The 461373-nt window shown below is 70.9% G+C and carries 413 protein-coding genes, 4 tRNA genes, 8 pseudogenes and 2 riboswitches (2 of these 427 cut by a window edge); of the genes and pseudogenes, 189 read left to right on the top strand and 236 right to left on the bottom strand.

The window, feature by feature from the left end; all coding sequences use genetic code 11:
* Both PH203_RS14195 and PH203_RS14200 read left to right on the top strand, forming a co-directional pair.
* Window positions 1-140 carry the end of a VOC family protein gene (locus PH203_RS14195; RefSeq protein ID WP_289920284.1) on the top strand. The gene continues 223 nt to the left of window position 1, outside the view, so 140 of the gene's 363 nt are visible here — the last part of the coding sequence; its start codon lies beyond the left edge, outside the window; it ends in the stop codon at window positions 138-140.
* Between the two features lie 32 nt (window positions 141-172).
* Complete coding sequence (locus tag PH203_RS14200; RefSeq protein ID WP_289920285.1) at window positions 173-556, top strand: VOC family protein; 384 nt, start codon at window positions 173-175, stop codon at window positions 554-556.
* A gap of 428 nt (window positions 557-984) precedes the next feature.
* On the opposite strand, the gene PH203_RS14205 is transcribed toward PH203_RS14200, so the two are convergent.
* Together PH203_RS14205 and PH203_RS14210 are read right to left on the bottom strand one after the other, a co-directional pair.
* Window positions 985-2151 (bottom strand): dipeptidase, encoded by a 1167-nt coding sequence (locus PH203_RS14205; protein WP_289920286.1) that lies wholly within the window; start codon window positions 2149-2151, stop codon window positions 985-987.
* A gap of 98 nt (window positions 2152-2249) precedes the next feature.
* Window positions 2250-2609, bottom strand: a complete 360-nt coding sequence (locus PH203_RS14210; protein ID WP_289920287.1) for a MerR family transcriptional regulator — start codon at window positions 2607-2609, stop codon at window positions 2250-2252.
* Window positions 2610-2669: 60 nt separating this feature from the next.
* Here PH203_RS14210 and PH203_RS14215 point away from each other — a divergent pair, with 60 nt between their 5' ends.
* From PH203_RS14215 to PH203_RS14225, 3 genes are all read left to right on the top strand, one after another.
* Window positions 2670-3773: an alkene reductase gene (locus PH203_RS14215; protein ID WP_289920288.1), complete on the top strand. Its 1104-nt coding sequence runs from the start codon at window positions 2670-2672 to the stop codon at window positions 3771-3773.
* A gap of 45 nt (window positions 3774-3818) precedes the next feature.
* The gene (locus PH203_RS14220; protein ID WP_289920289.1) at window positions 3819-4664 is read left to right on the top strand and encodes a helix-turn-helix transcriptional regulator; all 846 of its coding nucleotides are present in this window, start codon (window positions 3819-3821) and stop codon (window positions 4662-4664) included.
* A gap of 279 nt (window positions 4665-4943) precedes the next feature.
* Window positions 4944-5207 carry a hypothetical protein gene (locus tag PH203_RS14225; RefSeq protein ID WP_289920290.1) on the top strand — a complete coding sequence of 88 codons (264 nt, stop codon included), beginning with the start codon at window positions 4944-4946 and terminating at the stop codon, window positions 5205-5207.
* Between the two features lie 54 nt (window positions 5208-5261).
* Here PH203_RS14225 and PH203_RS14230 read toward each other — a convergent pair whose 3' ends face one another.
* From PH203_RS14230 to PH203_RS14245, 4 genes are all read right to left on the bottom strand, one after another.
* Window positions 5262-5471, bottom strand: coding sequence for a DUF397 domain-containing protein (locus PH203_RS14230; protein ID WP_289920291.1), 210 nt, complete (start codon window positions 5469-5471; stop codon window positions 5262-5264).
* Between the two features lie 103 nt (window positions 5472-5574).
* Entirely contained in the window at window positions 5575-6762 is a 1188-nt protein-coding gene (locus PH203_RS14235) for a dipeptidase (protein ID WP_289920292.1), read from the bottom strand.
* A complete protein-coding gene (purE, locus tag PH203_RS14240; protein WP_289920293.1) occupies window positions 6759-7283 on the bottom strand; it encodes a 5-(carboxyamino)imidazole ribonucleotide mutase in 525 nt (174 codons plus the stop codon). Before purE ends, PH203_RS14235 begins: the two co-directional genes overlap by 4 nt.
* On the bottom strand, window positions 7280-8431 hold the full coding sequence (locus PH203_RS14245; RefSeq protein WP_289920294.1) for a 5-(carboxyamino)imidazole ribonucleotide synthase: 1152 nt from the start codon (window positions 8429-8431) through the stop codon (window positions 7280-7282). The genes purE and PH203_RS14245 overlap by 4 nt, the downstream gene beginning before the upstream one ends.
* 186 nt (window positions 8432-8617) lie before the next feature.
* Between PH203_RS14245 and PH203_RS14250 the strand changes: the two genes are divergently transcribed.
* Window positions 8618-9133 carry a GtrA family protein gene (locus PH203_RS14250; protein ID WP_289920295.1) on the top strand — a complete coding sequence of 172 codons (516 nt, stop codon included), beginning with the start codon at window positions 8618-8620 and terminating at the stop codon, window positions 9131-9133.
* Window positions 9134-9173: 40 nt separating this feature from the next.
* Here PH203_RS14250 and PH203_RS14255 read toward each other — a convergent pair whose 3' ends face one another.
* Complete coding sequence (locus PH203_RS14255) at window positions 9174-10448, bottom strand: ATP-binding protein (protein WP_289920296.1); 1275 nt, start codon at window positions 10446-10448, stop codon at window positions 9174-9176.
* Window positions 10449-10486: 38 nt separating this feature from the next.
* Entirely contained in the window at window positions 10487-11164 is a 678-nt protein-coding gene (locus PH203_RS14260) for a response regulator transcription factor (protein WP_289920297.1), read from the bottom strand.
* Window positions 11165-11491: 327 nt separating this feature from the next.
* Here PH203_RS14260 and PH203_RS14265 point away from each other — a divergent pair, with 327 nt between their 5' ends.
* Window positions 11492-12997 (top strand): oligopeptide:H+ symporter, encoded by a 1506-nt coding sequence (locus PH203_RS14265; RefSeq protein ID WP_289920298.1) that lies wholly within the window; start codon window positions 11492-11494, stop codon window positions 12995-12997.
* 103 nt (window positions 12998-13100) lie between these two features.
* On the top strand, window positions 13101-13913 hold the full coding sequence (locus PH203_RS14270) for an alpha/beta hydrolase (protein WP_289920299.1): 813 nt from the start codon (window positions 13101-13103) through the stop codon (window positions 13911-13913).
* 3 nt (window positions 13914-13916) lie between these two features.
* Here PH203_RS14270 and PH203_RS14275 read toward each other — a convergent pair whose 3' ends face one another.
* The 7 genes from PH203_RS14275 to PH203_RS14305 all read right to left on the bottom strand — a co-directional run bounded on the left by PH203_RS14275 (window position 13917) and on the right by PH203_RS14305 (window position 20686).
* Complete coding sequence (locus PH203_RS14275) at window positions 13917-15206, bottom strand: hypothetical protein (RefSeq protein ID WP_289920300.1); 1290 nt, start codon at window positions 15204-15206, stop codon at window positions 13917-13919.
* Complete coding sequence (locus PH203_RS14280; RefSeq protein ID WP_289920708.1) at window positions 15203-16306, bottom strand: hypothetical protein; 1104 nt, start codon at window positions 16304-16306, stop codon at window positions 15203-15205. Before PH203_RS14280 ends, PH203_RS14275 begins: the two co-directional genes overlap by 4 nt.
* Window positions 16307-16308: 2 nt before the next feature.
* Window positions 16309-17127 carry an LPXTG cell wall anchor domain-containing protein gene (locus PH203_RS14285; protein WP_289920301.1) on the bottom strand — a complete coding sequence of 273 codons (819 nt, stop codon included), beginning with the start codon at window positions 17125-17127 and terminating at the stop codon, window positions 16309-16311.
* 31 nt (window positions 17128-17158) lie between these two features.
* Window positions 17159-17842, bottom strand: a complete 684-nt coding sequence (locus PH203_RS14290) for an LPXTG cell wall anchor domain-containing protein (protein ID WP_289920302.1) — start codon at window positions 17840-17842, stop codon at window positions 17159-17161.
* A gap of 141 nt (window positions 17843-17983) precedes the next feature.
* The gene (gene serS / locus PH203_RS14295) at window positions 17984-19264 is read right to left on the bottom strand and encodes a serine--tRNA ligase (protein WP_289920303.1); all 1281 of its coding nucleotides are present in this window, start codon (window positions 19262-19264) and stop codon (window positions 17984-17986) included.
* A 294-nt stretch (window positions 19265-19558) separates the two neighbouring features.
* Entirely contained in the window at window positions 19559-20074 is a 516-nt protein-coding gene (locus PH203_RS14300; protein WP_289920304.1) for an ATP-binding protein, read from the bottom strand.
* Window positions 20075-20308: 234 nt separating this feature from the next.
* The gene (locus PH203_RS14305; RefSeq protein WP_289920305.1) at window positions 20309-20686 is read right to left on the bottom strand and encodes an STAS domain-containing protein; all 378 of its coding nucleotides are present in this window, start codon (window positions 20684-20686) and stop codon (window positions 20309-20311) included.
* 240 nt (window positions 20687-20926) lie between these two features.
* On the opposite strand from PH203_RS14305, the gene PH203_RS14310 reads away from it, so the two are divergent.
* Complete coding sequence (locus tag PH203_RS14310) at window positions 20927-21859, top strand: RNA polymerase sigma factor SigF (protein ID WP_289920306.1); 933 nt, start codon at window positions 20927-20929, stop codon at window positions 21857-21859.
* A 78-nt stretch (window positions 21860-21937) separates the two neighbouring features.
* Here PH203_RS14310 and hutI read toward each other — a convergent pair whose 3' ends face one another.
* The 4 genes from hutI to hutU all read right to left on the bottom strand — a co-directional run bounded on the left by hutI (window position 21938) and on the right by hutU (window position 27568).
* Window positions 21938-23110, bottom strand: coding sequence for an imidazolonepropionase (gene hutI / locus PH203_RS14315; RefSeq protein ID WP_289920307.1), 1173 nt, complete (start codon window positions 23108-23110; stop codon window positions 21938-21940).
* A 35-nt stretch (window positions 23111-23145) separates the two neighbouring features.
* Window positions 23146-24492: a formimidoylglutamate deiminase gene (locus PH203_RS14320; protein WP_289920308.1), complete on the bottom strand. Its 1347-nt coding sequence runs from the start codon at window positions 24490-24492 to the stop codon at window positions 23146-23148.
* Window positions 24489-25703 carry an allantoate amidohydrolase gene (locus tag PH203_RS14325; RefSeq protein WP_289920309.1) on the bottom strand — a complete coding sequence of 405 codons (1215 nt, stop codon included), beginning with the start codon at window positions 25701-25703 and terminating at the stop codon, window positions 24489-24491. Before PH203_RS14325 ends, PH203_RS14320 begins: the two co-directional genes overlap by 4 nt.
* Before the next feature lie 200 nt (window positions 25704-25903).
* A complete protein-coding gene (gene hutU / locus PH203_RS14330; protein WP_354671244.1) occupies window positions 25904-27568 on the bottom strand; it encodes a urocanate hydratase in 1665 nt (554 codons plus the stop codon).
* Between the two features lie 115 nt (window positions 27569-27683).
* Here hutU and PH203_RS14335 point away from each other — a divergent pair, with 115 nt between their 5' ends.
* From PH203_RS14335 to PH203_RS14355, 5 genes are all read left to right on the top strand, one after another.
* Window positions 27684-29138 (top strand): diaminopimelate decarboxylase, encoded by a 1455-nt coding sequence (locus PH203_RS14335; RefSeq protein WP_289920310.1) that lies wholly within the window; start codon window positions 27684-27686, stop codon window positions 29136-29138.
* A 187-nt stretch (window positions 29139-29325) separates the two neighbouring features.
* Window positions 29326-29712, top strand: coding sequence for a hypothetical protein (locus PH203_RS14340; RefSeq protein WP_289920311.1), 387 nt, complete (start codon window positions 29326-29328; stop codon window positions 29710-29712).
* The gene (locus PH203_RS14345) at window positions 29709-30602 is read left to right on the top strand and encodes a transcriptional regulator (RefSeq protein ID WP_289920312.1); all 894 of its coding nucleotides are present in this window, start codon (window positions 29709-29711) and stop codon (window positions 30600-30602) included. Before PH203_RS14340 ends, PH203_RS14345 begins: the two co-directional genes overlap by 4 nt.
* Before the next feature lie 34 nt (window positions 30603-30636).
* Window positions 30637-31110 (top strand): roadblock/LC7 domain-containing protein, encoded by a 474-nt coding sequence (locus tag PH203_RS14350; RefSeq protein WP_289920313.1) that lies wholly within the window; start codon window positions 30637-30639, stop codon window positions 31108-31110.
* A gap of 32 nt (window positions 31111-31142) precedes the next feature.
* Window positions 31143-31517, top strand: a complete 375-nt coding sequence (locus PH203_RS14355; RefSeq protein WP_289920314.1) for a hypothetical protein — start codon at window positions 31143-31145, stop codon at window positions 31515-31517.
* A gap of 20 nt (window positions 31518-31537) precedes the next feature.
* Here PH203_RS14355 and PH203_RS14360 read toward each other — a convergent pair whose 3' ends face one another.
* The 3 genes from PH203_RS14360 to PH203_RS14370 form a co-directional block, all read right to left on the bottom strand.
* On the bottom strand, window positions 31538-32122 hold the full coding sequence (locus tag PH203_RS14360) for a hypothetical protein (protein WP_289920315.1): 585 nt from the start codon (window positions 32120-32122) through the stop codon (window positions 31538-31540).
* Window positions 32123-32205: 83 nt separating this feature from the next.
* Window positions 32206-33054 (bottom strand): MurR/RpiR family transcriptional regulator, encoded by an 849-nt coding sequence (locus PH203_RS14365; RefSeq protein ID WP_289920709.1) that lies wholly within the window; start codon window positions 33052-33054, stop codon window positions 32206-32208.
* Between the two features lie 50 nt (window positions 33055-33104).
* On the bottom strand, window positions 33105-34853 hold the full coding sequence (locus PH203_RS14370; protein WP_289920316.1) for an aromatic amino acid ammonia-lyase: 1749 nt from the start codon (window positions 34851-34853) through the stop codon (window positions 33105-33107).
* Between the two features lie 141 nt (window positions 34854-34994).
* Here PH203_RS14370 and PH203_RS14375 point away from each other — a divergent pair, with 141 nt between their 5' ends.
* The 5 genes from PH203_RS14375 to PH203_RS14395 all read left to right on the top strand — a co-directional run bounded on the left by PH203_RS14375 (window position 34995) and on the right by PH203_RS14395 (window position 38826).
* Window positions 34995-36035, top strand: coding sequence for an ATP-binding cassette domain-containing protein (locus PH203_RS14375; protein ID WP_289920317.1), 1041 nt, complete (start codon window positions 34995-34997; stop codon window positions 36033-36035).
* Window positions 36032-36673, top strand: coding sequence for an ABC transporter permease (locus PH203_RS14380; protein ID WP_289920318.1), 642 nt, complete (start codon window positions 36032-36034; stop codon window positions 36671-36673). The genes PH203_RS14375 and PH203_RS14380 overlap by 4 nt, the downstream gene beginning before the upstream one ends.
* A 1-nt stretch (window position 36674) precedes the next feature.
* On the top strand, window positions 36675-37337 hold the full coding sequence (locus PH203_RS14385) for an ABC transporter permease (protein ID WP_289920319.1): 663 nt from the start codon (window positions 36675-36677) through the stop codon (window positions 37335-37337).
* A 17-nt stretch (window positions 37338-37354) separates the two neighbouring features.
* Window positions 37355-38287, top strand: a complete 933-nt coding sequence (locus PH203_RS14390) for an ABC transporter substrate-binding protein (RefSeq protein ID WP_289920320.1) — start codon at window positions 37355-37357, stop codon at window positions 38285-38287.
* A gap of 104 nt (window positions 38288-38391) precedes the next feature.
* The gene (locus tag PH203_RS14395) at window positions 38392-38826 is read left to right on the top strand and encodes a hypothetical protein (protein ID WP_289920710.1); all 435 of its coding nucleotides are present in this window, start codon (window positions 38392-38394) and stop codon (window positions 38824-38826) included.
* 6 nt (window positions 38827-38832) lie between these two features.
* On the opposite strand, the gene PH203_RS14400 is transcribed toward PH203_RS14395, so the two are convergent.
* Window positions 38833-39597, bottom strand: a complete 765-nt coding sequence (locus PH203_RS14400) for an SDR family oxidoreductase (RefSeq protein ID WP_289920322.1) — start codon at window positions 39595-39597, stop codon at window positions 38833-38835.
* A gap of 151 nt (window positions 39598-39748) precedes the next feature.
* Between PH203_RS14400 and PH203_RS14405 the strand changes: the two genes are divergently transcribed.
* On the top strand, window positions 39749-40600 hold the full coding sequence (locus PH203_RS14405) for a helix-turn-helix transcriptional regulator (RefSeq protein ID WP_289920323.1): 852 nt from the start codon (window positions 39749-39751) through the stop codon (window positions 40598-40600).
* 334 nt (window positions 40601-40934) lie between these two features.
* On the opposite strand, the gene PH203_RS14410 is transcribed toward PH203_RS14405, so the two are convergent.
* Window positions 40935-42323: a cystathionine beta-synthase gene (locus PH203_RS14410; protein ID WP_289920324.1), complete on the bottom strand. Its 1389-nt coding sequence runs from the start codon at window positions 42321-42323 to the stop codon at window positions 40935-40937.
* A gap of 148 nt (window positions 42324-42471) precedes the next feature.
* Here PH203_RS14410 and PH203_RS14415 point away from each other — a divergent pair, with 148 nt between their 5' ends.
* The 3 genes from PH203_RS14415 (at window position 42472) to PH203_RS14425 (ending at window position 46007) form a co-directional block, all read left to right on the top strand.
* Window positions 42472-43512, top strand: coding sequence for an SGNH/GDSL hydrolase family protein (locus PH203_RS14415; protein ID WP_289920325.1), 1041 nt, complete (start codon window positions 42472-42474; stop codon window positions 43510-43512).
* Window positions 43513-43701: 189 nt separating this feature from the next.
* Window positions 43702-44919, top strand: coding sequence for an acetyl-CoA C-acetyltransferase (locus PH203_RS14420; protein ID WP_289920326.1), 1218 nt, complete (start codon window positions 43702-43704; stop codon window positions 44917-44919).
* Between the two features lie 293 nt (window positions 44920-45212).
* Window positions 45213-46007 (top strand): hypothetical protein, encoded by a 795-nt coding sequence (locus tag PH203_RS14425; RefSeq protein ID WP_289920327.1) that lies wholly within the window; start codon window positions 45213-45215, stop codon window positions 46005-46007.
* Window positions 46008-46039: 32 nt separating this feature from the next.
* Here PH203_RS14425 and PH203_RS14430 read toward each other — a convergent pair whose 3' ends face one another.
* Window positions 46040-46321, bottom strand: a complete 282-nt coding sequence (locus PH203_RS14430) for a hypothetical protein (protein ID WP_289920711.1) — start codon at window positions 46319-46321, stop codon at window positions 46040-46042.
* A gap of 132 nt (window positions 46322-46453) precedes the next feature.
* Here PH203_RS14430 and PH203_RS14435 point away from each other — a divergent pair, with 132 nt between their 5' ends.
* A complete protein-coding gene (locus PH203_RS14435) occupies window positions 46454-46684 on the top strand; it encodes a DUF4287 domain-containing protein (protein WP_289920328.1) in 231 nt (76 codons plus the stop codon).
* A 79-nt stretch (window positions 46685-46763) separates the two neighbouring features.
* On the opposite strand, the gene PH203_RS14440 is transcribed toward PH203_RS14435, so the two are convergent.
* From PH203_RS14440 to PH203_RS14450, 3 genes are all read right to left on the bottom strand, one after another.
* Window positions 46764-47690 (bottom strand): Bax inhibitor-1/YccA family protein, encoded by a 927-nt coding sequence (locus PH203_RS14440; RefSeq protein WP_289920329.1) that lies wholly within the window; start codon window positions 47688-47690, stop codon window positions 46764-46766.
* Window positions 47691-47909: 219 nt separating this feature from the next.
* Window positions 47910-49085 (bottom strand): 4-hydroxybenzoate 3-monooxygenase, encoded by a 1176-nt coding sequence (locus PH203_RS14445; RefSeq protein WP_289920330.1) that lies wholly within the window; start codon window positions 49083-49085, stop codon window positions 47910-47912.
* A gap of 218 nt (window positions 49086-49303) precedes the next feature.
* Window positions 49304-49386: transfer RNA gene (locus PH203_RS14450), tRNA-Leu, on the bottom strand.
* A gap of 417 nt (window positions 49387-49803) precedes the next feature.
* Here PH203_RS14450 and PH203_RS14455 point away from each other — a divergent pair.
* Together PH203_RS14455 and PH203_RS14460 are read left to right on the top strand one after the other, a co-directional pair.
* Window positions 49804-50604 (top strand): ABC transporter ATP-binding protein, encoded by an 801-nt coding sequence (locus tag PH203_RS14455; RefSeq protein WP_289920331.1) that lies wholly within the window; start codon window positions 49804-49806, stop codon window positions 50602-50604.
* Entirely contained in the window at window positions 50604-53132 is a 2529-nt protein-coding gene (locus PH203_RS14460) for an ABC transporter permease (protein WP_289920332.1), read from the top strand. The genes PH203_RS14455 and PH203_RS14460 overlap by 1 nt, the downstream gene beginning before the upstream one ends.
* Before the next feature lie 71 nt (window positions 53133-53203).
* Here PH203_RS14460 and PH203_RS14465 read toward each other — a convergent pair whose 3' ends face one another.
* From PH203_RS14465 to PH203_RS14510, 10 genes are all read right to left on the bottom strand, one after another.
* The gene (locus PH203_RS14465; RefSeq protein WP_289920333.1) at window positions 53204-54496 is read right to left on the bottom strand and encodes a cyclopropane-fatty-acyl-phospholipid synthase family protein; all 1293 of its coding nucleotides are present in this window, start codon (window positions 54494-54496) and stop codon (window positions 53204-53206) included.
* Window positions 54497-54686: 190 nt separating this feature from the next.
* Window positions 54687-56084, bottom strand: coding sequence for an NAD(P)/FAD-dependent oxidoreductase (locus PH203_RS14470; RefSeq protein WP_289920334.1), 1398 nt, complete (start codon window positions 56082-56084; stop codon window positions 54687-54689).
* 431 nt (window positions 56085-56515) lie between these two features.
* The gene (locus PH203_RS14475; RefSeq protein ID WP_289920335.1) at window positions 56516-57457 is read right to left on the bottom strand and encodes a Ppx/GppA phosphatase family protein; all 942 of its coding nucleotides are present in this window, start codon (window positions 57455-57457) and stop codon (window positions 56516-56518) included.
* Window positions 57454-57984, bottom strand: a complete 531-nt coding sequence (locus PH203_RS14480; protein WP_289920336.1) for a DUF501 domain-containing protein — start codon at window positions 57982-57984, stop codon at window positions 57454-57456. Before PH203_RS14480 ends, PH203_RS14475 begins: the two co-directional genes overlap by 4 nt.
* Before the next feature lie 37 nt (window positions 57985-58021).
* Entirely contained in the window at window positions 58022-58498 is a 477-nt protein-coding gene (locus PH203_RS14485; protein ID WP_289920337.1) for a septum formation initiator family protein, read from the bottom strand.
* Window positions 58499-58581: 83 nt separating this feature from the next.
* Window positions 58582-59868, bottom strand: a complete 1287-nt coding sequence (gene eno / locus PH203_RS14490; RefSeq protein WP_289920338.1) for a phosphopyruvate hydratase — start codon at window positions 59866-59868, stop codon at window positions 58582-58584.
* 287 nt (window positions 59869-60155) lie between these two features.
* Window positions 60156-60839, bottom strand: coding sequence for a transglycosylase family protein (locus PH203_RS14495; RefSeq protein ID WP_289920339.1), 684 nt, complete (start codon window positions 60837-60839; stop codon window positions 60156-60158).
* A 3-nt stretch (window positions 60840-60842) separates the two neighbouring features.
* A riboswitch (cyclic di-AMP (ydaO/yuaA leader) is annotated at window positions 60843-61021 on the bottom strand.
* A gap of 194 nt (window positions 61022-61215) precedes the next feature.
* On the bottom strand, window positions 61216-62226 hold the full coding sequence (locus PH203_RS14500) for a transglycosylase family protein (RefSeq protein ID WP_289920340.1): 1011 nt from the start codon (window positions 62224-62226) through the stop codon (window positions 61216-61218).
* A 155-nt stretch (window positions 62227-62381) separates the two neighbouring features.
* A complete protein-coding gene (locus tag PH203_RS14505; protein ID WP_289920341.1) occupies window positions 62382-62777 on the bottom strand; it encodes a hypothetical protein in 396 nt (131 codons plus the stop codon).
* Window positions 62778-62798: 21 nt separating this feature from the next.
* On the bottom strand, window positions 62799-63140 hold the full coding sequence (locus PH203_RS14510) for a hypothetical protein (RefSeq protein WP_289920342.1): 342 nt from the start codon (window positions 63138-63140) through the stop codon (window positions 62799-62801).
* A gap of 75 nt (window positions 63141-63215) precedes the next feature.
* Here PH203_RS14510 and PH203_RS14515 point away from each other — a divergent pair, with 75 nt between their 5' ends.
* On the top strand, window positions 63216-64472 hold the full coding sequence (locus tag PH203_RS14515) for a cytochrome P450 (RefSeq protein WP_289920343.1): 1257 nt from the start codon (window positions 63216-63218) through the stop codon (window positions 64470-64472).
* Window positions 64473-64565: 93 nt separating this feature from the next.
* Here the strand turns inward: PH203_RS14515 and PH203_RS14520 are convergent, their stop codons facing one another.
* From PH203_RS14520 to PH203_RS14545, 6 genes are all read right to left on the bottom strand, one after another.
* Complete coding sequence (locus tag PH203_RS14520; protein WP_289920344.1) at window positions 64566-65012, bottom strand: hypothetical protein; 447 nt, start codon at window positions 65010-65012, stop codon at window positions 64566-64568.
* Between the two features lie 168 nt (window positions 65013-65180).
* Window positions 65181-66182, bottom strand: coding sequence for a nucleoside triphosphate pyrophosphohydrolase (locus tag PH203_RS14525; RefSeq protein ID WP_289920345.1), 1002 nt, complete (start codon window positions 66180-66182; stop codon window positions 65181-65183).
* A gap of 195 nt (window positions 66183-66377) precedes the next feature.
* Window positions 66378-67022 carry a SurA N-terminal domain-containing protein gene (locus PH203_RS14530; protein WP_289920346.1) on the bottom strand — a complete coding sequence of 215 codons (645 nt, stop codon included), beginning with the start codon at window positions 67020-67022 and terminating at the stop codon, window positions 66378-66380.
* Between the two features lie 365 nt (window positions 67023-67387).
* A complete protein-coding gene (locus tag PH203_RS14535; protein ID WP_289920712.1) occupies window positions 67388-68881 on the bottom strand; it encodes a serine/threonine-protein kinase in 1494 nt (497 codons plus the stop codon).
* Window positions 68882-68919: 38 nt separating this feature from the next.
* Window positions 68920-69570: a hypothetical protein gene (locus PH203_RS14540; RefSeq protein WP_289920347.1), complete on the bottom strand. Its 651-nt coding sequence runs from the start codon at window positions 69568-69570 to the stop codon at window positions 68920-68922.
* Between the two features lie 252 nt (window positions 69571-69822).
* Window positions 69823-72141, bottom strand: coding sequence for an N-6 DNA methylase (locus tag PH203_RS14545; RefSeq protein WP_289920348.1), 2319 nt, complete (start codon window positions 72139-72141; stop codon window positions 69823-69825).
* A gap of 220 nt (window positions 72142-72361) precedes the next feature.
* On the opposite strand from PH203_RS14545, the gene PH203_RS14550 reads away from it, so the two are divergent.
* Together PH203_RS14550 and PH203_RS14555 are read left to right on the top strand one after the other, a co-directional pair.
* Entirely contained in the window at window positions 72362-73072 is a 711-nt protein-coding gene (locus tag PH203_RS14550; protein WP_289920349.1) for a hypothetical protein, read from the top strand.
* A gap of 257 nt (window positions 73073-73329) precedes the next feature.
* Window positions 73330-74121, top strand: coding sequence for a hypothetical protein (locus PH203_RS14555; protein WP_289920350.1), 792 nt, complete (start codon window positions 73330-73332; stop codon window positions 74119-74121).
* 13 nt (window positions 74122-74134) lie between these two features.
* On the opposite strand, the gene PH203_RS14560 is transcribed toward PH203_RS14555, so the two are convergent.
* Together PH203_RS14560 and PH203_RS14565 are read right to left on the bottom strand one after the other, a co-directional pair.
* A complete protein-coding gene (locus PH203_RS14560; RefSeq protein WP_289920351.1) occupies window positions 74135-74878 on the bottom strand; it encodes an N-acetyltransferase in 744 nt (247 codons plus the stop codon).
* Between the two features lie 63 nt (window positions 74879-74941).
* Window positions 74942-75673, bottom strand: coding sequence for an HNH endonuclease family protein (locus PH203_RS14565; RefSeq protein ID WP_289920713.1), 732 nt, complete (start codon window positions 75671-75673; stop codon window positions 74942-74944).
* A 200-nt stretch (window positions 75674-75873) separates the two neighbouring features.
* On the opposite strand from PH203_RS14565, the gene PH203_RS14570 reads away from it, so the two are divergent.
* Entirely contained in the window at window positions 75874-76059 is a 186-nt protein-coding gene (locus PH203_RS14570) for an antitoxin (RefSeq protein ID WP_171147146.1), read from the top strand.
* Window positions 76060-76227: 168 nt separating this feature from the next.
* Here the strand turns inward: PH203_RS14570 and PH203_RS14575 are convergent, their stop codons facing one another.
* A complete protein-coding gene (locus PH203_RS14575) occupies window positions 76228-77133 on the bottom strand; it encodes a hypothetical protein (protein WP_289920352.1) in 906 nt (301 codons plus the stop codon).
* A 131-nt stretch (window positions 77134-77264) separates the two neighbouring features.
* On the opposite strand from PH203_RS14575, the gene PH203_RS14580 reads away from it, so the two are divergent.
* A complete protein-coding gene (locus PH203_RS14580) occupies window positions 77265-77852 on the top strand; it encodes a TetR/AcrR family transcriptional regulator (protein ID WP_289920353.1) in 588 nt (195 codons plus the stop codon).
* 8 nt (window positions 77853-77860) lie between these two features.
* On the opposite strand, the gene PH203_RS14585 is transcribed toward PH203_RS14580, so the two are convergent.
* From PH203_RS14585 to PH203_RS14600, 4 genes are all read right to left on the bottom strand, one after another.
* On the bottom strand, window positions 77861-78061 hold the full coding sequence (locus PH203_RS14585) for a hypothetical protein (protein ID WP_289920354.1): 201 nt from the start codon (window positions 78059-78061) through the stop codon (window positions 77861-77863).
* A 159-nt stretch (window positions 78062-78220) separates the two neighbouring features.
* On the bottom strand, window positions 78221-81769 hold the full coding sequence (gene mfd, locus PH203_RS14590; protein ID WP_289920355.1) for a transcription-repair coupling factor: 3549 nt from the start codon (window positions 81767-81769) through the stop codon (window positions 78221-78223).
* A 457-nt stretch (window positions 81770-82226) separates the two neighbouring features.
* Complete coding sequence (locus PH203_RS14595; protein ID WP_289920356.1) at window positions 82227-84791, bottom strand: FtsX-like permease family protein; 2565 nt, start codon at window positions 84789-84791, stop codon at window positions 82227-82229.
* The gene (locus tag PH203_RS14600; RefSeq protein WP_289920358.1) at window positions 84788-85576 is read right to left on the bottom strand and encodes an ABC transporter ATP-binding protein; all 789 of its coding nucleotides are present in this window, start codon (window positions 85574-85576) and stop codon (window positions 84788-84790) included. Before PH203_RS14600 ends, PH203_RS14595 begins: the two co-directional genes overlap by 4 nt.
* A 514-nt stretch (window positions 85577-86090) precedes the next feature.
* Here PH203_RS14600 and PH203_RS14605 point away from each other — a divergent pair.
* Together PH203_RS14605 and PH203_RS14610 are read left to right on the top strand one after the other, a co-directional pair.
* A complete protein-coding gene (locus PH203_RS14605) occupies window positions 86091-87578 on the top strand; it encodes an MFS transporter (RefSeq protein ID WP_289920714.1) in 1488 nt (495 codons plus the stop codon).
* Between the two features lie 21 nt (window positions 87579-87599).
* The gene (locus tag PH203_RS14610; RefSeq protein ID WP_289920359.1) at window positions 87600-88106 is read left to right on the top strand and encodes a GNAT family N-acetyltransferase; all 507 of its coding nucleotides are present in this window, start codon (window positions 87600-87602) and stop codon (window positions 88104-88106) included.
* A 15-nt stretch (window positions 88107-88121) separates the two neighbouring features.
* Here the strand turns inward: PH203_RS14610 and PH203_RS14615 are convergent, their stop codons facing one another.
* Entirely contained in the window at window positions 88122-88535 is a 414-nt protein-coding gene (locus PH203_RS14615) for a hypothetical protein (RefSeq protein WP_289920360.1), read from the bottom strand.
* Between the two features lie 59 nt (window positions 88536-88594).
* Window positions 88595-89293, bottom strand: coding sequence for an NAD(P)H-binding protein (locus PH203_RS14620; protein ID WP_289920361.1), 699 nt, complete (start codon window positions 89291-89293; stop codon window positions 88595-88597).
* 216 nt (window positions 89294-89509) lie between these two features.
* Here PH203_RS14620 and PH203_RS14625 point away from each other — a divergent pair, with 216 nt between their 5' ends.
* From PH203_RS14625 to PH203_RS14635, 3 genes are all read left to right on the top strand, one after another.
* Window positions 89510-91951: a hypothetical protein gene (locus PH203_RS14625; protein ID WP_289920362.1), complete on the top strand. Its 2442-nt coding sequence runs from the start codon at window positions 89510-89512 to the stop codon at window positions 91949-91951.
* 196 nt (window positions 91952-92147) lie between these two features.
* Window positions 92148-92546, top strand: coding sequence for a DUF485 domain-containing protein (locus tag PH203_RS14630; protein WP_289920363.1), 399 nt, complete (start codon window positions 92148-92150; stop codon window positions 92544-92546).
* Window positions 92543-94153: a cation acetate symporter gene (locus tag PH203_RS14635; protein ID WP_289920364.1), complete on the top strand. Its 1611-nt coding sequence runs from the start codon at window positions 92543-92545 to the stop codon at window positions 94151-94153. Before PH203_RS14630 ends, PH203_RS14635 begins: the two co-directional genes overlap by 4 nt.
* Window positions 94154-94377: 224 nt before the next feature.
* Here the strand turns inward: PH203_RS14635 and PH203_RS14640 are convergent, their stop codons facing one another.
* The 4 genes from PH203_RS14640 to PH203_RS14655 form a co-directional block, all read right to left on the bottom strand.
* The gene (locus PH203_RS14640) at window positions 94378-95262 is read right to left on the bottom strand and encodes a cellulose-binding protein (protein ID WP_289920365.1); all 885 of its coding nucleotides are present in this window, start codon (window positions 95260-95262) and stop codon (window positions 94378-94380) included.
* Between the two features lie 136 nt (window positions 95263-95398).
* The gene (locus tag PH203_RS14645) at window positions 95399-95860 is read right to left on the bottom strand and encodes a carboxymuconolactone decarboxylase family protein (protein ID WP_289920366.1); all 462 of its coding nucleotides are present in this window, start codon (window positions 95858-95860) and stop codon (window positions 95399-95401) included.
* A 249-nt stretch (window positions 95861-96109) separates the two neighbouring features.
* A complete protein-coding gene (locus tag PH203_RS14650; protein WP_289920367.1) occupies window positions 96110-99175 on the bottom strand; it encodes an SUKH-4 family immunity protein in 3066 nt (1021 codons plus the stop codon).
* A gap of 8 nt (window positions 99176-99183) precedes the next feature.
* Window positions 99184-100179, bottom strand: a complete 996-nt coding sequence (locus PH203_RS14655) for an SMI1/KNR4 family protein (RefSeq protein WP_289920368.1) — start codon at window positions 100177-100179, stop codon at window positions 99184-99186.
* Between the two features lie 292 nt (window positions 100180-100471).
* Between PH203_RS14655 and PH203_RS14660 the strand changes: the two genes are divergently transcribed.
* Complete coding sequence (locus PH203_RS14660; protein WP_289920369.1) at window positions 100472-101005, top strand: YwqJ-related putative deaminase; 534 nt, start codon at window positions 100472-100474, stop codon at window positions 101003-101005.
* Between the two features lie 110 nt (window positions 101006-101115).
* Window positions 101116-101610 carry an SUKH-3 domain-containing protein gene (locus PH203_RS14665; RefSeq protein ID WP_289920370.1) on the top strand — a complete coding sequence of 165 codons (495 nt, stop codon included), beginning with the start codon at window positions 101116-101118 and terminating at the stop codon, window positions 101608-101610.
* A gap of 168 nt (window positions 101611-101778) precedes the next feature.
* Here the strand turns inward: PH203_RS14665 and PH203_RS14670 are convergent, their stop codons facing one another.
* Window positions 101779-103089, bottom strand: a complete 1311-nt coding sequence (locus tag PH203_RS14670; RefSeq protein WP_289920371.1) for a histidine kinase — start codon at window positions 103087-103089, stop codon at window positions 101779-101781.
* A gap of 167 nt (window positions 103090-103256) precedes the next feature.
* Between PH203_RS14670 and PH203_RS14675 the strand changes: the two genes are divergently transcribed.
* The 8 genes from PH203_RS14675 to PH203_RS14710 all read left to right on the top strand — a co-directional run bounded on the left by PH203_RS14675 (window position 103257) and on the right by PH203_RS14710 (window position 109794).
* Window positions 103257-104129: a hypothetical protein gene (locus PH203_RS14675; protein WP_289920372.1), complete on the top strand. Its 873-nt coding sequence runs from the start codon at window positions 103257-103259 to the stop codon at window positions 104127-104129.
* Window positions 104130-104140: 11 nt separating this feature from the next.
* Window positions 104141-104211, top strand: a tRNA-Gln gene (locus PH203_RS14680).
* Between the two features lie 115 nt (window positions 104212-104326).
* Window positions 104327-105775 (top strand): bifunctional UDP-N-acetylglucosamine diphosphorylase/glucosamine-1-phosphate N-acetyltransferase GlmU, encoded by a 1449-nt coding sequence (gene glmU, locus PH203_RS14685; RefSeq protein WP_289920373.1) that lies wholly within the window; start codon window positions 104327-104329, stop codon window positions 105773-105775.
* Window positions 105776-105908: 133 nt separating this feature from the next.
* The gene (locus PH203_RS14690) at window positions 105909-106889 is read left to right on the top strand and encodes a ribose-phosphate diphosphokinase (protein ID WP_289920374.1); all 981 of its coding nucleotides are present in this window, start codon (window positions 105909-105911) and stop codon (window positions 106887-106889) included.
* 233 nt (window positions 106890-107122) lie between these two features.
* Window positions 107123-107716, top strand: coding sequence for a 50S ribosomal protein L25/general stress protein Ctc (locus PH203_RS14695; RefSeq protein WP_289920375.1), 594 nt, complete (start codon window positions 107123-107125; stop codon window positions 107714-107716).
* 73 nt (window positions 107717-107789) lie between these two features.
* Window positions 107790-108407, top strand: coding sequence for an aminoacyl-tRNA hydrolase (gene pth / locus PH203_RS14700; protein ID WP_289920376.1), 618 nt, complete (start codon window positions 107790-107792; stop codon window positions 108405-108407).
* A gap of 52 nt (window positions 108408-108459) precedes the next feature.
* Entirely contained in the window at window positions 108460-108975 is a 516-nt protein-coding gene (locus PH203_RS14705) for a hypothetical protein (RefSeq protein ID WP_289920377.1), read from the top strand.
* A 135-nt stretch (window positions 108976-109110) separates the two neighbouring features.
* Window positions 109111-109794 (top strand): LPXTG cell wall anchor domain-containing protein, encoded by a 684-nt coding sequence (locus PH203_RS14710; protein ID WP_289920378.1) that lies wholly within the window; start codon window positions 109111-109113, stop codon window positions 109792-109794.
* Window positions 109795-109890: 96 nt separating this feature from the next.
* On the opposite strand, the gene ppc is transcribed toward PH203_RS14710, so the two are convergent.
* A complete protein-coding gene (gene ppc / locus PH203_RS14715; RefSeq protein ID WP_289920379.1) occupies window positions 109891-112641 on the bottom strand; it encodes a phosphoenolpyruvate carboxylase in 2751 nt (916 codons plus the stop codon).
* Between the two features lie 305 nt (window positions 112642-112946).
* Here ppc and PH203_RS14720 point away from each other — a divergent pair, with 305 nt between their 5' ends.
* A complete protein-coding gene (locus PH203_RS14720; RefSeq protein WP_289920380.1) occupies window positions 112947-113957 on the top strand; it encodes a fatty acid desaturase in 1011 nt (336 codons plus the stop codon).
* Entirely contained in the window at window positions 113954-114631 is a 678-nt protein-coding gene (locus PH203_RS14725; RefSeq protein WP_289920381.1) for a TetR/AcrR family transcriptional regulator, read from the top strand. The genes PH203_RS14720 and PH203_RS14725 overlap by 4 nt, the downstream gene beginning before the upstream one ends.
* A gap of 189 nt (window positions 114632-114820) precedes the next feature.
* Here PH203_RS14725 and PH203_RS14730 read toward each other — a convergent pair whose 3' ends face one another.
* The 3 genes from PH203_RS14730 to PH203_RS14740 form a co-directional block, all read right to left on the bottom strand.
* Complete coding sequence (locus tag PH203_RS14730; protein ID WP_289920382.1) at window positions 114821-114994, bottom strand: CsbD family protein; 174 nt, start codon at window positions 114992-114994, stop codon at window positions 114821-114823.
* A gap of 90 nt (window positions 114995-115084) precedes the next feature.
* The gene (locus PH203_RS14735; protein WP_289920383.1) at window positions 115085-115450 is read right to left on the bottom strand and encodes a VOC family protein; all 366 of its coding nucleotides are present in this window, start codon (window positions 115448-115450) and stop codon (window positions 115085-115087) included.
* Window positions 115451-116336: 886 nt separating this feature from the next.
* On the bottom strand, window positions 116337-117152 hold the full coding sequence (locus PH203_RS14740) for a trans-aconitate 2-methyltransferase (protein WP_289920384.1): 816 nt from the start codon (window positions 117150-117152) through the stop codon (window positions 116337-116339).
* Window positions 117153-117285: 133 nt separating this feature from the next.
* Here PH203_RS14740 and tamR point away from each other — a divergent pair, with 133 nt between their 5' ends.
* Complete coding sequence (gene tamR, locus PH203_RS14745; RefSeq protein WP_059196100.1) at window positions 117286-117783, top strand: MarR family transcriptional regulator TamR; 498 nt, start codon at window positions 117286-117288, stop codon at window positions 117781-117783.
* Here tamR and PH203_RS14750 read toward each other — a convergent pair.
* On the bottom strand, window positions 117742-118509 hold the full coding sequence (locus tag PH203_RS14750; protein ID WP_289920385.1) for a response regulator transcription factor: 768 nt from the start codon (window positions 118507-118509) through the stop codon (window positions 117742-117744). The genes tamR and PH203_RS14750 overlap by 42 nt on opposite strands.
* Window positions 118510-118791: 282 nt before the next feature.
* On the opposite strand from PH203_RS14750, the gene PH203_RS14755 reads away from it, so the two are divergent.
* Window positions 118792-119235 carry a GNAT family N-acetyltransferase gene (locus PH203_RS14755; RefSeq protein WP_289920386.1) on the top strand — a complete coding sequence of 148 codons (444 nt, stop codon included), beginning with the start codon at window positions 118792-118794 and terminating at the stop codon, window positions 119233-119235.
* Here the strand turns inward: PH203_RS14755 and PH203_RS14760 are convergent.
* The 5 genes from PH203_RS14760 to galT all read right to left on the bottom strand — a co-directional run bounded on the left by PH203_RS14760 (window position 119232) and on the right by galT (window position 124042).
* Window positions 119232-119930 carry a hypothetical protein gene (locus PH203_RS14760; RefSeq protein ID WP_289920387.1) on the bottom strand — a complete coding sequence of 233 codons (699 nt, stop codon included), beginning with the start codon at window positions 119928-119930 and terminating at the stop codon, window positions 119232-119234. The two genes, PH203_RS14755 and PH203_RS14760, sit on opposite strands and share 4 nt — an antisense overlap.
* A gap of 166 nt (window positions 119931-120096) precedes the next feature.
* On the bottom strand, window positions 120097-120699 hold the full coding sequence (locus PH203_RS14765; protein WP_289920388.1) for a hypothetical protein: 603 nt from the start codon (window positions 120697-120699) through the stop codon (window positions 120097-120099).
* A 159-nt stretch (window positions 120700-120858) separates the two neighbouring features.
* Window positions 120859-122013: a galactokinase gene (gene galK, locus PH203_RS14770; RefSeq protein ID WP_289920389.1), complete on the bottom strand. Its 1155-nt coding sequence runs from the start codon at window positions 122011-122013 to the stop codon at window positions 120859-120861.
* Window positions 122013-122975, bottom strand: coding sequence for a UDP-glucose 4-epimerase GalE (gene galE, locus PH203_RS14775; RefSeq protein WP_289920390.1), 963 nt, complete (start codon window positions 122973-122975; stop codon window positions 122013-122015). Before galE ends, galK begins: the two co-directional genes overlap by 1 nt.
* The gene (gene galT / locus PH203_RS14780) at window positions 122972-124042 is read right to left on the bottom strand and encodes a galactose-1-phosphate uridylyltransferase (protein WP_289920391.1); all 1071 of its coding nucleotides are present in this window, start codon (window positions 124040-124042) and stop codon (window positions 122972-122974) included. Before galT ends, galE begins: the two co-directional genes overlap by 4 nt.
* A 111-nt stretch (window positions 124043-124153) precedes the next feature.
* Here galT and PH203_RS14785 point away from each other — a divergent pair, with 111 nt between their 5' ends.
* The 3 genes and pseudogenes from PH203_RS14785 to PH203_RS14795 form a co-directional block, all read left to right on the top strand.
* Entirely contained in the window at window positions 124154-125842 is a 1689-nt protein-coding gene (locus PH203_RS14785) for a sodium:solute symporter family protein (RefSeq protein ID WP_289920392.1), read from the top strand.
* Between the two features lie 21 nt (window positions 125843-125863).
* Entirely contained in the window at window positions 125864-126199 is a 336-nt protein-coding gene (locus PH203_RS14790) for a hypothetical protein (RefSeq protein ID WP_289920393.1), read from the top strand.
* Window positions 126200-126303: 104 nt separating this feature from the next.
* A pseudogene (locus tag PH203_RS14795) lies at window positions 126304-126581 on the top strand (ATP-binding protein); the annotation flags it as partial.
* 70 nt (window positions 126582-126651) lie between these two features.
* Here the strand turns inward: PH203_RS14795 and PH203_RS14800 are convergent.
* The 13 genes from PH203_RS14800 to rsmI form a co-directional block, all read right to left on the bottom strand.
* Window positions 126652-127347 carry a response regulator transcription factor gene (locus tag PH203_RS14800; protein WP_289920394.1) on the bottom strand — a complete coding sequence of 232 codons (696 nt, stop codon included), beginning with the start codon at window positions 127345-127347 and terminating at the stop codon, window positions 126652-126654.
* A gap of 272 nt (window positions 127348-127619) precedes the next feature.
* Window positions 127620-129518, bottom strand: a complete 1899-nt coding sequence (locus PH203_RS14805; protein ID WP_289920395.1) for a PQQ-binding-like beta-propeller repeat protein — start codon at window positions 129516-129518, stop codon at window positions 127620-127622.
* A 54-nt stretch (window positions 129519-129572) separates the two neighbouring features.
* Window positions 129573-131372, bottom strand: a complete 1800-nt coding sequence (locus tag PH203_RS14810) for a PQQ-binding-like beta-propeller repeat protein (protein ID WP_289920396.1) — start codon at window positions 131370-131372, stop codon at window positions 129573-129575.
* A 190-nt stretch (window positions 131373-131562) separates the two neighbouring features.
* Window positions 131563-133365 carry an ABC-F family ATP-binding cassette domain-containing protein gene (locus tag PH203_RS14815; protein WP_289920397.1) on the bottom strand — a complete coding sequence of 601 codons (1803 nt, stop codon included), beginning with the start codon at window positions 133363-133365 and terminating at the stop codon, window positions 131563-131565.
* Window positions 133366-133474: 109 nt separating this feature from the next.
* The gene (locus PH203_RS14820; protein ID WP_289920398.1) at window positions 133475-134590 is read right to left on the bottom strand and encodes an N-acetylmuramoyl-L-alanine amidase; all 1116 of its coding nucleotides are present in this window, start codon (window positions 134588-134590) and stop codon (window positions 133475-133477) included.
* Between the two features lie 165 nt (window positions 134591-134755).
* Window positions 134756-136747, bottom strand: a complete 1992-nt coding sequence (locus PH203_RS14825) for a nitrate- and nitrite sensing domain-containing protein (protein ID WP_289920399.1) — start codon at window positions 136745-136747, stop codon at window positions 134756-134758.
* 154 nt (window positions 136748-136901) lie between these two features.
* Window positions 136902-137681 (bottom strand): MHYT domain-containing protein, encoded by a 780-nt coding sequence (locus PH203_RS14830; protein ID WP_289920400.1) that lies wholly within the window; start codon window positions 137679-137681, stop codon window positions 136902-136904.
* 252 nt (window positions 137682-137933) lie between these two features.
* Window positions 137934-138842 carry a 4-(cytidine 5'-diphospho)-2-C-methyl-D-erythritol kinase gene (locus PH203_RS14835; protein WP_289920401.1) on the bottom strand — a complete coding sequence of 303 codons (909 nt, stop codon included), beginning with the start codon at window positions 138840-138842 and terminating at the stop codon, window positions 137934-137936.
* Window positions 138839-139741 (bottom strand): 16S rRNA (adenine(1518)-N(6)/adenine(1519)-N(6))-dimethyltransferase RsmA, encoded by a 903-nt coding sequence (rsmA, locus tag PH203_RS14840; RefSeq protein ID WP_289920402.1) that lies wholly within the window; start codon window positions 139739-139741, stop codon window positions 138839-138841. The genes PH203_RS14835 and rsmA overlap by 4 nt, the downstream gene beginning before the upstream one ends.
* A gap of 179 nt (window positions 139742-139920) precedes the next feature.
* Window positions 139921-141309, bottom strand: a complete 1389-nt coding sequence (locus tag PH203_RS14845; RefSeq protein WP_289920403.1) for a resuscitation-promoting factor — start codon at window positions 141307-141309, stop codon at window positions 139921-139923.
* A 96-nt stretch (window positions 141310-141405) separates the two neighbouring features.
* A complete protein-coding gene (locus PH203_RS14850) occupies window positions 141406-142296 on the bottom strand; it encodes a TatD family hydrolase (protein WP_289920404.1) in 891 nt (296 codons plus the stop codon).
* A gap of 51 nt (window positions 142297-142347) precedes the next feature.
* A complete protein-coding gene (locus tag PH203_RS14855) occupies window positions 142348-142767 on the bottom strand; it encodes a hypothetical protein (protein ID WP_289920405.1) in 420 nt (139 codons plus the stop codon).
* Window positions 142768-143013: 246 nt separating this feature from the next.
* Window positions 143014-143862, bottom strand: coding sequence for a 16S rRNA (cytidine(1402)-2'-O)-methyltransferase (gene rsmI / locus PH203_RS14860; protein ID WP_289920406.1), 849 nt, complete (start codon window positions 143860-143862; stop codon window positions 143014-143016).
* A gap of 62 nt (window positions 143863-143924) precedes the next feature.
* Here rsmI and PH203_RS14865 point away from each other — a divergent pair, with 62 nt between their 5' ends.
* The 3 genes from PH203_RS14865 to PH203_RS14875 all read left to right on the top strand — a co-directional run bounded on the left by PH203_RS14865 (window position 143925) and on the right by PH203_RS14875 (window position 149204).
* A complete protein-coding gene (locus PH203_RS14865) occupies window positions 143925-145676 on the top strand; it encodes a phospholipid carrier-dependent glycosyltransferase (RefSeq protein ID WP_289920407.1) in 1752 nt (583 codons plus the stop codon).
* Between the two features lie 124 nt (window positions 145677-145800).
* On the top strand, window positions 145801-147432 hold the full coding sequence (locus PH203_RS14870; protein ID WP_289920408.1) for a penicillin-binding transpeptidase domain-containing protein: 1632 nt from the start codon (window positions 145801-145803) through the stop codon (window positions 147430-147432).
* A gap of 98 nt (window positions 147433-147530) precedes the next feature.
* Entirely contained in the window at window positions 147531-149204 is a 1674-nt protein-coding gene (locus tag PH203_RS14875) for a penicillin-binding transpeptidase domain-containing protein (protein WP_289920409.1), read from the top strand.
* Window positions 149205-149235: 31 nt separating this feature from the next.
* On the opposite strand, the gene PH203_RS14880 is transcribed toward PH203_RS14875, so the two are convergent.
* Window positions 149236-149586 (bottom strand): SsgA family sporulation/cell division regulator, encoded by a 351-nt coding sequence (locus PH203_RS14880; protein WP_289920410.1) that lies wholly within the window; start codon window positions 149584-149586, stop codon window positions 149236-149238.
* Window positions 149587-149764: 178 nt separating this feature from the next.
* Between PH203_RS14880 and PH203_RS14885 the strand changes: the two genes are divergently transcribed.
* From PH203_RS14885 to PH203_RS14910, 6 genes are all read left to right on the top strand, one after another.
* Window positions 149765-150832 (top strand): energy-coupling factor ABC transporter permease, encoded by a 1068-nt coding sequence (locus PH203_RS14885; RefSeq protein ID WP_289920411.1) that lies wholly within the window; start codon window positions 149765-149767, stop codon window positions 150830-150832.
* Window position 150833: 1 nt separating this feature from the next.
* Window positions 150834-151595 carry a cobalt ECF transporter T component CbiQ gene (gene cbiQ, locus PH203_RS14890; protein ID WP_289920412.1) on the top strand — a complete coding sequence of 254 codons (762 nt, stop codon included), beginning with the start codon at window positions 150834-150836 and terminating at the stop codon, window positions 151593-151595.
* A gap of 5 nt (window positions 151596-151600) precedes the next feature.
* On the top strand, window positions 151601-152404 hold the full coding sequence (locus tag PH203_RS14895; protein WP_289920715.1) for an ABC transporter ATP-binding protein: 804 nt from the start codon (window positions 151601-151603) through the stop codon (window positions 152402-152404).
* Window positions 152405-152747: 343 nt separating this feature from the next.
* Window positions 152748-153182, top strand: coding sequence for a MarR family transcriptional regulator (locus PH203_RS14900; protein ID WP_289920716.1), 435 nt, complete (start codon window positions 152748-152750; stop codon window positions 153180-153182).
* Window positions 153183-153563: 381 nt separating this feature from the next.
* Entirely contained in the window at window positions 153564-154019 is a 456-nt protein-coding gene (locus PH203_RS14905) for an organic hydroperoxide resistance protein (RefSeq protein ID WP_289920413.1), read from the top strand.
* Window positions 154020-154076: 57 nt separating this feature from the next.
* Window positions 154077-155231 (top strand): serine hydrolase domain-containing protein, encoded by a 1155-nt coding sequence (locus tag PH203_RS14910; protein ID WP_289920414.1) that lies wholly within the window; start codon window positions 154077-154079, stop codon window positions 155229-155231.
* Between the two features lie 86 nt (window positions 155232-155317).
* Here PH203_RS14910 and PH203_RS14915 read toward each other — a convergent pair whose 3' ends face one another.
* From PH203_RS14915 to PH203_RS14950, 8 genes are all read right to left on the bottom strand, one after another.
* Window positions 155318-155593: a DUF1876 domain-containing protein gene (locus tag PH203_RS14915; RefSeq protein ID WP_289920415.1), complete on the bottom strand. Its 276-nt coding sequence runs from the start codon at window positions 155591-155593 to the stop codon at window positions 155318-155320.
* Between the two features lie 55 nt (window positions 155594-155648).
* Window positions 155649-157109 (bottom strand): toll/interleukin-1 receptor domain-containing protein, encoded by a 1461-nt coding sequence (locus PH203_RS14920; RefSeq protein WP_289920416.1) that lies wholly within the window; start codon window positions 157107-157109, stop codon window positions 155649-155651.
* 135 nt (window positions 157110-157244) lie between these two features.
* Window positions 157245-158090: an EamA family transporter gene (locus PH203_RS14925; protein WP_289920417.1), complete on the bottom strand. Its 846-nt coding sequence runs from the start codon at window positions 158088-158090 to the stop codon at window positions 157245-157247.
* Window positions 158087-158581: a YbaK/EbsC family protein gene (locus PH203_RS14930; protein WP_289920418.1), complete on the bottom strand. Its 495-nt coding sequence runs from the start codon at window positions 158579-158581 to the stop codon at window positions 158087-158089. The genes PH203_RS14925 and PH203_RS14930 overlap by 4 nt, the downstream gene beginning before the upstream one ends.
* A gap of 10 nt (window positions 158582-158591) precedes the next feature.
* Entirely contained in the window at window positions 158592-159596 is a 1005-nt protein-coding gene (locus PH203_RS14935; RefSeq protein ID WP_289920419.1) for a hypothetical protein, read from the bottom strand.
* 190 nt (window positions 159597-159786) lie between these two features.
* On the bottom strand, window positions 159787-160362 hold the full coding sequence (locus PH203_RS14940) for a cysteine hydrolase family protein (RefSeq protein ID WP_289920420.1): 576 nt from the start codon (window positions 160360-160362) through the stop codon (window positions 159787-159789).
* Between the two features lie 160 nt (window positions 160363-160522).
* Window positions 160523-162751, bottom strand: a complete 2229-nt coding sequence (locus tag PH203_RS14945; protein WP_289920421.1) for an MMPL family transporter — start codon at window positions 162749-162751, stop codon at window positions 160523-160525.
* A gap of 125 nt (window positions 162752-162876) precedes the next feature.
* Window positions 162877-163476, bottom strand: coding sequence for a TetR/AcrR family transcriptional regulator (locus PH203_RS14950; protein WP_289920422.1), 600 nt, complete (start codon window positions 163474-163476; stop codon window positions 162877-162879).
* Between the two features lie 202 nt (window positions 163477-163678).
* On the opposite strand from PH203_RS14950, the gene PH203_RS14955 reads away from it, so the two are divergent.
* Complete coding sequence (locus PH203_RS14955) at window positions 163679-166972, top strand: S41 family peptidase (protein WP_289920423.1); 3294 nt, start codon at window positions 163679-163681, stop codon at window positions 166970-166972.
* Window positions 166973-167065: 93 nt separating this feature from the next.
* Here PH203_RS14955 and PH203_RS14960 read toward each other — a convergent pair whose 3' ends face one another.
* The 4 genes from PH203_RS14960 to PH203_RS14975 form a co-directional block, all read right to left on the bottom strand.
* Entirely contained in the window at window positions 167066-167239 is a 174-nt protein-coding gene (locus tag PH203_RS14960; RefSeq protein WP_289920424.1) for a hypothetical protein, read from the bottom strand.
* An 88-nt stretch (window positions 167240-167327) separates the two neighbouring features.
* On the bottom strand, window positions 167328-168212 hold the full coding sequence (locus PH203_RS14965) for an SDR family oxidoreductase (protein WP_289920425.1): 885 nt from the start codon (window positions 168210-168212) through the stop codon (window positions 167328-167330).
* Window positions 168209-169126 carry an alpha/beta hydrolase gene (locus tag PH203_RS14970; protein ID WP_289920426.1) on the bottom strand — a complete coding sequence of 306 codons (918 nt, stop codon included), beginning with the start codon at window positions 169124-169126 and terminating at the stop codon, window positions 168209-168211. The genes PH203_RS14965 and PH203_RS14970 overlap by 4 nt, the downstream gene beginning before the upstream one ends.
* Window positions 169123-170709 carry an NAD(P)/FAD-dependent oxidoreductase gene (locus PH203_RS14975; protein WP_289920427.1) on the bottom strand — a complete coding sequence of 529 codons (1587 nt, stop codon included), beginning with the start codon at window positions 170707-170709 and terminating at the stop codon, window positions 169123-169125. Before PH203_RS14975 ends, PH203_RS14970 begins: the two co-directional genes overlap by 4 nt.
* A gap of 130 nt (window positions 170710-170839) precedes the next feature.
* Between PH203_RS14975 and PH203_RS14980 the strand changes: the two genes are divergently transcribed.
* Window positions 170840-171484, top strand: a complete 645-nt coding sequence (locus PH203_RS14980; RefSeq protein WP_289920429.1) for a MerR family transcriptional regulator — start codon at window positions 170840-170842, stop codon at window positions 171482-171484.
* Window positions 171485-171490: 6 nt separating this feature from the next.
* On the opposite strand, the gene PH203_RS14985 is transcribed toward PH203_RS14980, so the two are convergent.
* Window positions 171491-172294, bottom strand: coding sequence for an exodeoxyribonuclease III (locus PH203_RS14985; protein ID WP_289920430.1), 804 nt, complete (start codon window positions 172292-172294; stop codon window positions 171491-171493).
* A gap of 66 nt (window positions 172295-172360) precedes the next feature.
* Between PH203_RS14985 and PH203_RS14990 the strand changes: the two genes are divergently transcribed.
* Complete coding sequence (locus PH203_RS14990) at window positions 172361-172837, top strand: GNAT family N-acetyltransferase (RefSeq protein WP_289920431.1); 477 nt, start codon at window positions 172361-172363, stop codon at window positions 172835-172837.
* Between the two features lie 107 nt (window positions 172838-172944).
* Here the strand turns inward: PH203_RS14990 and PH203_RS14995 are convergent, their stop codons facing one another.
* On the bottom strand, window positions 172945-173604 hold the full coding sequence (locus tag PH203_RS14995) for a response regulator transcription factor (protein ID WP_289920432.1): 660 nt from the start codon (window positions 173602-173604) through the stop codon (window positions 172945-172947).
* Window positions 173577-174848, bottom strand: a complete 1272-nt coding sequence (locus PH203_RS15000; RefSeq protein ID WP_289920433.1) for a sensor histidine kinase — start codon at window positions 174846-174848, stop codon at window positions 173577-173579. The genes PH203_RS14995 and PH203_RS15000 overlap by 28 nt, the downstream gene beginning before the upstream one ends.
* A 234-nt stretch (window positions 174849-175082) precedes the next feature.
* Between PH203_RS15000 and PH203_RS15005 the strand changes: the two are divergent.
* Window positions 175083-175856, top strand: a pseudogene (locus PH203_RS15005) (ABC transporter ATP-binding protein); the annotation flags it as partial.
* 299 nt (window positions 175857-176155) lie between these two features.
* Window positions 176156-178570, top strand: a complete 2415-nt coding sequence (locus PH203_RS15010) for an FtsX-like permease family protein (protein ID WP_289920434.1) — start codon at window positions 176156-176158, stop codon at window positions 178568-178570.
* Between the two features lie 88 nt (window positions 178571-178658).
* Here PH203_RS15010 and PH203_RS15015 read toward each other — a convergent pair.
* The 7 genes from PH203_RS15015 to galU all read right to left on the bottom strand — a co-directional run bounded on the left by PH203_RS15015 (window position 178659) and on the right by galU (window position 184384).
* A tRNA-Ala gene (locus PH203_RS15015) sits at window positions 178659-178732 on the bottom strand.
* 129 nt (window positions 178733-178861) lie between these two features.
* Entirely contained in the window at window positions 178862-180181 is a 1320-nt protein-coding gene (glpR, locus tag PH203_RS15020; RefSeq protein ID WP_289920436.1) for a gephyrin-like molybdotransferase receptor GlpR, read from the bottom strand.
* 209 nt (window positions 180182-180390) lie between these two features.
* A complete protein-coding gene (locus PH203_RS15025; protein ID WP_289920717.1) occupies window positions 180391-181059 on the bottom strand; it encodes a GNAT family protein in 669 nt (222 codons plus the stop codon).
* On the bottom strand, window positions 181056-181592 hold the full coding sequence (locus PH203_RS15030) for a MogA/MoaB family molybdenum cofactor biosynthesis protein (protein WP_289920437.1): 537 nt from the start codon (window positions 181590-181592) through the stop codon (window positions 181056-181058). Before PH203_RS15030 ends, PH203_RS15025 begins: the two co-directional genes overlap by 4 nt.
* Window positions 181589-182068 carry a cyclic pyranopterin monophosphate synthase MoaC gene (moaC, locus tag PH203_RS15035; RefSeq protein ID WP_289920438.1) on the bottom strand — a complete coding sequence of 160 codons (480 nt, stop codon included), beginning with the start codon at window positions 182066-182068 and terminating at the stop codon, window positions 181589-181591. Before moaC ends, PH203_RS15030 begins: the two co-directional genes overlap by 4 nt.
* 85 nt (window positions 182069-182153) lie before the next feature.
* Window positions 182154-183476, bottom strand: a complete 1323-nt coding sequence (glp, locus tag PH203_RS15040; protein WP_289920440.1) for a gephyrin-like molybdotransferase Glp — start codon at window positions 183474-183476, stop codon at window positions 182154-182156.
* 5 nt (window positions 183477-183481) lie between these two features.
* The gene (gene galU, locus PH203_RS15045; protein WP_289920441.1) at window positions 183482-184384 is read right to left on the bottom strand and encodes a UTP--glucose-1-phosphate uridylyltransferase GalU; all 903 of its coding nucleotides are present in this window, start codon (window positions 184382-184384) and stop codon (window positions 183482-183484) included.
* Window positions 184385-184477: 93 nt separating this feature from the next.
* Here galU and PH203_RS15050 point away from each other — a divergent pair, with 93 nt between their 5' ends.
* Window positions 184478-185101 carry a 5-formyltetrahydrofolate cyclo-ligase gene (locus PH203_RS15050; RefSeq protein ID WP_289920442.1) on the top strand — a complete coding sequence of 208 codons (624 nt, stop codon included), beginning with the start codon at window positions 184478-184480 and terminating at the stop codon, window positions 185099-185101.
* A 145-nt stretch (window positions 185102-185246) separates the two neighbouring features.
* Here the strand turns inward: PH203_RS15050 and PH203_RS15055 are convergent, their stop codons facing one another.
* Window positions 185247-188000 (bottom strand): penicillin acylase family protein, encoded by a 2754-nt coding sequence (locus PH203_RS15055; RefSeq protein WP_289920443.1) that lies wholly within the window; start codon window positions 187998-188000, stop codon window positions 185247-185249.
* A gap of 242 nt (window positions 188001-188242) precedes the next feature.
* On the opposite strand from PH203_RS15055, the gene PH203_RS15060 reads away from it, so the two are divergent.
* The 6 genes from PH203_RS15060 to mscL all read left to right on the top strand — a co-directional run bounded on the left by PH203_RS15060 (window position 188243) and on the right by mscL (window position 194020).
* A complete protein-coding gene (locus PH203_RS15060; protein ID WP_289920444.1) occupies window positions 188243-189778 on the top strand; it encodes a potassium/proton antiporter in 1536 nt (511 codons plus the stop codon).
* Window positions 189779-190120: 342 nt separating this feature from the next.
* Window positions 190121-191383 (top strand): MFS transporter, encoded by a 1263-nt coding sequence (locus PH203_RS15065; protein WP_289920445.1) that lies wholly within the window; start codon window positions 190121-190123, stop codon window positions 191381-191383.
* Between the two features lie 68 nt (window positions 191384-191451).
* Window positions 191452-191763, top strand: coding sequence for an FmdB family zinc ribbon protein (locus PH203_RS15070; RefSeq protein WP_289920446.1), 312 nt, complete (start codon window positions 191452-191454; stop codon window positions 191761-191763).
* Window positions 191764-191862: 99 nt separating this feature from the next.
* Window positions 191863-192696, top strand: a complete 834-nt coding sequence (locus PH203_RS15075; RefSeq protein ID WP_289920447.1) for an S-methyl-5'-thioadenosine phosphorylase — start codon at window positions 191863-191865, stop codon at window positions 192694-192696.
* Between the two features lie 157 nt (window positions 192697-192853).
* Window positions 192854-193408, top strand: coding sequence for a hypothetical protein (locus tag PH203_RS15080; RefSeq protein ID WP_289920448.1), 555 nt, complete (start codon window positions 192854-192856; stop codon window positions 193406-193408).
* Between the two features lie 138 nt (window positions 193409-193546).
* Window positions 193547-194020 (top strand): large conductance mechanosensitive channel protein MscL, encoded by a 474-nt coding sequence (gene mscL / locus PH203_RS15085; protein WP_289920449.1) that lies wholly within the window; start codon window positions 193547-193549, stop codon window positions 194018-194020.
* Window positions 194021-194063: 43 nt separating this feature from the next.
* Here mscL and PH203_RS15090 read toward each other — a convergent pair whose 3' ends face one another.
* From PH203_RS15090 to pflB, 3 genes are all read right to left on the bottom strand, one after another.
* Window positions 194064-194240, bottom strand: coding sequence for a hypothetical protein (locus tag PH203_RS15090; RefSeq protein ID WP_289920450.1), 177 nt, complete (start codon window positions 194238-194240; stop codon window positions 194064-194066).
* A 145-nt stretch (window positions 194241-194385) separates the two neighbouring features.
* Window positions 194386-195213: a pyruvate formate-lyase-activating protein gene (gene pflA / locus PH203_RS15095; protein ID WP_289920451.1), complete on the bottom strand. Its 828-nt coding sequence runs from the start codon at window positions 195211-195213 to the stop codon at window positions 194386-194388.
* A gap of 12 nt (window positions 195214-195225) precedes the next feature.
* The gene (gene pflB, locus PH203_RS15100) at window positions 195226-197526 is read right to left on the bottom strand and encodes a formate C-acetyltransferase (RefSeq protein WP_289920452.1); all 2301 of its coding nucleotides are present in this window, start codon (window positions 197524-197526) and stop codon (window positions 195226-195228) included.
* A 228-nt stretch (window positions 197527-197754) separates the two neighbouring features.
* Between pflB and PH203_RS15105 the strand changes: the two genes are divergently transcribed.
* From PH203_RS15105 to PH203_RS15125, 5 genes are all read left to right on the top strand, one after another.
* The gene (locus tag PH203_RS15105; protein WP_289920453.1) at window positions 197755-198984 is read left to right on the top strand and encodes a low temperature requirement protein A; all 1230 of its coding nucleotides are present in this window, start codon (window positions 197755-197757) and stop codon (window positions 198982-198984) included.
* Between the two features lie 29 nt (window positions 198985-199013).
* Window positions 199014-200042: a P1 family peptidase gene (locus PH203_RS15110; protein ID WP_289920454.1), complete on the top strand. Its 1029-nt coding sequence runs from the start codon at window positions 199014-199016 to the stop codon at window positions 200040-200042.
* Between the two features lie 434 nt (window positions 200043-200476).
* A complete protein-coding gene (locus PH203_RS15115) occupies window positions 200477-201697 on the top strand; it encodes an Ig-like domain-containing protein (protein WP_289920455.1) in 1221 nt (406 codons plus the stop codon).
* A 232-nt stretch (window positions 201698-201929) separates the two neighbouring features.
* Window positions 201930-202676: a DUF6227 family protein gene (locus PH203_RS15120; protein ID WP_289920457.1), complete on the top strand. Its 747-nt coding sequence runs from the start codon at window positions 201930-201932 to the stop codon at window positions 202674-202676.
* Window positions 202677-203085: 409 nt separating this feature from the next.
* Window positions 203086-203535 (top strand): hypothetical protein, encoded by a 450-nt coding sequence (locus PH203_RS15125; protein ID WP_289920458.1) that lies wholly within the window; start codon window positions 203086-203088, stop codon window positions 203533-203535.
* A gap of 120 nt (window positions 203536-203655) precedes the next feature.
* Here the strand turns inward: PH203_RS15125 and PH203_RS15130 are convergent, their stop codons facing one another.
* The 6 genes from PH203_RS15130 to PH203_RS15155 form a co-directional block, all read right to left on the bottom strand.
* The gene (locus PH203_RS15130) at window positions 203656-203913 is read right to left on the bottom strand and encodes a hypothetical protein (RefSeq protein ID WP_289920459.1); all 258 of its coding nucleotides are present in this window, start codon (window positions 203911-203913) and stop codon (window positions 203656-203658) included.
* A gap of 120 nt (window positions 203914-204033) precedes the next feature.
* Window positions 204034-206217: a fructose-specific PTS transporter subunit EIIC gene (locus PH203_RS15135; RefSeq protein ID WP_289920460.1), complete on the bottom strand. Its 2184-nt coding sequence runs from the start codon at window positions 206215-206217 to the stop codon at window positions 204034-204036.
* Window positions 206214-206678 carry a hypothetical protein gene (locus PH203_RS15140; protein WP_289920461.1) on the bottom strand — a complete coding sequence of 155 codons (465 nt, stop codon included), beginning with the start codon at window positions 206676-206678 and terminating at the stop codon, window positions 206214-206216. Before PH203_RS15140 ends, PH203_RS15135 begins: the two co-directional genes overlap by 4 nt.
* Entirely contained in the window at window positions 206675-207622 is a 948-nt protein-coding gene (gene pfkB / locus PH203_RS15145; RefSeq protein ID WP_289920462.1) for a 1-phosphofructokinase, read from the bottom strand. Before pfkB ends, PH203_RS15140 begins: the two co-directional genes overlap by 4 nt.
* Entirely contained in the window at window positions 207619-208380 is a 762-nt protein-coding gene (locus PH203_RS15150) for a DeoR/GlpR family DNA-binding transcription regulator (RefSeq protein ID WP_289920463.1), read from the bottom strand. The genes pfkB and PH203_RS15150 overlap by 4 nt, the downstream gene beginning before the upstream one ends.
* Before the next feature lie 272 nt (window positions 208381-208652).
* Window positions 208653-210179: an MFS transporter gene (locus PH203_RS15155; RefSeq protein ID WP_289920718.1), complete on the bottom strand. Its 1527-nt coding sequence runs from the start codon at window positions 210177-210179 to the stop codon at window positions 208653-208655.
* A 218-nt stretch (window positions 210180-210397) separates the two neighbouring features.
* Here PH203_RS15155 and PH203_RS15160 point away from each other — a divergent pair, with 218 nt between their 5' ends.
* Window positions 210398-211402 (top strand): YafY family protein, encoded by a 1005-nt coding sequence (locus PH203_RS15160; RefSeq protein ID WP_289920719.1) that lies wholly within the window; start codon window positions 210398-210400, stop codon window positions 211400-211402.
* A 523-nt stretch (window positions 211403-211925) separates the two neighbouring features.
* Here the strand turns inward: PH203_RS15160 and PH203_RS15165 are convergent.
* Both PH203_RS15165 and PH203_RS15170 read right to left on the bottom strand, forming a co-directional pair.
* The gene (locus PH203_RS15165) at window positions 211926-212645 is read right to left on the bottom strand and encodes a TetR family transcriptional regulator (RefSeq protein WP_289920720.1); all 720 of its coding nucleotides are present in this window, start codon (window positions 212643-212645) and stop codon (window positions 211926-211928) included.
* 835 nt (window positions 212646-213480) lie between these two features.
* Entirely contained in the window at window positions 213481-214476 is a 996-nt protein-coding gene (locus PH203_RS15170) for a sigma-70 family RNA polymerase sigma factor (RefSeq protein ID WP_289920464.1), read from the bottom strand.
* A gap of 182 nt (window positions 214477-214658) precedes the next feature.
* Between PH203_RS15170 and PH203_RS15175 the strand changes: the two genes are divergently transcribed.
* The gene (locus tag PH203_RS15175; protein ID WP_289920465.1) at window positions 214659-215177 is read left to right on the top strand and encodes a GNAT family N-acetyltransferase; all 519 of its coding nucleotides are present in this window, start codon (window positions 214659-214661) and stop codon (window positions 215175-215177) included.
* Between the two features lie 260 nt (window positions 215178-215437).
* Here the strand turns inward: PH203_RS15175 and PH203_RS15180 are convergent, their stop codons facing one another.
* The gene (locus tag PH203_RS15180; RefSeq protein ID WP_289920467.1) at window positions 215438-216223 is read right to left on the bottom strand and encodes a class III extradiol ring-cleavage dioxygenase; all 786 of its coding nucleotides are present in this window, start codon (window positions 216221-216223) and stop codon (window positions 215438-215440) included.
* A gap of 153 nt (window positions 216224-216376) precedes the next feature.
* Between PH203_RS15180 and PH203_RS15185 the strand changes: the two genes are divergently transcribed.
* Window positions 216377-216892: a MarR family transcriptional regulator gene (locus tag PH203_RS15185; RefSeq protein WP_289920468.1), complete on the top strand. Its 516-nt coding sequence runs from the start codon at window positions 216377-216379 to the stop codon at window positions 216890-216892.
* 150 nt (window positions 216893-217042) lie between these two features.
* On the opposite strand, the gene PH203_RS15190 is transcribed toward PH203_RS15185, so the two are convergent.
* Window positions 217043-218563, bottom strand: a complete 1521-nt coding sequence (locus tag PH203_RS15190) for an MFS transporter (RefSeq protein WP_289920469.1) — start codon at window positions 218561-218563, stop codon at window positions 217043-217045.
* A 133-nt stretch (window positions 218564-218696) separates the two neighbouring features.
* Window positions 218697-219338, bottom strand: coding sequence for a TetR/AcrR family transcriptional regulator (locus tag PH203_RS15195; protein WP_289920470.1), 642 nt, complete (start codon window positions 219336-219338; stop codon window positions 218697-218699).
* 308 nt (window positions 219339-219646) lie between these two features.
* On the opposite strand from PH203_RS15195, the gene PH203_RS15200 reads away from it, so the two are divergent.
* Together PH203_RS15200 and PH203_RS15205 are read left to right on the top strand one after the other, a co-directional pair.
* A complete protein-coding gene (locus PH203_RS15200) occupies window positions 219647-220933 on the top strand; it encodes a M6 family metalloprotease domain-containing protein (protein ID WP_289920471.1) in 1287 nt (428 codons plus the stop codon).
* A gap of 55 nt (window positions 220934-220988) precedes the next feature.
* The gene (locus tag PH203_RS15205) at window positions 220989-222662 is read left to right on the top strand and encodes an IclR family transcriptional regulator C-terminal domain-containing protein (protein ID WP_289920472.1); all 1674 of its coding nucleotides are present in this window, start codon (window positions 220989-220991) and stop codon (window positions 222660-222662) included.
* A gap of 2 nt (window positions 222663-222664) precedes the next feature.
* Here PH203_RS15205 and PH203_RS15210 read toward each other — a convergent pair whose 3' ends face one another.
* Both PH203_RS15210 and PH203_RS15215 read right to left on the bottom strand, forming a co-directional pair.
* Window positions 222665-223789 (bottom strand): histidine kinase, encoded by a 1125-nt coding sequence (locus PH203_RS15210; protein WP_289920473.1) that lies wholly within the window; start codon window positions 223787-223789, stop codon window positions 222665-222667.
* On the bottom strand, window positions 223786-224460 hold the full coding sequence (locus PH203_RS15215; protein WP_289920721.1) for a response regulator transcription factor: 675 nt from the start codon (window positions 224458-224460) through the stop codon (window positions 223786-223788). The genes PH203_RS15210 and PH203_RS15215 overlap by 4 nt, the downstream gene beginning before the upstream one ends.
* Window positions 224461-224667: 207 nt before the next feature.
* Here PH203_RS15215 and PH203_RS15220 point away from each other — a divergent pair, with 207 nt between their 5' ends.
* Window positions 224668-225921 (top strand): DUF418 domain-containing protein, encoded by a 1254-nt coding sequence (locus PH203_RS15220; RefSeq protein ID WP_289920474.1) that lies wholly within the window; start codon window positions 224668-224670, stop codon window positions 225919-225921.
* 92 nt (window positions 225922-226013) lie between these two features.
* Window positions 226014-226086, top strand: a tRNA-Arg gene (locus PH203_RS15225).
* Window positions 226087-226200: 114 nt separating this feature from the next.
* On the opposite strand, the gene PH203_RS15230 is transcribed toward PH203_RS15225, so the two are convergent.
* Complete coding sequence (locus PH203_RS15230) at window positions 226201-228423, bottom strand: hypothetical protein (protein WP_289920475.1); 2223 nt, start codon at window positions 228421-228423, stop codon at window positions 226201-226203.
* A 419-nt stretch (window positions 228424-228842) separates the two neighbouring features.
* Here PH203_RS15230 and PH203_RS15235 point away from each other — a divergent pair, with 419 nt between their 5' ends.
* Both PH203_RS15235 and PH203_RS15240 read left to right on the top strand, forming a co-directional pair.
* Window positions 228843-230150, top strand: coding sequence for a hypothetical protein (locus PH203_RS15235; protein WP_289920476.1), 1308 nt, complete (start codon window positions 228843-228845; stop codon window positions 230148-230150).
* A gap of 348 nt (window positions 230151-230498) precedes the next feature.
* Window positions 230499-231623 carry a PP2C family protein-serine/threonine phosphatase gene (locus PH203_RS15240; RefSeq protein WP_289920477.1) on the top strand — a complete coding sequence of 375 codons (1125 nt, stop codon included), beginning with the start codon at window positions 230499-230501 and terminating at the stop codon, window positions 231621-231623.
* Between the two features lie 506 nt (window positions 231624-232129).
* Here the strand turns inward: PH203_RS15240 and PH203_RS15245 are convergent.
* The 3 genes from PH203_RS15245 to PH203_RS15255 form a co-directional block, all read right to left on the bottom strand.
* Window positions 232130-232678, bottom strand: a complete 549-nt coding sequence (locus PH203_RS15245; RefSeq protein WP_289920478.1) for a GIY-YIG nuclease family protein — start codon at window positions 232676-232678, stop codon at window positions 232130-232132.
* Window positions 232679-232801: 123 nt separating this feature from the next.
* On the bottom strand, window positions 232802-233893 hold the full coding sequence (locus PH203_RS15250) for a sugar-binding protein (RefSeq protein WP_289920479.1): 1092 nt from the start codon (window positions 233891-233893) through the stop codon (window positions 232802-232804).
* A 294-nt stretch (window positions 233894-234187) separates the two neighbouring features.
* The gene (locus PH203_RS15255; RefSeq protein WP_354671248.1) at window positions 234188-235462 is read right to left on the bottom strand and encodes a ferredoxin reductase family protein; all 1275 of its coding nucleotides are present in this window, start codon (window positions 235460-235462) and stop codon (window positions 234188-234190) included.
* 321 nt (window positions 235463-235783) lie between these two features.
* Here PH203_RS15255 and PH203_RS15260 point away from each other — a divergent pair, with 321 nt between their 5' ends.
* The 4 genes from PH203_RS15260 (at window position 235784) to PH203_RS15275 (ending at window position 238605) form a co-directional block, all read left to right on the top strand.
* Window positions 235784-236005 carry a hypothetical protein gene (locus PH203_RS15260; protein ID WP_289920481.1) on the top strand — a complete coding sequence of 74 codons (222 nt, stop codon included), beginning with the start codon at window positions 235784-235786 and terminating at the stop codon, window positions 236003-236005.
* A gap of 261 nt (window positions 236006-236266) precedes the next feature.
* Window positions 236267-236968 carry a glycoside hydrolase family 11 protein gene (locus tag PH203_RS15265; protein ID WP_289920482.1) on the top strand — a complete coding sequence of 234 codons (702 nt, stop codon included), beginning with the start codon at window positions 236267-236269 and terminating at the stop codon, window positions 236966-236968.
* Between the two features lie 32 nt (window positions 236969-237000).
* Complete coding sequence (locus PH203_RS15270) at window positions 237001-237720, top strand: polysaccharide deacetylase family protein (protein ID WP_289920722.1); 720 nt, start codon at window positions 237001-237003, stop codon at window positions 237718-237720.
* Window positions 237721-237840: 120 nt separating this feature from the next.
* Complete coding sequence (locus PH203_RS15275) at window positions 237841-238605, top strand: hypothetical protein (RefSeq protein WP_289920483.1); 765 nt, start codon at window positions 237841-237843, stop codon at window positions 238603-238605.
* A 93-nt stretch (window positions 238606-238698) separates the two neighbouring features.
* Here PH203_RS15275 and PH203_RS15280 read toward each other — a convergent pair whose 3' ends face one another.
* The gene (locus PH203_RS15280) at window positions 238699-239946 is read right to left on the bottom strand and encodes a DegT/DnrJ/EryC1/StrS family aminotransferase (RefSeq protein WP_289920484.1); all 1248 of its coding nucleotides are present in this window, start codon (window positions 239944-239946) and stop codon (window positions 238699-238701) included.
* Window positions 239947-240086: 140 nt separating this feature from the next.
* Complete coding sequence (locus PH203_RS15285; protein ID WP_289920485.1) at window positions 240087-241196, bottom strand: GNAT family N-acetyltransferase; 1110 nt, start codon at window positions 241194-241196, stop codon at window positions 240087-240089.
* A gap of 219 nt (window positions 241197-241415) precedes the next feature.
* Here PH203_RS15285 and PH203_RS15290 point away from each other — a divergent pair, with 219 nt between their 5' ends.
* A complete protein-coding gene (locus tag PH203_RS15290; protein WP_289920723.1) occupies window positions 241416-241865 on the top strand; it encodes a MarR family transcriptional regulator in 450 nt (149 codons plus the stop codon).
* On the opposite strand, the gene PH203_RS15295 is transcribed toward PH203_RS15290, so the two are convergent.
* Window positions 241849-243063 carry an MFS transporter gene (locus PH203_RS15295; RefSeq protein WP_289920486.1) on the bottom strand — a complete coding sequence of 405 codons (1215 nt, stop codon included), beginning with the start codon at window positions 243061-243063 and terminating at the stop codon, window positions 241849-241851. The genes PH203_RS15290 and PH203_RS15295 overlap by 17 nt on opposite strands.
* Window positions 243064-243226: 163 nt before the next feature.
* On the opposite strand from PH203_RS15295, the gene PH203_RS15300 reads away from it, so the two are divergent.
* From PH203_RS15300 to PH203_RS15310, 3 genes are all read left to right on the top strand, one after another.
* Window positions 243227-244210, top strand: coding sequence for a transcriptional regulator (locus tag PH203_RS15300; protein WP_289920487.1), 984 nt, complete (start codon window positions 243227-243229; stop codon window positions 244208-244210).
* 9 nt (window positions 244211-244219) lie between these two features.
* The gene (locus tag PH203_RS15305) at window positions 244220-244726 is read left to right on the top strand and encodes a glutathione peroxidase (RefSeq protein WP_289920488.1); all 507 of its coding nucleotides are present in this window, start codon (window positions 244220-244222) and stop codon (window positions 244724-244726) included.
* A 92-nt stretch (window positions 244727-244818) separates the two neighbouring features.
* The gene (locus tag PH203_RS15310) at window positions 244819-245667 is read left to right on the top strand and encodes a MerR family transcriptional regulator (protein ID WP_289920489.1); all 849 of its coding nucleotides are present in this window, start codon (window positions 244819-244821) and stop codon (window positions 245665-245667) included.
* Between the two features lie 100 nt (window positions 245668-245767).
* On the opposite strand, the gene PH203_RS15315 is transcribed toward PH203_RS15310, so the two are convergent.
* The gene (locus PH203_RS15315) at window positions 245768-247645 is read right to left on the bottom strand and encodes an MFS transporter (protein WP_289920490.1); all 1878 of its coding nucleotides are present in this window, start codon (window positions 247643-247645) and stop codon (window positions 245768-245770) included.
* A 227-nt stretch (window positions 247646-247872) separates the two neighbouring features.
* Complete coding sequence (locus PH203_RS15320) at window positions 247873-250971, bottom strand: D-alanyl-D-alanine carboxypeptidase (RefSeq protein WP_289920491.1); 3099 nt, start codon at window positions 250969-250971, stop codon at window positions 247873-247875.
* Window positions 250972-251187: 216 nt separating this feature from the next.
* On the opposite strand from PH203_RS15320, the gene PH203_RS15325 reads away from it, so the two are divergent.
* The 3 genes from PH203_RS15325 (at window position 251188) to PH203_RS15335 (ending at window position 253518) form a co-directional block, all read left to right on the top strand.
* Window positions 251188-251946 carry a GPP34 family phosphoprotein gene (locus tag PH203_RS15325; RefSeq protein WP_289920492.1) on the top strand — a complete coding sequence of 253 codons (759 nt, stop codon included), beginning with the start codon at window positions 251188-251190 and terminating at the stop codon, window positions 251944-251946.
* Window positions 251947-252285: 339 nt separating this feature from the next.
* Window positions 252286-253143, top strand: a complete 858-nt coding sequence (locus PH203_RS15330; RefSeq protein ID WP_289920493.1) for a helix-turn-helix transcriptional regulator — start codon at window positions 252286-252288, stop codon at window positions 253141-253143.
* 183 nt (window positions 253144-253326) lie between these two features.
* A complete protein-coding gene (locus PH203_RS15335; RefSeq protein ID WP_289920494.1) occupies window positions 253327-253518 on the top strand; it encodes a DUF397 domain-containing protein in 192 nt (63 codons plus the stop codon).
* Window positions 253519-253651: 133 nt separating this feature from the next.
* Here the strand turns inward: PH203_RS15335 and PH203_RS15340 are convergent, their stop codons facing one another.
* On the bottom strand, window positions 253652-254491 hold the full coding sequence (locus PH203_RS15340) for a hypothetical protein (protein WP_289920495.1): 840 nt from the start codon (window positions 254489-254491) through the stop codon (window positions 253652-253654).
* Window positions 254492-254586: 95 nt separating this feature from the next.
* Between PH203_RS15340 and PH203_RS15345 the strand changes: the two genes are divergently transcribed.
* Both PH203_RS15345 and PH203_RS15350 read left to right on the top strand, forming a co-directional pair.
* Complete coding sequence (locus tag PH203_RS15345; RefSeq protein WP_289920496.1) at window positions 254587-255372, top strand: SDR family oxidoreductase; 786 nt, start codon at window positions 254587-254589, stop codon at window positions 255370-255372.
* A gap of 126 nt (window positions 255373-255498) precedes the next feature.
* Entirely contained in the window at window positions 255499-257040 is a 1542-nt protein-coding gene (locus tag PH203_RS15350; protein WP_289920497.1) for a sodium:solute symporter family protein, read from the top strand.
* A 7-nt stretch (window positions 257041-257047) separates the two neighbouring features.
* Here the strand turns inward: PH203_RS15350 and PH203_RS15355 are convergent, their stop codons facing one another.
* Window positions 257048-258163: an ADP-ribosylglycohydrolase family protein gene (locus PH203_RS15355; protein WP_289920498.1), complete on the bottom strand. Its 1116-nt coding sequence runs from the start codon at window positions 258161-258163 to the stop codon at window positions 257048-257050.
* 673 nt (window positions 258164-258836) lie between these two features.
* Here PH203_RS15355 and PH203_RS15360 point away from each other — a divergent pair.
* The 4 genes from PH203_RS15360 to PH203_RS15375 all read left to right on the top strand — a co-directional run bounded on the left by PH203_RS15360 (window position 258837) and on the right by PH203_RS15375 (window position 261606).
* The gene (locus tag PH203_RS15360) at window positions 258837-259367 is read left to right on the top strand and encodes a hypothetical protein (RefSeq protein WP_289920499.1); all 531 of its coding nucleotides are present in this window, start codon (window positions 258837-258839) and stop codon (window positions 259365-259367) included.
* A 111-nt stretch (window positions 259368-259478) separates the two neighbouring features.
* Window positions 259479-259751 carry a hypothetical protein gene (locus PH203_RS15365; RefSeq protein ID WP_289920500.1) on the top strand — a complete coding sequence of 91 codons (273 nt, stop codon included), beginning with the start codon at window positions 259479-259481 and terminating at the stop codon, window positions 259749-259751.
* A 38-nt stretch (window positions 259752-259789) separates the two neighbouring features.
* A complete protein-coding gene (locus PH203_RS15370; protein ID WP_289920501.1) occupies window positions 259790-260704 on the top strand; it encodes an ATP-binding cassette domain-containing protein in 915 nt (304 codons plus the stop codon).
* Window positions 260701-261606: a hypothetical protein gene (locus PH203_RS15375; protein ID WP_289920502.1), complete on the top strand. Its 906-nt coding sequence runs from the start codon at window positions 260701-260703 to the stop codon at window positions 261604-261606. The genes PH203_RS15370 and PH203_RS15375 overlap by 4 nt, the downstream gene beginning before the upstream one ends.
* 61 nt (window positions 261607-261667) lie before the next feature.
* Here the strand turns inward: PH203_RS15375 and PH203_RS15380 are convergent, their stop codons facing one another.
* Window positions 261668-265039, bottom strand: a complete 3372-nt coding sequence (locus PH203_RS15380; protein ID WP_354671245.1) for a tetratricopeptide repeat protein — start codon at window positions 265037-265039, stop codon at window positions 261668-261670.
* Window positions 265040-265082: 43 nt separating this feature from the next.
* On the opposite strand from PH203_RS15380, the gene PH203_RS15385 reads away from it, so the two are divergent.
* The gene (locus tag PH203_RS15385; RefSeq protein WP_289920503.1) at window positions 265083-265622 is read left to right on the top strand and encodes a DUF2165 domain-containing protein; all 540 of its coding nucleotides are present in this window, start codon (window positions 265083-265085) and stop codon (window positions 265620-265622) included.
* On the opposite strand, the gene PH203_RS15390 is transcribed toward PH203_RS15385, so the two are convergent.
* From PH203_RS15390 to PH203_RS15410, 5 genes are all read right to left on the bottom strand, one after another.
* A complete protein-coding gene (locus tag PH203_RS15390) occupies window positions 265588-266256 on the bottom strand; it encodes a Type 1 glutamine amidotransferase-like domain-containing protein (RefSeq protein ID WP_289920504.1) in 669 nt (222 codons plus the stop codon). The two genes, PH203_RS15385 and PH203_RS15390, sit on opposite strands and share 35 nt — an antisense overlap.
* Window positions 266257-266336: 80 nt before the next feature.
* Window positions 266337-266882, bottom strand: coding sequence for a hypothetical protein (locus PH203_RS15395; RefSeq protein WP_289920505.1), 546 nt, complete (start codon window positions 266880-266882; stop codon window positions 266337-266339).
* A 35-nt stretch (window positions 266883-266917) separates the two neighbouring features.
* A complete protein-coding gene (locus PH203_RS15400; protein WP_289920506.1) occupies window positions 266918-267481 on the bottom strand; it encodes a hypothetical protein in 564 nt (187 codons plus the stop codon).
* 84 nt (window positions 267482-267565) lie between these two features.
* Window positions 267566-270178: a bifunctional FO biosynthesis protein CofGH gene (locus PH203_RS15405; protein ID WP_289920507.1), complete on the bottom strand. Its 2613-nt coding sequence runs from the start codon at window positions 270176-270178 to the stop codon at window positions 267566-267568.
* A 69-nt stretch (window positions 270179-270247) separates the two neighbouring features.
* A complete protein-coding gene (locus PH203_RS15410) occupies window positions 270248-271096 on the bottom strand; it encodes an LLM class F420-dependent oxidoreductase (RefSeq protein ID WP_289920508.1) in 849 nt (282 codons plus the stop codon).
* Window positions 271097-271217: 121 nt separating this feature from the next.
* Between PH203_RS15410 and PH203_RS15415 the strand changes: the two genes are divergently transcribed.
* The 3 genes and pseudogenes from PH203_RS15415 to PH203_RS15425 form a co-directional block, all read left to right on the top strand.
* Window positions 271218-272744, top strand: a complete 1527-nt coding sequence (locus PH203_RS15415) for a CehA/McbA family metallohydrolase (protein ID WP_289920509.1) — start codon at window positions 271218-271220, stop codon at window positions 272742-272744.
* A gap of 85 nt (window positions 272745-272829) precedes the next feature.
* Window positions 272830-273221: pseudogene (locus PH203_RS15420) on the top strand (nitroreductase/quinone reductase family protein).
* A gap of 433 nt (window positions 273222-273654) precedes the next feature.
* A pseudogene (locus PH203_RS15425) lies at window positions 273655-273822 on the top strand (antibiotic biosynthesis monooxygenase); the annotation flags it as partial.
* Here the strand turns inward: PH203_RS15425 and PH203_RS15430 are convergent.
* The 12 genes from PH203_RS15430 to PH203_RS15485 form a co-directional block, all read right to left on the bottom strand.
* Complete coding sequence (locus PH203_RS15430) at window positions 273809-274603, bottom strand: alpha/beta hydrolase (protein WP_289920510.1); 795 nt, start codon at window positions 274601-274603, stop codon at window positions 273809-273811. The pseudogene PH203_RS15425 and the gene PH203_RS15430 overlap by 14 nt on opposite strands.
* Before the next feature lie 43 nt (window positions 274604-274646).
* Window positions 274647-276197 carry an MMPL family transporter gene (locus tag PH203_RS15435; protein WP_289920511.1) on the bottom strand — a complete coding sequence of 517 codons (1551 nt, stop codon included), beginning with the start codon at window positions 276195-276197 and terminating at the stop codon, window positions 274647-274649.
* The gene (locus tag PH203_RS15440) at window positions 276098-276529 is read right to left on the bottom strand and encodes a hypothetical protein (protein WP_289920512.1); all 432 of its coding nucleotides are present in this window, start codon (window positions 276527-276529) and stop codon (window positions 276098-276100) included. The genes PH203_RS15435 and PH203_RS15440 overlap by 100 nt, the downstream gene beginning before the upstream one ends.
* A 154-nt stretch (window positions 276530-276683) precedes the next feature.
* A complete protein-coding gene (locus PH203_RS15445; RefSeq protein WP_289920513.1) occupies window positions 276684-276869 on the bottom strand; it encodes a hypothetical protein in 186 nt (61 codons plus the stop codon).
* Window positions 276866-277288: an SDR family NAD(P)-dependent oxidoreductase gene (locus tag PH203_RS15450; RefSeq protein ID WP_289920725.1), complete on the bottom strand. Its 423-nt coding sequence runs from the start codon at window positions 277286-277288 to the stop codon at window positions 276866-276868. The genes PH203_RS15445 and PH203_RS15450 overlap by 4 nt, the downstream gene beginning before the upstream one ends.
* A gap of 190 nt (window positions 277289-277478) precedes the next feature.
* Window positions 277479-278012, bottom strand: a complete 534-nt coding sequence (locus PH203_RS15455; RefSeq protein WP_289920514.1) for an aldo/keto reductase — start codon at window positions 278010-278012, stop codon at window positions 277479-277481.
* A 281-nt stretch (window positions 278013-278293) separates the two neighbouring features.
* Window positions 278294-279751 carry an aldehyde dehydrogenase family protein gene (locus tag PH203_RS15460; RefSeq protein ID WP_289920515.1) on the bottom strand — a complete coding sequence of 486 codons (1458 nt, stop codon included), beginning with the start codon at window positions 279749-279751 and terminating at the stop codon, window positions 278294-278296.
* A complete protein-coding gene (locus tag PH203_RS15465; RefSeq protein WP_289920516.1) occupies window positions 279748-281478 on the bottom strand; it encodes a D-aminoacylase in 1731 nt (576 codons plus the stop codon). The genes PH203_RS15460 and PH203_RS15465 overlap by 4 nt, the downstream gene beginning before the upstream one ends.
* Window positions 281479-281493: 15 nt before the next feature.
* On the bottom strand, window positions 281494-282612 hold the full coding sequence (locus tag PH203_RS15470) for an LLM class flavin-dependent oxidoreductase (RefSeq protein WP_289920517.1): 1119 nt from the start codon (window positions 282610-282612) through the stop codon (window positions 281494-281496).
* Window positions 282613-282709: 97 nt separating this feature from the next.
* Window positions 282710-283480: an SDR family NAD(P)-dependent oxidoreductase gene (locus PH203_RS15475; RefSeq protein ID WP_289920519.1), complete on the bottom strand. Its 771-nt coding sequence runs from the start codon at window positions 283478-283480 to the stop codon at window positions 282710-282712.
* Window positions 283481-283497: 17 nt separating this feature from the next.
* Window positions 283498-284406 carry a TIGR03619 family F420-dependent LLM class oxidoreductase gene (locus PH203_RS15480; RefSeq protein WP_289920726.1) on the bottom strand — a complete coding sequence of 303 codons (909 nt, stop codon included), beginning with the start codon at window positions 284404-284406 and terminating at the stop codon, window positions 283498-283500.
* Window positions 284407-284420: 14 nt separating this feature from the next.
* Window positions 284421-285659: an amidohydrolase family protein gene (locus PH203_RS15485; protein ID WP_354671246.1), complete on the bottom strand. Its 1239-nt coding sequence runs from the start codon at window positions 285657-285659 to the stop codon at window positions 284421-284423.
* A gap of 208 nt (window positions 285660-285867) precedes the next feature.
* On the opposite strand from PH203_RS15485, the gene PH203_RS15490 reads away from it, so the two are divergent.
* The 5 genes from PH203_RS15490 to PH203_RS15510 all read left to right on the top strand — a co-directional run bounded on the left by PH203_RS15490 (window position 285868) and on the right by PH203_RS15510 (window position 291877).
* Window positions 285868-288822: an AfsR/SARP family transcriptional regulator gene (locus PH203_RS15490; protein WP_289920521.1), complete on the top strand. Its 2955-nt coding sequence runs from the start codon at window positions 285868-285870 to the stop codon at window positions 288820-288822.
* Between the two features lie 325 nt (window positions 288823-289147).
* Window positions 289148-289348 carry a hypothetical protein gene (locus PH203_RS15495; RefSeq protein WP_289920522.1) on the top strand — a complete coding sequence of 67 codons (201 nt, stop codon included), beginning with the start codon at window positions 289148-289150 and terminating at the stop codon, window positions 289346-289348.
* A 405-nt stretch (window positions 289349-289753) separates the two neighbouring features.
* A complete protein-coding gene (locus PH203_RS15500; RefSeq protein WP_354671249.1) occupies window positions 289754-289915 on the top strand; it encodes a hypothetical protein in 162 nt (53 codons plus the stop codon).
* 506 nt (window positions 289916-290421) lie between these two features.
* Complete coding sequence (locus tag PH203_RS15505; protein ID WP_289920523.1) at window positions 290422-291183, top strand: hypothetical protein; 762 nt, start codon at window positions 290422-290424, stop codon at window positions 291181-291183.
* Between the two features lie 241 nt (window positions 291184-291424).
* Window positions 291425-291877 carry a phospholipase gene (locus PH203_RS15510; RefSeq protein ID WP_289920524.1) on the top strand — a complete coding sequence of 151 codons (453 nt, stop codon included), beginning with the start codon at window positions 291425-291427 and terminating at the stop codon, window positions 291875-291877.
* Between the two features lie 75 nt (window positions 291878-291952).
* Here the strand turns inward: PH203_RS15510 and PH203_RS15515 are convergent, their stop codons facing one another.
* Window positions 291953-293554: a FadD3 family acyl-CoA ligase gene (locus tag PH203_RS15515; protein WP_289920525.1), complete on the bottom strand. Its 1602-nt coding sequence runs from the start codon at window positions 293552-293554 to the stop codon at window positions 291953-291955.
* 92 nt (window positions 293555-293646) lie between these two features.
* Between PH203_RS15515 and PH203_RS15520 the strand changes: the two genes are divergently transcribed.
* Genes PH203_RS15520 through PH203_RS15530 form a run of 3 tightly spaced genes read left to right on the top strand, consistent with a single transcriptional unit; the run spans window position 293647 to window position 296052 of the window.
* Entirely contained in the window at window positions 293647-294813 is a 1167-nt protein-coding gene (locus PH203_RS15520) for a lipid-transfer protein (RefSeq protein ID WP_289920526.1), read from the top strand.
* A 37-nt stretch (window positions 294814-294850) separates the two neighbouring features.
* A complete protein-coding gene (locus PH203_RS15525) occupies window positions 294851-295270 on the top strand; it encodes an OB-fold domain-containing protein (protein ID WP_289920527.1) in 420 nt (139 codons plus the stop codon).
* On the top strand, window positions 295267-296052 hold the full coding sequence (locus tag PH203_RS15530; RefSeq protein WP_289920528.1) for an enoyl-CoA hydratase/isomerase family protein: 786 nt from the start codon (window positions 295267-295269) through the stop codon (window positions 296050-296052). Before PH203_RS15525 ends, PH203_RS15530 begins: the two co-directional genes overlap by 4 nt.
* A gap of 10 nt (window positions 296053-296062) precedes the next feature.
* Here PH203_RS15530 and PH203_RS15535 read toward each other — a convergent pair whose 3' ends face one another.
* The 3 genes from PH203_RS15535 to PH203_RS15545 form a co-directional block, all read right to left on the bottom strand.
* Window positions 296063-296560 (bottom strand): hypothetical protein, encoded by a 498-nt coding sequence (locus PH203_RS15535; protein WP_289920529.1) that lies wholly within the window; start codon window positions 296558-296560, stop codon window positions 296063-296065.
* A gap of 194 nt (window positions 296561-296754) precedes the next feature.
* Window positions 296755-299109, bottom strand: coding sequence for a serine/threonine-protein kinase (locus PH203_RS15540; protein WP_289920530.1), 2355 nt, complete (start codon window positions 299107-299109; stop codon window positions 296755-296757).
* 193 nt (window positions 299110-299302) lie between these two features.
* Window positions 299303-300082, bottom strand: a complete 780-nt coding sequence (locus PH203_RS15545; protein WP_289920531.1) for a VOC family protein — start codon at window positions 300080-300082, stop codon at window positions 299303-299305.
* A 133-nt stretch (window positions 300083-300215) separates the two neighbouring features.
* Here PH203_RS15545 and PH203_RS15550 point away from each other — a divergent pair, with 133 nt between their 5' ends.
* Window positions 300216-300851 carry a TetR family transcriptional regulator gene (locus PH203_RS15550; RefSeq protein ID WP_289920727.1) on the top strand — a complete coding sequence of 212 codons (636 nt, stop codon included), beginning with the start codon at window positions 300216-300218 and terminating at the stop codon, window positions 300849-300851.
* Window positions 300852-300937: 86 nt separating this feature from the next.
* On the opposite strand, the gene PH203_RS15555 is transcribed toward PH203_RS15550, so the two are convergent.
* Both PH203_RS15555 and PH203_RS15560 read right to left on the bottom strand, forming a co-directional pair.
* Window positions 300938-301429, bottom strand: coding sequence for a nitroreductase/quinone reductase family protein (locus PH203_RS15555; RefSeq protein ID WP_289920532.1), 492 nt, complete (start codon window positions 301427-301429; stop codon window positions 300938-300940).
* Window positions 301426-302664: an acyl-CoA dehydrogenase family protein gene (locus tag PH203_RS15560; protein WP_289920533.1), complete on the bottom strand. Its 1239-nt coding sequence runs from the start codon at window positions 302662-302664 to the stop codon at window positions 301426-301428. The genes PH203_RS15555 and PH203_RS15560 overlap by 4 nt, the downstream gene beginning before the upstream one ends.
* Window positions 302665-302747: 83 nt before the next feature.
* On the opposite strand from PH203_RS15560, the gene PH203_RS15565 reads away from it, so the two are divergent.
* The 3 genes from PH203_RS15565 (at window position 302748) to PH203_RS15575 (ending at window position 305268) form a co-directional block, all read left to right on the top strand.
* Complete coding sequence (locus tag PH203_RS15565) at window positions 302748-303899, top strand: acetyl-CoA acetyltransferase (RefSeq protein WP_289920534.1); 1152 nt, start codon at window positions 302748-302750, stop codon at window positions 303897-303899.
* A 231-nt stretch (window positions 303900-304130) separates the two neighbouring features.
* Window positions 304131-304556 carry a pyridoxamine 5'-phosphate oxidase family protein gene (locus tag PH203_RS15570; RefSeq protein ID WP_289920535.1) on the top strand — a complete coding sequence of 142 codons (426 nt, stop codon included), beginning with the start codon at window positions 304131-304133 and terminating at the stop codon, window positions 304554-304556.
* A gap of 46 nt (window positions 304557-304602) precedes the next feature.
* Window positions 304603-305268, top strand: a complete 666-nt coding sequence (locus tag PH203_RS15575; protein WP_289920536.1) for a pyridoxal 5'-phosphate synthase — start codon at window positions 304603-304605, stop codon at window positions 305266-305268.
* Window positions 305269-305355: 87 nt separating this feature from the next.
* Here PH203_RS15575 and PH203_RS15580 read toward each other — a convergent pair whose 3' ends face one another.
* From PH203_RS15580 to PH203_RS15590, 3 genes are read right to left on the bottom strand one after another with little or no spacing between them, the layout of a single operon-like run.
* The gene (locus PH203_RS15580; RefSeq protein WP_289920537.1) at window positions 305356-305961 is read right to left on the bottom strand and encodes a GNAT family N-acetyltransferase; all 606 of its coding nucleotides are present in this window, start codon (window positions 305959-305961) and stop codon (window positions 305356-305358) included.
* 31 nt (window positions 305962-305992) lie between these two features.
* Entirely contained in the window at window positions 305993-306385 is a 393-nt protein-coding gene (locus PH203_RS15585) for a Zn-ribbon domain-containing OB-fold protein (RefSeq protein WP_289920538.1), read from the bottom strand.
* A 19-nt stretch (window positions 306386-306404) separates the two neighbouring features.
* The gene (locus PH203_RS15590) at window positions 306405-306854 is read right to left on the bottom strand and encodes a DoxX family protein (RefSeq protein ID WP_289920539.1); all 450 of its coding nucleotides are present in this window, start codon (window positions 306852-306854) and stop codon (window positions 306405-306407) included.
* A gap of 213 nt (window positions 306855-307067) precedes the next feature.
* Between PH203_RS15590 and PH203_RS15595 the strand changes: the two genes are divergently transcribed.
* The 4 genes from PH203_RS15595 to PH203_RS15610 all read left to right on the top strand — a co-directional run bounded on the left by PH203_RS15595 (window position 307068) and on the right by PH203_RS15610 (window position 313091).
* Entirely contained in the window at window positions 307068-308267 is a 1200-nt protein-coding gene (locus tag PH203_RS15595) for an NAD(P)/FAD-dependent oxidoreductase (RefSeq protein ID WP_289920540.1), read from the top strand.
* Window positions 308268-308438: 171 nt separating this feature from the next.
* Entirely contained in the window at window positions 308439-309932 is a 1494-nt protein-coding gene (locus PH203_RS15600; protein ID WP_289920541.1) for an FAD-dependent oxidoreductase, read from the top strand.
* Between the two features lie 145 nt (window positions 309933-310077).
* Window positions 310078-312303: an acetate--CoA ligase family protein gene (locus tag PH203_RS15605; protein WP_289920542.1), complete on the top strand. Its 2226-nt coding sequence runs from the start codon at window positions 310078-310080 to the stop codon at window positions 312301-312303.
* Window positions 312294-313091 carry an enoyl-CoA hydratase-related protein gene (locus tag PH203_RS15610; RefSeq protein WP_289920544.1) on the top strand — a complete coding sequence of 266 codons (798 nt, stop codon included), beginning with the start codon at window positions 312294-312296 and terminating at the stop codon, window positions 313089-313091. The genes PH203_RS15605 and PH203_RS15610 overlap by 10 nt, the downstream gene beginning before the upstream one ends.
* Window positions 313092-313097: 6 nt before the next feature.
* Here PH203_RS15610 and PH203_RS15615 read toward each other — a convergent pair whose 3' ends face one another.
* Window positions 313098-314033, bottom strand: a complete 936-nt coding sequence (locus PH203_RS15615; RefSeq protein ID WP_289920545.1) for a hypothetical protein — start codon at window positions 314031-314033, stop codon at window positions 313098-313100.
* Between the two features lie 82 nt (window positions 314034-314115).
* On the opposite strand from PH203_RS15615, the gene PH203_RS15620 reads away from it, so the two are divergent.
* Window positions 314116-314715, top strand: a complete 600-nt coding sequence (locus tag PH203_RS15620) for a flavin reductase family protein (RefSeq protein WP_289920546.1) — start codon at window positions 314116-314118, stop codon at window positions 314713-314715.
* A gap of 10 nt (window positions 314716-314725) precedes the next feature.
* Here the strand turns inward: PH203_RS15620 and PH203_RS15625 are convergent, their stop codons facing one another.
* Complete coding sequence (locus PH203_RS15625) at window positions 314726-316060, bottom strand: MFS transporter (RefSeq protein WP_289920547.1); 1335 nt, start codon at window positions 316058-316060, stop codon at window positions 314726-314728.
* Between the two features lie 71 nt (window positions 316061-316131).
* Between PH203_RS15625 and PH203_RS15630 the strand changes: the two genes are divergently transcribed.
* Window positions 316132-317184, top strand: a complete 1053-nt coding sequence (locus tag PH203_RS15630; protein WP_289920548.1) for a helix-turn-helix domain-containing protein — start codon at window positions 316132-316134, stop codon at window positions 317182-317184.
* A gap of 36 nt (window positions 317185-317220) precedes the next feature.
* Here PH203_RS15630 and PH203_RS15635 read toward each other — a convergent pair whose 3' ends face one another.
* The 3 genes from PH203_RS15635 to PH203_RS15645 form a co-directional block, all read right to left on the bottom strand.
* Window positions 317221-318270 carry a Zn-dependent alcohol dehydrogenase gene (locus tag PH203_RS15635; RefSeq protein WP_289920549.1) on the bottom strand — a complete coding sequence of 350 codons (1050 nt, stop codon included), beginning with the start codon at window positions 318268-318270 and terminating at the stop codon, window positions 317221-317223.
* Window positions 318270-319421 (bottom strand): acyl-CoA dehydrogenase family protein, encoded by a 1152-nt coding sequence (locus tag PH203_RS15640; protein ID WP_289920550.1) that lies wholly within the window; start codon window positions 319419-319421, stop codon window positions 318270-318272. The genes PH203_RS15635 and PH203_RS15640 overlap by 1 nt, the downstream gene beginning before the upstream one ends.
* A 108-nt stretch (window positions 319422-319529) precedes the next feature.
* The gene (locus PH203_RS15645; RefSeq protein WP_289920551.1) at window positions 319530-320435 is read right to left on the bottom strand and encodes an SDR family oxidoreductase; all 906 of its coding nucleotides are present in this window, start codon (window positions 320433-320435) and stop codon (window positions 319530-319532) included.
* Between the two features lie 84 nt (window positions 320436-320519).
* On the opposite strand from PH203_RS15645, the gene PH203_RS15650 reads away from it, so the two are divergent.
* On the top strand, window positions 320520-321446 hold the full coding sequence (locus tag PH203_RS15650) for a cyclase family protein (protein ID WP_289920552.1): 927 nt from the start codon (window positions 320520-320522) through the stop codon (window positions 321444-321446).
* 390 nt (window positions 321447-321836) lie between these two features.
* Here PH203_RS15650 and PH203_RS15655 read toward each other — a convergent pair whose 3' ends face one another.
* The 4 genes from PH203_RS15655 to PH203_RS15670 form a co-directional block, all read right to left on the bottom strand.
* Complete coding sequence (locus tag PH203_RS15655; protein ID WP_289920553.1) at window positions 321837-322307, bottom strand: ATP-binding protein; 471 nt, start codon at window positions 322305-322307, stop codon at window positions 321837-321839.
* Window positions 322308-322815: 508 nt separating this feature from the next.
* Window positions 322816-323688, bottom strand: a complete 873-nt coding sequence (locus tag PH203_RS15660) for an acyl-CoA dehydrogenase family protein (protein WP_289920728.1) — start codon at window positions 323686-323688, stop codon at window positions 322816-322818.
* 8 nt (window positions 323689-323696) lie between these two features.
* Window positions 323697-324830, bottom strand: a complete 1134-nt coding sequence (locus PH203_RS15665) for an acyl-CoA dehydrogenase family protein (protein ID WP_289920554.1) — start codon at window positions 324828-324830, stop codon at window positions 323697-323699.
* Window positions 324830-326062 carry an amidohydrolase family protein gene (locus PH203_RS15670; protein ID WP_289920555.1) on the bottom strand — a complete coding sequence of 411 codons (1233 nt, stop codon included), beginning with the start codon at window positions 326060-326062 and terminating at the stop codon, window positions 324830-324832. The genes PH203_RS15665 and PH203_RS15670 overlap by 1 nt, the downstream gene beginning before the upstream one ends.
* 99 nt (window positions 326063-326161) lie before the next feature.
* Here PH203_RS15670 and PH203_RS15675 point away from each other — a divergent pair, with 99 nt between their 5' ends.
* Window positions 326162-327673: an AMP-binding protein gene (locus PH203_RS15675; RefSeq protein ID WP_289920556.1), complete on the top strand. Its 1512-nt coding sequence runs from the start codon at window positions 326162-326164 to the stop codon at window positions 327671-327673.
* On the opposite strand, the gene PH203_RS15680 is transcribed toward PH203_RS15675, so the two are convergent.
* Window positions 327657-328169, bottom strand: a complete 513-nt coding sequence (locus tag PH203_RS15680; protein ID WP_289920558.1) for an EF-hand domain-containing protein — start codon at window positions 328167-328169, stop codon at window positions 327657-327659. The two genes, PH203_RS15675 and PH203_RS15680, sit on opposite strands and share 17 nt — an antisense overlap.
* 164 nt (window positions 328170-328333) lie before the next feature.
* Here PH203_RS15680 and PH203_RS15685 point away from each other — a divergent pair, with 164 nt between their 5' ends.
* Window positions 328334-328639 carry a hypothetical protein gene (locus PH203_RS15685; RefSeq protein WP_289920559.1) on the top strand — a complete coding sequence of 102 codons (306 nt, stop codon included), beginning with the start codon at window positions 328334-328336 and terminating at the stop codon, window positions 328637-328639.
* Between the two features lie 225 nt (window positions 328640-328864).
* On the opposite strand, the gene PH203_RS15690 is transcribed toward PH203_RS15685, so the two are convergent.
* Window positions 328865-329245 carry an STAS domain-containing protein gene (locus PH203_RS15690; RefSeq protein ID WP_289920560.1) on the bottom strand — a complete coding sequence of 127 codons (381 nt, stop codon included), beginning with the start codon at window positions 329243-329245 and terminating at the stop codon, window positions 328865-328867.
* Between the two features lie 343 nt (window positions 329246-329588).
* Between PH203_RS15690 and PH203_RS15695 the strand changes: the two genes are divergently transcribed.
* Window positions 329589-330170: a sigma-70 family RNA polymerase sigma factor gene (locus PH203_RS15695; protein ID WP_289920561.1), complete on the top strand. Its 582-nt coding sequence runs from the start codon at window positions 329589-329591 to the stop codon at window positions 330168-330170.
* Window positions 330167-331654: a zf-HC2 domain-containing protein gene (locus PH203_RS15700; protein ID WP_289920562.1), complete on the top strand. Its 1488-nt coding sequence runs from the start codon at window positions 330167-330169 to the stop codon at window positions 331652-331654. Before PH203_RS15695 ends, PH203_RS15700 begins: the two co-directional genes overlap by 4 nt.
* Before the next feature lie 107 nt (window positions 331655-331761).
* Here PH203_RS15700 and purU read toward each other — a convergent pair whose 3' ends face one another.
* Together purU and PH203_RS15710 are read right to left on the bottom strand one after the other, a co-directional pair.
* Window positions 331762-332643: a formyltetrahydrofolate deformylase gene (gene purU / locus PH203_RS15705; RefSeq protein WP_289920563.1), complete on the bottom strand. Its 882-nt coding sequence runs from the start codon at window positions 332641-332643 to the stop codon at window positions 331762-331764.
* A 143-nt stretch (window positions 332644-332786) separates the two neighbouring features.
* Window positions 332787-333287, bottom strand: coding sequence for a hypothetical protein (locus PH203_RS15710; protein ID WP_289920564.1), 501 nt, complete (start codon window positions 333285-333287; stop codon window positions 332787-332789).
* A gap of 117 nt (window positions 333288-333404) precedes the next feature.
* On the opposite strand from PH203_RS15710, the gene PH203_RS15715 reads away from it, so the two are divergent.
* Entirely contained in the window at window positions 333405-334712 is a 1308-nt protein-coding gene (locus PH203_RS15715; protein ID WP_289920565.1) for an ABC transporter substrate-binding protein, read from the top strand.
* Between the two features lie 39 nt (window positions 334713-334751).
* Here the strand turns inward: PH203_RS15715 and PH203_RS15720 are convergent, their stop codons facing one another.
* On the bottom strand, window positions 334752-336578 hold the full coding sequence (locus tag PH203_RS15720) for a hypothetical protein (protein ID WP_289920566.1): 1827 nt from the start codon (window positions 336576-336578) through the stop codon (window positions 334752-334754).
* 202 nt (window positions 336579-336780) lie between these two features.
* Window positions 336781-338166 (bottom strand): transcriptional regulator, encoded by a 1386-nt coding sequence (locus PH203_RS15725; protein ID WP_289920567.1) that lies wholly within the window; start codon window positions 338164-338166, stop codon window positions 336781-336783.
* 307 nt (window positions 338167-338473) lie between these two features.
* Here PH203_RS15725 and PH203_RS15730 point away from each other — a divergent pair, with 307 nt between their 5' ends.
* From PH203_RS15730 to PH203_RS15740, 3 genes are read left to right on the top strand one after another with little or no spacing between them, the layout of a single operon-like run.
* Window positions 338474-339136 (top strand): bifunctional DNA primase/polymerase, encoded by a 663-nt coding sequence (locus PH203_RS15730; protein ID WP_289920568.1) that lies wholly within the window; start codon window positions 338474-338476, stop codon window positions 339134-339136.
* Window positions 339137-339171: 35 nt separating this feature from the next.
* Window positions 339172-339945, top strand: a complete 774-nt coding sequence (locus tag PH203_RS15735; RefSeq protein ID WP_289920569.1) for an ABC transporter ATP-binding protein — start codon at window positions 339172-339174, stop codon at window positions 339943-339945.
* The gene (locus tag PH203_RS15740) at window positions 339942-341534 is read left to right on the top strand and encodes a transporter (RefSeq protein WP_289920570.1); all 1593 of its coding nucleotides are present in this window, start codon (window positions 339942-339944) and stop codon (window positions 341532-341534) included. Before PH203_RS15735 ends, PH203_RS15740 begins: the two co-directional genes overlap by 4 nt.
* A 292-nt stretch (window positions 341535-341826) precedes the next feature.
* Here PH203_RS15740 and PH203_RS15745 read toward each other — a convergent pair whose 3' ends face one another.
* Together PH203_RS15745 and PH203_RS15750 are read right to left on the bottom strand one after the other, a co-directional pair.
* On the bottom strand, window positions 341827-342768 hold the full coding sequence (locus tag PH203_RS15745; RefSeq protein WP_289920571.1) for an alpha/beta hydrolase: 942 nt from the start codon (window positions 342766-342768) through the stop codon (window positions 341827-341829).
* A 697-nt stretch (window positions 342769-343465) separates the two neighbouring features.
* Window positions 343466-344158 (bottom strand): metal-dependent transcriptional regulator, encoded by a 693-nt coding sequence (locus tag PH203_RS15750; RefSeq protein WP_067020955.1) that lies wholly within the window; start codon window positions 344156-344158, stop codon window positions 343466-343468.
* A 583-nt stretch (window positions 344159-344741) separates the two neighbouring features.
* Here PH203_RS15750 and PH203_RS15755 point away from each other — a divergent pair.
* The 6 genes from PH203_RS15755 to PH203_RS15785 all read left to right on the top strand — a co-directional run bounded on the left by PH203_RS15755 (window position 344742) and on the right by PH203_RS15785 (window position 350856).
* The gene (locus PH203_RS15755; protein ID WP_289920576.1) at window positions 344742-345497 is read left to right on the top strand and encodes an SIS domain-containing protein; all 756 of its coding nucleotides are present in this window, start codon (window positions 344742-344744) and stop codon (window positions 345495-345497) included.
* A gap of 470 nt (window positions 345498-345967) precedes the next feature.
* Window positions 345968-346366: a RidA family protein gene (locus PH203_RS15765; RefSeq protein WP_289920577.1), complete on the top strand. Its 399-nt coding sequence runs from the start codon at window positions 345968-345970 to the stop codon at window positions 346364-346366.
* Window positions 346359-346826 carry a GNAT family N-acetyltransferase gene (locus PH203_RS15770; protein WP_289920578.1) on the top strand — a complete coding sequence of 156 codons (468 nt, stop codon included), beginning with the start codon at window positions 346359-346361 and terminating at the stop codon, window positions 346824-346826. The genes PH203_RS15765 and PH203_RS15770 overlap by 8 nt, the downstream gene beginning before the upstream one ends.
* A 133-nt stretch (window positions 346827-346959) precedes the next feature.
* Window positions 346960-348342, top strand: a complete 1383-nt coding sequence (locus PH203_RS15775; RefSeq protein ID WP_289920579.1) for a PAS domain-containing protein — start codon at window positions 346960-346962, stop codon at window positions 348340-348342.
* Complete coding sequence (locus PH203_RS15780) at window positions 348287-348874, top strand: RRXRR domain-containing protein (protein ID WP_289920580.1); 588 nt, start codon at window positions 348287-348289, stop codon at window positions 348872-348874. Before PH203_RS15775 ends, PH203_RS15780 begins: the two co-directional genes overlap by 56 nt.
* 953 nt (window positions 348875-349827) lie before the next feature.
* A complete protein-coding gene (locus PH203_RS15785; RefSeq protein ID WP_289920582.1) occupies window positions 349828-350856 on the top strand; it encodes a 2-oxoglutarate and iron-dependent oxygenase domain-containing protein in 1029 nt (342 codons plus the stop codon).
* An 84-nt stretch (window positions 350857-350940) separates the two neighbouring features.
* Here PH203_RS15785 and PH203_RS15790 read toward each other — a convergent pair whose 3' ends face one another.
* Window positions 350941-352053, bottom strand: coding sequence for a citrate synthase 2 (locus tag PH203_RS15790; RefSeq protein WP_289920583.1), 1113 nt, complete (start codon window positions 352051-352053; stop codon window positions 350941-350943).
* Between the two features lie 344 nt (window positions 352054-352397).
* Between PH203_RS15790 and pdxH the strand changes: the two genes are divergently transcribed.
* A complete protein-coding gene (gene pdxH / locus PH203_RS15795) occupies window positions 352398-353027 on the top strand; it encodes a pyridoxamine 5'-phosphate oxidase (RefSeq protein ID WP_289920729.1) in 630 nt (209 codons plus the stop codon).
* A 34-nt stretch (window positions 353028-353061) separates the two neighbouring features.
* Here pdxH and PH203_RS15800 read toward each other — a convergent pair whose 3' ends face one another.
* The 12 genes from PH203_RS15800 to PH203_RS15855 all read right to left on the bottom strand — a co-directional run bounded on the left by PH203_RS15800 (window position 353062) and on the right by PH203_RS15855 (window position 371237).
* Window positions 353062-353676: a TetR/AcrR family transcriptional regulator gene (locus PH203_RS15800; RefSeq protein WP_289920584.1), complete on the bottom strand. Its 615-nt coding sequence runs from the start codon at window positions 353674-353676 to the stop codon at window positions 353062-353064.
* Window positions 353664-354398, bottom strand: a complete 735-nt coding sequence (locus tag PH203_RS15805) for an enoyl-CoA hydratase family protein (protein WP_289920585.1) — start codon at window positions 354396-354398, stop codon at window positions 353664-353666. The genes PH203_RS15800 and PH203_RS15805 overlap by 13 nt, the downstream gene beginning before the upstream one ends.
* Window positions 354395-355963 (bottom strand): 4-coumarate--CoA ligase family protein, encoded by a 1569-nt coding sequence (locus PH203_RS15810; RefSeq protein WP_289920586.1) that lies wholly within the window; start codon window positions 355961-355963, stop codon window positions 354395-354397. The genes PH203_RS15805 and PH203_RS15810 overlap by 4 nt, the downstream gene beginning before the upstream one ends.
* Before the next feature lie 17 nt (window positions 355964-355980).
* The gene (locus PH203_RS15815; protein WP_289920587.1) at window positions 355981-357117 is read right to left on the bottom strand and encodes an acyl-CoA dehydrogenase family protein; all 1137 of its coding nucleotides are present in this window, start codon (window positions 357115-357117) and stop codon (window positions 355981-355983) included.
* The gene (locus PH203_RS15820) at window positions 357098-358966 is read right to left on the bottom strand and encodes a biotin carboxylase N-terminal domain-containing protein (RefSeq protein ID WP_289920588.1); all 1869 of its coding nucleotides are present in this window, start codon (window positions 358964-358966) and stop codon (window positions 357098-357100) included. The genes PH203_RS15815 and PH203_RS15820 overlap by 20 nt, the downstream gene beginning before the upstream one ends.
* 11 nt (window positions 358967-358977) lie before the next feature.
* The gene (locus tag PH203_RS15825) at window positions 358978-360576 is read right to left on the bottom strand and encodes a carboxyl transferase domain-containing protein (protein ID WP_289920589.1); all 1599 of its coding nucleotides are present in this window, start codon (window positions 360574-360576) and stop codon (window positions 358978-358980) included.
* A complete protein-coding gene (locus PH203_RS15830; protein ID WP_289920590.1) occupies window positions 360573-362312 on the bottom strand; it encodes an acyclic terpene utilization AtuA family protein in 1740 nt (579 codons plus the stop codon). The genes PH203_RS15825 and PH203_RS15830 overlap by 4 nt, the downstream gene beginning before the upstream one ends.
* On the bottom strand, window positions 362309-363103 hold the full coding sequence (locus tag PH203_RS15835) for a TIGR03084 family metal-binding protein (protein WP_289920591.1): 795 nt from the start codon (window positions 363101-363103) through the stop codon (window positions 362309-362311). The genes PH203_RS15830 and PH203_RS15835 overlap by 4 nt, the downstream gene beginning before the upstream one ends.
* A 104-nt stretch (window positions 363104-363207) precedes the next feature.
* Window positions 363208-365712 carry a hypothetical protein gene (locus tag PH203_RS15840; protein ID WP_289920592.1) on the bottom strand — a complete coding sequence of 835 codons (2505 nt, stop codon included), beginning with the start codon at window positions 365710-365712 and terminating at the stop codon, window positions 363208-363210.
* Between the two features lie 76 nt (window positions 365713-365788).
* Window positions 365789-366781 (bottom strand): EamA family transporter, encoded by a 993-nt coding sequence (locus PH203_RS15845; protein WP_289920593.1) that lies wholly within the window; start codon window positions 366779-366781, stop codon window positions 365789-365791.
* 203 nt (window positions 366782-366984) lie between these two features.
* A complete protein-coding gene (locus tag PH203_RS15850) occupies window positions 366985-368109 on the bottom strand; it encodes a peptidoglycan bridge formation glycyltransferase FemA/FemB family protein (RefSeq protein ID WP_289920594.1) in 1125 nt (374 codons plus the stop codon).
* 179 nt (window positions 368110-368288) lie between these two features.
* The gene (locus tag PH203_RS15855; RefSeq protein ID WP_289920595.1) at window positions 368289-371237 is read right to left on the bottom strand and encodes an FAD-binding and (Fe-S)-binding domain-containing protein; all 2949 of its coding nucleotides are present in this window, start codon (window positions 371235-371237) and stop codon (window positions 368289-368291) included.
* A gap of 176 nt (window positions 371238-371413) precedes the next feature.
* Between PH203_RS15855 and serC the strand changes: the two genes are divergently transcribed.
* Both serC and PH203_RS15865 read left to right on the top strand, forming a co-directional pair.
* Window positions 371414-372532 (top strand): phosphoserine transaminase, encoded by a 1119-nt coding sequence (gene serC / locus PH203_RS15860; RefSeq protein ID WP_289920596.1) that lies wholly within the window; start codon window positions 371414-371416, stop codon window positions 372530-372532.
* A 241-nt stretch (window positions 372533-372773) separates the two neighbouring features.
* Window positions 372774-373949, top strand: coding sequence for an NAD(P)/FAD-dependent oxidoreductase (locus PH203_RS15865; RefSeq protein ID WP_289920597.1), 1176 nt, complete (start codon window positions 372774-372776; stop codon window positions 373947-373949).
* A 103-nt stretch (window positions 373950-374052) separates the two neighbouring features.
* Here PH203_RS15865 and PH203_RS15870 read toward each other — a convergent pair whose 3' ends face one another.
* The 4 genes from PH203_RS15870 to PH203_RS15885 form a co-directional block, all read right to left on the bottom strand.
* Window positions 374053-375648, bottom strand: coding sequence for an alpha/beta hydrolase (locus PH203_RS15870; RefSeq protein ID WP_289920598.1), 1596 nt, complete (start codon window positions 375646-375648; stop codon window positions 374053-374055).
* Between the two features lie 172 nt (window positions 375649-375820).
* Window positions 375821-377335, bottom strand: coding sequence for a cellulase family glycosylhydrolase (locus PH203_RS15875; protein ID WP_289920599.1), 1515 nt, complete (start codon window positions 377333-377335; stop codon window positions 375821-375823).
* 127 nt (window positions 377336-377462) lie between these two features.
* The gene (locus tag PH203_RS15880; protein WP_289920600.1) at window positions 377463-378272 is read right to left on the bottom strand and encodes an ABC transporter permease; all 810 of its coding nucleotides are present in this window, start codon (window positions 378270-378272) and stop codon (window positions 377463-377465) included.
* Window positions 378269-379231: an ATP-binding cassette domain-containing protein gene (locus PH203_RS15885; RefSeq protein ID WP_289920601.1), complete on the bottom strand. Its 963-nt coding sequence runs from the start codon at window positions 379229-379231 to the stop codon at window positions 378269-378271. Before PH203_RS15885 ends, PH203_RS15880 begins: the two co-directional genes overlap by 4 nt.
* Before the next feature lie 166 nt (window positions 379232-379397).
* On the opposite strand from PH203_RS15885, the gene PH203_RS15890 reads away from it, so the two are divergent.
* The gene (locus PH203_RS15890; protein WP_289920602.1) at window positions 379398-380159 is read left to right on the top strand and encodes a TetR/AcrR family transcriptional regulator; all 762 of its coding nucleotides are present in this window, start codon (window positions 379398-379400) and stop codon (window positions 380157-380159) included.
* Between the two features lie 37 nt (window positions 380160-380196).
* On the opposite strand, the gene PH203_RS15895 is transcribed toward PH203_RS15890, so the two are convergent.
* A complete protein-coding gene (locus tag PH203_RS15895) occupies window positions 380197-381189 on the bottom strand; it encodes a WD40 repeat domain-containing protein (RefSeq protein WP_289920603.1) in 993 nt (330 codons plus the stop codon).
* 95 nt (window positions 381190-381284) lie between these two features.
* Between PH203_RS15895 and PH203_RS15900 the strand changes: the two genes are divergently transcribed.
* The gene (locus PH203_RS15900; protein WP_289920604.1) at window positions 381285-381959 is read left to right on the top strand and encodes an SGNH/GDSL hydrolase family protein; all 675 of its coding nucleotides are present in this window, start codon (window positions 381285-381287) and stop codon (window positions 381957-381959) included.
* Here the strand turns inward: PH203_RS15900 and PH203_RS15905 are convergent.
* The gene (locus PH203_RS15905) at window positions 381947-382756 is read right to left on the bottom strand and encodes an aminoglycoside adenylyltransferase family protein (RefSeq protein ID WP_289920730.1); all 810 of its coding nucleotides are present in this window, start codon (window positions 382754-382756) and stop codon (window positions 381947-381949) included. The genes PH203_RS15900 and PH203_RS15905 overlap by 13 nt on opposite strands.
* Window positions 382757-382846: 90 nt before the next feature.
* On the opposite strand from PH203_RS15905, the pseudogene PH203_RS15910 reads away from it, so the two are divergent.
* Window positions 382847-383437 (top strand): annotated as a pseudogene (locus PH203_RS15910) (Uma2 family endonuclease).
* 1185 nt (window positions 383438-384622) lie between these two features.
* Here the strand turns inward: PH203_RS15910 and PH203_RS15915 are convergent.
* Entirely contained in the window at window positions 384623-384898 is a 276-nt protein-coding gene (locus tag PH203_RS15915; RefSeq protein WP_289920605.1) for a DUF6185 family protein, read from the bottom strand.
* Between the two features lie 12 nt (window positions 384899-384910).
* Here PH203_RS15915 and PH203_RS15920 point away from each other — a divergent pair.
* Window positions 384911-385207: pseudogene (locus tag PH203_RS15920) on the top strand (hypothetical protein); the annotation flags it as partial.
* A gap of 85 nt (window positions 385208-385292) precedes the next feature.
* Window positions 385293-385889, top strand: coding sequence for a Uma2 family endonuclease (locus PH203_RS15925; RefSeq protein WP_289920606.1), 597 nt, complete (start codon window positions 385293-385295; stop codon window positions 385887-385889).
* Here the strand turns inward: PH203_RS15925 and PH203_RS15930 are convergent.
* Window positions 385861-386289, bottom strand: a complete 429-nt coding sequence (locus tag PH203_RS15930; RefSeq protein WP_289920607.1) for a hypothetical protein — start codon at window positions 386287-386289, stop codon at window positions 385861-385863. The genes PH203_RS15925 and PH203_RS15930 overlap by 29 nt on opposite strands.
* A gap of 83 nt (window positions 386290-386372) precedes the next feature.
* Here PH203_RS15930 and PH203_RS15935 point away from each other — a divergent pair, with 83 nt between their 5' ends.
* Window positions 386373-387185 carry a helix-turn-helix transcriptional regulator gene (locus PH203_RS15935; protein WP_289920608.1) on the top strand — a complete coding sequence of 271 codons (813 nt, stop codon included), beginning with the start codon at window positions 386373-386375 and terminating at the stop codon, window positions 387183-387185.
* Window positions 387182-387364, top strand: coding sequence for a DUF397 domain-containing protein (locus tag PH203_RS15940; RefSeq protein WP_289920609.1), 183 nt, complete (start codon window positions 387182-387184; stop codon window positions 387362-387364). The genes PH203_RS15935 and PH203_RS15940 overlap by 4 nt, the downstream gene beginning before the upstream one ends.
* Here PH203_RS15940 and PH203_RS15945 read toward each other — a convergent pair.
* Window positions 387361-388239: a nuclear transport factor 2 family protein gene (locus tag PH203_RS15945; RefSeq protein WP_289920610.1), complete on the bottom strand. Its 879-nt coding sequence runs from the start codon at window positions 388237-388239 to the stop codon at window positions 387361-387363. The two genes, PH203_RS15940 and PH203_RS15945, sit on opposite strands and share 4 nt — an antisense overlap.
* A gap of 216 nt (window positions 388240-388455) precedes the next feature.
* On the opposite strand from PH203_RS15945, the gene PH203_RS15950 reads away from it, so the two are divergent.
* Window positions 388456-389448 carry an aldo/keto reductase gene (locus PH203_RS15950; protein WP_289920611.1) on the top strand — a complete coding sequence of 331 codons (993 nt, stop codon included), beginning with the start codon at window positions 388456-388458 and terminating at the stop codon, window positions 389446-389448.
* A 196-nt stretch (window positions 389449-389644) separates the two neighbouring features.
* On the opposite strand, the gene thpR is transcribed toward PH203_RS15950, so the two are convergent.
* Window positions 389645-390217, bottom strand: a complete 573-nt coding sequence (gene thpR / locus PH203_RS15955) for an RNA 2',3'-cyclic phosphodiesterase (protein WP_289920612.1) — start codon at window positions 390215-390217, stop codon at window positions 389645-389647.
* Window positions 390218-390242: 25 nt separating this feature from the next.
* On the opposite strand from thpR, the gene PH203_RS15960 reads away from it, so the two are divergent.
* A complete protein-coding gene (locus PH203_RS15960) occupies window positions 390243-390761 on the top strand; it encodes a GNAT family N-acetyltransferase (protein WP_289920614.1) in 519 nt (172 codons plus the stop codon).
* A gap of 23 nt (window positions 390762-390784) precedes the next feature.
* Here PH203_RS15960 and PH203_RS15965 read toward each other — a convergent pair whose 3' ends face one another.
* Both PH203_RS15965 and PH203_RS15970 read right to left on the bottom strand, forming a co-directional pair.
* A complete protein-coding gene (locus tag PH203_RS15965; RefSeq protein ID WP_289920731.1) occupies window positions 390785-392056 on the bottom strand; it encodes an MFS transporter in 1272 nt (423 codons plus the stop codon).
* Between the two features lie 99 nt (window positions 392057-392155).
* Window positions 392156-392593: a MarR family transcriptional regulator gene (locus tag PH203_RS15970; RefSeq protein ID WP_289920615.1), complete on the bottom strand. Its 438-nt coding sequence runs from the start codon at window positions 392591-392593 to the stop codon at window positions 392156-392158.
* 151 nt (window positions 392594-392744) lie between these two features.
* Here PH203_RS15970 and PH203_RS15975 point away from each other — a divergent pair, with 151 nt between their 5' ends.
* Window positions 392745-392927, top strand: a complete 183-nt coding sequence (locus tag PH203_RS15975; RefSeq protein WP_289920616.1) for a ribbon-helix-helix protein, CopG family — start codon at window positions 392745-392747, stop codon at window positions 392925-392927.
* Window positions 392928-392930: 3 nt separating this feature from the next.
* Here the strand turns inward: PH203_RS15975 and PH203_RS15980 are convergent, their stop codons facing one another.
* Complete coding sequence (locus PH203_RS15980) at window positions 392931-394325, bottom strand: NCS2 family permease (protein ID WP_289920617.1); 1395 nt, start codon at window positions 394323-394325, stop codon at window positions 392931-392933.
* 113 nt (window positions 394326-394438) lie between these two features.
* On the opposite strand from PH203_RS15980, the gene PH203_RS15985 reads away from it, so the two are divergent.
* On the top strand, window positions 394439-394699 hold the full coding sequence (locus tag PH203_RS15985; protein ID WP_289920618.1) for a DUF2530 domain-containing protein: 261 nt from the start codon (window positions 394439-394441) through the stop codon (window positions 394697-394699).
* 127 nt (window positions 394700-394826) lie between these two features.
* Window positions 394827-397223 carry an HAD-IC family P-type ATPase gene (locus PH203_RS15990; RefSeq protein ID WP_289920619.1) on the top strand — a complete coding sequence of 799 codons (2397 nt, stop codon included), beginning with the start codon at window positions 394827-394829 and terminating at the stop codon, window positions 397221-397223.
* A gap of 120 nt (window positions 397224-397343) precedes the next feature.
* On the opposite strand, the gene PH203_RS15995 is transcribed toward PH203_RS15990, so the two are convergent.
* From PH203_RS15995 to PH203_RS16010, 4 genes are all read right to left on the bottom strand, one after another.
* Window positions 397344-398261, bottom strand: coding sequence for a hypothetical protein (locus PH203_RS15995; protein WP_289920620.1), 918 nt, complete (start codon window positions 398259-398261; stop codon window positions 397344-397346).
* Between the two features lie 59 nt (window positions 398262-398320).
* On the bottom strand, window positions 398321-399097 hold the full coding sequence (locus tag PH203_RS16000) for a calcium-binding protein (RefSeq protein ID WP_289920621.1): 777 nt from the start codon (window positions 399095-399097) through the stop codon (window positions 398321-398323).
* A 118-nt stretch (window positions 399098-399215) separates the two neighbouring features.
* Window positions 399216-402350 (bottom strand): molecular chaperone Hsp90, encoded by a 3135-nt coding sequence (locus PH203_RS16005; protein ID WP_289920622.1) that lies wholly within the window; start codon window positions 402348-402350, stop codon window positions 399216-399218.
* Window positions 402351-402551: 201 nt separating this feature from the next.
* On the bottom strand, window positions 402552-403478 hold the full coding sequence (locus PH203_RS16010) for a DUF3027 domain-containing protein (protein WP_289920623.1): 927 nt from the start codon (window positions 403476-403478) through the stop codon (window positions 402552-402554).
* A 347-nt stretch (window positions 403479-403825) separates the two neighbouring features.
* Between PH203_RS16010 and PH203_RS16015 the strand changes: the two genes are divergently transcribed.
* The 4 genes from PH203_RS16015 (at window position 403826) to PH203_RS16030 (ending at window position 407509) form a co-directional block, all read left to right on the top strand.
* Complete coding sequence (locus PH203_RS16015; protein WP_289920624.1) at window positions 403826-405259, top strand: MFS transporter; 1434 nt, start codon at window positions 403826-403828, stop codon at window positions 405257-405259.
* A 72-nt stretch (window positions 405260-405331) separates the two neighbouring features.
* Window positions 405332-405856 carry a hypothetical protein gene (locus PH203_RS16020; protein ID WP_289920625.1) on the top strand — a complete coding sequence of 175 codons (525 nt, stop codon included), beginning with the start codon at window positions 405332-405334 and terminating at the stop codon, window positions 405854-405856.
* 14 nt (window positions 405857-405870) lie between these two features.
* Window positions 405871-406674, top strand: a complete 804-nt coding sequence (locus tag PH203_RS16025; RefSeq protein ID WP_289920626.1) for a futalosine hydrolase — start codon at window positions 405871-405873, stop codon at window positions 406672-406674.
* The gene (locus PH203_RS16030; RefSeq protein ID WP_289920627.1) at window positions 406664-407509 is read left to right on the top strand and encodes a 1,4-dihydroxy-6-naphthoate synthase; all 846 of its coding nucleotides are present in this window, start codon (window positions 406664-406666) and stop codon (window positions 407507-407509) included. Before PH203_RS16025 ends, PH203_RS16030 begins: the two co-directional genes overlap by 11 nt.
* Window positions 407510-407530: 21 nt before the next feature.
* Here the strand turns inward: PH203_RS16030 and PH203_RS16035 are convergent, their stop codons facing one another.
* Window positions 407531-407914, bottom strand: a complete 384-nt coding sequence (locus PH203_RS16035; RefSeq protein ID WP_289920628.1) for a cold-shock protein — start codon at window positions 407912-407914, stop codon at window positions 407531-407533.
* 164 nt (window positions 407915-408078) lie between these two features.
* On the opposite strand from PH203_RS16035, the gene PH203_RS16040 reads away from it, so the two are divergent.
* Complete coding sequence (locus PH203_RS16040) at window positions 408079-408330, top strand: hypothetical protein (protein WP_289920629.1); 252 nt, start codon at window positions 408079-408081, stop codon at window positions 408328-408330.
* Here the strand turns inward: PH203_RS16040 and PH203_RS16045 are convergent.
* Complete coding sequence (locus PH203_RS16045; protein WP_289920630.1) at window positions 408306-409016, bottom strand: haloacid dehalogenase-like hydrolase; 711 nt, start codon at window positions 409014-409016, stop codon at window positions 408306-408308. The two genes, PH203_RS16040 and PH203_RS16045, sit on opposite strands and share 25 nt — an antisense overlap.
* 72 nt (window positions 409017-409088) lie before the next feature.
* On the bottom strand, window positions 409089-410120 hold the full coding sequence (locus PH203_RS16050; protein ID WP_289920632.1) for a hypothetical protein: 1032 nt from the start codon (window positions 410118-410120) through the stop codon (window positions 409089-409091).
* Window positions 410121-410367: 247 nt separating this feature from the next.
* Between PH203_RS16050 and PH203_RS16055 the strand changes: the two genes are divergently transcribed.
* Window positions 410368-412881 (top strand): helicase C-terminal domain-containing protein, encoded by a 2514-nt coding sequence (locus tag PH203_RS16055; RefSeq protein WP_289920633.1) that lies wholly within the window; start codon window positions 410368-410370, stop codon window positions 412879-412881.
* A gap of 104 nt (window positions 412882-412985) precedes the next feature.
* Here PH203_RS16055 and PH203_RS16060 read toward each other — a convergent pair whose 3' ends face one another.
* Window positions 412986-413534: a hypothetical protein gene (locus tag PH203_RS16060; protein WP_289920635.1), complete on the bottom strand. Its 549-nt coding sequence runs from the start codon at window positions 413532-413534 to the stop codon at window positions 412986-412988.
* Between the two features lie 159 nt (window positions 413535-413693).
* On the opposite strand from PH203_RS16060, the gene PH203_RS16065 reads away from it, so the two are divergent.
* Window positions 413694-415337, top strand: coding sequence for a DNA repair helicase XPB (locus tag PH203_RS16065; protein WP_289920636.1), 1644 nt, complete (start codon window positions 413694-413696; stop codon window positions 415335-415337).
* Between the two features lie 74 nt (window positions 415338-415411).
* A complete protein-coding gene (locus PH203_RS16070; RefSeq protein WP_289920637.1) occupies window positions 415412-415696 on the top strand; it encodes a hypothetical protein in 285 nt (94 codons plus the stop codon).
* A 33-nt stretch (window positions 415697-415729) separates the two neighbouring features.
* On the opposite strand, the gene PH203_RS16075 is transcribed toward PH203_RS16070, so the two are convergent.
* Window positions 415730-415912, bottom strand: a complete 183-nt coding sequence (locus PH203_RS16075) for a hypothetical protein (RefSeq protein ID WP_289920638.1) — start codon at window positions 415910-415912, stop codon at window positions 415730-415732.
* A 346-nt stretch (window positions 415913-416258) separates the two neighbouring features.
* Here PH203_RS16075 and PH203_RS16080 point away from each other — a divergent pair, with 346 nt between their 5' ends.
* On the top strand, window positions 416259-418310 hold the full coding sequence (locus PH203_RS16080) for a UvrD-helicase domain-containing protein (RefSeq protein WP_289920639.1): 2052 nt from the start codon (window positions 416259-416261) through the stop codon (window positions 418308-418310).
* Window positions 418311-418436: 126 nt separating this feature from the next.
* On the opposite strand, the gene PH203_RS16085 is transcribed toward PH203_RS16080, so the two are convergent.
* Both PH203_RS16085 and PH203_RS16090 read right to left on the bottom strand, forming a co-directional pair.
* A complete protein-coding gene (locus PH203_RS16085) occupies window positions 418437-419135 on the bottom strand; it encodes a copper homeostasis protein CutC (protein ID WP_289920640.1) in 699 nt (232 codons plus the stop codon).
* Window positions 419136-419236: 101 nt separating this feature from the next.
* Window positions 419237-419933, bottom strand: a pseudogene (locus PH203_RS16090) (maleylpyruvate isomerase family mycothiol-dependent enzyme).
* A 47-nt stretch (window positions 419934-419980) separates the two neighbouring features.
* On the opposite strand from PH203_RS16090, the gene PH203_RS16095 reads away from it, so the two are divergent.
* The gene (locus tag PH203_RS16095) at window positions 419981-420628 is read left to right on the top strand and encodes a hypothetical protein (protein WP_289920641.1); all 648 of its coding nucleotides are present in this window, start codon (window positions 419981-419983) and stop codon (window positions 420626-420628) included.
* 35 nt (window positions 420629-420663) lie between these two features.
* Window positions 420664-421764: a GNAT family N-acetyltransferase gene (locus PH203_RS16100; protein ID WP_289920732.1), complete on the top strand. Its 1101-nt coding sequence runs from the start codon at window positions 420664-420666 to the stop codon at window positions 421762-421764.
* A gap of 44 nt (window positions 421765-421808) precedes the next feature.
* Here the strand turns inward: PH203_RS16100 and PH203_RS16105 are convergent, their stop codons facing one another.
* Both PH203_RS16105 and PH203_RS16110 read right to left on the bottom strand, forming a co-directional pair.
* Window positions 421809-422078 (bottom strand): DUF4031 domain-containing protein, encoded by a 270-nt coding sequence (locus PH203_RS16105; protein WP_289920642.1) that lies wholly within the window; start codon window positions 422076-422078, stop codon window positions 421809-421811.
* The gene (locus tag PH203_RS16110) at window positions 422075-422473 is read right to left on the bottom strand and encodes a hypothetical protein (RefSeq protein WP_289920643.1); all 399 of its coding nucleotides are present in this window, start codon (window positions 422471-422473) and stop codon (window positions 422075-422077) included. Before PH203_RS16110 ends, PH203_RS16105 begins: the two co-directional genes overlap by 4 nt.
* Window positions 422474-422528: 55 nt before the next feature.
* On the opposite strand from PH203_RS16110, the gene PH203_RS16115 reads away from it, so the two are divergent.
* The 4 genes from PH203_RS16115 to PH203_RS16130 are packed head-to-tail and all read left to right on the top strand — an operon-like array spanning window position 422529 to window position 425994.
* Window positions 422529-423461, top strand: coding sequence for a MurR/RpiR family transcriptional regulator (locus tag PH203_RS16115; RefSeq protein ID WP_289920644.1), 933 nt, complete (start codon window positions 422529-422531; stop codon window positions 423459-423461).
* A 46-nt stretch (window positions 423462-423507) separates the two neighbouring features.
* Window positions 423508-424443 carry an N-acetylmuramic acid 6-phosphate etherase gene (murQ, locus tag PH203_RS16120; protein ID WP_289920645.1) on the top strand — a complete coding sequence of 312 codons (936 nt, stop codon included), beginning with the start codon at window positions 423508-423510 and terminating at the stop codon, window positions 424441-424443.
* A 16-nt stretch (window positions 424444-424459) separates the two neighbouring features.
* Complete coding sequence (locus PH203_RS16125) at window positions 424460-425815, top strand: PTS transporter subunit EIIC (protein WP_289920646.1); 1356 nt, start codon at window positions 424460-424462, stop codon at window positions 425813-425815.
* 44 nt (window positions 425816-425859) lie between these two features.
* The gene (locus PH203_RS16130) at window positions 425860-425994 is read left to right on the top strand and encodes a hypothetical protein (RefSeq protein WP_289920647.1); all 135 of its coding nucleotides are present in this window, start codon (window positions 425860-425862) and stop codon (window positions 425992-425994) included.
* On the opposite strand, the gene PH203_RS16135 is transcribed toward PH203_RS16130, so the two are convergent.
* From PH203_RS16135 to PH203_RS16145, 3 genes are all read right to left on the bottom strand, one after another.
* Window positions 425978-426409, bottom strand: a complete 432-nt coding sequence (locus tag PH203_RS16135; protein ID WP_289920648.1) for a DUF2267 domain-containing protein — start codon at window positions 426407-426409, stop codon at window positions 425978-425980. The two genes, PH203_RS16130 and PH203_RS16135, sit on opposite strands and share 17 nt — an antisense overlap.
* A 97-nt stretch (window positions 426410-426506) precedes the next feature.
* Entirely contained in the window at window positions 426507-426902 is a 396-nt protein-coding gene (locus PH203_RS16140; RefSeq protein WP_289920649.1) for a DUF2267 domain-containing protein, read from the bottom strand.
* 109 nt (window positions 426903-427011) lie between these two features.
* A complete protein-coding gene (locus PH203_RS16145) occupies window positions 427012-427446 on the bottom strand; it encodes an Hsp20/alpha crystallin family protein (RefSeq protein ID WP_289920650.1) in 435 nt (144 codons plus the stop codon).
* A 126-nt stretch (window positions 427447-427572) separates the two neighbouring features.
* Between PH203_RS16145 and PH203_RS16150 the strand changes: the two genes are divergently transcribed.
* A complete protein-coding gene (locus PH203_RS16150; protein WP_289920651.1) occupies window positions 427573-428247 on the top strand; it encodes a type III effector protein in 675 nt (224 codons plus the stop codon).
* Between the two features lie 41 nt (window positions 428248-428288).
* Here the strand turns inward: PH203_RS16150 and PH203_RS16155 are convergent, their stop codons facing one another.
* Window positions 428289-428678: a hypothetical protein gene (locus PH203_RS16155; RefSeq protein WP_289920652.1), complete on the bottom strand. Its 390-nt coding sequence runs from the start codon at window positions 428676-428678 to the stop codon at window positions 428289-428291.
* Between the two features lie 113 nt (window positions 428679-428791).
* Here PH203_RS16155 and PH203_RS16160 point away from each other — a divergent pair, with 113 nt between their 5' ends.
* Both PH203_RS16160 and PH203_RS16165 read left to right on the top strand, forming a co-directional pair.
* Window positions 428792-429631: a helix-turn-helix transcriptional regulator gene (locus PH203_RS16160; RefSeq protein ID WP_289920653.1), complete on the top strand. Its 840-nt coding sequence runs from the start codon at window positions 428792-428794 to the stop codon at window positions 429629-429631.
* Complete coding sequence (locus PH203_RS16165) at window positions 429615-429830, top strand: DUF397 domain-containing protein (RefSeq protein WP_289920655.1); 216 nt, start codon at window positions 429615-429617, stop codon at window positions 429828-429830. The genes PH203_RS16160 and PH203_RS16165 overlap by 17 nt, the downstream gene beginning before the upstream one ends.
* A gap of 70 nt (window positions 429831-429900) precedes the next feature.
* On the opposite strand, the gene PH203_RS16170 is transcribed toward PH203_RS16165, so the two are convergent.
* Window positions 429901-431529 carry a transposase gene (locus PH203_RS16170; RefSeq protein ID WP_289920657.1) on the bottom strand — a complete coding sequence of 543 codons (1629 nt, stop codon included), beginning with the start codon at window positions 431527-431529 and terminating at the stop codon, window positions 429901-429903.
* 180 nt (window positions 431530-431709) lie between these two features.
* Here PH203_RS16170 and PH203_RS16175 point away from each other — a divergent pair.
* The 3 genes and pseudogenes from PH203_RS16175 to PH203_RS16185 form a co-directional block, all read left to right on the top strand.
* A pseudogene (locus PH203_RS16175) lies at window positions 431710-432111 on the top strand (hypothetical protein); the annotation flags it as partial.
* A gap of 59 nt (window positions 432112-432170) precedes the next feature.
* A complete protein-coding gene (locus tag PH203_RS16180; RefSeq protein ID WP_289920658.1) occupies window positions 432171-432842 on the top strand; it encodes a Uma2 family endonuclease in 672 nt (223 codons plus the stop codon).
* 15 nt (window positions 432843-432857) lie between these two features.
* Window positions 432858-433424 (top strand): hypothetical protein, encoded by a 567-nt coding sequence (locus PH203_RS16185; RefSeq protein WP_289920659.1) that lies wholly within the window; start codon window positions 432858-432860, stop codon window positions 433422-433424.
* A gap of 34 nt (window positions 433425-433458) precedes the next feature.
* On the opposite strand, the gene PH203_RS16190 is transcribed toward PH203_RS16185, so the two are convergent.
* The 6 genes from PH203_RS16190 to thrC form a co-directional block, all read right to left on the bottom strand.
* Window positions 433459-434940, bottom strand: coding sequence for an MFS transporter (locus tag PH203_RS16190; protein ID WP_289920660.1), 1482 nt, complete (start codon window positions 434938-434940; stop codon window positions 433459-433461).
* 149 nt (window positions 434941-435089) lie between these two features.
* Complete coding sequence (locus PH203_RS16195; RefSeq protein ID WP_289920661.1) at window positions 435090-436220, bottom strand: NADH:flavin oxidoreductase; 1131 nt, start codon at window positions 436218-436220, stop codon at window positions 435090-435092.
* A gap of 188 nt (window positions 436221-436408) precedes the next feature.
* Window positions 436409-438031, bottom strand: coding sequence for a chaperonin GroEL (gene groL, locus PH203_RS16200; RefSeq protein WP_059195844.1), 1623 nt, complete (start codon window positions 438029-438031; stop codon window positions 436409-436411).
* A gap of 323 nt (window positions 438032-438354) precedes the next feature.
* Complete coding sequence (locus tag PH203_RS16205; protein WP_007493268.1) at window positions 438355-438561, bottom strand: cold-shock protein; 207 nt, start codon at window positions 438559-438561, stop codon at window positions 438355-438357.
* Window positions 438562-439013: 452 nt separating this feature from the next.
* Window positions 439014-439289 (bottom strand): MoaD/ThiS family protein, encoded by a 276-nt coding sequence (locus tag PH203_RS16210; protein ID WP_289920663.1) that lies wholly within the window; start codon window positions 439287-439289, stop codon window positions 439014-439016.
* Window positions 439290-439377: 88 nt separating this feature from the next.
* A complete protein-coding gene (thrC, locus tag PH203_RS16215) occupies window positions 439378-440664 on the bottom strand; it encodes a threonine synthase (protein ID WP_289920664.1) in 1287 nt (428 codons plus the stop codon).
* 18 nt (window positions 440665-440682) lie between these two features.
* Window positions 440683-440838: riboswitch (SAM riboswitch) on the bottom strand.
* 164 nt (window positions 440839-441002) lie between these two features.
* Between thrC and PH203_RS16220 the strand changes: the two genes are divergently transcribed.
* Both PH203_RS16220 and PH203_RS16225 read left to right on the top strand, forming a co-directional pair.
* Window positions 441003-441974 carry a glucosyl-3-phosphoglycerate synthase gene (locus PH203_RS16220; RefSeq protein ID WP_289920665.1) on the top strand — a complete coding sequence of 324 codons (972 nt, stop codon included), beginning with the start codon at window positions 441003-441005 and terminating at the stop codon, window positions 441972-441974.
* An 85-nt stretch (window positions 441975-442059) separates the two neighbouring features.
* Window positions 442060-443544 (top strand): trehalose-6-phosphate synthase, encoded by a 1485-nt coding sequence (locus tag PH203_RS16225; protein WP_289920666.1) that lies wholly within the window; start codon window positions 442060-442062, stop codon window positions 443542-443544.
* Between the two features lie 23 nt (window positions 443545-443567).
* Here PH203_RS16225 and otsB read toward each other — a convergent pair whose 3' ends face one another.
* From otsB to PH203_RS16240, 3 genes are all read right to left on the bottom strand, one after another.
* The gene (gene otsB / locus PH203_RS16230; protein WP_289920667.1) at window positions 443568-444428 is read right to left on the bottom strand and encodes a trehalose-phosphatase; all 861 of its coding nucleotides are present in this window, start codon (window positions 444426-444428) and stop codon (window positions 443568-443570) included.
* 116 nt (window positions 444429-444544) lie between these two features.
* Window positions 444545-444781, bottom strand: coding sequence for a DUF3263 domain-containing protein (locus PH203_RS16235; RefSeq protein WP_289920668.1), 237 nt, complete (start codon window positions 444779-444781; stop codon window positions 444545-444547).
* Window positions 444782-444867: 86 nt separating this feature from the next.
* Entirely contained in the window at window positions 444868-446091 is a 1224-nt protein-coding gene (locus PH203_RS16240) for an extracellular solute-binding protein (RefSeq protein WP_289920733.1), read from the bottom strand.
* Window positions 446092-446247: 156 nt separating this feature from the next.
* On the opposite strand from PH203_RS16240, the gene PH203_RS16245 reads away from it, so the two are divergent.
* The 3 genes from PH203_RS16245 to PH203_RS16255 all read left to right on the top strand — a co-directional run bounded on the left by PH203_RS16245 (window position 446248) and on the right by PH203_RS16255 (window position 449416).
* A complete protein-coding gene (locus tag PH203_RS16245; RefSeq protein WP_289920669.1) occupies window positions 446248-447192 on the top strand; it encodes an ROK family protein in 945 nt (314 codons plus the stop codon).
* Window positions 447192-448382 carry an N-acetylglucosamine-6-phosphate deacetylase gene (gene nagA / locus PH203_RS16250; protein WP_289920670.1) on the top strand — a complete coding sequence of 397 codons (1191 nt, stop codon included), beginning with the start codon at window positions 447192-447194 and terminating at the stop codon, window positions 448380-448382. The genes PH203_RS16245 and nagA overlap by 1 nt, the downstream gene beginning before the upstream one ends.
* Window positions 448383-448486: 104 nt before the next feature.
* Window positions 448487-449416, top strand: coding sequence for a 1-phosphofructokinase family hexose kinase (locus tag PH203_RS16255; protein WP_289920671.1), 930 nt, complete (start codon window positions 448487-448489; stop codon window positions 449414-449416).
* Between the two features lie 4 nt (window positions 449417-449420).
* On the opposite strand, the gene PH203_RS16260 is transcribed toward PH203_RS16255, so the two are convergent.
* On the bottom strand, window positions 449421-450383 hold the full coding sequence (locus PH203_RS16260) for a carbohydrate-binding protein (protein WP_289920672.1): 963 nt from the start codon (window positions 450381-450383) through the stop codon (window positions 449421-449423).
* 119 nt (window positions 450384-450502) lie between these two features.
* On the bottom strand, window positions 450503-452155 hold the full coding sequence (gene cdgB, locus PH203_RS16265; protein WP_289920673.1) for a diguanylate cyclase CdgB: 1653 nt from the start codon (window positions 452153-452155) through the stop codon (window positions 450503-450505).
* Window positions 452156-452616: 461 nt separating this feature from the next.
* Between cdgB and PH203_RS16270 the strand changes: the two genes are divergently transcribed.
* Entirely contained in the window at window positions 452617-453126 is a 510-nt protein-coding gene (locus tag PH203_RS16270; RefSeq protein ID WP_354671247.1) for a flavin reductase family protein, read from the top strand.
* A gap of 553 nt (window positions 453127-453679) precedes the next feature.
* Complete coding sequence (locus PH203_RS16275; protein WP_289920675.1) at window positions 453680-454138, top strand: GNAT family N-acetyltransferase; 459 nt, start codon at window positions 453680-453682, stop codon at window positions 454136-454138.
* Here PH203_RS16275 and PH203_RS16280 read toward each other — a convergent pair.
* Both PH203_RS16280 and arfB read right to left on the bottom strand, forming a co-directional pair.
* Complete coding sequence (locus tag PH203_RS16280; RefSeq protein ID WP_289920676.1) at window positions 454131-454985, bottom strand: sigma-70 family RNA polymerase sigma factor; 855 nt, start codon at window positions 454983-454985, stop codon at window positions 454131-454133. The two genes, PH203_RS16275 and PH203_RS16280, sit on opposite strands and share 8 nt — an antisense overlap.
* A 141-nt stretch (window positions 454986-455126) precedes the next feature.
* Window positions 455127-455555: an alternative ribosome rescue aminoacyl-tRNA hydrolase ArfB gene (arfB, locus tag PH203_RS16285; RefSeq protein ID WP_289920677.1), complete on the bottom strand. Its 429-nt coding sequence runs from the start codon at window positions 455553-455555 to the stop codon at window positions 455127-455129.
* 172 nt (window positions 455556-455727) lie between these two features.
* On the opposite strand from arfB, the gene PH203_RS16290 reads away from it, so the two are divergent.
* The 3 genes from PH203_RS16290 (at window position 455728) to PH203_RS16300 (ending at window position 457974) form a co-directional block, all read left to right on the top strand.
* Window positions 455728-456303 (top strand): TerD family protein, encoded by a 576-nt coding sequence (locus PH203_RS16290; protein WP_289920678.1) that lies wholly within the window; start codon window positions 455728-455730, stop codon window positions 456301-456303.
* A 244-nt stretch (window positions 456304-456547) separates the two neighbouring features.
* Window positions 456548-457498: a bifunctional GNAT family N-acetyltransferase/NUDIX hydrolase gene (locus PH203_RS16295; RefSeq protein ID WP_289920679.1), complete on the top strand. Its 951-nt coding sequence runs from the start codon at window positions 456548-456550 to the stop codon at window positions 457496-457498.
* Window positions 457499-457503: 5 nt separating this feature from the next.
* A complete protein-coding gene (locus tag PH203_RS16300; RefSeq protein WP_289920680.1) occupies window positions 457504-457974 on the top strand; it encodes a hypothetical protein in 471 nt (156 codons plus the stop codon).
* A gap of 143 nt (window positions 457975-458117) precedes the next feature.
* On the opposite strand, the gene PH203_RS16305 is transcribed toward PH203_RS16300, so the two are convergent.
* Window positions 458118-459542, bottom strand: a complete 1425-nt coding sequence (locus PH203_RS16305) for a M1 family metallopeptidase (protein WP_289920681.1) — start codon at window positions 459540-459542, stop codon at window positions 458118-458120.
* 84 nt (window positions 459543-459626) lie between these two features.
* Between PH203_RS16305 and PH203_RS16310 the strand changes: the two genes are divergently transcribed.
* On the top strand, window positions 459627-460127 hold the full coding sequence (locus tag PH203_RS16310) for a hypothetical protein (RefSeq protein ID WP_289920682.1): 501 nt from the start codon (window positions 459627-459629) through the stop codon (window positions 460125-460127).
* An 88-nt stretch (window positions 460128-460215) separates the two neighbouring features.
* Here the strand turns inward: PH203_RS16310 and PH203_RS16315 are convergent, their stop codons facing one another.
* Together PH203_RS16315 and PH203_RS16320 are read right to left on the bottom strand one after the other, a co-directional pair.
* A complete protein-coding gene (locus PH203_RS16315; RefSeq protein WP_289920683.1) occupies window positions 460216-460884 on the bottom strand; it encodes a hypothetical protein in 669 nt (222 codons plus the stop codon).
* Window positions 460885-460888: 4 nt separating this feature from the next.
* Window positions 460889-461373, bottom strand: partial view of a pentapeptide repeat-containing protein gene (locus PH203_RS16320; protein ID WP_289920684.1) — the 3' portion only. Its footprint extends 238 nt past the window's final position; only the last 485 of its 723 coding nucleotides appear in the window; its start codon lies beyond the right edge, outside the window; the stop codon is at window positions 460889-460891.

Below are 461373 nucleotides of genomic sequence, written 5' to 3' on the forward strand. Positions count from 1 at the left end.
TGACCGTCGAGGACATGGACGCGGCCGAGAAGGAGGTGCTGGCGCTCGGTGCGCGCCCGCTGGACGCCGAGGACCGTTCGCGCGGCTGGCGTGTGTACGCGGACCCGGCGGGGCACCCGTTCTGCCTCTGCGCCTGCTGAACCGCGCGCCCGCCGAACGAGGAGGATCCGCCGTGACCGTGGCCCGCTTCCGTTCCGTCGTGATCGACTGCCCCGACCCGCTCGGGCTCGCCCAGTTCTACGCGGCGATCCTGGGCGGCACGCCCCGCGTGGAGGACGCCGACTGGGTGGTCCTGGAGGCCCCCGGCGTGCCCCGCCTCGCCTTCAACCTGGAGCCGGACTTCCAGCCCCCGGCCTGGCCGCGCGAGGGCACCAACGCCCAGCAGTTCCACCTGGACCTGAACGCGGGGTCCACCTGGGAGGAGGTCGACGCGGCGGAGAAGACAGTCCTGGAGCTGGGGGCGCGCCCCCTCCTCGTGGCGGACGCGGAGGACTTCCGCGCGTACGCCGACCCGGCGGGGCATCCGTTCTGCCTGTGCCGGATCGAGGGTGGGTAGGGGCGGACGGAGCCGTGGGAGGCGGGGGCCGCAGGGGCCGTGAGAACCGGCGCCTCGCTGACCGGAGAGACCGGCGAGACCGGCGAGGCGTGGTCACGCAGACCTGTGGGCCCGCCAACCCGCGGCCCACAGCCCGGGGCTCACATCGCCGAGGTGACCCGCGCGCCCGTGGCGTGGCCCCCTGTCCTCGCAGCCCCACCGGCACGCCTCGCGAACCCATAAACCCTGTGGATCCGCGGTCCCGTAGACCACAGCGACCCCGCGGACCCTCGCAACCCCCACGGGATCCCTAAGCCCCGCACCGGCTACCGGCTCCCCTGGAACCCTGCAGACCCCGTAGGCCCGGGCAGCCGAAGCCCCGCAGACCCTCAGCGCTTCAGGACGTCGCCCCTTCAGGACCTCGACCCTTCAGCCGCTCACCCCCACCCTCACCCGTCCAGGTCCGAGATCTTCGCCGTCGACGGCTCCCGGCGTTCGCGGGCCGCGCGGGCCGTGAAGTCGGCGCCGCGGAGGACGCGTTGGACGTTGCCCCAGGTGAGGAGGGCGATGTCGGACTCGGACCAGTCGCGGCGGAGGAGTTCGACGACGAGATGTGGGTAGCAGGAGGCGTCGGCGAGGTCCTGTGGGTGGGCGGTGCCGGCGTCGTAGGTGCCGGACAGGCCGACGCACTGCGGACCGGCGACCGCGCGGACGTGGTCGAGGTGGTCGGCGACGTCCCGCACGCTCGGGCCGGTCTGCTCGGCGGTGAGCGGCACCATGCACAGGCCCTTGGCGGCCCCCAGCTCGACGAGCAGGTCGTCGGGGAGGTTGGCCGGGTGGGGGCGCAGGGCGCGGGCCGCGGAGCGGGTGCACACGACCGGTGCCTTGGAAACGGCGATCGCGCGGCGGACGGTGTCGGCGGAGGCGCCGGAGAGGTCGGCGAGGACGCCGAGCCGGTTCATCTCGCGCAGCACCTCCTCGCCGAACCGGGTCAGGCCCGCCTCGCTCGCCCAGGAGGCGCCGGACAGGGTGAGGGCGCGCAGACCGAGGGCGTGCAGCGAGCGCAGGATGCCGAGGGAGTCGCCGAGGGCGGCGGCGCCGGCGGGGCCGAGCAGGACGGCGACCCGGCCGCAGTGCCGTACGTCGGCGGTCTCGCCGGCGGTGTGGGCGAGGCGCAGACCCTCGGGGTGGGCGCCGACGACCGTCCTCACGAGGTCGAGCTGTTCGAGGGTGGCGCCCACAGCACGGTCGCCGCCGATGCTCTCGGGCAGGTGCAGCGACCAGAACAGGGCGCCCACATGGCCCTCGCGCAGCCGGGGCACGTCCGTGTCGACGGAGCTCTCGCCGAGTTCCAGGTCGAACCAGGACAGGTGCCGCAGGGCCCAGGGCAGTCCGCTGTAGCCGTCGGCGACCGGGTGCGCGGCGAGGATGGCGTGCGCCCGCTCCAGGGGCCCGGTGTCCGGGTCGGAGACGGGGGTGTAGGGCTCCGGCCCCGTCCCCGGTCCTGTGCCCGGTCCTGTGCCCGGTCCCGCTTCCGTGTCCGCGAACGGGTCGGACAGGTGGTCGAGCTCCCCGACCTCGCCGGCGGTGTGCAGTTCGTCCTGGAGATCTGCCATGGCGGGCTCCGTACGTCGTGGTCGGCGACATGATCAGCAGTACGGCCACCGTCGCACGGGGTGCGGAGGGCTTCCTGGTGGGTGGGGCGTTCGGCGTACTAGCCGGCCTCGGCGGCCTGGATCACCTCGTCCAGCGTGTCCCGGGAGCGGGCCAGGTTGGCGATCATGCGGTCGATGCGGTCGCGTTCGGCGGTGAGGTCGGCGACGAGGCGTGGGGTGGCGACGGCGGAGGGGCCGCCGTCCTGGTCCCGCATGCAGGGCAGCAACTGCCCGATCTTCTCGCTGTGCAGCCCGGCCGCGTACAGCTCCTGGATCCGGATGACCCGGTCCACGGCCGCGTCGGCGTAGTCCCGGTGGCCGCCGGGGGTGCGCTCGGCGGCGAGCAGGCCCTGGGCCTCGTAGTAGCGCAGCGAGCGCTCGCTGACGCCGGTGCGCCGGGCGAGTTCACCGATCCGCATCCTGCCACCGCCTTCTACGGGCTTGAATCTGACATCAGTGTCAAGTTCTACCGTCCCGGCATGACGAACTCAACGGACTTCCTCGCCCCGGCCCGGCTCGGCCGCCTCGCCCTCCCCCACCACCTGGTCATGGCCCCGCTCACCCGCAACCGCGCGGAGGCGGACGGCACCCCGACCGACCTGATGGTCACCCACTACGCCCAGCGCGCCTCCGCCGGTCTGATCATCGGCGAGGCGGCGACGCCCAACGCGGTCGGGCAGACGTATCCGAACATCACCGCGATCCACACCGACCGGCACGTCGAGGGCTGGCGGCGCGTCACCGACGCCGTGCGGGCGGAAGGCGGGCGGATGTTCCTCCAGCTCCAGCACGGCGGACGGGTCGGCCACCCGGACACCACCGGCCTGCGCCCCGTCGCGCCCTCCCCCATCCCGCTCCCGGAGACGATCTTCACCACGCGCGGGCACCAACCGGCCGTCGTGCCACGGGAGATGACCCTCGACGACATCCGTGCCACCGCCGCCGACTTCGCCGCGGCGGCGCGCCGGGCCGTCGAGGCGGGGTTCGAGGGGGTCGAGGTGCACTCGGCCAACGGGCATCTGCTGCACCAGTTCCTGGCGGGCAACACCAACCGCAGGACGGACGCGTACGGGGGTCCCGCGGAGCGCAGGGTGCGGTTCACCGCGGAGGTCACCGAGGCGGTGGCGGACGCGATCGGCGCCGACCGGGTGGGCGTACGCGTCTCCCCCGGCGGCACGGTCAACGGCATCCGCGAGGACGACACCGACACCCTCTACCCGGCGCTGGTGGCCCGGCTGAAGGACCTGGGCCTCGCCTATCTGCACCTCGTGCACGCCGACCCGGCGACCGACCGGTACCGCCGCATCCGCGCCGACTGGCCGGGCACCCTGATCGGCAACCCGGTGCTGACCGCCCTCACCACCGACGCGGTCACCCGCGCCGCGCGGGACATGCTGGCCGCGGGCGCCGACCTAGTGGCCCTCGGCCGGCCCTTCCTCGCCAACCCCGACCTGGTGACACGGCTGCGGCTCGGAGCGCCGCTCAACCCGGTACGGGACCGGTACCTGATGTACGTGGGCGGGGCGGTCGGCTACACCGACTACCCCAGCCTGTCCGGAGCATCTCGGCCGATCCTCGCGTGAGCCGCTCGCCCCCCTTACTTCCCCGTCGCCCTCCACCCACATCGGGTGGAGGGCGACACGCGTATCGCCCGCCCCAAGCTGCGCCTCGCCCTGAAGGCGGCCCGCGACAAACGCGGCCCCACACAGCGCGAGGCAGCGGAAGCGTTGGAGTGGTCGCTGTCGAAGCTGATTCGCATCGAGGCGGGCACCGTGAGCCTGTCCGTTACGGACCTGCGGGCGATGCTCCAGGAGTACGGCGTCGAAGACCCGGCCGCTGTAGCGGAGTTGGAAGAGGCTGCCCGGGGCAGCAAGGGTCAGTCGTGGTGGTCCGAGTACAACGACATCATCAGCCAGATGTTCTCCCAATACCTGGGTTACGAAAGTGCGGCGAACTCGATCCGGGGTTACCACCCGAGCCTCATCCCCGGCCACCTGCAGACTGTGGACTACGTGACCGCACTCTTCGAAGCCAGCCAGCCGAACCCCAAGGCCCAGCGCATCATCGATCTGCGCATCGCTCGACAGGAGCGGATCCTGCAAGAGGACGGACCTCGGGTCGAGATGATCCTCGACGAGGCCGCCCTGCGCCGTCAGGTGGGAGGACCGGCGACCATGCGTCGCCGGCTGTCTTTCCTCAAAGGCCTGATCACCGAGCACCGGGCCGTCTTGCGGGTGCTGCCCTTCACCGCAGGCGCGCACGACAGCCTGGACAGCAGCTTCTTCCTGCTGGGGTTCCAGGAAGACGAGGACGTTCTGTACGTAGCCGGACCGGGCGGCACTCTGACGAACCGGGACGACCGTGAACTCGTCGCTCGGTACCAGGAGTGCTTCGAGGACCTGCGCAACAAAGCGCTGACCGAGGACGAGACGGTGGCGCTGATCGACGAACTCATCGACGTCCACCGCACCTGACGCCCGTTCAGCGTGCCACCGCGGCCCAGGGGAAGCCATGACGACCGACAAGGGGAGGAACAAGCGCCGCCTACCGGAGCCGAGCCCCGGGACGACGAGCGCCGACGCCACACGTCCCGTCGTGCCCCTGGGCCGCCCGGCGGGCGGTCGGAGAAGCTGGCCTTTGTCCGGTGGGCGCTCGCCGGACGCGAGGTCTGTGCCCGGTTGCTCCGGCTGAGGAAGGCGGAGACCGACAACCAGGTCCGGCGCAGGCAGGCTCATGTCGACGATCTCATACGTGTGATCCGCAATCTCGCCGCCCTGGTCTTGTTCACCTCGGCCTTCTCCACCGTGGTGGCCTATGCCGGCATCCGGATGGGGGTCGCTCCGGAGATCGCCTGGGTCGGCAGCGTCAGCGGCGGACCGTTGCTGGTCCGCACCTTCATCAAGCTCTTCGAGACGGTGCGTCCCTCGTTGCCGACCGCACCAGAAGATCCACCGTCCACTGACGAGCCACAGCCGGGGACCTCACCCACAGCCAGCGCGCCAGTGACCAGGCAGTAGCCGTAAAGCCCGGGCTCTCTGCTCATCGATCGTGCGTGATGTCGGCTGTTCATCTCAGGTCCGGCAGTATGGGGGTCGTCCATGGTCTCGCCCGCCGTGGTCGGAGGCGGAGAACCACGCCAATGCCGTACGCCAGGCGTCCGGCGTGAAGGACAGCACCGTACCGCTCTTGTCCTTGGAGTCGCGCACGTGGATCTCCGCAGGGGACTCAGCCACCTCGCAGCAATTTTCGTCGTCAGGGCTGCTGTAACTGCTCTTCCGCACGCCGATCCGAGCAACTCTGTACGTGTAGACGGTTCCTACCCTCCACAACGACCGTTCAACAGACGGGAGGGGGACATCGGCCAAGATCGTGTCCGACGGGGATTCAGGCGTCGAGATCCCTGAGCGTCACGTTCGACGGGCCGCGCGTCGCCTGAAGCTCCCGCGCCACGTCCTCCGCAGCCCCCAGCACCCGCACCGAGTTCTGCCAGGTCAGCTTGGCCAGGTCGGACCTGGACCAGCCGCGGTCGAGGAGCTCCGCGATCAGATTCGGGTAGCCGGAGACGTCGTCCAGGCCGTCCGGGGTGAACGCCGTGCCGTCGTAGTCGCCGCCGATGCCGAGGTGGTCGATACCGGCGACCTCGCGCATGTGGTCGAGGTGGTCGGCGACCGTGGCGACCGTGGCGATCGGGCGCGGGTGCCGTTCCTCGAAGGCGCGGTGGACCTTCATCGCGTCCGGGGTGGTGGCGAGGTGGTGGAAGCCGTGGGCGCGCATGTTCTCGTCGGCCGCGGCCGTCCAGTCCACCGCCGCCTGGAGCACGAACTTCGGTACGAACGTCACCATCGCCACGCCGCCGTTGGCGGGGAGGCGTTCCAGGACGTCGTCGGGGATGTTGCGCGGGTGGTCGCACACCGCCCGCGACGACGAGTGGGAGAAGATCACCGGGGCCACGGAGGTGTCCAGCGCGTCCCGCATCGTCGTCGCCGCGACGTGCGAGAGGTCCACGAGCATGCCCTCGCGGTTCATCTCGCCCACCACCGCACGCCCGAAGGCCGACAGACCGCCCACACCCGGCTTGTCCGTCGCCGAGTCCGCCCAGTCGTTGTTGTCGTTGTGGGTGAGGGTCATGTAGCGGACCCCGAGCGCGTACAACGCGCGTAGCGTGGCAAGGGAGTTGGCGATGGAGTGGCCGCCCTCGGCCCCCATCAGGGAGGCGATACGGCCCTCCGCGCGCGCCGCCTCCAGGTCCGCCGCGGTCAGCGCGGCCCGCAGGTCGGCCGGGTGGCGGTCGATCAACTGCCGTACGCAGTCGATCTGTTCGAGGGTCGCCGGCACCGCGTCGGGCAGGTCCGAGCGGACGTACACCGACCAGTACTGCGCGCCCACGCCACCGGCCCGCAGACGCGCGAGGTCGGTGTGCAGGTGGGCGCTCTGGTCGGTGGCGATGTCACGGGCGTCGAGGTCGTAGCGGACCTGTTCGCGCAGCGCCCAGGGCAGGTCGTTGTGGCCGTCGACGACCGGGAACTCGGCGAGGAGTTCCCGGGCGCTCTCCAGTGCGCTCACGGCCGTCACTTCCCGAAGCCGAAGCCGTTGCCCGGCCCCTCGACCTTGGCGCGCAGCCGCTTGCCCTTCTCGGTGGCCTGGTCGTTCAGCTCCTGCTGGAAGTCCTTCATCCGGCCGAGGAGGTCCTCGTCGTGCGCGGCGAGGACACGGGCGGCCAGCAGGCCCGCGTTACGGGCACCGGCGACCGACACCGTGGCCACGGGCACACCGGCCGGCATCTGCACGATCGACAGCAGCGAGTCCATGCCGTCGAGGTACTTCAGCGGTACCGGCACGCCGATGACCGGCAGCGGGGTGACGGAGGCGAGCATGCCCGGCAGATGGGCCGCGCCGCCGGCGCCGGCGATGATCACCTTGATGCCCCGCCCGGCCGCCTCCTCGCCGTACGCGATCATCTCGCGCGGCATGCGGTGGGCCGAGACGACGTCGACCTCGTACTCGATCTCGAACTCGTCGAGGGCCTGGGCGGCGGCCTCCATGACGGGCCAGTCGGAGTCCGACCCCATGACGATGCCTACGACTGGGCTCATTCGGTGATCGTGCCTCTCAGGTAGCCGGCTGCGTGACGGGCGCGCTCCAGCACGTCGTCCAGGTTGTCGCCGTAGGTGTTGACGTGGCCGACCTTGCGGCCGGGCTTCACGTCCTTGCCGTACATGTGGATCTTGAGCTGGGGGTCGCGGGCCATGCAGTGCAGGTACGCGGAGTACATGTCCGGGTAGTCGCCGCCGAGGACGTTCGCCATGACCGTCCACTTCGCGCGGGGGCGCGGGTCGCCCAGGGGCAGGTCGAGCACGGCTCGCACATGGTTGGCGAACTGGGACGTGATCGCGCCGTCCTGGGTCCAGTGGCCCGAGTTGTGCGGGCGCATCGCGAGCTCGTTGACGAGGATCCTCGAGGATCCGTCGGCCTCGCGGGTCTGGAACAGCTCGACGGCGAGGTGGCCGACGACGCCCAGTTCCTTGGCGATGCGCAGGGCCATCTCCTCGGCCTGCAGCGCGAGGGTCTCGTCGAGGTCGGGTGCGGGCGCGATGACCGTGTCGCACACGCCGCCCACCTGCTGCGATTCCACGACCGGGTAGGCGACGGCCTGGCCGTGCGGAGACCGTACGACGTTGGCGGCGAGCTCGCGGACGAAGTCGACCTTCTCCTCGGCGAGGACGGGCACACCGGCCCGGAAGGGATCGGCGGCCTCCTCGACGCTGTCGACGACCCACACGCCCTTGCCGTCGTAGCCGCCGCGGACGGTCTTGAGGACGACCGGGAAGCCGTCCCCCTCCTCCGCGAAGGCGGCCACGTCCGCCGGGTCGCTCACGATCCGGTGCCGTGGGCACGGCACCCCGATCGCATCGAGCTTCGCCCGCATCACGCCCTTGTCCTGGGCGTGCACGAGCGCGTCGGGTCCGGGGCGCACGGGGATGCCGTCCGCCTCCAGGGCCCGGAGGTGCTCGGTGGGTACGTGTTCGTGATCGAAGGTGATCACATCGCAGCCCCTCGCGAACTCTCGCAGCGTGTCGAGGTCGCGATAGTCGCCGACGACGACATCGCCTACGACCTGCGCCGCGGAATCCAGAGGGGTGTCACTGAGAAGCTTGAACCTGATGCCCAACGGGATGCCCGCCTCGTGTGTCATACGAGCGAGCTGGCCCCCGCCGACCATGCCGACTACCGGGAACGTCACGCCCCTAGGGTATCCGGCGCGCCACGGCGGCCGATTTCCGCTCCTGTTCCTACCGCTCTTACCAGCTGCTTTACAGCTATGTGAAGTCGTCCACAGGCAACCGGCAAGAGGGATGGTTAGCATGGCTGGGTTGACGAAGACGACTCATACCGAGTGACTGCCTACCGACTGGGGGCCTGTAAGACCATGGGACGTGGTTCCTCAGGGCTGCGCAGGCTCTTCCGCGAAGTCGCGAAGTTCGGTGCCGTGGGCGGCGCCGGGCTCCTTGTCAATCTGGCCGTCTTCAACCTCGTACGGCATCTCACCGACCTTCCGGTGGTCCGGGCCAGCATCATCGCCACCGTCGTCGCGATCGTCTTCAACTACATCGGCTTCCGCTACTTCACGTACCGGGACCGCGACAAGAGCGGCCGTACGAAGGAACTGACCCTGTTCCTCCTCTTCAGCGCGGTCGGCCTGGTCGTGGAGAACGGCATCCTCTACACGGCGACGTACGGCTTCGGCTGGGACAGCCCGCTGCAGAGCAACATCTTCAAGTTCCTCGGCATCGGCGTCGCGACCCTGTTCCGCTTCTGGTCCTACCGCACCTGGGTCTTCAAGACCCTGCCTGCTCCGGAGCTGGTGGCGAGCGCGGAGTCGCTGCTGGAGGAGGCGGACCGGAAGCGGGTGGCACGGCCGCGTTCGAAGCAGCGGGTCGGCTAGACGCGCCTCACAGCGGCGCGGGGCTGTTGTCGGTCCGCGACTACCGGACCGTGGGCTCTGTGTCCTCCACGCTCGACTTCCTCAGTGGCGTACGTGACAGGAACAAGCCGAACACCGCCGGCTGAGCCTGAAGCATCTCCAGCCGGCCCCCGTCCGCCTCCGCGAGGTCCCGCGCCACGGCCAGGCCGATGCCGGTCGAGTTCCGCCCGCTGATGGCCCGCTCGAAGATCCGCGCCCCGAGATCCGCGGGCACCCCAGGACCTTCGTCCGTGACCTCGATGACCGCCTGGTTCCCGGTGACCCGCGTCCGCAGCGCCACCGTCCCCCCGCCGTGCATGAGCGAGTTCTCGATCAGCGCGGCCAGCACCTGAGCCACCGCGCCCGGTGTGCCGACCGCCTGCAGATGCCGCTTCCCGGAGCTCACGATCGCCCGCCCCGCACTGCGGTACGCGGGCCGCCACTCGGCGAGCTGCTGCTGGATGACCTCGTCGAGGTCGAAGGAGACGGCGGATCCCGTACGGGGATCGCGGGAGTTGGTGAGCAGCCGCTCGACGACGTCCGTCAGCCGCTCCACCTGTGTGAGCGCGATCGTCGCCTCTTCCTTCACCGTGTCCGGGTCGTCGGTGAGGGTGATCTCCTCAAGGCGCATGGAGAGGGCGGTCAGCGGTGTCCGCAGCTGATGGGAGGCGTCCGCGGCCAGTCGCCGTTCGGCGGTGAGCATACGGGCGATCCGTTCCGCGGAGCCGTCCAGGACGTCGGCGACCCGGTCCAGCTCGGGGACGCCGTACCGCTTGTGCCGGGGCCGTGGGTCGCCGGAGCCCAGCCGCTCGGCGGTCTCGGCGAGGTCGGTCAGCGGCGAGGCGAGCTTGTTGGCCTGGCGTACGGCGAGCAGGACCGCCGCGATGACCGCGAGCAGCGCCACCGCCCCGATGATGAGAAGGGTCCGGCCGACCTCGCGGGTCACGGACGAGCGCGGCTCCTGGACGGTGACCGTCTCGCCCTCCTCGCCCTTCTCGGTGGCGCTGATGACCTCCCCGGTCGGCTTGGCCCCGACCTCGATGGCCTCTTCCCCGGGGATCCGGATCACGGCGTACCGCTCCCCGGCGACCTGCTCGCGCAGCACCTGCGCGTCCACGGTCTGCTCCCCGAGCAGCCGGCTGTCCACGATGCTGGCCAGCCGCACCGCCTCGGAGTCGACCCGCTCCTGGGCGCTGTTGCTGATGGTGCGGGTCTCGACGATGACGAGGGAGACACCGAACACGGCGATGACGACCAGCACCACGGCGAGGGTGGACTGGATGAGACGACGACGCACGGGGCCGACTAACTCTTCTCGGACTGACTTTTCTCGGACTAACTCTTCTCGAACCGGAAACCGACTCCGCGCACGGTGGCGATGTACCGCGGGTTCGCCGCGTCGTCACCGAGCTTCTTGCGCAGCCAGGAGATGTGCATGTCGAGCGTCTTGGTCGAGGACCACCAGGTGGTGTCCCAGACCTCCCGCATCAGCTGGTCACGGGTGACGACCCGGCCCGCGTCGCGGACGAGCACCCGCAGCAGGTCGAACTCCTTGGCCGTGAGCTGGAGTTCCTCGTCGCCCATCCAGGCGCGGTGGGACTCGACGTCGATCCGCACGCCGTGCGTGGCCGGGGGCTGGGCCGGCTCCGCGGCGCCCCGCCGCAGCAGGGCCCGGACCCGGGCGAGCAGTTCGGCGAGACGGAACGGCTTGGTGACGTAGTCGTCGGCACCGGCGTCGAGGCCCACCACGGTGTCCACCTCGTCCGCGCGCGCGGTCAGGATGAGGATGGGCACGGAGAGGCCCTCGGTACGCAGTCGGCGGGCCACCTCCAGGCCGTCCATACCGGGGAGCCCGAGGTCCAGCACGACCAGATCGATGCCGCCCTGGATGCCGGCGTCGAGCGCGGTGGGGCCGTCCTCGCGGACCTCGACCTCGTACCCTTCCCGGCGCAGTGCGCGGGCCAGCGGCTCCGAGATGGACGCGTCGTCCTCGGCGAGCAGTACACGGGTCATGAGCTGATGGTAGACCGCGCTTGACAGAACATGGGGTGTGATCGCGAGCCCGTGATTCTTACCTTGGGGCGATTTGGTACGAACCTATGGAGCAGAGGTGAGAGCCCGGTAAGAGCCTTGGAATTGCTGTGTACGGTTCCATCGACGCCTGTGATCCATATCTCAAGTCCTTCCATTTCCGGCGCTGTCCTGCCGTATGGTGAAAGACGCCTTTTGCAGCACGGGGACCTTTGGCAGAGCAGTTCACGCTGAAGGTCTCTTTTGTGTGCAGGCCGGCCACCGCCGGCCTGGAAAACACGTGCGCGTCCCCACCAGCAAGGAACGACCATGGCGTCCAGCCTGACGAAGGGCTCGGCCCGCCCGGGCACCCCCGGCACCGAGCGCACCTTCTTCGGCCACCCCCGCGGACTGGCCACTCTCTTCATGACCGAGATGTGGGAGCGATTCTCCTACTACGGCATGAGGGCACTGCTTCCGCTGTACCTCGTCGCCCCGGGTGGCCTCCACCTGAGCGCCGCGACCGCGACCGCGATCTACTCCGTGTACGTGTCGCTGGTGTACCTGCTCGCCCTGCCGGGCGGCTGGTTCGGCGACCGCGTCTGGGGTCCCCGCAAGACCGTGGCCGTCGCCGGTGCGGTGATCATGCTCGGCCACCTCACGCTGGCCCTGCCGTCCTCCGGCACCTTCTATGCCGGTCTCGGCCTCGTCGCGATCGGCTCCGGTCTGCTGAAGGCCAACATCTCGACGATGGTCGGCCACCTCTACGAGGGCAAGGACGACCCGCGTCGCGACGGTGGCTTCACCGTCTTCTACATGGGCATCAACCTCGGCGCGTTCGCCGCGCCGCTGGTGATCGGCACCATCGGTGAGAACGTCAACTGGCACCTGGGCTTCGCGCTCGCCGCGCTCGGCATGGCGCTGGGCCTCGGCCAGTTCCTGATCGGCTCCCGTCACCTGGCGGAGCGCTCCAGCGTCACCCCGATGCCGCTGTCCGCCGAGGAGAAGGCGTCCACGCTGCGCAAGGCCGCGATCTGGGCCGGCATCGCCGTCGTCTTCTACGCGATCGTCGGCTTCTCCGGCCACTACACGCTCAACTGGATCCTGATCCCGCTGACGCTGCTTGGCCTGATCATCCCGGTGATGGTGCTGGCCCGCATCAAGCGCGACAAGGACCTCGACGGCACCGAGCAGAAGTCGATGTCGGCGTACATCTGGTTCTTCGTCGCCGCGGCCGTGTTCTGGATGATCTACGACCAGGGCGGCTCGACCCTGTCGATCTTCGCCAAGGCCTCCGGCGACAACACCGTCTTCGGCTGGGAGTTCCCGGTCTCCTGGTACCAGTCGGTCAACCCGGTCCTGATCATGGCGCTGGCCCCGGTCTTCGCCTGGTTCTGGCTGGCGCTGAACCGGCGCGGCAAGGAGCCGAGCACGATCGTGAAGTTCGCCTCGGGTCTGGTCCTGATCGGCGCGTCCTTCTTCCTGTTCCTCGCCCCGCTGTCGATCGCCGAGGGCGGTCACAAGGCGGCCGCGGCCTGGCTGGTGGCGATCTACTTCGTCCAGACGGTCGGTGAGCTCCTGCTCTCCCCCGTCGGCCTGTCGGTGACGACGAAGATGGCCCCGGCCAAGTACGCCTCCCAGATGATGGGCGTCTGGTTCCTGGCGGTCACCGCGGGCGACTCCGTCACCGCGCTGCTCTCCAACCCGGCCGTCGGCGGCGTCAACCTCGACAAGACGGGCTTCGTCGCCGTCGAGGCCACCCTCGCCGTCATCGCCGGTGTCGCGGTGTGGATGTACCGCAAGAAGGTCAAGGGGCTCATGGGCGAGGTCCACTGAGCCGTACGCGCCTCTTCGAACGAAGGGCCGCCGCACCACCCGGTGCGGTGGCCCTTCGGGGTTTTCCGGCGGGGCTCCAGAGGTGCGCCACACCATCGGGAGCATGCGTCGTACGTTCCTTTCGGTGGCCGCCGCGCTCGGCTTCCTCATGTCGTCCTCCGGCACCGTCGTGGAGGCGGCCCCGGAGACCATCCGGTACGGCGGTCACGAGCGGCAGACCATCACGGTGTACGGCGTCCCGGGCGCCCCGGCGGTGGTGATCCTGCACGGCGGCTACTGGGCGGAGGACGCCGACTGGAGCCGCACGGCACGGTGGCTCGCGGGGCAGGGGTTCCGGGTCTACGAGACCGACTACCGGCTCAACACCGATGCCCGCTGGCCGGCTCAGCGCGAGGACGTACGGGCGGCGTTGCGCTGGATCGGCGCGCACTCCGCGGGGCGGCCCCTGCTGCTGGGCTCTTCGGCGGGCGGACAGCTCGCACTGGACGCGGCGACGTACGGGGCGGGGCGCGACCTGGTCCGGGGTGTGGTGGCGCTGTCGCCGGTCGCCTCGCCCTACCGGGCCTGGGTGGACGGCGGGCGCCCGGGTGCCACCGCCCAGCAGCGCCGCCTGCGCCAGGAGGCGCAGCGTCTGGTCGGCTGCGACCCCGACCGCACCGGCCCACGCTGCTGGGCCCGCTGGAGCGACCTCGCGGCCCACACCCACGCCTCGGGCGCGGATGACGCCCCGATGCTGCTCATCCACTCGCAACGGGACTTCGTACCTCCGGCGCACTCGGACGAACTGGCCGCGGAGGAACGGCGGTTGGGGCACAAGGACATCACCGTGCGCACGCCAAAGGGCGCCTCGCACGGAGGCGCCCTCATGGAGCGGGCGGACAAGACGGTCCTGTCGTGGCTGAAGCGGCATTCCTGACGGCTACCTCAGGCGGCGCCGTCCCGGCAGGAACGTGAACACCGCCGCGCCCAGCAGCACGGCCGTCCCCGCGACCAGCCCCAGCGCCTTCAGTGCGCCGTGGTCCTCGGCACCCGTCTCGGCGAGGCCCCCGGAGGACGATGACGTACCGCCGCCCGAGGTGGAGGAGCCGCCGGACGCCCCGCCTTCCTGCTCGGTCGTGTCCAGGGTCAGGGAGACCGAGGTCTCGTCCGGCGTGCAGGTGGTCGTCGTGCCCAGGGCCTCGATCGTCAGGACGCCCGGCGACAGCGTCGACTCCCCCGTCGCGCCCGGCTTGTACGTGCCCGTCATGTCGGGGATCTCGATCGGGTCCCCGGCCTTGATGTCCTCGGCGTTGGTGGGTCCCTCGACATGCACCGAGCCCTCGTCGTCGCCGCCCAGGACCACCTCCATCGACGGCTTGATGGAGTCCTTCGGGATGTTGGCGGGGCTGTTCATCGGCGACTTCTTGAACTGCACGGTGAGGCCGAAGGATCCGCCGTCCTTCTTGGCATTGATCTGGATCGTGGAGGTCGCCTTCTGGGTGCCGATGGGCGACTCGCAGGTGTAGGGGATGTCGACGACCTCACCGGTGAAGTCGGTCTGTCCGCCGCCGGTTTCGGAGGGTGTGGCGGAGGGGCTCTCCGTGGCACTCGCGGTCGGCGACGGGGACGGACTCTCGCTCTCCGTGGCGCTCGGAGTCGGGCTCGGCGACGAACTCCCGTCCCCTTCACCGACCTTGATGGTCGCGGCCGCCGGCACGGTCTCCGACGGCGTGCAGTTCGTGTCCGTACCGTACGCGGTGACCTTGTAGGCGTCCGGTGTCAGTGTCACCTCGCCGGCCGTGGTCAGTTTCAGCGTGCCCTTCATGTCGGAGAGGACCATGTCGCCGCCCTTGGGGATGGGCGGGTTCTCCTGCGGTCCGGCCATGGCGATGTCGGCGGTCTGCGCGCCGGCCGCCTTGAGGGTGCCGGTCGGCTTCACCTGGTTCTCGCCGATGTCGATGATGTCCGGGTTCTTCGAGGCCGCCTGGACGAACTTCCAGACCACCTCCACCTCGTCGCCGACCTTCGCGGTCTCCGGCGCGCTGATCTCCACCTCGGTGGTGCCGTCCACCGGTTCCAGGCCGACGCCCGAGGGCGGTACGCAGTGCGTCGCGAACGACACCTCCGCCGCCGACGCGGGCACCGCGGCGACACCGATCAGCGCACCCGCACAGCCCACGGCGAACGCGACTCTCGCGCGGCCCGGCCGGACTCTCCTTCGCTCTCTCACGTGGATCCCTTTCTGGTGGGGGTCGTCGGGCTGTCGTCGTGCGGTGCGGAGAGCCGGCCGGCCGCGCCCGGATCGGAGTCCGGGGTGAACCACGGCAGGGTCGAGGAGGGCGGCGGCTCCTGGGCCGGGGTGCGCGACCCCGGGAGCCGGAGGGCGAGTTCGGGCAGCCGCAGCCGGGCCGGGGGCCGTACCCGGCTGCGGTCGCCGGGCCAGAGGGGCCCGCGGGGGCGGCGAGGCAGGTGGGACCGGTGGGGCCGCACCCGGTCGACGACGGCCATTCCGATCCGGAACAGCGCGGCGGGGACGACCAGGAGGACCAGCACCCAGAACAGGGTCACGCCCCAGGGGCGGCCCACCCCCCAGGGCTGTTCCGCCAGGACCTTCCCGCCGTACTTCAACGACACGGTGTAGTCGCCGTGCGCGCCGCCGGTGAGCGTCACGGGCAGTTCGACACGTGCCTTCCTGCCCGGCTGGATCGTGCCGCGCCACTGCTGCTCCTCCCACTGCGGCGCGAACACCCCGTGGGAGGTGCCGACCTGGAAGACCGGGTTCTTGACCGCCGAGGTGCCGACGTTGCCGACGGTGAAGGCGAGGGTGCGGGCGGGCGGCGCCCCGAACCAGGTCAGCAGTCCGCTGGAACCGTCGAGCCGGGTGTCGCTGAGCATGGACAGCCGTCCGCCGGAGGCCTCGGCCGGCAGCGGCTCCACCGCGTGCCCGGCGACCTGGAGGACGGCGTCGGCCTCGGCCTTCGCCCCGGTCACCGTCGCCACATGCACCACGCAGGGGCACGGCACGGGCGGCTCGGCGACGGGCAGCTTCTTGCTGAAGTCCCCTTCGGAGTCCGTGGTGGCGGCCCGGCCGTCGGCGTTGGCACAGGAGTTGGTCCCGCCGGGCACGCCGCGGGACGGCACGGCCTGTCCGCAGATGAGGATCATCAGCAGCGTCCTGGGCCGCCAGCCGCTGCCGCTGACGGTGATCGAACCCCCGGTCCCCGCCTGCGACTTGGACAGTTTCACCGTCGGTTGCTCGGCGGCCGTCGCGCCGGGCGCCACCGTCACCGACACCAGCGCCAGAAGCACCGCCGCCACGAGAATGCGCACCTTCACGACACCGCTCCCGTCAACTCGACTTCCGTGCACGGAGATTCGGCCGCAGGGGTCTCACGGCGCCTTCGCCGTCGTACGACGAACAGCGCGCCCCCCGCTGCCACCGCCGCCCCCGCGACGCCCGCGCCCCACGGCCCGCTCCCCGTCGTCACGCTCGCGGTGTCCCGCGCCCCGCCCGCCGCCGTCACGGTCAGCCGCACCTCGACGGAGTCCAGGGCGGGGCGGTCCCAGGGCTCGGCGAGTCGCCGGCGCTCCCCGGGCGCGAGTGGGTGCGGCAGGGTGCGCGGGGCGCGGTCGAGGACCCGGCCGAAGAGACCGTCGGCGCGGAGGGCGACGGTGGGTGCGAGAGGGGTCGTACCGCGGTTGACCAGTTCGTAGGTGATCCGGTCGCCGTGGACGGCCAGGTGCTCGACGGTGAGCGCGGCCACGGTGGGGACGGCGGCCCGGAGGTGGAGGTCCACCCGCCGGGTCCGGCCGTCGGCGTCGCGCGCCACGATCTCGGCGGTGCCGTCCGCGTCCGGAGCGGTCACGGTGAACGGGACCTCGGTGCGGGTGCGCGGGGGCAGCCGGACCGAGGCGTCCGCGAAGGTCACGTCGGCGCCCTCGGCCCGCAGCGCGATGTCGACCGGCCGCCGGGTCCGGTTGGTCAGGGCCACCGTGTCCTGGAGCACGCTCCCCGGCTCGCCTTCGGCGTAGAAGGCGGGCCGCCCCTCGCCCGAGGGCGCGACGGACCACCCGTCGGCGGCGGCCGCGGACGGGGTGGCGGTCAGCAGGGTGAGCAGGGCGAGGGCCAGGACAGGGCGGGCGAACGGCATCGGCGGCTCCGTGGGTTGTGCCGTGCGGTGCTTACCGGCGGCGGGCCGCCTGATGCCTGCGCGTCAGCCACAGCGCCCCCGCCGCCCCGGCGAGCAGCACCGTGCCGCCGAGGGTCCCGAGGGCGATCGCCGAGTCCTCGGGGCCGGTCTGCGGAAGCGACGCACCGGAGTCGGACCCGCTCTGCGTGCCGCTGCCGGCCCCGCCCGCCGCCGTCACGTCGAGGCTGAGCGAGGGGCCGGGACTGTTGGTCGGCGTGCAGGTCGTGGTCGTACCGAGCGCCTTGATCGTGAGCACCCCGGCGGTGAAGGTGACCTTCCCGGACTTCCTGGGGGTGTACGTACCGCTCAAGTCATTGATCTTTATGGGGGTGTTGGCCGGTACCACCGCCTGGTTCGCGGGGCCCGACACATTCAGCGTGCCGCTGTCCGCCCCGCCCAGCTCGATGACCGCGCTCGGGTTCATCGATCCCTTGCCGAGATCGACCGGGCTGGAGGAGACGCCCTTCTGCCACGACATGGTGATCTTGTAGCCGCTGCCGCTCTTGACGCCCTTGATGTCGATGGGCGAGACCGCGCTCTTGTCACCGATCGGCGTCTTGCACTGGTACTTGACGTCGACGACTTCGGCATGGGCGGCGGGGGCGGCCATCAGCACCGCCGAGCCGGCCAGGGCCGCGGCGGACGCGAGCGCGGCGGTTCGATTCCGGTACAACACGGTTCCGCTCCCTCTTGGTCGGTTCCTGACGGCACATCAGATCGGCCGTCAAGGTACGCCCGGGGTCGCGAGGAGGGAAGACAAGGTGCGCGCCGGAGTTGTGACGATCCGGCGCGCACGAAAGAAGGTTCGAGTGGAGGACTAACCCCGGGTAACCCGAGGGCGCAGGAACTCGGGGGCTCCCCAGCGCCTCAGCACCGCCGGTACTTCCACCGTCCCGTCGGCCCGCTGGCACTGCTCCAGGATCGCGGGCAGCAGCCGGCTGGTGGCGAGGCCCGAGGCGTTGAGGGTGTGGACGTACGCCGTCCTGCCGCCCCCTCGCGGCCGGTACCGGATGCCGCCGCGCCGGGCCTGGTACTCCCGGGCGTTCGACACCGAGCTGACCTCGGCGTAGGCCTTGAGGCTCGGCAGCCACACCTCGACGTCATAAGTCCTGGCCTGGGCGGGGCTGATGTCCCCGGCGGCGAGCTCGGTGACCCGGTGGTGCAGCCCCATCCCGGCGACCAACTCCGCGGCGCACTCCAGGAGTTCCCGGTGGGCCGCGTCCGAGTCCTCGGGGCGGGTGAACTGGAACAGCTCGACCTTGTTGAACTGGTGGCCGCGCAGCGTCCCCCGCTCGGCCGTGCGGTAGCCGCCGCGCTCCTTGCGGTAACAGGGCGTGTAGGCCACGTACTTGAGGGGCAGCTCGGCCTCGTCGAGGGTCTCGTCGCGGTGCAGGTTCACCAGGGCCGTCTCGGCGGTGGGCAGCAGGAAGTGGCCGTCGTCCGTGCGGAAGACCTCGTCGGCGAACTTCGGGAACTGCCCCGCCGTGTAACCGGCTTCGCGGGTGAGCAGGTGCGGCGGCAGGACGAACTCGTAGCCCGCGCGGCGGTGGGTGTCGAGGAAGTGGTTGAGCAGCGCCCATTCCAGGGCGGCCCCCTCGCCGCGGTAGACCCAGTAGCCGCTGCCCGCGAGGCGGGTGCCACGCCGGTGGTCGATCAGGCCCAGGTCCTCGCTGAGCCGGACATGGTCCCTGGGTGCGAAGCCCTCGAAGCCGGGCGGGGTTCCGGTGACCCGTACGACCCGGTTGTGCTCCTTGCCGCCGGCGGCCACGTCGTCGTCCGGGAGGTTGGGGAGGGCGTCGAGGAAGTCCTGGTGCTCGCGGGCCAGCCGGGCGAGCTCCGCCTCGGCGGCGGTGAGCCGGCCGGTCAGGTCCTTGGCCTCGGCCCGGAGCCCGGCCGCGGGCTCGCCCGCCCGGTGGCGTACGGCGATGTCGGCCGAGATGCGGCGCCGCTCGCCGCGCAGCCGCTCCACGGCGGTACGGGCCTCGCGGAACGCGGCGTCCAGGGCGAGGAAGGCCGGGATGTCGGCGTCCACGGCCCGCTTGCGCAGCGCGTCGCGGACCCGGTCGGGATGGGTGCGGATGAGGGTGACGTCGAGCATGGTGCACGCTCCGTCCGGTTGTGCCGGAACGGCAGGGGCCGCCCCGGGGTGGGTCCCTCGGGGCGTGGGCGAGAGGGTGCTCGCGGTGCCACCACGCCTTCACCGTCGTACGGCCGGGTCGGTGCGACCGGTACGGCGGTCTCGTTGCGGCCCGGTGACGGGGGCCGGCCGGCGGGGCATTTCCTCCCCGCACTCGGGAGTGGATTCGCACCGGGCCTGGCGGGTCCGGGCTACTTGTCTCCGTCAGCGCGTTGCGGACGAGGGTAGAGCGAGGGCCCGGCCGGCGGAAGCGAATTACGCCGGAGCGCCCAGCTCCGCCCACACCGTCTTGCCCGAGGCCCCGGGGGTGCGGACGACTCCCCAGTCAAGGCAGAGGCGCTGGACGATGAACATGCCGTGGCCGCCGGGGCGGCCCGCGCGGTGCGGGGTGCGGGGGGCCGGCTGGCCGGTGCCCCTGTCGGAGACCTCGATGCGGATCACCTTGCGGTCGCAGGCGATCCACAGCGCGTCCGGGCCCTCGGCGTGCAGACAGGCGTTGGTGACCAGCTCGGAGACGACGAGCAGCACGTCCTCGGCGGCGGCCCGCTGGTCGGCGGTGGCGGCGGGCAGCCAGCCCCAGGCGTAGAGGGCCTGGCGGGCGAAGTCCCGGGCCAGCGGTACGACGCCGCTCTCGCCGTCGAAGCTCAGCCTGCGCACCTGTGGGCTCGCCGACGACTCGGACGGCACGGCCGCACCCCCTTCGGACGCCCCGGAAGCGCCGTCGGCCTCCGGGCCGCGGTCGCCCGGCGAGAAAGGCCGGGTGCTGCTCATCAGCGCTTCACCTCACCGATTCACCAGTTCACGATTCAATAGTCAGGATTCAGTACGTGGCTCGACGGCGGAACCGTCGCCTCGTCCGCCGCCTTTTCAGGATGTCTCCTGCCCGACCGAACCGGCAGAACACCCCCAGTTTCAGCACACGTCCCCCGGCGTGGAAACAGGACACGTGCGGCGCCCCGGCCGCTGAAGCGCGTCCGGGGCGTCACGGCCCGGCAGGGGCCGGGCTCAGCCGGTCTCGTCGGCGAGCGCCGCATCGAGCGTGTCATGGACGGTGAAGACCGCATCGGCACCGGTGATCTCGAAGACGCGCGCCACCACGGGCAGCATCCCCGCGAGATGCACCCCGCCACCGGCGGCCTCCGCCTTCAGCCGTGCGCCGAGCAGCACGTTGAGCCCGGTGGAGTCGCAGAACTCCAGACGCGAGCAGTCCACCACCAGCCGGCTGAAGCCCTCGTCGAGGCAGGCCTCGAGTGGCTCACGCAACAGATCGGCGGTGTGGTGATCCAACTCACCCGCCGGAGTCACGACGGCGCTGGCGCCCTCTTTCCGCACCTCGACCAGAAGCCGGCCAGACTGTGCGCTGCCGACCGTCCCGCGGTCCATGCCGCCTCTCTCTCCCGACGTCGTGGCTGCCTCTGACGCCCACGAACACTACGCCTTCCCTCCACGCTCTGACACCTGAACAAGTGCACACAAACGGACATATCCGCACAGAACGCACTTGCGGCGGGGTCGGGAAAGCGGGTAGGGCTAGTAGGGACACGTACTCGACACGGCCGGCTTTGGAGGCGCCGCACACCGCAGTGCACGCAAATGGCTTCGGCAGCCCATATGCCGAGAACGATGGAGGACATCATGTCACCCCGGCTCGACGCATCGCATACCCACAAGGCGACGTCGACATCCCCCCCGGAACATCTGGATCCCATCGAGCAGATCGAACCGGTCTCGCAGGACTCGCAGGCCGACCTGCTTGCCGGACTTCCGGAGATCCCCCCGTACGACGAGGTGGGGCCGGTGGACGCGCGGGCCCTGTCCAAGACCCTCTTCGCACGACTGGAGTCACTGGAAGAAGGCACGCACGAATACTCGTACGTCCGCAACACGCTCGTCGAACTCAACCTGGCCCTGGTCAAGTTCGCCGCCTCCCGCTTCCGCTCCCGCAGCGAGCCGATGGAGGACATCATCCAGGTCGGCACGATCGGCCTGATCAAGGCGATCGACCGCTTCGAACTCTCCCGCGGCGTCGAGTTCCCCACTTTCGCGATGCCCACCATCGTCGGTGAGATCAAGCGCTTCTTCCGCGACACGTCGTGGTCGGTGCGCGTGCCCCGCCGGCTCCAGGAACTCCGCCTCGACCTGGCCAAGGCGGGCGACGAACTCGCCCAGCAGCTCGACCGTGCCCCGACGGTCGGCGAGCTCGCGGAACGCCTCGGCCTCACGAAGGACGAGGTCGTCGAGGGCATGGCGGCGTCGAACGCCTACACCGCCTCCTCCCTGGACGCCCAGCCCGAGGAGGACGACGCCGAGGGCGCCCTGGCCGACCGCATCGGCTACGAGGACCACGGCATCGAGGGCATCGAGTACGTCGAGTCCCTCAAGCCCCTCATCGCCCAGCTCCCCTCCCGCGACCGCAGGATCCTCTCCCTGCGCTTCGTGGCGGGGCTGACGCAGTCGGAGATCGGGGACGAGCTCGGCATCTCGCAGATGCATGTGTCGCGGCTGCTGTCGCGGACACTGGTGCGGCTGCGGAAAGGGCTGACCGTCGAGGAGTGAGCGAGCGAGGACTGCCCGAGGAGTGGGCGGGGAGTGAGCGGGGAGTGACCTCGCCGTCCTGAGCGCGGGGCGGGCCGGTCAGACCTCGCGCACGCCCCGTCGCCACACCCCGGCGACCAGGGGCACACCCGGCCGGTAGGCCAGGTGCACATGGCTCGGGGCGTCGAGAAGGGTCAGGTCCGCGCGGGCGCCCGGTGCGAGGCGGCCGATGTCGTCGCGCCGCAGGGCCGCCGCGCCGCCCGCCGTGGCCGACCAGACCGCCTCGTCCGGGGTCATGCCCATGTCGCGCACGGCGAGGGCGATGCAGAACGGGACGGACGAGGTGAAGGACGAGCCCGGGTTGCAGTCCGTCGAGAGGGCCACGGTGACGCCCGCGTCCAGGAGACGGCGGGCGTTCGGCCACTGCGCGCGCGTGGAGAACTCGGCGCCGGGCAGGAGCGTGGCGACGGTGTCGCCGTTCGCCAGGGCGTCCACGTCGGCATCCGTGAGGTGGGTGCAGTGGTCGGCGCTGGCGGCGTCGAGTTCGACCGCCAGCTGGACGCCGGGGCCGTAGGAGAGCTGGTTGGCGTGGATGCGGGGGTGCAGGCCCTTCGCCTTGCCCGCCGTGAGGATCGCGCGCGCCTGGTCGCCGTCGAAGGCGCCCTTCTCGCAGAAGACGTCGATCCAACGGGCGTACGGGGCACAGGCGTCGAGCATCTCGCCGGTGACGAGGTCGACATAGCCGGCCGGGTCCTCGGCGTAGTCGGGCGAGACGATGTGGGCGCCGAGGTAGGTGACCTCGTCGGTGTGGGCGGCGGCGATGCGCAGGGCACGGGACTCGTCGTGCGTGGTCAGGCCGTAGCCGGACTTCGTCTCGAAGGTCGTCGTGCCCTGGCGGAGGGCCTCGGTGAGATAGCGGGTGAGGTTCGCCTCGAGTTCGGCGTCGGTCGCGGCCCGGGTCGCCGCGACCGTCGTACGGATACCGCCCGCGCTGTAGGCCCGCCCGGACATCCGGGCGTTGAACTCCTGCGTCCGGTCGCCCGCGAAGACGAGGTGGGAGTGGGAGTCCACGAAGCCGGGGAGCACCGCCCGGCCGCCGGCGTCGACCCGGTTGTCAGTGGCGGGTGCTTTGCTTGATTCACCGGTCCACGCGATGCGGTCGCCGTCGATGACGACGGCCGCGTCCTGGATCAGGCCGAGGGGGGAGTTGTCACCGAGGGAGGGGTCGTTGGTGACCAGCGTGGCGATGTTGGTGATGACAGTGCTGCTCATCGTGTCCTCGTGGGTGGCCGGTGCGGGGGGCTTCGTCAGGCGCGCAGGTCGGCGATCGCCCGCGCGAGGGCTTGGGGCACATCCGGTACGAGGGCATGGGCCCCGTCGCGCACGACGTGCCGTCCGCCCACGATCGTGTGCCGTACGTCGGCGGCGGTCGCCGCGAATACGGCGGTCTCGGCGCCCAGCCTGGGCAGCGGGCCCGCTGTCCTGACCGAGTCGAGCGCGACCGTCGTCAGGTCGGCGAGCGCGCCGGGCTCGATGGTGCCCGCCTCGTCCCAGCCGAGCGCCGCGTGGCCGTCGGCCGACGCCGCCCGCAGCAGGGCCGCCGCCGTCCAGTGACCGCGGGTACGGGTGCGCAGGCGCTCGTCGAGCTCCATCGCGCGGGCCTCTTCGAGCAGGTCGATGACGGCGTGGCTGTCGGAGCCGAGGGAGAGCGGGGAGCCGGCTTTCTGGAGGGCGACGGCCGGTCCGATGCCGTCGGCGAGGTCCCGCTCGGTGGTCGGGCACATGCAGGTGCCGGTGCCGGAGCCGCCGATGAGGGCGATGTCCTCGTCGGTGAGGTGGGTGTTGTGGACGCCGGTGGTACGGCGGCCGAGGACGCCGTGCTCGGCGAGCAGCTGGGTGGGGGTGCAGCCGTGGGCCTCGCGGCAGGCGTCGTTCTCCGCCGTCTGCTCGGAGAGGTGGACGTGGAGGGGGGCGCTGCGTTCCTCCGCCCACCGGGCCACGGTCGCCAGCTGGTCGGCGGGTACGGCCCGCACGGAGTGGATGGCGGCCCCGATCCGCGCGTGATCCCGATCCTTGAGAACTGAACAGCGTTCTGCCCAGGCGTCCGCGCTGCCGTCGGAGAAGCGGAGCTGGTGGGTGTTGGGGGCCTGTCCGAAGCCGGAGGAGAGGTAGGCGGTGTCGAGGAGGGTGATGCGGACACCGGCGTCGGCGGCGGCCGCGAGGAGGGCCTCGCCCATGGCGTTGGGGTCGGCGTAGGGGGTGCCGCCGGGGGCGTGGTGGACGTAGTGGAACTCGCCGACCGCGGTGATGCCGGCCAGCGCCATCTCGGCGTACACCGCGCGGGCGAGCGCGTGGTAGGTCTCCGGGGTCAGCCGGTCCGCGAAGGAGTACATGACCTCGCGCCAGGTCCAGAAGGTGCCGGAGCCGACCTGGACGGTGCCGCGCAGGGCGCGGTGGAAGGCGTGCGAGTGGGCGTTGGCGAGACCGGGGAGGGTGAGACCGCGCAGGATCTCGGCGCCCGGGGGCGGGGCGGGTGTGTCCGTGCGGACGGCGGTGATGCGGCCGTCACTGGTGTCGAGGGCGACGCCCGGCTCGACGTGGGTGTCGAGCCAGGCGTGCTCCAGCCAGTACGTCCGCGGGTGGGGGTGGGTCACCTGCAGGCCAGCCCTTCCAGTGCGTCGGCGAGTGCGAGTACCCCGGCCACGCAGTCGTCCTCGGCGGCGAACTCGGCCGGGGAGTGCGAGACACCCGTGGGGTTGCGTACGAACAGCATGGCGGTCGGGATGTGCCCGGAGAGGATCCCGGCGTCGTGTCCGGCGCCGGTGCCGAGGACGGGCACCTTGAGGGCGGTGTCCGCGTCGCTGTCCCTGCCGAGGATGCGGGCGAGTTCGTCGCGCAGGGCGTGGTCGAACTCCACGACGGGCGTGAACGACTCCCGGACCACGTCGAGGTCGATGCCGTGGGCGCCCGCGTACTCACGGGCGGCCTTCTCGATGCCGCCGACGACGGTGTCGAGGGTGGCCTGGTCCTCGGCGCGGGAGTCGAGCCAGCCGCGCACGAGGGACGGGATGGCGTTGACGCCGTTCGGCTCGACGGAGATCTTGCCGAACGTGGCCACGGCACCGGCGAGTTCGGCCTCGCGGCGGGCGGCGAGCACGGTCTCGGCGTACGACAGCATCGGGTCCCGCCGGTCCACGAGCCGCGTCGTCCCCGCGTGGTTCGCCTCCCCCCGGAAGTCGAACCGCCACCGTCCGTGCGGCCAGATGGCACTGGCGAGCCCGACCCGGTCGCCGGACAGGTCCAGCGCCCGCCCCTGTTCGACGTGCAGCTCGACGAAGGCGCCGATACGGGCGAGCCGCTCGGGGTCGGCGCCGATGGCGTCGGGGTCGTACCCGGCGGCCTCCATGGCCTTGGGGAGGGTGACCCCGTCCCCGTCGGTGAGCCGGTGCGCCTGCTCGACGGTGAGCTGCCCGGAGGTGAGCCGGGACCCGACGCAGGCGAGCCCGAACCGGGCGCCCTCCTCGTCGCCGAAGTTCACGATGGCGAGGGGCCTGGTGAACACGGCCTGCCGGGCCCGCAGTTCATCGAGCGCGGCGAAGGAGGACACGACCCCGAGGGGCCCGTCGAAGGCGCCGCCGTCGGGCACGGAGTCGAGATGGGACCCGGTGACGACGGCGTCCCCGGCGGAGGGATCCCCGAGCCAGGCCCACTGATTCCCGTTCCGGTCCACCTCGTGGACCAGCCCACGAGCTTCGGCCTGCTCCTTGAACCAGTCCCGGCACTCGGCATCGGCACCGGTCCAGGCGTAGCGACGGTAGCCGTGGGAGTCGGAGTGACGACCGATGGGACGAAGCTCGGCCCACATGGCATGAAAGGAAGCTCCGCCTTGGCGGCCGGCCCCAGGCTGCCGGCCGCCGTCAGTCGGTACAGGTTGTGGGCAGTCGTTCCGCAGGGCGATGGGGGTCCCCCCGCTCGAACGAAGTTGAGAGTGGGGGAGGGTGGGCACAGCCGGAGCCGCGCCCGGCGACGAGGCCCCCGCCCCCACCGAGGAGTTGCCGCTCTCCGTCACGCGTCGTCACCTTCACGCATCGGCACCCGCACACCCCGCTCGTCCGCCACCGACTCCGCGATGTCGTACCCCGCGTCCACGTGCCGGATGACACCCATGCCGGGGTCGTTCGTCAGCACCCGGCGGACCTTCTCGCCCGCGAGCTTCGTGCCGTCGGCCACGCTCACCTGCCCGGCGTGGATGGACCGCCCCATGCCGACGCCACCGCCGTGGTGCAGGGAGACCCAGGACGCACCGGAGGCGACGTTCACCATCGCGTTCAGCAGCGGCCAGTCCGCGATCGCGTCGGAGCCGTCGAGCATGGCCTCGGTCTCGCGGTAGGGGGAGGCGACGGAACCGCAGTCGAGGTGGTCGCGGCCGATCGCCAGCGGTGCCGCGAGCTCACCGCTCGCCACCATGTCGTTGAACCGCTCGCCGGCCTTGTCCCGCTCGCCGTAGCCGAGCCAGCAGATACGGGCGGGCAGGCCCTGGAAGTGGACCCGCTCACCGGCCATCTTGATCCAGCGGGCGAGGGACTCGTTCTCGGGGAAGAGCTCCAGGATCGCCTTGTCGGTCTTGGCGATGTCGGAGGCCTCACCGGAGAGGGCCGCCCAGCGGAAGGGGCCCTTGCCCTCGCAGAACAGCGGGCGGATGTAGGCGGGGACGAAGCCGGGGAAGGCGAACGCCCGGTCGTACCCGGCGAGCTGGGCCTCGCCGCGGATCGAGTTGCCGTAGTCGAAGACCTCGGCGCCGGCGTCCATGAAGCCGACCATGGCCTCGACGTGCCTGGCCATCGACTCGCGGGCGCGCTGCGTGAAGCCCGCCGGGTCCTTCGCCGCCGCGTCCGCCATGTCCTCGAAGGCGAGGCCGGTCGGCAGGTACGCCAGCGGGTCGTGGGCGGAGGTCTGGTCGGTGACGATGTCGATGGGGGCGCCCATGGACAGCAGCTGCGGCACGAGGTCCGCCGCGTTGCCGAGGACGCCGATCGACAGCGGGCGGCGGGCGTCGCGCGCCTCGACCGCCAGCTGCAGGGCGTGGTCCAGGCTGTCGGCCTTGACGTCCAGGTACCGGTGCTCGATGCGGCGCTCGATCGCGCGGGGGTCGCAGTCGATGCAGATCGCGACACCGTCGTTCATGGTGACGGCGAGCGGCTGGGCGCCGCCCATGCCGCCGAGCCCGGCGGTGAGGGTGATCGTGCCCGCCAGCGTCCCGCCGAACTTCTTCGCGGCGACCGCGGAGAACGTCTCGTAGGTGCCCTGGAGGATGCCCTGGGTGCCGATGTAGATCCAGGAGCCGGCCGTCATCTGGCCGTACATGGTGAGGCCGAGGGCCTCAAGGCGCCGGAACTCCTCCCAGTTGGCCCAGTCGCCGACGAGGTTGGAGTTGGCGATGAGGACGCGCGGGGCCCACTCGTGGGTCTGCATGACACCCACCGGGCGGCCCGACTGGACCAGCATCGTCTCGTCCTGCTTGAGCGTGCGCAGGGTGCGGACCATCGCGTCGAAGGAGCGCCAGTCGCGGGCGGCCTTGCCGGTGCCGCCGTAGACGACGAGCTTGTCGGGGTGTTCGGCGACCTCGGGGTCGAGGTTGTTCTGCAGCATCCGCAGGGCGGCTTCCTGCTGCCATCCCAGGGCACTCAGTTCCGTACCGCGCGGCGCTCGGACGGGGCGGGGTCCTGACATGGTCTGCCTCCTAGCGGATTGTTGCTGCTGTTATTCACATCCTGGCTTTCTGAATAGACCTAGTCAATAGGGCGGTCCCGCACCATGAGACGGGAACCGGTGTTTGGCTGGATGTATGGGCGCAGACAACGACCTGACGGGGGACGGCATGGACAACGGCGACCAGGACATCGAGGGCACGGAGGACACCGACGGCATGGAGGGCACCGGGGGCGGCGACCACAGCGGTGCGGCGCGCGTGGTGCGGCGGGACGAGGCCGTGCGGGCCGCGGTGGAGCAGGGGCTGCTGGGGCCGGACTCCCCCATCGTCGGCCTTCTCGACGTGACCGGCATCCGGGAGTCGGCCGCGCAGCTGCGGGCGGCGTTCGACGCGGTCACCGCACCCGGGACCCCGGTGCTGCACGCCTTCGCGGTGAAGGCGACCCCGCTGGTGCCGGTGCTGCGGCTGCTGCGGGAGGCCGGGATCGGCGCGGAGGTGGCGAGCCCGGGCGAGCTGGCGCTGGCGCGGGCGGCGGGGGTGCGCCCGGAGCGGACCGTGCTGGACTCGCCCGCGAAGACGCCCGCCGAGCTGCGGGAGGCGCTGGCGCTCGGGATCGCGGTCAACGCCGACAATCCGCAGGAGCTGGCACGCATCGACGGTCTGATACGGTCCGCCGCGAGCCGCTCACCCATCGGAATCCGGGTCAATCCACAGGTCGGCGGGGGTTCCATCGGGGCCACGTCGACCGCGACGGCCACCTCGAAGTTCGGCGTGGCGCTGCGGGACGAGGGCGCCCGGGAGTGGATCGTGCGCGCCTGTGCGGAGCGCCCCTGGCTCACCCGGCTGCACGCGCACACCGGCTCGCAGGGCATCCCGCTGTCGCTGATGGCGCAGGGGGTCGCGGAGACGTACGCGCTCGCCGAGGAGATCAACCGGCATCTCGGGCGGCGGCAGATCGACACGCTCGACATCGGCGGCGGGCTGCCGGTGAACTTCGGCTCGGACGCGACGTCGCCGACGTACGCGCAGTACGCGCGGTTGCTGAGCGAGGCGGTGCCGGGGCTGTTCGACGGGCGGTACGGGCTGGTGACGGAGTTCGGGCGGTCGCTGCTGGCCAAGCACGGGACGGTCGTGGCGCGGGTGGAGTACGCCAAGAGCGCGGGCGGGCGGCCGGTGGCGGTGACGCACGCGGGCGTCCAGGTGGCGACGCGGACGGTGTACGTGCCGGGGTCGTGGCCGCTGCGGATCGCGGCGTACGACGCGAAGGGGCGGCCCAAGGAGGGGCCCGAGGTGGTGCAGGACATCGCGGGGCCGGCCTGTTTCGCGGGCGACCTGCTGGCCGAGGGGCGGGCGCTGCCGCTGCTGGAACAGGGGGACTACGCGGCGGCGCTGGACACGGGGGCGTACTACTTCGCGCACCACTACGCGTACAACTCGCTGGCCCGGCCGGGTATTTACGGGTTCGCGCCGAGCGGCGACGGTGGCACCGGAGGCGGGGTCGCCTTCGCGACCGTGCGGACGCCGCAGACGCTCGACGAGATCGTGGCCGAATCGGGAGGGGCGCACGCGTCCGCGCTCACCACCCTGTAGGCAACCGCGCGCCGTTGACGCACGCCGGTGGACATGTGGGTCAACTGTTCCGAAAACGAGCTCAGTTGACCCACCTTAGTCACCTGGCGCATGTTCCACCGGAAAATGCCAGAATCCTCACCCCTCACGCACACCCTGCGTAGTTTCGGCGTCACTCAGCCGAACCCCAGGCGGGAGGGGAACCGCGGTGCCCGGAATCGACGAGTGCCTGCTCGAAGTCATGCAACTGCCCGGTGCCCGGGGCGCCGCGCTCGTCGACTGGACGAGCGGACTGGCCCTGGGCACCGCGGGCGAGTCGCCGGGCGGCGACCATGAGACGGCCGCGGCGGAGGCGGCCGAACTGGCCCGGCTGGCCGCGGAGCACCGGGCGTTCGCCCCGGACGACGATGTCACCGACCCGCCCGTCGAGGACGTGATCATCAGCAACCGGGACAGCTACCACGTCCTGCGCTTCGTACGGACGTCCTTCGACAGCAGTGTGTTCCTGCATCTGTGGCTGGCCCGCGTGGACGGAAATCTCGCGCTGGCCCGGATCCGGCTCGGCGATCTGACCGGACGGCTGGTGCTCGGATGACAGCGGTGAGGACCACGCCACCGCCCCGGCTGCCGGTACGGGACAAGGCGGAGGCCCGCGCACGGGCCTGGGGCGGCGTCTCGCCGATGCTGACCCGGCTCGCCGCCGAGCGGGCCACCGGTGTCCTCGTCCGGGAGCGCGGCACCCTGCATCTCGCCGAGGGCCGGGTGGTGCACGCCGAGAGTCCCCTGGCGCCGGACCTCGGCGTGCTCCTCACGACCCACGGCACGCTGGCGGAGCACGACTGGCGGCAGGCGGCCGACGAGGCCGAGGGCGCCCCCGGCGCCGCCCTGCTGCTGGCCGGGCGCGGCCGGCTCACCCGGGGCGCGCTGGAGCTCGCGCATGCCGAGGCGCTGTACGACGCCGCCTACTTCGCCCTGGCACCGAGCAGCAGCCCGGGCCGGTTCCGGTACGCGGTCCCCGGCCGGCTGGGCGCGGTGCGCACGGTCACCGTCGCCGCCCTGGAGCACGAGACACTGCGCCGCCGCGACCTGCTGCACCGCATCTGGCCCGACCCGGCGACCGACGAGGCCCGGCTGCTGCGCGCAGACACCGTCGCCTCCCCCGGCCTCACCGCCCGGCAGCGGGCGGTGCTGCACCTGGTGGACGGCGTGCGCACGGCGTCGGACATCGCCCACGAACTGGGCCGCCCCACGTTCCACACCCTCGTGGACGTACGGCGGCTGGCGGCGGCCGGGGTCCTGCTCCGCGGGGCACCGGCGGCCAGGGCCGTGCCGCGCGGCACCCTGCCGACCCGGCCCGCACCGCCCACCGCCGAGGGCGGCGCCCGGGGCCGTACCGCCCGCCCCTCCGATGCGGCCGTGCCCGAGGTCGCCGATCCCGACATCACGTTGCTGAAGAGGCTCAGGGATGCGCTGGAGTCCCTTTGAGCGACAGCGGGCACGCGCCGAGAGGAGAGACCTGATGGCGGCCGAACCCGAGATCCTGGACGAGCTGCGCCGGTTGAGGAGCCGCGTGCCGCACCTGACCGGTGCCCTGGCGGCGAGCGTGGACGGCCTCGTCATCGCCCAGGACACCCCGGGCGTCGAGCCCGAGGGCATGGCCGCCCTGACCGCGGCCGCGCTCGGCGTCGCCGTCCGGCTGGCGGACTCCACCGGTCAGGGCGACTTCCGCGAGCTGCTGGTGCGCGGGGCGTACGGCTATGTGTCGACGTACACGGCGGGCCGTAGCGCCGTGCTCACCCTGCTCGCCCAGGACGGCGTGAGCGTCGGACGGCTCCATCTGGAGGGCCGCCGCGCGGGCACCCGCATCGGGGAGATCGTCGACGCCCGGCCGCCCGACGAGGCCCCCGCGAAGCCGGCCAGAACCCCCACCGCACGGACCAGAACGGCGCGCACCCCACGTACGACCAACGCGCGCACATCCACGGAAAGTTGAAACCGACAGACCCGAAAGAGGGGCATACCGTCATGGCCAACACCGACACCTGTCTGAAGGAAGCGCTCGCCTCCATCGAGGGCGCGACCGGCGTCGCGCTCGTCGACTACACCAGCGGCATGGCGCTCGGCACGATGGGCGGCAGCAAGGGCTTCGACCTGAATGTCGCGGCCGCAGGCAACACCGATGTGGTCCGCGCCAAGATGCGCACGATGGAGCATCTGGGGCTCAAGGGCCAGATCGAGGACATCCTGATCACCCTGTCCGACGCGTACCACCTGATCCGGCTGATCAGCGGTCGCGGCGGCAACGGCCTCTTCCTCTACCTGGTGCTCGACGCCAAGCGCGCGAACCTGGCGATGGCCCGCCACCAGCTGAAGAAGATCGAGGAGGACCTGGAGGTCTGACGCCCGCGGAGGGCGCCTCCTCAGACCAGTGCCGCGGTGCGGCGGCGCGCCCCGCCCGGGGCCGCGTCGCCCGCCGCGACACCGGTGCCGCGGTAGGCCTTGACCGGCTTGCCGGCCGGGCGTCCGCCGCGCGCGTCGAGCCAGTCGACCCGCACCCACAGCAGAGCGTCCCCGTCCCGCTCGCGCCGCCCGAGCCACGCGGCCTTCAGCCGCAGTCCGGCGCCGGTCCCGGCGAGCAGCGCTCCGCCCGCCACGGGGACGGCGAAGTTGGCGGCAAGGGCCGCCAGCCAGGCGAGCAGCAGCCACCAGCGGTGCCCGTGCCGCCAGTTCCGCACGGTCACGGCACGGTCCTGGAGCACATCGTGCTTGCCGGCACGGGCGGTACCGCGCGCGAGGTCGGTGTAGCGCCTGCGGCGGCGGTACGCCACGACCGCCGCGGCGATGATGAACAGCGCCGCCCCGGCCATGACCCCGATCCGGCGCCCGGTCAGCCCCGGTACCAGCACCCCGACCCCGGCCGCGAACACCCCGGCCCACCACAAGGGTGCGGCTCCGGCGCGTACGACCACGGCAACCCGAGCCAGTCCCTGCCCTCCGCGTGCCACGTTCGCCTCCTCGTCGTCCTGGCACAGTCCTGTTGGCCGGGCAGATTAACGAGCGAACGTGAGACGAGGCTGAGAAAACCGGTCTACTCGACGAAAAGACCCCGCGCCGCCGCCTTCGCGTCGAACTCCTCCAGGCGGGCCTGCGCGTCCGGCAGGTCGTCGCACATGGCTTCGAGCAGCACCCGCCCGAGCAGCATCGGCGCACACGCGGTGTCGAAGGCGAGCCCGGTGCCCACGGCCGCCGGCAGCAGCAGGTCCGACACCTTGGCGACCGGCGCGAAAGCGGAGTCGGCGACGGTCACGACGGTCAGCCCGGCCCCCTTGGCGTACCCGAGGGTGTCGACGACCTCACGGGGATGCCGGGGCAGCGCGAAGCACAGCAGCGTCGAGGCACCCGCCCGTACGGCGGCGTCGATCCGGTCGTGGATCATCGTGCCGCCCTCGTTGAGGAGCCGGACGTCCGGATGGACCTTGGCGGCGAAGTACGCGAAGCCGTACGCCTGCGAGGCCGCCGCCCTCAGGCCCAGCACCGGCAGCGGGCGCGAGGCCGCGAGGAGCCGCCCGGCCTTCTGCACGGGCCGCGGGTCGGCGAGCAGTTCGGCGAGGTGCCTGAGGTTCTCGATCTCGGCCTCGACGGCCTGCTGGTACTCGTTGTACGACGCCGAGGCCGCCGTCTGTTCGGCGGGCGCGACCTCGCGCAGGTGCTTGCGCAGGGCGGGGTAGCCGTCGAAGCCGAGGGCGACCGCGAAGCGGGTCACGGAGGGCTGGCTGACCCCGGCGAGTTCGGCGAGCTCCACGCTGGACAGGAACGGCACGTCGGCCGCCCGCCGCACCATGCTGTGCGCGATGCGCCGCTGGGTGGGCGTGAGCCGGTGCCCCTCGAAGAGCGCCTGCAGCCGGGCGGCCGGGCTGTCGGCCGGGGCCGGGCCCATGGCCGTGACCGCGTCCGTGGTCGCGCCCTGCTCCACCGTCTCCTCCGCGCTCATCGCTCGCTCCCCCTCCAGATGTCCGTGAACCGGTCCAACAGTGTGGCCGCCTTCGTCACGTCCTCCGTGAGCGGCCGGTCGGCCTGGTCCTCGTCGAGCACCGCATAGGCGAGCTCCAGCGCGCGGCCCACCGGAAGGTCCGGATCGGGGCCGTGGTCCCGCTGGCGCAGCGCCCGTACGGCGGCGACGAGTTCGCAGCCCACGACCAGACGGTACGCACCGCACGCGCGCAGTGTCTGACGTGCGGCGAGCGAGGCGAAACTGGCCTGTTCCTCGACGCCTCGGGAGAGTACAGCGTGCCCGAGCGACGCGGGTGCCGAGAAGGCCCGCAGATCACCGAGGGCGGCCCCGGCGGCGTACTCCAGGATCATCACGCCGGAGGAGGCGGGTTCGTGGTCGGCGAGGAAGGGGCGCAGACGGGTGTAGGCGGGCTCGTTGAGGGTGGAGAGCCGGGACGTCGACAGCCGGGCGACCTGGGTGAGGGCCAGCCTGAAGTGGTCCAGGGCGAGGGCGAGTTGGGCCTGGTAGAAGCCGCCGTGGTGGTAGGCGGCCATGTCCTCGGGGGCGATGAGGGGATTCTCGGCGGCCGCGTTGATCTCGATCGCGACGACCTCCTCCAGGGCGTCGGCCGCGTCATGGGCGGGCCCGTGGATCTGCGGCAGGCACCGGAAACCGTACGGGTCCTGGATCCGCCCGAGCGGCGGCGTGGGCCGCTCATCGGCGCCGATCAACTCCCGCATCCGCCGGGCGACTTCGGCCGAACCCCGGTGCGGCCGGGCGGCGTGCACGGGAGCGGCGTACGCCTCGTGCGAGCCGTCCACAGCGAGAAGCGACAGCGCCCCGACGACCTGGGTGGCCTCCAGCAGCCCACGCAGCTCATGGAGGGCGAGAGCGGCCTGCCCGAGGGTGAGCGCGTTGCTGCTGATGAAGGCGAGGGCGTCGTTGTTGTCGAGGGGCTGAGGCTCGGGGGCACCTACGACACGCCGGCCTACGGCACCCGCGCCGACACCACCCGCGCTGACGGCCCCCCGACCGGCGGCCCCTGCGCCGTCGGCATCCGCACCGAGGGTTCCCGCGCCCGCCGCACCCGCAATCACGACACCCCGGCCGACGGCATCCGCGCCGGCGGCTCCCCGGTCCGCGGCACCCGCGCCGCCCGCGCCCGCCGCGCCCCCCGCGCCCGCGCCCGACCCCCCGCCCGCCTCGCCGTCCCGCCAGGGATGCTCCCCCGCCAGCGCCAGCCCCGCCTGGGCCAGCGCCGCGATGTCCCCGGTGCCCACGGACCCGAACTCGTTGACGACCGGGTACGCCCCGCTCTCCAGCGCCTCGCAGAGCGCGGTGACGACGGTGGGACGGAGTCCCGCCCCGCCCGCGAGGAGCTGGTTCGCCCGTACGGCGAGCATCGCGCGTACCTGCCTCGCCGGCAGCTCCGCCCCGATCGCCCCGGCGTGACTGCGCAGCAGCCGCAGCCCGTGCTCGGCCGCCGCCTCCGTCGGCACGGACTCGTTCCGGTTGGCGCCGACACCGGTCGAGCGGCCGTACACGCGGCCCGTCGCGGCGATCTGCCGGGCGGCGTCCCAGGACTCGGTCACGCGCTTCATCGCGTCGCTTCCGGGGACCGGACGGGCGGTGCCGTCGGCGAGGCGTACGACGTCCGCGACCCCGAGTCCGATCCCGTCCAGGACGACCAGGCCGGTGTGTGTCAGCGGCACGGAGTCCGGCGTGTCCACAATCCGAGACGACATAAGGCGCAAACTCCCATCAAACCGGACACTCGATCTTGCCTGTCGGTCATCCGTTACTTCGGATTAACACCAACCCGTTGACAAACTATTCAGCTAAAGAGAACTCTGCATGACGTTATACAGCCGGGCAAGGGACATCTCATGATCCAGTTCGACGCGGTCCACAAGCGCTTCCCCAACGGCACGACTGCAGTCCACGACCTCACCCTCGACATGCCGGAAGGCGGCGTCACGGTCCTCGTCGGATCTTCCGGTTGTGGCAAGACGACCACCCTCAGGATGATCAACCGAATGGTCGAGCCGACCTCCGGCACCATCAAGGTCGCCGGCCGGGACGTCACCCGGCAGGACGCCGCCGAGCTCCGCCGCTCCATCGGTTACGTCATCCAGCAGGCGGGCCTCTTCCCGCACCGCACGGTGCTCGACAACATCGCCACCGTGCCGCTCCTCCTCGGCCACGGCCGCCGCAAGGCGCGCGCCCGGGCCGCCGAGCTCCTGGAGACCGTCGGCCTCGCACCGGACGCCGGACGCCGCTACCCCCACCAGCTCTCCGGCGGCCAGCAGCAGCGCGTGGGCGTCGCGCGCGCCCTCGCCGCCGACCCGCCGGTGCTGCTCATGGACGAGCCGTTCGGCGCGGTCGACCCGGTCGTCCGCAGCCAGCTCCAGGACGAACTCCTCCGACTCCAGAAGGAGTTGGGCAAGACCATCGTCTTCGTCACCCACGACATCGACGAAGCCGTCCGGCTCGGTGACCGCATCGCCGTCTTCCGCACCGGCGGCCACCTCGTCCAGTGCGCCTCCCCGGCCGAACTCCTCGCCCGCCCCGCCGACGACTTCGTCGCCGACTTCCTCGGCGCCGAGCGCGGTCTGAAGCTGCTCTCGCTGAAGACCCTCGCCGGGGTCCCGCAGGGCCCGGCACCGGAGAACGGCACCTGGAGCCTCGTGCTCGACGAAGCGGGCAAGCCGCTGCACTGGCGTTCGGCGGACGCCGTCGAACTCCCCGTGCGGCCGCTGACCGACGGCGATTCCCTGCTGTCGGCGCTCAACGAGTCGATCGCCTCCCCCACCGGCCTGATAGCCCGCGTCGACGCGGCGGGCGTCCTCACCGGCGTCTCCTCCCGCGACGACATCCACACCCACGCGGGCCAGGCCCACACCGATGCCAGGGCGGTGGCCGCATGACCGTCGACTGGTCGTGGATCGGCGACCACACCGACGACCTCACCACCCTCACGCTCTCCCACCTCCAAGCCGCCCTCACCGCGGTCTTCTTCGGCGTACTGATCTCGCTGCCCCTCGCGGTGATCGCCCACCGGATCCGCCCCCTGCGCGGCTTCCTGCTCGGCGTCTCGAACGTCCTGTTCACCATCCCGTCGATCGCGATCTTCGTGCTCCTGCTGCCGGTCAGCGGTCTGACCCGCACCACGACCGTCATCGGCCTGACCGTCTACACGCTGGTCGTGCTGCTCAGGAACACCGTCGAGGGCCTCGACTCGGTCCCCGCGAAGACCAAGGAGGCGGCGAAGGCGATGGGCACGCGCCCGCTGCGGACGCTGCTCACCGTCGAGTTCCCGCTCGCGCTCCCCGTGATCATGGCGGGCGTACGGATCGCGACCGTCATGTCCATCTCGCTGGTCTCGGTGGCCACCTACATCGGCGACGGCGGCCTCGGCCAGCTCTTCACCGACGGCTTCCAGCGCAACTTCCCCACCCCGGTGATCGTCGGCGTGGTCCTCACGATCCTCCTCGCGGTGGTCGCGGACGCAGCTCTGGTCGCCGTCCAGTACGTCCTGACCCCGTGGCGGCGGAGGCGAGCCTGACATGTACGAACTCTTCAAGAACCTCGGCGACTGGCTGACCAGCGGCGCCAGCTGGACCGGCTCCGACGGGATCGCCCACCGCCTCGCCGAGCACCTCCAGTACTCGCTCCTCGCGACCCTGATCGCGGCCGCGATCGGCCTCCCGATCGGCCTGCTCATCGGCCACACCGGCAAGGGCGCGTTCGTCGCCATCAACCTCGCGTCCTTCGGCCGCGCACTGCCGACCGTCGGCCTGGTCGTCCTCGTCTTCCTGGCCGGCGGACTGTCGATGCTGCCGGTGTACGTCGCCCTGGTCGCCCTCGCGGTCCCGGCGATCGTCACCAACACCTACGCCGGCATGACGGCGGTCGACCCCGAGGTGAAGGACGCGGCCCGGGGGCAGGGCATGCGCGGCCACCAGGTCCTGTTCCAGGTCGAGCTGCCGCTCGCGCTCCCCCTGATCATGACCGGCCTGCGGCTCGCGCTCATCCAGGTCGTCGCCACGGCGACCATCGCCGCGTACGTCTCCTTCGGCGGCCTCGGCCGCTACGTCTTCGACGGTCTGGCCCAGCGCGACCTCGTGCAGGTGCTCGGCGGCGCGGTGCTGGTCGCCGTGATCGCCGTGGTCCTGGACCTCGCCCTGTCCGGCCTCCAGCGCTTCCTCTTCCGACACCGCACCGCGTAGGGACCCCTTCGATGCAGATGAACCGACGCACTCTCCTCGGCGGCCTGTTCGCGGCCGCCGCCGTCCCCGCCCTCTCCGCCTGCGCGAGCGGCATCACCTCCCTCGACAGCGAGGGCACGGCCGGCGGTGGAGGCGGCTCCAGCAAGGACGGAGTCACCATCGGCACCGCCAACTTCACCGAGAACCAGGTGCTGGGCTACCTCTACGCCGCCGTCCTGGAGGCAGCCGGCGTGAAGGTGAAGGTCCGCCCCAACCTCGGCACCCGCGAGATCGTTTTCCCCGCCCTCAAGGGCGGCGACATCGACCTCCTGCCCGAGTACCAGGGCGCCCTCCTGCACTACCTCGACCCCAAGGCGACGGCCACGGAGGAGGGCGAGATGCAGAACGCCATCACCGTCGCCCTCCCCGCCGGGCTCCAGGTGCTGCCGTACGGCATGGCCGAGGACTCCGACGCCTTCGTCGTCACCCGGGAGACCGCGAAGAAGTACGGCCTGACCTCCCTCGCCGACCTGAGGAAGCAGAACGGCAAGCTGGTCATCGGCGCGGCACCGGAGGTGAAGAAGCGCCAGGTGGGCGTGATCGGCCTCAAGGACGTGTACGGCGTGGAGTTCAAGGAGTTCAAGTCCCTCGACTCCTCGGGCCCCCTGGTCAAGGGCGCCCTGAAGAAGGGCGACGTGGACGTGGCGAACCTCTTCACCACGGACACCGACATCCAGGCCAACGACTGGGTGGTGCTGTCGGACCCCGAGAACCTCATCCCCGGCCAGCACGTCGTCCCCCTCATCGCCGACCGCAAGGCCGACTCCACCGTCCGTAAGGCCCTGGCCCGCCTCGGCAACATCCTCACCACGGCCCAGCTCACCGAGCTCAACCGCCAGGTGGACAAGGACAAGAAGGACCCGGAGGACGTGGCGAACGCGTACGCGAAGCAGCACGGGCTGGCGAAATGAGCCGTCGATGATCTGGGACCTCCCTGGGACCCCCAGCAAGGACAGGGGGGATATCCCCAGTGCGGCCGGCGCCGTCGCTCCCTAACTTTGACTGCATGAGTGGAATGGACGCGCGGGACGCCGACCTCAAGAAGGAACTCGATGCCACCCTGCAGGCCCGCAGGGAACTGGGCGAGGAGTACGAGTCCGCGCTGGTCGACTCGTTCCTGGAGAAGGTCGATCAGCGCATCGACGGCGCGGTGGAGCGCCGGGTGCGCCGGCAGATGGCCGAACAGCAGATGGTGGTGGCCCGGGGCACCCGGGGCGCCTCCAAGCCCACGGACTCCTGGGGGGAGCGCTTCGGCTTCGGCATCGTCTCCCTGGTCCTCGCGATCCCGCTGTCGGCGATCGGCGGCGGGGTGGCGCACCTCCCGGGCCTGCTGGTGGCCTGGGCGGGCATCGTGGGAGTGAACGCCTTCCAGGCCGCCCGCACCAACCCCGAGCTGTTCCGCGGCCGCCGGCACCGCAAGTCCGACCAGAACAGCGAGTGGGAGGACTGACCGGGGTCACGCCTGCCGGGTCGGCAGCACCATGATCTGACGCAGGTTGACGTGCCGGGGGCGGCTGGTGACGTAGGCGACGACGTCGGCGACCTCCGCCGCGGACAGCGTGCCCAACGCGTCGATCATCCCGCCGACCTGCTCGCGCAGACCGTCGTTGTCGATGTGCGAGACGAGTTCGCTCTCCGTCAGCCCCGGCTCGATGTTGGTGACCCGCACGTCGTGCGGCCCGAACTCGCCCCGCAGCAGCGCCGAGAGGTGGGTGACCGCGGCCTTCGTCGCCCCGTACACGGCGTAGTTGGTGAAGCCGGTGATGTGCGCGCCGATGGACGAGACGTTCACCAGGTCCGCGCTGCGGCCCCGCGCGGCCGCGTCCGTCAGGTCCTTGGCGAAGGCGCCGATGACGCGCAGGACGCCGGTGACATTGGTGTCGATCATCCGCTGCCACTCGTCGACGCGGGCGTCCTCGATCGGGTTGGGCAGCATGACGCCGGCGTTGTTGACGACCAGGTCGACGCTCCCGTACGCCTCATGGATCCGCTCCACGGCGGCGTCCACCAAGGCCCCGTCGGTCACGTCGGCGACCACGGCCAGGGCCTGCCCGCCGTCCGCCCGGATCTTCCCGACGACGGCCTCCAGCCGCTCCGCCCGCCGCGCCAGCAGAGCGACCTTCGCGCCCTTCGCGGCCAGCTCGACCGCGACGGCCTCGCCGATCCCGCTCGCGGCACCGGTGACGACAGCGGTACGGCCGGCCAGATTCTCGTACGACATTGCGTGCTCCTAGGTGTAGGGAGTCCACCGGACGAGGTGCCCGGCGACACCGACAACCCTGCGCCGCCGCGCCCTCCCTACCCAGGGATGCGCTTTTCCTGGGTCTGCCAGTACCAGGTTCCGATCCCGTCCCTCCCCTACGATCGAACCCATGGACGGGGACCTTGGGGACTTTCTTCGCTCACGCCGCGCCCGCATCCAGCCGGAGGAGGTGGGCCTGGCCTCGCACGGGCGGCGCCGCGTACCCGGACTGCGCCGCGAGGAGGTGGCCCAGCTCGCGGGCGTCAGCGTCGACTACTACATCCGCCTGGAACAGGGCCGGGGCCCTGGGGGCACCTCCCGGACGAAGTCTGGGGGAGTCTCGGACGCGGTCCTGGACGCGATAGCCCGCGTACTGCGCCTGGACGAGACCGAGCACGCCTATCTGCACACGGTGGCCCGGCCGCCGAAAAAGACAGGCCGCCGCCGCGCTGCATCCCGTGTCCGCCCCGGCGTCCAGCTGCTGCTGGACACCATGGACCGGGCCCCGGCCTTCGTGCTCGGCCCCGGCATGGACGTCCTGGCCTGGAACGCCCTCGCCGACGCCGTGAGCGGCTTCAGCCGTATGCCTCCCGCCCGGCGCAACATCGCCCGCCAGCTCTTCCTGGAACCCGGGGGCCGCGAGCTCTACCCCGACTTCGCCGCGATCGCCGCCCAGACCGTCGCCCACCTGCGCCTGAGCGCGAGCACCCGCCCCGACGACGCCGGCGTGCGCGACCTGGTCGGCGAGCTCTCCCTCAAGAGCGAGGACTTCCGCCGACTGTGGGCCGACCACCAGGTCAAGGCATGCATGTACGGCGTGAAGCGCATCCAGCACCCGGCCGCGGGCCTGCTGACCCTCCCGTACGAGTCCCTGACCCTCCCGGAGTCCCCGGACCAGACGATGGTCATCTACACACCGGAACCGGGCTCGGAGACAGCGGAGAGGCTGGCGCTGCTGGGAAGCTGGGCGACCGCCCACTGAACGCGGGAAAAAATATGCGCGGGGACCGCCGCACCCCCGTTGCCGGGGGGCGGGACGACGGCGGTCCCCGCGAGGGACGTTGACCGGGTCAGGGCCGGGTCTCACGTCCGGCGTCCATGGAGGTCCGGGAGCCGCTCCGGAGGTCCTTGGACGTTCGGTGTCGGCGGGGGCGGGGAGCCGCTCCCGCCCTGCCGACACCCACTAATGTGCCGGACCCGTGTTAAGCGTGTGCTGCGTGGACGTGACACGCTCGTACCACTTCCGCGAAGTCGACCACTCCGCCAGGAAAACGAAAGTTCGTCTCCCGAACCGGCAGTTCACCGGAGGTTTGCCGTTACTTCCCGCTCTTGGCGAGGAAGGCCAGCAGGTCCTGCCGGCCGATCACTCCGGTGGGCTTGCCCTCGACCAGGACGATCGCCGCGTCGGCCTCGCCGAGCACGGCCATCAGGTCCGCGACCGGTTCGCCGGAGCCGACCTGGGGCAGCGGCGCCGACATGTGCTTCTCCAGCGGGTCCTCCAGCGAGGCCCTCTTGGTGAACAGCGCGTCGAGCAGCTCCCGCTCCACGACCGACCCGATGACCTCCGCCGCCATGACGTCCGGGTGACCGGCACCGGGCTTCACGATCGGCATCTGCGAGACGCCGTACTCGCGCAGGACGTCGATGGCCTGGCCGACGGTCTCGTCCGGGTGCATGTGGACGAGGGACGGGATGGCGCCGTGCTCCTTGTCGTTGAGGACGTCGGCGACGCGGGCGGACGGGCCCTCGTCCTCCAGGAAGCCGTAGTCGGCCATCCACTCGTCGTTGAAGATCTTGGAGAGGTACCCGCGGCCGCTGTCGGGAAGCAGCACGACGACGACGTCATCGGGGCCGAGCCGCTCGGCGACACGCAGCGCGCCGACGACGGCCATGCCGCACGACCCGCCCACCAGCAGCCCCTCCTCCTTCGCCAGGCGGCGGGTCATCTGGAAGGAGTCCTTGTCGGAGACCGGCACGATCTCGTCGGCGACGGTCCGGTCGTAGGCGGTGGGCCAGAAGTCCTCGCCGACGCCCTCGACGAGGTAGGGGCGGCCGGAGCCGCCGGAGTACACCGAGCCCTCGGGGTCGGCGCCGATGACCTTGACCTTGCCGCCGCTGGCGTCCTTCAGATAGCGGCCGGTGCCGGAGATGGTGCCGCCGGTGCCGACGCCCGCGACGAAGTGGGTGATCTTCCCCTCGGTCTGCTCCCACAGCTCGGGGCCGGTGGAGTGGTAGTGGGAGAGGGGGTTGTTGGGGTTGGAGTACTGGTCGGGCTTCCACGCGCCGGGCGTCTCGCGGACCAGGCGGTCGGAGACGTTGTAGTAGGAGTCCGGGTGCTCCGGGTCCACGGCCGTCGGGCAGACGACGACCTCGGCGCCGTACGCCCGCAGCACGTTGATCTTGTCGGTGCTCACCTTGTCGGGGCACACGAAGATGCACTTGTACCCCTTCTGCTGGGCCACGATGGCAAGACCGACGCCGGTGTTGCCGCTGGTCGGCTCGACGATCGTGCCCCCGGGCTTGAGCGCGCCGCTCTCCTCCGCCGCCTCGATCATGCGCAGGGCGATGCGGTCCTTCACGGAGCCGCCGGGGTTGAAGTACTCCACCTTGGCCAGGACGGTGGCCTGGATGCCTTTGGTGACGTTGTTGAGCCGCACCAGCGGGGTGTTGCCGACGAGGCTGATCATCGAGTCGTGGAATTGCACCGTTGTCTCCGGATGCTGCAAAAGATGTGGTCGTAGTGGTTCAGCCAGCCTAAAGCCCGAAGCGGTCGTTCACTTCCCGTTGAGATTGGACGACGGCCGGTACGGGGCAAGGAGTGGATGTACGGCTAAGAGGAGGTGGCGGCGACGTATGACGAGCATGTCGAGGGCGAGGGTGGCCCGGCGGATCGCGGCCGGCGCGGCGTACGGCGGCGGCGGGATCGGTCTGGTCGGGGCGGCGGCCATCGGGCTGGTGCTGGCGGAGGTGCAGCTGGCCAAGCGGCAGGTGGGCAACGGAAACGGTGCGTCGCCGCATGTGCCGAACGCGCAGGGGCTGTACGGCCTCTCCTACTCCACCCCGGGTGAGCCTCCCCTGCGGTTGACGATGCTGGGTGACTCGACGGCCGCGGGCCAGGGCGTGCGCCGCTCGGCGCAGACTCCGGGCGCGCTGCTGGCGTCGGGGCTCGCGGCGGTGGCGGAGCGGCCGGTGGACCTGCGCAATGTGGCGCAGCCGGGGGCCTGCTCCGACGATCTGGACCGTCAGGTGGCGCTGGTGCTCGCGGACCCCGGGCGGCTGCCCGACGTCTGCGTGATCATGATCGGGGCGAATGACGTCACCCATCGCATGCCGGCGACCCGTTCGGTCCGTCATCTCGCGGCGGCGGTGCGGCGGCTGCGTACGGCGGGCGCGGAGGTGGTGGTCGGTACCTGTCCGGACCTCGGGACGGTCGAGCAGGTCCAGCAGCCGTTGCGGTGGCTGGCCCGGCGGGCCTCGCGGCAGTTGGCGGCCGCCCAGACCATCGGCACGGTGGAGCAGGGCGGCCGCACCGTGTCGCTGGGGGACCTGCTGGGTCCGGAGTTCGCGGCGAACCCGCGCGAGCTCTTCGGGCCGGACAACTACCACCCCTCGGCGGAGGGGTACGCGACCGCGGCGATGGCGGTCCTGCCGACGGTCTGCGCGGCCCTGGGCCTGTGGCCTGCGGAGGAGGAGCGTCCGGACGTCTCCCGCCGCGAGGGCTTCCTGCCGGTGGCACGGGCGGCCGCGGAGGCGGTGGCGGAGCCGGGTACGGAGGTGACGGCGGCGATGCCGACCGGGCCGAAGGGACCGTGGGCCCTGCTGAAGAGGAGGCGCCGGCGCCGGGTACCGGAGCCGGAGGCGGCACCTTCGCCCACCAGCCCGTCCGGCGTTTGAGGACGGCGGCGGGCGCGGGGGCGGGTGTGGGGCCGGGTGTGGGGGCGCGAGCGGGAAAAGCAAGCGCTTAGAAAACTGCGGTCAGGGTCACACCCCCACACCCGTGACCTGGCCCATACGTACGGGTAACTTCCCAACCAGCCCTGCCCTCAGTACCCCGCAAGCACCCTGCACGCCAATGGAGCCGTCATGCCCGAAGCAGTGATCGTCTCGACCGCCCGCTCCCCCATCGGCCGCGCCGTCAAGGGCTCGCTGAAGGACCTGCGCCCCGACGACCTCACGGCCACGATCATCCAGGCCGCCCTCGCCAAGGTCCCCGAACTGGACCCGAAGGACATCGAGGACCTGATGCTCGGCTGCGGTCTGCCCGGCGGCGAGCAGGGCCACAACCTCGGCCGGATCGTCGCCGTGCAGATGGGCATGGACCACCTGCCGGGCTGCACCATCACCCGTTACTGTTCCTCCTCGCTCCAGACGACCCGCATGGCCCTGCACGCCATCAAGGCCGGCGAGGGCGACGTCTTCATCTCGGCCGGTGTCGAGATGGTCTCCCGCTACGCCAACGGCAGCTCCGACATGCCCAGCGGCCGCAACCCCCTCTTCGCCGAGGCCGAGGCCCGCACCGCCGAGGTCGCCCAGCAGGAGGGCACCAGCTGGCACGACCCGCGTGAGGACGGGCTGCTCCCCGACCCCTACATCGCGATGGGGCAGACGGCGGAGAACCTCGCCCGCCTCAAGGGCGTCACCCGCCAGGACATGGACGAGTTCGGCGTCCGCTCGCAGAACCTCGCCGAGGAAGCCATCAAGAACGGCTTCTGGGAGCGCGAGATCACCCCGGTGACCCTGCCCGACGGCACGGTCGTCAGCAAGGACGACGGCCCCCGCGCCGGCGTCACCATGGAGGGCGTCGCGGGCCTCAAGCCGGTCTTCCGCCCCGACGGCCTGGTCACCGCGGGCAACTGCTGCCCGCTCAACGACGGCGCCGCCGCGGTCGTGATCATGTCCGACACCAAGGCCCGCGAGCTCGGCCTCACCCCGCTCGCCCGCATCGTGTCGACCGGCGTCTCGGGCCTGTCCCCCGAGATCATGGGCCTCGGCCCGGTGGAGGCGTCCCAGCAGGCGCTGCGCCGCGCGGGTCTGACCATCGACGACATCGACCTGGTGGAGATCAACGAGGCGTTCGCCGCCCAGGTGATCCCGTCCTACCGCGACCTCGGCATCGACCTGGACAAGCTGAACGTCAACGGCGGCGCCATCGCCGTCGGCCACCCCTTCGGCATGACGGGCGCCCGCATCACCGGCACGCTCATCAACTCCCTCCAGTTCCACGACAAGCAGTTCGGCCTGGAGACGATGTGCGTCGGCGGCGGCCAGGGCATGGCGATGGTCATCGAGCGCCTCAGCTGACCGAAGCCGGCGAAGCCGGTCAACTGCCCGTAGTCTTACGGGTACCGCCTGTGACGCTTAGGCCCAGAACCCTTGAACCACCAGGGTTCTGGGCCGATTTGTGATCCAATCTCCCCCAGGATGTGACCTATCTCCCTCGACGGGGGTATTTACGCAGGTCAGAGCCGTTCTCACACTAAACCCCGGGCCCAAAGTCCTGCCCGTTTCGTGACGTTACGCACTGACAGCGGGATAGTCCGCCCTTCAAGCTGATGTAGGAAGTCGGGGGTCGACTTTGAACCGGGAGTACGTCAGTGAGCGCCATGCCGATCGCCTTGCTGGTCACCACGGCCGCTACGGGCGCCGTGGGCGTCGCCGTCCTGCGCACCCTCTTGAAGCTGCGCCGGCAGGTGGCGGCCCTGCACACCCAGCTCGCCGAGAGCACCGCGGCCGCCGCCGCGCGCGGTCTCGTGCCGGCCGCCCGCCACTCCGCCGACGCCGCTGAGATACGCGCCGCCGTCGCCGAGGCGCTCGCCGAGGAGCGGGAGCGGGAGCTCGCCGAGGCGCGGGCGTTCTGGGCCGCCCAGGAGGCCCGTGACGCCTCCGACGCGCCGAGCCTGCTCGGTCTGCCCGACAGCGAGCTGTTCCTGCCCCGGCAGGCCGATTTCGTGGGTCTGGAGCCGCTGGAGCCGGTCGCCGAGCCGGCCGTCGACGCCGACGAGTTCGCCGGGGACTCCCCCGAACTCGCCGCGGCCCGCCGCCGCCACCCCTCGCACCCGGACTTCGTGCCGGTGCAGTCGCCGGTGGTGAACGACCATGAGCGCACGGTGGCCACCCTCGAAGAACTCGCCGCCGGCCGCGTGGAACTGGCCGACGTCCGCCCGGGCCCGCTCGGCACCCTCGACGTCTATGTCTTCGCCGACGGCACCACCCTGTGCATGACCCCGGGCCACAAGGAGACGGCGGAGCGTCTGGCCGCGGCCCTGACGGCCGGCGAGACCCCGATACTGCTGGGCGGCTCGGGAGTGTCGGGCGCGTACACCCTGACCTTCGCCTGCGGCGAGGAGAACGTCTACATCCTGGCGGACCGGGTCATAGCGTCCCTGTAGTCAGAGACCGACGGCATCAGACACCGGCGCAGTCAGACACCGGCCCTCTTCTGGGCGTCCTCGACCAACCGCACAGCTTCGTCCACCTGGCCCTCGTCCGTGAGTACGAGGGCCAAGTCATGCACGGCGACGGTGATTTGGTCCGCCGCGGCGAACATCCCGGCGTCCGGCATCTCGCGAGGCTCGCTCAAGGGATCTTCGAGAAGCTGCGCCCGGCGGGTCAACTCCCTGGCCAGACCCAGTGCCTCGGCGGCGGCCCCCCTCTGCAGCCGACTCTGCGGGGCCGCACGGAGACGGTCGGCAAAGTGATCCACTGCTTGGGTCAAACGCGCTGTATCGGCCACGCCGCAACCGTACGCGCCTCACCGGGACTGTTGCCAACACGCAAACGGTCAGGCACGGTGACCTGAAGGACCGGCTTACATCCCATGCGTCCGGAGGCGCCGATGTCCCAAGTCTTCTCCGAGGAGACCCACCGCAATCTGCTCGCCCGCATCCCCCATTGCACCGGTCGTGAAGTGTCCGACTGGCTCCGCACCGTCGAAGAAGGCCCGGCCCTCTTCCGCTTCGAGGAAAAGGTCAGCTGGCTCCGCCACGAACACAACCTCGCGTACGGCCACGCGAAAGCTCTCATCCACGAGTACGACCTGAGGAGGGCCGCGCGCAAATTCCTCTAGGCGCGCACCGACGACGAAGGGCCCCGGGACGAACCCGGGGCCCTTTTACGCACGCGAGGCTTCAGCCGCGCGAGGCGTGCTAGTCGTTGCTGTTGAGGATCGCGATCAGCCTCAGGAACTCGAGGTAGATCCAGACCAGCGTCATCGTCAGACCGAAGGCCGCCAGCCAGGCCTCCTCGCGGGGGGCACCGTAGGCGATGCCGTCCTCGACCTGCTTGAAGTCGAGGGCGAGGAAGCACGCACCGAGCAGGACGCCGATGATGCCGAAGACGATGCCGAGGCCGCCGCTGCGGAAGCCGAGGCCGTCACCGCCGCCGAAGACGGCGAACAGCAGGTTCACCATCATCAGCAGGACGAAGCCGAGCGCGGCCGCCATCACGAAGCCGTAGAACCGGCGGTTGACGCGGATCCAGCCCGCCTTGTACGCCACGAGCACCGCGGCGAACACGGCCAGGGTTCCGATCACGGCCTGCATGGCCGCACCGCTGGCGATCCGGTTGTCGACGACGCTGGAGACGACACCGAGGAAGACACCCTCGAACGCGGCGTACGACACGATCAGCGCGGGCGAGGCCTTGCGCTTGAAGGACTGGACGAGCGCCAGGACCATGCCGATCAGGGCGGCGCCGATGGCGATGCCGTACGACCGGCCGATGTTGGCGTCGTCGACCGGCAGGGCCGCCCAGGCGACCGCGGCGGTGACGACCAGGACGCCGAGCGTCGTGGCGGTGCGCAGGACGACGTCGTCCATCGTCATCCGGCCGGTGGTGGCCGGGGCCTGCGGCGGCGCGCCGTGCTGCAGGTCCTGCTGGGCGTAGGGGTTCTGCGCGTACGGGTTCTGCGCGTAGGGGTCCGCCTGCGGCTGGGCATACGGGTTGCCCTGCGCGTAGGGGTTGCCCTGCGTGCCTACAGCGGCGCCCCCGGCCTGCGGCTGGGCGTTGAAGCCCGCGTAGCCGTTGTCGCGGCTGAACCCCCGTCGCGAGAAGACCGGGTTGCTGCTCCTCATTTCACTCCTCCATGGCCACTGTGTGTGGGCCTTGGCTCAAGAGTAATAGGTAGGCAAAGGATTGACCCTAGTGCTTGGGGAGGATCTTTCCCTTGTACTGCTCGGCAACACGCTACGCGGCCCGGTGATTCCCAGCCACGTAGGGGGCAGGTTCATGACCATTTCGGTACATGAGCTGGTCCGGCGCGCGAGCCGTCACCCGGTCCGTCACCCGGTTCGTCACTCGAAGGGGAACCCGGTGTACCCCTCGGCGAGGTCGGTCTCGGCGGCCCTCGATCCGGCGATCCGTTCCAGCCGCGCCATCTGGAGCCGGTCCTCGAAGCCGGTGGACTCGGGGGCCCGGTGCAGCAGCGTCGTCATGTCGTACGAGAACCGCTCGGCCTGCCACACCCGGCGCAGACAGGTCTCCGAGTAGGCGTCGAGGAGCTCGTCCGAACCGGTGTCCCTCCGGTGCGTCAGCGCCCGCGCGAAGGTGACGACGTCACCGACGGCGAGATTCAGGCCCTTCGCCCCGGTCGGCGGCACGATGTGGGCGGCGTCCCCGGCGAGGAAGAGCCGTCCGTGCCGCATGGGCTCATGGACGTACGACCGCATGGGTGTGACGGACTTCTGGGTGATGGGACCTCGTTCCAGCCGCCAGTCGTCGTCGGTCTCGAAGCGGCGCTCCAGCTCGTCCCAGATCTCCTCGTCGCTCCAGCTCTCGGCGTCGGTGCCCTCGGGTACCTGGAGGTAGAGCCGGGAGACGGAGGGCGAGCGCATGGACAGCAGGGCGAAGCCGCGGTCGTGGCGGGCGTAGACGAGTTCGTCGTGGGAGGGCGGCACATCGGCGAGGATGCCGAGCCAGCCGAAGGGGTACGTCCGCTCGAAGACGCGGGTGAGCTCCTCGGGGATCGCCTTGCGGGCGACGCCCCAGAATCCGTCGCAGCCGACGACGTAATCGCACTCCAGGACATCCTCACGCCCCTCGTGCCGGAACCGGATGCGCGGGCTGTCGCCGTCGGCCCCTTCGACGGCCAGCGCCTCCGCCTCGAAGAGCAGCGGACCGCCGTCCTTCAGCTGGAGGGCGATGAGGTCCTTGCAGACCTCGGTCTGGGCGTAGACCATCACGGACCGGCCACCGGTGAGGGCGGGAAAGTCGACGCGGTGCCGCTTCCTGTCGTACCGCAGCTCGATCCCGTCGTGCCGCAGCCCCTCGCGGTCCATCCGCTCCCCGGCCCCGGCCGCCCGCAGCACGTCCACGGTCCCCTGCTCCAGGATCCCGGCGCGCTGCCGCTGCTCGACGTAGGCGCGGTCGCGGCTTTCGAGTACGACCGAGGCGATGCCGGCGTTGTGGAGCAGCCGGGCGAGGAGGAGGCCGGCGGGGCCGGCTCCGATGATGCCGACGGTGGTGCGCATCGGTCGTTCCCTTCGGGTGGGCGTCATTGCCGCTGCTGATCGTTCTGCTGCGTTCGGCTTGCTGTGCTCGGTTTGCCATGTTCGCTCAGTGAAGTTTTCTTCACCATCTTCCGCCATGAGTCTGCGCCGGTTTCCGCACGACTGTCAACGGTCGATGTATTGAAAGGAGGATGCCGCCGGAAGCGGTGTCTGCCTACGGCATCTGGAAGGGTCGGAGGTGCCCGGAACCGGACTTGAACCGGTACGCCCGCGAGGGGCAGCGAGGTTTAAGCTCGCCGTGTCTGCATTCCACCATCCGGGCAGGCCATGGGCTCCGCGTCGAGGTTCGAGCCTATCGGGATACATCCCCCGAACAGCGGACGGGCGGACCGATGTTGTCTTATTTTATTGACGTCTGAGGGTGCATCAGCCCCTGGAACGGGCCATCCGCACTTGCCAATAGCCTTACGCGCGACGGCCGCCCGCGCATGCGGAATGACGGAATTTCACCGCTTGAACGAGGGGGCTCCACCTGTTCTCGACCGGGCGTCCGTCAAGGGCTTCCGTCAGGGGCTTCCGTCATCCCCAGGTATGACACGGCCCGGTCCGGTCAGACCCAAGTCGCCCCCCGGAACCGGAACAGCGGGTGACTACACGGCGCTGAGCCGCCGAGACGATGGATTCACATCCCACGAACCATCCCTCGAACGCATCGTCGTACCGTCAGGAGCGCCCACCAGTGACCACCACTCCCATCGCCGACCGGACCACCGCCGTGGCCGCTCGCGCCACGGATCTGTCGAAGATCTACGGACAGGGCGAGACCCAGGTGGTCGCCCTGGACCGGGTCTCCGTCGACTTCCGGCAGGCCGAGTTCACCGCGATCATGGGCCCGTCCGGGTCCGGCAAGTCCACGCTGATGCACTGTGTGGCCGGACTGGACACCTTCTCCTCCGGGTCCGTGCGCATCGGGGACACCGAGCTGGGCTCCCTGAAGGACAAGCAGCTCACCAAGCTCCGCCGGGACAAGATCGGCTTCATCTTCCAGGCGTTCAACCTGCTGCCGACGCTCACCGCGATCGAGAACATCACGCTGCCCATGGACATCGCGGGCCGCAAGCCGGACCGGCAGTGGCTGGACAGCGTGATCCAGATGGTCGGCCTCAAGGACCGTCTCTCGCACAGGCCTTCACAGCTCTCCGGCGGCCAGCAGCAGCGCGTCGCCGTCGCCCGCGCCCTCGCCTCCAAGCCCGACATCATCTTCGGCGACGAGCCCACCGGAAACCTCGACTCCCGCTCCGGCGCCGAGGTGCTGGGCTTTCTCCGCAACTCCGTGAGGGAGTTGGGGCAGACCGTCGTGATGGTGACCCATGACCCCGTGGCGGCCGCATACGCCGACCGGGTCGTCTTCCTCGCCGACGGGCGGATCGTGGACGAGCTGTACCGGCCCACCGCCGACAGCGTCCTCGACACGATGCGCCTCCTTCCTGGGGGAAACCCCCAGACCCCCGAGTTCGACGCGAAGGGCCGTACCTCCTGATGTTCCGCACCGCCCTGCGCAATGTCCTCGCGCACAAGGCACGCCTCCTCATGACCGTCCTCGCCGTGCTGCTCGGCGTGGCCTTCGTGTCGGGGACGCTGGTCTTCACCAACACCCTCTCCAACGCCCTGCAGAACAGCAGCGCCAAGGGCTACGACCAGGTTGACGTGGCCGTGCAGCCCAACTACCAGGAGAGCAAGGGCGACAAGGTCGGCAAGAACCCCGAACTCACCCAGGCGCTCCTCGACAGGAGCGCCAAGGTGGACGGGGCCGCGTCGGCCGTCGGGGTCGTGGGCGGCTTCACCGCCATCGCCGACAAGGACGGCAAGCTCATCGGCGGCGGCTTCCAGTCGCAGGGCGGGAACTACTGGGGTGACAAGGACCCCCGGTACCCGCTTGAGGAAGGCGTCGCACCGCACGGCGAGAACCAGGTCGCCATCGACTCCGAGACCGCGAAGCGCGCCGGGTACAAGGTCGGCGACACCATCCGCATCTCCGTCGACGGGCCCGTCCTCACCCCCACCGTCACCGGCGTCTTCACCACCGACGACGGCAATGTCGCCGCCGGCGGCAGCCTCGCGCTCTTCGACACGGCCACCGCCCAGAAGCTGTTCGGCAAGCCGGGCACGTACGACGAGATCGATGTGAAGGCCGCGGCCGGTACGTCCCAGACGGCGCTGAAGGCCGCCCTGGACAAGGCGCTCCCGATGAACCTCGTCGAGACGACCACCGGGCAGCGACTCGCCGACGACCAGGCCGAGGTCATCGCCTCGTCGATGTCGGGGCTGAAGCAGGGTCTGCTGGTCTTCGCGGGCATCGCGCTCTTCGTCGGTACGTTCATCATCGCCAACACCTTCACGATGCTGGTCGCCCAGCGCACCAAGGAGCTCGCGCTGCTGCGGGCGGTCGGTGCCTCGCGGCGCCAGGTGACGCGGTCGGTGCTGGTGGAGGCGTTCGTGGTCGGCGCGGTCGCCGGGGTGGCCGGTCTGGTCGCGGGTATCGGCATCGGTGCCGGGCTGCGATCGCTCATGGGCGTCCTGGGGGCGACCGTCCCGGACGGGCCGCTGATCATCTCCGGCGGCACGGTCGCCACCGCCCTCGCGGTCGGCATCCTCATCACGATGCTGGCGGCGTGGCTGCCGGGCCGCCGGGCGGCGAAGATCCCGCCGGTCGCCGCGATGAGCAGCGTCCACGCGCAGGCGACGACCAAGTCGCTGGTGCTGCGCAACACACTGGGCGCGCTGTTCGCCGGGGCGGGTGTCGCCGTGGTCCTCGCGGCCACCTCGATGGAGGGCTCCGACGGTCAGGCTCCGATGGGCATCGGCGCGGTGCTGCTGATCATCGGCGTGTTCATCCTGACCCCGCTGCTGTCCCGCCCGCTGATCGCGGCCGCCGCGCCGGCCTTGAGGATCTTCGGCACGGCGGGCAAGCTGGCCCGCCAGAACTCGGTCCGCAACCCCCGTCGTACGGCCGCCACGGCCTCCGCTCTGATGATCGGCCTGACCCTCATCACGGGCATGACGGTGATGGCGGGCAGCCTGCAGAAGTCGATCGACAAGATGGCGTCCGCGGCGATCCGCGCCGACTACGTGGTGTCGATGGCGAACGGCAACGAGCTCTCGCCGGACGTGGCGAAGGAGTTGACGCAGGTCGACGACGTCACCGACGTCAGCCCCATGCGCAACTCCCCCTCGCGCATCGATGGTGAGACGGAGTACCTCACCGGCGTCAACGGAGCCTCCTTCGGCAAGCTGACCGACCTCAAGGTCGACAGCGGCACGTTCGAGGTGGGCGGCACGCAGGTCGTCGTGGACTCCGACCGCGCCAAGGAGCAGGGCTGGAAGGCCGGTTCGAGCTTCACCGTCGCCTACGAGGACGGCAAGAAGCAGCGGCTGACGGTCGCCGGGGTCTACGAGGGCAACGAGTTCTTCAGCGGCATCCTCCTCGACAACGCCACCCTCACCCCCCATCTGACGGACAGCGCCGACATGATGGTCATGGTGAAGACGGCCGACGGGGCGTCGAGCGCGACCAAGGACAAGCTGGAGAAGGCCCTCGGCTCCAACCCGGCCATCAAGGTCCAGAGCAAGCAGGACCTCTCCGACGACATCGCGCAGATGTTCACGCTGATCCTGAACATGGTCTACGGCCTGCTCGCCATGGCGGTGATCGTCGCCGTCCTCGGTGTCATCAACACCCTGGCCATGTCGGTCTTCGAGCGCTCCCAGGAGATCGGCATGCTCCGCGCGATCGGCCTGGACCGCAGGGGCATCAAGCGGATGGTCCGCCTGGAGTCCCTGGTGATCTCCCTGTTCGGCGGCGTCCTCGGCATCGGCCTCGGCGTGTTCTTCGGCTGGGCGGCCGGCGAACTGCTGGGCACGCGCATGGCGACGTACGAACTCGTCCTGCCCTGGGGCCGGATGGCCCTCTTCCTCGTCGGCGCGGCGGCGGTCGGCGTCCTGGCGGCCCTGTGGCCGGCCCGGCGCGCGGCGAAGCTGAACATGCTGACGGCCATCAAGTCGGAATAGCCGTACGGCGATGAGGGGCCCGCCACGTCCGAGTGGCGGGCCCCTTCTGTCTGTTCACAGCAAGCCGGCGGTCAGTTCCAGGTACGGGCCCGCAGCGGCAGCCCGGAGGCGCCCGACTTCGGTGTGCGGACGGCCAGGACCTGGTTGACGCCGATGCGGTTGCGCTCGAAGGCGAGCGCGCAGGCGGCCATGTAGAGGAGCCAGACACGGGCGCGGCCGGGGCCCGCGAGGCGCAGGGCCCGCGGCCAGTCGGCCTGGAGGTTCGTGACCCACTGGCGCAGGGTGAGGGCGTAGTGCTCGCGGATCGACTCGACGTCGCGGACCTCGAACCCGGCGCGTTCGAGCTGGGTGACGGTGGTGCCGAGGGGGGCGAGTTCGCCGTCGGGGAAGACGTAGGCGTCGATGAACTCGTCCACGTGGTACGTCGACTCGTCGCGCTGCGGACGGCGGGCGATCTGGTGGTTGAGGAGCCGGCCGCCGGGCGCGAGAAGGGCGTACAGGTCGCGGGCGTACTCCAAGTACCGTTCCGCGCCCACGTGTTCGGCCATCCCGATGGAGGAGATCGCGTCGAACGGCCCGTCGCTGACGTCCCGGTAGTCCTGTACGCGGATCTCGATCCGGTCGGCCAGCCCCTCCTCGGCGACGCGCTTGCGGGCGTACGCGGCCTGTTCGTGGGAGAGGGTGATGCCGATGACGCTCACGCCGTGCTCGCGGGCGGCGTGGATCGCCATCGAGCCCCAGCCGCATCCGACGTCGAGGAGTCGCTGACCGGGTGTCAGGGCGAGCTTGCGGCAGACGAGTTCGAGCTTGTCGCGCTGGGCGTCCTCCAGGGTGCCCTCGGGGGTCTCCCAGTAGGCGCACGAGTAGACCATCGACGGGCCGAGGACGATCTCGTAGAAGTCGTTGCCGACGTCGTAGTGGTGGCTGACGGCGCGTTTGTCGGTGTGCTTGGTGTGGAGGTGGCCGCGGCGCCTGCGGACCTCCTCGGGGGGCGGGGCGGGCGGCAGCGGAAGTCCGCCGAGCTTCACCAGGCCGCGCAGGGCGGCGCGTACGTCGGGGTCGCGCAGCGCCTCGGCGGTGCTCCGGGCGTCCTCGTCGCGCTCCCAGACGAGGCCCGCGATGAGGTCGAGGGCGGTGTAGAGATCGCCCTCGATGTCGAGTTCGCCGGCGACCCAGGCACGGGCGAGGCCGAGTTCTCCGGGCTTGAACAGCAGCCGGCGGACGGCACGGCGGTTGCGTACGACGAGCGCGGGCGCGTCCGGCGGGCCCGCCTGCGAGCCGTCCCAGGCGCGGATACGCACCGGGAGGGGAGCTCCCAGCAGTTGTTCCAAGAGGGTCTTGAGCCGCAGCGCGGCGTCAGCCATGGCGCACACCTCCGTGACGAGGATCCCGGAATTGTCCACTTACGTAAACAAGACAGGGCCCGTCGTCCAGTCCCGCCGCGCCGTCATGATCGGGCAAAGAAGCTGCAGCGCACACGTGTGCACGACGCCGAAGGGGCCGCCCGCACCACGGATGGCGGGCGGCCCCTTCGGGCTGTGCGGTGACCGGAGGTCAGGAAGCCTTGGCCTTCTCGGCGGCGGGCTTCTCCTCGGCCTTGGCCGCGACCGGCGCGGGCGCCGGCTTTGCGGCCTCGTAGAACTCCTCGCGCGGCGTCTCCAGGGCACCCAGCGCGACGACCTCGCGCTTGAGGAACATGCCGAGGGTCCAGTCGGCGAAGACGCGGATCTTGCGGTTCCAGGTCGGCATGGCCAGACCGTGGTAGCCGCGGTGCATGTACCAGGCGAGACGGCCCTTGAGCTTGATCTTCATCTTGCCCATGACGATCATCGCGACGCCCTTGTGGAGGCCGAGACCGGCCACCGCACCCTTGTTGGAGTGCGCGTACTCCTTCTGCGGGAAGCCCCGCATGCCGGAGACCACGTTGTCGCCGAGGACCTTGGCCTGACGCAGCGCGTGCTGGGCGTTCGGCGGGCACCAGGCGTTCTCGACACCGGCCTTGCGGGCGGCCATGTCCGGGACCTGGGCGTTGTCGCCGGCGGCCCAGATGTAGTCGGTGCCCTGGACCTGGAGGGTGGCCTGGGTGTCGACGTGGCCGCGCGGGCCCAGCGGGAGGCCGTAGCGGGACAGGACCGGGTTCGGCTTGACGCCGGCGGTCCACACGATGGTGTTGGAGTCGACCTCGAGGCCGTTCTTCAGCACGACGTGGCCGTCGACGCAGGAGTCCATCGAGGTGGAGAGGTAGATCTCCACGCCGCGGCTCTCCAGGTGCTCCTTGCCGTAGGCGCCCAGCTTGGGGCCGACCTCGGGAAGGATCTTGTCGGCGGCGTCGACGAGGATGAAGCGCATGTCCTCACGGGACACGTTCTTGTAGTACTTGGCCGCGTCGCGGGCCAGGTCCTCGACCTCACCGATGGTCTCCGCACCGGCGAAGCCGCCGCCGATGAAGACGAAGGTGAGCGCCTTGCGGCGGATCTCCTCGTCGGTGGTGGAGTCGGCCTTGTCGAGCTGCTCGAGGACGTGGTTGCGCAGGCCGATGGCCTCCTCGATGCCCTTCATGCCGATGCCCTGCTCGGCGAGGCCGGGGATCGGGAAGGTGCGGGAGACCGCGCCGAGGGCGACGACCAGATAGTCGAAGGGCAGCTCGTACGCCTCGCCGACCAGCGGGGCGATCGTGGCGACCTTGCGGTCCTGGTCGATGGTGGTGACCCGGCCGGTGAGAACCTCCGCCTTCGGCAGCACGCGTCGCAGCGGGACGACGACATGGCGCGGGGAGATGTTGCCGGCGGCGGTTTCGGGGAGGAAGGGCTGGTAGGTCATGTACGACCGGGGGTCGACGACCGTGACGGTCGCCTCGCCGTAGCGCATCTTCTTGAGGATGCGCCGAGCTGCGTACAGGCCTACGTACCCACCGCCTACTACGAGGATCCTGGGACGCTCCGTGGTGCTCATGCCCTCGAGTATCCACCCGCCCCAGGGGGGTCGCTCGTGCGCCCCTTCACAAGCTCTTGGAAGGGGTGTGTTATCCTCCGCGACCCACGTGATCCAGGTCATGGCGTGAATCGGGAACCACCGTATAGGGCGACCCGTTGTCAATGCCGCGTGAGCTGCCTCTCTGGCTCGCCGAGGGGGTCGTGAGCCTCTCGAAATCTCTGCTCGCGAAGGCCTCCGCGACCACCCTCCCGCACCCCTTCTGAACACGTTCAAGGGGCTGTTGGCCCCTCGGAAGGGTCAGCCGGGCTCTTTTCCTGGTTCCACAGGGCGGAATTCCTTGTGAAGAACTTCACGAACTTTTCCGGCGGCGCGCGACGAAGGGGCCCCGAAGGGCCCCTCAGACGCGCTCAAACGTTGTTCTGCCTGCTCAGCAGAGGGCCGCGGACCGCTTACGCGATCGACCACGCGATGCCGTCGAGGATGTCGTGCTCGCTCACGACGACCTCCTCGGCCCCGATCCGCTCCATGATCGACAGCAGTACGAGGGCGCCCGCGGCGATGACGTCCACGCGGCCCGCGTGCATGGAGGGCACGGCCGCTCGCTCCGCGTGGGTGGAGTGCAGCAGCCACTCGGTGATCTCACGGACCCTGTCACGGGAGACCCGGGAGTGGTGGATGCGCTCGGAGTCGTACTCGGGCAGCTCCTGCGCGATCGCCGACACCGTCGTCACGGACCCGGCCAGGCCCACCAGCGTCCGCGCCTCCCGCAGCGGGACCGTCTCCTCGGCGAGGTCCAGGGCGGCCTCGATGTCGGCCCGCATGGCGGCGATCTGCGCCTCGGAGGGCGGGTCGGTGACGGCACCGTCCACGACCAGGTGCCGCTCGGTCATCCGCACACAGCCGACGTCGACGGAGCGGGCCGCCCGTACATGGTCGTCGCCGACCACGAACTCGGTCGAACCGCCGCCGATGTCCACGACCAGGTAGGGCTTGGCGAGGTGGTCGCTGCCCCTGAGCTCCTTGGTGGCGCCGGTGAAGGAGAACTCGGCCTCCTGGTCGCCCGTGATGACCTCGGGTTCGACACCGAGGATGTCCAGCACCCCGCGCACGAACTCGTCCCGGTTCTCCGCGTCCCTGGACGCCGAGGTCGCGACGAAGCGCAGCCGCTCCGCCCCGTGCTCCTTGATGACCGCCGCGTACTCACGGCAGGCGGCGAAGGTCCGCTCCAGCGCCTCGGGAGCCAGCCGCCCGGTGCGGTCGACGCCCTGGCCGAGCCGCACGATCGTCATACGGCGGTCGAGGTCGACGAGTTCACCGGTGATCGGGTCACAGTCGGCGACGAGGAGGCGGATGGAGTTCGTACCGCAGTCCACGGCGGCTACCCGGGTCACTGGGCGGCCTCCTCGGCGGAGATCACGCACGTGCCCTTGCGCCACCACTCCGGCAGCATCGCGAGGGCCTCGTCGCCGAGCGGGTTCACGCCGGGGCCCGCGGCCAGGGAGTGCGCCACGAGGACGTGCAGGCACTTCACCCGGTCCGGCATGCCGCCCGCGCTCGGGAAGCCCTTTAGCTCCTCGATCTCGTCCCGGCGCCGGATGTAGTCCTCGTGCGCGGCACGGTAGGCGGCCGCCAGCTCGGGGTCCTTCTCCAGCCGCTCGGTCATCTCCTTCATCACGCCGTTCGCCTCCAGCGTGCCGATGGCGGAGTTCGCCTTCGGGCACGTCAGGTAGTACAGCGTCGGGAAGGGGGTGCCGTCGGGCAGACGGGGGGCCGTCTCCACCACGTCCGGCTGCCCGCAGGGGCACCGGTGCGCGATCGCACGCAGCCCGCGCGGCGGACGCCCCAGCTGCTGCTTGAAGGCCTCGACGTCGGCCTCGGTGGGCTCGGTGCGCTCAGTGGTCGGCGGGGGCGTTTCCATGCCTGTCTTTCTCTGGGTCAGGTACTGCGGTTCAGGTTCACTGGTCGGCGGCGTCGGACTTGTCGACGCCGTCCCAGACGTTCGAGTACCAGGGGCGGTCCGCCGCCCCCAGGTCGGCGCGCGACTGCCGCGCCGCGCCCGGGTCGACGACGATGAACCCCGTCTCCCCCGGCATCACATAGTGCAGCCGCTCACGGATCCGCTGCTCGGCGTACGCGTCGTCCTGCCACCGCGCCTTGAGGTCCCGCAGCTGCTCGACCCGCTGCCGGGCCTGCTCCTGCTGCCGCTGCAGATCCGCGATCTCGGCGCGCTGGGAGACGTACTGCCTTATCGGATAGGCGAGCGCGACCACCAGCGAGCACACGACGAGGGCGAGCAGGGCCGCGCGGCCGGTGAGCCGGGAGCGGCGGGCCTGCCGCTTGGTCTGGGAGCGGTAGACCCGGGCCGCGGTCTGCTCGCCGAGCAGCCGGATCCGGGTCGCGGTGGAGAAACGGTCCCGGTCCTTGACGGCCATCTCTCACTCCCGTTCACACGCGCGTACGTCCCCGCACACGGTACGGGACCGGGTACGGGGACGTACGTACGACTGGCTAGCCCTTAGCCCTTGAAGCGCGGGAAGGCGCTGCGGCCGGCGTACACCGCGGCGTCGTCGAGGATCTCCTCGATGCGCAGCAGCTGGTTGTACTTGGCGACGCGGTCCGAGCGGGCCGGGGCGCCGGTCTTGATCTGGCCGCAGTTCACGGCGACGGCGAGGTCGGCGATGGTGACGTCCTCGGTCTCGCCGGAGCGGTGGGACATCATGCACTTGAAGCCGTTGCGCTGGGCCATCTCGACGGCGTCCAGGGTCTCGGTCAGCGAGCCGATCTGGTTGACCTTGACGAGCAGGGCGTTGGCGGAGCCCTCCTCGATGCCGCGGGCCAGGCGCTCGGGGTTGGTGACGAACAGGTCGTCGCCGACGATCTGGACCTTGTCGCCGAGCTTGTCGGTGATGACCTTCCAGCCGGCCCAGTCGTCCTCGAACAGCGGGTCCTCGATGGAGACGAGCGGGTACGCGGAGACGAGCTCCTCGTAGTACTCGGTCATCTCGGCGGCCGAGCGGGACTTGCCCTCGAACTCGTACTTGCCGTCCTTGTAGAACTCGGACGCGGCGACGTCGAGGGCGAGCGCGATCTGCTCGCCGGGGACGTAACCGGCCTGCTTGATGGCCTCGACGATGAGGTCGAGGGCGGCGCGGTTGGACTCCAGGTTCGGGGCGAAGCCGCCCTCGTCGCCGAGGCCGGTGGACAGGCCCTTGGTCTTCAGCACCTTCTTGAGGGTGTGGTAGACCTCGGCGCCCCAGCGCAGCGCCTCGGAGAAGGACTCCGCGCCGATCGGGGCGATCATGAACTCCTGGATGTCCACGTTGGAGTCGGCGTGCGAGCCGCCGTTCAGGATGTTCATCATCGGAACGGGCAGCAGGTGCGCGTTCGGGCCGCCCAGGTAGCGGAAGAGCGGGAGGTCGCTGGCCTCGGAGGCGGCGTGGGCGACGGCGAGCGAGACACCGAGGATGGCGTTGGCGCCGAGGGAGCCCTTGTTGTCGGTGGCGTCCAGGTCGAACATCGCCTGGTCGATCAGGCGCTGCTCGGTGGCGTCGTAGCCGACCAGCTCCGGGCCGATCTGCTCGATGACGGCGAGGACGGCCTTCTCGACGCCCTTGCCCTGGTAGCGGTTCGGGTCACCGTCGCGGAGCTCGATGGCCTCGAAGGCGCCCGTGGAGGCGCCGGAGGGGACGGCGGCACGACCCGTGCTGCCGTCGTCGAGGCCGACCTCGACCTCGACCGTGGGGTTGCCTCGGGAGTCCAGGATTTCCCGGGCTACGACGACGTCGATGGACGGCACGAGCATCTCCTTCTTCAATGTGACGCGGGTACGCAGACCGCGTTGGCTCTGCGAGACGAGCCTAACCGGCTCCGGGGGATCCACCAGCCGGTCGACCGCCCCATGGACAGAACCGAGCGTAAATTGTTTCTGCACGGAACAAAAACGTCCGGGGAAACGCACGCAAAAAGCCCCGCCCCGGTGCGTACGGGGGAACACGCACCGGAGCGGGGAGCCCGTGGGGACGGGGGGACCCTCACGAGGCCTTCAGTATGAGGACCACGGATGTGAGGGCACTGTGGTTCAGCCGAGTCCTACTTGAGGTGCAGCTGCTGACCCGGGTAGATGAAGTCGGCGTCGTCGATGATGTCCTTGTTCAGCTGGAACAGCTTCTGCCAGCCACCCTTGACGTCGTGCTTCTCGGCGATGGCGCTGAGGGTGTCACCCTTGACGACCTTGTACTCGCCGTCACCCTTCTTGACCTTCTTGCCGGTCGGGGTGGAGACGGTCTTCTTGGCCGCCTCGCGCTCGGTGGAGCGGGAGGTGCTCTGCTGCCCGGACGAACGGGTGCTGGTGCCGCTGTCGCTCGACGAGCCGCTGGAGGAGCTGCCGCCGCCGGTGTACGCGGCTCCGGACAGGCCCTTGCCGCAGACCGGCCAGGCACCCTTGCCCTGGCCCGCGAGGACCTTCTCGGCGATCTGGATCTGCTGGGCCTTGGAGGCCTGGTCGGCGGTGGAGGCGTACGCCGTGCCGCCGTACGCGGCCCAGGTGGAGGCGGAGAACTGCAGACCGCCGTAGTAACCGTTGCCGGTGTTGATGGTCCAGTCGCCGCCGGACTCGCACTGGGCGACGGCGTCCCACTCGGAGGCGGTGGCGGCGGAGGCGCTGCCGGCCGCCATCAGCGGGGCGGCGATGGCGACACCGGTGACGCCGGCGAGCGCGGCGGCGCGGGTGGCCTTGGACGGACGACGGTGCTTGCCCTTGCCGGAAAACAGCATGGTGGATCCCCTCACCGACGCCTGCGAGGTGAGCTGTCGGGTTCGGGCCGGTTGAGTTGCCCGGCCGCGCACACTCGCCTTGCGGCGCGCTGCGCGGCTTCACCCCAAGCCGGTCCAGCGTGAACTGCTGGGCCCGGCGCTTACCTTGGGTCCCCCGCTCCTGCCTACGGCGCTTGACGCGACGACTGTTCCCGTACGGCCGCTGGCAGGATTCGGCGTTGCGGCAGCCGGGGCTCGTGGTGACGAGCGGTGTTGACCGTAGACACGGAACCCGGGGGATTTCAAAGACGATCAGGGCTTCTGAGACTCATCCCACACTTTCACCAAACCGGACATTTAATGCGAAGTGTGGCGCGAACTCTCGTTCCTTTTGGCCCTATTCAGCACCGAGTACGAGGGTCTGGCCGGGCCGGATGTCGCTCGGGTCGGCGCCGATGACCTGCTCGTTCGCGGCGTAGAGGCGGCGCCATCCGCCGTCGAGGCCAAGGGAGTCGGCGATGGAGGCGAGGGTGTCGCCGGCGCGGACGGTGTACGAGCTCTCGTCGGCGCTCGCGCCGCGGTGCTTGCCGGTGCCCTTGGCGACGTCTTCGGCGGCGCGCCCGGCGGCGTTCTCGGTGGCGTTCTCAGCGGCGTCCTCCGTGACACTCTCGGCGCCGTCGAGGGCGCCGGTGTCGACGAGGGCCGAAGAGCCGCCTTCCTGCCAGGAGTTGTCCGATTCATCACTCTCTGTCGGAGATGCGGACAGGCTGTCGGAAGGCTGCGGGCTCTCCGCACCGGAGCCGGAACCGTCAGAATTGGCGGAATTGTCCGCTTCGTTCGACGCTGAGGCGGAAGCACTCGGATCGACGGAGGGTGCGTCCGACGAGCCCGACGACCCGGAGGAGTTGGACAGACCGGACGAAACGGATGAATCAGAGGAGTCGGATGATCCGGAGGAATCAGAGGAACCGGACCCTTCGGACGTCGAGGGGGTGCTGCTCGCGACACCGGTGTCGACGTCGGCCGAGCCGGAGTCCTGACTCAGCCCGTTGAGCAGCCCGCAGGTGCCCCAGACGCCGACGCCCTGGTCCGCGAGGACCTTCTCGGCGATGGATATCTGCTGGTTGCGGCTGGCGAGGTCCGGGCTCGTGGCGTAGTCGAGACCGCCGTACCTCTCCCAGTTCTTCTGGGTCAGATTGAGTCCGCCGAAGTAGCCGTCCCCGTCGTTCGCACTCCAGGAGCCGCCGGTCTCGCACTTGGCGACCTTGTCCCACGTACCGCCGTCGGCCGCGCTGGCGCCGGTGGCGGCGAGCAGCGGGATCGCGATGGCGGAGCCGGTCACGCCGGCCGCGACGAGAAGTGCCGGAGCCTGGCGGGGGCGACGGTGACGACCGTTCCCGGTGAGCATGCGGGGGCCTTTCGCGAGACAGCAGTGACCTGCGCGGCGGGTGGAGCGGGTCGTCGCGCTGATGCGTGAACGTATCGGCAGACGATCACTTGTCACAAGTTAATGCCGCGTAGATCACGTGAAGATCACAGGCTTGAGGGTGTGTCACCTTTGCATCACTGGGGCAGGCAGCCGGCGGACGTCGCAAGCCGAGCGGCCCCAAGCTGAACGGTCACCACGAGCGGCGGCAGGGACGGCCGCCTGTATGCATCGGTTCCGATGGTGTCGGCCTCCAGGACCTTCATGACCTCCGGCCATGCGCCCTTCTGCCACCAGGAGAGTTGACGCACGCGAATCGGGTCGACGGGGCCCACGTGCTGGGCATTTCCCGTCGTACTTGCTGGTGAAGTCTGGCGGCACCTTGGTGCCGGTCGGGCGAGCGTCCGCTGTTCCCGGAACTCCGCCAACTGGGCCTCAAGTGCCTTGACGGAGGCCTTGAGCACCTCTGAGTGAACGCCGAGACGCACGTACTCGGGAATGCGCACCTCGATCAGGTGCTCGTGTTCAGCCATCCTGATCGTTAGATCGGCAACTCACTTCTCGTACTTCTCCTTGTCTCCAGGAAGCCCATTCAGGTCCCTGGCAAGGCCGTCCAGCCGTTCGATGGCCACATCCCTTGGAAGTTCTTCTGCTTCGAGGAGTCTGGCCAGTTCCTTCCAGGCAGCGCTCTCGATGTCGTCGGCCTCCAGGTGGGGATCACGACACGGGAGATCCTTGAGGATCCCCTTGCATCGATACGTGCGGCCTGCAACGCCGATCTTCACCGGGTCACCATGGACGGGGAAGCCGTCGTCGCCGCAGCGGGTTCTGTTCTTTCCGGTGCCTCGGTCCGTCCGCCGGTAGATGACACAGCCCTGGGGAACTTCACCGGTCACTCTGTGCACTTGAAGGGGAAGTGCACCACTCGACGATCTCACTCATGTGGCACCGTTCCCGGTACCGTCACCCCCGTGAATGCCCCGAACACCGAACCCGAGCTCTTCAACTGGCAGTTCGCCGCAGACCCCTACCCTTCCTACGCCTGGCTCCGCGAACACTCGCCGGTGCACCGCACCACACTTCCCAGCGGGGTGGAAGCGTGGCTGGTCACCCGGTACACGGATGCCAAGCAGGCGCTCGCCGACCAGCGGCTCTCCAAGAACCCCGTGCACCATTCCGAAGACGCGCGGGGCAAGAGCAAGACGGGCATCCCAGGAGAGCGCAGCGCCAACCTCATGACCCATCTGCTCAATATCGACCCGCCGGACCACACACGACTTCGCCGGCTCGTCTCCAAGGCTTTCACGCCCAGGCGCGTGGCCGAGTTCGCGCCCCGAGTGCAGGAGCTGACCGACCACCTCATCGACCAGTTCGCGCAGAAAGGAAGCGCAGACCTTATCCACGAGTTCGCGTTCCCCCTCCCCATCTACGCCATCTGCGACCTGCTCGGCGTCCCCAGCGAGGACCAGGATGACTTCCGGGACTGGGCGGGGATGATGATCCGGCATCAGGGGGGACCACGGGGAGGCGTCGCACGGTCCGTGAAGAAGATGCGCGTCTATCTCGCCGAGCTGATCCATCGCAAACGGCAGGCGCTTCCCAACACCCCGGCCCCCGGCGAAGACCTCATCTCCGGGCTCATCCGCGCTTCCGACCACGGCGAGCACCTCTCCGAGAACGAAGCGGCGGCTATGTGCTTCGTGCTGCTGTTTGCCGGTTTTGAAACCGTCATCAACTTGATCGGTAACGGCACGTACGCGCTGCTGCGCAACCCGAAGCAGCGGGCAAAACTACAGAGATCGATCGAGAGTGGCGAACAAGAGCTGCTCGACAGCGGCGTCGAAGAACTCCTCCGCTACGACGGCCCCGTCGAGCTGGCGACGTGGCGCTACGCGACCGAACCACTGGAAATCGGCGACCGCCTGATCTCTTCCGGCGATCCCGTGCTCGTGGTCCTCGCCGCCGCGAATCGTGATCCCGCCCGGTTCGCACAGCCAGACGTACTCGACCTCAACCGTCAGGACAACCAACACCTCGGCTACGGACACGGCATCCACTACTGCATCGGCGCTCCGCTCGCCCGGCTCGAAGGCCGCACCGCGCTGGCCACCTTGCTGCGCCGTCTACCCGATCTCAAACTCGCCGCCGATCCAGCGGACTTGCGCTGGCGAGGCGGTCTGATCATGCGCGGGCTGAGGAACCTCCCGGTGGAGTTCACCGTCGTCTGATCAGGCCACGGCTCGCACACCATTCATGGCCGGATGGTGCACCTGATGCGGGAAACATGCTCGCAGAGAGGTCGAGAAGCGTGCCAACACGTACTACTTGACCGTATTCGACCTCTTACCCTGGTTCAGCTTCTTGTCGGGGCGGCCCGGACGACGCAGGCGAGCGAGAGCATCCTGAGCCGCCGCGGCCACCTGTTCCCAGTTCTCGGCGTCGTTCTGAGCAGGGGCGTGCCAGGACATCAGCAGCTCACCCAGATCGTAGGCCGCTTCGGTGACGCCGGCCTTCGCCGCCTCCCCCAGCCAGTACTCGGCCCGGTCCCGCAGCAGACGGCCGAGGCGCCCTGCCGCAACAGGGTCACCCGCCTCGGCGGCAGCCTCAAGGAGTGGTATCGCCGCCAGATGGTCATGCCTGGCGGCGAGGCGGAAGCCAGCAACGGCCATCGCCAAGGAATGACCAGCCGCAGCAGCTTGCTGGTACCACCTCAATGACTCGTCATCATTGTCGGCAGTCTCGTCGTCGAGGACGCCGAGCATGAACATGGCGTCGGCATCGCCCTCGTCCGCCCTGCGGACGAGCAAACGGCATGACCCGCTGTTCCCAGGCGTACGAGCCCATCGCAGACACGAGAACCCCCGCCGCTGCGCCCGCCAACTCCTCCAACTCTCGTTCCATGCAAGCCCCCGCACCCGGCTAAGAAGCCAACCGTACTAAGCTGACGCCCCTTCGGCAGCCCGGACAGCGTCCCGGTAGGTCCGCGCCGCCGCCCGCAGCGCCGCCTCTGGATCAGTCCCGTCCGCCTCCGCCCGTACCGCCAGCGCGAGCAGTTCGTAGCCGATGCCCTCTCCCTTCGGCAGCGGGACGTCCAGGCCCGCCGTCCGTACGCGGGAGGCCAGTTTCGAGGCGAGGGCGAGGCCGGGCTGGCCGAGGGGGATGCCGTCCGTGACCGACTGGCGTTGTTTCTCTATGGCCTTCGTGCGCAGCCAGTGTTCCTTGACCTCCTCAGGTGTGGCCGCGGTCTCGTCGCCGAAGACGTGGGGGTGGCGGTGGATGAGCTTGGCGACGATGCCGCCGGCGACGTCGTCGATGGAGAAGGGGGCGGCCCCGTCCTCTGCACGGCCCTCCTCGGCGATGCGGGAGTGGAAGACGACCTGGAGGAGGACGTCGCCCAGTTCCTCGCGCAGTTCGTCGCGGTCGCCGTCCTCGATGGCCTCGACGAGCTCGTAGGCCTCCTCGATGCCGTACTTGGCCAGGCCCTTGTGGGTCTGCTGGGAGGACCAGGGGCACTCGGCGCGGATCCGGTCCATGACCTGGACGAGGTCGAGGAGGCGGGCGCCCGGGAGGTCGTAGGAGGCGGGGAGGAGTTCCAGTTCGGGCATGGACACCCGGCCCGAGCCGGCGAGGCGGGCGAGACCGTCGGTGAGCGCCGGTTCGCCTTCGCCCGTCGCGACCACGACCACGGTGTGGCCGCCCGCGCACATCCCGACCAGTTCCTCCGCGCTCGGGGACGCCTCCGCGACCCGTATCCCGGCCTCGCGCAGATACGGCAGCTGCGGGTGCGTGCCGTCGGCGCACAGCACCTCGTCGGCGGCGTGCAGCGCCTGCCAGGCGGGCCAGGACAGCAGGCCCGGGGCGACGCGGTGGCTGGTGGTGAGCAGGACGATCCGGCCGGGGGCGGCGGCCGGGGCGGCTTCGGGGCTGGTGGTGTTCACGGTTCGAAGCTAACCCACACCGCCGACAGACCTGATCAGTTGTCCACAGGCCGGGGAGTTCGGTGTGATCGTATGACCGCTACCGCTATCGCTACGACTACGGCTACCGCTCCCGCTCGGTGAGACGGGCCTGGCTCTGCCTGTGAGGCAGGTCCGGTCGCCTTGCGGGACCTGCCCGTCAGCGGCGCCGTACCGTTACGCCGTCTCCTGCGTCCCCGCGGCCGTGACCTCGCGTACCCACGGCGTCTTCGCGTCGACGCGACTGCTCTTGTCCACGTCCCAGGTGCCGTAGCGGGGGTTGAGGTCGACGTCGAGTTTCTTGGACGCCGCGGAGAGTGCCTGCCAGAACTCGGCCGTGCTGGTGTCGGTGCCCAGCGTGGCGGCGAGTTTCTGGGCCTCCAGCTGGAGGCGGAGGTTCTCGTCGAGGCGCTCAGGAGCGATGCCGTACCGCTGGAGCCACGTGGTCTCCAGGGCCTTGGCTCCGCCCGCCTGTTGTTCCAGGCCGGTGCGCATCTCCTGGATCTCCTTGCGGGTGACGGTCACGCCCGCGTCCTCGGCGGCGCGGTGCAGCACCTGGTCGAGCACCATGCTGTGCAGGGTGTCCCGGGCGAGGGTGCCGGTCTTGGCGATGGCCTGTGCGTACTGGTCCTCGTCCGGCACCGCGGCGCGCTGCGCCTCGCGCACCTCGTTCACCCTGGTCTCCAGCTGGGCGACGGTGATCCGCTGGCCGCCGACGACGGCCGCCGCGCCCGGATGCGCATCGTTTCCGCAGGCCGTGAGGAGGGGTGCCGCGGCGATCGCGGCGGAGAGGAGGAGCGCGGTGCGACGACGGCGGTGCAAGGAAGCCTCCCGGGGAGCTTGTGCGACGGTGCACAAAGTCTTGCGGTGATCGATGGTAGGCAGTGGGCAAGCTCTGGCCAACCCATTCGACCAACGATTCACCGGGACTTCGGGCACCGGCGCGCTTCGGGAGTGGTGACACGCGGGGGTGGGGGCAGGGGCGGGGGCGGGGATGCCGCCGGGGGTGTAGGTGTCGGGGGGTGAAGGTGTCGGGGGGCTCGGGGGCTCGGGGCGGCTCGTGGGAAGGGGCGAGGTGACGCCGGCACGGTCACGCCGGGCACGCACGCGTCACGCCCTGCACGCGCCTTCGGCTCGGCCTCGGCCCGCGCCGCCTGGACCCGGGTGGACCGGACCCTCGCCAATACCTAGCCCCGCACCTGTCCCAGCCACTCCAGCGTCCGCCGGACCTCCACCGCGAGTGGGTGGCCCGGGCCGTGCAGGCGCTCCACGTCGTGCACGAGGCGCGCGAGGGTGTCGTGGGCGGCGGCGCGGTCGCCGAGGGCGAGCAGGAGGTGGCCGATGCGGCGGCGGACGTCGTGGGCGAGCTCGGGGTCGCCGGCCACGTACTGGTTCTCGTAGTACGGGAGCAGCGCGCGGTACTCGGCGAGCGCGGCCGCCGGTTCGCCGAGCTGTTCCAGGCACTGGGCGGCCTCGTAGCGGAAGCGCAGGGCCTGGGGGTCTGCCTGGCCGGCCTCGGCGGCGCGTTCGTCGGCGAGGCGGCGCAGTTCGGGCAGCGCGCGCCGGTACTGGCCGTCGTCCATGAGGGTGGCGGCGTACTGCTTGCGCAGGGTGCGTACGACCGGGGAGTGCGGGCCGTGCTGTTCGGCGGCCGCGGGCAGGATCGCGCCGAGGATGTCGACGGCCTGGGTGATGCGGCCCTCGCCGAGGAGGCGCTTGACCTCGTCGACGGCGCGCGCGACGTCGGGTTTCTCGGCGGGGGGCGCGAGCGGCGTGGCGGGCGCCGGCTGGGGCGCGGGGGTGCGGGCGCGGTCCGGCCAGGGAGCGTGCGGGCGCAGGAAGGGGCGCGTGGGGTCGAGGGGCGCCCCTGTGGGGGTGCCTCGCGCGGGCAGGAGCAGCGCCAGGTCCTCGTACACCTCCTGCGCGCTGGCGGGGCGGTGTTGCGGGTCCTTGGCGAGCAGGCGCAGGACGAGTGTCTCCAGCGCCTCGGGGACCTCGGAGCGCAGGCGGCGCACGGGGAGCGGGGGCTCGTAGAGGTGGCGGTGGAGTACGCCGAGCGCCGTGGAGCCGGAGAACGGGACGTCGCCGCTGAGGAGTTCGTGGAGGAGTACGCCGAGTGCGTACAGGTCGGTGTAGGGGCCGACCGCGCCGCCCATGGCCTGCTCGGGCGCCATGTAGGCGGGCGAGCCGATGGGGGTGCCGGTGTGGGTGAGGCGCGTGGTGTCGGCGTCCATGACGGAGGCGACGCCGAGGTCGAGGACGGTCACGGTGCCGTCCTGCTTCACCATCACGTTGCGCGGCTTGAGGTCGCGGTGGACGATCGGGACGGCGTGCACGGCGCTCAGCACGGCGCAGAGTTGCGCGGCGACCGCGACGGCCCACTGCCAGGGGTACGGGTCGTGTTCGGCGAGATGGTCGGAGAGGTCCGCGCCGTCGACGTACTGCATGACGAGGAAGAGCTCCTCGCCCTCGCTGCCCGCGTCGTGGACGGTGACGAGGCCGGGGTGGTCGACCTGTGCGGTGACGCGGCATTCGCGGACGAACCGGCGGCGCAGTTCGTCGGCCTCCTGGCCCGCCACCTTGTCGGGGCGCAGGAGCTTGACCGCCACGCGTCGGTCGAGGCGCTGGTCGTAGGCCGTCCAGACCTGTCCCATGCCGCCCTGTCCGATGAGCGTGGACAGTTCATAGCGGCCTGCGACGACGCGTCCTGTCGCCACGGTCACCTTCCGCCCTCGTGGCCGCCGTGGTTCCTGCCGCCGTTGTCCTGACCGCCGTGGTTCCTGCCGTCGTGGTTGCGCAGGTAGTCGCTGAGTTCGTCGAGTTCGGCGCGCACCTGGTCGATGCGCGCGGGCGCGGGCTGGTGCGGTGGCGGCTGTGGTATCGGGGCGGGCGGCTGGAACGCCGTCGCGGGCGGCTGCTGCGGCACGGGCTGGTGGGTGGGCGCCGTGGTGTACGGGGACGCGGGCTGCGGATAGCCGTACCCGGCGTGCCCGTGCGGCATGGGGACGGTCGTGGCCTGCGGCGGCGCGTAACCGCCGAACTGCTGCGGCCGGTTGTGGTACCGGATGTCCATCACCAGGAAGTACACACAGCTGAACGCGCCGAGCAGCAGGATCACGCCGAGCGCGATGTCCGACTTGACGTCCGTCTCCGGCACCGAGCCGACCACCGCGAGCCCCGTGACGGACAACGGCAGGCTGATCCACGCCAGCAGCCAGTCGAACCACTTCCCGCGCAGGATGGCCAGCCGGAACAGCGGCACGCACGCGAGCAGTCCGCACGACAGGAGGCCGGCGCAGGCGAACAGCACGCGCAGGGTGATGACGGTTGCCGCGCTGCGGGCGGGCGGCACCGCGCCGTGGCCGTACATGACTGCTCCCGGACGGATGGGCCGATGGGACGATGGGACGAACGAACGACTGGGAACGACAGAGTTCGAAGCGTATAGGCCGACACCGACATGCGGTCCCGGGTTGTACCGAACCGTTGTCGCACTGGTCACGTCGTGCGGCGGCGCGGGCCGCCGTGGGGGCGTGCGGAAGGTCATCTTCCGCGCCGGGCGTGCGCTGTGGGCGCGCGCCATGGGCGTGCGCGCCTCGCGGGGCGCCGCGCCGTAGGGGCGTCAGTCGGGCGCGACCGTGCCGTCCGTGAGGCCGTCGTACATCCCGCGCACGAGCTGCTCCCCGAGCCGGCCCGCGCGCCTGAGCGCCCGCTCGAACTCGTCGAGTGCGCGGAAGCGCGCGCCGTAGCGCCGTTGTTCGTCGAGCGGGAGCCGGGGCAGCTGGAGGCGGCGCACGTCCAGGCGGGTGGCGGTGGAGGCGTAGCTGCTGGCCTGGCGGTGGTTGGCGGTGCCGCGCAGGAAACCGGCGAGGAACCAGGGGTCGAGCGCCGCGGGGTCGGGGCGCAGGAGCGCGAGGTTGCGCCCCAGGGCGGCGCCCCCCGTCGCATCGTCGATCACGCGCGCCACCGAGCCTCCGCCGAGCACCGGCACGACGACGTCGCCAGGCTCGACCAGCACGGCCTCCTCGTCGCTCTCGGGGAGCGTGCCGGAGGGGGCGGTGCCGGCGAGGACATCGTGGTCGGTGAGGACGGGCACGCGCGCGTGGCCGCCGTTCCCGCCGGTGCGCAAGCCCAGGGCGCCGCCGCGCGCGAGTTCGCCGATGGTGGTGAGCGGCCAGCGCGGCACGGGGTGTGCGGCCTCGGCGGGCGGCGGGGTGAGGTCGGCGGTCAGCCGCAGGGTCTCGCCGAGGTTCTCGCGTACGGCGGTGAGCGCACCGGTGCCCTCGGCCGCGGTCGGGGGCGGCAGATGGCGGGCGGGGGCCAGGTCCACGTCGTCGTCGAGGAGCTCGATGACGGGCAGGGAGCGCACGAGCCCGGGACGCTCCTCCAGCGCACCCGTGCGGTCGAAGGCGCGCCAGGCGTCGAGCACGGCCTCCCGCACCTCGCGCCAGTCGGGCCCGCCGCGCCCCTCCGTGGCGAACTGCCCGGTGTCGGCGAGCAGGACCTCGGGCTGGGCGGGCGCCTTCTCAGGGCGGCGCAGCACCCACAGGTGGAGCGGGATGTTGTACGGCGGTGCCGCGCCGACCGGCAGGGCGACGACGGCGCGCAGCGCACCGCGGCGCAGCAGGTCGGCGCGGATACGGCGGCCCGAGCGGCGGGAGGCTGCGGCGGGCGGCATGAGGAGTACGGCGGTGCCACCGTCCCTGAGGCGGGCGAGCGCGTGCTGCACCCAGGCCAGCTCGGACTCGGTGCGGGCGGGGAAGCCGTACTCCCAGCGGGCGTCGTAGGCGAGTTCGTCGTGCCCCCAGTTGCGCTCGTTGAACGGCGGGTGGCACAGGACGGCGTCGGCGCGCAGTTCGGGGAAGGCGTCGGCGCGCAGGGTGTCGCCGGCGGCGCCGCGCACGCCGGCGCGCGTGTGGAGCGCGAGCCGGAGTGCGGTGAGCGCGGCGAGCTCGGGGGCGCTGTCCTGGGCGTACAGCTCCTGGTCGGCGCGGGTGGTGACGGCGCGCAGGAGGGCGCCGGTGCCGCAGGCCGGGTCGAGGACGGTGCGGGCGGGACCGGCGAGGTCTGCCATGAGTCCGGCGAGGTCGGCAGGGGTGAGCGTGTACTGGCGCGGGTTGGCGTCGAGGTGCCGGCCGAGCAGGAACTCGAAGGTCTGCCGGGCGCCCAGCTCGGCGGCGAGTTCGGCGGCGCCGCGCAGGAGGGGGGCGGAGAGGAGGAGTTCGGGGGTGGTGGGGGCGTGAACGGCGGACGCGGGAGCGTGGACGGCCGGGGCTGAGGCAGGGGCAGGGGCAGGGGCGTGAACGGCGGAGTGGGGGCGCGCGCCACTCGGGTTGTTCACGCCGACCGGATCACCGTCGACCCCCGGCCCGTTCACAACAGCCGAGCCACCGCCCGACGAGCCGCCACCCGCCAACCCGTCCCCGGCGTCCGAGCCGCCGCTGCCCGCCCCCGAGCTGTTCACAGCATCGGCCGGATTCACAACACCGGCCGCGCTCGCGGCACCGGCGAAGTTCACGGCACCGGCTGAGTTCACAGCCGCCCCGCCCCCGAACCGTGGCGTCAACACCTCCACCAGCGCCGCGGGCAGCACCTCCGCGAGGCGTTCGTCGGAGCCGGCGCCGACGTCCAGCCACACGGTCGGCCGGTCATGGATGAGCAGCAGGACGCAGCCGGCGTGGGTCAGCGCGGTGACCGGCCCCTCGGGATGGCCTGCGAGTTGCTGCCAGACGCGTTCACGCAGGGGGACCTCAGCGAGTTTGCCCTGGTCGCGCAGCCATGCCTCGACCTCGGCGAGGGAGAAGGAGGGGCTGGTCTCGGTGCCGCCGACCGGCTTGGGGAAGTCGGCGTGACGGCGGCGCCAGTTACTGACGGCGGCGCGTCCGACGCCCGCCAGTCGTGCGATCCCGGCGGCGGTCACCTCTGTGGCGTTGTCCTGCACGGGCCCGGCTCCCCTCGTCGTCCTGCGTGTCCCCCGCGCGCCGTCGCGTTCGCGTGTGACGCCGAGCATAGCGGCGTACGCAAGATCTACCCATTCACGCGCGTGTACGCAGACCTCCCCGTGAATCGTGTTGACTCGGTTCACAGCGCATGCTCTTATTGACCCAGCGAACGGGGGCAGCCGATCGGCGGCTGTCACCGTGTGGGGAGGGGACACAGTCATGGGGATGAAGGGCAAGGTCGCGCTGGGGGCCGTCGTGGGGATCGTCGTCATCGGTGCCGTCTCGGCGAACTCCGGCGACAGCGACTCCACGAGCAGCGACAAGGGCTCTTCGTCGTCCGCCCAGGCGAAGCCCGGCGGCGAGAAGGACTCGGCGAAGTCGGCCGGGGACAAGACGGAGGAGCAGGCCGAGGAGAAGGCCGAGGAGAAGAAGGTCGCCTTCGAGGGGGACGGCGAGTTCGAGGTCGGCACGGACATCGAGCCCGGCACCTATCGCACCACCGGCAACACCGACGGCATGTGCTACTGGGAGCGCGCCAAGGACGCCTCGGGCGAGCTGGACTCGCTGCTCGCCAACGACAATGTCACCGGCACCAGTTACGTCACCGTCAAGGCCACCGACAAGCTCTTCAAGTCGAGCGACTGCAACGACTGGGAGGCCGTCGACCCCAAGGCGAAGGGCACGCCCGCCGCGAAGATGGCCGGTGACGGCGGCATGTACAGAGTCGGCGTCGACATCGCCCCCGGCACCTACAAGTCCACCGGCAACGAGGACGACATGTGCTACTGGGAGCGCACCAAGGACGCCGAGCACGGCCTCGACTCGATCATCGCGAACAACAACGTCTCCGGCTCGGCCGTCGTCAAGATCAGCGCCTCGGACACCTACTTCAAGACGTCCGGCTGCACCGACTGGAAGAAGACCGGCTGACGCCGGCCACCGTACGGCGGGAGCGGCGGGGCGCACCCACATCAGTGCCCCGCCCGACGCATCGCGGCGCATCCCAGTGCGTCCCGGTGCGCCCCGGTGCACTTCGGAGCCGTCCGGCGCGTCTCAGCCCGTCCTGACGCGCCCGACACTCTCCCGCCGCCCCCGATCACCCATCGCGGCACCGCCAAGAACGCGACCCAGAACACCACCGCGAACACCACTGCCGACACCACCCCGAACACCACCGAGGAATCGCCATGCGTCGCACCGCACTTGCCACTGTCTGCCTCACCGCCGCGACCGCTCTCGCCCTCACCGGCTGTCAGTCCAGCAAGGACAAGACGGACAACGACCCGGGCAAGGCCGCGTCCACTCCGTCGAGCACACCGAGCAAGGCGAAGGAGCCGTTCGCCGGGCTGACCGGCGGCGAGATCGCCGAGCGGGCCGCCGAGGCCACGACCGGTGCCTCGTCGGTGCGGGTGAAGGGCGACGTCCCCGACGAGGCGTCCGGCTCGACCATCACCATGGACATGGCCCTGAACAAGAAGGGCGACTGCGCCGGCACGATGAGCGTCGGCGGCCAGGGCAAGGCCGATCTGATCAAGGTCGGCGACACCGTCTACATGAAGTACGACGAGGCCTTCCTGCGCGCCCAGAGCAAGGGCGAGAAGAAGTCCGACGTCGACGCGGCCGTGGCGCTGCTCGCCGGCAAGTGGACCAAGATGTCCGCCAAGGGCGAGGACGCCAAGGAGATCGCGGGCTTCTGCGACCTCGACACGGTCCTCGGCGACGCCGACGACGTGCACTCCGACGCCTCGCGCGGCAAGACGACCACCGTGAACGGCACGCCCGCGATCGTCCTGCACGAACGGGACGGCAAGGAGCGTTACACGCTGTACGTCGCCACCGAGGGCGAGCCGTATCTGCTCCAGGTCGACAGCACGTCCACGACGGACCCGGGCACCCTCGCCTTCAGCGAGTACGACGAGCCCGTCCCGGCGAAGAAGCCCAGCGGCGAGATCCTCGACCTCGACGCGCTGGGCGCCTGAACCGCCGTACTCGCTACAGCGGGTGCCGCATCCACACGTTGGGCTCGACGTACACCGCGTACCCCTGCTCCGGCTCGCACCGTACGGGCACCAGCGCCCCGGGCACCTCGATGTCGCCCGCGGTGTCGAAGGGCAGCCCGGTCCAGCTGCGCCACTGCTCCAGCGAGCCGACGACCGTCATGGACGCCGGTGCCACCGCCTCGATGGTGGCGCCGGCCCTCGCGTGCACGCGCAGCCACGGGTCGTGCGGGAGCCCGTCGGGGCGTACGCGATGGGCGTACTCCGCGATGGGGGTGTGCGGTTCGAGATGCTTGGCGCTGGGGCGGACCGGGGCGATGACCTCGCCGAAGCCGTGCGCGCGGGCGTTGTCGCGCATCGCGGAGAGCATGCGGCCGGACAGACCCTTGCCCTGGAGGTCGGGCCGGACGTTGATGGAGATCGCGCTGACCGTGTCGGGCCGCACCCCGCGGCGCAGATCGGAGAAGGCCCACAGCAGTACTTCGTCCCAGCCCCGGGCGGGCAGCTCGCCCCGGCCCTCGGCGGCGAGGGCGAACGGCACGCTGAACCCGGTGGCGACGACCTCGCCCCGCTCGTCCTCGGCGAACAGCACGTACGCCGGGAACTCTCTGGCGATCCGGCCGTAGTGGTAGTCGCCGACGAGGTCCCGGGTGACGAACTCCGGCCAGCTGTCGGGCATTCCGACCGCTCGCTCGAGGTCGTCGGGGCGCTCGGCGAGACTCGACACCTTCAGTTCCATGCGGTCACCCTAGGCAGGCGGCCCGGCGGCCGGGTAACGGATTTCCGGCCCGCGGGCGAGGTCTCAGCCTCCGCACTGGCGCAGCATCATCTCCTTGTCGGCCTTTGTCACGGGAAGCTCGTACTTCAACGAGACCTGCGCGAAGCGCACCGAGTAGGAGCAGCGGATCGACTTGTTCGGCGGCAGCCAGGAGGCGGGTCCGGAGTCGCCCTTGGAGCTGTTGGCCGGGCCGTCCACCGGGATCAGGTTGAGCGGATCGTTGGCGATGTCCTCCCGCTTGCCCTTGTCCCAGCGTGAGGCGCCCATCTGCCAGTCGTACGACAGCGGCATCACGTGGTCTATCTGCACCGCCGTGGCACGGGACTTGACCCAGTCGATCTCCTTGCCGGTGTAGGGGTCGGCGAGGGTCATGGAGACGACCACGCAGTCGGAGCCGGAGCGGAAGCGGACGTCGTCGCCGTCGCGCTTGAGGAGGTCGTTGCGGGTGTCGCAGCCGTTGCGGGAGAAGGGGATGCCGCCGGGGGCCGAGTCCATCCAGGCGTAGCCGAACTCGTCCCGGTCGTACCCGGTCTTGGGGCCGCGTCCCTTGGTCTCCACCTTCTCGATGAGAGCCCGGGCCTTGCTTCTGTCGGCCTCCGAGGTGAGGGCCGCGAGGCCCGGTCCGGTGCCGTCCGGGTTGTCCAGCGGGCTCACCGCACGGCCGGAACCGGCGGCCGGGCCGGAGCCGGAGGGCTCACTGTCGGAGGGCAGATCCACTCCCTCGCAACCGGCGAGCAGTACGACCATGCCGAGCATCGCCGCGGCGCCCGCCGCCCCACCCCTCAGACGCGTCACGGTGCGTCCCTCCCCTTTGTTTCCTTGTTCCGCCCCGCACTGGCTGTCGTGCCTGCTCTCACCGTACTGGCCGAGAGGTCCAGACCATACCGGGCCTCAAGGGGCATACTTCTCAAGCCGGGCGTATTGTCGTATCGAGTCACCTCCGGAAGGAGCTCTGGATGGGCATCCTCGACAGGTTCAAGAGCAACCGCATGGCTCAGGACAAGGCCAAGGACATGTCCGACGCGGCGGAACGGAAGGTCAACGAGAAGACGGGCAACAAGTACGAGAGCCAGGTCGACGACGCGCAGCAGAAGATCGAAGGCGCGATGGGCATGGACCGCGACCGGCCCGAACAGCCGTAAGTCCACCAGACCCACGGAGGAACACGAGACCCTCGCCGGGCGTACCGCCCGGACCGGGGTTCCCTGAACCACCTTTGAACCGAGGCCGTCCGCAGAGACTCAACTCCCGCGGACGGCTTCGCGTTTCCCTTCGTCGGGCGCCGCGGCCACCCCGCCGCCTCCCTCGCCTCACACCTTTCCGATCCCCAGCGTCGTCTCCGAAGGGAGCAGACCGGAGGACAGGACCGCCACCCAATAGTCGCCGAGCAGTTCGACGAGCCGGTCGGTGTCCGTGACGCCGAGGGACTGCCAAGGTGTGGCGGCGAGTCGGTCGGTGTGCTGCTCGACCTGGTGACGCAGGGCGCGGCCGGACTCCGTCGCCGTACCGTCCTGGTCGATCAGGCCCCGGGCGGCGAGGCGTTCACGCGCGGCCGCCCATTCCGCACCGCTCCAGCCTCGGCTCTCGAAGCGCTCGACGGATGCGGCACCTATCGCCGCGAAGGAGACGAGCGATTCGACCGCGTCGAGGCCGGCGACGAGGAGGGCGGCGAGGTGGCCGTCGCCGCGGTGCTCGCGGAGGATCGTCGCCGCATGCCACAGCTGGAGATGTGGTGCCGTGGGCCATTCCAGTTCGGCGTTGGCCGCGGCGAGCGGGCGGCCCTCGGTGTTCACCGCTTCGGCGGCGCGGCGGGCGAGGGCAGCGGCCTCCGCCAGGTCGGGGCTGTCGACCCGGTCGCCGAATATCGCGCGGTACGCCCGGTCGATGCCGCGCAGCCGCGCCGCCAGCACCGCCTCGGGGCGGGCGACGCGCCATGCGGCGTCGACATGTTCGGCGACCATACGGGGGCTGAAGCTGTAGAAGGCGGATGTCACACGCTCGGCACCCACCGGCCCCAACGGCGCCGCGCGGAAAGGGAAGTAGCTCGGCCAGCGGTCCTTGGTGTCGTAGCCGAGGGCCTCGGCCTCCTCGAAGACCTCCGGTGCGTAGTAGAGGACCGCATGCAGGGGTTCGAGCAGGTGCCAGAGCTGGCGCACCCGGGCCGGGGCGACGGTGGCGGTGGCCGCCGCACCCGTCTCGCTCTCGTGCTGTGACATGGCGTGACTCCTCGTCGTATCCGGGCTCTTCGGATTCGCGTGCTTCGGGACCGCTCCATAACTTGTCACTGACAAGATTGCCCGGCCGACGCCAACTTGTCAATGACTAGTTTGCGCGTACGCTGCTTCCCATGGTCCCCACCGGAACTCCCCCCGCCGATCCCCCGCGCCGCCCCTACCACCACGGCGATCTACGCCGCGCCATCCTCACCGCCGCGCTCGACGTCATCGCCGCGAACGGCCCCTCCGCTCTGAGCCTGCGCGACCTCGCCCGCCGGGCCGGGGTGTCGCACGCGGCGCCTGCGCATCACTTCAAGGACCGGACCGGGCTGCTCACGGCGATCGCGGCGGAGGGGTTCGGGTTGCTGGCGGCCGCGCTACGGGAGGCGCCGGACCTCAAGGAGGCGGGGGTGCGCTATGTGCGGTTCGCCCGGGAGCATCCGGCGCACTTTCAGGTGATGTTCGCGCCGGGGCTGTTGCGGGCGGAGGATCTTGAGCTGACCACTGCGCGGGCACTCGCCGGGGACGCGCTGCGGGAGGCCGTGTCCGGAGTACGTCCCGAGGGGATCGAGCCCCGCCTCGCCGGCGTCGCCGCCTGGTCCCTCGCCCACGGCTTCGCCACGCTGCTGCTCGGGCACAACCTGGACGGGCCGGTGGGGGAACGGGATCCCGAAGAGGTGTTCCGGACGCTGGCAGGGACGCTGTTCAGCGCCGGGTAGCGGGCTCGTCAGGGAAGCGGGCTCGTCAGGGAAGCGGGCTGGTCAGAGGTGCAGCACCGGCTGCGGATGCCGCACCGCACGCGCGAGCCGGCAACCGCCGCGGCCTCGTCCTCGTGGGCGCCGGGGCGTGCCCACAGCAACCCGAGGACGGCGATGGCCGGGGCGGGCAGCGCCACGGTCATGGACACCAGGCCACTGCGGTCCGACACCCCGGCTCGCCGTTCTCCCCCGCCGGGGCGTACGCCAACGCCCCGGCGACCAGCACACAGGTCGCCCTCACCCGGGCGACCCCGCCTCTGCGTCCCCCGTCGGCCATGCCCGCCATGGCTCCGGAGAACAGCAGGTCGCGCCCCCGGAATCACCGCACCCTACGACCCCAGGATCGACGCCAGAAACTCCCCCACCCAGCCCAGCAACTCCCGCCCGACCAACGGCTTCCCGCCCACCTTCGCCGTCTTCGGCCGAGGCACCAGCACCTGGTGCACCGCCGGCTTGATCACCGTCCCCGGGTACAGCCGCTTGACCCGCAGTTCCTGTGACTCCCGCAACTCCACCGGTGCGAAACGGATGTTGTTGCCCTGCAGCACCACCTCGCCGACGCCACACGCGCGTGCCAGCATCCGCAGGCCCGCCACGAGGAGGAGGTTCTCCACGGGCTCGGGCAACTTGCCGTAGCGGTCGACGAGTTCTTCGCGTACGGCCTTGATGTCCTCCTCGGTGTTGGCGGAGGCGATGGAGCGGTAGGCCTGGAGGCGGAGCCGCTCGCCGGGGGCGTAGTCGTGCGGGACGTGGGCGTCGACCGGGAGCTCGATCTTGACCTCCAGGGGCGGCTCCTCCTCGACACCGCCCTCCAGGGAGGCGCGGTAGTCGGCCACCGCCTCGCCGACCATGCGGACGTACAGGTCGAAGCCGACGCCCGCGATGTGGCCGGACTGTTCGCCGCCGAGGAGGTTTCCGGCTCCCCGGATCTCCAGGTCCTTCATGGCGACGTACATGCCCGCGCCCATCTCCGTGTGCTGGGCGATGGTCGCGAGCCGCTCGTGGGCCGTTTCCGTCAGCGGCTTCTCCGGCGGGTACAGGAAGTACGCGTACCCGCGCTCGCGCCCGCGCCCCACTCGGCCGCGCAGCTGGTGCAGCTGCGACAGGCCGAAGTTGTCGCCTCGCTCCACGATCAGCGTGTTGGCGTTCGAGATGTCGATGCCCGATTCCACGATCGTCGTCGAGACCAGCACGTCGAACTTCTTCTCCCAGAAGTCGACGACCACCTGCTCCAGCGCCGACTCCGACATCTGCCCGTGGGCGGTCGCGATCCGTGCCTCGGGGACGATCTCGCGCAGGCGGGCGGCCGCGCGGTCGATCGACTCGACCCGGTTGTGGATGTAGAAGACCTGGCCCTCGCGCAGCAGTTCACGGCGGATCGCCGCCCCGATCTGCTTCTCCTCGTACGGGCCGACGAAGGTCAGGACCGGGTGACGCTCCTCCGGCGGCGTCGTGATCGTCGACATCTCGCGGATGCCCGTGACCGCCATCTCCAGGGTCCTGGGGATCGGGGTCGCGGACATCGTCAGTACGTCGACGTTGGCGCGGAGCTTCTTCAGCTGCTCCTTGTGCTCGACGCCGAAGCGCTGCTCCTCGTCGACGATGACCAGGCCCAGGTCCTTGAACTTGGTCTCCGAGGAGAACAGGCGGTGGGTGCCGATCACCACGTCCACCGCGCCGTCCTTCAGGCCCTCCAGGACCGCCTTCGCCTCCGTGTCCGTCTGGAAGCGGCTCAACGCCCTCACGTTCACCGGGAATTGCGAGTAGCGCTCGCTGAACGTGCCGAAGTGCTGCTGCACCAGCAGGGTGGTCGGGACCAGGACCGCGACCTGCTTGCCGTCCTGCACCGCCTTGAACGCGGCCCGGACCGCGATCTCCGTCTTGCCGTAGCCGACGTCGCCGCAGATCAGCCGGTCCATCGGGACCGACTTCTCCATGTCCTCCTTGACCTCGGCGATGGTCGTCAGCTGGTCGGGGGTCTCCGCGTACGGGAACGCGTCCTCCAGCTCACGCTGCCACGGGGTGTCCGGGCCGAAAGTGTGGCCGGGGGCGGCCATGCGCGCGCTGTAGAGCTTGATGAGGTCCGCCGCGATCTCCTTGACGGCCTTCTTCGCGCGCGCCTTGGTCTTCGTCCAGTCCGCGCCGCCGAGGCGGTGGAGGGTGGGCGCCTCGCCGCCGACGTACTTCGTGATCTGTTCCAGCTGGTCCGTCGGGATGTAGAGGCGGTCGCCGGGCTGGCCGCGCTTGGCGGGGGCGTACTCGACGACGAGGTACTCGCGCGTGGCGCCCTGCACCGTGCGCTGGACCATCTCGATGTAACGGCCGACGCCGTGCTGCTCGTGGACGATGTAGTCGCCCGCCTCCAGGGTGAGCGGGTCGATCGTCTTGCGGCGCCGCGCGGGCATGCGGGCGCCGTCCTTGCCGGCCGCCTTCTGCCCGGTCAGGTCGGTCTCGGTGAGCACGGCGAGCTTCAGCGACGGGTCGACGAAGCCGTAGTCGATCGAACCGCACGCCACGTGCACGACGGACGGCGCGATCTCCCCCAGCTCCCCCGTCTTTGAATCAGCCGCAGCCAGGCGGGCCGCGATGCCCTCGCCGCCCAGCACCTCGACCGTGCGGGCCGCCGGGCCGTGGCCCTCGGTCACGAAGACCGTGCGCCAGCCCTCGGCGAGCCAGCCCTTGGTGTCGGCGAGGGCCTTCGCGGTGTCACCGCGGTAGGTCTCGGGTGCGTGCATGCCGAGCTGGAGGGTGTCCGCCTCCAGCTCCAGGTCCGCGGCGAACGGCGACACCGACCACCACATCATGTCCAGCTCGCGCGCGCGGTCGCGGACGTCCACGATCGACCACAGCGAGGCCGCGCCGACGTCGATCGGCGCCTCGCCGCCGCCCGCCGTGGCCGCCCAGGAGGCCTGCAGGAACTCCTGCGAGGTCGCCACGAGATCCGCGGCACGCGTGCGTACCCGCTCCGGATCGCACACGACGGCCATGGCGTCCTTGGGCAGGACGTCGATCAGCAGCTCCATGTCGTCGACGAGGACCGGCGCGAGGGACTCCATGCCCTCCACCGCGATGCCCTCGGCGATCTTGCCGAGGAGTTCGCCGAGCTCGGGGTGCTGTTCGGCGAGGTCGGCGGCACGCGCGCGTACCTCGTCGGTGAGCAGCAGTTCTCGGCAGGGCGGGGCCCACAGGCCGTGTTCGGCGACCTCCAGGGAACGCTGGTCGGCGACCTTGAAGTAGCGGATCTCCTCGACGTCGTCGCCCCAGAACTCGATGCGGAGGGGGTGCTCCTCCGTGGGCGGGAAGACGTCCAGGATGCCGCCTCGTACGGCGAACTCGCCGCGCTTCTCGACGAGCTCCACGCGCGCGTAGGCGGCGGCCGCGAGGGCTTCGACGATCTGGTTGAGGTCGGCCGTGCGGCCGGTCCGCAGGGCTACGGGTTCCAGGTCGCCGAGGCCCTTGACCTGGGGCTGGAGGACCGAGCGCACCGGGGCCACGACCACCGAGACCGGGCCCGTCTCGGGGTCGTCCGGGCGGGGGTGGGCCAGGCGGCGCAGGACGGCGAGGCGGCGGCCCACGGTGTCGCTGCGGGGGCTGAGGCGCTCGTGCGGGAGGGTCTCCCACGAGGGGTACTCGACCACGCCCTCCGGGGGGAGGAGGGAGCGCAGGGCCGCGGCGAGGTCCTCGGCCTCGCGGCCCGTCGCCGTCACGGCGAGTACCGGGCGGCCGGCCTCCCTGGCGAGGGCGGCGATCGCGAAGGGGCGGGCCGCCGGGGGGCCGACCAGGTCGACGTGCATGCGGTTGCCGTCTGCGGCCGCGGTGATCGCTTCCGCGAGGGCGGTGTCCTTGACGACGGCGTCGAGCAGACCGTGCAGGCTCATTCGGGGCGGCTTTCGTCCGAGGGTGGGCAACGCGAATCGCCCGACGCGGTGACCGGCCGGGGGGTCTCCAGCGTACGTCGGCGTCGGCGCGGGTGCCGGGGCTGTGGACAACGCCGGGTCCGTGACGTGCGCGCCCTCGGCGGCGGCAGTCTTTTTCTCGCCCCGGCCGCCCCTACCCGTCCCGTCCCCAGGGGCTGTGCCGCCCCTTCGACCCCGCGTCCTGGGGGCTGCCGCCCCCAGACCCCCGCTTCGGCCCCGAAAAGGCCTCGTCCTCAAACTCCCCCAGAGGGGGCGCCCCCAGACGGGCTGAATCACCTGCACCGGCGTCCATGTGGCGCCGCACCCCGTCCCCCACAACAACCGAAACCAACGAACCCGGCGCCAAGAAGTCCCCCGTGACTTCTCGGCGCCGGGCCCTGCCCCCGTTGATCCCCCGCTGGTCCCCCGTTCGATATGGCTACTCGGTCGCGATCGCGTTCAGGACATTCATCCGGCCCGCCCGGAACGCCGGCACCAGCGCGGCGAACAGGCCCACGAAGGCCGAGCCGACGAACACCCCGATGATGGTCGGCCAGGGGATGTCGAGGACGTTCAGGCCCTCCATCGCCAGCAGCTTCTGGGCCGTGGCTCCCCAGCCCATGCCCAGGCCGAGGCCGAGCAGGGCGCCGAAGAGGGCGATCACGACCGACTCCATGCGGATCATGCGCCGCAGCTGGCGTCGTGAGAGGCCGATCGCCCGCATCAGGCCGATCTCCCGCGTGCGTTCCACCACCGACAGGGCCAGGGTGTTCACCACGCCGAGCACCGCGACGATGATCGCCAGACCCAGCAGGCCGTAGACCATGTTCAGCAGCTGGCCGACCTGGTCCTTGAGCTCCTGCTTGTAGTCGGTCTGGTCGCGGACCTGGTACTGCGGGTAGTTGTCGAGGGACTTCTTCAGCGCCGCGTAGGCCTGCTTCTCCTGGCCGTCCACGGCCTTGGCGAACATCATCGTGTTCGGCGGGATCTGGTCGGCGGGGACGTACTTCTTCATCGTCGCGATGGAGAGGTAGCGCGCGCCCTGGTCCAGCGCACCGCTGTCGTCCGTGATCGCCGCGACCTTGAGCTTCGCCGTGTCGCCGCCCTTGAAGGCGACGGTGATGGTGTCGCCGACGTGGACGCCGTGGGACTTGGCGTAGTCGGAGCCGACGGACATGGAGTCGTTGCCGTAGGCGGCGGAGAGGGTGCCCTCCGTCGTCGGGCGGCGCAGGTCCTTGGCGTAGGAGGGGTCGGCGGCGGTGACACCCGCGGTGTCCTTCTTGCCGTCGGGGGAGGTCAGGGTCGCCTCCAGCTCCTTGTACCGCGTGACGTGCGCCAGGCCCGGGCTCTGCTCCATGGCCTTCTCGGCCTGCGGGACGATCCGCTGGCCGCCGCCGACGATGAAGTCCGCGCCGACCGACTTGTCGAGCTCGCTGGTGGCCGAGGCGACCATCGAGGAGCCGACCACGGACAGACAGGCCACCAGGGCCAGGCCGATCATCAGGGCCGCGCCCGTGGCCCCGGTGCGGCGCGGGTTGCGCAGGGCGTTGCGCTCGGCCATGCGGCCGACCGGGCCGAAGGCCCGCAGCAGCACCGCGCTGATCACCCGTACGACCCCGCCCGCCAGCAGCGGGCCGATGACCACGAAGCCGATGAGGGACAGGACCACTCCGGCGGCCAGCAGCAGGGAGCCGTCCTTCGCCGTGTCGGCGGTGGCGGACGCGTAGAGGGCGTAGCCGCCCGCGCCGGTCAGGACCAGCCCGGTCAGAGCGCGGACCCAGCCCGCCTTGCCGTCGGCCGGCGTACCGGCGTCGCGCAGGGCGGCCATCGGGGAGACCTTGCCGGCCCGGCGGGCGGGCAGATAGGCGGCGAGGACGGTGACGACGACGCCCAGGACCATGCCGATGACCGGGGTGGTCCAGGCGATCGTCAGGTCCTCGGTGGAGAGGTTCATGCCGGCCATGCCCATGAGCTTCATCAGGCCGATGGCGATGCCGACGCCCGCGCCGACACCGAGGACCGAGCCGACGAAGCCGAGGAGCAGGGACTCCACCAGCACCGAGCGGTTGACCTGCTTGCGGGAGGAGCCGATGGCCCGCATCAGGCCGATCTCGCGGGTGCGCTGGGCGACCAGCATCGAGAAGGTGTTGATGATCAGGAAGATGCCGACCAGGAACGCGATCCCGGCGAAGCCGAGCATTGCGTACTTGATGACGTTCATGAACTCGCCGACGTCGGCGCGGTTCTCGTCGGCGCTCTCCTTGGCCGTCTGGATCTTGTACGAGCCGTCCAGGGCCTTCGTGACGTTCGTCTTGAGCTGGGTGTCGCTGACGCCGGCCGCGGCGGTGGCGAACACCTGGGTGAACCGGCCCTCGGCGCCGAGGAGTTCGCGCTGGGCGGTGGCGGTGTCGAAGTAGACGATCGCGGCGCCGGGGTTGGTGACCTTGAAGGTGGCGATGCCGACGATCTTCGCCTTGAAGTCACCGACGACGGAGATGGTGCGCAGTTCGTCGCCGATCTTCAGGTCGTGCTTGTCGGCGGTGTCGGCGTCGACCATGGTCTCGGTCGGCCCGCGCGGGGCGTGTCCGGAGGTGATCTCCATCGAACGCAGGTCGCCCTTGGTCCAGTTGCCCGCGATGGTGGGCGCGCCGGTCGAGGACCCCATGTTCTTGTTGTCGCTATTGACGACGGTCACGTTCATCGAACTGACCCCGCCCTCGGCGGACTTGACGCCGTCCGCCTCTGCCACCTGCTGGACCGTCGAGGCCGGCAGCGACTCGGGCTTGCCGTTCTGCGGGGTGTCGTCGCTCTCGGCCGCCTTCGGGGAGACCGTGACGTCGGACGCGGTGGTCGAGAAGAGCTTGTCGAACGTCGTGTTCATGGTGTCGGTGAACACCAGCGTGCCGCACACGAACGCCACCGACAGCAGCACCGCCACGGCCGAGAGGGCCATACGCCCCTTGTGCGCGAAGAAGTTGCGCATCGACGTCTTCAGGACGGTCATGACGTACGCCCCCGGGCGTCGAAGTCCTTCATCCGGTCGAGGACGGCGTCCGCGGTCGGCTTGTACATCTCGTCGACGATCCGGCCGTCGGCGAGATACAGGACGCGGTCCGCGTAGGAGGCGGCCACCGGGTCGTGGGTGACCATGACGATGGTCTGGCCGAGCTCGTCCACGGAGCGGCGCAGGAAGCCCAGTACCTCGGCGCCCGCGCGCGAGTCGAGGTTTCCGGTCGGCTCGTCACCGAAGATGATCTCGGGGCGGGCGGCCAGTGCCCTTGCCACGGCGACGCGTTGCTGCTGGCCGCCGGAGAGCTGGGTGGGCCGGTGCTTGAGCCGCTCGGACAGGCCGACGGTGTCCACGACTCGGGCGAGCCACTGCTTGTCGGGCTTGCGCCCGGCGATGTCCATGGGGAGCGTGATGTTCTCCAGGGCGTTCAGCGTGGGCAGCAGGTTGAACGCCTGGAAGATGAACCCGATCCGGTCCCGGCGCAGCTGCGTGAGCTTCTTGTCCTTCAGGCCGGTGATCTCGGTGTCGTCGAGGTAGATCTGCCCGGACGAGACGGTGTCGAGCCCGGCGAGGCAGTGCATGAGCGTGGACTTGCCGGATCCGGAGGGACCCATGATCGCGGTGAACTGCCCGCGTGCGATGTCCACGTCCACGTGGTCGAGGGCGACGACACGGGTCTCGCCGGACCCGTACGCCTTGACGACCTGCCGCGCCCGCGCGGCAACGGCCGTAGTCCCTCCAGTGCCCCCGTGCCTGGTGATGGTCACAGCCGATGTCACGGTATGTCTCCTATGTCGGTCAATAAGTGGCGCGCACTGATCCCCGTCGGATCCGTGCCGGGTCGTACGTGCTGCGGTTATGTCCGTGCTGCGGTCAAGTCCGTGCTGCGGTTACATCGATGAGTCTGGCCGCCGCGAGGGGTCCGGCGCGCTGGTGCTGAGCGCCGTCTTCTACGGGGGAAAACCCCACCCCCGCGCCTGCGGTTCACCGCCCCGGGCTCGCGCCGAGCCCGTCCTGAGCGGCGTGAAGCCAGGTTATGGACGGCCCCGGTGCCTTCTCGTCCTCCGGCGGTACGAACCCTCCCCGAGCCGTAGTACGGAGGTACCCCTAGGGGCGGTCCACCCGCGGGTGGAGCCGGTCTGGGGGTCCGCTCCACCCTCCTGTCCACCCCTCGGTCCACCGCCCGCTCGCTCAGGCTGCCCCCTGCCGCGACGTGAGGGTCAAGTGAGATGGTGTTCCGCGGCAGATAGATGCAAGGGGAAAGGAACTCGGGTGGGCCAGGGGGACACGCACATACAGCCCGCGGCGACGGACGACCGCCCGCAGGACCCTCGCCGCCGCGGTGCCGTCGTCGCCGCGCTGATGCTCGCGATGGCGCTGGCGGCCCTCGACTCGACGATCGTCTCCACGGCCGTCCCGCAGATCGTCGGCGACCTGGGCGGCTTCTCCGTCTTCTCGTGGCTCTTCTCGGGCTATCTGCTGGCCGTGACGGTGACCCTGCCGGTCTACGGCAAGCTGTCCGACACCTTCGGCCGCAAGCCGGTGCTGATCGCGGGCGCGGCGGTGTTCCTGCTGGGCTCGCTGCTGTGCGCGCTCGCCTGGAACATGGGCGCGCTGATCGCGTTCCGGATCGTGCAGGGCCTGGGCGGCGGCGCGCTGCAGGGCACCGTGCAGACCCTGGCGGCGGACCTCTACCCCCTCAAGGAGCGCCCGAAGATCCAGTCGAAGCTGTCCACGGTGTGGGCGCTGTCGGCGGTCGCGGGCCCGGGAGTCGGCGGGGTGCTGGCGGCGTACGCGGACTGGCGGTGGATCTTCCTCGTCAACCTGCCCATCGGCGCGGTGGCGTTGTGGCTGATCGTCCGCTTCCTGCACGAGCCGGAGCGCTCCGCCACGGCGGGCACGCGCGCGCGTGTCGACTGGGCGGGCGCCCTCGCGGTGTTCGCCTGCGGCGGTGTCCTGCTGACGGCCCTGGTGCAGGGCGGGGTGGCCTGGCCGTGGCTGTCGGCACCGTCGGTCGCCCTGTTCGGCACGGGACTCGCGCTCGTGGCGGTGGTCGTCCTGGTGGAACGCCGGGCCGCCGAGCCGATCATCCCCGGCTGGGTCTGGCGGCGCCGCACGATCGCCGCCGTCAACCTCGCCCTGGGCGCCCTGGGTCTGCTGATGGTGGCGCCGACGGTGTTCCTCCCGACGTACGCCCAGTCGGTGCTGGGCCTGGCGCCGGTGGCGGCCGGATTCGTGCTCTGCGTCTGGACGTTGAGCTGGCCGGTGTCGGCCGCCTTCAGCCAGCACGTGTACCGGCGGATCGGGTTCCGCAACACGGCGATGCTCGGGATGGGCGCGGCGGCGCTGATCCTGTTCGCCTTCCCCTTCCTGCCGTATCCGGGCCACGCGTGGCAGCCGACGGTCCTGATGCTGCTCCTGGGTGCGGCCCTGGGCCTGTTCCAGCTCCCGCTGATCGTCGGCGTGCAGTCGACGGTGGTGTGGTCGGAGCGGGGTACGACGACGGCGTCGGTCCTCTTCTGCCGCCAGACCGGCCAGACCATCGGCGCCGCCCTCTTCGGCGCGGTCGCCAACGGCGTACTGGCCTCGCGGCTCGGCGGGGCGAGCGACCTCGACTCCGTGACCCGGGCCCTGGCCCCGGGCGCCGGCTCGGAGCCGGTACGGCGGGCGATCGCCGACGCGGTGCACGCCGTGTACCTGGGGGCGGCGGGCGCGGCGGCACTGGCGTTCCTGGTGCTTCTGCTGCTGGCGCCGCGGAAATTCCCGGTGATCTCGGAGTGAGGCCCGCATAGGCTGCCCGGCATGGGGACACCGGTGCTGAGGCTGGAGCGACTGCGGGCGGATCACGCGGAGGCCGTGCTGGCCTTCGAAGCGGAGAACCGGGAGTACTTCGCCCGGTCGGTACCGGACCGCGGGGACGCCTACTTCACCCCCGCGGGATTCGCCGGCCGCCACCACGCGCTCCTGGCCGAACAGGACGCCGGCGACTGCCACTTCCACCTCGTGCTGGACGAGGAGGGCACCATCCTCGGCCGGATCAACCTCATGGACGCCGCCGCCGGAACGGCGGAGCTGGGCTACCGCATCGGCGAACGGGCGGCCGGCAAGGGTGTGGCGACGGCGGCGGTAGGTGAGCTGTGCCGGGTGGCGGGGACGTCGTACGGGCTGGTGTCGCTGTGGGCGAGGACGACGGCGGACAACTCGGCGTCCCGGACGGTCCTCGAACGCAACGGCTTCGAGCTCACCGAGCAGATCACGCTGATGGGGCGGCCCGGAGTGCGGTACGCGCGCGTGGGCCTCGGCGGCTGAGCCGCCGAGCGGCCGTCAGCGCTCCCGGTCGAACCAGGCCGTCGTCTCCGGCAGGAACAGCAGGACGACGACCGGTGCCCCGAGCACGATCCGCAGCGCGGCGTCCACGACGAACGCGGGCGCCGCGGCCTCGCCGAGTTTCATGAAGGTCGGCAGGATCGTGAACGTCATCAGCACGACGGTCGTCGTCCGGACGCCGGTCCGCGCACGGCCCTCGTAGGTGGTGGCGAGAGCCGCGCAGACCCACACCGGCAGCCAGGACGCCATCAACTCGCCCTGCCCATAGGCGGTCAGCCGGTCCGAGAGCGCGAGCATCGAGACGATGCCGATGAACGACAGCGCGTACAGCAGGATCTGGACGGCCCGCGCCGGTATCGGCATCACGGCTCTGGCTTCCCGCACTTCGCGCACTTCACGCACTTCGGACATCGGCATCATCCCCCCGGTCGAGGACGCATCGTATCCGGAGACCGGCTGCCGGACCGCTCTCATTTCCTGCTCACGGCCTCCTTCCGCATGAGGTCGAGAAGGCTCGGCGTGTTCTCGGTGGTGCGCACATCCACGAACTCCCCCACGTGCCCCCGCTCCTCGACGGCCTGCCGCAGCAACTCCCGTGCCAGGTCCGGCCGCGCGGTGTACCGCCCGGGCAGTCGCGCCGTGCCGACCTCGTACGCGCTCACCGCGTCCGCGTCGAACAGCCCGCCGGGCCGCAGCACCGTCCACTCCAGCCCGCTCTCCCTTACGACCTCCTCCATGCGCCGCATGTCCTCGTACACCGTGCGCCCCATGAACCGCATGATCGATGGCTCCAGCACCTTCCGGAACAGGAAGTTCTCCCCGGGCGCCGGGGTCCCGAAGAGGACGGTCGAGGTGACGCAGACGAGACGGCGTACGCCGTGCACGTGCATGGCGCGGATGATGTGGGTGATGCCGGCGGAGTAGACAGTGACCGGTTCGCGGCCGTACGGCACTCCGAGCGCCGAGATCACCGCGTCCTGGCCGGCCACGGCGCGTTCGACCGCGGCCGGGTCGTGGACGTCGGCCCCGGCCACCCGTACGCCCGCGCCCCGTACGGGGAAGCTCTCGGGACGGCGGGTGACCGCGGTCACCATGTGCCCTGCCTCGACGGCCTGTTCGACCACCTGCCGCCCGGTCGGTCCGTTCGCTCCGAAGACGACGATCCTCATGGGGTTCTCCACTCTCGTGATGGCGTGCTTGCCGACAAGAGGGCGGGGCGCTACCGGAGTGTGACCCGTCAGGGCGCCGGTGAGACATGGGCAACAGTTCCCGTACGGACGTCACACTCTCCCCCGTCCCCTAGGGCGAGCCCGCGGCTCCCCTTCCGGGACGGACCCGCCTCCCGCAGGAGGCGCGGCCCCCGACTCCCGTCGTCTGCTGGACACATGGACCTGAGCAGGCGTACGACCCTGGCGGCGGCACTCGGTGCGGCGGCGACGGCGGCGGCCGGCACCGCCCGAGGCGCCGAAGACCTCCCAGCCGGTCCGGCCGCCCGGCCCCTCACCGTCCAGGCCGAGTCGCCCACCGCCACCAACATCCCCGTCGCCCGCGACCGCCGTGCCTCCGGCGGCCGTTACCTCGCCCTGCGCACGACAGCCGAACCCCCGCCTGCGACCGGCTGGTTCGCGACATACACCGTCCACGCCCCGCGTCCCGGCCCCCACGCCCTCACCGCGGTCGCCGTCGCCCCGGTGGAGACCCCGCACACCGAGGCCGTCGGCTCCTACCTCCAACTGTCCCTGAACAAGGGCCCGTTCACCGACCTGGCCGGCTCGCAGCCGCACTGGTACGAGTCCCCGCCCGCCTGGGGCGACCTCTCCGTCCTGGACCTCGGCACGGTCGGCCTGCGGCGGGGCGCCAACACCCTCACCCTGCGCGTCACCGGACCGGCCGTCCTCGACGACGCCCTCGCCCACGTCCTCTCCCTGGACCGCCTCATCTTCCGCCCCCTCGCCACCGCGCCGGCCCTCCGCGAGCTGTCCGTCGCCCGTCACCGCGAGGGCGAGCCGGCCGCCCTCCGCCTCACGCTCCACGGCCCCGCGGCTCACCCGCACCCGGTCCGCTACACGGTCACCGACTACTTCGGCCACCGCGCCGCCGGCGGCCGTACGACCATCCCCGCGGGCGCGACGACCACCACCGTCGAACTCCCCGCCGACCTGCCGCCCGGCCACTACCGGGTCGAGGCCGACGGCAGCACCACCGCCTTCGCCCGCCTTCCCGCCGCGCCCGGCCCCGGACCGGGCCCCGGCGACCGGTTCGGCGTCAACCTCTGGGCCTCCTCCCTCGTGCCGCCCTCCCGCCTGCCCGAATTCGCCGCCGCGCTACGGGACATGGGCGCGGGCTGGGTCCGCGACGGACAGTCCTGGCCGGTCGCCGAACGCTCCCCGGGGTCGTACGACACCGCTCGCCACGACCGCGCCACCCGCACCCTGCGCGCCCACGGGCTCGCGGTCCTCGACGTCCTCTCGCCCGCGCCCGAGTGGGCGATGACCGACGCCTCGCTGCCGCTGCCCGCCGATCTGCGCCACGCCCACCGTTACGCCCGCCGTCTCGCCGCCGCCCGCCCCGAGGCGCTCCAGCTCTCCAACGAACCCGACGTCGACACCACTCTCAGCACCGCCGACGCCCACGCCGCGTTCGTCAAAGCGGCCGCGCTCGGCATCAAGGCGACCCCGGGGACGCCGCCCCTGACCGTCCTCCCCGGGCTCGCCCAGTCCGGCCCCTTCCAGGACCTGCTGCTCGCCAACGACGTCGTCCGGTACGCCGACGTCTGGGCCTTCCACGGCTACAACGACCCCTCGCAGGAGGGCGAACCGACCGTCCCCGGTGCCTCCGCCGAGCAGCACGCGCTCGCCCGCCGGCACGGGGCCCGGCTGCCGCTGTGGATGACCGAGTGCGGGGCGTTCCTCGCCGCCCGGCCGCGCCTGGACCTGTCGTACGACCGACAATCCGTACAGGCACGCTATGTGGTGAGGTCGTTCGTCGAAGGGCTCGCCGCCGGCAACGCCCGCCAGTTCTGGTTCGCCGCCCCGCCCCTGCACGACGACGGCGTCTACTTCGGCCTGTTCGACCGCCGGTTCGCCCCGCTGCCCGCCTACAGCGCCTTCGCCGCCCTCACCTCGCTCCTCGGCGCCGCGCACCACGTCGGACGCGCCGGGCAACTCCCCGCCGGGGCCGAGGGGTTCGTCTTCGACAGCGGCCGGGGCGAGCTGGTCACGGTGGTGTGGGCGGAGCGGCCCGTGCGGATCGCCGGCGCGGGAAGCACGTACGGCGTCGTGGAGCGCGCGTACGACATCATGGGGCGCCGGCTGCCCTGCGGTGACGTGACCGTCTCGCGCGACCCCGTCTACCTGGTGACGCCGGGCGCGCGGGGCGCCGTACCGGCGGCGCGGCCCGGCCTCTCCCCGGTCACCACGTCCTCCCCTCCCTCCCCTCCCTCCCCGCTCTCCCCCGCCGAGCACATCGTCCTCAGCCAGCGTTACGCCGCCCGTGAGGCCGCGCCCGGCAAGCAGGACGGGGACGCGCCGCCGCCGTACGGCTACCGGCTGGGGCGGCGTACGCGCATGGCCGTCGACGTCTACAACTTCGGTGCCGAGGCGCGGGAGGTGACGGTGACGGGGCGGGTGCCGGCCGACGGGTGGTCGCTGCGGGCCGTCCGCGGGACCCGGGTGCGGGTGGCCGCCGGCGGGCGGGTGAGTGTCGGCTTCGTGGTGACGGCCCAGGGGTCGGTGCGGCGGCGCGAGGACGTACGGCTGACCTTCCGCGCCCGCCTCGACGACGGCTCCGCGGTGCCACGGTCCGTAGCGCTCGTTCACCTGAAGTAGCCCGACCCACCGCTCAAAAATCTGAGTTAATCGCGGTAACACCCCAGGTCAGCGAAGTAAGCGCATACCGACCAATCAGTTTGGTGAAAACGCTGGACACCTGTCTACCAACGAGTAACGTGCGTGGCTCCGCTCATCCGCCCCCCAACTCCCTGCGGTCCGCACCGGGCCCCGAGCCACGCAAGGAGCCACCGGGATGTCATACGACGCGTCCCCGCCGCCCACCTACCCCTGGCTGCCGCCGGCCGCCCCCGAACCCACCGCCCGCCGCCGCCCCCTCCGGGAACCGGTCGGACACCACAGCGATCTGCGGATCCTGCGCGGCGCCTACCGCCGTCAGCGGCGGGTGGCGACACTCACCGCACTCGGCTACTTCACGCTCTTCCTGATCCTGTCGGCCTTCGCCCCGTCCCTGATGACGAGCCGCATCACCGACGGACTGCCCACCGGACTCCTCCTCGCCCTGCTCCAACTCCCCGTCACCTGGCTGGCGATCGCCCTGTACGAACGCACCGCCCGCTCCTATGTCGACCCGATCGCCGACCGCATCCGCAAGCAGTCCGAACTGGACGCCAGGCGAGGGGCCGCGCGATGACGGGGTTCAGCGACTCGGCCCAGGCCATGTCCATGGTGGCGTTCTCGGCCATCGCCACCATCACGCTGCTGCTGTGCGTGATGACCGGCCCCGACCGGGACGACCTCGACGAGTTCTACACCGGCTACAACTCCCTGTCCCCCATGGGCAACGGCCTCGCCATCGCCGGGGACTACATCTCCGCCGCGACCGTCCTCGGCACGGGTGGCGTGATCGCCCTGTGCGGATACGACGGGACCGTGCTGGCCCTGAGCACGGCACTGTCGCTGATGCTGCTGATGTTCCTGCTGGCCGAACCCCTGCGCAACGCGGGCCGGTTCACGATGGGCGACGCGCTGGCGCGACGGATGCCCGGCCGCTCGGTACGGATCGCGGCGAGCGCGGTGACCCTCGCCGCACTGCTGCCGCTGATGCTGGTCCAGCTCGCGGGAACGGGACAACTGCTCTCCTTCATCCTCGGCTTCTCCGGTGAGGGACTGCAGACCGGCTGCATCATCGGGCTGGGCGCGCTGATGATCAGTTACGCGGCCATCGGCGGCATGAAGGGCACCGCCCTCATCCAGATCCTGAAGATCGTGATGCTGCTCGGCTCGGGCGCGGTGATCGCCGTACTGGTACTGCAGCGCTTCGACTGGGACCCCGGCGCGCTGTTCGACGCCGCCGCCACACAGAGCGGGGTGGGCCCCGCCTTCCTGGAGTCGGGTCTGCAGTTCACGGGCGGGAGCTGGCCGCGGCTCGACATGATCACCTCACAGCTGACGGTGGTCGTCGGCGGCGCCTGCCTCCCCCACGTCACCATGCGCATGTACACCGCCCGCAGCGCCCGCCAGGTGCGCCGCTCGATGTCCTGGGCGGTCTCCTCGGTCGTGCTGTTCGTGCTCATCATCACCGTCGTCGGCTTCGGCGCCACCGCGCTCATCGGACGGGCCGCCATCGCGGAGGCCGACCCGCAGGGCAACACGGCCTACCTGCTGGGCTCCCGGGCCGCGTTCGGCGCGGACGTCTCCACGGCGGAGACCCTCCTCTTCACCACCGTGACGACGGCCATCTTCCTGACCCTGCTGGCCTCCGTCGCCGGCATGATCCTCGCCTGCGCCAACTCCCTCGCCCACGACGTCTTCGGCGGCCGCACGCGCGCCCTGACGGCCCGCCGCGAGATGACCCTCGCCCGGGTCTCCGCCCTGGCGGTCGGCGTCCCGGCGATCCTCCTGGCCACCCTGGTCCAGCATCGCAGCCTCCAGCCCCTGGTCACCCTCTCCTTCTGCATCGGCGCCTCGGCCATCGCCCCCGCCCTCGTCTACAGCCTCTTCTGGCGCCGCTACACCCGAACAGGCCTCCTGTGCACCCTCATCGGCGGCTCCCTGGTGGTGCTGCTGCTGATGCCGGGCACGAACCTCGTCTCGGGGTCACCTGTCTCGGCGTTCCCCGACGCCGACTTCAACTGGTTCCCGTTCACCACGACCGGCCTGGTCTCCATCCCGGCGGGCTTCGCCTTCGGGTGGCTGGGCACGGTGGCGTCGAGGCGGCGCACGGCGGAGGTGGACCGACGGCAGTACGAGGCGGTGGAGGGGTGGATTCTGGCGGGGGCGGTGCGGAGGGGGGAGTGAGACGGCGGGGGTGAGGCGGAGCGGGGAGTGAGACGGCGGGGGTGAGGCGGAGGGGGTGAGGCGGGGGGTGCGGGAGATTGCGCGGGAGCGGGTGAGTGGGGGCGCGCGAGGGGGTGCCGGGGGCGTGGTGCGCCGAAGGGGGTGGTGCGCCGAGGGTGAGGGCGCGCCCGGCGACTCGTGAGCTCGGTGGCTCGCTACCCAGCGCACGATCACTCACGCACGCCCTACTCCGCCGGCGCGCGCCCTGTCAGGGTCGTCAGGCTGTGGCGTACGAGGTCCATGTGGGCGCGTACGTCGTCCCAGCGCTCCCCGTGTTCGCGCAGCACGCGCTCCGTCTCGCGGGCGATGCGGTCCTCCCGGGCCCGGGCCTCGGCGAGGATCTCGGCGGCACGCGCGCGTACCTCGTCCTGGCGCCGGTGGGTGGCGGCCTCCGCCTCGGCGAAGGCCTGCTTGGCCTCCGAGAGGGCGGCCTCGGCGCGGGCGACCTGGTCGGCGTGCCGGGCGTCGAGCGCGGCGGCGCGTTCGAGTTCCTCGCGCTCGGCCTCGGCCCAGCGCTCGGCGTGCTCCTTGGCCTGATCGGCGAGCATGGCGGCGGTGCGCTGCCGTACGTCACGCAACGCCCCGAGCGCCTCCGAGCGCCCTTCTTTCACTTCGCGCCGGGCGGCGATGCGGATCTCGTCGGCCTCGGCGCGCGCGGCGAGCAGGCGCTGCCGGGCACGCTCCTCCGCATCGGCGCGTACGGCGTCGGCGTGCGCCTGCGCCGCGTCCCGCACGCTGTTCGCGCGCTCCCGCGCCGCCTCCACAAGGCGCTGCGCCTCCTGCTGCGCGTCCTCGCGGACGGCCGTCGCCTCCTCCTGACCGAGCTGGAAGATCCGGCGCGCCCGCTCCCCGAGCGTCTCGTACGTCTGCGGAGCGAGCCGCGCCACCCGCTCGCGCAACCCCGCGAGCTCCGCCTCCATCTGCTTGGCGAGCACGGTGAGACGGGCGGCGCGCTCCCAGGAGGCGTCACGGTTCTGGGAGAGCGCCGCGGTGTACGCGTCGACCTGTTCGGGACGGTAGCCGCGCCGTACGGCCGTGAAGCCGTGGGACGAGACAGGTGTGCCGCTCATCCTGGAACCCCTCTCCATCAAAAGGACGCAAAATGATGATTTCGCGCACATCTTGATGTATCAGGCAGAAATGTGCATAACGCGACACTCCGCGCAGAGGTCACGGCCGTCCCTCCGCAGTCGGGCGGCCCCCGGCTCAGCCCCAGGTCGTGCCCGCCGGCTCCTTGATGGTCGTGTTGACGCGGTTGAAGAGGTTCATCAGCGAGATGAAGAGGATCAGCCCGGACAGTTCCTTCTCGTCGAAGTGGTCCGCGACCTCGTCCCACAACTCGTCCGGCACCGACTCCTGCGAACGGTCCGCCAGCCGCGTCATCGCATCGGCCAGCCGCAGCGCCGCCCGCTCGGCATCACTGAAGAAGGGCGCCTCGAACCATGCAGTGACACCCGCGATCCGCTCCTCGCTCGCCCCGCCCTTCCGCAGATTCAGCACATGCCCGTGCACACACGCGCTGCAGCCGTTGACCTGACTGACCCGCAGCCCGACGAGCTCCGACAGCTCCTGGTCCAGGCCGCTCTCGCCGACGGACTGGAACAGCGTGCCGATGCCCTTCATCGCACCGGGGAGCACGTACGCCGGGTTGGTCATCCGAGCCTTCATGATCTGCCTCCTGGGCAAGTGGTGAGCTGCTGTCACTGCACTGACGGAGCCCGGAGGGCAGATGTGACCGGACGGCGGGAAAAACCCGAAAAACTTCGGCGGCCCACGACGGCCTGCGACGGCCTGCGGGAACAGCGCCAACGGCGAGAAGCCGGGCCCGATCGCGATGACCGGGCCCGGCTTCTTCATCCGTACGTCCGTACGTCAGTCAGTCCGTATGTCTGCCTGTCTGTCAGTGACGACGGCTGATCACAGCAGGCCGTCCCACATCTGCTCCAGCAGCACCGACCACCAGCTTTCGGGCGAACCGAGCGCCGCCGGGTCGAGCGAGGCCAGCTGGGCCTGGAAGTCGACGGTCCAGCGGCCCGCCTGCTCCTGGTTCAGACCGAACCGCAGCCGCCACATCCGGCCGAGCAGCGCCAGGCACCGCTGGAACTCGGGCAGCCCGGTGTTCACGAACTGCGGCGGCACGGGCGCCCCGCCGGGCCCCGCCTCCACCGGCACTGCGACGATGTTCGCCGTCCCGTACTGCACACAGATCGCCCGGCCGAAGTCGCTGCCCATCACCAGGTACGAGCCCGCGTCCGAGGCCGGCTGCACCCCGCGCTCCTGCGCCAGTTCGGCGAGCGTCGGCACCGGCCGCCCCGGCTGGGCCTGCGCCCAGAAGAACGGCCCCATGTCCATCGGCAGCCCCGCCACCACCAGCGAGTGCGCCACGACCGGCGGCACACCCTGCCGGGACACCGCGGCCTGCTCGAACCGGAAGATCCCCGGCCCGAACGCCCCCGCCAGCTCCTGCGCGACCCCCTCCGGCGGAACCGGCGGAACCGGCTGCACCGGAGGCAGCGGGGCGCGCACCGGCGCCGGACGCGCCGGCCCGTCCGCCACCTGGTGCAACTCGCCCTGGTGCGCCAGCAACTGCTGCATCCCCTGCTGCCGGCTCGCGTGATCCGTGCCGTACGGCGCGATGCTCGCGAGCCGCGCCTGCGGCCACTGCTCCCGGATCATCCGCGCGCAGTACGCACCCGGCAGCTCGCACGGCTCCAGCTCCGTGTGCAGCTCCAGCACCTGGTCCGGCGGGATGTTCATCCCCCGCAGCTCATGGAAGATCTGCCACTCCGGATGCGGCGTACCCGGCGCCGAACGCCGGATCAGCTGCTGCTCCGAGCCGTCCTGCGCGCGAAACCGCAGCACGGCCTGATACCCGGGACCGACGGTCGGCTGCCCCTGCTGCGGGTAGCCGTACGCCGACGGCTGACCGGGCCCGGGCTGCCCGGGCGGCATCCCTCCGGGCGGCACGGCACCGGGCGGGACCGCGCCGGGCGCCATCGGCTGCGGGGCGCCCGGGGCCATACCGGGGGCGCCCGGAGCACCGGGTGCGCCGGGGGCTTGCGGCGGCGGGAACGCGCCGGGGCCGCCGACCGGGGGCGCGGCCAACATGGTCTCCGCGTGGTGAACGGCGCCCCGCGCGCCCCCCGAAGAGCCCTGCGCGCCAGGAGCGCCAGGCACACCCGGGGCGCCAGGCGGCTGCGGTGCGCCGGGGGCACCCGGGGCTCCAGGAGCGCCGGGGACACCAGGCACACCTGGGGCGCCCGGCGCGTGAGGTGCACCTGGGGCGCCAGGCGGCGTCTGCGCGCCGGGCGCACCGGGAACGCCAGGGGCGCCCGGAGGCTGCGGCGCGCCCCTACCCGGGCCCATACGCCCCGGGTCCGCAAGCATCGTCGCGGCATGGTGCATACCGCCCGGAGGCGTACCGCCGGGCGGATTCGGCGCCCCCGGAGCACCAGGCACACCCGGCGCGCCCGGAGGCTGCGGCGCCCCCGGCCCGGCCGGCACGCCCCCAGGCCCATCAGGCCCGAGCGCGGAAACAAGCTGCGTCGGCACATACCCGCCCGCCGCCGCACCCGGCGTCCCAGGCGCACCCGGCGCAGGCGGAGGCGTGGCCCCCGGCCGCGCGCCCGGCGCCCCGGGCGCACCCGGCGGAGGCGGCGTGGTCGACCCACCACCCCGGCGCGGCGGAGGCGCCGCCTTGCTGGTGGCGGCGTCGGCAATGTCCCCGGCGTTCGACGCGAGCGACCGCTCGGACGCGCCAGGGGCACCCGGCGCACTCGGACCACCCGGCGCACCCTGCGCGCCAGGCGCACCCGGAACCTGAGGCGCCCCAGGCCCACCCGGCGCGCCCCCAGGTCCCTGCGGATACCCATAAGAAGGAGCACCGGGCATCGGCGCAGGCGTACCGCCCTGCGGCGCACCCGGCACCGGCGGCGCACCCGGCAGGGGCGTACCCGGCACACCCGCACCACCCGGCGCATTCGGATAGCCGTACGCCGCCCCACCCGTCACAGGCGCAGGCGCACCACCAGGCACCGCACCACCAGGCACGGCGCCACCCGGCGCGGACGGCGCCCCAGGAGGCGCACCCGGCACCCCGGGCGCCCCCGATACACCAGACGCCCCCGGCGCATTCGGATCATCGAGCGCCGGTGCAAGCGCCGTCCGCGGCAGCTGACTCCCGCCCGACATGAGCGCGGTCTTGGCATCCGGCGCAGTCGCGGGCGGCGGAGTGTCGTCGTCGGTACCGCTCAACGGCGGCGCGAACACCGTCGCAGGCAACGGCACGGAACGATCGTCCCCGGCGTCCGCGTTGGTGTCCGTCCCGGCCCAAGGCGTGGCCCCGGCAGGCACGGCAGGCCCAGCAGGCGCCGGCGGCGCACCCGGCACAGAAGGCGCCCCCGGCGCACTCCCCGCCACGCCACCGGCCCCCGCACCACCCGGCACCCCGGCCTGCGTCTCGGGAAGCCCCCGATCACCACCACCGGCACCACCGGCACCACCGGCACCGGCGTAAGAAGCCCCCGCCCCCGAACCATCGCCACCAGAACGCGCCGCACCGGCACCCGAACCCGCGGCCGCACCCACGCCGCCCCGCCGATCCGGAATCCCCAGCTGATCCGCCGCCTCCTGCAACCACTCCGGCGGCGTCAACAAGAACGACGTCTGATTCAGATCGACCCGAGCCGCAGGCGCCGGCGCGGCAGCCGCGGCCTCCTCGGCCGCACGCCCGTACTCCTCCTCGTACCGCCGGATCACCTCACCCACCGGCAGCGAAGGCCACAACGTCGCCTCACCACTGTCCCGGGCGATCACCAGCCGCTGCGCGCCACCATCCGAACGCGGCCCCTCAGCACGGTCCTCGCCCCACACCACGAACCCGAGGTCGAACTCCCGCACCCGCACCTCACGATGCTGGTACGAGGGAACGTCCCCGTTGATCCACTCTTCCGCGCGCTCCTGCGCCTGTGCGAACGTCACCATCGGTCAGCTCACTCCCCAGCCCCGGCCGCAGCCACCGGCACGGACCGCGCGAAACCGCCGTCCACCATCAGGTTCGCCACCGTCTCCAACTCCGGCGGATTCCCCGCCAGTCGGGACAGGAACACATCGAAGTCCTCACCGCAGGGCAGCAACAGCCGCTCCACACGATCGGCGGGCGGCATCGTCGGATCCACGTCCCGCGCATCGTCGTACGCGCAGAACCACACCGAACCGATCCGGTCGCCCTTCACCTTCACCGCGAGCAGCCCGCCCTGGACGAAACCAACACCCAGATAGTCCTTGGTCAGATGGTCACGCAGGCACTTGTTGACGTACACCAGGTCATTGACCGCCGCCTCGTCCCGCACCGTGAAGAACGGCTGGTCCACCAGCAGCCCCAACTCCGGGTCCAGCGCCGCCCCCACGGGCGCACACCCACCCGCCGCTTTCAAGAACGACCGGTAGGCACCCGGCAGCCGGTACCCGAGATCCTCCTCGACCCCTTGCACCTGCGACTCCGACACCGCCGTACCCGACTTCGGCAGCCCGAAATGCGCCGGCCGCGTCTCCTGCAACGGACGCGTACCGCGCTTGGCGTGATCCACCGGTGCCGTCGCGATACCGCCGTGATGCCGCAGCAACGCCTTCACCTCGACCGGAATCAACTCCAGCCGCCGCGAACCCACCACGTGATGCCACGTCCAGCCATGCGGCGTCGCCACCGCCGGAATCGTGTCCCACAGGTCATGACCCGTCGCCGACAGCGCCGCGTTCGCCGACACATAGTCCGTCAGCCGCAGCTCGTCGACACCGAAACCCTCCGGCGGATCGGCGATCTCCGCAGCCGCACGCGCATACGCGGAGAAGTCGGGGTAGCCACGCTCGTCCACCCGCACCCCCCTCGGGTGACGGGCCGCCCGGACCGGATCCGGGAAATGCACGACCTGCCCGGCGTAAGCCGCGTTCGGCGGCGCGGCTTGCTGCCCGAGCCGACCTGTCGTCATGGCGGTTGCCCCCTGCGGCACTCTGTACGACCCGCGACGCGACCACCTCCGGCCCGCCCCAGCCCGTATTCGACTTCTCCAACGCGTTGACCGCATACATGCGGGTGCCGACAGCCTATGCGGTACGACGACACCGGTCACCGGGCACCGGTCAGCGGCCCTCCGCTTCCGTGACCAGCCGTCACCCCCTCGTGACAGCCCGCCCAAACCCGGGCGTGTCGCACCGCCCCAGCTTCCGCACCAGCCACAGCATTTGGCACTCTGTGTCGTCCGGGGGGATGCTCGGGAGGGGATGATGATCATGAATACGACGCAGACGGGACCACAAACAGGGCCGCGACCAGCCACATCCGGCGACCCCCGGATCGGCTGGAGCAGCACCACCGCACACCAGGCGCCCACGCTCCGTCACCGCCGCGACGGCATACTCCCGACCGTCGCCGCCGCCCTCTCCGTCCGCGGCGCCACCCTCACCGGCACCGCCGCCCGCGGCGACCAGACCCCACCCCTGCACCCACTCGTCCAGGACTTCCTCGACACCCTCACCTCAGCCCAACGCGACCGCTTCACCGGACGCTGCGCCGAGACGATCCTCATCTCCCGCCACCTCGCCGCCGCCGACGAAGCCCGCAGCAAACGCGCCGCCCGCAAACCCATGACCAACAGCGAAGCCCGCAAAGCCCTCAAGGCCGCCAAACTCACCGCCCGCCGCATCCGCGAGGACGGCGACCCCCTCCACGGCAACTTCGCCGCCCCCTGCCGCGCCTGCACCGCCCTCAGCGCCCACTTCGGCGTACGCATCGTCGACCCGACCGCAGACGACTGACCCCCACACACCACCGGCGCACACCACTGTCACGCACCACCGGCGCACACCACCGACACGCACCACGGCACCACGGCACCACGTCCCCGACCTCGACGATCGAAGGGCAGATGCACCCCGACCGCACCAACACCACCCGCTTCCCCGTCCCCGTCGACGCCGCCCTGCGCGCCGCCGGCTGGCAACCCGGACGCTGGGACATCAAACAAGCCGAGATCTGGGCCGACACACTCCGCGAACACACCTCACCCGCAGGCCACCGCCACACCGTCTTCCCCGCCGCCGTCGAGGCCTGGGCCGAATTCGGCGGCCTCCACATCACCCCCACAGGCCCCGGCCGCCAGCTCGCCCCCGCCGCCGTCCACCTCGACCCGCTCCACGGCCTCCACATGGCCCGCACCCTCGGCGACCTCGGCCGCGCCCTCGACACCGAGGTCTGCCCCCTCGGCGCCGAGACCGACACCGCCGCCCTCCTCGCCATCGACACCGAAGGCCGCACCTACGCCCTCGACCACACCGGCGACTGGTACCTCGGCCCCGACATCGACCAGGCCCTCGCCACCCTCGTCTCAGGCATCGAACCGGCACGCCTCACGGCAGGCTGAGACACCAGGAAACACAGAGGAACCCGAAGAGACACGACGAGGCACGAAGAGACACGACGAGGCACGAAGAAGTACGACGACCAGGGCGCCGAACCACCCCGGGCAAGCCCCGCCAACACACTCGTCCGCCGACGCAGCCCCCGCCGACACCGACGCCCCCACCCGCGGCTACGCCGCCGGAATCACCGCCGACACCCGAAAACCCCCCGCATCCGTCGGCCCGGACACAAACACCCCACCCAGCGCCGCGACCCGCTCCTTCATACCGACCAACCCGTTCCCCCCGGACGGCAACCGCGCCGACGACGCCACCGACACCTCCGGCGGCGGCTCGTTCTCCACCTGCATCGCGATCTCCGACCGCCGATGCGCAAGCCGCACATGCGTCTTCGCACCCGCCGCATGCTTGTGGACGTTCGTCAACGCCTCCTGCACCACCCGATACGCGGTCTGCTCGATGTCGGCCCCATACACCCGCACATCACCCTCGACCGTCAGATCCACGACCATCCCCGCCGCGGCCGACTGCCCGATCAACTCCTCCAACTCGGAAAGACACGGCCCGTCCGACTCGTCCACCGCCCGCGAGGCAGCAGCCGCCGCGGCAACCCCGACAGCGGCCAGCGGCACGGAATCAGCCCGCACACCCTTCCCGCCGTCCCCACTGCGCAACACCCCGAGCATCTCCCGCAACTCGGTCAACGCCTGCCGCCCCATGTCACCCACCAACGCGGCATTCCTGACCGCCTTCTCGGGATCCTTCCGAGCAACAGCCTGCAACGCCGCCGCATGCACCACCATCAGACTCACCCGATGCGCGACGACGTCATGCATCTCCCGAGCGATCCGCGTCCGCTCCTCGTTCCGCGCCCACTCGGCCCGCTCCTCCGCCCGCTCCGCAAGCAGCTGAAGCTCCCGCTCCAGACTGTCGGCCCGCTCCCGCAGACTCTCCATCAGCCGACGCCGGGCACCGACATACAGCCCCAGCAACAAAGGAGGCGCCGTCAGCCCGATGGCGATCGTGACGGCCGCGAACGGGACGAACCACTCCCCGAGCTCCAGACCGTCCCCGCTGTGCGCACCCTGCCGCAGCTGCACGAACATCACGATCATCTGCCCGACCAGCGACATCCCCGCCAGCGAGCCGATGATCCGGCGCGGCAGTTCGGACGCGGCGAGGGTGTACAGACCGACGATCGCCATCAGATAGCCCATCTGAGCGGGCGTGATGGCAATCGAAACGAGCACGACAGCGATCGGCCACTTCCGCCGCACCAGCAACGCCGACCCGGCGAGCAGCCCGAACACGATCCCCGCGGCCCTCGGAATCCCGGCGTCCCCCGCGAACCGCCACCCCTCGGCCCCACACTCGAGGACGGACACAAAAGCCAAGCTCACGTCCAGTACGGCACTGCGCCACCGATCCCACCACCACGGCCCTGGCCGGGCCGCGGCGTGGTCTTCCCCCGTCGTGGTCATGCCTCCAGCCTACGGGCGGTCGGCGCGCGTTTTCCGGTGAGTTTCCGGGATTGGCCTACACCACACTCCGTGACCGGCCGGATACGAAAGCAACCGATTTCCCTCGAACTGCTGAACCAGCCCCTGTTCGACCCCGGAAGCGAAAATTCCGCCCGGAGGGTATGCCCATGGCACACGCACAGGGCAAGTACGCGGACTTCGAGGGGCTACGTGAACAGGCGGTGGCGCTGCGGCGCCGCGGCTACAGCCTTCGTCAGATCCGGGACGAGCTGAAGATCTTCAACAACGACATCCTTCAGAGGCTGGTGAAGGGGGAGCCTCCGCCGGAGTGGACGAAACGACCGCGAGCAAAGGACGACCTGCGAGCGAAGGCCCGGGAACTGCGGCTCCAGGGTTGGACGTACGACCAGATCGAAGCGGAGCTGGGGTGTTCACGGAGCTCGGTTTCGCTTTGGGTGCGGGATCTCCCGAAGCCTGAGCGAAAGCGGAGCCCCGAGGAAGCAGCAGCCATTGCCAAGCGAGGATGGGAAGAGAAGCTCCGAATCCGCGACGGGGAGCGGCAGCGCACCAAGGAAGCTGCCGGTCAGGCAATCGGCGAGCTGTCGCCACGAGAGTTGTTCCTACTGGGCGTGGGCCTCTACTGGGCCGAGGGCAGCAAGGACAAGCCGTACGCCCGCCGAGAGGTCGTCACGTTCGTCAACAGCGACCCCGGCATGGTCGAGGTCTACCTGGCCTGGCTCAACCTCCTCGGAGTAGAGCGCGAGCGCCTCCGATTCGCCGTCATGATCCACGAGAACGCGGACGTGGAGGCCGCCGAGCAGTATTGGGCCGACCTCGTCGGCACCGACCGTTCCGCGTTCAATAAGACGACACTCAAGAAGCACAACCCCAAGACGGTCCGTAAGAACGTCGGCGACTCCTATCGAGGTTGCTTGGTCATCAAAGTCCTGAAGGGTGCTGACTTGTACCGTCGCATCGAGGGCTCTTGGTACGGCATAGTGTTGTCCGTGCGAGAAGCCGATCAGTCGAATCGGGCATAGCGCACAATCCATCCCGGATCGTCTAAAGGTAGGACAAACGGTTTTGGTCCGTTGAATGAGGGTTCGATTCCTTCTCCGGGAGCATGACAATTGGTGGGCCCTGACAGCACAGTCAGGGCCCACTCCCATGTCCCTCACGAAACGCCCCGGTATCCTGCGGATGTCACCCCACCCCCTTTACAGCCGAAGGGCATCCCGTGAGCGCCATTCGCCCGGCAGCCGTCGTCGTTCTCGCAGCGGGTGAGGGCACCCGTATGAAGTCGGCCACACCCAAGGTCCTGCATGAGATCTGTGGCCGCAGCCTCGTGGGTCATGTGCTCGCCGCCGCGCGGGAGTTGGACCCGGAGAATCTGGTCGTGGTCGTGGGTCACGCCCGCGAGAAGGTGACCGAGCACCTCGGTCACATCGACCCCGACGTGCGTACCGCGATCCAGGCCCAGCAGAACGGCACCGGTCACGCCGTGCGCATGGCGCTCGAAGAGCTCGGCGGGGTCGTGGACGGGACCGTCGTCGTCGTGTGCGGTGACACCCCGCTGCTCACCGGTGAGACGCTCCGCGCGCTCGCCGAGACGCACAGCACCGACGGCAACGCGGTCACGGTTCTCACCGCCGAGGTTCCGGACGCCACCGGTTACGGCCGTATCGTGCGCGACGGGGTCTCGGGTGCCGTCACCGCGATCGTGGAGCACAAGGACGCCTCCGAGTCGCAGCGTGCCATTCGTGAGATCAACTCCGGGGTGTTCGCGTTCGACGGTCAGCTGCTGGCCGATGCTCTCGGCAAGGTCCGTACGGACAACTCGCAGGGCGAGGAGTACCTCACGGACGTCCTCGGCATTCTCCGTGAGGCCGGTCACCGGGTGGGGGCGTCCGTCGCGGGCGACCACCGGGAGATCGCGGGGATCAACAACCGCGTGCAGCTCAGCGAGGCCCGCCGCATTCTCAACGACCGTCTGCTGACGCGTGCGATGCTCGCCGGTGTCACCGTGATCGACCCGGCCACCACTTGGGTCGATGTCACCGTCACCTTCGAGCAGGACGCCCTCGTGCACCCGGGTACGCAGTTGCAGGGTGCCACGCACATCGGTGAGGGCGCGGAGGTCGGTCCCAACAGCCGTCTCAGGGACACTGTCGTGGAGGCCGGGGCCCGGGTCGACAACACCGTCTCCGACGGGGCTCACGTCGGTCCCCACGCCACCGTCGGTCCGTACGCCTACCTTCGGCCCGGCACCCGCCTCGGCGCGAAGGGCAAGATCGGGACGTATGTCGAGACGAAGAACGCCTCGATCGGTGAGGGCACCAAGGTCCCGCACCTGTCCTACGTCGGTGACGCCACCATCGGTGAGTACACCAACATCGGTGCGGCGAGTGTGTTCGTGAACTATGACGGGCAGGACAAGCACCACACGACCGTCGGCTCGCACTGTCGGACGGGTTCGGACAATATGTTTGTGGCTCCCGTCACGGTCGGGGACGGTGCGTACACCGCCGCCGGGTCCGTGATCACGAAGGATGTGCCGCCCGGTTCGCTGGCCGTGGCCCGTGGTCAGCAGCGGAATATCGAGGGTTGGGTGGCTCGTAAGCGTCCGGGGAGTGCGGCGGCGAAGGCCGCTGAGACGGCGTCCCGGGAGCCGGGCGGCGAAAGCTGACCGGAAACGAGTGCGTCGGACACGGCGTACCGTGATAAGTGCACACCCGCACCCACCAGCTGAGACGGCCCCGTCGCGCCCAGCGGCGAGGCGTTTCGACAGCCGGCTGAGACACCTCTGAGGAGACAGTGCTGTGACCGGGATCAAGACGACCGGCGAGAAGAAGATGATGTTCTTCTCCGGCCGCGCCCACCCCGAGCTTGCCGAGGAGGTCGCCCAGCAGTTGGGTGTCGGGGTTGTCCCGACGAAGGCCTTCGACTTCGCCAATGGCGAGATCTATGTCCGTTACCAGGAGTCGGCGCGTGGTGCGGACTGTTTTGTGATCCAGAGCCACACGGCTCCGATCAATCAGTGGATCATGGAGCAGTTGATCATGATCGATGCGCTGAAGAGGGCTTCGGCGCGGTCGATCACGGTCATCGTGCCGTTCTACGGTTACGCGCGGCAGGACAAGAAGCACCGTGGGCGTGAACCGATCTCGGCGCGGCTCATCGCGGATCTGATGAAGACGGCCGGTGCGGATCGGATCCTGACGGTCGATCTGCACACGGACCAGATTCAGGGCTTCTTCGACGGTCCGGTCGATCATCTGTTCGCTCTGCCGCTGCTTGCGGACTATGTGGGCGACAAGGTGGACCGGGACAAGCTGACGGTGGTGTCGCCTGACGCCGGTCGTGTGCGGGTGGCGGACCGTTGGTGCGACCGTCTGGGTGCGCCGCTGGCGATCGTGCACAAGCGGCGTGACAAGGACGTCGCGAACCAGGTCACCGTGCATGAGGTGGTCGGTGAGGTGAAGGGTCGTGTGTGTGTCCTGGTGGACGACATGATCGACACCGGTGGCACGATCTGTGCGGCGGCGGATGCGCTGTTCGCGCATGGTGCGGAGGATGTCATCGTCACGGCGACGCACGGTGTGCTGTCGGGGCCTGCCGCGGATCGGTTGAAGAACTCGCGGGTGAGTGAGTTCGTGTTCACGAACACGCTGCCGACGCCGGGTGAGCTGGCGGCGGATCTGGACAAGCTGACGGTGCTGTCGATCGCTCCGACGATCGCGAGTGCGGTGCGTGAGGTGTTCGAGGACGGTTCGGTGACGAGCCTGTTCGACGAGCAGTGAGCTTGCTGCGCTTGAGGCAGAACGCTTCTGCATGATCGCCTGCGTCCGGCGGGCGCTGATGATCGATTTTTCTGTGGCCTCCTTCGCCGAGTAAGCTGCTCAGGTTGCTCGGCGAGGGAGGCCGTACCTGTTCACGCGGGTGCCGGCGCTCCGTTATCGACGCGCTCTTCGTAGCAGGCCGTTCGTGGCCGGGTGACCCTGTCCGTTTCTCACCCATACGAGGAGTGATCCGTATGTCCGAGGTAAAGATCTCCGCCGAGACCCGCAGCGAGTTCGGCAAGGGTGCCGCCCGCCGTATCCGTCGTGACTCCAAGGTTCCCGGTGTGCTGTACGGCCACGGTTCGGACCCGATCCACCTGACCCTCCCGGGCCACGACCTGCTGCTCGCGCTGCGTACGCCGAACGTCCTGATCTCCCTGGACATCGACGGCAAGGCCAACGAGCTGGCGATCCCGAAGTCGGTTCAGCGTGACCCGATCAAGGGCTTCCTGGAGCACGTCGACCTGCTGCTGGTCAAGCGTGGCGAGAAGGTCACGGTCGAGGTCCCGGTGCACACCGAGGGCGAGCTGGCCGCGGGCGGCAACCTGCTGGAGCACGTGCTGAACGCGCTGCCGGTCGAGGCCGAGGCGACCCACATCCCCGAGGCCGTCACGGTCTCCATCGAGGGCCTGGAGGCCGGTGCCTCCGTCCTCGCCAAGGACATCACGCTCCCGGCCGGCACCACGCTGGCCGTCGAGGAGGACGCTGTCGTCCTGCAGGTCCTGGCCGCGCAGGCCGAGGAGAGCAGCGAGGAGTCGGGCGCGGGCGACGAGGCCGCCGAGGCCTGAGCCTGAAGCTCTGCAAGAATTCGTCGGCCGCTGCTTCCGTACGGGAGCGGCGGCCGACGCGTATCGAGGAGACATGGACGTGACCACCGCTGCGGGCGCCGCCCCCGCCAACGCCCCCTGGCTGATCGTCGGCCTCGGCAACCCCGGACCGGAGTACGCGGCCAACCGGCACAACGTCGGTTTCATGGTGGCCGATCTGCTGGCGGAGCGGATCGGGGGGAGGTTCAAGCGGGCCGGGAAGGCGCAGGCGCAGGTCGTGGAGGGGCGGATCGGTCCGCCGGGGCCGTTGAACCGCCGGGTGATCCTGGCCAAGCCGATGTCGTACATGAATCTGTCGGGCGGGCCGGTCAATGCGCTCAAGGATTTCTACAAGGTGCCCGTCGCGCATGTCGTGGCGGTCCATGACGAGTTGGACATCGATTACGGCACGTTGCGGCTGAAGCTGGGCGGTGGGGACAACGGGCACAACGGGCTGAAGTCGATGACGAAGGCTTTCGGTGCCGAGTATCACCGGGTGCGGTTCGGGATCGGGCGGCCGCCGGGGCGGATGCAGGTCGCGGACTTCGTGCTGAAGGATTTCTCCTCCGCGGAGCGCAAGGAGCTGGACTACTTCGTGGACCGGGCGGCGGACGCGGTGGAGTGTCTGGTGATCGAGGGGCTTGAGCGGGCGCAGAGTACGTACAACTCCTGACTTGTCGGGGTGCGGAGACGGCCGAGGTTGACGCGCTGTCCGGGCATGGCCAATGATCCCGGCCATGCCTGCCACAGCCGCCAAGTCCCGTCAGGCCGCTCGCCCCGCCTCGGTCGCCGCGCTCCGGTTCGGTCGGCTCGCGGCGATGGGCGCGGTCGCGGTGCTGATCCTGATCGCGGGGGTGTGGGCGTCGTGGGGCACCGCGCAGCACGTGATGCTGACGAAGGGCCGGGAGAGCGGCACGATCGAGGTGACGCGGTGCGGGGAGGACACGTGCACCGGTCCTTATACGCCGATCTCCGAGGGGTCCAAGGCGCGTGCCGAGGTGGTCATCGAGAAGACGGTTGCGGTGCGCAAGGGTGAGACGTACACCGTCGTCGTGAAGCCGAGCAGTGATGACGTGGTGCGGTCCGGGCCGTCCGGGGTTCTGTACTCGTGGGTTCCGTTCGGTGGTGCGCTGTTGCTGGCGTCGGTGGTGGTCGCGGGTGGATTGGGGCGTGCGCGGGGCGCGTGGCTCATGGCGGGGGCGGGTGTCGTGCTGCTGACCGCCGCTTTCGTGACCATCTGAGGACTTTCGGGGTTCTCCACAACTGTGGAGAACCCAAGCGTTGCCTGTTTGTGATTGACCTTGGGTCAGGTGTGGCTGGAAGCTGAGCCGCCCCCTCCACATCTTCCCTGTCACATCTCGAAGATGGACTGCCCCATGCGTACCCTCACCCGCGCCGGCGCCCTGTCCGCCGTCGCCGTGGCCGCGCTGCTCGCGGCCCCCTCCGCCCACGCCACTCCTATTGCCGCAGGCCACGGCGACAACGGCACCGTGAAGGTCCACGACGCCACCACCGGCGAGGAGTTGCGGCGCAACGAGCCGCACGTCTGCACGTTCTATCTGGACGCCTTCGGCTTCGACTCCGTCCAGGAGGTCGACTGGCACATCGAGGCCTGGGCCCCGACGGCCGACGTCAAGGGCGAGACGGTGAAGTCCGGCGAGATCACCCTCGACGCCGAGGGCCACGGCCGGACCGAGGACCTGTCGCTGCCGGACGGCCACTACAAGCTGTTCTGGAACTTCGAGGGCGAGAACGGCTCCGCCAAGCACAAGGTGTTCTGGACGGACTGCGAGGACTCCGACGACGGCGGCAAGCCCGGTGAGACGCCGTCCTCGTCCGTGGCTCCGTCGGCCTCGGCGTCCGAGTCGGCGCCCGCCGGTGAGTCCTCGGAGCCTTCCGCGTCCTCGTCGCCGTCCGCCCAGGGCGGTGCCGGCGGCGACAGCGAGGGCGGCGACCTCGCCGAGACCGGCAACGGCGCTCCGGTGGGCCTGCTGAGCGGCGCTGCGGCGGCGCTGGTGGCCGCGGGTGGCTACCTGGTGTTCCGGCGCCGTAGGGCATAAGCGCCGTAAGGCATAAGCCCGTAAGGCATGAGCACTGGATACGGCGGTGCCCCCGAGGTTCGGCCTCGGGGGCACCGCCGTTTGCGCGTAGGGGCGTCAGCCGGTGTTGCGCAGGCCCGCCGCGACGCCGTTGACGGTGAGGAGGAGGGCGCGGGCCAGGGTCGGGTCCGGTTCCTCGCCCGCGGCGGCCGCGTCGCGCTGGCGCTTGAGGAGGGCGACCTGGAGGTAGGAGATCGGGTCCAGGTAGGCGTCGCGGATGGTGAACGTCTGCCTCAGGACGGGCTGGGCGTCCAGGAGCTCGTCCTCGCCGGTGATCTTCAGGACCTCGCTGACGGTGAGGGCGTGCTCGGCCTCGATGTCGGCGAAGACGTGCTGGAGCTCGGCCGGGACGAGGGTCTCGACGTAGTGGCGGGCGATGCGCAGATCGGTCTTGGCGAGGGTCATCTCGACGTTGGAGATGAAGTTGCGGAAGAAGTGCCACTGCTCGTGCATCTCGGCCAGCACGCCCTCTCCTCCCAATGTTGCAGTGAGGCCCGCCTCGCGCAGCGCCTTCAGCCCGGAGCCGACGCCGTACCAGCCGGGGACGATCTGCCGGGACTGGGTCCAGCCGAACACCCACGGGATGGCGCGCAGGCCGTCGAGGGAGACGCCCGAGCCGGGCCGGCGGGCGGGCCGCGAGCCGAGGTGGAGGTCGGCGAGCTGGTCGACGGGCGTCGATGCCAGGAAGTACGTCGGCAGGTCGGGGTCCTCGACCAGCTTGCGGTAGGCGGCGTGCGCGGCGTCGGAGACGACGTCCATGGCGGCGTCCCAGCGGGCCAGGGCCTCGTCGGACTGGCGCGGCGCGGTGTGCAGGGCGGAGGCCTGCAGCGTGGCCGCGACGGTCAGTTCGAGGTTCTCGCGGGCCAGTGAGGGGACGAGGTACTTGTCGGAGATGACCTCGCCCTGCTCGGTCACCTTGATCTCGCCCTCCAGGGTGCCCCAGGGCTGGGCGAGGATCGCGTCGTGCGAGGGGCCGCCGCCGCGGCCGACGGTGCCGCCGCGGCCGTGGAAGAGGCGCAGGCGGACGCCGTAGCGGTGGGCGACGTCGCGCAGGCGGCGCTGGGCGCGGTGGATCTCCCACTGGGAGGTGGTGATGCCGCCGAACTTGGAGGAGTCGGAGTAGCCGAGCATGACCTCCTGGACGTCCCCGTTGAGCGCGACCAGGCGCCGGTAGGAGGGGTCGGAGAGCATGTCCTCGAGGATGGTGTCGGCGGCCTTGAGCTCGTCGGTGGTCTCCAGGAGCGGCACGATGCCGATCTTCGCCCAGCCGGCGTGCAGGTCGATGAGGCCGGCCTCGCGCGCCAGGACGGTCGCGGCGAAGACGTCGTCGGCGCCCTGGCACATCGAGATGATGTACGACTCGATGACCTCGGGGCCGAAGACGTCGAGGGCCCGCTTGATGGTGTGGAAGACGCCGAGGGTCTTCTCGCCCGCCGCGTCCAGGGGCGCCGGGGTGGGGGCCAGGGGGCGGCGCGAGCGGAGTTCCTTGGCGAGGAGCCTGCCGCGGTAGTCGCGGGGCATGTCGGCGTAGCGCCAGGATTCCTCGCCGAGGCGGTCGAAGAGCTGGCCGAGGGTGTGGTGGTGGGCGTCGGCGTGTTCGCGGACGTCCATGGTGGCGAGCTGGAGGCCGAAGGCGGCCAGGGTGCGGATGGTGCGGTTCATCCGGCCCTCGGCGAACAGGCCGCCGCGGTGTTCGCGCAGGGAGGTCTGGATGAGCGTGAGGTCGTGCAGCAGCTCGGATGTGCCGAGGTAGTCGCGGCCGTCCTCGTGCGGGGTGTTCTTCGCCAGCCGGAGCTTGGTGTTCTCCAGCTTCTGGCGGATCGCGGTGGCCTTGAGCCGGTAGGGCTCCTCGGCGTTCAGCCGCTTGTAGCGGGGGCTGATCTCCGGCAGGCGCTCCAGGTCGGCCCGGAGCGAGGCGAGGAGCTCGTCGGTGGCGCCGGTGTAGCGGATGGAGTTCGACAGGAAGCCGCGCAGCTCGTCGATGAGGTCGAGGGCGTCGTTGATGCCGTGCTCGTGCTGGAGGATCAGTACGTCCCAGGTGACCTGGGGGGTGACGTTGGGGTTGCCGTCGCGGTCGCCGCCGATCCAGGTGCCGAAGGTCAGCGGCCGGGTGTCCTTGGGGAGGGTGACGCCGACGCGCTCCAGTTCGGCCGTCAGGTCCTCCAGGACGTCGCCGACGGCGCCAGCGTGGAGTTCGTCCAGGTAGTAGATGGCGTTGCGGGACTCGTCGGTCACCTCGGGGCGGACGACGCGCAGTTCGTCGGTCTGCCAGACCAGGTCGATGTTCTCGGCGAGGCGGGTGTCGTAGCGGCGGCGGTCGGTCTCCAGGACGGGGGTCTCCAGGAGCGCGGCGATGCGCCGGAGCTTGTTGAGGACGGAGCGGCGGGCAGCCTCCGTCGGGTGGGCCGTGAACACCGGACGAACATTGAGGTTCTGGACCGTCTGGCGCAGGTGCTCGGGGTCGGCGTCCTTGAGGCGGTCGGCGGTGCGGGCGAGGAGGCCGCCCTCGGCGGCGCGCTTGGCCCGCAGTTCGCGGCCGCGGTGGACCTGCTCGGTGACATTGGCCAGGTGGAAGTAGGTGGAGAAGGCGCGCACCAGCTTGGCGGCGGTCTCCAGCTCGGTGCCCCGCAGCAGCTCGGCGGCGGCGTCACCGTCCTCGCGGGTGAGGCGGCGGACCTTCTCGACGAGTTCGAGGAGTTCCGGGCCCTCCTGGCGGACGAGGGTCTCGCCGAGGAGGTCACCGAGGCGCCTGATGTCGGCGCGCAGCTCACTCGAAGTCGTGGTGGTCTGGTCGTCGGCACTGCTCACAGGTGCGGCTCCTTGCAGTGTTGAAGCTCGTCCGGGAGGGAACCCGTAGGCCGTCTCGCGCGGCGGGTGCCGCATACGGGCCGGACATCCGGGAAGAAATGAGAGCGGACCGCGCTGTCCGAACGACTCCAGGATAGGTGTCCGTGCGCAGGCGCAGACTTTTGGGCTCTTGCCGTCGCGGGACGCGCTGCCATACTTACGATGCCGTAGGTTACGGACCCGTAGGGAAGCACCGCTCGACTCCCGCTCGGCTCCTGTGACCAGGCCCTTGTCACAAAACCCTCGAACCCCACAGGGGACGCCCCATGACCGCAAGCTCCGATGTGATCGAAGACGCCCCGAAGCCGTCCGACGATTCCCCGCTGCCGTCCGCCACCCTGGGCGGCGAGCAGAAGCGCTCGCTGGAGCAGATCACCCTTCTGCTCTTCATCATCGTTCCCTTCCTCGCGGTGCTCGCGGCGGTGCCGCTGGCGTGGGGCTGGGGAGTGAGCTGGCTGGACCTCGGTCTGCTCGTCTTCATGTACTTCCTCGGCTGCCACGGCATCACGATCGGTTTCCACCGCTACTTCACGCATGGTTCGTTCAAGGCCAAGCGCCCGTTGCGGATCGCGCTGGCGATCGCGGGGTCGATGGCGGTGGAGGGGCCGCTGGTGCGGTGGGTCGCCGACCATCGCAAGCACCACAAGTTCTCGGACGCGGAGGGCGACCCGCACTCCCCGTGGCGGTTCGGTGAGACGATCCCGGCGCTGATGAAGGGCCTGTGGTGGGCGCACATCGGCTGGATGTTCGACGAGGAGCAGACGCCGCAGGACAAGTACGCGCCGGATCTGATCAAGGACCCGGCGATCCGCCGGATCTCCCGGGGCTTCATCTTCTGGGCGATGCTGTCCCTGGCCGTCCCTCCGCTGGTCGGCGGTCTGGTGACGATGTCGTGGTGGGGCGCGTTCACGGCGTTCCTGTGGGGTTCGCTGGTCCGGGTCTGTCTGCTGCACCACGTGACGTGGTCGATCAACTCGATCTGCCACGCGGTGGGCAAGCGGCCGTTCAAGTCGCGGGACCGTTCGGGCAATGTGTGGTGGCTGGCGGTGCTGTCCTGCGGTGAGTCGTGGCACAACCTGCACCACGCCGACCCGACCTCGGCGCGGCACGGTGTGATGCGCGGTCAGATCGACTCCTCGGCGCGGCTGATCCGCTGGTTCGAGGCGCTGGGGTGGGCGTACGACGTGCGCTGGCCGTCACGCTCACGTATCGATTCACGCCGTAACACCGGCGAAGACGGCTCCCGACGCCGGACGGAGCCCGCGAAGGCGGCATGATTGACGCCGTGGCGACCGACTCAAGCAGCACCGAGAGCAATGAGAAGCCGCGGCGCGCGCGTCGCACCCGGATGACGGGGGCCCAGCGTCGGGAGCAGCTGCTCGAGATCGGTCGCGCCCTCTTCGCCGCCAAGGGTTTCGAGGCCACGTCGGTGGAGGAGATCGCGGCGAAGGCCGGGGTGTCCAAGCCGGTGGTGTACGAGCACTTCGGCGGCAAGGAGGGCCTGTACGCGGTGGTGGTGGACCGCGAGATGCGGCGACTCCTTGACATGGTGACCGGCTCGCTGACCGCGGGTCATCCGCGTGAGCTGCTGGAGCAGGCGGCGTTCGCGCTGCTGGACTTCATCGAGGAGTACACGGACGGCTTCCGCATCCTGGTCCGTGACTCCCCCATCCCGCAGTCGACCGGGTCCTTCGCCTCGCTGATCTCCGAGATCGCGACGCAGGTGGAGGACATCCTGGGCCGCGAGTTCAAGCTCCGCGGCTTCGACCCCAAGCTGGCTCCGCTGTACGCCCAGGCCCTGGTCGGCATGGTCGCGCTGACCGGGCAGTGGTGGCTGGACGTCCGCCGGCCGAAGAAGGCGGAGGTCGCGGCCCATCTGGTGAACCTGGCGTGGCACGGCCTGGACGGCATGGAGCAGAAGCCGCGGCTGATCGGGCATCGCCGGAGCTGAGCGCTCCGCTGGGCGTGCGGCGAGGGGTTGTCGGTGCGCTGCGGGGCTGTGGTGGCCGGTCGCGCCCACGCGGCGGGGCCGCACATCTGGCGGCGCCCGAAGTCGGTCGCCGCCTGAGGCGGTCACGGGTCGAAGACAGTCAGCGTTCGAAGACGGTCACCGCTTGAAGACGGTCACCCTTGAAGACGGTCACCGCTTGAAGACGTCCTTCGCCTTCTCCTTCGCCTGACGTGCGTCGCCCTTCATCTGTTCGGCCCGGCCCTCGGCGGTCATCCGCTCGTTGCCGACGGCACGGCCCATGGCCTCCTTGCCCTTGCCCTTCATCTGTTCCTTCTTGGCCTTGGCCTTCTGTTCCTTCGTCACGTCACTCACTCCCGACGGGGTCGGCCCCCCGGCTGTCACTTCGGCGAGTGGCCGTGCGCGAGGGGACTCAAACAACCGGCTCCGGCCTTCTCACGTTCCCAGGGGTTCCAGGAACTCCAGCCGGTTGCCGACGGGGTCGTAGGAGTAGAAGCGCCGGTGCCCCGGCAGATCCACGTCCCAGGTGACGACGGCTCCCCGCGCCTGCAGCCGGGCGGCGTACGTGTCGAGGTCGATGACCCGCAGCCCGGGATGCGCCTTCAGCGCGGGCCGGAAGTTCACGTCGATCCCGAGGTGCAGCTGCACGGCCCCGGCCTGGAACCAGCACCCGCCGCGCGCCGCGAGCACGGGCGGCTTGGGTATCTCGCGCATGCCGAGGACCCCGGCGTAGTAGGCCCGCAACCGGTCCTCGGAGCCGGGCGGGGCGGCGAGCTGGATGTGATCGATTCCTGTGAGCATCTGGCTCCGCTTTCTTTCGTGGGATTCGGTCGGTCGTGGCGGCGGTCGCGCAGGCGGGGCGACGGGTCGCGCGGACGGGGCAACGGGTCACGCGGGCGGCGCGGCGAGTGACGCGGGCAGGGCGGGGACGGCCCCGCCACCGGCCCGGTCCGGCAGGGCGCACTGACTGCGCCGGGCCCACGGCGGTGACCAGGAACCGCACGCCGCCTTCCGCCGCTCGGTGTTCCGCACCGTGCGGGACCTGGTCTCCTGGGCCTTCGACAGCCGCGGACGCGCCGGAGGCGGACGGTGTCGGCGGGCCCTGATCGCGCCCGGCGTCCGCCGCCCGGCCCGGAGCGACCGCCGGCCTCGACCCCCGCCTCGCCGGCCTCGCGGCCCTCCGCCGGTGGGAGGTACCCGTCCGGGTGGCCCGCCCGGCCTGGCGCGACCACCGGCCTTACCCCCGCCCGGCGGCCTCACAGCCTTCCGCCGGTGGGGGATTCCGGTCCGGGTGCCCCACCCGACCCGTCCCGACCACCGCCCTTACGCCCGCCTCGGCAGCCCCGCGACCCTCCCCCGGTGAGAGGTTCCGGCCCGGGTGCCTCACCCGACCTGTTCCGACCGCCAGCCTTATCCCGGCCTCGGCGACCTCGCACCCCTCCCCGGTGGGGGATTCCGGTCCGGGTGCTCCACCCGGCCCACCCGGCCCAGCCCGACCACCGTCCTCGACCCCGCCTCACCGGCATCACGCCCCTCCGCCCTCATTTCCGCCTCACCGGCCTCACAGCCTGCCGCCGACGGGGAGATTCCCACCCAGGTGCCGGCGCGGTGTGGGCAGAGGACGCGAGGTCGGTCGCCGGGCCCGCCGGCCCCGGCCGCCGCTGCCTCCCGCAGCCCGCGGAACGCGTCAGGCGGATTCCTTGCGGGCGACGGCGAAGATCCGGCGGAACGGGAAGGGGGTGCCGTGCGGGCCCGCCGGATATGCCTTGCGCAGGGCGTCCCGGTAGCGGTGCACGAAGTCGTCGCGGGCCTCGGGGGTGTCGGCGAGGGCGGTGAGGACCGGGCGCAGTCCGGTGCCTTTGACCCAGTCCAGGACCGGGTCCTCGCCGGTGAGGAGATGGATGTATGTCGTCTCCCAGACGTCGGCCGTGCAGCCGAGGGCGGTGAGGTGTTCGAGGTAGGTCTCGGGGGTGAGGACGGCGTCGTCGTGGCGGAGGAGTCCGGCGAGGCCGGCGGAGTCGGCGAGTTCGCGCATCAGCTGGTGGCTGGGGGCGCCGAAGTTGCCGGGGACCTGGAAGGCGAAGGTGCCGCCGGGGGCGAGTCCGGCGATCCAGTCGGCGAAGCGGTCCGCGTGGCCGGGGACCCACTGGAGGGTCGCGTTGCTGATGATGACGTCGTAGGGCTGTGCCGGGGTCCAGGTGCGGGCGTCGGCGTGGGCGAAGTCGAGGCGGCCGCCGCCCGGGGTGGGGCCTTCGTGCCGGGTGTGGGCCTGGTCGAGCATCTCGGGGGAGTTGTCGTAGCCGGTGATGCGGGCGGTGGGCCAGCGGTCGGCGAGGAGGGCGGTGACGTTGCCGGGGCCGCAGCCGAGGTCGGCGATGCGCGGGGCGGGCCCCGGTGGCTCCGGGACGCGGGCCAGGAGGTCGATGAAGGGGCGGGCCCGGTGGTCGGCGTGGCGGAGGTACTGGGCGGGGTCCCAGGTGGGCGCGGATCCGTTGTCGGTCATGGGTCCACCATGAACCCTGCTTTATCTTGACGTCAAGATACTTCTCACCAAGAGGCTCTATTCCGAAAGGCTTGATCCCGAGATACTTCACCTCAAGAGACTCAACGTCGACACAACCACTAGACTGATCGTCATGGAGGACGAGGTCGATCGGCTGGTCGCAGCGTGGCGCCGGGAGCGCCCGGACCTCGACGTGGAACCGCTCGAGGTGCTCAGCCGGGTGAGCAGACTGGCCCGGCACCTGGACCGGGCACGCCGGCTTGCCTTCTCCGAGCACAGCCTGGAGCCCTGGGAGTTCGACGTCCTGACGGCACTGCGGCGCGCGGGAACGCCGTATCAGCTCTCGCCGGGGCAGCTGCTGACGCAGACCCTGGTCACGTCCGGCACGATGACGAACCGGATCGACCGGCTGGCCAAGAAGGGCCTGGTGGAACGTCTGCCGGACCCGTCGGACCGCCGTGGCGTCCTGGTCCGGCTGACGGACGAGGGCCGGGACCGCGCGGACCAGGCCCTGGCCGGGCTGCTCGACCAGGAGCGCGCGATCCTCGCGGAACTCTCCCGCGCCCAGCGGGGCGAACTGGCGGGGCTGCTACGCCAGCTGACCGCCCCGTTCGACAACATCCCCGGCTAGGTCGACCGGTCCGACACCCGCCCGGCGGGCGAGCGCGACGGCGGCCAGCGTGGAGTGCACGCCGAGCTTGCCGAGGACGTTCTGCATATGGGTGCGGACGGTGTGCGGGGACAGGAACAGCCGCTCGGCGACCGCCTTCCTGCCCAGCCCGGCCACCATGCACCGCAGCACCTCGCGCTCGCGCGGAGTCAGCGACTCCACCAGCCGCTCGCTCTCGGTGCGGTGCTTGCGCGCGGCGGTGAGCTCCCTGAGGACCCCGGTGAGCAGCGCGGGCGGCAGATGCGTCTCCTCGCGCAGGACCCCGCGGATGACGGTCAGCAGTCTGGACAGCGAGCAGTCCTTGGCCACCCAGCCGGAGGCCCCGGCCTGCAGCGCCAGCGCCGCCCGCCGCGGGTCGTCCTTCTCGGCGAGCACGACGATCCGTACGCCGGGCTGGGCGGAACGCACCCCGGCGACCAGCGAGATGCCGTCGACGAGCCCGTCCTCACCCGCCTCCGGCACGGGTACGGTCGGCCGGATGCCCTGGACGTTGCCGCCCAGGTCGGCGTCGACGAGCAGGACGTCGAAGCGGCGCCCCTCGGCGGCCGCGCGCTCCAGACTGCGCAGCGCGGCGGGACCGCTGCCGGCGGCGGAGACGTCGACGTCGGGCTCGGCGGCCAGTGCGGCGGCGAGCGACTCGGCGAAGATGCGATGGTCGTCGACGACCAGGACTCGGATGCGAACCACGAAACCCCCTTCCCCAAGCTCTCTTTAAGAGCAGGGGATTACCCCATCGTCGGGAGACGGAAGACGGTTGAAGACCGGCGCAGGTACGACGCCCGAAGCACGATGGCCGCACGGCCGCCGCCGTGCACGAACTGCTACCCCCACTTCGGGCGCCGTACCCGACTGTCTCGCCCCCTGATCAGCACCGGCCCCCACCGGTGCTGTTCATCAGGGTACGGCCGGGGGGCAGGAGCGGAAGGTAATTTGCAGAACTGCTTGTCCAGCGCGTTTATCGTGTGCCGCATGTTTCGTATTGAGACAGAAGTCGACAGACACCGGCGCGATCTGCTGCACAAACGGCTCCGCGACACCAATACGGCGGCCTCCCCGGTCCTCCGCGCCCTGCGCGGAACCCCAGGTGAACGTGAACTTCCGCTCCACGTCTGGGCCTTGGACGACACCGGCGCACTGGCGGGCGGTCTGGTCGGTCACACCTGGACGACCTGGCTGCACGTGACCTACCTCTGGGTCGACGGGCGGTGGCGGGGGGCGGGGCTGGGTTCGCAGTTGCTCGCGACGGCGGAGTCGCTGGCCGGCACCGAGCGGGGTTGCGTGAACTCCCGGCTGGAGACCTGGGACTTCCAGGCGCCGGAGTTCTACCGGAAGCAGGGGTACGAGGTGGTGTGCGTGATCCCCGACTATCCGCCGGGGATCACGGAGTACACGCTGACGAAGAGGCTCGGCTAGAACGCTTTGGCGCAGATGGTGTCGTACGGCCGTCCGACCACGACCGTCAGCCGGACGGGGTCGGTGGTGCCTGAGGGGCACCGGGCGGAGCCGCCCTCGACGAGGCCGAGCACCTTGAGGTCACCGGCTCCGGACTGGGCGCACGCGATCTCCTGGGCCTCCTGGTCGATGCAGTCGCCCTTCACCAACTGGCCGCCGCCGGCGCCCGCGTCCCCGGGATGGTCGCCCGTCAGATTGCGTCCGCAGACGGTGTCGGTGGGGATCCCGCCGCCGCCCCCGCTGTCGTCGGGGTCCGAACCGAACGACATCGACACCTCGATGATCAGGTCGGTGCCCGCCGGGCACTGGATCGCGGCGGGCAGGATGCTGCCGTCCATGATCTTCAGGGCCTTGAAGGTGGCGGCCGAGTCACCGCAGTCGAAGGCCTTGTACCCGTCGGGTGCCCGGTCGGGGTCGGGGCCGCCGCAGTCGCCGATCTTCCACGCACCCGAACTCCCGCCGCCGTCGGCTGGGTCCGAGGCGGAGGCGGAGGCCGCGGAGGACGGTCTCACGGAGGACGTGTCGTCGCTGTCCTTGCCGCCGGTGAACCACCAGATCGCGTACACGATCCCGATCAGCACCACCAGCGACACACAGCCCCTGAGACACCCCGGCCCCTGCCGGGGTGCGGCCTGAGGACCGTCCTGCACAGCCATGAGATCCCCCTCCGCTGTCGGCGATATGTCCACCGTCACATGGAATGGGGGCTTCCGCGGGGGCAGTTACCTTCTCAGGACGCCCGAGGGACCGGGCGGGGACAATCCCCACACATCGTTCGGACCCGGTGCTTCCGGTCCTTCCGGTCCTTCCGGCACTTCCGGGTCACAGGGGCACGTCCGCCGTGGAGTCCAGGCCCCGGCGTCTGCGGAGATGGCCGCGCCGGCCCGCCAGTGCCGCCATCAGGGTCCAGGCGACGACGCCCGTGATCAGACCGCCCATGCGGCCGGAGGGGTCGACGCCCTCGGCTTCCGCCAGCGGCACCTCGCCCTCCGGGTCCCGGATGATGTCGAACCGGTCGCCCACCTCCGGCGCCCCGACGTCGCCGTCGTAGTCGTACTTCTCCTCCAGTTCGGTGCCGTCCGCGCGCTGGAGGGTGAAGCCGGTCGCGGTGTCCGCCACGACGACCACGCTCTCGTGCACCCCGCGCCGCTCCAGGGCCGCCTCGGGTGCGTACTGGACCGCGCCGACCAGGACGAACAGCGACGGCACCGCGGACAGGACGCCCAGCCACCAGGCGCGGTGCAGCAGGATCAGGGACACGGCGAAGGCGAGGCACACCACCACGCCGACGGAGATGGGAACCGCCTCCAGGCCCAGGGCCAGATACGCGACGAGTACGGTGCCTGCCGCGCCCGCCCACCCGAACACCATGACCGCGACCGTGCGCCGCGCGGACTGCCACGGGTCGACGAACAGTCCGCCCATGGCGTTCAGCGGTGTGGTCCTTTGTCTGCGTACCGCCCCCGGCATCCCTACTCCTTGTCGCACACTCTCCCTGACCTGCGGCTGCACTCTACTGATCGCCGGACGCGCCTCGGCCCCGGGCCCGATCACGGGCGCGGGGCCGACAGCATGCGCGGTGCGTCAGACGAGCCTGCGGGCCCCCGGCGAAGGCACCGCCTCGAACACGCGCGGGGCCGTGAACCCGGCTGCGGCGAAGGCCTCTTCGACGGCCTTGGTGATGGTCTCGACGTCGGTGACGTCCGCGAGGACGATCGCCGAGCCGCCGAAGCCGCCGCCGGTCATGCGGGCACCCAGGGCGCCGGCGGCGAGGGCGGTGTCGACGACCAGGTCCAGCTCCGGGCAGGAGATGCGGAAGTCGTCGCGCAGGGAGGCGTGGCCCTCGACCAGCACCGGGCCGATCGCCCGGGTGTCGCCCGACTCCAGCAGGGACACGACGCGTTCGACCCGCTCGTCCTCCGTCACCACGTGGCGGACCAGTCGTACGACCTCTTCGTCGTCGCCGAGTCGGGCGAGCGCCTCGTCCAGCTCCGCGTACGGCACGTCCCGCAGGGCGTCCACGCCCAGCAGCGCGGCCCCCTTCTCGCAGCCCGCGCGGCGCTTGCCGTACTCGCCCTCGCTGTGGGAGTGCTTGACCTGGGTGTCGACGACGAGGAGGCGCATGCCCTCGGCCGCGAGGTCGAAGGGGATCTGCTTCTGGGACAGGTCGCGGGTGTCGAGGAAGAGGGCGTGGCCGTCCTCGCAGCAGGCGGACGCGGTCTGGTCCATGATGCCGGTCGGGGCGCCGACGTAGACGTTCTCGGCGCGCTGGCACAGACGGGCCAGCTGCCGGCGCGGGAGGCCCAGTTCGAAGAGGTCGTTGACGGCGAGAGCCACCACGACCTCCAGTGCCGCCGACGAGGACAGGCCCGCGCCCGCCGGGACCGTCGACGCCAGATGGATGTCGGCTCCGGTGACCGCGTGGCCGGCCTCGCACAGGGCCCAGACCACGCCCGCCGGGTACGCCGTCCAGTTCCTGTCCGACTCGGGGGCGAGGGCGTCGAGCCGCAGCTCGACAACGCCGCCCTCGACGTCCGCCGAGTGCAGTCGCAGAATGCCGTCGTCCCGCCGCGAGACCGCAGCGACGGCGGTGTACGGCAGCGCGAAGGGCATCACGAAGCCGTCGTTGTAGTCGGTGTGCTCACCGATGAGGTTGACGCGGCCCGGCGCCGCCCAGACCCCTTCGGGCTCGGTTCCGTAGAGCTCGACGAAACGGTCCCGCACCTGCTGCCCCACCACTACTGCTCCCTTGCGATCTTCTGCGTGAACTCCCACGCGTCCGCGACGATCCCCGCGAGATCCGCGCGGGACGGGTTCCAGCCCAGCTTCTCGCGGGCGGCCTCGGCCGATGCCACCAGGACCGCCGGGTCGCCACCGCGGCGGGGTGCCACGACCTCCGGGATCGGGTGGCCGGTGACCTGGCGGACCGTCTCGATGACCTGGCGGACGGAGAAGCCCTCGCCGTTGCCGAGGTTGCAGATCAGGTGCTCGCCCGGCTGCGCGGCCTCCAGGGCCAGCAGGTGGGCCTCGGCCAGGTCCGCGACGTGGATGTAGTCGCGGACGCAGGTGCCGTCGGGGGTCGGGTAGTCCTCGCCGAAGACGGAGATGGCGTCCCGCCTGCCCTGGGCGACCTGGAGGATCAGCGGGATGAGGTGCGACTCGGGGTCGTGGCGCTCACCGAACTCGCCGTACGCGCCCGCCACGTTGAAGTAGCGCAGGGAGACCGCGCCCAGGCCGTGGGCGGCCGCCTCGCCGGTGATCATGTGGTCGACGGCGAGCTTGGTGGCGCCGTACGGGTTGGTGGGCTTCGTCTGTGCGGACTCGACGATCGGGACCTGCTCCGGCTCGCCGTACGTGGCGGCCGTGGAGGAGAAGACGAGCCTGCGGACGCCTGCCTCGCGCATGGCGCCGAGCAGGGCCATCGTGCCGCCGACGTTGTTGTCCCAGTACTTCTCGGGCTTGACGACCGACTCGCCGACCTGGGAGAAGGCGGCGAAGTGCAGGACGCCGTCGTAGGAGGGGTCGAGCCACTTGCCCGCGTCACGGATGTCGCCCTCGATGAAGGCCGCGCCGGCCGGGACGCCCTCGCGGAAGCCGGTGGAGAGGTTGTCGAGGACGACGACCTCGTGGCCGGCTTCGAGGAGGTGCTGGGCCACGACACTGCCGACGTAACCCGCGCCACCTGTCACCAGGTACTTCATGAACTCGCTACCTCTCGCAGTCGCTCGGCCGCGGCCTCCGGCCGGATGTCGTTGATGAACACGTTCATGCCGGACTCGGAACCCGCGAGAAACTTCAGCTTGCCGGAGGTGCGGCGGATGGTGAAAAGCTCGAGGTGGAGCGCGAAGTCGTCACGGCTGACGGCTGCGTCCCCATCGAATTCCTCCAACGCGCCGAACGGGGCCTGGTGCCAGGCCGCGATGTAGGGCGTGGGCGGCTCACCTTCGCCGAAGATCCGGTCGAAGCGCCTCAAGAGTTCCAGATAAACCTGGGGAAATTCTGAGCGCGCGTCCTCGTCGAGCCCGAGCAGGTCCGGCACCCGGCGCTTGGGGTACAGGTGGACCTCGTAGGGCCAGTGCGCGGCGTACGGCACGAAGGCCGCCCAGTGTTCACTCTCCAGGATGACCCGCTCGTCGGCGAGCTCGCGCTCCAGGACGGCGTCGAAGAGGTTCTCACCTCCGGTCGCCTCCTTATGAGTTGCGACAGAACGCAGCATGAGCGCGGTGCGCGGAGTGGTGAAGGGGTACGCGTAGATCTGCCCGTGCGGGTGACCCAAGGTCACACCGATCTCCGCACCACGGTTCTCGAAGCAGAACACCTGTTCCACGGAGGGCAGATGAGACAGCTCCGACGTCCGGTCCGTCCACGCCTCCAGGACCAGCCGCGCCTGCTCCTCGGTGAGATCGGCGAAGGACGCGTTGTGGTCGGAGGTGAAGCAGACGACCTCGCAGCGGCCGGAGTCCCCGGCCAGCGACGGGAAGCGGTTCTCGAAGACGACGGCGTCGTACGACGAGTCCGGGATCTCGCTGAGGCGGTCGCCCTGCGAGGGACAGAGCGGGCACTCGTCGGCCGGCGGGTGGTAGGTGCGGCCCTGGCGGTGCGAAGCGATCGCGACGGAGTCACCGAGCAGCACATCACGCCGCACCTCGGACGTGGTGACGGTCCGGTCCAGCGGGCGGCGGTCGACCGCGTCCCGCACGGTGTCGTCGCGCAGGTCGTAGTAGATGAGCTCGCGACCGTCGGCCAGTCGGGTCGAGGTCTTCTTCACCGCCGGACTCCTTCACTCAAACAGAACTAAACACAAGTAATCATAACTCGACAGTCGCGTCAACGGCGGAATCAAACAAAGAGCACCAGCGGAAGGGTTGAATGGCTGCCCATGCAAACCCCCACAAAAGTCACATATCTAGCAGCAGAGCTACGACTCCCCACGAACTGGCTCGACTACACGATCCTCGGCATCTACTTCGTGGTGGTCCTCGGCATCGGCTTCGCCGCCCGCAGATCCGTCAAGACCAGCCTCGACTTCTTCCTCTCGGGCCGCTCCCTGCCCGCCTGGATCACCGGCCTCGCCTTCATCTCCGCCAACCTGGCCGCCACCGAGATCCTCGGCATGGCCGCCAACAGCGCGCAGTACGGCGTCTACACCGTGCACTGGTACTGGATCGGCGCCATCCCGGCCATGGTCTTCCTCGGCCTGGTGATGATGCCCTTCTACTACGGCAGCAAGGTCCGCTCGGTCCCCGAGATGCTCCTGCTGCGCTTCGACAAATGGGCGCACCTGCTGAGCTCGGCGCTCTTCGCCTTCGCCGCGATCCTGATCTCGGGCGTGAACCTGTACGCCCTCGCGATCGTCGTGGAGGCGCTGCTGGGCTGGCCGCAGTGGGTGGCGATCGTGGTGGCCGGTGCGTTCGTCCTGGCCTACATCACCCTCGGCGGCCTGTCCTCGGCGATCTACAACGAGGTCCTGCAGTTCTTCGTGATCCTCGCGGCGCTGATTCCGATCGTCGTCCTGGGCCTGAAGAAGGTGGGCGGCTGGGGCGGTCTGTCGGACAAGCTGACGGCCGAGCACGGCGCCGACTTCACGACGGCGTGGGGCGGCACGGGCATCGGCAGCGCCAACCCGCTGGGCGCGAACTGGCTGACGATCGTGCTGGGCCTGGGCTTCGTGCTGTCCTTCGGCTACTGGACGACGAACTTCGCGGAGGTGCAGAGGGCACTGTCGGCGAAGAACCTGAGCGCGGCCCAGCGGACGCCCCTGATCGCGGCCTTCCCGAAGATCTTCATCGTGTTCCTGGTGATGATCCCGGGCCTGACGGCCGCGGCCCTGATCCCCGGCTTCGGTACGACGGACTCGGGCTACCAGTATAACGACGCGATCCCGTACCTGATGGAACAGCTGCTGCCGAACGGCGTGCTGGGCATCGCGGTGACGGGTCTGCTGGCGGCGTTCATGGCGGGCATGGCGGCGAACGTCTCGTCGTTCAACACGGTGTTCACGAACGACATCTGGGCCAGGTACGTGGTCAGGGGCCAGGAGGACGGGTACTACGTCCGCTTCGGCCGGCTGATCACGGTGATCGGCGTGGTGGCGTCGGTGGGTACGGCGTTCCTCGCCTCCTCCTTCTCGAACATCATGAGCTACCTCCAGACCCTGTTCTCCTTCTTCAACGTGCCGATGTTCGTGGTCTTCATCGTCGGCATGTTCTGGAAGCGGGCGTCGGCGAAGTCGGGCTTCTGGGGTCTGCTCGCCGGCACGGTCGCGGCGATGGTGAACTACTTCTGGATCTACAAGCAGGGCATCGTCGACATCCCCTCCGACCAGGGCGCCAACTTCGTCTCGGCGATCGTGGGCTTCGTGGCGGGTGCGGTGGTGATGTTCGCGGTGTCGTTGTTCACCGCCCCGAAGCCGGCCGCGGAGCTCCAGGGCCTGGTCTACGGCACCCGCTCCCCCGGCATGTCCGAGGCGCCCTCCGAGGGCGACGACGCCTGGTACCGCAGGCCCGCCCTCCTCGGCTGGGGCGCGATCATCCTGGCCGCCGCCTGCTACATCCCGTTCTCGTTCTGATCCGGGGAGGATCGAGGAACCATGTCTGAGAATTCCGACCACTTCGGACGTCCCGACCACTCCGGATACTCCGAAGAGGACGTCCAGCGGGAAGTCACCGAACTACAGGCCAAGTCGGCCACCGCGGCCCGCATCTTCGACCTGCGCCGCATCATCGGCGGCCTGTTCGTGCTGTACGGCGTCATCGTCACGATCGCCGGGATCAATCCGTCGGACTCGACACTCGACAAGGCGGAGGGGGTCAACATCAACCTGTGGACCGGGCTGGGGATGCTGCTCCTCGGAATCTTCTTCCTGGTGTGGCTGAAGCTGCGGCCCACTCCGCCGCCGGTGCCGGAGAAAACGGCGGACGAGTAAGAGCGCCCGGACGGCGGGCGGGGCCGGGGCCCGATGGGACTCCGGCCCTGTGGGACCTACGACAGCTCGGTCAGCTGCGCCTCGACGACGGCGGCCGGTACGGAGAAGTCCTCGGAACCGAGCTCGTCGCCAACGCCGTACGGCACACCCAAGGGCCCGCCATGCTGCAGGTGCGGTAGGAGGAGGGCGTGCTGCGCATCGGGGCGTGGGACGCGGATCCCGAACCGTCCGAGCCGCCGGGGAAGTCGGCCCTGCTCACCGACCCCGAGGAGGGCACGGGCTGGCACCGGTCATGGCCTGGGCGGATCTATGGGGATGGCAGCCGTCGGGCAGGGACGGCAGCCGGGGTGAATACATGTGGTGCGAGCCGGCCGCGGACTGACCGCGCTCCGGAGCCCCCGAGAGCCCCCGGCACCTCTCCGGCACCTTCTCCACGCCGTCAGACCTCCCCGTCAGACCTCGCCCCCCGCCCCCGAATGCGGCACCGGCCCCGCCCGGTCCAGCAACCCCGTCCGGGCGGCCAGCGCCGCCGCCTCCAGCCTTGACCCCACGCCCAGCTTCATCAGCACCCGCTGGACATGGGTGCGGGCGGTGGACGGTGCTATGCCCATGCCCGCCGCGATGAGCCGGGTGTCCTCGCCGTCGGCGACCCGGACCAGGACCTCGACCTCTCTCGGCGTCAGCATCTGGAGGAGTCGCTGGCCCTCGTCGTCCGGTTGGGCCGCCGGGTTGAGGAGTTCGCTGAAGGCGCCCTGGAGCAGCTGCGGGGCCACGGCCGCCTCACCCGCCCTCGCCTTCATGATCGCGCGCTCCACGCCTTCGATGCGCTCGTCGTGGCGGACATACCCCGACGCTCCGGCCGCGAACGCCGCCGCGATGCCGCGTGGGCTCGGGACCGGGCCCAGCACCAGGACCGCCACCTGTGGACGGTCGCGTTTGATCTTCACCACCGGGTCGAAGATGCCCGGTTCGGCCGGTGTGGCGGTGCCCAGGAGGCACACCTCCGGCGCCCGGGTGATCACCAGTTCCGCCGCGCCCGCGGCGGGTGCCGCCGCGGCCAGCACCCGGTGTCCCCGCAGCTTCAGTGCCGAGGCCAGTGCCTCGGCGAGCAGTCGGTGGTCGTCGACCACCATGAGCCGCACTCCCATCGAGCAACCCCCCAGTCCCCCCAATGGATCCCCATGCACCGCTCTGGATGCCCACTGGTCCGCACGGACAGAAGCCCCCTCCCGGCTCCCCCCGCTCTCCATGCCCCCGGAAGCTACACGCTTGTTCGACGTTACGCTCCCCCTACTGGTGAGAAGTGCCCCGGATCGACGGAATTTCCGGCATTCGAGATTGATGGGTGGTACGTGCAAGGCCCCGCCCCTGAGCAGGGACGGGGCCTTGCGGCGCGGGCGTGTTCACGCCCACCGAGCGATCACTTCGCTCCGAAACCGATCGCCAGATACTCCTTCTCGTCCGAACTGCTGCCGTAGTCGCTCGCGTAGACCTGCGACATGAAGAACCGGCCGTCGTGGTAGAGAAGTTCGTGGGAGTCGGGGAGGAAGCTCGTCTCCACATCGCGCACCGTCTCCACCGCAGGCATCTCCAGCAGCTTCGTCTCCTTGAAGCTGCCGCCGTCGATGGTCACGACCTGACCGCCCTTGTCGTACGGCGGCCGCTTGTACGCCAGCACGTTGCCGCCGTCCATCCGCAGCGGGGTGAACGAGTAGCCGTCGCCCGCGTCCGCGCGCTGGCCGGTCTGCTTGCCGGTGGCCAGGTCGAAGGCGACGATCGAGTTGGTGCGGCTGTAGTTCTCGCCGGTGACCTCGCGTTCCACCGTGGGGAGGTAGAGGCGGTCGTTGCCGACGACGAGCGAGAAGCAGTACTCGATCCTGGTGATGCCGTCGCAGCGGGCGGTGAACTGCTCGGGGTCGACCGAGATACGGGACCGCAGCTTGCCGGTCTTGTTGTCGATGGCGAACGCGTCCGAGATGCCCAGGGCGCCCTCGACCTCACCGACCTCCGCCGCGACCACCAGCGGCTCGGTGGAGACGATGCTCGCGTACTCGATGCCCTGCGCCATCTTGTACTCGGAGATCACCTTCCCGGAGACCGGGTCGATGGTCTGGATGTGCAGCTGACGGGCGCCGTAGGAGCCGCACTTGCGGACCGCGACCAGCTTCTCGCCGCCGCCGTAGCCCGCGTCGTAGCAGGTGTCGGTCGGCTTCGGGGCCCACAGCGACTTGCCGCTCTTGAGGTCCCAGGCGCCGCCGCCGCTGGTGCTGCCCGCGGCGACCGTGCCGGCGCTGACCGTGACGTTGTCCCAGGTGATCAGTCGGTCACCGGACTTGGCGGTCTTGGTCCACAGCTTGGTGCCCGCGGCCAGGTCGATCGCGGCGATCTGGCTGCAGCCGGCCGTCGGCTTCTCCTTCGTCGGCATCGCGGGCTCGTAGGCGATGGCGGTCAGGCCGTCCTCGGTGGCGTGGCGGCTGGCCTGGCAGACCGGGCCGGGCAGCTTGACCGTCCACAGCTTGGTGCCCTTGGCGGGGTCGTAGCCGACGACCTCGGCGATGCCGCTCTTGGCGTACACCTTGTCGGTCAGCCAGGAGCCGTTCACCGTGTACGAGGTGTCGACCTTGATCTCGGGCTGCGGGACCTGGAAGAGGACGGACGCGGCCGTGTCGGCCGGGACCTTCTCGTCACCCTTGCTGGAGGTCCCCCCGGTGCCGCCCTTCTCGTCGCCGCCACCGCCGGTGCCGCCGCTCGAACTAGCGGTGTCGTCCTTGCCGTCGTCGCCGGACGAGGAGGCGTACCAGACGCCGCCGCCGATGATCAGGGCGACCGCCACGACCGCCGCGATGATGATCGCCAGCTGCGCGTTGATCTTCCGTCCGCCGCCCGTCGGCCCGCCGGGCTGTGCGTGCAGCGGCACGGTCGGCTGCTGGTACCCGTAACCGGGCTGCTGGCCATAGGGGTTGGGCTGCTGACCGTAGGGGTTCGGCTGCTGGGCGTAGGTGTCCGGCTGCGGCTGGCCGTAGCCGCCGGGCTGCTGCCCGTACGGGTTCTGCGGCTGGCCGGGATGGCCGTACCCCTGCTGCCCCGGAGGGGCCTGCGGGGGCGGCGGTGTCTGCGGGGCGCCTTGCGGCGGCGGGGGCGCCTGGGGGTAGCCGTAACCGGGCTGCGGCTGCTGGGCCGGGGGCTGCGGCGGCGGCTGCGGCGCGCCGAAGCCGGGCTGCTGCGGAGCCGGCGGCTGCTGCGGCGGCTGGTCCTGCGGTGGGCCGAAACCTCCCCCGGGCGGGGGCTGGTTGGGCGGCGGGGGCGGCGGCTGGGTCATGACGCGGGTACCTCGGAACTGGGGACGACGGCGGGAACGTACGGGGGCGGCGGGCTACTTGCCGTAGGCGAGCATCAGCTTCTCCTGCGACTCGTCGCTGCCGCTCAGCCGTGTGGTGGAGAGGTAGAAGCGACCGCCGGTCCAGTCGATGGCCTTGGAGTAGAAGCCGTCCTCGATGTCGGCGATGCCCGCCGGGTTCTGCAGGAGCTTCACGGGCTTGTGGTCCGAGCCGCCCGTCGTGAGGGAGACGACCTGGCCGCCCGCGTCGTAGGACGGCTCGACGTACGCGATGAGCTTGCCGTTCTCGATCTTCATCGGGAGCATCGACTCGTCCGCCGGGGACTTGACGCGCCACTTCTCCTTGCCGTTGGCGAGGCTGATCGCCACGATCTCGTTGGCCGAGCCGGTGGCCTCGGTCGGCAGGTAGAGGGTGTCGGCGTCGGCGACCGCGCCGGTGCAGCCCGTCAGGTCACGCGCGAAGATCGCCCAGTCGCAGGCGGGGGCGAAGTCCTCGTCCACGCCGACCTGGGAACGGACCTTGCCGCTCGCGGTGAACGCGGCGATGTTCCAGGTGTCCTTGTCCTCGTTGGTGGCGTACACGACGAGCGGGTCGACGGAGTAGGCGCGCGCGACCCGCCAGCCCTTGTCGTAGGCGAAGGTCCACTTGGCCTTGCCGGTCGCCGGGTCCAGCTCCTGGACCTCGTCGTGCTCCTTGTCACCGCCGGCGTCGCAGGAGGAGACGACGATCAGCTTGGGACCGCCCGCGAAGGCGCTCGGGAAGCAGGCGTTGCCGTACTTCGCCTTGTCGAACAGCTTCTTTCCGGTCTCGACGTCGTAGGCCACACCGGACATCGAGCGGCCGACCATCAGGGTCTTGCCGGTGATGGAGAGCTCGATCTGCAGGGTGCTGTCGAAGAGATCGCCGTCGGCGACCTCGGCGGTCCAGCCCTTGGCGCCGGTGTTGAGGTCGATCTCCTGGAGCTTGTTGCACTCCGCGCGGTCGCTGCTGCCGCTCATGTAGGCGACGACGATCTTGTCGGCGGCCGTCTTCTGCGAGCTGGCCGCACAGATCTTCTGGTCGAAGGTGATCGGTTCCCAGGCGGGCTTGCCGTCGGCGACGTTGTAGGCGAAGAGCTGCTTGTACGCCGCCTTCACCGCGGTCTTGTCGGTGATCCACATACCGGGGGCGTCGGCGCCGTTGCCCGGCGCGTCGGGGGCGTCCTTGTACCAGAGCACCTTCGACTCGCCTGCCTTGCGGCCCTCGTTGAGGTCCGTCTGCTCCTCGCCGCCGCCACCGTCGCCGTACCCGGGGTTGACCGGGTCGTCGGAGGCGGACGGCTTGGTGCCGCCGCTCTCCTGGGCGACCGGCTTCTTCGGGTCCTCGTCGCCGCCCGCGACCGCCCACACGGTGCCGCCGACCACCAGCAGACCGGCGACGGCCGCGGCGATGGCGAGGGCGGGCTTGCCCTTGAAGGGGTTGCGCGAGCCGGACGGCGGGGTGCCGGGGGCACCGGGGAACTGCGGCTGGGGCGGGTAGCCGTGACCGGGCTGGCCGTAGGGGCCCGGCTGCTGGGGCTGTCCGTACGGTCCGGGCTGGGCGTAGGGGCCGGACTGCTGCGGCTGGGCGTAGGGGCCCGGCTGCGGCTGCGCGTACGGACCCGGCTGCTGCGGCTGGCCGTACGGACCGGCGGGCGGCTGCTGCGGGTAGCCGTAACCGGGCTGCTGCGGCGGTGTCGACGGCGGACCCTGCGGTGGCGGCGGCGTCTGCGGCGGGCCCGCGGGAGGTGGCGGCGCGCCGAATCCCCCCTGCGGCGGCTGGTCCTGCGGTGCTCCAAAACCGGGCGGCTGGGTCATCAGCGCGTTCCCCCTCGTTCACTGATTTTTAGCCACGCCCTGAGGTACGTAACGGCTCAGAGTCGTACTCAGAAAGTTCTCAGACGGCTCTTTCTATCACTCGGGACTGACAGCGAACCGGGCCGATCACCCCCTGTACCCAAGGGAGGACCGGCCCGTGATGCCACCGTTATCCGCCTTCACGCACCCTTCACGCGTCCTCGGCGAGTTCCAGCCAGCGCATCTCCAGCTCCTCGCGCTCGGCCGCCAAATCCCGCAGCTGGGCGTCGAGTTCCGCCACCTTCGCGAAGTCCGTTGCGTTCGCGGCGATCTGGTCGTGCAGCTTGGTCTCCTTCTCGGAGACCTTGTCGAGCTGCCGCTCGATCTTCTGGAGTTCCTTCTTGGCGGCGCGCTGGTCGGCCGCGCTCTTCTCCGGGACCGCCTTCTGGACGACCGGCGCGCTCGCCGCGGCCGCCTCCTCCATCTTGTGGCGACGCTCGATGTACTCGTCGATCCCGCGCGGGAGCATCCGCAGGGTGGCGTCGCCGAGGAGGGCGAAGACCCGGTCGGTCGTGCGCTCGACGAAGAAGCGGTCGTGGGAGATGACGATCATCGAGCCGGGCCAGCCGTCGAGGAGGTCCTCCAGCTGGGTCAGGGTCTCGATGTCGAGGTCGTTGGTGGGCTCGTCGAGGAAGAGGACGTTGGGCTCGTCCATCAACAGCCTGAGCAGCTGGAGCCGGCGCCGCTCACCGCCCGACAGGTCCCCGACCGGCGTCCACTGCTTCTCCTTGTTGAAGCCGAACGTCTCGCACAGTTGCCCGGCGGTCATCTCGCGCCCCTTGCCGAGGTCGACGCGCTCGCGCACCCGCTGCACGGCCTCCAGCACCCGCAGGTCGGGGTCGAGTTCGGCGACCTCCTGGGAGAGGTAGGCGAGCTTGACCGTCTTACCGACGGCGACCCTGCCGCCCACCGGCTGGGTCTCGCCCTCGGTGCGCCACGCCTCGGCCATGGCCCGCAGCAGCGAGGTCTTGCCCGCGCCGTTGACCCCGACGAGGCCGATGCGGTCGCCGGGGCCGAGCTGCCAGGTGATGTGCTTCAGGAGCACCTTGGGGCCGGCCTGGACGGTCACGTCCTCCAGGTCGAAGACCGTCTTGCCGAGCCGTGAGGAGGCGAACTTCATCAGCTCGCTGGTGTCGCGCGGCGGCGGCACGTCCTTGATGAGCTCGTTGGCGGCCTCGACGCGGAAGCGCGGCTTCGACGTACGGGCAGGGGCGCCTCGGCGCAGCCACGCGAGCTCCTTGCGGACCAGGTTCTGCCGCTTGGTCTCCTCCGTCGCCGCGATGCGCTCGCGCTCGGCGCGCGCGAAGACGTAGTCGGAGTAGCCGCCCTCGTACTCGTAGACGGCGCCCTTCTGCACGTCCCACATGCGGGTGCAGACCTGGTCGAGGAACCAGCGGTCGTGGGTCACGCAGACGAGCGCGGAGCGGCGCTCGCGCAGATGCCCGGCGAGCCAGGAGATGCCCTCGACGTCGAGGTGGTTGGTGGGCTCGTCGAGGACGAGCAGGTCCTGTTCCTCGATGAGCAGCTTGGCGAGCGCGATACGGCGGCGCTCGCCACCGGAGAGCGGGCCGATGACGGTGTCCAGGCCCTGCGGGAAGCCGGGCAGGTCGAGGCCGCCGAAGAGTCCGGTCAGGACGTCCCGGATCTTGGCGTTGCCCGCCCACTCGTGGTCGGCCATGTCCCGGATGACCTCGTGCCGGACGGTGGCCTCGGCGTCCAGGGAGTCGTGCTGGGTGAGGACGCCGATGCGCAGGCCGCCGGAGTGCGTGACGCGGCCGGTGTCGGCCTCCTCCTGCTTGGCGAGCATCCGGATCAGGGTGGTCTTGCCGTCTCCGTTGCGCCCGACGACGCCGATGCGGTCGCCCTCGGAGACGCCGAGCGAGACACCGTCGAGCAGGGCACGGGTGCCGTACACCTTGCTGACGTTCTCGACATTGACCAGGTTGACGGCCATTACGCTCCTGCCCGGGGGCTGTGCTCGACATGCGGCTCCGCCGCGGGGGTCAGCCTCCCAGCCTAATGTGCGCCGGTCGGTGACCGATCCCGCGGCGGATCACCGCAGATCAGCGGGCTGCGGCCGCGCGGATCTCGCCGAGCAGGTCGTACATGACCTGGCCGGGGCACTCGGTGGTGAAGTAGTCGCGGTGGCCGCCGATGGTGTTCGTGTCCTTCTTCGAGCCGTTGACGGGGTTCACATAGGTGACCCTCGCCTCGGGGTCGAGGCCCTTGAACCGGCATATCACCTTGATCAGCCGGGTCAGGGACGCCTTGGCCGCGTCCGTGGGGCCGTTCTCCGTGAGCGTGCCGATGAGGGCGATGCCGAGGGCGCCGGAGTTGTAGCCCACGGAGTGGAAGCCGGTGACGAGGTCGCCGTCCGGGTCGAAGGCGGGGATGCCGTCGTCGCCGGAGTAGCGGCCCTCGTAGACGGTGCCGGACTCGTCGATGAGGAAGTGGTAGCCGATGTCGCCCCAGTCGTTGGTGATCGCGTGCAGCTCGTAGATCGCGCGTACCGTCGCGGCGGGGTCGGGATCGTTGTTCGGCGTGGCGGTGTGGTGGACCGTGATGATCTGCAACGGGTAGTACTTCTCGGGCGAGTTGACCTTGCCGTCCTTGTACCGCTTGGACTCGTCGGCGCCCCACGCCGGGCGGGAGAGGTAGCGCACCCCACGCACGCGTGTCGGCTCGCTGGGCACCTGGAAGGTGCGGCCGGGGCCGTCGGTGACATCGATCGCCAGCGAGGCCACGTCGGACACTCCGCCCGACGCCTTCACCTCATAGGCGGTGGCGTTCTGGGCCGCCACCAGCGCGCTGCCCCCGTCCTCGACGGCCGAGCAGCCCGCGGTCACGGTCTGCCAGTCACCGTCCGCGAGGCGGATCGCGGCGCCGTCCTCCGCGCCGGACCAGCGCACCCCGACGTAGGAGGCGGCGAAGGCGGTGGTGACCTCGCCGGTACCGGTGGCGGCCTCGGTCCGGGTGGCGGGGAACTTCTCCGGGGTCGTACCGGAGGAACCGGTGCCGTCTCCGTCACCGGAGCCGGAGTCGGAGCCTGAGTCGGTGGCCGCGAAGACCGCCGGGGTCACGGCGGCCGCGCCGGCCACGGCAGCGGCGGCACCGATCACGCCACGACGGGACAGAGAGCGCTTGCGACGGTGGGACGGGGTGGGGGGTTGTTCGGACACGGACGTGCCTTGCCTTTCAAGGGGGGTCACTCGACAGGCGCCGCGCGGCGTTCGGCATGACGGACGCCGTGTGGCGCTTGAAGTGTCAAGTGACCCTAGGGGCCCTTGGTTTCCCTCACGTACTACTTTTCCGATACTTGGTGTGGAGATAGCGCGAAGACATGGTCACGCCCCGGCAGCGCCGAATCCCGGCCGCTGCTGCGGGATCAGTGCCGCGGCCGGCGCCAGCCCGCGGCCGCCGAAGGCCTGTTCGCCCACCGGCATGTCGTCCCGCATCAGCGCCTCGGGGATGAGGACCGCCGCGGTGACACCGCCGTTCGGCGAGGCCCGCAGCTCGACCCTGAGGCCCTGCCGGTCGCGCAGCCGGTTGACCACGAACAGACCGATCTGCTTGGCGTCCAGGAGGTCGACCTTCTCGGACTGGATCTTGCTGTTGGCCTCCGCGAGGGCCGCCTCGTTCATGCCGAAGCCGCTGTCCTCGATCTCGATGAGGACACCGTCGCGCATCCGGGCCGCGCGCAGCTGCACCTTGGTGCTGGGCGGCGAGAACGCCGAGGCGTTCTCGACGAGTTCGGCGAGCAGATGGATGACGTCGGCGACCGAGCCGCCCACCACGGACACCTTCGGCACCGCCCAGATCTGTACCCGGGGCGAGTTCTCGATCTCGGCGACCGCGGCCCGCAGTACGTCCGCCAGCGGGATCGGGTCCCGCCAGCCACGGCCGGGCGCGATGCCGGACAGGATGAGCAGGGACTCCGAGTGACGGCGCATCCGGGTCGCCAGGTAGTCGACGCGGTACAGGTCCTGGAGCTCGTGCGGGTCCTGCTGCCGGTGCTGCATGCCCTCCAGCAGGTCCAGCTGGCGGTGCAGCAGCACCTGGCTGCGGCGCGCGAGGCTGACGTACACGCCGGAGATGCCGCTGAGGAGTTCGGCGCGCTCGGAGGCGGCCTTGAGGGCGGCACGCTGGACGGCGGTCAACGCGGTGCCCACCTGGGCGAGTTCATCACCGACGAGACGCCGCAGGGGAGCCTCGGCGTCGATGTCGACGCCCTGGCCGGCGTGCAGCTTCCGCATGGCCTGCGGCAGCCGGCGGCCGGCCACCTCCAGGGCGTCGTTGCGCAGGTCGAGCAGTTCGACGATGAGACCGCGCCCGACGAGGACCGACACCAGCAGCGACAGCAGCACACCGACCAGACCCAGCACCACGGCCACACCGGAGGCCCCGAGGGTGTTCCAGCCGAACGGGTCGGCCTTCGCGGTCGCCCCCGTACCGGCGGCGGCCTCGGCAGCGCTCAGGTCCTTCAGGACCCCGGCCGACGCCGAGTCCCATCCGGCGAGCAGTCCCGACGACACCGCTGAGGAACCCGGCCCGGCGCTCTGCACCCGGTTCTCGACCGCCTGCAGCTTCGCGTACCGGTCACCGGAGAGGATCTCCTCGTACGCCGCCTGGTGCTCGGGCTTGAGGTCGTCGGCCGCCGGCTGCAGCAGCTGCCGCTGTGTGGCGACGGCCCCGACGAACTGCGCGTACTCCTGCCGGGTCAGCTTCCCGGCGGTCTCGCCGGCCGCCAGCAGCGCCTGCTCCTGCGCCAATGCCTCCCGCGCGTGGGCGAGTTCCAGCACCACGCGCGCGTCGGAGGCGGCGTCGGTGCTCTGGTCACCGGTCAGCCCGCCCGCCACCGAGAAGGCGTCCGCGATGACCGCCGAGTACTTCGTGTACGCCACGGAGGGCTTCTGGGCCGCCTGCGCCCGCAGTCGGTCTAGCCCACCGGCCTCGCTCTTCAGTGTGTCGAGCCGCTCGGGCAGGCTCGAGTCGAGCAACGCCGCGTCCGAGCTGGAGGCGTTGATGCCGTCGAGCAGGGCCGCGGCCGCCCTGTCGGTCGCCTTGGCGGTCGTCTTTCCGGCGGCGCGGTCGCCCGGGTCCCGCATCACGGCGACCCGCTCGTTCTGCAGCGCGTCGACGAACTCGCCGACCGGGGTGAGCAGTTCGGCGTTGACGTCCTTGGCGCGCTCGGCGTCGCCGATGCCGGACGCGGTGGTCACCGCGGCGAAACCCCACAGCGCCATCAGGGACACGATGGGCAGCATCAGCAGCGAGACGATCTTCGCCCGGACGGATCTGGGCCGGAGTCTGCCGGTCGTGGTGCGGAGAAGGCGCATGGTGGTACCTCGGTTGTGAAGAATGCCGGTGCGTGGGGGCGCCGCTTCAGGGGCGCGGGGCTGGGTCGGTCCGCGGCTCCGCCGCGTGGGTGGGACCAGCCATGACGGACCCGCGGACGCCGGGTTTTCGGGCGCCGCGGGTCCTTTGGCGCTCTCAGGCCGTGGCCAGCTCGACCTCGCGGAGAATCTCCGCGGCGACGGCCGACTCGTGCCGCCTACCGGTGGGCGACAACGCCACATACGCGGCGGCCAGGAACAGGAACGACCCGAGCACCACGGCCAGCGGGAAGATGAACTCGGTCGGCGTCGCCCCGGGCAACCCCGCGCTGCTCGGCGCGAGTTCGATGCTCACGGCGTACATCGCGGTGTAGTGCATGCTGCTCACCGCGAGTCCCATGACCAGCGCGGCGAGGACCGCGAGCACGCCACCGCGCACGATGAGCGTGAGCGTGAGCGCCGCCGTGGCCGCGACGACGGCGATGGCGACGGACGCGATCACGAGCCTGGGGTCGTAGTTGACCTCACCGTGCAGATTCAGCGCGGCCATGCCCGTGTAGTGCATGGCCGCGACACCGATGCCGGTGCCGAGTCCGCCGAACACCACCGACGTCACACGGGACTTGCCGTATCCCGCGGTGAAGACGCCCGCCGCGACCACACCGATGGACATCAGCAGGCTGAGCACGGTGAGCGGGACGTCGTATCGAATGGGTGTGCCCTCGACGGTGAAGCCCAGCATCGCGATGAAGTGCATGGTCCAGATGCCGGAGCCGATGGCGACGGAGGCGAGCAGCAGCCAGTTCCGTTTCGAGGCGCCGTCGGCCTCTAGCGCCCGGAGGGTGCAGCGCAGTCCTAGTGCCGAACCGACGCACGCCATGACATAGGAAAGGACGGGGGTGATCCAGCCGGCGCTGAAATGGTCCATGTGACCCATGGGGGGATTTCCTCTCGCCCGCGGCGCCGGCGGGGGGTCGCAGCGCACACGAATACCGCCGGTTACAGAACCGGAGGTTGGCTGATCATGCCAGCCCTCCCCCATGGGACAGAGGCGGGCGAAAAGGACCATGGACCGCATTGGTGAACATTAAAGTACTGTGGCCTAGGTAACACCTGACCTGCATGAATATGCAGTCAACCCCTCGTTCGTGAAGAGTTCGGGAAGGTTCGGGAGAATGTCGGGAGACCGTCAGTTTCCAGCCACGACAGAGGCACCCGGCGCGGGCGCCGAAGCGGTCCGCACCGTGCGGCACGTCCCGGACGCCTTGAGCGCCTCGGCGACCTTCAGCGCCGACTCCGGATCCCGTGCGAGGAACGCCGTCGTCGGGCCGGAACCGGACACCAGCGCGGCGAGCGCACCGGCGCTGCGGCCGGCGGCGAGCGTGTCGGCGAGCTCCGGGAAGAGCGAAAGAGCGGCGGGCTGCAGGTCGTTGGAGACAGCCGCGGCGAGCGCGTCCGGGTCGCCCTTCGCGAGCGCGTCCAGCAACGGCTGCGAGGCGACCGGCTCGGGCACGTCGAGCCCCTCGGTCAGCCGGTCGAACTCCCGGAAGACGGCAGGGGTGGAGAGCCCGCGCCCGGCCATCGCGAACACCCAGTGGAAGGTCCCGCCGACGTCGAGCACCCGCAGCTTCTCTCCCCGCCCGGTCCCCAGCGCCGCCCCGCCCACCAGGCTGAACGGCACGTCACTGCCCAACTCGGCACAGATGTCGAGCAGTTCCTCACGGGAGGCGCCCGTGCCCCACAGGGTGTCGCAGGCGAGCAGCGCCCCGGCCCCGTCCGCGCTGCCGCCCGCCATGCCGCCGGCGACGGGGATGTCCTTGGCGATGTGGATGTGCACGGCCGGCTCGATCCCCCGGCGCCCGGCGAGGGCGATCGCCGCCCGCGCCGCCAGGTTCGTCACGTCGAGCGGCACCTGCGCGGCGTCCGGCCCCGCGCAGGTGATGCGCAGTTCGTCGGCCGGGGTGACCGTCACCTCGTCGTAGAGGCCGACCGCCAGGAAGACATTGGCCAGGTCATGAAACCCGTCGGGCCGAGCGGCGCCGACCGCGAGCTGGACGTTGACCTTGGCGGGGACACGGACGGTGACGGTGACGCTCACGGGCGGCTGGACTCCTCGTGGTCGGCAGGGCTCTCAAAGACGCGGTTCTCGGCGATACGGGCGAACTCCTCGACGGTCAGCGACTCCCCGCGCGCCTGCGGCGAGACCCCCGCGGCGACGAGCGCGGCCTCGGCGGCGGCCGCGGAACCGGCCCACCCGGCGAGCGCGGCCCGCAGCGTCTTGCGGCGCTGGGCGAAGGCGGCGTCCACGACGGCGAAGACCTCCTGCCTGGAGGCGGTGGTCTTGATCGGCTCGGCACGCCTGACCAGCGACACGAGCCCGCTGTCGACGTTCGGCGCGGGCCAGAAGACGTTCCGCCCGATCGCCCCGGCCCGCTTCACCTCGGCGTACCAGTTCGCCTTCACCGACGGCACGCCGTACACCCGCGACCCGGGCCCGGCGGCGAGGCGGTCGGCGACCTCCGACTGCACCATGACGAGGGTCCGCTCGATGCTCGGGAAGGTTTCGAGCATGTGCAGCAGGACGGGCACGGCGACGTTGTACGGCAGGTTCGCGACCAGCGCGGTGGGCGCGGGGCCGGGCAGCCCGGTGACCTGCATGGCGTCCGAGTGCACCAGCGCGAACCGTCCGGCCCGGTCCGGCATGCGCGCCGCGATGGTGGCGGGCAGCGCGGAGGCGAGCACGTCGTCGATCTCGACCGCGGTGACCCGGTCCGCGACTTCGAGCAGCGCGAGGGTGAGCGACCCCAGCCCCGGCCCGACCTCGACGACCACGTCGTCCGGCCGGACATCTGCGACACGGACGATACGGCGCACCGTGTTCGCGTCGATCACGAAGTTCTGCCCGCGCTGCTTGGTCGGGCGCACACCGAGGACGTCCGCGAGCTCACGGACGTCGGCGGGGCCGAGGAGGGCGTCGGGGGTGGGGCTGCTGGTCACGGGACAAGGGTACGGGGCGCGGTCCGGACCGCCGTCCGCCACGGGGCGTCACGCCCGACGCCGCCCACGTCACGCTCCGCATCGCACACCGGCTTCTGACGTCGGCACGGACTCACAGACTCACGAACTCACAGACTCACAAGCTCACGGACTCGCGGCCTCACGCACACCCCCACGCCTCACCCGCTCAACCGCCGCCCGCAGTGCGGCCAAGGACTCGCTCCTCGCTGCACGTACAGCTTCTTCGCGCGGAACGTCTGCTCCGCCGCCGGCGCGTCCTGCGGCCGCCCGCTTCCGCCGAGCCCCTGCCAGGTCCGCGTGTCGAACTGGTACAGGCCGCCGTACGTCCCCGAGGGGTCCACCGCGTTCGGCCGGCCGCCCGACTCGCACGCCGCCAGCGCGCCCCAGTTCAGCCCGTCCGCGCCCTGCACGGACGTCGGCAACGGCCTGGTCCCCACCTTCACCACCTGGGTGCGCGCCTCCCGCACCACCTCGGACCTGATCCGCCGCGGCTTCTGCTTGACGCCGTTGACGGTCCGCAGGGAGTACGTGACCCGCCGCAGCCCGTTCTGCCCGGCCTGCTCGACGACCTCCGTGCCCTTGAAGAGCGAGGAATCCTCGGTCCGCTCCACCCGGAAGGGGATCGCCTCCTCACGGACCTCCTTGGCGCCGGTGATCCGCAGCACGGTGACGGTCTGGCCGTCGCGGGGGAAACTCCCGGGCGCGACCGACGTCGTGTCCTGCCCGCGCAGCGTGATGCCGGCCTCCTCGACGACCTCCCGCACAGACGCCGCGTTGGTGCGCACGGTGCGCGAGCGCCCGTCCGCCATGACGGTGACCGAGCGCTCGGTGCGCACGTCCAGCGCGAGCCCCTCGCGCCCGATGGCCCGGGAGCGCGGGGTCGAGATGTACGCGCCCTCGGCACGCACCCCCAGCTGTTTGAGCGCCCCCTCCACCGTGCGCGCCGTCGTCCACACCTCGCGCCGCTCCCCGTCGAGCGTGAGCCGTACGGGGCGCCCGTAGTGCACCGCGATCTCGTCGCCGCTGCTGAGCGCGGTGCCGGGGGCGGGCGCGACCACGTCGTGCGCCCCCACGTCGACGCCCTCGTCGGCGAGCAGCTCGGTGACGTCGTCGGCGAAGGTGTGGAGGGTGCGTGGCTTGCCGTCGACGGTCAGCTCGATCGCCTTGTCCTTGGCGACGAACGCGGTGGTGCCGCCGGCGAGGAACGCGACGACCAGCGCCTGCGGCAGCAGACGGCGCATGGTGGAGTCCGCGCGCTCGGCGCCCCGCGCCTTCCGCCGGCGCGCGGCCCGCCGGTTCGCTCCGGCGCGCGAGGCGGGCGCGGGCGCCGGTGTGTCCATCTGCGCGCCGGGGCTGCCGGGGCCTCGGGGCGCGTCATAGGCGGGCCGGTACGTGTCCTCGTACGGCAGGTCCTCGTACGGCAGGGGCGCCGGCATGGGCATCGGCGGTGTCGGCGCGACCTGCACGCCGTACGCCACCGTCTCCGCGCTGTGCGGGTCGTAGGCCGCGCCGTACGGCTCGTACGTCTGGTACTGGGAGTTGCTCACGCCGACACGCTCCAGGGTCCAGAGAGACCCAGAACCTAGCGGAGCGACCGTCACTCTCCAAAGCGACGCGGCTACACGCGGTCACACCCGCTCGGGTCAGTAACCGAACGCCCGAGCGGTGTTCGCGGCAAGTGCAGTAGCCAGCGCGTCCTCGTCGATCCCCCGTACCGCGGCCATCGCGCGCACCGTGACCGGAATGAGATAGGGAGCGTTGGGCCGTCCGCGGTACGGCGCGGGCGTCAGGAAGGGCGCGTCGGTCTCCACGAGGAGCAGCTCCAGGGGCGCCACCGCCACCGCGTCCCGCAGGTTCTGGGCGTTCTTGAAGGTGACGTTGCCGGCGAAGGACATGAAGTATCCGGCGCGGGCGCAGATCTCCGCCATCTCGGCATCGCCGGAGTAGCAGTGGAAGACGGTGCGCTCGGGGGCGCCCTCCTCCTTCAGCACGCGCAGGACGTCGGCGTGCGCCTCGCGGTCGTGGATGACGAGGGCCTTGCCGTGCCGCTTGGCGATCTCGATGTGGGCGCGGAAGGAGCGCTCCTGCGCCTCCTTGCCCTCGGGACCGGTGCGGAAGTAATCGAGGCCGGTCTCGCCGACGCCCTTGACCTCGGGCAGCCCGGCCAGCCGGTCGATCTCGGCGAGTGCCTCGTCCAGGGCGGCGTCACCGCCGGGCGTGCGCGCCCCCTGCCGGGACCAGCCGTCGGGGTCGCCGTGCACGATGCGCGGCGCCTCGTTGGGGTGCAGGGCGACGGTGGCGTGGACGGCGTCGTACTGCGCCGCCGTCCGGGCGGCCCACTGCGAACCCCGTATGTCGCAGCCGACCTGCACCACGGTCGTCACGCCCACCGACACGGCCTTCGCGAGGGCCTCGTCGACCGTGCCGGACTGCATGTCGAGGTGGGTGTGGGAGTCGGCGACGGGCACCCGGAGGGGTTCCGGGAGCGGCGGCGCCGCGTTCTTCTCGCCGGCGCTGGAGCTGGAGGAGGGCATGCCCCGATCCTACGAAAGGGGCATGCCCTCCTCCCGGGGGGAGGCGGTGGCTCAGCTGGCCCTGCGGTGGAAGGGGTGCAGGAGGTCCGACAGATGCCAGTGGTGGCGCTCCTCGGCCTGTGCCTCGGCCTGCGCGCGCACCTCGGGCACCTCGACCGGTCCGGCCTGCGGGGTGCGGTGCTGATGCCGGTGCACCGCGTCGAGCACCGATGACACCTGTCCCGGCCGCATGATGCGCACGACGTGTCCGTCACAGTTGTGGCACGTGGGGCGACTCAGCGGCGACGGCACCACCTGGCCGTTCACGACGTACATCACGAAGTCATGGCCGTCGGCCGCGGTGTGGTGCTCTATCTCGTACGACTGCTCCCAGCCGTGCCCGCACCGCATGCAGGCGAAGGAGTACGACTCGTGGACGACGGCGGTGGCGCCACTGCGCAGTGCGGCGGTCTGCCCTGCGATCTCGCTCATGCCGGCTCCTCTGGTCCGCTGGACATCGGGACGGGTGCGTCCCTGTCTCCAGTGGACGCCTCTGCCGGAGCGAATGCACGAGCCCTGTCGACTGTTGGAACCGTCTTGGACTTTCCTTGCCGAAACGGCCTCGCCGAGAGGGCTGGGCTTTGCTTTCCACCATCGTCCTTTGCCTGCACGTGGGGCGCACGCTCAAACGGCATGCGCCCTGCTCAGAGGCCATGTGCGCCGCGTCACGCAGGCCCGTCAGGCACCCGCGTTCTTCGCCGCCACCACCGCGTCGAAGACCTCCCGCTTGGGCAGCCCGGCCTCCGCCGCGACCGCCGCGATCGCCTCCTTGCGGCGCTCCCCGGCCTCCTCGCGCACCCGCACCCGCCGCACCAGCTCGGCGGGGTCGAGTTCCCCGGGCCCCTTCTCCGGGGCGCCCTCGACGACGACGGTGATCTCTCCCCGTACGCCCTCGGCGGCCCACGCCGCGAGCTCCCCCAGCGGACCGCGCTTGACCTCTTCGTACGTCTTGGTCAGCTCGCGGCAGACGGCCGCCCGCCGCTCGGCGCCGAACACCTCGGCCATCGCGGCGAGGGTGTCGTCGAGCCGGTGCGGGGCCTCGAAGTAGACGAGGGTGCGCCGCTCCTCGGCGACCTCGCGGAGCCGGGTCAGCCGCTCACCTGCCTTGCGCGGCAGGAAGCCCTCGAAGCAGAACCGGTCGACGGGCAGCCCCGACAGCGCGAGCGCCGTCAGCACCGCCGACGGCCCCGGTACGGCGGTGACGCGGACGTCCTTCTCCACCGCGGCCGCGACCAGCCGGTAGCCGGGGTCGGACACCGACGGCATCCCGGCGTCGGTGACGAGCAGCACGCGCGCGCCGCCGACGAGTTCCTCGACCAGCTCCGGCGTACGGGCGGCCTCGTTGCCCTCGAAGTACGACACGACGCGCCCCTTGGGTGTCACGCCGAGCGCCTGTGTGAGGCGGCGCAGCCGACGGGTGTCCTCGGCGGCGACCACGTCCGCTCCGGCCAGTTCCTCGGCGAGCCGGGGCGGGGCGTCCGCGATGTCGCCGATGGGGGTGCCTGCCAGTACAAGGGTTCCTGTCACTTTTCCATCCTCGCAGGACCCGTCCACGGGACTCCCACAGACGTGTTCCCTACGATGGCGCGGTGACCAGTACAGCGTCGTCCATGGACTCCACGGACACCCGGCAGGCCCAGGCACCGCAAGACCAGCGGCCGTCGTGGCAGCAGCGGCTGCGCCGTTTCGGCTACACGGCGGGGCCCAGAAGCGACGTACGCGACCGGCTCGTACCGCCGTACGCCGAGCCCAACCCGCGGATGTGGGGGGCGCTCGGCCTCCCGAAGGCGCTGGTCGAGCGGCTCGTGCGCTGGTCGGGCTGGGGCGGGCCGCTGCTGGTCACGCTGTTCGCGGGCGTCATCCGGTTCTGGAACCTGGGCAGCCCGAAGGCGGTGATATTCGACGAGACGTACTACGCCAAGGACGCCTGGGCGCTCGTCCACCGCGGCTTCGAGGTCAACTGGGACAAGAACGCCAACGATCTGATCCTGGACGTCGGAAGCAAGGTGTCGGTCCCGACGGACGCCTCCTACGTGGTGCATCCGCCGGTCGGCAAGTACGTCATCGGGCTCGGCGAGCTGATCTTCGGGTTCGACCCGTTCGGCTGGCGGTTCATGACGGCGCTGCTGGGCACGCTGTCGATCCTGATCCTGTGCCGGATCGGCCGCCGGATCTTCCGCTCGACGTTCCTCGGCTGTCTCGCGGGCGCGCTGATGGCGGTGGACGGGCTGGCCTTCGTGATGGCCCGCACCTCGCTGCTCGACGGCGTGCTGATGTTCTTCGTGCTGGCCGCGTTCGGCTGCCTGGTCGTCGACCGCGACAGGGCGCGGGAGAAACTCGCGGCCGCGCTGCCCGTGGGCGCGGACGGCCTGGCCCGCCCCGACGCGCACATCGCGGAGACGACCCGCTTCGGATGGCGCCCCTGGCGCTGGCTGGCCGGCCTGATGCTGGGCCTGGCCATCGGCACCAAGTGGAACGGCCTGTACATCCTGGCCGCGTTCTGTGTGATGGCCGTGCTGTGGGACGTCGGCTCCCGCAAGGTCGCGGGCGCCCGCCACCCGTACGAGGCGGTCCTCAAGCGGGACCTCGGCATCACGTTCCTGGCGACGGTGCCGGTCGCGATCGTCACGTACCTGGTGTCCTGGATCGGCTGGATCCTCTCCCCCACGGACGGCACCGGCGGCTACTACCGCAACTGGGCCGCGACCGACGGGAAGGACAGCAGCTGGTCCTGGCTGTTCCCCGACTGGTGGCGCAGCCTGTGGCACTACGAGCACCAGGTCTACGAGTTCCATGTCGGCCTGCACTCCCCGCACACCTACCAGTCCAACCCGTGGAGCTGGATCGTCGACGGCCGCCCGGTCTCGTTCTTCTACGAGTCCCCCGCGCCCGGCAAGGACGGCTGCCCCGTCGACGCGACCGAGAAGTGCGCCCGCGAGGTCCTGGCGATCGGCACCCCGCTGCTGTGGTGGGCGGCCGCCTTCGCGATCGCCTACGTCCTGTACCGCTGGTTCTTCCGCCGCGACTGGCGCGCGGGCGCCATCGCCTGCGGCATCGCCGCCGGCTATCTGCCCTGGTTCATGTACCAGGAGCGCACGATCTTCTACTTCTACGCCGTCGTCTTCCTGCCCTTCCTGTGCCTGGCCGTGGCGATGATGATCGGCGCGATCGTCGGACCGCCGAACTCCAGCGACACCCGGCGGGTGGCGGGGGCCACGGGGGCGGGTGTGCTGGTGCTGCTGATCGCCTGGAACTTCATCTACTTCTGGCCGCTGTACACCGGGACGGCCATCCCGATCGATGACTGGCGTTCGCGGATGTGGCTCGATACCTGGGTCTAGCCCGGGACTTGGGCCTGGCCCGGCTCCACCTCAACAACTCGGCTACAAAAGGAAACACCTCTCACAGTTTTCACTCAGCCCACTTAAAGTGCGGAGGACTGAGAACGGGGAGGGGATCGGTTCCATGGGCAAGGGGGTCAAAACCGCCGTCATCGGCAGCGTGTTCGCTGTGATGGTGGGCGGCGCCGGATACGGCGCGTTCAACATCGTGTCCGCGCTGAACGGCGACGGGGGACCCGGCGGAGCGGCCGAGCCGACCTCGGGGCCGCTGAGCGCCGACGAGGTCGAGAAGGCGTCCGGGACGTTCTTCACGGGCTGGGAGAAGGGCGCGGCGGCCACCGCGGCCCAGTCCACGAACAACAACGCTGCGGCGCAGTCCCTGCTGACGGACTACCGCGACGACGCGCGCATCACCGGCGTGAAGATCACCCCGGGTGCGCCGCAGGGCGCGACGGTGCCGTTCACCGTGAAGGCGACGGTGTCGTACAAGGGCACGTCCAAGCCGCTCACGTACAAGAGCTCGCTGACGGTCGTGCGCGGGATCACCACGGGCAAGCCGCTGGTCGACTGGAAGCCCTCCGTGGTGCATCCGGAGCTGAAGTCGAAGGACGACGTCCTGGTCACCGGCCCGTCCTCGGCGCCGCCCATCGAGGCGCTGGACCGCGACGGCAAGGTGCTGACGAAGGAGAAGTACCCCTCGCTCGGGCCGGTCCTGGACGCGCTGCGCGAGAAGTACGGGCCCCGCGCGGGCGGTACGCCGGGGGTCGAGCTGTATGTGCGGCACAACGCGGACGGCTCCCCCGACACCTCGCTGCTCACCCTCGCCAAGGGCAAGGCGGGCAGGCTGGAGACGACGATCAGCGCGGGCGCGCAGGCGGCGGCCGAGACCGCGGTGAAGAAGTACGCCAACTCCTCGGTGGTGGCGGTCAAGACGGGCACGGGCGAGGTGCTGGCGGTCGCCAACCATCGCGACGACGGCTGGAACGCGGCCTTCGAGGGAGCCCAGCCGCCCGGTTCCACGATGAAGATCATCACCTCGGCGATGCTCATCGACAACGGCGTGACCTCGATGAACGGCCCGGCGCCCTGCCCGGACGACGCGATATGGCAGGGGCAGACCTTCAAGAACCTGAAGGGCATGAAGCCCAACCCCGGCGCCACCCTCGCCAACAGCTTCATGCGGTCCTGCAACACCGCCTTCATCAAGCTGATCGACGAGAAGCCGCTCAGCGACTCCTCGCTGACCGAGGAGGCCCAGGACAAGTTCGGGCTCGGCCGGGACGACTGGAAGACCGGCATCACCTCGGTCGACGGCAGCGTGCCCGCCGAGGCCGGTCCGGACCGGGCCGCCAACGCCATCGGGCAGGGCAAGGTCACCATGAACCCGCTGAACATGGCGTCGGTGACGGCGACCGCGATCACCGGCGCCTTCCGCCAGCCCTACCTGGTCTCGCCGAAGCTCGACGACCGTGAGCTGGCCACCGCCGAGGGGCTGCGGTCCGGCACCGTCTACCAGCTGAAGCAGATGATGCGGCTGACGGCGACGCAGGGCACCGCGGCGGGTGTCATGCAGGGGCTCGGCGGGGACATCGGGGCGAAGACCGGTTCGGCCGAGGTGGACAACGTGGCCACCTCCAACAGCTGGTTCACCGGATTCCGCAACGATGTCGCCGCCGCGGCCATGTCCGAAGGGGGCGGTCACGGCGTCGACGCGGCCGGACCCATCGTCAAGGCCGTACTGGCGGCGGGTGGCTGATCTCACCCGCACAGGACGGGACTCTAGGGTGGTTGCCGTCGTTGAGGTGATGGACGAGGGCAACGGGGACCCTGGGGATGCACGGAGGACCGAGGACAGTGGGCAAGAGAAGGCGCGTCGCCGAGCGACGTAGGACGAATCGCCCCGCCGTGATCGGCGGGATGATCGCCGTGGTCGTCGGCGGCGCGGGCTTCGCCGGGTACGTGCTGTACGGCGGCGGCGCGGCGGCCGACGACCGGACGTCCTCGGCCGCCGACCAGAAACCGAAGGTCAGGACGGGCCCGCTGTCGGCGAAGGAGGTCGACGGCGCGGCGCGGACCTTCCTGACGTCCTGGCAGTCGGGCAAGGTCGCGCAGGCCGCGGCGGTCACCGACGACTCGCCGGCGGCCACGGCCCTGCTCACCGGCTACGCCAAGGACGCCCACCTCAAGGGCGTCACCCTCACCCCGGGCACCCCGACCGGCGGCAAGGTCCCCTTCTCCGTGAAGGCGACGGTGTCGTACAAGGGCACCAGCAAGCCGCTGACGTACGACAGCTCGCTCACCGTCGTACGGAACACCGCCACCGGGAAGCCGCAGGTCCAGTGGCACTCCGCGGTCGTCCACCCCGATCTGGAGGACGGCGACACCCTGGTCACCGGGGAGGCCGGGACGCCGCCGGTCAAGGCGGTCGACCGGGACGGGGGCGAGATCACCGAGGAGAAGTACCCGTCGCTGGGCTCGGTCCTGGACGGGCTGCGGGAGAAGTACGGCAAGAAGGCCGGCGGCAAGGCGGGCGTCGAGCTGCAGGTGATCCGGGGCAAGGAGTCCAAGGCGGACAAGTTGTCCGACAAGACCCTGCTGACGCTGACCAAGGGCACGCCGGGCACGGTGAAGACGACGCTCAGCCCGACCCTGCAGGCGGCCGCCGAGGCGCAGGTCGCGAAGAAGGCGAAGTCGTCGGTGGTGGTGCTGCGGCCGTCGACCGGGGAGATCCTGGCCGCCGCGAACGCCTCGCACGGCTTCAACGTCGCCTTCCAGGGCTCGCTCGCGCCGGGTTCGACGATGAAGGTGATCACCTCGTCGCTGCTGATCGAGAAGGGGCTCGCGTCGGCGGACAAGGAGCATCCGTGCCCGAAGTACTTCACGTACGGCGGCTGGAAGTTCCAGAACGACGACAAGTTCGAGATCAAGGGCGGCACCTTCAAGGCGAGCTTCGCCCGGTCCTGCAACACCGCCTTCATCAGCCAGGCGCCTGACCTGGACAACGACTCGCTGACCAAGCAGGCCCAGCAGGTCTTCGGCCTGTCCATGAACAACTGGGCGGTCGGTGTGCCCACCTTCGACGGCTCGGTGCCGGTGCAGTCGCAGGCGCAGATGGCGGCCTCGCTGATCGGCCAGGGCGGGGTCCGGATGAACCCGCTGAACATGGCGTCGGTGTCGGCGACCGTGGAGTCGGGCGTCTTCAGGCAGCCGTACCTGGTCTCCCCGGACGTGGACGGGCGCAAGCTGGCGACGGCCTCGCGCACGATGTCGTCGGGCACGCTCTCGCAGCTGCGGGAGCTGATGTCGTACACGGCGGCCTACGGCACCGCGGCCGAGGCTATGCAGGGGGTCTACGGCAACGTGGGCGCGAAGACCGGCTCGGCGGAGGTCGACGGGCAGAAGAAGCCCAACGGCTGGTTCACGGCGTACCGCGGCGACCTCGCGGCGGCCGGTGTGGTGCAGGCGGGTGGGCACGGCGGTGACACGGCGGGCCCGATCGTGGCGGCGCTGCTGAAGACGGGCAGCTGAAGACGGGCAGCTGAGGACGGGCAGCTGTCGGTCAGGACGTGACGGGGGTGGCCGTGTACGTCCGGCGCAGGAACCTGAGCAGGGTCTTCGACTCGAACTGCACGACGGAGACGCCCTGCGAGGAGTGGAACTCGACCACGGCCTGGACCCGTCCGCAGGGCCACACCCTTACGTCCCCGGCCTCGACCGGGGCACGCAGGCCCTTCTCCAGCAGCTCGCGCTGGAAGGTCCATTCGTGCGGCCCCGGCAGTCCGACGCGCACCGCGCGCGGGTCGCTGTCGGGGTCGTAGCGCAGGACGACCGGGACGGCCTCGGGTTCCGCGACCGCGAGGTCGGTGTCCGTGACGATGTGGGCTCGCGCGTACTGTTCGACTACGGACATCGGAACGGCCCCTTACGCTGCGTGACCTGTGCGGAAGCTGTGCGCCCGCTTCCTCTCCAATGTCGCATATTTTTCGGATCGCGCTCCTGGACGCCGGACATCGTCGGGCATCTCACATGCACGATGCACGAGTGGCTCGCTCTTGCAAAAGGTTCGCATTAAGCCACATCATCGTGGGGTGCATGTGCCTGACGGATTCATCGACGCCCCCACGTCCGCCGCCGCCGGAGTGGTCGCCGCCGCGGCCGTCGCGGTGTCCCTGCGCGGCGCCCGCCGCGAACTCGACGAGCGCACCGCGCCGTTGGCCGGCCTGGTGGCGGCGTTCATCTTCGCCGTGCAGATGCTGAACTTCCCCGTCGCCGCGGGGACGAGCGGCCATCTGCTGGGCGGCGCCCTCGCGGCGATACTCGTCGGACCCTTCACCGGGGTCCTCTGCGTCTCCGTCGTCCTGCTCATGCAGGGCATCCTCTTCGCGGACGGCGGCCTGACCGCGCTCGGCGTCAACATCACCGTCATGGCCGGGGTCACGACGGTCGTGGCCTACGCCGTCTTCCGCGGCCTGGTGAAGGTGCTGCCGCGGGGCCGGCGCTCCGTCACGGTCGCCTCCTTCAGCGCCGCGCTGCTCTCCGTGCCCGCCGCGGCCCTCGCCTTCACCTTCATCTACTGGATCGGCGGCACCACCGACGTCGCCATCGGCAAGGTCGCCACCGCCATGGTCGGCGTGCATGTGCTGATCGGCATCGGCGAGGCCACGATCACCGCGCTGACGGTCGGCGCCGTCGTCGCCGTACGCCCGGACCTGGTGTACGGGGCGCGCGGACTGCAGCAGCGGCTCAAGCTGCGGGTGAACGGCGAGCTCGTGGACGTACCGGCGCCCGATGAGGCGCGCACGGCGCCCGTCGCGGCGCGCACCTCCCGGCGCGCGCTGTGGCTCTCCGGTCTCGCCACCTCCCTCGTCCTCGCCGGAGTCGTCAGCTTCTACGCCTCCGCCAGCCCCGACGGCCTGGAGAAGGTCGCCTCCGACAAGGGCATCGACAAGAACGTCGAGGAGCACGCCGCCGCGGACTCGCCGCTCGCCGACTACGGCGTGAAGGACGTCGACAACGCCCGCCTGTCCGGGGGGCTGGCGGGCGTGATCGGCGTGGGCGTGACGGTGGTCGCGGGCACGGGCGTGTTCTGGGCCGTGCGCCGTCGTCGTGCGCACGACGTCTCCCCGTCCGGCACGGCCGTCGGTTCGAGCGCCTGACATGGGGGCCGGGCACGCGCACAGGCTCTACCGGCACGGGCACTCGGCCGTGCACAGCCTGCCGCCGCACACGAAACTCGCCGCGGTCTTCTGTTTCGTCGTGGTCGTCGTCTCCACCCCGCGCGAGGCGATGTGGGCCTTCGCGCTGTACGCCGTCCTGCTGGGCGCCGTCGCCCGCCTCGCGCGCGTGCCCGCCGGGTTCGTGCTCAGACGGCTGCTCATCGAGGTGCCGTTCGTGGCGTTCGCGGTGCTGCTGCCGTTCGTGGCGGAGGGCGAGCGGGTCGAGGTGCTCGGGCTCTCGCTGAGCGTCAGCGGGCTGTGGGGCGCCTGGAACGTGCTCGCCAAGGGCACGCTAGGCGTCGCCGCCTCGGTCCTGCTGGCCGCCACCACCGAACTGCGTGAACTCCTGCTCGGCCTGCAGCGCTTGAAGCTACCGCCGCTGCTCGTGCAGATCGCGTCCTTCATGATCCGCTACGGCGACGTCATCACGGACGAGATGCGGCGGATGCGGATCGCGCGGGAGTCACGGGGGTTCGAGGCGTCCGGCGTGCGCCACTGGGGTGTGCTGGCGAAGTCGGCGGGGGCGCTGTTCATCCGCTCGTACGAGCGGGGCGAGCGCGTCCACCTCGCCATGGTCAGTCGTGGGTACGCCGGTTCGATGCCGGTCATCGACGAGGTGACCGCGTCGCGGGCGCAGTGGACGTACGCGTTCGCGCTGCCGGGTGCGGCTCTCGTCGTATGTCTGCTGGGATGGATGCTGTGAGTGAGTTGGACGCCGTGAGTGGGCCGGACGCCGTGAGTGGGCCGGACGCCGTGACCGCTTCCCTCGAGGTCTCCGGCCTCGCCTACGCCTACCCCGACGGCCACCAGGCGCTGTTCGGCGTGGACTTCTGCGTCGCGCGCGGCGAACGCGTCGCGCTGCTCGGCCCGAACGGCGCCGGCAAGACCACCCTCGTCCTCCACCTCAACGGCATCCTGACCGGCGGCGCGGGCACGGTGAAGGTCGCCGGACTGCCCGTCGGCAAGCAGCACATGGCGGAGATCCGGCGCCGCGTCGGGATCGTCTTCCAGGACCCGGACGACCAGCTCTTCATGCCGACGGTCCGGGAGGACGTGGCCTTCGGTCCCGCCGCCGCGGGCGTGAAGGGCGCGGAGCTGGAGGCACGGGTCGACCGTGCGCTGGCGCAGGTCGGCATGACGGAGTTCAAGGACCGCCCGCCGCATCACCTGTCGTTCGGCCAGCGCCGCCGGGTCGCGGTGGCGACGGTGCTCGCGATGGAGCCCGAGATCCTCGTCCTGGACGAGCCGTCCTCCAACCTCGACCCCGCCTCCCGCCGCGAACTCGCCGACATCCTGCGCTCCCTGGACGTGACCGTGCTGATGGTCACCCACGACCTCCCGTACGCCCTGGAGCTGTGCCCGCGCTCCCTGATCCTCTCCGAGGGCGTCATCGCGGCCGACGGCAAGACCGCCGACCTGCTCTCCGACGACGACCTCATGCACGCCCACCGCCTGGAACTGCCCTACGGCTTCGATCCGCGTTCGGTCTCTGGGGCACCCGCGCGTCCGTGAGAATGGGCGCGTGACGAACGAGGAGAGGCCTGGGGCGCGTGGGACGGGGGTGCGCGAGCCGGGGGTGCGCGCGGTGGAGAGGGCGCGCGATGTGCGGGTGCGCGCGGAGGGGGCCTGCGACGCGGGCGGGCCTGTCGTGGAGGCTGCTCGCGACACCGGTGGGCTCGCCGCGGCAGGGGCTCACAGCACCGGCGTGCCCGTCGTGGAAGCTGCTCGCGACACCGGCGTGCCCGCCGCGGCAAGGGCTCGCGCAGAAGGCGTGCGCGCCGAGGGGGTGTGCGTGGAAGGGGCGCGTCCCGAGGGGGCGCGCTCTGATGGGGCGCGCGCAGCGCACGAAGGGTCGCTGCTGCTCGACGAGCAACTGTGCTTCGCGCTGTACGCCGCCCAGCGCGCCGTGACCGCCGCTTACCGCCCGCTCTTGGAGGAACTCGGCCTCACCTACCCGCAGTACCTCGTCCTCCTCGTCCTCTGGGAGCGTGGCGAGACGACGGTGAAGGAGCTGGCGGCCGCGCTCCGGCTCGACTACGGCACGGTGTCGCCGTTGCTCAAGCGGCTGGAGAGCGCCGGGGTTGTGCGCCGGGAGCGCGCGGCCCACGACGAGCGCTCAGTACTCGTCGCGTGCACCGGGCGCGGCGAGGAACTGCGGGAGCGAGCGGCGCGCGTACCGGGCGCCCTGCGCTCGGCGACCGGCCTCGACGTCGCGGACGTCGCGAGGTTGCGCGAGGAGCTGTGGGAGCTGACGCAGAGGGCGCACGCGGCGGCCGAGCGCCCCATCTGACCTCCCCGCACCACATCTGCCCTCCTCACGCCTCTCCCTGGCGCCCCGCGCCCCTTCCCGACACCCCACGCCCTTCCGGACACCCCACGCCCTTCCCGGCACCCCACGCCCCCTTGCGACGCCCGCGCCCCTTCCCGGCATCCGGCGCCCTTCCCGACACCCCACCCCCCTCCCGACACCCCACGCCCCTTCGCGGCACCCCACGCCCTCTTGCGACGCCCGCGCCCCATCTCGGCACCTCACGCCCCCCTCGCCAGTCGGCACACCCCCGTGAGCTCCTGTTACCCACGGTCGCTACCCCCTGGTAACCCCACCTCCACCTACCGGTCGGTACCTTGTGCACGATGTTTTTGTGCGCACCTGTTCTGGGGGGAGCCAGCCATGACAGCCACGAATGAGGAAGCCGCCGTCGACACCCGTCCGACGAAGATCATGTTCGTCGCCGAGGCCACCGCCCACGGCGGCCGGGACGGCTATGTCACCAGCCAGGACGGCCAGATCGAGCTGAAGGTCGCGATGCCGCCGCAGCTGGGCGGGGACGGCAACGGCACGAACCCGGAGCAGCTCTTCGCGGCCGGCTACAGCTCCTGCTTCCACAACGCGCTGATCCTGGTCGGCAACCGGGAGGGCTACGACCTGACCGGTTCCACGGTCGCCGCGAAGGTCGGCATCGGCCCGAACAGGCACCGCGGCTACGGCCTCGCGGTAGCGCTCAGCGTCTCTCTCCCGGTCCTCGACGCGGACCTGGCGGCGAAGCTGGTGGACGCGGCCCACCAGGTCTGCCCGTACTCGAACGCGACCCGGGGGAACATCGACGTGACGATCCTGCTTGGCTAGAGGAGAGGCACCGGGAGCCACCGGGAGCCACCCGGCAGCGCGAACAGGAGCACGGACGTGGACGTGAACGGCACGGTCGAAGAGGGCTTCGAGCCGGTCAGGGAAGCGTTCGTCAGGAACTTCGAGACGCTCGGGGACCAGGGCGCCGCGGTGGCCGTCTACCGGGACGGGCACAAGGTCGTCGACCTGTGGGGCGGCACCAAGGACGTCGACGGCACCGAGCCGTGGGTGCAGGGCACCGCCCAGATCATGCGCTCGGCGACCAAGGGCGTCGCCGCCGCCGTACCCCTGATGCTCGCCCAGCGCGGGCTGCTGGACCTGGACGCGCCGGTGGCGGCGTACTGGCCGGAGTTCAAGGCGCGCGGCAAGGAGCGGGTGCTGGTCCGGCAGGTGCTGAACCACCGGGCGGGGCTGCCGGTGCTCGACCGCCCGCTCACGCCCGAGGAGGCCCGGGACCCGCTGAAGGGGCCCGAGGCGGTCGCCGCGCAGGCGCCCGTCTGGGAGCCCGGCACGGACCACGGGTATCACGCGCTGACGTACGGCTGGCTGCTGGACGAGCTCGTGCGGCGGGTCACGGGGGCCGGAGCCGGTGAGTGGATCGCGTCCGAGATCGCCGGACCGCTCCGCGCAGCTCTGTGGCTGGGGCTGCCGGAGTCGGAGGCGTACCGGGCCGGGCGGGTGGGCCGGGTCGAGGGGCCCGAGCCCGCGAACGCGCTGCGGGCCCGGCCGAAGCGTTCGGTGACCGAGGCCTACACCGACCCCGGCTCGCTCACCAACCGCGCCTTCGGGGCGATCACCCCCTTCCCGGACCAGAACGACCCGGCGTACCGCGCGAGCGCGCTGCCCGCGACGAACGGCGTCGCGACGGCGGACGGACTGGCCCGTTTCTACGCGGCGACGATCGGCGAGGTGGACGGCGTACGGCTGTTCACGCCGGAGACCGTCGAGGCGGCGCGCGCGGAGGAGTCGGCCGGACCGGACCGTGTGCTGGTGATCAGCACCCGTTTCGGCCTCGGCTACATGCTGCACGGCAGCGCCTCACCGCTCCTCGGTCCGGGCTCCTTCGGCCATCCCGGCCGCGGCGGCGCCCTCGGCTTCGCCGACCCCGCCTCGGGCATCGCGTTCGGCTATGTCACCAACGGCCTGCGCAGGACGGTGACGGCGGACCCGCGGGCGCAGGCCCTGGTGCGGGCGGTACGAGCAGCCCTTTAGCCGTGCCCCGGCGACCAGACGCGGATCGGTGACCAGACATGCCCCGGCGACCCGACGTGGATCGGTGACCAGACGCGGATCGGTGACTAGACGTGGATCGGGTGCGACGTCCGCCCCGACGCCTCGTCGATCTCCCCGTGCGCCTTGGTCAGCAGCTGCATGGCCAGTTCGTTGAGCGCGCGAGCGCCCGCGATCTCCTCCCCCACCCTCGGCTGATTGGAGTCGGTGTGGTGGCGGCTTGCCTGTCCGTGGGCCCGTACCTCGGAGCCGTCGGGCAGGCGCACCATGGCCACCGCCCGGGTGTGTTCGGTGTCCTCCTGGAACTCCAGCTCGACGTGCCATCCCACAGCGGTGTGCATCATCACGATCACCTCCGGAAGACCTGCTTCCAGAGTGCTCCTCCGGGGTGGGCACCGCCTAGTCGGGCTCGGCGAACTCCTCGGGCCGCGGGGCAGGAGCGGTCGGCTTGGTACGGGCGGGGCGGCTCATCTCCGCGACCCGCAGGACGAGTCCGTCGCGGAAGCCGCTGATCTGCCGTACCAGTTCACGCCGCTGCCGCCGCTGGTAGCGGTAGGCGGTCTCCAGGGTGCCGAGTGCCGTCGCGGCGCCGATGAGGACCATGACGCCGAGGGCTACGTACCGGCGGACCGTTCCCTCGCCCTCGGTGGCGTAGGCGAGTCCCGAGGCCAGGAACAGCGCGGCCGTCAGGGCCAGCCACAGGACGTATCCGGCGAGCATGAGGGGGTGGTCCTGGCTCAGCCACGCGCGCCGCGGCCGTTGCGCCTCCCGCGCCACCCGCCCGAGCGCGCCGGTGATGTCGTCGAGCTCCCAGGCCGCCTTCTCCCGCTGTTCCAGGGAGAGCGGGGCCGTCATGCGGTCCAGGCGGAGGTGGAGCCGGGCGGCCGCGCGCCGCAGGACGACGCGGGTGACGCGGGCGGGCAGCCGGTGCGGCCAGCGGGCCCACAGGTCGGCGTCGCGCTTCTTGAGGCGGAGGTGGGTGCGGGCCGCGCGGGCGACGGCGACGCTCAGGACGAGCAGCAGCGCGAAGGCCACCACCGGGCCCGGGCCGCCGCTCAGCCCCACGCTCCCGCCGACGAGGACGAACCCCACGCCGATCGGCCAGGTCTGCCGGATGTACGTCTGGTGCCGCACGGCGTGCAGATCGCGCTCCAGGTCGTCGACGGACCGCCGTACCAGCCGGACGGCGGCGACCGCGATCAGCGGCGCGCACAGCAGCAGGGTGGACATCAGCGCCAGGCTCAGGGTGTACGGCAGCACGTCCGTGCCCGCCCAGCTGTCGTCCTGGGGCAGGGCGGGGACACCGGCCAGGACCGCGCAGGCGAGCACCGCGGTGAGGACGCCGAGCCACCGCCCGGGCCGCGCGCGCTCCTCCGGCGCCGGGACGGGCTCCCAGTCCGCGCGGACGTCCCGCTCCAGTACGGCGATCAGCTCGGCGACGTCCCCGTCCCGGTGCGCCCGGCGCAGCGGCTGGCCGTTCACGGCGACGATCTCCCGGATGGAGGCGGGAAGTTCCTCGGGCCTCGGCACCACGGCCCCGTCGAGCAGCACCGGGATGACCACCTTGCCGCCCGCGAAAGCCTGTTCGATCTCCTGGCGGACCCAGTCCTCCTCGTGGTCGAGGCGGCGCGCCCCGGAGGCGTCCCGGACCTCGGCCCACCCCGGGTGGAGCACGGCGAGCAGCACCTCGCAGTCGTCCACCCGCGCCCGCAGCGCGTCCGAGAACCGCTGCCCCGGCAGGAGCGACGGCCGGTCCAGGAACACCTGGCCGCTGCCGAAGTACCGTTCGAGTTCCGCGTAGAGGTCCTCCACCGTCGCCGAGTGGTCGCCCCTGCGGTAGTTGATGAATACGCCGCCCATGGGGCCGTTGGTACCAGAGAACCGGCGACGGACGAACGACGTTCACCCCGGCGCTTCACCCGTACGAGGACACGGGAGGACACGGGAGGACACGGGAGGACTTCGACGACGTGCCCGGCGCACCGGCGAGGGCGCCTACCCGGCGTGCAGCATCAGCCCGATCCCCGCCACCAGCAGCCCCGCCGCCACGATCCGCGGCGCCCCGAACCGCTCCTTGAAGAACACCGCCCCGATCGCCGCCCCCACGATGATCGAGGACTCCCTGAGGGCCGCGATCGGCGCGAGTTCCGCCTTGGTCTGCGCCCACAACACGAGGCCGTACGCGGCGAAGGACAGTGCCGCCCCCAGCAGCCCGAGGCCGGCGAACGGCCGCAGGACAGCGACGACTTCACCGCGCCAGTGCCAGACCGCGTACACCGGGATCACCACCCCCTGGACCGCCATCAGCCAGGCGATGTACCCGAGGGACGACCCGGAGGCGCGCACCCCGAGCCCGTCGACGACGGTGTACGCGGCGATGGACATCCCCGTCGCCAGCGCGGCCCCGATCGCCGCCCAGTCGGGCCGCCGCCCGCGCAGCCCCCACAGCGCGACACCGGTCAGGCCCGCGCAGGACAGCGCGATCCCGGCCGCCGCCCAGCCGTCCGGCACCTCGTGCGCGAAGACCGCGGCGAGCACGGTGACGACGAGCGGCGCGCTGCCGCGCGCGATGGGGTACGCCTGGCCGAAGTCCCCCAGCCGGAAGGACTTCATCAGCAGCGCGTAGTACACGATGTGGATCGCGCAGGAGACGAGGAGATACGGCCACGCCCGCGCCGCCGGGAACGCCGCGAACGGCACCGTCGCCAGCCCGATCAGCATCCCGCCGCCGGATATCAGCGTGAACCCGACCAGCTTGTCGGTGATCCGGTGCGCGATGGCGTTCCAGCCGGCGTGCGTCACCGCGGCCAGCAGGACAGCCGCGGTGACCAGCGGCGTCACGGGTTCTGCTCGCGGACGTCCACCAGCGTGCCGCCCGCGTGGGCGATCAGCGTCTTGGGCTCCATGGGGAAGACGGTGTACGGCGTGCCGGCCGCCGCCCACACGATGTCGTGGTCGAGCAGCGAACGGTCCGCCAGCACCCGGGTCCTGGTGCGGTGCCCGAAGGGCGGCACGCCGCCGATGGCGTACCCGGTCGTCTCCCGTACGACGTCCGCCTGGGCCCGGGTCACCCTCGCGGCGCCGAGTTCCTGCCGCACCCGCTCCACGTCCACCCGGGACGCCCCGTCCATCAGCACGAGCACCGGTACGCCGTCCGCCGCGAAGATCAGCGACTTGCAGATCTGGCTGAGCTCGCACCCGATCGCCGCGGCGGCCTCGGCGGCGGTCCGGGTCGCGTCCGGGAAGCGGCGGATCTCGGACCGCAGTTCGGCGAGACCGAGTGCGGTGAGCGCCTCGGCGAAGCGGGGGTGGGCCCCGGAGTCTGTCGTCATGCACGGCACGCTAGCGGTGCGTGTACGGGACATGCGACCGACTTCCGGGGTGCACGGCCTGCCGGGCCCGTGCCGTGACGCGGTGCGCCTCCGTCAGCGCGGCGCGGGCGGAGAGGGCCTGGGGGTGGCGGGGGCCGAGCAGACGGGCGGAGCGCTCGGCGAGGGCCGCGAGTTCACCGGTGAGGCGTTCCAGGTCGGCCAGGTCGAGACGGGAGTCGGCGATCGTGTGCCGGGCCGAGACCCTCACGACGAGCGCCTCCAGGGCGCGGGGGTGGTCCGCGCCCCAGCGCTCGGCCAAGGCGCCGCAGACGCCGACGAGTTCGTCCGCGAGCGCCTCCACCCGGTGGTCGCCCCGGGCCGCTCCCCTGCGCTCGGCGTGCAGGAGCACGGAGATGCAGTGCATCCGCACGTCCAGCCATGTCTCCTCGTCACCGGCCGGGCCGAGGTGGCTCATGGCCTCCTCGGCATGGCCGCGCGCCTGCGTCCAGTCCTTGAGGCCGGCCTCCAGCCCGGCGAGCCGGGACAGCGTGCGGGCGCGCTCCAGGCCGGTGCGGGCGGCGCGCAGGGCCGAGTCGAGGGCCTCGCGGGCCCGGGCGGTGAAGCCGAGTTCGGACAGGACGGCGGCCATGCGGAGGTGCACCGCGCACCGGTGCTCCTCGGGGACCAGTCCGGCGCCGATCCGGTCGACGACGACACCCACCGCCCGTGCGTACTCCCCCTGGGCCGGCGGGCCCGACGCCCGCAGCAGCGCCAGGAAGTACGACATCGCGCCGGCCGCGGCGGGGGTGTCCAGGAGCTCCTCGTCGTCGGCCAGATGCCGGACCTCCGCCCGGAGCGGCCCGAGCGCCTCGTCCGTGGTCGGCGAGGACCGTACGGCCCGTTCGGCGACGTCGATCCGGCGCCGCCAGCTCGCCGTGGGAGCCGTCTCGGAGCGGCCCGGTCCGGACTCCTCCCACTGCTTGAGCGCCTCCGGACCGCCCTCGCCGATCCGTGCCTCGTGGTGGGTGTCGGTCATGGTGTCCCGACGGGGTGCCGCGCGGTGCCGTCCACCGTGCCCGAGGTGCCCATGACCGCCCCCAGCGCTTCCTCGACGAAGTCCCGGCGCCCCTCCCGGGCAGGGAGGGCGTATCCGGATCATGCCATGGCACCGGCCAAGGATCCGTGGATCCTGGGGAGTTGACCGGGGCACGTCCGGGCCGGGCGGATCAGCCCCCGGTCACCTCGGCCGGCCCCTCGAACGACACCTCCTTGGTCTCCACCACCCCCGCCGTCCGCCCGGGCGCCGACTGCCACCGCCAGTACAGGTTCGTGTGGGCGATGACCTGCTCCACGGGCGGGGCGCCCCACGCGCTCTTGTCCCCCGCGGTGTGGGCGTCGCCGACGAGTGTCACGTCGTAGCCGCGGGTGAACGCCCCGTGGATCGTGGAGCGGATGCAGGCGTCGCTCTCCGCGCCGGTCACGACGAGCCGTCCGACACCGGCGCCGGCGAGGACCTCCTCCAGGTCGGTGCCCTCGAAGGAGTCGCCGTAGCTCTTGTGGACGAGCGGCTCGGAGTCGCGCCGGAGCAGTTCCTCGACGTACTGCCAGTCCTCGCTGTCGCGGGGCATGTCCTCGTCGGAGTGCTGGACCCAGACGACCGGTATGTGCTCGGCGCGGGCCCGGTCGACGAGGGCGGCGATGTTGGCGACGACCTCGTCGCGCCGGTGGGCCCCGGTGACGACGCCCTTCTGGACGTCGATGACGAGCAGTGCCGTACGGGGTCGTGCGGAGAGTGTGGTCATGGCGTCCACGCTAGGGCCTGCCACTGACAACGGCCCCGGCCTCGTGCTTCGCCCCGGGCCGCTGCCGGCGGTTGCCGCCACGGGGGGGCCAACTGCCGAAGCCGTGGTGCAGCGGGCTGCACCACGGCTTCGGAACAGGAGCTGTGAACGGGCGCTCAGGTCAGACGCGTACGAGTTCCCGGTCCTCGTCCTTGTCGTCCTGCCGGTCGCCGTCCAGGGCGCGCAGTCCCTCGCCCTCGACATCCACGTTGGGCAGCGCGCGGTCCAGCCACTTCGGCAGCCACCACGCCTTCCTGCCGAGCAGTGCGAGCGCCGCCGGGACGACCGCCATGCGGACGACGAACGCGTCGAAGAAGACGGCGATCGCGAGGCCGAAGCCGATCATCTTGATCATCGACTCGCTGGAGCTGATGAAGCCGCCGAAGACGGCCATCATGATGATCGCGGCCGCGACCACGACCCGCGAGCTGTGCCGGAAGCCGGTCACGATGGCCTGGCTGGGGCTCTCGCCGTGGACGTACGCCTCGCGCATCCGGGTCACGAGGAACACCTCGTAGTCCATCGCGAGACCGAAGACGACGCCCACCATGAAGATCGGCATCATCGACATGATCGGGCCGGTCTCCTCGACCCCGATCAGACCGCTCAGCCAGCCCCACTGGAAGACCGCGACGACGGCGCCGAGCGCGGCGAGCACGCTGAGCAGGAAGCCGAGGGCCGCCTTCAGCGGGACCAGGATCGAGCGGAAGACCACGATCAGGAGGAGGAAGGCGAGGCCGACCACCAGGGCCAGATACGGGATCAGCGCGTCGTTGAGCTTCTGCGAGAAGTCGACGTTCATCGCGGTGGTGCCGGTGACCAGGACGTTCGTGTCCGTGTCGGCCTTGACGTCGGCGCCCTGGTCACGGATGGCGTGCACCAGGTCCTCGGTCTGCGTCGACGACGGCTTGGAGTCCGGGATCACGGTGATGGTGAAGGTGTCCCCGGCCTTGTTGAACCGCGCTGGCGTCACCGCGGCGACATCGTCCAGGTCCTTGATCCGGTCGGCCACGTCGTTCGCGGCGGCCTTCGGGTCGTCACCGGCGACGGCGTCGCCGACGACCATGAGCGGACCGTTGAAGCCGGGCCCGAAGCCCTCTGACAGCAGGTCGTAGGCGCGGCGCTGGGTCGTCGAGGTGGGCTGGGAGCCGTCGTCGGGCAGGCCCAGTTCCAGCTGGGAGGCCGGGACGGCGATCGCACCGAGGCCGGCCACGGCGAGCAGCAGTACGGCGGCGGGGCGGCGGACGACGAAGCTCGCCCAGCGGACGCCGAGGCCCGGCTTGGCGCCCTGGCCCTTGTTCTGGCCCTGGGCGGTCTTCTTCGGCTTGCGCTTCTCGCCCGCGGGGCGGACCTTGCGGCCCGCGTACCCGAGCAGCGCCGGGACCATGGTCAGCGCGATGAGGACGGCGACGACGACCGTGCCGGCCGCCGCGAGGCCCATCTTGGTGAGCATCGGGACGTTGACGACCGTGAGGCCGGCGAGGGCGATCACGACGGTGAGGCCGGCGAAGACCACGGCCGATCCGGCGGTACCCGCGGCCCGGCCGGCCGCCTCCTCGCGGTCGCGTCCCTCGGCCAGTTCGCCGCGGTAGCGGGAGACGATGAACAGCGCATAGTCGATGCCGACGGCGAGGCCGATCATCAGCGCGAGCGTGGAGGTGGTGTCGCCGAGGTCGAGCGCGTTGGCGAGCGCGGTGATGGTGGAGACGCCGATGCCGACGCCGATGATCGCGGTCAGCAGCGGCAGCCCGGCCGCGACCAGCGAGCCCAGCGTGATGACGAGGGTGACCGCGGCGATGGCGAGGCCGACGATCTCACCGGCCGCGCCGGGCTCGGACGCGGCCTGCAGCGCGTCACCGCCGATCTCGACGGTCAGCCCGGTGTCCCGGGCCTCGTCGCCGGCCTTCTCCAGGGCGTCCTTGGTCGAGTCCTTCAGCTCCATGCCGGGGGCGTCGTACGTCACGGAGATGTAGGCGACCGTGCCGTCCTTGCTGACGGCGTTCGTCTTGTACGGGTCGGTGACGGAGACGACCTCGGCGCCGTCACGGAGTTCCTCGACGGCCCTCGTGACGGTCGCCTTGTTGGCGCCGTCGGTCATCTTCTCGCCCTCGGGCGCCTTGAAGACGATGCGTCCGGTCGCGCCGTCGGCACTGCCGCCGGGGAACCGCTGTTCCAGCAGGTCGAAAGCCTTCTGTGCCTCGGTCCCCGGAATGGAGAAGGAGGTGGAGCCCGCAGCGGGCGCCGAGGCCGCGCCGACCCCCGCGAGGGTGAGCAGGGCGACCCATATCAGGGCGACGAAATGCCGTCGCCGGAAGGCGAGCCGGCCGAGTTTGTAGAGGAACGTGGCCACGTGGGCGTACTCCCGGTCAGGTCGTGGTGTGGTGCGGGGAAGGGGTGATCGGCCCGGTTGGGGACATGGGCGATCGTCCCGACGACTTGAGCGGTGACGTCAGGTGCTGGAACTGCGGGGAAGGATCAGGGGAGGGAGACGCCGAGGGCCGGGAGGACCACGGCGTCGATGTACGAGGTGAGGAACGCCCGTGTCGGAGGCATGCCGTCGATCATGGTCCGGGTCGCGAACGCGCCGACCATCATGTGGATGGTGTAGTCCAGGGCCGGGCAGTCCGCCCGGACCTCGCCACGGTCGATCGCGCGCTGCATGACCTTCTTGAACTCCTGCATCTCGGGTTCGACGAGGAGTTCCCGGAAGGCCTTCATCAGCTCCGGATTGTCGTGCACGGCCATGGCCAGGGCGCGCATCAGGTCGGAGTTCCGCTCCATGTCGCAGTCGTCCTCGCGGCAGACGAGGGTATGGAGGTCACTGCGCAGGGATCCGGTGTCGACGTCGGCGGTGCCGCCCGGCTTCTGGCTCCGCATGGCCTTCACCACCAGCTCCGGCTTGCCGCCCCACTGTCGGTAGAGCGTCGCCTTGCTGGACTTGGTGCGGGCCGCGACGGCGTCCATGGTGAGGGCGTCGTAGCCGACTTCGCGGAGCAGGTCGAGCACGGCCGCGTACAGCTCGGCCTCGCGCTCGGGCGTGATCCGACTGCGACGCGCGGTTGCCACCCCGGCCATGATCTTCGCCTCCCACTCCGAACGACACGGTTTCGTACGTGACGAATGTAGCGCATCCTCGATACGAAACGAAACAGTTTCGTACGTGTCTTGGGTCACCGTGTCGGCACCGGGTCCGCTTCACCGCCGGGGCCCGGGTGCCGCCCCCGGGAAATCGCGGCCACGAGTTGCTCCGGCCCATCCCCCGGAAAAGCATGGGGAGGTGAGCTATCTGCGCCTGCCGCATCTGAGCGGCGACCTCCTGTGCTTCGTGGCCGAGGACGACCTGTGGCTGGCCCCCCTCGACGGCAGGGGCCGCGCCTGGCGCCTCACCGTCGACCGCACCAAGATCGGCCACCCCCGCTTCTCCCCCGACGGCCGCCACATCGCGTACACGAGCTGGCGCAGTCTGGTCCCCGAGATCCATCTGGTGGACGTGGAGGGCGGCCCCGGCAGACGGCTCACCTACTGGGGCTCACCCGACACCCAGGTCTGCGGATGGACACCCTCCGAAGGAGAAGGAGGTGCAGGAAAGGGAGGTGCGCAGATCCTCGCCGTCGCCTCGCACGGCGAGCCGTTCTCCTACTTCACCTGGGCCTACAAGGTCCCCACCGACGGCGACCCCGGCCGCAAGCTCCCCTGGGGCCCGGTCTCCGACCTCCAGGTCGCCGACCTCGACGGCGAGCGCCGCACCCTCCTCCTGACCGGCACCCCGCCCCACGAACCGGCCGCCTGGAAGCGCTACCGGGGCGGTGCGACCGGCCGCCTGTGGCTGCACGGCCACCGCCTGCTGGAGGGCCTGGAGGGCCATCTCCACTCGCCCATGTTCGTCGGCGGCCGCATCGCGTTCCTCTCCGACCACGAGGGCGTCGGCAACCTCTACTCCTGTGCCCACGACGGCTCCGACCTGCGCCGCCACACCGACCACGACGCCTTCTACGCCCGGCACGCGGCGAGCGACGGCACCCGGGTGGTGTACCAGTGCGCGGGCGATCTGTGGATCGTCGACGACCTCGCCGCCGAGCCGCGCAGACTCGACGTACGGCTGAGCGGACCGCGCACGGGCCGCCGTACGTACCAGGTCCCCGCCGCCCAGCACGTGGACGGCGTCTCGGTCGACGAGACGGGCCGCGCGAGCGCCGTCGTCGTACGCGGCAGCCTGTACTGGCTGACCCACCGCGACGGCCCCGCCCGTACGATCGCCGACACCCCCGGCGTACGCGTCCGGCTCCCGGAGATGCTCGGCTCGGGCGGCCAGGTCGCCTACATCACGGACGCGGAGGGCGAGGACGCGGTCGAGATCGCCTACCTCCCGCGCGCGACCGGCGACCGCGAGCCCCGCCGGCTGGCCTCGGGCGAGCTGGGCCGGGTCCTGGAGATGGTGTCGGACCCGCAGGGCGAACGCCTCGCCATCGCCTCCCACGACGGCCGCCTCCTCCTGATCACCGTGTCCGACGACGAGGCCGCCGCCGCGGGCACGGAGGACTCCGACGGCGAGGTCACCGAACTGATCCGCTCGGTCAACGGCCCGGTCCGCGACCTCGCGTTCTCCCCGGACGGCGCCTGGCTGACCTGGTCGCACCCGGGAATCGGCAGATCCCTGCGGCAGATCAAGATGGCCCGCATCTCCCCGAAGGGAGGGGGGGACCGGTTGATCGTCGACGTCACCAACGGCCGCTTCGAGGACGAGAACCCGGTCTTCACCAGGGACGGCCGCTATCTGGCCTTCCTCTCCTGGCGGGGCTTCGACCCGGTGTACGACGTCCACACCGGCGACCTGTCCTTCCCGCTCGGCTGCCGCCCCTACCTGGTCCCCCTGTCGTCGGCGACCCCGTCCCCCTTCGCCCTGACCCCCGAGGGCCGCCCGGCGGCGGGCGGCCTGGACCCGGCGGAGGACGAACCCGGCGACGGCAGCACGGTGACGGTGGAGGTGGAGGGCCTGGAGAACAGGGTGACGCCCTTCCCCGTCACCGCGTCCAAGTACTCGGCCCTGTACCCGGTCGCGGGCGGCGGCCTGGTCTGGCTGCGCTGGCCGATCTCCGGCGCCCTGGGCGAGACGTTCGCGAACCCGGACGACACCACGGGCCGCCCCACCCTGGAGTACTTCAACATCACCAAGGCGAAGAAGTCCGAACTGATCGAGCACCTCGACTGGTTCGCCGTCAGCGGCGACGGCTCCCGCCTGGTCGTCGTCGACGAGGGCGAGCTGCGCGCGGTCCCCGCCACCGAGTCCGGCGACAGCGACACGACGGTCTGGATCGACGCCCGCCGCATCCTCCACGAGGTCGACCCCGGCGCCGAGTGGCGCCAGTCGTACGAGGAGGCGGGCCGCCTGATCCGCGCCTACTTCTGGGAACCGCAGATGTGCGGCATCGACTGGGACGAGGTGCTCGCGCAGTACCGTCCCCTGGTCGAACGGGTCGCCACCCCCGACGAGTTCGCCGACCTCCTGCGCGAGGTCCTCGGCGAACTGGGCACCTCCCACGCCTACGTCACCGCCGCCCGCCGCAACGAGGGCCCGCCCCACTACCAGCGCAGGCAGGGCCTGCTCGGCGCCAACTTCGCACGCAGGGACGGCGGCTGGACGGTCAGGCGCATCCTCCCCGGCGACTCCTCCGACTCCAAGGCCCGCTCCCCGCTGGCCGGCACCGGCATCCGCGAGGGCGCGGTCCTGACCCATGTGGACGGCCGCGCGGTGGACCCGCTGACGGGCCCGTATCCGCTGCTGGCGGGCGCGGGCGGTACGACCGTGGAGCTGACCTTCACCCCGGCGGAAGGCGAGGGACGCGCGCGGCGGGTGGCCGTGGTCCCCCTGACGGACGAGCGGCCGCTGCGCTACCAGGACTGGGTGGCCAAACGCCGGGAGGTCGTACGGGAGTTGAGCGGCGGCCGCTGCGGCTACCTCCACATCCCCGACATGGGCGGCTCCGGCTGGGCCCAGTTCAACAGGGACCTCCGCATGGAGGTGTCGAGGCCCGCCCTGATCGTCGACGTACGCGGCAACGCCGGCGGCCACATCAGCGAACTGGTCGTGGAGAAGCTGACCCGCACGATCCTCGGCTGGGACCTGACGAGAAACGCCCAGCCGGTGTCGTACGCCTCGAACGCGCCTCGCGGCCCGGTGGTCGCCCTGGCGGACGAGGCGACGTCCTCCGACGGCGACATGATCACGGCCGCCTTCAAACTCCTCAAACTGGGCCCGGTGGTGGGCCAGCGCACCTGGGGCGGCGTCGTCGGGATGACCGGCCGCCACGAGCTGGGCGACGGCACGGTGATCACGGTGCCGATGAACGCGGCCTGCTTCGACGCGTACGGCTGGTCGATCGAGAACCGGGGCGTGACACCGGACCTGGAGGTGCTGAGGACGCCGCTGGACTGGGCGGAGGGACGACACGCCCAGCTGGACGACGCGGTGAGACTGGCGGTGGACCTGCTGACGACGACGCCTCCGGCGACCCCGCCGGACTACACGAACGTTCCGGACCGATCGAGGCCGAAGCTGCCGCCGCGTACGTGAGAAGGGGCGTACGCGAAAAGGGGCGTATGTGAGAGGGGGGTACGCGAGAAGGGGCGCCCTGTTCAGGGCGCCCCTTCTGCTCAGCGTGCTGCGTCAGGCGTCATAGTCCTGGTCGAAACGGTCCTGCTCCTCCTGCTGGAGTCGCTCCGTCTCCTCGTCCTGATGCCGGCCGCGCTGCTGGGCCTGCTCCTTGGCCTGCTCGGCCTTCTGCTTGGCCTGCTGCTGCCACTGCTCGGCCTTGTCCTGGAACTGGTCCTTCATACCCATGTGGGTTCACTCCCGATGTGGGTGAGGGGGAGGCCCCGAGCCGGGGCCTCGACCAGATTCACACGACGGGACACACCCCGCATTTCGATCAGTCACGGCGTGTAGCGCGCGCCTCCTCATCAGCCGCCCCACCTGCGCCGACGAGTCCGATCCGCATGCCGTCCAGCCGGTCCCCGAACCGCCGCATCTCGCGCACCCCGACCGTCCCGATGAGCCCCGGAAGATACCCGCGCACGCCCTGCATGCCCCGCAGCCACCACTGCCCGTACACATGGCTCGACCGCCGCTCGATCCCGGCCACGATCCGGTCCACCGCCGGACCCAGCGGATACGTCTTGTTGGCCGGCCACGGCAGCCGCTGCCTGAGCTCCCGCATGACGTCGTCCTGATCGGCCCCGCGCACCATGTCCGTGTCGGTCCACGACAGATAACCGACCCCGACCCGCACGCCCTTGTACCCGACCTCGGCCCGCAGACTGTGCGCGTACGCCTCGACACCCGCCTTGGAGGCGCAGTACGCGGTCATCATGGGCGCCGGGGTGATGGCGGCGAGGGAGGCGATCTGGAGCAGATACCCCCGGCTCTCCATGAGCACCGGCAGGAACGCCCGCGCGGTCACGGCCGACCCGACCAGATTGACGTCGATCACCCGCCGCCACGCCTCGGGATCGGAGTCGGCGAACGGACCCCCCGTGGCCACACCGGCGTTGGCGACCACGATGTCGACCTTCCCGAACCGCTCCTTCACCTCCTGCGCGACCCGCGCCATCGCCTCGTGGTCCGTGACATCGGCGAACCAGTGGTCGCTGTCGGTGTGCAGCCGCTCGGAGACCTGCTTCAGCGCGTCCGGCTCCAGGCCGACCAGCGCGATCCTCGCCCCGCGCGCCGACAGCTTGCGGGCCAGCAGCTCGCCGACACCGCGCGCCGCTCCGGTGACGACGGCGACCTGTCCTTCGAGACCGACCCTGCTCATGCGCCCTCCTTGATGGCCGCGTACGTCGTCACGAGGTCCCGGATCTTCCCGGTGACCAGCTCGGGCGCCTCGACGGGCGTCATGTGCCCGAGTCCCGGCAGTTCGGTGAGCCCGACGCACCGCGGGAGCGCCGCCACCAGCGAACGCGCGTGCACCGGCGGCGTCAGCCGGTCCGCCGTGCCCACGACGACGGCCGTCGGCACGTCCAGGGACCGCACCCCGTGGTCGAGGTCCAGCAGATCGAGGACGTGCGACCAGGCGTACCGCACCTTGCGCGGACACGCGTGCACGATCCGCGCGCACGCCTCGACCATGTGCGGGGCCGAACCGGGGCCCATCGTCCCGTACTTGAGGATCCCGCGGGCGATGGGCGTGACCGGCCCGAGCGGCGCCCGGGACCCGAGGATGTGCTTGGTCAGCCAGGTCCGCAGCCGCCCCGGACGGATCGGTACGACGGTCGACTCGGCGACCAGCCGCGAGGACCCGGTGCTGCACAGCAGGACGGCGACGGCGTGCTCCCGGAACTTCTCGCGCGAGGCGGCCGCCATCACCGTCATCCCGCCCATGGAGTGACCGGCGATCACGGCCTTCTCCCCCGGCGCGAGGGTGGCCTCCAGTACGGCTTCGAAGTCGTCGGCGAGCGCGTCGGCGCTGCATGCCGGGCTCGCCGGGCTGCGCCCGTGGCCGCGCTGGTCGTAGGCGACGACCCGGTGGTCGACGGCCAGGTCGCGGATCTGCGCCGCCCAGAAGGCGGTCGAGCAGGTCCAGCCGTGCGCGAGGACGACGGCGGGCGCGCCCTCGGGCCCGTGCACCTCGACGTGCAGCCGGGCGCCGTCGGCGGACACGGCGGTCAGCTCACGGGCGGGTACGGGCGGGGCGTACGGCCCGGAGGCCACGCTCATGATCCGGCTCACGCGCTCACCTCTTCCTTGTCGTCCTTGCCGGTCGGGCGTGTGTTGCCGGTGCTGTTCGGCTTGCTCGCCTTGTTTGTTCTGCTTGCCTTGCTCGCCTTGCCCGTGTCGCTCGCCCCGGCGCGGAGCACCGCGTACTCGGTGATGTCCACGCGCCGCGTCGCGCGCCGGAACTCGGTCGTCGTACCCGGCCAGACGGTGGTGTTGCGGCCGTTCGCGTCGAGGTACCAGCTGGTGCAGCCACCGGTGTTCCACACCGTGCGCTTCATCCGGTCCTGCACCCGCCGGTTCCAGGCGGCGACGGCGCTCGGCCGGGCGTCGAGGGCGGCCCGGCCGCCCAGGACGTCCAACTGCCGTACGAAGTCGGCCAGGTAGTTCAGCTGGGACTCGATCATCAGGATCATCGAGGAGTTCCCGAGCCCGGTGTTGGGCCCGATGATCGTCATCAGGTTGGGGAACCCGGCGGCGGAGGCACCGCGCAGGGCCTCCATCCCGCCCTGCCACGCCTCGGCGAGCGTCCTGCCCTCCGCGCCCACCACCCGGTCGGCGATCGGCATGTCGGTGACATGGAACCCGGTCCCGAAGATGATCACGTCGGCCTCGGCCTCGGTGCCGTCGGCGGCGACGAGGGTGGAGCCGCGGACCTCGCGGAGCCCGCTCGCGACCAGGTCGACGTTGGGCTGGGCGAGCGCCGGGTAGTACTCGCTGCTCAGCAGGATCCGCTTGCAGCCGATGCGGTAGTCGGGCGTCAGCTTGGCCCGCAGGGCGGGGTCCTTGATGGCCCGGGCCATGTTGCTCCTGGCCAGCTTCTCGACCAGCCCGAGCTCATCGGGGTGCTTGGTGAACGCCTGGACCTGCAGCTCCCGGATGCCCCACAGGAGCCCGCGGCGGGCCTGGGTGGTGAAGGGCAGCTGCCGGTGGAGCCGGCGCTCGAAGGAACTGATGGCCCGGTCGACGCGGGGCATGACCCAGGGCGGGGTGCGCTGGAAGAGGGTGAGCTTGCGCGCGAGGGGCTGGATGGCGGGCACGATCTGGATCGCGGAGGCCCCGGTCCCGATCATCGCGACCCGCTTGCCGCGCAGGTCGTAGTCGTGGTCCCAGCGGGCGGAGTGGAAGACCTTGCCGGGGAAGGAGTCGAGCCCCGGGATGTCGGGGGTCTTCGGGTCGGACAGCGGCCCGGTCGCGGAGACGACGACGTCGGCGGAGAGCCGCCCGCTGCTGGTCTCGATGTCCCAGCACAGCCGCTCGCCGTCCCAGGTCGCCATCTTCACTTCGGAGTCGAAGCGGATGTGCGGCCGGAGCCGGAAGACATCGGTGACGTGCTCCAGGTAGGCCCGGATGTGCTCCTGCCCGGAGAAGGTGCGCGGCCAGTCGGGGTTGGGCGCGAAGGAGAAGGAGTAGAGGTGGGAGGGCACGTCACAGGCGCACCCGGGGTAACTGTTGTCCCGCCAGGTCCCCCCGACGCTGTCGGCCCGCTCCAGGACGACGAAGTCGGTGATCCCTTCGCGCCGCAGCCGTACGGCCGCCCCGAGCCCGCCGAACCCGGACCCGATCACCGCCACCCGCACATGCTCGTGCTCGGTCATGCCGACACTCCTCCACCCAGCGCGACTCTGCCAGTGAACACTGGCGCAATGGGAGGGTAGGGCAGCTTCTTACCGATGGGTAGGGGGCGGGGCCACGAAAGTTACCGGAGGTACAACATAGGCTGCGACCGTGACGGAGAAGCGTGAGTACCGCATGGAGGAACTGGCCAGGGAAGCCGGCATCACCGTGCGCACCCTGCGCTTCTACCGCGAACGCAAACTCATCCCGCCACCCCGCCGCGAAGGCCGTATCGCCTGGTACGACGACCATCACCTGGCCCGCCTGCGCACGATCGCCGCGCTCCTGGAACGCGGCCACACCCTGACCGGTATCGCGGAACTGGCGGAGGCCCTGGACCACGGCCGCGACGTCGCGGACCTCCTGGGCGTGGAGCCCCCCTCGGAGGAGGAGCCGATCCGCCTCACCCCCGAGGAACTCGCCGCCCGCTTCGAGGGCCAGGTCACCACGGAGAACCTCGCCGCCGCCCTCGACCTCGGCTACCTCGCCACCGACGGCGACGAGATCGTTCACATCAGCCGCCGCCTCCTCGACGTCTCCTCCGCCCTGGTCCGCGAGGGCATCCCCCTCGCCGAGGTCCTGACGGCCGGCAAACACGTCCGCGAGCACGTCGACGACCTGGCGGAGATGTTCGCCTCCCTCGTCCTCCGGTACGCCACCGAGGACGACCTCCAACGCCTGCGGCCACTGGCCCGGAGCGTGGTGGAGGCGGAGCTTTCGCTGGCGCTGGACCGGCGGTTGCGGAAGCGGGACTGAGCCGGACTAGAGGTCGTACACGACCGTGACCGGCGCATGGTCCGACCAGCGCTCGGCGTGCGTGGCCGCGCGCTCGACGAACCCCTTCACGGCCTTGGCGGCGAGGCCGGACGTCGAGAGGTGGTAGTCGATGCGCCATCCCGAGTCGTTGTCGAAGGCCCGCCCCCGGTACGACCACCAGGAGTACGGCCCCTCGACGTCCGGGTGCAGCGCCCGTACGACGTCGACGTACCCCCCGTCGTCGGCTGCGAGGACCCGGCTGAGCCACTCCCGCTCCTCCGGCAGGAACCCGGAGTTCTTCTGGTTGGCGCGCCAGTTCTTGAGGTCGGCCTGCTGGTGGGCGATGTTCCAGTCGCCGCAGACGACGACCTCGCGCCCGTCGGCGGCGGCGCGCTCACGCAGGTCCTTGAGGTAGGCCAGGAACTCGGTCATGAAGCGGTACTTCTCGTCCTGCCGCTCGGTGCCGACCTCGCCGGAGGGGAGGTAGAGGGAGGCGACCGTCACACCGGGCAGGTCGGCCTCGACATAGCGGCCGCTCGTGTCGAACTCGGACGAGCCGAAGCCGACCTGGACGCGGTCGGGCTCGCGGCGGGTGTAGAGGGAGACGCCGGCGCGGCCCTTGGCGGCGGCGGGGGCGTGCACGACGTGCCAGCCGTCGGGGGTGCGGACCTCTTCGGGCAGCTGCTGCGGCTCGGCGCGCACCTCCTGCAGGCACAGCACGTCCGCGGAGGTGTCCGCGAGCCGCTCCACGAAGCCCTTCTTCGCGGCGGCGCGGAGTCCGTTCACATTCACAGAGGTCACAGTGAGCACCCCGGCACGATACCGGCACACTGGACTGGATCCGATGTAAGAATGTATTGATATACGGTAGGAAACATGAACATCCGTCGCGTCCCGTTCGATCACCCCGACGCCGTCAAGCTCAACGACCAGGTCCAGGCCGAGTACGCCGCCCGCTACGGCGACGGCGGCGACGCCACGCACATGGACCCGGCCCACTTCGAGCCGCCGAACGGCGTCTACCTGATCGCGTACGACGAGAGCGACTCCCCCGTCGCCACGGGTGGCTGGCGTGCCCAGGACGCCAACGACGAGGGCAACCGCGACGGCGACGCCGAGCTCAAGCGCATGTACGTCACCGAGCAGGCGCGGGGCCTGGGTCTCGCCCGGCGCATACTCGCCGCGCTGGAGGAGGACGCCCGGGCGGCGGGGCGGATCCGCATGGTCCTGGAGACCGGCGACAAGCAGCCGGAGGCCATCGCGCTGTACGTCTCCAGCGGTTACGAGCCGTGCGAGAAGTTCGGCTACTACCGGCACTACGAGTCGAGCCGCTGCTTCGCGAAGACCCTGTAGGCCGGTCCTGTGGGCCGGTCGTCCTGTGCGTCGGCCCTGTACCGGTCCTGACGGGCGTCCGGTGCGGCCCGGCGTCCTGGCAGGCGCGCGAGGGCCGGGGGCCGGGGTCAGCTCCTGAGGTACGCCAGTACCGCCAGCACCCGCCGGTGGGTCTCCTCCGCCGGCGGCAGGTCCAGCTTGGTGAGGATCGACCCGATGTGCTTGCCGACCGCCGCGTCCGACACCACCAGCGCCTTGGCTATCGCCCCGTTCGACTTGCCCTCGGCCATCAGCGCCAGCACCTCCCGCTCGCGCGGGCTGAGCCGGGCGAGCGGATCCCGCCGACGCCGCAGCAGCTGCCGTACGACCTCGGGGTCGACCACCGTGCCCCCGGCCGCCACCTCCCGCAGCGCGTCCACGAACTCCTCGACCTGGCCCACCCGGTCCTTGAGGAGATAGCCGACGCCCGTCCCGTCACCGGAGTCGAGGAGCTCGGCCGCGTACGCCCGTTGCACGTACTGGCTGAGGACCAGCACCGGCAGCCCGGGCCGCTCCTCGCGCAGCTTCACGGCCGCCTGCAGCCCCTCGTCCTGGAAGCCGGGCGGCATCCGGACGTCCGTGACGACCACGTCGGGCTCGTGCTCGGCGACCGCCGCGAGGAGCGTCTCCGCGTCGCCGACGGCCGCGACCACCTCGTGCCCGAAGCGCGTGAGCAGCCCGACGAGTCCGTCGCGCAGCAGCACGCTGTCCTCGGCGAGGACTAGGCGCAGGGCTCGGTCGGCCGGCAAGGGATCTCCACTCGCAGCAGGGTCGGTCCGCCCGGCGGGCTGGACAGGGAAAGCATGCCATCGAGCACTGACACCCGGTCGGCGAGACCGGTGAGCCCGCTGCCGTGCGCGGCGGAGGCGCCACCGTGTCCGTCGTCGCGGACGGCGAGGGTCAGCCGCCCGTCCGCGTATCCCCCGCTGACGGTCGCCCGGCTCGCCCCGCTGTGCTTGGCGACGTTCGCGAGCGCCTCGCAGACGACGAAGTACGCGGCCGTCTCCACGGGTTGCGGCAGCCGGCCCGGGAGGTCCAGCTCCACGTCGACCGGGACCGCGCTGCGGTCCGCAGCGTCCGCGACGGCGGCTTCGAGACCGTAGTCGGCAAGGACCTTGGGGTGGATCCCGTGGATGAGCTCGCGGAGTTCGGCGAGGACCTTCTCGGCCTCCCCGTGCGCCTTGGCGAGCTGCTCGGCGAGCGGGCCGCCGGGCGGGGCGTCCAGGCGGGCGAGGCCGAGGGCCATGGTGAGGGCGACGAGGCGCTGCTGGGCTCCGTCGTGCAGATCGCGCTCGATACGGCGCCGCTCCGCCTCGAAGGCGTCCACCAACCGCACGCGGGAGCGCACGAGTTCGGAGACGCGCTCACTGTCCCCGGGGGCGCCCAGCAGGGCTTTCGCAACTTCGGCGCGCGCTCCGGCGCCCAGCCCGAGCACGTACGCCCCCACGAGCAGCAACGGCACCCCGGCCGCCGCGACCCCGAACGCGGCCGGCCAGGTGTCGACCGTCCACAGCTTGACGACCTTCGCCTCCCCGTCGACGGCGACCAGCAAGGGCGTGGCCAGCAGGAACAGCGGAACCCCGGCCGCGAAGGCGACGACCAGCGCGTCCAGCGGCCACAGCACGAGACCGAGCAACAGGGCATACGCCAGCTCCCGCCAGGTGGCGGCCTCCTTGAGCCGCACGGTGAGCCACCGGGTGAGCCCGGGCGCGTCGGGCACCCGATGCCGCGCGAGCGGCACCGGCCCCAGCCCGGCCAGCCGCAGCCGCCACCGCTCGACGGCGGCCACCGGGATCCCGGACAGCGCGGTGAGCACGAGCAACGGAAGCCCGACGAGTACGACGGCCGTGGCGCCGCCCACGACGGCCCCCGCGACGATCGCCACCAGGACGACCGCCCCGAACACCGCCCCGCTTGCCAGGAAGACGACCGACCGCCACGGCCATGCCGACCCCAGGTATCCGCGCCCGCTCAGCGCCTGCCACACCGTCATGGAGATCACGGTAGGAGGCGGGTACGGGCGGACGGAATCCGTCCAGGCGGACATCCGGGGGTATGCCTGGCCCTACCTCAGATCTCGGTCCTGCCGCACTGCTCCGAGGGGCGGTGGCGCGGTTTCGTGGAGCCCTCTTCGGGGTCGGCGCCGAGACCGGCGTCGCCTCCGGCCTCGATCCCGAACTTCGACTCGATGAGGGCCGTCGGCCTTCCGCGGACTTAATGAGGGCAGATGACTGGCCAGTTCACACACCAGATCACCGACCGGATCCCCAGCCGGATCACCGACCACGCGATCCGGCTGACCTCCGTCGTGAGGCGGTACGGCGGCGGCGACAGCGGTGTGACCGCCCTGGACGGCGTCTCACTCGGCTTCCCTCAGGGCACTTTCACCGCCGTCATGGGCCCTTCCGGCTCGGGCAAGTCGACGCTGCTGCAGTGCGCGGCCGGCCTCGACCGCCCGACCTCGGGCTCGGTACGGGTCGGCGGCACGGAGCTGACCACCCTGAGCGAGCGCCGCCTGACCCTGCTGCGCCGCGAGCGCATCGGCTTCGTCTTCCAGTCGTACAACCTCCTCCCCTCCCTGACCGCCGAGCAGAACGTCGTCCTGCCGCTGCGCCTGGCCGGCCGCCGCGTGTCGAAGGCACGCGCGCGTGAGGCGCTGCGACGGGTGGGCCTCGGCGACCGCACCCGCCACCGGCCCGCCCAGCTCTCCGGCGGCCAGCAGCAACGCGTCGCCCTGGCCCGCGCCCTGATCACCCGCCCGGAGGTGCTGTTCGCCGACGAGCCGACAGGCGCACTGGATTCCCGGACCGGGCGCGAGGTGCTGACGCTCCTGCGGTCGCTCGTCGACGCGGAGGGTCGCACGGTCGTGATGGTCACGCACGATCCAGTGGCGGCGTCGTATGCGGACCGGGTCGTCTTCCTGGTCGACGGGCGGGTGCATGGGGAGTTGACGGGAGCGGGGGCGGGTGAGATCGCCGGGCGCATGACATCGCTGGAAGCGGGGGTGCCTGTGGGTACGGCGAGGGCGCCTGATGATGCGGCGGGGGCGCCTCCGGATACGGCGGGGGCGGGCGCTTCTGAAGGGGGCGTGCGGGGGTGTGAGGCTCCGGGGGCGCGCGCCTTGGAGTCCGGAGCGTTGGGAAGCGGCGCTTCTGAAGCGGACGCACCGGGAGCGCACGCCTCGGAAGCGGGCGTTCCCGAGGCGGGCGGCATGGGAGCCGGTGCCCCAGGAGCGGGCGGCGCGGAAGCCGCCGGTGCAGGACCGGCCGGCGCAGGAGCCGGCGTTTCGGAGGTCCTCCCGTGCTGAGCCTCGCCCTGCGCACCCTGCGCACCCGCTGGAGCGCCTTCACCGGCAGCTTCGTCGCCCTCTCCCTCGGCGTCGCCCTGCTCACCGTGATGGGGCTGGCCCTCGCCTCCTCCCTCGACGCCCCCGCCCTCGAACCGGAACGCTTCTCTGCGGCCCCGGTCGTGGTGAAGGGCCAGGACACCCTCCGCGTACCGACCCCGATCGGCGACCGCGTCCAGAAGCTGGCCCATCCACGCCCCGTCCCGACGGAGACGGTCGCCTCGCTGCGCCGACTCGGCAGGGTCACGCAGGACCGCACCTTCGCCGTACGCGACGACGTCGTCGGTCACCCGTGGTCGACCGCTGCCTTCGCGCCGTACGAACTGACCGCGGGCCGCGCGCCGAGGGCGGCGGACGAGGTGGTCGCCACGGACGGCTTGCCGGCGGCCGTCGGACAGCGCATGCGCACGGCGCACGGGGTGGTGCGTGTGGTCGGCACGGTGAGCGCGGGGGACGCGTGGGGCGCATACGGCTTCGAGAGCGCCTTCTTCTTCACGGATGCGCGGGCGGCTGAGCTGGCACCGGTGAGCACCCAGCTCGTGGTGGAGTCGGATGCGGCGGCGGTACGGCGCGTGGTGGACGGCCGCGCGCGGGTGCTGACCGGCGACGCGCGCCGGCTCGCGGACGCCGACCCCGAGCGGGACGCCGAGGCACTCACCACGCTGAACGCCCTGTTCGGCACGGCGGGCGGGGTGACCGGTTTCGTGTCGGTGTTCGTCGTCGCGTCGACCTTCGCCTTCGCGGTGGCCCAGCGCCGCAGGGAGTTCGGCCTGCTGCGCACGGTGGGCGCGACACCGGGCCAGCTCCGCCGGACGGTCCTGACGGAGGCGCTTGTCGTGGGGATACTGGCGTCCGCGGCGGGCTGCGCGCTGGGGGCGTACGCCGCCCCGTGGCTGGCCGAGTGGGTGGTCGACGGCGGTCTGGCGCCGTCCTGGTTCGCGATCGGCGACCACGTGTGGCCGTACCAACTCGCCTTCTGGACCGGTCTGTCGGTGGCCGTGTGCGGCGCGCTGGCCGCATCCTGGCGGGCGGGCCGGACCGCCCCCACACAGGCACTGCGCGAGGCGGCAGCGGACGAACGCCCCCTGACCCGCGGCCGCCTGTTGTGCGGCACCGCCCTGCTCGTCACGGCGACGGTCACATGCGTGCTGACGCTGCTGACGGACCCGGGCGACCTGCTGCACCGCAAGACGTACGTCAGCCGCCCCATGCTCCTGATCACCGCAACGGCCCTGCTCGCCCCGGCCCTTGTCCGCCCCCTGACCGGGCTCCTCGCCCCCTGCGGCTTCCTGGTCCGCTCGAACGCGGGCGCAGCGCTGCGCCGTACGGCCGCCGTCGCCGCCCCCGTCCTGGTCACGGTGGCCCTGACCGGCTCACTCCTAGGCGCCACGGCCACCCTGAACGAGGCGAAGGCGACGGAGGCCCGCCTGCGGACCGTCTCCGATTTCGTGGTCACATCGCCGACGGGCCTGTCCCCGGAGGTCGTACGCCGCCTGCGCGCGCTCCCCGACACCGAGATCTCTGCGACGGCGTCGAGCGCGGTCTACGTTCTGGAGGAGGGCGTCGCGCTGATCAGGTCCGAGGCCCGCGCGGCCGATCCGAGGGCACTGGCCGCCACCGTGCGTCTGCCTCTGACGGCGGGCCGTGTCACCGATCTCGACGACGACTCGATCATCGTCAACGAGGAATGGGCGCAGCACGAGGTCGGCCGCCAGGTCACCGTCCGGCTCGGTGACGGCACCCGCCGGTCCCTCCGCATCGCCGCGGTGATGCCGGTCGGTACGGGCGACAACGGGGTGTACGTCACGCCGGCCAACGCGCGCGGTGCGGTGGTCGACCGGGTGGAGGTGAAGGGGGCGGCGACGGAGGCGGAACTGCGTCGCTCCCTGGCCGCCTCGGACGCGACGCTCCTCACCCGCGACGAGTGGCTGCACACCGCCTACCCCACGGCCACCTTCACCGATGCCGACGAGCGGACCCGCCTCGGTCTCCTCCTCGTCCTGGGCATCGTGCTCCTCTACACCGGCATCTCCCTCGCCAACACGCTGCTCATGGCGACGTCCGACCGCGCGCGGGAGTTCGCGTCACTGCGGCTGGCGGGCGCCACGACCGGTCAGGTGCTGCGCCTCGTCGCCGCCGAGGCGGCACTGGTGGTGGCCGTGGGCGCGGTTCTCGGCCTGCTGGTGACGGCCCTCAACCTCGGCGGGATGTGGGGTGCGCTGGGACTGCAGTCGGTGCGGTCCCCGATCCGCCTGCCCTGGACGGAACTCGCGGCGGCCACAGGCGCGTGCGCGGTCCTGGCGGTCATATCGGCGGTGGTTCCGGCAGGTCTGGCACTGCGGCAGAAGAAGTCCGGGCGAGCGCAGTGAACGCGGTGAACGGCTGCGGGGCCACCGCGCTGCAATGGAACGTGCAAGAGCCCCTGTCGGTTTCCACCGACAGGGGCTCTATGCTGCGTGGACCTGAGGGGATTTGAACCCCTGGCCCCCTCGATGCGAACGAGGTGCGCTACCGGACTGCGCCACAGGCCCTTGCAACGAGTGAAACCTTAGCACCCCGATCGGGGTGCTTGGAAATCCGTTCCCTGGCCGCCCGGGCGGGGCCGACAGCAGGTGGGACGGGTCGGGCGGGACGGAGCGAAAGCCGGGTGTCGCCGGCAACTACTCGTTGGCCGCCCGCGGCCGCTCCCCGTCCTCGTACTGATCGAAGAGCGGCGTACGTCCCCGCTCGCGCGCCCGGCGCGCGGAGGCGGCCCGGCGCGCGTCGCTGCGCCCGCCCCCCTCCGACCTGTCCTCGGCGTGGGACGGCTCCCCCGCCTCGGCGTCCTGCGCCGGACCGTTCTGCTCGGAGCCTGACTCGGCACCGCGCGCCTCCCGGTCCCCGGCGACCGCGCTGGACCGCGCCGAACTCCACGCGTCCGGCGCCTCCAGGTCCACGTCGGCCGTGGCCCGCGGCGCGACCGGCGCCGTCACATACGTCGGCAAGGGCACCGGTACCGGCTCCCAGCTGTCCCCGTGCCCCGGCCTGCGCTGCCGCTCGCGCTGCTGGTCGACCCACTCGGCGTGGTCGGTCTGCTCGACGAGGGCGCGCCGGTCGGCAGCGAGCGCCGACAGCCCGGGGTCCTGCTCGGGCTCTGGTCCGTCGTCCGGGTCGTCGGCGTCGACGGCTGCGGCGGTGGCCGCGCGCCGGCGCGGCTGGCGCGCCCGTTCCTTCAGCCGCTGCGCCGCCGCCTCGGCCCGCTGCCGGTCCATCTGGTAGGCGAAACGGCGGCGCTCCTGGGAGCGCAGGTAGGCGATGTACGCGCTGAGCAGCACGGCGGGCACGCCGGGCGCCCACAGGAACGCGAGTCCTCCGACGGCGGCGACGATCGCGCCGAGCGTGAAGGCGATGAAAAGCACCACGGTTGTGCGCCGACGGCGCGCGAGCGCCTTCGTGCGCCGGGCGCGCGCTGCGGCGGCTTCCGCCGAGGGCGCGCGCCGCGCAGCCGGTACGGGTTTGCGCGCCGGCGCGGATCCGGATGCGGGCGCCGACATGGGGGCCGATGCGGATGCCGGGGCGTGTGTGCCAGGAGTGGAGGCAGGGGCGTGCGCGGCGGACTCGGCCGTCCTTTCGCGCGCCGGTTGCGCCGTTCCGCGCGCCGCTTCCTTGCGCGCTGGTGCCTGCATTTCGGCGCGCGCCTGTACCTCCGCGCGCACTTGCGGGCGCGTCGGCGGCATGGCAAAGGCCCGGACGTCCACCGAATCGGTGACGGCATCCGGGTCCACGGCGCTGGGCTCCCCCTCCTCGGTGGAGCGCGCCCGCAGGTCCTTGGCGTACCGGCGCTCCATCCCCGCCCGTCCGGACAGCAGCCGGATGGCGGTGCTGAAGCGTTCCGTCGGACGGGCCTCGTTCAGCTCGTCCTGCCTACGGAGCCACATCGGCACCAAGTAGGCGGCCCAGGCCCCGACAATGACTGCGTAGATGAGGCCGCTGCTGCTCACGCCTCACACGGTAGAGGGATTCGCGTGAGGCCATCCGCCAATTGGGCCGGTGTGTCGCACGATCTGGCTGATATTTCGAGCTTTTTTTGTGACCGATGCGATCAACAGGCCGCTCGGGCCGCGAATTTAATGCCCCGAGACGATCGCCACCCGATCATTCTCGAACATATATTCAATTTTCCGAGGTGCATCGCGGACCGCTTCCCGGGCTATGCGGGATTCCCCGGCGTGTTCTGCGGGTTCCACGGTGTGTTGTGCGGCGCCTTCTGCGAGCGTGCCCGCTGCCACCGCCCGAGCAACCCTTCCGGTACCTCTTCCGCGGTGAGGGCGAAGACGAGATGGTCGCGCCAGGCTCCGTCGATGTGGAGATAACGGGGCCGGAGCCCCTCCTCACGGAATCCGAGTTTCTCCACGACCCGGCGGCTGGGCCCGTTCTCGGGGCGAATGCAGACCTCGATGCGATGCAGGCCGACGGTCCGGAAACAGTGGTCGACGACGAGCGCCACGGCCGTCGGCATCACTCCACGCCCGGCCACCGCCTCGTCCACCCAGTAGCCGATGTGCCCCGAGCACATCGAGCCCCAGGTGATCCCGGCGACGGTCAACTGCCCGACGAGCTGCCCCTGGTACTCGATGACGAACGGCAGCATCCGGCCCGCGTTCGCCTCGGACCGCAAGTGCCGCACCATCTGCCGGTAGGTCGGCCGGTGCGCGATCGGCCCGCTGGGCGTGGGCGGCGGGATGGTCGCCTCCCAGGGGCGCAGCCAGTCCCGGTTGCGCCGGTTGACGTCGCGCCACGCCCGCTGGTCGCGCACCTTTATCGGCCTCAGGACGACATCGCCGTCCGCCAGTACGGCGGGCCAGGACGGGCTGTTCAGCTCGCACCCCCAGTGCCGGCGCCGGGTCTGGGGTGGTCGCCGCCGCGGATCTGGTCGACGGCGTGGACCAGCAAGGGCTCCAGGACGGCCAGCCCGTCCTTCACCCCGCCGGTGGAACCCGGCAGATTGACGATCAGTGTCCGCCCCGCCACTCCGGCCAGCCCTCGGGAGAGCGCGGCGGTCGGCACCTTCTCCCGTCCGAACGCCCGGATGGCCTCGGCGATGCCCGGCACCTCGCGGTCGATCACCTTGCGGGTCGCCTCGGGAGTGCGGTCGGTGGGCGAGATTCCGGTGCCGCCGGTGGTGACGACGGCGTCGTATCCGGCGTCGACGGCCGCGCGCAGGGCGGCCTCCACGGGGTCCCCGTCGGGTACGACCTGCGGTCCCTCGACGTCGAAGCCGAAGCCCTTCAGGCCCGCGGCGATCAACGGGCCGCCCTTGTCCTCGTAGACCCCGGCGGCGGCCCGGTTGGAGGCAGTCACGACCAGCGCGCGATACGGCGCGGGCACAGCGTCGTGCGCCCCGGCGCTCACGCCCGGCTCCAGTCGCCCGACTTGCCGCCCGTCTTCTCCTCCACCCGAACGTCCGTGATGACCGCTCCCTTGTCGACGGCCTTGACCATGTCGATCACGGTGAGCGCGGCGACGGAGACCGCGGTGAGTGCCTCCATCTCGACGCCCGTACGGTCCGTGGTCTTCACCGTGGCGAGGATCTCCACGGCGTCGTCCGCGACCGACAGGTCCAGTTTCACACCGGAGACGGCCAACGGGTGGCACAGCGGGATCAGGTCCGGGGTGCGCTTGGCGCCCATGATGCCTGCGATCCGCGCGGTGGCGAGAGCGTCGCCCTTGGGGACCCCCTCACCGCGCAGCAGCTCGATCACACGGGGCGAGACGAGGACCCGGCCGCTGGCGCGGGCGGTGCGCGCGGTCACGTCCTTGTCGGATACGTCGACCATGCGGGCGGCGCCCGCCTCGTCGATGTGGGTCAGTCGGTCCTGCGTACTCATGCTGTGCGGCGCTCCCGGTCCCGGCCCTTCGCGGTGCGGCGCGCGGGCCTGTTGTGCGCGACACGGTACCGCCAACCAGGAGCCCTCAGCCGAGCAGGACCACCTCGACCTCGGTGCCGGGTTCGACGGACTCGACGTCCTCGGGTACGACGATCAGCGCATCCGCGTGCGCGAGCGCCGCGACCAGGTGCGACCCTGCACCGCCGACGGGCCTCACCGCGCCGTCGGCGTACGTGCCGCGCAGGAACTGCCTGCGCCCCTTCGGCGAGGTCAGCGCCTTGTCCGCGGTCAGCCTCGCGCGCGTGCGCGGCCGGTGGACGTCGTTCAGGCCCATGAGGGTGCGGATCGCGGGGCGGACGAACAGCTCGAAGGAGACGTACGACGAGACGGGGTTGCCCGGCAGGGCGAGCAGCGGGGTGTGGTCGGGGCCGATGGAGCCGAAGCCCTGGGGCTTGCCGGGCTGCATGGCGAGCTTGCGGAAGTCGATGCCGCTGCCGGCCTCGTCCTCGTCGCCGACGTGCGAGAGGGCCTCCTTGACCACGTCGTAGGCCCCTACGCTGACGCCGCCGGTGGTGACCATGAGGTCGGCGCGGACGAGCTGGTCCTCGATGGTGTTGCGGAGGGTGTCGGCGTCGTCGGCGACGGCGCCCACGCGGTAGGCGATGGCGCCGGCGTCACGGGCGGCCGCGGTGAGGGCAAAGCTGTTGGAGTCGTAGATCTGGCCGTTGCCCAGTTGCTCGTCGGGCCAGACGAGTTCGCTGCCGGTGGACATGACGACCACGCGCGGGCGCGGGCGCACGCGTACCGTGCCGCGGCCGATCGCGGCGAGCAGCGCGATCTGCGGCGGGCCGAGGACGGTGCCGGCCTCCAGGGCGCGGTCGCCGGCCTTCACGTCGCTGCCCTTCGCGCGTACGTGCGCGCGTGCCTCGGCGGGCCGGTACACGTGCACGTGTCCCTCGGCGCCCTCAGGGGCCAGCGCGCGGGCGCGCATGCCGGTCGCGGGCCCCTCGCCGAGGCCTCCGTCCGTCCATTCGACGGGAACGACGGTCTCGGCGCCGGGTGGCAGCGGGGCGCCGGTCATGATGCGGGCGGCCTGGCCGGGTCCCACGTGGAGCAGGTCGGCCTGGCCTGCCGCGACGTCCCCGACGACGTCCAGGACAGCGGGGAACTCCTCGCTCGCGCCCGCGACATCCGCGACCCGTACCGCGTACCCGTCCATGGAACTGTTGTCGAACGGCGGCAGTGAGACCGGCACCGTGACGTCCTCGACCAGGACGCAGCCCTGGGCGTCGAGGAGTTGCAGCTCGATGGGTTCGAGGGGACGGACGGTCGCGAGGATGTCCTCCAGGTGTTCGTCCACCGACCAGAGGTGGTCCTGGCCGGTGGTGCGGGGCGCGGCGCTGCTCAACGTTGCTACATCTCCTCGGCTACGTAACTGCGAAGCCAGGCCCTGAAGTCGGGGCCCAGGTCTTCACGTTCGCACGCGAGTCGGACAATGGCACGCAGATAGTCGCCCCGGTCGCCGGTGTCATAGCGGCGGCCCTTGAAGACGACGCCGTGCACCGGACCGCCGACCTTCTCGTCCTCGGCGAGCTGCTGGAGGGCGTCGGTGAGCTGGATCTCGCCGCCGCGGCCGGGCTCGGTCTTGCGCAGTATGTCGAAGATGTGCGGGTCGAGGACGTAACGGCCGATGACCGCGTAGTTCGACGGGGCGTCCGCCGCGTCCGGCTTCTCGACCAGGCCGGTCACCTTGACGACGTCGCCGTCCTCGGTGGTCTCCACGGCCGCACAACCGTAGAGATGGATCTGCTCGGGCGCGACCTCCATGAGCGCGATCACGCTGCCGCCGTGCTGCTCCTGGACCTCGACCATCCGCTTGAGCAGCGGGTCGCGCGGGTCGATCAGGTCGTCGCCGAGAAGGACGGCGAAGGGCTCGTGGCCCACGTGCGGCGCCGCGCACAGAACGGCGTGACCGAGACCCTTGGGGTCGCCCTGGCGGACGTAATGCATGGTGGCGAGGTCGCTGGACTCCTGCACCTTGGCGAGCCGACTCGCGTCACCCTTCTTCTGAAGGGCCGATTCCAGCTCGTAGTTGCGGTCGAAGTGGTCCTCGAGGGGGCGCTTGTTGCGGCCTGTGACCATGAGGACGTCGTCGAGGCCCGCGGAGACGGCCTCCTCGACCACGTACTGGATCGCCGGCTTGTCGACGACCGGCAGCATCTCCTTGGGAGTGGCTTTGGTGGCCGGCAGGAACCTGGTGCCGAGACCTGCTGCGGGGATGACAGCCTTGGTGATCCGAGGGTGCGACTGAGTCATGGCCGCAACCTTATCCGGTGCCTTTGCAAGGAATCTGAGGCTCCGGTTAATAAGCTCTGATATGAGCCTATTAGAAGGGTGCGGGTACGACCTTTGAACCACATCGGACGTTCGGCCGAGCCTGACAAGCGAATGTTGCGCCGAGAGTTCCTCGTGGTGAGGAACAGGTTGACGGCCGATGACGTGCGGGAAGCCGCGACCGCGCTGGCCGGGCGGGCGCTCGGACTGCCCGAGTTGGCGCAGGCGCGCACGGTGGCGGCGTACGTCTCGGTGGGGAGCGAACCCGGCACGCTCGCGCTGCTGGACGCGCTGCGCGCCCGGGGCGTGCAGGTCCTGCTCCCGGCTCTCCTGCCGGACAACGACCTGGACTGGGGCGCGTACACCGGGGCGGGCTCTCTCGCGCGCGTCCGACACAGCGGGAAGATGGCCCTCTTCGAGCCCGCCGGGGAGCGCCTCGGCCCGGATGCCGTGACCGGCGCGGACGTCGTGCTGCTGCCCGGCCTGGCGGTCGACGCGCGCGGTATGCGCCTGGGGCGCGGCGGAGGGTCGTACGACCGGGTGCTCGCGCACCTGGAGCGCGCGGGCGCACACCCGGCGCTCGTGGTGCTGCTCTACGACTCCGAGGTCGTGGAGCGGGTCCCGGAGGAGTCGCACGACCAGCCGGTGCACGCGGTGGTGACGCCGTCGGGCGTGCGCCGCTTCCGTGGCGACGCGTGAGCAACGGCTCGTGAGATACGGGGCTGTGAGACGCGGCTCGTGAACATGTAGAGGGCGCGCGGGAGATGCGCACGCCCCCTACCCCTCGCATACGAACGGGCCCCCACGCGTGTGGGGGCCCGTTCGGCGGTTCGCCGTCAGTGGCTCACGGCTTGAGCACCAAGGTGTCGCTCGTGCTCTTGTCGACCGCGTCCTTCGAGAAGGACCAGTCGAGCAGTTCGCCCTTGACCCACTTGCCCGTCTGATCGGTGTAGTGGGCGCTGTAGGCGTGCCCGGAGGCGCCGGTGAGGTTGATCCACTTCGACTTGTCGAGGTCGCCGAGGTTGACCACCATGCGCATCGAGGGCACCCAGACGACTCCGTAGCCGCCGGCGGCGTTCCAGCCGGTGGCGTTGACCGTGGCCTCGCCGCCGCCGAGCTTCCAGGGGCCGCGGTTGAGGATGTACTGCACGATGCCGGGACCGTCGGTGCCGAGCGTCTGGTTCTTCAGGAACAGACGGTGCAGCCGGCCCCAGCTCCAGGAGTCGATGTCCTTGCCGAGCTTGGCGGTCAGCTCCCAGCGGGCGTCGATCATGGCGCGCTTGAAGAGCTGGTCGCGGTTGTTGGCCTCCGGGCGGTCACCGACACCCTTCGGGGTCTTCCACCAGTCGCTGTTCTCGTCGTCCATGAGGTCGCGCACGACCTCGAACCAGCGGTCGCCGCCGTCGGGTTGCGCCTGGTCGGCGTCGCGCTGACCGCACTCGCGGACCTTCTCCGTCTCGTCGGCGGGCCCGGTGGTGTTGACGGGGTCGACCCACAGGCACTGGCCCTTGACCCGCAGCTCCTTGGGCAGCTTGTTGCCGAAGGCGAGCTTGAGGATGTTGCGCCAGACCGAGTTGAAGTAGGCGGCCGCCGCGGAGTCGGCGTCCTGGGTGTAGTCCCAGCCCTCCAGCAGCTTCTGCGCCTCGCGGACGTCCTTGTCCTCGATGTCGATCTTCAGCAGCTTGGGCACGAGCAGCCTGGCGATCTCGCTGCTGTTGTCGACCTGCATCTGGCGCATGTCGTCGGTGGAGATCTTGCCGCCGTCGTCGATCTTCGACTGGATCAGGTCGGTGATCCGCTGGCTGCGGGTGCCGTAACCCCAGTCCGTGGTGAGCGTGTAGGGGTACTTGTCGGGGTCGATCACGGCCTGGTTGGCGGTGACGATGTAGCCGCGCTCCGGGTTGAACTCGTAGGGCAGTTCGTCCTGCTTGATCCAGCCGGTCCAGCGGTACTTGGAGTCCCAGCCGGGGGCCGGGATCGAGCCGTCGTCGCCCTTCGCGCGCGTGGGGATCTTTCCGGGCAGCGTGTAGCCGATGTTGGTGCTGTCGGCGTAGACCAGGTTCTGCGAGGGCACCTCGAACAGGGCGGCCGCGGCGCGGAAGTCGTTCCAGTCCTTCGCCTTGTCCATGGCGAACACGGCGTCCATGGTGGTGCCGGCGTCGAGGGCGGTCCAGCGCAGGGAGATGCCGTAGCCGTCCCCGCGGTCGGGCGCGGCCGTGTCGACCTCGGCCTTCTTGCCGACCTTGACGAGCTCGTCGTCACGGTCGGACAGCAGCGGGCCGTTGTTGGTCTCCCGGACGACGATCGTCTTGGACGCGCCGCCGGCGACCTTGATGGTCTCCTCGCGCGTGACGAAGGGCTTGGTCTTGCCGTCGTACAGGTAGCCGTCGCTGCTGAGCTTCTCCAGGTAGAGGTCGGTGACGTCGACGCCGGAGTTGGTCATGCCCCAGGCGATGTCCTGGTTGTGGCCGATGACGACGCCGGGCATGCCCGCGAAGGTGTAGCCGGTGACGTCGTACTGGCACTTGCTGGAGACGGTGCGGCAGTGCAGGCCCATCTGGTACCAGACGGACGGCAGCGAGGCCGACAGGTGCGGGTCGTTGGCCAGCAGCGGCTTGCCCGTGATGGTGTGCGACCCGGAGACGACCCAGGCGTTGGAGCCGATGCCGTTGCCGTTCACGCCGACGGCCGTGGGGACGTCGTCCAGGACGTCCTGAAGGCCCGCCAGCTGGCTCTGGAGGGCCGAGGAGGCCGAGGAGGTGCCGGTGCCCGTGGCACCGCTCGTGGAGCCCGAGGAGGACGAGGAGCCCTCCTGCTCGAACGTCTGGGTGAGCTCGTCGTACTGGCCCTCCTGGACGATCGCCTTGTTGCGGCTGTACGGGTAGTCCGGGTACAGGTCGGCGATCTGCTTGGGGCCGAGGCGGCTGGTCATCAGAGCGCGGTCGATCTCGTCCTGCATGTTGCCGCGCAGGTCCCAGGCCATCGCCTTCAGCCACGAGACGGAGTCGACCGGGGTCCACTCGGCGGGCTTGTAGTCGTTGGCGAAGCCCAGGGCCGCGTACTCGAGGGAGATCTCCTCGCTGTCCTTGCCCTTGAGGTAGGCGTTGACTCCCTTGGCGTACGCCTGGAGGTACTTCTTCGTGGAGGCCGACAGCTTGGTGTCGTACTCCTTCTTCGCGATCCGGTCCCAGCCGAGCGTGCGCAGGAACTCGTCGTTGTCGACCTGGCTCTTGCCGAACATCTCCGACAGGCGCCCGGACGTCATGTGGCGGCGCACGTCCATCTCGTAGAACCGGTCCTGCGCCTGGACGTAGCCCTGCGCCATGAACAGGTCCTCGTCGGAGGAGGCGTAGATCTGCGGGATGCCGTAGCCGTCGCGCTGCACGTCGACCGGTCCGGACAGGCCCTCGAGTGAGATCGAACCCTTGGTCTGCGGGAAGGAGGCGCGGACGGTGCTGATGGACCAGTACGCCCCGTAGGCCACGCCCCCGATGATGGCCAGCACCAGGACGAGGACGATCAGACGGGCTTTGCGCCCCTTTTTCCTGCCGGACTTGCCGGGCTTCTGACCCGATGAGGCGGTGGTGTTGGGGGGCATCGCTGTCCTTGCTGTCCTAACGCGAGCGGCAGGCGGGGCTGTGACTTTGAATGAGCGCTGGAGCAACCATAGGCGCAGGGCCCGACGCCACTTGACGCGGAGTCGGCTACCAACGCGGACGGGCGTTCGATCTTGCCTTGAGGAGTGTCAAGAAATCGTCAAGAGTTAGGTAAGGTAACGAAGTACTTGGATGCGGAGGCGCGTCACTTCGTGTCCTATGTACGTGAGCCCACGCGCGCGTGATGCCCGTGAGCCAGGGAAGGGAACAGCCGCTGACCGTCCACGACCTCAACCAGCTCCTGCTCGTCTGCTCGCTCGTCCTGCTCGTCGCCGTCGCAGCGGTCCGGATCTCCTCGCGCAGCGGGCTCCCCAGTCTGCTCGTGTATCTGGGCATCGGCGTCGCCATGGGCCAGGACGGCATCGGCGACATCCACTTCGACAACGCCGAACTGACCCAGGTCATCGGATACGCGGCCCTGGTCGTCATCCTGGCCGAAGGCGGTCTCGGCACGAAGTGGAAGGAGATCAAGCCGGTCCTGCCGGCCGCCACCGCGCTGGCCCTGGCCGGGGTCGCGGTGAGCGTCGGGGTCACGGCGACGGCAGCGCACTACCTGATCGGCCTCGAGTGGCGCCAGGCGCTCATCATCGGAGCAGTCGTCTCCTCGACGGACGCGGCAGCCGTCTTCTCGGTCCTGCGCAAGATCCCCCTGCCCGCGCGCGTGACGGGCATGCTGGAGGCCGAGTCCGGCTTCAACGACGCCCCTGTGGTCATCCTGGTCGTCGCCTTCTCCGCGGCGGGCCCGGTGGAGCACTGGTATGTGCTGCTCGGCGAGATAACCCTGGAGCTGGCCATCGGCGCCGCCATAGGCATCGCGGTCGGCTGGCTCGGCTCGTGGGGTCTGCGGCACGTGGCGCTGCCCGCCTCCGGCCTCTACCCGATCGCCGTCATGGCGATCGCGGTGACGGCGTACGCCGCCGGCGCGCTGGCGCACGGCAGCGGCTTCCTCGCCGTCTACCTCGCCGCCATGGCGATGGGCAACGCCAAGCTGCCGCACTGGCCTGCCACGCGCGGGTTCGCCGAAGGGCTCGGCTGGATCGCCCAGATCGGTATGTTCGTCCTGCTCGGTCTGCTCGTCACCCCGCACGAACTCGGCGACGACGTCTGGCCCGCGCTCGTCATCGGCCTGGTGCTGACCATGGTCGCGCGCCCGTTGAGCGTGGTGCTGTGCCTGACCTCGTTCCGGGTGCCCTGGCAGGAGCAGACCCTCATGTCCTGGGCCGGGCTGCGCGGCGCGGTCCCCATCATCCTGGCGACGATCCCCATGGTGAACGGCGTCGACGGCAGCCGTCGCGTCTTCAACATCGTCTTCATCCTGGTCGTCGTCTACACCCTGGTCCAGGGCCCGACCCTGCCCTGGCTCGCCCGTCAGCTGCGCCTGGGCGGGGACGCGGAGGCAGCCGACCTCGGCATCGAGTCGGCGCCCCTGGAACGGCTGCGCGGGCACCTGCTGTCCGTCGCGATCCCTGAGGGCTCGAAGATGCACGGCGTGGAGGTCAACGAGCTCCGGCTGCCCGCCGGGGCCGCCGTCACCCTCGTCGTCCGCGATGGAAAATCGTTCGTTCCGCTACCCACGACGGTGCTGCGCCGCGGGGACGAACTGCTCGTGGTCGCCACAGATCCCGTGCGGGACGCGGCGGAGCGCCGACTGCGCGCGGTCGGGCACGGCGGCAAGCTGGCGGGGTGGCTGGGCACGAACGGCGCAGCGCCGCGGCGCTGACGGGGGTGGGGTGGCGTGCGCGGTGGGCGTGCGTGAGGCGCGCGCGGCGCGCTCTGCGACACCCGGCGTTGTTAAGGGGGCATTTCGCATGGTTCACACCTCGGGTAATCGCAGGCGAACAGCCTCATGGTGCTCATTTTCACAGGTGTACCAGCCATCGACACCTGTACGATGAAGGCACATTCTGATCGAACCAACTCTGCCTGACGCATTGCTGGCGCGACCGTATGGCGGCCGAGAAGCCCCTCCCGCAGTGGGCGCCGGTATCTACCGCAGCGCGCAAGAGGACAGCTCTCGGCGCCCCGCACAGGCGCGCTACCAGGCGGCAGAAAGGCACGGGCCGTGGCATCCACGGTCACCTCCCGTCCGGGATACGGGCAGCTGCTGCGCACGCGCGGCGCCTGGACGTTCCTGCTCCCCGGCTTCGCGGCGCGTCAGCCGTTCGCGATGCTGACGATCTCCATCGTGCTGCTCGTTCAGCACACCACCGGCTCGTACGGCGCAGCGGGCGCCGCGGCTGCCGTCACCGGTGTCTCCATGGCGCTGTTCGCGCCCTACAGCGGGCGCCTCGCCGACCGTTACGGTCAGCGCGCCGTGCTGATCCCGGGCGTGCTCGTGCACACGGCGTCGGGTCTGACACTGACGGCGCTCGCCCTCTCTCACGCGCCGCTGTGGGCGCTGTTCGCGGCGGCCGTCCCCACGGGCGCCTCGGTGCCGCAGATCGGCCCGATGGTGCGCGCCCGCTGGGGCGTGAAGCTCAAGGGCTCTCCCCTGATGACCACGGCGGCGGCCTTCGAGTCCGTCACCGACGAGCTGACCTTCGTCCTCGGCCCGCTGCTCGCCACGGCGCTGTGCACCGCCGTCGACCCGGCCGCGGGTCTGGTGACGGAGGCCGCGCTGACCCTGATCGGTGGTCTGCTGTTCGCGGCGCAGAAGAGCACGCAGCCGCTGGTGACCGTCGACGAGCACGCGCGCGTGGAGCACGGTTCCGCGCTGCGTGTGCCCGGCGTGCGCGTGCTGATCGTGACGTTTCTGGGCATCGGCTCCGTCTTCGGCGGCATGCAGGTCTCGCTGGCCGCGTTCACCGAGTCGATCGGCGAACCCGGTCTGAACGGCGTCCTGTACGGCGTCTTCGCCGCGGGCAACATGCTCTCCGGGATCGTGTGCGGCGCCGTCGCGTGGAAGGCGGGCCCGCAGCAGCGCCTGGTCGTCGGGTACGGCGCGCTCGCGCTGACGGCCTCCGGCCTGTGGGCCGCGCACTCCGTGCTCGCGCTCGCCGGGCTCGGCCTGCTGGTCGGCATGTGCATCGCGCCCGCGCTGATCACCGGCTACACGCTGGTCGAGAGCCTGGTGCCGGTCGGCGCCCGCACCGAGGCCTTCACCTGGCTGACCGGTGCGGTGGCGCTCGGGCAGGCGGCCGCCGTCACGGTCGCCGGACAGCTGGAGGACCGCTTCTGGAACGGTGCGGGATTCCTGGTGCCGATGGCCGGCACGCTGCTCGCCCTGGCGACCCTGCTGGCGCTCCGGCCACACCTGGTGGCGCGGCCCCGGACCCGGACCGTCGCACGTGGCGTCGGTCACCGCATGCCGGTGACGGTGGACTGATCCTCGGGAATACGTCACTATGGACCCTCGTTAGCACTCATTGAGTGAGAGTGCCAGGAGGAAGACAAGTGCCGACCTACCAGTACCAGTGCACCGAGTGCGGCGAGGGCCTCGAGGCGGTGCAGAAGTTCACCGACGACGCCCTGACCGAGTGCCCCAACTGCCAGGGCCGCCTCAAGAAGGTGTTCTCCGCGGTCGGCATCGTCTTCAAGGGCTCCGGCTTCTACCGCAACGACAGCCGCGGCTCCTCGTCGAGCAGCTCGCCGGCGACGTCGTCGAAGTCGTCGACGCCCTCCACGTCCACCTCGACCTCGTCGTCCTCGGAGTCGAAGTCGTCGAGCACCGGCACCTCCTCCAGCAGCAGCTCCTCCGCCGCGTAAGGACTCAGCCGCGGGACCCTGTCGTCGTACGACGGCGGGGTCCTCGGTGTTTGTGGAGCTCCTCTCTGACCGGCTCCGGGGCCAGCTAGTGTGCGTGGCATGGCGAACGCAGAGATCGGTGTAATCGGCGGCTCGGGCTTCTACTCGTTCCTCGACGACGTGACCGAGATCCAGGTGGACACCCCGTACGGACCGCCCAGCGACTCCCTCTTCCTCGGCGAGATAGCGGGCCGGCGAGTCGCCTTCCTGCCCCGGCACGGGCGCGGCCACCATCTGCCGCCGCACCGGATCAACTACCGCGCCAATCTGTGGGCGCTGCGGTCGGTGGGGGCGCGCCAGGTTCTCGGGCCGTGTGCGGTGGGCGGTCTGCGCCCGGAGTACGGGCCAGGCACGCTGCTCGTGCCGGATCAGCTGGTCGACCGTACGAAGTCCCGCGCGGGGACGTACTTCGACGGGCTGCCGCTGCCCGGCGGCGACGTGCCCAACGTGGTGCACGTGTCGCTGGCCGACCCGTACTGCCCGGTGGGGCGGGCGGCCGCGCTGAAGGCGGCACGCGGCCGGGACTGGGAGGCTGTGGACGGCGGGACCCTGGTCGTGATCGAGGGACCGCGCTTCTCGACGCGGGCAGAATCGTTGTGGCACCGGGCGCAGGGCTGGTCCGTGGTGGGCATGACCGGTCATCCCGAGGCGTCGCTCGCCCGTGAACTCGAGCTCTGCTACACGTCGTTGACGCTGGTCACGGATCTCGACGCGGGTGCGGAGACCGGTGAGGGCGTCTCGCACGACGAGGTGCTGCGGGTGTTCGCCGCGAATGTGGACCGGTTGCGGGGGGTGCTGTTCGACGCGGTGGCCGCGCTGCCGGCGAACGAGGAGCGGGACTGCCTGTGCACAACGGCGTTGGGCGGCATGGACCCGGGCTTCGAACTGCCCTGACGTTGTGGAGAAAAGGGCTCCCGAACGGGCGGAACTCCCCGTTCGGGTGAGGAAGTTGTCCACAATCGGTCGGTGATCCACCTGTCCCGGCGGGCGGCGGCGCGAGGCCTCATCGTGGCCTTGCAAGCCGATCTCTCGTGACAGGTGGTGGTTCTCCATGTCCTTCGCTCCGTCTCCTCCTTCACCCTCGCCCTTCTCTCCTGCTGCTCCGCACCCGCCGGGCGCCGACGCCCCCGCCACGTGCGAAGTACCGCACTTCGCTCCCGTGCGGGTACGTGGCGGGCGGTATCAACTGGCCCGGCTCGTACGGCATCGCAGGCGGGCCGTGGCTGCGGGCCTCGCCGTCACCGCGGCCGCGCTGGTGGCCGTCGCTCCGGGGGACGCCGACGGGGCGCGCGGGCATCCCGCAGCCGCCCCGGTACGGGAGCAGCGCGCCGTCGAGATGGTGACGGCGCCGGTGCGGATCGCCGACGGCGCCACGGTTCTGCTGCTGCGGCCCGGCGACCGGGTCGATGTGATCGCGGCCGAGACGACGGCGACGGGTGGTGACGCCCGTGTGGTCGCACGCGGGGCGCGGGTGAAGAAGGTGCCGGAGCCCTTGGAGGGCGCCACGGAGATGGGCGCCCTGGTGGTGCTCTCGGTGCCGCGTTCCATCGCGGCGCGTCTCGCAGGCGCGAGCGCTACGGCGAGGCTGGCGGTGACGCTGTGTTGAGCCGTGCGGTGCGCCTGTTGCGCGAATTTCTGTCAAGTCCCTCTTTCGAGCTACCCAATTGGACAGGGTCGCCTCGCGTTGACGTAGGTTGCGGAGCTGTTTGTTCCACAACCTGTGCATGCGAGAAGAGGCCTCCGAGTGAGCGAGAAGAAGCCGAGTGTCCTGGAGGGCTTCAAGACCTTCCTGACGCGCGGGAACGTCGTCGATCTGGCGGTAGCGGTTGTCATCGGCGCCGCCTTCACCAACGTCGTGAACTCGGTGGTGAAGGGAATGATCAATCCGCTGGTCGGGGCGATCGGCACCAAGAATCTCGACAGCTACAGCTTTTGCCTGAAGGACCCGTGCGAGGTCGCGGCGGACGGCACGGTGCGGAGTGGCGTCCCGATCATGTGGGGTTCGGTCATCGGCGCGACCCTCAGCTTCGTGATCACCGCGGCGGTCGTGTACTTCCTGATGGTGCTGCCGATGTCGAAGTACCTGGCACGCCAGGAGGCCCGCAGGAAGGCCAAGGAGGGGACGCACGAGGTCATCGAGGTGACCGAGCTGGAGGTCCTCAAGGAGATCCGCGACGCGCTGGTCGCACAGCGGGGGTCCGGGCACGACGAGCGGTAGCAGCTACGGCCCGCCGAGTCCGACGGGTGGTGGTCCGGCTCGGTCAGAGGTGGTGGGGCGGCTTCTCGTCGAGGAAGCGCTTCAGATCGGCCGCGTTGTCGGAGCCGGGCCGCTCGCCCCAGCCGCGGTCCGTGTCGTCCGAGGACTGCTGGTCCAGCGGGTCGTCGAAGATCAGCGACGGCTTGGGGGCATGCGGCTCGGAGTCGGGGGCGGTGCTCATGCGTCCAGGGTACGGCCCTTCGGGCGCCGGACGTCCGGGACGGCAGCTCGGCGGTGGACGGCCGGGGCCCGGCCGGGGCGGCCTTGGGGGCGGTCGGCGCCCGGGGCCTGCCGGGGAGGGCGGGCGTACCGATCTCCGTGACGGCTCACACCGCGTACAGCCCGTGGGTCTCGAAGATGCCCCTGGCCAGGGAGACCTGCTCCGGAGTGGGGCCGGGGGTGTCGTGCAGGGCGAAGGGCCGGCCGAGCGCCTGCCACTTGGCCTCGCCGAGCTTGTGGAAGGGCAGGACGTCGACGCGGCTGACGTTGCCGAGCGAGGCGGCGAAGACTGCGACGCCGTCGATGTTCTCGGGGTCGTCGGTGAGGCCAGGCACCAGGACGAAGCGGACGTGGACCTGCTTGCCCAGGTCGGCCAGACGGCGGGCGAAGCCGAGGGTCGGTTCGAGCGGGCGGCCGGTGACCCTGCGGTAGGTGGCGCGGTCCCAGGACTTGATGTCGAGCAGGACCAGGTCGGTGTCGCGCAGCAAGGCGTCGGTGGCGCGGTCGCCGAGGAAGCCGGATGTGTCCAGGGCGGTGTGCAGGCCGAGTTCGTGCTTGAAGCGGTGCAGCAGCTCGCCCGTGAAGACGGGCTGGAGCAGCGGTTCTCCCCCGCTGACGGTCGCCCCGCCGCCCGAGGCCGCGATGAACCGCGTGTACTTGCCGGCTTCGGCGACGAGCTCGTCGGCCATGGTCCGCTTGCCGTCGCGCATCCGCCAGGTGTCGGGGTTGTGGCAGTACAGGCAGGTCAGCGGGCAGCCGGACAGGAACGTGACGAAGCGGGTGCCGGGGCCGTCGACGCCGGTCGACAGGTCCCACGAGTGGACCGAGCCGACCACCGGGCGCCGGGTCACCGCGGCGGCGGGAGTGGCCGCCCCGGCGGAGGCGCCGCCGCCCGTCGCCGGCGTGGTCGGCGCGGGCGGAAGAAGCGTGGTCATCGCGCTGCTCCCTTACAGCGATCCGTGGAAGGTGCGGTTGATGACGTCGAGCTGCTGCTCGCGCGTGAGGCGGATGAAGTTGACCGCGTATCCCGAGACCCGGATGGTCAGTTGCGGGTACTTCTCGGGGTGGTCCATCGCGTCCTCGAGGGTCGCCTTGTCGAGCACGTTGACGTTCATGTGGAAGCCGTCGCTCGCCATGTAGCCGTCCAGGACGCCGGCAAGGTTGGCGACGCGCTCCCCGGGGGTGCGCCCGAGGGCGTCCGGGGTGATGGTGTTGGTCAGCGAGATGCCGTCCTCGGCGTCGTCGTACGGCAGCTTGGCGACCGAGAGCGCCGAGGCGACGTACCCGTGTTCGTCGCGGCCGTTCATGGGGTTGGCGCCGGGCGCGAAGGGGGCGCCCGCGCGGCGGCCGTCAGGCGTGTTGCCGGTCTTCTTGCCGTAGACGACGTTCGAGGTGATCGTCAGGACCGACTGGGTGTGCACGGCGTCGCGGTACGTCGGGTGCCGGCGCACCTTCGTCATGAACTCGTGGACGATCCGGCGGGCGATCCCGTCGGCCCGGTCGTCGTTGTTGCCGTACGCCGGGTAGTCGCCCTCGACGACGTAGTCCACGGCGAGGCCCGTTTCGTCGCGGACGACCTTCACGCGTGCGTGCTTGATCGCGGACAGGGAGTCGGCCGCCACCGACAGTCCGGCGATGCCGCACGCCATGGTGCGCAGGATCTGCCGGTCGTGCAGGGCCATTTCGAGGCGCTCGTAGGCGTACTTGTCGTGCATGTAGTGGATGACGTTGAGCGCGTGGACGTAGGTCTTCGCAAGCCAGTCGAGCATGGTGTCGTAGCGGGCGAGGACGGTGTCGTAGTCGAGGTACTCGTCGGTGACGGGCTCGAAGCCCTCGACGATCGTCTTGCCGGTGACCTCGTCGCGGCCGCCGTTGATGGCGTACAGCAGGGCCTTGGCGACGTTCACGCGGGCGCCGAAGAACTGCATCTGCTTGCCCATGGCCATCGCGGAGACGCAGCAGGCGATGGCGGTGTCGTCGCCGTACTTGGGGCGCATGAGCTCGTCGGACTCGAACTGCAGGGCGCTGGTGTCGATGGCGACCTGGGCGGCGTACGACTTGAAGGCCTCGGGCAGGCGCGGGGACCAGAAGACGGTGAGGTTGGGTTCGGGGGCGGGGCCGAGGTTGTAGAGGGTGTTGAGGGCGCGGAAGGTGGTGCGGGTGACCAGGGGGCGCCCGTCCTCGCCGAGGCCCGCCATGGACCAGGTGACCCACGTGGGATCGCCGGAGAAGCCCTCGTTGTACTCGGGGGTGCGCAGGAAGCGCACGATGCGGAGCTTGATGACGAAGTCGTCGATGAGCTCCTGAGCCTGGGACTCGGTGAGAAGGCCGCGTTCGATGTCCCGCTGGAGGTAGATGTCGAGGAAGGCGTCGATGCGGCCGATCGACATGGCGGCGCCGTTCTGTTCCTTCACGGCTGCGAGGTAGGCGAAGTAGAGCCACTGGACGGCCTCGCGGCCGGTGCGGGCGGGGCCGGAGATGTCGTGGCCGTAGGAAAGGGCCATGGCCTTGAGTTCTTCGAGGGCGCGGATCTGCTCGGCGACTTCCTCGCGTTCCTGGATCACCTGCGCACTCGGCCACTCGACTTCGAGTGCGGCTTTGTCCGCGCGCTTCGCGACGATGAGCCGGTCGACGCCGTAGAGGGCGACGCGGCGGTAGTCGCCGATGATGCGGCCGCGGCCGTAGGCGTCGGGCAGGCCGGTGATGATGCCGGAGGAACGGCAGGCGCGGATCTCCGGCGTGTAGGCGTCGAAGACACCGTCGTTGTGGGTCTTGTGGAGCTTGGTGTAGATCTCCCGGACAGCCGGATCGGCCTCGTACCCGTAGGCGTTGAGGGCGCTCTCGACCATGCGCCAGCCGCCGTTGGGCATGATGGCGCGCTTGAGCGGGGCGTCGGTCTGCAGGCCGACGATCAGGTCGAGGTCGGGGTCGATCCAGCCGGGCGCGAAGGCGTCGATGCGGGACGGGGTGCTGACGTCGACGTCGTGGATACCGCGCGCGATCTCGTCGGGGAACATCGCGAGGAGCTTGTCCCAGACCTTGGTGGTGCGTTCGGTGGGTCCGGTGAGGAAGGAGGCGTCGCCCTCGTAGGGGGCGTAGTTGCTCTGGACGAAGTCGCGGACGGCGATCGCGTCGCGCCACAGTCCGCCGCGGAAGCCGGTCCAGGCCCCCTCCCCCGGTGGCGGCGTCTGCTGGGCCGTCTCCTCGGTGGGAGTGACGGTGGTGGTTTCCGCAGGGACGGCAGTCATGACCCGCACCTTCCGCATCGCTTCGTCGGTATGGGTCCATTCCACGCCCGCGAGGGCGGGACGGTGGGCCGCGTTGGTCCCGAGTTGCGGGACCTAGGTCCCGAGGGCAGGCGAGCCCGGGGGCCGTCACGTCGGGTGAGCTGGCGTTTCCTTCGGGTCTTTGACCCCTCGTTCGCTTGTGAATCCGTTCACAAGAATTTCCGGCGGGTATCTGCTGTGCTTGGACTCATGACGTCCAGTTCTGCTCCGACTCCGACACCTTCGGGCGCTCCCCTGTACGAGGGGCCACTGCGCAAACTCACCGCCCGGGGCCGTGGCGAGGCCCACCGGGTCGCCTCGCCACTGGAACTCTTCTTCGACCTGTGCTTCGTCGTGGCCATCGCCCAGGCGGGCGTCCAGCTCGTGCACGCCGTCGCCGAGTCGCATGCGGGCGAAGGCATCCTCGACTACGCGATGGTCTTCTTCGCCATCTGGTGGGCCTGGATGAACTTCACCTGGTTCGCCTCGGCCTACGACAACGACGACGTCCTCTACCGGGTCGTCACCCTGGTGCAGATCGCCGGTGTGCTGGTGCTCGCGGCCGGGGTCTCCCGGGCGTTCGAGGACCACGACTTCCTGTTCGTCTGGCTGGGCTATGTGATCATGCGGCTCGCCATGGTGACGCAGTGGCTGCGCGTGGCGCGTTCGAGCGAGGGAGCGGAGAGAACGACGGCACTCCGGTACGCCGGTGGCGTGCTGCTCTGCCAGGTCGGCTGGCTGGGGCTGTTCCTGCCCGAGGGTGCGCGGCCCTGGGTGTTCCTGGTGATGGCGATCCTCGAGATGTGCGTGCCCCGGTACGCGGAGAAGGACTTCGCCACCTCCTGGCATCCGCACCACATCTCCGAGCGCTACGGCCTGTTCACGATCATCGTCCTGGGCGAGACGATCGCCGCGGCCACGGTCGCCGTGAAGACCGGTGCCGACGAGAACGACGCGCTCGGCGATCTGCTGCCGATCGCCGCGGGCGGGCTGCTGATCATCTTCTCCGCGTGGTGGATCTACTTCGTGGTACCGATCCACGGCCATCTGCGCTCCAACAAGCAGGCGTTCCTGTGGGGTTACGGCCACTATCTGATCTTCGCCTCGGCCGCCGCGATCGGCGCCGGCCTGGAGGTGGCGGTCGAGCAGGCGATCGGCAAGGCGCACATCTCCACACTGGCCGCGTCGGCAGCGGTGACCCTGCCGACGGCGCTCTACCTGCTCTCCGTCTGGGCACTGCACTCGCGGCACTTCAAGGTGGGCACCGCCCAGCAGCTGGTGCTGCCGGTCACGGCACTGCTCGTGATCGTCTGCACGTTCCTGGGCGACTGGGCCGTGCTCGCGGCGGGCATCGTCTCGGCGCTCGCGGTGGCGACCGGGGTGACGCTGACGGCGCGCATGGTGGCGCGGGAGAGCAAAGAGGCCGCTCCGGTCGTGTGACAGGCCGGTGCCTGGACGACACTGGTGCCATGACTGTTGACGCCCTGACGGACGTCGCCGGTGTGCGTGTGGGGCATGCGACGCGCATCGGCGACGGTTGGCTCACCGGCACCACCGTCGTACTCGCCCCGGAAGGCGGCGCCGTCGCGGCCGTGGACGTGCGTGGCGGCGGCCCCGGCACCAAGGAGACGGACGCGCTCGACCCGCGCAATGTGGTGCAGCGGGTCGAGGCGATCGTGCTGACCGGCGGCAGCGCGTACGGGCTCGACGCCGCGTCCGGTGTGATGGCGTGGCTGGAGGAGCAGGGGCGCGGGGTGCCGGTCGGGGTGGATCCGGCGCACGTCGTTCCCGTCGTGCCCGCCGCCTGCATCTTCGACCTGGGACGGGGCGGGAACTTCCGCGCCAGGCCGGACGCCGGCACCGGCCGGGCCGCGGTCGAGGCGGCCGCAGCGAGCGCGGAGGGCGCGCGGGTGCGGGAAGGCGGCGTGGGCGCGGGTACGGGCGCCGTGGTCGGGGTGATGAAGGGCGGGGTCGGGAGCGCGAGCATCGTCCTCGACTCGGGGATCACGGTCGCCGCGCTGGCGGTCGCCAATGCGGCGGGGTCGGTGATGGCCCCGGAGACGGGGGTCTTGTACGGGGAGTTGTTCCAGGGGCGGGTGGACCGTCCGGAGGCGCACGTCCATGAGGCCGCGCGCCGACGCCTCGCCGAGACCACCGCGAAGAACGCACCGCCCCTGCTGAACACGACACTCGCCGTCGTCGCCACCGACGCGGAACTGTCGAAGGCTCAGGCGCAGAAGCTCGCCGGCACGGCGCACGACGGCATCGCGCGCGCCGTGCGGCCCGTGCATCTGCTCAACGACGGCGACACAGTGTTCACGCTGGCGACGGGGCAGCGCCCGCTCGACGCCGAGCACCCGCTCGCGCTCAACCCGCTGCTCGAGGCCGGCGCCGACATGGTGACGCGCGCGATCGTGCGCGCCGTGCGCGCGGCCGAATCGGTGGACGGACCAGGCGGGATGTGGCCGTCGTACGGGGAGTTGTACGGGGGTCGGTGACAGAGGCGGTGCCGGGACTTCGGGGGCTGCGCCTGTGCCGGGGTCTTGTGACAGGCTCGGGCGCCTTGGCGGAGCTGGTGGCGGGGCGTGGAGTTCGGGGTGCGCCCGTGGGCCAGGGCTGGTGGCGGGCGCGGGCCAGGGGCGGGGGCGCCCTCAATTCGCGTATTGCTGACGGGCGTTCGCGCCGTGAGCCCGTCAGTCGGCGCACAGATCGCCACGTCACACCCCGCCAGGAGCGCACGACTCGCACGTGTTCACGGCATGTGCGGCTTCCGCGCCCGCCCCGCGCATGGCGCATTTCGTTCGGGTGATTGTCCCGGTTGTGTCACGTGATGGCGTTCACGCCGGACGGAGGGAACCCGACCGGTCATGGATGCGCTCTTTCTCCACGCATGGGAGCGGATCACGCACATCACACGAACCTGGAGCAGCTCGTGACAACGCCGGACATAGCAGCGCGGCGCGTACTGGGGGCCTGTGCCGTCCTGGCGGTCGGCGCGCTTACCCTCACCGCTTGTGGCGGCGGTGCCGACGCCAAGAACGACGACGGGAAGGGCGGCGGGGAGTCCTCCAAGTCGTCCGAGGCGAAGATCGTCATCTCGGCGAAGGACGGGTCGACGGGAGCGTCGATCAACACGACGGGGGTGAAGGTCAGTGGGGGCGAGCTGACCGACGTGAAGATGACGGTGGTGGGGACGGGACAGGACGTGCCGGGCTTCATAACCGCCGACGGGGGGAGCTGGAAGCCGAAGGAGCAGTTGGAGCGGGGAACGAAGTACGAGATATCGGCGACCGCGAAGGACACCGACGGGCGCAGCGCCGCGGCCGATTCGACGTTCAGCACCGTCAGCAAGGCGAACAGCTTCATCGGGACGTACACGCCGGACGGCGGGACGACGGTGGGTGTCGGGATGCCGGTGTCGTTCAGCTTCGACAAGGTGATCAGTGACAAGAAGGCCGTGCAGTCGCACATCACGGTCACGTCCAGCAGTGGGCAGAAAGTGGTCGGGCACTGGTTCGGGGCGCAGCGGCTCGACTTCCGGCCGGAGGAATACTGGAAGGCCGGGTCCAAGGTCACGATGAAGATCGACCTGGACGGCGTCGAGGGCGGGAACGACGTCTTCGGGGTGCAGAAGAAGACCGTCACGTTCACGGTCGGGCGGTCGCAGGTCTCGACGGTCGATGCGGACACGCAGACCATGACGGTCGTGCGGGACGGCAAGACGCTGAAGAAGGTGCCGATCTCGACGGGGAGCGCGGAGTTCACCACGTACAACGGGCAGATGGTGATCTCCGAGAAGTTCCCGAAGCTGCGGATGGACAGCAGGACGGTCGGGCTCGACAACGCCTATGACATCCCGGATGTGCCGCACGCGATGCGGCTGACGCAGTCGGGGACGTTCATCCACGGCAACTACTGGTACAACAAGGGCAATCCGCCGTTCGGGCGGCAGGCCACCAGCCACGGCTGTGTCGGGCTGCAGGACGTGCAGGGCGGTCAGGGGGACACGAGCGCCGCATGGTTCTACGACAACTCCCTGCTCGGGGACGTCGTGATCGTGAAGAACTCCCCCGACAAGACGGTGGCGCCGGACAACGGGCTCAACGGCTGGAACATGTCGTGGACCGAGTGGGTCTCGGGGAGTGCCGTGTGAGCGCCCACTGAGCGCCGGGGCGCGCTCGGTCGGCGGTGCGCCGCCCAACGCCAAGGAGCGGTAAATACCTTCTGACCGGCGACTTTTGACGGAGCTTCGGGCCGCGTGGGAACTTCTCACGTGGCCCACGCGTTTTCTGTGCGCACGTTTTCTCGGTTCCCGGACATGATGTCCGACCGAGGGGCTACGGTATGCACCCACAAGGTGACATGCAGCAACGCCGGGAGAAACCTTGAGCGTTCCGTACGAGACAGCAGCGTACGAACCACGCGAGTCGCCCGAGTCTCCGGAGGAGCACCTCGCGCGACTCCTCGGCCGTGCGCTGAACTCCTTCGAGCTGCCCGACGAGACGATACAGCGCCTCGACTACGCGCTCGCGCACGACAGTTCGCTGCACTCCGCGCACCACAGCGCGGGGCTGCACCGCGAGACGTACCGTCACACCTGGCTGCTCGCCGACGGCTCGGCGCTCACCCTGTGGGAGCTCGTCCACAACACCGCGCGGGGCAGTGTCCCGCAGCACGAGGTGTACGTCGACGAGGAGGAGCTGCGCGCCGCCACGGCGCGGCTGCCCCTGCCGCAGGACACGCCGGACTTCGAACTGCCGGTGACGGTTCAGCTGTCACCAGTCCCCGCACCCAGGCACGCTTATGTGCCCGACGACTCGGCGGACCACGCGCGCCGGCTCCTGCGCCGCGCGGAGAACCCGGACCGGCCGGGTGCGGAGACCGCCGCGGTGCTGGCCACGGCGTTCGCGTACCAGATCACGCAGGCCTTCGGGCGGCCCTGCCGCGCGGGACGGATCGGGCTGTGCTTCTCGCTCTACGAGCACGCGTTCCTGATGCGTGACGGCGCGGAGATCTCGCTGTGGGAGGTCGAGCACACGGCCACGCCCGACGGGCGGCACATGTGCGAGGTGTACGTCTCCGAGGACGCGGCGCGCGATGCCATGGAGCGGCGCGCGGCGCAGGTGTCCTGAGACGCCGCAAGCGCGGACAGCGGTGCGGGCGCGGCCGGCTCGGATGGCACATGAGCACCCCCCTCTGCTCTGCCAGATAACGCCGTTCGGCCTCGCCCTCCGGGCCGACTACGGCCTTTGGCAATTCCGTGGTGAACAACACAAAGATGCCCACGCCGTGGCCGAGCAACGCGGATCGTCAACCCGCACAGGCGGCAGGTGGGTGGTGAGTTGCTGGTGCAAAATCTCGCACCATGCCCGGCAAAGAAACAGCCGCACTCATTTCAAGATCTCTCAATCAGACCTGTAAGTCTTCCGGGAGATCCGCGAGGCGTGTTACGAATCTGCACGTCACGGGCGCTCTGGCGGAACACACTGACCATTGATCCGCGCCGTCCAGAGTATGAACAAGCCCGGGGGGAAGGACACCATGACCAACAAACAGCACCTCGCGCACGGCACAGCCGTCAGGATGCCGCTTCGCCGATGTGCGATAGCCGTGTTTGCCATTCTCGCGGCACTCTTCGTCACCGTGGGCCAGGCGATCCCGGCCAGTGCTGCCACGACAAAACGCGTCTGCGCCCCACGTAAATGCGTCAAGGTCAAGACGTCCCAGTACTGCTACCCCTCCAAGGGGTGCGGGAAGGCGATGTACCGAGAGGCGCGCCCCGGGGAGTACTGCTCCTCCTCGGTCGGTTGTGTCACGTACGAGGGCAAGAACTACTTCTACGTCGGGGGCTCGAAGCTGACGGAGGCGCAGAAGACTCAGACTCGGAAGTGCGCCGCGTCCCTGGGCGTCACCTGGCTCGGCGCACTCGGCAGCGGACCGGTCGGCCTCACTGTCCTCGGCGTGGCCGTGTCCCTTTGGGGATGCACGTGAGGGCCTCTCGGGCCGTCACGAGCGGAAAAGTCAGCAACGACCACTGACTCTGGCAACAACCACTGACTGCACGCCGGCCTTGGCAACCTTTGTTCCACTGCTGCCGGGCGGCTCAGCCGTTCAGTGGCCGTCGCCCAGTTGTCGTACCAGTCCAGCGAACGCGTCCCGTTCCGCCGGGGTCAGTTCCACGACCTCCGACTCGGGGGCCGTCTGGCGCTGTTGCGGGAGGGCGGAGACTGCCGCGCCGTCCGGACGCAACAGCGAGCGCTGGGGGCGTATGCCGCGCAGGAGGCGGATCAGGGCGGTCACCCACAGCACGGCCGCCAGGGCCAGGACGACGGGGCCCAGCAGCTGGAGGAACGTGACGTGCTCAGGCATGCGCTCCAGTAGACACCACGGTCCGGGCCTTTTGGCCCGGACCGTGATGTATCTCGCAGGTGCCGTGAACAACTCACAGCGCTTCAAAGGGACAAGTGGGAGCTTCGCCCGCCCGAGCGCTTACGCCGCCACCGGCTGCTTCGCCTCTGCGGCCGTGGCCGCCGGGGACTCAACGAGCGGAGCGCCCTCCGGTGTCGTCTTGCGCATGCCCTTCAGGAGGATGACCAGGCCTGCCGTGACCGCCGTGCCGGCCGCGATGGCCAGCAGGTACAGGATCGGCTTGCCGATCAGCAAGGTGACCCAGACGCCGCCGTGCGGAGCGCGCAGGGTCGAGCCGAACGCCATGGTCAGCGCGCCGGTGACTGCGCCGCCCGCCATGGAGGCGGGGATCACCCGGAGCGGGTCGGCCGCTGCGAAGGGGATCGCGCCCTCGGAGATGAAAGAGGCTCCCAGAACCACGGCGGCCTTGCCGTTCTCGCGCTCGGCCGGAGTGAACAGCTTCCTGCGGACAAAGGTCGCGAGGGCCATGCCCAGCGGGGGCACCATGCCGGCCGCCATCACGGCCGCCATGATCTTCATCGCCGAGTCGCTCGGGGCCGCGACCGAGATACCGGACGTCGCGAAGGTGTACGCGACCTTGTTGACCGGGCCGCCGAGGTCGAAGCACATCATCAGGCCGAGGAGGACGCCGAGCAGGATGGCGTTGGTGCCGGAGAGGCTGTTCAGCCAGTCGGTCAGGCCCTTCTGCGCCTCGGCGATGGGCTTGCCGATGACGACGAACATCAGGAACCCGACGACCGCCGAGCCGACCAGCGGGATCACCACCACCGGCATGACGCCGCGCAGTACCGGCGGGATGTTGATCCGCTGGATGCCGAGGACCACGCCACCGGCGATCAGGCCGGCGACCAGGCCGCCGAGGAAGCCCGCACCGATCGTCAAGGAGATCGCACCGCCGACGAAGCCGGGCACCAGACCGGGCCGGTCCGCCATGCCGTACGCGATGTATCCGGCGAGGACCGGCACGAGGAAGCCGAAGGCCGCGACGCCGATCTGGAACATCAGGGCGCCCCAGCTTTGGGTCTGGGTCCAGTCGAAATGCTCGATGACGGGCTGGGCCTTGTCGATCTTCCAGCCGCCGATCGCGAACCCGAGGGCGATCAGCAGACCGCCCGCCGCGACGAACGGGACCATGTAACTCACGCCGGACATCAGCCACTTGCGCAGCTTGGTGCCGTAGCCCTCGCCGGCTTCACCGGCGCGCTCCACGGGGGTGCCACCGCCGGGCCGAGCCGCCGCGGTCACCTCACCGCGCGCCGCCTTCCCGCGCACCTCGCCGATCAGCTCGGCGGGACGGTTGATGCCCGCCTTCACGCCGACGTCGACCGTCGGCTTGCCGACGAAGCGGTCCTTCTCGCGTACGGGGACGTCGTGGGCGAAGATCACGCCGTCCGCCGCGGCGATGACGGCCGGGTCGAGCCGGGTGAAGCCGGCGGAGCCCTGAGTCTCGACGACGAGTTCGACGCCCGCCTCGCGGCCGGCGTTCTCCAGGGACTCGGCCGCCATGTAGGTGTGGGCGATACCGGTCGGACAGGAGGTGACGGCGACGATCCGGAAGGGGCGCTCGCCCTCGCCGGACGCGCCAGATGCGCCGCTCGTGGCACCCGCGGCACCCGTGGCGCCCGGCGCCGGAGCGCTCGCGCCGCCCGGCGCCGGGGCCGTGTTACCCGTGGCGGCATCGGCGGAGGCCGCCCCCGACGCCGCCACGGAGTCTGCAGAGGCGCCCGCGGGGGCGCTCACGGCGCTCTTCGCGCCCTCGGCGGCGCCCTCCGAAGCACCCGCGCCCTCGGCGTCCGCCGCCGGCGCGTCCCCGCGGATCAGCGCCGCCGCACCCGCCGCGTCCCCCACCGACCGCAGCGCGTCGGTGAACTCCGCGTTCATCAGCTGCCGTGCCAGCGACGACAGGATGGTCAGGTGGGCGTCGTCGGCACCGGCGGGCGCCGCGATCAGGAAGATCAGGTCGGCGGGACCGTCCGGCGCGCCGAAGTCGATGCCGGCCGCGCTGCGCCCGAAGGCGAGCGTCGGCTCGGTGACGTGCTCGCTGCGGCAGTGCGGGATGCCGATGCCGCCGTCGAGGCCGGTCGGCATCTGGGCCTCACGGGCGGCCACGTCGGCGAGGAAGCCCTCCAGGTCGGTCACCCGGCCCAGGGAGACCATGCGTTCGGCGAGGGCGCGTGCCGCCGCTTCCTTGGTGTCGGCGGACAGGTCGAGATCGACCAGGTCCGCGGTGATCATGTCGCTCATCGCGGGCTCCTTCGCACGCGTATCGCCTGGGGAGTGGCGAGGGCGGGGACGGGGACGGGGGTGAAGTAGGGGATTGCGGGGTGGGTCGGGCGGGAGGGGCCAGGGGTGGTGGGGGCGGAACCGGGGAAGCCCCGCCCCCACCGGGCGGCAGGGCGGCTCAGGCGGCCCTGCCTCCCGCAGGCCGCGACGAGTAACGGGGAGCCTCGCCGCTTGATGGCCAGTTCATGAGAGAGTGCGCCGCACGCCACGGACGTCGGCACCGCAGCACCGCGCGCCACCGACGCCAGCACCGCCGTATCCACGCCACGCGCCACCGGCGCCAGCACCGCCGTATCCGCGCCACGCGCCACCGGCGCCAGCGCCCTCGCGCCCGCACCGCGCACCGCAGGCGCCGGCACCCTCGTACCCGCGCCGCGCACCACCGGCGCGGGCACCCTCGTACAAGCCGTCAGGTCGCTCATGACACCGGCTCCTTCAGTGGGCGGTCCACCGGTACCTCCGTCGTCACCGAGACGGCCGCGGGGTTCAGGTCGTCCGGGGTCGGCATGACGCTGCCGGGCAGTTGGACGGCCGCCGCGCCGTGTGCGACCGCCGAGGCGAGTGCCTCCGGGCCGCTGCCGCCGGCGATCAGGAAGCCGGCCAGGGAGGAGTCGCCTGCGCCGACATTGCTGCGTACGACGTCCACGTGGGCGCTCGCGAACCAGGCGCCCGCGCCGTCCACGAGGAGCTGGCCGTCCGCGCCCAGGCTCGCGAGCACGGCGCGTGCGCCCATCTCGCGCAACTCCTCGGCCGCCTTCACGGCGTCGCCCACGGTCGCCAGGGGGCGCCCGACGGCTTCCGCGAGCTCCTCGGCGTTCGGCTTCACCACGTCGGGGCGTTCGCGCAGGGCCTCCAGGAGCGCACGCCCCGAGGTGTCCAGCGCGATGCGTGCGCCCCCGGCGTGCGCCCGCGCGACCACGTCGGCGTACCACGACGGCGCGAGCCCCCGCGGCAGGCTCCCGCAGCAGGCGATCCACGCCGCGTCGCGCGACTGCTCGCGCACCGTCTCCAGGAGCAGCTCCTGCTCCTCCGCCGACAGTTCCGGCCCCGGCGCGTTGATCTTCGTGAGCACCCCGTCCGCCTCCGCGAGCGCGATGTTGGAGCGGGTGGCGCCCGCGACCGGGACCGGCGCGACCTCGATGCCCTGCGCGTCGAGCAAGTCCGCGACGAGCGCCCCCGGCGCACCACCCAGGGGCAGTACTGCGACCGTGCGCTGTCCGGCGGCCGCGACGGCGCGCGAGACGTTCACGCCCTTGCCGCCCGGGTCCATGCGCTCGCCGGTGGCGCGGATGACCTCGCCGCGGTCGAGGGAGGGGACCTCGTAGGTGCGGTCCAGGGAGGGGTTCGGGGTGACGGTGAGGATCATGCGCGCACTACTTCCGTGCCGCCGCGCTCGATGGCGGTGGCGTCTTCGGGGCTCAGCCCGCTGTCGGTGATCAGCAGGTCCACGTCGCTCAGGTCGCCGAAGCGGGCGAAGTGCTCCTGGCCGTGCTTGGAGGAGTCGGCGAGCAGCACCACGCGGCGCGCGGCGGCCAGGGCCGCGCGCTTCACCGCGGCCTCGGCGAGGTCAGGCGTGGTGAGGCCATGATCGGCGGAGAAGCCGTTGGCTGCCACAAAAAGGACATCGGCCCGGATTTCGCCGTACGCGCGGAGTGCCCAGGCGTCGACGGCGGCGCGCGTACGGTGCCGTACGCGCCCCCCGACGAGGTGGAGCTGGATGCCGGGGTGGTCCGCGAGGCGGGCCGCGATCGGCAGGCTGTGGGTGACGACGGTGAGGGAGGCCTCGAGCGGGATGGCGGCGGCGAGGCGCGCCACCGTCGTACCGGCGTCGAGGACGAGGGTGCCCTCGGTGGGGAGTTCCGCGAGGGCGGCCTTGGCGATGTGGTCCTTCTCGTCGGCCGCGGTGGTCTCGCGCTCGGCGAGGTCCGGTTCGAAGTCGAGGCGCCCGGCGGGGATGGCGCCGCCGTGCACCCGGCGCAGGAGGCCGGCGCGGTCGAGGGCCTTGAGGTCGCGGCGGATGGTCTCCGCGGTGACCTGGAACTCCTCGGCCAGCGACACCACGTCCACCCGGCCGCCGTCACGGGCGAGCCGGAGGATCTCCTGCTGCCGCTCCGGTGCGTACATGTCCGCTCGCCTCCGACGTGAATGTCCGGCCGTTCGTCCGGACCGATGTCCGGTCACTTCCGACTTGTGCCCGAACTTGTGGTTTCGCTGGGAGGCTACGCCCGGATTTCCGGAAAGTAAACAGGTTCGGGCCTAATCGGGCATGAACGGGCCTGCCGGAGGGGCCGGAACGGACTTCCGGCCGGTCGCGGAGCGGCCCATCGGGCCTGGTCGGGACAGACGGAAGGCCCGGCGCCCCGGGCGAACCCAGGTGCCGGGCCTTTCCCGTGCGTTCAGACGAGCTCCGGCTCCTTGTCCCCCACAGAACCTCCGGAGCCCACAGAACCCTCGGAAGCCTTAGACCCCTCGGACCCCTGGGAACCCTCGGACCCCTGGGAACCCTCCGGACCCTCGGTCACCTGCGTCGCCTCGGCCCCCTCCAGATGCTGGACCGCCCGCTTCGGCAGCGCGAACATCAGCAGGAAGATCACCGCCATCACCACCGCGACCCACTTGAGCGCGTACTGGAAGGCCGCCACGAACTCCGGGCCGATCTGCTCCGGCCGCAGCCCGTCCGCGATCTGCCCGAAGAACACCACCGAGACCAGACCGAGCCCCAGCGCGTTGCCCATCTGCTGCACGGTGTTGATCAGGCCGGACGCCGAACCGGCGTGCTCGCGCGGTACGCCCGACAGCACCATGTCGGTCAGCGGGGCAAAGATCAGCCCCATGCCGGCGCCCATCACGATCAAGGGCAGGGCCATCTGCCAGGGGGCGATGGTCATGCCGTAACGGTCGGCCTCCCAGAGGTAGAGCAGGACGCCCGCCACCATCGTCAGCGCGCCCGCCTGGAGGACCTTGCGGCCGAAGCGCGGGACCAGCTTCTGGACGGACAGCCCCGCCGCCAAGGAGACCGCGATCGAGAAGGGGACGCCGGTCAGACCCGCCCTCAGCGGGCGCCAGCCCAGGCCGACCTGCATGTACAGGGTCCAGACCAGGAAGAAGATGCCGAGGCCGATGCCGAAGACAGTCTGCACCGCGATGCCGGCCGCGAAGCTCTTCACCTTGAAGAGCGACAGTTCGACCAGCGGGGAACCGTCGCGGACCGTCTTGTGCTTCTCGTACGCCACCAGCGCCCCGAAGACCACGAGCGCGCCGGCCATCGACACATGGCCCCACAGCGGCCAGCCCAGCTCACGGCCGCGGGTCAGCGGGTAGAGCAGCATCAGCAGGCCCAGCGTCACCAGCGCGACGCCCACCAGGTCCAGGCGCAGTGCGCGCGGCGCCTTGGACTCGGTGATGTAGCGGCTGCCGAGGATCAGGCCGGCGATGCCGACCGGGAGGTTGATGAGGAAGATCGGGCGCCATTCGAGGCCGAAGAGGTTCCACTCCGTCAGGAGCGCGCCGAGCAGCGGGCCGGAGACCGCGCCCAGGCCGACGATCGCGCCGAAGAGGCCGAACACCTTGCCGCGTTCCTCCGCCGGGAACGTGGCGTGCACGATCGACAGCACCTGCGGCACCATCAGCGAGGCCATCGCGCCCTGCAGGATCCGGGCGGCGACCAGCATCTCCGGGTTCGCGGCGAAGCCGCAGAGCGCGGAGGCGAGGGTGAAGCCGCCGATGCCGATGAGGAACAGCCGCTTGCGGCCGTGGATGTCGCCGAGCCGTCCGCCGGTGATCAGTCCGGCGGCGAAGGCGAGCGCGTAACCGGCGGTGATCCACTGGATCTGGCTGACGGTCGCGCCGGCGTCGGCCTGGATGGACGGGATCGCGATGTTGACGATCGTGACGTCGACGAGGTCCATGAATGCCGCGGTCATCACGATCGCGAGAGCGAACCAGCGGCGGCGGTCGGGCGTGACGGCCGTGACGGCCGTGGCAGCCGGGAGCTCCGCGCTTCCGGTTTCGGTTTTGCTCTTGGTTTTGCTCTTGGTTGCGATCTCGGTCTCGGTGGAGACAGCGCCTTGAGAGGTCATGTTCTGAAGCTACGGCCCCATTAGGTCAGATCGTGTCCTACTTCTGCGGCATCCTCGAACTCATGACGACGGACACTCCGGCCCGGCTCCTCCAACTCCTCTCCCTCCTCCAGACCCCGCGGGAATGGCCCGGCGGTGAGCTCTCCGAGCGGCTCGGTGTCTCCCGCCGGACCGTTCGGCGGGACATCGACCGGCTGCGGGAGCTGGGGTATCCCGTACAGGCAACGAAGGGGGCCGACGGGGGTTATCGGCTCGTCGCGGGCAAGGCGATGCCGCCGCTCGTCCTCGACGACGAGGAGGCCGTCGCCATCGCGGTCGGACTGCGGGCGGGGGCCGGGCACGCGGTCGAAGGGGTCGAAGAGGCGTCGGTGCGGGCGCTGGCGAAGCTGGAGCAGGTGCTGCCGTCTCGGCTACGGCACCGGGTGTCGACCCTGCAGGCCGCCACCACGCCTCTCACCAGTGGGGACGGGGCGAGCATCGCGCCGGAGACGCTGACCGTGATGGCGTCCACCGTCGCCGGGCGGGAGCGGCTGCGGTTCGCCTATCGGGCGCGGGACGGGGCGGACTCGCGGCGGGTGGTCGAGCCGTACCGGCTGGTGTCCACCGGACGGCGGTGGTACCTCGTCGCGTACGACCTCGATCGCGCCGACTGGCGGACGTTCCGGGTGGACCGGGTGAGCGAGCCGTTCGCGACCGGGGCGCGGTTCGCTCCGCGGGAGTTGCCGACCGGGAGTGCGGCGGAGTATCTGCGGCAGTCGATGTATCGGCGGCAGGAGTCGACGTACGAGATGGACGTGGTCTTCGAGGCGCCGGCCGAGTTCGTTGCGGCTCGGGTGCCGGGGTGGGTGGGGGTGCCGGAGGAGTTGGGGAGTGGGCGGTGTCGGTTGCGGGCGACCGTGGGGGACGCGGTGGAGTGGATGGCGGTGCGGCTGGCGATGGTGGGTTGCGAGTTCACGGTGCGGGGGCCGGAGGAACTGGTGGGGTGTGTACGGGAGTTGGGTGGGCGGTTGAATCGGGCGGGGGGTGGGCGAGGGGGTACGGGGCTGGATCGAGGTTGCTTGAGCTGAGCTGAGCTGAACTGAGCCGGGCTGGGCTTGGTTGGGTGAGCTGACGTCCGGAGTTGGGTTGGCTGAGCCGGGTTTGGGGGTTGGCCGGGGTGGGGGTTGCTGCGCGGTGGGTGACGCTCGCCCGCGCTGGCGGGGCGCCTCCCCCGGAGGGGGGCCCCAGCGCCCACCCGTGCCGCCCCTAGCGGCACGCCTGCCCGCAGGCTGGGAAGCGGGCGGGGTAGGGGGTGCCACGGCAGGAACGCCCCGCAGGCCGGGCAGAGGGCATGGGGCAGGTGCCGTCGCACAAACCACCCACAGGCCAGGCAGGAGTCAGGGTGCCGCCACACAAACACCCACAGGCCGGGCGGGGGGCCGCCGCACAAGTGCCCGCGCTGGGTGGGGATGAGGCGGGGGGTGAGGTGGGAATGCCGTCATACGGCTCCCCGCAGGGCGGCTGGAAGATGAGCTGCCGTCGCACGACCGCCCGCAGGGCATAGGTGGGGCGGTTGCCCCCCCCCAGCACAGGTCGGCGTCGACGTCGGCCTCAGCCGGCCTTCTCCCAGGGATACGCGTCCGTCGCCCCCAGATTCCGCAACGCCAGGCTCGCCGGTCCCGTCTCCTCGGTCGCCCGTGCGTCTCCCGCGACCCAGGCCTCGACGGCCGTTCGTACGGCTGCGCTTGCCACCGCCGCCGCGAATCGGAGTTCCGGTGACAAGGGGGCAACGTTGTCAGTTTCCTGTCTGCCACGCTCGCCCGGTTCGCCCAGTTCCCCTAGCTCCCCCAGCGCCCCCGGTTCCTCCAACTCCTCCCGCTCCCCCAACTCCCCGCCGCCGGAAGGCGATACGTCGGCCTCCACCCGAGTCCTCGCCACCCTCTCCCCCAGCACCCCCGCCAACGTCCGCTCCGTCCCCAGACACACCTCGGCCCAGACCTTCCGCAGCGCCGGGCTGCTCTCCGCCAGCCGGATCAACGTGCGGACCCATTCCCAGGACGCCGCCGAGACCCCCGCACCCGGCGTCAGAGTCCGGCGTACCGCGTGTTCCAGGGCCTCGCGGACCGAGAGTTCCGCCGGGGCGTGCCGTACGGCCTCCACCCAGCGCTCGGCGCCCGCCGCGTACAGCGGTGCCACCGCCTCCTCCTTTGTCGCGAAGTAGCGGTAGAACGTGCGCGGGGCGATGCCCGCCGCCTGGGCGATGTCCTCGGCGCGGGTGGCACGCAGGCCGTGTTTCACGAAGAGTCCTGCTGCCGCTCGGGCGATCGCCATCCTCGTCTCGGCCTTGCGTCGCTCGGTCAGGGAGGCGGGCGCGGAGGGCGAGGGCTGGGCGGGGGTGGGGCTGCTCACATCGGCAGGCTATGCCCATGTGACACAATCTGCCATCCGGCGGGCCTCCCCGGGGTTCAGGTACGGGGAAGCCCGCCGTCCAGCATGTCTCGGCGTGGATGTACGCGGATGTAGGCGGATCTGACGCGGATCGGACGGGCTCTGATACCGAGTGCCCCCGAACCAGGCGGCCGTGAGACGGACCCGCTCCGCGAAGCGAACACGCCGCAGAACCGCCGACTCAGGCGTCCCTCTCTCCCGATGCGGACCCGCCGGGATGCGGACGTGCCCCGAAGCAGACGCACCCCCGACCGGGCGCCCCGGGCGCGGACCTACCCCGCCCCCAACCCACCCACGCCCACGCTCACACCCCACGCTCACACCCATGCCAACGCCCGCCCCCACACCCGCACCCCTCCCCCTCCCCTCCCCTCCCCTCCCCGGAAACGAGCAGAGCCGGACCTCGGCACCCGGGGGGAAGGGCGCCGAAGTCCGGCTCGCGGGGAGTCCCGGCGCCGGGGGGGGGATTGCGTCGGGACTTGGCTCAGGGGCCCGGTTCTTCGTCCGGAACCCGATCTCTCGAACACCTCGAACTCTTGGGCCCTGAAGTCTTGTTCCCGGGGCCCAGCCTGTTGAAGCGGTCATTCACCGCCATGTTTGCGCCGCTTTCACGACCCGGCGCACGCGGGCACACGCACGCCCCTCAACCCTCAAGACGAGCCCTCAGGACGAGCCCTCAGGACCCGCCCTCGGGACCAAGGCCGGCGCCCGACCCGGCCTACGCCGCCGCGTCGAACCCGGTGTCCCGGGCCAGCTTCTTCAGCTCCAGCAGCGCATGCTTCTCGATCTGCCGGATTCGCTCGCGGGTGAGGCCGTGCTCCTTGCCGACCTCGGTCAGGGTGCGTTCGCGGCCGTCCTCGATGCCGTAGCGCATCTTGATGATGGAGGCCGTGCGCTGGTCGAGGCGGCCGATCAGGTCGTCCAGTTCCTCGCTGCGCAGCAGGGTCAGCACCGACTGCTCCGGCGACACCGCCGACGTGTCCTCCAGGAGGTCGCCGAACTGGGTCTCGCCCTCGTCGTCGACCGACATGTTCAGGGAGACCGGGTCGCGGGCCCAGTCCAGGACGTCCGTCACACGGTCCGCGTTGGAGCCGAGCTCGGCGGCGATCTCCGCGGGCTCGGGGTCGCGGCCGTGCTCGCGGTTGAACTCGCGCTGGACGCGGCGGATGCGGCCGAGCTCCTCGACGAGGTGGACGGGGAGGCGGATGGTGCGGGACTGGTCGGCTATCGAGCGGGTGATGGCCTGGCGGATCCACCAGGTCGCGTACGTCGAGAACTTGAAGCCCTTGCGGTAGTCGAACTTCTCCACCGCGCGGACCAGTCCGGCGTTGCCCTCCTGGATCAGGTCGAGGAGCGGCAGACCGGCCCTCGGGTAGCGGCGAGCCACGGCGACGACCAGGCGGAGGTTGGAGCGGATGAAGATGTCCTTCGCCCGCTCGGCCTCGGCGACCAGCGCCTCCAGCTCTTCGCGGGTGGCGTCCGCCCTGGACTCCTCGTATCCGTCGAGGATCTGCCTCGCGAACACACCCGCCTCGATGATCTGTGACAGCTCGACCTCCTTGGCGGCGTCGAGCAGCGGTGTACGCGCGATCTCGTCGAGGTACATGCCGACCAGGTCGCGATCGGCGATCTCGCCGCCATGGGCGCGAACACTGCCTGCCGCGGCAGTCCCGCCCTTGGCGGACTGACGACGGGCGACGGCACGGGTTGCCATGCGTGCTCCCTTGCGATGGTGGGCTGGCGGGTGGTCCTGTCGGAGCCTGGCACCGTCTTGGCACTGTCCTCGGGTGCCCTGCTTCCGATGGAAACAACGACTGGAATCAGGACAGAATTCCCAACCCGCACCACTATTTTTCTGATCATGCAGTACCCTGTGCGGCCACACGGGGAGGTCGGATGACGACGGAACGTACTGAGGTGCAGGTCAGGCCGGGAGTCGAGGCTGACCTCAGGGCCCTCACCGACATCTACAACCACTACGTGCGTGAGACGCCGATCACCTTCGACACGGCCGTCTTCACCCCGGAAGAGCGCCGCCCTTGGCTGCTCTCCCACCCTGTAGACGGTCCGCATCTCCTAAAAGTTGCCGCGGATGCGGACTCACAAGAAATTCTCGGTTACGCCACATCCAGCGCGTTCCGCCCGAAGGCCGCCTACGCGACCTCCGTCGAGGTGACGATCTATCTCGCTCCGCACGCGGGCGGCCGCGGGATCGGCACGCTGCTCTACAAGGCCCTGTTCGAGGATCTGGCGGGCCAGGACGTCCATCGCGCCTACGCGGGCATCGCCCAGCCCAACGAGGCCTCCGTGCGGCTGCACGAGCGTTTCGGCTTCCGGCACGTCGGCACGTACCGGGAGGTCGGCCGGAAGTTCGGCCGTTACTGGGACGTGGCCTGGTACGAGAAGGACCTCTAGCCCAGCCCACCGCTCCTCGGCCGGCTCAGCCGACGGCTCCTCGACCAGCCCAACCGACCACATCTCGGCGCGTCTCGGCACTCCGGCCGACCGAGCCTCAACCAGCCCAGCCCAGCCGACCGCACCTCACCCCGCTCCGCCAGACCCGGCCGAAGCGAACCCCGGCAACCCGGCAACCTCAGCCGAGCCGCCCTGGCCGAACCGCCCTGGCCGAACCGCCCTCGGCGAACCACCCTCGCCGAACTGCCCTCACCCCACCCTCAGCCGAACTGCACCGACCGCTTCGCCAGCCCCATCCAGAACCCGTCGATCACCGACTTCTGGTCCCTCAGCTCGCCGGCCGCGTCCGCGGCCCCCATCGTCACGAACAGGGGTGCGAAATGCTCGGTGCGCGGGTGGGCCAGTCGGCCGACCGGGGACTTGTGGAGGAAGTCGAGCAGGGAGTCCACGTCCCCGGAGTCCAGCGCCCCGCGCCCCCAGTCGTCGAACTCCGCCGACCACGCCGGGATGCCGCCCTGCCGCAGCGCGGCCAGGTTGTGGGTGAAGAACCCGGAGCCGACGATCAGCACGCCCTCGTCGCGCAGCGGCGCGAGCTTGCGGCCGATCTCCATCAGCCTGACCGGGTCGAGGGTCGGCATGGAGATCTGCAGGACCGGGATGTCGGCCTCGGGGAACATCTCGACGAGCGGGACGTACGCGCCGTGGTCGAGGCCGCGGTCCGGGATGTCCTGGACCGGGATGCCGGGGGCGCGCAGCAGCTTGCGTACGGACTCGGCGAGCGCGGGGGCGCCGGGGGCGTCGTACTTCACTCGGTAGTAGTGCTCGGGGAAGCCCCAGAAGTCGTAGACGAGCGGGACCTGTTCCACCGCGCCGAGGGCGAGCGGGGCCTCCTCCCAGTGGGCGGAGACCATGAGGATCGCCTTGGGGCGCGGAAGGCCGGCGGACCAGGCGGCGAGCTCGCCGGGCCAGATCGGGTCGTCCGCGAGGGGCGGGGCGCCATGGCTGAGGTAGAGCGCAGGCATGCGCTCCTGGGTGGCGGCGGACATGACGGCGGCTCCCTCCGGACGGTGCTGCGCGAGATCCAAGTCGGCTCAAGGCGGCCCAAGACGACCATTGCTTGAACTCTAAAACGCATTGCTCGAAAAAGTGTAGGCCGAACTTGTTTAAGTTTCAAGGAGAGTTCTCGTACAGTGGAACCCATGAACACGGCATCGCCATCCACCACCCCTGAGGAGCCGCAGTGGCTCACCGATGAGGAGCAGCGCGTCTGGCGCTCCTATCTGCACGCCACGACGCTCCTCGAAGACCACCTGGACCGCCAGCTCCAGCGCGACGCGGGCATGCCGCACATCTACTACGGCCTGCTCGTCAAGCTCGCCGAGTCCCCGCGCCGGCGGCTGCGCATGACCGAGCTGGCCATGCATGCCAAGATCACCCGTTCCCGGCTCTCGCACGCCATCGCCCGGCTGGAGAAGAACGGCTGGGTACGGCGTGAGGACTGCCCCTCCGACAAGCGCGGCCAGTTCGCGGTGCTGACCGACCAGGGCGCCGAGGTGCTCGCCCAGGCCGCGCCGGGCCACGTCACCGTCGTACGCAATGCGCTCTTCGACCGGCTCACCCCGGAACAGCAGAAGTCCCTCGGCGAGATCATGCAGATCGTCGCCGAGGGACTCCAGCCCAACGAAGCGGGGGCGGACCTGCCCTGGCTCCGCTGAGCCGCTCACTCAGCGGGAGCCAGGGGCAGGCCCTGAAGGTTCGTACGTGCGGAGCGTCCCCATCCCCGTACGTACGAACGGATCCGAAGGGGTACGACCGGCGGTCGTCGTCAGTGACTCACTGGCTCAGTCACTCGGTGACTCGGTGACTCAGTGCGCGACGACCGGGACCGCGACCTCGTCCTCGGCGCCCTCGCCGGAGCCCGTGACCGCGGACATGTCCGGCTTGCCGGCGTTGACGAAGGTCAGGGCGATGATCCCGGACAGGACCAGGATGCCGACGGCGAACCAGATCGCGTTGGTGTAGCCGTGCACCATGCCCTCCAGCTGCACGAGCTGCTGCTGGGTACGGGACGAGGCGCCCGCCATGTGGTCGGCGATGTAGGACGTGGTGGCCGACGCGGCGATCGTGTTCAGCAGGGCCGTACCGATCGCACCGCCCACCTGCTGCGAGGTGTTGACCATCGCGGAGGCGACACCGGAGTCCTGCGGACGGACGCCCTGGGTGGCCAGGGACATGGCGGGCATGAACGCCGTACCCATGCCGAGGCCGAGCAGCACCATCGCCGGCAGCAGCAGAGCCGCGTAGGACGAGTCGATCTCCATCTGGGTCAGCAGCAGCATGCCGACGGCGGCGACCAGGAAGCCGGGGCCCATGAGGACGCGCGGCGCGACCCGGGTCATCAGACGGGTGCCGATCTGGGTGGAGCCCACGATCATGCCCGCGATCATCGGCAGGAAGGCGAAGCCGGTCTTGACCGGCGAGTAGCCCTTCACGATCTGCAGGTAGTAGGTCAGGAAGAGGAACAGGCCGAACATGCCGATGATGGCGAGACCCAGCGAGAGGTAGACACCGCCGCGGTTGCGGTCGGTGATCACGCGCAGCGGCAGCAGCGGGGCCTTGACCTTGGCCTCGACCAGGACGAACGCGGCGAGCAGGACGCCGGAGGCGACGAACATGCCGATCGTCACGGAGTCGCCCCAGCCCTCGGACTCGGCGCGGGTGAAGCCGTAGACCAGCGCGACCAGGCCGAGCGTGGAGAGCAGGACGCCGGGGATGTCGAGCGGGTTGCGGTTGCGGCTGCCCTCGGGCTCACGGATGACGAACCAGGCACCGGCGGCGGCGAGCACCGCGAAGGGGATGTTGACGAAGAACGTCCAGCGCCAGTCCAGGTACTCGGTGAGGAAGCCGCCGAGGATCAGACCGACGGCACCGCCGGCACCGGCGATCGCGCCGTAGATGCCGAACGCCTTGGCGCGCTCCTTGGCGTCCGTGAACATCACGGCGAGCAGGGAGAGCGCGGCGGGCGCGAGCAGGGCGCCGAAGACACCCTGGAGGGCGCGGGCGCCGAACATCATCGCCTCGTTGGTGGCGGCGCCGCCGAGCGCGGAAGCGGCGGCGAAGCCGATCAGACCGACGACGAAGGCGTTCTTGCGGCCCCACAGGTCGGCGATCCGGCCGCCGAAGAGGAGCAGACCGCCGAAGGCGAGGGCGTAGGCCGTGACGACCCACTGCCGGTTGCCGTCGGAGATGCCGAGGTCCTGCTGGGCGGAGGGCAGGGCGATGTTCACGATGGTCGCGTCGAGGACGACCATCAGCTGGGCGAGCGCTATGAAGAACAGCGCCTTCCAGCGATTGGAGTCGGGAGCCGTGACGGCTGACTGAGACATGGAGGTACCCACTTCGGGACTTCGTGACGGAAAAAAGGAGTGGAAAGGGGACGGTCCGTCGTCGGTGACGGCCGGTGAAGGTCGTTGCGTTGTGGACTGCTGTGGTGCTGCGGACTAATCGGTCACTGATCGGTCATGCCTGGCGCAGGTCCTCCATGGTCATGGCCGAGCCCGGCAGGGTGGAGCGGGCCGGGGCCCGCAGCCCGTCGAGGAACAGCTGCAGATGGCGGTGGACGAACCGGTCGGCGCTGAAGCAGTCGGTGCCGGCCGGGGGCCGGCTGAGCTGCGCCACGACGACCATCAGGTCGCCGACGCCGACGTCCTCGCGGAGCTGTCCGGCCGCCCTGGCGCGGTCCATGAGCTCGGCGACGAGCTCCTCGCACCGCACGCGCGCGGCCTCGAGGTCCGGGTGGTTCTGGTCGAAGGTGCTCTGGATCATCGGGCACAGCGCACTGATCCGCTCGTCGGCAGAGGTGTGTATGAAGCGCTCCAGAGCCTCGAAGGCGTCCCCGGTCTCCATGAGCGCGAGTTCGGCCGCCTCGGTCGTACGGTCCATGACGGAGCAGACGACCTCGCGGACGAGCGCGTCGCGGTCGGGGAAGTTGCGGTACACCGTGGCGTTGCCGACACCGGCGCGGCGGGCGATCTCGTCGAGCGGCACATCGGGGCCGAACTCGGTGAACATCTCCCGGGCGGCGGTGACGATGCGCTCCCGGTTGCGCAGGGCGTCGGCGCGGGGCCGGGGCACCTTCTTCTGCACAGTGGTCGCGGTCACGGCGTACTCCTCGGATGGCTGAGGGTGGATGGCTGGTCTCTGGATGACTGGGTCTGTGCTGTTGCCGACGATCCGGGGAAGGTCTCCCCGTTTCGCGCGAACACACTTCTAAACGGGGAGACGCTCCCCGCTTATTTCAGGTTGACCAAGAGATTTCATGTGACCTGAGTCACAAGCCCTCTCGGCCCCAGATCCGAGAAACCCACGTTCGGTCTCCTCCAGCGCGCGCCCGCGCACCCCTCGACACAGGGTGATCGAAAGGGCGCAGCCGGTGAAACGCGGCTGCCGTGGACGGAAGAGGGCCGTGCATGCAGCAGACGCAGACCAGCCGTCGGATACGTCCGCGCCGCACCGCCGCCCTCGTCTGTCTGACCGCGCTGACCCTCGCGGTCTGCACCTCGGCCGGCACCGGACATCTCACGCCGCTGCCCGCCCCCGCGGGCGCCGGCCCGATCGCACTGGCCCGCACCTCCGCGCACGGCCCCTGCATGATCCGCGGCGGCGACGCGGTCCAGATGTCGGAAGGGGTCCCCACCCACGGCGGCTACTCCCGCTCCACCGGCACGGTCCGCGCCCTCACCCTGATGATCGACTTCCCGGACGCGCCGGGCCGCGGCAGGGCCCTGGACCGCTTCGCGGAGTTCTTCCCCCAGACCCAGGACTGGTTCCGCACCAGCTCCTACGGCCGCCTCGCCTACCGCGCGGAAACCCCCGTCCCGGGGTGGCTGCGGATGCCGAAGGCCTTCAAGTCGTACGGCATAGAGCGCGGCGCGCCCTTCGACCCGGGCTACCGGGACCTGGTCCAGGACATCGTGGCCGCCGCCGATCCGAAGGTGGACTTCCGGTCGTACGACTTCCTGAACGTGCTGGTGACGCCCAACGCCGGGCCCTCCGCGCTGGACACGGTCCTGTCGGTGACGTTCGCCGGGAACCCGGACGCGCCCGTCGCCGACGGTGTCCCGGTCGCCAACGCGTCCTTCGTCTACTCCCGCCAGGACGACGGCTCCGGCTCCTACGACCGCACCGGCTACCGGGTCCTCCCCCACGAGAACGGCCATGTCTTCGGCCTGCCCGACCTCTACACCGCCGACGGCGGGGGCGCGGTCGGCCACTGGGACATCATGAGCGAGGACTGGGGCGCCAACAACGACCTGCTCGGCTGGCACAAGTGGAAGCTCGGCTGGCTGGACGCGTCCCAGGTCACCTGTGTGACCGCCCCGGGCACCACCGAGTACACCCTCACCCCGCTGGCCCGCACCGGCGGCGCGAAACTCCTCTTCGTCCCGGTCAGCGGCCGCACCGGATACGCCGTCGAACTGCGCACCCGCGAGGGCAACGACGAGGCGGTCTGCCGCCCGGGCGTCCTGATCTACAAGGTCGACGCCGACGTCGACACCGGCATGGGCCCGGTCACCGTCTACGACTCCGAACGCGACAGCGGCGGCTGCACCCGCAGCCCCAACGTCCACGCCGAACTCTCCGACGCCCCCTTCGCCCCCGGCGAGGACTTCGAGGACCGCAAGAAGGGCATCCGCATCGCGGTGGCGGGGGCGGACCTGGCCGGGGACTACCGGGTGCGGGTGACGCGGCGCTGAGGACGGGCCGGCCGGGACTACCGTAGGCGTCCTGCGACCGCCGTACGGAGACCCGATGCCCGCGAAGACGACCCTGGACGCTGCGACCGGCTCCTCCGCCGTTCCCGCCGAGGCGGTCACCCCCCTGATCCGCGGGGTCGCCGTGCTGCGGGAGCTCACCGAGGCGGGCGGCACGCTGAGCCCGAGCGCACTGGAACGCGCCACGGGCCTCGCCCGCTCCACGGTCGACCGGATCACATCGACACTGGCACGCATGGGGTACGTCCGTGTCGACGGCCGCGATGTGGTGCTGGCGCCGCGGCTCATGGAACTGGGCAACGCCTATCTGGCCGCGCTGCGGCTGCCCGCGCTGCTGTCCTGGCGGGCGGACGCGCTCGCCGACGAGCTCGACGAATCGGTGTCCCTCGCGGTCGCCGACCGGGACGGCATCCGCTTCATCCACCAGGCCACCCGCCGCCGCGCGATGTCCCTGAGCTTCCGCATCGGCGATCTGCTCCCCGCCGAGCGGACCGCGCCGGGCGCCCTGTTCGCGACGGAGTGGACCGAGCCCGAGTGGGCGGGCTGGCGCGAGCGCCGGGCGGCGGATCCGCAGGACCGGGGCTTCCCGGCCGTACCGCCGCGCGAACCCGGCGCTCCGGAAGCGGAGTTCGAGCGGCTCGTGCTGGACGCGGAGGCAACGGGCTGGTCCCTGGACGACCAGTTGATCGAGCCGGGCCTGGTGGCGGTCTCGGTCCCGGTACGGGATCCCCGCACCGGCCGGATCGCGTGCGCGGCGAGTGTCGTGAGCCATACGAGCCGGCACACCGCGGCCGGGCTCCGGGACACGCTGCTGCCCCGGCTGCGGGCGGCGGTGGCGGACATGGAGCGGGAACTGCCGGAGACCGCGCCCCCCGCGACCGGGACCCCCTCGGGGCTGGCGACCTGGACCGGGGCGTCCAAGCAGGAGCTCGGCAGGGAGTTCATCGAGTCGCTGGCCCGCGGACTGACCGTACTGACCGCCTTCGGCGACGGCCGCGCCTCGCTGACCCTGACGGAGGTGGCGAAGGCGACGGGCCTGGCGCGAGCGACCGCCCGCAGGGCGCTGATCACCTACGAGCACCTGGGCCTGGTGACGGCGACCCCGCACCGCACGTTCACGCTGACGCCGCGGGTGCTGTCCCTCGGCTTCCCGCCGCTGTCCCGCACCTCGCTGCCGGAGATCGCGACCCCGCATCTGGCCGAACTGTCCGCGCGGATCCACGAGTCGGCGTCCCTGGCGGTGCTGACGCCGGCCGGTGACGAGATCCAGTACACGGCCCGGGTGGCCACGAACCGGGTGATGAGCGTGAACCTCACGGTCGGCACCCGGCTCCCGGCGTACGCGACCTCCATGGGCCGTGTCCTGCTGGCCGGCCTCCCCCCGACAGAGCGCGCGCCCGGCGCCCTGCGCCCCCTGACCTCCCACACCCTGACGGACCCCGAGGCGCTCGCCCGGGTCCTCACCGACGTGGGCAGCCAGGGCTACGCCCTGGTCGACGAGGAACTGGAGGAGGGCCTGCGCTCCATCGCGGTCCCCGTGCGCGACCGCACGGGCCGGGTCGTCGCGGCCCTCAACACCGCCATGCACACGACCCGGCGCACCCCGTCGCAGTGCGTGAGCGACCTGCTGCCCGAACTACGGGCGACGGCGGCGGCGATCGAGCGTGACCTCCATACGGCGGGCCGTTTCACGCGCGTACCGACGTCATGAACTCACTCCGCGTGCCTCGGGATCCGCAGGCACACCTCGTACCCGCCGTGGGCGGTGGGGCCGGACCTGAAGGTTCCGTCGAGGAGTTCGGCGCGTTCCTTCAGGCCGATCAGGCCCTGCTGGGAGCTGGGAAGGGGAAGGGAGGGCCGAGTGGGCGACGTGTTCGTGACGGTGACGCCGTACCAGGCTCCGTCGTGCCAGAGGCGTACGGTCGCGGTGGCTCCCGGGGCGTGTTTACGGACGTTGGTGAGGGCTTCCTGCACGGTTCGGTAGATCGCGCGTTGCACGGGGGGCCCGATCTCCGGTGGCAGCCCGCCGGTCAACTCGGCCTCGATGCCGCAGGTCGTGACGAGGCGGTGGAGGTCGGTGAGGGTGGGCTGCGGGGTGAGCTCGGTGGCACGCCCGCCGGAGGCCCGCAGCAGGGTCACCATGTGGCGCAGCTCGTCGAGGGTGTCGACGCTGAGCGAACGGATGGCGCGGGCGCCTTCCCTCGCCTCCGGTTCCTTCGCGGCGACTTGCAGAGCGCCGGCCTGTACGGCGATCAGGCTGACCTGATGGGACACGACGTCGTGCATCTCACGGGCTAGCTGGGCGCGTTCGCGGGCCAGCACGGCCTGGGAGTGCAGCAGCCGTTCGTGTTCGCGGGCTTCCTCGATCTCGACCAGCCGACGGGCCAGGTCCCGGCGCGCCTGGACGAGCTGGCCCAGCAGGACGGGGGCGGCGGCCGTGGCGAGTGTGTAGAAGAAGTAGACGACGGTCCAGGTGCGCTCGCGCGAGGAGAGGTCGTTCAGCGGCCAGGGCGCGGCGGAGGCAACGGCGAACAGCACCGCGCACACCACCAGCAGACGCCGCTCTCGGGAGCGCTCCGCCAGCGTGAACAGGGCCGCGAACGGCGCGAAGACGATGTCCAGCATCAGACTGGCGGGGAGGGTCAGCACGAACACCGCGAGCGGAAAGCGTCGGCGGAATGCGAGCACTACACAGGCGAGCGCGGCCATGACCTGCGCGGTGGGGGACCCTGACCCGTACCCGAGGCTGAGCAGGGCGTCCGTGGCCGCGACCGCGACGATCACGGCGTCGACGAGCGGATCGGGGAGCCGCGCCCACCATGCGCCGGGCATGGTCATCGTCCGGACTCCGGGTGCCGCCGTCCGGCGTCGAGCAGGCCGGCCCGCTGGGCGAGCAACGCGGCCTGAACCCTGCTGCCGACCCGCAACTTGGTGAGAATCGCGCTCACATGGTCCTTCACGGTCCCCGCACTGAGGTGGATCCGGCCACCGATCTCGCCGTTGGACAGCCCCTCCGCGACGAGCAGGAGTACCTCCTTTTCGCGCTCGCTGAGCCGTCCGACGCGGGCGGCCTGCTCGTCGTCCACGCCCGCGGCCCCGGGGTGGCTCTGCCAGACGGCGCGGGACGCCTTCGGCGACATGACGACACCGCCCGCCGCCAACGTCCGTACCAGCTGCGCGAGTTGTTCGGGTTCGGTGTCCTTGAGCAGAAAGCCGGCCGCACCGGAGCGCAGCGCCGTGAGGATGTACTCGTCGGCGTCGAAGGTGGTCAGCATCGCCACCACCGGCGGCTGCGGGAGGGCACGCAGCCGCCGCAGCACGGTCAGTCCGTCGACGTCCGGCATGCGGATGTCCAGCAGCACGACGTCGGGGCCTTCCCGGCGGACGGTGTCGACCGCCTCCGCGCCCGTGGTGGTCGCGACGACGTCGATGTCGTCGGCCGTGTTGAGGATGAGCCGGAAGCCGGAACGCACCAGGGCCTCGTCGTCCACCACTACTACCCGGATCACCTGTGTTCCGCCCTGTCGTCCCTGCTCGTACGTCTGCGGACGCACGTCCTGTTGATCGTTCCGTCTTCACCGTAGAACGGAAAACGCTCGGCGGGACGGCTGTTGCGCGCACACCCGCCACCCGGGGGGTGAGGGCCGGCCAGACGGCGGGCAGGGCCGGACACTCGCCGGATACTGCGTGCTCAGGGAGCTCTCCAGCCTGGGAACATGACCCAGAACGCAGACGACTCGGCACTGATGACGCCGACCACCGCCGCGTCCGAGACCGAGAAGCGCGAGCGGACCGACGAGCGGGCCAAGGCCCCGGAGCACGGGCGCGTTCCGGTGGGACGCCTGGTCGGCGTGGACCTCGCCCGAGGGCTCGCGGTGTTCGGCATGTACGCGGCCCATGTGGGCCCCGACCCGTCCGAGGGCGGGGCGACCGGCTTCTTCATGGAACTGGCGCACGGCCGGGCCTCCGCGCTCTTCGCCTTCCTGGCCGGCTTCTCGATCATGCTCATGACCGGCCGCCGTGCTCCGAAGACGGGCCGGGCGGGCCGGCAGGCGATCGCCAAGGTGGTGATACGCGCGCTCGTCCTGCTGGCCCTGGGCACGGCGCTCACCCTGTCCGGCACCCCGGTCGAGGTGATCCTCGCCTTCTACGGCCTGTACTTCCTGCTCGTCCTGCCCCTGTACCGGCTCTCCTTCCGTCCGCTGGCGATCATCGCCGCGGCGACCGCCCTGGTGCTGCCGCAGGCCCTGTACGTCATCCGCCTCGCGCTCCCCGAGGACGGTGCCAGCGGCGTCTGGGCCTGGCCCGCGGGCTCCGACGGCATCGTGTCGCTGCTCTTCACCGGCAGCTACCCGGCCCTCGGCTGGATCCCCTTCGTGATCGCCGGCATGGCGGTGGCCCGTCTCGACCTGATCTCCACCGTCGTACGCACGCGTCTCGCGATCACCGGCTTCGGCCTGGCCCTGCTCGGCTACGGCGGCTCCTTCCTCGCCCTCCACCTGGTCCCCGGCGCGCTCACGACGCTCAACGCCTCCGGCTGGGGCGAGAGCGGTACCGCTGCGTCCGCCTGGTGGTCCGACACCTGGGGCTTCCCGGACGGCAGTACCCCGCTCGGCCTCCTGGTGGCCTCCCCGCACAGCGAGACGACCCTCTCCGTCCTGGCCAACACGGGCGTGGCGATCATGGTCCTGGCCGGCTGTCTGGCCGTCGTCGACGCCTTCCCACGCGTCCACCGCCTCGCCCGCCCGGTCATCGCGGTGGGTTCGATGTCCCTGACCGCCTACGTCCTCCACATCGTCGGTATCCAGCTCCTCGGCATCGAGGAACTGCCCGGATCCCCGCTGCACGTGCTTGTGGGCTTCATCGTCGCCGCCACCGCCTTCGCCACGCTCTGGTCCCGCTCCTTCCGTCGCGGCCCACTGGAGTGGCTGCTCGGCAAGGCCACCGAGCCCGCGGAGCTGATCCGGTGATCGGTGTGTCCTGACGGCCACCGTCCCCATAGCCGCCACCCGCTACACTGTGCCCGGTGGCTCAAGCCCTCGTGCCTGTCCCACCTCGGAACGCCTTCGTAGCTCAGGGGATAGAGCACGGCTCTCCTAAAGCCGGTGTCGCAGGTTCGAATCCTGCCGGGGGCACAACGCAGTAGACGGCTAACCTGGCGTTTTACCCCCAGAGACGCGTCCTGTTCGGCCTCGGACTCCTTGTCCGGGGCCGTTTGTCCGAGCGGACAGGGTGAGGGACGGCAGGCCTCAGCCGGATGCGCGGGTCGTGGCGTCTGTCGCGTAGCTCATTCCCTGTTCGTACGACATCGCGCGGCCAGCCTCGTAGGCGTGCTCGAAGGCCGAGGGGCCGATCATGTCGCGGATGGCGCGTTCGCAGGCTTGGCGGGCGGCGATCAGGTCCGGGGAGTTCATTTGGGCGCGGCCGCCTGCGCGGTCCCACAGACGCTGGGCGATGCCGAGGAGTCCGGCCGCCCGGTGAGCTTCGCCCGCAGCGGTGGTGGCGGATGCCAGGGTGTCGAGGGCCAGGGCCGCGAGGCCGCCGGAGCTGTGCAGCAGCCGGTGCGCGGCAACAGCCCGGGTGGCGTTGCGTGCCCCCGAGGCGATGTCGCCGCGGGCGAGGTCCAGCATCGCCACCACCAGGTCGACGGCCGAGCGCGTCCAGTACTCGCCGCGCCGGGCGCATTCGGCGCGGACCTCTTCGGCCGCCGCACGGGCCGCTTCGTGATCGCCGCTCATCAGGTGCGCGTACCCCAGGGCGCCGATCGTCTGAAGCTGGGCCGAACCGAGCCAGTCGTCCCGGACGGGGAGGCGGGCGGCGGCGGACATCGGGCCGACCGCCTCAGCCGACCGGCCGCGCAGGGCGAGCTGGGTGCCCATGAGGTAGGCGGAGACGGAGAGGGCGACCGGATCGTCCTGCTGCCGTGCCACCTCGGTGAGCCGCCGGCCGTACTCGGCTGCGGTGTCCGTATCGCCCTGCATGATCGCTCCGGCGCCGCGCGACCACAGGGCCCGCAGGAGGTCCGGCCCCGGAGCCGGAGCCGGATCGGCGGCGAGCGCCCGGTCGAGACAGCGCTGCGCGTCGCGCACATGGCCGCAGTGCCGCCACAGGAAGCCCGCGGTGCCCGCGATCTCCAGGGCGGCGCGCCGGTCGGGCTGATCGAGTGACCAGTCCACCGCGGCGCGCAGGTTGGCGTGGTCGGTCAGCACGCGTTCGCACCACTGCACCTGGCGGCCGGTGTTCCACTCGGCGCAGCCGTCGCGGGCCAGGCGCCGGTAGTACTCGCGGTGGCGCAGTCGTACGGCGTCGGCCTCGCCCAACTCCCGCAGCCAGTCCGCGCCGTACTCGCGCACCGTGTCGAGCATCCGGAAGCGAGCCGTGCCGGTGCGATGGTCGCGCTCCATGCCGGGGCGATGGTCGCGCTGCACGATGGACTGGGCGGTGAGCTCGTTGAGCAGGACGGGCACCTGTCCGGCCGCCAGCGGGCCACCGGCGCACACTTCCTGGGCGGCCTCGGCGTCGAAGCCACCGGTGAACACTGCAAGGCGGGCCCACAACAGCCTTTCCAGCGGAGCACACAGCTCATGGCTCCAGCCGATGGTGGTGCGCAGGGCCTGGTGGCGCGACGGGTCCTCGGTGTCGTCGTCCGAGGCCAGCAGGGCCAGTCGGTGGTCCGCCCGCGTCCCGAAGTGGTCGTCCAGCTCGGTGAGCGACAGGGTGGACAGCCGGGCCGCGGCCAGTTCGACGGCCAGCGGGATGCCGTCCAGGTACTGGCAGACCGAGACCGCCACCGGCCGGGTGACCTCGTCGAGTACGAAGCCGGAGCGCACGGCGGCCGCCCGGTCGGCGAACAGGGTCACCGCGTCCTCCCGCGCCGCGCTGCCCGACTCGTCCACCGGCAGCGGCTCGACTTCCACACACTGCTCCCCGGGCAGCCCGAGCCGTCGGCGGCTGGTGGCCAGGACGTGCACGTGCGGAGCGAGCCGCAGCGCGTCGACGAAGGCCGCGCAGTCCTCCAGCAGGTGTTCGCACGAGTCGAGGACCAGCAGCAGTCGCTTGTCCGCGATCCACGCGGCCAGCGCCTCCGTCGCCGGTCGCGTCGTCTGGTCGGCCACCCGCAGCGCCTCCATGGCCGCCAGCCCCAGCACACCGGGTCCGGCCATGCCCACGCCGTGCAGGGCGGAGAGCTCCACCAGCCACACACCGTCCGGGTAGGCGGACCGCATCCCGCGCGCGGCCCGCACCGCAAGCCGCGTCTTGCCGACCCCACCCGGTCCCAGAAGGGTCACCAGCCGACGCCCGCCGTCCCGGTTCCGCCGTCCCTCGCCGCCCTCGGCTGGCCCGCCGTCCGGACGCAACATGACGTCAAGCCGGGCGAGTTCGTCCTGCCGCCCGATGAAGCTGCGCGTCTCCGGCGGCAGGTTCCCCGACCACTCGCCGCTCTCCGTCTCTCCCGGCACGCCATGTGACACGGCGCTCCCTCCCCGCTCCCGCTCCCGCTCCTGTTCCGAACCCGGCTCAGTCTGCTCCGGCAGCACGCCCCCGTGGCAGGGCAGCGGGTGCGGGGACAGAAACACGGCGTCGTCTTGCCTTCGCTGTTCACTTCGGGGCACGTGGCGATCGGTCCGCGCACATCCGCGACCGGCGGGGTGATGGGGGCGCACAGCGCACACAACGGAGCGTCGCCACCGGCACGCGCCGGCGAACGGAAAGCGCGCCCCTGCGCACATCCAGGCGCCGCCAGGCTCCGGTTGTGCGTGGGCGAGGAGCGCGGAATGGTGCCCGCCATACCAGGGGCATATTGTCCCGACAAGCATGAGGAGTTCCGCTCATGACCAGCAGTTTCCTACCCTTCGCACACCACCCGGCGTGGAGAGCGCAGGTGGCAGCCGTGTCCGCACTCGCCGTGGGCCTGATCGTGGCCCTCACACCCACCGCGGTGGCCGCACCCGGTGACCTGGACACCGGTTTCGGCACCGGCGGCAAGGTCACCACCGACTTCGGTGCCTCCCCGTCGGAGCCGGAGATCGGCAACGACCTGCTGCGTACGTCCAACGGCTCCCTGTTCGTCGCCGGGCGGCGGGGCCTCAACACCCCCGGCACCGGCCTGGACAACTCCTTCGGCGTGGCCAAGTACACCTCCAACGGCGCGCTGGACACCGGATTCAGCGGCGACGGCAAGGTCGCCACCGGCTTCGGCGACACCGTGTCACTGGCCCGGTCGGTCATCGAGGCCGGCAGCGGGAAGATCCTGGTGGGCGGTCTCACCGGCGGGGAACAGATCGCCGACCTGGCGCTGGCGAAGTACAACGCGGACGGCTCCCTCGACACCTCCTTCGGCGGCGGCGACGGCAAGGTCACCACCGACCTGTCCGGCGGCCTCGGCGACGGCATCCGCGGCCTGAGCGTGACGAGCGGCGGCAAGATACTCGCGGCCGGAGCGGCCGGGGCGGACTCCTTCATCGCCCGCTACAACTCCGACGGCACCCTCGACACCGGCTTCGGCGGCGGCGACGGCTTCGTCACCACGGACTTCGGCACCGGCGACCACCTCTTCGCGCTGGAGGAGCTGTCCACCGGGAAGATGATCGCGGCCGGCAGCGCCAACAGTGACTTCCTGCTGGTCCGGTACAACTCCGACGGCACCCTGGACACCGGATTCAGCGGCGACGGCATCGTGACCACCGACTTCAACGGACTCTCCGACCTCGCGTTCGGCTTCACCCAGGCGCCCGGCGGCGACTACGTGATCGCGGGCGCGGTCGACGCCCCCGAGCCGTTCGGCATCGCCGGACCCATCAAGGCCGGCGTGGTCCGCTACAACTCCGACGGCAGCCTGGACACCGGGTTCAGCGGCGACGGCAAGGTCACCACGGACGTGAACACCCTGCTCGCCGACGAGGCACGCGATGTCGCCGTGGACAGCAACGGCAAGATCGTGATCGCCGGACTGGCCGGCCAGTCCGTCGTGTTCCCCGTCGATCCCGTCGACGGCGACGCCCTCGTCGTCCGCTACAACTCCAACGGCACCCTGGACACCGGATTCAGCGGCGACGGCATCGCCACCGTCGACTTCTCCGGCGGGGCGGATGTCGCTCGGGGCATCGCACTGACCGGCAGCAACGACATCATCATCGCCGGCGGCGCGACATCGAGCACCACCGGGCTCGACTTCGCCCTGGCCAAGCTCCAGGGATAGGCGGCCACAGAGGACGGCGGCGGTGAACCGGGGCGACGGTCCCGGCTCACCGCCGTCCGTCGTGCGTACCCGGGCGCGACGGGAGGCGGCTTCGCAAAGGGGGGACGCGGGCGCGCAGCGTCACGGCACCCCCGCCCGAGTCTGCTCCCCGGCTCAGTGCCCGGGCCGTGCATGTCACGAGATGCTCTCTCCTTCGCGCAAGGCGCTCACATGGCCGTACCACGGCAAACACGCCCGATCACCTCTCGGCACACTCCGGTCAACCAGCCCTGTCAGACGGCACGTTGGGCCATAGTTTCCGTCCTCCGTCACGAACTCTCGAGACGTAGAGGGAGGCGGGGGCTACACATGGCCGTCAGGGCAGTCGGGTGGTGGCGGCGGGAGACGAGCACGCGGAGTCGGCGCAGCCGAGGCCGACCGGTGCTCGCGCTGGGGGTGAGCGGCCTGCTCGCCGTCCTCAGCGGGCTGGGCAGTTGGCAACTGGGAGTCGCCGTACTGGTCATCGGCCCCGTGCTGGCCTGCCCCCGCCTGGACGCACGGCGCACCGCCGCAGTGGTGGGGTGGGCGCTGTTGCTCGCTCTCGGGGCGGGCGCCGCGAGAGGCCTCATGGCGACTCCGGGTTTCGGAATCGAGTTCCTCGTCCTGCTGGCGGGCGGCACACTGGCCGTCCGCGACGCCGCCCGGCACACGGCCAACGCGGCCGCACTGGCCCGGGCCACCGAAGTCGCACAGGCGTCACAGAACGCGATCCTGCGGCCGATGTCCGTGGAGATCGGCGGCATCGAGGTGTGCGCCCGGCACCACTGCGCCGTGCAGGGGGCGTCGGTGTGCGGGGACCTGTACGCCGTCGTCCACACCCCGTACGGAGTGCGCCTGCTCATCGGGGACGTACGCGGCCACGACCTGGACGCTCTGCGGACCACCGCGGCAACCATCGGGGCCTTCAAGGACCTTGCCTATCTCACTCCCGGCCTCACCGACCTGGTGACGGCCCTGGACGCCAGGATCGCCCCGGAACTGGGGCCGGAGGACTTCGTCACCGCCGTACTCGCGGAGTTCGCCCCGGGCGAGGTCCGCCTCGTCAACTGCGGGCACCCCGCGCCCATCCGGGCAGGGAAGCAGGTCAGGTTGCTGGAACCACTCGAGCCGACACCCCCGTTGGGCCTGCATCCGGAGCCGCGGTTGTATCGCTTCTATCTGTCGGGTGGGGACAGGATCCTGTTCTACACCGACGGCCTGAGCGAGGCACGCGATGCGAACGGCGCCGATTTCCCGCTCCTCGAACGGGTCGGTGACGCGTTGGCCGCGCTCTCTCCCTCCGACGTGTTCGACACGCTGTACGCCATGGTGGCCGCGCACACGGGCCGCGAGCCGACCGACGACATCGCGCTCGCCCTGTGCCGGCCGACCAGCATGGTCGCGCCCTCGCCCGCTGCCCGACCGCCGAACACCGCGGCACGAACGGAGTCGTAGGCGATCGTCGGCGCGGGGGTACCCGGCGGTGTTCCAGAAGAACCTCGACCACGAGCCGGAGAGTGACGCGTACCGGTTCCTGTTTCACGTACACGGCAACGCCGGGTCGGCAACTCGTCGCCGGTGCGGCAGTGGGCGACGAGGTGCACAGTGCGCGGGAAGCCATCGAGGCCCCCGGCGGCCGTCGGACGAAGGCCGCCAGCCGCATCTGCCTCGACAGGCTCGGTTCGCCACCCGCTCGGAGCTGCGCACCATCGAAGTCGCCACGGAGCAGTGCCGGCACGGTGGTTCGGGGAGAACACCATGGCGGCCGTCGAGGAGCACGAGGCGCCCGGACCCTGGAGGACTGCCGGCGCGATATCCAGCGCCGCCTGTTCGGCTGACACCGGTCACGCGGTTCAGCCAAGGCTTCGGACCCGACCGTGACCTGGGTGACCTGGGTGACCTGGGAATGGCAGCCAGTGGGGCTGTGAGGGCCCTGGGCAGAACGAACACAAGAACGCGCGCTATCCGATGGGCCGAGGGCCGGCGCCGGCGTAGTAACGCGCCCGCGCCTCCTTGACCGTCTCCAGCGCGACCCCCCGCCCCGCACCGTCGACGTTGAGCGGCGGACCCAACCGGGAGATCAACTCCCCCTCCACCGACAGCGGATCGGGGTGCTCGGCCCAGGTGAGCGAGAGGTGCTCGTGCATCCACTCGGTGAGCCGCTCCTCGTCCTCCGGTACGAGGACCACTCGGTCGGTCCACGTCGTCCGGTAGCCCTCGGTGGCCATCAGCAGCCCCGCCAGCGTCCGACGCAGCGTTGAACTACCGGACCGTCTCAGGTGGTTGGAGGTGATACGGCTGCGCAGTCGGGTGGCCTTGCCGAGGTAGAGCAGCCGGCGTCCGGGGTCCGCGGAGTTCTCCGGGCCGGCGAACGACGGCAGAACGGTCGGCGCCGCCCACCAGGCGTACAGGCCCGGGGTCTTGGGCAGCGCGGCCGCCGCCTCGGACAGTGCGCACGGTGATGTGAACAGGGCTGCTGTGGTCCGCTGAACGGCCGTCTCCTCCGACATGGCCGCAGAATAAGGGCCCTGCTGAACGCCCACCGGCGAACTCGCAATCCTGCCAAGGAGGGCAGCAGCACAGAGACCCCGGACCGATCCCCGGTCCGGGGCCTCCCGCATGTGTCCGTGCCGCTACTTGAGCTCGTCCTCCGTGAAGTACTCCTCGCGGGCCAGGATCTCGTAGTTCGACTTGTCGATGCTCGTCGGCTGGAGCAGGCGGGCGGGGACGGGCTTGACGCCGTTCTTGTAGGTCACCGTGTCGTCCACCGACGGGTTCCGGTCGTTGAGGATGTCGTCGATCATGGTGCAGGCGGCGTCGGCGAGGTTGCGGACGTCCTTGAAGACGGTCTGCGACTGGTCGCCGGCGATGATCGACTTCACCGAGGGCAGTTCCGCGTCCTGGCCGGTGACGATCGGGAGGGGTTTGGCGGCGGTGTCGTAGCCGTCCGCGTTCAGCGCGGCCAGGATGCCCCTGGAGATGCCGTCGTACGGGGAGAGGACCGCGTCGAGCTGCTTGGTGGCGTAGAACTCGTCGAGGAGGTCGGCCATGCGCTTCTGTGCGGTGGGGCCGTCCCAGCGCAGGGTGGTGATCTTCCCGAGCCCGGTCTGGCCGGACGGGACGATCAGCTGCTTGCTCTCCAGGTACGGCTCCAGGAGCGCCATCGAACCCTCGTAGAAGAACTTGGTGTTGTTGTCGTCGGGGGAACCGGCGAACAGTTCGATGTTGAACGGGCCGTCCTCGCCGTCCTCCAGGCCGAGCTTCTCGATGATGTGGTGGGCCTGCATCCGGCCGACCATCTCGTTGTCGAAGGAGATGTAGTAGTCGACGTTCTTGGTGCCGAGGATGAGCCGGTCATAGGCGATCACGGCGATGCCCGCCTCGGCGGCCCGCTGCAGCACGCTGTTCAGGGACTTGTTGTCGATGGCCGCGATGATCAGTGCTTCGACACCCTGGTCTATCAGTTTCCCTATCTGTGCGACCTGGGCCTTCGGATCGTCGTCGCCGTAGACGAGTTCGGACTTGAACTCCCTGGCCTTCAGGCCCTCGACAAGGCTCTTGCCGTCGAGGAGCCAGCGCTCGGAGGCCCGGGTCGGCATCGCGATGCCGACGGTGCCGCCGCCCCCGGAACCGCCCGTGGAGCTGCCCTCCTTGTTCTGTCCGCAGGCGGACAGGGTAAGGGCGAGCGAGGCGGCTCCGGTGAGGACGGCTCTTCGATTGAGCATGGTGGCAGTTCCCTGTTCTTCTCGTCTTTGAGGGGACAGGCCGGACCTCGGTCAGGGGCGGGCCTGGGCGGATCAGCTGGGCGCACGGGTGTGGTGGCCGCAAGCGCGCCGACTCCGGGAATGCACACGGCACTCGCCTCTCGAACGTTCGAAATGCCGTTACATGTTCGGAAAGTTGGCGTGACAGTAGGGGCTGATGTGAAGAGTGTCAACGGTACGAACAGGAACGGTTACAGAAAGGTACGGGCCTTTGCTGGTCAGAGCGGCCCGGCCGCCGGCCGTCAGGCCAGCCCCTCAGGCCAGACCGAAGCGCTCGGCGTGCACCTGTCGCGCGGGCACCCGCAGGGCCCGCAGCCCGGACAGCACGGCCGCGGTCATGGCGGGCGGGCCGCAGACGTACACATCGCGTGCGGTGATGTCGGGGACGAGGCGATACAGGCTCTCCGGGCCGAACGGCGGAGCGCCTGCCTCGGCCGTCCGGCCCGTGAGCAGATGCAGCCGCCCGCCGCGGAGCGCGACCAGGTGCCGCACCTCGTTCAGCAGCACGGCGTCGGCCTCGCTGCGCACCCGGTACAGCACGACGACGTCACCGGCCGACTGCTCCTCCAGCATCGCCCGCACCGGCGTGATCCCGACGCCCCCGGCGATCAGCAGGGCCCCGGGCCGGGTCCGGTGCAGCGAGGTGAAGGCGCCGTACGGTCCCTCGACGAAGGCGCGGCTGCCGACCGGGAGGTCCCGCAGTCCGGCGCTGGCGTCGCCGACCGCCTTGGCCGTGAGCCGCAGCCCCCGTCCGTCGGGCGCCGCGGACAGGGAGAAGGGGTTGGTCAGCCACCAGTGGTTGTGCCCGGGGAACCGCCAGATGCAGAACTGGCCCGCGCGGGCGGGGAGTTTGTCGAGGTGCCGGCCCGTGACGTACACGGAGACCACACGGTCCGACTCCGGCACCACGGCCGCGACCCGGAACCGGTGGTAGGCGTTGCGCCACACCGGCACCACGACCCGCCCGGTCAGCAGGGCACCGAAGGCGAACAGCCACAGGAACCACCAGTAGGCCCTGGCGAACGCGGAGGACGTGAAGGTCGTGGTCTCCAGCAGCTGATGGACGAACGCCAGGCCCAGGGCCACGTAGAGCAGCGTGTGCAGTCCGTGCCAGACCTCGTAGCGCAGCCGTCGGCGCAGGGGCCGGGTGGAGATCACGCCGATCACGAGGATCGTGGCCGCGGCCCACATGCCCAGCAGGGACGCCGGTACGCCGCTCAGCGCGACGAACGTCTTCGCCATGGACGTGTCGTCGAGGACCGCGAACCCGAGCACCACCAGCGTGGCGTGGGTCAGCACGGTCCACAGCAGGGTGAAGCCGACCCAGCGGTGCCACACCGTGAGCCGGTCCATCCCGATACGGCGGTCCAGCCACGGCAGCCTCGCCACCAGCAGGAGCTGGAACAGGATCAGCAGGGCCGCGTGCACTCCGAAGAACTTCGCGACCGTGAGTACGTCGTTCTTGCCCGACCCCGCGCTGAGGAACAGCCCCTCGACGATCGCCACGTTGGCGATCACGAAGGCCCACATCGCCCCGCGCGCCGCGTCCACCGGCAGCAGGGCGCCCCTGGTACCCCTGCCACCCCTGCCGTCCCTGCCACCCCTGGGCACCGCATCGCTCGTCGCCGCCATGGTCCCTCTCATCCCCCGAGGCCGCGCTATTCACGGCCGTTTACACAAACCCCATGAATACTCACCGATCGGGTCGAATCCACACCCCGACCGGATAAAGGTACGGCGAACGGACCCGATGTGTTCAGGCCATGCCGACTTCCCTTCGGAGGCGGAGCGGCATGTGACGGATCCGACGGCCGCCCCGGCCGGCGGCCCGGGGGGCGCATACTGAGCGCAATGACAAAGCCATCAGCACCGAAGCGCCATTTGCCCACCAGCCCTTTCAGGGCCCCGGTCACGCCGGTCCCCAAGCAGTTCGCCGTGGGGGACCAGGTCACACACGACGTGTACGGCCTCGGCCGAGTGATCGGTATCGAGGAAGGAATCGCGGCGTTCGTCGATTTCGGATCAGTGCGGGAGCGGATCCTGAGCCCCTACACCAAGATGAGCAAGCTCTAGCTCTAGCACCGCAGCACCTTGCCGGAAAGCCTTCGAAACATTCGTAAAGTCGAAGTTCCATTCCGATCTTGCCTTGGCGGGCACTGTCCATCACCTTCGGCAGAATTCGCCAAGCAGGACCGCTGAGCAGGCAATACACGCTTCTCCGCCACCTCCTCCACGCTCGAACGTTTCGAAACAATTACCGAAACCATTGACAGTTGACAGGGCCACTCCAAAACTGCCGATGACCGAGCTACTCGACGAGGAGGAAGCAGGCACATGAACGACGCACCCGCACCCACGCCCCCGCCCGCACGCCCCATGAGCCGCCGGACGTTCGTCAGCGGTGCCGGTACCACGGCGCTGGCCCTCGCCACCGGACTCGCCCTGCCCGGCACCGCGCACGCGGACACCGTCATCACCACCAACCAGACCGGGACGAACAACGGGTACTACTACTCGTTCTGGACCGACGCCCCCGGCACCGTCTCCATGACGCTCGCCTCCGGCGGCAACTACCGCACCTCGTGGAGCAACACCGGCAACTTCGTCGCGGGGAAGGGATGGGGCAACGGCAGCCGCAGGACCGTGAGCTACTCGGGGTCCTTCAACCCGTCCGGGAACGCCTACCTCTGCCTCTACGGCTGGACGTCCAACCCGCTCGTCGAGTACTACATCGTCGACAACTGGGGCACCTACCGGCCGACGGGGGCGTACAAGGGCACCGTGACCAGCGACGGCGGGACGTACGACATCTACCAGACCACCCGCTACAACGCCCCGTCCGTCGAGGGCACCCGCACCTTCAACCAGTACTGGAGCGTCCGGCAGTCCAGGCGGACCGGCGGTTCCATCACCACCGGGAACCACTTCGACGCCTGGGGCCGGGCCGGGATGGGGCTCGGCAGCTTCAGGTACTACATGATCATGGCGACCGAGGGCTACCAGAGCAGCGGCAACTCCAACATCACGGTGGCGTGAGGATGGGCAGCCACCTCATGGGCAACGACCGTATGGGCAGCGACCGTGTGCGCAGCCGCCGGAACATCCCGTTAACGGCGTCCCTCGGTACCCGGCTCGCCGTCCTCACCGCCGTCGCCGCCGGGGCCCTCACCGTCCCGGCCGCCACCGCCCCCACCCCCGCCCAGGCCGCCGCCTGCAACGGCTACGTCGGGCTCACCTACGACGACGGCCCGTCCGGCAACACCCCGGCCCTGCTCAACGCGCTCCGCCAGAACGGGCTGCGGGCCACCATGTTCAACGAGGGCCGGTACGCCGCCGCCAACCCCGTGCAGGTGCGGGCCCAGGTCAGCGCGGGGATGTGGGTCGGCAACCACAGTTACACCCACCCGCATCTCACCCAGCAGAGCCAGGCGACGATCGACTCCGAGATCCAGCGGACCCAGCAGGCCGTCGCGAACGCGGGCGGTGGTACGCCGAGACTGTTCCGGCCGCCGTACGGCGAGACCAACGCGACGGTCAGGGCGGTCGCCGCCAAGTACGGGCTGACCGAGATCCTCTGGAACGTCGACTCGCAGGACTGGAACGGCGCCAGTACGGACGCGATCGTGGCGGCCGCCGGGCGTCTCACCAACGGGCAGATCATCCTCATGCACGACTGGTCCGCCAACTCCCTCGCCGCGGTCCCCCGGATCGCCCAGGGGCTGGCCGCGCGGGACCTGTGCGCCGGGATGATCTCCCCGGCGACCGGCCGCGCGGTGGCTCCGGGCTAGCGGCGGACCGGGCGGCAGCTGACCGCCGTACGCGGGCATGTCGTATCCTCACCGCACCTGCCGTGCCCGTGACCTGGGGGGTTCCAGGGTCCGCGGCCGGCTCGAAACACATGGGGATTCATGCGTGCAGCAGTCATGGGCGCCGCTCTCGGCGGCGCCCTCCTCCTTGCCGGTTCCGTGCTCACCGCGCCGGCCGCGTCCGCCGCGGAGACGGGTGTGGTGATCGAGAAGGTGTCGGTCAACGGTGGCAAGTCCATCGTCTTCGGTATCTCCCGCACGGAGTCGTTCACGATCGCGGTGACCGTCTCCGACGACTCCGGGATCAGCAAGGATCTCGCGTTCCTGGCGATCGAGCGGGAGAAGGGCGACGACTACTGGTCGTTCCACGGCACGCCCACGTGCACGGCCGTCAGCTCCACCACGTCCAACTGCAAGCTCACCGTGCAGCTGGAGAAGAACATCGACCTGCCCCGCAACACCCTCGCGGGCCCCTGGGACGTGTACGTCCAGTTCCAGGCCAAGGACGGTGACTACTACGGCGGCGACTGGGGCACCCACCCCGTCAAGCGCCGCTCCACACTCGGCGTCGACGCCGCCCCCGAGCCCGTCGCCAAGGGCAAGGCCATCACGGTCACCGGCAAGCTGGCCCGGGCCAACTGGGACAGGTACACGTACGCCGGCTACACCTCGCAGCCGGTCAAGCTGCAGTTCCGGCCCAAGAACAGCAGCACCTACACCACGGTCAAGACGGTGACGACCGACAGCACGGGCAAGCTCCGGACCACCGTCACGGCCACCCAGGACGGCTACTGGCGCTGGGCGTTCGCCGGCACGACCACGACCGCGGCGGTCAAGGCGAGCGGCGACTACGTCGACGTGCGCTGACGAGCCCGACCCGTAGGTCCGGGGGCCCGGGAGGTCAGGGAGGTCCGAGACGCCCGCAAGGCCCCCGGACCTCCCTGACCGGGTCCCGCCCGGTCACTGGCCCAGCGGTGCCGGTGGTGTCGTGTCCGGGATCGCCGGGGGGATCGTGGACGGGGTGGTCGCCGGGGGGTGGGCTGTTTTCGTCCGTTCCTTGGTCAGGGATTTGGTGATCTTGCGGGCCAGCAGGGGGTCCGCCGGGAGGACGTGGCGGGCGAACCAGCGGGCCGCGGCGGGGTCCGGGGAGGGGTCCACGAATTCGGCGCCCGCGTAGTCGTCCAGGGGCGGGTCGTAGATGTAGCCGGAGACTATTCCGTGGGCGACCAGGCGTTCGACCAGGGCGTCCCGGTCCTCCACCAGCAGGGGGACCCGGAAGAGCGGGAGCGGGCCGTTGTGGGCGGCTCGGTCACGCAGGGCCGGGGAGGCCCAGGGGGTGCCGGAGAGGAGGGTGACGCCCTCCCGGCGGCGGGACAGGTTCTCGTCCAGGAGGTTCAGGCGGAGGTTGAGTCCCGCGCGGACCAGGCGGCCGTGGCGGGCTCGGTAGTCGTGCAGGTCGACGCGGATCCACGGGTCGTACGGGAGGAGGCTCGGGGCCTCGTCGGCCGACGCCATCAGTCTCGGCGCGTGCAGGGGCATGCGGAAGTCGTCGCGTTCCAGGAGGCCCAGGCGTTGCATGGTGCGCCAGGTGGGGCGTACGAGGTGCAGGCCGCGGATCGTGGAACGGGCCAGGGGGCGGAGGGCGGCCGACAGGTCCGCCTTCAGCCTCGCCGGGGTGAGGAGGTCGTCCCGGAGGAGTTCCAGCTCCCTTCTCGTCCTTGCGTCCTCCACCGCCAGGAAGCCGCCCGCCATCGCCGCCACATGCTTGGACAGGCTGAACGCGGCCGCCTTACCGAAGGTCCCGATCGGCTGCCCGTCCACGTGGGTGCCGATCGCATGCGCCGCGTCCTCGATCAGCGGGATGCCCAAGTCCTCGCAGCGGTCGCGCAGTTCGACGATCCGGTCCGGCATGCCGTACAGGCTCGTCGTCAGCACCGCGTCCACGCTGCGCCAGGTGGACTCCGGCACCGCCGCCGGATCGATGTTGCCGTCCCACGGGGAGACCGGAGCCTGCACCGGGCGCAGGCCGGCGGCGAGGACGACGAAGAGGATCACGTCGTCGTTCACCGGGGACATCAGGACGCGGCCGCCGGGGCGGCACCAGCGTCGCAGGGCCAGGTAGAGCGCGAGTCGTGCCGAGGGCGTGTAGACGCACTCCCGTCCGAGCCGCCGAGTCATCGTCGCGGCGAGCCGCGATCCGTACGGCATCGTCACCTCTTCCAGCAAGGAGTATGTGGAGAGGCGGAGCGTGGGGTCTCCGCAGGGGCACCCGGGAGCGTCGGACGCCCTCGGACGCCTTACCAGCGAGGTACGAACGAGAAGGGTTCCGTGAAGAGAGGAGGTGCGGCTCAGTGCGCCTTCGCGCGCAGGCCGCCCACCGTCTTCAACAGCCGGTCCGCCGGCTCCCGCAGTCGCGGATGCGCCAGGACCGTGTTCCGCAGGCCCCTGACCGGTCTGCGCCACAGGCGGTGTGCCGCCGACACCGGGTGCGGGCGGTAGGCGAAGCCCTCCCCCACGCGCAGTTCACGGGTCTTGAGCCAGTCCTTGTACTCCTTCTCGCCGCGCCCCAGGTCCATCACCCGTACGCCCTGCCGCCCCGCCGCCTGAGCCATGCGCAGATGCATGATCAACCCCGGGGAGTAGTAACGGAGTTCGGGGTCGTACGCCGTGAACCATGCCGCGAAGACGGTGCGCGAGGTGGGGCCGAAGTGGGCGGCGACGGGGCGGTCGCCGGCGTAGACGACGGACAGGACGCCGGTGAAGTGCTCCTCGCGGACCTGGAAGAAGTGCTCGGTGAGACCGACGATCCAGGGGCGGGCGAAGCGGTCCATCCGGCCCGTGCGACGGTACTGGGCGGACTTCCAGCGCATGAGCTGACGTAGCGCCTTCGGGTCGCGCTCGTCGAAGACGAACCTCAACTCACCATGATCGCGGGCCAGTCGGCGTTCCTTCTTCAGGACCGTCTTGGCCAGTCCCGGGTACGCGCCGCGCAGCCACTCCGGGTAGCTGCCCTCGACCGACTTCAGATCGACGACCGGAGAGGCGAACGTCCCGGTGACATACCGCCCGAACGGCTTCTGCTCGTCCACGAGATGGTCGAACTCGAACACCGACAGCCCGCAGGCCCGCAGCAACTCGCCGGTGTCCCAGGTGACTCCGGGCCGGTGGACCAGCGCCTGACAGTCGGAGAGACCGAGCCCGACGGCCCGGCCGACGCCGAAGGCGTTGCGTTCGTACGGGAAGAAGCCGACGGCCTCCCCGTGCTCGTGCAGGACCGCCACCCTCGCCCCCGCACGGTACCTGCCGACCCCGGCCGCGAACTCGGGGGCCAGGAACGGGTTTCCGAAGTCCGGTGACTCGTCCATCACCCGGTGCCAGGCCTCGCGGAGCTCTCCGCCCAGCTCCCCCGGTCTGTGGATCGTGATCTGGTTTCTCATGGAGTTGCTCATGGATCGCATGGGCGACCGCTCCCCCCAGTTACCCCCCATGACGCGCCGGCCGCGTCCTGCCACGCGCACATTGTGCGGTGAGGCTCAAACGTCGCGAAACAGTACGCAGGCTGTCAAGGGTGCCTGTCGTAACGGAACCGCACGGAGCGGGATGTTCCGCTCCGTCGCCGGTGCGGTGTCCGACCCGCCCGTTAAGCTGACCGGATGCCGAAATCCGCAGGTGAGCACATGGGCATGGTGCCCGCCCTGGTCCGCTCGGCGTTCCTGGTGAACGCCGTATACGCCGACTCCAGCCGCACCTTCGGCATCACCCCGCAGCAGGGCCGGCTTCTCTGCGTCCTCATGTCCCACCCCCTCGGCATGTCCGAGCTGGGCGAGATGCTCGGGCTCGCCAGCTCGGGCCTGACCGGGCTGGTGGACCGTACGGTCCTGCGGGGGCTGGTCCGGCGCGAGCCGGATCCCCGCGACGGGCGGGCGGTACGGGTGGCTCTGACGGCGGAAGGGGCCGCGCTCGCCGCGGAGTTCCACTCCGAGATGTGCCGCCGTATCGACGAGCTCCCCTCCGGACTGACCCCGGCCGAGCGGGACCGGCTCGCCGCGCTGCTGTCCCGGGTCGTCGTGGACAACGTCGACAACGTCGACAACAAGGTGCCCGAGATGTTCACGGAGCCGGGCTGACCGGACCGACCGGGTCCGCCGGTACGACGGACGGGAGCCGTTCCTCGCGCCTGCCCGCCGCCCACAGCCCCAGCGTCACCACCACCGACCCTGCCGCCATCACCGTCATCGCGGCCGCCGGTGACGTCAGTTGGGCCACCGAGCCCGCGATCGCCGCCGCCACCCCCTGCATCGTGAGCATCCCCGCCGCGTGCAGCCCCAGGGCCTGGCCCGCGGTCTCGTCCGGGGTGAGGGCCATCAGGCGTTCCTGCTGGACCAGACTCGCGCCGAAGCCCACGGAGGCCAGGGTGACGGCGGCGGCCGCCACGGGGACCGACGGTTCCAGGAAGAACAGCAGATACGGGCCGGACAGCAGCAGGAGCAGCGGAGTGGTGAGCCGGGGGCGCACCGCGGCCGGCACCAGACGGCCGACGGTCACGTCTCCGACGAACATGCCCAGTGCCGCGCAGGCGAACAGGACACCGGCCGCCCGGGTGTCGTAGGAGACGTAGAGGGACTCGCAGCCGACGACGAGGCCGTTCGGGATCCACAGCCCGAGGAAGGCCAGACGGCGGGGCCGGGAGGACCACAGCAGGGCGTTGGTGCGCCAGGTCGCACGCACCGACGGACGGCCCGAGGCGCGCGGCGGGCGGGCGGACAGGCCGAGGCGGACGATGAGCGCCGAGGCGGCGTAGCAACCCGCCGACAGGAGCAGGCAGTCGTGCGGGGACAGGACGGTCAGCAGGGCGCCGCCGGTCGCGTATCCGGCGACCTGCGTCAGCCCGGCGAGCATGTTGAACACCGAACGCCCCAGCAGATAGCCGTCCTTGGAGAGGATCTCGTTCAGCAGCCCGAAGCGCACTCCGCCGCCCAGCGAGGCCACCAGGCCCTGCACGAGTACGACGCCGAAGACCGCCCCGACCGGCAGTCCGGGCAGCGCCAGCACCGCCGTACCGACCGCGAAGGCCAGCGCGACCCCGGCCAGCGCCGTCCTCGGCGGCAGCCGGTCGGCCCCCGAGAGCAGAAAGGTCGCGCCCAGCATCTGCGCCAGCTGCGGCCCGAACATGCTCACCGCCGACAACAGCGGCGACCCGGTCGCCCGGAACACCAGCACCCCGAGCGCCAACCCACCGACCGTCGAGGCAGCGACATTGGCGGCGGAGGCGAGAAAGAGGGGCGTGAACTCGGGGGTCCGGAAGAGATCGCGGTAGCTGCGCATGCGGGGAGTGTGGGGGCGGGGCGAGCGGCGATCATATTGTTTCGCGGAGAAGCGAAAGGCGGGGGCGGCGGTGGGGTGACCGTGGGCCGGACGCCGACGGTCGGACGGTCGGACGGCGTCAGAGTCTTCGACCGCAGCCGGTCCAGGAGGGAGTGAGCTGGTCATGGGCTGGTGGCTGGTCGACGGGGACACTCTTGCCCGTAGCCGGTTCGTGGTCTCCCCGTACGCCGAGGTCTTCGCGAGTCTGAAGCTGCTGCACGCCGGGGTCGGCGCCCACTCCGGCGAGGAGCGCTGGCTCCGTGCCCACCTGCCCGGTTTCCGCGCGTTCCTCGCGGCGGACCCGGTGGCCGCGCGGCTCGTGCGGGCCGGGCTGGGCCGGTCCTGGATCGCCGACTTCCTCACGCCCACCCCGCGCGACGGGGAGACCTTCGAGGAGACGCTGGCCGACGTCCGGGCGGCCGACCCCGCGCAGGCCCGGGCCCATCTGCGGACCGCCCTCGCCGGCCCGCTCCCCGCCGCCCTGGACCGGGACGACCTGCCCGAGCGGGCGGCCGCGCTTCTCACCCACGTCTGGACCGAGACCGTACGGCCGTACTGGGACCGCCGGCGGCGCATCCTGGAGGCCGATGTCGTGGCCCGGACCGCGCAGGTGAGCCGGGGCGGCTGGGCGGCGGCGCTGGACTCGCTGCGGCCCGGGACCCGCTGGCTCGGCGGCAACCGCTTCCAGGTCAACCTGCACGACTACCCGCCGCGCGAGATCTCCGGCGCCGACCTGGTGTTCGTACCGGTGACGCCGACGACGGGCTGGGTGTCCTGGGAGGGCCGCGAGCGGTACGCCGTCGTCTACCCCTGCGCCGGCGCCCTCGCCGAGGACCATGCCCGCCGGCCCGTCCCCGCCGGTCTCGGCGCCCTCCTCGGGACCGCCCGCGCCGGCGTCCTCGTCCTCCTCGGCTCGCCCATGAGCACGACCCACCTGGTCGCCGTCACCGGCCAGCGGCTCGGCTCGGTCGGCCGCCATCTGCGGGTCCTGCTGGACGCGGGGCTGGTGGCGCGGCGGCGGGCGGGACGGTCGGTGCTGTACGAGCGGACGGCGGCGGGGGACGTACTGGTCGAGGCCTCACACCGGCCCGACACTTACCGGAGTTAGCATCCGCTTATGACGCTTTCTGACAGCAACTCCCCCCTCGCCGTCGAGATCAACACCCTCCAGGGCGACGCCGCCGACCTCTCCCAGTACGCCGGCAAGGCCGTCCTCGTCGTGAACGTGGCCTCCAAGTGCGGGCTGACCCCGCAGTACACGGGCCTGGAGAACCTCCAGAAGAGCTACGCCGACAAGGGCTTCACCGTCCTCGGCGTGCCCTGCAACCAGTTCCTCGGCCAGGAGCCCGGCAGTGCCGAGGAGATCGCGGAGTTCTGCTCGGCGACGTACGGCGTGACCTTCCCGCTGACCGAGAAGGTCGAGGTGAACGGCGAGGGCCGGCACACCCTCTACGAGCGTCTCGTCGGCTTCGCGGACGCCGAGGGCCACACCGGCGACATCCGCTGGAACTTCGAGAAGTTCCTCATCGGCCGCGACGGGACGGTCGTGGCCCGCTTCTCGCCGCAGACCGAGCCGGAGTCGGCCGAGCTGGTCGCCGCGCTGGAGGCACAGCTCGCCCGCTGAGCCGCCCGCGCCGGTTGACCTTGCCCCTGGGACAGGGCCGAGCCTCCTCGTCACCGGGCGGAACACACCGTCCGGTGACGGAGGATGAACCGGTGACCGACGAACTGCTCACCATCGGCGCGTTCGCCGCCCGGGCCCGCCTCTCGGCCAAGGCCCTGCGGCTGTACGACCGGCTCGGCCTGCTGCCCCCGGCGCATGTCGACGAGGCCAGCGGCTACCGCTACTACCGCGCGGCCCAGGTGGAACGCGCCCGTCTCGTGGCGATGCTGCGCCGGCTCGACATGCCGCTGGCGCGGATCGCCGAGGTGGTCGAGGCGGGCGGGCCCGCGGGCGCCGACGTACTCGCCGCGTACTGGGCGGACGTCGAGGCGCGGGTGGCGGGGCAGCGGACGCTCGCCGAGTACCTCCGTGGACGACTGTCGGGGAGGAGCTCCGAGATGTACGGGAAGTTCGTGGTGGAGACGGTGGAGCTGCCGGAGCAGGTGGTGATCACCGAGCGGCGGCACACGCTGGCGGACGAGCTGCCGGCCTGGATCGGGGCGTCCCTGGGGCGTCTGGAGGCGGCCTCGCGGGAGTGCGGGGGCGTGACGGCGGCGCCGTTCGTCGTCTACTACTCCGAGGTGTCCATGGAGAGCGACGGGCCCGCCGAGTCCTGCGTACCGGTCGCCGACGAGGCCGCTGCCCGGGCGTGGGCGACGGAGCACGGACGGGCCTGGGAGACACAGGTCCGGGTCGAACCGGCCCAGCGGTTCGCGTACACGCGGGTCACGAAGGCGCAGGTCGCGCATCCCCAGCTGATGGCCGCGTTCGAGGCGGTGGAGGAGTGGATCCGCCGGGAGGGTCTGGCCCAGGCGGGGCCGTGCCGGGAGATCTACTTCGCCGACTGGGACGCGGCGGGGCCGGACGACGCGGTGTGCGACGTGGCGTTCCCGGTGAAGTGACGGTGGGTGGGGGGCCGACGCCGGGTGGTTCGCGCAGCCCGGCGCTTACGGGGTGCCTCCCCCAGAGGGGGGACCCCCAGCGCCGGCGCCCTGCCCACGGTCACTTCAGCTCATCGGGGCACGGAGTCCCCCGCGGCAGCTGATACGGCGCCGCCAGCCTGTACGTCCCCGCCTTCGGTGCCAGGAGTTCCGTCCACTTGTCCCCGTGGACGTCCTCCTCCGTCTCCGTCAGGCAGCCGTTGACGTTGTCGTACGTCTTGGGCTCCCCATCGCCCCGCTCCTTGGACGCCTCGGTCTCCTGAGGCCCCTTGAGGCTCTTGCCGTCGGCGTCGACGATGCTCAGCCACGGCGAGTAGGGGATACGGATGAGGATCCGCCCCGGCTTCCTCACCTGGAGCGTCCACTCGCCCTGCTCCGCGCGTTCGACGACCGCGTTGGGCTCGGCGAGCGGCGCGGGGTCGGTCACGGCGAACAGCTGCCAGTTGGCGTCGCCCCAGACCTGCTTGAGGTACGGCATCCCGCGCTGCACGAGCTGCCGCTCCCGCTCGCCGCCGTCCCCGTCGGGCGCGTCCTTGGGCAGGACGACGAAGTGGACGGCCCACCGCTCCAGCCACTCGTGGTAGTTCGCGGAGTTGAGGGTGTCGTCGTAGAAGAGGGGGTTGCGCTCCATGTCGGCCTGGCGGTTCCAGCCGCGGGCGAGGTTGACGTAGGGCGCGAGGGCGGAGGCCTCCCGGTGGGAGCGCGCGGGCACGACCTCGACCCGCCCCTTCTCCGCGCCGACCTCCTGGAGCTCGTTGACGAGCGGTGCGAGCTCGCGGGCCCAGGAGGCGGTCGGGGTGGTGTGGACGACGTCGTCGACCGACTTGAACCCGATCCACCCGGTGAACACGGCGATGGACAGCACGATCGCGTACCACTTGCGCGAGCGCGGCACCGCGAACGGCAGCGCCGCGACCAGGGCGACCCCTGCGAACAGCATCGGCAGCCGCGAGATGTTGGTCCCGATCTGGGAGCTGATCAGCCAGACGAGGACGACCCCGAGCGAGTACACCCCGGCCGTCAGCCGGACCGTCGTCCACTCCTTGGGGACCAGGACGCAGACCAGGACGCCGTACGCGAAAGGCAGGATCACCGAGCCGAAGGCCATCGGCTGGGTCCCGGAGAACGGGAACAGCCAGGCCGAGACCGCGACCACCACGCTCGGCGCGATCCCCAGTGCCCAGGCGCCCGGCCGCCGCTTCTGCAGGAACAGCGCCGCGGCGACCAGCCCCACGAACAGGCCCGCCACCGGCGAGGACATCGTGGCGAGCGCGGCCAGCGGGGCCGCGCACAGGGCCTTCGCCCAGCGCTTGTAGCGCCAGCGGTACGGCCAGCAGAACACGACGGCGACCGCGCCCAGCGCGAACACCGTGCCGAGTCCGAAGGTGACCCGCCCCGAGGCGGCGTTGCACAGGAACGCCACGACCCCGGCGAGCGCGGCCCACAGCGGGTTCTTCACCGACCGGCTGCGGATGAGGATCATCGTCAGCAGCCCGGCGGAGACGGTCCCGGCGATCATCATCGTCGTACGGACGCCCAGCACCGACATCAGATACGGCGACACCATGCTGTACGACACCGGGTGCATCCCGCCGTACCAGGCCAGGTTGTACGCCGAGTCCGGGTGCCGGCCGACGAACTCCGCCCAGGCGTCCTGTGCGGCGAGGTCGCCGCCGCTGTTGGCCCAGGTGAAGAACCAGACGATGTGCAGCACACCGGAGAGCGCGGTGATGGAGAGAACGGGGTGCTTCAGCAGGCGCTCACGCAGAGCGAGGAAAGCGGTGCGGGCGCGCGACGGCTTCGTCTCCGTACGACCGCTCGCGTGCTCCTCACTCGCGTCACTCGCATCACTCGCGCGTGGCGCGGGTACGCGTATTCGCGGGCCGGTTCCCGGGCCCGGATCGGCGTCGTCGGCGCGTGTCGGCTCGGCTGTGGCCACCTTCAGGCACTCCCCGTGTCCCGTCTTCTGTTCTCGGCCCCGTCCCGTTCCGGCCATGTTCACGGCCGCGTCCCCGGGACCGGCGACCTGCCCCGATTCGTGACGCTAGCACGCTCCCCCACTCTCGGCTTCTCCCCCAGTGCCTGAAGGGCCTGGGAGGTACCCCCAGAGCGGGAGAGGGGCCCCGTCGGTCGGGCTCCCTGGCGGGTACCCGACCGACGGGCGGGTCAGCCGATACGCGTCAGCTTGTCCGTGAAACCGGGTTCCACGAGGTCCTTCTGCAGCGCGACGGGGACCTGGACCGCACCGGTCGAGGCGTCACCCACGGTGAGCGTGCCGACCTTGGCGCCCGCCTTCGCGGTGTGCGGTACGCCGTCGGCGGCGAACGAGACCTTCACCGTGAGCCCCGCCCAGCCGACGGCCGGGACGTCCTTCGCGGCGACGACGGGCGTCTTGCCGCCGAGACCGTCGTCGACGTATCCGACGACGTCGCCCTTCTTCAGGATCGTCGCCGCCTCCAGGTTCGCCTGCGCGGCCCGGATCAGCTTGTCGCCCGCGGACAGGGCGCCCTGGAGGATCGTGTTGTCGAAGCCGCCCTCGGGCTGACGCAGGACCGCGCCGACGACGGTGCGGGTCTCGCCGCCGATCTCCTTCGTCGCCGCGAAGACCAGGTTGCCGCGGGCGGAGGTGGTGGTGCCGGTCTTGATGCCGATCACGTTGTTCCTGCCGACCAGCTTGTTCCAGTTGTACTGCTTGGCGCCCTTGTAGTCGATGTACTCCGGCATCGCCGCGACCTCGCGGAAGACGGGGTCCTTCATCGCGGCCTTGGCGAGCTTCACCTGGTCCACGGCCGTGGAGACGGTGGTGTCGTTCAGGCCCGAGGGGTCGGTGTACGTCGTGTTGGTCATGCCGAGGTCCTTGGCGGCGGCGTTCATCTTCGCCACGAAGCCCTTCTCGGAGCCGGCGTCCCAGCGGGCCACGAGGCGGGCGACGTTGTTCGCGGATGCGAGCAGGATGCCCTGCAGCGCCTCGCGCTCGGAGATCTCGTCGCCGGCCTTCACCTTCACGGTCGACTCGCCCTCCGCGGACGCCTGGTCCTCGGCGGCCTGGTCGACCTTGATCATCGGGCCCTTGGCGTCGCCCTTCAGGGGGTGGTCGCGCAGGATGAGGTACGCCGTCATGACCTTGGCGACACTCGCGATCGGCACGGGCTTCTGGTCACCGGAGGAACCGAAGCTGCCGATGCCCTGCACCTCAAGGGCGGCCTGACCCTGGGCCGGCCACGGGATGTCGGCCTTACCGCCGTCGAAGGTGTAGGTGTCCTTCGCGGTGAGCTCGAGCGACGGGCTCGGCAGCGGACGCACCGCCTGCACGATCGCAAAGACGATCGCGAGGAGGAGGACCAGGGGCGTCCAGATCTTCACCCGGCGGACGGTGGTCCTGAGCGGCGTCTCAGGGGGCGGCGGCGTGTTCGTCAGCTCGGCCAGGAGGTCCAGCGGGGGCTTCGGCGGGAGCGGCTGCTGGGTGGTGCGCTCGGGGCCGATCTGGGGGACGGGGGTGGTGACGTCGGGCTTGAGAGCGACGAACTTGCTGGTGCGCTCCGCCGCCGACGGCAGCTTGAGCATGGTGGTGGGCTGGTCGACCCGGGGCGGCTCGGGGTCGGCCTTGGCGTTTCCGTGGGCACCGCCTGTGCGGCTGGGATCGGTGGGGGTGGGGGGCGCGTCGGCGGCTTGGGGGGTGTTGCCTGTCCGGTCCCCGGGCCTCGCGGGCGCGTCGGTCTGGCCGTCGGCGGCCTGCCGGGCGTCGCCTGTCCTGTCCGCGGCCCACGCAGGCACGTTGGCCTGCCCGGCGTTGCCTGTCCGGTCCGCGGCCTTCGCATCGGCCTTGCCGTCGGCCGCCCCGGGCTCGTCGGCGCCCGTCGGCACGGCGTCCTGCGCCGGCACTGCGTCCCGCACCGGCTCGGCGTCGGCCACCGGCTTCGCGCCCGCCTTCTCGGCGCTGTCCACCGGATCCCCGGCCTCAGGGGCCTCAGAGGCCTCAGGAGCCTCCGTATCGGCCTTCGCGGCGCTCCCGGACGGCTCGGCGTCCTCCGGGGCCGTCTCCCCGGCGCCAGAGCCGTCCTCGTCCGTCGAGTCCCCGGTCCGCACCCACGCCGCGACGGCGGCGCGCAGCCTCGAGTCATCGGGCCCGCCGGTCTTGGCACCGCCGGCAGCCAGGGCGGCGGCGCGGGACCCGGCCTCGGGGGTCTCTCCGTCGACCCCGGTGTCCGTCCCGGCATCCTGCGCGGACCCTGCCGGGGAGGCCCCGGAGGTCTCCGCGTCGGGCACGGCACCGGTCACCGGCTCGGCGTCGCGGGCCTCGGCGTCCTTCGCGGGGCCGTGCACGGGGGTCTCCGCGTCGGCGTCCTCGGCGGAGCCGTTCTCGGGGGCCTCGGCCTCCTGTGCGCTCGTCGAGGGCTCGGCGTCGGTCTCAGAGCCGGCGTCACCCGTGCCCGGAGCGTGGGTCCCCGCCGCGGCCCTCTCCGGACGTCCGGCGTCGTCGGACCCGGAGCCGGCCGCCGTCCCGGCGTCTTCCGAACGCCGGGCGTCCTCGGCGCGCCTTGCGCCGACCTCGGCCCCGGCGTTTTCCGAGCGGGCAGCGTCCTCCGCGTGCCCAGCACCGTCCGCGGCCCCGGCATCTTCCGAACGCTCGGCACCGTCCGCGCGCCCAGCGCCTTCCGCAGCCCCGGCATCTTCCGAGCGGGCGACGCCATCCTCGGCCCCGGTGCCTTCCGAGCGGCTGGCGTCCTCCGCGTGCCCGGCACCGTCCTCGGCCCCGGCGTCCTCCGCGCGGTCGCCGTCGTCCGCGTGCCCGGCGCCTGCCGCGCGCTCCGCGCGATCGGCGTTCCCGGCGCCCTCCGCAGCCCCAGCCCGGGAACCGGCGCCAGAGCCCTCGGCCTTCGCCTCAACGTCGTCCTCGGTCGCGTCCGCGCCCCGCGCCGAACCCTCCGCTACCGAGCCGGAAGCGGAAGTGGCACCGGAATCGGAAGCGGAACTGGAACCGGAACCTTCCGCCTCGGCCGCCGCGGCGCCCCCCGTGGAGTTCTCCGCGTCCGAGTCGGCCCCCGCTTCCTCCGCCGACGCAGCCGCCCTGGCCCTCGCCACGTCCCGGGCCGAGATCACTCGCGTCGCCGTGTCCACGCCACCGCGCGGAGCCGGGGACGGCTCCGTGTCGCGTGCCACCGCGAGGCGCGGGTCTCGGGCCTCGGGAACCGGGCCCGTGCTCCCCGACGTCGGTTCTGCCGACGACTCGCGCTGCTTCGACCTGTCGGGGAACTCGCCCGCCACCGATGCCTCCTAAACCGTGAACCCGTCTGAACCGCCCGCCCCGACACCGCTCCCCCGCGCTGTCCGAACCATGTACCAGTGTCCTGTGTGAGGGCTTGGCTCCTGCGGTAGACGAGAACGACATACCTACCGGTTCCACTACAAACAGGTCACGCACCCTCGACAGACCAATGTGAGAGGGGTCACCCTGTCTTTCATCCACGCGGGGAGGCATGGATGGGCAGGAGCCGCAGAACACTTCCGGAGGAGCTTCTGCTGCTGGCGTTGGACCCGGCCACGGGTACCACCGCACAGCCGCAGTCGCTCGACCTCGGTCTGGCCGGAGCACAGCTAGTGGAGCTGGCGCTGGCCGGACGGATAGCCCCAGACGGGGATCGTATCGCCGTGGTAGCCCCACGGCCGACTGGAGATCCGACACTGGACTGCGCACTGGAGTTGCTGCGAAGGCGTGGCGCTCCCGTGCGGGCGGTCCACTGGATTGGCGGGCCGCGTCTCGGGCTGCGCCAGACCTACCTCTCGCATCTGGAGCGGTGCGGCATGGTGCATGCCGTGGCGGGCCAGATGTGCGGGGTGTTGCCGACGACTCGCTACCAAGCGACGGACAACGCCATCAGCCGGGAGATCAGGGCCCGGCTGGACTCCGCGATCCGCACCGGCGTACCGCCGGACCCGCGGACCGCGGCGCTCGCCGCACTGGCGCACGCGGTCGGCCTCGGCAAGCACCTGTATCCGGGCAACGAGGGACGGTCCTCTCGCTCCCGGCTGCGGGACCTGATCAGGCACGACCCCATGGGCGGTCTCGTGGCGCACGCCGTGATGGACGTCCAGAACGGCGTCGCGGCCCAGCCGCGCCGCAGCCCGGCTCCGCAGACCGGCCGCCCGGCCGGACCAGGAGCCAGGCAGGCAGCGGAACCCGCCCGCGGTGTTCCGGTGCAACCGCGCCGCGGTTCGATGGCGCGTGTCGTGGCTCACTGAGCCGCAGTGCCACGACACGACGACCCGTAGAACCGCAGCACAGCAGCACCACCGCACCGCTTGCACCACACGCACCTCCGGCGCATTCCCAGACCCGGTATCCGGGAGCCGCTGGTCCGCGCGGGGCGGCGAGACCGTGTGTCCGGACGACACCACGGCTTCGCCGTCCCGCGCGGCCGTTTTTGTGACGCCCGTCCTCCGATCATGGCGAACTGGCGTGTATCCAGCGCATATCCACTGTTTCCCAGCGGTAGAAACCACCTTGGTGGCAGTCTGCTCAACAGCAGATACGCAAAGTGGCAATGTCTTCAAGGCACGCAGCCGGAGGTGCACGTTCCCGTGGCGTCCAATGTCAATCCCACTGTCAGGCGACGCCGGCTCGGCCAGGAGCTGCGTCGGCTCCGTGAACTCAAGGGCATGACGGCCGAAGAGGTGGCCGAACGGCTTCTGGTCTCGCAGTCGAAGATCAGCCGGCTGGAGAACGGCCGGCGCAGCATCAGCCAGCGCGACGTCCGCGACCTGTGCGGGGTGTACGAGGTCGAGGACCACCGGATCGTCGACTCCCTGATGCAGATGGCCAAGGACAGCCGCCAGCAAGGGTGGTGGCACTCCTTCGGCGACATCCCCTACAGCGTCTACATCGGACTGGAGACGGACGCGGCGAGCCTGCGCGTGTACGACCCCCAGGTCGTCCCCGGTCTGCTCCAGACCCGCACCTACGCCGAGTCCCTCATCTCCGGCGCGCTTCCCGAGGCCACGCCCACCGACATCGACAAGCGTGTCCAGGTGCGGCTGCGCCGACAGGAACGTATCTCTGCCGCCGACAACCCGCTCCGGCTGTGGGCGGTCCTGGACGAGGCGACGCTGCGCCGCGAGGTCGGCAACCGGCAGGTGATGATCGAGCAGTTGGAGCATCTGGTCGAGATGTCCCAGCTGCCGCATGTGACGGTCCAGTTGATCCCGTTCACGATGGGCGCGCACCCGGGGGTCAGCGGGCAGTACGCGATCCTCGAGTTCCCCGACGCCGCCGACTCCAGCGTGGTCTACATCGAGGGCGTGACAAGCGACCTCTATCTGGAGAAAGCACAGGATGTGCAGAAGTACAGCGTCATGTACGAGCACTTGCGGGCACAGGCCCTGAACGCGGACCAAAGCAGGGATTTCATCTCGAAGGTCGCGAAGGAGTACGCACGCTGACCCACTCTGTAAGGCAGGGTGCCGGAAGGTACACCCAGTCCGGTCGTAATGGAAGACTCCGCTGGTATATGCCACCCGGCCGGGTGAATACATCCCCCGCACTCCGATGTTGGCGAGTAGCGTCGATCACGCCATCGGATAACAACGTTGGCGCAAACTCAGCAACTGGCTATCGGAGCGAAAATGGCAATCAAGCAGGGCGCCGCGGACACGTGGGTCAAGTCTTCATACTCCCAGGGCAACGGCGCGTGCGTCGAGATCAAGTCCCCTGTCGTGTCGGCGATGGCCGTCCGGGACTCGAAGATCCAGAACGGCCCCACGCTGGCCTTCCCCGCGGACGCGTGGAACGCCTTCGTCGGCTCGGTCAAGGCGTAAATGGCCGGGTGACCGAGCAGCACTACACAACTACACAAGCACCACCGAAGAGCCCTCTCGTCTAGCTCGCCGTCCTTGCCGAGGGGGCTCGGCTTGTGTCCGGAAACGGACCTGCGGGACCGAGGCCTGCGCCCTACCTGAGCAGGTCGACGTACTTGTCCGTCCCCGGCACGGTCGGGACGAACGGCGCCGCCAACTCCACCCTCCCCAGGCCCGCTTCCGACACCGGCTCCTCCAGCCCCGTGAAGTACCGCTCCCAGCACTCCCGCGGATCCGCCTCCAGGAACCACAGCAGCGTCAGCCGGGTGTCGACCCCCTCGACCTGCTTCACATACGTCATCCGGTCCCCCGGCAGCGGAGTCGGCCGGAACACGGTCACCATCGCCACCGGCGACCCCGCCACCCGTTTCGGCAGGTGCCGCGACCGCAGCCACTCCAGCAACTCTCCGCGCTGTTCGGCCGATTCGGTGTCGATCACCTCGACGACCAGGCCCGCGTACGGATGGTCGAGGGCGTGGAAGTCCCGCGGCCCGGCCGCCCCGTCCCGGTACACGGTCGCCTCGTGGTCGTGGAACGCCGTGAAGACATGCGTCCGGTCCTGGTACACCCGAGCGTCGCGATTCAGCCGCTTGTTGATGCCGACGGTCCACTTCATGTGGTCGTCGTAGCGTCCGTCGGTGATCCAGTAGGTCGAGATGTAGCACCCGGCGGTGACCGGCTGGGCGATCGCCGACTTCTCGGGGTAGCGCAGGAGTTGGAGGTCCCGGGTGGCGACCCAGCGGCGCCCGGCGTACATCCAGGGCATCGCCATCGCGCCGGCGTAGTAGTGGTCGTCCTCGTACCAGCGGTTGTACGCGTACTCGTGGCCCGGGTGTGGCTCGACCATGGTGATGAGCGCATGGCCGGGGCGGACGCCGTACGGACCGACGGCGGCCAGTTCGGCGTACGTCTCGCTGCGGGTCTCTTCGCTCATTCCCTTCCCCTTCCTGGATGACTCGCCCATACTCTGACGCCCCGTCAGATATAGCGCCAGGGGCGGGAATCAGCGGGATTTCAGGGAGGTCTGCCATGTCACTGCTCACGGGCCGGACGGTCGTCGTGTCGGGCGTCGGCGCCGGGCTCGGTCATCAGGTCGCCGCGGCGGTCGTACGGGACGGCGGGAACGCGGTGCTCGGGGCGCGCACCGAGGCCAATCTCGCCAAGAGCGCGGCCGAGATCGATCCGGACGGGGCGCACGCGGCGTACCGGGCGACGGACATCACCGATGAGCAACAGTGCGTCGAGCTCGCAGAGTTGGCGGTGGAGCGGTTCGGGCGGATCGACGCGGTGGTCCATGTCGCCGCCTGGGACAGCCACTTCGGCGGGCTGGAGGACGCGGACTTCACCACCTGGCAGTCGGTGATCGACGTGAATCTGCTGGGGACGCTGCGGATGACGCGAGCATGCCTGCCGGCGCTGAAGGCGTGCGGCGGGTCGGTCGTGTTCATCGGCACGCAGTCGTCGGTGGCCGCTCCCTCACAGGTGCGGCAGGCGGCGTACGCGGCCTCGAAGGGCGCGCTGACGAGTGCGATGTACTCGCTGGCGCGGGAGCTCGGGCCGCATCGGATCCGGGTCAACACCGTGCTGCCGGGGTGGATGTGGGGACCGCCGGTGCAGGCGTACGTCCAGTTCACCGCACAGACGGAGGGGGTGGCGGAGTCGGAGGTGCTGGGGCGGCTGACGGAGCGTATGGCACTGCCCGATCTGGCCACCGACGGGGATGTGGCGGATGCGGCGGTGTTCCTGGCCTCGGACAGGGCGCGGGCGATCACCGGACAATCACTGCTGGTCAACGCCGGGGAGCTGATGCGGTGAGTTCATGTAGGTGAACGAGGGCCATCACCACGAATACTTTTACCTCCCTTTGACCTTACGCTCACTTGTCGTGTTCACGCGACAGCGCCCACGATGAGCGCCGGGTCGACCCCTGGGAGGACGCACATGAACGGTCTCGACTGGGCCGTGCTCATCGGCTACTTCGGCGTGATGGTGGCCATCGGCGTGTGGTCGCACAAGCGCGTGGACAACGTCAGCGACTTCTTCACGGCCGGCGGCAAGATGCCCTGGTGGCTCTCCGGCATCTCGCACCACATGTCGGGCTACAGCGCGGTGATGTTCACCGGGTACGCGGGCATCGCCTACACCTACGGTGTCACCTCCTTCGTGACGTGGTCCTTCCCCATCGCCCTCGGTATCGCGATCGGTTCGAAGCTGTTCGCGCCACGCATCAACCGGCTGCGCTCACGTCTCCATGTGGCCTCCCCGCTGGAGTATCTGAAGAACCGCTACGACCTGAAGACCCAGCAGGCGCTGGCCTGGTCCGGCATGCTGCTGAAGATCGTGGACGTCGGCGCCAAGTGGGCCGCCATCGCGACCCTGCTGTCGGTCTTCACGGGCATCTCCCTGAACCAGGGCATCCTCATCACCGGCTCCATCACCGCCGTCTACTGCACGATCGGCGGCCTGTGGGCGGACGCGCTGACGGAGCTGGGCCAGTTCGTGATCCAACTCCTCGCCGGTGTCGCGATGTTCGTCGCGGTCGTCGCCGAACTGAACGACAAGGGCATCGGCTTCTTCGAGGCCTGGGACCGCCCGGAGCTCCAGGGCCACGGCGAGCCGCTGGTCGGCCCGTACGGCACGGTCTTCCTCCTCGCCTTCCTCTTCATCAAGCTCTTCGAGTACAACGGCGGCATGCTCAACCAGGCCCAGCGCTACATGGCCACGGCGAACGCGTACGAGGCCGAGCGCTCGGCCCGTCTCTCGGCTCTCCTGTGGCTGGTCTGGCCGGTGGTCCTCTTCTTCCCCATGTGGATGTCCCCGCTGCTGGTGCAGTCCCAGAAGCCGGACGGCTCCGACTCCTACGGCCTGATGACCGAACAGCTGCTGCCCCACGGCCTGTTGGGCCTGGTCATCGTCGGCTTCTTCTCCCACACCATGGCGATGTGCTCCTCCGACGCCAACGCCATCGCCGCGGTGTTCACCCGCGACTGCGCGCCGGTGGTGTGGCGCAGGGCGCGGGCGTGGAGCGAGGGGCAGGGGCTGCGGGTGGCCCGTGTCACGACGGTCGTGTTCCTCGGCCTGTCGATGGCGGCGGCGACGCAGGTCAACTCGCCCGCCTTCAAGGACATCATCACCGTCGTCATCAAGTGGGTGGCGGGTCTGATGGGTCCGATGGCCATCCCGATGATGCTGGGTCTGCTCCGCCCGTTCCGCCGCTCGGGTCCGACGGCGGCGCTCACGAGCTGGTCGATGGGCCTGTTCACCTTCTGGCTGGTCAACTACCCGATCAACTGGAACGTCGACGGCGGTGTCCCCCTCCAGTACCAGGTCTCGATCCCGCTCGCGGTCTCGCTGGTCCTCTACATCCTCGTCGGCTTCGTGAAGCCGGAGGACACTCCGGAGCGGCTCGCGATCATCGAGAAGATCAACACGGACGGGGACGGGGCCGCCGCGCGGGCCGAGCCGGTGCCTACGGAGGCGTGAGCGGCGCTCAGGCCCTCGGGTATCTCGCCAGCCAGCCCGGTGCCGATCCGGCCGGACCGTGCAGGGCGGGACCCTGAGTCATCTCCATCGCGAAGTCGTCGGCCAGCTCGAGCAACGTGGGACGGCCCTCCAGTTCGGCCAGCCAGGCCGGCGGGAGGGCCGTTTCGCCGTGCAGGGCGCCGAGGAGGCCACCGGTGAGGGCCCCGGCCGCGGCGGAGGGCCCGTCGTGATTGACGGCGAGGCAGAGCCCGTGCCGTACGTCCTCGCTCACGAGCGCGCAGTAGACGGCGGCGGCGAGCAGCCCCTCCGCCGTTCCCGCGCCGATGAGCTCCCCGACCCGGGCGGGCGTCGGCATCCCCTGCCGTACGGCACCCAGCGCGTGCTGGAGGGCGTCGGACACGGGCTGGTGTCCGGGCCGGGGGCCGATCAGGGCGAGCGTCTGCTGCACGGCCGCGTCCAGGCTGTCGCCGCGGGCGAGCCCGTGCACGATCGCGGCGTACGCGCCCGCCGTGAGGTAGGCGACGGGGTGCCCGTGGGTCTGCGCGGCGCACTCCACGGCGAGCTGGACGACGAGCTGCGGCTCCCAGCCGACGAGCAGCCCGAAGGGAGCGGACCGGGCGGCGGCCTCGGGCCCGGCCTCGCCGGGGCTCTTGGGGGCGTCGAGGGTGCCCATGTTGTCGTCGCCGAAGCCGATGAGGAGCGATCGGGCGGGATCGCGGCGGACGTACAGCCACTCCTCCCTGGCGAGCCACCCGTCGTCCTTCCGCCGCTCGTCGGGCCCCCAGTCACGCTGGGTGGCGGCCCAGCGCAGATACGCCCGGTGCAGATCGGTGGGCGGATGCCAGGCCCCGGTGTCCCGCCTGACCTGGGCCCGTATCAGCCCGTCGACGGAGAACAGCGTCAGCTGGGTGACATGAGTGACGGCGCCGCGCCTGCCGTAGGCGGCGGCGAGATCCACGATCCCCTCGATCCCGTACGCCTCCTGGATCCCGTCGAGACCGAGCCGCTCGACGGGCGCCCCGAGCGCGTCCCCGACGGCCACCCCGAGCAGCGTCCCGCGCACCCGGCTCCGGAAGTCCTGTTGCTCGACGCGGCCCCAGATGGCCCCGGCTGTAGCACCCACCAAGACCTCCCCATAGGCACCGCCCGCACGCACGACCACTCGGAACTGTAATCGACCGGGAACGGTCCGTTCAGGGACGGAGAGGTATGGGAGATGTGCTGGAAGTGGCCGGTATTGGGCAAGGGTGGTCAGGTATCACCCGCGCTCGGGACGGAGCACGGGGAGAACACCGATGAAACCGCGCCTACGGCAATCCCCCCGAGACCGGTCCGTCACCCGCAACGGGCGTCACCCCGCCCCCTTGCGCATGCCGCACGGAGCTACCGGCCCCCCGAAGGCTCCGCGAGTTCCTGAAGGGGCGTCACTCACGGTACTGGCAGCCAGAGTTGAGTCCCGGCTCGTCCGGGCCCGCTTCCGGGCCGGTGGTCTACCGCCGTATGCAGGGTCTTTGCGAACCCTTCACAAGCAAACACCTGGTGGTCAAAAAATCTATGCTCGTGTTATGTTCTGGGCCCGTCGAACACCCGGCCTGACCAGCTGGGTTGAGACGGAAGGACACGGATCAATTCCTGCACGCGGCCTGAGGACTGCCTGTGGGTCTCTTGATGATGCGTCCAAGGAGAAGTAATCGGGGGGAAGAAGTCCGCGGGGGACCTTTTCGGTTTCCACGCCTCTTTCAGGTCGCCCAACACGGGCTTCCTCCCCTTGCGATTAAACGCAAGGGAGATTATACATGAAGCGCAAAACCCTGCGCATGGCAGCGGTTTCCGCCGTGGCCGCCATGACCATCGGCGCCGGTGCCGGTCTCGCGCAGGCGGAGGATGCCTCGGTCAGCGTGGCGGCTGCGGCCGAGGCGGCTCGGGCTCAGGCCGCTGAGGAGCGGGCCGAAGCGGCTGCTGCCGCGGCCGCAGCCAAGGCGTCCCTGTCCGCGGCCGACGCCGGCGCCTTCCTCGCCCACACGGAGCTCGCGGCCGAACTGTCCGCCGCGGACACGGAGTCGATGCGTGCGGTCGCCGAGGGAAGAGCCACCGAACTGCAGGCCCGTGGGGTCGTCGGCAGTGCCGCCAAGGCTCTGTACAAGCTGATCAAGAAGCACGGCGGCAAGGTCTTCGACGATGCGGTCAAGGCTGCCAAGAGGGGCTGGTCCAAGTTCCGTTCGTACATGGACGGGCTGGCCTGGTACCACCCGGTCCGGATCGCCTGGGTCGCCGCCGGCGGTGAGGTGCAGTACCAGCTGTACAGCTACATCCGCAGCCTGTTCTGAGCCGCTGAGGGGGTGCCCGGTCACCAGCCCATGCTGCTGACCGGGCACCCCCTGCCGCCGCGCGTCGCGGCGGAATTTCGTATGCCCCGGATTATCGCGAGGAATTCATCCATGACCTCCACCTCCGAAATGTCTTCGTCCCTGAAGAACCTGTGGGCCTCGCCCCTCTGTTTCATCGCGGCCGCGTTCGTCGCGTTCAACATGACCGGCCACCGCGGCGCGGGCTGGGCCCTGATGGCCGCTGGACTCATCGGCCCCCTCGTGGCTCTGGCCTGGGGTGCGGTGCGTCATGAGAGGCCCGACTCATTCGTGATCATCCCGCTGGGGGCGCTGGTGCTGTTCACCGTGCTCTTCGGCATCAACGAAGGTTTCCCCTGGTCCTGACGCCGTTGTCAGGACGCATACACGGAGAGGAGCACACTGTGCCGCGAGGCGACGTACTGGCCGAAGCACAGGGCCTCCGGCGCTCGTTCGGCGGCAGAACGGTTCTCGAGGACGTGTCACTGACGCTGCACGCGGGCGAGGTGACGGGTTTCGTCGGTGCCAACGGCGCCGGTAAGACCACCACGATCCGGCTGATGCTGGGGCTTGCCCGCGGAGAGGGCGAAACACACTTCCTGGGACGTCCGTTGAACTCCTGGGGATCTCCCGGAAATGTTGTCGGTGCAGTCCTCGGCGGAATTGCGGGCCATCCCAGCCACCGGGTGAGGGCGCACCTGCGGATGGTGGCCGCCGGATGCGGCGCGTCGGACCGGCGTGTCGACACCATGCTGGAATTGGTGGGTCTCACACAGGCCGCCCGACTGAAAATATCCCAGCTCTCTCTGGGAATGGCGCAGCGTGTGGGAATTGCGCAGGCGCTGCTCGGCGATCCGCCGGTGCTCATTCTCGACGAGCCTGCGAACGGTCTCGATCCGCACGCGATCCGCTGGCTGCGGGAATTCCTGCGGGCTCAGGCGGCGGAGGGCAGGGCCGTCATGGTGTCCAGTCATCTGCTGGGGGAGATGGAGCAGCTCGCGGACCGCGTGGTGGTGCTGTCACGGGGCCGCGTCGTGGCCGCGTCGCCGATCACGGAGTTGCTGTCCCGGGCGGGGAGCCAGCGCGTGGTGACGGTACAGACACCGGACCTGCCGACGCTCACACGCCTTGTCGAGGAAGCGGGCGGCCGGCTGCAGCGTGCCGGTGGGCCGAGCGCGCACATCACGGGCCTGGACCGGATCCGGGTCAGCGCCCTCGCAGCCGAGGGCGGCGTGGCACTGCACTGGCTGTCCGAGGAGACGCCCTCGCTGGAGGACTACTACCTGTCCATCGCGGAAGAGGAGTTCAGGATCTCGTGACCACGCCCCTGACACACATCCCCCCACACCCCGACGCGCCCGCGGCTGCGTCCCGCCTCCCGCGTGTCGTCCCGGCCGGTGAGGCGTTCCGCAGCGCGTGCCGGTACGAGTGGCGTCACCTTGCGGCGCTGCGCTCCACGTGGGTGCTCCTCGGCGTGGTGGCCGCGCTGAGCCTGCTCACCGGGCCCGGCCTCCTCTTCGACCGGGACAGAACACGGGTGATCAGCGCGGCGTCGATGGGCGACGTGCTGGCGTGGACGCCGTTGACGACCCAGGTCCCCATGCTGAGCTTCTTCGTGCTGGTCCTCGGTACAGGCCCGGTCTCCACCGACCTGGTGCGGGGAGCGGCACGCACCACGTGGCTGGCAGTCAACGGCCGTCGGACGGCGTACGCGGCGAAGTGCGCGGTCGGGTTCCTGGTGGGAGCCGGTGTGGCGGCGATGAGCGCGCTGGTGGGCGCGGTGTCGGCGGCGGTCGCTCTGGCTCTGTCCGGTGGGGCGCAGCCGACGTGGGGTGCCGTGCTCGCCCCGGTGCTGCGGTTCGTGCTGTGGATGGGCTGCTGGGCATTGCTGTGCCTGGCACTTGTGGCACTGATGCGAAACAGGATTCTCCCGGTGGTGACGCTGTGCCTGTGGCCGGTTCTGGGCGAGCGACTGGCAGGTCTGCTACTGGGGTACGTCCCCGGACTTGACGGCGTGAGCAGCTGGCTGCCGTTCGCGGTGGGCCGGGCAATGCTCACCGACGTATCGACGTTTGCGGAAGAAGATAAATCATTTGCGCAAGCAATGATCGGGTCGGATCTGTCGACCCCGGAAGCCCTGGTGGTCTACCTGGTCTACACGGTGGCGCTGACGGCGGCCGGTTACTGGGCGTACTGCCGCCGAGAGGCTCCGACGGGGTGAAGGACACGGACCGGGCGCACCTCACCGTCACCGACCGCGCCTGGCCGGCGTTCCTCGGCGCCTACTCCGCGTAACGCGCCCGCAGCGCGTCCCTGGCCTCGGTGATCGCCGTGAGGTGCGGGGCGAGGCGGTCGCGGTCGGCGCCCGGGCTGTTGGCGAGGTCGGTGAAGAGGGCGGCGAGGGTTTCGAGGTCGTCCCAGTCGAGCGCCGCCGCCAGGAGTTCGGCCCGGTAGCGGTCGGCGGCGGCCCAGTCGGCGAGGCCGCAGCTGCTGACGCACCGGCCGGCCAGGCGTTCCGTCTCGTCCAGTTCCTCGGTGTCCAGGAGCCGGACGACTTCGCGCCAGTGGGGCTCCGCGGCCGCCTGCCCCTGCGAGCCGGAAGCGATCATCGCCAGCTCGAACGCTCCATCGAGCGCGTCCTCCGACCGCAGCCGCTCGGCAAGGCTCCGGGCCTCCTCCCACTGTCCGTTGTGCCGGTGGACCAGGAGGCGCAGGTGGTCGAGATCGGGGTCCGGGCCGGTCATCCAGAAGGCGGCGGTGAGCCGTGCCGCCGCCTCGTCCCAGCGGCCCGCGCGGATCAGTGTCTCAATGCCCTTGTAGCGAGCCATGTCCACGTCCTCGCCCAGGGACAGGCCCAGGGACAGACGGGTGTCCCAGTCGCTCAGGCTCTGTTCGACGCGTCCGATCGCCAGATGAACCCGGGCACGCTGGTCGTAGGCCCACGCGTAGTCGGAACTGACCGCCAGAGCCCGGTCCAGGTACACGAGCGCTTCGGAGTAGTTCCGCAGGGCACGGTACGAGGCCCCCAGGCGGGACAGGGCGAAGACGTCGTCCGGGTCCCGCTCGATCACCTGCCGGAACGCGGCGATCGCCTCCTGGTGCCTGCCCGCGAGCCGGTAGGTCTCCCCCAGTTCGGTCTCGGCCCAACCCGCGCCCGGGTCGGTTGAGACGGCGCGGCGCAAGTCCTCGATCTCGCCGTCCCGGTCCGCCGACTCGCCCTTCACGCGGGCCCGCGTCACCAGGGCCCAGGTGTAGTCCGGTGCCAGCTCGACGGCCCGGTCCAGACTGGCCAACGCCTCCTCGGTGCGGCCCAGTCGGTGGCAGGCGTAGCCCCGTCCCGCGTGGGCCGAGACATGGTCGGGCCGGATGGACAGGGCTCGGTCCAGTTCGGCGACGGCCTCCTCCCACCGCTCCGCGCGCCGGTATGCCTCGCCCCGTTCGGACGCGACCCAGTCGGAGTCGGGCCGCAGGACGACGGCCCGGTCCAGGTCGGCGAACGCCTTCTCCCACTCCCCCATGTCGCGGTGCAGACGCGCTCTGCGCACCAGCGCCCACACGTGGTCGGTGTCGACGCGCAGGGCGCGGTCGAAGTCGGCGAGCGCCAGGTCCTGCTCGCCGAGCGCGTGCCGGCAGACACCTCTGGAGGCCAGGGCGATGTCGTCGGCCGGGTCGAGGGCGATCGCCCGGTCGAAGTCGGCGACGGCCTCCTCCAGCCGCCCCATCAGCCGACAGGTCTCACCGCGGGCCGTCTTGATCCGCGCGTTGTCCGGGCTCAGTTCCTCGGCCCGGTCGAAGTCGGTCAGGGCACCGGGGAAGTCGCCCGCGCCCCGCCGGGTGACGCCACGGTTGTAGAGCGCGATATCCAACTCCGTGTCCAGCGCGATCGCTTGGTCCAGATCGACCAGTGCGTCGGTGTACTCGCCGCTCTCGCGCAGCTCGATCCCGCGCAGCGTGTGGGCCAGGGCCCGGTCACGCACCCGCAGCCCCTGATGGGCCAGGAGCAGATCCATCGCCCTGACCGTCCCCGCCTCGTCGTCCGCCAGCGCCTCGCCCAGCCGCCGCCCCCAGTCCTCCAGATCCGCGGCGCCCGCGGCGGCGCCCGCTTCCTGAAGCATGCGGGCGAAATGCCGGCCCGCCGCCGGATCCGCCCCGCAGACCCCGATCAGATCCCGGAGCACACCGGGGAAGGCCACCGTGGGGCGCGCGCACAGCAGGTGGTACGCCTCCTCAAGACGCGGCTCACGCCACCTCTCCTCACCCCACTTCTCGTACGGCCGCAGCCCCTGCGCCGCCTCCTCGCGCCAGCCGCCGAAGACGGCCGCCAGGGCCTCGTGCCGCTCGGTCCATCCGCGTGGGGAGCGGCGCCGCTGCAATCGGAGCATCGGCTCGCGCACCAGGTCGTGGTAGCGCAGCCGGTCGCCCCGATCGTCGACGAAGGCCAGCCGGCGCAGCCAGCCGAAGAGCGCGTCCGCCTCCTCGGACGGGCAGTCCACGGTCGCCCGGAAGACGTCCATGTCCAGGCGTCTGGGCAGCGCGCAGGCAAGGGCCACCGCCTGGCGTACCGGATCCTGTTCCCACTTCAGATAGCGTTCGACGGCCGTGGCGCTGAGATCGCCGACGTCACCCGGGTCGGTGGGGCGCTGCTCCGCGAGAGTCGACACCAGCAGTGGCAGCCCACCGGTCAGGCGGAGCACCTCCGCCACCACCTCCTCGGCGACGACGCCTCTGTCCGCCAGCAGCCCTCGCGCCTCCGCCTCCGTGAACGGCGCGAGCGGCAGGTCCGTCATGAAGTCGGCGAAGGCACCCCAGCGTGCGGTGTCGAAGGGGCGCTGTCCCGATGTCACCACGACGACGGTCGAGGGCAGGGTGCCGTACCGGTCGCCCGTCATCACCTCGTGCAGCCACCCGTCGAGGAACGGCCCGGTGCGCTCGTACGTGTCGAGGAACAGGACGATCCACGGTGCGGCGGCCGCCGCTTCGGACAGTTCCGCGAGGAGCACGGGGGTGAGCACCCGTTCCGGGGACAGAACCAGCTGCACGTCCTCCTGGCTGCGGAAGCGCGCGCTGAGTCCTTCGCGCAGGCGGTCGGCGCCCTGGGCCAGCCGGTCGGCGTCGAGAGCGCCGGCGAAGGCGCCGACCACGGGGACCATGCCGAGCCCCACGAGGCCGGCGCGGGCCACCGCCATGCCGCCCGCCGACGGCTGCTGCGCCTCCGTGTCGAGCGGGGCCACCGCGAGGACCTCGGCCTCGTGCCGGCGTTCCCGATGGGCGGCCAGGAGCCGGTCCAGTTCCTTGAACCGGTGTCCCTGAGCGGCGAATTGACGGCTGATCGCCGACATCGCCTCCGGCACGCTGCCGACGCTCTCGTCGACGTACACGGTGAGAGCGCCCTTCTCACGGGCGATCTGCTCCAACTCCCGTACCAGGAACGTCTTTCCGACCCCCGCATTGCCGTGCACATGGAACAGGAACCGGTGTCGTTCGTCCTCCGGTGGCAGGTCCAGGTTCTCGCGGAAGGCGGCCCGTTCGTCGCCGCGGCCCACGAACCCGGCGCGTGTGCGCTGCCGTATCAGCTCCTGCATGGACAGCCGCGCCCGTGCCATCCGTACGCCCCGTCCCTCGTCCCGAAGTCCGCCGACTCCATTCTGGCTCAATGCGTTTGGCGTACGGAGGGTGCCGCGGGGAAAAATGATCGCCATGGCCACAACACCCCCACGCAGCGCACTCCACCTCACCAGCACCCTGCTCACCGCGACCGTCGCCCTCTACATGGCCCTCGTCGCCTTCGGGAACATCACCGACTTCGGCACCAACCAGGCGTTCGTGCAGCATGTGCTGGCGATGGACACCACGTTCAAGGACGACGACCTGATGTGGCGGGCCATCACCAACGAGGGCCTGCAGAACACGGCGTACGTCGCCATCATCGTCTGGGAGACGGTCTCCGCCCTCGTGTTGATCTACGGCACCTGGCTCTGGTTCCGCCGCGACGACGCACGCGCCCGCCGCTTCTCCACGTACGGCCTGCTCATGGTGATGCTGCTCTTCGGCGCCGGGTTCATCGCAATCGGCGGGGAGTGGTTCTCGATGTGGCAGTCGGAGAACTGGAACGGGCTCGACGCGGCACTGCGGGTGTTCGTGCTGAGCGGGGTGGTGCTGCTGGTGGTGCAGTTGGCGTCGGGCCAATCCGCCACGGGCCGGGTCACGGATGGAAGCGCCAGCGGCCCTCGGAAATGACGTCGGTCTTGCCGTCCCTGACGGCAACGGCTGTGTCGTCGTCGATGAAGTAGATCGGGAAGTCGGCCCGTGCGGCGATGCGGTCGGCCCAGGCGTCGTCCCGTTCGGGGAAGTCCGGCGAGTACAGGTGGGGCTTGAGATACCAGTCGAAGAGGCCGAACGGTGGCTCCACGGTCGTCGCGCCGAGCGCGTGGAGGTCCGCGGTGTCCCCGATGACGTCGGCGGAGTGGCCGGTGAGATGACGGCTGAAGATCATCGATCCGGCGCTCACCCCGACGTAGACCCGGCTCTCCAGCGCCTCCAGGAAGCCGTCGGCCAGGCCGTTGCCCGTGATGCTGCGCGCGAGGTGGTAGTGGTTGCCGCCTTCGACATGGATGACGTCGGCGCGGAGGAGCCGGTCGAGGACCATCTGCCGCGGCAGGCCGTTCAGTTCCAGGATGTCGAACTCGCGCCAGCCGAGACCGTGCAGCCGGTTCATGTCCGCGACGACCCAGCCGTGGTCCCCGGGCTCGGCGACGGACGCCGTGGGAACGAAGACCACGTTCGCCGACCCGAAGGGCTTGCCCAGCATGTCCCGCAGTGCGTCCCGCAGCGTCTCGTTGCGCAGGCCGCTCGCCGTCAGCAGAAGGTTCATCGGGCGAGCCAAGCACGGCTGACGGGTACATGCAACGCACTTCGGGACCGGCATGCGACGTGCCCTCCAGGCACCCCGTCTCAGCTCATCAGGCCGAACACCGACCGTCTGCGGCGGCTTTCCGTCATCCGCTCCCGGACGTGTTCCGGGGGCAACTGGGCGGCCAGACGGGCCAGTTCCTCGAAGATCGACATGTAGTTGCCGCCGCCGGCCTCGCCCCGCAGTTCCCGTTCACGTTCCACGAAGGGCCGCACCGCCTGCCACACGGACACGATGCGGGTGCGCAGGACCGTGGCGAGGAGGGTTTCGTCGAGGAGGCCGAAGACGGCCAGGTTGGCGAAGGACTGGTAGTAGTACACGACGCTGTAGAAGGCCGCCTTGGCGTCGGCGGGCAGTCCGCGCACACCCCCGTCCGGGTCCTGCTCCACTCCGAGGCGCTCGCACACGTAGTCGTGCTGCTCGTGGAACTCGACGGAGCGGAACTCCGAGAGCAGGGCGCTCATCACCGATATGTGGTTGGCGTGTTTGGCGATGCGGGCCTGCCGGGCGCTGAACACGATGGAGGTGACCACGGCCACTACGGCGATGGCGGTGGTCGCGATGTTGAAGACGACGGAACTGTCCATCCGGTCACCGTACGGAGACTGCCCCGTCGGCGGGACTACTTCACCACCACGACCTGCGTTCCCGTCTCCCCGAACGTCCACAGCGCCGAGCCGTCCGCCTTCCCCGTCCGGATGCCGCTGGTCTGCGTCCCCGACGCGACCGCGGGCGGCGAGGAGCCGTCCACCGCGTTGGAGAAGGCGATGGACAGGCCCGCCTTGCTGGCGAAGTAGATGATGTGCTCGATCTGGACGCCGTCGGAGCCGGTCGTGGCGTCGCGGCGGACGTCGACCTTGTAGCTGCCGGGGTCCGGGCTCACCGTGCCCGGCCAGACCGCGAAGGTGCGCTGGGCGGCGTCGCTCGCGCCGACCAGCCAGACCCGCTTCTGGCCGAGGGAGTAGACGATACGGCGACCGGTGCCGGAGTCGTCCGGCACGGCGGTGGCCGTGGGCTTCGAGGGCGACGCCGAGGGCCGCGCCGATGCCGACGCGCTCGGGTTGGCGGCGGCCGTGGCCTCGGGCTTCGGGCCCTTGTCGGCCTGGACAGCCAGGGCGGCGACCACGGCGATCGCCCCCACCGTCAGACCGGTCACCCAGACCTTCGGGGCAGGCACGGCACGCATCTCCTCAGCTCCGACCCCTCCGGACAAACAGGGGTCCGATCATCGTACTTCCAGGCGGCCCTCCCCCTTCCCTCAGTCCAGCCCTCAGTCCAGCACCGGCAACAGCTCCGGCAGATGCCCGTCCGACACCGCCGCCGCCTTCTGCCGCTCCTCCGGGACCTCGCCGTACAGCGTCGTGCGGGGCTTCGCGGGGCGGCCCGCCGCCTCCGCCACCGCGATCAGGTCCTTCACCGACTTGTAGGAGCCGTACGACGAGCCCGCCATCCGCGAGATCGTCTCCTCCATCAGCGTGCCGCCAAGGTCGTTCGCACCCGACCTCAGCATCTCCGCCGCGCCCTCCGTGCCCAGCTTCACCCAGCTGGTCTGGATGTTGGGGATGTGCGGGTGGAGGAGCAGGCGGGCCATCGCGGTCACCGCCCGGTTGTCCCGCATCGACGGGCCCGGCCTAGCGATCCCCGCCAGGTACACCGGCGCGTTCGTGTGGATGAAGGGGAGCGTCACGAACTCCGTGATCCCGCCCGTCCGTTGCTGGATCCCAGCCAGCGTCCTCAGGTGCCCCAGCCAGTGCCTCGGCTGGTCCACGTGCCCGTACATCATCGTCGAGGTCGACGGGATGCCCACCTCGTGCGCCGTGGTGATGACCTCGATCCACGTCGCCGTGGGCAGCTTGCCCTTGGTCAGGACCCAGCGGACCTCGTCGTCGAGGATCTCGGCGGCGGTGCCGGGGATGGAGTCCAGGCCCGCCTCCTTCGCGGCCGTCAGCCACTCGCGGATCGACATCCCGGTGCGCGTCGCGCCGTTCACGACCTCCATCGGGGAGAACGCGTGCACGTGCATCCCCGGCACCCGCTCCTTCACCGCCCTCGCGATGTCGAAGTACGCCGTCCCCGGCAGGTCCGGGTGGATGCCGCCCTGCATGCAGACCTCCACCGCGCCCACGTCCCACGCCTGCTGGGCACGGTCGGCCACCTGCTCCAGCGACAGCGTGTACGCGTCCGCGTCCGTCCGGCGCTGCGCGAACGCACAGAAACGGCAGCCCGTGTAGCAGACGTTGGTGAAGTTGATGTTCCGCGTGACGATGTACGTCACGTCGTCGCCGACCGCCGACTTGCGAACGTCGTCGGCCACGGAACACAACGCGTCCAGCGCCGGGCCGTCCGCGTGCAGCAGCGCGAGTGCCTCGGCGTCCGTGAGCCGTGTGGGGTCGTCGGCCGCCACCCGCAGGGCGTCCCGCACATCCGTGTCTATGCGCTCCGGCACCATCCCGGGCGCCGCCGCCTCCCGCAGGGCGCCCCAGTCGCCGTACACCTCGTCGAAGTCGTCGCGGCGGTCGGTCGTACGGCCCTCGGTGTCGATGGAGGCGTGCAGGTCGGTACGGCCGGACGGGACGAAGACCTCCTCCGGCTCCTGCCAGGGGTGGCCCTCCACGACCGCGTCCTCCCGGGCCAGCCCCGTCTCCGGGTCCGCCAGCGCCCGTACGTGCGGCAGCAGCCGCGGGTCCAGCCACGGCTCGCCCCGCCGCACGAACTCCGGGTACACGCACAGCCGTTCCCGCAGCGAGAAGCCGACCGCTTCCGAGCGAGCCGCCAGTTCCTCGATCTGCGGCCAGGGGCGTTCGGGGTTCACGTGGTCGATGGTCAGCGGGGAGACACCGCCCCAGTCGTCGATGCCGGCGTCGATGAGCCGCTCGTACTCCGCGTCGACCAGGTTCGGCGGGGCCTGGAGGCAGGCCGAGGGGCCCATGATGTGCCGGGCGACCGCCACCGTGGCGACCAGTTCGTCGAGTTCCGCGTCCGGCATGCCGCGCATCGCGGTGTCCGGCTTGGCGCGGAAGTTCTGGATGATCAGTTCCTGGATGCCGTGGTACGAGCGGGAGACGCGCCGGAGCGCGAACAGCGACTCCGCCCGCTCCTCGTACGTCTCGCCGATCCCGATCAGAAGGCCGGACGTGAAGGGCACGGACGACCTGCCCGCGTCCTCCAGCACGCGCAGCCGCACGGCCGGTTCCTTGTCCGGGGAGCCGTAGTGGGGGCCGCCGGGCTCGGACCACAGCCGCTCGGCCGTCGTCTCCAGCATCATGCCCATCGACGGGGCGACCGGCTTCAGGCGCTGGAAGTCCGTCCAGGACATCACGCCGGGGTTGAGGTGGGGCAGCAGGCCCGTCTCCTCCAGGATGCGGATGGAGATGGCGCGGACGTAGGCGATCGTGTCGTCGTAGCCGTGCGCGTCGAGCCACTCGCGCGCCTCCGGCCAGCGGTCCTCGGGCTTGTCGCCGAGGGTGATCAGGGCTTCCTTGCAGCCGAGGGCCGCGCCCTTGCGGGCGACGTCCAGCACCTCGTCCGGGGACATGAACATTCCGTGGCCGGCGCGGCGCAGCTTGCCGGGGACGGTGACAAAGGTGCAGTAGTGGCACTTGTCACGGCACAGCCGGGTCAGGGGGATGAAGACGCTCTTCGAGTACGTGATGACACCGGGGCGGCCCGCCGCCGCGAGGCCCGCGTCGCGCACCCGGGCGGCGGACGCGGTGAGATCGGCGAGGGCCTCGCCGCGGGCCTGGAGGAGGACCGCGGCTTCGCCGACGTCGAGGGCCACGCCGTCACGGGCGCGTTTGAGGGCGCGACGCATGGAGTTCTCGGTCGGGCCGGTGCCGCGGACGGGCTCGGTGGGGCCGTTTCCGGAGGTCGCGGAAGTCGTCATCCTTCGAGCATACGAGCGAGCTGATCAGGGCAGACAGGCACCGCCCGATTCGTCCCCGACCGCCGACCGTTACACCGTGTAAGAGCCATAGGCGTCCAGCACCCCCAGCACCTCCGCCTCCCCCGCCGGCGGCAGCTGCACCACTACCTCCTCGATGCCCAGCTCGGCGTAGTGCGCGAGCTTGCCGGGGCTGGGGAAGACGGCGTACGGCACGACCTGGAGGGCGTCCGGGTCGCGCCCCGCGTCCGCCCACGCCGCGCGCAGCACCGGCAGCGTCTCCGTCAGGCCGCGCCCGCCGATCGGCAGCCACCCGTCGGCGTACTCGCAGATGTGGGCGAACAGCTTGGGTCCGGCGGCTCCGCCGATGAGCGTGCGCGGGCCGTTCACCGGGCCGCGCGGCTTCTGTACGGGCTTGGGGAACGCGTGCGAGGCCCGGACGCGCCCGAACTCGCCCTCGTAGGCGGTCGGTTCGTCCGCCCACAGCGCCCGCATCAACGCCATCCGGTCCCGCACCAGCTCCCGCCGCGTACGCCAGTCGACACCATGGTCGTCGGCCTCTTCGACGTTCCAGCCGAAGCCGAGGCCGAGGGTGAAGCGGCCGCCGGAGAGGTGGTCGAGGGTCGCGATCTGCTTGGCGAGATCGATCGGATCGTGCTGGGCGACCAGGGTGATGCCGGTGCCGAGGACGAGTTCCCCGGTCACCGCGGCCGCCTGGCCGAGCGCGACGAAGGGATCGAGGGTACGGCCGTACTCGGGCGGGAGATCGATGCCCGCGGGGTACGGCGTGACCCGTTCGACCGGGATGTGGGTGTGCTCGGGCAGGTAGAGGCCGGCGAAGCCCCGCTGCTCCAGCTCGCGGGCGAGCCGGGTGGGGGTGATCGTCTCGTCGGTGAGGAAGATCGTGGCGGAGATACGCATGACCGCATCTCTACCGCGCCGGGTCCGATATGTCCATACCGACTGGTCGGCACTGTGCGGGTCTGCCTCTGATTCCCTTTTCTTCCACGGGAGTTCACCGGCGTCCCCGACAGTGGGGCGCATGTGTGAGGACGAGCACCACATCGGAAGACGCACACTCGTCGTGACGGGAGCCGCCGCCGCACTTACGTTGGGAAGCGTGACCTTCGCTTCATCAGCCGAGGCAGCCGACGGCGACCAGGAGACGAAGACGATCCGGGGCACGCTACCCACCGGGTCCCCCGACTTCGTGTACGTGCCGCTCGAAGTCCCGGACGGCGTACGGGAGATCAGGGTTTCCTACACCTACGACCGCCCGTCCGTCCCGGCGGGCACGGCCGGCAACGCCCTCGACATCGGCATCTTCGACGAGCGCGGCACCGAACTGGGCGGCAAGGGATTCCGCGGCTGGTCGGGCGGGGCGCGCACCGAGTTCTTCATCCGCGCCGACGACGCGACACCTGGGTACATCCCCGGCCCGGTGCGCGAGGGCACCTGGAACATCGCGCTCGGCCCGTACACGGTCGCACCACAGGGGCTGTCGTACGAGATCACGGTCACGCTGACGTACGGCGATCAGGGCGCCGCTGTCGAGCCCACATACCCGCCCTCCCGTGCGAAGGGCCGGGGCCGGGCCTGGTACCGGGGCGACTGCCACCTCCACTCCTGGTACTCGGACGGGCGCCGCACCCCGGCGGAGATCGCGGCCCTCGCGCGGGCGGCGGGCCTGGACTTCATCAACACCTCGGAGCACAACACCCATGCGGCGCACGCCCATTGGGCCGACGTGGCGGGCGACGACCTGCTGGTGATGCTCGGCGAGGAGGTCACCACCCGCAACGGCCATGTCGTCGCGCTCGGCACCGACCCCGGCACGTTCGTCGACTGGCGCTACCGGGCCCGCGACAACCGCTTCGGCCGGTTCGCCCGCCGTATCCGCAGGGCCGGCGGCCTGGTCGTACCCGCCCATCCGCACGCCACCTGCATCGGCTGCAACTGGAAGTTCGGCTTCGGCGAGGCGGACGCGGTGGAGGTGTGGAACGGGCCGTACACCCCCGACGACGAGGTGGCACTCGCCGACTGGGACGGCATGCTGGTGGCGTCCGTGAGGGAGGGCCGGGGAGAGGGGCGCGACTGGATCCCGGCCATGGGCAACAGCGACGCGCACCGCGACCCCGACGTGGTGGGCCTGCCGCAGACCGTCGTCCTCGCCGACGACCTGACCCGCGAGGCGATCCAGGAGGGGATCCGGGCGGGGCGGTCGTATGTCGCCGAGTCGAAGAACGTGTCGCTGAGTTTCACGGCGACGGGCGGGAAGGGTGAACACGCCGGTATCGGCGGCCGGTTGGAGACGGCGGACGCGGACACGCCGGTGACGGTACGACTGGAGGTGTCGGGGGCGCCGCGCTGCACGGTCAGGTTCGTGACCGACCAAGGGGTGCTGTTCACGAGCGCGCCCTTGCCGGTGGCGGGGTCGGGGGTGGTGGAGTGGCGGACGACTCCCGCGTACGCGGCGTACGTCCGGGCCGAGCTGAGGCACGAGACGGCGGCGGGACCGCTGCCGGGGGCGCTGGCGGCGTTCACCAATCCGATCTTCCTGGGCGTCTGAATCTCGCGTGTCCGTGCGGCAGAGGTACCGGTGGGTCCGGTGCCCCGCGCCACTGCCGCCGGACACTTCAGGAGACCCTGTACCCATGCCCCGTCACAACGAGCGCAAGTACCGTGCGGTGTCCGCCTTCCAGCGTCACCTGAACAAGGTCATGCGGCGCCTGCCGACCCACACCCTCCTGGAGACCACCGGCCGCACCTCCGGCCTCCCCCGCCGCACCCCCGTCGGGGGCCGTCGGGTCGGGGACTCCTTCTGGCTGGTGTCGGAGTTCGGGGAGCGGTCGCAGTACGTCCGGAACATCAAGGCTGATCCGCGTGTCAGGGTGCGGCTGCGGGGACGTTGGCACAGCGGTACCGCGCATCTACTGCCCGACGACGACCCGGTCGCCCGGCTGCGAGGGCTGCCTCGGCTGAACAGCGCGGGGTGCGGGTGATGGGGGCCGCGCTGCTGACGGTGCGGGTGGATCTGGACGATTAGGGCATGCCCCGCCGGTCTTCACCGAGGGCGGACAGGAGGCACCCCACCAGGGGATTCGCCTCGTTCCTGCGCCGGGCCACGGCCACGCGTGTGCGGGTCGTGTCGGGAGCCGTTCTGCGGAAGGCGACGCCCTTGAGGCGGATGCGGCGGTATCGCCGAGCCGCCGCTGAGCCGCAGATCCGGCGCCTGGAGGACAAGGCCGGCCACGAGCTCTTCAGCCGCGAGCCAGGACGCACCGCCCTCACTCCGGCGGGCCGAGAGCTCCTTCCCGAGCGGTTCGTAGCAGTCCTGCCGTCCGCGCACCCCCTGGCAGTCCAACGCCGTAGGTCCACCGCTCTACGACCAGATCACCGGTCTCTGCGTCGCGGCGGGCTTCACGCCACGGATCGCCCAGCACGCGGTCGAACGGCAGACCGCGGGTCGCGGCGCGGCCGGGCTCGGCATCACGGTCAGCTGCTTCCGCGACGCCGATGCCCTCAGCGAGTGGCGTACCGACGCCGAGCACCGCGCGGCACAGAAGCGCGGGCGCGCCGAGTGGTACCAGAGCTACACACTGCACGTGGCGAAGGTGGAGCGAAGCTCCGGCTTCAGCCGGACGTAGCCGTCGCGTCCGCCCGCCCCGCCGCCGCGAGCACCAGCTCCCGTACCGTCTCCGGCGCCCGCAACGTCGGCAGGTGGTCGCAGTCCGGGAGGCGTACGAGGTGGCAGTCCGGGATGGCGGCGGCCATCGCCTCGTTGCAGTGGACGGTTTTCGGGAGGTCCTTCTCGCCCAGGAGGAGTGTGCAGGGCATCCGCAGTTCGCCGAGGCGGGGAAAGGCGGGCGGGTCCTGGCGCTGGTGGCCGTAGGTGGTGAACCAGGCCGGGATCGCCGCCCGGAGCCACTCGGCGGCCCGGGTGTCGGGGGGTGTGCCGGCGGCCGCCCAGGTCTCCAGCGCCAACGCGAGCAGTCCGTCCATGTCGCCCGCGGTGGCCAACTCGGCGATCCTGGCCGTCAGTTCGGGTTCCTCCAGGTCCGGGAAACCGGTGATCCCCGGCACCAGCAGCACCAGCGCGGCCACCCGGGACGGCTGGTTCAGCGCACCGCTGACCGCGGTCGCCCCACCCATGCTCGTCCCGACCAGCACCGCCCGCCCGACCTCGAAGTGGTCGAGCACCTGGCGCAGGTCCTCGGCGGGCGAGTACGAGGCCGTCGGGTCCGGTGACTTGCCGAATCCGCGGGCGTCGTACCGGATCACCCGATGCCGTGCGGCGACCTCCGCCAGCACCGGCTCCCAGCACCGCGAGTCCGCGATCCCGGGGTGCAGCAGCACCACCGGAACCCCGTCCCCGCCGGTGTCGTCCGCCCAGATCTCGCCGTCCTCGACCTGCACCATGGTCTCCATCCGGCAACTGTGCACCGGTCCGCCGCGAGACGACAGACGGGTTTCAGTCCTGAACGACCAGCGCCGGCGTCCCCGTCGTCAGCACCTCTCCCCGGAAGAACCCGGACTGCGCCGCTGCATCGCCAGCATCAGCGCGGCGCCCAGCAGCAGGCCGCCCGCCACCGGGAACACTCCCTTGAACGGTGCGTCTGAACGGTGCGTCCCGGACCGACCGGGCCAGCACCCCCCTGAAGAACCACGCGCACGCGAACGCCGTCAGCGCGTAGTAGAAGCAGATCATGAGGCCGAGGGCGTAGATCGTGTCGACGAGGACGTGCTCGCTGACCAGCGTCATCACCGTGTAGAAGACGCCCGTGGCCACGCCCGCCACCACCGTCGCCCGGCCCGGCGTCCTGAACCGCTCGTGCACCCGCGCGTACGACGGCGGCAGCGCCTCGTACGTCGACATGGAGAGTCCGAAGGCGACGCAGAACATCAGGACGGGGAACGGGGACTTCGCGGCGCGGATGTCCCGGACCAGGTCCTGGCTCTCCGGGGAGACGTCCTCCAGGGACGGTTCCACGGCGAGATAGGTGGCGCCTGTCGTGGTGTAACGGGTGTGGGCCGGGCCCGCCGGCTGCACCAGGCGGCCCTCCGCGTACGTTCCCGCCGAGGAGTTGACCCGTACGACGCCGTCCAGGCGGGAGAGTGTCGTCGCGTCCGCGGCGACGTCCGCGCCGCGCCGCGCGCCGTCGACGCCCTGCGCGACCACGTCGAGCTCGCCGTTCGGGCGGGAGGTGAAGCCCTCGCGGATCACCTGGTGGACCTGGTGCGCCTCGGCGTCCTTGGGCAGCTGCCGGTCGTCGATGTTGCCGAAGGTCACGCCGAGGAAGGGGGCGCCGAGGGCGACGAGGAAGGCGACCGCGGTGACGGCGAAGACGACCGGGCACTTGACGACGGCTTCCCCGATCCGCCGCCAGCGCCGGCCCGAGGCGTCCGGTGCCGGGCCCCGGGACGCACGACGGAACAGGCGTGTCAGGTCCAGCGCGTCGATCCGCCTGCCCAGGACCAACAGCAGGGCGGGCAGGACGAGGAACGCCGCCGCGGCGGCGACGAGGACCACCGAGATGCCCGCGTACGCGAAGGACCGCAGGTAGTACATCGGGAACAGGAGCATCGCCGAGAACGCGACGGCGACGGTGAGCGCCGAGAAGGCGACCGTGCGGCCCGCGGTGGCGAGCGTGGTGCGGACGGCGGCCGCGGGCGGGGCGCCGCCGTGGAGTTCCTCGCGGTAGCGGCGGACGATGAACAGGCCGTGGTCGACGGCGAGTCCGAGGCCCAGCGCGGTGGTCAGGTTGAGGGCGAAGACGGAGACGTCGGTGAAGCCGGTGATGACGCGCAGGCTCGCGTTGGTGCCCACGATCGCGATCAGGCCGATGATCACGGGCAGCAGGGCGGCGACGGCGCTGCGGAACACCAGGACCAGGACCAGGACCAGGACCAGGATCAGCAACGTCAGCGGCAGCGCGTTGACCTCGGCGCGCGCCAGGTCCTCCCGGCTGGTGTCCTGGACCTCGGCGCGGATCTGGGCGGCGCCGCCGACGGAGACGTCCACCGGGCCGTGGCTGCCGCGGTAACGGGGGCGAGGGCCTTGAGGGTGTCGTCGGCCTCGGTCTCGGTTCCGGTGACCCGGGCGACGACGAGGCCGTAGCGGCCGTCCTCGCTGCGGAGCGCGGGCGACTGGCCCTGCCAGTAGGAGGCGACTCCCTGTACGCCGTGCTCGGCGGCCAGTCGGTCGGTCAGCCACCGGGCCTCGGCGGCGGGGCCGGTGGTGCCGCCGCCCTGGAGCCGGTCGGCCACACCGCCACCGAGGACGACGGCGCCCGCGGCGAAGAGCAGCGCCAGAAACAGGATGAGACGTGGCCGCACCGTGGCCAGCCGAGCCACACGCTCAAACCTGGCGATCCCCTTCAGAGGTGACGCGTGGGTGGGTGGGGGGTGGCGTTGATTGGCAGATCTGTTCCAGAGCAGCCCCCCACTCACCTGCGCTTTTACGCCCGAGCAATGGAACAGATCTGCCAATCACCCAGGCTTACCGGCGTCAGGTGGAGCGTACGGGCTCGGAGGGGGCGGGGAGGAGTCGTAGGAAGGACAGGGCTCGGGCGTCCTGGCCGATCAGGTAGCGGGGGGCGGGGCGTGTCGCCTTCGTCAGCGTCCGGGCCGCCTTCTCGTCCGGCGTGGCCCTCTGTTTCGCCGCGGCCGCCTGGGCCTGGCCGGGCGCCTTCACGTAGCTCTGCCGGGCCTCGGCCTCGCCGGTCCAGCCGTCGTCGGCGGCGCGGCGACCGGGCCGAAGAACGGCACGGCCGTACGGGCGGTCACCGCACCGACGTTGACGACGCGGCCGCCGGCCTGGCGGAGTGCGGGCAGGAAGGTCTGGATGACGGCGGCCTGGCCGAGGACGTTGATCTCGAACTGGCGGCGCAGCGCGTGCGGGGGTACGAGTTCCAGGGGGCCCTGCACGATGACGCCGGCGTTGTTGACGAAGGCGTCGAGGCCGTGGCCGGCGAGGACGGGGGCGACGGGGCGGCGGTCGCGTGGATCGAGTCGGGGTCGGTGACGTCCAGGACGACGGGGACGACCGAGGCGAGGCCGACGGGCAGTTTGCCGAACACGTCGGGGGTGTGGACGGCGGCGATCACCCGCCAGCCGGCGTCCGACAGCTTCTTGATCGTCTCGGTGCCGAGGCCGCCGGACGCTCCGGTGACGAGGGCGACGGGGGCGACGGGGGCGACGGAGGCGACGGGGGCGGACGAGGTGGGGCTCGTGGGTGCCTCCGGGGTCGTGAAGGGGCCGGTCGGGGGGGCGGTTGGGGGGGGCGGGATGGGGGCGGGGTGGGTCACTCGTCCTCCACCAGGTGCATCAGCCCCGCCCGGAACCGCTCCCCCGCGAAGGCCCCCGGCGGTGCGAACGCCTCGATACGGGCCAGGTCGGCGGGGGTGAGGTCGACGTGCAGGGCCGCCGCGTTCTCCTCGAAGTCGCGGCGGGTCTGGCTGCCGGGGATGGGAACGACGCCCTGGGCGACCAGCCAGGCCAGGGCCAGCTGGGCGGTGCTGCAGCCCTTCTCCAGGGCGACCTCGCCGAGCCGGGCCACGATCGCGCCGTTGACCGCGAGGTCGGCCGGCTCGAAGCGGGGCAGGAAGCGGCGCAGGTCGTCGGTCGCCAGGTCCTCGTCGGCGAGGATCTGGCCGCCGAGCAGACCGCGGCTGAGCGGCCCCCGGGCGACGAACCCGATGCCGAGCTCCCGGCAGGTGGGCAGGATCTTGTCCTCGACGCCCCGGCCGGCCAGCGAGTACTCGGTCTGGAGGACCGAGACGGGGTGCCCTGGGGTCACGCCACCGCGTGAGGTCCCCGCCCGGCTCGCGCTGCTCATGGCCGCCCTGCTGGAGGCCGGGGGCAGACTGCGGGGCGGTACGCCCACCGCGACGCGGGACGGTGTACGGGCCCTGCTGGAAGGCGACCGCCGCCGGGTGACGTCCGCCCGCGCGGAACGCGAACTGGGGGTTGAGTTCCGTCCGTTGGAACGGACCCTGCGGGACCAGGCGGACTGGTACCGCGCCCGTCACACCGACGTCTGCCCCGCCTCCCGCGATCCCCGGGGCCTGGGCGGCCCGTCCCCCGACCGCTCCGGCCCCGGCCCGCGGGACCGGGCGCTCACCCCGGCCACACGATCGACTGCACCTCGCTGTAGGCGTGCAGCGCGTACGACCCGACGTCGCGCCCGACCCCGCTCTTCTTGAACCCCCCGAACGGCGCCTCCATGTTCCGCCCGACCGTGTTCACCCCGACCCCGCCGGCCCGCAGCCGCCGCGCCACCCGGAAGGCACGGGCCACGTCCCCGGACCAGACGTAGTCGATGAGGCCGTAGTCGGAGTCGTTGGCGAGCGCGATGCCCTCCTCCTCGTCGTCGAAGGGGACGACGGACACCACCGGCCCGAAGATCTCCTCCCGGACCACCCGCATCCCGCTCGTGCAGTCCGCGAGGAGCGTCGGGGCGACGTAGAAGCCGCGGTCGTACGACGGCCGCTCGCCGCCCGCGACCACCACGGCCCCCTCCTTGCGCCCGAGTTCGACGTACGACTCCACGCGCTCCCGGTGCTCGGCCGAGATCACCGGCCCGACGACGGTGTCCGCCTCCCGCGGATCGCCGACCTTCAGATATCCGGCGTACGCGGCCAGCCCGTCCACGAGTTGCTGGTACACCCCGCGCTGCACGAGCACCCGGGTCGGCGCGGTGCAGATCTGTCCGCTGTAGAAGGAGAACGTGGTCCCGATGCCGGAGACGGCGGAGGCGATGTCGGCGTCCTCGAAGACGACCGCCGCCCCCTTCCCGCCCAGCTCCATCAGCTGCCGCTTCATCCCGCGCCCGCACACCTCGCCGATGCGCTGCCCGACGGCGGTGGAGCCGGTGAAGGAGACCATGTCGACGTCCGGGGAGTCGACGGCGGCCTCGCCGACCTCGACGGACCGCCCGGAGACCACGTTGACCACCCCTCGGGGCACCCCGGCCGCCTCCAGCGCCTCCGCCATCCGGAAGACGGACAGCGGGTCCTGCGGGGCGGGCTTCACGACGACCGTGTTGCCCATCGCGAGGGCGGGCGCGATCTTGCCGGACGGATTGGCCCAGGGGTTGTTGTACGAGGTGATGCAGGTGACGACCCCGACGGGCTGCCGTACGGCAAGGGCCCCCATCACCCCCGCCTTCCCCATCGGCCCGGCCTCGTTGATCTGCGGCGGGATCGCCCACTCGGCGGGCTCCACGCGCGCGTACCGCTGGAAACGGGCCGCGGCGACCCCGACCTGCATGGCCCGCGCGGTCCCGGTCGTCGCCCCGGTCTCGGCCTGGGCGAGCTCGGCGTACTCCACGAACCGCGACCGGATGAGTTCGGCGGCCCGCGCCAGGATCGCCGCCCGCTCCTCGGGCGCGGTGCGCGACCAGGTCCCGAAGGCCTCACGGGCCGCGGCACAGGCCGCGTACACCTGATCCCGCGAGGCCTCCGGCGCCCACCCGACGAGTCGCTCGGTCGCCGGGTCGACGACCTCGTAGTGCCCGCCCTCCGGCTCGACCCACGCACCGCCGACGAACAGCGGCTGTTTCCGTTCCCGGGTCACTTCGTCGCCACCGTCCGGGTGTCCCGCCCCGAGCGCAGCACCCTGCCCGGCACGGCCCCGCTCACCACGTCGTCCCGGATCGCCTCGACCCCGTTGACCCACACGGCCCGTATCCCGATCGCCTTGGAGTCCAGGCGTGGACTGTCACCCGGCAGGTCGTGCACCAGGGTGGCCGTACCCGCGTCGATCCGCTCCGGGTCGAAGAGCACGAGATCCGCATGGAACCCCTCCTGGATCCGCCCGCGTTCCTTGAGCCCGAAGAGCCGAGCCGGGTCGTCGGTCAGCATCCTCACGGCCTGCTCCAGGGTCGCAAGCTTCCGCCCGCGCAGACAGTCCCCGATGAACCTGGTGGTGTACGGCGCCCCGCACATCCGGTCCAGATGCGCCCCCGCGTCCGACCCGCCGAGCATGACGTCCTCGTGCTGCCAGGTCTCGGCCCGCAGCGCCCAGGACGCGGGGTCGTTGTCGGTGGGCATGGGCCACAGGACGGTACGGAGGTCGTCGGCCGCGCAGATCTCGACCAGGCAGTGGAACGGGTCCTGTCCCCGCTCCTCGGCGACGTCCCGCACGACCCGTCCGCTCAGCCCGCGGTTCGCCTCGCTGTAGGTGTCCCCGATGACGTACCGCCCGAAGTTCGCGAGCCGCCGGAAGACGCCGGCCTCCTTGGAGTCGGCACGCCGCAGCATCTCGGCCCGCACGTCCGGATCCCGCAGCCTGGCGATCCGCTCCGGGACGGGCAGCCCGAGGATCGGCCCCCACCCGGGGATGAGATTGAGCGCGCAGAAGGTCCCCAGGGACATGTTCATGGGCGTGAGGATCGGCATGGTGAGCGCGACGATCCGCCCGCCCGCCTTCCGCGCCTGCTCACTCGCGAACAGCTGCCGGGGCACCCGCTCGGGCACCGAGGCGTCGACGGTGAGCACGTTCCAGTTGAGCGGCCGCCCGGCAACCGCGCTCATCTCGACGAACAACTCGATCTCGTCGTCACTGAACTGATCGAGACACCCGGCGACGATCGCCTCGATCTGCGTCCCCTCATGCTCCCCAACAGCCTTGGCGAGAGCGATGAGTTCAGCGGGCCGCGCATGCCGGGACGCGACGGGCTGCCCGTCCCCGTCGGAGTGCGTGGACGACTGGGTGGTGGAGAAGCCCCAGGCGCCGGCGTCCATGGCCTCGTGGAAGAGCCGGAGCATGGCGTCGAGTTGGTCCTGCGTGGGCTGCCCCCCGACGGCCTCCGCCCCCATGACATACCGCCGCAGCGCACAATGCCCCACCATGAAACCGGCGTTGACCGCGATCCGACCTTCGAGGGCGTCCAGATACTCCCCGAAGGAGTTCCAGCTCCAGGGCGCGCCCTCCTCCAGCGCGACCAGCGACATGCCCTCGACCTTGGACATCATGCGGCGGGTGTAGTCGGCGTCGGCCGGGCGGTCGGGATTGAGCGGCGCGAGGGTGAACCCGCAGTTCCCGGCGGCGACGGTGGTGACACCGTGGTTGAGGGAGGGGGTGGCGTAGGGGTCCCAGAAGAGCTGGGCGTCGTAGTGGGTGTGGGGGTCGACGAAGCCGGGGGCGAGGATGAGCCCGGTGGCGTCCTCGGTGGTGCGGGATTCCTCGGTGACGCGGCCGATGGCGGCGATACGACCGTCACGGATGCCGACATCGGCGGTGCGGGCGGGGGCGCCCGTTCCGTCGACGACGGTCGCCCCCTTGATGAGGTGGTCGAGCATGCTCGCTGAACCCCCTTACGCAGACTGCCGGAAACGGGTCGTCCGATGCACAGGATCCGTGTCGATCTTCGGAATCACGTGCTCCCCGATCAGCCGGATCGTCTGCAACGTCTCCTCCTTCGGCACCCCCACCGGCAACCCGAAGCTCAGCTGATCCGCCCCCGCCTGCTCCCACCGCTTGCACTGCCGAGCCACCTCGTCCGGATCCCCGCAGATCAGCAACTCCTCCTCGATCAGCAGCTCCACGAACTCCGGCGTGTACTCCGGCAACGTCTCCGGCCACTCGGGAAACCCTTCAGGCCGCGGAAACGTGTCGTGGTACCGGAACACCAGCGAGGGCAGATAGTGCAGCCCCCCGTTGACGGCGATCTCGATCGCCTCCGCGTGCGTCGGCGCACAGATCGCCGTCGTCGTCACCATCACGTTGTCGTTGACGAAGTCCCCGACCGGCTCCGCGTTGACGATCGCCGTCTTGTACTGCTCCAGCACCCACTCCATGTCGGACACCTTCTGGATGCTGAACCCCAGCACCCCGAGCCCCTTCCGGGCGGCCATGGCGTACGACGGCGGCGACCCGGCGGCGTACCACATCGCGGGGTGCGACTTCCCGTACGGCTTCGGCAGGACCTTCCGCGGCGGCAGCTGCCAGTGCTTGCCCTGGAAGCCGACGTACTCGTCCTGGAGCCACATCTTGGGGAACTCGACGATGGTCTCTTCCCAGATCTCCTTGGTGTAGTTCATGTCGGTCACCCCGGGGATGAACCCGAGGATCTCGTGCGAGCCGGCCCCGCGCCCGCTGCCGAACTCGAAGCGGTTGCCGGTGAGATGGTCGAGCATGGCGACCTTCTCGGCGACCTTGACGGGGTGGTTGACCTGGGCGAGCGGGTTGAAGATCCCGGACCCCAGGTGAATCCGTTCCGTCGCGTGCGCGAGGTAGCCGAGGAAGACGTCGTTGGCGGAGAGGTGCGAGTACTCCTCCAGGAAGTGGTGCTCCGAGGCCCACGCGTACTTGAACCCGGACTTGTCCGCCTGGATGACGTACTCGGTCTCCTCCATCAGCGCCTTGTGCTCCGCGAGCGGATCGGTCTCGGCGCGCTTGCCGACGTATCCCTGTACAAAGAGCCCGAATTCCAAGGCGGTTCACCGTCCCCGGTTCCGAAGTTTTCTGACGCACCGTCAGTTTCGATGACTGTGGCACCGCCCGCTGAGAGGGTCAATACCTGACGGGTCATCAGACGACACTGACGCCCGCGAGCCAGCCCCCGTCGATCACGAAGGGCTGTCCGGTGATGTACGAGGAGTCGTCCGAGGTCAGGAAGAGCGCGAGCCGCGCGACCTCCTCCGGCTGCCCGATCCGCCCCAGCGGCACGAGCTTGCGGTAGAGCTTGCCGATGGCCCGCGAGGTCTCCTCGGCGTCCTGGCCCGGGTCCAGCAGGGCGGGGTTGGACATCGCGGTGTCGATGGCCCCGGGACAGACCGCGTTCACCCGGATCCTCCGCCGCGCCAGCTCCAGCGCGGCGACCCGGGTGAGCCCGAGGATGGCGTGCTTGCTGGCGGCGTACGACCCGACCGCCGCCATCCCGGTCACCGCCGTGTAGGAGGCGGTGTTGACGATCGTCCCGCCGTCGCTCATCTCGGGCGCGACGGTCTTGATACCGAGGAAGCAACCGACCTGGTTGACCTGGACGACCTGCATGAACTCGTCGAGGGACGTGTCGAGCAGAGTGTTGAAGCGCAGGATGCCGGCGTTGTTGACGAGCCCGTCGACATGGCCGTACGCGTCCTTGGCGGCCGTGACGGCCGCCCGCCACTGCTCCTGGTCGCTCACATCGAGATGGACGTACGACGCTCCGATCTCCTTGGCCAGGGCCTCCCCCTGGTCGTCGAGCACGTCGGCGACCACGACCTCGGCCCCCTCCGCTCTGAACAGCCGGGCCTCCTGCTCCCCCTGTCCGCGTGCCGCGCCGGTGACGATGACGACACGGCCGTCGAGCTTGCCCATGCGGTGACTCCTGTCGGTCAGAGGTGGGGCGCGACCTCGGCCCCGAACGCCGTGATCTGGTCGGTGAGTTCGGTCGTGCCGCGGCTGCGGAAGCGGACCTGGATCTGGTGGACGCCCATCTCGCCGTACGCCCGCAGGGACTCGGCGAGCTGATCGGGGCCGCCGGTGAGGGTGCGGCGGCCGACGTCCCAGGCGGGCCGTCCGAGGTAGAGGGGTTCGGCGATGGCGCCGACGGTGAAGGGGCCCTGCCTGTCCTGGCGCAGTTCGTGGATGCGGGCGATCTGCGCGGGCAGCCGGTCCCGTGGGTCGCCCTGCGGCAGCCAGCCGTCGCCCTTCAGCGCGGCGCGGCGGACCGCGGCGGGCGAGGAGCCGCCGACCCAGAGGGGGACGTGCGGCTGGGCGGGGCGGGGGCGCTGGCCGAGGCCCTCGAAGTCGTAGAGCTTGCCGTGGTGTTCGGGGAACTCGTCGGGGCCGAGGGCCGCGTGGAGCGCGTCGACGCACTCGTCGAGCAGGGCCCCGCGCTGCCGGAAGTCGAACCCCAGCGCCTCGAACTCCTCCTGCACATGGCCCGCGCCGACCCCGAGGATCAGCCGGCCGCCGCTGAGGTGATCGAGGGTGGCGTACTGCTTGGCGGTGAGGAGGGGGTGGCGCAGGCCGACCACCGCGACATGGCTGAGCAGTCGTATGCGCTCGGTCGCGGCGGCCAGGTAGGCGAGGGTGGCGACGGGGTCGTACCAGATGGTGCTCATCGCGGGGGCGAGCCGACGCGGGATGGCGACGTGGTCGCAGCAGGCGACGTACGCGAACCCGGCGCTCTCCGCGGCCCGGGCCACGGCGACGAGGTCCCCCGGGCCCGCGTCGGCCTCCCAGGGTTCGGCGTAGATGGTGCTCTGGGACTGGACGGGGAGCTGGATGCCGTACTCCAGGCGCTGTGTGTGCTTCACGCGCCGCTCCACAGGCCGTCGGGGGTGAGGCCGAGCAGTTCGATGGCGTTGCCGCGGACGATCCGCTCGACGACGGCAGGCTCCAGATGCCCCATCTGAGCCTCCCCGACCTCGCGGGACTTGGGCCAGGTGGAGTCGGAGTGCGGGTAGTCCGTCTCGTACAGGACGTTCTTCAGACCGATCGCGTCGAGGTTCCGCAGTCCGAAGGCGTCGTCGAAGAAGCAGCCGTAGACGTGGTCGGCGAAGATCTCGGACGGCGGCCGGTGGACCTTGTCGGCGACCCCGCCCCAGCCGCGGTTCTCCTCCCAGACGACGTCGGCGCGTTCGAGGATGTATGGGATCCAGCCGATCTGGCCTTCCGCGTACATGACCTTGAGGTTCGGGAAGCGCTCGAACTTGCCGCTCATCAGCCAGTCCACCATCGAGAAGCAGCAGTTGGCGAAGGTGATGGTGGAGCCGACGGCGGGCGGGGCGTCGGCGGAGGTGGAGGGCATCCGGCTGGAGGAGCCGATGTGCATGGCGATGACGGTGCCGGTCTCGTCGCAGGCGGCGAGGAAGGGGTCCCAGTCGTCGGTGTGGACGGAGGGGAGGCCGAGGTGCGGGGGTATCTCGGAGAAGGCGACGGCCCGGACTCCGCGGGCGGCGTTGCGGCGCACTTCGGCCGCGGCGAGGGAGGCGTCCCACAGGGGGATGAGGGTGAGGGGTATGAGGCGCCCGTGGGCCTCGGGCCCGCACCACTCCTCCACCATCCAGTCGTTGTAGGCCTGGACGCACAGCAGACCCAGCTCACGGTCCCCGGCCTCGGTGAAGGTCTGGCCGCAGAAGCGGGGGAAGGTGGGGAAGCAGAGGGCGGACTGGACGTGGTTGACGTCCATGTCGGCGAGACGGGCGGGGACGTCGTAGGAGCCGACGCGCATCTGTTCGTAGGTGATGACTTCGAGCTTGATCTCGTCGCGGTCGTATCCGACGGCGGTGTCGAGACGGGTGAGGGGCCGGTGCAGGTCCTCGTAGACCCACCAGTCGCCGACGGGGCCGTCGTCGCCGGGGGCGCCCATCACGGGCTTGAACCGTCCGCCCAGGAAGGTCATTTCCCTCAGCGGGGCGCGGACCACACGGGGGCCGGTGTCCAGGTGCTTCTTGGGCAGCCGGTCCTGCCAGACGTGCGCCGGCTCCACGGTGTGGTCGTCAACGGAGATGATCTTCGGAAATGCCGCGGTGGTCGGGGTGGTCTCCATGGCGCTCACGGTAGCGCTGATCTGACGACCCGTCAGCTACGGCGGCGGAGACCGATCGTGGGGGTTTGTGCGCGGAAGTGTGCGAAGAGCACGTGTGGGCATTGTGATATCCCGCGCGCCTGCCTGTGATCAGGCTCTCCACAGCTGACGCATCTGCCATGAACAAGGCAAACTGGCGTGGTTGCTCACTGTTTCTTAGGGGGACGCGATGGACCGTGTACCGGGGGTGCCTGCGCAGCGGCGTCCCGGCTCCTCGCCGGAGCACACGCCACCGCTGCGCTTCAGCGTGCTCGGCCCTGTGCGCGCCTGGCGCGGCGAGGACCCGTTGCCCATGGGTTCCCCGCAGCAACGGGCCGTCCTGGCCGCCCTGTTGCTGCGGGAGGGCCGCACGGCCACCGCGCCCGAACTGATCGACGCCCTGTGGGGCGACGAGCCGCCCTCCCAGGCCCTGGCGGCGCTGCGGACCTATGCGTCGCGGCTCCGGAAGATCCTTGACTCCGGTGTCCTGGTGAGCGAGTCGGGCGGCTACGCGGTGCGCGGGCTCGACGAGGACGCGCTGGACCTCGCGGCGGCACAGGTACTGGCGGCCCAGGCGGAGAAGGCACGGGGCGCCGGGGATCTGTGCCACGCCCGCGAGGTCCTGGCCCGGGCGCTGGCCCTGTGGGACGGCGAGACGCTGGCCGGAGTGCCGGGCCCGTACGCCTCCTCGCAGCGGGTCAGGCTGGAGGAATGGCGCCTCCAACTCCAGGAATCCCACCTGGACATGGACCTGGAACAGGGCTGCCACGCGGAGGCCGTCTCCGAACTGACGGCCCTGACAGCCGCACACCCCCTCCGGGAGCGGCTGCGCGAGCTGCTGATGCTCGCCCTCTACCGCAGCGGCCGCCAGGCGGAGGCCCTCGCGGTGTACGCCGACACGCGCCGGCTGCTGGCGGACGAGCTCGGCGTCGACCCGCGTCCGGGCCTGCGGGAGCTCCAGCAGCGCATCCTCCAGGCCGACCCGGGCCTCGCGGAACCGTCGGCGCCGGTCGCGGAACCGGCCGCGGTACTCGTCCGCCCGGCCCAGCTCCCCGCCACCGTCCCGGACTTCACGGGCCGCGCCGCCTTCGTCGCCGAACTGGGCGAGGTGCTCGCGTCGGCGGAGGGCCGCGTGATGGCGGTGTCGGCGCTGGCGGGCATCGGCGGAGTGGGGAAGACAACCCTGGCGGTGCACGTGGCCCACCAGGCCCGCTCCGCCTTCCCCGACGGCCAGTTGTACGCCGACCTGCAGGGCGCGGGTTCCCGCGCGGCCGAGCCGGAGACGGTACTGGGCTCGTTCCTGCGGGCGCTGGGCACGGCCGACTCGGCGATCCCGGACTCCCTGGAGGAGCGCGCGGCACTGTACCGCTCGGTGCTGGACGGCCGACGGGTCCTGGTCCTGCTGGACAACGCCCGGGACGCGGCCCAGGTACGTCCGCTGCTGCCCGGCACGGAGGGCTGCGCGGCGCTGGTGACGTCCCGCGTACGCATGGTGGACCTGGCCGGCGCCCACCTGGTCGACCTGGACGTGATGTCCCCGGACGAGGCGCTGTCCCTGTTCACGAAGATCGTCGGCGAGGAACGGGTGGCGTCCGAGCGCGAGGCCGCGCTCGACGTGGTCGCGGCGTGCGGCTTCCTGCCGCTGGCGATCCGCATCGCGGCGTCGAGGCTCGCGGCCCGTCGCACCTGGACGGTCTCCGTCCTGGCGGCGAAGCTCGCGGACGAGCGGAAGCGGCTGGACGAGCTCCAGGCCGGTGACCTGGCGGTGAAGGCCACCTTCGAGCTGGGCTACGGCCAGCTGGAGCCGGCCCAGGCCCGCGCCTTCCGGCTCCTGGGACTGGCCGACGGCCCGGACATCTCGCTGGCCGCGGCGGCCGCGGTGCTGGACCTGGGCGTGGAGGACACCGAGGACGTCCTGGAGTCCCTGGTGGACACGTCCCTGCTGGAATCGGCGGCGCCCGGCCGGTACCGGTTCCACGACCTCGTACGGCTCTACGCGCGTGCGTGCGCGGAGCGGGACGAGTGGCCGCCGGAGGGGCGGGGGGCGGCGCTGTCCCGGCTGCTGGACTTCTATCTGGCCACCGCTGCCGGGGGGTACGCGATCGAGCGGCCCGGGGACCGGTTGGTGGATCACCTCCACCCGACCGGTGCCGTGGGCCTGACGTTCTCCGACCGCCAGGCCGCCCGGGACTGGCTGTACGCCGAAGCCGCGCCGCTGCTCGCCTGTGTGCGGCAGTCGGGCCAGGGAAGCGCGCTGCGACGCGCGATCGATCTCCTGTGGGCCTCCGTCGACCTGGCCGAGTCGGGAGCCAACTCCAAGGAGTACGAGGCGGTCGCCACGACCCTGCGGGACACCGCACGCGCCGCCGGGGACGTACGTGCCGAGGGACGCGCCTCCGTCGTGCTGAGCAACGCGCGGCTCTTCTCCGGCCTGTTCGACCAGGCGTACCCGGAGGCCCGGGAGGCCATCCAGCTCGCCGAGGCAACCGACGACCCGCTGCCGTCCAGCTGGGCGGCGAACATCCTGGGAAGCATCGCGTTCTACAAGAACCGCCACGCGGACGCCGAACAGTACTTCAGCCAGGCGATCGACAAGTTCCGCGACTGCGGTGACGTGGCGGGTTCCGCCAGCCCGCTGTGCAACCTCTCCCGCCTGCACCTCGCGACGGGCCGGGCGGACACGGCCGTCGTCCTCGCCCGCCAGGGCACCGACATCTACCAGGAGCTGGGGCACACCCTGCGGGGCGCGAACGGCCGCTACGCCCTCGGGATGGCTCTCGGCAAGACCGGTCAGCACACCGAGGCCGCCGAGCAGCTCGAAGAGGCGCTCCGGGTCTTCCGTGACAGCCGTCAGCGTCTGTGGGAAGGGATGACTCTCTGCCGGCTGGCCGAGGTACAGCTGGACGCGCGCAAGCCGGCGCCGGCGGCGAGCAACGCCGAAATGGCGCTCACCGTGCTGCGGGGCATCGGCGGCGAATGGCGCCGCGGGCATGTCCTGACGGTCCTCGGCCGGGCGCTGAACGGTATCGGGCACTCCGGCAGGGCGGTGGTCTGCTGGCGCGCAGCCCTGGAGATCTACGAGCGGCTGGACTCACCGGAGGCAGCCGAGGTGCGCTCGCTCCTGACGCCGGTGGCTGCCGCCTGAGGCAACCCGGGGCTACCGCCTGAGGTCACCGGGGGCTACCGCCTGAGGCAACCGGGGGCTACCGCCTGAGGTCACCGGGGGCTGCCGTCGGAGGCAACCGGTGGCTGCCGTCGGAGGCCATCCGACGGCGTTCATCGTTCGTTTATCGCCGCCCGGCAGTCTCCTTCTTGTCGATCCGTCGCGTCGGGGGGCAGACGGATCGCCGGTGAGGTCGCAGCACTCGCGGTTTAGGGTGGGCGGCCCGAGCAGCCCACCCGGGCACCCACGGGGGAGTGACCGGGTGGGCCCTCAGTCCAGAAGGATCCACCCCAGGGGAGGCAGCACCATGAGCAGCAGCGAGAAAGACCCGATCGTCAAGCCGGACAACACGCACGTCACCGACGTGGAGAGCAGCGAGGAGATCAAGCCGCTCAACACCCACGTGACGAGCAGCCCGATCAAGCCGCTCAACACCCACGTCACCGACGCGGACGACGACGGCGAGGCCACGCCGGACAACACGCACGTCACGGAAGAGCCTGTCTGATCAGACCTTTTCCCACACGGGGATCGGCCGCGGCGGCGCGGAGGGGGAGCCGCCGCGGCCGAGGCATGTCCGGGGCCGGTTCAGGTCGGTCGAAGCGGAGGCCATGCCGGGTGGCGGCGCACGGTACGGCGCAGGTCCGGCACCGCCTCGGGCGTGGCGAGAAGGCCGAGGCCCAGGAGCACGCGTCCGCTCCCCCGCAGGACCGCCGCGAGCCTGCGTGCCGTCACGGTGTTGCAGTTGCCGAGCGCGACCAGGCCCGCCGGGGGTGTGTAAGCACCCGCGAAGGCCGGCAGATCGGTGCGCAGGGAGGGGGGTGATGAGTTGTGCCCCCACGCAGGGACCCCGACGGAGGGGAGTTTCCGCGGTATCCCGTTCCTGAGCCAGATCGAGCGCGGTGAGCGGCGTATGCCGATCGATCCGGCCCGGCATGTCGACAAGGCCCTGGGCACGGACGGGCTTTTCGAGCGCGGTTGCGAAGACGCCCGCAAGGCACGGCAGTCAGGCCGTTCCGACTACTTCGCCGACGTGGCGGACACGGAACAGCACGCGAAGGCCCTCGACGACTGAGCGCCGATGCCGGTGCCAGAGCTGCTCCAGACAGCGCCCTGCCGATGACCTTCACGGACGCACCCACGGCGCTGAACACCGAGCCCCCGCACAGCGGCCAACTCAGCAACCACCCGGCGCTCGTAAAGCAGCACCGCAAGCCGTAGACCCACTCAGCCCCACCACCCCACCGCCCCGCCACCCAAGCGGTGATTGGCAGATCTGTTCCACCACCGGACCACAAAAGCCCAGGTCACAGCGGACGAACCTGGAACAGATCTGCCAATCCCTTCCCCAGGGAGGGGGGTTATCCACAGGGGGTGCCTCTTCGGGGGCTTCGGGGCAGGGTGGGGTGGGTGGAGCGTACGGAGTTGAAGGGGCTCGTGGAGGGTGGGGTGCTGCTCACCTCGCGGGCGTTGGCGGGCGGGTGGTCTCGGGTTCCGCTCTTTCGGAGGCTGGGGCAGGAAGGGTGGACGCGGGTTCGGAGCGGGGCGTGGGTCGAGCCTGGGCAGAGGGTCGATCTGGGCTTGCGCGTCAAGGCGGCGCAGCTTCTCAAGCCACGGCTCGTCGCGAGTCACGGGTCGGCCGCCCGGCTCTGGCGGATCGAGGTCCTCGGGCCCGTGGACGCAGGGCCCTTGGAGTTCACCGACCCCGGGCTCAGCGTCCGGCAGAGCCTCGCCGACGTGCGCATCCACCGGATCCCCCTCTCCGACACCGACGTCGTCGCGCGCTGGGGACTACGCGTCACGGACGTACCCCGCACCCTCGCCGACCTCCTGCGCGCCGGCCCCCGGAACGACGCGCTCGTAGCTGTGGAGTCCGCGCTCGCCTACCGCACCGTCAGCCGGGTGCGCCGCGCTCCGCTCACCACCTTGGCGGCCCTCTCCTTCGCGCTCGAAGCCCCGCTTCGCGGTGGGGTCCGCGCCCAGGGCTGGCTGCGCCTCGCCGACCCCCGCTCAGGCTCGCCCGCGGAGACGGTCGCCCGCCTGCACATGCTCGACGCCGGCCTGCGCCCCGAATCCCAGGCCGAACTCCACGTACCTGGCCGTGGCCGCCGCTTCCTCGACTTCCTCTTCCGGAAGGAGGGGCTGGGGGTCGAGATCGAGGGGTACGCCTACCACGGCTCACGCGACGCACACCGGCGGGACGTGGCTCGGTTCAACGAGGTCCTTCAGTGCCCGGAGGTACGCAACCTGCTGCGCTACACCGCCGAGGACGTCTTCTGGCGCCCTCGCCGAATGATCGAGGAGATCCGCGCCGCGCTGGACGGCGGCCGGGCCTGGGGCTGAGGTGGGGATTGGCAGATCTGTTCCACTTTCGTGCCGTAAAAGGCCAGGTCGCAGGTGGGGGCGCTGGAACAGATCTGCCAATCAGTCCTTCTCCGGCCGACCGCCGGGGGGCGGGGGGCGGGGGGCGGGTGGTGGCTTCCCTTCGGGTCCAGTGGAGGCTGAGGCTCCGACCAGTGTGGTGCGCTTTCTTGGCATGTACCTGTTGCCCGGTTGGCGGGTGACGGCCTCCTGGAGGTGTGGGATGCACCGCAGACTCGGTACGGCACTTGCAACCTCAACCCTGGCTCTGGTCACCGTCGTCGGTAGTGCGACGGGCGCTGGGGCCGTTCCCGCGGACAAGCCTCAGGTTCTGGCTTCCTGGACTCAGACCAGTTCGTCGAGCTACAACCTCTGGGCCGCCGCACGCGGCGCTCAGGGCGCCTGGTCCGCGTACGGGTTCGACTGGTCCACCGACTACTGTTCCTCGTCGCCCGACAACCCCTTCGGGTTCCCGTTCTCCATGTCCTGCGCCCGGCACGACTTCGGGTACCGGAACTACAAGGCCATCGGCGCCTTCGACGCCAACAAGTCCCGTCTCGACAGTGCCTTCTACGAGGACCTCAAGCGCGTCTGCAACAGCTACAGCGGTCTCACCAAGACCAGTTGCACCAGCACCGCCTGGACGTACTACCAGGCCGTGCGCGCCCTCGGCTGATCCCGGCCTGCCGACCGACACCGACTGACACCGACTGACACCGACCCACCGCACGTGCGCGTTCCGGGACGCCGGTCACTCCCTGCCGGCGTCCCCTCCCCCCGCCCGCAGCTCCCTCTTGACCACCTTCCCGCTCGCGTTCCGGGGCAGCTCCCGTACGAACTCCACCGTCCTGGGCACCTTGTAGTTCGCCATCTCCCGCCGGGCCCACGCGATCAGGTCGTCCGCGGTCGTCAGCGCTCCGGGGCGCCTCACCACGTACGCCTTTCCGACCTCCCCCAGTCGCGTGTCCGGGACGCCTATCACCGCCACGTCCGCCACATCCGGGTGCAGGCCGAGGAGTTGCTCTATCTCCGCCGGGTACGCGTTGAAGCCGCCGACGATGAACATGTCCTTCAGGCGGTCGGTGATGCGGAGGTTGCCGGCCTCGTCCAGCACGCCCACGTCCCCCGTGCGCAGCCAGCCGTCCTCGGTCACCGCTTCCGCCGTGGCCGCCGGGTCCTCGTAGTAGCCCTGCATGACGTTGAAGCCGCGGACCAGGACCTCGCCGGGCACCCCCGGGGCCACCGGGGCGCCGCCCGCCGACACCACCCGGACCTCGGTGCCCGGGATCGCCCGGCCCGATGTCGATGCGATCACCGTCGGGTCGTCGCCGCGGCGGCACATCGTCACGATTCCGCTGGCCTCCGACAGCCCGTACGCCGTCAGGACGGTCTCCACGCCCAGTTCGCCCCTCAGGCGCTCCACCAGCGTCAGCGGGACCACCGCTGCGCCCGTCACCACCAGGCGGAGTGCCGAGAGGTCGTGGGACGCCCTTGCCGGGTGGTCCAGGAGCGACTGGTGGAGGGTCGGCGGGCCCGGCAGCACCGACACCCGTTCCGAGGCGATGTTCGCCAGGACCGTGTCCACGTCGAACACCGGTTGCGGGATCATCGTCGCGCCCCGCATGAGGCAGGCGATGACGCCCGCCTTGTAGCCGAAGGTGTGGAAGAAGGGGTTCACGATCAGATAGCGGTCGCCCTGGCGCAGGCCCGCCAGGTCGCTCCACACCTCGTAGGCGCGCAGGGTCTGGGCGTGGGTGATCACCGCTCCCTTCGGGCGGCCCGTCGTACCCGAGGTGAAGACGATGTCCGACGGGGACGAACCCCGGACCGCGGTCGCACGCTGCCGCACCTCCGTCTCCCCGACCCCCTCCCCGCTCGCCAGGAAGTCCTTCCAGGTCGAGTAGTCGGCCGGGGCGTCGTCCGAGAGGACCACCACCTGTTCCAGGGACGGGAGTCCAGGGCCGGCGGCGATGGCGCGGCGCAGTGACGCCACGTACGACGTGCCGAGGAACGTCCCGGTCACGAACAGGAGGCGTGCTCCGCTGCGGCGCAGTACGTCCGCGGCCTCCGTGCCCTTGAACCGGGTGTTCAGCGGCACCAGGACCGCGCCCACCGACACCGCGCCCAACGCCGACACCATCCAGTCCAGGGAGTTGGGGGCCCAGATCGCGACCCGGTCGCCCACCTCCACGCCGTTCGCGATGCACGCGGCGGCCGCGCGTTCCACCCGGGCGCCCAACTCCGCGTACATCACTCGCGTACGGCCCTCCACCACGGCCTCGACGTCGGCGTACCGCTCCGCCGCCGACCGGACCAGACCCGGAACGCTGCCCCACTCCACGTCTCCGCGCACAACCAGCCTCCAGAACCCAGTAGCTGACTACCCGTCAGATTAGCTGTAGCCTGACGCACTGTCAGCCAGGAGGCCAGCCCGCGGAGGTGCCCATGACCGGACTGAGGATCACCGGACTCAAGGACGCCACCGCGATAGTCGGCATAGGCCAGACCCCCTTCGCCAAGAACCTCCCCGAGGACGAGAGAACCCTCGCCTGCCGAGCCGTCCTCGCCGCTCTCGACGACGCCGGCATCGCCCCGGGCGAGGTCGACGCCCTCGCCTCCTTCACGATGGAGGAGACCGACGAGGTGGAGCTCGCCAAGGCCGTCGGCTTCGGTGACCTCACCTTCTTCAGCAAGGTCGGCTACGGCGGCGGCGGTTCGTGCGCCACCGTCGCTCATCTCGCCGCCGCGATAGCCACCGGTCAGGCGACCGTGGGTGTGGCCTGGCGGTCACGCAAGCGCGGGTCCGGGCCCCGGCCCTGGCGGAACACCGTCGCCCAGCTCCCCACTCCCGCCCAGTGGACCCGCCCCTTCGGACTCCTGCGGCCCGTCGACGAGATCGCCATGCTCACCCGCCGCTACATGCACGAGTACGGCGTGACCCGCGACCACCTCTTCAACGTCGCCCTCGCCTGCCGCAACCGCGCCAACCAGAATCCGGCGGCGATCATGTACGAGCGGCCCCTCACCCGCGAGATGTACATGACCTCCCGCTGGATCAGCGAGCCCCTCTGCCTCTACGACAACTGCCTTGAGACAGACGGGGCGTTGGCCTGTGTCGTCGTCAGCAGGGAGCGGGCGCTGGACTGCCGGCACCCCCACCCCGTCCATATCCACTCCGCCGCCCAGGGACTCCCCGCCCAGCACCACGGCATGGTCAACTACTGGAACGACGACCCGCTCACCGGCCCCGCCTGGACCGCCGCCCGCCATCTGTGGAAGCACGCCGACTTCACCCCCCAGGACGTGGACGTCGCCCAGATCTACGACGCCTTCACCGCCCTGATCCCGCTCTCCCTTGAGGGCTACGGCTTCTGCGAGCGGGGAGAGGGCGGCGCCTTCACCGAGCAGGGCGCGCTCGAGATCGGCGGGCGGCTGCCCGTCAACACCGGCGGCGGCGGACTCTCCGAGGCCTACGTCCACGGCTTCAACCTCATCAACGAAGGCGTCAAGCAACTCCGCGGGACCAGTACCGCCCAGGTCCCGAACGCCACGACCTGCCTGGTCACCGCCGGTGAAGGCGTCCCCACATCCGCCCTGCTCCTCAGGACCTGAGGACCCGAGGACCTGAGGACCCGAGGAGGCAACCCCCGTGCTCACCCCCGTCACCGACCCCGACGGCGCCCCCTTCTGGCGGTACGCCGCCCAGGGCGAGCTCCGTGTCCAGACCTGCGCCGACTGCGGCGAACCCCGCTTCCCGCCCCGTCCCTGCTGCCCCCACTGCCAGTCCTTCGAGAGCCGGTGGCGACGCACCGACGGCCACGGCCGCATCTGGTCCTACGTCGTCCCGCACCCGCCGCTCCTCCCGGACTACGCCGAGCAGGCGCCGTACAACGTGGTGGTCGTGGAGCTCACCGCCCACCCCCGCATCCGCCTCGTCGGCAACGTCGTCACCGAACCCGGTGCGCCGCTGGGCTCCCTCCCCCCCGACCGCATCCGCATCGGCGCGAAGGTGCACTTCGTGTACGACGGGAACACCGGTCTTCCGCAGTGGGTCCTGGAGCGCCCATGACGACCCCGGCCCCCACCGTCCGCCTCGCCGCGGACAAGGACACCGGCGTCGCCGTCGTCACTCTCGACCGGCCGCACCGGCTCAACGCCATCGACCTCGCCATGCGCGACGAACTCCGGGCCGTCTGGCGGGGGTTGCGGTTCGACGACACCGTACGGGCGATCGTCCTCACCGCCTCCGGAGACCGCGCCTTCTGCACCGGCCTCGACCGGGACGCCGAGGTCCCCCAGCCCGACTCCCCCTATATGGCGGACGATCCGCTCCTCCGCGTCGGGCCCAAGTCCAACGACCTCTGGAAGCCCGTCATCGCCGCCGTACAGGGCATGGCCTGCGGCGGCGCCTTCTATCTCCTCGGGGAGAGCGAGTTCGTCGTCGCCGACACGACCGCGACCTTCTTCGACCCGCACACGACGTACGGCATGGTCAGCGCGTACGAGTCGGTCCTCATGGCGCAGCGGATGCCCTACGGCGAGGTCGCGCGGATGATGCTCATGGGGACGGCGGAGCGGATCTCCGCCCGGCGGGCCCACGAGATGGGCCTGGTCAGCGAACTCACCGAGCCCGGCGCCGCGTTGGCGACCGCCGTGGAGCGGGCCGCCGTCATCGCCGGGTATCCGCCCGAGGGTGTACAGGGCACCGTGCGGGCCCTGTGGGCGGGCAGGGAGGCCGCGCTCGCCGCCGGGTTCGCGCAGGCCCCGCATCTCATCTCGCTCGGGAACCTGCCGGACGAGCGGCAGGCGGAGCTGTTCACCGCCCGCCGCCCGGACTTCAGGACCCGGTGAGCCTGCCGGGCTAGTCGGCAATGCGCTGCGGGTCCACCAGCTCGCACGTCCCGTCGGTCACCGTGGCGCTCGCCGTGACGGTCGCGGTGCCGGTGCCGCCCGGGGCGACGGAGAAGATGCCGCTGCTGCCGGTCGCGGCCGTCGTACCGGACGCGTCCTTGAAGGCGACCTGGAACATGTAACCGGACGCGGTGGTGCTGCTGTTGGTGGCGCGGACATCGGCGACGAGGGTCCCGCCCTCGACCTTGCACTCCTCGATCGTCAGATCCTGGGTCGCCTCACCCAGGGAGCTCGACTCGCCCCCGCCGGAGACCGAACCGGCGTCGATGTCCGTGTCGGAGTCGGTGTCGGAGTCGTGGCTGCCGCTGCCGCCCGTCGAACTGCTCGAAGAACTCCCGGAGTTCGAGCTGCCGCCGAAGCAGCCACCGCCGGACGAGTGCCGGGCGCCGGTCAGGGCGACCACCACTCCGACGACAACGGCCACCGCGCGGACATGGCGAAGCTTCACTGCGAATCCCCCGTCACCCAACAGCTTGATCGTGAACACGTCACGTTAACAGCCGTCACATGGCGCCCGCCCCGGCCCGGGCGTAGCGTCTGGTGTGAGAGCGGTGAAGGAACAGGGAACCCGCTCTCCGCATCGACGGCCGCCGTCTGGAACCCCTTCCGAGCGCCCGGTACGACGGCCGTCCGCAGCCGGGATCAGGCGGTTCTGGCGGTCCCGGTGCCCTTCTCCGCGTCCAGCGCGTACACACAGCGGTCCTTGCTGCACGCGTACACCACGCCGTCCTTGACCACCGGGGCGCCGGTGATCTCACCGCCCGTGGCCAGCTTCCAGCGCAGCCGGCCGTCGTCGGCCTTCAGGGTGTAGAGCAGATGGTCGGTGGAGCCGAAGTGGATGCGCCCCTCCGCCACCGCGGGCGCGCCCACGATGTCGCCGCCCGCCTGGAACCGCCACTTCGGCGTGCCCGTGACAGCGTCCAGGGTGTAGAGCCCCTTGCCGCTGCCCACGTGCACATGGCCCGCCACGACCAGCACCGGCTCGATGGAGGAGCGTGCCTCGGTGGCGATGCGCCAGCGGTCGCGGCCGTCGGCGGCGTCGAGGGCGTAGACCGTGCCGAGGTAGTCGGCCAGGTACACCCCGCCGCCGGTCACCGCGGGGCCCGGTACGAAGGCCGGCGGGCACAGGAAGACCGCCGGGGCCTCGAAGTGCCACTTCACATGGCCGGTCGCGACGTCCAGCGCCAGGACGCGGGTGCCCGCCGAGACGTACGCGTAGCCGTCCGGCGCCTGTGTCACCCGGACCGGCACACCGCCGCAGGAGGCCGCGTCGCCGATGGGGTACGACCAGCGCTCGTCGCCCGTGCGGGCGTCCAGGGCCCTGAGGCGGGCGTCCTGCCAGACGTACACCGTGCCCTCGTGCAGGGCGGGGCCCGCCTCGGGGGACTCGAAGTCGGTCTGGGCGCCGGTGATCTCCCACAGCTTCTGGCCGCCCGAGGCCTCCCAGCCCTGGACGCCGCCGCCGCGGGTGCCGGTGACGACCGTGCCGCGGTCGGCCTTGAGGGAGTACACCCAGGCGTCCGTCTGCAGACGCCACAGGTCGGCGCCCTCACGGGCCTCCAGGGCGAACAGGGTGGGGCCGTCGGAGGCGTGGATACGGCCGTCCGCGACCGCCATCGACCAGGCGACGTCCCGGGTCTTGAAGCGGCGGCGGCCGGTGGCCACGTCGAGGGCGTGCACCTCGAAGGAGGTGACGTAGACGAGGTCGTCGGCGACGGAGGGGGTGCCCCAGACATCGTTCGACATGCGGAAACGCCAGGGCCGCCAGCCACCGGCCGGCTCCTGGACGGGCGGCGGGGCGGGTACGGCGGGGCCTACGGCACCATCCGTGCCGTTGACCCCGGGGCGCGGCTTGGACCAGCTGGCGACCAGGCCCGCCTCCGGCGGCGGCGCCTTCACGGCGGCGGCGCGGGCGTCGGCGACCCGCGGTCCGGGCCCGATCGGCACCTGGGCGCCCGCCAGGCGCACCGGCCCGGTGTCGGGCGCACCCGCCGGGCCGACGGGCACGGGTGCGGGGACGACGGGGTCGCGGTTGGGCGGCGGCGGTACGGGCGCGCGGCCCCCGCCGCTGCGGCCGCCCGGGCCCGGCTTGACCGCCGGACGTCCGTTGCGGCGCCCCTCGATCAGGCCCACGGCCCGCTCGGGCAGCCACGCCGACGCCGTACCGCTGTCGTCGGAGCCGGAGCCGAAGAGGTGGGGGGCGAGCTGGGCCTGGAGGTCGGCCGGGTTGGGGCGGGCGGTGGCCTCCATCTGCATACAGGACTCGATGAGGGGCCGCAGCTCGTCCGGGAGGCCCTCCAGGTCCGGGCCCTCGCGGAGCAGCATGAAGACCGTCTCGACCGGGTTGGCGCCGTGGAAGGGCGGGTGTCCGGTGGCGGCGAAGACCAGCATGGAGCCGAGCGAGAAGACGTCGCTGGCGCCGGTGACGGAGCGCGAGTCCTTGGCCTGCTCGGGGGACATGTAGGCGGGGGTGCCGACGGCGACGTTCGTCATTGTCAGACGTGTGTTCGATACGCCGGAGGCGATACCGAAGTCGATCACCCGGGGGCCGTCCTCGACGACGAGGACGTTGGAGGGCTTGAGGTCACGGTGGACCAGCCCGGCGCCGTGGATCGACTGGAGCGCCTCGGCGACGCCCGCCGCGAGCCAGCGCACCGCCTGGGCCGGCATCGGCCCGCACTCGTTCACTATCTCCTCGAGGGAGGGCGCGGGGACGTACGCGGTGGCCAGCCACGGCACGGCGGCGCGCGGGTCGGCGTCGACGACGGCCGCCGTGTAGAAGCCGGAGACGGCCCGGGCCGCCTCCACCTCGCGCGTGAAGCGGACGCGGAACAGCTGGTCCTCGGCGAGCTCCGTCCGGACCGTCTTGATCGCCACGCGCCGGCCGGACGCCGAGCGCGCGAGATAGACCAGCCCCATGCCGCCGGCACCCAGCCGTCCCAGCACCTCGAACGGCCCGATCCGCCGCGGATCGTGCTGTGTCAGCTGATCCACCACTTGCCTGCCACCTCCCCGTACGGGCCGTGTCACACCCTTATGCACACGACCCCGTGCAGCGTCTCACCACCGCACCGCCATGGCGGCACGCACCCCGATTCTTCCTGGCCGAGGCGCAGGTTGCGAACCCGGGTGCGAATCGGGATGTCTCATGCCAAAACGGTACGCACCATCGGCCCAGTCACTGCCTCGGTCACCGTTCCGGCCGTTCGGTCCGCTCCAGTACGGCGAACGACGCCCCCTGATTGTCGGTGACGACGGCCGCTTTCCCGTACGACGTCTCGAAGGGTGGCGCCTGCACCCGCCCGCCGAGCCGGCTCACGGTCCCGAGAACGGCATCACAGTCCTCGACGCCGAAGTGGACAAGAAAGTGGGGCGGCATCTCGGCCGGGAAGACGTCCGCCACCGGGGCCCGGCCGAAATCGGGCTGTGCCTCCGGGCCGAACAGGGCGTCGTGGAAGAGCCCGCCGTAGAAGGTGTTGGCGGCCTCGGTGTCCCGGGCGTACAGCTCCGCCCAGACGAAGGTGCCCGGTTCGCGCCGTACGCCGAAACCGGGGTGGGCCTCCGGTTCCCAGAGCCCGAAGACTGCGCCGTCCGGGTCGGTGACCAGCGCGGAGGTCCCCAGGTCACCGACCGGCATGGGCGCGGTGACGACCTGTCCCCCGGCCGCCCAGATCCGGTCCGCCAGCCCCTCGATGTCGGGGGTCGCGAAGTACACCGTCCATACGGTGGGCATCCGCCCGTCCGTCTTGTGGGCGAGCGCGGCGACCGGCCGGCCCTCCTTCAGGGCCCATACGGCCCCGCCGTACCGCTGCTCCTCGAAGGTCCACCCGAAGAGCTCACCGTAGAACCGCTTGCCCGCCTCGACGTCGGGAAGCTGCGCGTCCACCCAGCACGGGACGCCCTCCCCGTACGCGGACCCGTACCCGGACCCGTGCGCCGGTCCGTCTGCGGATGCCCTGTTTTCGGCCATACCGCCAAACTAACGGCGACTCACGCAGCGCGCAGACCAGCGCACCAGCCTCCAAAAGCCCGCGCACCCCATTTGCAGTCGGCCGAATCGCGCTCCGATCACCCCTCGGTAAGCTGACGGCATGACAGGACAAGTGCGTACCGTCGACGGCCGCGTGGCCGGCCGGCGTGGGCAGGCGACCCGGCAGAAGCTGCTCGACTGCCTCAGCGAGATGCTCAGCTCCTCCCCTTACCGGGACGTCAAAGTCATCGATGTCGCCCGGAAAGCGGGCACTTCGCCCGCGACCTTCTACCAGTACTTCCCGGACGTCGAGGGCGCCGTCCTGGAGATCGCCGAGCAAATGGCCACCGAGGGCGGACAGTTGACCGCCCTGCTGGAAGGGCGGTCATGGGTCGGCAAGGCCGGCTGGACGACCGCACAGGAACTCGTCGAGGGGTTCCTGGAGTTCTGGCGCAAGAACGACGCGATCCTCAGGGTCGTCGATCTCGGGGCCGCCGAGGGCGACAAGCGGTTCTACAAGATCCGTATGAAGATCCTGAACTCCGTGAACAACTCCCTGGCCGATTCGGTGGCCGAGTTGCAGTCCAAGGGCAAGGTCGACAAGGACGTGAACCCGGCGGCGGTCGCCGGTTCGCTGGTCGCGATGCTCGCGGCGGTCGCCTCGCACCAGAAGGGCTTCCAGACCTGGGGCGTCAAGCAGGCCGAACTCAAACCGAACCTGGCGCTGTTGGTCCACCTGGGCGTGACCGGCAAGAAGCCGACCAAGTAGACCGAGGGCCTCGACGGGCCCTTTCAGGCACCAAGTCCTGTCTGGTGGGCGGTGGTTCACAGAGGTGAGCCACCGCCTGCCGTGCCTCACGCCAGGAGTCGCGGCCCCTCCCGCCGGACGATCCGGAACAGCCGGATCTCCCGGTCGATCCGCGCCTGATACGTCGCGTACGGCGGCCAGAACGCCAGCGCCGTCTTCCACACGGCGGCCCGCTCCTCCCCCTGAAGCAACTGCGCCGTCACCGCGATGTCGGCGCCCTTCCAGCTGACCTCGGCGTCGGGGTGGGCGAGGAGGTTGGCGGTCCAGGCGGGGTGGCCGGGCCGCCCGAAGTTGGATCCGATGAGAATCCAGCTCTGCCCGCCGTCCTCGGGCATACAGGCGAGCGGAGTACGCCGGACGAGCCCGCTCCGCGCCCCCGTGGAGGTCAGGATGACCCCCGGGAGCATCTGCGCGCTCAGGATGACCTTGCCGCGCGTGAGCCGGTGGACGGCCCGGTCGAGCGCGGGAATGACATGCGGGGCCACCTTGGCGAACCCCCGCGTGGACGAGATGCGCTGCACCACCCGTTCCCCGATCACACCGTCACCTCCGACTTCCCGGCGTTCGCCTCGAAGAGCCGCGCCGCGTCGGCCGCGTGCGCCCGCAGCCGGTGCACCGGCCCGAACAGCAGCTCGTCCCCGGCGGCCCGCTTGAAATACAGATGGACGTCGTGCTCCCAGGTGAACCCGATCCCGCCGTGCAGCTGGATCCCCTCCCCGGCGGCACCGCGCAGGGCCTCCAGCCCCTGGGCGAGGGCGAGCCCGCCGACCCGCCCTCCCGTCTCCCACCACCGCCCTTCCAGCGAGGCGCTGCGCGCCACCCCTCCTGATTCGTCGGCGGTGGCCCAGGCGGCGTAGTAGGCGGCCGAGCGCGCGGCCTGCACCTGCACATACACATCGGCCAGCCGGTGCTTGACCGCCTGGAACGACCCGATCGCCCGCCCGAACTGCTCCCGCTGCTTCACGTACTCGACCGTCCGCTCCAGCACCCGGTCGGCGGCCCCGACGGCCTCACAGGCGAGCACTGCGGCGGCGCTGTCCCCGAGCCGGGCCAGCGCACCGAGCACGTCCGCGTCCTCGGTACCAAGCAACTCGGCTTCCACGTCACGGAGTTGGAGGCGGGCGAGGGGCCGGGTCGCGTCGAGAGCGGTCTGCCGTACCCGCACGAGGCCTTCGGCGTCCCCGTGGACCAGGAAGAGAAGGGTGCGGGAGCGGGCGAAGCCGCCGGTGTGGGCGGCGACGAGCAGGATCCCCGCGGAGTGCCCGTCGAGGACCTGCTCGATCTCGCCGTACAGCCGCCAGCCCTCCCCGTGCCGCCGGGCCTGCACACCCCCCGCGCGCCCGCCCCCGGCCCAGTCCCCGTCGTTGCCGCCGGTGAGGGCGAGGCCGGCGGGTGGTACGGCGAGGGCGGCGGTCAGGGAGCCGTCGGCGATCCGCGGAAGCAGTTCGGCGCGCTGCGCCTCGGTGCCGAGGGTCAGCAGCAGGGGGGCCGTGAGCACGGCGGTCGCGAGCAGCGGCGAGGGCGCGAGCGCCCGCCCGGTCTCCTCGCCCGCGAGGGCGAGTTCGGTCGGGGAGCAGCCGACACCGCCGTACGCCTCGGGAAGGGCGAGTCCGGGCAGGCCGAGGCGTTCGGCGAGGGCGGTCCACAGCCCGGTGTCGTACCCGTCCGGACGGTCGACGGCGGCCCGCAGCTCCTGCGCCCCGCAGCGCTTGTGGAGCAGTTCGCGCAAGGTGCGGCGGATCTCGTCCTGTTCGACGGTGAAGCCGGCGTCCATGGCGACCCCTTCCCTCCGGATCTGACGGTCCGTCATATTAGGAGCGGCGGACCGATATGCACAGACAGAGGGAGAGACCATTCATGACGGCCGGATCCCGCAGAGTCGCCGTGGTAGGCGTGTCCCTCTCCGACTGCGGCCGCGTGGACGACGCGACGCCGTACACCCTGCACGCCCAGGCGGCCCGCCGCGCACTGGCGGACGCCGGGCTCGACAGGTCGGTCGTGGACGGGTTCGCCTCGGCGGGCACGGGGGTGCTGGCGCCGGTGGAGGTGGCGGAGTACCTGGGCCTGCGCCCCACCTGGGTGGACTCCACCTCGGTCGGCGGCGCGACCTGGGAGGTGATGGCAGCTCACGCGGCGGACGCGATAGCGGCGGGCCACGCCGAGGCCGTGCTCCTGGTCTACGGCTCGACGGCGCGGGCGGACATCAGGGCGGGACGGCGCACCGGGAACCTCTCCTTCGGCGCCCGGGGCCCGCTCCAGTTCGAAGTCCCGTACGGCCACACCCTGATCGCCAAGTACGCGATGGCCGCCCGCCGCCACATGATCGAACACGGCACGACGATCGAGCAGTTGGCGGAGGTCGCGGTCCAGGCCCGGGCGAACGCGGCCCTGAACCCGGAGGCGATGTTCCGCGACCCCATCACGGTCGACGACGTCCTGTCGGGCCCGATGATCGCGGACCCGTTCACCAAGCTCCACTGCTGCATCCGCTCGGACGGCGGCGCGGCGGTCCTCCTGGCGGCGGAGGAGTACGTACAGGACTGCCGCACCGCCCCCGTCTGGATCCTCGGCACCGGGGAGCACGTCTCGCACGCGACGATGTCGGAGTGGCCCGACTTCACGGTCTCCCCGGCGGCGGTGAGCGGCCGGCTTGCCTTCGAGCGGGCCGGGGTGAGCCCCTCGGACATCGAACTGGCGGAGATCTACGACGCGTTCACGTACATGACGCTGGTGACGCTGGAGGACCTGGGCTTCTGCAAGAAGGGCGAGGGCGGGGCCTTCGTACAGTCCCGCGCGCTTCCGGTGAACACGGACGGGGGCGGCCTTTCGGCCCAGCACCCGGGGATGCGGGGGCTGTTCCTGCTGGTGGAGGCGGTACGGCAGCTGCGCGGAGAGACGGGCGCGAGACAAGTACGACGTCCCGACGGCGAGTTGCCGGAGCTGGCGGTGGCCTCCGGGACGGGGGGCTGGTTCTGCTCGTCGGGGACGGTGGTGCTGGGCCGGGGGTAGACCGTGGTCCGGGGTGGACCGTGGTCCGGGGTGGACCGTGGTCCGGGGTGGACCGTGGTCCGGGGTGGACCGTGGTCCGGGGTGGACCGTGGTCCGGGGTGGACCGTTGCCCGGCCACTGCCCCTGGCGGCGCCCAGAGGGAACACCCGCCCCCCGTAGCGGGTTGTGAACGGCACGGAGAACCCGCAAGCCGATCAGACCGTGCCCGCCACCAAAACCCGGAGGACCGACATGGCACTGACCCGCTCGGAGCGCGAACAATTCCTGGCCGAGCCCCATGTGGCCGCGCTGGCCGTGGACGGCGGAGCAGGCCGTGCCCCGCTCTCCGTGCCGATCTGGTACCAGTACCAACCCGGCGGCGACATATGGATCATGACCGGCCTGGGCTCCCGCAAGCAGCAACTCATCGACGCGGCAGGCCGTTTCTCCCTCCTGGTGGACACCGTGGAGCCCACACTGAAGTACGTCTCCGTGGAGGGCCCGGTCCTCGACACGGCCCCCGCCACCCTCGAACTCCTCCGGGAGCTCTCCGCGCGCTACCTCCCCGCGGAGAAGGTGGAGGGCTACGTGGACCACGCGTGGAAGAACTACGGCGAGCAGGTGATCATCCACATGCGCCCGGAGCGCTGGCTGACGGCGGACCTGGGTTCGGTGTGACCCGCGTGACCCGCGTAACCCGCGTGACCCGCGCGACAATCGCCCCATGGCAACGGATCTTCACGAACTGCTGAGATCACTGCGGGTATGGGCCCCGGAACACACCACCCTGCCCCCCTTCACCCCCGAGACCGCCCCCGCCGAACCACTCCCCCTCTTCACGGAGTGGTTCGCGGAGGCGGTCCAGGCCGGCCAGCCCGAGCCCCACACCATGTCCCTGGCCACCTCGGACCCGGACGGCAACCCGGACGTACGCACGGTGATGCTCCACGGCGCCGACCGGACCGGCTGGTCCTTCGCCACCCACGTCACCAGCCGCAAGGGCCGGCACCTCACCACCCGCCCCTACGCCGCCCTCGGCTTCTACTGGCCCGCCCTGGGCCGCCAGATCCGTCTCCGGGGCCCCGTCACCGCGGCGCCCTCGACGGAGAGCCAGGCAGACCTGCACGCCCGCTCGACGGGCGCCCTGGCCGCAGCCCTGACCGGCAACCAGAGCGCTCCCCTGGGCTCCCTGGCGGAACTGGCCACCACCTCGGAGGCCGCGTGGACCGAGGCCCAGCGAACCCCGGCCCCCCGGGTCCCGACGTGGACCCTCTACCACCTACCCCCCGACGAGGTGGAGTTCTTCCAGGGCGACCAGCAACGCAGACACGTACGACTGTCTTACCGCCGCACGGACGAGTCATGGACGCGGTGCTTGCTCTGGCCGTGAGCAGGGGCGAATGGCAGATCTGTTCCACAGCGAGCCCGCTCCACCTGCGGTTTTACGCTGAGCCGCTGGAACAGATCTGCCAATCCCTCAGTCCTCGTCCCCTACCCCCGGGTCTGTGGTCAGCCGGGCGTGTAGGTGTACGTCTCTGAAGGCGTCCAGGGTTGTCGAGTCGGGCAGCGCACCCCGCAACGTCCCCTCGTACGCGAAACCGCATCTCTCGGCTATCCGGCAGGACGCGTCATGGCCGAGCGCATGCCCGAGCTCCAGCCGGTGCAGCCGCAGATCGGTGAAGGCCCACCGTGCGACGAGGGTGAGCGCCCGGGTGGCTACCCGTTGTCCGCGAGCCTCGGGCAGCACCCAGTACCCGACACGCGCGACCCGCACGACGTGGTCGATCTCGTGGACCCCGATGTTCCCCAACGTCGTTCCGCTCGCGGCGTCCGTGACGCGAAAGGCGACACCGACGCCGTCGGCCGCGGCCTCCGCGCCCGCACGCAGCGAGGCGCGAGCGGCGTCGAGGTCGGTGACCGTCTTGAGCGGGGTGTTCCAGCGCCGGAACTCGGGATCGGACCGCCCGCGCAGCCAGTCGGCGGCATCGGCGTCGGATTCCGGGTCCCAGCGGAGCAACCGCAGCCCGTGGCCGAGCAGTTCGGGAGCGGGGTGGCTCGGGGACCGTTCGCGTGTATGGGCCATCGGGCCATTGAATACGGAAGGGGCCCGCCGATCACCCCCTGGGCCGGAAGACCGGGATCCCTTGCCTGAAAACGACCTCCAGCGGCAGGCCGGCCCTCAGTTCGTCTTCCCCGGCGTCCACCACCTCCGTCATCATCCGTGGCCCTTCGGCGAGTCGGACCACGGCGGCGACGTACGGCGTCCGCTCCCCGAACGGCGGCAGATCGTTGCGGTGCACCACGGACCACGTGTACAGCTCGGCCCGACCGCTCGCCGGCTCCCACGTCACGTCCTCGCTCCAGCAGTGCGGACAGAACTCGCGCGGATAGTGGTGCACCCGCCCGCACGCCCCGCAGCGCCGCACCAGCAGCCGCCCTTCCGCCGCCGCGTCCCAGTACGTCCGCGTGAACGCGTCGGCCTCCGGCACATCGAAGCGCGGGCCCATCAGACGAACCCCATGTCCATCAGAACCACCCCACCGCCGCATCCACCGACCAGCTCTGCCAGGACATCCCGCCCAGCGCGACGACCGAGATCAGCCCCATCATCGAGTTCTGTCCCTGCTCGGCCCAGTCGTGGATCATCAGCGTGAAGTAGAGGACGTTCAGCAGCAGCCCGCCGACCAGCGCGACCGGCGTCAGCAGGCCGGCCACCAGCCCCAGTCCCACCGCGAGTTCCGCGTACACGACGACGTACGCCATGGTCCGCGGCCGTGGCGCGACCACCACCTCGAACCCTGAGCGCACGGCGTTCCAACGGTGCTTGGCGGCGACGTCCGCCGCCCACGCGATGCCGGTGCCGCGCTCGAACCAGGCCTTCTTGTCCTTGTGCCGCCAGCTTTCCAGCCACCACAACCCGAGCCCGATCCGCAGCAGGGCGAGCCATTCCGCCCCGGTGAGCCAGATGGAGTCCATGGATCTGACGGTACGTCAGATAAAGGCGCCCACGGAAGACCGCGTGCGCCGCACGGGAGGAACCTGTGCGGCGGCGTTCCCACACCGCTCCAGCACAACCAGGTGATGTACGTCACGAGCTCCACCCACTCCTCCTACAGGCGTGATCGATCCGAAACCAATTCCGGTCTTGACCGAGACCCATCAACGGCAGGTCTGATTACGCTCGCGCACATGGCCGACTCCGCAGCGCTCCCCGCGACCCCCGCGTCCTCCCCCGCCCGCCCCGTGTACGTCATCGGCGGCGGCCCCGGCGGACTCGCCGCGGCGTACGCGTTGCGCGCCCAGGGCGTACGCGCCGTCGTCCTGGAGAAGTCCGACCGCGTCGGCGCGTCCTGGCGCCGCCACTACGACCGCCTCCACCTGCACACCACCCGCCGCCTCTCCGCCCTCCCGGGGCTCGCGATGCCCCGCCGCTTCGGCCGCTGGGTCTCCCGCGACGACGTCGTCCGCTATCTGGAGAAGTACGCCGAGCACCACGAGCTGGAGACCGTCACCGGCGTCGAGGTCTCCCGCGTCGAACGCTCCCCCGACGGCACCGGCTGGCTCCTGCACGCCACCGGCGGCCGTGAACTGACCGGCGCCGCGGTCGTCGTCGCCACCGGCTACAACCACACCCCGCGCATCCCGGACTGGCCGGGCCGCGACGCGTACACCGGTGAGCTGATCCACGCCGCCGAGTACCGCAACCCGGGGCCGTACGCCGGCCGCGACGTCCTCGTCGTCGGTGCCGGCAACACCGGCGCCGAGATCGCCGTGGACCTGGTCGAGGGCGGCGCCGAGCGTGTCCGTCTCTCCGTCCGCACCGCCCCGCACATCGTCCGCCGCTCCACCGCGGGCTGGGCCGCCCAGTACACGGGTGTCCTCGTACGCCGGCTCCCGGTCGGCCTCGTCGACCGGCTCGCCCGCCCCATGGCCAGGCTCAGCGTCCCCGACCTGTCCGCCCACGGCCTGCCCCGCCCCGACACCGGGCTCTACACCCGCGTCCGTGAGGGCGCCATCCCGGTCCAGGACGTCGGCCTCATCGACGCCGTACGCCAGGGCAAGGTCGAGATCGTCGCCGCCGTCGACGGCCTCGACGAGGACAAGGTCCTCCTCGCCGACGGCACCCACATCGCCCCGGACACCGTGATCGCGGCCACCGGCTACGACCGCTCCCTGGAGTCTCTGGTCGGCCACCTCGACGTCCTCGACGCCCGCGGCATGCCGGTCGTCAACGGAGCCCGCAGCCCGCAGAACGCGCCGGGCCTGTTCTTCAGCGGGTTCGTGACCCCCATCAGCGGCACCTTCCGTGAGGTGGCGATCGACGCGGAGAAGATCGCGAGGGCGATCGTCAAGGGCGAGGGCCGGCAGCTGTCCCGGCTCCCCGTCTGACCTGGGGACTTCCGGCCCACCCTCAACTCGCCCCCAACTCGCCCCCGTACTCCTCCCGTTACTCCTGCGTCAGAAGTGGCGAGAGAGCTGTACGGCGCCACCGCATGGGGCCAGAATGTGAGCACTGTTCATGTTCTGGCTCCACTCCAACCTCTCGCTCTACGACGGAGGATGCACGTGGCACGCGAAAGACAGCTCTCCCGCCGCTCCCTGATAGGCGGTGCCGCCGCGACCGCCGGGGCCGCCGCCCTGACCGGCGCCGCGGCCTCGCCCGCCGCCGCGGCCACCCGTGAGGCCGACGTGGTCGTCGTCGGCGCCGGGCTCGCCGGGCTCACCGCGGCCCGCGACCTGGTGGCGGCCGGCAAGTCGGTGGTCGTCCTGGAGGCCCGTGACCGCGTCGGCGGCCGGGTCGTGGGCCTGCCCCTGGCGGGTGGCGGGGTCACCGAGGGCGGCGGCGAGTTCATCGGCCCCACCCAGGACCGCATCAAGGCGCTCGCCGACTCGCTCGGCGTGCAGACCTTCGCCACCTACAACACGGGCAACAACCTCCTCTACAAGGACGGCAAGAAGACCCCGTACGCCACCGACGGCGTCCTCGGCTCGGTCCCGCCCATCGATGTGGCCGGCCTCGCCAACGCCGCGATCGTGCAGGCCACCCTCGACGACCTGGCCAAGCAGATACCGGTCGACGCCCCCTGGACCGCCGCGAAGGCCGACGAATGGGACCGCCAGACCTTCGAGACCTGGCTGCGCGCCAACGCCGTGATCCCGTCGGCCAAGTTCCTCTTCGACGTGGCCTGCACCTCGATCTTCTCGGCCGAACCCCGCGAACTCTCCTTCCTGTTCGTGCTCTTCTACATCGCCGCCGCCGGCAACGCCTCCAACCCCGGCACCCTGGAGCGCCTCACCGAGACCGCGGGCGGCGCCCAGGAACTCCGCTTCGTCGGCGGCTCCCAGCTGGTGCCGATCAAGCTCGCCGCCACGCTCGGCGACCGCGTGGTGCTGGGCGCGCCGGTGCGCTCGATCGCCAGGTCCGGCAGCAAGTACGTCGTCACGGCCGACGGCATCACCGCCACCGCCAAGAAGGTGATCGTCGCCGTACCCCCGCCGATCGCCGCCCGCATCACCTACGACCCGGTCCTGCCGGCCGGCCGCGACCAGCTCACCCAGCGCCTGCCGATGGCCTCGGTCGGCAAGGCGATCGCGATCTACGACACCCCCTTCTGGCGCGCCGACGGTCTCAACGGCCAGGTCGTCAGCGACACCGGCGTGATCAGCTCCACCTTCGACAACTCCCCGCCCGACGCCTCCTACGGCGCCCTGATGGGCTTCATCGAGGCCGACGATGCCCGTAAGTACGACGCGGCGAGCGAGGCCGAGGTCAAGGCGGCCGTCCTGAAGGACTACGTCACCTACTTCGGCGCGAAAGCGGCCTCCCCCACCTCCTTCGTCCTGCAACGCTGGAACAACGAGACCTACACGCGCGGCGGCCCGGTCTCCATCGCCGCCCCCGGTGTCCTGACCCAGTACGGCCCCAGCCTGCGCACCCCCGTCGGCGGCATCCACTGGGCCGGCACGGAGACGTCCACCTACTGGATGGGGTACATGGACGGTGCGGTGCGGTCGGGCGAGCGGGTGGCGAAGGAGGTGGTGGCGGTGCTGTGAGCGGCACCGCCAGGCGGACCGGTGAGCGGCTGCGGCAGCACCCCGCGCCCATCCTTTGCGTGCACAGCCATTCCTGACACAGCGTCAGTTCCTTTAATCTGACACTGCGTCAGTTAATCGCTGTCACACAGGAGCGGGCGGACCGATGCTTGGATCAACCCACGGCACCCTCACCACCGACTCCCGCCGGGCCCGGGTCATCGCTTGCGGCGAGCAACCCGGGCCCGCCGTCCACGGCAGGCCGGCCGAGGTCGACGACCTCGACGTCAGCGGCCGGCCGCTGTATGCCGACGTCCCCGATCTGGACCGCTTCTTCCGGCCGGAGGCGGTGGCGGTGATCGGCGCCTCGGACACCGAGGGCCGCCCGAACACCGGCGTCACCCGGCAGCTCCTCGGCTGGGCCGAACGCGTCGGCGCCCGTCTCCACCCCGTGCACCCCACCCGCCCGGCGGTCTTCGGCATCCCCTGCTCCCCTTCCGTCGCCGACCTGCCCGAGCAGGTCGATCTCGCCGTGCTGCTGGTGTCCGACCCCCTTCCGGTGATCGAGGAACTGGCCGAGGCCAAGGTGAAGTTCGCGGTCGTCTTCGCCTCCGGTTTCGCGGAGATCGGCGACGAGGGCGCCGCCGCCCAGGCCCGTCTCGCCGCCGCCGTACGCCGGTCCGGGATGCGGCTGCTCGGCCCCAACACCAACCTCAACGCCTTCGAGGAGTTCCGCGAGGACCTCGACGGCCCGGCGATCGCCCTCATCACCCAGTCCGGGCACCAGGGCCGCCCCGTCTTCGCCCTCCAGGAACTCGGCATCCGCCTCTCCCACTGGGCGCCGACCGGCAACGAGGCCGACCTGGAGACCGCTGACTTCCTCTCCTACTTCGCCGAACAGCCCGAGGTGGGCGCGATCGCCTGTTACATCGAGGGACTGAAGGACGGCCGCTCCTTCCTCCTCGCCGCCGACCGGGCCGCCCGCCGCAAGGTGCCGGTGGTCGCGGTCAAGGTCGGCCGCACCGAGAGCGGCGCCCGCACGGCCGCCTCGCACACCGGCAAACTGACCGGCGCCGACGCGGTGGTGGACGCGGCGATGCGGCAGTACGGAGTGATCCGCGTCGACGGCCTCGACGAACTCCAGGACACCGCCGCCCTGTTGGCCCGCGCCCGCCCGCCGCACGCCGACGGGGTCGTCGTCTATTCGATCTCGGGCGGCACGGGCGCGCACTTCGCCGACCTGGCGACGGAGGCGGGACTGAGCCTGCCGGAGCTGTCGGAGGCCAAGCAGGCCGAGCTGCACCAGTGGATACCCGAGTACCTGAGCGTCGCCAACCCCGTCGACAACGGCGGCCATCCGGTGGGCGACTGGCGCGGCCGGAAGATCATCGACGCGATCCTCGACGACCCTTCGGTGGGCGTGCTGATCTGCCCGGTCACCGGCCCCTTCCCACCGCTCAGTGACCGGCTCGTCCAGGACCTGGTGGACGCGGCCGAGCGGACGGACAAGCTGGTCTGCGTGGTGTGGGGATCGCCGGTCGGCACCGAGCCGGCGTACCGGGAGGTCCTGCTCGGCTCCTCCCGGGTGGCCACCTTCCGCACCGTCGGGAACTGCATCACCGCGGTCCGCGCCTACCTCGACCACCACCGCTTCGTCACCGGCTACCGCTCCCCCCTCGACGAGGCCCCGCGCACCACCTCCCCCTCCTTCCGCAAGGCGCAGGCCCTGATGCGCCCGGGCCAGCAGCTGAGCGAGCACGCGGCGAAGCAGCTGCTGCGGGCCTACGGCATCCGGGTCCCGCGCGAACAGCTGGTGACGAGCGCGGCGGCGGCCGTACGGGCGGCGGGTCTGGTGGGCTACCCGGTGGTGATGAAGGCGTCCGGCGCGCAGATCGCCCACAAGACCGAGCTCGGCCTGGTGAAGATCGGCCTCACCTCCGCCAGCCAGGTCCGGGACGCCTACCGGGAGTTGACCGACATCGCCCGCTACGAGGGCGTCTCCCTGGACGGTGTCCTGGTCTGCCAGATGGTCGAGCGGGGCGTGGAGATGGTCGTCGGCGTCACCCACGACGATCTCTTCGGACCGACCGTGACGGTCGGGCTCGGCGGGGTCCTGGTGGAGGTGCTGCGCGACACCGCCGTACGCGTACCGCCCTTCGGGGAGGAGCAGGCGCGGGCCATGTGCGGAGAACTGCGCGGGCGGGCCCTGCTGGACGGGGTCAGGGGGCGCCCCCCGGCGGATCTCGACGCGCTCGTCGAGGTCGTCCTGCGGGTGGAGCGCATGGCGCTGGAACTCGGCGGTGAGCTGGCCGAGTTGGACATCAATCCGCTGATGGTGCTGGAGCGCGGACAGGGTGCGGTGGCGCTGGACGCGTTGGCGGTGTGCCGGTGACCGAGCTGACGTACACCGTGACCGACCAGGTCTCCTACCTCACGCTCAACCGGCCGGAGGCACTCAACGCCCTCACTCCCGGTGGGCGGGACCGGCTCATCGAGCTGCTGGCCGAGGCGTCGGCCGACCCGGAGGTGCGGGCGGTGGTCCTGACGGGAGCAGGCCGCGGCTTCTGCTCCGGAGCCGACCTCCGGGGCACCTCCGCCTCCGCCGCCGGCGAGCGGATCCCCGGGGACGTGGCCCGCACCCTCCGGCTGGGCGCGCAACGCCTGATCGCCGCCGTCCTGGACTGCGAGAAGCCGGTGATCGCGGCGGTGAACGGCACGGCGGCCGGGCTCGGCGCCCAACTCGCCCTCGCCTGCGACCTCGTACTGGCCGCGGAGTCGGCGAGGTTCATCGAGGTCTTCGTCCGCCGCGGGCTGGTCCCCGACGGTGGCGGCGCCTATCTCCTCCCCCGGCTGATCGGCCCGCAGCGGGCCAAGGAGCTGATGTTCTTCGGCGACGCGCTCACCGCCGCCGACGCCGAGCGCCTCGGCCTGGTCAACCGGGTCGTACCGGACGGCGAGTTGGACAAGACGGCGCGCGAATGGGCGACCCGTCTCGCCGCCGGCCCGACCCGCGCCCTCGCCCTGACGAAACAGCTCGTCAACGCCTCCCTCGACACCGACCGGGCCACGGCCTTCGCGGCGGAGGCGGCCGCGCAGGAGATCAACATGACGACCGAGGACGCGCGGGAGGGGGTGGCGAGTTTCGTGGAGCGCAGGAGCGCCGAGTTCAAGGGGCGGTGAACGGGCTCAGTCCCGGGTGAGGATCCGCAGGTCGCCCGCGTCCGGATCGCCGAACAGCACGAACAGCTCGGGGTCGTCCTCCGTACCGCCGATCGTCCAGAACGTCGGCTGCCCGCATCCGCTGCCGGTCTTCAGACCGACGCCGTCGCGGTCCAGGACCTCGTCCTTCCGGACCAGTTCCCAGGACCCGTCCCCCTCGCACACCTCATAGGCCGGGTCGGAGAGCCAGTCGTCGTGCTCCGACACGGCGGGAACCGCGGTCAGTTCGGCCCGCCCGCCCGGGTGCAGCCGCAGCACCGCGCCGTCCTCGTCGCGCCATACGCCGGTGAGCTCACCGGCGGACAGCCGCGGAGGCTCGTACTCCTCGACGAGGCCGGTCTCGGTGGCCAGGACGGCGCCCCCGAAGACGACCATGAACAGTACGAAGGACACACCCGCCGAGACGATCCAGGTCCCCGTGCATCCCCACGCGCGTTCCTTCGTACGGCTGGAGCGCCTGAAGTAGGCCACACCCAGCACGGGAAGGACGCCCAGGGACGCGAACACGGCGGCCGTGAGGCCGAGGGGCCACCCCCACAGCAAAGCGGCGGCCGCGGCCCAGACCGCCCCGAGCACCGCCGCCCATGCCAGGTGCCACGCCCACTCGGGCCCCCGCACGTGGCGGACCGTGAGCCGGGCGAGCAGGGCGGCCGGCAGTGTCTGCACGCACGCGTGGAGCAGCCCGAGGAACGGCAGGTACAGGGGCGCGAGGAGAAGCAGACAGGCCAGTCCGAACGCGCCCCCTCCGGCGCCGTAGTCGTCGCCCGTGGTGACTTCGACGTACGAGATCAGGCCGACGGCAGGCAGCTGTGCCGCCCCCACCGCCGCGGCCGCGTGCACGGCGACCGAGTCCCAGGCCGACCGGGCCCGCCCGAGCTCCCGCCGTATGTCTCCCCACCCCATGCCCGCAGCGTACGCAGCGGTTCTCCCCGGCCCCGCGCACCCCTTCCCATCTGACGCACCGTCAGCTTCAATGGAGGATGTGATGGGACAAGCAGGTATGGCCGAAGCCGCCGTCCGCTATCTGCGGTCGGCCGGGACGGTGGCGCCCGTGGAGCCGCTGCCCCGTCCCGAGCTGCGCTGTGTCCGCGAGGACGAGCGGGCTCCGGTCGGACAGACCGAGTTCCGCCGGGTGCTCGGCAACTTCGCGACGGGCGTGGCCGTTGTCACCTCACCCGCCGCCGACGGCGAGGACGGCCCCGCCGGCTTCGCCTGCCAGTCCTTCTCCTCCCTCTCCCTCGACCCACCCCTGGTCACCTTCATGGTCGGCCGTACGTCGTCGACCTGGCCCCGCATCGCCCGCGCCGGTGTCTTCTGCGTCAACGTCCTCGCCGCCCACCAGGGCGAGCTGTGCCGCGGCTTCGCGGTCAGCGGCACCGACAAGTTCGCGGGAGTCACCTTCGACGCGGCCCCGGCGACCGGCTCACCACGGCTCGCGGACACGCTCGCGTGGATCGACTGCACGATCCAGGCGGTGCACACGGGCGGGGACCATCTGATCGTGGTGGGGCGGGTGGAGGCGCTGGGGACACCGGGCGACGAGGACCGGGCACCTCTGCTGTTCCACAAGGGGCGGTTCGTCTGAGCGGGACCGTTCAGGCCACCGCCGGGACCACCGCGGCCGGCCTGCGCCGGATCACCAGCGCCATCAGCGCCGCCGCCGCGCACAGCGCCCCGGACGCGTACCAGATCATGTCGTACTCACCGAAGACGTCCCGCACCACACCGCCGACGAAGGCCACGAGCGCCGCTCCGACCTGGTGCGAGGCAAGGACCCAGCCGAAGACGATCGCGCTGTCGTCGCCGTAGTGCTCGCGGCACAGGGCGACGGTGGGCGGGACGGTGGCGACCCAGTCGAGGCCGTAGAAGACGATGAAGAAGAGCATCGGCGGGTGGACGCTCGGCCCGAGCAGCATGGGGAGGAACAGCAGTGAGATGCCGCGCAGGCCGTAGTACACGGCCAGCAGCCGGCGCGCGTCGAAGCGGTCGGTGAACCAGCCCGAGGCGATCGTGCCGACCACGTCGAACACCCCGATGACCGCGAGCAGCGAGGCCGCCGCCGTGACGGGCATGCCGTGGTCGTGGGCGGCGGGCACGAAGTGGGTCTGGATCAGGCCGTTGGTGGAGGCGCCGCAGATCGCGAAGGTGCCGGCGAGCAGCCAGAAGGGGCCGGTGCGGGCGGCCTTGAACAGCACGGTGACCGCGCGGCGGGCAGCGCCCGGGACGGGCTCCGGCTTGGGTACGAACTCCTTCGCCCCGTAGGGCTTCAGGCCGACGTCGGCCGGGTGGTCGCGCAGCAGCAGCCAGACGAAGGGGACGACGGCGAGGGCCGCCAGGGAGACCGTGACCGCGGCAGGGCGCCAGTCGTGTTTCTCCACGATCCAGGACAGCAGCGGCAGGAAGATCAGCTGGCCGGAGGCGGAGGCGGCGGTCAGGATGCCGGTGACCAGGCCGCGCCGCTCGGTGAACCAGCGGTTGGTGACCGTCGCCGCGAAGGCCAGCGCCATCGATCCGGAGCCCAGACCGACCAGCAGGCCCCAGCAGAGCAGCAGCTGCCAGGCCGCCGTCATCCACACCGTCAGGCCCGACCCGAGCGCGATGACGGTCAGCGCCACGGCGACGACCCGGCGGATGCCGAAGCGGTCCATCAGCGCGGCGGCGAAGGGGGCGGTGAGCCCGTAGAGCGCGAGGTTGACCGAGACGGCCGCGCCGATCGTGCCGCGTGACCAGCCGTACTCCTGGTGCAGGGGGTCGATGAGCAGGCCGGGCAGGGAGCGGAAGGCGGCGGCGCCGATGATCGTCACGAAGGTGACGGCCGCGACGAACCAGGCTCGGTGCAGTGACACCATGCGGTTCCGCCGCGGGCGGGGACGTCGGGCGGACTGCGGCTTCGGCTCCGCAGTGGCTGCGGTATCGGTTGTCTGGGTCACGACATAGAGCTTCCGGCCTGCGGTCACCTCGATCGAGTGGCCCGAAGGCCAGCATTCGCTAGGATCGGGCCATGACCACGGAACGGGACACCGAGGACGCCTTCCGCCCGCACCGCGTCGTCGTCCTCGCCATGGACGGTGCGCTCCCCTTCGAGCTGGGCATCCCGCACCGCATCTTCGGCCGTCCCAAGGACGCGCTCGGTCGGCACCTCTACGAGGTCGTCACCTGCTCGATCCGGCCGCCGGGCCCGGTCCGCACGGACTCGGACTTCGACATCATGGTCCCGAACGGCCCCGAGATCCTGGCCACCGCCGACACGGTGATCGTCCCGGCGTCCTACGAGTTCGGCCCGGTCTACGAGGAGGGCGTCCTCACCCCCGAGCTCGCCGCCGCCCTCGCCCACCTCCGCCCCGGCACCCGCCTCGCCTCCATCTGCACCGGCGTCTACGTCCTCGCCGCCGCCGGCTGTCTCGACGGCCGCCCCGCCACCACGCACTGGGCGGACGCCGAGCGTCTCCAACGCCTCTTCCCGCGGATCAAGGTCGACGCGGACGTGTTGTACGTCGACGACGGCGACGTCCTCACCTCCGCGGGCGTCGCCGCCGGTGTCGACCTGTGCCTGCACATGGTGCGCCGCGACCACGGCACCGCGGTCGCCAACGCCGTGGCCCGCCGTACGGTCGTACCGCCGCACCGCGAGGGCGGTCAGGCGCAGTACATCCAGCGTCCGGTGCCGGAGCCCCAGCTGGCCACCACGACCACCGCCCGCGCCTGGGCCCTGGGCCGGCTCCACGAGCCGATCCAGCTGCGGGACATGGCCGAGCGGGAAGCGATGTCGGTCCGCACCTTCACCCGCCGCTTCCGCGAGGAGGTCGGGATCAGCCCCGGCCAGTGGCTCACCCAGCAACGCGTGGAACGCGCGCGCCACCTCCTGGAGTCCACCGACCTCTCCGTCGACCAGATCGCCCACGACGCCGGCTTCGGCACCGCCCAGTCGATGCGCCAGCACCTGCAGGCGGCGCTCGGCGTCACCCCCACCAGCTATCGGCGCACCTTCCGCACCGGGGCCGGGACGAAAACCGGGACCGGAGTCAACGGCAGGGCTCGCAGCGACGCGGCTTGAGCGACGGGGGCTCCCGCGGGGCCGCCCCTCAGAGCCTCAGAACGTCAGCACCCCCCGAGCCACCTTCCCCGCCTCCGCATCCCCCACCGCCCGCTCGAACTCCTCCACCGGATACGTCTGCGTCACCAGCTCGTCCAGCAGCAACCGTCCGTCCCGGTACAGCTCGGCATAGAGCGCGATGTCCCGCTGCGGCCGCGAGGACCCGTACCGGCAGCCCAGGATCGACTTGTCCAGGAACATGGACGCCACGACGAAGGACGCCTCGGCGCCCGCGGCGGGCATCCCGAGCAGCACCGCCTGTCCGTGCCGGTCCAGCAGGTCCACCGCCTGCCGGACGAGTTCCACCCGTCCGACGCACTCGAAGACGTGGTCGGCGCCCGTCGGCAGCAGCTCCCGTACGCCCTCGGTCGAGGTCAGGAAGTCGGTCGCGCCGAACTGCCGGGCCACCGCCTCCTTTGCGGGGTTGGCGTCGACGGCGACGATCCGCAGCGCCCCCGCGATCCGCGCCCCTTGCAGCACGTTGAGCCCGATGCCCCCCGTCCCGATCACGACGACGCTGTCCCCGCGGTCCACCTTCGCCCGGTTGAGCACGGCCCCGACCCCGGTCAGCACCCCGCAGCCGATGAGCGCGGCGGACGGCAGCGGAATGTCCTTGGGGATCCGCACCACCTGCACGGCCTTCACCACGGTCCGCTCGGCGAACGCGGAGTTGGACGCGAACTGGAAGACCGGCTGCCCGCCGCGTGTGAACGGCTGACCGGGGCGTCCGATCGCCTTCCTGCACATGGTGGGCCGCCCCCGGTCGCAGTCCGCGCACGTACCGCAGTTGGCGAGCGTGGACAGCGACACATGGTCCCCCGCCACGACATGCGAGACCCCGTCCCCCACCGCCTCCACGACCCCGGCGCCCTCGTGCCCGAGCACCACCGGCACCGGAAAGGGGATCGTCCCGTCCACCACGGACAGGTCGCTGTGGCACAGCCCCGCCGCGGAGACGGCGACCTGCACCTCGCCCGGCCCCGGGCCCCGCACCTCCAGGTCGTCGACGACCTCGACCCGCTTCCCGTCGAACACCACGCCGCGCATCACACAACCCCCTTGGGTTCCTTCGGCAGCCCGAGCACCCGCTCGGCGATGATCGTGCGCTGAACCTGGTCCGAACCGCCGTAGATCGTGTCGGCCCGGGAGAACAGGAACAGATGCTGAAACGGATCGAGTTCATACGGCGCCGAGCTCGACCAGCCGACCGGCCCCACCCCCGCCGCCGGGCCCCGTACCTGCATGGCCAGCTCCCCGAGCCGCTGATGCCACCCGCCCCACAGCAGCTTGGCCACGCTGGAGGCCCCGGCGTCCCCCGAACTCCTCAGTGTCCGCAGCGCGTTCCACCGCATCACCCGCAGTTCGGCCCACTGCCGGACCAGCCGCTCCCGTACGACGGGGTCGTCAACCGCCCCGCTCTCGACGGCGGCCGCGACCACCCGCCCCAACTCGGCCGCGAAACCCACCTGCTGGGCCAGCGTGGACACCCCGCGCTCGAACCCGAGCAGGCTCATCGCCACGCGCCACCCGTCCCCTGCACCCCCGACGACATGTTCCACGCGCGCGTGCGCCCCGTCGAAGAACACCTCGTTGAACTCGCTGGTCCCGGTCAGCTGCCGGATGGGCCGCACCTCGATCCGCCCCGGCTGGTCCATGGCGACGAGCAGGAACGACAGCCCGTGATGGCGGACGGAATCCGGTTCCGTGCGCGCCAGCACGAAGCACCAGTCGGATTCATGCGCCAACGACGTCCAGATCTTCTGCCCGGTGACCCGGTACACCCCGTCCGAGCCCCGCTCGGCCTTCGTACGGATCCCCGCGAGGTCCGAGCCCGCACCGGGTTCGCTGTATCCCTGGCACCACAGTTCGTCCCCGGCGGCGATGGCCGGGAGGAACCGCGCCTTCTGCTCGTCCGTGCCGTGCGCGACCAGGGTGGGCGCGAGCAGGTTCTCCCCGATGTGCCCGGACCGCGGCGGCGCGGACGACCGAGCGTACTCCTCGGCCCAGGCGACCTGTTGAGTAAGAGACGCGGTCCGATTCCCATAGCCACCCTCAGACCATCCGAGCCCGATCCACCCACCTTTCCCAAGAGTGCGTTCCCACGAACGACGATCAATCCCAACAGAGGCATGCTCACTGAGCCAGTCCCGAGCCTCGGTACGGAACACCTGATCCTCGGCAGTGAACCCAAAGTCCACAGGGTTCTCCTCTCAACACCGCCCGCTGGAGCTACCTAGGGGCGCGGGGAACTGCGCGATCAACCACACCAAACCCGCACCCGCCAAACCACCGATCCCCCCACCCCATTAGGCGTTGGGCCGCTCCCCTTCCCGCGCCGCCCGCTCCATAGAAGCCACCCGCTCCAACAAAGGCATCGGATCCACCCCCACCGACCCCGGCAGAAACTCCGCGATCTTTTCCGCCGTCCAACCGCCGGAGGCATACGCCGCGCGCAGCTCCCGCGGCTGCGCCCACACCGCGATCTTCGGCCCGGCGATCGTGTACACCTGCCCGGTCACCTCCCGGGCCCGCTCCGACAGCAGGTACACCACGAGCGCGGCCACATCCTCCGGCTCCCCGATCTCCGCGAGCTCCATCGGCACCCCCGCCGACATCCGCGTACGAGCCACCGGAGCCACCGCGTTCGCGGTCACCCCGTACTTGTTCAGCCCCAGCGCCGCACTGCGCACCAGCGAAATGACCCCGCCCTTCGCAGCGCTGTAATTGGCCTGCGAGACGGACCCTTGATGATTGCCACTGGTGAACCCGATCAACGTCCCGGCCCGCTGCTTCCGCATCACCGCGGAGGCCGCCCGGAACACCGTGAACGTCCCCTTCAGATGAGTGGCGACGACGGGATCCCACTCGTCCTCGGTCATGTTGAACAGCATCCGCTCCCGCAGGATCCCGGCGACGCACACCACCCCGTCAAGCCGCCCGTACGACGAGAGCGCGGTGTCGACGACCCGCTGTCCGCCCGCCATGGTCGACACGTCGTCGGCCACCGCGACGGCCGACCCACCCGCCGCCTCGATCTCCTTGACGACACCGAGCGCGACCTCACTCGTGGGCGACTCCCCGTCCACCGACACCCCGTAGTCGTTGACGACGACCGAGGCCCCCTCCGCCGCCGCGCACAGCGCCACCGCCCGCCCGATCCCCCGCCCCGCCCCCGTCACGGCGACGACCTTGCCTGCCAAGAAGTTCCCCACGCCCGGCCCCTTCCCGCGGTTTCTGACGGACCGTTAGATTTTATGACCCGTCAGATACCTGTAGACAAGCCCCGGGGAGCGCCGATGCCACTGCAGGCCGAGTTCCACGACATCGCCAAGCGCGTGAACAACTGGGGGCGTTGGGGCGCCGACGACGAGATCGGCACCCTCAACCTGATCACCGACGAGGTCGTACGAGAGGCCGCGGCGGAGGTCAGGACGGGCCGCCGCGTCCCCCTCGCCCTCGCCCTGAGGGAGGACGGCGTGCAGACCGGTATGATCCCGGGGCGGGTCAACCCCCTGCACGCGATGGTGCAGATCAACCAGGAGATCTTCGGCCCGGGAACCGTCGCGTGCAGCGACGACGCCGTGACGATGGGCCTGCAGGCGGCCACCCACTGGGACGCGCTCACCCACGTCTCGCACTCGGGCGTGCTCTACAACGGCCGCCCCGCCGCCTCCATCACCCCGCACGGCGGCGCCGAGTTCAGCGGTATCGACAAGGTGCGGCACATCGTCTCGCGCGGGGTCCTGCTGGACGTCGCACGCGCGCGTGGCACCTCCCGGCTGGACGGCTCGTACGCCGTCACCCCGGAGGACCTGGACGCCGCGGAGGAACTCGCGGGCACGCGCGTGCGCGCCGGCGACATCGTGCTCGTACGGACCGGGCAGGTGCAGGTGTATCTGGCGGGCGACAAGCACGCGTACGGCTATCCGTCGCCGGGGCTGTCGATCCGTACGCCGGAGTGGTTCCACGCGCGCGATGTCGCGGCCGTCGCGAACGACACGCTGACCTTCGAGATCTTCCCGCCCGAGATCGAGGACCTGTGGCTGCCCGTGCACGCACTCGACCTGGTGGAGATGGGGATGCTGCAGGGCCAGAACTGGAATCTCGAAGAGTTGTCCACAGCCTGTGGAGAAGAGGGCCGCTACACGTTCCTGCTGTCGGCGATGCCCGAGCCGTTCGTCGGCGCGACGGGAACGCCGGTGGCTCCGGTCGCCATTCTCTAGGGCCGGCGAAGGCCGGACGGCGGCGCCCCGACACACGCCCCGAGCACGGTGTCCGCGCACCGCCGTCCGCTTCCGGCGCTCCCTCCCCCACTCTCGACTTCGCTCGAGCGGGAGGGACCCCCATCGGCTCCTCCTGGCCCTGAGGGAACCGACGCCGCACAACGACCCACTCTCGACAAGGGCTTCCGTCACCGAAACCCTCGTCGTCCCCTCGCGGCGAATCGCTGACCACAAGCGTGAGCAGACGGACACGTGGCGTCAACACCGGTGCGGGGTTTTATTACTTGCGCCCTTTTTGTCACGGGCGCGCACGGAAGCACATCACGGCGCACCGCCTCTCGCCCCACCGGCGAAACCGGGCCGCTCTGCACCCGTGCCCCGGCCGCGCGGCTACACGGCCTCGTACGCGAGCCCTTCGTACCCCTCGAAGGCGGAGGCGCCGCCGACGAAGCCGCCCGAGGACTCCTGCCGCTCCGCGGACCGGTCGAGCTCGCACCAGATGCGTTTGCCCGCACCCTCGGGGCTCCAGCCCCAGCGGTCGGCGAGCCCGTCGACGAGGGCGAGTCCGCGGCCGCCGGTGGCGTCACCGTCGGCGCAGCGCGGCACCGGTGCGCGGCCGCTGGTGTCGGCGACCTCCAGCCGGACGGTGGCCTGTTCGTCCCCGACGCCGGGCAGCGACAGCCGCAGCACGGCCGGCCGGCCGGTGTGCACCACGGCGTTGGTGACCAGTTCGGACACGAGCAGGATGAGGGTCTCGGCGAGCGGCTCGTCGACCCCTACGCCGGACCCGGCGAGCCGCGAACGAGCCCACCGCCGGGCTCGCCCCACCTCTGTGGGGTCGGGCCGGATCTCCAGCTGCATTTGAAGCACCTGCACCGCTCACACCATCCGAACCGGCAGACACATAGCCTCGCGCCTCACGAGGGCCACGATCGTAGCCATTTTTTGCATGGCCAGGACAATGGCCAAAGCCAGGATCACTGAACGTGAATCCCTTACGAGACAGCATGGTTGACGTACAGTCACCCCAACAAGCGCTTCGGGCATATTCCAGCGCGAAGGAGTACCCGGCTGGCATACTGTGCGACGCTCGTTGCGGGGAGTCGAACAGGCGGAGGCCCACGGCCCGCCGGCCCTGCGAGAAGCGGCGCGCACCGGCACATCCGGAGCCGCCCCGGAGGCAACACCGGCATCGATCGTGCTCGGCACCACTCGCATCCCACAGAAGGTACCGGAGCGGGCCCACGACTCCAGGCCGTGACGGGTCACGCATAGGACACAACCCGATATCAACGCTCCGTAATTCCGGTATGCCACAATCCGCGACATCCGGAGGGCGGTCTTCTACGGCACCGCAGCCCAGCCCCTGTCAGGCCGTCAGATCGGCCGCGAGCAGCTCCTCACTCTCCGTACGGCCACCGCCACGCTGCGCCCGCACCCATGCCCGTTTCAGATGCAGATGCACCTCGGACTCCCAGGTGAAGCCCATACCGCCGTGCACCTGGAGGCAGTCACGGGCGCCTCGCACGGCCGCCTCGTCGGCCAGCAGCCGGGCCGCGGCGATGTCGACCGGGGCGCCGGTGACGGCGGCGGCGTACACCGCCGCGCGCGCCACCTCCGCCCGCACCAGCAGCTGCGCGCAGAGATGCTTCACGGCCTGGAACGCCCCGATCGGCTGCCCGAACTGCTCGCGCGTCCGGGCGTGTTGCACCGCGAGCTCGCGCACACGCGTGGCCGTACCGAGTTGCTCGGCGGCGGTGAGCAGTACGGCGACGCGGCCGCCGCCCCCCTCCGCGCCCCCGGCCACCCGGTGCAGCGGCGTCAACGGATCCACCGACCGCAGCGGTACGACGCCACCGGCCTCCCCGCGGACGACATCGGCGGCGTCCAGCCACTCCACCAGTCCCCCGTCCACGGCCGCCACGACCACCGACCCGTCGGCCGCCCCCGGCACCACCCCTGCCGCGAGATGCGTGGCCACCAGGGGACCGGGCAGCAGCACCCGCCCCGCCTCCTCGAAGGCCAACACCGCCTCGGACAGCCCGAGTCCGACCCCGCCCTCGGCCTCCGGCACGCGCAGCGCGAAGAACCCGGCCGCGCCCAGCTCCCGCCACAGCGCCCGGTCAAGCCGCCCCGGCGCGTCCACGGCCGCCCGCAGCGTCTCGCGGTCGAAACGCCGGGCCAGCAGCCCCCGTACGCCGTCCCGCAACGCCCGTTGATCATCGGTGAGTTGGAAACGCACTGGTACAGTCACCGCCCCTTCGGCAGCCCCAGGATCCGTTCAGCCACGATGTTCTGCTGGATCTGCGAGGTGCCGGCGGCGATGGTGTACGACAGGGAGGACAGCCGGTCGAGGACCCAGGGCCGGTCGAGGTCGAGGGCGTCGGGGCCGAGGACGTCGGCGGCGGCGTCGTACAGCTCCTGCCGCGCGTGCGAGTACCTCAGCTTGAAGACCGAACCCCCGACGCCGGGGACGCCCCCGGTGGTCTCCGCCTCGCTCACGTTCCACTGCGTCAGCCGCCACAGCGCCCGGAACTCGGCGTTGAGCCGCCCGAGCCGCCGTCTGAGCTCCGGCTCGTCCCACCGCCCGTTCTTCCGTGCCTCGGCGGCGAGTTCACGCAGGACCCGTCGGCACGCCACCACTTCGCCCACGAAGGCCGTGCCGCGCTCGAACGACAGGGTCACCATGGTCACGCGCCAGCCGTCGTTCTCCTCCCCGACCCGGTTGCCGACCGGCACCCGCACCTCGTCGAGGAACACCTCGGCGAACTCGGCCGACCCGGCGAGGGTCCTGAGCGGCCGTACGGTGATCCCCGGCGCGTCCATGGGCATGGCGAGCCAGGTGATGCCCCGGTGTTTCGCGGCCGCCGGATCGGTACGCACCAACAGCTCGCACCAGTCGGCCACTTCGGCGTGCGAGGTCCAGATCTTGGAGCCGGTCACGACGTACTCGTCGCCGTCCCTGCGCGCGCGTGTCCGCAGCGCGGCGAGATCCGACCCGGCGTCGGGCTCGCTGAACCCCTGGCACCACACCTCCTCCCCGCGCAGGATCGGCGGCAGCCACCGCGCCCGCTGTTCGTCGCTCCCCTCGGCGGCGATGGTCGGCCCGGCGTGCAGCAACCCCACGAACCCGGCGCCCACATAGGGCGCCCCGGCCTTCTCGGTCTCCTCCAGGAAGATCAACCGCAGGGTCGGCGAAGCGTCCCAGTGCACCTCCGCGTACCCGGCGTCGTACAGCATCCGCTGCCAGCCCATGTCGTACGCGCGCCGCGCGGGCCAGTCGTCGGGAGACGGCTTGGCCGGAAGCGAGGGCAGGACCCTGGCCAGCCACTCCCTCAACCGCCCCCGGAACTCCTCCTCTTCGGGCGAGCAGGAGAGCTCCACTACCGGCCCCGATCCATGTCCCGATCCGTGTCCCGGTCCCGGTCGAGATCAAGGCCGAGCATGCGGATGGCGTTGCCCCGCATCAGCTTGTAGACGGTCTCGTCGTCGAGGCCCTTCACATGGTCGAGGGCGACCTCCTTGGTGTGCGGGAAGGTCGAGTCGACGTGCGGATAGTCGGTCTCGAAGGTGGCGTTGTCCCGCCCGACCACGTCCAGGGACGCCACCCCGTGCTTGTCGCGGAAGAAGCAGCAGAAGATCTGCCGGTAGTAGTACGTCGACGGCGGCTCCGGGATGAGATCGCGCACCCCGCCCCAGGCGCGGTGCTCCTCCCAGACGTCGTCGGCGCGTTCGAGGGCGTACGGGATCCAGCCCATCTGGCCTTCGCTGTAGGCGAGTTTGAGCCGGGGGAACTTCACGAGCACCCCGCTGAACAGGAAGTCCATCATCGAGGCCATGGCGTTGTTGAAGCTGAGCGAGGCCTGGACGGCGGGGGGTGCGTCGGGGGAGGCGGCGGGCATCTGCGAGCTGCTGCCGATGTGCATGTTGACGACGGTGCCCGTCTCCTGGCACACGGCGAAGAAGGGATCCCAGTACCCGGAGTGGATGGAGGGCAGCCCGAGGTAGGTGGGGATCTCGGAGAAGGTGACGGCCCTGACGCCCCGCGCGGCATTGCGCCGGATCTCCGCGACCGCCAGCTCCACGTCCCACAGAGGGATCAGGCACAGGGGAATGAGCCGTCCGCCGCTGTCCCCGCACCACTCCTCGACCATCCAGTCGTTGTAGGCGCGGACGCACGCGACCGCCACTTCCTTGTCCTGCGCCTCGGCGAAGGTCTGCCCGCAGAAGCGCGGGAAGGTGGGGAAGCACAGGCTCCCCTCCACATGGTTGAGATCCATGTCCCTGAGCCGCTCGGCGGGATCCCAGCACCCCCGCCGCATCTCCTCGCGGGTGATCCCCTCCAGGGTCATCTCGTCGCGGTCGAAGCCGACGGCGGCGATGTTCCGCTTGTACGGGAATTTCAGATCCTCGTAGATCCACCAGTCGGTGGGCGGACCGTCGGGGTCCATCGTGATCTGGTACTTCCCGCCCACATAGGCGAGTTCACCGATTCCGGCGGTGAGCGGCTGCGGTCCGCGGTCCTGGTACTTGGCGGGCAGCCAGGTCTTGAACAGGTGCGCGGGTTCGATCACATGGTCGTCGACGCTGATGATGCGGGGCAGTTCGGTCGGCATGATCCCCTCCGCCGGACGGTGTTCACCTGACAGGCACTATCTGATGGATCGTCAGATAGCATGTCACCTGACGAGTCGTCAGCCAAGCAGGGGGCACCCGTGAACGAGACCCCGCACTCCCTGAGCTCCGCCCGCACCCTCTGGGACCTGGTCGCCCGCCGCGCCGGCCTCACCCCCGACCGCCCGGTCCTCCTCCAGGACGACCGCACCCTGACCTTCGGCGAACTGCGCGCCCGTGCCGAGCGCGTGGCGGCGGGGCTGTACGACATGGGCGTACGCCCCGGCACAGTGGTCGCCTGGCAGCTGCCCACGCGCATCGAGACGGCGGTACTGGCCTTCGCCCTGGCCCGCCTGGGCGCCGTGCAGTCGCCGGTCATCCCCTTCTACCGCGACCGCGAAGTCGGCTTCGCACTGAGGGAGTCGAAGGCCGAGTACTTCGCGGTACCGGGCGAGTGGCGGGGCTTCGACTACACGGCCATGGCACGCCGCCTCGGCGCGAAGGGCGTCTTCGAGGCGTACGACGACGTGCCGGAGGGCGACCCGTCTCTGCTCCCCGCCCCGCCCGCCTCCGGCACCTCGGTCCGCTGGATCTACTGGACCTCGGGCACGACCTCGGACCCCAAGGGCGTGCTCCACACGGACCGTTCACTGATAGCGGGCGGCTCGTGCCTGGCCCACGCCCTGCACCTCTCACCCGACGACGTGGGCTCGATGGCCTTCCCGTACGCGCACATAGCCGGCCCCGACTACACGGTGATGCTCCTGCTGTACGGCTTCCCGGCGGTGATGTTCGAGCAGTTCGCGCTGCCGGACGCGCTGGCGGAGTACCGCAGGCACGGGGTGACGGTGGCGGGCGGTTCGACGGCGTTCTACACGATGTTCCTGGCGGAGCAGCGCAAGCAGCCGGAGGAGAAGGTCATCCCGACGCTGCGACTGCTCGCGGGCGGCGGGGCGCCGAAGCCGCCGGAGGTGTACCACGCGGTCGTACGGGAGATGGGCGTCCAGCTGACGCACGGGTACGGCATGACCGAGGTACCGATGATCACCATGGGCTCGCCGGACGACACGACGGAGAACCTGGCGACGACGGAGGGCCGCCCGCCGGAGGGCATGGAGATACGGATCGTGGACGGCGAGGTGCGGCTGCGCGGCGAGGCCGTCTGCCAGGGCTACCTGGACCCGGGCCAGACGGCGGAGGCCTTCGACGAGGAGGGTTTCCTGCGCACGGGCGACCTGGGAACGGTGACGGACACCGGCCACCTCATCCTCACCGGCCGTCTGAAGGACGTGATCATCCGCAAGGGCGAGAACATCTCGGCGAAGGAGATCGAGGACCTGCTGGCCGCGCACCCGGCGGTCGGGGACGTGGCGGTGATAGGCCTGCCGGACGCGGAACGCGGGGAACGGGTCTGCGCGGTGGTGGAACAGCCGCCGGGGGCACCGGAGTTGACCCTGCCGGCGGTCGTGTCCTATCTCCGCGCGGAAGGGCTGTCGGTCCACAAGCTGCCGGAGCAGCTGGAGGTGGTGGACGCCCTTCCGCGGAACGAGACGCTCAGGAAGGTGTTGAAGTACAAGCTGCGCGAACGCTTCTCGGTCACTCGGGAACGGTGAAGTAGCGGGCGAAGGCGGAGACGATCTCCTCCTCGCCGACCTTGCCGTCGCCGTCGGTGTCGAGGGCGCCGGCGGCGGCTCGGGCGATCTCCTCTCCGACGCCGAGGATGCGCAGCACACGCGCGGTGTCCTCGACGGTGGCCGCGCCGTCACCGTCGGCGTCGGCGATGGCGAGAGCCGCGTGCAGGAAGGGCCGGGCGATCTCGGCGAACCGCTCCGGGTTGTCCCGCAGCCGCTTGACGGCCCCGCCCACGAACTCCTCCCGGGTGATCCGCTGATCCCCGTCCCGGTCCGCTATCCCCGCCATGCCCTGCCAGAACGCCTCCGCGCCGACATACAGGGCCTGACCCTTGTCCGACCTTGCCGCCGTACCGAACTCCGCAAGCAGCCCCTTGGCCGCCACACTGAAATCCGCCCGGTCGATGTATCCGTTGCCGTCCTGGTCAAAGGTGGCGAACCGGCCGGCGATCCTGCGCTCGTACTCGCTGCTGACCATGTCTTCTCGGGCCGCCTTACGTCACGTGGGGTGCATCTCGATCGGAGCGTACGACGACCGGGCGGGGCGGGGAGCGGGAAAACGTCTGTTGTGCCAAGACCGGGGGAAATTCGGGACAACGATGTGGCAGTGGCCCCGTGTGATCCACTGGGGCCGTGGAGGCAATGGCGGCAAGTGTCATAGCGGTACTGGGAACCCTGCTGGGCGTCGGACTCACCCATGGGTTCCAGCAGCGGTCGGTGGCCCGACAGGAACGCTTCGCGCGCGACGAGCAGCGCAGACAGGAGCGGCTGGAGGCATACAGCGTGTACGCCGGCGCCCTCGTCAACTACCGGCGTGCCGTTGTGCACCGCTGGTTCGCCGAGCACGAGCCCGACCGCGAGGACGAGGTCCAGCCGGCCAGGCTACGGGCGTACGAGCTGCGCTCAGTGGCCCAGGAGGCCCTGTTCCGGCTCCAGATGCTCTGGTGACGGGCTTTGTGAACCTTTCGCGAGAGCGACTGAACTGACGAACGGCATTCACAGGCCCTACCGGGGCTGGGCCTCTGGGCGCCGGGGACGGAATCTCAGCCCGTCCGGCGTTTGAGGACGAGGCCCGTTCAGGGCCGACAGCGGGGTCTGGGGGCGGCAGCCCCCAGGTACGGGACGGGTAGGGGCGGCGGGGGCGAAAAAAGGTCGGGGCAGGTCAACCGTGGCTCACGCCGACAACGGATCCGCGTCCTCCGAGACCGCCGTCTCCAAGGTCAGGTGGACGTCGAACAGCCGCCGCACCCCCAACGCCCCCAGCACCCGGTTGACATGGGACCCGTCCACCGCCCCCTGCGCCGGCAGGATCAACCGCAACTGCCCCTGACAGGACCGGATGAGCCGCCGGGCGGCTATGAGGACACCCACACCACTGGAGTCACAGAAGAAGACCTCGGAGAGATCGAGGACGAGACTGTGGCGACCCTCGGCCACCGCGTCGTGCACCCGCTGCCGAAGCACCGGCGACGTCACCAGATCCAGCTCGCCCGACACATGAAGCACGGCCCACTCCCCGTGCTCGCCGCCGGTCACGTTGAACGCCACCACCACGCCCTTCGCTCGCCGGGACTTCCCGGACCCGAGAACAGCCCGGAAACGGAAGCGCCTCCTACGCTTCCTTGCAGCGCGGCTGCCCACCGGCGGTTCCCTGAAACCCGACCCAAGAAACGGAAACCGATCAGAAGAGGCTTGTTTTAGTCGCCTTCGATCCTGTTCGATCGGGGATGGGCACACAGTGGACGGGTAGCCGAAGTTCCACTAGCACCCACCGCTCCCCCGGGGGCGCGCATTGCGACAAAGGGGCGTGCACTGTCGGACGTGCCGACTACATTCGAGGAGACGGTGGGTTCAGGCTTGACGAGGACGAGCACAACGGCGAAGGCGAGGGAGCCGCATGGCGAAGAAGGACGCACCTCCCCGCTGGGACCGCAAGATGCAGCAGCGGCTCGCACGCGGTGAGGCGGCCGCCCTCGGCGAGCTCTACGACCGCTTCGCCTCGCTCGTCCACGGCCTCGCCCACCGCGTCCTGGGAGACGAGCGCGCCGCCGACGGCATCACCCGAGAGGTCTTCGCCCACGTCTGGGAGCACCCCGACGCCTACGACCCCAAGCAGGGCCCGCTGCGCACCTGGGTCGCGACCCTGACCCACCGCCTCGCCGTGCAGCGCCTGCGCGCCACCGAGACCGCCGCCCTCGCCCAGGCCGGCCACGGCTCCACCGAGGAACTGGAGCGCAAGGTCCGTCACGCCTCCGTGGCCGCCCGCGCCGACTACATCGTCACCTCCATGCCCGCCCCACTGCGCGCCGCCCTGGAGCTGGCCTACTTCCAGCGCCGCGACTACCGCCAGACCGCCGCCGACCTCGGCGTCACCGAGGACGAGGCCCGCCGCCGCCTCCGCCTGGGCCTCCAGCTCCTCGCCACGGCCCACGACACCGGCACCCCCGGCGCACCTCCCGGCTACGGAGGCGCGGCATGAACGAGGCGAACCGCTACGAGGCGTACGACGAGCACGAGGGACCGGAGAAGCCGGAGGAGAAGGAGGAAAGGGAGGAAAGGGAAGGACACCAGGGGTACGAGCCCTACGGCGGCGCGGCGAAGAAGGACGACAAGAAGGACGGCCCCGCGCGCCCAGGAGCCCCCGGCAGCGCACAGAACACAGCCGGCGCGGAGTACACAGGCGGCACAGACGGGCCGAACGGCCCCAACACCCCGTCCGGCAGCGGCACCACCCCCGACCGCCCCGACGAACCGCCCCGCATACCGCTCCCCCGCGCCTCCGTCGAGGACACCGGCCGCCCCCTCCCCGCGCTGGAGACCCCGCCGGCACCGCCCACGCCTCCGGCGCCCCTGGTCCTGGAACACCCGGTCCTGAAGTCGCTCCTCGGCGCCTGGGCGCTGGCCGCGTGCTCCCCGGAGGAGACGGCGGCCGTGGAGGACCACCTCGGCGACTGCGGCACCTGCGCCGACGAGGCGCTGCGGCTGCGCGGCGCGGTCGGCCTGCTCCACCCGCCCGAGAGCCTCGACCTCGACCCGGGCCTGCGCACCCGCGTCCTGGAGGGCTGCCTGGACCGCCGCCCGCCCCGGATACCGGTGCCAGAGTGGGCGGCACCGTACGACGCCGAGACCGCCCGCCTCGACGCACTGCTGCGGGACATGGGCGACGCCGAGTGGCACGCGCCCGTACGCCTGCGCTGGTTCGAGGCCGACGAGGCGACGAGCCGCCGTACGACGGTCGCCGGTGTCATCGCCCATCTGCTGACCGTCGACGGCCTGGTCGCCCTCGCCCTCGGCCTCGACGACCCCATGGGGGAGATCACCGCGGACTCCGCGGCCCCCGCCGTCCGCACCGAGGCGTACTGGCGCGGCTCCCACTACCCGCCGACCCGCTCCGTCCGCGCCCCCTGGCGCGAGCAGAGCCACGACCTCGTCCGGACGGTCTCCTTCACCGGCGGCGGCACCGGCAAGCTCTCGGTGTCGTACGGCGACTTCGAACTGCCCCTCCACGACGCCATGCTGGACCGCGCCTTCGAATGCTGGGTCCACGCGGAGGACATCGCGGAGGCGGTCGACTACCCCTACGCCCCGCCGTCCCCCCGCCACCTGAACCGCATGATCGACCTGGCGGCCCGCATGCTCCCCACGACGCTGGCGGTGCGCCGGCGGTCGGGGCTGGCCTCACCGGCCCGGGGCCGCCACCTCGTTCCTGCGGGAGAGCCGGGTCGCAGCCTGCGCCTGGAGATCGAGGGCCTGGGCGGCGGCGAGTGGCTGATCCCGCTGGACTCCCCGGCTGCGGTGGGCTCGGCGGAGTTCGAGGTGGCGCACGTGGCGCTGGACGGCGTGGAGTTCTGCCAGCTGGCCGCCGGTCATGTGTCGCCGGAGGAGGCGGCCGCGGGCCAGGTGGGCGACCGGGAGGCGATCAGGGACGTCCTGTTCGCGGCGGCGGCGCTGAGCAGGATGTAGGGGCGGGTCGGGGCGGCGGCTCCGCCGCGTGGGCGCGATCAACCACGAACCACCCGCAGCCGCCCCACGACCCGACGCCCCGAACTCTCAGGCGCTCTCAGGCGCTCTCAGGCGAAAACGACCGTCCGTCGCCCATTCAGCAGAATCCGCCGCTCCGCATGCCACTTCACAGCCCGCGCCAGCGCCTGGCACTCCACATCCCGCCCGATCGCGACCAGCTGGTCCGGCGTGACGTCATGTCCCACCCGCTCGACCTCCTGCTCGATGATCGGCCCCTCGTCGAGGTCGGCGGTCACATAGTGCGCGGTCGCCCCGATCAGCTTCACACCGCGCGCATGCGCCTGGTGATACGGCTTCGCGCCCTTGAAGCTCGGCAGGAACGAGTGGTGGATGTTGATGATCCGCCCGCTCAGCTGCTTGCAGAGATCGTCGGAGAGCACCTGCATGTACCGGGCGAGAACGACGAGTTCCACACCCTGCTCACGCACCAGCTCAAGGAGCCGCGCCTCGGCCTCGGCCTTGTTCTCCTTCGTCACCGGAATGTGGTGGAAGGGAATATCGTACGAGCCCACGAGCTCGGCGAAGTCGGTGTGGTTGGACACCACGGCGGCGATCTCCACCGGCAGCGCGCCGATACGGGCACGGAACAGCAGGTCGTTCAGGCAGTGCCCGAACTTGCTGACCATGAGGACGACCCGCATCTTCTCCTCGGCGAGATGGATCTGCCAGTCCATGTGGAAGGCGTCACCGATCGCGGCGAAGCTCGCCCGCAGCTTGTCCACCGTCACCGGCGCCTCCGCCGAGAAGTGGACGCGCATGAAGAACAGACCCGTGTCGTGGTCGCCGAACTGCTGGCTGTCCTCGATGTTGCAGCCGGTCATGAAGAGATAGCTCGACACGGCGTGCACGATGCCCTGCTTGTCGGGGCAGGACAGGGTGAGGACGTACTGCTCGGCGGGGGCCGCGGCTCCGGTGGACTGCTCGTTCATGCAGGACAGGGTCCCATATCCACCGGCACCGCAGAGAACACGTCCGTCACACGGAACAGCTCACGCGGAACAGCCCGCGCGGCACGGTTCGACGTAACGGCCCAGACGTGACGGCTCAGACGTGACGGCTCAGACGTGACGGCTCACGCCGACCGCGTCATGATCTGCAGGATGTGCAGCGAGCGCGGCGGCTGCTCGGGGTCCTCCCCGTCCGCCGCGGCCATCCGCACATGCGCGTCGCGCGCGGCCCGTACCGCCTCGGGCCACCCCGGGTGCTCCATGTACACGGAGACGGGGGCGTCCGGCCCGACCTGGTGCATGATCCGCAGCACCCGCAGGACGGCGGTGTCGACGAGGGCCGCCTCCTGGGAGTCCCGGAAGATCGTGCCGACGTATTTCTCGGCGGACCAGTTGTCGAGCCAGGTGTCCTCGACGAGGCGGTACACGGCGTCGGTGACGTCCCCGTACCCCTCGACTCCGGCCAGCCAGACCTCCTGCTGGAACCCCGGGTCGGAGAGCATGTGCAGCGCGGAGCGCACATTGCTGCGCCAGCGCCACCACGGCATGTCGTTCAGTGGCATGCCGCCCATGGTGGATGAGCGACGGCCGCGACGGGAAGAGTTCTCCGAACCTTGCACGGTCATCGATCGTACGTTCCTCGTCACACCGCCCTCACCGCCCCCCGTAATTCACCTTCGCGTCACCAACCGTTGACCGTAAGTCACTCCCTGGTTGGTCATGTGGCGGAAGCGTGTGGGCACATGACCGGCAGGCGACGCATCCGCAGCACCTTCCTTCTCAAGCTCCACCGGCCAGCCAGAGCCACCGCCCTCTCGGCGGGGGCACTGGCCGCGTGCGCTTCGCTGACCGTCGGTTGCGGGGTCATCCCCGGTGCCACGGGGGGCTCCGGGGACGACCCGATCAAAGTCATGACCTGGGCCCCGATGGGCACCGAGGCCACCAACAAGCCCGGTATGCCGGCCTTCGCACAGGCCTACGCCCGCTGGATCAACTCCCGCGGCGGCATCAACGGGCGCAAGCTGACCGTCCTGATCTGCAACGACCACAACGACACCGTGAGCGCCGCGAAGTGCGCCCAGCGTGCGGCCGACGAGAAGGTCGCCGCGGTCGTCGGCTCCTACAGCCAGCACGGCGACACGTTCTTCCCGACCCTGGAGAGCGCCGACATCCCCTACATAGGCGGCTACGGCATCACCAACGCCGAGCTGGACAGCGTGGTCTCCTACCCGGTCAACGGCGGCCAGCCCAGCCTGCTGGCCGGTCTCGGCAAGGAACTCGGCCGCAGCTGCGGGCCCGTGGCCCTGGTGCGCCCCGACAGCATCGCGGGCGACGAACTGCCCACCATGATCGACTCCGGCCTGAAGCTCGGCGGTCACGCCGCGGTGGCCGACCAGATGGCCGCCGAGGACGCCACCGAGTACTCGGCGCAGTCCGAGCGCGCCCTGAAGGCGACCACCACCGACCCGGCGAAGAAGGGCTGCGTGGTGCCCGCCCTCGGGGACCGCACCACCACCTTCATGGACTCCTTCCGCCGCGCCCGCGAGGACTATCCCGACGTACGCACCGCGACCGTCCTCGGCAGCGTCGACCAGACGGTGATCGACGCGACGGGCGGGGCGTCGGGGCCGTACGAGGGGTCGTACATGACCGGCTGGTACCCGGTGGCGACCGACAAGCGCTGGGACGCGATGAAGAACGTGATCAAGAAGCAGGCCTTCGGCGACAACCGCATCGACCCCGCGGACGCCGGAGTGCAGACCACCTGGATCGCGTACACCGTGTTCAAGGCCGCCGTCGAGTCCCTCGGCGACGGCGAGGTGACGTCGACGGCGGTGCGCAAGGCGCTCGACAACGGGCTGAAGGTCGGCACCGGCGGGCTGACCCCGACGCTCAGCTGGGGCTACGAGAACGGTCTCACCTCCGTCGGCCTGCCACGCCTGGTCAACACCGAGGTGACCCTGCAGTCCGTACGGCAGGGCCGCCTCGTGGCCGTGCGCAGGGGCTTCACGGACGTACGGAAGACCCTGCTGAACGCCGAGGTGGGCTAGCCACCGGTCGGGGGCCGCGGGCGGCGGCCCCCGGCTCCGTCACAGCTGGGTGCGGTTGCGCTCGGTCAGGCCGTACTTCCTCGCGATCTGGTTCCACAGCTTGGCGGCCGCGATCTTCTGCGTACTGGCCTCGCCGCTCGCGGTGTTGCCGGCCGCGGTCTGCGGGGTGGTGCGCGCTTTGCCCTTCTTGCAGCCGTTCTTGCCGGCGACCTGCTCGGCCCAGGCCGCGTAGTGGTTGTCGGCCGACGCGGACGCCTTCCACGCCTTGTTGAGGGCGGTGGTCAGCTCGGCATGGTTCGGCAGCCGGTCGACGGACAGCGTGGCCAGCTTCGTCACCAGGTCGTTGCGCTGGGTGGCCGCGGCCCGCAGATCCTTCGCCGCCTGGGCGAGGTTGTTGCAGGCCTTCACATCCTCCACCGCACTGATCACCGACGCCCGGCTGTCACCGCTGTCGGCCAGCAGCTTGTCCAGCTCGACGGCCTGCGCCTCGACCGGATCGGCGGACGGCGAGGCGGACTCGCTCGCCGGGGCGGTCGCGGAGACGGTCCTGCTGTCGTCCCCGCTGTCGTCGCCCCCACCACCGCCGAGCAGCGCACCCGCGCCGATACCGACGGCGGCGATGGCGACACCGACACCCGCGATGAGCGGCACCCGCGAACGACTCCGGCCGCCACGACGGTCATCGCCATGATCCGCGTACGACGGCCCCGTGTGTACCGACTGCCCAGGGTGTCCCGCGTGCCCAGCGTGTCCCGCGTGCGGCGGCTGCGCCGACTCGAAGCGCGGCAGCAGCTGCGTGGCCTGCGCCGGGTTCTCCCCGCCCGGCCCGCTGCGAAAGAGACTGTCGAACTCGGAGGGCGGCTGCCGCTCCCCGTGCGCCCCGGGCACCGGCGCGATGTACTGCGTCGCCTCGGCATCCGGCCCGGAGACGGGCGGCAGCGGCCCGCCCCCGTGCGCGGGCATCTCGGGCGGCAACGCTCCCGGCGCGACCGGCGGGATGTACTGCGTCGCCCCCTCGCTCGCGGCCATGGCGACGGGCGGGATGTACTGCGTGGCCCCCTCATCGGCGGGAGGCAGGGGTACGCCGCCGACGGCACCGTGCCCGGCGGCCGGACCGTAGGGGTCGACGGCGGGCGGGAGGGGGGCGCCGACGGCGTTCTGGGCGTTCTGGTTCACCGGCGGCAGGTAGTACGAGGTGGGCTGATCGGTGTCCTGCGCGACAGGCGGCAGCGGCGCGCCCGGACCGCCGCCCTGCGGGGCGTGCTGCGGGGTGTTCTGCCCCACCGGAGAACCCACCGGCGGCAGGTAGTACGAGGTCGGCTGATCCGTGTCCCGCGCGACGGGCGGCAGCGGCGCACCCTGCACGCCCGAGCCACCGCCCTGCGGCGCGTTCTGACCCACCGGAGGACCCACCGGCGGCAAGTAGTAGGAGGTCGCCTGATCGGCGTCGTAACCGCCGGCCTGTGCCGGTGCCCCCTGCTGCGGTAGCGGCTGCGGCTGGGACGGCTGCGCGCCCCACTGGCCTTGTGCTTCACCGTGCGCCTGGCCCTGCGCCTGGTACGGGTCCTGGTACGGGTCCCGCGCACCCCACTGCTGCGGCTGCGGCTGCGGCGCGGCGCCCCAGCCCTCGCCCTGCTGCGGGGCGGACGTCTGCTGGTCGGGGCCCCACGGGGTGCCCCAGGACTGGCCGCCGGGCGGGGCCGACGGGGGCGGGGCCGCGGGGGCCGGGATGTGCGGGGCGGACTGGTAGCCGCCGGGTCCGCCCGTCTGGCCCGGCAGCAGCGGTTCGCCGCCGTCGGAGGGCAGCACGATGCCTTCGCGCGCCACGCGCGGCGAGGGCTCCTCGCCCTGTCCACTCTGCGTCACCGGGACTCCTACAAATGGGGGACCTTGTGAATCGTCGGCTCACGCTACCGGGTCCCCCGAGCCCGGTGCCACGCAGCACAGGACTGAACCACTGTCCCTGTGACCGCGCTAACAGAACCGGGCCCGCAACCGCTACATACGCCCTCCTTGCGCCTTCGGAACCTTCGTTTCCCGCCCGTTCACACCCGCTTCGCCAGGGGTTTCACGCCGCCGCCTGCAACTCCAGCCGAGCCCCGAACTCCCTTACCACAGGCTCGTCCCGGAACGGATCCAGCCGCTGCTGGAAGTCCTCCAGATACTCGGCGCCCCGGTTGGAGCGGACGGTCTCCAGCAGCTCCACGGCCTTCAGCCCCGTGTGGCAGGCCTGTTCGACCTCCCGCTGCTGCACCTGCGCGGTCGCGAGGAGCACGTACCCGATGGCCCGGCGCCGCGCCTTGGTCTCCGGGAGCCCGTCCAGCGACTCCTGGGCCCGCCGCGCCGCCGCGTCGGCCTGCCCGAGATCCCGGTGGCAGTGCGCCAACTCGTCGGCCAGATACGCCTCGTCGAAGTGCGCGATCCACGCCGGGTCGTCCCCGGACGACGGATCCGCCGCCTCCAGCGCGCTCACCGCCCGCCCGGACGCCGACTGCGCCGCCCGCGCATCGCCCATCAACGCGTGCCCGCGGGCCTCCGCCGCGAAGAACATGGACTCCGCGCGCGGGGTCACCCGCCCCCGCGCCCCTTCCTGCGCCGCCCGCGCCAACTGCGCGATCTCCCGCGGGTTTCCGAGCTGCGCGGCGAGATGGCTCATGGACGCGGCGAGTACGTATCCGCCGTACCCCCGGTCCCCGGCGGCCTGCGCGAGCCGCAGCGCCTGGATGTAGTACCGCTGCGCCAGCCCCGGTTGGCCGGTGTCGATGGCCATGTACCCGGCGAGCTCCGTCAACCGTGCGACCGCGGCGAACAGTTCACGCCCGACGGCCTCCCGGTACGACCCGGCGAGCAGCCCGGAGACGACACTGTTGAGGTAGTGCACGACCACCGGACGCACATGTCCGCTGCCGTACTGGTGGTCGAGGTCCACGAGGGCCTGCGTCATCGCCCGCACGGCCGCCACGTCCGACTGCCCCACCCGGGGCCCCGCCGAACGCGCCACCTGCGAATCGGGCGACGAGATCAGCCAGTCCCGGCTCGGCTCCACGAGCGCGGACGCCGCGACGGACGAGCCGGACAGGAAGTCCCGCCGCCCCACGTCACTGCGCCACAGCTCACAGACCTGCTCGATGGCCCCCAGCACGGTCGGCGAGAACTGGAGACCCACGCCCGAGGCGAGGTTCTTGCCGTTGGCCATCCCGATCTCGTCGATCGTGACCGTACGGCCGAGTTTGCGGCCCAGCGCCTCCGCGATGATCGCCGGCGCGCGCCCCCTCGGCTGCTGCCCGCGCAGCCAACGCGCCACCGACGTCTTGTCGTAGCGCAGGTCGAGGCCGTGCTCGGCACCGCACATGTTGACCCGGCGGGCCAGCCCGGCGTTCGAGCAACCCGCTTCCTGGATGAGCGCCTGCAGCCGTTCGTTCGGCTGCCGCGCGACGAGAGGCCTTGCGGCCATTGGCGTACCCCCTGTGGCTGCGGTGCCTGCCCACGCACCGAGTTGACGTGTCTTCCACGACCGGATCTCGCCGAGGTGAGCCAAAAGTTCCGGCCGTGAAGATCAATGCCCCGCGGACATACCGAAAATGCGAGACATGCGAGGATTGCCGGGGTAAATAACGGAAGCCACCCCGCATGTGGCTACCCAGTTCCCGCCACAGATCCTCCCGCGCGCCCCCACACGTGCATCCATGCGCCCCAGATGCGGAATCGATGCGCTTCCCCCGCGCGCGGTACCCCCGTAACCCCAGGTGTATGCGGTAGTTGTGTTCAGCGTGGAAGAGACGATCGCGAGCACCGAAGCCGCCCAGATTCCGAAGCAGCGCGGGGAATCCCTGCTGGAGACAGCCGTACGCTACGCCGAGGAACGCCACTGGGACGTCTTCCCCGGCACCTGGCTGGAAGCCGTCGACGGGGTGCAGCAGTGCTCCTGCGGCGACGCGGCGTGCGCCGCGCCCGGGGCGCACCCCGCGCGGGAGGACTGGGCGACGCAGGCGACCGGCAGTGCGACCGTCGCGCGCCGTCTGTGGTCCAAGCAGCCGCTGTCCTCGATCCTGCTGCCGACGGGGCGGACGTTCGACGCGATCTCCGTTCCGGAGACGGCCGGGTTCCTGGCGCTGGCCCGGATGGAGCGGATGGAGCTGACGCTCGGGCCCGTGACCTTGTCGCCGGACCGCCGGATGCACTTCTTCGTGCTGCCGGGGGCGTCGGTGAAGGTGCCGGAGCTGGTACGGAAGCTCGGATGGGCGCCGACGTCTCTTGATCTGGTGGCGCTGGGCGAGGGCGGCTATGTCGCTGCGCCGCCCACCCGTTACGGCTCGCGCGGCGCGGTGCAGTGGGCCTGCCGGCCCACACCCGCCAACCGGTGGCTGCCCGACGCCGAGGAGTTGATCTCGCCGCTCGCCTACGCGTGCGGGCGGGACCGATAAGCCCTGGGGAAGCCGCCCGGCCGTAGGGTTCTCGCATGACGTCGGCTGTGAGTGTGCGGGGGCTCTGGAAGCGGTTCGGGCAGCAGGTCGCCGTTGCCGGAATCGATCTGGAACTGCCTGCCGGAAAGTTCATCGGGCTCGTGGGACCCAACGGGGCGGGCAAGACGACCACCCTCTCCATGATCACCGGGCTGCTGCGGCCCGATCAGGGCACCGTCGAGGTCGTCGGGCACGACGTGTGGCGGGACCCCGTCGAGGTGAAGGCCCGGATCGGGGTCCTGCCCGAAGGGCTGCGGCTCTTCGACCGGCTCTCCGGGCGCGAACTCCTCGCCTACTCCGGGCGGTTGCGGGGGCTGCCCGGACCCGAGGTCGACAAGCGGGCCACGCAGCTGCTCGACGTCCTCGACCTCGCCGGGTCGCAGCACAAACTGGTCGTCGACTACTCGACCGGGATGCGCAAGAAGATCGGGCTCGCGGCGGCCCTGCTCCACAACCCCGAAGTCCTCTTCCTCGACGAGCCGTTCGAAGGCGTCGACCCCGTCTCCGCGCAGACGATCCGCGGGGTACTGGAGCGGTACACGGGATCGGGCGCCACGGTCGTCTTCTCCTCCCACGTCATGGAGCTCGTCGAGTCGCTGTGCGACTGGGTGGCCGTGATGGCCGCCGGACGCATCCGCGCCCACGGCCCCCTCGCCGACGTACGCGGCGACGCACCCTCGCTCCAGCAGGCCTTCCTCCAGCTCGTCGGGGCGGGCGGACGGGACACCGGGTCCGATCTCGACTGGCTGGGCGGCGGGGCGGCGCGATGAGTGCCGACGTCACCGCCGTCGTCGTACGACTGAAACTGTCGCTGTTGCGGAACGGACTACGGCAGTCCGGTGGACGGCGGGCCGCGTACGTCGCCTCGGCCGTCGTCACTCTTCTCTTCGCCGCGCTGCAACTGATCGGGCTGATCGCGCTGCGCGGACACGAGCACGCGCTGTCCGTCGTGGTGCTGCTGGTGGCGGTGCTGGCGCTCGGATGGGCGGTGATGCCGCTGTTCTTCCCCAGCGGGGACGAGACGCTCGATCCGACGCGACTGGTCATGCTGCCGCTGCGCCCCCGCCCCCTGGTACGGGCCCTCCTCGCGGCCTCACTCGTCGGGATCGGCCCGCTGTTCACGCTCTGCCTGCTCGCCGGGTCCGTGATCTCCGTGGCACACGGGGGTGCGGCGTACGTCGTCGGCGTCGTCGCGGTGGCGCTCGCGCTGTTGGTGTGCGTGGCGCTCGCGCGCGCCGTGGCCGCGGCCAACATCCGGCTGCTGACCAGCCGTAAGGGCCGGGATCTCGCGGTGCTCAGCGGGCTGGTCATCGCGATCGGGGCGCAGCTGGTCAACTTCGGGGCGCAGCGGCTGGGTTCGAGCGGACTCGAGCAGCTCGACCCGGTCGCGGAGGTGCTGAAGTGGGTGCCGCCCGCTTCCGCGATCGGGGCGGTGCAGTCGGTGAGCGAAGGTTCGTACGGCGTCGCGGCCGCCCAACTGGCGCTCAGCGCTGGAGTGTTGGCGGGCCTGATCGCCGTATGGGCCAGCCATCTCACCCGGCTGATGACCTCACCGGACGGGTCCACGCTGCAGGCCGCCGGTGAGTCCACCACGCGCGAGCGGGCGTCGACCGGGCTCGGGCGACTGCTGCCCGCCGGGCGCACCGGGACGGTCGTGGAACGGAGCCTCCGCTACATCTGGCGCGACCCCAAGACCAAGGCGGCATGGGTGACTTCGCTCGCGATCGGGCTGATCGTGCCGGTGTTCAACGCGCTGCAGGGCACCGGGTCGATCTACTTCGCCTGTTTCGCCGCGGGGATGCTCGGCATCCTGATGTACAACCAGTTCGGCCAGGACACCTCGGCCTTCTGGATGGTCGCGATGACCATCTCCTCGACCCGCGACGCCTACGTCGAACTGCGCGGCCGCGCCCTGGCCCTCCTGGTCATCACCCTGCCGTACGCCACGCTCGTGACCGTCCTGACGACAGCCCTCCTCGGCGACTGGCCCCGCCTCCCCGAGGCCCTCGGCCTCTCCTTCGCCCTCCTCGGCGCGATGCTGGCCACGGGCGCCTGGGCCTCCGCCCGCTTCCCCTACTCCATCCCCCAGGAGGGCTACAAGAACGTCGCCCCCGGCCAGACCGGCCTCGCCTGGATCTCCGTCTTCGGCGGCATGGTGGGCGCGGCCCTGCTGTGCGCCCCGGTCATCGCCCTGACGATCTGGCTCCACGTCAGCGAGGGCGGGGACAACTGGAGCTGGCTGCTGCTGCCGGTGGGCGCGGGCTACGGGGCGGCGATCACACTGCTGGGGCTGCGGCTGGCGGCGCCGAGGACGGCGGGGCGGTTGCCGGAGATCTTGGCGGCGGTCAGCAAGGGGTGACTTGTGGCGGGCGGTGAGGGGGATTTGTGGCGGGCGGAAAGGGGGGATTTGTGGCCGGCGGTTTTTGTGACGGGCAGGACTTTGTGGTGCGGGGGCTGTGTGGTGCGAGGGCTGTGTGGTCCTGGGGGCTTCGCGGCCCGGGGCCATGCGGCCGCGGGGGTTTCGTAGCCGGAGGCCATGTGACCGCGAGGGCTTCGTAGGCCAGGGGATACGCGGCCCGCGGCCCTGTGACGCCCTGATGAGCGCGGGGCCGTGTCGATGTGCGGCTCCTGAGCCCGTGGGCGCCGAAGCCTCACCCCGTGAGCGCGTCGATGAACGGCTCGATGGCCGCCCGCCAGGCCTCCGGCTGGTCGTAGTGCACAAGGTGGCCGGCGTCGGCCACCTCCGCGTACTCCCCCCGCGGCAGCACCCGCACCATCTCCTGGGCCTCCGCCCGCCCCAGCTCCCCGTCCAGGCCGCGCACGACCAGCGCGGGGCACTGCACCTGGGCGAGCTCCTCCCAGTGCGCGTCGTACACCCACGTCTCCCGGGACTTCAGCATCTGCTCGGGTTCGAAGACGGGCCGCCAGCCGTCCGGCGATTCGGACATCACCTCGGCGTAGAACTCGCCGCGGGCGGGGTTCGGGCGCTCCACCCACGGGTCGTCCTCGCCGAACCACTTGCGCACATCGGCGAGCGTGGCGAAGGGGAGGGGCCAGGACTTGAACCAGTCCGCCCACTCCCGCTGGGACGCGGCCCCGAGCGCGGACGCCCGCATGTCGCAGATGATCACGCCGGACACGAGGTCCGGCCGCTTCGCGGCGAGCTGCCAGGCGGTCAGCGCACCCATCGCGTGCCCGACGAGCACGGCGGGGCCGAGGCCGAGCTGTTCGAGCGCGGCCTCCGCGTCCTCGACATATGCCTCGCGGGTGAAGGAGGCCTGCGGGGGCTTGTCGCTGCGGCCGTGGCCGCGTTGGTCGAGGGCGACCGCGCGGTGGCGTTCGGAGAGCCAGCGGGCGGTCGAGGCCCAGTGGGAGGCGCGGCCCATGAGGCCGTGCAGTAAGAGCACACCGGGTGAGCGGTCGAGGGCGCCTTGGACGGTCCGGTGGCCGATGCGCCGCCCGGCCGCCTCGCCGTTCTCCCGGACACCGTGCCCGGCCAGGTCCACCGGCGGGTCGGTCTTGAGAGGGTCGCCGAACTCCCAGGCGGCGAGGCATACGCCGCCTGCCCCGGTCACGTCGATGCGCCGCACCATTGATCCTGGCACCCCCCTGGATCCGCTCGGACCGGCTCACTCCCGCTCGAGCCGGCCGGTCCCGAGAACCGTGTACTGCCTGCCCTGCCTGACGTGCCTGCTGTAGTGCCGCCCGTCCCTCCCTGAAGCGCACGTTCCGTGTGGTGTGTCACCCGAAGGCTATCGAATGCCTATTCGAGAATGCGGCCTCCGCCGACAACACCCCTCGTTTGAGTGACCTTGCTCAAGGATTGATCGTCGCTGCCGAGGGGAGATTTTCAGCGGGAGGCGGACCGCTCGGGGAAACCGGTCCGAGGGGAATGACCCTGAGAGCTCGGGGCTCCGGGTCAGCACAGGGGAGGACAGGCCCCGGCGCCACATGGCGCCGGGGCCCTCCACACGTCTGCGGCACATCCTCCCGGCCCCCTCAGGTCATATGCCTCACGCGACAGCCTCGCACGCGGGCGGCGCGAGCGCTGCGATTCGGCACAGTGAATCTTGGAATCGACGAGATCGCGGTGCTGCCACAACTGACCCTGCCGCCCCGGCAGTTGAACGCCGGTCAGAACACGTACGACGGTCCAGATACGACGGTCCACGGCCGCCGGCACCGAGCGACGAACAGATGGGAGTCGGCGTCCACCTCCGGCTCGGCCCGCGGTCAGCACCGGGCGGCGAACAGATCGGAGTCGACGCCCCTCTCCCGCTCGGCCCGCCGTCAGCGCTTGGCGACGAACACGTGCGAGGCGACGTCGGCCTCCAGCTCGGCCGCCTCACCGCCACTGCCCACCAGCACCCCGCCGGCCGACTCCGTCACGCTCACCACCGAGCCGGGCTGCACGCCCGCCCGACGCAGCGTGTACATCAGCTGCGCGTCGGTCTGGATCGGCTCCCCGATCCGCCGCACGACGACGGTCTTGCCCTCGAGCCCCGGGTCGAGGTCGGCCAGCGACACCATGCCCTCGTCGAGGAACGGGTCGGCGCCGTCCTTCTCGCCGAGCTCCTCCAGACCGGGGATCGGATTGCCGTACGGCGACTCGGTCGGGTGCCGGAGCAGCTCCAGCACCCGCCGCTCCACGGCCTCGCTCATCACGTGCTCCCAGCGACACGCCTCGGCGTGCACCTGCTCCCACTCCAGCCCGATGACGTCGACGAGCAGGCACTCCGCGAGCCGGTGCTTGCGCATCACACGCGTGGCCAGCCGACGCCCCTCGTCCGTCAGCTCCAGATGCCGGTCGCTCGCCACGGACACGAGCCCGTCCCGCTCCATCCGCGCCACCGTCTGGCTCACGGTCGGCCCGCTCTGGTCCAGCCGCTCGGCGATCCGGGCGCGCATGGGGACCACACCTTCCTCCTCCAGCTCGAGGATGGTGCGGAGATACATCTCCGTGGTGTCGATCAGTCCGGACATACGTGCCCCTCGATTAGCTCTGCCGGAAGCACGACGACTTCCCGGCGTGTGCGCTGGCCCTGGCTTCAATTCTGACGCATACCACCGACAACCGTGCCGCGCCGGTGAAACGAGCTGGTTTCGCCAGGGATCTGGGGCTGCGGAGGGCCTCTGCAAGGGGGGACCGGGGTGTCGCGGGGGTCTGGTGGGCGCTGCGGGGGGGTGGCCTGGACGCCGTGTGGTCCGGGCTCCGGGCTCCGGGCTCCGGGCTCCGGGCTCCGGGCTCCGGGCTCCGGGCTCCGGGCTCCGGGCTCCGGGCTCCGGGCTCCGGGCTCCGGGGGGAGGCTGCTTCACGGCGTTGAGCGCGTCGGGCCAAGCAGCGCGGCCCGAGGGGCCCCGAGGCTGTCCGGGGGCCTGCCCCCGGCCCCGCAGGACCGGGTTCGCGCCTCCGCGAGGCACGCCCTACGGCGATGAGGCGCCCCGCGGCAAGGCGGCCCGGCGTCCCGCACCTCACGTAATGCGCCCGCCTCCCCCTGCCGTATTGACACCGCACTGGTCCAGACCGCACGGTGATCCGCGACACAGCCGACCCGAAGGGGCCCGCATGAGCGACGGCACGCCCGCCGACCGGTTCTTCGACGCTGCGATCGGCCTGCTGCAGCGGGTCCGTGACGAGGAGGCCGAGCACATCGACGCGGCCGGGCGGCTTCTCGCCGACACCGTCGCGGGCGGTGGCCGTCTGTTCGCCTTCGGCGCCGGGCACTCCTCGCTCGCCGCGCAGGACGTCGTCTACCGCGCGGGCGGCCTCGCGCTGATGAACCTGCTCACCGTCCCCGGCGTCGTCGGCGTCGATGTCATGCCCGCCACCCTCGGCTCCGCCCTGGAACGCGTCGACGGCCTCGCCACCGCCGTCCTCGACTCCTCGCCCCTCCGCACCGGCGACACCCTCGTGATCATCTCCCTCTCGGGCCGCAACGCCCTCCCCGTGGAGATGGCGATGAGCGCACGCGCGCGTGGCGTGCGGGTCATCGGCGTCACATCAGTGGCCTACGCCTCGGAGACGTCCCCCCGCCACTCCTCCGGCACCTACCTCAAGGACCACTGCGACATCGTCCTCGACTCCAAGATCGCCATCGGCGACGCAGAACTCACCCTCGACACCGTCCCCGCCCCCTTCGCCCCGGCCTCGACGGTCGTGACCTCGGCCCTCCTCCAGGCCGTCGTCGCCACGGCCGCAGCCGACCTCGCTGAACGCGGCATCGAGCCCCCGATGCTGCGGTCCGGGAACGTGGACGGCGGCCTGGAGTGGAACGAGCGGGTCTTCGAGGAATACGGGGACCGGATCTTCTACCGGCAGTAAGGCGAGTCCAGACTCGTCTTCCGACCGACTGGTAAGCGGCGGCGAAGTGCCGCGCGAGGCCATGGAAGACCTTGTCGCCTCCATGCGCTAGGCCCCTCGCCCGGCGCGTCGATCACCCGTCCTGGCCGGAGCGAGCACGGCCGACCTGCGCGCCGTACCACGACGCGGCCCGCCTCTATCGCCTCGCTTGGGCGACGCCGTCCGCCGCCGCGACCGCCTCCCGCAGGCCGGCGAGGCGTTGGCGATCTCCGCCCGGGCCGTCGGCACCTTCCTGCGCCCGGACCTCGTAGCAATCCCTGGAGGGCGTCGAGCCCAGCCATGTCGTCCTCGCGACCCGCGCGGGCGACCGCGGCCGCTTGGTGACGGCGTTTCGGAAAGCCGCCCAGGAGCACCTCACCGCACCCGCCGAGGAATCGCCCCAGGAGGAATCGCCGTAGACGGATCTTCGTGCGGCTCCTAGCGTTCGGATCATGACGGAGCGACAGGCCATTCTCAGTGGTTCGGTGTTCGAGGAGCAGATCGGGTACGCCCGGGCCGTCGTCGACGGTGACTGGGTGCATGTGTCGGGGACGACCGGGTTCGACTACGCGACGATGACGATCTCCGACGATGTCGTCGAGCAGGCCGAGCAGTGCGTGCGGAACATCGGGGCGGCGTTGGAGGAGGCCGGGTGCGGCTTCTCCGACGTCGTAAGGGTGCGGTATCTGCTGCCCGACCGGGAGGACTTCGAGCCGTGCTGGCCGGTGCTGCGGCGGACGTTCGGGGAGGTGCGGCCGGCGGCGACGATGTTGATGTGCGGGCTCGCGGATCCTCGTATGAAGATCGAGATTGAGGTGTACGCGCGGCGGGGAAGTGGATCTCGTGCCTGATGTTCGAATAGAGCCCGCCGTGGGCGACGCCATGCTGGAGCAGTGGCGGTACGTCCACAACGTGATCATCCCGGCCGATGAGCTGAGCCTCGACGCGGTACGGGAGCGGAGCACGCGGAACCGGCTGGAGAACGCGTACGTCGGTGACGTGCTCGTCGGGTGTTCGACCGTGCGGCCGCCTCAGGACGGGGCGGCGACCGTCATCGCGCGCGTGCTGCCCGCGCACCGGCGGCAGGGGCTCGGGACGGCACTGTACGAGAACGGCCTCGCCCACGCGCGCGTGCTGGGCGCCACGGTGATCGAGACGTGCGTGCTGGCCGTCAACGAGGACGGGCTGCGGTTCGCCGAGAAACAGGGCTTTGTCGAGGTCGAGCGGTATGCGCTGCCCGGTGAGACCGACCTGTGGGTCGATCTCCGGCTCGGTCCCGGGCCTGGGCTCGGGCCCGATCGGGCGGTATAGATCCATGGGCGGCGTACAACGATTCCCCCAACTTGCGGGAACTCGGTGTGTGCTGCGTCACGTTCCAGTTAGATGATTGCAAGTGAGCGAACCGACGTGCCGTACGGACGGACGCAGCCTGCAGGGGGTCCAGGTGAGTGCTTCCCGGCGTAGTGGGACCACCGACGAGCTGGGGCCGAACGAGCCCGAGCAGCCCGACGGCGCCGATCTGCTCGCCGCCCTGCTCGACGGCATGGACGCGGCACTGTGCGCCTTCGACGCGGGCGGAGTCGTCACCCACTGGAACCGCGAGGCCGAGCGGATCCTGGGCTGGACCGCCGCCGAGGCCGTGGGGCGCCAGGGGTTCGCGGGATGGGCCGTGCGGAGCGCCGACGCGCAGGAGGTCGAGGGGCGGCTGATGTCCGCCATGCAGGCCCCCGGGCGGCAGGTCCACGAGTTCGCGCTGCTGACCAAGGAAGGCGGCAGAGTCCTCGTACGGACGCAGTCGGCCGCCGTGCGCGGGCCGGACGGCAAGCCGGCCGGGGTGTACTGCGCGTTCAGCGAGGTGCACGCGCAGATCGATCTCGAACGGTCCATCGCGCTCAGCGAGGCGCTCTTCGAGGACGCCAGCTGGGGTGTCGTACTGGTCGACGCCGACCTGCGGCCCGCGGTCGTCAACTCGCACGCCGCCCGGGCACTGGGCATCGGCCGTACGGCCGTCCTCGGGCGGCCCCTCGGGGAACTGCTCGCTCAGGGCGTCGAGGAACTGGAGAGCGCGCTCACCCATGTGCTGGCCGAGGGCGCACCGCCCGCACCCGCCGAGATCTGGGTGAGCGTCCGCACCCCCGAGGGCGAACAGCGGCGCTGCTGGCGCTGCGGCTTCGTACGCCTCGCCTCACCGCTCGCCGAGGAACCCGTGCCCCTGGGCGTCGGCTGGCTCTTCAACGACGTCACCGAGGCCAAGCAGGCCGAGCAGGAGGCGGCCCTGCTCCGCTTCCGCACCAACCAGCTGCACCGCGCGGCCCGCGCCGCCGCCGAGTGCGAGGACCCGACCGAGGCGGCCACGATCCACCTCGACTTCGCGCTCGCCGGCTTCGCCGACCACGCGCTCATCGACCGCGTGGCAGACGCCCCGGCCACCGGATCCGACGTGCCGGTACGGCTGGTACGGGTCGCCGCGACCCCCGCCGGGGCACCCGGGCCTAGCCTGCTGGCCGGACAGGCGGGGCTGCCCGTGCGGTACGCGGTGGGGCATCCCGCGCTGCAGTGCGTGGAGCGGATGGGGTCCGTGCGGGCGAGCGTCGGATCGGTACCGACGGAGAAGGCCCGCGAGTGGGCCCTCGCCCGGCAGTGGCCGGGGGACGCGGTGCACGCGCTGTGCGCGGTACTGCGGAGCCGGGGGCGGACGCTGGGGGTCGTGACCTTCCTGCGGGGGGCCGGGCGGAACCAGTTCGAGCGGTCCGATGCGGTGTACGCGGAGGATGTGGCGGTGCGGATCGCTGCGGCGCTGGATCTGGCGGGGGTTGCACGGGGGTGAGGTGAGCGCCGGTCCGAAGGCGGGGGACGTCAGCTCTGGAAGCGCGCCGCGAGACAGTCGCTTAGCAGCAAGATCGGGTGCGCGTTCGAGGACCCACCAGGCTGTGCTTCCTCAGCAGCCTGCACTGGAATCCGTGGGAGCAGACACCCCTGGGAGCAGGGACGAAACGGCTCACGGACACCCCGCCCTCGCGCGGGGCACCGGCAGGGAACATGGGCGAGGGGAGACCGACGGGCCCAGCACCGGAGCCCGTCGGCGTCACGCCGAGGCAGAGAACGGGAGCGGTGACGCTCCCACGCAGAACCAGTCGTACACGGGTGAAGGAGCTGTGATCACCGTCCGGCGGGGCTTGGTGTCGGTCGAACTCCAACACCGCGGCGACCACATCCACCTCTGCATGCAACAACGCGCCGGATACCGACACAGACGACGCTCCGCCAACTGCCGTTACCGAGCACCGCGTTCAAACAACCGAACCCGTCCGGCAGGATGGCTTCCGCCCTCCTTTGCGACGCGACCGGCGTACCCCTGAACATCGATCACGTCAGACCCCGCAGCCGAGGCGGATCGAACCGCATCTCCAACCGACCGCCTCGCGATGATCCTCCGGCAAGCGAGGACCCCGCTCCATGACGCCGCCGCCATGAACGCGACCCGATGGCAGCTCTTGGATGCCTCGAGTGGTCTCGATCGCCCGCTGCACACCTGGCCCGGCGGGCGAACGCAGTGGAACCGCAGCGCCATGGGACTGGCCAAGACCCACACCCTGGACGCGCTCTCTGTCGGACATCTGGATCACGGGAGCGGCGATGTGATCGTGCGTTTTCCGGGACAGGTACTCGTCGCCAAGGCAACGGGGCGTGGCTCCTATGCCCGCACCACTCCGGATCGATTCGGCTTCCCCCGTCATCGCCACCTTCGCCTCCTGCAACGAAGCGACGGATATGGCTACTCCTTCCGGCCAGAAGGAGCTGCGTCAACATCTCGGAAAACCGGTTGAGCGGTGGCCCACCGGTTCTTAGGGTGTGATGCACCGAGGAGAGGAGGTGGTTCGGAGCATGTATGCACACCGGACGTCGGAGGTGGCTGCAGGCTAGCGGCCTGCCACCACACGCAGTGCGGTGCCGGACCAGCGTGCGCGAGAAGCACGCAGCCGGCCAATCCAACGCAGTCACCCGACCCGCGAGCTCGCCGGTACGTCCGGCCGGCTCCCCCGCTTCAGGCGGGGGAACCCGAGCTCGCGGGTCGTCTGCGTTCGTGGAGGATTTTCGGGAGTGACCTGCGACACCGGGGATTCTTGCGGCACGCAGTACTCTGACCGCATGCTTTCGCTCGTTCGACGCCGCCACGTGGACTACGTCCGCGTCACGAGCATGGGCTGTCGACGATCCGTCTGAGCGATCCGGCCCCTTTTTCAGCAGCCACCGCTGCCGTTTCCTCCTTCTCACCTCTCTCATCTCTCTCATCTCTCTGTGGACGCACTCCATGACGAACGTGTCGACGATCCCGTCGTACCAGCAGCTTCCGATCATCGATCTCTCCGCCGCCGATCGCGGCCCCCAGGCGAGGGCTCTGCTCCATGCGCAGCTGCACAGTGCCGCGCATGACGTGGGGTTCTTCCAGTTGGTCGGGCATGGGGTTCCGCAGGGTGAGGTCGATGCCCTGCTCGCTGCCATGCGGAGGTTCTTCGCGCTTCCGGAGGGTGAGCGGCTGGCCATCGACAATGTTCGTTCGCCGCATTTCCGGGGGTACACGCGGACCGGGGACGAGCGGACGGGTGGGAGTCGGGACTGGCGGGATCAGCTCGACATCGGGGCCGAGCGGGAGGCTCGAATACCGGGGGCTGGGGAGCCTGCTTATTGGTGGCTTCAGGGGCCCAATCAGTGGCCTGAGTCCTTGCCCGAGTTGCGGACCGCCGCGTTGGAGTGGATCGACCGGCTCAGTGGCGTGGCCGAGCGGTTGCTGCGTGAGCTGCTCACGGCGATCGGGGCGCCCGCCGATTTCTACGAGCCGATCTTCGGGGCGCATGCCCATCCGCATCTCAAGCTGGTGCGGTATCCGGGGAGTGCGGGGGACGGCGCCGATCAGGGGGTCGGTGCGCACAAGGACTACGGGTTTCTCACGCTGCTGCTGCAGGACCGGGTCGGTGGGCTTCAGGTGCAGCGTGAGGACGGGTTGTTCCATGATGTGCCGCCGTTGGAGGGGGCGTTCGTGGTGAATCTCGGGGAGCTGCTCGAAGTGGCGACGAACGGGTATCTCGTCGCCACCAATCACCGGGTGGTGTCGCCGCCGGGGGCGACCGAGCGGTTCTCGGTGCCGTTCTTCTACAACCCGCGTCTCGACGCGCGCGTGGAGCCCCTGTCGTTCCCGCACGCTTCCGCCGCGCCCGGCGTCACGGACGACCCCTCGAACCCGCTCTTCGCGGAGTACGGGTACAACGAGCTGAAGGGCAAGCTGCGGGCGCATCCGCTGGTGGCGGAGCGCCACCACGGCAACTTGCTGACTCCGGCCTAGATCAATGCGCCCCATAGGGGCGCGGGGAACTGCGCGACCGGCCACAACCCGGCCCGCAGTCGCCCGCGCTCCTCAAGCTCCTTCTCAGTGGGCGATGTCCTCGTACCCCGAGACATCCTGAGGCTGCCGCGAACCCGGCCCCACATAACGCGCGGACGGCCGCACCAACCGCCCCGTCCGCTTCTGCTCAAGAATGTGCGCCGACCATCCGGCTGTCCTCGCGCAGGTGAACATCGACGTGAACATGTGGGCCGGTACCTCCGCGAAGTCCAGGACGATCGCCGCCCAGAACTCGACGTTGGTGGCCAGGACGCGGTCGGGGCGGCGGGCGTGGAGCTCGGCGAGTGCCGCCTTCTCCAGTGCTTCGGCGACTTCGAAGCGGGGTGCGCCCAGTTCGCGGGCCGTGCGGCGGAGGACGCGGGCGCGGGGGTCTTCGGCGCGGTAGACGCGGTGGCCGAAGCCCATCAGGCGTTCGCCCTTGTCGAGGGCCTGCTTGACGTAGGCCTCGGCGTCGCCGGTGCGTTCGATCTCCTCGATCATGTGGAGGACGCGGGAGGGGGCGCCGCCGTGGAGGGGGCCGGACATGGCTCCTACGGCGCCGGAGAGGGCGGCTGCGACGTCGGCGCCGGTGGAGGCGATGACGCGGGCGGTGAAGGTGGAGGCGTTCATGCCGTGTTCGGCGGCGGAGGTCCAGTACGCGTCGACGGCGGCGACGTGTTTGGGGTCGGGTTCGCCGCGCCAGCGGATCATGAAGCGTTCGACGACGGACTGGGCTTTGTCGATCTCGCTCTGCGGGACCATGGGGCGGCCCTGGCCGCGGGCGGACTGGGCGACGTAGGAGAGGGCCATGACGGCGGCCCTGGCGAGGTCTTCGCGGGCCTGGGCCTCGTCGATGTCGAGGAGTGGTTTGAGGCCCCAGACGGGGGCGAGCATCGCGAGTGCGGACTGGACGTCGACGCGGATGTCGCCGGAGTGGACGGGGATGGGGAAGGGTTCGGCGGGCGGCAGGCCGGGGCGGAAGGCGCCGTCGACGAGCAGGCCCCAGACGTTGCCGAACGAGACGTGACCGACCAGGTCCTCGATGTCGACGCCCCGGTACCTCAGGGCGCCGCCCTCCTTGTCCGGTTCGGCGATCTCCGTCTCGAACGCGACGACTCCTTCGAGGCCGGGTACGAAGGAGGGGTCAAAGTCGGACATCAGGCGGCTCCTCATGATGTGTGCGACAGGTCTTGTCGGGGTGCGGGGTGTCGGTTCGGGGTGCTGATGGGGGGGCGACCTGCGGAGTGGGACGGCTCCGCGGTGGTCGGCTGGCCCTGTGATGCCCCTTTCGGCGGGTGGTCACCCCACCGTTGTGGCATCTGCACCATATCCCCGAGTGCCACCTTTGGGGAGTGGTTGCGGCACTGAGTGCCACCCTTGGTGCCGTGGTCTCAACGGCCCCTCGCATGGATTCGATACGGCAAGATGACGGCGTGACCGACGCAGCCATCGTCTCCCCCGGCCCCGAGCCCACGCCCGAATCCGCCCCGGATCCGGCCTCCATGCGCAAGCAGTACCGGGCCGAGGGGCTCGCCGAGAGCGATCTCGCCGCCACGCCGGTGGAGCAGTTCGCGCGCTGGTTCAAGCAGGCCGCGACGGAGGCGCATCTGTTCGAGCCGAACGCCATGGTGGTGTCCACGGCGGACGGGGAGGGGCGGCCCAGTTCTCGTACGGTGCTGTTGAAGCAGTTCGACGAGCAGGGGTTCGTCTTCTACACGAACTACGACTCCCGCAAGGCGCGTGATCTCTCCGAGAATCCGTATGTCTCGCTGCTCTTTCCGTGGCATCCGATGGCTCGCCAGGTCCTCGTCACGGGCATCGCGCGGCGTACCGGGCGGGACGAGACCGCCGCGTACTTCCGGACCCGGCCGCACGGCTCCCAGCTCGGTGCGTGGGCCAGCGCCCAGTCGTCGGTGATCGCCACGCGTGCCGAGCTGGAGGCGTCGTACGCCGAGCTGGAGGCTCGCTATCCGGAGGGTGAGCAGGTGCCGGTGCCGCCGAACTGGGGTGGTTTCCGGGTGGCCCCGCAGGCGGTGGAGTTCTGGCAGGGCCGGGAGAACCGGCTGCACGACCGGCTGCGGTACGTGGCGGAGCCGGACGGGAGTTGGCGGGTGGAGCGGCTCAGCCCCTGAGATCCTCAGCGGGGTTCTCCGTCGGTCTTCTCCTTCAGTCCAGCGCCTCGTCCAGCAGTACGGCCCACTGCGCCACCACTCGTTCCCGCCGCCCCGCGTCGTCCGTGAGCAGGTTGGCGAGGCCCAGGCCGCGGGCCATGTCCAGCAGGCCCTGGACGGTCTCGCGGGCGCCCGGCCGGGACTCGTCCGCGCCCAGCAGCTCGACCGCGATGCGGTGGGTCTCGCGGCCGACGCGGGCCTCCAGCTCCGTCACCCTGGGGCGGAGCTGTTCCTCGTTCGAGGCGGCGACCCAGAGGTGGAGAGCGGCGCGGAAGAGGGGGCCGGTGTAGAGGTCGACGAGGGCTGTCACGACCGCGCGGCGGTCGACGGTCGCGTCTGCCGGGAAGAGGGCGCGCAGGGCTGTCGACCGTTCCTCCGCGACGTACTCGACCGCCGCCGTGAACAGGTCCTCCCGGGTCGGGAAGTGGTGCTGGGCGGCGCCTCGGGAGACGCCCGCGCGTTCGGCTACCACGGACACCGTGGAGCCTGTCCAGCCGTGTTCGGCGAGGCAGGCCACGGCGGCTTCCAGGAGGCGCTGCCGGGTGGCGCGGCTGCGGTCCTGTTTGGGGGTTCGTTCGACACGGTCGCCGACCGTGCTCACAGCGCCCATGCGGGGTCCCGTCGTTCTAGGAAGGCTGTCATGCCTTCGTGGGCCTGTGCGGAGGAGAACAGGCGGGCCGAGAGTGCGGTGAGGTGGGCCGCGTCCCGGTCGAAGGCTTCCAGCACCCTAGCGGTGAGCAGCTGTTTCGTCTCCGCGAGGGCTTCGGGTGCGGCTTTGCGGAGGCCGTCCAGGAGGGGTTCCAGTACGGCGTCCACGTCGTCGCCGGTCGCGGTGAGCAGGCCGGTGCGGACGGCCTCGGGGGCGTCGAAGCGGGCGCCGGTGAGGTAGTGGCGGGCGAGGGCGCGGGGGTCGGTGCGGGGGAGCAACGTCAGGGAGATGACCGCGGGGGCCACTCCGATCCGTACCTCTGTGAAGGCGAAGCTGGACCGTGCCGACGCCACGCCCATGTCGCAGGCCGCCAGGAGGCCCAGGCCGCCCGCGCGGACATGGCCTGTGACCCGCGCGAGCACGGGTTTGGGCAGTTCGACGATCTGCCGGAGGAGGCCCACGAGCGCGTCGGGGTCCGGGGGCTCCTTGAGGTCGGCGCCCGCGCTGAAGGTGTTGCCGGTGTGGGTGAGGACGATCGCGCGTACGTCGCCGTCCTTCCCCGCTTCGGCGAGGGCGGCGGCCAGTTCCCCCACGAGCGTCGCCGAGAGGGCGTTGCGGTTGTGCGGTGAGTCGAGGGTGAGGGTTTCGATGCCACGCGCGCGCGTGCGGCCGATCAGGGTCATGGGGTCTCCCTCAGTTGCCGGCGCAGGATCTTCCCGGAGGCGGCGCGCGGTACTCCGTCGATGAAGGTGACCTCGCGGACGCGTTTGTAGGGGGCGACGCGTTCGGCGACGTACATCATGACCTCTCCTTCGGAGAGGTCGGCGGCGGTGGGCTGGCGGACCACGTAGGCGTGCGGGACTTCGTTGCCGTCCTCGTTGTAGGCGCCGATGACGGCGGCGTCGGCGATCCCGGGGTGGGTGAGCAGGAGCGCTTCCAGTTCGGCGGGGGCGACCTGGAAGCCCTTGTACTTGATGAGCTCCTTCACGCGGTCGACGACGAACAGCCAGCCGTCGGCGTCGACATGGCCGACGTCGCCGGTGTGCAGCCAGCCCTCGGGGTCGATCATCGCGGCGGTGGCGTCGGGGCGGCCGAGGTAGCCCTTCATGACCTGGGGGCCGCGGATGAGGATCTCGCCGTCCGCGCCGATGCCGACGTCCTTGTCGGGGTCGTCGAGGGAGACGATCCGCATCTCGGTGCCGGCGATGAGGCGGCCGACGGTGCCGGGGGGTGCCTGGCGCATGGCGGCGAGGGGGACGACGTGGGTGCCGGGCGAGAGTTCCGTCATGCCGTACGCCTGGCCGACGGGGGGCAGGTTGAGGCGTCGTGAGCAGGCTTCGGCGAGCTTGGCGTCCAGGGGGGCGGCGGCGCTGATGACGTACTGCAGCGAGGTGAGGTCGTACTCGGCGACCAGGGGGTGCTTGGCGAGGGCCAGGACGATCGGCGGGGCGACGTAGAGGCCGGTGATGCGGTGGTTCTGGATGGCCGCGAGGAAGGTCTGCAGGTCGAAGCGGGGCAGGACGACGACGGTGGCGCCCCTGCGCAGGGGGGCGTTCATGAGGGCGGTCAGGCCGTAGATGTGGAAGAACGGCAGGACGGCGAGGATGCGGTCGCCGGGGCCCGCGGAGATGGCCGGTTCGAGCTGGGCGAGGTTGGTGGCTATCTGGCGGTGGGTGAGCATGACGCCCTTGGGGATGCCGGTCGTGCCCGAGGAGTACGGCAGTGCCGCCACGTCCGCCGCGGGGTCGATGCCGACGGCGGGCTCGGGGGCGGTGGAGCCGAGCATGTCGATGAGGGAGCGGTGTCCGGTCGCGTGGTCGCAGACGAAGATCTCCGCGACGCCGCCCGCGAGTTCGGCGGCCCGGCGGGCGACCTCCAGCAGGGGCGAGACGGTGACGATCCAGCGGGCCGCGGAGTCCTTGAGCTGCTTGGCGAACTCCTCCGGTGTCGCCATGGGGTGCACCGTGGTGACGGACGCCCCCGCGCGCGTGGCCGCGTAGAACGCCGTCGGGAACGCGACGGTGTTGGGGCTGTGGAGCGCCAGCACGTCTCCCTTGGCCACTCCCGCCTCGGCGAGGCCGGCGGCGATGCGGCGGTGGAACCGGTCCAGTTGTTCGTACGTGAGGGTGGTGCCGTCCGTGCCGTCGATGAGCGCGGGGTGCTCCCCGAACTCGGCGGCCCGGCCCAGTACGGCTTCGTGGATGGGGAGTTCTACGGGTGCGACGTCTGCGTACTCGCTGCGGAACATGGTTCCTCCAAGACGGCCTAGTACGACTTGGGCAGGCCCAGGGTCTGGTGGGAGACGTAGTTGAGAATCATCTCCCTGCTCACCGGAGCAATACGAGCCACGCGCGCGGCCGTTATCAACGAGGCGAGCCCGAATTCCCGGGTGAGGCCGTTGCCGCCGAGGGTGTGCACGGCCTGGTCGACCGCCTTCACACAGGCCTCCCCTGCGGCGTACTTCGCCATGTTGGCGGCCTCGCCCGCGCCGGCGTCGTCGCCCTCGTCGTAGAGGTGGGCCGCTTTCTGCATCATCAGGCGGGCCAGTTCGAGGTCGATGTGCGCCTGGGCCAGGGGGTGGGCGATGGCCTGGTGGGCGCCGATGGGGGCGTTCCACACGGTGCGTTCGCGCGCGTAGTCGAGGGCTTGGGAGAGGGCGTACCGGCCCATGCCGATCGCGAAGGCGGCGGTCATGATGCGTTCGGGGTTGAGGCCGGCGAAGAGCTGGAGGAGCCCTGCGTCCTCGTCTCCGACCAGCGCGTCCGCGGGGAGGCGTACGTCGTCGAGGGTCAGCTCGAACTGCTTCTCCGCCGCCTGGAGTTCCATGTCGATCTGGCGGCGGGTGAAGCCGGGGGCGTCTTTGGGGACGATGAAGAGGCAGGGCTTGAGGCGGCCGGTGCGGGAGTCCTCGGTGCGGCCGACGATGAGGGTGGCGTCGGCTATGTCGACGCCGGAGATGAAGACCTTGCGGCCGGTGAGGAGCCAGTCTCCGGTGTCGGGGTCGCGGCGGGCCGTGGTGGTGATGCGGTGGCTGTTGGAGCCGGCGTCGGGTTCGGTGATGCCGAAGGCCATGGTGCGGGTGCCGTCCGCGAGGGCGGGGAGCCATGTGCTCTTCTGGGCGGGGGTTCCGAAGCGGGCGATCACTGTGCCGCAGATGGCGGGGGACACGACCATCATGAGCAGGGGGCAGCCGGCGGCGCCCAGCTCTTCGAGGACGAGGGAGAGTTCAAAGATGCCGCCGCCTCCGCCTCCGTACTCCTCGGGGAGGTTGACGCCGAGGTAGCCGAGTTTGCCGGCTTCGGACCAGAGGTGTTCGCGGTCGTAGCCGCGGCCGTGGCGTTTCCCCAGGGCGGCTACGGCCCGGCGGAGGGCTTTGTGCTCGTCAGTCTCGATCGTGGGCATGTGACTCCTTCACTACTGCCAGCAGAGAGCCGACTGTCACCTGTTGGCCGGGCACTGCCTGGAGGGCGCTCAGCGTCCCTGTGACCGGCGCCGTGATCTTGTGTTCCATCTTCATCGCCTCCAGCCACAGGAGGGGCTGTCCGGCCTGTACAGCGGCTCCTGCGGCGAGTCCCTCGGCGATCCTGACGACCGTTCCCGGCATGGGGGCCAGCAGGGATCCGGGGGCGAGTTGGGCCGCGGGGTCGGCGAAGCGGGGCAGTGCCCTCAGCCTCGTCGTGTTCACGTGGACCTCGTCGCCGTATCTCGTCACCTCGAACCTGCGCTGCACGCCTTCCGCTTCGAGTACGACGAGATGCGCGTCGGCGTGGACGACCCGCACCCCGTCCGCCGCCACGCCGTCCCGCGTGTGGCGGTAGCTCGCCTCGTGCTCCTCGCCCGCCATCTCGTAGCGCTTGGTCTGGGGCTGCGAGGGAACGTTGCGCCAGGCTCCGCCGAAGCGGGAGCGGGAGGGGCCGTGGGCGTCGGCGAGGGCGGCGGCCAAGGGGGCGTACGGGTCGGGAGCCGGGGGTGTCAGCGAGGACAGGTGGCGGTCGTAGAAGGCCGTCGTCATCGACGCCGACGCGAACTCCGCGTGGCGCAGGCTCCGTACCAGCAGGTCCCTGTTGGTCGTCGGGCCGTGGATCGTCGCCCTCTCCAGGGCGCCCGCCAGTTTGCGCAGTGCCTCCGCGCGTGTGGGGGCGTGGGCGACGGCCTTGGCGAGCAGGGGGTCGTAGTGGACGCCGATCTCGGTGCCGTCGTCGTAGCCGGTGTCCAGGCGGACGGTGTCCGGGACGGCCAGGCGGTGCAGGGTGCCGGTCTGGGGGGTCCAGTCGGCCGACGGGTCCTCGGCGTAGAGGCGGGCCTCGATGGCGTGGCCACGCGCGCGTGGGGGCTCGGTGTCGAGCTCCCGGCCCTCCGCCACCGCGATCTGGAGCGCCACCAGGTCGACGCCGAACACCGCCTCCGTCACCGGGTGTTCGACCTGGAGGCGGGTGTTCATCTCCAGGAAGTGCGGCTTGCCGTCGGCGACCAGGAACTCGACGGTGCCCGCGCCCACGTAGTCGACGGCGCGCGCGGCGCGCACAGCCAGCGTGCACAGCTCCTTCGCGAGCCCCTCCGCGAGCCCGGGCGCCGGGGCCTCCTCGATGACCTTCTGGTGGCGGCGCTGGAGCGAGCAGTCGCGCGTGCCCAGCGCCCACACGGTGCCGTGCGCGTCGGCGAGCACCTGCACCTCGACATGGCGCCCGTGCTCCACGTACGGCTCGACGAACACCTCGCCGTCACCGAAGGCGCTCGCGGCCTCGGCGCGCGCGCCCTCCAACGCGACGCTCAGCTCCTCAAGGCGGCGCACGACACGCATCCCGCGCCCCCCGCCGCCCGCGGCCGCCTTCACCAGCACGGGCAGATCGGCGTCCGTGACCTCCCCCAGGGGCGCGAGGCCCATCAGCTCCTTCGCGCGCGTCTTGGACGCCATCGCCTCGATCGCCTCCGGGGGCGGGCCGATCCACACCAGCCCGGCGTCCAGGACGGCCCGTGCGAAGTCCGCGTTCTCGGAGAGGAAGCCGTAGCCGGGGTGCACGGCGTCGGCGCCGGCCGCGACCGCCGCCTTCACGATCAGGTCGCCGCGCAGATACGTCTCCGCGGGGGTCGCGCCCGGAAGCCGTACGGCGGTGTCGGCCACGCGCGCGTGGAGGGCGTTCGCGTCGGGGTCCGAGTGCACGGCGACCGTCCGGATGCCCAGTTCACGGCAGGTGCGGAAGACGCGGCAGGCGATCTCGCCACGGTTGGCGACGAGGACAGAAGTGATCACTTAAGGGTTCCTCACATCCGGAAGACGCCGAAGCCGCCGCGCGCACCCTCGTACGGCGCCGTGTGGACGGCCGACAGGCACAGGCCGAGGACGGTCCGGGTGTCGCGGGGGTCGATGACGCCGTCGTCGTAGAGCCGGCCCGACAGGAACATCGGCAGCGACTCGGACTCGATCTGCTGCTCCACCATGGCCCGCAGCGCCGCGTCCGCGTCCTCGTCGTACGGCTGTCCCTTCGCCGCCGCCGACTGCCGGGCGACGATCGAGAGGACGCCCGCCAGTTGCTGCGGGCCCATCACGGCCGACTTGGCACTGGGCCAGGCGAAGAGGAAGCGGGGGTCGTAGGCGCGTCCGCACATGCCGTAGTGGCCGGCGCCGTACGAGGCACCCATCAGCACGGACAGATGAGGCACCCGGCTGTTGCTCACCGCGTTGATCATCATCGCGCCGTGCTTGATGATGCCGCCCTGCTCGTACTCCTTGCCGACCATGTAGCCGGTGGTGTTGTGGAGGAAGAGGAGGGGGATGTCGCGCTGGTTGGCCAGCTGGATGAACTGGGCCGCTTTCTGGGACTCCTCGGAGAACAGCACGCCCTGCGCGTTGGCCAGGATGCCCACCGGGTAGCCGTGCAGCGCCGCCCAGCCGGTCGTCAGACTGGTGCCGTACAGCGGCTTGAACTCGTCGAAGTCGGAGGCGTCCACGATCCGGGCGATGACCTCGCGGGGGTCGAAGGGGATCTTCAGATCGCCGGGAACGATGCCGAGGAGCTCCTCGTTGGAGTACTTGGGCGGTTCGACGGGACCCGGATCGTCGTACGCCTTCCGGTGGTTCAGGCGTGCCACCACTCTCCGCGCCTGCCGCAGCGCGTCCTGCTCGTCGACTGCGAAGTAGTCCGCCAGACCCGACACGCGTGCGTGCATCTCGGCTCCACCCAGCGACTCGTCGTCGCTCTCCTCACCGGTCGCCATCTTGACCAGCGGCGGCCCGCCGAGGAACACCTTCGCCCGCTCCTTGACCATGATCACGTGGTCGGACATACCGGGGATGTAGGCGCCCCCGGCGGTGGAGTTGCCGAACACGACCGCGACCGTCGGGATCCCGGCGGCCGAAAGCCGGGTCAGATCACGGAAGATGGCGCCGCCCGGGATGAAGATCTCCTTCTGGGAGGGCAGATCGGCGCCGCCGGACTCCACCAGGCTGATGCAGGGCAGCCGGTTGGCGAGGGCGATGTCGTTGGCGCGCAACGCCTTCTTCAGTGACCAGGGATTGCTGGCGCCGCCGCGTACGGTCGGGTCGTTCGCGGTGATCAGGCACTCCACGCCTTCGACGACGCCGATGCCGGTGACGAGGGAGGCGCCGACGGTGTAGTCGCTGCCCCAGGCGGCGAGCGGGGAGAGTTCCAGGAAGGGGGTGTCGGGGTCGAGGAGCAGTTCGATGCGTTCGCGGGCGAGCAGCTTGCCGCGTCCCCGGTGGCGTTGGACGTATTTCTCGCCGCCGCCCGCGAGGGCCTTGGCGTGTTCGGTGTCCAGCTCGGTGAGTCTGGCGAGCATGGCTTCGCGGTTCGCGCGGTAGTCGGGGTCGTTGGTGTCGAGCGCCGACGACAGGACGGTCACAGCAGCTCCTCCGGGATGTCCAGGTGGCGGGAGCGCAGCCATTCGCCGAGCGCCTTGGCCTGCGGGTCGAATCGGTGCTGGGCGGCGGCACCGGCGCCGAGGATGCCCTCGACGACGAAGTTGAGCGCGCGGAGGCCGGGCAGGACATGGCGGGTGACGGGCAGGTCGGCCGTCTCCGGGAGGAGTTCACGGAGCCGGTCGGCGGTGAGGGTGTGGGCGAGCCAGCGCCAGGCCGCGTCCGTGCGGGCCCACAGTCCGATGTTGGCGTTGCCGCCTTTGTCACCGCTGCGGGCGCCCGCGACGAGCCCGAGGGGGGCGCGTCGGGTGCGCCCCGAGGGGAGGGGCTCGGGCAGGGCCGGCTCCGGTACCTCTTCGAGTACGAGGGTGTCCTGGGCCGGCGCCACAGGGACCCGCCGCCCGTCATGGAGCACCGCCACATGGGGGACGGCGCCATGGGGGACGTACACATCCTCGAAGACCCCATAGGGCGCGCCCTTTCCCGGTGGGGCGAGCACATGGAAGCCGGGGTAGCTGGCGAGCGCGAGCTCGATGGCGGCGCCGCTGAGCGCCCGCCCCACGGCCTCCTGGTCCGGGTCCCGTACGACGAGCCGCAGCAGGGCGCTCGCGGTCTCCTCGGTGTCGGCGTCGGGACGGTCGGTGCGGGCCAGGTCCCAGCGGATGTCGGTGATCTTGCCGAGGTGGGGTTCCATCTGGGCCCGTACCAGCGCGGCCTTGGCCTCGATGCCGAGGCCGGTGAGGACGAAGGCGACCTCGTTGCGGAAGCCGCCGAGGCGGTTGAGGCCGACCTTGAGGGTGGGGGGCGGGGGTTCGCCCCGGACGCCGTCGATGCGGACGCGGTCGGGGCCTTCCCGGGTGAGGCGGATCGTGTCGAGGCGGGCGGTGACGTCGGGGCCGGCATAGCGGGCGCCGCCGGTCTCGTACAGGAGCTGGGCGGTCACCGTGCCGATGTCGACGAAGCCGCCGGTGCCGGGGTGTTTGGTGATGACGGCGCTGCCGTCCTCGTGGAGTTCGGCGAGGGGGAAGCCGGGGCGGCGGACGTCACCGTTCCCGTCATCGAAGAAGGCGTAGTTGCCGCCGGTCGCCTGTGTCCCGCACTCCAGCACATGTCCGGCGACGACGGCCCCCGCGAGCCGGTCGTACTCCCTCGGCCCCCAGCCGAAGTGGGCGACGGCGGGCCCGGTGACCAGCGCCGCGTCCGTCACCCGCCCGGTGACCACGATGTCGGCGCCCTCGCGCAGACAGGCGGCGATGCCGAAGCCGCCGAGGTAGGCGTGGGCGGCGAGGCTGCCGGGGTGGTGCGGGGTGAGGTCGTCGCCCTCGACATGGGCGACGCGGACGGGGATGCCGAGACGGTCGGCCAGCTCCCGTACGCGGGCGGCCAGCCCGGCGGGGTTGAGGCCGCCGGCGTTGGTCACGATCCTGACGCCGCGGTCATGGGCGAGGCCGAGGGACTCCTCCAGCTGGCGCAGGAAGGTGCGGGCGTAGCCGGCGCCGGGGTCCTTCAGGCGGTCTCGGCCGAGGATGAGCATGGTGAGTTCGGCGAGGTAGTCGCCGGTGAGGACGTCCAGTTCACCGCCGGTGAGCATGTCGTGCAGGGCGTCGAAGCGGTCGCCGTAGAAGCCGGAGGCGTTGCCTATGCGGAGGGGGGCGGTGCCGTCGGGCTCGGCAGCGCGGAGGGGCTCTGCGGCTCGGAGGGGCTCTGCGGCGTCGGTCATCGGGCGGCCCCTTTGGGCGGGCGGCCGTCTCCCGGCGGGCCCGCGAAGGCCTGGGCGATGTCGAGCCAGCGGTCGGCGTCGGGGCCTTCGGCGTGCAGGGCGAGGTCGCCGCGGTGGGCGCGCTGGGTGACGAGGAGACAGAAGTCGAGGGCGGGGCCGGTGACCCGGCCGACGGCGTCCTCGGGGCCGTAGATCCACAACTCGCCGGAGGGGGCGGTGAGTTCGATACGGAACTCCTCGAACGGCGGGGTCAGTCCGTGCACCCCGAAGGAGTAGTCGCGGGTGCGGACGCCGAGCCGGGCGATGTGGCTCAACCGGTCGGTGGGCGTACGGGCCACGCCCAGCGCGTCCGCCACGTCCAGGCCGTGGGCCCAGGTCTCCATGAGGCGGGCGGTGGCCATGGAGGCGGTGGACATGGGCGGGCCGTACCAGGGGAAGCGGGCGCCGTCGGGGGCGGTGCGCAGGGCCTCGGCCAGCGCCTTGCGCCCGGTCCGCCAGTCGGCGAGCAGCTGCCCGGGCGGCTTCCCGGCCCCCTCCTCTGCACCGTTGTCCACGAAGTCACCGGGCGCGGCCAGCGCCTTCTCGACCTCACGGGAGAAGGCGTCCTGATCGGTCACCGCCAGCAGCGAGGAGTGGTCGGTCCAAGCGAGGTGGGCGATCTGGTGCGCGATGGTCCAGCCGGGGGCGGGGGTCGCGAGCGCCCACTGCTCGGCGGTCAACTCGGCCACGAGCAGGTCGAGTTCCTCGCTCTCCGCGCACAGGTCGTCGATGACGGGCGTGGGGTCTGCCATGGGGGGAGCATGGCAGCGGGACCAGAAACAAGCAAGCGTGCTTGCATTAATAATCCGCGCCGGCCTCACGGGGACGGTGTGCGGGTGCTGGGGCGACTGGCAGTTCAGCCGGTGACCCGGGGTAGCGTCGCCGCGCCGTTCCCGCCGTCCGGTGCCGGTGCCTGTGCCTGTGCCTGTGCCTGTGCCTGTGCCTGTGCCTGTGCGGGCAGGACGATCGGGGGCGGTGGTGGCAGGGTCCCCTTCAGGGAGTCGAGGAGGCGTCTGCGGATCGGGCGGAGCCAGGGGGCGCGTCGGTAGCCGCTGTGCCGTTCCAGTGGCCAGAAGACGGGCTGGCCCGGTGTGCGGTGCGGTGCCGCGGCTTCCTGGTCGGCGGTCGGGGTCACGCCGTCCTTCCACTCCACGTCCTCGAAGCGGCCCGGCACGGCCAGGGTCCCGAGGACCGGTCCCGCCAGCACGTCGGTCGCGCGGTGGATGTTCGTCCAGGCGTGCAGGTCCGTCAGGGCCCGGATCGAGTCGCCGGGCGCGTAACCGGGGTAGTGGCGCTGGAACATCACGCCGACCGGGCTGCCCGTGGTCAGCAGGGCGATGCGTTCGCGCAGTTCGGGCTGTACCTGCCACAGCGCTGCCACGGCGACCACGGATCCCATCGAGTGGGCCTGGATCAGCATGCGCCGCTCGTTCCCGCCCAGCAGGTACTCGATACGGTGCACGAGCTCGGGGACGGTGCGCACCGCCCAGGCCGCCGGGGTGAAGGGGTGCGCCGCACGCGGCCAGAACGCGCCGAACGCCCAGGCCAGCCCGGCGTTACGGCGCATCTCCGGCCGCAGCACGATGGCTCGTACGGCGAACACGGCCACCGCGACGAGACCGACCAGGATGACGGCCCCGAGCGTCGTCAGCTGCTGCAGTCCGTCGGTCGTGACGTCCCGTACGCCCGCCAGCCAGGAGCCGTCGCCGACCCAGTAGGCCCCGTACATGGCGCAGATCAGGACGACGACCAGCAGCGCGAGGGTGGCCAGGCCGCGGTCGTACCAGATCAGGGCGCGGACCCCGGCGTACTCCGCGAACCGCAGCCTCTTCCACTGGCGGTGGTTGTCGTCGGTGTCGTCGCGATCCGCGCTGGGGCCGGGAGCCGCGCCGGGGTCGGGGGCCGCGTCGGGGGACTCGGCCGGTGAGAGCCAGGGGCGGCGTACGGCCATGCACGCGGCGACGATCGCGCCCACCGCCGCGCCGAGCAGCACGACGAGCGGGAAGGCGGCCGCGACCACCTGGACGGCCCTGGGGATGAGGGCCGCGTACGCGTCGCCGTCGGGGGTGAGCCAGCCCTGGAGCCACAGGGAGAACGCGGCGGTGTACAGCCAGCCGATGAAGCAGGCCAGCACACCGACCACGGGGCCCAGGAGTCCGTACAGGGTGGTGTGCGACGCCGAGCCGGTCTCGCTCCTGACCATCGCGACACAGGCGATGACCATGAACACGAGGCCGACGCCCTGGGCGATCACCACGTAGTTCGCCTCCGCTCCCATGCCGGGCAGCATGGTGGAGCGCGCACGGGCGGCGTCCCAGTCCCGGGACGGCACCGCGCAGCACACCATGGCGGCGGCCGTCACCGCCGAGCAGCCGATGACGGACCCCTCGGCGTATCTGAGGGGCCAGCGGAGCCGGCGCCGCGGCGAGCCCATCTCGCCGTCGCGCTGGACATAGGTGGCGCGGAAGTACGGTCCGTCGATCACCACGAGGAGGGCCATCGCCAGGATCAGCACGAACAGGATCAGGGCCAGGGTCGCGTCGCCCTCGCGCAGGTCGTACTGGAGCGGCGGGACGATGAGCAGCATGGCCACCGTGAGCAGTCCCGCGCACAGATGCCGGGTGGTCAGGCCCCTGGCCCGGGTGTTGTGCTCCCAGAAGCCGCGGATCTCCAAGGGCCGCCGGGTGCGGTGTCCGTCGTGCCGGTGCCGGTCCTCCTCCTCGGCCTGTTCGTAGTCGCCGCGCGAGGCGGTCCTGAGCACCGGGCGGTACTCGCGTTTGGCGTCCCGGGCGCTGAACGCCATCAGGGTGCCGACGATCAGGGGCGCGAGGGCCGCGAGCGCGAGGCCCGTCCCCGTGTCCGGCTTGCGGGCCGCGCTGACCGCGAAGTTGCCCGAGACGCACTCGGCGGTCCCGGCCCCGCACTGCCAGACGATCTGATCCATGGCGGCCTGCCCGAAGACGCCGACCAGCATCACGGTCAGGGACAGTCCGAGCAGCCGCGCCCCGAAGCTGTAGAGGGATCCCTGCCAGGAGCGTTCCGGTAATCGTGGCTGCATCCACGTGACGAGGTTGATCACGAGGAACGGCAGCAGGAAGAGCCAGACCGCCCGGCCGGCCCCGCCGATCAAAAGCCGTGGCCAGTCGTACACCTCGCGCAGGACGGCCGGACCGTCGCTGTCCTCCTCGGCGGTGCGGTACCAGCCCGCGCTGCCGTCTCCGCTGACCTGCCGTACACCGGGCGGCCGGAGGACCTCCTCACGGTCCACCACGCCGGTCCCGGGGATGACCAGTTCGACCAGTTCCACCTGCCCGGGAGGGGGTGGTTCGCCGACGTGCGTGCCCGGTGTTCCGTTGTCCATGAACCATCAGCGTGAGGCCGGTGACCTCGGCTGACCATGCGCTGAATGTACGAGATGCCTGCGGCGTGAGCCGGTGTCAACTGCCCGGCTGGTCCGGCGCCTTTGCCTTCCCGCGCCCCACCTGGGTGCGCACCGCCCCCATGCTCGCCGCGATCACCAGCGCGATCGCCGCGGCCTCCGTGGCGGAGAGGGCCTGGTCGAGGATGAGGAAGCCGGCGGTCGCGGCGATGGCGGGTTCCAGGCTCATCAGGACGGCGAAGGTGGAGGCGGGGAGGCGGCGGAGGGCGACCAGTTCGAGGGTGTAGGGCAGGACGGAGGAGAGGACGGCCACCGCCGAGCCGAGGGCGAGGATCGTGGGGTCGAGGAGCTTCGAGCCCGACTCGGCGATGCCCAGGGGGAGGAAGAGCAGCGCCGCCACCGCCACCGCCAGGGCCAGACCGTCCGCCTGCGGGAAGCGGCGGCCCGTGCGGGAGCTGTAGACGATGTACGCCGCCCACATGGCGCCGGCGCCCAGGGCGAACAGGACACCGACGGGGTCGAGGCCGCCGAAGCCTCCGCCGCTGAGGAGGAAGACGCCGCCCAGGGCGAGGGCCGCCCAGAGGAGGTTGATCGCCCGGCGGGAGGCGAGGACCGAGAGGACCAGCGGGCCGAGGACTTCGAGGGCCACCGCCGGGCCGAGCGGGATGCGGTCGATGGACTGGTAGAAGAGTCCGTTCATGCCGGCCATCGTGATGCCGAAGACCACGACCGTGGCCCAGTCCGCGCGGGTGTAGCCGCGCAGGCGGGGCCGGCAGACGGCCAGCAGGATCAACGCGGCCGCCGCCAGCCGCAAGGTCACCACACCGAGCGCCCCGGCCCGCGGCATCAGGCTCGCCGCGAGAGCACCGCCGAACTGCACCGAGATGCCCGCGGACAGCACCAGCCCGATCGCCCCGAGCGAACCCCATCGCCGCGGGGCACCGCCCGCCACCGGGACCTCGGGGCTCGGAGCCGCCGAAGCCGGGGCGGGGGTGTCGGCGGAGACAGAGGTGGAGGCGGAGACGGAGGCGGCTGCGCTGGGGGTGGTCACGGGGCCTTCCAGGGGACTCGTTCTCAGGGTTTCGTTCATCGCGATGTACTGTCGAGTCCAGAGTAGTGGACTCGGTCAGGAACGTGAAGCCATTTGGCAACTGTCCCGGATGACTCCGCTCACGCCCAGGGGCTTCGGTCCTGGGCTGCGGGGGCGGCCGGTGCCACAGGTGCGCCGGGGTGACTGCGGCTAGCGGCTAGCGGCTAGCGGCGGGCCATATACAGGTCCAGCGCCTTGTGCAGCAGCCGGTTGAGGGGGAAGTCCCACTCCCCGAGGTACTCGGCGGCCTGACCGCCCGTGCCCACCTTGAAGCGGAGCAGGCCGAGGAGGTGGTCGGAGTCCTCCAGGGTGTCGGTGATGCCGCGCAAGTCGTAGACCGCGGCGCCGAGTTCATGGGCGTCAGCCATCATCCGCCACTGCATCGCGTTGCTGGGCTGGACCTCGCGCTTACGGGCGGTGGAGGCGCCGTAGGAGTACCAGACGTGCTCGCCCACGGCGAGCATGGTGGCCGCGGCGAGGGTGTCGCCCTCGTGGCGGGCGAGGTAGAGACGCATGCGGTCGGGGTCCTCGGCGGTGAGCGCGGTCCACATGCGCTGGAAGTAGGTGAGCGGGCGCGGGATGAACCGGTCACGCTCGGCGGTCTCGGTGTACAGCCCGTAGAAGGCGGGCAGGTCGTCGTACCCACCGCGGACGACCTCGACGCCGGCCTTCTCCGCCTTCTTGATGTTGCGCCGCCACTGCTGATTGAGCCCGCGATGAACCTCCTCCAACGACCGGCCCGAGAGCGGCACCTGGAAGACATACCGGGGCTGCCCGGCCGCGAACCCGTCCTCCCCGCCGGGTTCCGTCTGCTGCCACCCCGTCCGCCGCAGCCTGTCCGCAACGTCGAAGGCACGCGGCTCGTACGACGTCGCCTCCGCGTCCCGCAGCCGCCGCGCGGCCGGGTCAGCGATCGCCGCCTTCACCGCGTCGGCACTCCAACGCCGTACGACCACGGGCGGCCCCATCTTGACGGAGAAGGCGCCCTGCTGCTTGAGATACGCCAGCATCGGCTCCAGCCACCGCTCCCCCAGATCGGAGGAGTACCAGTCGATCACCGGGCCCTCGGGCATGTACGCGAGGTACTTCTTCACCTTCGGCAACGGCCGGTACAGCACGAGGCCGACTCCGACCAGCGCCCCCTCCTCGTCGAACCACCCCAGACTCTCCGCCCGCCAGTCCGGCTTCACGTCTCCCCACGAGGGGAGCTGCATGTGGCTGGCCGAGGGGCGGGCCGCGATGAAGGCGAGGTGGTCGGCGCGGGTGATGGGGCGGAGGCGGAGGGGCATGAACGGGGCTCCTTGGGGGTGGTTTGCCAAGGGGCCAGCGTACGAAGCGCCCCGCACCCGGCCGTCGGGCAGCAGTGGTCACGCCGTGTTTGCCGGTAGGGGCTTTGCCGGACTTGCCCCATGGCCGCCACCCCCGGGCTCTCCGAGAAGCCGTTGATGCCGGGGTGATCAAGATCTGATCACCGGCGCCTACGGTCTTCGGCCCCCTCCCCCAGCCCCTCCGCCAGCACCTCCGCCAGATGCCGCCCCCGCACGCCCGCCAACTGCTCCAGCTGCGTCCGGCAGGAGAACCCGTCCGCCAGAACCACCACCCCGTCGGCCACCGCCCCGTCGGCCACCACCCCGTCGCCCACCGCCCCCCGCACCGCCGGCAGCAGCTGCTCCTCGGCGCACGCGCGTGACACCTCGAAGTGGCCTTTCTCGAAGCCGAAGTTGCCCGCGAGCCCGCAGCAACCGCCCGCCAGCTCCCCGTCCAGTCCCGCGGCCGCACGGAGTCGACGTTCGGCCGCGTCGCCGAGTACCGCGTGCTGATGGCAGTGGGTCTGGCCGACGACCGGACGGTCCAGCCGGGGCGGTGCCCAGCCCGGGGCCATCCGCTCCAGCGCCTCCGCGAACGTCACCACCCGCGAGGCCAGCCTCGACGCCCGCGGATCGTCATGGAGCAGCTCCGGCAGGTCGGTGCGGAGCGCTGCCGCGCAGCTCGGTTCCAGGACCACCACCAGGAGGTCCGTCTCCAGCACCGGTGCCATCAGGTCGAGGGTGCGGCGCATGACCGCACGGGCGCGGTCGAGTTGCCCTGTGGAGACGTACGTCAGCCCGCAGCAGACCCGGCCGCGGCGGGCCGTGAACGGGTTGAACCCGGCCGAGCGCACCCTCAGCGTCGGCGGGAGCACCACCGAGAGCCCCGCCGCCTCCAGCACCCGTACGGCCGCCTGCCCCACCGCGGGTGAGAGGTGCTCGGTGAAGGTGTCGGTCCACAGCACGACCCGCCCGCGGGAACCGTCGCCGCGCGAACCGCCGTCACTCGGCCCGTCGCCCCGCCGCCTCCACCACCCGCTGAACGTCTCCGTCGCCACCCGCGGCACCCCCCGCTCGACGGCGATCCCCCCGAGCCGCTTCCCCAGCCGGGCGACCGGGCCCACCGCGGCCAGTGCGTTCACCAGCCGTGCCGTGCGGGTGCGGGTCACCGCCCGCAGCCACAGCGGGAGCCGGCCCATCGCGTAGTGCGCGGCCGGACGCCGTCGGCCCGCGTAGTGGTGGTGCAGGAACTCCGCCTTGTACGTGGCCATGTCCACCCCGACCGGACAGTCCGACCGGCATCCCTTGCAGGAGAGGCACAGATCCAGCGCGTCGCGCACCTCCTCCGAGCGCCAGCCGTCGGTGACCACTTCGCCGGCGAGCATCTCGTGCAACAGGCGCACACGACCGCGCGTGGAGTGCGTCTCCTCGCCGGTCGCCCGGAAGGAGGGGCACATGACGGCGGGCCCGGACGCCGACGTCGTACGGCATTTCGCGACGCCCACGCAGCGGCGTACGGCGGCGGAGAAGTCGCCCCCGTCGGCGGGGTAGCCGAAGGTCACGTCGACGGGCTGTCGGGGGAGGACGGAGAAGCGGAGGTTGGAGTCCAGGGGGGCGGGGCGGACCAGCATGCCGGGGTTCAGGAGGTCGTCGGGGTCCCAGACCGCCTTCGCCCGCTCGAAGAGGCCCACCATCTCCTCGCCGTACATCCGCGGCAGCAGCTCCGCCCGCGCCTGTCCGTCTCCGTGCTCCCCGGACAGTGAGCCGCCGTGCGCGACCACCAGGTCGGCCAGCTCCTCCGAGAACCGCCGGAAACGGCCGACCCCCGCCTCCGTCAGCAGGTCGAAGTCGATACGGACGTGGATGCACCCGTCGCCGAAATGACCGTACGGCGTCCCGCGCAGCCCGTGTCCGGCCAGCAGCCCACGGAAGTCCCGCAGGTAGGCGCCCAGTCGGGCGGGCGGTACCGCGCAGTCCTCCCAGCCGGGCCATGCCTCGGAGCCTCCCCCAGCCCTGGGGGGCTGGGAGGTGCCCCCAGGCATGCGGGTGGCCGTGCCGCTGGCGTCCTCGCGGATGCGCCACAGGGCACGCTGACCGGCCGGGTCGGTCACCACCCGCGCGTCGACGACATCGGCGGCCCGCACGATCGTCTCCGCACGCGCGTGTGCCTCCGCCTCCGTGTCGCCGCCCGTCTCCACGAAGAGCCAGGCCCCGCCCCGCGGCAGCGCGGCCGACGAGGGCACCAGGTCCGCCGCCATGCCCTCCACCGTCAAAGGGCCGTACGCCAGCAGCCCGGCGGCGGCCTCGGCGGCCGCACTCTCGTCCGGGTAGCCCAGCACCGCGAGGGCACGCGCGCGTGGAGACTCGACGAGCCGCACGACCGCCTCGGTGAGGATCCCCAGGGTGCCCTCGCTCCCGCAGAAGGAGCGGGCGACGTCGGCGCCCTTCTCGGGCAGCAGTGCGTCCAGCGCGTATCCGGAGATACGGCGGGGCAGTTCGGGGAAGCCGGTGCGGAGGCGGGCCAGGTCCCCGTCCACCAGCGCCCGCAGCCCCTCCGGCGCCCCCGCCCACCCCTGCCCCAGCCGCAGCCGCTCCCCGCGCGCGGTGACCACGGCCAGCTCCCGCACACTGTCCGCGGTCGTCCCCCAGGCCACCGAGTGCGAGCCGCAGGAGTTGTTGCCGATCATCCCGCCGAGGGTGCAGCGGCTGTGGGTGGAGGGGTCGGGGCCGAAGCGGAGTCCGTGCGGGGCGGCGGCGTCCTGGAGACGGTCGAGGACGAGTCCCGGCTGGACCACGGCGGTCCGGGCCTCGGGGTCGATCGACAGCAGGCGGTTCATGTGCCGGGTGAAGTCCAGTACGACGCCGGTGCCGGTGGCCTGTCCGGCGATGGAGGTCCCGCCACCCCGGGCGACGACGGGCACGCCGCGCTCCCGGCACACCGCGAGGACCGCCGCCACGTCCTCGGCGTCCCTCGGCGCCACCACTCCCACCGGCACCCGCCGGTAGTTGGACGCATCCATGGTCACCAACGCCCGCGCGGTGACGTCGAATCCGACCTCACCCCGGACGGCGGCACGCAGGTGCGACTCCAGAGCCCCGAGTTCTGTCATGGGTCCAGGATGCATCCGACCACTGACAGTCACCGGCGTGGACGGGCTGCGGGCCGGGATTCCACAAGACGGCAAGACGCCTTCTCCCTCCCCGTTCGCCCCGCGGCCGTCAACCAGGCGTCTCACCCGACGGACTACGTTTCGACCGCGTTTCCCCCACCGGCTACCCTCCCTTCGTGGCTGAGATCCAGATTCCCGCTGACATCAAGCCCGCCGACGGACGTTTCGGCGCGGGCCCCTCCAAGGTGCGGACGGAAGCGCTGGACGCGCTGGCCGCGACCGGCACCTCTCTGCTCGGCACCTCCCACCGCCAGGCCCCGGTGAAGAACCTGGTCGGTCAGGTGCGCGAGGGCATCAGTGAGCTGTTCTCCCTGCCCGAGGGCTACGAGGTGATCCTCGGCAACGGCGGCTCCACCGCGTTCTGGGACGTCGCGACCCACGGTCTGATCGAGAACAAGTCGCAGCACCTGAACTTCGGCGAGTTCAGCTCGAAGTTCGCCAAGGCGGCCAAGCTCGCCCCGTGGCTGGCCGAGCCCACCGTCATCGCCTCCGACCCGGGCACCCACCCGGAGCCGCAGGCCGAGGCGGGCGTGGACGTGTACGCCTTCACGCACAACGAGACCTCCACCGGTGTCGCCGCCCCGATCAAGCGCGTGGCGGGTGCCGACGAGGGCGCGCTCGTCCTCGTGGACGCCACCTCCGGCGCCGGCGGCCTCCCGGTCGACATCGCCGAGACCGACGTCTACTACTTCGCCCCGCAGAAGTCCTTCGCCTCCGACGGCGGCCTGTGGATCGGCGTCTTCTCCCCCGCCGCGATCGAGCGCGCCGAGCGGATCCACGCCTCCGGCCGCCACGTGCCCGAGTTCTTCTCGCTCCCCACGGCGATCGACAACTCCCGCAAGAACCAGACGTACAACACCCCGGCCCTCGCCACCCTCTTCCTGCTCAACCAGCAGCTGGAGTGGATCAACGGCCAGGGCGGTCTGGCGTGGTCGACGGCCCGTACGAAGGACTCCTCGACGCGCCTGTACAGCTGGGCGGAGGAGTCGAAGCACGCGACCCCGTTCGTCACGGACCCCGCCAAGCGCTCCCAGGTCATCGGCACGATCGACTTCTCCGACGACATCGACGCCGCCGCCGTCGCCAAGGTCCTGCGCGCCAACGGCATCGTCGACACCGAGCCCTACCGCAAGCTCGGCCGCAACCAGCTGCGCGTCGCCATGTTCCCGGCGATCGACCCGGCGGACGTCGAGGCGCTGACGAAGTGCATCGACTACGTCATCGAGAAGCTGTGACCGACTTGATGTGACCGACTGAAGCGGCGGCACAACCGCTGCCGTACGACGGCGAAGGGCGCCCTTCGCCGTCGTAGACGCTGGACCGGTCGGCCGGGCGCGGTGTCGGTCGGCTGTCGGAACTGTCGGTCATGTGTCGGGGCCCGTACGCCCGCTGTCGGTGGCCCGTCGGCGGCGCTTGGCACCTTTCCGGAAGAGGCCTGCCGGACCCACCGGGCGGCCCGATTCCGAGGGAGCCCCCATGCACACACCCGTCACGATCATCGGCGCCGGACTCGGCGGACTCACACTCGCCCGCGTCCTGCACCTCCACGGCATCCCGGTCACCGTCCACGAGGCCGAGGCCTCCCCGACGGCCCGCGCACAGGGCGGGATGCTCGACATCCACGACTACAACGGGCAGCTCGCCCTGGAGGCGGCCGGCCTGATGGACGAGTTCCGCGGACTCGTCCTTGAGGGCCGCCAGGCGATGCGGCTCCTCGACCGGGACGGAACCGTCGTGTTCGAGCAGGCCGACGACGGTACGGGCGGACGCCCCGAGGTGATGCGCGGCGAGCTGCGCCGGCTGCTGATCGACTCGCTCCCGGCCGGCACCGTGCGGTGGGGGCACAAGGTGAGCGGCACCCGTGCCCTCGGCGGGGGCCGCCACGAGGTGAGGTTCACCGACGGCACCACCGTCACCACCGGCCTGCTGGTCGGCGCGGACGGCGCGTGGTCGCGGGTACGGCCGCTGCTCACCACCGCCACCCCCGAATACACCGGCACGACATGCGTCGACATCTATCTGTACGACGCCGACACCCGGCACCCCGTCGCCGCGAAGACGGTGGGCAGCGGGTCGCTGATGGCGCCCTCGCCGGGCAAGGAGCTCTTCGCGCACCGGGAGAGCGGCGACACCCTGCACGTCTATGTGATGCTCAGCAGGCCGCAGGACTGGTTCGCCGCCGTCGACTTCACCGATGCCGAGGCGGCGACCGCGCGCATAGCGGCGGAGTTCGAGGGCTGGGCGCCCGAACTCACCGCCCTGATCACCGAAGCCGACACCGCACCGGCGCCACGCTCCCTCAACACCCTTCCGGCCGAACTCCGTTGGGACCGTGTGCCGGGTGTGACCCTGCTCGGCGACGCCGCCCACCTCCAGGCCCCGAACGGCGAAGGCGCCAACCTCGCCATGCTCGACGGCGCCGAACTCGGCAAGGCCCTCGCCGCCCACCCCGACGACACGGAGGCCGCGCTCACCGAGTACGAGCAGGCCATGTTCGTCCGCAGCGCCGAGATCGCCCTCGGCGGCGAGGGCATGGAGATGCCCGGCATCGACTCCGAGAAGAACACGGCCCGGGGCCTGCTCGCCTTGTTCATGGAGAGCCAGGGGAGCCAGGGAAGTCAGGGGAACCCGGGGCACCCGGAGCACCCGTAGTCGCTTCCTTCGACGATGAGCAGGGCGCCCGGTGTTCACCGGGCGCCCTGTTTGTTCGGTCCTGCTTCAGCGCTGCATCAGTACTGTTTCAGCGCTTGTCGGCTCAGCCGCGGAAGCCGAGGAGACCGTGCAGAACGGCCCTGCTTGGCGCCGTGGCCGGCTGTCCGGCGGTCGCCGTGGACATCGCCGAGGCCGCGGCCTCCGGCTTGGGGTCGGGGGTCTTCTCGCAGACCGCGTCGGCCACGCCGCTGCCGCGCGGCACCGTGCCGTCGGTGAGGTACTTCACCAGGTGCTTGTCGAGGCAGGCGTTGCCGCTCAGCGAGATGCCGTGGTTGCCGCCGCCCTGCTCCACCACCAGGCTGGAGTTCTTGAGCAGTCGGTGCACGGTGACGCCGCCCTGGTACGGGGTGGCCGCGTCGTCCGTCGCCTGGAACAACAGCACAGGAGGCAGCTTGCTGTTGGCGACGTTCACCGGCTTCAGGGTCTTCGTCGGCCAGAACGCGCACGGCGCGTTGTACCAGGCGTTGTTCCAGGCCATGAAGGGGGCCTTGTCGTACACCTTCCAGTTGTCCTTGCGCCACTGGTTCCAGTCGCGCGGCCAGGAGGCGTCGCGGCACTGCACGGCGGCGTAGATGCTGTAGCCGTTGTCACCGGAGGCGTCGATGGCGGCGATGTTCTCGTACGTCTCGACGAGCAGGTCGGTCTTCTTGTCGTTCACGTAGGACGCGAACGCCTTGGCCAGCATGGGCCAGTAGCCGTTGTAGTAGCCGCCCGGGATGAAGATGTCCTCCAACTCGGCGGCGCCCACCTTGCCGCCGGCCGGCTTCTTGGCCAGCGCGGCGCGCATCGCGTACCACTTGGCCTCGATCTTGGCGGGGTCGGTGCCGAGCTTGTACGTGGAGTCGTACTTGGCGATCCACGCCATGAGCGCCTTGTGCCGGGCGTCGAAGGCGTAGTCCTGCGAGATGTTGGCGTCGTACCAGACTCCGTCGGGGTCGACGATGGAGTCCAGCACCATGCGGCGCACCCGGTTCGGGAACAGCTTGCCGTAGACCTGGCCCAGGTAGGTGCCGTACGAGTAGCCGAAGTAGTTGATCTTCTTCGCCCCGAGCGCCTTGCGGATCGAGTCCATGTCCTTCACGGCGCTGATCGTGTTGATGTACGGCAACACGTCCTTGTACTTGGTGCCGCAGGCCTTGGCGAAGGACTTGGCGCGCGCCAGGTTGGCCTTCTCGATCGCGGCCGTGCTGGGCACGGAGTCCGGGCGGACCGGGTTGAAGTAACCGGCCTTGCAGTCCAGGGCGGGCTTGCTCTTGCCGACGCCGCGCGGGTCGAAGCCGATGACGTCGTACTGGCTCGCGACCGCCTTGGGGAGCGCGGACGCGACGTAGTCGGCGAGGCTCAGGCCGCTGGCGCCGGGGCCGCCGGGGTTGACCAGAAGTGGACCCTGGTAGCGCTGCGCGGTGTGCGGCACGCGCGTGAGGGCGAGGGTGATCTTCCGCCCCTCGGGCTTGGCGTAGTTCAGGGGCACCTTCACCGACGCGCACTGGAGGGTCGGGGAGTCGTCCGTACCGCACTTCTTCCAGGTCAGGCTCGACGCCTGGGCGGACTGCGGGGCGTCGGCCTGGGCCGGGACGGCGGTGAGCGAGCCCGCGAGAACGACGGTCGCACCGCACAGCACGGCTGTACTTCTTCTCATGGAGGTCCTTCAGAGCATGGGGGGTTGGCAAGGATCGGAAGGTTGGCGATCCTGGCGTGATCTTTTCGGAAAAGCATGCCTCCGGAGAACATCCAGACCGAAAATTTGAACGATCTTTGATCCGACGGCTGGATGACAGGGGCGCCCGACCGAGTGCCGGGCGCCCCCTCGCTCATGTCGCCGTGCAGGTCACGGTCGGCACGCTCCCGCCTCCCGGCGCCCCGCCGAACCCGAGGCTCGCCGAACCGCCCGCGGCCACCGTCCCGTTGTGAGCGGCGTTCGTGGCGGTCACCGTCGCCCCGGACTGCGTGTACGACGCGTTCCACATGGTCGTGACCTTCTGCGACCCGCTCCAGGTCCAGGTCACTTTCCAGGACGAGATCGCGGTCGTCCCGGTGTTGGTCACCTTCACCTCGGCGTTGAAGCCGCTGCCCCAGTCGCTGCTGACGGTGTAGGCGGCGGTGCAGGCCGCCCCGGGCCCGCCAGGACCGCCGGGGCCGCCCGGACCGCCGCCGCCCGGCGGAAAGCCCGGTGCCTTGACGCTCGCCAGATACCCGTCCTTGACGGTGTCCACGGTCTGCCAGTCGTCCTTCAGGATCCCGCCGGTGTCACCTGAGTTGGGGTTCCAGGACCAGAAGGTCCAGTGGAAGGAGTCCGAGCCGTACGTCGACGTCGGCCGGAGGTAGTCCACCAGCGCGGCCAGCCACCGCTGGTCCACGGTCGACTGGAGGGTGGTGCCGAACTCGCCCACCCACACCGGCGCGATGTTCTGCTTGAAGATGTAGCCCCAGTACTTGTCCCAGATGCCGGGCATGTTGGCGGGGAAGCTGGGGTCGCTGAACCAGCTCTGCTGGGCCACGGAGGTGGCGTAGTCGTGGGCGGAGTACACGACCCGGTTCGCCACGTTCAGCTGCACCGGGTGGTCGGCGACGCCCATCAGATTGCCGCCCCACCAGCCCGAGACACCGTTGTACGTCTGGACGCCCTCGACGAAGATCAGCAGCTCGGGGTTGACGGCGAGGACGGCGTTCCCGGCACGCTGGGCGGCCAGGCGCCAGTCACGCGTGGTGTCGCCGCAGCCCCAGCAGGCCGGGTCGTGGGGCTCGTTGTGGAGGTCGATGCCGACGACGGTGTCCTGGCCGAGGTAACGGGTCGCGAGGGCACGGAGGTTGGCGATCCATGTCGACTCCGGTACCGCCGAGGTGTACCAGAGCGCCGACTGGCCGGCGGCGTCCGGGCGATGCCGGTCGAGGATGACCTTGAGGCCGCCCTGACCGGCGTACGACACGATCTTGTCCAGTGCGCCGAGGGAGCTCAGCCCTTGCAGGTCGGCGTTCTTGCCTCCGGAGAAGTCGATGCTGCTGGGGACGGTCCCCGGCTTGAAGATGTCGTCGCTGAACGGGATGCGGAGGGTGTTGTAGCCCAGCGATCTCATCTGGTCGATCATGGACTTGTAGTCGCGGGACCAGAGGCCGTGGACGACGTTGTTGCCGGTCTCGAAGCCGAACCAGTTGATGCCGGCGATCCGGACAGACTGGCCGTTCGCGTCCAGGATCTGACGACCGCTGGTGTGCCAGTAGCCGGCTCCGGCCGCGGCCTCGGCGGCGTGGGCGGGCGGCTGGACTCCGGCCAGGAGCGGCAGGAGAAGCGCCGCCGCGCACAACGCTCTTCGCAAGCTGCGGAACATGTCGCTGCTTCCTCTCGGGAGGCGCGGGTCCGGAACGATGGGAGCGCTCCCACCACCCTGCCCCTCCCATGGAAGTCAGGTCACATGGACACGTCAAGACACTGGACGTCACCTGCTTGGCTTGACGTCACCTGCTCAGTTTCTGGAACCTCCGCACCGCCAGCGGCAGGAAGATCGCCGTCAGCACCACGGGCCACACACCGGCCATCAGCAGCGCGTGCTGCTCGACCCAGGAGTCCCCGCCGCCGACCGGAGTGCCGAACAGGTCTCGGGTGGCGGCGGCGGTGGAGGAGATCGGGTTCCAGGCGGCCACGGCGCCGAGCCAGTCGGGCATCAGCTGCGGCGCGACGAAGATGCTGGAGATCATCGTCAGGGGGAAGGCCACCGCGAACAGACCGCCCGCCGCCTCCGGGTTGGGCACGATGAGCCCCAGCCACACCCCGATCCAGATCAGCGAGAACCGCAGCCACAGCAGCAGCCCGAAGGCCGCGAGGAAGCCGAGTCCGCCGTCCGGGCGCCAGCCCATCGCGAGCGCGGTCAGCATCATGATGGCCAGTTCGGCGCAGGCGACGAGCAGATCGGTGACCCCGCGTCCGGCGACCACGGCCGACGACGTCATCGGCATCGAGCGGAACCGGTCGATCACGCCCTTCGTGGCGTCGTACACCACCAGGGTCGCGGTGTTGATGAACCCGAAGGCCATCGTCATCACGAACATCCCGGGCATCAGGAAGTCCTTGTAGTCCCCGCCGCCGGGCACCTGCATGGCGCTGCCGAAGACATAGCCGTAGAGGAGGACGGAGAGGATCGGGAAGCCCAGCTGCCAGGCGATGTTGACGGGCTGGCGCTGGTAGTGGGTGAGGCCGCGGCGGACGATGTTCCAGACGTCGGCGAGGATCCAGTACGTACGGCCGTGGGTCGCTTCCAGGGTGCTCACGCGGCATCCTCCTTCTCGGTGCGGTGTCCGGTCAGGCGCAGGAACACGTCGTCGAGGCTGGGCCTGCGCAGCCCGATGTCCTCGACCTGGACGCCCTCGTCCTGGAGGGTGCGGGCGACTTCGGTGAGGGCGGAGACGCGGTCGACGACGGGTGCGTGGACGCGCAACTCGCCCTCCTCCGCCTCGGGTTCGCCGTCCGAGACCCGGGCGACGACCTTCACGACCTGGGGGATGTCGGACCGCTCGGCGACGACGACCTCGATACGGTCGCCGCCGACCCGGCCCTTGAGCCCGTCGGGGGTGTCGTCGGCGATGGCCCGCCCCTGGTCGATGACGGTGATGCGGGAGGCCAGCTTGTCGGCCTCCTCCAGGTACTGGGTGGTCAGCAGTACGGTGGTGCCGCTGGCCACCAACTCCCGTACCGAATCCCAGACTTCGTTGCGACTGCGCGGGTCGAGCCCGGTGGTCGGCTCGTCGAGGAACAGCACCGCCGGGGCGAGGATCATCGACGCGGCGAGGTCGAGACGGCGCCGCATGCCGCCGCTGTACTTGCCGACGCCCTTGTCCGCGGCGTCGGTGAGGTCGAACTGCTCCAGCAGCTCGGTGGCGCGCGCCCTGGCCCGGCGGCCGCCGAGGTGGAAGAGGCGGCCGAACATCTCCAGGTTCTGCCGACCGGTGAGCACCTCGTCCACGGCCGCGTACTGCCCGGTGAGCCCGATGCGGGCACGCACCTCACGCGAGTGCCGGGCCACATCCAGTCCGGCGACGGTTGCCCGCCCGCCGTCGAGCCGGACGAGCGTGGAGAGGATGCGTACGGCGGTGGTCTTACCGGCGCCGTTCGGCCCGAGCAGGCCGTGCACGGTGCCCTCGCGGACGGCGAGGTCGAAGCCGTCGAGGGCGCGCTTCTCGCCGTACCTCTTCTCCAGCGCCTCGGCGTGAACGGCGTATCCGTCGGTCATGGGTCCCCCTGTCTCGGTCATGGGCTGTCTCGGGCATGGGCTGCCGCGGGCACGGGCACGGGCACGGGCTCTTTCCGATGACCGGCTCCCCCAGGCAACTGAGTACACCGTACCCGATTGCGCGTACGCCGTACCCAGTTTTTTTCCGGGGAACTAAGCTGCACCCATGACAAGCGGTTCGGAGACCAGCGGCAGCGGCGACATCGTCCGCACCCTTGAGCTGCTGTGGGACACGGGCAAGCGCCCCAGCCGGGGCCCCAAGCCCACCCTCACCCTGGACCGGATCGTGGAAACGGCCGTCCAGGTGGCGGACGCCGATGGCCTTGAGGCGGTGTCGATGCGCCGGGTCGCGACCGAACTCGGCACCGGGACGATGTCGCTGTACCGGTACGTCCCCGGCAAGGCCGAGCTGCTCGACCTGATGCTGGACCGGGTCCAGCGGCCCTCCGAGAACCCGGCGGACCTGGGCGACGGCGGCTGGCGCGCGGCGCTGGAGGCCGTGGGGCGCTCGACCCTCGCCCTCTACCGCCGCCACCCCTGGCTGCTCCAGGTCAACCAGTCACGCCCGATCCTCGGCCCGAGCGCCCTCGACGGCATGGAGAAGATCCTCACCCGCATCAAGCCGATGGGCCTGAGCGACCCCGAACTGATCTCGGCGATCATCATGATCGACGGTTACGTCGTCGGCGCGGCCCGAACCCAGCTGTACGCCCAGGAGGTGGAGCGCCGGACGGGCCTGACGGACGCGGAGTTCTGGCAGGCACAGGTGCCGACGCTGGAGAAGGTGATGGCGAGCGGCCGCTACCCGGTGCTGGCCGCCCTCTCGGACGACGCCTTCAGCACCGACTTCGACCACTTCGAGTTCGGCCTGCAGCGGATCCTCGACGGACTGGAAGTGATCGTGGCCCAGCGCGCCGCCGAGAACTGACCCGGCGGCGCCGCTCGCGCCACCCGCCCGCGCTGACTCACCCCCGGCGCAGCAGCCGCCGGAACCCGAAGACGACGGCGGCGACCACGGCCACGGCGAGGGCCCCGACCTTGACGTTGCGGTTGTCGGAGCCGCCGTCACCGTCGCCCTGGGCGGAACCGCCGCTTCCCGAGGCCGAGTCGGAGTCCTGGTCGCCGGGTGCGTCCTGCGCCTCCACCTCGCTCCCGGCGCCCTCGCTGCCGAGCATGAGCTTGGTGCCGTCGGCGGAGTAACTGACGGACTCCCCCTGCCCGATGGGCACGCTGATCCGGCCGCCGCGCTTGAGATCGCCGCCGTTCCAGTCGTACCAGATGCCGCCGAAGTACCCGCGTACGGCGAGCTGTCGGCCGTCGGGCGAGAAGGCGGCGTCGGTGGCCCAGAGGTCGACGGCGGTGGTGGGCTTGAAGAGGTTGGTGCCCTTGGAGGAGAGCTTGGCGGGCCCCTCGTAGAGATGCCCGCCGTCCTCGTTCTTGTCGATGATGTAGACGCGCCCGGTCTTCGGGTGGACGATCATCGACTCGGCGTCCCGGGAGCCGTCGGAGTACTTCACGACGTACTGGGTGGCCCGGACGGTCTGGTCGACGAGCTTCTTCGGCTCGGGCAGTCGGTAGATCCAGACGTAGGGCCAGGTCACCCCGTCGTTGTCCCCGATATCACCGACGTAGATCTGGTTGTCCGGGCCGATGGCGATCGCCTCGACGTCCCGCTGCTGCCCGACCCCCTTCAGGGTGATCCGCGCGACGGTCTTCCCGGTGCCGCTGTCGACGGCGTAGAGGTAGGTGCCGGAGTCCTGGTCGTTGTGGGTCCAGTAGATGCCGGGGTGCTGACGGGAGGCGGCGAGCCCGCTGGACTCGGTGATGCGGGGGTCCTCGATGGTGAAGTTCTCGTCCCCGTCTCCGTCCCCGTCGGCGGCGGCCGCGGGCCCCGCGCCCATGACAGCGACCAGGGCAGTGGCTCCGAGGGCCCCGAGGGCTCCGAGTAGCGCGCGCATGGCCTCCAGCTTGCCATCCCGGGGCGCATACGTGTCGGGGCCCACGTGTCGGGCCTCACACCCCACCGCTCCCGGTGATCCTTCATCATGAGCGGATGCTCAGGTTCATGCCCGTAGGCGACTCCATGACCATCGGAAGCGCGGGCGAACACACATGGCGCTACCGGATGTGGCAGCACCTGCGCGACACGTACGGCGGCCCGTTCGCCCTCGTCGGCCCGCGCGACACGCTCCACGACAAGGCGACGGACACCCCGACGTCGTACGAGTACGCCGACCCGGACTTCCCCCGCGCCCACCTCGCCGGCTGGGGCGAGGGCTGGCTGCACATGGCCCCGCTGATCGGTGACGCGGTCCGGTCCTGCAAGGCCGACGTCCTGCTGGTCTCGCTGGGCCTCATCGACCTCGGCTTCTACACGAACGCGGAGCAGACGGCGGAGAACGTACGCCGCTTCGTGGCCGAGGCGCGGGCGGCGCGGCCCCGGGTGCGGATGGTGGTACTCCCGGTCATCCCGAACGTCCGCGCGGTGGACGAGCCGGCCTTCGGCGCGCAGGTCACGCTCTTCAACGAACTCCTGGCGAAGACGGTGGCGGACCTGGACGAGCCGCGCTCGGAGCTGTTGCTGGCGTCGCCGCCGGTGTCGTACGACATCAACGTCGACACGTACGACGGGACGCATCCGAACGCGAGCGGGGAGCACAAGATCGCGGGGGCTTTCGCGGAGGCGATGTATCAGGGGTGGGGGGTCGGGGAGCCCTACGACCTCTGACCGCCGGCCTCTGCCGCTCCCCTCCGGCTCTTGTCGATGCCCGCGAGGAGCTGGTCGACGCAGGGTTGCAGGTGGGGGGTTAGGTCGTCCCAGCGTTCCTGTTCGTCCCCGAGGTAGACGGCACGCGCGTGTGCGAGCACGGGGCGGTGTTCGGCGGGGAGGTGCGGCAGCACCCAGTCGGCGGCAACGTCCTTGGAGCGGATGTCGCCCGTGGCGAGGGTCGTCCAGATGCGGGCGAGGGTGAGCAGGACGTTGCGGGTGTCGCCGTCGAGGTCCGCGATGAGCTGCGGAATGCCTTCGACGATGGCGTGCCTGAGGTCGGCGGGCGGAACGGGGTCGAGGAGTTCGGCGGGCGGCGGACCGTAGACGGTGGCGTTGCCTCGCAGGGTCATGGTGAGGAGCGGGGCGAGATCGGGGCTGGGCTCGGGGGCGGGGACCATGCCGCGCTCGTAGTCCTCGCGCAGCCATTCGCCGTAGAGGAACTCACAGGTGGGCGGGTAACGCCAGGGGCGGATGTCGCCCTGGACGACGACGATCAGCTCGACCGGGCGGGGGCCGAGGGGGCGGGTGAGCAACTCCTTCACCAGGGAGCGGCGTTCATCGCGGGTGGTCGGCCGGCGTACGACGACCATGAAGTCGAGGTCGCTGTGGGGGCGGAGGCCCGCGAGGGTGGCCGAGCCGTGGAGGTGGACGGCGAGGAGGTTGTCGCCGAGGGTTCGGTGGAGGAGGGGGAGGAGGGGGGCGGTGAGGGTGCTGGGGGTGGTGGGGGCAGCGGCCCTGTGGTCGTCGTCCGGCATGTGCGTCCCTCCGTGTGTCTTGGTCACCGTGCGTATCGTTGTACTGCGCGGCTGCACTTGTGCGAAAGGCAGCCGGGGAGGAGCGCCACGATGACCGTCCTTGAAGACAGGATCGCGATGGCGGAGAGCGATGACAGGGTTCGGCTCGACGAGATGTTCGAGCGGCTTGAGGAGCTGCCCGTCCCCGAGGGATACAAGGTCGAGATCATCGGGGGGACCGTCTTCACGTCGCCGTAGCGGGGCATCCACTGGAAGATCATTCGAGCGATCATCTGGGCCATCGAGGACACCTTCGGCAGGCACGCGGAGGTGTTCTCGGACGTCCGCATCGACTTCCCCGGCCGCAAGAACGGTCTCGCCCCGGACGTGGCGAAGCTGCGCGACGGCGCCCAGGAGAACGCCGAGGGCCGCTGGCGCCACGAGGACGTCGAGTTCATCGCCGAGGTCATCTCCCAAGACACCGCCGCCAACGACTACGGCCCCAAGAAGACCGCCTACGCTCTCGCCGAAGTCCCCGTCTACCTCATCGCCGACCCCTACCAGGGCAAGTGCCACCTCTACACCCAGCCGAAGGACAGCGAGTACCTCACCGAAACCTCCGTCGCCTTCGGCACCGACGTCGACATGACCACCACGCACCTCGGCCTCACTCTCAAGACCGACAAGTTCCCCCGGGACTGAGCGCCTTCTGCCCTGAACGCCCGTCACGCTGTGCCGTTGGGCCACTCGCTTCTTGGTCAGTGTCGTGCTTCCACGACCCGAGTAAAGGGCGCTCCACTGCGTTCCGCGTCGCCTTCGGCGATGGCCCTCCGGCCCACCCTTGACTCGGCTCGCTCCAGCACGGGTCAGAAGCGAGCGAGCGGCCCGGAAGGATGGGTGGCCCGCTGGGTGGGTCTGCGGTGGTGGTTGGTGGGGTTCTGGGCCGGGGACGGGGGGCGCGGTGGCACCTCGCCTGCACGCCGGGTGGGCTTGGCGGCGAACGGCCGGTGGGTAGCTGGGGGGGCGCACTCGCCTTTCGCCAGCACGCCGGGCAGGTTCAGCGGCTTCCCCCGGTGGGTGGGCGCGGTTCCGTCTCCCAGGGGCCGGGCAGGTTCGGCGACTGTCCGCCGGGGACGGGAGCGCGCTCGGGGCGGGGCCGTGGCGACGACCGGACGGTGAGCGGCGGTGGGGTGGGAGCAGGGGCGAGGGGTGCAGGGGGCGAGGGAGCGGCCCCGGGACATGGGCATGGGCATGGGCTGGTGGCGCGTGTTGCACTCGCCTGAGTGCCCCGCTGATCGACACCTGGGGCACAGAACCCGGTGATTGGCAGATCTGTTCCACCTCAGCCAGCAAAAACCGCACGTGGGCCAAGACCCAGCGTGGAACAAATCTGCCATTCACCGGATCTACGACCCCTGCCGGGCCTTGCACCGACAAGCCACCCCCACGCCCCACCCCCCGCGCCCCACCACCTGCCGCTCGCCGCTGAGCCGGCCCGGCGTGCTGGCGAGGCGCGACCGCGCCCCACTCCCCACCGGCCGTTCGCCGCCAAGCCCACCCGGCGTGCAGGCGAGGCGCAACCGCGCCCCCCCATCCCCGGCCCACGACCCCACCCACCGCACCGCAGACCCACCCAGCGGGCCACCCATCCCTCCCCGGCCGCTCGCTCGCTTCTCCTCCGTGATTCCGTGAGCCGAGTCAAGGGTGGCCCGCAGGGCCATCGGCGCAGCCGACGCGGAGCGCAGCGCAGCGCCCTTTACTCGGCTCACGGAATCACGACACTGACCAAGAAGCGAGCGGCCCAACGGCAACCTCGCCAGCCGACGCCCACCCAACCCACCACGACACCGCCGGCCCGGCCTCACTTGTCTCCCGCGGGTAGTGACGTCACCTCAGGTCCGCGAAGAACTGCCAGATGGTGATCACGGCGATGACCTGACCGAGGACGTAGGCAACCTGCAAGGAGTAGTAGCGCAGCTGGTAGATGGACAGCAGGAGCCCCAGGCGGCTCTGCCAGTACCGGCGTTCCTCGCGGAAGATGTCGAGGTCGGGCGCGATGCCGGTGACGGTGAGGACCAGGAGCCTCGTCGCGGCGTGCAACGCGAGGTCGGCGGCGCCTTCCTGGGTGAACCAGCCGAACAACGCATCCAGGGCGACCGGCACGGCAAAGGCGAGCGCGTCCGGATGGTCGTCCTCCCGGTGCTCACGAACGTCCGCGTCGAGGAGGACGCCGACTGCGCGGCCCAGGTCACCCTCCTCAACGAGCTGCTCGCGAAAGCGGTGGCCGACCTCGACGAGCCGCGCTCGCCGCTGCTGCCGGCGTCGCCGCCGGGGGCGAACGACTTCAGGGTCGCCACGTACGACGGCACGCATCCGAACGCCGACGGCGAGCACAAGATCGCGGCGGCTTTCGCGGAGGCGATGTACCAGGCGTGGGGGTGGGGACAACCGTACGAGACCGGAACAGGCTGACTGAGTATCGGCGTACCCCCGACTACCCTGCGTATCGTTGTACTGCGCGGCTGCACCTGTCCGTGAGGCAGCGAGGAGCGCCACGATGACCGTCGTAGAGACCGACAGGATCGAGACTGCCGACGCCGACGCCAACACAGCGCGCTTGGACGAGTGGTTCGAGCGGCTGGAGCGGATGCCCGTCCCCGAGGGATACAAGGCCGAGATCGTCGGGGGCAACGTCCATACGACGCCGCAGCGGAGCGCTCACTGGGAGATCATTCGCGGGTTCCTTTGGGCTCTTGAGGACCGGTTCGGCAGGGGGGTCAAGGTGTTCTCGGACGTCCGCATCGACTTCCCGGGCCACGAGAACGGCTTCTGCCCGGATGTCGCCCTGCTCAGGGACTCCGCGAAGCAGGATGACACGGGTCACTGGCGCTGGCAGGACGTCGTGTTCGTCGCCGAGGTCATCTCCAAGGGCACGGCCGCCAACGATTACGGTCCGAAGAGGCTCGCCTACGCGGAGGCGGAGGTCCCCCTGTACGTGATCGCCGATCCCTACCAGGGACGCTGCCACGTCTACACCGACCCCAAGCAGGGCGACTACGCCGAGCCCACGAAGGTCGACTTCGGCACCGACCTCGACCTGACCGGCACCGTCGTCGACCTCGTCCTCAAGACCGACGTTTTCCCCCGGGACTGAGCCGACACCCCACCTCCCACAACAACTCCCCGTCCACGAACGGCACTCCGGCCGACGGTACCGACCGCCACCCCAGCGGCCAGGTGATCCCGGTCAGTGCGGGCACACCCACATAGGCCGTGCCTCCATGACTGCGCGTCAGCACCCGTACGCCCGGCGGCCATGCATAGGCGCCGCCGGTTTGCGGGGGCAACAGGAAGTACATGTTCCGGTCGCCTGTGGACTCGGTGACGATCGGTCCCGCGTCGAAGTCGGTACAGCGCAGCAGCTCGGAGGCGACGCGCTCGGCCAGCGGCTCCCTCATGCGTACGGCGTCGAAGTGCACGCCGGCGAGGCGGAGGGCGTGACCGGCGTCGGGGATCCACAGCGGGATCCAGGGGGCGTTGATTCTCTCGTTCATGACGCAAAGGGTTCCGCTCGCTCACATACTGTGACCAGGGGTACGGAAGTTCCGTGCGCGGCTGTGCACTTGGGGAGGCGGTTGTGCACGCGGGTGATCGCGGGTCCGGGAACCTGGAGATGTTCGGCTCGTTGCTGCGGTTCTTCCGTGAGCGGGCGGGGGTGACGCAGGAGGCGCTGGCTCAGTACGTCGGGTACTCCAAGTCCCAAGTAGCCATGGTGGAGCGGGGAGAGCGGGCACCCAAGGGACAGTTCGTGGAGATCGCGGATGAACGGCTCGGTGCACAAGGTGCACTGCTCGCCGCAGCGCGGAAGCTCCGGGTCAGCCGATTTCCGTCCTGGTTCGAGGACTACGCGGAGTTGGAGGCGAGGGCCACCGCGATCTACATGTACACCACCCATGTGATCCCGGGCCTGCTCCAGACCGAGGCATACGCACTGGCCACCTTCGAGGTCCATCGACCGTCCTTGGAGGACGAGGAGATCGAAACCCGGCTGGCTGCACGCCTGGACCGGCAACGGGTCCTGGAGCGCAGACCCGCGCCGGTCGTCGGCTTCGTACTGGAAGAGCACATCCTCAGGCGCCCGCTCGGAGGCGGCCAGGCCCTCAAGGAGCAACTGGGCCACATCCTCAACATCGGCCGGCGCCGCAACGTCGAGATCCAGGTGATGCGGACCGGCCGCCAGAATCACGCGGGTCTCGACGGACCCATGATCCTGCTGGAGGCCGAAGACCCCGATCGCATCGCGTACGTAGAGGGCCCGCACAATGGCTACTTCGTCAGCCAGCAACCTGAGTTGGGCCAGATGTTCGCACGGTATGGCATTCTGCGAGCGCAGGCCCTCGATCCCGAGGAGTCGGCGCAGTTGATCAGCGAGGTGGCAGGCAGGCTATGAGCACGGACCTGGACTGGTTCAAGAGCAGCTACAGCAGTGGCCAGGGTGGCGAATGCCTGGAGGTCGCCCTCACCCCCACCACCGTCCACATCCGCGACTCCAAGAACCCCACGGCCCCGGCGCCCCGAACCCTCCGCCTCACTCCCGCCACCTGGTCGACGTTCCTGAAGTCCCTCTAGAACATCCCGTTGTCGTTCGCCGAAGTCGCCGGCACGTCCTGGATCACATCCCAGTGCTCGACGATCTTCCCGCCCCGCACGCGGAACAGATCCACGATCGCCTGCCCCCGCTCCCCCGGCGCGTTCACGTAGTGGCTGTGGACGGCGACCAGATCGCCCTCGGCGATGACCCGCTTCGGCGTGACCTTCAGCTGCGGGAACTGCTTGAAGTACCCGCCCAGGCCCGCCTTCGCACCGTCCACGCCGTTCGGGATGTTCGGGTTGTGCTGCTCGTACTCGGAGCTCCAGTACCGGTCGAGTGCCGACAGGTCCTTCTTCACCAGCAGCTGATCGAACGCGGTCGTCACCAGCTTCTTGTTGGACGCGGTGAGAAAGCCCGGCCCCGGCTGGTTTGTCCGCGGCCAACTCACCGTGGAGAACATGTCGTTGCCGTCGGCGGGCTTCTCCGGCACGTCCTGGCCGACGTCCCAGTGCTCGGCGATCTTCCCGCCCTGGAAGCGGAAGATGTCGAAGACGGCGGTGCCCCGGCTGCCCGGCGTCAGCACCACGTTCGAGTGCACGAGCACCAGGTCACCCTCGGAGATCACCCGCTTGATGTCGTACTTGGCGTCGGGGAACTGCTGGTGCAGCGCGACGCCGAGGTTCTTCAGCGTCTCCGCCCCGTCCGGCACGGACGGGTTGTGCTGGATGTAGTCCGGCCGTACGAAACGGTCCACGACCTCGGTGTCGCCGCGCTCGAAGACTCCCTTGAGGACGCGTTCGACGACGGCCTTCTGGTAGCCGGGGCGGGCGTGATCCGCGCGCGCGACGGATGCCGTACCCGGCGCCGCGACGGCCGGTACGGCGGCCGCGCCCAGCACCGCGATGGAGGCCACGAAGGCGACAGCCGCCTTGCGGACAGGACGAACAGAGCGAACAGGAGTGGTGGGGGACACAGGACTCTCCTAGATGTTGAAACTTCAAGGTCAACTTTCTAAAGGAAAGCACTAACTTCCAGTTAGTGTCAAGACTCAAGATCGGCCAGAGCTCCCCCCAACCACCCCCCAACCACCCTTGCCTAGAGCGCACTCCACGGCGTTGGCTAAGAACCCATGGAGTACACGCAGCTCGGACGTACGGGACTCAAGGTCAGCCGACTGGTCCTCGGCACGATGAACTTCGGACCGCAGACGAACGAGGCGGACAGTCACGCGATCATGGACGCGGCGCTGGACGCGGGGATCAACTACTTCGACACCGCCAACGTGTACGGCTGGGGTGAGGACAAGGGCCGTACCGAGGAGATCATCGGCAGCTGGTTCGCGAAGAGCCCCGCCCACCGCGACAAGACCGTCCTCGCCACCAAGGTCTACGGCAACATGGGCGGCGACGGCCCCGCCTGGCCCAACCACGACAAGCTCTCGGCGCTCAACATCCGCCGTGCGGTCGACGCCAGCCTCAAGCGGCTCCAGACCGACTACATCGACATCTACCAGTTCCACCACGTCGACCGCGCCACCCCCTTCGAGGAGATCTGGCAGGCGATCGACGCCCTCATCCAGCAGGGCAAGATCCTCTACGTCGGGTCCAGCAACTTCCCCGGCTACAAGATCGCCCAGGCCAACGAGGTCGCCGCCCGCCGCGGCGGCACCATCGGCCTCGTCAGCGAGCAGTGCCTCTACAACCTCGCCGAGCGCCGCGCCGAGATGGAGGTCATCCCGGCCGCGCAGGAGTACGGCCTCGGTGTCATCCCTTGGTCCCCGCTCCACGGCGGGCTGCTCGGCGGCATCATCAAGAAGCAGGTGGAAGGCGGACGCCGGGCCAGCGGCCGGGCCGCCGACGCCCTCAACGATCCCGCCACCCGCGCCCAGATCCAGTCGTACGAGGATCTCCTCGACAAGCACGGTCTGGAACCCGGCGAGGCGGCCCTGACCTGGCTCCTCACCCGCCCCGGCATCACCGGCCCCATCGTCGGCCCGCGCACGGCCGAGCAGCTGGAGTCGGCGCTCAGGGCGGTGGAACTGGAACTGAGCGAGGAGCTGCTGACCGGCCTCGACGAGATCTTCCCGGGCCCGGGGCCGTCACCTGAGGCGTTTGCCTGGTAACGCCCCTGAGGGTGGGCGCCCCGCAAGGGGCGCGGGGAACTGCGCGACCAGCCACGACGGCGCGCCCGCCGACAACGGACCGCAGTTCCCCGAACCCCTACCTACCGAGCGCAGAGGCCAACGCGACGACGACAAACATCAGCACCAGCACAACGGCCATGATCCGGTTACGGGTCTTCGGGTCCACGCCCCGAGCCTAACCGGCCCCGCCGAGCGCCCAGCGGTCGACCACCTCGTACCGAGGCTGCTCCCCCGCCACCCCGGACACCGGCAGATTGCTCCGGACCAACGCCAGCTCACCGACGGTCCACGTCCGGCTCGTGAACCCGTCCAGCCCGGAGACATACGGCCGCACATCCACCTCCGACCGACTCCGCGCCACCGTCAGGTGCGCCTTGTACCGCCGGTGCTCCCCCATCTCCACGCCCGCCTTCCGCGCCGCCGCCTCCGCCCGGTCCGCCAGCAGCCGCAGGGCCGGTACCTCCCCCGCGGCCCCGGCCCAGAGGGCCCGTCCGTGCCCGAACTGCCCGCCCCCGCTCACCGCGAGCTGGAAAGGGGCGGTGCGAGCGGCGGCCCGCGTCAGCCGGGAGGACAGTTCCGGTATGACGTCGTCGTCGACTTCGCCGTAGAACGCGAGCGTGAAGTGCCAACCAGGGACGCCCGTCCAGCGCAGCTCCTCCGCCCCCGGCAGCTTCTTCAACCCGTCGATCACCGAGGCGAGTTCACTGGCGACATCCTGCGGAGGCAGTACCGCGGCGAAGAGTCTCATGAACCCAGCGTGCCACCATGGGCCCATGACGATCACCATCAGGGACGGCGGGCACGACGACATCCCCGCGATACTCGGGATGCTCGACAGCTGTGTGGAATGGCTGGTCGGGGAGGGACGTACCGGGCAGTGGGGGTCGAAGCCGCTCTCCGAGAACCCGAAGACCGTCGAGTCGGTGACCCGGTACATGGACGAGGGACACACGTATATCGCCGAGGTCGACGGGGTGCCCGCGGCCACCGTCAGTCTCACCGGCGCACCCGGCGCCTATCTGGCCCATCTCCCGGCCGGTGAGCCCGAGCGGTACATCCACTGGCTCGCCTCCGACCGCCGCTTCAAGGGGTACGGCGTCGGGGCCGCGCTGCTCGCGCATGCCGCCGAGGAGACCCGGCGGGCGGGCATCTCGCTGCTGCGGGTGGACTGTTACGCCGGTGACGACGGCAAGCTCGTCCGGTACTACGAGGCCAACGGGTTCAGCCGGGTCGAGGCGTTCACCGTCGGGGAGAGCAACTGGCCCGGACAGCTGCTGGCCCGCAGGGTCTGAGCGGCCGTCCGGGCCGGGAAGAGTCACGCGGCCGTAGCCAACCGCTCTCGCTCCCGGGGCACGAACCCCACCTTCGGGTGCCCGTGGTGCCATCCCACCGACAGCCGCAGGTTGCCGACGCGGGCCAGCACCAGGCCGACCGTCGCGGCCGCCGCGGCGGCGATGATGCCGCCGACCGCGAGGCCGGCCCGGACGCCGTACGCGTCGGTGATCCAGCCGGCGATCGGCGCGCCCAGCGGGGCGCCGCCCATGAAGACCATCATGTAGAGGGACATCACACGGCCCCGCATGGCCGGGTCGGTGCTCATCTGGACACTGCTGTTGGCGGTGACGTTGACCGTCATGCCGAACATGCCGATCGGGACCATCAGCAGGGCGAACAGCCACAGGGACGGGGCGATCGCGGCCACGATCTCCAGCGTGCCGAAGGCGATCGCGCCCGCGACCAGGATCCGCATCCGGGCCGTCCCGCGACGGGCCGCGAGCAGGGCGCCCGCCAGGGAGCCGACGGCCATGAGGGTGTTGAACAGGCTGTAGGAGCCCGCGCCCGCGTGGAAGACGTCGTCGGCGAAGGCCGACAGGTACACCGGGAAGTTGAAGCCGAAGGTGCTCACGAACCCGACCAGGACGATGGTCCAGATCAGGTCCGGGCGGCCCGCGACGTAGTGGAGGCCTTCGCGGAGCTGGCCCTTGCCGCGCGGGGCCCGCTGGACCTCGTACAGGTCGCGCGAGCGCATCAGCAGCAGTCCTGCGATGGGTGCGACGAACGACAGGCCGTTGAAGAGGAACGCCCAGCCGGTGCCCACGCCCGTGATCATCAGGCCCGCCACCGCGGGGCCGATCAGACGGGCGGACTGGAAGTTCGCGGAGTTCAGGCTGACCGCGTTCTGCAGCTGGTCGGGGCCGACCATCTCGGAGACGAAGGTCTGGCGGGCCGGGTTGTCGACGACGGTCGCGAGGCCGACGGCGAAGGCGGCGAGGTAGACGTGCCAGACCTGGACGTGGCCGGTCAGGGTGAGGAAGGCGAGCGCGAGGCCGGTGACGGCCATGGCGGACTGGGTGACCAGGAGCGTGGGGCGCTTCGGGAGGCGGTCGACCAGGACTCCGCCGTACAGGCCGAAGAGGAGCATCGGCAGGAACTGCAGTGCCGTCGTGACGCCGACGGCGGTCGAGGAGCCGGTGAGGCTCAGTACCAGCCAGTCCTGGGCTATGCGTTGCATCCAGGTGCCCGTGTTGGAGACGACCTGGCCGGCGAAGAAGAGCCGGTAGTTCCGGCTCTTCAGGGAGCTGAACATCGAGGACTTCGACGAGTCCTTCAGGGTAGTAGCGGTCGGTGCGGGGGCGGAGTCTGCTCCGGATCCCGTACTCAAAGGGGTTCGCCTCCTTCTGGCTGCTTACAGATGCGCGAGCTTCTCCAGCACGGGGGCGGCGGCGCGCAGTTTCGCCCACTCGTCCTCGTCGAGGCCGTCGACCAGGGTGGCCAGGAAGGCGTTGCGCTTGGCGCGGCTCTCTTCGAGCATCGCCTCGGCCTGTTCCGTCTTCGTGACGACCTTCTGGCGCCGGTCCTCGGGGTGCGGCTCCAGACGGACCAGCCCCTTGGACTCCAGCAGCGCCACGATGCGGGTCATCGAGGGCGGCTGCACATGCTCCTTGCGGGCGAGCTCGCCCGGGGTGGCCTTGCCACAGAGGGACAGGGTGCCCAGCACCGACATCTCGGTGGGGCTCAGCGACTCGTCGACCCGCTGGTGCTTGAGTCGGCGCGACAGCCGCATCACGGCGGAGCGTAGGGCGTTCACGGCGGCAGCGTCGTCGCCATGGGTAAGGTCCGGCATCTCTTTAGCGTAACTCATTACTCTCGCTAAACAAGCTGCGGTGCGCGAGGATTCCCGTGAGTCTGGCCACTGAAACCAGAGCATCACTCATACGGGTGAGTCGGCAGCGGAAAGTGAACACCGCCCCTTCGCGACCCGGACCCTCGTGTTCATGGGGACCAGCGTGCTCAGCCTGCGGATAGACGGGGAGCTGCTCGAACGGCTCCGGGACCATGCGGCCAAAAGGGGAATGAGCGTCCAGGACTATGTCGTCCGAACGCTCATCCGGGATGACTTCGACGAGCGGTTCAAGACCGCCGTCGACGAGACGGAGAAGTTCTACGGCGTCACGTGATCATCACGTGAGACCGAGCGCCGGCATCAGGTAGTAGAAGGCGAAGACGGCGGACACGACATACATCGCGGCGGGGATCTCCTTGCCCCGCCCGGCCGCCAGGCGCAGCACCACGAAGGTGATGAAGCCCATGCCGATGCCGTTGGTGATGGAGTAGGTGAACGGCATCATCACCATGGTGATGAAGGCCGGGACGGCGATCGTGTAGTCCGCCCAGTCGATCTCCTTGACGTTGCCCGCCAGGATCAGGAAGCCCACCGCGAGCAGTGCCGGGGTGGCCGCCTGGGACGGGACCATCGTGGCGACCGGGGTCAGGAACAGCGCCACGGTGAAGAGGCCGCCGGTGACGAGGTTCGCGAAGCCCGTGCGCGCGCCCTCGCCTACGCCCGCCGTGGACTCCACGAAGGCCGTCGTGGCCGAGGAGGAGCTGGCGCCGCCCGCGGCGACCGCGAGGCCGTCGACGAAGAGGACCTTGTTGATGCCGGGCATCTGGCCCTGGGCGTCGGTCAGCTTGGCCTCGTCGGAGACGCCCATGATCGTGCCCATCGCGTCGAAGAAGCACGACAGCAGGACCGTGAAGACGAAGAGGACGCCGGTCAGCACGCCGACCTTGTCGAAGCCGCCGAAGAGGCTGACCTTGCCGAGCAGGCCGAAGTCGGGGCCGGCGACCGGGTTGCCGGGCCACTTGGGCGTCGTGAGGCCCCAGGACGGGACCTTGGCGACGGCCTCGATGATCATCGCCACGACGGTCATGGTGACGATCGAGATGAGGATCGCGCCGGAGACCTTGCGGACGATCAGGGCGAGGGTCAGCAGGGCGCCCAGGACGAAGACCAGGACGGGCCAGCCGCCCAGGTGGCCGTCGCCGCCGAGCTGGAGCGGGACCGTGGTCTGGGCGACGTCCGGGATGCGGGAGACGAAACCGGAGTCGACCAGGCCGATCAGCATGATGAACAGGCCGATACCGATGCTGATCGCCTTGCGGAGACCGAAGGGGACCGCGTTCATCACGCGCTCGCGCAGGCCCGTGGCGACCAGCAGCATCACGATGAAGCCCGCCAGGACCACCATGCCCATCGCGTCCGGCCACGACATACGGGGCGCGAGCTGGAGGGCGACGACCGAGTTCACGCCGAGACCGGCGGCGAGCGCGATCGGGACGTTGCCGATGACGCCCATCAGCAGGGTGGTGAACGCCGCCGTCACACAGGTCGCCGTGACCAGCTGACCGTTGTCGAGCTGGTGGCCGTACATGTCCTTCGCGCTGCCGAGGATGATCGGGTTGAGCACGATGATGTAGGCCATCGCGAAGAAGGTGGCGAAACCGCCGCGGATCTCCCGGGGGAGCGTGCTGCCCCTCTCGGAGATCCTGAAGTAACGGTCGAGGGCGGTCGGCATTGGATGTTCCTACGAGCAGAAGTGGACAGACACAAACCGTTTCAGTATGAACGTATAAGTTCGCCGATGACCATCTCCGCGCGTAGATGTGATCGCCTCGTAAGCTGTGCCTCATGGCGAAGTGGACCCCGAAGCACGAGGCACCGGAGCCCCTGGAGGGCCCCGTCGTGCCGACCATCGTTGGCGGCACGATCCTCTGGTTCGTCCTCTTCCTGGTCCAGCTGCCCTTCTACGGCTGGTTCGACGACCACGGGCACACGTGGTGGGTGTGGACCTGCCTGGCCGGCGCCGGGCTCGGACTGATCGGCATCTACTACGTCCGCCGGCGCGACGCCGCCATCAAGAGGGCCGAGGCCCTGCGGGAGACCCCGTAAGCCCTACGGGAAACGCCGTAGGCCCTACTACCACGGCACCACTTGCCCCGGCGGTCCGTCCTACCCAGGTCGGATCTTCCGGCCACTCGGCGTGTGAAGCCTTAAATCCGCACGTACCGTCGGACGCATGACGCACATCGACGCGGGCGCCGAACTCGATCCTGTGCATCCCGTACCCGCCCCTTTGCCGGCGGCGACCGGCCTGACCGCCGCCGAGGTGGCCGAGCGGATCGCGAACGGGCAGGTCAACGACGTTCCGGTGCGCAGCAGCCGGTCGATGACCGACATCGTGCGGGCGAACGTCTTCACCCGGTTCAACGCCATCATCGGCGTGCTCTGGCTGATCATGCTGTTCGTCGCGCCGTTCCAGGACAGCCTGTTCGGGTACGTGATCATCGCCAACACCGGAATCGGCATCATCCAGGAGTGGCGGGCGAAGAAGACCCTCGACTCCCTCGCGGTGATCGGCGAGGCGAAGCCGACGGTACGGCGGGACGGGGTGGCGCTCGAGGTCAGCACCTCCGACATCGTCCTTGACGACCTCATCGAGATCGGGCCCGGCGACAAGGCCGTCGTCGACGGGGTGTGCGTCGAGGCCGACGGCCTGGAGATCGACGAGTCGCTGCTCACCGGCGAGGCCGACCCCGTCGTCAAGCAGCCCGGGGACGAGGTCATGTCGGGCAGCTTCGTCGTCGCGGGCGGTGGCGCGTTCCGGGCCACCAAGGTGGGGCGCGAGGCGTACGCCGCCCAGCTCGCCGAGGAGGCCTCCCGCTTCACCCTCGTCCACTCCGAGCTGCGCTCCGGCATCTCCACGATCCTCAAGTACGTGACATGGATGATGATTCCGGCCGCGACCGGCCTGGTCATCACCCAGCTCGTCGTCAAGAGCAACGATCTCAAGGACTCCATCGCCCGCACGGTCGGCGGCATCGTCCCGATGGTCCCCGAGGGCCTGGTCCTGCTGACCTCCGTCGCCTTCGCGATAGGCGTCATCCGACTTGGCCGAAAACAGTGCCTCGTCCAGGAGTTGCCGGCCATCGAGGGCCTCGCCCGCGTCGACACCGTCTGCCTCGACAAGACGGGCACCCTGACCGAGGGCGGCATGGACGTCAAGGAGCTGCGCCCGCTGGGCGGCAGCGACGAGGCGTACGTACGCAAGGTGCTGGGCGCCCTGGGCGAGTCGGACCCGCGCCCCAACGCCTCGCTGCAGGCCATCATCGACGCCTACCCGGACGCCGAGGACTGGCGCTGCACCGAGTCGCTGCCCTTTTCCTCCGCCCGCAAGTACAGCGGCGCGTCCTTCAGCGAGGGCGACGGGGAGTCGAGTACGTGGCTGCTGGGGGCGCCCGATGTGCTCCTTGCCGCCGACGACCCCGCCCTCGCGGAGACCGAGCGGCTCAACGAACAGGGGCTGCGGGTCCTGCTGCTGGCGCGGGCGGTACGCGACCTGGACGATCCGGAGGTCGCCGTCGGGGCGTCCGCGTCGGCCCTGGTGGTCCTGGAGCAGCGGCTGCGGCCCGACGCGGCCGACACACTGCGGTACTTCGCCGAGCAGAACGTCCGGGCCAAGGTCATCTCCGGTGACAACGCGGTGTCGGTGGGGGCGGTGGCCTCGAAGCTCGGGCTGGACGGGACGACGGTCGACGCACGCCGGCTGCCCGCCGACAAGGAGGGCATGGCGGCCGCGCTCGACGAGGGCACGGTGTTCGGGCGGGTCACCCCGCAGCAGAAGCGGGACATGGTCGGGGCGTTGCAGTCCCGTGGGCACACCGTCGCGATGACGGGCGACGGGGTGAACGACGTCCTGGCGCTGAAGGACGCCGACATCGGGGTGTCGATGGGCTCCGGGTCGGAGGCGACGCGGGCGGTCGCGCAGATCGTCCTGCTGAACAACAGTTTCTCGACGCTGCCTTCGGTGGTCGCCGAGGGGCGCCGGGTCATCGGGAACATCACGCGCGTGGCGACGCTGTTCCTGGTGAAGACCGTGTACTCGGTGCTGCTCGCCCTGCTGGTGGTGTGCTGGCAGGTCGAATACCCCTTCCTGCCCCGGCACTTGACGCTGCTCTCCACCCTGACGATCGGCGTCCCGGCCTTCTTCCTCGCCCTCGCCCCCAACAAGGAACGGGCCAAGCCGCACTTCGTGCGCCGGGTCATGCGGTACGCCATCCCGGGCGGGCTGCTCGCCGGGGTCGCGACCTTCGTGACGTATCTGATCGCCCGTCACCACTACACGGGCGAGGGGGCGCTGGACGCCGAGACGAGTGTCGCGACGCTGACCCTGTTCCTGATCTCGATGTGGGTGCTGGCCATCATCGCCCGCCCGTACACCTGGTGGCGGGTGGCGCTGGTCGCGTCCATGGGCGCGGGGTTCCTGCTGGTGCTGGTGGTGCCGTGGCTGCAGGACTTCTTCGCGCTGAAGCTGGTGGGGGTGACGATGCCGTGGATCGCGGTGGGGATCTCGGTGGCGGCGGCGGCCACCCTGGAACTGACGTGGAGGTGGGTGGACCGCCGCGTGCCGGCCTAGCGCCCGGCCAGGGCGGGCGCCTTGCTGGACACAGCGCGAGGCCGGACCCGGATGGCTCCCGGGTCCGGCCTCGATGTCGTACTGCTTACTGCTTACCGCTTGCTGCTTACCGCCTGCCGCTTACTTCACGTCGATGAAGTCACCCGCGGCGTTGACCGCCGGGGTGGTCGAGGTGCCCGCGAAGGAGTAGCGGTAGTAGCCGTCGGCCGACGCCTTGACGGTGGTGCTCAGGGTGCCCGTCGAGCTGGTCTTGATCGTCTTTATGGTGCTGTAGGTGCTGGAGCCCTTCTTGCGGAACTGCAGCTTCACCGACTGGCTCGCGTAACCCGCGTACTTGTCGGTGTCCCAGTTGGCACGGGAGAGCTTGCCCGTGACGGTGATGGTCTTGCCCTTCTTCACCGGCTCCGGCGAGGCGTTGACCGTCAGCTTGGACAGGCGCTGCACCTTGAGGGTGGCGGCGCTGTCGGTCACGGCGACACCGACGTTGTCCAGGTTCGGGCTCTCCGGGTCCTCACCGTTGAGCGCGACCGCGAAGCCGGCCGCCTTCCAGGTGCCGGCGTCCGCGTTGATCAGACCCCAGTCGTCGCCCGGGGCCGGGTCGAGGGCGACGGTGGCCGTGCAGGAGGCGACGGTGGCGGAGGACGCCGTGCAGGTCGCGTCGGTGCTGTCGTACCAGAAGTCGGCGCCGTAGAAGTCCGCGCCCCGGTACAGCTCCACGCCGGCGAAGAAGTCGTCGGCCTTGATGTCGACGTTCTCGGCGTGCGTCAGCGTGAAGGTGACCGGCACCTTCACCACGCTGGTGGTGCCGACGACGATGTTCTTGCCCTTGTTGACCTTCACGTTGGAGAAGGAGGCGTCCAGGTCGTACGGGACGCCGTCGGCCGCGGCGGCGTACGCCGACTTGCCGGTGGCCTGGGCGATGGCGTGGACGTCGGAGACGTCGGGGGTCCGCGACGAGTCGGCCTGCGCGGCCGGGACGGCGAGGGCGGACAGGGCCAGGGCGCCGGAGACGGCGGCCACGGTGGCGCGAATACGCATGTGATTCCTCGGATGAGAAAAGAAGGAAAGGGAAAAGCAGGTACCGCTGCTTGCTTCGCTTACTTCACGTCGATGAAGTCACCCGCGGCGTTGACCGCCGGGGTGGTGGCGGTGCCCGCGAAGGAGTAGCGGTAGTAGCCGTCGGCCGAGGCCTTGACGGTGGTGCTCAGGGTGCCCGTCGAGCTGGTCTTGATGGTCTTGACGGTGGTGTAGGTGCTGGAGCCCTTCTTGCGGAACTGCAGCTTCACCGACTGGCTCGCGTAACCCGCGTACTTGTTGGTCTCCCAGTTGGCGCGGGAGAGCTTGCCGGTGACGGTGATGGTCTTGCCCTTCTTCACCGGCTCCGGCGAGGCGTTGACCGTCAGCCGCGAGGCGCGCTGCACCTTGAAGGTGGTGGCGGCGTCGCGGCGGATGTAGTTGAGGTCGTTGGCCGAGACCAGCGTGCTCAAGTCCCAGGTGCCTGCCGCGCTGTTGTAGACGACGCCCTCACCCGTCAGCGGGTCGAACGTCAGATAGCCCGTGCAGGTCGACGTCTTGTCGGTCACCTCGACGCAGGTGATCTCGCCGTCCTCGTACCAGATCTGCGCGTAGTTCGGCTTCGGCCCGAAACCGCTGATGTACGTGGTCTCGGCGATGCCCGAGTTGTCCGTGGCGGTCACGGAGACCTTCACGGACACGGCCTTGGTGGCACCGACCACGACCGGCTTGCCGCCGTTGACGACGACCTTGTCGATCGTGATGTCGCCCGAGCCGCCGTCTGCCGCCTGCGCCGGTACGGCGAGTGCGGACAGGGCGAGGGCTCCGGAGACGGCGGCCACGGTGGCACGAATGCGCATGAGTTCCCCACGTTGAACTGATCGTTGAGTACCTCGACTCGAATGATCAGATCCGTGACGGAAGTGAAAGGTTGTACGAGTGGTGAGAAATTTGTGCGAGTGATTTCAAGATCACCCGTCAGTCGAACCAGCGGTCCCGCGCCAGCTCCGCCGTCCGGGTCGGATCCTCCAGCAGCGCCGCCACCTCGAACCGCCGCGGCCACTGCCCGGCCGCCCAGGCGAGTCCGGCGGCGACGCCCTCCAGGGTGGCCGCGTGCAGGGTGCCGTCGTCGGTGAGGCGCCAGTCCAACTCCACACCGTCGACGAAGAGTTCCTCGTGCTCCACGTAGGTCGACGGGGTCCGCGCGCCCAGCAGCACCCGTACCGGCTCCGGTACGTCGTGTTCGACGCCCTCGGTGTCCACCGACCCGGTGACGGACTCGCTGAGTCGCCGCACCTGGAAGAGTTCCGCGAGTTCGGCGGCCCGCGCGGGGCGTACCGGCAGGAGCGGGACGCCCGCGGTGAACGGCAGCAGGTCGGGTGAGTCGACGACCACCGCGTCGGCCGCGTCCACCACCTCGACCCGCCCGTCGACGACGGCCCGCAGATCGTCCGGCAGGGTCACCTGCTCGGGGTCCAGGTCGGCCAACGCACCGTAGAGGGCGTGCAGTTGGGCGCCCGTCACCTCGCGCTCGGGGTCCGCGAGCCGGTCGAGCAGCTCGGCGGCACCGCCGGGCTCGTCCAGCAGCGCGGCGACCGACGTCCGCACGCCCAGCGCCCGCAGCACCTGCTCGTCGTCGAAGCCGGTCGCGTCGGCCTCGTCGTACAGACCGCGCAGCAACGGGTCACCGCCGGCCGCCAGCAGACCGGCCGGACGACGGCCGTCGAGCACCGGGTGCCCCCGCAACCACCATGCGGTGTAAGGCCGTACGACCTCATGGGTGCCGTCGGGCAGCAGGATCCGTACCGGCTGGGTGAGCGCGTCGCGCAGGGGCGGCCGGGCGAGGAGGGCGAGGGCCTGGGGCCAGCTGTCCTCGTCCACGAGGTCGAGATCGCGTACGGCGACCAGTTCCGTGGCGACGGGCGGCACCGGCGAGTCGGGGAAGCGGTCGAGGACGTCTTCGCTCCAGACGTCGACGGCGTCGAGCAGACCCGGGTCGTCCGGCTCGGCGAAGTCCCCTTCGCGAGGCTCCAGTTCGTCGGGGTCGAGGACGACGTCGGTGGCGCGGACGAGCGCGAAGTTGGCGAGGACACCGCACGCGGCCAGCGGCTGCTCGCCCCAGCGGTCCGCCAGCTCGGCGTCCACCGCGGCGAGTTCGCCCTCCCGCATGATCTGTGCGAACGGGCTGCCGGGGAGGACGAGTTCACCGGCGGGGGCGGGTTCGCCGTCCTCGTCGGGCAGGGCCAGCGCACCGAGCCAGGGCTCGTCGCCGGGCTCCAGACCCGCGTCCCGGACGAGGGCGAGGACGGTGTCCGCCAACTCCTCGGCGTCCAGGGTGTCCTCCTCCCACGCGCCCCCGTCGTCGTCCAGCGACGCGGCGACGGCCGCCCGCACCTGAGGCGTGGTGAGCACGGCCCGCGGGGAGGCGGGCAGCGCGCCGAGCTTCTCCAGCAGGGGGTGCGCGGCGTCCGGGTGGGCGACCTTGAGCCCGAGCCTGGCGAGCACCTCGGGCTCGATGGAGACACCGTCGACGGTGGGCAGCAGCACCTGGCGGGGCCCGATGGTCGTACGCCCGTCGGCGAGCGGCACGGGAAGCCCGGACAGCCGGTCCGGGTCGACCCCGGCGAGGCTGTCGTACAGCCGCCGCCACCAGCCCGGCTCCTTCTCCAGCCCGGCCAGCCGGTCGACGGCGTCGGTCAGGGGAACGCGGGCGACGCCCAACGTCCGCAGCTCGACGCGGCGTTCGAGGCCGGCGGGCAGAAGGGTGGGCAGCACCTCGGCGAGGACACGCACGGTGTCGGCGCCCGCGCCCTCGACGACCTCGGCCTCGCGGGGCCTGAGCGCCTCGGGCAGTTCGTCGTCATCGTCGTCGCCGGGCTCGGCGGCCGGGGGCAGGAAGGCGGTCCTGGGCAGCCGCTCCAGGATCGCCTGCCGCAGGGAGCCGTCCAGTTCGCCCTTGCCCAGCGGGCCGGGCACGAGGTCGATGATCCCGGCGGTCACCGGCCGCCAGTCGCCGAGCAGTTCGGCGTAGGAGTCGGCCGCGCGCTGCACGAGGAAGTCGGTCAGCGGACCGGGCGCGGCGTGCCGCCGGGTGGGGTCGAGCGGGAAGGAGGCGATGAGCAGCGCGGGCACGCCGAGGGGCTCGTCGCTGGGGGTGGGGGCGTGCACGACGGGGCTGGTGCGGGGGCGGGCGGGGGTGCCGTCGGCGTCGGCCGGTACGGCCCAGGTGACCGACCAGTGCGGCCGCAGCCGCTCCTCGACGGGACGGTCGGCGAGGAGGTCGGGGGTCAGCGGCCCGTGCGAGGCGGCGACCCGCCAGCGGGTCGTGCCGTCACGGGAGTCCTCGACGACGGTGAAGGCGCCGTCGGTGCGGCGGCGGAGGGTGCGGGCGTCCCCGGCGGGGGTCTCGACGACGACCTCCTCAAGCCCGGGGAGGGCGAGGAGGAGGGCGTCGTCGACGGCGTCGAGGAGGCGCTCGGCGAGGTCGGTGGCGGCGGCGTCCCTCAGGGGGAGGATGACGGCCGTGTCGTAGGGGTCGGGGGCGGTGCCCTCGGCGGCGAAGGGCAGGCGGAGCAGGGGGATGTGCCCGTCGCGCCGCCGGACCTCGTCGCCCAGCCCCGGACTGTGCCGGGCGGTCTCGGCGGCCAGCTCCCGCCCCTCGGCGAGGGACCACCGGACACCGCCGTGCCGGCCGACGACCGCGGGCTCGTCGGTGACGGCGAGGACGGCGGCGAACCCGACGCCGAAGCGGCCGATGGAGGGCGCACCGGCAGCAAGGGCGTCCCGTTTGGCCGAGGCCCGGAGAGTGGAGAGGGACTCGACGCCGGCCGCGTCGAGCGGAGCGCCGGTGTTGGCGGCGACGAGCACCCCGTCCCGCAGGGTGAGCCGGAGCCGTCCGGGCACGCCGGCCCTCGCGGCGGCGTCGGCGGCGTTCTGCGCGAGCTCGACGACGAGCCGGTCCCGGTAGCCGCCGAGGACGAGGTCCTCCTCGGCGTTGGCGTCCTCACGGAACCGGGCGGGGCTGGTCGCCCAGGCGTCGAGCACACCTCGCCGGAGCCGGGCGGTCCCGAACGGATCGGCACCCTCAGCTGCGGGCCGCACGAACTTGCTCACGCTCAACACTCTCCTCGTCGACGTGACGCCGAAGGTACCCCCTACGAAACGAACCCGGTCACTCAGCACACGCCCGACGGGTTCACCCGGGGCCTTTTGATCGGTGATTGGCAGATGTGTCCCACGCTCGGCCGGCAAAGGTGCAGGTGGGCGTTGCCCGGCGCGGAACAGATCTGCCAATCACCGATCAGAGAGCGGGGGCTACGAGTGGCCCAGCTCCGCTGTTGTCTCGTCCGGGGCGTCCGGGACCGAGCCTGAGTCCGGGGACGGGCGGAGGGGGAACGGGTCGACCTTCGTCTCGTCGATCACCGGCGGGGCCGGGCGCGGCGGCGTGGGCATGACCGCGGCCTCCGAGTGGCCGCCGCAGCCGTACGCCAGGGAGACGACCCGGCCGTCCGCCGGGGCGAACTCGTTGGCACAGACGCCGAAGGCCTGCCCCAGGGAGCCGCCGATCGGCTGGAGGAAGCCGCAGCTGACGCAGGTCGCGGGGGCCGCCTGGGCCATCGCGGTCTTGGCTCCGTACGACTCGTCCCAGCGGTCCGCGGCGATGTGCAGGCCGTAGCGGGACAGGACACGGGCCCGGCGCATGCCGAGCTCCTCGGCGACGGAGGCGATCGAGCCGCGGGCCGGGACGACGGGGAGGTTCGAGGGCGCGCCCGCCGCCACCTCCGCGTCCTCCGCCTCCACCAGCTCGGCCATCTCCTCGGAGACGGCGGAGTCCGGCAGCGGCTCGTCCTCACCGGAGTAGCCCGGCTCCAGACGGAGATCCTCGGCGTCGGTCGGCAGCAGGTCCCCCGGGCCCATGTCGCCCGGCCGCAGGCGCTCGCTCCACGGCACCCACTCCGGCGCGAGCAGCGCGTCCGGTCCCGGCAACAGGACGACCTCGTCGAGGGTCACGACCTTCGCCCGGGAGGCCCGCGCCACCGTCACGGCCCAGCGCCAGCCCCGGTAGCCGAGTTCCTTGCACTCGAAGAAGTGCGTGACGACCCGGTCGCCCTCGGACTCCAGACCCGCGTGCTCCCCGACGACCCCGGGTGCCGCCGCCTCCTCGGCTGCGGCGCGGGCGAGGTCGACGGCCTCGGCGCACAGGCGGTCGGTGGTGCGGCTTCGCGTGCTCGCTGCGCTCACAGGTATCGCTTCTCTCCTACGCCGTCACTGTAGGTGCGTACGCCGGGGGCGAGGGTGGCGGACGGAGCGGACCCGAGGACCGCGTCGACGTCCGCGCCCGCTCACGCTCGGGCGCACCTGTGCCATCCATTGTGCAAGATGGCTGAGATACGCACGCTACCTGTTCGCGTGCGCTCGTCCTACACCGACGGGACGTTTGGCACCCCCGCACCGGTTGCGGTATGGCCACGAAGGATCCACGACGGATGCGCGACGGATCCACGACGGATCCGCGGCAAGTCGGCAAATGCACGGCCATACGCGCGGTAACCGCACTACGAACCCCTCAGTCGGGGCACTATGACGTCGTGGCAGCCGCGAAGACACCCCAAGGAGCCACCGGGATCGGTGGGGCCAAAGGGATCAAGGGGAGCAGCCGACGCAACGGCACGGGCCGGGTGCGCGGCTCGTTCCGCTCGGTCGGCCGCGCGCTGCACTTCCCGCTGACCGGCCCCGCCCGCGGCATCCGCAAGGCCACCCACGCGCACGGAGCCGGTGAATCCGGCCTCGGCAAGCTGATCGAACTCCACGGTGTGAACGGCGCGGGCGATGTGATGATCACGGTCGCCCTCGCCTCCACGGTTTTCTTCTCCGTCCCCACGGACGAGGCCCGTGGGCGTGTCGCCCTCTACCTCGCCATCACGATGGCCCCGTTCACGGTCCTCGCCCCGGTGATCGGCCCCCTCCTGGACCGCCTCCCGCACGGCCGCCGGGCCGCGATGGCGGGCGCGATGCTGGCCCGGGCCCTGCTGGCCCTGGTGCTGTCCGGGGCGGTCGCCACCGGCAGCATCGAGATGTACCCGGCGGCGCTGGGCGTCCTGGTGTCCTCCAAGGCGTACGGCGTGGTCAGAAGCGCGGTCGTGCCCCGCCTCCTGCCACCCCGCTTCTCCCTGGTGAAGGCCAACTCCCGGGTCACCCTCGGCGGGCTCCTCGCCACCGCGGTCGCCGCGCCGATCGCCGCGGGGCTGCAGTCGCTCGGCCCACGCTGGCCCCTCTACGGCGCCTTCGTGATCTTCGTCGTCGGGACGTTCCTGTCCTTCACCCTCCCGCCGAAGGTCGACTCGGCGAAAGGCGAGGACATCGCGCTGCTCGCCGCGGACGAGGAGCATCTGCACGGCCCGCACCGCAAGCCGGTCAAACGCCCGGGCCTGCGCACGGTCGGCATCGCCGTCACCCACGCCCTCGGCGCCAACGCCTCCCTGCGCTTCCTCTCCGGCTTCCTGACCTTCTTCCTGGCGTTCCTGCTGCGCGAGCATCCGCTCTCCGGGGAGAGCGCTGCGGTGTCGCTGGGCATCGTGGTCGTCTCGGCCGGCGCGGGCAACGCGCTCGGTACGGCGGTGGGGGCGGCCCTGCGGCAGCGGGCGCCGGAGATCATCATCGTGACGGTGGTCGCGTTCGTCCTGGGTACGGCCATCACGGCCGCGATCTTCTTCGGGGCGTTCCTGGTCGCCGTGCTCGCCGGGGTGGCCGGTTTCGCCCAGGCCCTCTCCAAGCTCTCCCTGGACGCGCTGATCCAGCGGGACGTGCCCGAGCAGGTCCGTACGTCCGCCTTCGCGCGCTCGGAGACGATCCTCCAGGTGTCCTGGGTGTTCGGGGGCGCGGTCGGGATCGTGATGCCGCTGAACGGCTCCCTCGGGCTGTCGGTGGCCGGGGCGATCGTCGCCGTGGGATGGGTGACGACGGTGAGGGGGCTGCTGAGCTCGGCCCGGCACGGTGGGGCGCCCAAAGCGCGAGTGGCGTAACGAGGCGTAACGAACAGGGCACGCCGGACCCCGCGTAAAGAGACGGCTGTGCCTGCCCGATAGCCTTCGGCCATGACCTCGATGCCACGCGGCGGAGCCGCTCATGTCCGCGCCGTTGTGCGACGCCGCCGCGCTGTCGCCGTCGTCGGCGCCGTTTCCGCCGGACTGCTCGTCCTGTCGGCCTGCGACAAGCCGACGCCGCGCGCCACCGTCACCGTCGGCCACAACTCGGTGAGCACCGAGGCCGAGTGCTGGGAGGACGGCGGCAACCTCGGCCAGGAGAAGGCCGCCAAGTGCGCCCTCAAGAAGGGGTCCGACTCCATCGACGTGCCGCAGAGCGAGACCCTGCGGATCGGTGTCGACCCCGAGATCGCGGACACCGGCTGGGCGCTGTGGATCAACGGCCAGCAGGTCACGCCGGTCTACAAGAAGACGTACTACTCCTTCCAGGGCGTCGACCTCTTCTCCGAGCAGCAGGGGCAGGCCGCGCCGAAGCAGCTGTACATCAGCGTCGTCGAGCAGGACAAGGCGGACAGCGGGGTCAGCAAGTCCTACAAGGGCGTGTGGAACTTCAAGCTCGTCAACGACGACGCGTAAGTCGTACGACGTCGATGCGGGTCCTTGTAGCCACCGCGGTTCCTGCGGAGCGGGACGCGGTGGCTCGGGCGTTTCAGGGGACGGCGAGGCTGCTCGAAAGGGTGCCCGGCGTCGGGGCTGAACCCGGGTGGGTCGCGCGGCCCGGCGCTGACGGGGCGCCACCTGCGCCCACCCGTGCCGCCCCAGGCGGCACGCATGCCCGCAGCTTGAGTGGCGTGGCGGGAGTCGATGTCGACTTGCTTGCCGTTGGTGTCGGGCCCGCTCTTGCCGCCGCTGCCACTGCCACCGCCCTCGCCTCCGCGGCTCTCTCCGGTGTCCCCTACTCGCTCGTCGTGTCCGCCGGGATCGCCGGTGGGTTTGTGCCGCATGCTCCTGTGGGGTCGCTTGTCGTTGCTGATGAGATCGTCGTTGCCGATCTCGGTGCCGAGACCGCCGACGGGTTTCTGCCGGTGACCGAGCTCGGGTTCGGGGTCGTCAGCCATCGTCCGCCCGATGCACTCGTACGAGAGGCCGTGGCCGCCACCGGAGCGCGTTCGGGAGCCGTGCTCACCGTGTCCACGGTGACCGGTAGCGCGGAGCGGGCCGCGACTCTGCGGCACCGTCATCCCACCGCCCTCGCCGAGGCGATGGAGGGGTTCGGGGTCGCCGAGGCGGCCGTACTCCACGGGGTGCCCGTGATGGAGGTGCGGGCCGTCTCCAATCCTGTCGGGCCCCGGGACCGTGCCGCGTGGCGGATCGGCGACGCGCTGGACGCCCTCACCGAGGGTTTCGGGAAGCTCGGACCCGTCCTCACCGGTTGGAACCCACATGACAGTTGACCAGTTGCAGATCGCCTACTCGCCCTGCCCGAACGACACCTTCGTCTTCGACGCCCTCGCACACGGCCGGGTGCCCGGCGCGCCCGCGCTCGATGTGACGTTCGCGGACATCGACATCACCAACGGCATGGCCGAGCGCGGTGAGTCGGACGTGCTGAAGGTGTCGTACGCCGTGCTGCCGTACGTCCTCGACGAGTACACCCTGCTGCCGTGCGGCGGTGCGCTGGGCCGGGGTTGCGGGCCGCTGGTGCTCACCCGCGGACCCGCGGATCTGACGGGCCGTACCGTCGCCGTGCCCAGCGAGCGGTCGACGGCCTATCTGCTGTTCCGGCTGTGGGCCGCGGACACGGTCCCCGGCGGGGTCGGCGAGATCGTCGTGATGCCGTTCCACGAGATCATGCCCGCCGTGCGGGACGGGAAGGTCGACGCGGGACTGGTCATCCACGAGGCGCGGTTCACGTACCAGAACTACGGGCTGCACAAGCTCGCGGACATGGGCGAGCACTGGGAGGACACCACCGGGCTGCCCATCCCGCTGGGCGCGATCATCGCCAAGCGGTCACTGGGCGCGGCGACACTGACGACGCTGGCCGATTCCATTCGCGCTTCCGTGCGCGCCGCTTGGGACGATCCCGAGGTCTCGCGGCCGTATGTCATGGAACACGCGCAGGAGATGGACCCGCACGTCGCCGACCAGCACATCGGCCTCTACGTCAACGAGTTCACGCACGACCTGGGCGTGGACGGCTATGCGGCGGTGCGAGGACTTCTCACACGTGCGGCGGCCGAGGGGCTGGTACCGCCCCTCGGCCCGGACGCACTGCAATTCCCCTAGCGGTTATGGGCTGGTGACGGGCTATACGTCGAGTTGGTCGGCGACGGCCCGCAGCAGGCCCGCGATCTTCTTGCCGGCGGCCTTGTCGGGGTAACGGCCCCTTTCGAGCATCGGCGTGATGTTCTCGAGAAGGGTCGTGAGGTCCTGGACGATGGAGGCCAGTTCGTCCGGCTTCTTACGGGTCGCGGCCGCGACCGAGGGGGTCGGGTCGAGGATGACGACCGAAAGGGCCTGGTCACCGCGTTGTCCGGCGACGACTCCGAACTCCACTCGCTGGCCCGGCTTCAGGGCCTCGACTCCGGCGGGGAGGACCGAGGAATGGACGAAGACGTCACCGCCGTCGTCGCGGGAGAGAAAGCCGAAGCCCTTCTCGCTGTTGAACCACTTGACCTTGCCGGTAGGCACGTCTGTTCCTCGTCCTCGTACTCGTCGGAAAACTGCTTCTGAAACGGCTCTTGATAGCACTGGGGCGGGTCGTCGGGACCCGCCGGTACCAAGGCTAATGGTCTTCAGGCCGGTGACAAGACGTCGCCCGGTTGTTCCTTCGGGCAGGGAACTACCCTGGTCCGGTGCGTGACAAAACCCAAACGAATTCCGCCGCGCCCGGTGACCGACTGATCCGTGCCGGAGCCATCGTCTTCTTCATCGGTACGGTGGCCACACTCGTCACCGTGGCACCGCTGTTCCTCGGGACGACGCCATTTCCGACATACATGTTCGGACTGAGCATGCTCATGGGCGTCGGCTTCCTGGTCGCCGGGGTCGGCGTGCTCCAGTCGATCGCGGCCGGGCGGCGTCAGGCGCGGTCGGCCGGGCGGTAGCCGGCGAGCCAGGCCGGGAACTCCCCGAGGCCGGCGAGGACGACATCGGCCCCGGCCGCGGTCAGCTCCGCCGCGCTGCACGGACCCGTGGCCACGGCGACCGAGAGCGCCTCGGCGGCACGGGCCCCGCGCACGTCCCCGATGTGGTCGCCGACGTAGACCGACGCCCCGTGCTCCCGCAGCGCCTCCGCCTTCTGCTCGGCCCACAGATCGCCGATCACCGCGTCCGGGGCGAGGCCGAGGTGCTCGATGTGCAGCTTGGCGCTCGGCTCGTACTTCGCGGTCACGACGATCGCGCGCCCGCCGGCCGCCTGTACGGCGGCGATGGCCTCACGGGCGCCGTCCATCGCGGGCGTGGCGGCGATCGCGATGGCGGGATACATCGACCGGTACAGATCGGCCATGGCCGCCACGTCCTCCGCCGGGAACCAGTGGGCTATCTCCTCCACCAGCGGCGGCCCCAGCCGCGACACCGCGAGGTCGGCGTCGATGTAGGCCCCTGTCCGCTCGGCCAGCGCCAGGTAGCAGGCGTGGATGCCGGGCCGGGAGTCGATGAGGGTCATGTCCAGGTCGAAGCCGACGGTCGGGCCGGAGGTGGAGGGAGACGTGGAGGGAGAGGGGGAGGGGGAGACGGAAGCGGTGGCGGTGGTGGCGGCGGCGGCGGCGGGAAAGGGTGCAGAGGCCATGTACGCCATTGTGCCGGGGCGGTATGACAGCCCGACAACGAATAAAGGCCGCCCTACCGCCTACCCCGACCGCTACCGCTGCCTCTGCGAGCGCCAGACCAGGAACAGCGCCGACGCCACGGCCGCACCCCGGATCACCCAGGGCCAGGTGTCGGCTACGGCGTCGCTCATGTGCCCCTTCGCGATGGGATCGCCCCAGCGTCCCTCGGTCCGCCCCCACAGCCAGACGATCCCGGCGGCGAGCGCCGCGCCGGGCAGGAACATCACCGCCCACTTGGTCTCCGCGTCGGTCAGCCGCCGCGAGGCGTAGGCGATGACCCAGCCGACCGCGAGGGCGAGGAGATTGCCGAGAACGGCACCCGCGACGAGGGAGGCGGCGGCGAGCAGGAGCAGAGGGTTGCTCCACCTGACCCCGGCTCGCTCGGCCCCCTTGCCGCCCTTGCCGCCCTTGCCGCTCTTGAGGAAGGGCAGCCGGCGGCGGCGCGGGGCGGCAGCCTCTTCGGTCTCCGCCCCTGTCTCCGTCCCGGTCTCCGTGGCCTTCTCGACGACCGGCTTCGCCTGCTCCTCCTCCTTCGGCGGCGGGGGCTTCAGCAGCTCCGGGATCTCCACACCGCCGACGAACCCCGGAACCCTGTCCCCGACCCCGAACGGCGTGCTGTCCACCCGCCACCAGTCCGGCTGCAGGGCGCTGTCCCCGAGTTCGTCCGCACCGGCGAGATGCGGTCCGGTGAGGGGCTGCGGCGGTGCCTCCGGCGCCGGGTCGGCGGGACGCGGCCGGGGCACGAGGCGGCGCAGGCCCTTGGGGCGCGGCTCGTCGGTGTCCCCGTCGCGCTGGACCGGTACGGCGGTGGGGGGCGGGGCGGAGATCTGCGGTGCGGTGCCTCCCGCGGCCGTGACGACGTCGTCGGGGCTGCCGAGCCGGTCGATGATCCGGCGGACGGCCGCGGGGCTGTCCACGGGGACCTTCGCCCGCCGCCGGTCGATCTCGTTGCGCAGCTCCGAGACCAGACGCATGCGGGTCCCCGACGGCAGCTGTCGCTGCTGGGCGACGTCGCCGACGCGGCTCAGATACTCGTAGACGACCTGGTCGCTCTCGATACCCACGAAGTCCCTCCGGGGGGCGGCGCGTTGAATCCCGGTGAGGTGACGGTATCGCGGTTGCGGAGGTGTCCGGTGCAGTGGCGGCGCAGGTCAGCAACTTCTCAGCCCGTCCGGCGATCGAGGACGAGGCCTTCGGGCCGACGCTTCGGACCGACGGGGGTCCAGGTGCGCGGCCCCCAGGGACGCGGGCTCCGCTTCGCCGCGGGCACTTCGGCTCAGCCGCCGGAGGCGACCCGCTACCGTGGGTCGGATGAGCAACCCGGCCCCCTCGCCCCGCTCCCTCGCCGAGGCCCTCCGCGCCAGGGACGACGCCTCCCTCGGGGCGTTGCTGCGTGCCCGACCCGATCTCATCACGCCGGTCCCGACGGATCTGACCCAGCTCGCCACGAGGGCCGGCACGCGGGCCTCGGTCGTCAGGGCGCTGGAGCGGCTGGACCGGTTCGCACTGCAGACCGCGGAGGCGCTGGCCGTGGCGGGGGACCCGGCCTCGTACGAGGAGCTGCGGGGGCTGATGGCCGGGGACGCCGACGACCCGACGGTGGCCGGGGCGCTCCCCCGGGCCCTGGGCACCCTGCGCGAACAGGCCCTGGTGTGGGGCGAGGACGACCGCCTGCGTCTGGTGCGCACCGCGCGGGAGCTGCTCGCGCCCTCGCCGCAGCACCCGTCCCCGACCGGCCTCGGCCCGTCTGTGCAGGAGGCCACGGCAGGCATGTCGCCGGGCCGTATCCAGGAGATCGTCGGCGCGGCGGGCCTGCCCTCCACCCACGACTCGGTGTCCGCGGTCACCGCCCTCACCGCGCTCTTCACCGACCGGAAGCGCATGACGGCACTGCTGGCCGGCCTTCCGGAGGACTCCCTGGACGTGCTGAGGCGCCTGGTGTGGGGCCCGCCGTACGGGCAGGTCACGGCGGATCCCGCGCCCCGCCTCCGACGTCTCCTGGACCTGGGGCTGCTGCTGCCGACGGCGCCCGGGACGGTCGTACTGCCCCGCGAGGTGGCCCTGCATCTGCGCGATGGCCTGGCCCACCGTGCGACGGAGCCCCTGCCTCCCGGCGTCGAGCCCGTCGCCACCCACCGTCCACAGGTTGTGGACGCGACGGCGGCCGGCCAGGCGTACACGGCGGTGGCGACCGTGGAGGAGTTGCTGAAGGACTGGGACGAGGGCGGGCCGGCCGTGTTGCGGGCCGGTGGTCTGAGCGTCCGGGACCTCAAGCGGACCGCCGTCGCCCTGGACGTCCCGGAACCGGTGGCCGCGTTCTGGGTCGAACTCGCGTACGCGGCGGGCCTGATCGCCTCCGACGGCGAGGCCGACGAACGGTACGCGGCGACCCCCGCCTACGACGAGTGGCTGGAGCAGTCCGCCGCCGACCGCTGGGCGCAGCTCGCGGAGGCATGGCTACCGGCGACCCGGACGCCCGGTCTGATCGCCGGCCGGGACAACAAGGACCGCACCCTGTCCGCCCTGGGCCCCGGCCTCGACCGCAGCGCCGCGCCCGAGGTACGGCACCGGGTGCTGACCCTGCTGGCGGGGCTCCCGGAGGGCACGTCGCCGGCGGCCGAGTCGGTGCTGGCGCGGCTGCGCTGGGAGCGGCCGCAGCGCCGGGAGGAGGACCTGCGGTCGCGGCTCGCGGAGTGGACGCTGAGCGAGGCCGAGTTGCTGGGGGTGACCGGGAGGGGCGCCTTGTCGGGGCACGGCCGGGCGCTTCTCGGGCTGCCGGCCAGGCAGGCCCCGGCAGCCCCGGCCGAGGACCCGAAGGGCCCGGGCGACAAGCTGCCGGTGCACCATGTGACCCCCGTCCCGGAGCCCCTCACCCCCACCGAGCAGGCGGTCGCGACCGCGGCGGCGGCCCGCCTCCTGGCCCCTCTCCTGCCCGAACCCCTGGACCACGTCCTGCTCCAGGCCGACCTCACCGCGGTCGCCCCGGGCCCCCTCCAGCGTCCGCTGGCCGACGTCCTGGACGTCCTGGCCGACGTGGAGTCGAAGGGCGGCGCCACGGTCTACCGGTTCACCCCCGGCTCGGTCCGCCGTGCCCTGGACGCCGGCCGGTCGGCCTCCGACCTGCACGCCTTCCTGACGTCCCACTCCCGCACCCCGGTCCCGCAGCCCCTCGCCTACCTGATCGACGACGTGGCCCGCAAACACGGCCATCTGCGCGTCGGGGCGGCCTCCTCCTACGTCCGCTGCGACGACGACGCCGTACTCAACGAGATCCTCGCCGACAAACGGGCCACCGGCCTCGGCCTGCGCCGGCTGGCCCCGACCGTCCTGGCCGCCCAGGCCGACCCGACCGCCCTCCTGGACGGTCTGCGCCAGATGGGCTTCGCCCCGGCCGCCGAATCCGCCGAGGGCGACGTCCTGATCGCCCGGGCCCACGCCCACCGCACCCCGCCCCGCACCCCGCCCGAGCCGGTCCCCGACGGCCCGCCGGTGCCGGACACCACGCTGCTCTCGGCGGCGATCCGCGCCGTCCGCGCGGGCGACCTGGCCTCCACGGCCCCCCGCAAGGAGAGCCCCTCCCGCCCGGCCGGGGAACTCCCCCGCACCAGCTCCGCCGAGACCCTCGCCACCATGCAGGCCGCCGTCCTCACCAACGAGGCCCTCTGGATCGGCTACGTCAACGCCGAGGGCTCGGCCAGCCAGCGCGTCATCGCCCCGATCCGCGTGGAGGGCGGCTTCGTGACGGCGTACGACCACACGGCGGACGAGGTGAAGACGTACCCCTTGCACCGCATCACGGGAGTGGCGGAACTGGCGGACGACTAGTCCCCGATCGCCTGGTCCCTGATCACCGCGGGGGCGGTGGGAGCGCCCACACGGCGGAGCGGCCGATCGGCGGAGCCGCGGACGGGCACAGCCGTGCCCACCGGTCAGCAGGCGCTGACCGGGGCGTCCGCCGGCAGGTCGAAGTACGTCCGGGCCTCCGCCTCCAGGCTGTCGGAGTCGATCGGCGCCTCCGCCCGCGACTGCGCGAACAAGCCGAAGTGGGACTCCGTCCACTCCGCGTACCCGGCACCGTCCGGCGGCTCCTCCCGGGAAACGACCCGATAGCCGCCGTCCGTCTCCCGCTCCAGCCGCACCACCTGCGGATACCGGCCGCCGCTGCACTCCACCAGGGCCTGGTCCCGTGCTCCGTACTCCATGCACAGCGCGTTGACGCCCGCCCGTACGAGTCCGTCGCGCTCGTCCAGCTCCAGCGCCTCCGCCCGGCAGAACCAGCGGGCCTCGACCCCGGGCACGGTCTCCCCGAAGCCGTCCCCCCGCGAGTCCGCCGCGAGCCTGGCCTCTATGACCGGCCGGACCTCGCCCCACAGCCGCCCGTCGACCTCACCGGGACCCATCGCCCAGGTGCCGGTCCCCACCAGCACCACCACGGCCCCCACCCCGGTCGCCCAGCCGCGCACCGACAACCCCGCCATACCCCCACCCTCCGCACCTCGCGCCCAGCGCGCCGCTCGCCCGGTCAGACGGTCGAGGAGGGCGTGGGGTTGCCCAGGAGGGGGCCACCGCTTCGGCGCGCGGTACGGCACACTGGACGTTTGGCCGTGACCTCTGGCCTTCCGGAAAGGGTGCCGCGCGTGAATGGTCCGCTCATCGTCCAGTCAGACAAGACCCTGCTCCTCGAAGTCGACCACGAGCAGGCCGACGAGTGCCGTCGGGTCATCGCGCCGTTCGCCGAGCTGGAGCGGGCGCCGGAGCACATCCACACCTACCGGGTGACGCCGCTGGGGCTGTGGAACGCGCGGGCGGCCGGGCATGACGCCGAGCAGGTGGTGGACGCCCTGGTTCAGTACAGCCGGTATCCGGTGCCGCACGCGCTGCTCGTGGACATCGCCGAGACGATGGACCGGTACGGGCGGCTGACGCTCAGCAAGCACCCCGCGCACGGGCTCGTGCTCACCACCACGGACCGGCCGGTGCTGGAGGAGATCCTGCGGTCGAAGCGGATCGCTCCGCTGGTCGGCGCGCGGATCGACCCCGACACCGTGGTCGTGCACCCCTCGGAGCGCGGGCAGATCAAGCAGACCCTGCTGAAGCTGGGCTGGCCGGCCGAGGACCTCGCCGGGTACGTCGACGGTGAGGCCCACCCCATCGAGCTGGCCGAGGACGGATGGGCGCTCAGGCCCTACCAGAAGCAGGCTGTGGAGAACTTCTGGCACGGCGGGTCGGGCGTGGTCGTGCTGCCCTGCGGTGCCGGCAAGACCCTCGTCGGCGCCGGGTCCATGGCGCAGGCCAAGTCGACCACGCTCATCCTCGTCACCAACACCGTCTCGGCCCGGCAGTGGAAGCACGAGCTGGTGAAGCGGACCTCGCTGACCGAGGACGAGATCGGCGAGTACAGCGGGACGAAGAAGGAGATCCGGCCCGTCACCATCGCCACCTACCAGGTGCTCACCACCAAGCGGAAGGGTGTCTATCCGCACCTGGAGCTGTTCGACTCCCGGGACTGGGGGCTGATCGTCTACGACGAGGTGCATCTGCTGCCGGCTCCGGTCTTCAAGTTCACGGCGGATCTGCAGGCCAGGCGGCGGCTCGGGCTGACCGCGACCCTCGTCCGTGAGGACGGACGGGAGTCGGACGTCTTCTCGCTCATCGGCCCCAAGCGGTTTGACGCGCCCTGGAAGGAGATCGAGGCGCAGGGCTACATCGCGCCCGCCGACTGCGTCGAGGTCCGGGTCAACCTCACCGACTCCGAGCGGCTCGCCTACGCCACCGCCGAGCAGGAGGAGAAGTACCGCTTCTGTGCGACGACCGCGACCAAGCGGAAGGTCACGGAGGCGCTCGTCAAGCGGTTCGCCGGGCAGCAGATCCTGGTCATCGGGCAGTACATCGACCAGCTCGACGAGCTCGGCGAGCATCTGAACGCCCCCGTCATCAAGGGCGAGACCCCCAACGCCCAGCGCGAGAAGCTCTTCGACGCCTTCCGGGAGGGCGAGATCAGCGTGCTGGTGGTGTCCAAGGTCGCCAACTTCTCCATCGACCTGCCGGAGGCGACCGTCGCCATCCAGGTCTCCGGCACCTTCGGCTCACGGCAGGAGGAGGCCCAGCGGCTCGGCCGGGTGCTGCGGCCCAAGGCGGACGGCCACCAGGCGCACTTCTACTCCGTCGTCGCCCGCGACACGATCGACCAGGACTTCGCCGCGCACCGCCAGCGGTTCCTGGCGGAGCAGGGGTACGCCTACCGGATCGTGGACGCGGACGAGCTGCTGGCCGGGGGCTGAGCAATCAGGTCCCGCTGCGTGTGACGGGCTCGGTATCCTGGCGGCACAGCACGGGCCACGGTAAGGAGAGCGCCATGCCTCACGAGGACATCTACGTGGTGCTGTACACCGAACCGGCGGCCCGCGACCGTGACCGCCTGGACCCCGTCCGCAGGGCCGCCTTCGACAAGGCTGTCGCCATACTGGCCCGCGATCCCTACCCGGAGGTCTCGCGGTCCATCGGAATCGGCGACCAGGACCGGGAGATCAGGCTCACCTCGCAGATCGTCGCCGAGTACATGGTGTCCCGGGGGCGACTGCTGCTGGTCATGCTGCGGATCTTCGACGACGCGGACATCCTGCTGCCCGAGGAGAACTGAACGGGGCCGGGCGGTCGCCGCAGAGACACACGGTCACTTGCGGCGGACGCCGGCTTCCTCGCCGTACTCGCCGAGTATGAACACGTCGAAGGCGGCGCCCGCGAAGACGCGGATCGCGCGCAGGGCGTTGCCGATGCGGTGGGTGCCGTGGAGGTCGGAAACCGGGGTCGCGCCGGACGGGCGACCGGGGGCTGGGGTGAAGGTCGCTGCACTCATGTCTCCATGGTGGCTTCCGAGGCATAAGGACGGCATCGGCCTCAGGTCCTCAATTGGTGTGATACCTGAGTACACCCTGTGGGTGGAGCCTCCCCCGGCTGACGGAGGGGCGATCCCCTAGGGGGCGGGGGAAAGGGGCCTCGCAACAGGGCCCCGGAAAACGGTTGGCCCTCGCCCCGGCCCCCCGTCTAGAATCTCCGCTCTTGCCCGCCTCCCACCCGGAGTGCCGCCGCCCGGACGGAAACCGGTCGGTACCGCGCTGCCGCGCAGTCGCACCAGTCACGTAGCCCCACCCGCCACGCGGCCGCGCCAGCATCCAGCCCGCAGCACCTTCGGAGGCACCCCCTTGTCCACGCCCGTCGACGACCCGCTCGGCCCGCTCAACCGGGAACGCTCCCACCTCGCCGAGTCCCGTGCCGCCCTGCGCGCCATGCGGGAGGACGTCGAGTCCCTCGACATCGGTGATGTGACCGCGAACTGGGTCAACGCCCAGGTCCTGGAGCGGCAGATCAACGAGCGCATCAAGGCCCTCGCCGACCTCAGCGACACCCCCCTCTTCTTCGGCCGCCTCGATTATCTGCACGCCCCGGGCGCCGACCAGGCCGAAGGCGCGGACGGCGAACGCTTCTACATCGGGCGCCGGCACGTCCACGACCACGACGGCGACCCCATGGTCATCGACTGGCGTGCGCCGGTGTCGCAGCCGTTCTACCGGGCGTCCAAGAAGGACCCGATGGACATCGCGCTGCGCCGCCGCTTCGGCTACACGCGCGGTGACATCACGGCGTACGAGGACGAGCATCTCTCCGACCCCGCCGAGGCCGCCACCACCAGCAAGCTCCTCCAGCAGGAGATCGAGCGGCCGCGTGTCGGCCCGATGCGCGACATCGTGGCGACCATCCAGCCCGAGCAGGACGAGATCGTCCGCAGCGGCCTGAACGGAACCGTGTGCGTCCAGGGCGGCCCCGGCACCGGGAAGACCGCCGTCGGTCTGCACCGGGTCGCCTACCTCCTCTACGCCCACCGCGAGCGGCTCGCCCGCACCGGCACCCTCGTCATCGGACCGAACCGGTCCTTCCTGCACTACATCGAGCAGGTCCTCCCGGCGCTCGGCGAGTTGGCGGTCCAGCAGGCGACCGTCGACGACCTGGTCTCCCGGAGTGCGGAGGTGCGCGGGACCGATGACGCGCCCGCCGCCGTCATCAAGGGCGACGCGAGGATGGCGGAGGTGCTCCGGCGCGCCGTCTACTCGCACGTCACCCTGCCCACCGAGCCGGTCGTCGTCGTGCGCGGGTCACGCCGGTGGCGGGTCCCGGCGTACGAACTCGAGGACATCGTCCGTGAGTTGCTGGACCGGGACATCCGCTACGGCGCCGCACGCGACGCCCTTCCGCAGCGCATCGCCCACGCGGTGCTGGTGCAGATGGAGCGGTCGGGCGAGGCGCCCGACGACCGTGTGCAGGACTCGGTGGCCCGCAACGCGGCGGTGAAGGCGGCCGTGAAGGAGCTCTGGCCGCCGGTCGACCCCGCCAAACTCGTGCTGCGGCTGCTCACCGACGCGGACTTCCTCGCCGTGCACGCGGAGGGAATCCTCGACGAGGACGAGCAGAAGACGATCCTGTGGGCGAAGCCCGTACGGTCGGTGAAGTCGGCCAAGTGGTCCGCCGCCGACGCGGTGTTGATCGACGAGGCGTCCGACATCGTCGAGCGCACGCACTCGCTCGGGCATGTGGTGCTGGACGAGGCGCAGGACCTGTCCCCCATGCAGTACCGGGCGGTCGGCCGCCGCTGCACGACCGGTTCCGCGACCGTCCTCGGTGACCTCGCGCAGGGCACCACGCCCTGGGCGACGCGGAGTTGGGACGAGGCGTTGGCCCACCTGGGCAAGGCGGACGGGGTGATCGAGGAGCTGACGGCCGGTTTCCGTGTGCCGACGGATGTCATCACGTACGCGTCCCGGCTCCTTCCGCATATCGCGCCGGGCCTTACGCCGGTCGCGTCGGTGCGTGAGAACCCGGGGTTCTTCGATCTCCGGGAGACCGGCGGTACGGACGAAGTCGTCGCCGCGTGCGTGGAGTTGCTGGGCAACGAGGGGTCGACGGGGTTGATCGCGGCGGATGCGAGGGTGCCGGTGCTGGCGGAGGCACTCGACGCGGCCGGCATCGGCTACCTCGACCCCGGTGAGGAGACCACCGAGGAGACCCGGCTGACCCTCGTCCCGGCGTCGCTCGCCAAGGGTCTGGAGTACGACTATGTCGTGCTGGACGAACCGCAGGCGGTGGTGGACGGGGAGCCGGACGAACGGACCGGGCTGCGGCGGCTGTACGTGGCTCTGACCCGAGCGGTGTCGGGGCTGATCGTGACGCACGCGGCGCCGCTGCCGCGCCAACTCACCTAGCTGCTTAATGCAGATCGGCGGGTGCGGGTGCGTGGGGGCTGGTCGCGCCCACGCGGCGGAGCCGCATATCGATACAGCCCCGCGCCCCTTAGGTAGGCGCAGTCACCGACGCCGCGAAGTAGCCGTCTAACCGACCTCGCCGTCCACGGCCCGCCGCCACCGCGAAACCGCGTCCACAGAGACCGGCCCCGCCCACCCCTCCGGCCTCGCCGCACCCCCGATGTGGAACGCGTCGATCCCGGCGGCCAGCAACCCCGGCACATGTTCCAGCCCCAGCCCACCCCCCACCAGGATCTGCGGCTCGTACCCCGGCTCCCCGCGCCGCCGCGCCTCGGCGAGCAGCGTGGGGAGGCCGTCGTCCACGCCGGCCGCCGATCCGGCCGTGAGGTAGGTGTCCAGGCCCGGCAGGTCCGCGAGCTGTTTACGCAGGGCGTCGCGGTCGGTGGCGTGGTCGATGGCGCGGTGGAAGGTCCAGCGGCAGCCGTCGAGTCCGGCGGCCACCCGCTCCACCGCCCCCAGGTCCACGCCGCCGTCGGCGTCCAGGAACCCGAGCACGAACTCCTCCGCCCCGGCCTCCCGCATCTCCCGCGCGACCCGGACCACCCGCGAGACGTCCCCCGCGTCGAACCCGTCCGCCAGTCGCAGCATCACCCGCAGCGAGATGTCGACGGCGCCCCGGATCCCGACGAACGTCTCGACGGGCGGGGTCAGCCCGTCGGCCGCCATGTCGGTGACCAGCTCGAGCCGGTCCGCGCCTCCGGCCTGGGCGGCGACCGCGTCCTCGACGTCGAGGGCGATCACCTCCAGGACTGCTCGCTTGCTCATGGGACCCCATTCATCGGCGGCTACAGGTCTAGTCCAATTCAAAGACTACGCCCGTGGCCACCGAGCCCGCGACAAGATCGGCCCCGAAGCCGCCCGGACCCTCACCAGAAGATGTTCAGCTCCTCCGCCTCCACCCCCACCAGCTCGAAGGTCCGCCCCTCCACCGGCCGCCCCGAACACAGCCGCACCAGCGTCGCCGCGTCCCCGATGAACCGCCCCGGCGTCCGCTCCCCCGACACCGCCCCCAGCATCACCGGCTCGTCCACGTCATCGAGATCCGCGTGCACCGGCACCCGCCCCTGCTCCCGGGTGAACCGAGCGAGCAGCGTCAGCGCGTACGGCAGCCCCGCCCCGCCGTACGCGCCCGGCTCCCCCTACGCCTCCCGTACGTCCCCGCCGTGCACCCTCCCCCACTGCCTTAATGACGTGAGGGGACTCCCACCCCCAGCGCGGCCATGTCCAGCACCCCGCCCGACTTGGCGATCACGGCCCCCGCCTCGGTCATGCCGCGCTCCAGCTCGTCGACGACCTGCGCGTTGGTCCAGTCGGCGCGCTCGGCGTGTCCCGGTCGTTGGCGGCGGGCGAGAAGACGCCTTTCTCGAAGCGGCTCCCCAAGATCCGCGTCAGCGCGGACGAACAGTGCGCGACCACATCCCGCACGGTCCACCCCGGACATCCGGCCGTCGGCAGGGCGAAGTCGGCGTCGGGGCGGGACCGCAGCAGGGGTACGAGGGCGTCGCGCTCGGTGGTGAGGAGGAGGCCGGGCAGTTCGGGGTCACGTACGTCGGCGGAAGTCATGACGACCAAGCTGGGCCGTGCCCGCGGGCGGCGGGGAGAATGGGGACATGGCCGATCTCGACGCCCTGCGCACCCGTTTCGCCCGCACCCTGCAAGCAGCCCGGGGCACCGGGGCCACCGGCCCCGATCCCACGCCGTACGCCGACGATCTGCTCGCCCGCTGGCAGGAGCCGCAGCGCCGGTATCACACGCTCGCGCACCTCACCGCGGTCCTGGACCACGTCGACGTACTGGAGAAGTACGCGGCCGACCCGGACGTGGTGCGGCTTGCGGCCTGGTTCCATGACGCGGTGTATCTGCCGGAGCGCTCCGAGAACGAGGAGCGGTCGGCCCGGATCGCCGAACGGGCGCTGCCCGAGGCCGGGTTGCCGGAGGCGAAGACCGTGGAGGTCGCGCGGCTGGTGCGGCTCACGGTGACCCATGACCCGGGCGAGGACGATCGCGACGGCCAGGTGCTGTGCGACGCGGATCTGGCCGTTCTCGCGGCGCCGCCATCGGCGTACGCCGCCTACACGGCCGCCGTCCGCGAGGAGTACCACTTCGTGCCGAACGACGACTTCCGCACCGGGCGGTCCGAGATCCTGCGCCGGCTGCTCGGTCTGCCGCGGCTGTTCAGGACCCCGTACGGCGCCGCGGAGTGGGAGGCCACGGCCCGCTACAACCTCGCCGCCGAACTCGAAATGCTGTCGTCCTGACGGGCCGGGCCGCTTAGCCTGCCCGTATGACAGACATGGGTGGGGAACGGGTCACAGAGGCCCTGGAGAGCTGTGTGACGCTGCTGCGGTCGGTCGTAGAGCGGGACTGGGCGGAGGTGCGGGCCGGGCGGCTGGAGTGGGACTGCCGGCAGACGGCCACGCACATCGCGGAGGATCTCATCGCGTACGCGGGGCAGTTGGCGGGGCGGGCGCAGGACGCGTACGTGCCCTTCGAGATCGTCCTCGAAGAGGGCACCGACAACGCCGGCATCATCCATGTCGTCGAGACGACCGGCGTGCTGCTCGCGACCGCGCTGCGCACCACCCCGCGCGCGGTCCGCGCCTACCACCCCTACCCCTTCCGCAGCGCGAACTCCGTGGGCTTCGCCGCGATGGGCATCGCCGAGATCCTGCTGCACACACACGACATCGCGGAGGGCCTGGGCCTGCCGTACGAGCCGCCCGCCCATCTCCCCGAGTACGTCCTGACCCGGATCTTCCCGCACGTCCAGCCGGGCACCGACCACTGGCACACCCTGCTGTGGGCCACCGGCCGCGGTGAACTCCCCGGCCGCGCCCCGCTCTCCGCGTGGCGCTGGAACAACAACCTCGTGCTCGGCACCGAGCGCCTCACCCTGGAGGGCCTCACCCCCGCGGCCGCCGCCGACCTCGCCGCGGGCGGCACCGGCGGTTTCGACTGGGTCGTGGGCGGGCCGTACCAGGGCACGCGCGAGGCGTCCGGGATGCTGCTGAAGGCGTACGAAGCGGGTGTGCACCGGCCGGAGTTCGGGGTCTTCGTCCTCGTCCGCCGGGAGGACGACCTCGCGATCGGCGGCATGGGCTTCCACAGCGCGCCCGACGAGGAGGGCCGGGTCGAGATCGGCTACGACCTGGTCGAGGGCGTCCGCGGCCGGGGCTACGCCGCGGAGGCGCTGCGCGCGCTGTCCGAGTGGGCACTGGCCCGGGACGACGTCCAGTCGCTGATGGCGACGATCGACCACGACAACGCGGCCTCCCAGCGCGTGGTCGCGCGCGCCGGATTCCACCGGGCGACGGTGGAGGAGGAGCGCTCGGTGAACGAGGAGCGGCAGGACATGGAGAAGGCCCTGCGCCTGTACGTCCTCGCCAAGTCCTAGCGATTCCTGGCAGTCCCTAGCAGTTCTAGGGGCATCTAGCGGTTCTAGGGGTTTCCTCGCCCCTTCGGCCGCCGCAGTCCCGACTCCGTCAGCAGTCGCACCACCTCGCGGCTGCTGACCTCCACCGCCCCGGCGGCCACGACATCCGCGTACCGGTGCGAGGGGATGTCGTAGTGGTCGCGCTCGAAGGCGCGTCGCGGGACGCCCAACGCGTCGGCGAACAGCTGGAGTTCCTCGAAGGAGACGTCGCTGACCAGGTGGGACCACATACGGCCGTGCCCGGGCCAGTTCGGCGGGTCGATGTAGACGGTCACGAGGACGGCGTCCCGCCGCCGGTCGCGAAGCCCAGCGAACCCACCGCTGCGACCTTCACCCCCGCCTTGTGACACACCCAGTGCGGGTCGGGCCCGAGCTCCGGCTCGACGTCCAGGGCGTGCGGGTCACCGGCGCCGCACACCGGGCACAGCGGCCATCTCCCGTACCGCTCCAGCAGCGCGTCCTGGACGTCCTGGGCGACCAGCCCGGCCACGAAGTCCGCCCCGTCCGGCCACTGCTCCACCCACCAGCGGCGCTGTACGACGGAGTCCTCGACCAGCGACACCACGTCCGCCTCGGCGACCTCGCCCGCGACCAGATCGGCGAGCACGAGGGCGCGTGCCGCGTGCAACGCCTGCTCCAGGGGACTGACGGGGAGGTGGGAGGGGTCCATGCCCCCATTGTGCGCACTCTTGACCACAACACCGAGCCGAAAATATCTTTCATACGTGACCCAGGAAGTGAAGGAAATTTTCGGCGGCGGTCCGGGAGGTGCGGGCGGCACACCGCCGGCCCCCGCCGCCCTCGCCGCCAAGGTGCGCACCCTCGCCCCTTCCATGACCCGCTCCATGCAGCGCGTCGCCGAGGCCGTCGCCGGTGACCCGGCCGGCTGCGCGGCCCTCACGGTCACCGGCCTCGCCGAGCTCACCGGCACCAGCGAGGCGACCGTCGTCCGCACCGCCCGCATCCTCGGCTACCCCGGCTACCGCGACCTCCGCCTCGCCCTCGCGGGCCTCGCCGCCCAGCAGCAGTCGGGCCGCGCGCCCGCGATCACGACGGACATCGCGGTGGACGACCCGATCGCCGACGTCGTCGCGAAACTCGCCTACGACGAGCAGCAGACCCTCGCGGACACCGCGGCGGGCCTGGACACCGTGCAGTTGGCGGCGGCGGTGGCCGCGGCCGCCACCGCCCGCCGTATCGATGTGTACGGCGTCGGCGCGTCGGGCCTCGTCGCCCAGGACCTCACCCAGAAGCTGCTGCGAATAGGGCTCGTCGCGCACGCCCACAACGACCCGCATCTCGCGGTGACGAACGCGGTGCAGCTGCGGGCGGGGGACGTGGCGATCGCCATCACGCACTCGGGCGCGACGGGCGACGTCATCGAGCCGCTCCGGGTCGCCTTCGAGCACGGGGCCACGACCGTGGCGATCACCGGGCGCCCGGACAGTCCCGTCACGCAGTACGCCGATCACGTACTGACGACGTCGACGGCCCGGGAGAGCGAGCTGCGGCCCGCCGCCATGTCGTCGCGGACAAGTCAGCTGCTGGTGGTGGACTGTCTGTTCGTGGGGGTGGCGCAGCGGACGTACGAGACCGCGGCGCCGGCGCTCGCCGCGTCCTACGAGGCGTTGGCACACAGACACCGCGGCAGGCCGTAGGCCGCGGGTACGACAACGGAATCGCAACGTGAAAGAGCCGCCCTCCATGACCTCTACCTCCAACCCCCGTGATCTCCGCGCCGAGTTGGAAACCCTGACCACCGAGGCCTTCCGGCCCGAGCTGGCCGACATCGACCGGCTCCCCACCCTCGACATCGCGCGGCTCATGAACGCGGAGGACGCCACCGTGGCGGCCGCCGTCGCCGCGGGGCTGCCCGTCATCGCCGCCGCCATCGAGGACATCGCCGCCCGGATGGCGCGCGGCGGCCGGCTGATCTACGCCGGTGCCGGTACGGCGGGCCGCCTGGGCGTGCTGGACGCCTCCGAGTGCCCGCCCACCTTCAACACCGACCCCGCCCAGGTCGTCGGCCTGATCGCGGGCGGCCCGGCGGCGATGGTCACCTCCGTCGAGGGCGCCGAGGACTCGAAGGAGCTGGCGCGCGCGGACCTGGAGGCGCTGCGGGTGGGCGCCTTGGACACGGTGGTCGGCATCTCCGCCTCCGGCCGCACCCCGTACGCGATCAGTGCCGTCGAACACGCCCGCGCGCGGGGCGCGTTGACGATCGGCCTGTCCTGCAACGCGCACAGCGCGCTGGCGGCGGCGGCCGATCACGGCATCGAGATCGTCGTGGGCCCGGAGCTGGTGACGGGCTCGACGCGGCTGAAGGCGGGCACCGCGCAGAAACTCGTCCTGAACATGCTCTCGACGATCACGATGATCCGCCTGGGCAAGACCTACGGGAACCTCATGGTCGACGTACGCGCCTCCAACGAGAAGCTCCGCGCCCGCTCCCACCGCATCGTCGCGCTGGCCACGGGGGCGGCGGACGAGGAGATCGAGGCGGCGCTGGCGGTCACCGACGGCGAGGTGAAGAACGCGATCCTGACGATCCTCACCGGCGTCGACGGCCCCACCGCCACCCGCCTTCTGGAGGAGTCCGGCGGCCATCTGCGTGCCGCGCTGGCGGCGGCGGGCCGCTGACCAGCACGCTCATGACGTGCCTACGCCTACCTCAGCCGAGCTGTCCGCCGCCATCCTGCCCCTGGTCGGCGGCCCCGCGAACGTCACCTCCGTCGCCCACTGCATGACCCGCCTCCGCCTGGGCCTGGCGGACCCCGGCAAGGTGGACGGTGACGCCCTGCGGGCGCTGCCGGGCGTCCTGGGCGTGGTCGAGGACGACACGTACCAGATCGTGCTCGGGCCGGGGGCGGTGGCGCGGGCGACGGCGGACTTCGAGGCACTGCTGCGGAAGGAGACGCAGAAGGCCCGCAACGCGACCCCGCTGAAAACCGCGCTGCGCCGCGTGGCGAACGTCTTCGTCCCGCTGATCCCGGCGCTGATCGGCTGCGGGGTCCTCGCGGGCCTCAACGGCCTGCTCCTGAACCTGGGCCTGCTCCCGGGCCTCACCTCCGCCCTTGCCGCGATCGCCACCGCCTTCATGTCCCTGATCGCGGTCTTCGTCGGCCACAACACGGCGAAGGAGTTCGGCGGCACACCGGTCCTGGGCGGCGCGGTCGCGGCGATCGTGGTCTACCCGGGCGTGGCGAAGGTGACGGCGTTCGGCGTGACGCTGGCACCGGGACAGGGCGGGGTGCTGGGCGCCCTGGCGGCGGCGCTGCTGGGGACGTACGTGGAGAAGTGGTGCCGGCGCTGGGTGCCGCCGACGCTGGACGTACTGCTCACCCCGACCCTGACGGTCCTGATCTCCGGCCTGACGACGCTGTACGTCCTCATGTACGCGGCCGGTGCGGTCTCCTCGGCGATCGGCACGGCGGCGAACTGGCTGCTGGAGACGACGGGCGCGTTCGCGGGACTGGTGCTGGGCGGACTGTTCCTGCCGCTGGTCATGCTCGGCCTCCACCAGGCCCTGATCCCCATCCACGCCACCCTCATCGACCAGCAGGGCCACACCGTTCTCCTCCCGCTGCTGGCCATGGCGGGAGCGGGGCAGGTGGGGGCGTCGGTTGCGGTGTACGTGCGGCTGCGCCACGACTCCGGACTGCGTACGACGATCAGGTCCGCGCTTCCGGCGGGGTTGCTGGGAGTCGGCGAGCCGTTGATCTACGGCGTGTCGCTGCCGTTGGGCCGCCCCTTCCTCACGGCTTGTGCGGGCGGGGCGGCCGGGGGCGCGTTCGTGGGGCTGTTCGCGATGCTCGGGGAGCAGGTCGGGGCGACGGCGATCGGGCCGTCGGGGTGGGCGCTGTTCCCGTTGCTCGCGGGGGACGGGGGGCTCGGGGTGGCGGCGGCGATCTACGGGGGCGGGCTGGTGACGGGGTACGTGGTCGGGTTCGGGGCGACGTATCTGTTCGGGCTCAGAGGGGTGACCGGCGCGGCCCGGGAGCCGTCGGTGTGACCCGGCCGCCGTCCCGTCGTTCGCGGACCATGAAGAAGATGCTCATGGCCGCCACGCTGGCCGGCTCCGCGGCGCCGGCCGTGTGCACGGCGGAGAACACCGTGGCCCCCGAGCTCGGCGACCTCGCTTCCGCGCCGCTGCGCGCCTGTTCCGAGACGGGTGTCAGGCCGCCTGGATGAGTTCGGCACGGCCGAACAACAGGGCGTAGCCGGAGGGGAGTTGGGCGAGGACGCGGGTGAGGAGATCCTCGCCGGCGAGTCGGGCCACGATCCGCAGGACGGTGCCGGTGTCCCAGCGGGTGGTGGCCGGGCTGCCTCCGGTACGGGACGCCAGGTCCTTGACGAAGGCCCAGCCGGTGAGGGGTTCGGTGGCGGGGATCTGCGAGGTGAAGATCACGGCGGCCTCGTGCGGCAGCCGGGCGGCGAGCTCCACCCGTTCCTCGCCGGTGAGTTGACACCCGAAGGCGGCCAGCACGGCACGCACGGCCTCCTCGGCCTGCGCGCGGGTGGCATAGGCGCCTTCGTAGCGCACCTGCTCCAGCATCTGCTCGAACGTCGTGCCCGTGGTGGCCCGATACGGCTGCTGGGTGATCATCGCTGACGCGGTTGCCTTTCTCGTGTGGGGTGGTCGTGGGTGGGGTGGCCGTGGGTGGGGTGGCCGCGGCACCGGAGACGGGGGGGGCAGGCGCCGGTCAGACGAGCTGCGGGCGGCCGAACAACAGGTCGTATCCCGCGGGGAGTTGGAACAGGATGCTGCGGACGAGCTCCTCGCCCGCGGCATCCGCGGCCACGCTGAGCACGGCGCCCACATCCCAGGCCGCGGTCTGTTCCGTGGCCCCCTCGATCCAGGCCGCGGTGGCCCGTACGAACCGCTCCGGGGACAGCGGCTCGCGGGCCTGGAGCGGGTTGAGCAGGACGAGCGCCAGATCCTCCGGGAGCCGGGCGGCCAGGTCCGCCCTGACCTCGCCCACCAGATGCGCGCCCAGCAGCGCCAGCACCGTGCGGGCGGCCCGCTCGGCTTCCTCGGTGGTCCTGTACTCGCCGCGTTCCTCGACCTCGCGCAGGAACGCCTCCCATCGCATCACCATCGCTGCTCCCGTGCGTGTGCGGCCGTGCGTATGCGGCGGTGAGCGGAGGGCGGGGCGGCCGCGGGGGAGGTCGGCTCCCCCGCCCTCCGCTACGGCTGAGCAGGGGGACTCAGCCGCTGATCTCCTTGCGCGCGGACCCGCCGCCGATGGAGACCTTGCGGGGCTTGGCGCGCTCGGCGATCGGGATGCGCAGGGTCAGTACACCCGCGTCGTAGTCCGCCTTGATGTGCTCGGTGTCCAGGGTGTCGCCCAGCACGAGCTGACGGGAGAACACCCCGAGGGGCCGCTCGGACAGCTCCACCTGCACGTCGTCCGCCTTGGCGACGGGCCGCCGCTCGGCCTTGACGGTCAGCATGTTCCGCTCGACGTCGATGTCGATCGCGTCCGTGGCCACGCCGGGCAGATCGAAGGCGATCACATACTCGTCACCCTCCCGGTAGGCGTCCATCGGCATCGGCGACGGCCGCGACCAGGTCCCGGTCGTCCCCAGGAGCTGCTGCGCGAGCCGGTCGAACTCACGGAAAGGGTCGGTACGCATCAACATCGTCAACACCTCCAGCGTTCGGGTCGGGAACTGTGCCAATGCGTTCACCTGTATTCGTTGTAACATGTCATCGGAACGATGACAAGGAGAGAGTCATCCATACGACGACAAAGCTCCGGAGCTCCGATGACCAGGGATGACCGACCCGCCCCCGGCGACCTCACGCCCGCGTCCTTCCTCGCCGCCGCCGCGGCACTGGACACCATCCACGAGGCCCTGCACACCGCCCGGACCACCTCGAAGGGCGCACCCCCGGACCGCACCAGTTCCGAACAGGCCCTCGCCGCGCTCCTGCTGCTGCGCGAGGCACGCGAGCAGCTCGCCGAATGGGAACCCGGCCTGATCGAAACCGCCCGGGAAGCAGGCGCCAGCTGGGCCGAACTCGCCCACCCCCTCGGCGTCTCCAGCCGCCAGGCCGCCGAACGCCGCTATCTGCGCGTCCGCCCCGGCCACCCGGGCTCCACCGGCGAAGAGCGCGTTCAGGCCACCCGCGACCGCCGCGCAGCCGACCGCACGGTCACCACCTGGGCCCGCGCCAACGGCGCCGCCCTGCGCCAGCTCGCCGGCCAGATCACCGCCCTCACCGACCTGCCCACCACCGCCGGCCCCCCGCTCGCCGACCTCACCGCGGCCCTCGCCGACAACGACCCGGCCGCCCTCCTCACCCCCCTCACCGACACCCACCCCTACCTGGCCCCCGGCCACCCCGACCTCGCCGCCCGCGTCGACGACCTCACCCGCCACACCGACCGGCTCCGCCAGGACAGCGACGACCACCGGGGAAACGGAACGCGGGCCTGACCGCCACGGGCATCACCGGCCACGCGCGGCGAAGCGGCACGTCACGGCAGCCGCACCTCCCGATTCCGGTGCCGCACCCGCTCCCGCAGCACCTCTTCGGGCGGCACGGCACCGATGGACTCCGGCGGACAGTCCCACTCCCGGCCGCCGCCGAGGGGCCGCAGTTGTACGTTGCCGCCGACGTGCCCCATGACCTCACCGATCCGTCCGTCCCTGGTGTCGCGTGCGTGGGTTCCGACGGGCGGTCTTTCGCCGCGGAGTACGGAGGCGAGGCGTTCGGCGGTACGGGTGTTGCAGCGGCCGAGGTCGACGAGGGCGAAGGGCTCGTCGGTGGCGGCGGTGACGGGATCGACGGTCAGGGACGGCAGGACGACGCCGACGGACATGAGAGCGGCTCGTAGGGACTCGACGATTTCCTCGGTCGACCGCATGACCTTCTTACCTCCACGCTGAGTTTGCGATTCGCAACACAGCGTGGCCGTCACACCCCTAGCCTGGCCATACGGGACATCCCAACACCTCTGATGTCGGACCGGGAGCTGCCATGGCAGGACCGAAGGACCTCGACCCGTCGTCGTCACCGCGCGCGCTGCTGGGCGCGGAGTTACGTCACGCCAGAGAGAAAGCCGGGCTGAGCCAGGAGGAGTTGGGGGTCCGGCTGTTCGTGAGCGGGTCGTTCATCGGGCAGTTGGAGGCGGCGACGCGGCGGATGCAGCCGGATATCGCGCGGATGCTGGACGAGGTACTGGGGACTGGGGACTTCTTCCAGAGGAACTGTGGGGCGGCGGCGAAGTCGCGGTATCCCGAGCGTTTCGCCGAGGCAGCGGAAGCGGAGGCGCTGGCCACGGCGATCCGGCAGTACGTACCCATGCTGATTCCTGGGCTGCTCCAGACACGCGCGTACGCACGGGCCGTAAACCGCGCGTACGAGCCGACGGCAACGGAGGAGACCATCGAGGAGTGGGTGGAAGGCCGGATGGCGCGGACCCGTCTACTCGACGACCCAACAAAGCCGTTGTTGTGGGCGGTACTTGACGAGGCCGCATTACGCCGGGAGACCGGTGGGCGAGTGGTCATGGCGGAGGCCCTGCGCCATGTCGCCGGCTTGGCCCGCCGGAGCCGGGTCATCATGCAGGTACTGCCGTTCAGCGCGGGAGCGCATACGGCGATGCAGGGCGCCCTCAAGCTGATGGATTTCGAGGACGCCCCTCCACTGGTCTACTTCGAAGGGGTGCGCACCGGACGGCTGGAGGACGATCCAGCCACCGTCGCCCAAATGAGGCTCACCTTCGAACTCCTCGCGGCCTCCGCGCTCTCGCCAGAGAAGTCCCTGGCCGTGATCGAGGCGTTGGCGCAGGATTACGAACATGAGGAACTTCCCTGACTACGACCTGAGCACGGCGGTCTGGCGCAAGTCGAGCTACAGCGGCGGCGGTGGCGACGACTGCCTCGAAGTAGCCGACGGCCACCCCACCCTCGTCCCCGTCCGCGACTCCAAGGCACCCCACGGCCCGAAGCTCGCGTTCCGGACGCCGGCGTGGTCGGCATTCATCGAGGCGGTCGTAGCGAAGAGCGTGAGCTGACCGCTCCCGAAGCTCAAGTGCCGAGCTCCGAGCCCTCTTTGTTCGGAATGGGAGAGGGCCCCAACCGTTCCTAGGGACTGAGCGGTAGTGAGTCCTGTTGCCAGGGCTCATGCTCAGCCGAACGCCCCGAACGGTGTTGGGCGTTCTGGTCCACCGCTTTCGCTCCGCAGCCGGGCGGCACAGATCGTGTCCGTGGTCCGGGGACGCGGGGGCGGTTTCCCTCACGCCCCGGGATACCCGGTTCGGCCTGGACGGTCCGATGCCCGTACCCATCGCTCCGGTGGGTACGGGGCGGTGCCGTCCGTCGCCGGATCGGGTGCCCCAGGGCGCGCCTGCCGATCGCCACGGCCGCAGCATCATGGCGAGTGGTTTTACGAGACTTGCTGGTGAGTGGCTGCTTCCAGTGCTGGGCGCCCCAGCGACTGGTATAGGCGGGATCGACGGCGACGATGGGGATGGCGAGTTCGGCCGCCATGCTGACGAGCCGGGCCCGCAGCCGGGAGGTGGGCATGCCGGAGATCAGCTTGCGGAAGCGCTTCTTACGGCCGTGCTTCTCGCGGGTGGTCTCGGCGGTGAAGTCGAGGTCCTCGATGGCGATGGCGAGCTGATGACGCTTGGCCCAGTGCAGCAGGCGGATCAGCGCGTGCCTGACCTGCGCGTCACGGTGTGTGGCGGTGCCGGACAGGTCGTAGTCGAAGCGAAGTGGCTGTCCGACAGGGTTGCCGTGCCGGTCCAGGCGCCAGGCGGCCAGGTGGTCGGCGTTGGTGTCCACGCCGATCATCCCGTTCGCGCGGGCCGCCTCCAGCGGCACGGTCTTTGTCGGCGGGATCGTCCAGGACGCGGTCAAATACCAGCGGCCGCGTGCCGTGTCCTCGTGGATGCGGTAGGCCACGGCCCGGTTCCCACTGACCCGGTCGCGCCAGTCCTCGCCCCGGTGCATGAAGCTCACCCGGGCGGCCAGCACATACCGGCCGTGCGCAGCGTTCGCCAAGTGCACCAGCGGCGCGGGGAGCCTGAGGGAGACCTCGCCGTCAGGAGTAACACGGATGGTCAAGTTGCCGAACCGGATCCCGGACTCCCCATCCGCGGCGAGAAACCGTCGTCCGGCCTCCCACCGGGCACGCCACTGCTCCTCGCCCAGCCCGGCCTGCGCCAGGTGGTGGCGGGTGTTCAGCAGTTGCTTCCCGCCCCGCACCACGTGCACGACGCCCCTCTCCCGGTCCGCCCGGGCCGTCTGGAGCCGGTCTTCGAGCGCGTGCAGGCGGCGGGACTTGGCGAACCACTCCTGCCGCGAGCGGTAACCGCCCGGCGCCTGCCTGCTGCCCTTCGTGCCCAGGGGAAGAGACAGGCGGCGTGTGATCGTCGCGATCCCGGCCTCAAGACTGTGGATGTGCGCGAGCTGGCCACGCCGGGCCAGCGCCCACTGGTCATGGCTGGCCTTCGTGATCGACCCGGCCCAGCGCGAGGAGGACTCCCCGGTGAGGCTCCACTTGCGCTCCGCCCACGCCTTGCTGTCGTGCTCCAGCCCGGCCGCGCACCGCGCCTTCAGATCACGGGAGGCGAGCGTGCCGAGCAGATCACCGACCAGCCGCAGCACCTCCTCATCCGCAACGGTCAGGCCCTTGAGTCGGTCACGGACCGCCACCCCGGACGAGCCGGGGACCACGAACGACGCCGCCACCTCCCGCAACCCACCCACCCCGTCACCCCCGGCGGTCGAAGAATCTTCCGACAAGCCCAACGACCGGCACTCCGCAAGGTCACGCATTCGGATAAAGAACATCAGTTTCCCTACCAGGGCCCACGACTCCAACGTCCGAGAAACCCACTCACCCATGCCAGAGCACGCTCATGCACGGTCATCGGGCAACAGTTCCCAACCCCCGCGCTCTCCCTCTCCGCCGCCGACTGCGCGGCCCTCGCACCCCTGGTCACCGAGTGGTACGCCCGGGGTGCCACCGACGCGGCCGTACTCCGTGCCCTGACCGCCGGCGTGCCCACCCCCGTTCACCACCCGGCCGGTCTCGTCCGCAGGCGCCTGACCGACAAGCTCCCACCGGAGCCCGCGCCCAAGCCGCGCCCACTGCGCCTCCTGGAGTGCGCGAAGTGCGGACTGCCGGGCCGCCCGGAGGCCCTGCCGGACGGCATCTGCGGCGCGTGCCGGGATGAGCGCGCCCCTGGTCACCTCCACACGCCTCCACCCGCTCCCGACGTGCGTGCCCGTGCGGCGGAGATCCGTGCCGCAATGGATCAACGACGACGCGAAAGGACACTCGTATGACGGCTCCCACGGTCCGCCGACACCATCCCGGGGCACGATGGAAGGGAGGAGGCGATCCCATGACCCCCAGCACCGCCGAACGCCCGCAGATGCCGATCGAGGACTTCGAGGATCTGGCCGCCGTGGCCCCGCCGCACGTGCACCTCGAATTCGTCGACGGACGGGTCCGCACCAAGGATCCGCTAAGCGTCGAGGACTTCGAGGAGCTGGCACACGAGGCGCCGGAGACTGTCCGGCTCGAGTACATCAACGGAAAACTAGAGGTCAAGGCAGTGCCGGACGGCAATCACGGTTCGATCTTCATGTGGCTGCTGCGTCAGTGCCTGCTGCAACGCCCTGAGCTGGACCTCATGCCCGAGCGAGGCGTCAAGGCCGAGGCATACCGCAAAGGCCGTGCCATCACCGACGGTTTCCTCGCGCCGGTGGACCACTTCAGGGGACACGGCAACTGGTCCGACCCCGACGGCGCCCTCATGGCCGTAGAGATCACCTCTCATGACCGTGACACTGACCAGCGCGACCGTATCGACAAACCCCTCGGCTACGCCCAGGCCGAGATCCCCGTCTACCTCCTCATCGACCGCGACAACCACACCCTCACCGTCTTCAGCGAGCCCAAGGACGGCCACTACCAGCAGTCCCCCTCGTACCCTTGGGGAGACACGGTCGAGCTTCCCGCTCCGGTCGGCATCACCCTCGACACCGAAAAGCTCAAGGACTACGCGGACTAAGGACTACGCGGACTGATGAACCACGCCCAGCTCACCGCCCTGGGCCGAGCCCTGCGTCTCCTCGGCGAGCACGGCGAGGCCCTCTCCTCCGACACCCCCGACGCCAAGCTCCACGAGGTCAAGGCCGACCTCAAGCGCGCCCTGGAGTTGCTCGACGAGAGCGTCACCAGCGCCGCCCCCAGCACCCGCTGCGCCGAGCACCCGAACGGCCCGGTCGACGAGAACGCGCCCGACCTGTGCCTGCTGTGCGAGACCCGGCGCCGTGCCGCCCGCCGCGCCTCCATCAACGGCCCCGCCCAGACCGGCCCCACCGCCACCGCCCCCTCCCGTTACGGTGTCCGCGACGACCGGCCGCAGCCGCAGCAGCGCTGGCTTCCCGAGATGTGGAACGGCCAGGAGTGGCAACTGTGCGGCACCCCCCGCCGCGACCGCCGCGAGGCCGAGCTGTACCTCGCGGCGGCCCGCCGGGGACCGCGCGCGGCGATGGCGTACCGGCTGGTGCACGAGTTCACCGACTACGAGGTGCTGCGGGTATGGGGCACCCCGGTGAAGGTCGACATCGAGCCGCTGGGGAACCTGTAGGCAACGGCGAGGGGCCCCGACTGCCGTACGGCGTCTACGACTTGGCGGTCACCTCGGCGGACTCCACCGGGCCCTCCGCCACCGGCGCCGCGTCCCCCGCCTCCCGCTGCCGCGGGATGAAGGCGGCGACCGCGAAGGCCAGTAGCGCCGCCCCGGCGCCGACCGCCAGCACCGCCTTGAAGCCGTTCTCGGACGGCAGCGCGTAACCGCCGAAGTCCGTCGTCATCTGGGCCAGGATCACACCGGCGATAGCGCTCGCCGACGAGGTGCCGATGGACCGCATCAGGGTGTTGAGGCTGTTCGCCGCGGCCGTCTCCGACGCGGGCACCGCGCCCATGATGAGCGCGGGCATCGAGCCGTACGTGAAGCCGATGCCGGCGCCGATGACGCAGGAGACGAGCACGAAGTGCCAGACCTCGCTCATCAGGACGATGTTGAGGCCGTATCCGGCGGCGACGATCAGCGCGCCTGTCATCAGCGTGACCTTCGGGCCGCGGGCCTTGGAGACGGCGGCGGAGACCGGCGCGGTGGCCATCATGACCAGGCCCGAGGGGGCCATGACCAGACCGGCGGCCAGCATCGACTTGCCGAGGCCGTAGCCGGTCTGGGACGGGAGCTGGAGGAGCTGCGGGATGACCAGGCTCATCGCGAACATGGCGAAGCCGACGGCGATCGAGGCGAGGTTGGTGACCAGCACCTGACGGCGGGCGGTGGTGCGCAGGTCCACCAGCGGCTGGTCGGTGCGCAGTTCGAAGAAGCCCCAGGCCGGCAGGATCACGACGGCCGCGATGAACAGCCCGATCGTCGTCCCGCTCCCCCAGCCCCAGTCCGCGCCCTTGGAGATGGCCAACAGCAGACATACGAGCCCCGCCGCCATCCCTATGGCACCGACGAGGTCGAAACGGCCGCCGGTGCGCACCCGGGACTCGGGCACGAAGGCGACGACCAGCGCGAGAGCCACGGCACCCAGCGCCGCCGAGGTCCAGAACAGCACGTGCCAGCTGAAGTTGTCGGCGATGAGCGCGGCGGCGGGCAGCCCGAGGGCGCCGCCGATACCGAGGGAGGCGCTCATCAGGGCGGTGGCGGAGGCCAGCCGCTCGGCGGGCAGTTCGTCGCGCATGATGCTGATGCCGAGCGGGATGACACCGGAGGCGAGGCCCTGGAGGGCGCGGCCGATGATCATCGGCAGGAGGGAGTCGGCCATGGCGCAGACGACCGAGCCGACGATCAGCATGAGGCCGCTGACCAGCAGCATGCGGCGCTTGCCGAACATGTCGCCGAGCCGCCCGACGACCGGGGTGGCCACGGCGGCGGCGAGCAGCGTGGCGGTGACGGCCCAGGCGGTGTCGGAGGCGGGCGCGTCCAGGAGCCGCGGCAGCTCGGGGACGATCGGGATCACCAGGGTCTGCATCAGCGAGACCACGATTCCGGCGAAGGCCAGCACCGCCACCACGGCGTTCGACCGCGGCGGCGCGGAGCCTCCCGCCTCGGCGGGACGGGCGAGGGCGTCGGACATGGCGGGCCTCCATCGAGTAGTACTTGACCGAGGCAACCTTAAGTCAGTCGATTGACTTAATCAAGCGTCGCAGATCAGCGCCTGAGTGGAAGTGGGTGTGGTGTGGTGCGGGAGAGGCGGAGGTTCCCCGCCTCTCCCACAAGCCGGGCTCAGCTCAGGGACTGCAGCGCCGTCGCGTCGTACGCCTTCAGCTCGTCCGTCCGGCCGGCCAGCACCTTCGCCGCCCACTCCGGGTCCTGCAGCAGCGCGCGGCCGACGGCGACGAGGTCGTACTCCTCGCGCTCCAGGCGGTCCAGGAGGTCGTCGATGCCGCGGAGCGGGGCGCCCTCGCCCACGAAGCCCTTGAGGAAGTCCCCGTCGAGGCCGACCGAGCCGACGGTGATGACCTGCTTGCCGGTGAGCTTCTTGGTCCAGCCGGCGAGGTTGAGGTCGGAACCCTCGAACTCGGGGAGCCAGTAGCGGCGGGTGGAGGCGTGGAAGGCGTCGACACCGGCGGCGGCGAGCGGCGCGAGGATCGCCTCCAGCTCCTCCGGGGTCTCGGCGAGCCGGGCGCCGTAGGCGTCCTGCTTCCACTGCGAGTAGCGGAAGATGACCGGGAACTCGGCCGACACGGTCTCACGCACGGCGGCGACGATCTCGGCGGCGAACTTGGTACGGGCCACCGCGTCACCGCTGTAGGCGTCGGTACGGCGGTTGGTGCCCGCCCACAGGAACTGGTCGAGGAGGTAGCCGTGGGCGCCGTGGATCTCGATGCCGTCGAAGCCGATGCGCTCGGCGGCGGCCGCGGCCTCGGCGAAGGCGCCTATGACGTCGTCCAGGTCGCGCTGGGTCATCGTGTGCCCGGTGGGCTCGTCGGCACCGGGGCGCACACCGGAGGGACCGACCGCGGGGGCGTCCGGGACGGGGCCCTTGCCCGGCGTACGGGCCATGCCGATGTGCCAGAGCTGCGGGACGATCGTGCCGCCCGCCGCGTGCACGTCCTCGGCGACCTTCTGCCAGCCCGCGAGCTGCTCCTCGCCGTGGAAGCGCGGCACGCGGGTGCTGTCACCCGCCGAGTCGTGACCGACGTACGTGCCCTCGGTGACGATCAGACCGACACCCGCGGCCGCCCGGCGCGAGTAGTACGACGCCACGTCCGCGCCCGGGATGCCGTCCGGGGAGAACATGCGGGTCATCGGCGCCATGACGATGCGGTTCGGGACGGTCAGGCCGTTGATCGTGGTCGGCCGGGAGAGGATCTCGGCGGCGCGGGTGGCGGGCGCGGGGGTGGAGGCGGTCACGCGGGGGCTCCTTGGAGGTGACTCATCTGACCAGCTGGTATGTGCGTACGCATTCTTGCACCTCCTTAACTAACCGGCTGTGGGGCGCCTCACATCCCGGCCGCATCCGTAAACGCCCGAGGGCGGTACCCCCTGCCGGAAAACAGGGGGTACCGCCCTCGGAAAAGGACAGACGATCCGTGTACGGATCAGAAGTCCATGTCACCGCCCGGCATGCCGCCACCGGCGGGCGCGGCGGCCTTCTCCGGCTTGTCGGCGATGACGGCCTCGGTGGTGAGGAAGAGCGCGGCGATGGAGGCGGCGTTCTGCAGGGCAGAGCGCGTGACCTTCGCCGGGTCGATGATGCCTTCCTTGACCAGGTCGACGTACTCACCGGTCGCAGCGTTGAGGCCGTGACCCGGGGTGAGGTTGCGGACCTTCTCCACCACGACGCCGCCCTCGAGGCCGGCGTTGACGGCGATCTGCTTCAGCGGGGCCTCAAGGGCGAGCTTGACGGCGGCAGCGCCGGTCGCCTCGTCACCCTCCAGCTCCAGCTTCTCGAAGACACCGGAGGCCTGCAGCAGGGCCACGCCACCACCGGCGACGATGCCCTCCTCGACGGCCGCCTTGGCGTTGCGCACGGCGTCCTCGATGCGGTGCTTGCGCTCCTTGAGCTCGACCTCGGTCGCGGCACCGGCCTTGATGACGGCGACGCCACCGGCGAGCTTGGCCAGGCGCTCCTGGAGCTTCTCGCGGTCGTAGTCCGAGTCGCTGTTCTCGATCTCGGCGCGGATCTGGTTGACGCGGCCGGCGACCTGGTCGGCGGAGCCGGCACCGTCGACGATCGTCGTCTCGTCCTTGGTGATGACGACCTTGCGGGCGCGGCCCAGGAGGTCCAGGGTCGCGTTCTCCAGCTTGAGGCCGACCTCCTCGGAGATGACCTCGCCGCCCGTGAGGATGGCGATGTCGCCGAGCATGGCCTTGCGGCGGTCACCGAAGCCCGGGGCCTTGACGGCGACGGACTTGAAGGTGCCGCGGATCTTGTTGACGACCAGGGTCGACAGGGCCTCGCCCTCGACGTCCTCGGCGATGATCAGCAGCGGCTTGCCCGACTGCATGACCTTCTCCAGGAGCGGGAGCAGGTCCTTGACGGAGCCGATCTTGGAGTTGGCGATCAGGATGTACGGGTCGTCGAGCGACGCCTCCATCCGCTCCATGTCGGTGGCGAAGTACGCCGAGATGTAGCCCTTGTCGAAGCGCATACCCTCGGTGAGCTCCAGCTCCAGACCGAAGGTCTGGGACTCCTCGACGGTGATGACGCCTTCCTTGCCGACCTTGTCCATCGCCTCGGCGATGAGCTCGCCGATCTGGGTGTCGGCGGCGGAGATGGAGGCCGTCGAAGCGATCTGCTCCTTGGTCTCGACATCCTTCGCCTGCTCGAGCAGGGCACCGGAGACGGCCTCGACGGCCTTCTCGATACCGCGCTTGAGAGCCATCGGGTTGGCACCGGCGGCCACGTTGCGCAGACCCTCGCGCACCAGGGCCTGGGCCAGGACGGTCGCGGTCGTCGTGCCGTCACCGGCTACGTCGTCCGTCTTCTTCGCGACTTCCTTGACCAGCTCGGCGCCGATCTTCTCGTACGGGTCCTCGAGCTCGATCTCCTTGGCGATGGAGACACCATCGTTGGTGATCGTGGGGGCGCCCCACTTCTTCTCGAGGACGACGTTGCGGCCCTTGGGGCCGAGCGTCACCTTCACGGCGTCCGCGAGCTGGTTCATGCCGCGCTCGAGGCCGCGCCGCGCCTCCTCGTCGAACGCGATGATCTTGGCCATGTGAAGTGGTCCCTCCAGGACTGGGGGTGATTCCTTCGGACCGCGCCCGCGCCCGCGACGGACGGCTCGCACACCTCGTGGTTCCTTGCCCCACCCGGCCTGCGGGCCTCACCGACCCGGTCCTTCATTGTCACTCTCACCTTCAGAGTGCTAACGCCAATGATTAGCACTCGGCATGGTCGAGTGCAAGCGCCTCTCGGGGACCGGCCAGGCCTCGCACGCCCTGCGGGCATGCCGAAGGGCCCGTACCCATGACTCCCCATGGGGTACGAGCCCTCCGAAGAAGAACGAAGAACGACGCTGCAGTTAACCCGGCGCGTGCTTCAGCCTGTCGCGAGACGGACCATGTCCGCCTGCGGCCCCTTCTGGCCCTGCGAGATCTCGAAATCGACCCGCTGACCTTCCTCGAGGGTGCGGTAGCCGTCCATCTGAATCGCGCTGTAGTGGACGAAAACATCCGCACCACCGTCGACCGCGATGAAGCCGTACCCCTTCTCCGCGTTGAACCACTTGACGGTGCCCTGAGCCATGCCTAACTCCCCTATTACTGGCCCTTGCACAGATCCACACTTCGCGGATCCGGGTCAGACCTCACCCCCCACGGATTGGGGGCGTGCGCCGGAACGCGTCGACCGCGGCTGAATGTATCTGTCCAACTGCCGTCTGCAACAGGTCAATCGGACGAGAATTCTGGACGCGAAGGGTCCGGAATGTAGTGAGAATTCGCCCGAATTCAGGGCAAGTCGGGCCCCACAAAGGGCGCAAAATTCGCAAAAGAGCCACACACTTTGGCTACTTCTCGTCGCATGTGGAGCGGGAACTCATATGCGGATGGCATGGGGAGCGGAGCAGGTTCCCCAACTGTACCGCGCTCAACCATAGAGAATTGCCCCCTCCGCTTCTCTCACGGAGGGGGCAATTCGATGAACTCTCGGTAATCGGCCTTACCGAAGGTAATGATCAGTCATTCGGTCAGCCGAGGTCAGCCGCCGGCGACGGCCGGGATGATCGACACACCCGCCCCGTCCGGGGTGGCCGTCTCCAGGCCCTGCTCGAAGCGGACGTCGTCGTCGTTGACGTACACATTGACGAAGCGGCGCAGCTTGCCCTGGTCGTCGAGGACGCGGGCGGCGATGCCGGTGTGGTTCTTCTCCAGGTCGGCGATGACCTCGCTGAGGGTCGAGCCCTCGGCGGAGACCTCGGCCTGGCCACCCGTGTAGGTGCGCAGGATGGTGGGGATGCGGACGTTGACGCTCACGTTGAAACCTCCGGTCAGGATGACGCACCTAGGGGCGCGGGGAACTGCGCGACCAGCCCCCACAGGCCCGCAGACGAACAACTACCTACTAGGAAGCGAGCCCAGCCTCGCGGAACGAATCAAGGTTGGGGCGAATCGTCGCAGTAAGCCCCGTACCCGCCACCGCATCCAGCGTCTTCAGCCCGTCGCCCGTGTTCAGCACGATGGTCGTCAGCGTCGGATCCAGCAACCCGTTCTCGATCAGCTTCCGAGTCACGCCCACGGTCACACCACCGGCGGTCTCCGCGAAGATCCCCTCGGTCCGGGCGAGCAGCTTGATAGCGTCGACGATCTGCTCGTCGGTGACGTCCTCCACCGCACCACCGGTGCGACGGGCGATGTCGAGGACGTACGGGCCGTCGGCCGGGTTGCCGATCGCCAGCGACTTGGCGATGGTGTTCGGCTTCTGGGGACGTACGACGTCGTGGCCCGCCTTGTAGGCGACGGACACCGGCGAGCAGCCCTCGGCCTGCGCACCGAAGATCTTGTACGGCTTGTCCTCGACGAGCCCGAGCTTGATGAGCTCCTGAAGCCCCTTGTCGATCTTCGTGAGCTGTGAGCCGGAGGCGATCGGCACGACCAGCTGGTCGGGGAGCCGCCAGCCGAGCTGCTCGCAGATCTCGTACGCCAGGGTCTTGGACCCTTCCGCGTAGTAGGGCCGCAGGTTGACGTTGACGAAGCCCCAGCCCTCGCCGGCCGGGTCGCCGATCAGCTCGGAGCAGAAGCGGTTCACGTCGTCGTAGTTGCCCTCGATGCCGACGAGCTCACCGCCGTAGACGGCGGCCATGACGACCTTGCCCTGCTCCAGGTCGTGCGGGATGAACACGCAGGAGCGGAAGCCGGCGCGGGCGGCGGCGGCGCCGACAGCACCGGCGAGGTTGCCGGTGGAGGAGCAGGAGAGGGTGGTGAAGCCGAAGGCGCGGGCGGCTTCCAGGGCCTGGGCGACGACCCGGTCCTTGAAGGAGTGCGTCGGGTTACCGGAGTCGTCCTTCACATACAAACCGCCGGTGACTCCGAGCTCGCGGGCCAGGTTGTCGGCCTTCACGAGCTGGGTCCAGCCCGGGTTGATGTTGGGCTTGTCGGCCACGTCCGCGGGGACGGGCAGCAGGGGCGCATAACGCCAGATGTTCGCGGGTCCCGCCTCGATCCGCTTGCGGAGCTCCTCGGCGTCGTAGGCGGAGAAGTCGTAGGCGATCTCGAGCGGGCCGAAACACTCCTCGCAGGCGAAAACCGGGCCGAGAGGCACCCGGTGACCGCACTCGCGACAGCTCAGCGCGGCGGCGGGGCCGAGGTCAACGGTGGTTTCGGTGGTGCTTGCAACAGTCTGCGCAGCCATGAGAGGCGAGGCCCTTTCTCCTCATCTTCCTCACGACGCATCTCGCCGTGAGACGGATTTGGCACCTTCCCTAGCCGGGAGCCTCGCGGAGCGATCAGAAATGATCTACGAGTACCGACTGGAGGGTTGCCGGGGCTTCATCGGGCCGTATCCCTCTGCCCCTCTGGATGAGCGGTATGAAGTTGTGTGAACTGCGGGCCACCCCGGACATGCGATGGTCACCCGCGTTGTTCAAGACTGTAACCGACGACCAGGACAGTTGAGATAGTCGTCCGAACCGCGAGATGGATCACAGGTGATCGCATACTCGCCGAGAGAACGCAGAGGAGCCGCGCACTGTGCTGAACGAAGTCGAGCGCTGGCTGACCACCCGCTCCTGGTCGGTGACCGATCGTCCGCTCCACCAGCTCCTGGCCGCCAAGCAACGTACGAAACAGACGGTCAGTGTCGTGCTGCCCGCGCTCAACGAGGAGGAGACGGTCGGTGACATCGTCTCCGTGATCCGTCACGACCTCATGCAACAGGTCCCCCTGGTCGACGAGATAGTCGTCGTCGACTCGGGCTCGACCGACCGTACGTCCCAGGTGGCCGCCGCGGCCGGGGCCACGGTCGTCCACCGCGACGAGATCCTGCCCCGTCTGCCGGCCGTGCCCGGCAAGGGCGAGGTGCTGTGGCGTTCGCTGCTGGTGACCGGCGGCGACATCGTCTGCTTCATCGACGCCGACCTGAAGGAGTTCTCCTCGGACTTCGTCTCGGGGATCGTGGGCCCCCTGCTCACCGACCCCGGGGTGGACCTCGTCAAGGGCATGTACGACCGTCCGCTCGGCACTGAGTTGGATGCGCTCGCCTCCGGCAAGACCGCGGGCCAGGGCGGCCGGGTGACCGAGCTGATGGCCCGCCCGCTGCTGAACATGCACTGGCCGCAGCTGGCCGGCTTCGTACAGCCGCTGGGCGGTGAGTACGCGGCCCGGCGCTCGCTGCTGGAACAGCTCCCGTTCCCCGTCGGCTACGGCGTGGAGCTCGGCATGCTGATCGACGCGCTGCACCTGGTCGGCCTGGACGCCCTCGCCCAGGTGGACGTGGGCGTGCGCAAGCACCGCCACCAGGACGGACAGGCCCTCGGCCGGATGTCCGCCGCGATCTACCGCACGGCCCAGCTGCGGCTGGCCCGCGGACACCTCATCCGTCCCTCCCTGACCCAGTTCGAGCGGGGCGAGGACGGCTTCGAGCCGCGAACGTACTCGGTGGACACCGAGGAACGGCCGCCGATGGCGGAGATCGCGGAGTACGCGGCACGGAAGGTGGCCTGACCGCGGCGGGCGGACCCAGGTGACGCGGACCCAGGTGAACCGGACGAACGTTTGAGTCCTCCGTGGCCGGGCTAGGTTGATCCGTATGGCTTCCACGCAGGCTGCCCAGGGTGCCCGGGTTCTCGTCGCGTCCAACCGCGGCCCGGTCTCGTACGAGGTCCGGGACGACGGCACGCTCGCCACCAAGCGCGGTGGCGGCGGCGTCGTCTCCGGACTGTCGGCGATCGGACCGGACGCGGACGCGCTGTGGGTGTGCTCGGCGCTGTCCGACGGCGACCGCGAGGCGGTGCGGCGCGGGGTCGGCGAGGCGGGCGTGCGGATGCTCGACATCCCGGCCGACGTGCACGCGGACGCGTACAACGGCATCGCGAACTCGGTGCTGTGGTTCGTCCACCACATGCTGTACCAGACCCCGCTGGAGCCGGTCTTCGACGCGGAGTTCCGGCGGCAGTGGGCGTCGTACGAGACCTACAACCGCGCCTTCGCCGAGGCGCTGGCGGAGGAGGCGGGCGAGGGCGCGTCGGTCCTGGTCCAGGACTACCACCTGTGCCTGGTCCCCGGGATGCTGCGCGAGCTGCGCCCCGACCTGCGGATCGGGCACTTCTCGCACACGCCGTGGGCTCCGGTGGAGTACTTCCGGATGCTGCCGGACGACATTCAGGCCCGGCTGGTGGAGGGGATGCTCGGGGCGGACCGGGTGGCGTTCCTGACCTGGCCGTGGGCGACGGCGTTCCAGAACTGCGCGGGAGCCGTCGACCCCTCTCGCCGGCACTCGGCGTGGCCGTCGGGCTCCCCCAGGTTCATCGAGCACCTGGACAAGGAGCGGAGCACCCGCCGGACCTACATCGGCGTGCACGGCCTGGGCGCCGACGCCGAGTTCCTGCAGGCCCGTTCGCACGAACAGGACGTCGAGGAGCGGATGGCCGCTCTCCGTGAGGAGATCGGCGAGGGGCGCAAGACGATCGTCCGGGTCGACCGCACCGAGCTCTCGAAGAACATCGTGCGCGGACTGCTGGCGTACCGGCAGCTGCTCGACGACCACCCCGAGTGGCGGGAGCGGGTCGTGCACGTGGCGTTCGCGTACCCGTCGCGGCAGGACCTCGCGGTGTACCGGGAGTACACGGCGGAGGTGCAGCGGCTGGCGGAGGAGATCAACGAGCGGTACGGGACGCCGGGCTGGAAGCCGGTGGTCCTGCATGTGAAGGACGACTTCGCCCGCTCGCTGGCCGCGTACCGCCTGGCCGACGTGGCCCTGGTCAACCCCATCCGGGACGGCATGAACCTCGTCGCGAAGGAGGTGCCGGTGGTCTCCGACGAGGGGTGCGCGCTGGTGCTGTCGCGGGAGGCGGGGGCGTACGAGGAGCTGGGTAAGGACGCGATCGTGGTGAACCCCTACGACGTGATCGGGACGGCGAGGGCGCTGCACGAGGCCCTGACGATGGCTCCGGGCGAACGGGCGGAACGAACGAAGCGGCTGGCCGCGGCGGCGACCGCGCTGCCGCCGGCCCAGTGGTTCCTGGACCAGCTGCACGCACTGGCGGACGCGGGGCCCGGCTCCGGGAAGGGCTGAACCGCTGAAGAGCTGAGCAGCTCTCAGTCCAGCTGAGCAGCCAGCGCCCGCAGCAGTCGTACGACCCCCTCCGGGCCGTCGACCACGAGATCGGCGCGTTCCGCCAGCTCGGTGACCTCCTCGCTGCCGCTGCAGACCAGCAGGCCGGGGATGCCGTCGGAGCGGAGTTTGTCGACGGCGGCGTAGGCCGGGAGGTCACCGAGGTCGTCGCCGGCGTAGAGCACCGCCTCGGCGCCCAGCTCACGGACGTACTCGGTCAGGGCCACGCCCTTGTCCATGCCGGGCGGCCGGAGTTCGAGGACGAGCCGGCCCGGTTCGACGATGAGGCCGTTGCGGGTGGCGAGGTCGGTGAGGGGTTCGCGGAGGGCCTCGAAGGCGGCCTGGGGGTCGGCGGCGCGGCGGGTGTGGACGGCCAGCGCGCGGCCCTTCTCCTCGATCCACGTGCCCTGCCAGGCGCCGGCCCGGTCGAGGAGGCCGGGGAGTTCGGCGCGGGCGCGGGCGACGCCGGGGTGGGGCGGCGGGGCGATGATGTCGCCGGTGGCGGCCTCCCAGCGTTCGGCGCCGTAGTGGCCGAGGACGACGAGGTGTTCCAGACCGGGGATTCCGGCGAAACCGCCGTGCTGTACGGCGACGCCCGGCGGACGTCCGGTGATCACCGCGACCGAGGCGATCCTCGGGGCGAGGGCGGCGAGCGCGTCCACCGCGTCGGGGTGGGCCCTGGCCTGCTCGGGGTCCGGCACGATCGGGGAGAGCGTCCCGTCGAAGTCGAGTGCGACGACCGTCCGGGCGGGGTGCGCGAGGATGGCCCGCAGTCCGTCGCGTCCGGCCTGGGTGTCGGGGGTCGGCAGGGAGTCGTCGTGCGTGGCGTGCTGGTGGCTGCCCATACGGGGACCCTATCCAGCGGGGCGGGGGACACGCATGAGCAGTTTTCCGCCCCCGCCGCCCCTACCCGTCCCGTCCCTGGGGGGCTGCCGCCCCCAGACCCCCGCTTCGGCCCAGGTCACCTCTCCGACCGCCGCGTATCCCGCACCCTCCGCAACCGGTTCACCGTCACCGGATCAAACGCCAGCGCCCGAGGATCGTCCAGCAGCGCGTTGAGCAGCTGGTAGTAGCGCACCGGCGCCAACCCCAGCTCCTCCCGTATCGCCCGCTCCTTCGCCCCCGGCCCGGCAAACCCCCGCCGCTCCAGCGCAAGGATCGCCCGCTCCCGGGCCTCAAGCCGCTCCTGCTCACCCATGCCCCGCACGGTAACCCCCACCACCGACACCGACACCGACACGGACACCGGCACCGACGCAGACACCGGCGAGAGCAACCGCCCGCCTACTCCGCCGCCCCTTCCGCCCGCACCGCCGTCGACTGCAGCCGGCCGAGAACCACCTCCGGGCTGCCCCCCGGCCTCACCGCCGCCCCGATCTGCTTCTTCACCGCCGCGCTCACCGTCGCCCAGGAGGTCCGCCCGACCGGATAGAGCTCGGACACGGGAAGCTCCTCCAGGAAGGGCCGCAGGTCCTTGTCCTGGGCCGCCGTGCTCATGACGTCGGAGGCGGACGCGGTGACCGGAAGGAGGTCGTACTCGCGGGAGAAGGCGAGGACGTTCTTCTCGTCGTAGACGAAGTCGAGGAAGTCCCCGACCTGCTCGGCGTGACCGTTCTTGCGGAAGGCCGTCATCCAGTCGGCGACGCCCATGGAGTAGTGGGTCGGCCCGTCGATGCCGGGCATCGGCACCATGCCGAACTTCACGCCCTTCTTCGCGGCCATCTTCATCAGCGTGGGATGCCCGTTGAGCATCCCGACCTCCCCGTCCGCGAACGCGGCGAACGCGGCGGCCCGGTTCAGCTTCCCGGGCGCGACCGGCCCGGTCAGCCCCTTGCCGACGAGATCGTCCTTGAGCCAGGTGAGGGTCGCGACGTTCTCGGCGGAGTCGAGGCCGTAGGACGTGCCGAGGTTCTCGGTGTATCCGCCCCCGCCGCTCAGCAGCCACTGCATCGTCTCGGCCTGCGCCTCCTCGGCGCCGAGCGGAAGGGCGTACGGGTACTTCACGCCCTCCGCCTTCAGCGCGGCGGCGTCGGCGGCCAGGTCCTCCCAGGTCTTCGGCGCACTGAGGCCGGCCTTCGCGAAGAGGGCCTTGTTGTAGAAGAGCAGCCGGGTGGAGGCGGCGAACGGCATCCCGTACTGCGTCGAGTTCACCTCCCCCGCGTCGGCGAGCTGCGAGACGAAGTCGGCCTGGGTGGAGATGGAGAGCAGGTCGTCGGCCGAGTAGAGGAGGCCGTCCGCGGCGTAGTCGGCGTACGCGCCGATCTGCGCCATGTCGGGTGCGTCCCCGGCGGCGACCATCTCCTTGACCTCGCGGTCCACGTCGTTCCAGGAGTGGACGGTGACGTCCACCGTCACATTCGGGTGCTTCTTCTCGTACTCCTGGACCAGCCCGTCCCAGTACTTCCGCGAACTGTTGGCCTCGCTGTCGCCGTAGTCGGCCGCGACCAGCTTCAGGGTCACCTCGTCGGAGCCCGAGCCGAGGCCGCAGCCACCCAGTACCGCCGTCATGCCCAGTGCGGACACCACCGCGATCGTTCCTGTCCTACGCCGCCGCTGCACTGCAGAGCCCCAGATCATCGTCGAAACTTTCGAAAGGTCAGACATAAGGTCTACACCACGTGAGTGGACTAGACCTCTTGAGGGTCGGCGGGCCACACTACCCCCGTGAGACATGTCATCGCCCTCGACGTGGGCGGCACCGGGATGAAGGCCGCTCTGGTCGGCGCCTCCGGAGAGCTGCTCCACCAGGCCCGCCGGGCCACCGGCCGTGAGCGCGGCCCGGACGCGGTCGTCGAGGGCATCCTCGACTTCGCCGCCGAGCTACGCGCGTACGGCGCCCGGCACCTCGGCGAGCCCGCCTCCGCCGCCGGCGTCGCCGTCCCCGGCATCGTCGACGCCGAGCACGGCATCGCCGCCTACGCCGCCAACCTGGGCTGGCGCGACGTACCACTGCGCGCCCTGCTCACCGACCGGCTGGACGGCCTCCCCGTCGCCCTCGGCCACGACGTCCGCACCGGCGGTCTCGCCGAGGGCCGCATCGGCGCGGGCCAGGGCGCCGACCGCTTCCTCTTCGTCCCTCTCGGCACCGGCATCGCGGGCGCGATCGGCATCGCCGGCCGGGTGGAGGCGGGCGCGCACGGCATCGCGGGCGAGATCGGCCACATCGTCGTACGGCCCGGGGGGATCCCCTGCCCCTGCGGCCAGCAGGGCTGTCTGGAGCGGTACGCCTCCGCGGCGGCCGTCAGCGAGGCATGGGCCGCCGTCTGCGGGGACCCGGACGCGGACGCGGCGGACTGCGCGAAGGCGGTGGAGTCCGGCGACCAGCGGGCGGCACAGGTCTGGCAGGCGGCCATCGAGACCCTCGCCGACGGCCTGATCACCGCCCTCACCCTCCTGGACCCCCGGATCGTGATCATCGGTGGCGGCCTGGCCGAGGCGGGGGAAACCTTGTTCACACCCCTGCGGGACGCCGTCCGGCAGCGGGTCACCTTCCAGAAGCCGCCGACGATCGTCCCGGCGGCCCTCGGTGACACAGCGGGATGTCTGGGTGCCGGCCTCCTGGCCTGGGACCTCCTCACAACAACTGACGGCACGGAGGTAACGCGCTAATGGCAACCCCCTCAGGGGCGCGGGACAGCGTTGATTTTGCGGCTGCCGATGCGCCCCTCGTCCTGTCCGGCGCAACCGTGGTCCTCCCCACAGGAACCGTCAAGGACGGCCGGGTCATCGTCGACGGCCCCCGCATCGCCGGAAGCGCCCCGGAGAACGCCCGCCTCATCGACGTATCCGGCCACACCCTGGTCCCAGGATTCGTCGACATCCACAACCACGGCGGCGGCGGAGCCTCCTTCACCTCGGGCACGGCCGAAGACGTCCTGCACGGCATCCACACCCACCGCCTCCACGGCACCACCACCCTCGTCGCCTCCACCGTCACCGAGGACATGGACCTCCTCGCCCAGCGCGCCGGCCTGCTCAGCGAACTCGCCGAGCAGGGCGACATCGCCGGCATCCACTTCGAGGGCCCGTTCATCTCCCCCTGCCGCAAGGGCGCCCACCAGGAGGAGCTGCTGCGCGACCCGGACCCGGCGGAGGTCCGCAAGCTGCTCGACGCGGCGCGCGGCAAGGCCAAGATGGTCACCCTCGCCACCGAACTCCCCGGCGGCATCGACTCCGTACGGCTGCTCGCCGAGCACGGAGTCATCGCGGCGATCGGCCACACGGACGCGACGTACGAGCAGACGGTGGAGGCGATCGACGCGGGCGCGACCGTGGCGACGCACCTGTTCAACGCGATGCCGGCGCTGGGCCACCGCACCCCGGGCCCGATCGCCGCGCTCCTGGAGGACGAGCGGATCACGGTCGAGCTGATCAACGACGGTACGCATCTGCACCCCGCCGCCCTCCAGCTGGCGTTCCATCACGCGGGCGCGGACCGGGTCGCCTTCATCACGGACGCGATGGACGCGGCCGGCTTCGGCGACGGCTTCTACTCGCTCGGCCCGATGGCGGTCGAGGTCAAGGACGGTGTGGCGCGGCTCGTGGAGGGCGGTTCGATCGCGGGCTCCACGCTCACCCTGGACCGCGCGTTCCGGCGGGCGGTGACGGTGGACCGGCTGTCGGTCGAGGACGCCGTCGCGGCCCTGTCCGCCAACCCCGCCCGGCTGCTGGGGATGTACGACTCGATCGGCTCGCTGGAGCCGGGCAAGTACGCCGACCTGCTGCTTCTCGACCGCCAGTTCGCCCTCAAGGGCGTGATGCGGCGCGGCGAATGGGTGGTCGATCCCCAACTGGCCTGATCTGTCCATCTGTTGAGGCGGCGGCTGTCCTGGAAGACTGGGACGCCGCCGTCCGTCCGGACGGGCATGTACTGAAGGTCTCGTCTCGGGGGAGGTCGGCACAGGTGATCCTCACGGTCACGCTGAACACCGCTCTCGACATCACCTACCGCGTACAGTCCCTGCGCCCGCACGCCTCCCACCGCGTCTCCGAGGTGACGGAACGCCCCGGCGGCAAGGGCCTGAACGTGGCCCGCGTACTCGCCGCCCTCGGCCACGAGGTGACGGTCACCGGCTTCGCGGGCGGCGCGACGGGCCGGGTGCTCCAGGAGCGGCTCACGGCGACGCCGGGTGTGGTGGACGCCCTGATCCCGGTCGCCGGCGCGACGCGGCGCACGATCGCGGTGGTGGACGAACAGACCGGCGACACCACGCAGTTGAACGAACCAGGTCCCGCCATCGACCCCGCCGAGTGGGCCGCCTTCCAGGAGGCGTACGAGGATCTGCTCCCGTCGATGTCCGCGGTGGCCCTGTGCGGCAGCCTACCCCCGGGCGTCCCGGTGGGCGCGTACGCGGGGCTGGTGCGGACGGCTCGCGCGGCCGGCGTCCCGGTCCTCCTGGACACCAGCGGCGAGCCGCTGCGCCGCGGAGTCGCCGCCCGCCCGGACATCATCAAGCCCAACACCGACGAACTGGCCGAACTGACCGGCTCCCACGAGCCGTTGCGCGCCACCCAGGACGCCCGCCGCAGGGGCGCCCGGACGGTGGTGGCCTCCCTGGGCCCGGAGGGCCTCCTGGCCTCCTCCCCCGAGGGCCGCTGGCGCGCCACCCCGCCGGCCCGGGTCCACGGCAACCCGACCGGCGCCGGCGACTCGGCGGTCGCGGGCCTGCTCTCGGGTCTGGTCGAACAGCTCCCGTGGCCGGACCGCCTCACCCGCGCGGTCGCGCTGTCGGCGGCGACCGTACTGGCGCCGATGGCGGGCGAGTTCGACGGCTCGGCCTACGAGGAGCTGCGGAAGCGGGTCGCGGTGACGGCGGACGTCACCGCGGCCTGACCCGCTACTTCGTGACCTGGCCTTCCTTCAGCCACACCTGGGACAGCAGGACGTCGCACTGGTCACCGGGCTGGCAGGAGATGCTGATGGTGTTGGTGCCCTTGGTGAGGGTGGGCCACGCGTAGGTCGTCGTCCAGCCCTTGGCGTAGTCGCCCTCGGGGGCCTTGGCGTAGTTCTTCATGCTCAGCTTGGTGCCGAACACCTTGCCGTTGACCTTGAGCGTCATGCTCTGGTCCTTGCCGGGGACGCTGTAGTTGCTGAAGAGGGTGTAGGTGCCCTCCTTCGGGATGCCGTTGACGGTCCAGGTGACCTCGGCGCCCGGCTGGTTGAGCCCGGTCACATAGATGCCGCCGTCGGCGGAGGCGCCCTGGACGTCCGAGGCGGTCGTCACACCGGTGCCGAGGCGCATGGCCTTGGCATCGATGGTCTCCTCGTAGTTCTCGCCCTCGGCGCTGCTGCTCGCCGACGCGCTCGGCTCGCCGCTCTCCTGGGCGGAGGGGGTGGTGCCGGCCTGGTTGCCGCCCTCTTCCCCGTCCCCGTCGCCGCCCATCATCGCCACCCCGATACCGATGACGACCGCCGCGACCACCGCGATCGCCCCGATCAGCAGCCCCTTGGTGTTGGGGCCACGCCCGCGGCCGCCACCGCCGTGGCCGCCGTACGCCGGCTGGGAGTGCTGGACGGTGGGGGCGCCGCCCGGGTGGGTCTCCGGGGCGGCGTAGTGGGCGTTCGGCTGGCCGTAGGCGCCCTGCTGCTGGGGGACCTGGCCGTACGGGGCGGTCGGGGCAGCCGGCTGCTGCTGGCCGTACTGGCGCTGGCCGACCGGGCGTACGCGGTTGACGGAGTTCGGGTAGCCGTAGCCGCCCGACGGCGGCTGGGCGCCGTTCGCCTGTCCGTCGGCGTAGAGGTAGCCGAACGGGTCGTCGTCCTCGGGCGGCGTGTTCGCGCCGGTGGTGCCGGACGTCATCCCAGGTACTCCTCAGCAGGTGCGGGGACGGATGCGGTACAGGTGGTGAATGGCGAGCCTACCCGCTCCTGCTGCCCCAAACGGGTGACTCGGACCGCATCAGCTCGCTGACCTGGGGATCATCCCGCGCGTCTGTGTTGTTTGGGACGAGATCGTTTCTCTACGTACATCCGCTCGTCGGCGGACTTCAGCACTTCGTCCGCGGTCATCCCGCAGTGCGCCCACCCGATGCCGAAGCTGGCCCCGACCCGGACGGCGCGGCCCTCGGCGCGGATGGGCTGGATGATCTCGTTACGGAGGCGTAGGGCGAGGTCGGCGGCGTCGGCGCGGCCGAGACCGTCGGCGAGGATCACGAACTCGTCGCCGCCGAGCCGGGCCACGGTGTCGCCGTCGCGGACCTGCCGGGACAGCCGGCGGGCGACCTCGATGAGCACCGCGTCACCCGCGTTGTGCCCGAACCGGTCGTTGATCGACTTGAAGCCGTCGAGGTCGCAGAAGAGGACCGCGAGCCCCTTGGTGCCGTCGTCCTGCTCGCCCTCGGGGGCGACGGTGTGCACATGGTGGTCGTAGGCGACGTCGAACGCGTCGCTGCCGGGCCGGAAGTCGAAACCGTGGCCGTTGACGTCGTAGGCGGGGTGGCCGTAGGCCGCGTCGATGGATTCCAGGGCCGCGTGCGAGGGGCGCTGGCACAGACGGGCGGAGAGCCGGGCGCGCAGTTCGGCCGAGTTCGGCAGGCCGGTGAGGGAGTCGTGGGAGGCCCGGTGGGCGAGCTGGAGCTCGCGGCGCTTGCGGTCCTCTATGTCCTCGACATGGGTGAGGAGGAAGCGGGGCCCGTCGGCGGCGTCGGCGACGACGGAGTTGCGCAGGGAGACCCAGACGTACGTACCGTCGCGGCGGCCGAGCCGCAGCTCAGCCCGCCCTCCCTCGGCGGAGGTCCGCAGCAGGGTCCCTATGTCCTCGGGATGGACGAGGTCGGAGAACGAGTAGCGCCGCATCGCGGAGGCGGGCCGCCCGAGCAGCCGGCAGAGCGCGTCGTTGGTCCGCAGGATCCGGCCGTGCTGGTCGCCGCCCATCTCGGCGATGGCCATGCCCGAGGGGGCGTACTCGAAGGCCTGGCGGAAGCTCTCCTCGCTCGCCCTGAGGGCCTGCTGTTCGCGCTCGAGCCTGACCAGTGCGCGCTGCATGTTGGCCCGTAGACGCGCGTTGCTGATCGCGATGGCGGCCTGGAAGGCGTACATCTGAAGCGCTTCGCGTCCCCACGCGCCCGGTCGCCGCCCGTTCCTCGGCCGGTCCACGGACAGGACGCCGATCAGCTCGCCGCACGAGCCGCCGCCGACGCCGGGGGTGAACATGGGCGCGAAGAGCCGGTCGGAGGGGTGCCACTCGTCCTCGAAGCGGGGCGCGGGGCCGTCGGTGTACCACTGCGGTACGTCGTCGTCGTCGAGGATCCAGCCCTCGGTGTGCGGGATGAAGACCAGGTCGCCCCAGGTCTCGCCCATGCTCAGCCGGCGCTCCCAGGAGTCACGGGAGCCGACCCGCCCGGTGATGAGCGCCTCGGCGGCGGGGTTGCCGGCGAAGGCGGCGACGACGAGGTCACCGTCGGGCCGGACGAGGTTGACGCAGGCCAGCTCGTAGCCGAGGCCGTTGACGACGCCGTCGGCGACCGTCTGCAGGGTGTCCGCGAGAGACCGGGCGGTGTTCATGTCCGCCATGACCTCATGCAGTTGTCGCAGAGTCGAAAGACGGACGTAGGGCTCCGACTCGGATTCCATGCTCGCCCTCCCCCCGAGACCTCGCAGCGAATCAAGGGTTCTGATCGGCGTATCGTTCTGGCAGCTTCCCCGCCACTGAATCACAGCGCGCTGCCCACTCGGTACACAGGGTCAACAATTAATGCCCCTTGTGACTCAAGTCACAGCGAAAGATGAACAATTGAGTGGGGTTTCTGCGATTTCCCTGTGCGTTTGCTGAACACAAACTTTGGGGAAATGCGGGGGCCGCAGATGGGGCCTGTGGGAGACGTGTGGGAGGCCCGTCGGGGGCCCGTGGGAGGCGCCTGTCGGGGGCCCGTGGGAGGCGTCTGTCGGAGGTCCGTCGGAGGTCCGTCCCGGGTCCTAGGACCGGGCTCGGGCGGAGGTCCGATGCGGACGGGACCGGCCGGACACTAGCGTTCCGGAACGTGCCGAACACTTCCCCGATCACTGCCGCACCCCCTTCCGGGCATCCTGTGGGGGTGAGCAACGACGAGTTCCGCGCCGCCATGTCCCGGCTGGCCGCGGGTGTGGTCCTGGTGACCGCCTTCGAGCCCCCGCTCGACCCCGACGGTCCCAAGGGCGAGGACGTCGGCATGACCGCCACCGCGTTCATGTCGGTCTCCCTGGACCCGCCCCTGGTCCTGGTCAGCCTCCGCGAGGGCTCCCGCATGGACGAACTCCTCGACGAACAACCCCACTGGGCCGTCTCGGTCCTCTCCGAGTCCCAGCGCCACATCGCCGGCCGCTTCGCCATGAAGGGCCGCATCAGCGACCGCCTCCTCTTCGAGGACATCCCGTACGTCCGCGGCGAGGCGACGGGCGCGGCACTGGTGGGCGGCGCGCTGGCCACGCTGGAATGCCGGACGCAGCAGCGGGTGCGGGCGGGGGACCACACGCTGGTGATCGGACGGGTGCTGACGGCGGGGGTACCGAGCGCGGACGGCGGACCGCTGGCGTACTTCCGGGGGCGGTATCGGCAGTTGGGGTGAGGCGGGGTTCGGGGGGTGGGGTTCGGGGGGCGGGGGGCGGGGTCCGGGGGGCGGGGGTCGTGAGCCAGAGTTCAGGGGGCGGGGTTCCGGGGTTCGGGGGCGGGGGCGAGGGCGGGTGTGGGGCGCGGGACGGGCGACCGACCGCGGGGGCGAGGGACGGGCACCGGCCGGCTACCGGGACGCGGGACCAGTCCACTGGCCGACTGCAGGGGCGCGGTACGGGCGCTGGCCGACCACCGGGGACGCGGCACCAGCACCAGCCGACTGCAGGGGCGCGGTACGGGGATGGCCTCGCCACGGCCTGCGCACCTCCCACCCAGGAGCGGGACTGTGCCGGCATGCGGCTCCGCCACGTGGGCGCGACCAGCCACGACATCCCCTCACGCTCCCCCTCCCCCTCCCCCTCCCCCTCACCCTCACCCTCACTCGGACGCCACGGCACCCCCCCCCACCTCGCCGCCCACCCCCTGGCCGCCCCGCCTCCCGGCCGCTCCACACCCACGCCGCCGAAATCCCGTCGCCCCCGGCCGACCGCCAGGCCTACGCTCCGCCCATGACCCCCCGCCTCGAAGAAGTCACCCCCACCAATCTCGACGCCGCCCTCTCCATACGGGTCCGCCCGGAGCAGGAGTTCGCGGTCGCACCGGTCGTGAAGTCACTGGCCGAGGCCTACGTCCATCCCACCACCGCCTGGCCCCGCCTGATCCTCGACGGCGACCGCCCCGTCGGCTTCCTGATGGCCTTCTTCGACATCGACTGGCACGAGGACGGCACCCTCTTCCGCTCCGGCCTGTGGCGCCTGAACATCGCCGACGGCGAGCAGGGCCGCGGATACGGCCGCTTCGCCGTCGAGTCGGTCGCGGCCGAGATCCGCCGCCGGGGCGGCAAGGAGCTGTACGTCAGCTGGCACGAGGGCGAGAACGGCCCCGAGAACTTCTATCTGGGCCTGGGCTTCCGCCCCAACGGAGAGGTGGTCGAGGGCGAGATCGTGGGCGTGCTGGACCTCACGTAGACGTAGATCCCAGGAACTCCACGTCGAGCCCGGCCACGCGCGCGGGCTCGGTCGTGATGTCGATGACGGCGATCCGGTCCCGTACGAACGTGAAGGCCAGCACCCGGTCCACCCGCCCGTCGACGAGTACGGCGATCCCCGTCGCCCCGTCGACCAGAACGGGCCGCGCGAGCGCCGCGAGCCGGGAGTAACCGGACGCGCCCTTCGCCACCGCAAGCGCCCCCGCCACGATCCCGGCCTCGGTGCGCGCCACGACGTCCGGGTCGAGCACCGCCACCAGCGCCCCGAAGTCCCCCTCGCGCGCGGCGGCCAGAAAGGCGTCCACGACCTCCCGCTGCCGGACGAGATCCACATCGGGCTCGGGCGCCCCCTGCACCCGCCGCCGCGCCCGGCTGGCCAGTTGCCGCGCGGCGGTGGGCGTACGCCCCACCACGGTCGCGACATCGTCGTACGGCACCGCGAACAGATCGTGCAGCACGAACGCGAGCCGCTCGGCGGGCGTCAGCGTCTCCAGTACGACGAGCAGCGCGGCGCCGACCGAGTCGGCGAGCAGCACGTCCTGCTCGGGGCCGGGGACGGCGGCCGGCACGGGAACGTCGGGCTCCAGCGGCTGCTCGGCCCGGGACTTGCGCGAGCGCAGCATGTCCAGGCAGACCCGTCCGACGACGGTCGTCAGCCATCCGCCGAGGTTCCCCACTTCCCGGGTGTCGGAGCGACTCAGCCGGAACCACGCCTCCTGCACCGCGTCGTCCGCCTCCGCCACCGACCCGAGCATCCGGTGGGCCACGGCCCGCAACCGCCCCCGGTGCTCCTCGAAGCGCCGGGCAAGGAACTCGTTCTCGCTCATCGGTCTCGGACCTCTCGTCGCCGGGCGATGTCGAGGTGTTGACGGATGGGACGGTTCGGATGTGACAGCGGTCCGTGACGGTCGGCCGGCCGGCCGCACCCGCGCGGCGGAGCCGCATGCGCCCCCGGCGGCCCGGCGGCCCTAACCCCAGTCGCGGCCCGTCCGGCCCCGCTTGGTCTCCGCGCGCTGCTTCTTCTCCCGCAACCGGCGCTCGTTGATGCCGCGCGGGATGCGGGTGGGCTTGCGGGGCTTAGGGGGCGGGGCGGTCGCTTCGGCGAGGAGCGCGGCGAGCCGTACCGCCGCGGTCTCCCGGTTGCGCCACTGGGAACGGTGCTCGGAGGCGCGGACGGTGACGACACCGTCGACGAGCCGTCCGGCCAGCCGCTCCAGCGCCCGCTGCTTCCACACGTCGGGCAGGGATTCCGTCTTCGCCAGGTCGAAGCGGAGCTCCACCTGGGAGTCGCTGGTGTTGACGTGCTGGCCGCCCGGTCCGGACGACCGCGAGAAACGCCACATGAGCTCGGCCTCGGGAAGCGAGACGGAGCCACGGATGACGTGAGGACCGGACATGCCCCTATGGTCGCGCGGCTGTCCGGTTCACGTCACGCGAATATCGCTCGGTAAAGAAAGTAAAGACACCTGGAACCTTCGCTACCCCTCACCGCGTTCATGGGGGTAGATGTAGCTTCGAGCCGCACTGCCCGTGCACCTGCACTGCATAACGAGGGAAGGAATCCCAACCATGGCTGTAAGCCTGTCCAAGGGTGGCAACGTCTCGCTCACCAAGGAGGCTCCGGGCCTGACCGCCGTCACCGTGGGCCTGGGCTGGGACGTCCGCACCACCACCGGCACGGACTTCGACCTCGACGCGTCCGCGATCGCGGTCAACAACCAGGGCAAGGTCTACTCCGACGCCCACTTCGTCTTCTTCAACAACAAGCAGACCCCGGACAACACCATCGTCCACACCGGTGACAACCGCACCGGTGAGGGCGCGGGCGACGACGAGGCGATCAACGTCAACCTGGCCGGCCTTCCGGCCGACATCGACAAGATCGTCTTCCCGGTCTCGATCTACGACGCGGAGAACCGCTCGCAGAACTTCGGCCAGGTCCGCAACGCCTACATCCGCATCATCAACCAGGCCGGCGGCGCCGAGATCGCCCGCTACGACCTCTCCGAGGACGCCGCCACCGAGACCGCCATGGTCTTCGGCGAGCTCTACCGCAACGGCGCCGAGTGGAAGTTCCGCGCCGTCGGCCAGGGCTACGCCTCGGGTCTGGTGGGGATCGCCCAGGACTTCGGCGTCAACGTCTGACGGACACCGCGCCACAGGAACCCCTGGCTCCGGCCGGGGGTTCCGGCGTTCCCGGGGGAGGGTGGCTGCGTTTCCGGGGAGGGTTCGGGCGTTTCCGGGGAGGGTTCGGGCGTTTCCGGGAGACGGTTGCTGCGTTTCCGGGAGACGGTTGCTGCGTTCCCGGCAGGGGGTGCCTGTCCCCCCCCTCCCGCCAATGCCCCCGACCACACCCCACGGCCGAAGGCCCCGCGCTAAGTTGCCCCGCATGATCCTCGCCCCCCTCCCCCTCACCCCCGACCACGACATCCCGGCTCCCCTCCTCACCGAGCTCACCGCGCTGTACGCCTCCAACCGGGAGTTCCACGCGCTCAGCGGTGACTTTCCGGACCCGGACGACGTGCGCCCGGAGCAGGTGGCGGCGGCACTGGCCGACGACCTCGCGGAGCCGGACGCCGAGGTGCTGCTCGCCCGCAGCGAGGGGCGGCTCGTCGGGGTCGTGATCACCCTCGCGCACCATCCGGATCCGGCCGACCCGGACCCCTGGATCGGGCTGCTGATGGTCGACGCGAGCACCCAACGGCAGGGATACGGACGCCGGTTGGCCTCCCTCGTCGAGGACCGTTTCCGCGAGGCCGGCCGCAGCGCCGTACGCCTCGCCGTCCTCGACGCCAACCCCGAGGGCCTCGCCTTCTGGACCTCCCTCGGCTACGAGGTGATCGACCACCGCGAGGACCGCGGGCACAGCCGCCCCTGCGCGGTCCTGCGCAAGGTGCTGCGCACACCCCGCCGAGCCGCCCGGGTCGCCGTGGTCGACCCCGAGGGCGCGGTCTTCCTCTTCCGGTACGACAACGTCGAGGCCGGCGTCCACTGGGCCCTGCCCGGCGGCGGACTGGAGGCGGACGAGAGCCCGTACGAGGGCGCCCTGCGCGAACTGCACGAAGAGACGGGCTGGACGGATCTGAAGCCGGGGCCGCTGCTCGGCGAGTGGGAGATCGACTTCGTCTCCTCCGGCACCCCCATCCACCAGCACGAGCACATCTACGTCACCCAGGGCCCCCACCGCGACCCCGCCGGCCCCCACCTCGCCGACGCCCACGCCACCGACGGCATCCTCGGCTGGCGCTGGTGGACACGACAGGACATCACGGAGGCGCACGAACCCGTCTGGCCGTCCCAGCTCGCCCGGCTGCTCGACGCGTGGGAAGCGGGAGCCTGAACCCGATGGAATGGACGACCCTCGCCGGCACCGGCCTCGGCGCGCTCGTCGGTGTCGGCTCGACGCTCCTCGCGGACCGCGCCCGCTGGCGCCGCGACACGGCCGACCAGGCCCGTCAGGAACGCAAGGAGATATACGTCGCCTGCCTGACCACCTTCCGCCAGGCCCACGAGTCCATGCGCGCCGTCGCCACCGGCGACCAGCAGCGGGAGGCGGCCGCCGTCGACGCGGCCGTGAGGGAGGCGTTCCGCGAGTCGGGCTGCAACGAGGCCCGCGAGACGGCCCTGATCTGCGTACCGCCCGAGCTGGCCGCGACGATCGAGGACGCGTATCTGAGCCTGCGGGAACTGCGCGACGTGCTCGCCGCGGGCAACCCCCTCGCCTCCACCGCCTACAAGGAGGCCCGCCGCGCCCACACCCGCACGGTCACCACCGCCCGCGAGGCCATGCGCCACGACCTCACCCGCCCCACCTGACCCGGCAGGGGGGCCGCAAAGCCGGTGATTGGCAGATCTGTTCCACGCTGGGTCTTGGCTCACCTGCGGTTTTGCTGTCTGAGGGTGGAACAGATCTGCCGATCACCGATCTGTCCCCTCCTCGGCCGCCCTTTCCGCCGGGTTCAGCGCTGCTCCGGCTTTCCCTTCCCGTACAGCCACTCCTCCCAGATGACCCCGAACTCCTCGTCCGGCGCCTGCTTCTCCACGTATGCCGTGAAGTCGGCGGTGTCCGCGTTGCCGTGGCGGTGGGTGGCCGTCCAGCCCTGGACGATGTCGTAGAAGGTGTCGTCGCCGACGGTCTGGCGGATCTTGTGGACGACCATCGCGGCACGCTGGTAGACCGGCCCCTCGTCGGAGATGTGCGCCGCGCCGGTCGGCTTCGCCGGCGGGAAGGACCAGAGGTCCTCGTAGGTGTCCTCGCCGTGGTCGTAGAGCTCGTCGAAGGTCTCCTGGGCGCTGTCGCCGCCCGTGTCCTCCTCCCACAGCCACTCCGCGTAGGTCGCGAACCCCTCGTTGAGCCACATGTCCTGCCAGGTCCTGGGCGTGACGGAGTTCCCGAACCACTGGTGCGCGATCTCATGGACGAGGAGCCCGGTGTCGGGGGCGCCCGGGAAGAAGGGCCGGTTCTGTGTCTCCAGTGCGTACCCGGCGTCCTCCTCGCCGCCGACGATCGCACCGGTGGAGGCGAAGGGGTACGGGCCGAAGTTGGTCTCCGCCCACTCCATGACCTCCGGCAACCGGGCCAGCACCTGCGCGCTCGCCTCCCCCTGCCCGTCGGCGACGGCCGTGTACACCGGCAGGTCACCGGCGGTGGAGCGACGGATGTCGTAGTCGCCGACGGCGAGCGTGGCGACGTAACTCGCCATCGGCTCGGTGGTGCGCCAGGTGAAGGTCCTGCGTCCCTCACCGGCGGCCCTCTCCCCCGCCGACTCCCCGTTGGACACCGCCTCCAGGCCCTCCGGCACGGTGACCTCGATGTCGTACGTCGCCTTGTCCGAGGGGTGGTGGTTGCCGGGGAACCAGGCCATGGACCCCGTCGGCTCGCCGAGCCCGACCGCGCCGTCCTCCGTGGGCAGCCAGCCCTCCTCGGAGCCGTCGGGGTCGGTGATGGTCTGCGGGGTACCGGAGTAGCGGATCCGCGCCTCGAACGTCTCACCGTCGTCGAGTTCGTCCGCCGGACGGACGGTCAGTTCCTGTCCGTTGCGGTTCCAGCGAGCGGTCTCGCCCTCCACCGTGACCTCCTCGACGTCCAGCCCCATCAGGTCCAGGTCGAAGGCGGACAGGTCCTGGGTGGCGCGGGCGGTGAGGACCGCCGTCCCGGACAGGTGCTCGTCGTCGGGCTCGTAGTCCAGCCGCAGCGCGTAGTGGCCGACGTCGTACCCGCCGTTGCCCGCCTTCGGGAAGTACGGGTCCCGCACACCGGAACCGCCGGGCGTGCCCTGCACACCACCGCCTCCGCTGCCGCTGCACGCCGTGAGGGCGAGGGCGAGGAGGAGGGTGAGGAGGGGCGAGGCGCAGGCCGGGACAAGGCGCACGGATCGGGACATGACAGTGATCCTAGGGCGGGGGGGCAGGGCGGGGAGCAGCCACGACGTCCGTACCGCCTTCCCCGCCGTGACACCATCACGTACGTGCTCGACATCGGCTACGCCCTCTCCAACCGCTTTCCCGACCCGCCCCAGACGGACTACCGCCGCGTGGACGTCCACGCCCTGCGCCACGACCTGTTCTGCGGTGACGTCTATCTCGCCGACACCAAGGCGGACCGGGAACTGTCCACAGCCTGGGGATGGGTGCCGGTGCTCGACTTCGCGTGGGCGCTGTGCGACATCGTGGAACGCCTCGACCGCGACCCGGCCGGCTCCCGGGCCTCCCGCCCCCAGCACGCGGAACTCGACTTCACCGAGTCCACCGACCGCATGCTCTTCGAGCGCCGCTTCGGCTGGGTCGACATCGAGTCCGACTGGATGCCGGGTGACGAACCGCCCCTCACCTTCTCCCACTCCGAACTCCGCCGTGAGGCCCGCGACTTCCTCCACGACCTGATCGCCGACCTGTGCGACCTGCACGAGGACCTCGCGGACAACCCGGCGATCTGGACCTTGCAGGCCCGCTTCCCCAGGGTCCGGTAGCGACCTCAGAGTGCAGTAGCGACCCCGGAGTCCGGTAGCGACCCCGGAGCCCGACAGCGGCCCCGGAGTCCCCCCGCCGACCGGCCCCTCACTCCCCGGCGGCGCTGAAACACGCCCCGCCGAACACCATCAGCTCCGCCAGTGGCAGCCCCTCAGGCAGCGCTCCCCGGGAGAGATAGGTGTACCCCGTGCTCAGTCGCCGACCATCCAGCCCGAGCGCCTCCATCACGTCGTAGTGCTGATCGTCCGCGAACACATACCGCCCGTTCTCCCCGTCCTCCGGATCGACGGGTATGCCCCGCAGGGCGGACTCCAGCACTCCGGAGTCCACGGGCTCGACCGCGAACGGCACGAAGGCCTCGGGGTCGGCACCGACAGGGTCGGGGTACGCGAAGTCCTCGTCGTCCTCGTCGTCCTGCACGAGGTCGCCGTTCTCGTCGGTCTCGGCCGCGTCGAAGTACCCGGGATACGAGTCGTAGAAGTGCCGCTCCTCCCCGCCCTCGAACACCCGCATGTCCAGCACATCCGAGTCATGGACGTACGAGCTCAGCGTCGCCGCGCCCAGCAGTCGGCTCAGCGGTCCCGCGACGTCGATCGCATCGGTCTCGGGGTCCGGAAAGACCACCGTGCGCCCCGGCCCCGCCGGCACCGCATACCCCCGCAGCACCCCGCCGTCCCGTCCCGTCGCCCCCGCCAGCAGCGGCACCACCTCGGCGCACTCACGCGCGACCAGGACATTGCCGTAGAAGGTCCCCACCCCGTCAGCCCTCCACCCGAATCCCCATCTGAACCGCCAACACCGGCGCCAGATCCAGCAGTTGCCCCATGCTGATCACCGCTCCCGCGAGCCGCTCGACCCCCCGCGCGACATCCACCTCCGCCGCCCCCCGCAGATCCACGTCCACCAGCGTCGCCCCGCTCAGGTCCGCCCGCTTCAGCGCACAGTCCACGAACTCCACCCGCTCCAGCCGGGCCCCGCCGAAGTCCGGCTCGACGAGGACGCAGCCCTCGAAGACGACGTCCCGCAGGGTGGCCGAGCGCAGGTTCAGGTAGTCGATCTTGCCGCCGCGGATCACGACCCGCTCAAGGGCCGCACCGTGCAACTGCACGCCCCCCAGCCGGGCATCGACCAGCTCCACGTCCCGCACGGTCGCGTCGGACAGGTCGGTCCCCACGCCCCGCACCCCCGTGAGAACCGAGTCCAGGAAGCGCGCGTTGCGCAGCCGTGTCTCGTCCAGCGCGCACC

The organism is Streptomyces sp. S.PB5 (assembly GCF_030403745.1).
Lineage (GTDB): Bacteria > Actinomycetota > Actinomycetes > Streptomycetales > Streptomycetaceae > Streptomyces.

Coding starts and splice junctions, on each gene's coding strand:
- PH203_RS14205 (WP_289920286.1), bottom strand. CDS start 2,151: ATGGCAGATCTCCAGGACGAACTGCACACCGCCGGCGAGGTCGGGGAG.
- PH203_RS14210 (WP_289920287.1), bottom strand. CDS start 2,609: ATGCGGATCGGTGAACTCGCCCGGCGCACCGGCGTCAGCGAGCGCTCG.
- PH203_RS14215 (WP_289920288.1), top strand. CDS start 2,670: ATGACGAACTCAACGGACTTCCTCGCCCCGGCCCGGCTCGGCCGCCTC.
- purE (WP_289920293.1), bottom strand. CDS start 7,283: ATGAGCCCAGTCGTAGGCATCGTCATGGGGTCGGACTCCGACTGGCCC.
- PH203_RS14250 (WP_289920295.1), top strand. CDS start 8,618: ATGGGACGTGGTTCCTCAGGGCTGCGCAGGCTCTTCCGCGAAGTCGCG.
- PH203_RS14260 (WP_289920297.1), bottom strand. CDS start 11,164: ATGACCCGTGTACTGCTCGCCGAGGACGACGCGTCCATCTCGGAGCCG.
- PH203_RS14265 (WP_289920298.1), top strand. CDS start 11,492: ATGGCGTCCAGCCTGACGAAGGGCTCGGCCCGCCCGGGCACCCCCGGC.
- PH203_RS14270 (WP_289920299.1), top strand. CDS start 13,101: ATGCGTCGTACGTTCCTTTCGGTGGCCGCCGCGCTCGGCTTCCTCATG.
- PH203_RS14285 (WP_289920301.1), bottom strand. CDS start 17,127: ATGCCGTTCGCCCGCCCTGTCCTGGCCCTCGCCCTGCTCACCCTGCTG.
- serS (WP_289920303.1), bottom strand. CDS start 19,264: ATGCTCGACGTCACCCTCATCCGCACCCATCCCGACCGGGTCCGCGAC.
- PH203_RS14300 (WP_289920304.1), bottom strand. CDS start 20,074: ATGAGCAGCACCCGGCCTTTCTCGCCGGGCGACCGCGGCCCGGAGGCC.
- PH203_RS14305 (WP_289920305.1), bottom strand. CDS start 20,686: ATGGACCGCGGGACGGTCGGCAGCGCACAGTCTGGCCGGCTTCTGGTC.
- PH203_RS14310 (WP_289920306.1), top strand. CDS start 20,927: ATGGAGGACATCATGTCACCCCGGCTCGACGCATCGCATACCCACAAG.
- hutI (WP_289920307.1), bottom strand. CDS start 23,110: ATGAGCAGCACTGTCATCACCAACATCGCCACGCTGGTCACCAACGAC.
- PH203_RS14325 (WP_289920309.1), bottom strand. CDS start 25,703: ATGTGGGCCGAGCTTCGTCCCATCGGTCGTCACTCCGACTCCCACGGC.
- hutU (WP_354671244.1), bottom strand. CDS start 27,568: ATGTCAGGACCCCGCCCCGTCCGAGCGCCGCGCGGTACGGAACTGAGT.
- PH203_RS14335 (WP_289920310.1), top strand. CDS start 27,684: ATGGGCGCAGACAACGACCTGACGGGGGACGGCATGGACAACGGCGAC.
- PH203_RS14345 (WP_289920312.1), top strand. CDS start 29,709: ATGACAGCGGTGAGGACCACGCCACCGCCCCGGCTGCCGGTACGGGAC.
- PH203_RS14350 (WP_289920313.1), top strand. CDS start 30,637: ATGGCGGCCGAACCCGAGATCCTGGACGAGCTGCGCCGGTTGAGGAGC.
- PH203_RS14355 (WP_289920314.1), top strand. CDS start 31,143: ATGGCCAACACCGACACCTGTCTGAAGGAAGCGCTCGCCTCCATCGAG.
- PH203_RS14365 (WP_289920709.1), bottom strand. CDS start 33,054: ATGGGCCCGGCCCCGGCCGACAGCCCGGCCGCCCGGCTGCAGGCGCTC.
- PH203_RS14370 (WP_289920316.1), bottom strand. CDS start 34,853: ATGTCGTCTCGGATTGTGGACACGCCGGACTCCGTGCCGCTGACACAC.
- PH203_RS14375 (WP_289920317.1), top strand. CDS start 34,995: ATGATCCAGTTCGACGCGGTCCACAAGCGCTTCCCCAACGGCACGACT.
- PH203_RS14380 (WP_289920318.1), top strand. CDS start 36,032: ATGACCGTCGACTGGTCGTGGATCGGCGACCACACCGACGACCTCACC.
- PH203_RS14385 (WP_289920319.1), top strand. CDS start 36,675: ATGTACGAACTCTTCAAGAACCTCGGCGACTGGCTGACCAGCGGCGCC.
- PH203_RS14390 (WP_289920320.1), top strand. CDS start 37,355: ATGAACCGACGCACTCTCCTCGGCGGCCTGTTCGCGGCCGCCGCCGTC.
- PH203_RS14395 (WP_289920710.1), top strand. CDS start 38,392: ATGGACGCGCGGGACGCCGACCTCAAGAAGGAACTCGATGCCACCCTG.
- PH203_RS14400 (WP_289920322.1), bottom strand. CDS start 39,597: ATGTCGTACGAGAATCTGGCCGGCCGTACCGCTGTCGTCACCGGTGCC.
- PH203_RS14405 (WP_289920323.1), top strand. CDS start 39,749: ATGGACGGGGACCTTGGGGACTTTCTTCGCTCACGCCGCGCCCGCATC.
- PH203_RS14415 (WP_289920325.1), top strand. CDS start 42,472: ATGACGAGCATGTCGAGGGCGAGGGTGGCCCGGCGGATCGCGGCCGGC.
- PH203_RS14420 (WP_289920326.1), top strand. CDS start 43,702: ATGCCCGAAGCAGTGATCGTCTCGACCGCCCGCTCCCCCATCGGCCGC.
- PH203_RS14435 (WP_289920328.1), top strand. CDS start 46,454: ATGTCCCAAGTCTTCTCCGAGGAGACCCACCGCAATCTGCTCGCCCGC.
- PH203_RS14440 (WP_289920329.1), bottom strand. CDS start 47,690: ATGAGGAGCAGCAACCCGGTCTTCTCGCGACGGGGGTTCAGCCGCGAC.
- PH203_RS14445 (WP_289920330.1), bottom strand. CDS start 49,085: ATGCGCACCACCGTCGGCATCATCGGAGCCGGCCCCGCCGGCCTCCTC.
- PH203_RS14460 (WP_289920332.1), top strand. CDS start 50,604: ATGTTCCGCACCGCCCTGCGCAATGTCCTCGCGCACAAGGCACGCCTC.
- PH203_RS14465 (WP_289920333.1), bottom strand. CDS start 54,496: ATGGCTGACGCCGCGCTGCGGCTCAAGACCCTCTTGGAACAACTGCTG.
- PH203_RS14470 (WP_289920334.1), bottom strand. CDS start 56,084: ATGAGCACCACGGAGCGTCCCAGGATCCTCGTAGTAGGCGGTGGGTAC.
- PH203_RS14480 (WP_289920336.1), bottom strand. CDS start 57,984: ATGGAAACGCCCCCGCCGACCACTGAGCGCACCGAGCCCACCGAGGCC.
- PH203_RS14485 (WP_289920337.1), bottom strand. CDS start 58,498: ATGGCCGTCAAGGACCGGGACCGTTTCTCCACCGCGACCCGGATCCGG.
- eno (WP_289920338.1), bottom strand. CDS start 59,868: ATGCTCGTGCCGTCCATCGACGTCGTCGTAGCCCGGGAAATCCTGGAC.
- PH203_RS14495 (WP_289920339.1), bottom strand. CDS start 60,839: ATGCTGTTTTCCGGCAAGGGCAAGCACCGTCGTCCGTCCAAGGCCACC.
- PH203_RS14500 (WP_289920340.1), bottom strand. CDS start 62,226: ATGCTCACCGGGAACGGTCGTCACCGTCGCCCCCGCCAGGCTCCGGCA.
- PH203_RS14505 (WP_289920341.1), bottom strand. CDS start 62,777: ATGGCTGAACACGAGCACCTGATCGAGGTGCGCATTCCCGAGTACGTG.
- PH203_RS14520 (WP_289920344.1), bottom strand. CDS start 65,012: ATGTTCATGCTCGGCGTCCTCGACGACGAGACTGCCGACAATGATGAC.
- PH203_RS14540 (WP_289920347.1), bottom strand. CDS start 69,570: ATGTACGGCCACGGCGCGGTGCCGCCCGCCCGCAGCGCGGCAACCGTC.
- PH203_RS14550 (WP_289920349.1), top strand. CDS start 72,362: ATGGGGATGAAGGGCAAGGTCGCGCTGGGGGCCGTCGTGGGGATCGTC.
- PH203_RS14555 (WP_289920350.1), top strand. CDS start 73,330: ATGCGTCGCACCGCACTTGCCACTGTCTGCCTCACCGCCGCGACCGCT.
- PH203_RS14560 (WP_289920351.1), bottom strand. CDS start 74,878: ATGGAACTGAAGGTGTCGAGTCTCGCCGAGCGCCCCGACGACCTCGAG.
- PH203_RS14565 (WP_289920713.1), bottom strand. CDS start 75,673: ATGCTCGGCATGGTCGTACTGCTCGCCGGTTGCGAGGGAGTGGATCTG.
- PH203_RS14570 (WP_171147146.1), top strand. CDS start 75,874: ATGGGCATCCTCGACAGGTTCAAGAGCAACCGCATGGCTCAGGACAAG.
- PH203_RS14575 (WP_289920352.1), bottom strand. CDS start 77,133: ATGTCACAGCACGAGAGCGAGACGGGTGCGGCGGCCACCGCCACCGTC.
- PH203_RS14580 (WP_289920353.1), top strand. CDS start 77,265: ATGGTCCCCACCGGAACTCCCCCCGCCGATCCCCCGCGCCGCCCCTAC.
- mfd (WP_289920355.1), bottom strand. CDS start 81,769: ATGAGCCTGCACGGTCTGCTCGACGCCGTCGTCAAGGACACCGCCCTC.
- PH203_RS14595 (WP_289920356.1), bottom strand. CDS start 84,791: ATGACCGTCCTGAAGACGTCGATGCGCAACTTCTTCGCGCACAAGGGG.
- PH203_RS14610 (WP_289920359.1), top strand. CDS start 87,600: ATGGGGACACCGGTGCTGAGGCTGGAGCGACTGCGGGCGGATCACGCG.
- PH203_RS14615 (WP_289920360.1), bottom strand. CDS start 88,535: ATGTCCGAAGTGCGTGAAGTGCGCGAAGTGCGGGAAGCCAGAGCCGTG.
- PH203_RS14620 (WP_289920361.1), bottom strand. CDS start 89,293: ATGAGGATCGTCGTCTTCGGAGCGAACGGACCGACCGGGCGGCAGGTG.
- PH203_RS14625 (WP_289920362.1), top strand. CDS start 89,510: ATGGACCTGAGCAGGCGTACGACCCTGGCGGCGGCACTCGGTGCGGCG.
- PH203_RS14630 (WP_289920363.1), top strand. CDS start 92,148: ATGTCATACGACGCGTCCCCGCCGCCCACCTACCCCTGGCTGCCGCCG.
- PH203_RS14635 (WP_289920364.1), top strand. CDS start 92,543: ATGACGGGGTTCAGCGACTCGGCCCAGGCCATGTCCATGGTGGCGTTC.
- PH203_RS14640 (WP_289920365.1), bottom strand. CDS start 95,262: ATGAGCGGCACACCTGTCTCGTCCCACGGCTTCACGGCCGTACGGCGC.
- PH203_RS14645 (WP_289920366.1), bottom strand. CDS start 95,860: ATGAAGGCTCGGATGACCAACCCGGCGTACGTGCTCCCCGGTGCGATG.
- PH203_RS14650 (WP_289920367.1), bottom strand. CDS start 99,175: ATGGTGACGTTCGCACAGGCGCAGGAGCGCGCGGAAGAGTGGATCAAC.
- PH203_RS14655 (WP_289920368.1), bottom strand. CDS start 100,179: ATGACGACAGGTCGGCTCGGGCAGCAAGCCGCGCCGCCGAACGCGGCT.
- PH203_RS14660 (WP_289920369.1), top strand. CDS start 100,472: ATGATGATCATGAATACGACGCAGACGGGACCACAAACAGGGCCGCGA.
- PH203_RS14665 (WP_289920370.1), top strand. CDS start 101,116: ATGCACCCCGACCGCACCAACACCACCCGCTTCCCCGTCCCCGTCGAC.
- PH203_RS14670 (WP_289920371.1), bottom strand. CDS start 103,089: ATGACCACGACGGGGGAAGACCACGCCGCGGCCCGGCCAGGGCCGTGG.
- PH203_RS14675 (WP_289920372.1), top strand. CDS start 103,257: ATGGCACACGCACAGGGCAAGTACGCGGACTTCGAGGGGCTACGTGAA.
- PH203_RS14695 (WP_289920375.1), top strand. CDS start 107,123: ATGTCCGAGGTAAAGATCTCCGCCGAGACCCGCAGCGAGTTCGGCAAG.
- pth (WP_289920376.1), top strand. CDS start 107,790: ATGGACGTGACCACCGCTGCGGGCGCCGCCCCCGCCAACGCCCCCTGG.
- PH203_RS14705 (WP_289920377.1), top strand. CDS start 108,460: ATGATCCCGGCCATGCCTGCCACAGCCGCCAAGTCCCGTCAGGCCGCT.
- PH203_RS14710 (WP_289920378.1), top strand. CDS start 109,111: ATGCGTACCCTCACCCGCGCCGGCGCCCTGTCCGCCGTCGCCGTGGCC.
- PH203_RS14720 (WP_289920380.1), top strand. CDS start 112,947: ATGACCGCAAGCTCCGATGTGATCGAAGACGCCCCGAAGCCGTCCGAC.
- PH203_RS14725 (WP_289920381.1), top strand. CDS start 113,954: ATGATTGACGCCGTGGCGACCGACTCAAGCAGCACCGAGAGCAATGAG.
- PH203_RS14735 (WP_289920383.1), bottom strand. CDS start 115,450: ATGCTCACAGGAATCGATCACATCCAGCTCGCCGCCCCGCCCGGCTCC.
- PH203_RS14740 (WP_289920384.1), bottom strand. CDS start 117,152: ATGACCGACAACGGATCCGCGCCCACCTGGGACCCCGCCCAGTACCTC.
- tamR (WP_059196100.1), top strand. CDS start 117,286: ATGGAGGACGAGGTCGATCGGCTGGTCGCAGCGTGGCGCCGGGAGCGC.
- PH203_RS14755 (WP_289920386.1), top strand. CDS start 118,792: ATGTTTCGTATTGAGACAGAAGTCGACAGACACCGGCGCGATCTGCTG.
- PH203_RS14760 (WP_289920387.1), bottom strand. CDS start 119,930: ATGGCTGTGCAGGACGGTCCTCAGGCCGCACCCCGGCAGGGGCCGGGG.
- PH203_RS14765 (WP_289920388.1), bottom strand. CDS start 120,699: ATGGGCGGACTGTTCGTCGACCCGTGGCAGTCCGCGCGGCGCACGGTC.
- galE (WP_289920390.1), bottom strand. CDS start 122,975: ATGAAGTACCTGGTGACAGGTGGCGCGGGTTACGTCGGCAGTGTCGTG.
- PH203_RS14785 (WP_289920392.1), top strand. CDS start 124,154: ATGCAAACCCCCACAAAAGTCACATATCTAGCAGCAGAGCTACGACTC.
- PH203_RS14790 (WP_289920393.1), top strand. CDS start 125,864: ATGTCTGAGAATTCCGACCACTTCGGACGTCCCGACCACTCCGGATAC.
- PH203_RS14800 (WP_289920394.1), bottom strand. CDS start 127,347: ATGGGAGTGCGGCTCATGGTGGTCGACGACCACCGACTGCTCGCCGAG.
- PH203_RS14805 (WP_289920395.1), bottom strand. CDS start 129,518: ATGACCCAGCCGCCGCCCCCGCCGCCCAACCAGCCCCCGCCCGGGGGA.
- PH203_RS14810 (WP_289920396.1), bottom strand. CDS start 131,372: ATGACCCAGCCGCCCGGTTTTGGAGCACCGCAGGACCAGCCGCCGCAG.
- PH203_RS14815 (WP_289920397.1), bottom strand. CDS start 133,365: ATGGCCGTCAACCTGGTCAATGTCGAGAACGTCAGCAAGGTGTACGGC.
- PH203_RS14825 (WP_289920399.1), bottom strand. CDS start 136,747: ATGCGCCTTCTCCGCACCACGACCGGCAGACTCCGGCCCAGATCCGTC.
- PH203_RS14830 (WP_289920400.1), bottom strand. CDS start 137,681: ATGGGTCACATGGACCATTTCAGCGCCGGCTGGATCACCCCCGTCCTT.
- PH203_RS14850 (WP_289920404.1), bottom strand. CDS start 142,296: ATGCCCTCCTCCAGCTCCAGCGCCGGCGAGAAGAACGCGGCGCCGCCG.
- PH203_RS14855 (WP_289920405.1), bottom strand. CDS start 142,767: ATGAGCGAGATCGCAGGGCAGACCGCCGCACTGCGCAGTGGCGCCACC.
- PH203_RS14870 (WP_289920408.1), top strand. CDS start 145,801: ATGGGCAAGGGGGTCAAAACCGCCGTCATCGGCAGCGTGTTCGCTGTG.
- PH203_RS14880 (WP_289920410.1), bottom strand. CDS start 149,586: ATGTCCGTAGTCGAACAGTACGCGCGAGCCCACATCGTCACGGACACC.
- cbiQ (WP_289920412.1), top strand. CDS start 150,834: ATGGGGGCCGGGCACGCGCACAGGCTCTACCGGCACGGGCACTCGGCC.
- PH203_RS14905 (WP_289920413.1), top strand. CDS start 153,564: ATGACAGCCACGAATGAGGAAGCCGCCGTCGACACCCGTCCGACGAAG.
- PH203_RS14915 (WP_289920415.1), bottom strand. CDS start 155,593: ATGATGCACACCGCTGTGGGATGGCACGTCGAGCTGGAGTTCCAGGAG.
- PH203_RS14920 (WP_289920416.1), bottom strand. CDS start 157,109: ATGGGCGGCGTATTCATCAACTACCGCAGGGGCGACCACTCGGCGACG.
- PH203_RS14930 (WP_289920418.1), bottom strand. CDS start 158,581: ATGACGACAGACTCCGGGGCCCACCCCCGCTTCGCCGAGGCGCTCACC.
- PH203_RS14935 (WP_289920419.1), bottom strand. CDS start 159,596: ATGACCGACACCCACCACGAGGCACGGATCGGCGAGGGCGGTCCGGAG.
- PH203_RS14940 (WP_289920420.1), bottom strand. CDS start 160,362: ATGACCACACTCTCCGCACGACCCCGTACGGCACTGCTCGTCATCGAC.
- PH203_RS14950 (WP_289920422.1), bottom strand. CDS start 163,476: ATGGCCGGGGTGGCAACCGCGCGTCGCAGTCGGATCACGCCCGAGCGC.
- PH203_RS14960 (WP_289920424.1), bottom strand. CDS start 167,239: ATGGGTATGAAGGACCAGTTCCAGGACAAGGCCGAGCAGTGGCAGCAG.
- PH203_RS14965 (WP_289920425.1), bottom strand. CDS start 168,212: ATGAGCAGGGTCGGTCTCGAAGGACAGGTCGCCGTCGTCACCGGAGCG.
- PH203_RS14975 (WP_289920427.1), bottom strand. CDS start 170,709: ATGACCGAGCACGAGCATGTGCGGGTGGCGGTGATCGGGTCCGGGTTC.
- PH203_RS14990 (WP_289920431.1), top strand. CDS start 172,361: ATGAACATCCGTCGCGTCCCGTTCGATCACCCCGACGCCGTCAAGCTC.
- PH203_RS15000 (WP_289920433.1), bottom strand. CDS start 174,848: ATGACGGTGTGGCAGGCGCTGAGCGGGCGCGGATACCTGGGGTCGGCA.
- moaC (WP_289920438.1), bottom strand. CDS start 182,068: ATGAGTACGCAGGACCGACTGACCCACATCGACGAGGCGGGCGCCGCC.
- galU (WP_289920441.1), bottom strand. CDS start 184,384: ATGACTCAGTCGCACCCTCGGATCACCAAGGCTGTCATCCCCGCAGCA.
- PH203_RS15055 (WP_289920443.1), bottom strand. CDS start 188,000: ATGCCCCCCAACACCACCGCCTCATCGGGTCAGAAGCCCGGCAAGTCC.
- PH203_RS15060 (WP_289920444.1), top strand. CDS start 188,243: ATGCCCGTGAGCCAGGGAAGGGAACAGCCGCTGACCGTCCACGACCTC.
- PH203_RS15075 (WP_289920447.1), top strand. CDS start 191,863: ATGGCGAACGCAGAGATCGGTGTAATCGGCGGCTCGGGCTTCTACTCG.
- PH203_RS15080 (WP_289920448.1), top strand. CDS start 192,854: ATGTCCTTCGCTCCGTCTCCTCCTTCACCCTCGCCCTTCTCTCCTGCT.
- PH203_RS15090 (WP_289920450.1), bottom strand. CDS start 194,240: ATGAGCACCGCCCCCGACTCCGAGCCGCATGCCCCCAAGCCGTCGCTG.
- pflA (WP_289920451.1), bottom strand. CDS start 195,213: ATGACCACGCTTCTTCCGCCCGCGCCGACCACGCCGGCGACGGGCGGC.
- pflB (WP_289920452.1), bottom strand. CDS start 197,526: ATGACTGCCGTCCCTGCGGAAACCACCACCGTCACTCCCACCGAGGAG.
- PH203_RS15105 (WP_289920453.1), top strand. CDS start 197,755: ATGACGTCCAGTTCTGCTCCGACTCCGACACCTTCGGGCGCTCCCCTG.
- PH203_RS15110 (WP_289920454.1), top strand. CDS start 199,014: ATGACTGTTGACGCCCTGACGGACGTCGCCGGTGTGCGTGTGGGGCAT.
- PH203_RS15125 (WP_289920458.1), top strand. CDS start 203,086: ATGACCAACAAACAGCACCTCGCGCACGGCACAGCCGTCAGGATGCCG.
- PH203_RS15130 (WP_289920459.1), bottom strand. CDS start 203,913: ATGCCTGAGCACGTCACGTTCCTCCAGCTGCTGGGCCCCGTCGTCCTG.
- PH203_RS15135 (WP_289920460.1), bottom strand. CDS start 206,217: ATGAGCGACATGATCACCGCGGACCTGGTCGATCTCGACCTGTCCGCC.
- PH203_RS15140 (WP_289920461.1), bottom strand. CDS start 206,678: ATGAGCGACCTGACGGCTTGTACGAGGGTGCCCGCGCCGGTGGTGCGC.
- pfkB (WP_289920462.1), bottom strand. CDS start 207,622: ATGATCCTCACCGTCACCCCGAACCCCTCCCTGGACCGCACCTACGAG.
- PH203_RS15150 (WP_289920463.1), bottom strand. CDS start 208,380: ATGTACGCACCGGAGCGGCAGCAGGAGATCCTCCGGCTCGCCCGTGAC.
- PH203_RS15155 (WP_289920718.1), bottom strand. CDS start 210,179: ATGACCGCGGCATTCATGGACCTCGTCGACGTCACGATCGTCAACATC.
- PH203_RS15160 (WP_289920719.1), top strand. CDS start 210,398: ATGACGACGGACACTCCGGCCCGGCTCCTCCAACTCCTCTCCCTCCTC.
- PH203_RS15165 (WP_289920720.1), bottom strand. CDS start 212,645: ATGGCGATCGCCCGAGCGGCAGCAGGACTCTTCGTGAAACACGGCCTG.
- PH203_RS15170 (WP_289920464.1), bottom strand. CDS start 214,476: ATGGCAACCCGTGCCGTCGCCCGTCGTCAGTCCGCCAAGGGCGGGACT.
- PH203_RS15175 (WP_289920465.1), top strand. CDS start 214,659: ATGACGACGGAACGTACTGAGGTGCAGGTCAGGCCGGGAGTCGAGGCT.
- PH203_RS15180 (WP_289920467.1), bottom strand. CDS start 216,223: ATGTCCGCCGCCACCCAGGAGCGCATGCCTGCGCTCTACCTCAGCCAT.
- PH203_RS15185 (WP_289920468.1), top strand. CDS start 216,377: ATGAACACGGCATCGCCATCCACCACCCCTGAGGAGCCGCAGTGGCTC.
- PH203_RS15190 (WP_289920469.1), bottom strand. CDS start 218,563: ATGTCTCAGTCAGCCGTCACGGCTCCCGACTCCAATCGCTGGAAGGCG.
- PH203_RS15200 (WP_289920471.1), top strand. CDS start 219,647: ATGCAGCAGACGCAGACCAGCCGTCGGATACGTCCGCGCCGCACCGCC.
- PH203_RS15205 (WP_289920472.1), top strand. CDS start 220,989: ATGCCCGCGAAGACGACCCTGGACGCTGCGACCGGCTCCTCCGCCGTT.
- PH203_RS15210 (WP_289920473.1), bottom strand. CDS start 223,789: ATGACCATGCCCGGCGCATGGTGGGCGCGGCTCCCCGATCCGCTCGTC.
- PH203_RS15220 (WP_289920474.1), top strand. CDS start 224,668: ATGACCCAGAACGCAGACGACTCGGCACTGATGACGCCGACCACCGCC.
- PH203_RS15240 (WP_289920477.1), top strand. CDS start 230,499: ATGGCCGTCAGGGCAGTCGGGTGGTGGCGGCGGGAGACGAGCACGCGG.
- PH203_RS15245 (WP_289920478.1), bottom strand. CDS start 232,678: ATGTCGGAGGAGACGGCCGTTCAGCGGACCACAGCAGCCCTGTTCACA.
- PH203_RS15250 (WP_289920479.1), bottom strand. CDS start 233,893: ATGCTCAATCGAAGAGCCGTCCTCACCGGAGCCGCCTCGCTCGCCCTT.
- PH203_RS15255 (WP_354671248.1), bottom strand. CDS start 235,462: ATGTGGGCCTTCGTGATCGCCAACGTGGCGATCGTCGAGGGGCTGTTC.
- PH203_RS15260 (WP_289920481.1), top strand. CDS start 235,784: ATGACAAAGCCATCAGCACCGAAGCGCCATTTGCCCACCAGCCCTTTC.
- PH203_RS15265 (WP_289920482.1), top strand. CDS start 236,267: ATGAACGACGCACCCGCACCCACGCCCCCGCCCGCACGCCCCATGAGC.
- PH203_RS15270 (WP_289920722.1), top strand. CDS start 237,001: ATGGGCAGCGACCGTGTGCGCAGCCGCCGGAACATCCCGTTAACGGCG.
- PH203_RS15275 (WP_289920483.1), top strand. CDS start 237,841: ATGCGTGCAGCAGTCATGGGCGCCGCTCTCGGCGGCGCCCTCCTCCTT.
- PH203_RS15280 (WP_289920484.1), bottom strand. CDS start 239,946: ATGCCGTACGGATCGCGGCTCGCCGCGACGATGACTCGGCGGCTCGGA.
- PH203_RS15285 (WP_289920485.1), bottom strand. CDS start 241,196: ATGCGATCCATGAGCAACTCCATGAGAAACCAGATCACGATCCACAGA.
- PH203_RS15290 (WP_289920723.1), top strand. CDS start 241,416: ATGGGCATGGTGCCCGCCCTGGTCCGCTCGGCGTTCCTGGTGAACGCC.
- PH203_RS15295 (WP_289920486.1), bottom strand. CDS start 243,063: ATGCGCAGCTACCGCGATCTCTTCCGGACCCCCGAGTTCACGCCCCTC.
- PH203_RS15300 (WP_289920487.1), top strand. CDS start 243,227: ATGGGCTGGTGGCTGGTCGACGGGGACACTCTTGCCCGTAGCCGGTTC.
- PH203_RS15305 (WP_289920488.1), top strand. CDS start 244,220: ATGACGCTTTCTGACAGCAACTCCCCCCTCGCCGTCGAGATCAACACC.
- PH203_RS15325 (WP_289920492.1), top strand. CDS start 251,188: ATGGGCAGGAGCCGCAGAACACTTCCGGAGGAGCTTCTGCTGCTGGCG.
- PH203_RS15335 (WP_289920494.1), top strand. CDS start 253,327: ATGGCAATCAAGCAGGGCGCCGCGGACACGTGGGTCAAGTCTTCATAC.
- PH203_RS15340 (WP_289920495.1), bottom strand. CDS start 254,491: ATGAGCGAAGAGACCCGCAGCGAGACGTACGCCGAACTGGCCGCCGTC.
- PH203_RS15345 (WP_289920496.1), top strand. CDS start 254,587: ATGTCACTGCTCACGGGCCGGACGGTCGTCGTGTCGGGCGTCGGCGCC.
- PH203_RS15350 (WP_289920497.1), top strand. CDS start 255,499: ATGAACGGTCTCGACTGGGCCGTGCTCATCGGCTACTTCGGCGTGATG.
- PH203_RS15360 (WP_289920499.1), top strand. CDS start 258,837: ATGAAGCGCAAAACCCTGCGCATGGCAGCGGTTTCCGCCGTGGCCGCC.
- PH203_RS15365 (WP_289920500.1), top strand. CDS start 259,479: ATGACCTCCACCTCCGAAATGTCTTCGTCCCTGAAGAACCTGTGGGCC.
- PH203_RS15385 (WP_289920503.1), top strand. CDS start 265,083: ATGGCCACAACACCCCCACGCAGCGCACTCCACCTCACCAGCACCCTG.
- PH203_RS15390 (WP_289920504.1), bottom strand. CDS start 266,256: ATGAACCTTCTGCTGACGGCGAGCGGCCTGCGCAACGAGACGCTGCGG.
- PH203_RS15395 (WP_289920505.1), bottom strand. CDS start 266,882: ATGGACAGTTCCGTCGTCTTCAACATCGCGACCACCGCCATCGCCGTA.
- PH203_RS15400 (WP_289920506.1), bottom strand. CDS start 267,481: ATGCGTGCCGTGCCTGCCCCGAAGGTCTGGGTGACCGGTCTGACGGTG.
- PH203_RS15405 (WP_289920507.1), bottom strand. CDS start 270,178: ATGACGACTTCCGCGACCTCCGGAAACGGCCCCACCGAGCCCGTCCGC.
- PH203_RS15410 (WP_289920508.1), bottom strand. CDS start 271,096: ATGCGTATCTCCGCCACGATCTTCCTCACCGACGAGACGATCACCCCC.
- PH203_RS15415 (WP_289920509.1), top strand. CDS start 271,218: ATGTGTGAGGACGAGCACCACATCGGAAGACGCACACTCGTCGTGACG.
- PH203_RS15430 (WP_289920510.1), bottom strand. CDS start 274,603: ATGGAGACCATGGTGCAGGTCGAGGACGGCGAGATCTGGGCGGACGAC.
- PH203_RS15455 (WP_289920514.1), bottom strand. CDS start 278,012: ATGAGCAGCGCGAGCCGGGCGGGGACCTCACGCGGTGGCGTGACCCCA.
- PH203_RS15465 (WP_289920516.1), bottom strand. CDS start 281,478: ATGCTCGACCACCTCATCAAGGGGGCGACCGTCGTCGACGGAACGGGC.
- PH203_RS15475 (WP_289920519.1), bottom strand. CDS start 283,480: ATGGGCAAGCTCGACGGCCGTGTCGTCATCGTCACCGGCGCGGCACGC.
- PH203_RS15485 (WP_354671246.1), bottom strand. CDS start 285,659: ATGGAGACCACCCCGACCACCGCGGCATTTCCGAAGATCATCTCCGTT.
- PH203_RS15490 (WP_289920521.1), top strand. CDS start 285,868: ATGGACCGTGTACCGGGGGTGCCTGCGCAGCGGCGTCCCGGCTCCTCG.
- PH203_RS15495 (WP_289920522.1), top strand. CDS start 289,148: ATGAGCAGCAGCGAGAAAGACCCGATCGTCAAGCCGGACAACACGCAC.
- PH203_RS15500 (WP_354671249.1), top strand. CDS start 289,754: ATGCCGATCGATCCGGCCCGGCATGTCGACAAGGCCCTGGGCACGGAC.
- PH203_RS15510 (WP_289920524.1), top strand. CDS start 291,425: ATGCACCGCAGACTCGGTACGGCACTTGCAACCTCAACCCTGGCTCTG.
- PH203_RS15520 (WP_289920526.1), top strand. CDS start 293,647: ATGACCGGACTGAGGATCACCGGACTCAAGGACGCCACCGCGATAGTC.
- PH203_RS15530 (WP_289920528.1), top strand. CDS start 295,267: ATGACGACCCCGGCCCCCACCGTCCGCCTCGCCGCGGACAAGGACACC.
- PH203_RS15545 (WP_289920531.1), bottom strand. CDS start 300,082: ATGGCCGAAAACAGGGCATCCGCAGACGGACCGGCGCACGGGTCCGGG.
- PH203_RS15560 (WP_289920533.1), bottom strand. CDS start 302,664: ATGGACGCCGGCTTCACCGTCGAACAGGACGAGATCCGCCGCACCTTG.
- PH203_RS15565 (WP_289920534.1), top strand. CDS start 302,748: ATGACGGCCGGATCCCGCAGAGTCGCCGTGGTAGGCGTGTCCCTCTCC.
- PH203_RS15570 (WP_289920535.1), top strand. CDS start 304,131: ATGGCACTGACCCGCTCGGAGCGCGAACAATTCCTGGCCGAGCCCCAT.
- PH203_RS15575 (WP_289920536.1), top strand. CDS start 304,603: ATGGCAACGGATCTTCACGAACTGCTGAGATCACTGCGGGTATGGGCC.
- PH203_RS15580 (WP_289920537.1), bottom strand. CDS start 305,961: ATGGCCCATACACGCGAACGGTCCCCGAGCCACCCCGCTCCCGAACTG.
- PH203_RS15585 (WP_289920538.1), bottom strand. CDS start 306,385: ATGGGCCCGCGCTTCGATGTGCCGGAGGCCGACGCGTTCACGCGGACG.
- PH203_RS15590 (WP_289920539.1), bottom strand. CDS start 306,854: ATGGACTCCATCTGGCTCACCGGGGCGGAATGGCTCGCCCTGCTGCGG.
- PH203_RS15595 (WP_289920540.1), top strand. CDS start 307,068: ATGGCCGACTCCGCAGCGCTCCCCGCGACCCCCGCGTCCTCCCCCGCC.
- PH203_RS15600 (WP_289920541.1), top strand. CDS start 308,439: ATGCACGTGGCACGCGAAAGACAGCTCTCCCGCCGCTCCCTGATAGGC.
- PH203_RS15605 (WP_289920542.1), top strand. CDS start 310,078: ATGCTTGGATCAACCCACGGCACCCTCACCACCGACTCCCGCCGGGCC.
- PH203_RS15615 (WP_289920545.1), bottom strand. CDS start 314,033: ATGGGGTGGGGAGACATACGGCGGGAGCTCGGGCGGGCCCGGTCGGCC.
- PH203_RS15620 (WP_289920546.1), top strand. CDS start 314,116: ATGGGACAAGCAGGTATGGCCGAAGCCGCCGTCCGCTATCTGCGGTCG.
- PH203_RS15630 (WP_289920548.1), top strand. CDS start 316,132: ATGACCACGGAACGGGACACCGAGGACGCCTTCCGCCCGCACCGCGTC.
- PH203_RS15635 (WP_289920549.1), bottom strand. CDS start 318,270: ATGCGCGGCGTGGTGTTCGACGGGAAGCGGGTCGAGGTCGTCGACGAC.
- PH203_RS15650 (WP_289920552.1), top strand. CDS start 320,520: ATGCCACTGCAGGCCGAGTTCCACGACATCGCCAAGCGCGTGAACAAC.
- PH203_RS15655 (WP_289920553.1), bottom strand. CDS start 322,307: ATGCAGCTGGAGATCCGGCCCGACCCCACAGAGGTGGGGCGAGCCCGG.
- PH203_RS15670 (WP_289920555.1), bottom strand. CDS start 326,062: ATGCCGACCGAACTGCCCCGCATCATCAGCGTCGACGACCATGTGATC.
- PH203_RS15680 (WP_289920558.1), bottom strand. CDS start 328,169: ATGGTCAGCAGCGAGTACGAGCGCAGGATCGCCGGCCGGTTCGCCACC.
- PH203_RS15685 (WP_289920559.1), top strand. CDS start 328,334: ATGGCGGCAAGTGTCATAGCGGTACTGGGAACCCTGCTGGGCGTCGGA.
- PH203_RS15695 (WP_289920561.1), top strand. CDS start 329,589: ATGGCGAAGAAGGACGCACCTCCCCGCTGGGACCGCAAGATGCAGCAG.
- PH203_RS15700 (WP_289920562.1), top strand. CDS start 330,167: ATGAACGAGGCGAACCGCTACGAGGCGTACGACGAGCACGAGGGACCG.
- purU (WP_289920563.1), bottom strand. CDS start 332,643: ATGAACGAGCAGTCCACCGGAGCCGCGGCCCCCGCCGAGCAGTACGTC.
- PH203_RS15710 (WP_289920564.1), bottom strand. CDS start 333,287: ATGACCGTGCAAGGTTCGGAGAACTCTTCCCGTCGCGGCCGTCGCTCA.
- PH203_RS15715 (WP_289920565.1), top strand. CDS start 333,405: ATGACCGGCAGGCGACGCATCCGCAGCACCTTCCTTCTCAAGCTCCAC.
- PH203_RS15725 (WP_289920567.1), bottom strand. CDS start 338,166: ATGGCCGCAAGGCCTCTCGTCGCGCGGCAGCCGAACGAACGGCTGCAG.
- PH203_RS15735 (WP_289920569.1), top strand. CDS start 339,172: ATGACGTCGGCTGTGAGTGTGCGGGGGCTCTGGAAGCGGTTCGGGCAG.
- PH203_RS15740 (WP_289920570.1), top strand. CDS start 339,942: ATGAGTGCCGACGTCACCGCCGTCGTCGTACGACTGAAACTGTCGCTG.
- PH203_RS15745 (WP_289920571.1), bottom strand. CDS start 342,768: ATGGTGCGGCGCATCGACGTGACCGGGGCAGGCGGCGTATGCCTCGCC.
- PH203_RS15750 (WP_067020955.1), bottom strand. CDS start 344,158: ATGTCCGGACTGATCGACACCACGGAGATGTATCTCCGCACCATCCTC.
- PH203_RS15755 (WP_289920576.1), top strand. CDS start 344,742: ATGAGCGACGGCACGCCCGCCGACCGGTTCTTCGACGCTGCGATCGGC.
- PH203_RS15765 (WP_289920577.1), top strand. CDS start 345,968: ATGACGGAGCGACAGGCCATTCTCAGTGGTTCGGTGTTCGAGGAGCAG.
- PH203_RS15780 (WP_289920580.1), top strand. CDS start 348,287: ATGTGGCGGTGCGGATCGCTGCGGCGCTGGATCTGGCGGGGGTTGCAC.
- PH203_RS15785 (WP_289920582.1), top strand. CDS start 349,828: ATGACGAACGTGTCGACGATCCCGTCGTACCAGCAGCTTCCGATCATC.
- PH203_RS15790 (WP_289920583.1), bottom strand. CDS start 352,053: ATGTCCGACTTTGACCCCTCCTTCGTACCCGGCCTCGAAGGAGTCGTC.
- pdxH (WP_289920729.1), top strand. CDS start 352,398: ATGCGCAAGCAGTACCGGGCCGAGGGGCTCGCCGAGAGCGATCTCGCC.
- PH203_RS15800 (WP_289920584.1), bottom strand. CDS start 353,676: ATGGGCGCTGTGAGCACGGTCGGCGACCGTGTCGAACGAACCCCCAAA.
- PH203_RS15805 (WP_289920585.1), bottom strand. CDS start 354,398: ATGACCCTGATCGGCCGCACGCGCGCGCGTGGCATCGAAACCCTCACC.
- PH203_RS15810 (WP_289920586.1), bottom strand. CDS start 355,963: ATGTTCCGCAGCGAGTACGCAGACGTCGCACCCGTAGAACTCCCCATC.
- PH203_RS15815 (WP_289920587.1), bottom strand. CDS start 357,117: ATGCCCACGATCGAGACTGACGAGCACAAAGCCCTCCGCCGGGCCGTA.
- PH203_RS15830 (WP_289920590.1), bottom strand. CDS start 362,312: ATGACCGACGCCGCAGAGCCCCTCCGAGCCGCAGAGCCCCTCCGCGCT.
- PH203_RS15835 (WP_289920591.1), bottom strand. CDS start 363,103: ATGGCAGACCCCACGCCCGTCATCGACGACCTGTGCGCGGAGAGCGAG.
- PH203_RS15840 (WP_289920592.1), bottom strand. CDS start 365,712: ATGGACAACGGAACACCGGGCACGCACGTCGGCGAACCACCCCCTCCC.
- PH203_RS15850 (WP_289920594.1), bottom strand. CDS start 368,109: ATGCCCCTCCGCCTCCGCCCCATCACCCGCGCCGACCACCTCGCCTTC.
- PH203_RS15855 (WP_289920595.1), bottom strand. CDS start 371,237: ATGACAGAACTCGGGGCTCTGGAGTCGCACCTGCGTGCCGCCGTCCGG.
- PH203_RS15865 (WP_289920597.1), top strand. CDS start 372,774: ATGCACACACCCGTCACGATCATCGGCGCCGGACTCGGCGGACTCACA.
- PH203_RS15870 (WP_289920598.1), bottom strand. CDS start 375,648: ATGAGAAGAAGTACAGCCGTGCTGTGCGGTGCGACCGTCGTTCTCGCG.
- PH203_RS15875 (WP_289920599.1), bottom strand. CDS start 377,335: ATGTTCCGCAGCTTGCGAAGAGCGTTGTGCGCGGCGGCGCTTCTCCTG.
- PH203_RS15885 (WP_289920601.1), bottom strand. CDS start 379,231: ATGACCGACGGATACGCCGTTCACGCCGAGGCGCTGGAGAAGAGGTAC.
- PH203_RS15890 (WP_289920602.1), top strand. CDS start 379,398: ATGACAAGCGGTTCGGAGACCAGCGGCAGCGGCGACATCGTCCGCACC.
- PH203_RS15895 (WP_289920603.1), bottom strand. CDS start 381,189: ATGCGCGCGCTACTCGGAGCCCTCGGGGCCCTCGGAGCCACTGCCCTG.
- PH203_RS15900 (WP_289920604.1), top strand. CDS start 381,285: ATGCTCAGGTTCATGCCCGTAGGCGACTCCATGACCATCGGAAGCGCG.
- PH203_RS15905 (WP_289920730.1), bottom strand. CDS start 382,756: ATGCCGGACGACGACCACAGGGCCGCTGCCCCCACCACCCCCAGCACC.
- PH203_RS15925 (WP_289920606.1), top strand. CDS start 385,293: ATGACCGTCGTAGAGACCGACAGGATCGAGACTGCCGACGCCGACGCC.
- PH203_RS15930 (WP_289920607.1), bottom strand. CDS start 386,289: ATGAACGAGAGAATCAACGCCCCCTGGATCCCGCTGTGGATCCCCGAC.
- PH203_RS15940 (WP_289920609.1), top strand. CDS start 387,182: ATGAGCACGGACCTGGACTGGTTCAAGAGCAGCTACAGCAGTGGCCAG.
- PH203_RS15950 (WP_289920611.1), top strand. CDS start 388,456: ATGGAGTACACGCAGCTCGGACGTACGGGACTCAAGGTCAGCCGACTG.
- thpR (WP_289920612.1), bottom strand. CDS start 390,217: ATGAGACTCTTCGCCGCGGTACTGCCTCCGCAGGATGTCGCCAGTGAA.
- PH203_RS15960 (WP_289920614.1), top strand. CDS start 390,243: ATGACGATCACCATCAGGGACGGCGGGCACGACGACATCCCCGCGATA.
- PH203_RS15965 (WP_289920731.1), bottom strand. CDS start 392,056: ATGTTCAGCTCCCTGAAGAGCCGGAACTACCGGCTCTTCTTCGCCGGC.
- PH203_RS15970 (WP_289920615.1), bottom strand. CDS start 392,593: ATGCCGGACCTTACCCATGGCGACGACGCTGCCGCCGTGAACGCCCTA.
- PH203_RS15975 (WP_289920616.1), top strand. CDS start 392,745: ATGGGGACCAGCGTGCTCAGCCTGCGGATAGACGGGGAGCTGCTCGAA.
- PH203_RS15980 (WP_289920617.1), bottom strand. CDS start 394,325: ATGCCGACCGCCCTCGACCGTTACTTCAGGATCTCCGAGAGGGGCAGC.
- PH203_RS15985 (WP_289920618.1), top strand. CDS start 394,439: ATGGCGAAGTGGACCCCGAAGCACGAGGCACCGGAGCCCCTGGAGGGC.
- PH203_RS15990 (WP_289920619.1), top strand. CDS start 394,827: ATGACGCACATCGACGCGGGCGCCGAACTCGATCCTGTGCATCCCGTA.
- PH203_RS15995 (WP_289920620.1), bottom strand. CDS start 398,261: ATGCGTATTCGCGCCACCGTGGCCGCCGTCTCCGGCGCCCTGGCCCTG.
- PH203_RS16000 (WP_289920621.1), bottom strand. CDS start 399,097: ATGCGCATTCGTGCCACCGTGGCCGCCGTCTCCGGAGCCCTCGCCCTG.
- PH203_RS16020 (WP_289920625.1), top strand. CDS start 405,332: ATGACCTCGATGCCACGCGGCGGAGCCGCTCATGTCCGCGCCGTTGTG.
- PH203_RS16025 (WP_289920626.1), top strand. CDS start 405,871: ATGCGGGTCCTTGTAGCCACCGCGGTTCCTGCGGAGCGGGACGCGGTG.
- PH203_RS16030 (WP_289920627.1), top strand. CDS start 406,664: ATGACAGTTGACCAGTTGCAGATCGCCTACTCGCCCTGCCCGAACGAC.
- PH203_RS16045 (WP_289920630.1), bottom strand. CDS start 409,016: ATGGCCTCTGCACCCTTTCCCGCCGCCGCCGCCGCCACCACCGCCACC.
- PH203_RS16055 (WP_289920633.1), top strand. CDS start 410,368: ATGAGCAACCCGGCCCCCTCGCCCCGCTCCCTCGCCGAGGCCCTCCGC.
- PH203_RS16060 (WP_289920635.1), bottom strand. CDS start 413,534: ATGGCGGGGTTGTCGGTGCGCGGCTGGGCGACCGGGGTGGGGGCCGTG.
- PH203_RS16070 (WP_289920637.1), top strand. CDS start 415,412: ATGCCTCACGAGGACATCTACGTGGTGCTGTACACCGAACCGGCGGCC.
- PH203_RS16075 (WP_289920638.1), bottom strand. CDS start 415,912: ATGAGTGCAGCGACCTTCACCCCAGCCCCCGGTCGCCCGTCCGGCGCG.
- PH203_RS16085 (WP_289920640.1), bottom strand. CDS start 419,135: ATGAGCAAGCGAGCAGTCCTGGAGGTGATCGCCCTCGACGTCGAGGAC.
- PH203_RS16095 (WP_289920641.1), top strand. CDS start 419,981: ATGGCCGATCTCGACGCCCTGCGCACCCGTTTCGCCCGCACCCTGCAA.
- PH203_RS16100 (WP_289920732.1), top strand. CDS start 420,664: ATGGGTGGGGAACGGGTCACAGAGGCCCTGGAGAGCTGTGTGACGCTG.
- PH203_RS16110 (WP_289920643.1), bottom strand. CDS start 422,473: ATGGACCCCTCCCACCTCCCCGTCAGTCCCCTGGAGCAGGCGTTGCAC.
- murQ (WP_289920645.1), top strand. CDS start 423,508: ATGACCTCTACCTCCAACCCCCGTGATCTCCGCGCCGAGTTGGAAACC.
- PH203_RS16130 (WP_289920647.1), top strand. CDS start 425,860: ATGGCCGCCACGCTGGCCGGCTCCGCGGCGCCGGCCGTGTGCACGGCG.
- PH203_RS16135 (WP_289920648.1), bottom strand. CDS start 426,409: ATGATCACCCAGCAGCCGTATCGGGCCACCACGGGCACGACGTTCGAG.
- PH203_RS16140 (WP_289920649.1), bottom strand. CDS start 426,902: ATGGTGATGCGATGGGAGGCGTTCCTGCGCGAGGTCGAGGAACGCGGC.
- PH203_RS16145 (WP_289920650.1), bottom strand. CDS start 427,446: ATGTTGATGCGTACCGACCCTTTCCGTGAGTTCGACCGGCTCGCGCAG.
- PH203_RS16150 (WP_289920651.1), top strand. CDS start 427,573: ATGACCAGGGATGACCGACCCGCCCCCGGCGACCTCACGCCCGCGTCC.
- PH203_RS16155 (WP_289920652.1), bottom strand. CDS start 428,678: ATGCGGTCGACCGAGGAAATCGTCGAGTCCCTACGAGCCGCTCTCATG.
- PH203_RS16160 (WP_289920653.1), top strand. CDS start 428,792: ATGGCAGGACCGAAGGACCTCGACCCGTCGTCGTCACCGCGCGCGCTG.
- PH203_RS16165 (WP_289920655.1), top strand. CDS start 429,615: ATGAGGAACTTCCCTGACTACGACCTGAGCACGGCGGTCTGGCGCAAG.
- PH203_RS16180 (WP_289920658.1), top strand. CDS start 432,171: ATGACCCCCAGCACCGCCGAACGCCCGCAGATGCCGATCGAGGACTTC.
- PH203_RS16185 (WP_289920659.1), top strand. CDS start 432,858: ATGAACCACGCCCAGCTCACCGCCCTGGGCCGAGCCCTGCGTCTCCTC.
- PH203_RS16190 (WP_289920660.1), bottom strand. CDS start 434,940: ATGTCCGACGCCCTCGCCCGTCCCGCCGAGGCGGGAGGCTCCGCGCCG.
- groL (WP_059195844.1), bottom strand. CDS start 438,031: ATGGCCAAGATCATCGCGTTCGACGAGGAGGCGCGGCGCGGCCTCGAG.
- PH203_RS16205 (WP_007493268.1), bottom strand. CDS start 438,561: ATGGCTCAGGGCACCGTCAAGTGGTTCAACGCGGAGAAGGGGTACGGC.
- thrC (WP_289920664.1), bottom strand. CDS start 440,664: ATGGCTGCGCAGACTGTTGCAAGCACCACCGAAACCACCGTTGACCTC.
- PH203_RS16225 (WP_289920666.1), top strand. CDS start 442,060: ATGGCTTCCACGCAGGCTGCCCAGGGTGCCCGGGTTCTCGTCGCGTCC.
- otsB (WP_289920667.1), bottom strand. CDS start 444,428: ATGGGCAGCCACCAGCACGCCACGCACGACGACTCCCTGCCGACCCCC.
- PH203_RS16235 (WP_289920668.1), bottom strand. CDS start 444,781: ATGGGTGAGCAGGAGCGGCTTGAGGCCCGGGAGCGGGCGATCCTTGCG.
- PH203_RS16240 (WP_289920733.1), bottom strand. CDS start 446,091: ATGACGGCGGTACTGGGTGGCTGCGGCCTCGGCTCGGGCTCCGACGAG.
- nagA (WP_289920670.1), top strand. CDS start 447,192: ATGGCAACCCCCTCAGGGGCGCGGGACAGCGTTGATTTTGCGGCTGCC.
- PH203_RS16260 (WP_289920672.1), bottom strand. CDS start 450,383: ATGACGTCCGGCACCACCGGCGCGAACACGCCGCCCGAGGACGACGAC.
- cdgB (WP_289920673.1), bottom strand. CDS start 452,155: ATGGAATCCGAGTCGGAGCCCTACGTCCGTCTTTCGACTCTGCGACAA.
- PH203_RS16275 (WP_289920675.1), top strand. CDS start 453,680: ATGACCCCCCGCCTCGAAGAAGTCACCCCCACCAATCTCGACGCCGCC.
- PH203_RS16280 (WP_289920676.1), bottom strand. CDS start 454,985: ATGAGCGAGAACGAGTTCCTTGCCCGGCGCTTCGAGGAGCACCGGGGG.
- arfB (WP_289920677.1), bottom strand. CDS start 455,555: ATGTCCGGTCCTCACGTCATCCGTGGCTCCGTCTCGCTTCCCGAGGCC.
- PH203_RS16290 (WP_289920678.1), top strand. CDS start 455,728: ATGGCTGTAAGCCTGTCCAAGGGTGGCAACGTCTCGCTCACCAAGGAG.
- PH203_RS16295 (WP_289920679.1), top strand. CDS start 456,548: ATGATCCTCGCCCCCCTCCCCCTCACCCCCGACCACGACATCCCGGCT.
- PH203_RS16300 (WP_289920680.1), top strand. CDS start 457,504: ATGGAATGGACGACCCTCGCCGGCACCGGCCTCGGCGCGCTCGTCGGT.
- PH203_RS16305 (WP_289920681.1), bottom strand. CDS start 459,542: ATGTCCCGATCCGTGCGCCTTGTCCCGGCCTGCGCCTCGCCCCTCCTC.